We start from the raw sequence: 377,929 nt of genomic DNA, 5'->3' as shown, positions 1-377,929 counted from the left end.
ACAAAAACATCCGCTCCCAGGAGCCTATCTGTACAACAACTTTACTCTCTTTCAAACCCTAACTCAGAGGGGTCACTTTAGATTGGCGAAGAGGGGTCAATATCATTGGTATATCCACTGATCTCCAATCTTGTAAAAAGAGCTGTTGGTGAATAATTTTGCGTCGTTTTTTATAAGTTCTTCGAATGAAAAATTGACCTGATCTTTGCTTGTCCAATCGGGATAGTCATGAACCTGTTGTATTGAACTAATCACTGCCCTACTATTATTTTCATCCAAGTCCATCATCATACCGACTGATGCGAAACTTCCGTATGGAGTTGCCCGGTAAGATGCCCGGTTAAAGTATTTCCAGATCGTATTTTTAAAGTGAACCGGCAATCCATCCAAATCTTCAATTCTTATATTTTCAATTTGGTCAAAAAATTCTTTCGATGAATCTTTTATCGATAATTTCAAAGCTTCCCAGTTTTCTTGTAAGCGTGAACGGGTAGCGAATTGTGGGGTTCGCAGTAACAGGTTTTTAGATAGGTGCAACTTCATAGGCTTGAATGCTTCTGTCGAAATACAATTTTATTATCTGAACAGCCAGATTCTTTGTTTAACTGGCAATATTGAAATGACGAAATGCTGAGACAAGGCTACTACAGGGCTTCGGCTATCGCAAGAAGGGATGCTTTATCTGAAGTTTTCCGGGTAAAGGTCTGATGTCGGATCTGATTGCCAATAGGCTTTGGTGTCAACATCCATAATGGTCAGTCTTCCGCTGTGCCCTGCCCCGGTATCCACATTGATAATGTTTGCGATCCGAAGCGGGACTGTACTGGCGAGCTTTGTCGTAGTGGTATGTCCAATGAAGATTTCTTCAAAATTAGAAGCATTGAAAAAAGTTTCTCCCGCGTTTCCATTCATTCTAAAATGTGTGATGGCTTCCTCCCACAGTGATCTGTCCCAATAGTAAGCGCTTGTTTCTTGTGCTTCAAAAGACAGGTGCCTGTTAAATCCACCGTGAACAAAGCATCTGTTTTTTGGGTCGATATGGAATAGTTGTTGTCTTTCGAAGAAGGCTTTATGGGCTTCAGGAATATCGCTGGCATTTAATGAGGTTTTATAACCACAACGACTTTTGATGAAGGCAGCGTTCAAAATGGATGCGATCTCGCTGTTGCCAAAACCATTTTGCCTGAAGGTCTACTCAATCATTAAGCAAAAAAAATCCTTATAATTTATAAATAACAACTAATAGTTATTTATAAAAAATAGCCTTGTTTGTGTCAAAATAATATGTATATATTTATAATATCTAAATCATTCACAATAAAACATGACAACTTTAAATAATGTCCGCATGCGTGAGCGCTCAATGAAGCTTACCACGCTCCTGTATACCCTGAGAAAGCTGTTTAGGAATTTACAAAACTTATATTTCAGTAATAAAATGAATAAACTGCTGATGAAAATACAGCTAGAAAATAAATAATGGTGAAGAAATTAATACTCCTGCTGCCGTTTTTAGCTGCCTCATTAAACGGATTATCCCAACAATCGACACAAAACAACACGTTTATCCCACCGTCTCCAACAGCGGCCTCGCTGGGGAAATTTATTAATAACTACGGCAATTCATCTACCGGAGCGGTCAATGCATCCGTTCCTGTCTTTGATCTACAAACCGGGACATTGGATGAAAATATTCAATTAAGATATAATTCCAACGGATTCAAACCAGCCGAAGTTCCCGGTTGGATAGGTGCCGGCTGGACCATGAGCGGCGGAGGTGTCATCACCCGAACGGTGCGGGGACTCCCGGATGATACGTATATGTACGGGTATCTTAGTAATTTGACCGATGCTGCCGATTTTGACAATACACTCAGGAGCGGGCGGACGATCACTTTTGAGGTTTATGACCGGATCAATCATAATCAGTTTGATTTTCAGCCTGATTTATACAGTTTTCATGTTGGGAACTATTCCGGACAATTTTATATGGACTTTAGTGGGGATATCCACATCATGCCCTATCAAAATCTGAAAATCACCTATAGCAGAGCCGATGACCAAACTCATAATATCATTGCTGGTATTGAATCGTGGGTGATCAGTACACCGGAAGGGGATACCTATACGTTCTCCGATAAAGAATGGTCCAGGACACCTGCAACGGTCGCTACACAACCTTATGAGATCAAAACGGTCTCCAGTTGGTATCTTACCAACGCCACCTCAGAAAGAGGAGATTATATCAACTATCATTATCAGGGGACTCCGAATGTTTATCGGTATCAGGAATTTCCATCTGAGAGCATGGGGCTTGCCAGTTGTGCCACCTCTGGCGGGAGTCCTAGCGTACCAATGAATAATTTCTCAAAAAATCCTACCTGGCACGAGGTCATATACTTAAGTGAGGTTGAAACTAAATCAGCGAAAGTGAAGTTTTTTACAAGTGATCGGAATGACCCTTATCAGATACAGGAGACCGGTAGCACATATACCTTAAAGGACAAACAGTTAGATTCCATTGCTGTTTATAGCTTAAACAATCTGGCGGTACCATTAAAATCTTTTGCTATAAAATACAATAATCCTTCTGAGCGCACACGTGCTGTACCGGTGGAGTTCAGACAATATGCCAAAGGCGCAGGGGTATTTAACAAATACAATTTTGATTATTATTCATTTCCGAATGTTCCCTACAATTACATGGGTATCGATCACTGGGGTTATTATAACGCTGCCGGTAATGGATCACTTATTCCCAGAACAATCATCACCGCGCCAGCCTTGGGAATGAACGACCAACCAGTGGGAACAGCTGACAGGGGGGTAAACACCTCTGTTGCAGTATGTGGTATTCTAAAAAATATAAAATACCCAACGGGCGGACAAACAACTTTTGAGTACGAACCTCATGACTATAGTTTTGGATATGAACGAACCGTATATTTTAGTATCCCGGCCGTAAGCGCCTGGAAATATTATACTACGGGTGATGGGCCAGACATCGACGGGACCTTTACGATAGCACACCAGGCGGAAATTACCGCAACAGGTACGATCGAGATCAATGACGGCAGAGATTGCTTACAGGAAACGAGATCATATCCCCCAATAAAAAAAACCTTTCCTGCCGGTACGTATGATGTTTTTGACAATTTCCTGGCGGACGTCGTTGCCCAGGTAGATCCACGCAAGGTAGGTTGTCTTTACAGGATATCCATCAATATTTCCGGTAAGGACTATTACAAAGCCTTGATGGATTTCGGAGGAGGTGTCAGGCTGAAGAAAGTTACCAATTATGACGGCATAAATCATGCTAGTGATATGATTACCACTTACAAGTATAAATTGAATAATAGTGATTTGTCATCGGGGGTGATCGGAGCTGATCCCAAGTATTATTATTATTTTGACAGCAATCTTACCGTAGATGGCAATCCCCTGGGAGATCAATGCGATGCCATATTCGTATTAAGATCTTCAACAGTAAATACTATCCCGCTAACGCAGGGCAATTATATCAATTACCAGCGAATAGAAGAAATAAGGAACGATAATTCAAAAACGGTAAATTATTATACAACTTATAGAGATTATAGTGATTTTGACCCTGAGTTTCAAACGCCGGTAGCCAACCATAACTTAGGGACAACCGGTACTCAGGACTTTTTGCGGGGTAATCTACTGGGAACAGAAGTTTATGATAGCCAAAATAAACTGTTAACAAGATCAACACGAAGTTATAAAATTTCTGCCCCTAATACGTTCAGTCAATATTTTTGGACATCCATCCCGATCTATGTACAAGGTTTTCAAAGTGCTATAACGAACTTTGTCGGCGCCGCCCGGGAGGCCGCGACATTATACTACATGAATAAACAGCGGGATGTAACCTATAGCAATACAGATTCCGTAGTTGTGAACCATGACTTTTATTATGATAACCCACTCAACCTGCTTGTAACCAGGGATATTACGACAAAAAGTGACGGCAAAACCTATACAAAAGCCAATATTTATGGAGATGATTATGTTCCATTAACCATTTTTACCAATGGAGGCAATAAGCCAATTGAACAGGTGGTTTATTTAACCGATAACCAGGGTACCCGTATCGTTTCGGGATCGATCAATGAATACGGCGACAAGGGATTGTTAACCAAATCTTATAAACTAAAGGAAACGTCTCCAATAAGTCAGGCGAACTTTAAATTTTCGGCAAGCGCCAAAGGGCAGCTGCCTTATCCGTCATCGCACGGAAGTTATGTTCATGATGACCAATATGAAGACCTGGTAGCGTATCAGTACGATGGTACGGGAAACCCCGTACGGCTAACTCCTAAGGACGGAGCACTAATAGGGTATAAATGGGGTTATAACCAGGAATACCCGGTAGCCGAATGCAAGAATTCGTCGGAAGCCGAGTTTTATTATGAGGGATTTGAAGAGAGCACAGGAAGTGGTATAGTTACAGGCGTCGGGCACACCGGAAATAAATTTACGACTAATGCCGCAGTGAATTGGACCAGACCAAACACTAGAACTTATGTCATCAGCTATTGGTATAGAAGCGGTGGGATCTGGAGGTATAAATCAGAGCAGAGCTATACAGCCTCAAGCTTTACGATGACCGGGGGAGATGCATATGATGACATCCGTATCTATCCGCGAGACGCCCAAGTGACGACGTATACCTACGATCCGTTGGTGGGGATGACGAGCAGTACCGATCCCAAAGGAGAAACAACTACTTATGAATATGACAACTTCCAGCGTTTGTTGAATATCAAGGACAAAGACGGGAACATCGTCAAAAGTTTTACCTATCACTATTCGGGCCAATAAATTTACAACCTTATCCGGATGAGACGACACTTTAAATTCAGCATACTATCTGCCCTGATCCTATCAGCAGGGCCTGTAGCCTATAGCCAAACGACACCGCCTGGCGCAACGGCAGCTCAGAACTATGTGGCTACCTTTATGCCCCGGGCTGCGGGCATGACCACCAATACGGCATTGAATACCAATGCCAGTGATAAGAACAAGGTAGCGACAACGATACAATATTTTGACGGTCTGGGTCGTCCCCTGCAAACCGTGCAACGACAGGCTTCGCCCCAAGGCAACGATATCGTACAGCCTTTTGCCTATGACCAGTTTGGACGTGAAGCTGTCAAATACCTGCCCTATGTACCCCAGACAGGTACCGCCGGGAGCTATAAAGCCGATGCGTTGACGACAGGCGCGGGTCAAAGCCAGTTCTATGCTACCCCACCGGCGGGAGTGACGGCGATCAGCAACCCGTTCTCCATCACCAACTTCGAGCCATCCCCGCTGAACCGGGTGATAGAACAAGGTGCGCCGGGAATCGACTGGCAGCCAGCTGCCGGTCACACCCAGAAAATAGCCTATACGACAAATAACATTAAGGACATAACAGATACAGCGAATACCATGCTGGCGGCGCTTTATACCACAACGATCAACGCGAACGGAAGCCGGACCTTAGCCAAGAGCAGCAATTACGGGGCAGGCCAGCTTTATGTAACGGTAAGCAAAGACGAGAACTGGAAAAGCGGCCGCGGCGGCACTACCGAAGAATATAAAGACAAAGAGGGCCATGTGGTGCTGAAACGGACGTTTAACTATATACCCGCTAAAAGTAATCCGGCAGTCGCTGCCACTTTACAGATCCTGTCGACGTATTATGTATATGACGATCTGGGTAACCTGGCTTTCGTGCTTCCACCAAGAGCGCTTGCTGATATTGCCTTACCCTCAACGGTATTGCTCAATAACCTGTGCTATCAATATCGTTATGATGAACGTAACCGGCTTACGCAGAAAAAAATCCCGGGCAAGGGCTGGGAGTTTACGGTATATAACCGTTTGGACCAGCCGGTATTGACACAGGATAGCCTGCAAAGACAAAGCAACCAATGGACAGTAACCAAGTATGACGCTTTAGGCCGGGTGATCATGACCGGGCTGTGGAATGCAGGTACGGTATATGCCTTATCCACCCTTCAAAACAATATCTATGGGGTAACACAATGGGATACCCGTGATCAGACGAATAATACCACGACTTATCCAACAGGATACGTGCTGGGCAGTTACCCGGTGTTGACCAAGAGGTTAACGATAAACTATTATGATGATTATAATATCCCGAATCTTCCGGCAGGCTACCTGGTAACCAATGGTGTGAGTACCATGACCAAAGGGCTGCTGACGGCGAGTTTGACGACGGTACTGAATACGATAGCCAACGACAAGCCGGACACGCTTTGGGAGGTGAGCTATTATGATGATAAAGGCAGGAACATCCGGAGCTATAAACAACACTACCTGGGCGGTACCGTAAACGCAGGTAACTTCGATGTCGTGCTGAACACGTATAATTTCAACGACCAGGTGACCAGCATCAACCGGAGACATTTCACCACGGCCACAGGAGGAACACCTAAACTGACGATCATTAATGAGTACATGTATGATCACATGGGCCGGAGGACAAAAGTCTGGGAAAAGATCCAGAACGGGGGCCAGGCGGCAGACATCCGGACGCTGATCGCCCAAACAGCTTATAACGAGGTTGGCCAGGTATGGAAGAAGAACCTGCACAGCACGGATAGCACAAACTTCAAACAAACGGTCACCTATGGCTATAATGAACGTGGCTGGCTGAATACGAGCAGTGCGCCGTTGTTTGCCGAGCAGCTGTATTACAATACCAACAGCAGTAAACAATATAACGGCAATATCGCCTACCAATACTGGGGAACGCCGGGCAGCCTGACCAAGAACTATGCATATGTCTATGACCAGCTGAACCGGTTGACGGCGGCGGCGGCATCGACGGGCAATCATGAGAACAACATCACGTATGATCCGTTAGGTAATATCACGGGCTTAAACCGTTACCAGGGTGGCACGCTGATCGATCAACTGACGTATACGTACCCTACAGGCAGCAGCCAGTTACAGGCGGTAACGGATGCGACTACGAACAATGCCGGACAGAAAAGCGGGATAGCCAGTTATGCGTATGATGGCAATGGAAATCTTATCAGTGACAACAGCAAAGGGATCAGTAATATCGCCTATAACCTGCTGAACCTGCCGCAGACGATCACGGGCAAGAGCACGACCTATACCTATGATGCTATAGGACAAAAACTGTCCAGGCTAATAAACACAGCCAAGACGGATTATATCGGTGGCATCCAGTACGATGGTACAGCGGCATCATCAACGATCAGTTTTATCCAGACAGAAGAAGGAAGGGCTTTGCCCAAAGACGCCACCAGCTATAACTACGAATACACGTTGACCGACCATTTGGGTAATAGCCGGGTGAGCTTTGATACCGGCACGGGAACAGCCAGGCAAGTACAGGTAGATGATTATTATCCGTTTGGTATGGAGATCAGCACCAGTGTGGCCAGTCCGAAAAATGAGTATCTTTACAATAAGAAGGAGCTGCAGGAGAACCTGGGCTTGTATGATTACGGTGCACGGTTCTATGATCCGGTGATTGCGAGGTGGACGAGTATTGATCCTAAATCGCAGCTGCTAGAAATAGTTTCGCCATATATATATTCTTTGAATAACCCTGTGAACTTCATAGATAGAGATGGGGAATTACCTATTTTTATAAATGGTAGAGTGTTTGGTGGTGATTCAGAAAGAGGTAATGCTTCCTATTGGGATGCGCAACTACTTAGAACTATTGCCAGTTCCGGAATCCCCAATCCAGGAGGAACTTCATTTTATGTTGATGGGGACAGGTACATGTACAATTTCGGAAGCACTCATGAGGTTAGAAATGCAGGATGGCTAGAAGGTGGAGGGGTTCCTGAGAAAAGAAGAGATGCTGGTCGCGAAATCGGTAAAGAGGATTTCGAAAAGATACTTGCTCAACTTGCAAGAGATCCAAAAACGGGTAAAATAACTGAGAAAATACAAATCTATACACATAGCCGAGGGGCGGCATTTGGTGCTGGTTATACCGAAGCCTTGTTAGAAATGATTAAACAACATGCCGATGAATTTGCTGATGCAGAAAACGAAATTGATTTCGTCTATAATATGGGGCCTCATCAATCGTGGGGAGTCAGTGACCCCAAAGGTGTAGACGCATATTCAGACCACCATGACAAGGATTTCCTGTCAGGAAATTCCATGGGTGGAGTAAAGGCACACTTTGCAAGTAAGGAAACATCAGGTGGGGTATTTGGCCCGCATTCAACTACATCTTTTATAAAGGATGTAGGGGCGTTTTTAAAAGCATTTAAAAATAGCAAAGGCGACCCGAAGAAGGTGATTGACGACTTTGTAAAGCGAATGAAAAAGGATTATAACATTCAAGTAACGGTTAAAGAATAATGAAACAAATTAAGTTATTTATAGTTAACACGATTCTGTTCGTGGTACTTTTTGTAGTCTACTACATGACAGGGTTCTTTTTAGGATTAGCATCTAATGATAATCATAAAACGGAAAGTTGGCTACTATATATAGGATTTGTGTGTTTACATATAGCTCTCAACGTGACGTTTACTGTCAAGCTAAAGAAGTATTCTTTGGAAATTATTACTTTGAGTTGCTTTTATATACTAATACTTTACGGTATTGTTGCATACATCTATAGATGAACATCTGCTGACGTATGCTTGTAGCGCATGAACAAGGATAGATAAGTAACCAGTAAGCCCAACCACACAAAGATTGGGCTTTAACTTTTTATAAATCATTATTGTTTTGGCATGTTAGATAAGGCCATCGGCGATGTCCTTGTCATCTCGGGCGTTAGACAAATAATTAAGTTTGATTAAGCAGTAACAGCGAAAACCTGTTACTGCATATGACTTTCGAAACTCGCTATTCATTGATTGCTGTTGTCAGGTAGCCTATCCCGGCCCGTTGATGTAACAAAATCTAATATTACTTTTCATTCCTTACTTTATTAAATGAATATAGAGGAAGAAATTTCAATAAATCAATATGGTCAAGGACTATTAGATAAAAATGTGATTATAACTAAATGGAAAGGCAATATGAATTTACGTAATTATCTGCATGGCTTATCTAATTTGATATTGCAATCAAAACCTGTTGAAGCCGATATTGAGCTTGCTATATCTGATAGCGGTTTGAAGCCTACATTTACTCCTTGTGTACTACTTAAAAATGGGTTGAGCCGCTCATCATTGGATAAAATAAGAAGCTTGCCCGACAATGAATTGGAAAAGGTTTTGATATTGTTTATATCATTATTCAAAAGCGCCTACATTAGACGCTTTAATGCAGAGAAAGAAAATCCTAATAAATGGTGGTACTGGGACTTGTCTAATGAGCAAAATATTAAAGCAATCAAACAAAAAATTCAATGAAGAACCTAATCCTATTACTACTGCTAAACACGGCCTTCACAGCCAAAGCGCAAACAGCGCAACAGGACAGCGCCCATATGGCGCTCCCTTTCTGTTTACAAGGTCAGGGTCTTTTCGCTAACCACGCTTCAATGGCTTTCACTGTATCACCATAAAACACCCGGTAAGTATGCTCCGTGACATAACCGATATGAGGCGTCGCGAGGACATTCGGCAAAATCCGCAGCGGATGTTCACCAGGTAGGGGTTCGGTGTCGTAGACGTCAAGGGCGGCACCGGCGATTCGGTTGTCTGTTAAGGCGGTGACAACAACAGCTGTTGAAGCTTCAACAGCTGCTTATGTTGAGGAAGCGGCTGTCCAAGTAGGAGCTGAGAGAGAGCCTCAGAGATACATGCAGCCGTTCCGCGCAACTCAGACAAGGACTACTATTGCAGTTGCCGATGCTGTTGACGAACAAGGTAATCAAATAAGAGTCGTTGGATCAAGTGAACCGAGACTAAGGGCCGCGCAAAGAGCAATGCTCAAGCCAGGAGAAGTTGAGGCAAAAGGTAATGGTCATGCTGAAGTAACGGTATTAGATCATTTACGAGTTAATAATTTGAGTATAAGAAGTATCGGTGCCAGTAGACCTGTTTGTGCAAATTGTAATGTTGCAATCGAAAGTTTTGGGATAAAAGCAGCGACTCCATTGAAGTTACCCAAGGAATATTTATTTATAAAAAAATAAAGAAATGGATATTTATAGAAAGGAAATAGAAGTTGATTTAATTAAGCTTTCCCATACAGGAAGATTATTGTTTGCAGTACTTACATCCGAAAGACTTTATCCGAATTATGTATTATTTCAAAACCAAAATGGTTGGGGTAACAACGAAGTACTACAGCAAGCAATTGTACTTATTTATGAATCGATTCTTCACCCCGATAAAATGGATTTACGGTTCATAGAAGATGCTATTTCCGAGGTCGATTTAATCACTCCTGATACCGAACAGTTTCCAGGAATATTGACATCCTTTGTGCTGGACGCATGCACTTCAGTTTATAGCACATTAAGCTACTTGCTTGATCATAAGCTTGACAATATCATTGATGTTGCAACATACGCAAGAGACACGGTGGATATGTATATCCAAGAAAGAGATGACATGGGCTATCAAGACCCTGATTTTGAAATAAAAATTGCTAATGATAGGTTTATGGTTGCCGAGAAAAAAAGGCAAAAAGATTTAGCAATTTCATTGAGCAAAATGAGTGATGCTGAAATGGTGAGTTCTATCAATATTTTAAGAGACCAAACTCCAATTGTTGACTTTAGCCTACTTCCATATTAAGTTCATATAAAGTTTAAATCCTCTTGTTTTATAATAAATGTTGCTGCTGCTGACAAGATGGTTTTATAAGCCTCTCAATGCTATTTATTCACAAAAACAACAACTCGCCGATAACGCCAACAAGATTCAACAAATCGGAATTCAAAAAAATGATAAAGAACGACAGGTAAAAATAGCACTTGCTTCCGCATACAACGATCTACTGGATGCCATTTCCTCCTGGCAACAGAAATTTGAGTTTATTAGTCCTGCAAATGGCAATGTACAATTTCTTGATTTTTGGCGCGAGAATCAATTTATCTCACAGGGGCAGGAAATATTTAGCGTTGTTTCAAAAGAAAACAAACCATCCGGTGAATTGATCCTTCCTTCTAGTGGTGCTGGTAAAATAAAAATTGGTCAGGAAGTAATTGTTAAACTGGAAAACTATCCATACCAGCAATATGGTACCATAAAAGGAAAGGTGCAAAGTCTATCATTAACCACCAACCAGTCAAGAGATAAGAACAACGCTTTTATAAATAACTATCTGATCACTGTTAGTCTGCCGAACTCTCTTAAGGCCAACTTTGGTTCAGCTTTAGATGTCAAATCTGAGCTAAGAGGAAGCGCTGATATTATTACGGATGATCGAATGTTTGTCGGAAGATTGTTTGATAATTTAAGAATAGTTACAAACGATAAATAGTTTATGCTTTTTCATCTGCGGATTAAATAATAATCAATAAAAATATTAACTAAATTGCCTAATCTTTTAAAACTAAACCTGGTAACCGGACGCATACATTTTAATCTTATCACCATAATGGACTTCTTCGATCCCGATAAAAACAAAATATATTTTGGTAGTACTGATAAACTATCCGACTGGATATCGGAGATTTCCGATCAGGGGAAGATAATCGAAAAAGTAAAATTGATGCTCAAGAACTATCTTGAATTAGATAATGTGAGTTTTCTATTCGGTTCAGGCTCATCTATTCACTTGGGCGCAGTTGCTATCCGTAATTTTCCCATTGAAGTGGAAGCATACATAACTGAAAAAGACAAGTCTGTCGCTGGCATTAAAACAGAACTCGAAAAAGCCATAAAAGGTGGAGATTCTGATGAACGTGACCACTCCATCCGGCGCAAGCTCAGTGCCCGCACCACACTTGCCGGTTACCCGTTGCGCTTTGATATCGCCTGCCCCACTGACGGCAGCAGGCCGTTGTGGTATTTGAGTTTGGGTTCAAATTTTTCAAATTAATTGTAATTACAATAATTATTATATCATAACAGTCTCGAAAACAATATACGTTGTTTTTATTCGCCGGTCTTTAGTCACGATTTAAGCTGGTATTCTTGCGGAGGTCGCCAAAAAACAACATCTTTACACCTGCAGCTAATACCATTTTTAGCCTAATGCCTTTAGGGATTAATTATGTCATTCAATGAAGATTCAAGAGTCAAAATACCCGCCCTACTGCATCTATGCAGATTAGGTTACGAATACATTCCCAGAAGACAACAGCAAAGGAACGAAGAGACAAATATTTTCCCTAATATTTTTAAACAAAGTATTGCGACGATTAACAATATTCCAGAGCAGGAAGCTGCTACTGTTTTGGAGGAAATCAGCCTTAAACTAAAATACGATGACCTCGGGCGCGATTTCTACAAACACCTGGTAAATACGTCAGGGCTGCGGCTGATTGATCTTCAAGATTTCAACAAGAACAGCTTTCATATTACCACGGAACTGACATACAAGAATGGGGATGAAGAATTCCGCCCGGATATTACGCTGTTGATTAATGGCATGCCCCTGGTCTTTATTGAGGTAAAAAAGCCGAACAATCGCGAAGGCGTATTGGCAGAGCGTACCCGGATCAATAAAAGGTTTGCCTTAAAGGATTTCAACGCCTTTACTAATATCACGCAGTTAATGATCTTCTCCAATAATATGGAGTATGAAGATGGGGTAACCGAGCCGATAATGGGTGCTTATTATGGAACTCCTTCTAAAAACGGGGTTCAATTCAATTATTTCCGGGAAGAGGAAATCTTGAACCTCACCCATCTGCTGAAACATGAGAATTCGGATCTGGAAAATCTGGTATTGAAGGATAACAATATTGTTGCCATCAAGCATACAGAGGAATTCAAGACCAACAAACATTTCGATACGCCCACTAACCGGGTATTAACCTCGCTGCTGAACAAAGAACGGCTGAAGTTCTTGCTGAAGTTTGGCATTGCTTATATAGAGGAAGAAAAAGATGGGCAGATCAAGATACAAAAGCATATCATGCGCTACCCGCAGTTCTTTGCCACCAAAGCCATTGAGCAAAAATTGAATGAAGGAATCAGGAAAGGCATCATCTGGCATACACAAGGCAGCGGAAAAACTGCACTGGCATTTTTTAATGTAAAATTCCTTACGCACTATTTCCAGCAGCAAAGCACAATTCCCAAATTTTACTTCATTGTAGACCGTTTAGATTTAGCGATACAGGCGAGGAATGAATTCCGTTCCCGTGGGTTGATCGTAAAGATGGTAAGCTCCCGCAGCGAATTTATCCGCGACATGAAAACGGTGAGTGCAATTCAAAACAACGCGGGTGAGCTGGAAATTTCAGTAGTTAATATCCAGAAATTCTCTGAAGACAGCAAAGTGCAGGAAGAGCTGGATTATGATATTAACATCCAAAGGATTTATTTTATTGACGAAGCGCACAGGAGCTATAACCCTAAAGGCAGCTACCTGGTCAACTTGCTAAAGTCTGACGATTTGGCTATTAAAATTGCCTTGACTGGCACGCCTTTATTACGGGAAGTAACCAAGGAATATGATTCCAAGGCATTATTTGGCAATTACATCCACAAGTATTACTATAACATGTCTATAGCAGATGGCTATACCCTGCGTTTGATTCGCGAAGCCATCAGCACCACTTATAAAATGCAGATGAAAGATGTGATGCAACAGATACAAGTGTTGCAGGGCGAAATTTCCAAAAGTGAAATCTTTGCACATCCCAAATTTGCAGAACCCATGCTTAATTATATTCTAAAGGATCTGAAAGCCTTCCGGAAAACGAACAGAGATGACAGCCTGGGAGGAATGGTAGTTTGCGATAGTTCAGAACAAGCCAAAGAACTTTTTGAGCAATTTGAAAAAATATACGGCATTCAAAAACCGGTATATGCCCATGCAATTGAGCCTGATGTTCCCTACGGGAATGATTCGCCGCTAAAAGCCAGCTTGATATTGCATGATGTCAACAGTAAAGGCATACGTGAGGAGGACATAAAGGCATTTAAAGCGGGAGAACTCGACCTCCTGTTTGTCTACAACATGCTACTGACCGGCTTTGATGCCAAGCGATTGAAAAAACTCTACCTGGCAAGGGTGGTTAAAAATCATAACCTATTACAAACACTTACCCGTGTAAATCGGCCGTATAAAAATTACCGCTTCGGCTATGTTGTAGATTTCGCGGACATTACCAAAGAGTTTAAAACTACGAATCAGCAGTATTTTGAAGAACTGCAGGAAGAGCTGGGCGATGAAATGGGTAACTATTCTAATTTATTTAAATCTCAGGAAGAAATAACCAGCGATATCGAACACATCAAGGATAAGCTTTTCCAGTTCGACACTCACAACGCTGAAAATTTTCGTTTGCAGATAGACGGTATCCGGGATAAAAAGCAGTTGTTGGAACTCCTCAAAGTGTTGAATGATGCCAAAGAGTTGCGCAATATAATCCGCCTGCAAGGCAACGAGGCTTTGCTGGACCTGGTGGACTTCCATAAGTTAAATCAATTGCTGAACGAGGTGCAGCGCCGTCTGGATATTTTGAATCTGGTGGAAGGCATCAATAGTGATGCCGATACATCCAACCTGCTAAACACCGCCCTGGAAGATATCTTCTTCCAGTTTACCAAGGTGTCTGAAGAGGAGATGATACTGGCTGATAAACTACGGAATCAGCTACGCCGGACCCGTGAGGAATTGCAACGCAATTTTGATCCCAAAGACCCGGCATTTGTAAGCCTGAAAGAAGAGCTGGAGCGCATTTTTAAAAACAAGAATCTGGACGAAGTAAACCAGGAGGATATGCGGGAAAACATAGGGCTGTTGCTACGCATTTATGATGAGGTAAAAGAGCTGAATCGCAAAAATGCTCTATTGAAAGCCAAGTATGAGCAGGACGAAAAGTATGCCCGCGTGCATAAACGGCTGATGGCGGACTATAAAATGCCCGCTAAGGAAATACAGGTGCATGATGCGCTGATGGGTACCAAAGCCCAAGTGGATGCTATATTCCTACAAAATCTAAACCTGTTGCAGAATGATGGATATTTTAACGACGAAGTGATGAGCATCGTCATCAACCAGTTTATCGATACCAAGAAAATTAACCTGGATTACAATACAACGGAAACGATTAACCATTTGATCGTAAAAGAATATTTACAACAATACAACTACTACAGATAAAGAGATGACGGAGATAGAATTTATAAAAAAGACCAAGACCCTGATTGACGACCTGAAAAGTGTTTGCGCCAATTATGGTCTGGGCAATGATGCCAGCGAATTCAATATCATTACCCAGGTATTTTTGTATAAATACCTGAATGATAAATTTATTTACGAAGCCAAAAAGATAGATAAAGACCTTGCCAATGCAGACGATTTCCAGAAAGCCTATGAGGCCATGCCGGAAGACAAAAAGAAATTCCTGCGCGGGCGGATCGGCAATAGAGCAGCCAAACTGGAACCGGAGCAATTGATCACTTACCTGTTCAATAATTCCAACAAAGCCAATTTTGCAGAAACTTACTTTGATGGCACTCTGCTCAACATCAGTACCGAGAATGTAGCCTTGTATTCGGTAAAATCCACGTCGGGAGTAAAGGACAAGATGTTTGATCTGCTGAGTCAATTTATCCGCGACCCTTCGCAAAGAGATGCTTTTTGCAGGGCGCTGATCAATAAACTGGTGAATGTGAGCTTTGAAAAAATGTTCAGCGAGAAATACGATTTCTTCGCCACTATTTTTGAATACCTGATTAAAGACTACAACAGCGACAGTGGGGGTAAGTATGCGGAGTACTATACCCCCCATGCTGTAGCCCGAATTATGGCGGCGATCCTGGTGAATACTGGCAGTATCAACAACGCCACCGTGTATGATCCTAGTGCAGGATCGGGCACTTTGCTTATGAATATTGCCCATGCCATCGGCGAGAAAAACTGCACCATTTATTCTGAAGATATTTCTCAAAAATCGGCGAACCTGCTGCGGCTGAACCTTATTTTGAATAATCTTTCGCATTCTATACCCAATATCATCAAAGGCAATACGATCCTGCAGCCTTCCTATATTAAGGAGAAGTTTAAGTATATCGTATCCAACCCACCCTTTAAGCTGGACTTTTCGGATTACCGTGAGGACTTGACTAAGGATAGTTTTAAGGAGCGTTTTTTTGCCGGTATTCCCAATGTCCCTAATGCCAAGAAAGAGAGCATGGCAATCTACCTACTCTTTATCCAGCATATTATATACAGTCTGACACCTGATGGTAAAGCCGCAGTCGTGGTACCTACCGGCTTTATTACCGCGCAAAGTGGTATTGAGCGCAAGATACGGGAAGGCCTTGTGAAGCGGGGCTGGTTACGGGGCGTGGTTAGTATGCCCAGCAATATTTTTGCAAGCACAGGCACTAACGTATCTATCCTTTTCATCGATAAAAAGGCAGATGAAAACAAAGTTGTACTGGTGGATGCTTCAAAACTGGGTGAAACGGTGAAGGAAGGCAAAAATCAGCGTACGGTACTCACACCCCAGGAAGAAAGCCTCATTATTGATGCAATGAATAAAAAGCTGGCGACACCAGATTTTTCTGTAGTAGTAAGCAAAGAGCAGATCATTGAGAAGAATTACAGTTTTTCTGCCGGTCAGTATTTTGAAGTAAAGATTGACTATACAGATATCACTTCCGATGAGTTTTCAGTAAGAATGCAGGGCTTTGAAGACCGACTCAGCGGCTTATTTAAAGCAGGCGAAAAGCTGGATAAGGAAATTATGAAACAGTTAAAGGGGGTAAGGTTTGAATAAGGTGAAATCATATAAATTTAGCGATCTGTATGCAATGAGTTCAGGAATCTCAACCAAACCTGAACAAGCTGGACATGGAGCGCCTTTCCTTTCTTTTAAAACAGTATTCAATAGTCATTTTTTGCCAGATGCACTGACTGATTTGATGGCTACTACCAAGGACGAACAAGCGATTTATTCAATTCAGGAAGGGGATATATTTCTTACCAGGACAAGTGAAACATTGAATGAACTGGGAATGAGTTCCGTTGCTGTCAAGGATTATCCTAAAGCTACCTTCAGCGGCTTTTTAAAAAGGGTGCGACCAAAGCAAACAGACATAACCTATCATAAGTTTATGGCATTCTATTTAAGGAGTGATTTGTTTAGAAAAACAATGACCAATAATGCCATAATGACGTTGAGAGCGAGTCTCAATGAGCAGATATTTTCATATTTAGATTTGTTACTGCCGCCCTTTGAAGAACAAAAGAAAATAGGAGACCTGTTGTTTAGTATACATGAAAAAATAGAACTCAATAACCGTATCATTGCAGAGTTGGAACAGATGGCAAAGACTCTGTATGATTACTGGTTTGTACAGTTTGATTTTCCAGATGCTAATGAGAAGCCTTATAAATCTTCTGGTGGGAAGATGTTGTATAATGAGATATTGAAAAGGGAAATTCCCGAAGGATGGGAGGTGAAAGGTTTTTCTTTCTTTGATATTTATCAGTCTCAGACGATTTCCGAAAAAGAAATGATTAATGATGGGGAGTATTTTGTTTTTGGGGCAAACGGAATTGTTGGAAAATATGATAAATACAATCACGAAGAAAGTGAAATAGTAGTTACATGTCGCGGAAATAGTTGCGGGAATATTTTGCGAACAATTCCAAAATCTTGGATTACGGGCAATGCAATGGTTATTAAATCGACATCTACGGAAATGCATTCAGAATTTATTTTTCAAATGCTGCACTGGGCGGGACTATCAAAAATTATAACTGGCTCTGGTCAACCTCAAATTACAAGGACTAATATTGAAACACTAAAATTTATTTTACCGTCCAGCTCTGTTTTGATTCACTTTAGCGATAAGATAAAATCAGTAGTAGATAGAAAATATATAATCTTTCAACAGAACCAACAACTCGCTGCTTTACGCGACTGGCTGCTGCCGATGCTGATGAATGGCCAGGTTACGGTGAACGATAGTGGTGCATCTTACGAAGCGGATGCATTGATAGCGGCAACACCACAAAAAGCTCACATCACAGCAGAACCGCTCAATATACCTGCTAATAAAAAAGCATTTGCCAAACAGGTTTTGGCGGGGAAGATTGTTGCTATATTCATAGCAGATCCTAACTTTACTGAAATCAAGTTCCAAAAGGTTCAATTCCTGGCAGAACACCTTATCGAAGCTGACTTGAACCTAAATTACTATTACCAGGCTGCGGGTCCGTATGATAATAGGTTCATGCATACTATCTACGACGACTTCCGCAAGCAAAAATGGTTTGATTGTAAAGACAAGCAATTCATTCCAATGGAAAACCAGGGAAAAATTGAAGAGTATTACCTGGGATATTTTGCGCCTGCACAAAGTAGGTTAAGTACATTATTTGAGATTTTAAACCAATTAACAGAAGCAGAAACTGAAATAATCGCTACACTTTATGCTGTATGGAACAATAGGATAATCGAGGCTCGCCAGACTACAGATGAAGAGTTGATTGCAGATTTTTATAAGTGGAGTGATCGTAAACAACGGTACAGCATAGCGCAAATTGAAAGTGGCCTCCAATTCTTAAAAATGAATCAAATCCAACCTCGGGGATTTGGGCAACTTTTAAAACGGGCAAAAAGCAAGAAATAACCAATCTGGTCCATACTCATAAGTTAACTTATGATTTTAATTGCAAAATCGATTATTGGAGAATCGTTCTTTTTAACAATATCGTATCAATCATGTTCAGCTCTTAATTTTAATAAGCGTAAAATGAATTTAGAAGAATCTATTCATCTTCAATCACCGATGGAAAAGGGTCCAACAGAAAGCGTTGATAGATTGTGCCGGTTCTGCTTTTAACTTTTAGAACTTTCCCACCATTACGAAGTTCATCAATATTGGTAACTTCAGGGAAAGGGATTTCGGTATGCGCACCTGGCACTGGCAAGCGTTGGTTGTGAAGCAACATGGTGAGATCACTGTTCATTGTTAATTCCATTGGTGCTTCACTATCTTTGAGCTTCTCTAAATTTGCTATTGTCTCTGTCGATAATTCTCCAAAGGTAAGCTCCATCGATTCACCTTTTTCAAACCTGCCGCCGTTGATGACGTGAAGTATCCAGTTCAGATCATCTACCGAGTCCTGATCAATCGGATAAAAATCGGTAAATCGTACCCCAAACGCTTTCTCAACGTTTTTAAGACCTATGAAATAATTAAGGTGGGTCTCTGCATCTTTTATGCGTTGTTCGTCATAAGTCGGGCATTGCTTAACAAATTTATTATCCTTGCCAAGGTAGATGGTAGCTACTTTTTGAGAAAAGAAATGTTTAAGAAACCCATGCACTTCCAATTCCTCATTAACGTTTCTGTAGATAGCGTCATGTTCCATTGACCAGTTGGCATCGGGATCACCTTGATTTGAAAAATCTATGGTTAACTGAAAACTTAGGGTGTGCAATTTAGTGCGAATATTTATCGATTTTTTACCTGTATAGATTTGCGCAGTTAAGTTCCTCATTTCAAAACCATCTGCCGAAAATACGAGGTCAAAAGGTATGATTTTTGGGGTTTTTATAAGAGATACTTTTCCTAACTCGCCTTCACCGAAAAGTTTAAGACCCTCGACATCCATTCGGAACGTAGCAAGTTCCGTCTCACCAAATACAAGTTCAGCTGTTTGGCCTTGCTCGAAAAAAGCTTGAAAACGTTTGTCAAAATCACTGTCTGAAGCGTGTTTAAATTTCATGTTGCCGTGCATTGGCTCACCATCTTTGCCTTCAATGGATTGCACTTGGTAGCTTTCACCTGCATCCTTTAACGATATAGCAAGGCGTTGACGACTGGTAAATTTTCGGAAGGTTTCGGGGCTGAGCCATTTATTGCGCATATCCTCAAATATGTGTTCTTTAATATCTGCTAATAACGCGTTCAAAAACGTTTCCCCGGTATGACTGATATAATGAATGCCTTTTGAATTTAAAAACTGAATCTTCTCATCGCTCGCGGCGGGACTAACGAAATAGGCTGGTTTCCGGTTGTCTCCCAGGTAATCGTAAACATGTTGAAAGATTGACCACACATTAGGGTCTTCATAACCGTATCCCAGGAAAAGAATGGTTTTAGTTGCGATTGCCTTTATAATGGTTGCCCAAAATGGCGATGAATAATCCTGCCTGTAAAAGCGTGAATAATCCTCTCTTGTGAGTATAATTGATGATTCATCTGAAAGGTCACCATGAATTTTAAGGATGTTCACCCGTTTATCATCCCAACTGCTTACTTCGGTTTCTTTAAATATGAGTAAAGCGTCATCCTTGTAAGCATCTTCAAAAAGACGGTCATAGTTAGTGGTGATGATTGTTCTGAAGTGTGGGATTGAAACGAGGAGATCATGATCTGCTGTTGACTGGGCTGGTGCCCAATAAATATCTTTTAATGCCTGGTTAATTATATCGCGCGAACCATGTTTGATCCGTATAATTTCCTCAGCTAAATAATCAAGCGGCGCACTTACTGAAACTTTAGATCGTTCATCAGGTCCAAGCTTATCAACCAAAAGTTTGCCAAGCTCTCCACCTAATGGGTAGCCCGCATATCGAGAAAAGCCAGCTCCGGCAAAAATGACCACATCCTCTTTACGTATTGCTTCAAACAAGTTTTTCTGCTCCATAAACAAATATAGCAGTACAGCGCAATTATATACGAAGCATATGGTGCACAACATTTCCGACGCTTGCACCTATCCCAAATGATGGAGCAACTTACCATAGAATCATAACAACGCTTTATAAGTAGGTTAATCTGAAATTCTCACTTATGAGTAATGCCTTAAAATAACATCAATTGATTTAAAGTAGCGGGTACTGGAAGCTGTTTTAAACCTGTTTAAATTGATTTTGGAGGGTACTGGGAGGGTACTGACAAAAAAAAGCACCTACGTCGTTTCGTAAGTGCTTGATTATCAGGTGGAGAATATCGGAGTCGAACCGATGACCTCTTGCATGCCATGCAAGCGCTCTAGCCAGCTGAGCTAATCCCCCGGATTGGGCTGCAAATATATCACATTATGCAGTAAAACAAAATCTCTTGTTAATAATTTTTTATTATTCCCTATCAGTAGCAATAACATTGTTATCTACAGAACTTTAAAAAGAAGTAAAACTGAGATGGATGGTAACAGGAAACCTAAGCTCTTAAAATAAGTAAAGCCCCTGATGGGCAGGGGCCTTTACTAACCAATTATAAACCTAAATTATGAGAAGACTTTTTTATCGTTTTTTTTATTATGGTGTAAAAGTAACACTAAGTTTTCAAATTCACCAATTTTATTTTGTAATTTTTTTGTAACATTTATCAAATACTTGTCTGTTTTGTATTTGATTATCAAAAATACTAATAAAACTTTAATAATGTGATAAATTTTAAATTTTTTTATCTCGCTTTGTATTATTAGTAAGTTTTGTGTCTATTTATTTATAGTACAAGCCTGTTTTTTTTAAAATTTTTATTTAGGGCTATATTTTATGTTAAAAAAATGTTAAAAAAACGTATTAAAATAAGATATGCCTTGATTTTTATATGGTTTTTTGATAAAAATTCTAACAAATTGATGAAATTCTCTTTTTAATAGGTCTGTTTCTCAAAAAAATAATTGCAAATCAATTCTTTTTATCAAAATATTAAACTCCATAAATTCTATCTTATTGTTTGTTGTGAAAGAAAAATTACTTTAAACAAGCATCATTTTAAAAATGCTTTGTCACTTTTGCAGGTGATTTTATATTTTATTGATCATGACCGCTACCGATACCGCTAAAGAACACCCGCATTTAACATCATTTACTTTATGGATCATGACCATTGCTACCGGCTTGGTGGTAGCCAACATCTATTATAACCAACCTTTGCTCGCCGATATCGCACACACTTTTGGTATCACCGATAAAAAGGCCCAGCAATTATCCCTGTTTACGCAAATTGGTTATGCCAGCGGACTATTGTTTATTGTACCGCTGGCAGATATGGTAAAACGCAAACAGTTAATATTATTGGATTTTATCCTGGTAATTTTTGCTTTATTGGTCAGCGCGCTTGCCCCATCTATATTGGTGCTAACCATTGCCGGCTTTTTATTGGGTTTATCCTCTATTATACCACAATTATTAATTCCCATGGCTGCCCATTTGGCTAAACCGCATGAACGGGGTAAAAAACTGGGCTTTGTGATGAGTGGATTGTTGATAGGTATATTGCTTTCCCGTACACTGAGCGGTTTTATTGGGCAGCATTTTGGCTGGCGAAGTATGTATTATATAGCTACAGGCCTAATGGCGGCTATGTGGCTGATGATATTTTTCTTTTTACCCGAGGTGGAGCCTGATTATAAAGGCAACTATAAAAAATTGATGACCTCGCTTATTCATTTAATAAAAACACAGCCCAAACTCCGCATGGCGTCTTTCAGGGGGGCTTTGTGCTTTGCTGGTTTCAGCGCCTTTTGGACTACCCTTGTGTTTTTATTAAAACAGCCCCAGTTTAACGAGGGCAGCGCGGCAGCAGGAGCCTTTGGACTGGTGGGGGCCTTTGGTGCGCTGGCAGCAGGTTTAATGGGCCGCCTGAGCGACAAAATGAATCCTTATAAGTTATCCGGCTATACTTTATTGCTGGTGCTCATCTCTTATATTATCTTTTATTTCTCCAGCAGTAGCATTGCCGGACTTATTATAGGCGTAATTGTTTTGGATATGGGGGTACAGGCCACGCACATCTCTAACCAATCTATCATTTTTGCTTTGATACCCGAGGCCCGCAACCGTTTGAATACGGTATACATGGTGTCTTATTTCGTGGGCGGTGCATCCGGAACATTCCTGGCCAGTTTGCTTTGGAATAATTACGGGTGGGCGGGGGTATGTGCCATTGGCGGTGGGTTAGCGGTTATCGCGTTGATCGCCCACTTTATTAATTATAAAGAAAACGTCCGGAGTTAGCATTACTGTACGCATTGTTCGGTTAACGTACGCTTTTTTGGTTATGTAAGCATGAGCGCTGTCTACAAAAACAGATTTTTCCGTCGATATAAAAGTATCTCAAATACAGTCATTTACATCAAATTGTAATTTTTTTTACAGATTTTGATGACTTTTTTCTGCTGCAATCAATTTTTTGGCACTGATTTGGAATAATAGTTATTAAATGTAACTGTTATGAAAGCTATAAAGAAAACCATTAAGGAAGAAGAGAAAGAATGGGAGAATCCGATAGAGCCGACAAAAACATCAGATGAGCGTGATAAAGAACAGATACTAAGGCAATACAAGGAAGCCAAACGCAGGAAGGATAACCTTACCGAAGACGACGACGATAAAAAGAAGAATTAAAGAAACTTAAAATACACAAAAACTAAAACTATGAAAAGTACCAAAAAACCATCAATCAGTAAATTAGTTGCCAATTTTGATAACCAGTTAAGAAAGATCATCATGAACGATCTGAAAGCTATTAAAAGCAGAACACCTTTATTGCCAACTGCCGCTTAATCATTACAAACTAAACACTTACCTACAACACCAACACAAGCTATGAAAAATTATAAAACACCATCTGCAAGTAAATTGATAACCCGCTTTGATAACCAGTTGTTAGATATTTTATTAGAAGATCTTAGAAATTTCAGAGCGAAGAACAGATTTAAACAAAGCAATCAACAGACAGCCACACGACAAACATTGTCAGCTGCCTGATCAACATATATACATCATACCTATGAAAAGATAAAGCCCTGTGTAAGCAGGGCTTTATTTGTTTTGAGCGTATTTAACGATCAGGCCGGCTGTTTTTTCTGAGGCGCCTGGCTGGCCCATGCGCTGGTCCAGTTCGTTATAATCGGCCAGTACTTTTTGGCGGTATGCTTTATTATTGATCAGCAGGTTAACCTCCTCGCTGATCCTGGCAGCTGTACAATCTTCCTGTATCAGCTCTTTAATAATGCCACGGCCAACAATCAAATTTGCCAGCGATAAGAATTCTACCTTGATTACCATGCGGCCAACGGCTATGGTTAGCGGATTGGCCTTATAAACTACCACCTGTGGTACATGAAACAAGGCCGTTTCTAATGTGGCTGTGCCCGAGGCTACCACTGCGGCCTCGGCATGGCTCAATAAATTGTACGTAGTATTAAACAGCACCGGGATATTTTTACCTCCTAAAAACTGATCGTAATAATCCTGTTTAAAGGATGGCGCACCGGCTATTACTAACTGGTGATCCGGAAAACGATTGGCAATGCCTATCATTTCGGGCAGCAGGTTGCTGATCTCCTGCTTACGGCTGCCGGGTAGCAACGCGATGATCTTTTTGCCGTTGAGCTGATGCTGCTGCAAAAAGTCGGGATCGGGTTTAAAAGCGGCGATAGCATCCAGCAGCGGATTGCCCACATAATCAACCTCCATGCCCCAGCTTTTGTAAAAATCAACCTCAAAAGGCAGTATGCAGAAAAGATGGTTCACTAGCTTTTTGATCTTTAACACCCTTTTCTGGTTCCAGGCCCAAACCTTGGGCGATATGTAGTAATTTACCTTTAACCCGATGGTTTGTGCATAAGCGGCAATTTTAAGGTTAAAGCCGGGTATATCAATAAGGATAAGCACATCGGGCTGCCAGTCATGAATATCCTGCTTGCACTCTTTGATGTTTTTGAGAATGGCCGGCAAATTTACGATCACTTCTACCAGGCCCATATAGGCCATTTCGCGGTAGTGTTTTACCAGGGTGCCGCCTTCGGCGAGCATCAGGTCGCCGCCAAAAAATCGGAACTCCGCATCGGGGTCGAGCGTTTTTAGGGCCTTCATTAAATTGGCCCCATGCATATCGCCCGAGGCTTCGCCGGCTACCAGGTAATATCTCATCGTATAGGCTGCAGTTTAAATACAAATATGGCCAGCATAAATATAAAAGTAACGGCTGCTATACCGATCACGGTTTTATCCAACTTTTTTCTGGCATACCATCTGATAATCAACAAATTTAAAGCAATAGCTATCAGATACGGCGTACCTGGTTTATTGAACAATAAAAAATTGCCTTTTAACAGGTACAGAAAAATGAACAGACTTATGGCCGGTAATATGGCGCCATAAATGGTGCCTGCCGTTACGGTATTGTGCTTAAACATTGAATTTCCAATTATTTAGATAAGGAATAGCATGGTGCGCCGTCATATCAAACTGAACAGGGACTACCGATACATAGTTGTGCTCCAGTGCCCAAACGTCGGTATCTTCGCCACCATCATTTAGTTGAAAAACACCGGTTAGCCAATAGTATGGTCGTTTATGCGGATCAACCCTTTCGTCAAATTCCTCGGCCCATTTGGCAGCCGCCTGGCGGCATACTTTAATTCCTTTTAGGTGAGGGGTATTCGGAAAATTTACATTGAGCAGGGTAGCCTGCGGCAGGCCATTGGCCAGAACCTGTAAGGCTAATTCCTTAATATATTTTACGCAGTGACTAAAATCGGCCTGTAGGGTATAGTCATCTAAAGAAAAACCTATGGAAGGGATGCCTTCTATTGCGCCTTCCACAGCGGCCGACATGGTGCCGGAGTACAATACATTGATGGAGTTATTTAAACCATGGTTGATGCCGGATACACACAGATCGGGCTTTTGACCTTTAAATATTTTATTTACGGCCAGCTTTACACAATCAACTGGGGTGCCCGAACAGCGGTACATTTCAATACCTTCGTACAGATCCACCTTATCCAAACGCAGTGGCTTACCTATAGTAATGGCGTGACCCATGCCCGATTGCGGACTATCAGGTGCTACTACCACTACCCGGCCTATCTCGCCCATGGCTTCCATCAGCACTTTTATACCAGGGGCAGTTATGCCATCGTCGTTTACAACAAGTATGGTTGGTTTCGCTTTATTCATGCTGCGAAATTACTGATATTTGAGGGAAAACCTCTCCTAAATCCTCTCCAAAGGAGAGGACTTTAAACGTTAACCGTAATAAACTTTGTCATCCTGAACGCAGTGAAGAATCTGCTTACCGCTATACTTATTCAATAATAGATCCTTCGTTCCTCAGGATGACAAATGAATTTTTCCCCTGTCGTCTGTGCCCTCACAGACAACAATGCAAATCGTTTGTGAGGACACAGACGATGGTTAAAGCTTTAAAACGTTAACCCAAATAAACTTGTCATTCTGAACACAGTGAAGAATCTACTAACCGCTATGCTTATGCAAGAATAGATCCTTCGTTCCTCAGGATGACAAATGAATTTAGCTGTTAGCCGTTTTACTCCTCCGTCAGGATAGTAAACACAAAGTCAAGCGGTTCAAAATGGCGTACGAGTTCATCAACAAATGATTGTCCCCATTTTACATACATTAAACCAAAATTTTCGGTACGTTCCTGCAGGCTGTCTTTAGGGAAAAGCTCGGCTTTTACTACGGATAGCTGCTCCAGTCGAACATCATAATTGCGCTTTTCGGCACGGATGAGTTTCTTTTCCAGGTTATCAACGGCGTGTTTCAGGCGGGCCTGCACGGCAGCTGCTGAGGGCGATAGTGTTGGGTCGATCTTATAAGAGCGCAGTTTGATCTTTTCAAAAACGGCGGTCAGTTCGCGCCATTCACCTTCCAGCGAAAGATTATGATCGCTGTGTTTTTTGATCCATTCGGTTTGCAGGGCATCTGTTTGTTTAAACAGCGCCGCCACATCCAGATCCATGCGCTCAATTTTGGCAGCCTGCTCTTTACGAACCACCAGGGCCGAGTTACGCAAGATGAGAATAGGAAAGTCAACCTTATAAAAATCAAAATTTGATTTCAGTTCCAGCCAGTACACCACTTCGGCGCCACCACCGATGTAGGCGATGTTGGGTAAAATACACTCCTGGTAAAGCGGACGCATCACCACATTGGGACTAAAGCGTTCGGGTGCTGTCGCGATCTCCTCCTTGAGCTCGGCCTCGGTAAAGCGAATATCGGTATTCATTACCTGGTAGCTATCCTGTTCAAAAACAATACGTTCGCGCAGTTGGTCCTTCAGGTAAAAAAAGTTGATCTCGCGTGGATTAACCTGTATATGTACCCCCAGTTTCTGCAATTGCTCGTTGGTGGTGCTTATATTTTTAAAGCTGTTTTGGTGGATGATATCCTGCTCCATGATGGGAGCGAACTGCTGTTTAAACTCATGATCGTCGGCATCAATGATCACCAGGCCGTACTGGCCAAACAGCGCATTGACCAGATAGCGGGTGGCATCGGCCAGTTTATCAAATTTGGTGTAGGCGGTTTCTACAATTTCGGCCAGTTCTTTGGAGTGACCTTCCATGCCCAAAACACCTTTATATTGGTTGAGGGCCTGCCGCATAGTATCGGGGTTGATGCGTCCGGTAGCGCCGGAAGCCTCGTACCACCAGTGTACCTTTTTGCCGCCAATGTTGGTATAATTGATCTCGGCAAAGTCATGATCTTCGCTGGCCATCCAGTAAACGGGTACAAAGTTTTTATCGGGATGGGCTACTTTTAATTGCTGGGCCAGTTTTATAGCGGTAGCAATTTTGTACAAAAAATATAAGGGACCGGCAAAAATATTAAGCTGATGACCTGTGGTTATGGTATAGGTATTATCCTCTTTCAGCAGATCGAGGTTGTGTTTTACGATGGATGGATAAGGCTCGTTATGGTTATACTGCTTTGATAGCACACGATGCAGGATCTCCCGGTTGGCAACAACTTTTTTGTTTTTCAACAGCTCGGCAAAACCGGTCATATCCGGGCGGTAGCTGTAAAAAGGTTTCAGGTCTGCCCGGTTTTCGAGGTAATCAATAACCGTTGGCGAAAAAAAGCCGGTGTTTTTATAACTTGTACAGGAAGCTTCCATCTGTAAGCAATTGTTGAATTAGTGATTTAGCGAATTAGTGATTTAACTAACTCTCCGTATACGTCAAAAAACGTATGGAAGCCAAATGTAAAATCATTAGTGGTAACGCACCACAAATTAACATTATTTTACAATTTGTCCATAAAGATCAAAGTCTTCGGCGCTGTTAACTTTCACATTTACAAAGCTTCCAACGGTGGCATAATCAATGCTGGCATCAATCAATACTTCGTTATCCACCTCTGGCGAATCAAATTCGGTACGGCCCACAAAGTAATCACCATCTTTTTTATCGATCAGTACTTTGAAGGTTTGACCCACTTTTTCCTGGTTCTTATCAAACGAAATACCCTGTTGAATTTCCATAATGGCATCGGCACGGTCCTGTTTAACTTCTGCAGGTACGTCATCCACTAAAGAGAAAGCATGTGTTTTTTCTTCGTGCGAGTAAGTAAAGCAGCCCAGGCGGTCGAACTTGGTTTCCTCTACCCATTCCATCATTTCTTCAAAATCGCGCTCGGTTTCGCCGGGATAGCCGGTGATAAGCGTGGTACGCATAGCTATGCCCGGTACCCTGTCGCGGATCTCGTTTACTACGTCGATAGTTTTTTGTTTGGTAAGCCCACGGCGCATAGATTTCAGCATATTATCGCTGATGTGCTGCAAAGGCATATCCATGTATTTGCAAATATTGTCGCGCTCGTTCATCACATCCAAAATTTCCATCGGGAAACCAGAAGGGTAGGCGTACTGCAGCCTGATCCATTCTACACCGTTTACATCACTCAGGCGGCGCAGCAACTCATCAAGGTTACGTTTGCCGTACAAATCCAGACCGTAATAGGTGAGGTCCTGGGCAATCAGTATCAGTTCCTTGGTGCCGTTTTTAACCAGGGCCTGCGCATCTTTAACCAATTGGTCGATAGGCGTGCTCAGGTGCTTGCCGCGCATCAAGGGGATAGCGCAGAACGAGCAGGGACGGTTACAGCCTTCGGCAATTTTAAAATAAGCGAAGTGTGATGGTGTGGTGAGCAAACGCTCACCAATGAGTTCGTGTTTATAATCGGCTCCTACGGAGGTTAATAAATTCTGCAGGTCGTTGGTGCCGAAATAGGCATCCACGTTGGTGATCTCGGCTTCCAGCTCGGGTTTGTAGCGCTCGCTGAGGCAGCCGGTTACAATTACTTTGCCTACTTTGCCTTGTTCTTTCAGTTCGCTGTATTGCAAAATGGTATCGATAGATTCCTGCTTGGCATTATCAATAAAGCCGCAGGTATTGATCACCACGATATCGTTTTTACCAACTTTATCCGCCTCATGCACCACATCAAACTGATTGCCCTTAAGCTGACCCATCAATATCTCCGAGTCGTATATATTTTTGGAGCAGCCCAAAGTAACTACGTTTACACGTTGTTTAACAGCTTTAGCTATCGGCTTTGAAATTTCTTTTGTTTTCATAACACACTAATCATTGCAATAACCATAATGTCATTGCGAGGAACGAAGCAATCGCGAACTATGTATAAGAATGCAAGGGAGGAGATTGCTTCGTCGTTCCTCCTCGCAATGACATATTTTATATTATTGTTTGAATAGGCTGTCCACGAAGGCCTGCCTGTCAAACAACTGCAAATGTTCTACGCCTTCACCTACACCTATATACTTTACGGGAATCTTAAATTGATCCGATATGCCGATCACCACACCGCCTTTGGCTGTACCATCCAATTTGGTTAAGGCCAGGGCGTTTACATTGGTGGCTTCGGTAAATTGCTTGCATTGCTCAATGGCATTTTGCCCGGTTGAGGCATCCAGCACCAGCAGTATCTCATGCGGAGCGCCGGGAATTACCTTTTGCATTACGTTTTTGATCTTGGTGAGCTCGTTCATCAGGCCAACTTTATTGTGCAAACGGCCTGCGGTATCTATAATGGCTACATCATCGCCTGCCGCCACTGCCGAACGCAGGGTATCGTAAGCTACAGAAGCCGGATCGGAACCCATGGCTTGTGCCACTACTTTTACACCAACACGCTCGCCCCAAAGTTTGATCTGATCCACCGCAGCGGCACGGAAGGTATCCGCAGCGCCTAAAACCACCTGGTTACCTGCTTGCTTTAGCTTGTGGGCCAGCTTGCCGATGGTGGTAGTTTTACCAACACCGTTAACACCAACCACCATAATAACGTATGGTTTGTGGTTACCATATTCAAAATTCCGGAAATCGTTGCTGTTGTTTTCGGCAAGGAGTTGTTGTATCTCGTCTTTCAGCAGGTTGTTCAGCTCGCCGGCGCCTACATATTTATCGCGGGCCACGCGGGCTTGTATACGCTCGATGATTTTGAGGGTGGTGCTTACACCTACGTCTGATGTTACCAGAACCTCTTCCAGCTCATCCAAAACGTCGTCGTCAACGGTTGATTTACCGGCAATTACCTTGGTGATCTTTGAAAAAAAGTTATCCTTGGTTTTTTCTAAACTGGTATCAAGCGCCTGCTGTTCCTGCTGCGTATTTTCCTTTTTCTTAAAAAAATCAAATAATCCCATAGTGATCAGAATTTTCAGAATTCTAGAATTCTCAGAATTAAAATATATTACTCAGGATAAAAGAATCAACTTACTTGACATTCTGTCAATTCATTAATTCTGTAAATCCTGATTCAGACTAGCCTCAACAAAAAAAGCCCTCTCGTAAAAACAAGACGGCTTCGTATATTTTGATCGGCAGTGATTACAGTGTTTTACCTGCAATTGCATCCTTAACAAAATCGTTAGGGACAATTTGTGTTTTGAATGAATAAGCACCAGTTTTTGGTGATTTATTCATGGTGATCACTTTTGAATATTCTTTGCCTTTACCTGCTACTTTCAGTGTTGCAACTACTTTCTTTGCCATGTTGTTTAATTATTGAGTTAGTGAATTATTGAATTAGTGATTTCAGCTTAAAGCTTAATCAATCATCAATTGAATCAACTAATTATTTAATCTCTTTGTGAACGGTTACTTTACGTAAAACCGGGTTGAATTTTTTCAATTCTAACCTTTCAGTTGTATTTTTTTTGTTTTTGGTGGTAATATAGCGAGACATGCCTGGCATACCGCTTGTTTTGTGTTCAGTACACTCTAAAATTACCTGAACCCTGTTGCCTTTTTTTGCCATTTTCTTTTTATGTTGTACGTGTAGCCTCACGGCTTACGCAATTTTTCAAATTATTCTGCACGCTTTCCATTTCACGTATAACGCAAAACCTCAAACGTACAACCTACTAAATGTATCCTTTTTTAACAAATTTATTGATACAGGCAGTAATACCGTTTTTGCTGATAGTTTTAACAGCTGATGTAGATACCTTTAAGGTAATCCATTTATCTTCTTCAGGGATATAAAACTTTTTAAGTTTTAAGTTAGGATGAAACCTGCGTTTTGTTTTAACGTTTGAGTTAGAAACGTTATTACCTACAATAGATCCTTTTCCTGTTAGATCACAAATTCTTGACATGACAAATATTTTTAATTATCAACCCTTTATTCAAAAAGAGTTTGCAAATATCAGACTTTTAAATCAAATATTCAAGCACGTTTTTAAAATATTTCAAATTCTTTTAAAAAGAGGGCATTGGCTTTGATCTCAACCCGTTACCGGCCATGAAATTACTTCTTAAATTTTTTTAATAAGTAGTGATTTTAATTTATACTTAACACATAAATTACTAATTTACGCCCTCCATTAAACCATTATGAAGATTACATCATTTGACGAATACAAGCAGGTTTACCAGCAGAGTGTTGAACAGCCTGAGCAGTTTTGGGCCGGCATTGCCGATAATTTTTACTGGCACAAAAAGTGGGATAAGGTGCTTGACTGGAACTTTAAAGAACCAAACGTAAAATGGTTCCAGGGTGCCAAACTCAATATTACTGAAAACTGTTTGGACCGTCACCTGGAAACCCAGGGCGATAAACCCGCTATTATATGGGAGCCCAATGATCCGCAGGAAGATCACCGCGTATTAACCTACCGTCAGTTGCATGATAAGGTTTGCCAGTTTGCCAACGTGCTCAAAAACAACGGCGCTAAAAAAGGCGACCGTATCTGTATCTACATGCCCATGGTACCCGAGCTGGCCATCGCTGTTTTGGCCTGTGCCCGTATTGGTGCTATTCACTCTGTAGTATTTGGTGGCTTTTCGGCCCAGTCTATTGCCGACAGGATCAATGATGCCGAATGTAATATCGTGATCACTGCCGACGGCGGTTTTCGTGGTAATAAGGATATCCCTTTAAAAAATGTAATTGATGATGCCCTGGTTCAATGCAAATCCGTTAAAAAAGTAATTGTATTAACCCGCAGCCGCACACCGGTATCCATGATCAAGGGCCGCGATGTATGGTGGGAGGATGAAGTAAAAAAGGTAGAAACCCAGGGCAATCCACAATGCCCGGTTGAAATAATGGATGCCGAGGATATGCTGTTCATCCTGTATACTTCGGGCTCAACCGGTAAACCCAAAGGTGTAGTGCATACCTGCGGCGGATACATGGTGTATGCCGGTTATACTTTTGCCAACGTGTTCCAGTATAATAAAGGAGAGGTGTATTTTTGTACTGCCGATATAGGCTGGATCACCGGGCACTCTTATATAGCCTACGGGCCGCTATCACAAGGTGCTACTACCCTGATGTTTGAAGGAGTGCCTACCTACCCGGATGCAGGCCGTTTCTGGGAAATAGTTGATAAATACAAAGTAAACATATTATATACCGCGCCAACCGCCATCCGCTCCTTAATGAGCTTTGGCGAAGAGCCTTTGAAGGGTAAAGATCTGAGCTCATTGAAAAAACTGGGATCCGTAGGTGAGCCTATTAATGAAGAGGCCTGGCATTGGTTTGATGAAAAAATTGGTCATGGTAAATGCCCCATTGCCGATACCTGGTGGCAAACAGAAACCGGTGGTTTAATGATATCGCCTATTTGTAATGTAACCCCAACTAAACCGGGTTATGCTACCTTGCCGCTGCCTGGCATTCAGCCCATATTGGTTGATGAAAATGGTAAAGAGGTGGAAGGTAACGGCGTAAGCGGTAACCTGTGTATAAAATTCCCGTGGCCCGGTATGCTGCGCACTACTTATGGCGATCATGAACGTTGCCGCACCACTTATTTCGCTACTTACGAAAATCTGTATTTTACAGGCGACGGCTGTCTGCGCGATGAGGATGGTTATTACCGTATCACCGGTCGTGTGGATGATGTGCTGAACGTATCCGGTCACCGTATTGGTACTGCCGAAGTGGAAAACGCCATCAACATGCACAGCAGTGTAGTGGAGTCGGCTGTGGTTGGCTATCCGCATGATATCAAAGGACAGGGTATTTACGCTTTTGTAGTATGCCCTAAGCATCATGCCGATGATGACCTCACCCGTAAAGATATCATGATGACCGTATCGCGTATCATTGGCGCTATTGCCAAACCCGATAAGATCCAGTTTGTAACCGGGTTGCCTAAAACACGCTCGGGCAAGATCATGCGCCGCATATTGCGCAAGATTGCCGAAGGCGATACCTCTAATTTAGGCGATACTTCTACACTGCTTGATCCGGCGGTGGTTGATGAGATTAAGGCAGGAGCTTTGTAGCATTTTGAGAAGCAAGAAATAAGAATCAGGAATCAAGACAAAACAAATGCAAATGTAATACTGCCGCGGGCTTTCAGCCCGTGGTGATCATGGCTCAGCTTCCTGCTGATGTAGGCTGGAAGCTTACTACATACCCCCACGAGATACGCTACACTAATCTCGCGGGAGCGAAAGATAAAAAAACAGATTTGTCATGCTGAACGAAGTGAAGCATCTATTATTAAACTTTTCAATTTGTAGAATAGATCCTTCGCTCCTCAGGATGACAAAAATAAAATGCAAACCCCTCTATGCGCGAAGCGGAGAGAGGGGTGACGAGCGCAGCGATGTCGGGGTGAGTCGATGTGGTCAAGGAACAAGGACTCTTTTGAAAATCAGAAATTAAAGACAGATGCAAGGAATCAGGAGCAATAGATCGGTAAAAATAAAGCGCTGGGCTTTTCTCCTGGTTCCTTGCATCCTTATTTTTTTATCATTTTCTAACCTGGCATTTACGGCAAAGCCATCCGGCAAGTACCGGCTTGATTTTTTTACCAAAAGCAACCAGTTTTACCTTTGCGATTCGGCTTATAAAAGTAATACGGGTTCCAATACCTTCTGGACACCCGAAGCTTATCACGACAGATTAGGCGTTGACTATGACATCCTCGGCATCAGTATCGAAAGCTATGGACATGTAAAAGCCGACCTGGAAATATTGGACAGTGCCGATCCTGAAAACGATTTTAGCCGGTATGATCATGTGGTTGAGGCTGGCATCACCGTACAATCGGGCCTGTTGCAGGTGCTCAACTTTCCGGATTATAAATCATATCTCAAGCTCATCGTCACTCCCGGAAAATACCGGGTACGGGTTTATTCTTCAGGATTAAACAACGTAGATCCCGAAGCCGACGAAGGCCAGGATCATTATAAAATTACGATGTGGCCCGATAGCCGCATGGCACGCAAAGTATTAAAGCAGTTTGTGAAAAAATAACTACAGCAAACAGCTCCAGTAAACCCAGGCTATAAACAAAAGCTGTAAGGGTATCCGGAACCATAAGTACTCAGGGCCAGGGCCATCAAACGCGGCTTTTTCCATGTTGAGGTGCTTTATGGCTGCATGTATATTGGCCGGGGTAAGCACCACAAAAAACAGGATAAGGCACCATGCGGTAAGCGTACGGGCAGCAGGAATAAGCAAACCTACGGCGGCTGCTATTTCTATCACCCCGGTAATATATACTATCTGTTTTTTGTAGGGGATAAATGCAGGCAGCATCATGGCCATGCCCTGGGTAAACTTAAAATGCCCAAGAGCGGTAAACGTCGTCATCACGGCCATAGCTATCTGGGCTGATAGTTTTATATTAAAGCCACCGGTTAATTTGGTAACGATGAGGCCTATGCCAAATGTGGCCAGTAGTACGATCAATACTTTCATATGTGTGTTCTCCTGATGCAAAGTTGAGGATATACCCAACAGCAAACAATGAACCTAAGTTAAGTAATGCGGCGGCGTATCCGGCTCAATCCCTGTGGGGTAACGCCTATATATGATGCAATATATTTAAGGGGGATCTGCCTGATGAGATGCGGCTGCTCGGTAAACAAGTTCAGGTAACGCTGTTCGGCGCTGTCATTTAATAAGGATAATTCTCGTTTGGATTTGTTGAGGAAAATGGCTTCGCTGGCATGGCGGCCGATAGTCTGGCCAACTGCTGTTTCTTTATAGATAGTCTGCAAATCATCATAAGTTAGCCGCCATAAAGTGGTATCGGTTAATGCCTGAATCTGGTAGTGCGATGGCTGCCGGGTTAAAAAGGAATCGTATGCGCTGATAAAGTTGTTGGCAAAAACAAAGGTAAAAGTAAGGTCATTCTCTTGTTTGGGGATGTAGTAGCGAACGATGCCTGTTTCCATAAATGAAAGGTAATTCTCAGCTTGCCCCGTTTTTAAAAGCACCGCCTTGTTCGGAAACTCCTGCCTGGTCAGCTTCGACGAAAACAGCTGCCAGTCACCATCGCTCAGGGGAACAATCCGCTCAAAGTATTCCCGTATTTTTTCCATGGGATGAAGATAGGGACTTGGGATTATATTTTGCCATTGTACTGGTGTTATGCTGGGATTTAAAGTTCTTGCTTATTGAAATAAAAAACTGCGGCAATCGCTCGGCAGGAGCCGACAGGTGTTGGGAAGACATAAATTTATACCGAACGTTGTCATTTCGATGAGCAGAAGCTGAGGCCTGGGCGGGAGGGCGAAGAGAAATCTTGTACGATTTGCTTATCTCAGCGTATAAGATTTTTCGCTGCGCTCAAGAGATAGTTTCTCCTCGTACCTCGTCGAAATGACAACTTTTTCTTCTTCCCAACACCTTTGGGCTGGAGCCGAGCGACTGCATGGGGGGTAATGGGAGGGAGGGGTTTCTACGCGCGATGATTATCCTGTTCCATGAACCCCTTCCCGAGGGAAGGAATCGCACAAAGGCCTTGGCTCTTTTGATGGCTGTCATGCTGAGCTCTGTCGAAGCATAGTGGGCAGACCTTTGCGCGCGCGTCTTCGACAGGCTCAGACCGACAAGTCACCCTGAGGCTTACATCATCCAGCCACAGGTTCCATCATATTTTTCATATTGCGCGCCACCTCTATATCAGGGCTGCGGTATTTATACTCAGGAATTGAGGCCAGCAACGAGTCGTGCACCTGTTCTCCCAAGCCGTAAAACTGTTGGAAACTCATGATCAGCGGGCGCCACTTGTCGGGATCAACGCGGTTAGGATCGCCATTCATAATGATGGATTCTTCCAGGTAAACCTGTACTATTTTTAATTCCATGGTTACAATGCGGCCGCGTTGCAGGTCGTTGTCTTCGCCAATGGGATGTATTTGGGCTACATGGGCTTCCATTTGCACCGGACATTCTATGGCGCGTGGGGCGGCTACTTTTTGCGAGGGTACCGGGGTTAGTCCGGCAACGCCAAATTTATCGGGCTCATAATAATAACCGCGGCCTTGTTTGGCCTCAGGCACGGGATTCATGCCGGTTTTCAGGGCCAGGTTATTTACGGCCTGCACTTCATTAACCGATGGCAGGTTTAAAACACACTGGCCGGTGCGTTGAAGGTTCTGTACTGTTTTGGAGGTAGTGGCCATACCGATGATACAACGCCAGCCCAACCAGAAAACCGATGATATAGGCGCTAAATTATAGGATCCATCCTCGTTCAGTGTACTGATGAGTACTACCGGGGTGCCGAAGTACAGGATGGCGGGTTCGCTTATTTTATGCATGATGATACGTTTTGATAATTGTTGAATACGCTTATTTGCTTATTCAAAATTGTCAAATCATACAGCCCAATGAAACCCGGAACTTGCGGTGTTTGGTCAGCCTGGCGTCATGCTGATGATACGTTAAAACAGGGGTGTCATGCTGAGCCCCGTCGAAGCATGGTGGGTAGGCCTCTACGCGCGAGTCTTCGACAAGCTCAGACTGATGTTTTTAATTCCCTCCCCACGGGAGGGGCGCGTAGGGGAGGTGTAATGGGAGGGAGGGGTTTCTACGCGCGATGATTATCCTGTTCCATAAACCCCTTCCTCCCCCTTCCAGAGGGAAGGAATCGCACAAGGCTTTGGCTTTTTGATCGGCTGTCATGCGGAGCCCCGTCGAAGCATGGTTGACTGGCCTCTATGCGCTAGTCTTCGACAAGCTCAGACTGACAGGCTAAAAATCATCCGTGTGCCTGCTTACTATCCTGCGGAGCTTCCTTCCTATCGAACATGCCGTAATCACGTACCACATGAGCTATCCGTAAATGGTAATCTTTAAATACATAGTCGCGGCCTTTGGCCTGGGCATCCCGGTGCATTTCCACATTGCGCCATTGCTTTACGGCTTCCTCGTCGCGCCAAAAGGAGAGGGACAATATTTTACCCGGATCGGTGAGGCTCTGGAACCGCTCTATCGAAATAAAACCATCAATAGTTACCAGCTTGGGTTTCAGATCGGCGGCTATATCCAGATATTCCTGTTTTTTGCCCTCTGCAGGCATCACTTCAAAAATTACGGCTACCATTTTATTTGCTTTTGATGATGTAATAAATGTAAAGGTAGGGTAGTTTGAGGAGGGATATTTCGGGCTGGGATGAAGTGTGGGGGGAATAAAAAGACACGTCAATTGCGAGCGCAGCGTGGCAATCCCCGATATGCAGATCCGCTCTGTAAGTAGGGGATTGCCACATCGTTCCTCATCGCAATGACGTGTGAAGAGAAAGGGAGGCCTCCTTTTCGTATAGGGTACGGACGAGGCGAGTCTTCGCCGTAGGAGCAATCTCCCGGTTTTATCGCGAAGACTTAGTGTATCAATTTTACGCTTGTTTTTGCCGATTTGTTAAAAAGTGTTAAAATGGAGTTTTTTTGAACGTTTTCTATCAAAAAACGGCTGAAAAATAGCCGTTTTGGTGTTAAAAATTGTTAAAAACGCCCTTGTTTACTTAGTTTACAAAAAATCTGCGCATAACTTAAAGTAATCGAAACATCATGCCATCCATTTCCTCGCTGAGGTGGATCTGGCAGGCCAGGCGGCTATCCGGACCGGCGTTGGGCAGGGTGTCTAGCATATCGAGCTCATTGTCGGTCGGCGTAAAATATTGTTCGGGACCTTCCACTACCTGTACATGGCAGGTGGCGCAAAGGGCCATACCGCCGCAGGTAGCCAGTATCTCGTATTCAGATGCTTTGAGCACCTCCATCAAGCTCAGGTTGATACCCTCGGGAATTTCGACCGGTGCACGGTGACCTTCACGGTCTTCAATAATTAAGTTGATCATGGCTAAAACTCGGTTACGCCGTAAACGGTAGTGTATTTAAAAGTTAGTTTTTGTTCTGGATAAACGTATTTGAACGCACCCTGGGCCATCATTGCGGCCTCGTGAAACCCGCAAAGGATCAGCTTTAATTTACCCGGGTAGGTGTTGATATCGCCAATGGCATAGATGCGTTCTACACTGGTGCTGTAATCGCGGGTGTTCACCACAATGGCCGAAAAATCAATATTGAGGCCCCAATTGGCAATTGGTCCGAGTTTTGGGCTCAAGCCAAACAGCGGTATCAGATGATCGGCGGCGATATGGCTTACGTTGTTATTGCGATCTAATAAAGTAACTTCCTGCAGATGCCCTTCGCCGGTTAAGGCTACCACGTTTGATTTGAGCACCAGGTCTATCTTGCCTTGTTTGGCCAGTTCAAAAACCTTTTCGGCAGCATCGGGTGTACCACGGAAGGTATCGCCGCGGTGCACCAGCGTAACCCGTTCGGCCACATCAGCCAAAAATATGGCCCAGTCCAGCGCCGAATCACCACCACCGGCAATAACCACCTTCCGACCGCGCAGGGCTTCGGGGTTTTTAACCATATAAGCTACGCCCTTGCCTTCAAACTCCAACAGGCGGTCAATGTCCGGTTTACGGGGTTCAAAGCAACCCAGGCCACCGGCAATTACCACCACCTGGCAATGTACGGTAGTGCCATCATTAGTTTGTATGAGGTAGGAGCCATCGTCATTCTTGGTCAGGGTTTCTACCCGCTCGCCCAAACTAAAAGTAGGGTGAAAGGGCGCTCCCTGCTCCATCAGACGGTCAATTAGTTGTTGGGCGGTGATGTCCGGATAACCCGGGATATCGTAAATAGGTTTATGTGGGTATATTTCAGAAAGCTGACCGCCAACCTGCGGTAGCACGTCAATTAAATGGCAGCGCATTTTGAGTAAACCCGCTTCAAAAACAGCAAATAAACCCACAGGACCTGCACCTATAATGCAAATATCGGTATTGATGTGTTCCATAAAAGTGCTTTTTAATAAGCACTCAAATGTGGTTATAGGTCATTCAAAAATCAAATGATATTTAGTAATGTGCGATTACTTCAGGTTATAATTAGCGAGGCAAAAACGCTTAAAAAGATCAATCAGTTTGCTGTTTTTCCCGTGGAGCTGGATGAACTGAAAAGTTCGGAAAATTTCCATTCCTTTTATTTCAATAATGCTTAACTCATTGTATTTCAGTTCGCTTAATACCGATTGGATGGACAAAAAAGCGGCGGTGTCTGAGTAGAGTAAATATTGTTTGATGGCAATGCTGCTTTCCAACTGGATTTCTATATTCAGGTCCTTAGGGTTGATCTGTACATTGGCAAGGGCATTAAATATCACATCCAGTGTTCCCGAACCTGCCTCACGCAGCACCAGCGGAATATCCGGTAACTGTTTAGGACTGATCTCCTGTTTTTTAGAAATTTTATTATTGGCCCGGGTTACTAATACAACCTCATCCTTAGCAAAGGGAGAGTAGGCCAGTTGCGGCGAATGCGCTGCACCCTCTACAATGGCCACATCAATTTTTTCGTCGAGGATAAGTTGCGAAATATGATCGGTATTACCCTGTATAAAATTGAAGGTAACATCGGGGTAGGTCTTTTTGAACAGCGCCAGTATTTTGGGTAAAATAGTTTGGGCCACCGTAGTGCTGGCGCCAATGTGCAGCGTACCAGCTTCCATATTGTTCAACTGGGCCAGTTCGGTTTCAAGTTCGGTATAGGTTTGGAAGATCTTTTCGGCGTATTGAACCAGTACTTTACCGGCTACGGTAAGCGCTATATTATTGCCATTGCGCTTAAATAACTGCACGTTGAGCTGTTGCTCCAGTTCCTTAATATGCTTGGTAACTGCCGGTTGGGTAATGTACAGTTCATGGGCTGCCTTAGTAAAACTAAGCCTTTGAGCTACCGTATAAAAAACCTTTAACCTGAAATCAAAAATCATTGGGCTAAAATTAGCGGTTTTATTCTGAAATCAGGATTTGGCTTCCGCGCATTTAAGCAAACCTGCCAATGGAGTTGCTGTGCAGGCAATAACAGCCATACAACATACCGAAATGATTCTTGTAGTAAGGTAGATGAATGTTTCCATACCAATGAGATTTATTTTGGAGGGAAATGTTACAGGGGAAATTGCTTAATTTTCCCGCTAAACAACCACCCATGCAAAACAACCTGCAGCAAACTTTTGGCAATATCGATATCTATTTATTTGATCAGTTGTTAAAAGGCCGCTTTGACCATTGCGAAACCATATTGGATGCCGGCTGTGGTGGTGGGCGCAACCTGGTATATTTTATGCAGAATGGCTTTGATGTATATGGCATCGACCAAAGTGTGGAAGCTGTGGAGGTGGTAACGCAGCTATCGGCAAAACTTTCATCCACACATGCGCTCAATAAATTTCGGGTATCGGGAGTGGAGGATATGCCCTGGGCTGGTGATTTTTTCGACTTGGTGATCTGCAGCGCCGTATTACATTTCGCCAAGAATGAGCAGCATTTTGATAGCATGGTGCGTTCCCTGTGGCGCGTGCTGAAACCAGGCGGTTATTTGTTCGCGCGACTGGCATCGGATATCGGTATCGAAGAACTGGTAGTAAGCAGAGGCGATGGCCGTTACCTGCTGCCGGATGGCTCCGAACGTTTCCTGGTGAACGAACAAACGCTGCTCAATTATACCGCCGAATTAGGCGGCTCCCTTTACGAGCCCATAAAAACCACCAACGTGCAAAACCTGCGTTGTATGACCACCTGGTGTATCCAAAAGCAATAGAGTTTAATTCAAACTAATAACAAATAACTATTTATACCGATTACTAATCTTAATGCAGGTACATTTATCTTATGCATCACGAACAACATTTACAAAGCTCAGACACCATCAGGGATATTGTTATTGGTATGTCTGATGGGTTAACGGTACCCTTTGCACTGGCCGCGGGTTTAAGCGGGGCGGTAAATTCATCGGGTATTGTGATTACGGCCGGTATAGCCGAAATTGTGGCCGGTTCCATCGCCATGGGGCTGGGTGGGTTCCTGGCCGGTCGGACCGAAGTTGATCATTATGCCTCCGAACTGAAACGGGAGTATGAGGAGGTTGAAAAAGTACCCGAGCAGGAAAAAGCGGAAGTAAAGGAAGTGTTCGCGGCCTTTGGTCTGTCCGAAAAACTACAGAACGAAGTTGCCGAAGAAATGGCGAAAGACAAAGATAAATGGGTTGATTTTATGATGCGCTATGAGCTGGGACTGGAAGAACCCAAAGCCAATCGTGCAACACAAAGTGCCATCACCATTGGCTTATCTTATATTGTTGGTGGCATTATCCCGCTCTCGCCCTATTTTTTTATCGCCGATTCTACACAAGCTTTGTATTACTCCTGCGGTATCACCATGATCTGCCTGTTTGTGTTTGGTTATTTTAAAAGCAAGGTAACCGGGCAACCCGCCATCAAAGGGGCGCTGAAAGTATTATTGATAGGAGCCCTGGCTGCTGCTGCTGCGTTTGGTATGGCGAAGTTGATCAACGGCGCGCATTAAAAATTACGTCTTTTTAGGGGAGTGGTAATTGGGATTATATATAAAGTTGCCTGTAATTATTCCTTCTGAGTTAACCTTCCATGCTCCTTGTATAGCCTGGCGAGGTACATTTTCTTCATTTTTAAAAGCTTAGTCAATTACATATACCCATCCGTTTGGATTATTCAATGCTTCTTTAACTGCATCTTCGGGGAGGGGCTTTTTTCGATTAAACAAACTCATTGATAATGAAAACAATTGATCACTAAAACTTAATAAACTTATCTATTTGCTCGTCGGTAAACTTTAAAGTATCGGCATTTAAAAGATTGCCCTCTTTGTCCATTTCTTTATTGATGGAAGCAATATGGATCTTTAACGACATGATATTGAGGTGCATATAATGACAAACCCCTGTAAAATGATCAATTCCCCTGATATTGCCATATTTACCTGATGACAGGCCTACCAGGGCCGCTTTCTTATCATAAAAAGTACCCGGAAAATCGCAGGCATCCATAAAAACTTTCAGTACGCCGGGGAAGCTGCCGTTGTACTCTGGAATGATGAAGATGAATTTATCGGTACGGTTAATCATGTCCTGTATAGGTTCAAACTCCGGACTACGTTTGCCGTAAAGATCGGTTTGTATAATGTTTGCTGGCAGATCGGCCAATGAAAATATGCCCGCCTCAACGCCTTTCTCGCTCAATTTTTGCTGATAATAGGTAGCAAGCTTAAGCGTATGGCTCCCGGGGCGATTGGTTGATGATATAATAGTGATCATGTTTTTAATTAATGAATTATTGAATTAGTGATTTAGTGAATTATTTTTTTTTGTTGAAACGGTGATTTTTTAATTAATAATAAATTCAACGTCTTAGGTATTAATAATCAGCCATTAAGGCTATCACTAATTCGCTAAATCACTAATTCACTAATTGAAATTTGTTTGTAAATTGCCAAAACCTGTGGATTTCGGAATAGTTTTAAATCCGTATCTTTACCGTTGGACAAAAACTTTTACGAAAGTAGAAATTTCCGGTTCTATTTTTCGTTGTTATAAATCATAGTAATATAAATTTTGTAAGGATATAGAATGAGTAAAATAATTGCTTTAGCCAACCAGAAAGGTGGCGTAGGAAAAACTACATCATCTATAAATCTGGCCGCAAGTTTGGCCGTATTAGATTTCAAAACCTTGTTGGTTGATGCGGATCCGCAGGCTAATTCAACATCGGGTATCGGTTTCGATCCCCGTAACATCAAGAATAGTATTTACGAGTGTATCATCAACCAAGTTGACCCGCATGAGGCTATCCAGAAAACGGATACCCCTAATCTGGATCTGCTGCCAGCCCATATTGATCTGGTAGGTGCCGAGATAGAGATGATTAACCTGAGTGGCCGCGAGTATAAAATGAAACAGGTATTTGAAGCCATACAAAATGAGTATGACTTTATTATTATCGATTGCTCGCCTTCATTAGGTTTGATCACCATCAACGCGTTAACCGCCGCTAACTCGGTAATTATACCTGTACAATGCGAGTACTTCGCTTTGGAAGGTTTGGGTAAATTGCTCAATACCATCAAAATTGTACAATCACGACTTAATCCGCAGCTGGAAATTGAAGGCATATTATTAACCATGTACGATGTACGTCTGCGTTTATCAAACCAGGTGGTTGATGAGGTGAAAACTCATTTTGAGGATATGGTTTTTGATACTATTATTCAGCGTAACACCCGTTTAAGCGAGGCGCCAAGCTTTGGCGTATCGGTAATTATGCACGATGCCACCTGTAAAGGCGCCATCAATTATTTAAACCTGGCCCGCGAAATTATTGAGAAAAACGGCCTGACTAAGAACGAGTCGGAAGCCGCGACAGCAACAGTGTAACCCATGAGTAGTGAAAGAAGAAATGCCCTGGGCAAAGGATTAAGTGCGCTGTTGAATGACTCTGTAAACGTACAACCTTATAATAAAACTAAGGATAAAGATAAAGAAGCCTCCACATCGGCTGTGGAGGTTAACAGCCTGGGCTCGGTAAATGAGATACAGCTGGCCGAAATTGAGGTAAACCCTTTTCAGCCCCGTACCGATTTTGACGAACAGGCCCTGGCCGAACTGGCCGACTCCATTAAACTGCAAGGGTTAATACAGCCCATTACGGTAAGGCGCATCAACGCGCACAAATACCAGCTTATATCGGGCGAGCGCCGTTTCCGCGCTTCAAAAATAGCCGGGTTAACACAGGTGCCCGCTTATGTGCGCACCGCCAACGACCAGCAAATGCTGGAAATGGCCCTGATCGAGAACATTCAACGCGAAAACCTGAATGCCATTGAAGTGGCACTCAGCTTTCAGCGCATGATAGAAGAGTGTAACCTGAAACAGGAGGAATTGGGCGATAGGGTGAGCAAAAACCGCTCAACCGTAACCAATTACCTGCGCCTGTTAAAGTTGCCGCCAAGCATCCAGGCATCCATCCGCGATGGGGCCTTAACTATGGGCCATGCCAAGGCTTTGATCACCATTGACGACCCCGCCAAACAATTATATTTACATCAACATATCATTCAGCAAGGTTTATCCGTTCGTAAAGCTGAAGAACTGGCTCGCGATATGCAGAAGTCGCCGGTAAAGAAGGAAGGTAAACAACCCGAACCGGTATCATACCAGCTGCAAAAAATACAGGACGATCTGGCTTCAAAGTTTAGTACAAGGGTAAAACTCAAGGTAGGCAGCAAAGGAAGTGGTGTTATCGAAATACCTTTTCTTTCGGATGATGATCTGGGCCGTATCCTCGAGATGCTGGATTGGTAAGACCGAGATCCAAGAAGTTAGAGTCAGGAATCAAGACATGAAGATAAATCTACGATTATCACTTTTTTCTTGATTCTTGTCTCTTGATTCTTGCCTCTTAAATAATATAAAGATGTATAAATTCCTGCTTGTTATTGGTTTGATCACGATATTGGCTGTAACAGCAAAAGCACAAGGGTTTGGGCCAGATACCGTGAAAAGCGGTAAAAATGATACTTTAAAAAAAGCGTCGAACACAGCCCCCGGTTCTTTTGCGCCACCCATCAAAAAAGAAAAAGCTTACCACCCGGATAGCTTACATAGCCCGCACAAAGCGGTAATGCACTCTTTAATGGTACCAGGTTGGGGGCAGCTATACAATCATCGTTGGTGGAAAGTGCCTATTGTTTATGGTGGTATCGGGCTTTTAGTTTCGGCTGTAATATTTAACCAAAAATATTATAACCAGGATATCGCGATATATAATTACCGGAAACAGGGTATAGCCCCTACACCTGGCCAGCCATATTATAAGGAATACCAGTTGTATGCCCAGTATAATGTGCCTGATGCCAGTATCATCAGCGAAATGGATGGTTACCGTCGTAACCGCGACCTGAGCATCCTGGGTATATTAGCTGCCTGGGGTATCCAAACCATCGACGCCTATATTGATGCCAAGTTCATACATTCCTATACGGTTGATAATAACCTGGGCATGAACATGAAAATCACCCCTGGTTTAATGAATCAGCCGCTTTACGCGCAAAGTGCCAATTCTTCTTATATTCCGTCGATAAAAATTACCTTTACGTTTTAATAGAACTGGTGGGTAGTGAGTGGAGAGTTGTGAATAGTGAAACAATCGAAGACTTGGTATAAAAAACGCAGTCATTCGGATATTCATCTCTCATTACTCACCACTCACTACTCTCTACTCACCACTCACTAAATTATGAAAATAGCATTACTGGGTTATGGAAAAATGGGCAAGATCATCGAGAAGATCGCCATTAGCCGCAAACACGAAATTGTATTAACTATTGATCACGATACTATGGATGATCTGACGGTTGAAAACTTGCAGAAAGCCGATGTGGTTATCGATTTTACCATGCCGGCATCGGTATTGGGCAACATTAAGCATTGTTTTGACGCGGGCATACCCATTGTAGTAGGTACAACCGGTTGGTACGATCAGATCCCCCAAATAAAACAACTTTGCGAGCAGGGTAATAATACTTTGCTGTACGGATCAAACTTTAGCGTTGGGGTAAATATATTTTTTCATGTTAACCGCCTGCTGGCCAAAGTAATGAATAACTATCCGTACTATGATGTGCAGGTTGAGGAAATTCACCATACCCAGAAGCTCGATTCGCCAAGTGGTACCGCCATCACCATTGCCGAAGGCATCCTGGACAACCTGGAAACCAAATCGGAGTGGGTTAATGTTTTAACTACGGATGATAAACAGGATGATGATACCGTTTCCAACAACCAGCTGCTGATCGAATCTTTACGGATCGACAGTGTGCCGGGCACACATACCGTTATTTACGATTCGGAAGTAGATACCATCGAATTTAAACATACCGCTCATAACCGCAACGGCTTTGCCCTGGGCGCGGTGCTGGCCGCCGAGTGGATACAAGGTAAAAAGGGTTTCTACTCGGTTGATGCCATGTTTGATTTTAAATAGCTGGGCTATTTTTAAATGAATATAGCAACCGATATCTTTCTTTTTACCATTACAGCGCCTTTGGGAATATTAATAACCATAGGCTTGTGGAAGCTGTTTCAAAAAGCCGGTCGCCCGGGTTGGGAGTCACTCATTCCGGTTTACAATATTTATATCATACTCAAAATCAGCGGCAGGCCCTGGTGGTTACTGTCGCTATTGCTTATACCCGGTATCAACCTCATTGTGGGTTTGGGTATCATGATTGATTTTATCAAATCATACGGTAAATTCAAAATGAGCCAGAATGCGGCTGTAGTGCTGCTGCCATTCATCTATCTGCCTAAATGGGGTTTTGATAAAAATACCCGTTACCTGGGGCCATCAGCAAGCGACGATTTTTATGAAGAGCATCACGGTGATCTTAAAAAATCGCCCGCCCGCGAGTGGACCGAGGCCATTATTTTTGCCGTGGTTGCCGCTACGCTGATCAGGTCGCTTTTTATCGAGGCTTATACCATCCCTACGCCATCAATGGAAAGCTCACTGCTTGTGGGCGATTTTTTGTTTGTGAGCAAAATAAATTATGGCGCCCGCCTGCCTATGACACCCGTTGCCTTTCCCTTCGCGCACCACACCATGCCGCTTACCGGGGGCAAAGCCTACTGGGACGGCATCAAACTGCCATATTTCAGATTACCCGGTTTGGGCGATATTAAAAAAGGCGATGTGGTGGTATTTAATTACCCTATGGATGCTGATTCGCCCCTTTACCGCCCGGTTGATAAACGCGAAAATTATATCAAACGCTGCCAGGGAACTCCCGGCGATACCCTGAGCCTGCTTAACGCGCGGGTATATGTAAATAACAAGGCTGCTATTACGCCGCCCAGAGGCGAAATGGAATATATGGTGCGTAACAATGGCGGTAGCTTTAACCGGCAACAGGTTTATGATCTGCACCTGTCAGACATTCAGCAATTTACCAACCAGGATTTTATACTGAACACAACCGCGCGATCGGCCGCTTTGCTAAAACAGCAATCCGATGTACAATCGGTGCGGGCAAACGTTCGGCTCAGAGGCGTTTATGATCCGGAGATATTTCCGCATGATCCTCATTTCCGGTGGAATGTAGATAATTTTGGCCCTATTATTATCCCCAAAAAAGGCTGGACAGTAAAACTCGATAGTCTTAGCCTGCCCATCTATCGCCGTGTCATTGAAGTTTATGAGCATAACAGGCTCCAGGTAAACGGTAATAATATCAGCATCAACGGCAAGGCAGCCAACAGCTACACCTTTAAGCTCAATTATTATTGGATGATGGGCGATAACCGCCATAACTCCGAAGATTCGCGCTTTTGGGGTTTTGTGCCCGAAGACCATATTGTAGGCAAAGCCCTGTTTGTATGGATGAGCTGGGACGCCGAAACCCATCGCATCAGGTGGAGCAGAGTGATGAGGATGATTTATTGATGTGCGGATGTGCAGATGAGGGAATAGATATGCAGATATGCAAATGTGTAAATGAAAAATTATATAGGGGAATTATAGATGTGCAACTCTAAAATCATCTGCACATCGATACCTCATCTGCACATTTGCACATCCGCATATCTGCACATCAGTTTTTAGTAACATATAGCTTACAAAACAGTCATAGGAATAAAAAAATAATTATATACTTTTAAACCAATCTGCACATTTCAAATCTGCACATTTGCACATCTGAAATCTGCACATCAGAAACATATGAACTGGAAATTCTGGAAAAAAGATAAAAGCAAACCCAAAAAGAAAAAGAGCGCCCTGCGCGAATGGGGAGATGCTATTATTTTCGCGGTGATTGCCGCTACGCTGATACGTACCCTTTTTATTGAGGCTTATGTTATCCCCAGCGGATCGATGGAAAGCTCCCTGCTCATCGGCGATTATTTATTTGTAAGCAAGGTTAACTATGGTGCCCGTATGCCTATCACGCCCGTGGCCATACCCTTTATGCATCATACCATACCCTATACTACCAATGCCAAAGCTTACTGGGATGGTATCCAATTACCGTATTATCGCCTGCCGGGATTCAGCGATATTAAAAAGGGCGACATCGTGGTTTTTAACGCGCCGATAGAGGCCGATTCGCCCTACTACCGCCCGGTTGACAAACGTGAAAATATCATTAAACGCTGCCAGGGTACACCCGGCGATACATTGAGCCTGGTGAACGCCCAGGTTTACATCAACGGCAAACCCGAAATAACAGCCCCTAAAGGCGAAATGGCCTATGTGGTAAAAACAGATGGCAGCCAGATAAACCCGCAATTGATCAACGAGCTCCATTTAAGCGATATTGGTATTATCGACAGCACCACATTTAAAACCAATACCACTGTCGAGTCGGCTAAAACATTAAAGGGCTATTCCAATATCAAATCGGTTACGGCCGATATTGCCCCAAAAGGTATTGCCGACGATCTGAACCCGGTTTACCCCGCCAAATATCCGCGTTATAAAAACACACCCAACTTTCCGCATTATACCTGGAATGTAGATAACTTCGGGCCCATCATTATCCCCAAAAAAGGCTGGACAGTAAAGTTGGATAGTTTAACTTTTCCGGTTTATGGACGTGCTATTGAGATTTATGAGCATAATAAAGTAAAAGTAGTAGGCCATGATATTTATATAAACGATAAAAAAGCCGATACTTACACTTTTAAACTCAACTACTACTGGATGATGGGCGATAACCGCCATAACTCCGAAGATTCGCGTTACTGGGGCTTTTTACCCGAAGATCACGTAGTAGGCAAGGCCTTATTTACCTGGTTGAGTGTTGACAGTACTGCATCATTTGTAAATAAAATACGCTGGAGCAGGTTGTTTAGAGGGATACATTGAGCGTGCTCATAAGGGAGGGTGTCACCCTGAGCTCCGTCGAAGGGTAGAGCGCAGAGGCCTGCCACCATGCTTCGACGGGGCTCAGCATGACACCCTGTTAGAAATGACGTTATTAATAATTAGAATTTAAATACAAAAAAGTGAACATTATACTTGCTATTATACTACTGGTTATACTGCCTTATGTAGGGTTATGGAAATTGTTTGAAAAAGCCGGCAGGCCAGGCTGGGAGGGCGTTGTGCCTTTATATAATATTTATGGCATGATTAAACTGAGCGGCAGGCCCGCCTGGTGGTTTGTGCTGGTATTGATACCGGGCCTGAACCTGCTGGTGCTGATTGGCCTCACCGTTGATTTTATCAAGTCGTTTGGTAAATTCAGCCTGCTCGATCATATTTTGGGCGTGGCTCTGCCTTTTATCTATCTACCCAAATGGGGTTTTGATAAGGATACCAAATATCTGGGCAAATCGGCCAGCCCGGAGTTTAGGGAAAAATATAAAATAGCATTGAAAAAAACGGCAGCCCGCGAATGGGCCGATGCTATCATTTTTGCGGTGATAGCTGCCACGCTGATCCGTACCTTGTTTATTGAAGCCTACGTAATCCCCAGCGCATCTATGGAAAGCTCGCTGTTAATTGGCGATTACCTGTTTGTAAGCAAAGTGAATTATGGTGCGCGTCTGCCCATGACACCCGTTGCTTTCCCGTTTGCGCACCATACTATGCCGCTCATCAATACCAAAGCGTATTGGGACGGCATCGAACTGCCTTATTACCGTTTACCGGGCCTAAGCGATGTGAAAAAAGGCGATGTGGTGGTATTTAACTACCCTATGGACGCCGACTCGCCTTTATACCGCCCGGTTGATAAACGCGAAAATTATATTAAACGTTGCCAGGGTACACCCGGCGATACACTGAGCGTGGTAAATGCGCAGGTAGTTATTAACGGTAAACCAGCTATTACACCGCCGCATGGCGAAATGAACTACCTGGTGCAATCAGATGGAAGCGAAATTAACCCGCAGTTGGTTAATGAACTTCATTTGGAGGATATTGCACCCGGAAATAATAATGCTTTTACTACCAATACAACGCTGGCATCGGCCAATACATTAAAGGGATATTCAAATATTAAATCGGTCAGGCCAAATATTACGCCTGCCGGTGCACGCGATCCGCTGAATGATGTTTACCCGGTAAAGTTCCCCACTTATAAGATCACTGCCAACTTTCCTAATTTTACGTGGAATGTAGATAATTACGGCCCTATCATCGTACCTAAAAAAGGCTGGACCGTAAAACTGGATAGTTTAACCTTCCCGGTTTATGGCCGCGCTATTGAAATTTACGAAGGGAATAAAGTACAGGTATCCGGCAAAGATATCCTGATCAACGGGAAAAAAGCTGATACCTACACCTTTAAGCTCAACTATTACTTTATGATGGGCGATAACCGCCACAACTCCGAAGATTCACGTTTTTGGGGATTTGTACCCGAAGACCATATCGTAGGTAAGGCCCTGTTTATATGGATGAGTATTGATGACAATGCCAGCTTCCTGAGCAAGATCAGGTGGAGCAGGTTGTTTAACATTATTCATTAAGCCCATAACCCCCTGAAGGGGGAATAAAAGATTTGCATAGCCCGCCCGGTTTACCGGGTGGGCTTTTTTGTGACTATAACACTGATGAAGACTCACCCCGGCAATCGACCATCTTCGCCTTTGACCCTTCTTTCCACACGTCATTGTGAGCGTAGCGTGGCAATCCCCGATAGACACAGCGTTCTCTGTAAGTTGGGGATTGCCACGTCGTGCCTCCTTGCAATGACGTTTTTTATTAATTTGCTATCGCGGGAAGTTTTCCTTGCTACCGCGAGATTAGAGCAGCGTATCTCGTGGGCGCATGTGGTAAGCTGGAAGCTTACCACAGCTGAAAGCTGAATAATCTACACCACGGGCTGAAAGCCCGCGGCAACATAGTAGGAACACTTTTTAAAGTTTTTAAAACGGTTCAAAATGGTGTTGGAATTTGTTAAAAGGATTAAAAACGGTGATTCGACATCTTTTTTGAGCAATTTTTGCCGGTTTTTGGACAAAAAAATGTTAAAATTTGAGGTTTAAAAAGTTTCAGGAAGGGCCAAATGTTAAATTATAAACCCTGCAATGGTTCTACCCCAAAACGTTCAGCCAGGATATGCAGGTCGGCTACAACGGCGTCAACCAGGGGGATGCCATGGGTGCCGCGATGGTGTTCGGCCTCCAGTTCCGGCTCGCCGGGGATGACAACCTTTTGGGTAGAGTTAACCGTGGCGGAGGTCTTGAACCGGGCTATCCAGTTATCCAGGTGGCTCTTAAATTCATCAACCGGCCGGAAACCATCCACCCGCATAGCGCCTACGAAATGGCCTATACCTTGCCCCACCGGATTAGCCGGAGGATCCAGAAAAGCTACAAAAGGAGGTACCCAGGGCCCATAATTGGCACCTGATAGTACGGCCGATAAAATATCCACAGTAGCGCTCAGTCCGAAACCTTTATGGCTGCCATGGTCGCGGTCGCCACCCAGGGGTAATAACGCTCCGCCCGTTTTGAGGGCATGAGGATCGGTAGTATACTGGCCATGCTGATCCTGTATCCAGCCCTCCGGCACCTGCTTGCCCAGGCGCTGGGCAATTTCCAGCTTGCCATTGGCTGCCGCGGAAGTAGCCAGATCAACCACCACAGGCGGATAATGCCCCGCCGGGAAGGCATAGCACATAGGGTTGGTACCTAACAATCGCTCGCTCGAAAAAGTAGGCGCCACCAGCGGACTGGCATTGGTCATGGCAAAACCTATCATGTCTTTTTCAACCGCCATCAGCGCGTGGTAACCTGCAATACCAAAATGGTTAGAGTTACGTACAGATACCCAGCCCGAGCCATATAATTCGGCTTTTTTGATAGCCACTTGCATGGCAAAGGGAGCAACAACCAGGCCCAGGCCTGCATCACCGTCAACGGTGGCCGTGGTGGGTGTTTCGTGTACTATCTGGATGTTGGGTGTGGCATTGATACGGTTCTTTTCCCAGAGGCGTACATAGCCGCTCAGTCGGGCAACCCCATGCGAGTCTATCCCCCGTAAATCGGAACGCAGCAAAACATCAGCGGCAAGTGTTGCATGTTCTGTACTGCAGCCAATAGCCTTGAAAATATTTTCGGTAAAAATGCGGAGGACAGATGGACTTACAAGCATGATGTACGAGTCTTATAATAATAAAAAGCGTCATTGCGAGGTGCGAAGCACTTAAAATGCTTGTCATTCTGAGCATAGCGAAGAATCTATTCGGCGATTAGATCCTTCGCTATGCTCAGAATGACAAGTTGGAGATACTTACTTCGTACCTCTCAATGGCGGATGGTTTTTGAACGTGATAAATATATCAATTATCCAATTGCTTCAGCAACTCCAATCCCTGGGGCCACTCGCCAAAGCCCGATGCTAAGTTGATATGACCGGCGTCGCCTATTTCTACCAGCTGGCTACCCCAGCTATTGGCAAATAAACGGGCACGCTCGCTGGTTACATAATAATCATTGCTGCTGGCTACGGTGATGCTTTTAAAAGGGAGTTTGATCAATGGTACGGGTGTAAAACCGTTGGTGCCCGAGGGATAAGTATCGGCTTCGGTATCGCTTGGGGCAACCAGTAAAGCCCCTTTGATATGTATGTTGTACTCCTGTGCCCAATAGGCTATAGTAGTACAGGCCAGGCTATGACCAACCAGGATCACATTTTCAGGGTCGTGTTGCTGCACATAGCTATTGAGTGTTTGTATCCAGTCGCTGCAAACCGGGGTTTCCCAATCCTGTTGTTCGATACGGCCAAAATTAAACTGTTTTTCCCAAAGTGATTGCCAGTGCATCGGACCGGAATTTCCCAGTCCTGGGTGAATAAGAATAGTTGATTTAAAGGTCATTGTATAATCGTGTTAGTATAACCATCAAATTTTAGTTCTCCCTTTAGGGAGTTAGTGGGCCTCTGCCACTTCCTTGATCACCAGGTTGCGTTTTTCCAAAAGCCTGCGCATATAGTTTTGCAGGAAAACAAGGTCGAATATAGTGCCGTATGGCGATTCATACCGGAAGATGTCCTTCATCAAGGTTTCATCCTTGATCGCAAAAAAGTAATGCTCATGTCTGAAATTTTTGAAGGCACCCTGAACCATTTCGTCAGTGAAAAAGTTGGGATATTCCATTTCGGTGATTTTGGAGGTGAGCGTTTGCCAGATGCCAAAGTGTTTGGCCCGCCAGGTAACCCATTCTCCCAATTCAATTAAGCCGCTGGTACGGCCCGCGATGGCGGTTTCGCCGGTATGCCGGGTCGAGGCCACATGCACATCGATGTTCCGGGCCAGGTCGAAGCATTTGCCGATAGGCGCGTTGATGTGGGTGGCTAATTCAATTACAGGCATACTTTTGACGAATGATTACACCGATTTTAATAGATGATTACACCGTTTTTTTGATAGATGATTTCACTGATAGATCCATGTGTGTTAATCAGTGAAATCATCCCAAAATCGGTGTAATCATTATAAATTAGAACTCCGCATTTTTCGGGAACCTTGGAAATGGGATCACATCGCGGATGTTGCCCATACCGGTTACAAACAGCACCAGGCGTTCAAAGCCCAGACCGAAACCAGCGTGCGGACAAGCGCCAAACCGGCGGGTATCCAGGTACCACCAAAGTTCGTCTTTAGGGATGCCCATTTCGTCCATACGCTGTTCCAACTTATCCAAACGCTCTTCACGGGCCGATCCACCCACAATTTCGCCAATACCCGGGAACAGGATATCCATAGCGCCAACGGTTTTGCCATCGTCGTTCTGGCGCATGTAAAATGCCTTGATCTCTTTGGGATAATCGGTCAGGATCACCGGTTTTTTGAAATGTTTCTCTACCAGGTAACGTTCGTGCTCGCTTTGCAGGTCGGTTCCCCAGCCCTCAATAGGGTACTGGAACTTTTTCTTTTTGTTCGGGGTCGATTCTTTCAGGATCTCGATAGCTTCAGTATAAGTAAGGCGTTCAAAATCATGGTTTAAACAAAACTGCAGTTTTTCCAACAGCGTCATTTCTGAGCGCTCGTTCTGCGGTTTTTGTTTTTCCTCCTCTGCCAGGCGCTGGGTTAAAAACTCGATATCATCGGCGTTTTTGTCCAGGGCGTATTGGATCACGTATTTCAGCATGTCCTCGGCCAGGTCCATGTTATCGGTCAGGCTGTTAAAGGCCACTTCCGGTTCAATCATCCAAAATTCCGCCAAGTGACGTGTAGTATTGGAGTTTTCGGCACGGAAAGTTGGGCCGAAAGTATAAATATCGCTCAGGGCCATCGCACCCAGCTCACCTTCCAGTTGTCCGGATACGGTAAGGTTGGTTGGGCGACCAAAAAAATCCTGTTTAAAATCGATCTCACCTGTATCTGTTTTAGGGATATTATCCAGATCAAAATTAGTTACGTGGAAAGTTTCGCCCGCCCCTTCCGCGTCAGACGCGGTAATTACTGGTGTATGCAGATAAACAAAACCACGCTCCTGAAAAAACTGATGCACCGCGAATGCCAGACTGTTGCGCACGCGGAATATCGCCCCAAAAGTACTGGTGCGGAAACGCAGGTGAGCGTTCTCCCGCAAAAATTCCAGGCTATGTTTTTTGGGCTGGATAGGGTATTTCTCCGGATCGCTGTCGCCCAGTATCTCGATGTCGGTAGCTATAACCTCAACCGTTTGACCTTTGCCTTGTGAAGCGATCAGTTTACCGGCAACGCTTAAAGCAGCGCCCACGGTAATACGTTTGAGCAGGGCAGGGTCGGTATTTTCGAAATCGACAACAATTTGAATGTTATTATTGGTTGAGCCATCATTTAAAGCAATGAAACGATTGGAACGGAATGCACGCACCCATCCTTTTACCACTACATCAATTTCTGTTTGCTGACTTTGCAGCAATGCTTTAATCTTTACTCGCTGACTCATATAAATTATTTTTTTAGAGTCGCAAAAATACAATTAATTATGTAATGGCATGGGGAATTTTGGCCTTAATGATAAGCTATTTAACTAAATTTGCCCCTCATCTGTTACCCCTATGAACCCCAAAATCAGTCTGGCCATTGGTATTTTATGTATAGCCTTTTCGCCCATATTTGTAAAACTTTGTGGGGCGCCGCCTATTACCGCGGCATTTTACAGGGTATTTTTGGCCTGGGTGGTATTGGCTCCATGGTGTTTCTGGAAGGTTAATCTTAAAATTGCGACTAAAGATCTGTTAACCGCTTTCCTTGGCGGACTCATCTTTGCATCAGATATTGCCGTATGGAATATTTCCTTAGGGCATATCAGCGCCACCATATCAACCTTGCTGGCTAACCTGGCTCCGGTTTGGGTAGGGCTCATCAGCTTTTTTATCCTACGTAAAAAATCGGGTATGTTATTTTGGGCCGGCACGGGTATCGCTATGGTAGGCATGATTATTTTGGTGGGTTATCAGAATATCCTGGGACTTCAGTCTAATATTGGTATTGTACTGGCCATTTTAGCGAGTATATTTTATTCGATCTATATTGTCATCACCAACAATATTTTGCAGCGGATAGGCACGCTGTCGTTTATGTTTTATAATATGCTGGCAGCGAGTATTTTTCTGCTCATCATTAGTTGCTGGCAGGGCAACAACCTGGTTGATTTTCCTTTAAACAGCTGGCTTTGTTTTTTAGGGATGAGCCTGCTTTGCCAGTTGACGGGCTGGATAACTATTAACTATTCGCTGCGGTTTTTGGAAAGTACCAAAGTAGCCATAGCGCTTTTGGGGCAAACGGTTATTGCAGGTATTATCGCGGTGATTTTACTGCACGAAAGTTTACAGCTCAAAGAAATAATAGGCAGTGTGATTGTGCTTGCCGGGATTGCGGTAACATTTTTAAAGCCACGTTTGGTTAGTATCAAGTAGCTAGTATCAAGTATCAAGACAGCTTCACAATTGAAAATAAATTTTTAAAATCTTGATACTTGATACTAGCTACTTGATACTAAAACCTCGATGACCTACCTTTGCATTTTAGCTCATGATCATAAAATCCACTATCGACCGTATTATGGAAGCCACCGACATTGTGGAGGTGATAGGGGAGTTTGTGCAGTTAAAAAAGCGTGGGGCCAACTACGTGGGCCTATCGCCATTTGCCAATGAGCGTACCCCATCGTTCACGGTATCCCCGGCAAAAGGTATTTTTAAAGATTTTTCGACGGGTAAAGGTGGTTCGGCGGTTACTTTTTTAATGGAGCTGGAGAAATTCAGTTATCCCGAAGCCTTAAAATGGCTGGCCAAAAAGTACGGCATCGAGGTGGAAGAAACCGTTGATCACCCAGAAAATAAGGAAGAAGACCAGCGCCGCGAAAGCCTCATGATCGTGACGGCCTTTGCCGCCAAGTTTTTTCATGAAAGTCTGCTGGATACAGATGAAGGCAAAAATATCGGCCTGAGTTATTTTAAAGAACGTGGTTTTACAACCGAAACCATTAAAAAATTCGAGCTCGGCTATTCACCCGATCAGTGGGAGGCTTTTACCGGTACCGCTATCAATCAGGGCTATCAACAGCAGTTTTTGGAAGAAAGCGGCTTGTCGGTTAAGCGTGATAACGGTACGCTGTACGATAGGTACCGGGGCCGGGTGATGTTCCCGATACATAGCTTTACGGGCCGTGTAATAGCCTTTGGCGGTCGTACGCTCAAGAAAGATAAAAATGTACCCAAGTATGTAAACTCGCCCGAGAGCGAGATCTACCATAAATCAAACGTACTTTACGGCCTGTATTTTGCCAAAAAGGCCATCCGCGACGAGGATAACTGTTACCTGGTAGAGGGCTATGCCGACGTACTGTCGGTTCATCAGGCCGGTATCGAAAATGTGGTGGCATCATCGGGTACATCACTAACATCCGAGCAGATTAGGCTGATAAGCCGCTTTACGCAAAATATCACCATCCTTTATGATGGAGATGCTGCTGGTATCAAAGCCTCACTGCGTGGGCTGGATATGATATTGGAGGCCGGACTCAACGTAAAAGTAGTTTCGTTCCCGGATGGGCATGACCCCGACTCGTATGTGCGCCTGGTGGGCACCAATGCCTTCAAAAAACATATTGAGGAAAGCAAAAAGGATTTTATCCTCTATAAGGCCAATCTCCTTTTAAAAGATGCCGGCAACGATCCGATCAAAAAAGCCGAGATCATCCGTGAGATCGTAGAGAGCATTGCCAAGATCCCCGACTCCATCAAGGCTTCGGTTTTTATCAAGGAGTGTAGTTACCTGTTACAGATAGATGAGCGTTCGCTACTGTCCGAATTGAATAAAATGCGGCAGGCCAAAGCCAAAAAGGATGGTCAGCAGCAGCAAAACACCCGGTACTCCCCGCAACAGCCACCGGATGAGCCCAACTTTTTTGATGAACCCGAGGTTCAGGAAGCCAAAGACGAGAGCGCGCAGGAAAAAGAGATCATCAGGTTACTGCTCCTGTACGGCAATAGAATGATTGATTGGGATGGCATCGCCAATACCTATATCGGTCCGTTTATGATAGCGGAGCTGGGCGATGTTACCTTTGAGCACCCGGCTTGTAAAGTATTTACCGACTTGTACCGGCAGGAAGTAGAGAACGGCGTGCTGCCCGATGATGCTTATTTTATCCACCACAAGGATAAAGGCATCGTAGACCTTACCATCAACATGCTCACCACCAAGTATACGCTGAGCGAAAACTGGTACGAGATGCACAATATACTGGTGAATGACGAGCAGGTTAATATGAAAGCCACTATCCTGGGCGCTATATTCCATCTCAAGAAGCACAAAGTGGGTAAAATGCTCGAAGCCCTGCGCAACGAATTGCAAAAAGCCGAAACCGAAGCCGACCAGGAAATATTACTGAACCAGTACATCCGCATGAAAAAGGTGGAGAAAATGATCTCCGACTTTTTAGGCTCGGTAATTATCAAATGATGCAGAATAGGAGTCAAGAGTTAAGAATCAGGAATCAAGAAGAGCGGGGAACTCCTCTTAGCCATGCCCTTGTTATTGCATTGTTTTACTATTGTCTTAATTCTTGGTTCTTGATTCTTAACTCTAAATAATGGCCACACACCTCGACCTGGGCCGCACCGGCGAAGCTTTAGCCAAAACACACCTGGAAAATGCCGGTTATGAAATACTGGACGAGAACTGGACCCACGGAAAAGCCGAGATAGACCTGATTGCATATAAAGACAAGGTTATTATATTTACCGAAGTAAAAACCCGCAGCGGCAACGCTTTTGGCGAACCTGAGGATTTTGTGGATGCCCGTAAACAAAAATTACTGGCCGATGCCGCAGATGAATATATTTACCTCATGAACCACCAGGGCGAAGTGCGGTTTGATATTATCGCTATTTTGTTTGACAGGGATAAAAATTATATACTAAACCATATTGAAGATGCGTTTTGGCCTTCGGCCACCTGATATACTTATGAATAATAAAATAAAAGTACTTTTTACCGCCTGTGCCTTGTTGGCTTTTGGCTGTAGTTGCGACAATAAACCCAAAGATAACGGAGCCGATTATACCATCAGTCCCGAAGCTGGTACCTCTTACAAATCGGGTGATGAAGTAAAGGTTAAAGTAAGCCTGCCTGCCGATACAAAACCCGACTCCATTGTATATATGCTGGATGCCTTAAAATTGGGCGTGGCTAAAGATTCGGCAGGTATCAGCATCAAAACAGATACTATTCCGCTGGGTATAAAAGTGATTACCGCCAAAGTGTACGCCGGAGGTAAAGATCAGGAAGTAACCACCAATATTATTTTATTGGCGGCCAAAGCACCGGAATTGCTCACCTATAAGGTTGAAAAGGTATTCCCGCATGATACCAGTGCCTACACCGAAGGCTTGCAATATGCAGATGGCGTTTTATATGAAAGTACCGGCGAGCCAGGTCATTCCACCATCAGGAAAGTTGATCTGCAAACCGGAAAAGTGTTGATGCAGACCAAGCTTGGCGCGCAATATTTTGGTGAAGGATTATCTGTAGTGGGCGATAAAGTTATCCAGCTTACCTACCGGGAAAAGGTTGGTTTTGTGTACGATAAAAATACATTAAAGCTATTAAGCACCTTTACCAATAATGTGGGTGTAGAGGGCTGGGGAATGTGCTTTGATGGAAAAAAGCTATATACAGATGATAGTACCAACCGTATTTTTTTCCTGGATAAAGACACTTATAAGCAAACGGGTTTTATTGATGTTTATGATGATAAAGCCAAAGTTGATTCTGTAAACGAGTTGGAATACATCAATGGCAAACTGTATGCAAACGTTTACCAAAAAGACGATATACTGGTTATCGACCCCAAAACGGGAGCGGTACTGCAAAAGGTAGATCTGAAAGATATCTACCCCATGGCCGGCCGTCCGCAGGATAGGGATTGGGGTAACAACGTACTGAACGGTATAGCCTATGACGCCGCTACCAAACGCCTGTTTGTAACCGGCAAAAAATGGCCGCACTTGTACCAGATAAAGCTTACCCCAGCCCCCTAACCCACTAAAGAGGGAACTTTTGGTTTGCAGATTAACTCCGTTGAGGACTTCGCCGTTTCAGATGTGCGGATATGCAAATGATCTGCACTAAACAGAATATTAAAAGCATCTGCACATCTGAAATTCGCACATCTGCACATCAAAAAGCTTCCCCTTTAGGGGATTGGTGGGCTCTTAAAACAAAGAAAATTATGATGGCCGGTACCGCATAAATAGTGCTTAGTATGGCCCACATATTTAATATATCATTCCAGTTATGCCCGGTGGCGATAACCCTGCTTTCGAAAAAAGCTTCCGGAAAATCAACTGAAGCATGTGCGATGGCCAGTACAAAAATATTTCCGTTTACCCGTTGCCATATCCAGGTGAATATGACAGACATTGATAAATTGATTATCACGAAAGGTATAGCCACTTTGTAGCCGCTAAGCAATAATGGGAAATGCCACAATGCCCAAATGATAAATACTATCAATGTGGCGGATGTTAGTGTCCGGGTTTCGGAAAGTTTGGGCAATAGCCATCCCCGCCAGCCTAATTCTTCGCCTATACCAATCATCAGTGTTGTTAAAACCAGGTGCGCTAAAAAAAATCCCCAGTTTTTGCCAATCTAATCATTTCCGGGGCCGTAACTCCCTGGGGTATAAACGCCAATACAGTGAGCAATGTACCTGCCACAGGCAGAGCCAGCCACCAAATAAGATGTTTTGGATTTGGTTTTAATTGGCCAATCAGGGCTGTTATCCCGGCTTTACCAGATGTGACGGCGGTTACGATAATCGCCGCCAATGCCGGGCCAAAAACTATAAAAATTTTGGAGTAATAATTTAGCCCAAGTTCCTGCCCCCGAAATAGCTGATTAAGGATAAATAGTTTCAGCGGAAAACCGATCAGAAAACTGATGCCAAAAGTTAAAATAATAAACGCAGCTACAGGATATTTAGTAATAAAGGTTTTCAATGGCAGGTTTTAGGTTTAGATGTTTTATGCTGAGCCATGTTACAACACACTTTTAATTAACTGATCAAAAGGTGACAGCCTTTTCTGGTAAATGTCAAATCATGGGCTATTACTCTCCCGAGGGAGGGAACTTAAGCTGCAAATAACCCGCTGTTATCTCATGGACTATTACTTTCTGGAAATTATAATGTTTAAATCCACGGTGTATGATGTGGATTGGCTTTTTCCCATTTATCGAGCTTATCGTTTACAAAATATAGCCAGTAAGCGTCACTAACGGGCCGGTTGGTATCGCCATTTTGGTAGTATTGCTGGCTGTATTGTACTACCTCGATAAATGTTTTAGTATCAGGATAATTTTTAGCGGCTATGGTATTATCCGGTTTTTTGTTTAAACATTGCTGCACTTCATCTTTGCTCATCCCTAATTTTAATACACTCAGATTTACAGGTCTTCCGGCATCTATGCTATCATGGATTGCTCCGCATGAGGTGATCATAATAGTCAACAGTACTATGATGATAGGTTTAAAAGGTTTGGTCATATTAATCACGCTTAAATTATATAGGTATAGAGATTGTTTTAGCCCTAAAGTTTAAACGTAAAAAAAAATAAAAAAGCAGAAGTCGATTAATTCAACTCCTGCTTTTAAATATGCTAATCAAAAAGCTCCCCCTTCAGGGACCTGGGGCCCTACCTCCAGGCTTTATACTGATTGATCAAACCGTTGGTTGATGAATCATGGCTGCTGATCTCGCTGTTATCTTTTAACTCTGGAAGGATTTTGCCGGCCAGCTGTTTGCCCAGTTCAACACCCCATTGATCAAAGCTGTAGATGTTCCAGATAATGCCCTGTACAAATATTTTGTGCTCATACATAGCAATTAACGAACCCAGGCTGTGCGGGGTGATCTTTTTAAGCAGGAACGAGTTGGTAGGGCGGTTACCTTCAAATACTTTGAAAGGCGCTATTTCGGCAATCTCTGCTTCTGATTTACCGGCCGCTTTTAGCTCGTCGATCACTACCTCTTCGGTTTTGCCGTTCATCAAAGCTTCGGTTTGTGCAAAAAAGTTGGACAGTAACATGTTATGATGCTCGCCAAGCGGATTGTGCGATTGTGCAGGCGCAATAAAATCAGCAGGGATCAGTTTAGTGCCCTGGTGTATCAGCTGGTAAAAAGCGTGCTGACCGTTGGTGCCTGGTTCGCCCCAGATGATCGGGCCGGTAGAGTAATCAACTTCTTTACCGTTACGATCCACATGTTTACCATTGCTTTCCATGTCGCCCTGTTGAAAATAAGCAGCAAAACGATGCATGTACTGATCGTAAGGTAAAATAACGTTGGTTTCTGACTCGAAGAAGTTATTATACCAGATACCCACTAAAGCCTGTATCACCGGGATGTTTTGTTCAAACTCAGTGGTACGGAAATGTTCGTCGGTAGCATGGGCGCCTTCCAGCAGTTTTACAAAATTATCAAATCCAATGCTCAAAGAGATGGACAGGCCAATGGCGCTCCATAAAGAGTAGCGACCGCCAACCCAATCCCAAAACTCAAACATGTTTTTGGTATCGATACCGAATTTGCCAACCGCGGCAGCATTGGTTGACAGGGCCGCGAAATGTTTGGCTATATCAGCCTCTTTTGCACCGGCAGCCAGGAACCAGTCGCGTGCGCTGTGCGCATTCGCCATAGTTTCCTGTGTGGTGAAAGTTTTGGAAGCGATAAGGAATAAAGTAGTTTCCGGATCAACCACTTTCAGCGTTTCGGCAATGTGGGTGCCGTCAACGTTGGATACAAAGTGCAGGGTAAGGTGATTTTTGTAAGCCTTTAATGCTTCGGTAACCATTACCGGACCCAGGTCAGATCCGCCTATGCCGATATTCACCACATCGGTGATCGGTTTGCCGGTATAGCCTTTCCAGTCGCCAGATATAATGGCGTGGCTGAAATCCTTCATGTGATCCAACACTTTATTTACATCGGGCATTACATCTTTGCCGTCAACATAAATAGGCCTGTTGCTGCGGTTACGCAGGGCGGTGTGCAGCACGGGGCGGTCTTCGGTAACGTTAATCCTTTCGCCCGAGAACATGGCCTCAATTGCCTTATTTAGTGAACATTCCTTAGCTAACTGTATCAATAAAGCGATAGTTTGCTCGTCGATCCGGTTTTTGGAATAATCAAACAAAATGTCTTCAAACTGGATAGAGAATTTCTTAAAACGCTCTTTATCAGTATCAAATAGCTCTTTCAGGCTTTTTGATACGATATCGATGTAATGGTCTGTTAAATATTTATAACTCTGGGTGGTGGTAAAATCGATATTTGGCAGCATAATTGAAGTGTTTTTTAACAAAAGTAACAAGTTAATTGTTAGGTGGATATTAAATATGAAACTAACAATTCTTAGTGTTGTTTTAACACGGTTTACATAGTGTTTGTTTTACACCTAAAAATTACGAAAATTTTAAAAATATTTGACAATTGTTTGGAGATTTCAAATAGTTATTTGATATATTTGTCTTGTTGATAATCAAATGATTGATTTATCATCAATTTGTAAATTTAAAAGTAAAAATAAAAAAGGTCATGTTTGAAAAACTTTTTTTGCTTGTAAAAAATAACGCCGGGACGGCTGTTGTTAACAACCCAGTAATACCTGCTAAGCACCGCGAAGCAGTGATGATTGAAGCATCAAGTTCCATCATTGAGGTTTTAAAAGGCCAGATGGAAAATGGTAAGTTGAAAGAACTTATTAAGTATTTTCAGTCGTCGGGTATTTACAATCATTCATTAGTATCAAGCATTGTTAACCGCTTTGCCAATCGTTTAAACACTTTTTATCATATCGATCCGGTACAGTCACTGGCTGCTGCCAACGCGTTGATACCACAGGTGATGCAGGAATTGGTAAAAGCATCAAAAAGCGAGCAGATCAAAGAATTTGGCTTAACTAACATGTTAACCAAACTAAACGGTAACAAAGCCGACCTGAGCTTATTGGTAAATAAACTGATGGTAGCTTAACAAAATATAACTGACATAGTTAGGCCCGCGATTTCGCGGGCCTTTTTTGTTAGTGCCAACGCTGGGAATTTACTTTAACCGATGCCTGCTGTAAGTTATGCAATGGTAACATGGACAAAATTATGGTTTACACTTTTTGGAGGTAAATTTAAATAAAATGCTGTATATCAATTAATTAAATTGAAGTTAACCCTAAAAAGTGTAAACCATGTAAACCCACTTTTTGACAAAATTACGCTCCTATTGAGTGTAAATAGTCCAAGGTTAGAATGGCTTTTAAAGCTTAGCATTCGTATAACCGACTCACCCCGTCTGCGCTTCGCTGGGCCACCCTCTCTCCGGCTTTGCCGCAAAGAGGGTAGGGGAAAAAATAAAAAACATTTGCAGTCGCTCGGGTCCCGCCGAGTGACGACTTTTTGCAGGCCTCTGACCTGCGAGTTAAATGTAGCTGTGCTTTTTACATTGGCCGGAGGCCGGGTTATAATGGTCACTCGGCTGGAGCCGAGCGACTGCAGCGGGGGCAATCTTTCTCTTATTTTTTGTCATCCTGAGGAACGAAGGATCTATTCTACAATTGAAAAGTTCAATAATAGATGCTTCACTCCGTTCAGCATGACAAATCTTTTTTACCTGCTTGCGCAGTGTAGGGGTCACGAGCGCAGTGATGTCGGGGTGAGTCTACTTTTTTATTTATGCCGATGAGCAAATTACCTATATTTGCCGCATGACTAAAGAACAGATTCAGGATTTAAGGGATAGATTAGTTTCCCTGAGGAGGCATCTTTGACATCGACAAGAAGCTTGACCAATTAAAAACAGAACAGGAAATAACTGTTGGCCCTCATTTTTGGGATCACCCCAAAGAAGCCGAAAAAGTGCTGGCATCCATCAAAACCAAAAAGGTATGGACAGATGAGTTTCAGAAAGTATCCTCAGTAATTGATGATACCGGCGTGCTTTTTGAATTTTATCAGGGTGGTGATGCTACCGAAGCAGAAATGCAGGAGCAGTACAACACCGCCATCAAGGTAGTTGAGGAGCTGGAATTTAAAAACATGCTTTCGGCCGAGGAAGACCAGTTTAACGCCGTATTGCAAATTACAGCCGGCGCCGGTGGTACCGAAAGCTGCGACTGGGCAGGTATGCTCATGCGTATGTACATTATGTGGGGCGAAAAAAATGGCTACAAAGTTACCGAGCAGGATTATCAGCCTGGTGATGTGGCCGGTGTGAAAACCGTTACCCTGCAATTGGAAGGCGATTTTGCCTATGGCTATTTAAAAGGCGAAAATGGTGTGCACCGTTTGGTGCGGGTATCGCCATTTGATGCCAATGCCAAGCGCCATACGTCGTTTGCCTCGGTATATGTTTATCCTTTGGTTGATGACACTATTGAGATCGATATTAACCCCGCCGATATCGAGTTTGAAACCTTCCGCTCTGGTGGTGCCGGTGGGCAGAACGTGAATAAGGTAGAAACCGCCGTACGTTTATACCACAAGCCATCGGGTATCATTATCAAAAACCAGGAGTCGCGCTCGCAGTTACAAAATAAGGATAACGCCATTCGCTTGCTCAAATCGCAATTGTATGAAATTGAGATGCGCAAACGTATGGAGATCACCAATGCCATTGAAGGCAATAAAAAGAAAATTGAGTGGGGCTCACAGATCCGCAACTATGTATTGCACCCGTATAAACTGGTGAAAGACCTGCGTACCGATCATGAAACCTCCAACGCCGCCGCCGTACTGGATGGCGATCTGAACGATTTCCTGAAAGCCTACCTCATGGAATTTGGCGGACCAAAGAGTTAAATTGTTTATCTGCTATAAAAAAACGGCACTATATCATATAGTGCCGTTTTTTGTTTTAAACAGAAATTGTAACTTACCAGCCCATATATAAGCTTTTTATGAAACCCATTTTATCAGTCTTTATTTTAATGATAGCAACAGCTGCGGCATATAGTCAGGAAAAAGCGATCCCCTTATATCCAAAAGGAGTACCCAATTCCAAACCAACACCTGCCACTTACGTAGAGGTTACCGAAAATAATTGGATAAAATATGTAAGCCAACCTACTATTACACCTTATTTGCCGGCCAAGGGCACTGCAAATGGTACGGCTGTTGTTGTTTGTCCGGGTGGGGGATATTCTGGCCTGGCCTCTGCTCATGAAGGCTCTGCTATAGCCGAGGCTTTTAATAAAATAGGTGTTACTGCTTACCTGTTAAAATACCGTTTGCCCAGCGACGAGATCATGAAGGATAAATCGATCGGCCCCCTGCAGGATGCGCAAACAGCTATCCTCATGGTACGCAAGCACGCTGCCGAGTGGGGGATCGATCCAAACAAAATAGGTATTATCGGTTTTTCGGCAGGGGGGCACCTGGCTTCAACAGCCGGAACGCATTTTGATAAACCGGTGATTGAAACTGGTGGCATCAGTGTACGTCCGGATTTTATGATACTGGCTTACCCGGTGATTACCTTTGGTGAGTTTGCTCACACAGGCTCGCGCGAAAACCTGATCGGTAAAACACCATCGGCGGCACAGATCGACTTGTACTCCAACGAAAAACAGGTTACTTCCAATACCCCGCCAACTTTTATCATGCATTCGCAGGATGATGATGTGGTGCCGGTACAAAACAGTCTGCTGTTGTATGACGCCCTGCTCAAAAACAAAGTAAAGGTAGAGATGCACCTGTTTCAGCAAACAGGATCGCATGGCATCGGCTTAAATAATCCAAAAAACAAAGGCAAATGGTTTGATTGGGCCGCCAACTGGCTAGAGCAAAACGGGTTTTTGAAGGGGAAGTAGGATTGAGGTAAAATTTATGAGTCGTTCTGCCGATTTTAATGCTGAATTAGAATATCTCACGACAGAAGAAGGTGGAAGAGTAACACCCGTTCATTCGGGTTACAGACCCCAACTTAAGTTTGCGTTTGCAGAAATGCAAACATCTGGTCGGCAAATATTTGTAGGTAGAGACTTGGTATATCCGGGTGAAAAGGTTCTGGCAGAAATTACAATTATAGCTGTGCCTTTTTTTGCCGGGAAATTATATTCAGGTCTTCAGTTTGAGTTTAGGGAAGGAGCCCGGATTATAGGTTCAGGAATTATAACAGATATTTTAAATAAGGATCTGGAAAGATAAATCTTAACGCTATTCCTCGTGTAAAAAAATATACTCTATCCCATCCACTTCATCCATCGCCTCGCCAATTTTTGTGAAGCCTAAACTGTTGACCAATTGAAGTGAGGGATTGTTTTCCGGCGATACCGAAGCAACAAATTTATTAGCTCCAAATTCAGTTTTTGCCCAGTTCATCATGGCTTTGATAGCTTCCGTGGCGTAACCAAGCCTCTGGTAGCCTTTAAATATCCAATAACCTAATTCAACAGCATCGCGTGTATACGCACGCAAGTATTCAGGATCGGGCCGACTATGAAAACGGATCATGCCGATCATTACCTGTTCCTCAGGTAGTATCACTGCGCGTGCCGACCATGGAAAGTAATCCGGATCTGCACTTAGCTCACGCAGGCCATGTTCAAAGCCGCTGGTATGCTCCAGTAATTCGTTGGGAATGCTGGCACCAAGCAGGCGACCGGCATTACGCAAATTACCAGCTAAGCATGCATCAACAACATCATTGCTCATGAGCCGAAGTATCAATCGCCGTGTAATGATATCATCCAAAGGTGTATGCATCAATGAGGGTAGGGGATAGCGGTTATTCTAATATGGCCAGCAGTTCGTTCATCTCATCAACCTTTTCTGCCGAGCCTAAATTCTCGTACGCGCTGATCAGGTTACGGATCACCCTGCGGATGATGTCGGTATTGGAGCAAGGTTCATAAAACTGCTTATCAGCTTTCAGATTCAACTGTTTCAAAAACATATCTACATCCCGGCGACCAAATATAAACCCTTTGTTAAAAGCGTTGATGTAAAACAGGATACCGCTTTCAAACTCGCTTTGCTGACTCTCATCCAGGTAAGCCAAAATAAAATGCTGCGGCAAATTTACACCATACACGGGGATATCCAGTTTTTGGGCAACTATAGAGTAAATAATGGCCAGCGATATCTGGTTGCCTTTTTTACTTTCCAGCACCTGGCTCAGGTAACTATTTTGTGGATCGAGATGGTTGGAGGTATTACCGCTAAAGCCATATATATTATAAAATACATGGTTAATCAACTTGATCTGCTCTTTAGGGCTGGCTTCATGCATCATCTGTATCCAGATATCACGCTTAATGCCTTCTATCTGGTTAATGATCTTTTGCTCATCCAGATCAGGGTATTGGTAGCGGTTGATAATGAGTATACCCTGCAACAGGTCAAATGCACCGCTTTGGTGCCAGAGTTTCAGGTCGTTTTTAAGGGTGATAAACTGAATTTCATGAACCAGGTTGGCTATACGCTCCTGTTGTACCGCGTCAAAAGCCTGCTCAAAAGCAGTTTCAAGATAGGCTATCGCTTCCACACCGTATGATAACAGCTTATCGTGTACATGGTCATATATCTCACTATCAGGGTCGTCAAGTAAGCGGATCAGGGAATTTACTTCAGTTGGATTAATCATACGCCGTAATGCTAAAATACTAAACCTTTATTTATTTTTACAGCGATGTTAAATTTTAGGTTTGTTAAGGATTACCTGTGGCACCGCATCCGGGCAAAAAACAGGCACGGCTTACACTCTCCGTTTGTTTATCAGCTGGTTGATTCAGTTATTTACGATCACACCGCCCAAAAAACATACCACGAGATCGAAAATATCCGCGAAAAATTACTTGTTGACAATCGCGTGATCACCGTGACCGATCTGGGCGCAGGATCGCATTTGAATAATAACCGACAGAAGCGAATAGGCGACATCGCTGCCAACGCATTAAAGCAACCCAAGCTGGCCCAACTGCTTTACCGCTTGGCGGCACGCTTTAAACCACGCAATATTATTGAGCTGGGTACCTGCCTGGGTATCACCACACTTTATCTGCAGGAAGGTGCGCCAAATGCCCATATTTATACCATGGAAGGCTGCCCGCAAACAGCCGGAGTAGCCAAAGAAACATTTGCACAAGCAGGCTTTAAAGAGATTGAACTGATAACCGGGAACTTTGATGACAATCTACCTGGCGTCATCCGCAAAATCGACCAGCTTGATTTTGTGTTTGTGGATGGCAACCATCAGAAAGATGCCACTTTGAAATATTTTGAATGGTGCCTGCCAAAAGTGCATGAAGATACCCTGCTGATATTTGATGATATTTATTGGAGCAAAGGCATGAAGGAGGCCTGGGAGCAGATCAAAGCGCATCCGCAGGTTACCGTAACGGTCGATCTGTTTTGGATAGGCCTGGTATTCTTCAAATCAGGCAGAGCCGGGAAGGAGCATTTTTTGATCAGATATTAATTCTGGGACTTTGAGATTATGGGATTTTAGGATTATGGGAGCATTGATTTAGGGACTTTGGGACTATGGGATTTTAGGATTATGTGAGTAAGGAGTTACGCTTTTAAAGTAAGGTTTGAAACCGTGCGTTTTATTCTTTGTCCCAAAAATCTCTATTACCTGTTATAGATATCTCTACTTCCTATAGTCCAAAAGTCCTATAATCCTAAAAATCCCATAGTCCCCAAATCCCATAGTCTCAAAGTCCCATAATCCTAAAACGCTTGTCCTAATCCTACATAAAAGCCGCTTTGGCGTTTTTCGCCGGCAATTTTTTGGCCAATGCCGTAGTCGGCACGGATGCTCAGGCCTTTTTCTATATCGAAAAAGTAGCGGAGACCGCCGCCGTAATTTGGTTTGAGGTCGCTAAAGCTAAAATCTTTGTTGAAAACCTCGCCTGTGCCTACAAAGCCTACTACGCCAATACGCTCGGTAAGGCGGTAACGAAGCTCGGTTTGACCAACTGTAAGATTACGGTCGCGATAACGACCGTTATAATAGCCGCGCATAATTTCGTCGTTACCCAGGGTCGGCATCATAAAAAATGGCGACTGGCCGCCTATCAGGCTCTGGTCCTGAATGTCGATACCTAATACCAGTTTTTTACTCAACGAGAAAAACTGGCTATATTCAATGTTTAAAAAGCCCCCCTTGTAATCAAATCCGGATAAGCCTTTAGTTAATTGCAGTGAGCTGGTGATCAATGCGCCACGGGTAGTGTAAGTATTGTTGTTACGGCTGTCGAAAATAAGGCTTGGCCCTACATAAACGCTGGTACCACCACTTCTGAACTGCACGCGTGGATCGGTATAAAAAATACTGTTGGGTTGTCCGTCGCTAAAACTGTAATGATCGCCGCCGGCAACAAGGCCTACATAAAAATTATCGGCTACTTTTTTTTCGGCGGCAAAATTTACTTTAAGGCGTTTCTGGCCTATACGATCGGTGTTGGCTTTGAGTGTATTATTACCGATGCCATAAAAATCAAAAGGGAAATTGATATAGCCAATACCTGCTGTGAAATGATATTTGTTTTGCGGGGTCCAGTAGCTGGTGCTCAGGCTGAGCCTGTTTTGCCCTTTGGTAGTTATAGTGGCATATCCAAAAATGTTGGATACTCGTGTGTTTTTACTTACGGTATCAGTATAAAAAGAATACAAGCCAGCGCCACCGGCTTCAACCCCGGTTTCCGGAGCTGAGCTTAGTACAGGTAAAATAACGAAGCTGCTTTTTTTGGTGGTGTCTTTATCAAAATACATTTTCCTGATAAATTTGGGCAGGAGATGTGTTTGCGAAAATGCGGATGGAACGCTGATCAATATAAATAGAACGGTAATAAGTTTTTTCATATATAGTGTGCCGCAAATATATGATTTCAGATGTGCAAATGTGCAGATGTGCGAATGTGCAGATTCGCACATCTGCATATCTGCACATTAATAAAACATCAGCACATCTGAAATTTGCACATTTGCACATCTGAAAAATGTCTACTTTTGCACCGAATTTTTATTGATACATTATGAGCATCACAAGAGGACCTATTTCGCAGTTTATTGAAAAAAACTATCTGCATTTTAATGCGGCAGCATTAATGGATGCAGCAAAAGGATATGAAACACACCTTGCCGAAGGTGGCAAAATGATGGTTACCCTTGCCGGTGCCATGAGTACTGCCGAGCTGGGTATTTCGCTGGCCGAAATGATACGTCAGGATAAAATCGCTATTATTTCCTGCACTGGTGCCAACCTGGAAGAAGATATCATGAACCTGGTAGCGCACTCACATTATAAAAGGGTACCTAACTACCGCGACCTGAGTCCGCAGGAAGAGTGGGATCTGCTTGAGAACCATTATAACCGTGTTACCGATACTTGTATCCCCGAGGAAGAAGCCTTCCGTCGTTTGCAAAAACATATCCATAAAATATGGAAAGATGCTGATAACAGCGGCGAGCGTTATTTTCCGCATGAGTACATGTACAAAATATTATTAAGCGGCGAACTGGAACAATACTATGAAATTGACCCTAAAAATTCCTGGATGCTGGCCGCTGCCGAAAAAAACCTGCCTATTGTTGTACCGGGATGGGAAGACAGCACCATGGGTAACATCTTTGCTTCTTATGTGATCAAAAACGAGATCAAAGCATCAACCATGAAGAGTGGTATTGAATATATGGCCTGGCTGGCCGATTGGTATACCAAAAATTCATCGGGCAAAGGAATCGGATTTTTCCAGATCGGTGGTGGTATAGCCGGAGACTTCCCGATATGTGTTGTGCCTATGCTTTACCAGGATATGGAGATGCATGACGTTCCGTTCTGGAGCTATTTTTGCCAGATATCAGATTCAACCACCTCGTACGGCTCTTACTCGGGCGCGGTACCAAACGAAAAAATAACCTGGGGCAAGCTGGATATCCATACCCCTAAGTTTATTGTAGAAAGTGATGCAACCATTGTTGCACCATTGATATTTGCCTGGATATTAAAACAATAATTTAAAATTCAAATATGCCGGCGATGCAATTTAGGGTTTCAAAAATCGCATCGCTGGCCAAAAAGCCCCCCTGCGTTGTTTAAAAGGCTTTTTGTAGTTATTTAGAACGATTATAAATTATAGGTTACTGTCATTTATGTGTCAGCGATACTGTAATAAATTTTACTTTTGTGCCTGAAATAATGAGATGGAGCGTACATCTTTACAGCGGTTTCAAACATTAATATAAAAATTATTTAGCATAAATACACTTTATGAGAAATTTCTCATTGATTTTTAAACAATTCTCAAGGTCGGTTCTAATTATTGCCGGGTTTGCTTTTTGGGGTTTTTCAAATGCTTACGCTCAGGCCGATCCGGCTAAAGGCGAAGCCATCTTCAAGTCCAAATGTACAGCCTGTCATAAGATCGATCAGCAATTAATCGGCCCGGCGCTGGGTCCGCAGCTTACCGAAGAAACTGATGACAAGTATCTGATCCAGTGGATCCAGAACAACCAGGCTCTTATAGCTGCTAAAAACCCAAAAGCGTTAGCGATCTATAACAAGTTTAACCAGGCTGGGATGACGGTGTTTACCGAACTTTCTGACGCTGATGTAACTAACGTTATAGCTTACGTTCGTACCGAATGGAAAACTGAGCAGGAAAAACCTAAAACAGCAGTTGGTGATCCAAATTTAGCCGCTGACAAAGGTCCGAGCAGTATGGTTATCTGGGGCTTAATCGCTGTTATCATTATTGCATTCATCGTAATACTGGTATTAAACAGAGTTGTAGCCACATTAGAGCGCCTGCTGTTAAAAGGTAAAGGTGTTGTAATTGACGCGGAAACTGAGCCAACTGCCGAAGAAGTAGCTGAGGCTAAGAAGAAAGATCTGATCAAAAGGATCCTGAAAAATAAGAAACTGGTATTCTTTATTATCCTTTGCGGTACCATTGCTATGGGCAGCTGGGGTTGGACTACCTTGTGGAACACTAACGTGCACACAGGTTACCAGCCGGTACAGCCTATCAAATACTCACATGAGTTGCACGCTGGTACTATGAAAATTGATTGTCAGTATTGCCACTCTGGTGCTTACAAATCAAAGAACGCTTCTATTCCTTCGCTTAACGTTTGTATGAACTGCCACAAGGTTGTTAAAACCGAGTCGCCGGAGATACACAAAATATACGATGCTTTGGGTTACGATCCAAAAACACAAAAGTATGACAGCACCGCAGCTAAACCTATCCAATGGATACGCGTTCACAACCTGCCTGACCTGGCTTACTTTAACCACTCACAGCACGTAAAAGTTGGCGGCATCAAATGCCAAACCTGCCATGGTCCGGTTCAGACGATGAAAGAGGTTTACCAGTATTCACCATTAACTATGAAATGGTGTATCCAGTGCCACAAACGTACCGAAGTTAACGGTAAAGGAAACGCTTACTACGATAGCATACTTGCTGCTCACGATAAGATCAAGAAGGGCGAGAAAGTTACAGCCGCGGTGTTAGGCGGTATCGAGTGCGGCAAGTGCCACTATTAATAAATAAGAATTTTAGCATTACAGTTTATATAACTTAAATGGACAGCAATAAAAAATACTGGAAAGGTTTAGAAGAACTAAACAGAACACCAGAATTTGTTGAGAAAAATAAAAACGAATTTGCCGAGCCTATTCCTATTGAGGATGTGCTCAGCGGAGATGGTTTATCTGCTAAAACCCCTCGTCGCGACTTTTTGAAAGCGCTTGGGTTTGGTGTAGGCGCGGTTACCCTGGCAGCTTGTCAGCGTGTACCTGTACATAAATCAATTCCTTACCTGATTAAGCCTGAAGAGGTTACACCTGGTGTGGCCAACTACTATTCTTCAAGTTACGAAGGACAGGCCATTTTGGTTAAAACACGTGAAGGTCGCCCTATTAAAGTAGAAGGTAACCCTAATGATCTGTTTTCAAAAGGTGGTTTAAGTGCACAGGCTCAAGCATCAGTTCTTGATCTGTATGATGTAAACCGTTTAAAAGATCCTAAACTAAAAGGCAGCGAAGCCGGTTGGTCTGAGATCGATGCTTTTGTGATCAAAGAATTGGCCGCTATTAAAGCAGCGGGTAAAAACATCCGTTTGGTGACCTCAAGCATCAACAGCCCTTCTACCTTAGCCGTAATTGCTGAATTTATTAAGCAATACCCAACTGCTAAACATGTTACTTATGATGCAGTATCTTATACCGGTATTATACAAGCTAACCAAAACAGCTTTGGTAAAGCCGTAATACCTCACTACAATTTTGACAAAGCAGACGTAATTGTAAGCTTTGGTGCAGATTTCCTGGGAACCTGGATCTCTGGCGAAGAGTTTACCCGTCAGTACGTATCAAACCGTAACAACAAATCGCTTGAAAGCAAAAAGATGTCACGTCACATCCAGTTTGAAAGCGGCATGAGCCTTACAGGTACCAATGCTGATAACCGTTTAGCGATCAAACCATCAGAAGAAGGTATCGCTATCATCAATTTATACAATGCTATTTCTGGTACTACTTTACCTGGCTCTAAAAAATTAAGCAACAAAGCAGCAGAAAATGCTATCACTATTGCCGCTAAAGAATTGGTTGCCGCTAAAGGAAAAGCTTTAGTAGTAGCAGGTTCAAATGATGTAGCAACACAGGTTCTGGTAAATGCTATCAACTCCCTGCTGGGCAGCTACGGTACTACTATCGATCTGGACAATCCATCAAAACAATATGCCGGTAACGATGCTGAGTTTGTTGAGTTTGTAAATGAATTAAGTCGTGGTGATGTGGCAGGTGTATTATTCCTGAACGTTAACCCTGCTTACGATTACTTCAAAGCAAAAGAATTTACAGATGCGCTGGCTAAAGCACGCCTGAAAGTATCTTTTGCCGATCATGATGACGAAACAGCTTTATTATCAAACGTAATAGCACCAAACCACCATTACCTGGAGTCATGGGGTGATGCTAACGCGGTTGAAGGTTACTATACTGTTATACAGCCAACCATTAACCCGGTATATAATACCCGCCAGGCCGAGCATAGCTTATTGGTATGGGCAGAAAACCCCGTTAAAGATTACTATACATTCGTTCGCAACACCTGGAACGAAAGCCTGTTGGCAAAAGGCGGTTTATCTGGCCAGAAAGGTTGGGAAACCCTGTTGCAAACCGGTATGATCAAAGCTACACCGAATACCGCGGGTACTTACACCTTTAACCGCGACCTGAACGCCGTAGCACAAACTATCCTTACACACAGCGCTTCCATTGCAGCTGGTGATGGCAAGTTTGAATTACAGGTTTATCAGTCGCCTGCTATAGGTGATGGTAAGCGTGCCAACAACCCATGGTTACAGGAGTTGCCGGATCCGGTTTCGAAAGTTACTTGGGATAACTTTGTGGCTGTTTCTGTTGCAGATATCAAAAAATTAAAATTAAGCGAAGGTGATGTAGTTAAAGTAACCGCCAATGGTTACACTGTTAGCTTGCCGGTATTGGCACAGCCAGGCCAGGCACAAGGTACTATATCTATAGCGGTTGGTTACGGCCGTACAAATGCTGGTCCGGTAGGTGATAACGTGGGTAAAAACGCGTTCCCTTTCTACAGCTTCCGTAACGGAACTTTCCAAACTACTGCTACCGTTACTGCTTTTGAAGTAACATCAATAAAAGCGCCGCTTGCTCAAACACAAACGCACCACTCTTACGAAGGTCGTAGTGTAATTCGCGAAGCTAAATTTACCGAATACAAAAAGAACCCTGCTGTACACAGCGGGAACGAAAAAGGCCATAAGAACTACGACGAGGAAAGCTTATGGGATGTGCCAAGCCACGACCGTCCGGTTTATGACTGGGTTATGGCTATCGACCTTAACGCTTGTACTGGTTGCGGTGCCTGTGTGGTAGCTTGTAACGCCGAGAACAATATCCCGGTTGTTGGTAAAGACGAGGTTCGCCGCCGTCGTGAAATGCACTGGATCCGTATCGACCGTTACTATAGCTACGAGGAAAAAGGTGAAAGCATTACCGAAGAGTACGAAATAGATAAATTAAAGGATGATGCCTTTGATAATGTAACTGTAGTGCATCAGCCAATGCTTTGCCAGCACTGTGATCACGCTCCGTGCGAAACAGTTTGCCCGGTATTGGCAACCGTTCACTCATCAGAAGGTTTAAACCAGATGGCTTACAACCGTTGTGTAGGTACCCGTTATTGCGCAAATAACTGCCCATACAAAGTACGCCGCTTTAACTGGTTCAACTACTGGAACGATTCACGTTTTGATAACTACCTGAACAATGAGCATACGCAACTGGTATTAAACCCGGATGTTGTTACCCGTTTCCGCGGTGTAATGGAAAAATGCTCTATGTGCGTACAACGTATACAAGCTGGTAAACTGAAAGCTAAAATTGAAAAACGCCCATTGAAAGATGGCGAGATCAAAATGGCTTGTCAGCAAACATGTTCTGCAAACGCTATCGTTTTCGGTAACAGGAACGATCCTAATTCCGAAGTTTCAAAAGCATTGAAGAGCGAAAGAACTTACTATGTGCTTGAAGAATTAAACGTACAACCAGGTATCGGTTACCAGGTAAAAGTTAGAAACGCAGTTGAATTAGAGGCTTAAAATTTTTATATACAGAGATTAAAATATGGCATCTCATAGTGAATCAATAATAAGGGAACCGTTAATAACGGGTAAGGATATTACCTATGGTCAGATCACTGACGATATATTACGTCCCGTAGAAAATATGCCGAGTAAGGCTTGGTGGATCGGTTTTACCGTAGCCTCATTAGGAGCATTACTTTGGGTATTCTCCATCAGCTACACCTTTTGGTACGGTATCGGATCATGGGGCTTAAACAAAACAGTAGGATGGGCATGGGATATCACCGGTTTCGTATGGTGGGTAGGTATCGGTCACGCTGGTACGCTAATCTCGGCCGTATTGTTACTGTTCCGTCAAAACTGGCGTAACTCCATTAACCGCTCGGCCGAGGCGATGACCATCTTCGCGGTAATTTGCGCGGCCACCTATATCGGCGCTCACATGGGTCGCCCGTGGATGGCTGTTTACTCATTGCCTTTACCAAACCAGTATGGCTCATTATGGGTTAACTTTAACTCACCGCTTATCTGGGACGTATTCGCGATATCAACTTACTTCTCGGTTTCACTGGTATTCTGGTACACTGGTTTATTACCAGATATGGCTTCAATCCGTGACCGTGCTACAGGCTTACGCCGCCGTATTTATTCGGTAGCATCATTCGGTTGGACAGGCTCAGTTAAAACCTGGCAGCGTTTTGAAACCGTTTCATTGATATTGGCAGGTTTATCAACACCGCTGGTACTTTCGGTACACACCATTGTATCTATGGACTTTGCCACATCCCTTGAACCGGGATGGCATACAACCATTTTCCCTCCTTATTTCGTTGCGGGAGCTATCTTCTCAGGTTTCGCAATGGTGCAAACCCTGTTGCTGGTAACCCGTAAAGTATTAGGTCTGGAAAACTATATTACCATGTTCCACATCGAATCGATGAACAAGATCATCCTGGTAACAGGTTCGGTAGTAGGTGTGGCGTATATCACAGAGTTCTTTATCGCTTACTATTCTGGTGGCGAGTATGAGCAGTATACTTTCTTAAACAGGTTTATCGGTCCGTACTGGTGGGCTGCCTGTATGATGTATGGCTGTAACGTATTGATGACCCAGATGATGTGGTCGAAAAAAGTTAGAACCAACATTCCAATTTCATGGGTACTATCTATCATTGTAAATATAGGTATGTGGTTTGAGCGTTTCGTGATCATCGTTGTTTCCTTACACCGCGATTACATTCCATCAAGCTGGGCTATGTTTTACCCAACCTGGATAGATGTAGGTGTGTTTGTTGGATCTATCGGTATATTCTTTACCATGTTCCTGTTGTTCATCAGGGTAATGCCTTCTGTAGCGATTGCCGAAGTGAAATTACTGTTGAAGAGCGCGAGTGAGCAGGCTAAGAAGAAACAAATTGCCGAAGGGCACCTTGATCCATCTCACGTAGAGTTCTATAAAGCGAATTTGATCAAATTTGATAGTGTTGACCAATCTGAATACGAAAAAGCATAATAACCGATGAGTAGCACCAAATATATATTAGGCATTTTTGATGATCCCGATGATCTGATGCACGGGATTGACAACCTACAAAAAAATAGTGTCCCTATTTACGATGTTTACACGCCAATGCCTATCCACGGTATCGACGCTAAACTGGGTATCAAGGACTCCAGATTAGGATACGCGGCCTTCATGTTCGGCTGTATGGGTGGTACAACCATTTTTACACTGGTTTATTACTTCCTGGTACATGACTGGCCAATGGACATCGGCGGTAAAAACTTTTTTGCCATTCCCGATTTTATCCCGGTAACCTTTGAGTGGACGGTATTATATGCGTCATACGGTATGGCATTTACTTTCTTTTTCGCTACGCACCTTTTCCCGGGCCGTGCACCAAGAGTAATGGACCTGAGAGCGACTAACGATAAGTTTGTGATCGCCATTGATGCAAAAGGAAATATACCACACGAAGATATCAATACAATATTAAAAGAAGCAGGGGCAAGTGAAGTTAAGCATAACGACAGAAAATATGTTAGCTATGAATAAATTTAGAATATTAGGAACAATAGTTATCATTATCGCTGCTTCGATTGTAGTAACGTCGTGCAAAGATAAAAGGAGTACCGGATGGGAGTACGCGCCTAATATGTACGAGCATATCGCATACGATCCGGATCAAAAGAACCCGAATTTTAAGGATGGAAAAACCGCGCAGGTACCACCAGCCGGGACTATCCCGGTAGGCTTTACCAAGTTTGATTATCCAAATACAAAAGATGGATATGAACTGGCAAGCGTTGAGGTAAAAAGTGTACTGGCTCAAACCCAGGCAAACTATAAAGAAGGAAAGATCTTGTTTTTACACTTTTGCTCTCCATGCCATGGTGAAAATGGTCAGGGTGATGGTTTGGTAACACAACACGGATATCCGCCGCCGCCATCATATTCAAAAGGCCAGTCATCACGTGGTGGTGCCATGAAAGACTTAACAGACGGTAAAATATACCATACCATTACTTACGGTGTAAATGCAATGGGTTCATACGCTTCACAGCTGGCCCCTGAAGAACGCTGGAAAGTGATCATGTATGTTCACCATTTACAAACTTTATAAGAATTAGAACTGAATGAATACTCATAATAGTTTAGACGAGCAATTTGTTTTTACCGGCAAGGCAAAAACATGGAGTTTAGTTGGCATAGTTGTTGGCTTAATAACCATAGCCGGTGGTTTTTTATTCGGTTACGGTGAACGCACATTTGCCAACTTATTGCTGTGTGGTTATTACTTTGCCTGCGTTTGTACGGCTGGTGTATTTTTCTGTGCCCTGCAGTATGTAGCACAAGCTGGCTGGTCAGCTTCTTTGTTACGGGTGCCACAGGCATTTGCCAAGGTATTACCCATAGCGGCGGCAATATTGTTTATCATCATATTTGCCGGGTTAAATTTAACCCACCATACCGAAGTTGGTGAAGGTAAAGAAGCAGTAGCGCCTTATTTATATAAATTATGGCACCTGAATGGTGTTACCGTTAAGGGCAGTGAAAATTACGATCCTGTTTTGGCAGGTAAAGCCGGATTTTTGAACATGCCTTTCTTCCTGTTCCGTATTTTCCTGTTTTTAGGAGCCTATGCTACATTTGGCTATTTATTAACTAAATATTCCAATACAGAAGATGAATTGGGCGGCTTATTTTACTATAAAAAGAGCTTTACTATTTCGGCAGCATTCCTGGTGATCTTTGGTTTTACTCAACCTGTATTTTCTTTTGACGTGGTAATGTCATTAGAGGCACATTGGTTTTCAACCATGTTTGGCTGGTATAATTTTGCAGCCATGTGGGTAAGTACTTTATCAATCATTACCTTAACCATTATTTTGTTAAGAAAGAGCGGTTACATGCAATGGATCACACAAGATCACCTGCATAACCTGGGCCAGTTAATGTTTGGCTTCTCGATATTCTGGACTTATGTATGGTTTGCACAATTCTTGTTGATTTACTATGCTAACATCCCCGAAGAAAGTGTTTACTTCCTGAGAAGATGGGAGCCTGAGTTTAAACCATGGTTCTGGTTAACCATTATCCTGAACTTTATGGCACCGTTACTGATCATCATGTCTCGGGATTCAAAACGCGCAACAAGCGTATTGAAAGCTACCTGTATCATTTTGATCGTAGGTCACTGGTTAGATTATTTCATCATGATCATGCCTGGTACTATAGGTGCGCATGGCGAATGGTGGTCACAAATAACTCCAATAGAAATTGGTGTTGCTTTAGGATTTGCAGGATTGTTTAGTTACCTGATGTTGAATGCTTTAAGCAAGTTTAAATCGCTTATTCCTAAAAAACATCCGTTCCTGCAGGAGAGCCTTCACCATCACATATAATAATTGTTATTTTTGCAACAAAATACAGAATACCAAACTGACATTAAAATGGGATTCAGAAAACTTATAAATTCTAAAACATTACTATCGTTTGTCACAGCGTTTATGCTTTTGGGCACAAACCTGTTGATGGCGCAAACAGAGGCAGCGGCAACTACCGGAGGGCAGGCTGATGCTCCCCAGGTTGATTGGACTGGTGTTGCGTACTACTTACTTTTATTTTTCCTGGTATGTCTTGGCGTAGCGGTAATAGGTAAAATTTTAAAGATATACGACCTTACACTTCAGATACAAGGTAAAAAAGGAATGAAATGGAACACGATAATGGCTGTAGTTTGCCTTGTGTTCCTGGTAGCAGGTTTATACGGTGCTTACTGGTCGTTCACGGTACAAGGTAGCATGACCTTGCCAGAGGCTGCTTCTAAACATGGTGTTAAAATTGATGAGATGTTCACCGTCACTACGGTTTTAACCATGATCGTGTTTTTTATTACCCAGATATTGTTGTTTACATTCTTATTTAATTACAGGCATTCAGACAAACGCCGTGCGCATTTCTTACCGCATAACAATACTATCGAGAAAGTTTGGACAATAGCTCCTGCTATCGTTTTAACTATATTGGTGGTGTTTGGCTTTTTTACCTGGCAAACAATAATGAATACTACTGATACTAAAGGCGATATCAATATTGACATCACCGGCCATCAGTTTGCTTGGGAACTTCGTTACCCTGGTAAAGATGGTGTGTTAGGTCCTAAAGATTTCAAATTGGTTTCTGCGGCTAACAAATTGGGGGTTAACTTCAAGAAACGTAGCAGCTTTGATGACTTGCAGGTTGATACCATGTACCTGCCTGTAAACAAATCGATCAGGTTAAATATCCAGGCATTAGACGTAATACACTCTGTTTACATGCCTCACTTTAGAGTTCAGCTTAACGCGGTTCCGGGATTACCAACTTTCTTTAAGTTTACCCCAACTATTACTACCGCGCAAATGCGTACCCAGCTTGACGATCCTAAATTTGAATACTTAGTTTATTGCAACAAAATATGCGGTGGTGGTCACTACAATATGCAAAAAGTTGTACGTGTAGTTACCGAGGCCGAGTATCAGGCATGGCTGTCAAGGCAAAAACCTTATTTGAGCGATGCTTTAAGAAAGGAATTGCATTTTGCCGCTGCGGATCAGCCAAAAACAGAGTTACAAAATAGGTTAGCGTTAAATAATTAATATAGAAAGAGAAACGATATGTCAACATTAGCAGTTCACGACCACGGAGTAGCACACCACGACGATCACGGTCACGAACATCATCATAACCAATCGTTCCTGTCTAAATACGTATTTAGTATGGATCATAAAATGATTGCCAAGCAATTCCTGATCACAGGGATCACCATGGCAGTTATTGCAATGATATTGTCTATTTTGTTCAGGATCCAGTTAGCTTATCCTGATAAAACTTTCCCATTGTTAACTACATTGTTAGGGCGTTTTGCACCTAACGGCCGTATAAGTGCCGATTTTTATCTGTCGCTGGTTACCATTCACGGTACCATCATGGTATTCTTTGTGTTAACAGCCGGTTTGAGCGGTACTTTTGCCAACTTGCTGATACCTTTGCAGGTAGGTGCACGTGATATGGCGTCGCCGTTCATGAACATGTTATCTTACTGGTTCTTCTTTTTAGCCAGTGTGATCATGTTATCATCATTCCTGGTTCAAAAAGGTCCTGCCAGCGGTGGTTGGACAATTTATCCGCCACTATCCGCATTGCCAAAAGCAATGCCCGGTTCTGGTGAAGGTATGACGCTTTGGCTCATCAGTATGGTGCTGTTCGTAGCATCATCATTAATGGGTGGTATCAACTATGTAAGTACCGTGTTAAACATGCGTACAAAAGGTATGGACCTTTGGAAAATGCCTTTAACTATCTGGGCTTTATTCCTTACCGCTATATTAGGTATCCTGGCGTTCCCTGTATTAGTTGCAGGTGTGGTGTTATTGATATTTGACCGTAGCTTTGGTACCAGCTTCTACCTGTCAGACATTGTGCTGAACGGTGTACAACAACCATTTGAAGGTGGTAGCCCAATCCTGTTCCAGCACTTATTCTGGTTCCTGGGTCACCCGGAGGTGTATATCGTAATTATGCCGGCGATGGGTATTTCATCAGAAGTAATGTCTGTAAACTCACGTAAACCTATCTTCGGTTACCACGCGATGGTTTACTCCCTGATAGGTATCACCGTATTATCATTTATTGTATGGGGGCACCACATGTTTGTTACGGGTATGAATCCGTTTCTGGGTGGTGTGTTCATGATCACTACTTTGATCATCGCGGTGCCATCGGCGGTAAAAACATTTAACTGGCTGGCCACATTATGGCGCGGTAACATCAGGTTCACACCTGCTATGCTGTTCGCTATTGGTATGGTGTCATTCTTTATATCAGGCGGTTTAACAGGTATATTCCTGGGTAATGCGGCACTGGATGTTAACCTGCACGATACTTACTTTGTGGTTGCTCACTTCCACCTGGTAATGGGTTCGGCGGCCATATTTGGTATGCTTGCTGGTGTTTACCACTGGTTCCCTAAAATGTTCGGAAAAATGATGGACGAGAAATTGGGCTATCTGCACTTCTGGTTAACCTTTATCGGCGCTTACCTGGTGTTTTTCCCAATGCACTTTATGGGTCTGGATGGTGTACCACGTCGTTACTATGCCTTTACCGAATTTGTAAGCATGCAACGCTGGTTAACCGTAAATACCTTTATTACATGGGCGGCTATCATGGCGGCTTGTGCTCAGGTAGCTTTCTTGTATAACTTCATCTCTTCTATATTCATTGGTAAAAAAGCCACGCAGAACCCATGGGAGTCAAATACCCTGGAATGGACTACACCTGTTGAACATTTACATGGTAACTGGCCTGGCGAAATACCAACCGTTTACCGTTGGCCATATGACTACAGCAAGCCTGGTGCCGAAGAAGATTATATTCCTCAAACAGTTCCTTTCTCTCAAACCATGAGCTCAAACTTACCTCATGACTTTGAAGATAACCCTAAAGGTTTAGAAGAACTGAACAAGTTTAACAGTACGCTGAAAGCAAACGAACAAGTAAAATAATTTTAGTGGTAAGTAGTGAGTGGTGAGTAGTGAGTTATGAGTTTTTAATCGAGAACTCACCACTCGCTACTCACCACTCACTGTTATCTACTCACCATTCATGGGTATATCTGCATCAAAAATCCGGTTCCAGAAAGTCACGCTCATAACAATAATTATACTTTTTGTTTTGATACTGGCTGGTGGAGTTGTGCGTAGCTCAGGCTCAGGAATGGGTTGCCCCGACTGGCCCAAATGCTTCGGCAGATATATTCCGCCCACCAGCAGTGCCGATCTGCCAAAGGATTACAAGCAAAAATATGTAGATCAGCGTTTGGCCAAAAACCAACGCTTTGCCAAAACATTGGATGTATTTGGTTACAGCGATCTGGCTAAGCGAATCCGCGAGGATAAATCCATTTTAGTTCCCGAAGAATTTAACGCTGAAAAAACCTGGACTGAATACATCAATCGTCTTATCGGTGCCATATCTGGTTTATTCCTGTTTCTATCAGCTGTATATGCTTTTAGTTATTGGAGTAGCAGTAAACGTATACCCCTTTTAAGCCTGTTTAACTTTGTATTGGTAGGTTTTCAGGCCTGGTTAGGATCTATCGTAGTATCAACCAACCTGGTTGCCTGGATAGTTACGGTACACATGCTGCTGGCACTGGCCATATTAGCCATATTGATATATACTTATCACCGGGCTAAAGTATTGGACACAAAAAAATTAACTACCGGTACGCTGGTTTACATTATTACATTAATTGCTTTGATCGCCAGTATTTTCCAGATAGCTTTCGGTACCGAGGTACGCGAAGAGATTGATGCTGTAGCTACTCATTTCCAGGGCGGATATCGTAATAACTGGATCAGCAGCGTAGGCGAAATATTTGCCCATCACCGCGATATGGCTGTATTGGTATTGGTACTCAACGTGATGTTATACGCGTTGATACGAAAAAACTTTGGCCGGCATTCGGTTCATCAGCAACTGATGAGCTTTACTTTTTTAATGATTATGCTGCAGATAGTTACCGGTATACTGTTATCATACTGGGCATTGCCTCCTGCAGCGCAGGCTACGCACATTGTACTGGCGAGCTTGATTTTTGGAGCGCAGTTTTATTTGCTTTTAAATTTATATAAACCGGTTAGTGTTAGGGGGATAAGCAAATGAACATGAAAGATTTTTCAAAGCTGATTAAAACACGGCTTACCGTATTGGTGGTGTTCTCGGCTTCTATTTCTTTTTTAATAGGAAGCAAGGTAGCCAACGGGCATATCGACTGGCTCAACTGGGTGAAACTTATTGTTGGTGGTTTTTTGGTAACGGCTGCTGCGAATAGTTTCAACGAGATCATCGAGAAAGACCTGGATAAGCTCATGAAGCGTACCATGGATCGTCCCATTCCATCAGGTAAAATGAATACCGGTCAGGCACTTGTTTTGGGTTTGGGTATGGGCATGGCTGGTACCTATTTGCTGGGTAGCCTTAATCTGTTAACCGGCATACTATCTGTATTTTCGATCTTATTATATGCGTTTGCTTATACTCCGCTAAAGCGCAAATCGCCAATTGCGGTTTTTGTGGGCGCTATACCGGGTGCGTTGCCACCACTTATAGGTTATGTGGCTGCTCACGAAAAAATTGACGAGATCGCTTTGATCCTGTTCGGGATACAATTTGTATGGCAGTTTGTGCATTTTTGGGCTATTGCCTGGGTGCTTGATGATGATTATAAGCTGGCAGGCTTCAGATTGTTGCCTACCGGAAACCGCAATACCGGAAGTGCCGTAATAACCTTTATATTTGCAATCATATTGGTGCCAGTGAGTTTGCTGCCAACTATTTATGGTTACGGTGGTTACTATGTTGGCGCTGTATCGTTAATATGCAGTTTAATATTTTTATACCAATCTTTTGGCCTGCTGCGCATGCAGACCATTGAGGCCGCCCGTAAATTAATGTTCGGCTCATTTTTATACCTGCCCATAGTGCAGTTAATGTTTTTATTTGATTTTATAGGAAAAGTGAAATGATGGCTCAGATTCAGAAAGATAACGACAGGCTTGATCTGGCTCCCAAAAAATTCAACATGTGGATATTTATATTCACTTCGTTTATGTTTTTTGCGGCCTTAACAAGTGGTTTTATCGTTTATAGCGGAGGGAAGGGCCATGGCCTTAATGTAATTATGCCCAACGCTTTTTTATATAGCACCATTATTATTGTGTTGAGCAGCGGTACTTTATTTTTGGCTTCCAAAGCCTCAAAAACTTTGCAATTTGCAAAGCAACGCCTATTTTTATGGCTTACATTTGCACTGGGCCTGGCGTTTTTTGCTATGCAACTTTACGCAATGTACGTTTTGGCCTACAAAATGCAGATTCATTTTGTAGATGATAACGCCTCCCGCTCATTTGTTTATGTGTTTGCGGGGATGCACTTAGTACACATTATTGCAGCTATATTGTTATTATTGAACACCCTTTGGGGTTCATACAAAAATATTCCACAGGTACGTAACCTGTTTAAAATGGAAATGACCTCTATTTTTTGGCATTTTCTCGGAATTATATGGATTTATCTGTATGTTTTTTTACTTTTGAACCAAAATTAATACACCCATATTTAAGTACAAATGAGTACAGCAGTATCACAAATTGATGAAATAAAAACAACTCCATGGTCTGGAGGGAGATCACCCTTCAATGTGGAGTACGGAAAAATAATGATGTGGTTCTTCCTCCTTTCGGATGCATTTACCTTTTCATCATTATTGATTTCTTATGGTGCATTACGTTTCAGCGCAAGCGTGTGGCCGGCGGCCGATAAGGTTTTCCAGTCGGTACCGGGTATGATTGACCACGGTGCGCCACTGGTTTTCGTAGGTATCATGACGTTCATCCTGATCCTGAGCTCTGTTACCATGGTATTAGCTGTGGAAGCAGGTCATCGTAACGCCAAAAAAGAAGTGATCTGGTGGATGATAGCTACAGTAATTGGTGGTTTCATGTTCCTGGGTTGCCAGGCTTTGGAATGGGCTCACTTACATCATGAAGGTTTCTGGTGGGGAAGCACTCCGCCACTGCATGAACTGAAAGAGTTTTTTACCGAAGGTGCAGGTACTGATGCAACCCGTCATTTAACCTCGCAGGAATTTGCCAACTTATTCTTTACCATTACTGGTTTCCATGGTTTCCACGTATTTACCGGGGTTATCATCAATATCATCATTACCGTTAACGTACTGTTGGGTACTTACGAAAAACGCGGCAGCTATTTAATGGTTGAAAAAGTAGGCCTTTACTGGCACTTTGTAGACCTTGTTTGGGTATTCGTATTTACATTCTTTTACTTAGTATAAAAAATATTTATATGTCATCAGATTCACAAGAAGTTCACCACGAAGAGGGCGATCACGCAACAATGACCAAAGGAAGAATCATTAAAGTGGCTCTTATACTTTCGGCTATTACAGCAGTTGAGTTTATCATTGCTTTAATATTGGTGCCTAAAGGTATTTTAGCCTTACAATATGCAAACCCTGTATACATTGTTTTAACCTTGTTTAAAGCGTTTTATATTGTGGCTTTCTTCATGCACTTAAAGTTTGAGAAAATGGGTTTAGCCCTGTCTATCATCGTGCCGATATTATTCATTATAGGTTTGATACTGGTATTGACTAACGAAAGCCATCACTGGATTACGTTGAGGGGATAATGGCCGCTATAGCGAAAAAAATTGTAATCCTGGTGCTCATATTAGCGGTGCCAGGATTTTTGTATTATTTACTCACCGCTAAAGGCAAAAACAGGTATAAACCCCTGGCCATTTACGGGCAAAAAATAGTGGCCAAAACCGGGCACAAGTTTCACGGCAAGTATATACCAGATACTATTTATCATCACCTGCCGGCCTTTACACTTACAACGCAGGATGGTAAACAGGTGAGCGACTCAACCTTTAAAGGAAAGATATTTGTAGCCGGGTTTTTTTATACTCATTGCCCTGCGGTATGCAGTACCATTAACCGTAACATGAGTTATCTGGTGGATACCTACCGTAAAAATAAGATGGTATATTTTACATCCATCACGGTTGATCCGCAGCGCGATTCGGTATCGGTATTAAAAAAGTATGCCGACAGCTTTAAACCGGCCTCAAAGCGCTGGTTGTTTTTAACCGGTGATACTACGTCTATATACAGCCTTGCCCGTCAGGGTTTCCTGGTAAACGCGCTGAAGGAAAGTGACGACGACTTTATTTACAGCGATAACCTGGTACTGATCGATGCCGAAAAACGCATCCGCGGCTATTATAAAGGCGCAAATACCAATGATATAAATCGCTTGACTGACGAGATCAAGGTATTAATTGCCGAGGAACTGCGCAAAGTTGATAAACCGCTTTATTAGAAGAAAGAAATAAGATGTAAGAATCAAGAACCTTACATTAAAGATAGAATAAAAAATGAATCTTGACTCTTGTATCTTGATTCCTGACTCTTAAAAAAATGTCTGATAAATTTATATTTCGCTTTGTAGCCGTTGTTACCATAGTGGTGATTGGGCTGGTAGTTTTACTTAACCGGCACCTGATACCCGGCCCGGCTGTAGCACCGGCTTTTACACCGTATTTGCCTATGCTTAACGCCATATTAAATGGCACTTGTACTATTCTGTTATTGGTATCGCTGTACTTTATCAGGCAGGGGAATATCAAAGTGCACAAAAATCTCAATATTCTCACCTTTAGCCTGTCGGCATTGTTCCTGGTGTCATACGTGTTATTTCATTACCTTATGCGTAACGAGATCATATACGGCGATATCAATGGCGATGGCGTACTTTCAGCTGCAGAGAAAACAGCCGCCGGAGGGATGCGCACGTTGTATCTGAGTATACTTACTCCGCACATTATACTGGCAGCAGGTGTATTACCGCTTATTTTGCTCAGCTTTCACCGCGGTTTGCAGATGCAGGTAGCCAAACATAAAAAACTGGTTCGCTGGACCTTCCCGATATGGTTGTACGTAACAGCATCGGGTGTTATTGTTTATTTAATGATACGGCCATACTATCATTTTTGATAAGATAGTATCAATTAGCTGGTATCACATTTGGTATCAAGTAGCTAGTATCAAGTTTAAAGACCAGGGATATACAGTTTTAAACATTGTACATAAAAGAATCCAAGTATAAAGGTGCCAGTAACTCAAGTAAAAAGTCGTGATACTTGATACTAACTACTTGCTACCAATAAACCACTTGCTACAACATCAATAATTAGCTAAATTTGCCTTTATGAAAACAGGTTTTAAAGTTATATTATTTGTATTTGCCCTGGGCCTTTTGGTTTGCAGCAGGCAACCTGTAAAAGCCCAGTGCGCGCAGTGCGCCGCCACGGTTGAAACCAATTCCAAAAACGGGGGTAATGCCGCCAAAGGTTTAAACAATGGTATTTTGTTTTTGCTGGGTGCACCTTACCTGGCAGCTGGCGTTGTTGGCTTTATCTGGTATAAAAAATACCGTCGTAAAAACGTCGATCTGAACATCCGCAAAGAGAAACTGCATTTGAATTAAATTTAATAGTTCATTAGTTCACTGGTTCAATTGTTCATTGGTTCCAGAGCGGCAACTATGCTAAGACTAATAAACTAATGAACCATTGAACCAATAAACTAAGATGCCTCCAACCTCCAAATCATGGGCCATGCTTCACTGTAAATGCCCGCGTTGCCGCAGGGGGGATATGTTTCAGGGAGGGCCCTACAGTTTTGCTAATAAAATAAACCTTAACTGTCCGCACTGTAACTTATACTTTGAAATTGAGCCAGGGTATTTTTACGCGGCCATGTATGTGAGCTATGCCTTAAACGTAGGCGAAGCACTGGGCCTGGCCTGGCTCACCTGGCTTATCACCCATAATGCCGATTCGCCCTGGTTGTATCTAAGTGTCATAATTTTGGGCTGTTTTGCTTTGGCTCCCATAAATTTCAGATATTCGCGGGTACTATTGTTATATTGGTTATCGCCCAAGATACATTATCAGTCATATTTAGATACCGATGATAAACCAGGAAAGTCTTGAATTTTTAAAGGATCTCGCAGCAAACAATAACCGGGAGTGGTTTTCAGAGAACAAGGCCCGCTATGAAAAAGCCCGTGAAAATGTAATTGAGTTTACGGTTGAACTACTGGGCGAAATGCACCGGGTTGACCAGGCAATTGACGAAACGCTCGACCCCAAAAAGTGCGTAATGCGCATTTACCGCGACATCCGTTTCCGGAAAGATAAAACACCTTATAAAATCAACTTTGGCATCAGTCTGCCCACACAAGGCACCAAGCTTGGCGGAGCCGAATATTACTTACAGATACAGCCCGGTGGCAACTCCTTTATAGCCGGCGGATATTGGATGCCCGAAGCCGCACATCTGAAAGCCATACGCCAGGAAATTGATTATAACGCGCATGAGCTGAAAGAGATTATTGATGCGCCGGAATTTATAAAGCTATTTGGCGATTTCAGGGCGCAGGAGCAATTAAAAACCGCTCCGCAGGGTTACACCCCAGATAATGAAAATATCGACCTGCTGAAGCTAAAAAGTTTTATAGCCTGGCATAAGATAAGCGACAAGGACATCGTTAAAAAGAACGCGGCAGCGCAGATTGCCCAGGATTGCAAGCTCATTTACCCGCTCAACGTTTTTTTAAGAAACGCAATGGCGTAAGTGGTTCAGTTGTTCATTGGTACCATGTTGGCAACCATGGATGGATATAATGCAGACTAATGAGCAATTGAACTAATGAACAAATAAATATATCACAATGAAGATCACCTACTATCTGTTGGCCCTGGTTCTGAGTCTTACCTTTTATTCTTCCTGTAAGATCATGTCGCCAAAGGCCTACAAAGCTTTGATTGCCGAACGCGATTCTTTAACCACCCGTACCGAAACATTGGAAACCCAGGTTTTTCAGCTCAGGGCCGATACCATGCGCCTGCACCGTGAACTGGCCAACCTGAGTAATAACAACAGTGCTCTGAACAGTAACCTGAGCACCAGCTCGTCAAAACTAAAACGCCTGGCTGCCGACCTGGAAAAACGCGAAGCCCGCTTAAAAGAGGTGGAAGATATTTTGCGTAAACGCGATGAAGCCGCCAACGCGCTCAAAAATAAATTGCAACAGGCTTTACTGGGCTTTCAGCAAAGTGGTTTAACGGTTGATATCCGTAACGGCAAAGTATATGTATCATTGGCCGATAAGCTGCTGTTCCCGTCGGGCAGTATTGTTATCGACGATAAAGGCAAAGCCGCCCTGAAACAACTGGCTGTAGTACTGAACAAAGAACCCGATATTAACATGGCCATTGAAGGGCATACCGACGATAAAAAGGTGATTAACCTGGGCCAGATCAAAGATAACTGGGACCTGAGCGTACTGCGAGCCACTTCCGTGACCCGCTACTTAACTGAAGTTGAAAAAGTTGACCCGCACCGGTTAACGGCTACAGGTAAGAGTGAGTTCCAACCCATCGATCCTGCCCCAACCAATGAGGCCCGTGCCAAAAACAGGCGCATCGAAATTGTGCTCACCCCACGATTGGATGAGTTGTATAATTTGATCACTAAGTAAAGGCCCCCTAAAGGGGGAACTTTTTGATGTGTGGATGTGCAGGTTTTAGATGTGCAGATAATCCCGGTACTGTTACCGCAAGTGTCCTTCCAGACCCAGACTTACGAAGTTTTCAAAACTTCGTAAGTCTTTAAATATGATGGCCTGTCATCCTGAGCTTGTCGAAGGACGTGCGCACAGGCCTGCCCACCATGCTTCGACGGGGCTCAGCATGACACCCTTTTTAAAAGGCGGATAGTTTGTGATTGCCACGAAAATTCCGTATATTATAATACAAAACAGCCCGACGTTCTGTAAATAAGAACGCCGGGCTGTTTTGTTTAAGGGGGGAAAGTGAAGAAATAAACTATTTATGTCATTATTTGACAGCCAATAAATTAAAACTTTTTAAAGTTTAAAAAGCTGCTCAAAATTGCGCTGGAATTTGTTAAAATGAGGGTTCCCAAACAGTTTCCGAGTAATTTTACCCCGTTTTTGGCTACAAAAATGTTAAAATTTAAGGTTTAAAAAGTTTTTATTCTACCTCTTTCATCAGGGTATTGAACATCACAAATTTCTCATCAAACTGCTGCTGATGGATAGCCTGAAACTTATGCAGGTGGTTCATGTAAAACTGCTGGAACTGTTCAATGCTATCGGCATTATACTGGATGCAGTAGGTAACTCCCTCGTTAGGCGAGTCTATAACAGTCAATATCTTGTATGACCGGAAACAGCCCGTAGCCATTATAGCAGGTATATGAACAGTCTTGATCCAGTTAAGCCACTCATCGTGAATGCTTTCTTCAATTATTATGGTGTCGTTGTATACAATCATGGTGCTGCAAAAGTAGTTAATTGGTTTATTAGTTCATTGGTTCAGTTGTTCATTAGTTGAACGGGTACTGCCCGATGAACTTAAGCAGTTCAGGTTATTTAAGGGTTTCCTGAGTACTTTGCTTAAAGCTGATCAATGTAAACCTTATTATTTATGGGTTTACACTGTAAACCGTTTTTTTGATAAAAAATATTTTAAATAATTGATTTTCAATTATTTAAAATAATGTAAACTATGAAAAGTGTAAACCATGTAAACCCACTTTTTAACATAATTTACTAATAAATCAATAAACCAATGAATCCTCAGGAATCCGCCTTATCGCCCCTTAATAGTCTGAAACGCTTACGGGCTTCATTGATCCAGAGGCTGCCAGGGTAGTTTTTGACTATCTTTTCGTACCAGACTTTGGCGCTGGCTTTATCGTCAAGGCGGTTTTCATAGATATCACCCAGCATAAAAACGGCATCATCGGCCCAAAGGTCATTAGGGTGGCCGTCGGCTATTTTTTTGAGGAGGGGCACGGCGGCGGCATAGTTTTTTTGCTGTATCAGTATCCTTGATTTCGACATCAGGATATCATCCCTCAGACTATTGTTCGGGAATTTTTTATCGATGCTGTCCAGCGTCATCACAGCCTTTTCGGGTTGTTCGGCAAATATCAGCAGATCGGCCCGGGCATATATTTTCAGGGCATTGCCTACGCTGTCGGCAGCCGTATTATCGTTGATCAGCAATTGTAAATTGAGGGCATCATTGGCAATTAATTGCGATGTGGCGGCCTTCAATACATTAAGCTGTCCTTTGGCCCAGGTAAAATCGCCGGTATAATAAGCCAGTTTGGCGTTCCGGAATTTGGCATCCTGGTTAATATCGGTGTTCGGAAAATCCTTCTCTACCTGGCTGTATAAGAGGGTGGCCTCCCAGGGCTGTTTGTTGATGAGGTATATATCGCCCAAGTCGAGTTTGCAGGAAGCCAGCAGTTCGGGCCTGCTGTTGGGAATATTTACCGCGTCCTCCAGCAGTTTTTGGGCTTCGTTAAGTTTATGCAGTTTGAATGCCTGCAGGTTAGCCAGTTTCTGCATGGCAAAAACGGTACTGTTATTGCGCCCAAATTCGGTCAGGAGGTCATTATAATCCTGCTCCAAACCGGTCAAATCGGCAGGGAGGTATTTACCCGAGGTTACTTTTAAATTTTTAGTGTTGATAAGCTCAATTTTGGCGGGGATGTACATGGGTGATGTTTTACCCTTGCTAATGATATATTCATATCCACGTATAGCAGCGTCATAAGCTTCGTTGGAGTTTAGGGTGCGGCAAAGTTCAAAAATGTTGGTGCCATCGTCATTTTGCCTGCGGCTTAAGGCCAGCGCCTGGTTTAGGGCCAGGTCAAATTCCTTTTGTTGCATAAATTGCCAGGTAAGCAGTTCGGCATATATCGTTTGCTGCGGATCTTTTTGTATGCGTCTTAGCAGGTTTGATTTTAGCATGTTATAATCCACATCACCCTCATAAATGGTGGCAAAAGCGTTTTCGGCCTGGGCAATGAAATTGGGATTTGCCGGCAAAAAGTTGAGGTATTCTTCGGTAAGGTTTATTTTATCCCTTTTAAAACGGTAAAGATTGATGAGCTCATAGGTGAACGCTTCGTTGCTGTTGAGCGTTTTGCGGCCCTGCTGAAATATCTTGATGGCATAATCCAAATTAGCGCTCTGGTAAAACTGACCGGCCAACATAGCTATTTCATTACGATCGGCGGGCAGGTTTTTGATCAGGTTGTCATAAATGGCGTCGGCCTTGCTCAGATTGCCCTCTTGAGTATAAACTGTGCCCAGGGTTATCTGGTACTGATTTTCATTGGGGTGTTTGCGTACCAGCTTTTTTACCACACTTTCGGCCTCATCAAATTTTTTAAGACTGATTAGGGTATTCACATAGTAGGAGTAATAGCCTTCGTTGTTCTGTTTGTATAGTTTCTGGTATATATCCAGGGCTTTTTGCGGCTCGCCATTGCTGGCATATTGTTTGGCTAATTGCAGATCGTTATCCTGGGCAAAAAGCCGGGTTGCCATTACCAAAACAATAATAACAGTATTTAATAAAGCCCTCATCTGCTCAAAAATAGTCAATTAATAATTACCACGTTTCGGCGAAAGTATTTTAATAGTATATAACGTTATAGGTGGGTAAAATTGTAGTGACATTTTGATAACATTAAGTTATTTAGCTAATTTGACCAGAATAATAAAATTGGGGTGATTACCATGTTGGGCCGATTGAGACATCTATTGTTAATTGTTTTTATACTAACCTTATATTCCTGCAAGAATAAAGCGAGGCAAATTCCTATTGCCGATTTTTTTAAAGCGCCGGAAAAGATGTTTTATAAACTATCGCCCGATGGTAAGTATGTATCCTATCTAAAATCATACAGGGAAAAGAGGAACCTTTTTGTGCAATCGCTAAGCGACGGTAAGGAGCATATGATAACCTCTTTTGATGATTTTTCCGTACGCCCCGATTATTTCTGGACCTATAATGATCAATTGGTATTCAGCCATGAAGCTATCGATTTCGACAGTTTCAAAATGTACGCTATCGATGTGGATTCGCTTAAATTGCGCACGGTGCTCAGCTTAAACAGGGTAAAGGTGGGCATGCTTAACCGCAGCAGGAGTGAACCCAATGTGATCACCATTAAAATGAATAAACGCGACCCTGCGAATTTTGACATCTATCGCCTCAATATAAAAACAGGTGAGCTGAAACCTTACCTGATCAATCCCGGTAACCTAACGGAATGGTTCCCTGATGCTGATGGCAAAATACGTCTGGTTAAATCATCAGATGGGGTAAATGAAACCATATCATACCGACCCAGTGATGATACTCCATTTAAACCGATCATTGAGAATAACTTTAAAAACTCCGTAAAGCCAATTGCCTTTACGGGAGTGAAAAACTATTTCTATGCCCTGTCAAACGTTAATCGTGATAAAACGGCTTTGGTAGAGATTAATGCTGAAGACGGTAAGGAGCAAAAAACAATTTTTAGCTGCGGCAAGGCCGATATATTGAATGTAGAATATTCCAGGAACAAGCACAGGGCTGAATTTGCCTCCTGGGAAGATTCAATACCACATAAACATTTTCTGATACCCGCTGTTGAGCAAATATATAATAGCTTATTGCAGCGGCCGGAACTCAAAGGCAATGAAATAAGGGTGATAGATAGGGACAGTGCCGAAAATAAATTTATCCTGAATACTTATACCGACCGTAACCCGGGATCCTTTTATCTGTATGAAAAAAGTACGGATAAACTAACCAGGCTGGGCGATGTTAATCCTGGTTTATTGCCCGAAAAACTTTGTGCCATGAAGGCAATCTCCTACAAAGCGCGTGATGGTTTGCTGCTCAACGGATATTTAACCTTACCACAGGGTAGTAAACATACCAATTTACCAGTAGTAGTTATACCACATGATGAGCTTTGGCGCAACCGCGACTCCTGGGGATATGATGAACGCGTTCAGTTTTTAGCCAACAGAGGATACGCAGTATTTCAGGTTAATTATCGTGGTTCAACAGGATACGGTAAAGCCTTCCGAAGTGCAGGGTTTAAGCAGGTTGGTGGTAAAATACAGGATGATATAACCGACGGAGTGCGCTGGCTTATAGCTCAAAAAATAGCCAACCCAAAAAAGATAGCCATTTTTGGTAATGGTTTTGGTGGTTTCTCGGCATTGTACGGTATTTCATTTCATCCCGAGCTTTATAATTGCGCTGTGGTGCAAAACGGGCTTATTAACTTTTTTACTTTTATTAAGGATGCACCACCATTCTTAAAACCCTATTTAAAAATGATATATGAAATGGTTGGCAATCCCGAAACAGATGCCGATCAACTCAGAGCTATTTCGCCCGTGTTTCATACTGATAAAATAAAAGCCCCTCTAATTATTTTTCAGGGAGCTAAAGATCAACGCGCCAATATCAGTGAGCTTAACCAGTTTGTGCGCGAACTGCGTAAACGCAATGTTGATGTAAAATACTTTTTAAAACCCAATGAACGGGCTTTTTTCAGAAATGAGCATAACCGCATGGAAATGTACGCCGAGATTGAAAAATTCCTGGATTACAATATGCGGGTTAAACCTTAATACCCCTTATGCCTGTATATAAAAATGTTTACCGCAAAAGCTTTTTGCTGATCATCATATTTTTGGTGCTCATATCGGTAACTTTTGTAGTGGCTCTTTTTGTATCTTATAACTTAACGGCAAAATATGTCGAAAACGAGTTTGGTTCAAAAAAAATTGAGGTATTGGAGCAAACCATAAAGCCATATAATGATTTTTTTCAGAATAAGATACCGGAGATCACCTCATACCAGGGTTTTTTAGATTCTGTCTCGGCGGCTAAGTACGCGGCATCTGTTTTTCATGATTATGCTTTTGTGCGAAGTATTGTTTTTTATGATGTACTGATAGGAACTAAAACCCCTATCACCATCCGTAGAAACAATCTGGATATATCAGTACGGTCGATATATCAATACTGGTATAAAAAAGGGAAGGTTTTTGGGGCTAAAAGGATCAGCCCTTCTGATGAGTCGGACTTTAAGGAGATGGCAGTTAAGCTTAATAATTATATCGCTTTTTCCGATACAAGCCGGGTATCCAGTCAGGATGAACTGTTTAAAACATTTTGGGATGTAAAACCCAATAAAATCAGTTACACCAATATATTACGGCGCGAGGATATCAAAATATACCGCGACTTACAGCAACGCAATACCGTTAAGGCATCGTACAAACAAAATATGATGAGCTTTCATCTCGATCCGTACCGGTTAAAAATAAAGAACACAAGACATGAACTGTATCAGAATGTATCCATACAGCCTGTTGTTTATGATCCTGTGGACAGCGAAGGAGATAAGCTGATAACCGAAGTTTCGTTCCCGGGCTCGTTTTCCGATTATAAGCTGTATTTCAGTTCAGAGCGAGGTTACCTGGCCAATGAAATTAACCGGCGATTTATGCCCATAGGCGCAGTGGTGCTGTTGATATCGCTTTTTCTGGTACTTATCGGCTGGCTTATTTACCGCAACCTTAATGTCAACATCAAGCTGTTTAAGTTACAGTATGACTTTATCAATAACTTCACCCATGAATTTAAGACACCGGTAAGCGTTATAAAAATAGCGGGCTCCAACCTGCGTGGCGACGGAGAGCTTACCGAAAGACAGCGTAAGCATTATGGCAAAATACTGGATGAAGAGGCGGATAAGCTCAATGATTTGATGAATAAACTCTTGTCATTTACCCAACTGGAGAATAAATCCATCACGCTCAAAAAGGAAGAAATAGTTGTAGAGGATTTTGTAGGCCGATACACCGAGACCTTTAAAATAAAATATCCCGACTTTAAATTGAGTTGTAAAATAAACGGAGTACAAACCTTTTATACCGACCCTGTTTTGTTGGGCAGTGTGTTTCAAAACCTTATCGAAAATGCTTATAAGTACTCCCATCCGCAAAAAAAAGAACTGAACATCAATATTATGCATAAAAAGGGTGATATTGTATTTTCATTTGTTGACCGGGGGATAGGTATACCTAAAGAAGAGCTGAATAACATATTTAAAAAATTTTACAGGATAGAGAATCAGTATAACCAAAACGGAAGCGTTGGCCTGGGTTTGGCATTTTGTAAAGAACTGGTTAATTTTATGGATGGCGATATCATCGTTCACAGTAAAGTTAATGAGGGTTCGGAATTTATAGTTACGCTTCCATATGAAAATTAAAATATGAACAAAGAAATTAAAATCGCGCTGGTTGAAGATGATGAAAACCTGCGTTTCCTGGTAGCAGAGCGTTTGCAATCAGAAGGATATAAAGTATTGGAAGCTGATAATGGCGACGATGCCGAAAATATTATTCTGGACGAGCAACCGGATATCGTGTTGTTGGATTGGATGCTGCCCGGTAAACCCGGATCGCAAGTGTGTAGCAATATCAGGGAAAAGGGATATGATAAGCTGATTATCATGATGACGGCCAAAGCCCAGGATGTGGACAAAATAGAGGCGTATAATTTTGGTGTATCCGATTATATTACCAAGCCATTTAATATGGATGTGCTGGTAGCTATGATCGACAATAAGATCAAATTCTCCCTTAACAGCGAAAAAACAGAATCATACCGTTTTGCCAATATGGAGCATTTGCCCAATACGCACCTCCTGATCAGAGATAACCGCAAAATTGAACTAACCATACTGGAGAACCGGATATTACTTTACTTTCTGAAAAATAAAAACAAGGTAATCAATCGCGAAGAACTGATGATGGAAGTTTGGGGTTATAATGCCGATGTAAATACACGCACCCTGGACATGCACATTGTACGCTTACGTAAAAAGATCGAAACCAATGCCGATTCGCCGCAATACCTGCAAACCGTAAGAGGAATAGGCTACAAGTTTGTATATAATCAATAGTACCCCCAACCTCCTAAAGGGGGGCTTATGTGCTAATTAGTGGGTTTACATGTAAACCATGTTATTTAGTTCTTCGGAGTTTCTTTACAAGGATCTTGGGAACTTTACGCCTTTGGGTAATTCTGTGCGGCCTAGAATGCTAAGTGCTAATAAAAGATAACTCGTTGTCCCCCCTTTAGGGGATTACGAGATTTCTTCTATACACGCTGGCCACTATAAAATTATTAAAAAAAGTCTTTTCATCTACCATGGTATAGTTATCAGTGGTAAAACAACTTTTTATCTCTGGTAATTTACTTGCCTCAATGCCGCAGATCAGCCGGAAAAAAACAAACATGCTTTTCAATAAAAACCGCTGCCACCACCTGCCGGTAAGTTGAAAATCGGCATTAAGCCAAAGACCCTGTGGCTTTAGCAAGGCATGGATATGGGTAAATACGATACGTAAAGTTTGCTCGGTGAAATTGTCGAACAGAAAAGGGGTTATCACCGCATCAAAACCGGGTGCTAAGTTTACCTGTTCAATTGCATTTTGAACATAAATTACTGTATTACCGCCAATGTCTCTTTTTTTTGATAAAGCCATCATCGCTGGTGCTACCTCCACATAAGTGATATATAGGCCGGATGAGTGTATTTTTGTAAGTTCTTCCAATATCCATCCGGTACCGCCACCCACAATAAGTACCCGGGAGCCCGGCTCAATAAAACTAAGCAGATATAGCTGGGCGCTCACCAGGGCATTACCATATACCAGGCGCGAAAGGCGGTCATAGAACCAGGCTGAATTGTTGAAGCTAGCCGCCATAATTATTTAATGGCCAAAAGCAAAATGGAATGCCATCAATATCACATATTGTAATATGAGCACCCCATCCATATAAAAGAAATAGTAGTACTCATTCTTTTCCCAGGCCGATTTGAATATGAGCCAACCTGTTAATATTACAGTGAAGGTTAGCGCCCAAAAATCGGTACTAAAACCATTATTCCTGAAAAGGAATAGCAAAACAACATAACCAGCTAGCAGAACCTGGCAAAATATATAGGCCTTTTTTTCGCCCAAGGCAACGGGAATGGTTTTAAGACCCTGTTGGCGGTCGTCAAACAGATCGCGGATATCAAAGGGGATAGTAAGCGCGCCGATAAACAAAAAGCGTTTGGCTATTAGTATGGTAATATTGTGCATGGAGATATCATTGGTATGCAGGTGTAATATCTCCAGTACGGGGAATAATACACAGCTTAATGTCCATACCAGGGTGATTAGGAATGGTTTTAAACCGGGTATATTGCGTAACCCAAACTTATGATCGCCAATAGTGAAAAGCGGCAGGCCATAGCTAAAAGACAGCCCCCCCAAAAAAATAAGCAGGATTTTTGATTCTGTAGTGATTAAGAAAAACAGAGGGATTAGGGACAGCAGGGATACAATGGTAAAGGTTACCATAAGCCGGTAATGCCCAAAAAACCAGCGTACGCGTTTATAGGATGAAGTTTCCGGGTGCTTGGGGCGTGTAATAAGGATACAAAAATTGTAAATGCCCAGGGTTGATGTAAACAGCAGTCCTAAAACCGGAAACATTGGTTTTTCGCCGATGAGTTGGAAAGTGAGCAAAGCCTGGGCGACAGCGCAAAGCGACATGAAAATATTACTGAACAGCAGAAAATCAAAAACAGGTTGAAATATTTTTTTCATTTGTTATGAATGTCCGCCTGCATTTTGATCTGTTATGATCGGTATCCCGAAGGGTCCTGGCCGGCTTTTAATGTAAATATCGTAATCTCCGGTAATATTCCAACTCTACCGGCTAATCCAACAAAACCGTATCCTACGTTTACATATAGCTGTTGTTTGCCTTCCTGGTACAGGCCTGCCCATTCTTTATAAATATATTCTATGGGGCTCCACTGCAAGTGTTCGGTACGAACGCCAAACTGCATACCGTGGGTATGGCCCGAAAACATGGCATCTATTTGTGGGTACTGCGGCAGCACTTCTCCGCGCCAATGCGAGGGATCATGAGACAATAATAGTTTTACCGGTAAATCATCGGTATTTTTAGTGGCCAGATCCATGCGGCCATATTTGGGAAAAATACTCAGTTCGCCCCAGTTCTCAACTCCTAAAATGCCTATTTCTTCGCCATTTACTTTTAAACGGCGGTGCTCATTAAGCAACAGGTCCCAACCCATACTTTTATGAGTGGCTATCAGATACTCATGATCTTTCTTTTTATCAGCGAGGGAAGGCCATTTTCCATAATCACCATAATCATGGTTGCCGAGCGAACTATACACGCCGAGCGGTGCTTTTACTTTAGCGAAAATATCCCGGTAATGGATCATTTCGTTGGCCTGCCCGTTTACCAGGTCGCCCGTGAAAAATATCAGATCGGCTTTTTCTTTAAGCAGCATTTCCACACCACCCAATACCGCTTTTTTATTGTAAAAGCTGCCCGAGTGTATATCTGATATTTGACCCAACTTGATGCCGTCAAAAGCCTTAGGCAAATTGGGCAGGTACATGGTTTGATATTTTACATGATAATCATACAATCCTTTAGGCATACTGATCCTGATAGCCGCCAGCGGAATGGAACCAGCTAATAAACCGGCCTTCATCAGGAATTCTGAACGGGGGATGGCATGTTCCTTTGGTGGTATGCTGATGTCTTCAGGTTTTCTTTTTAGTCGATCCCGTCTCAAAATCAGCATTCGTCGCAGATCATCGATCATCAAGAAGGGTAAAAAAGATATTTTACCTAAGAAGATCAGGAAAAATATCATCAATGTCGCGGCGCGTGCGCCCATACCCAACTTGATGTAAACAGAAAATAATAAACCGGCTATTAGTAAAACAGAAACTAACCAGTAAAAAAAAGTAAAGTCGCCCGAGTGAGGCAACTTCCATTTTTTAAAGGCGCCGCGTATGCCGTGCAATACATACAGATCAATAAGCAGCAGTATAGCAATGATGAGTATTATGTTGAGTGCCTGTTCCCTCATTTTATCTTTAGTATCAAGTAGTTAGTATCAAGTATCAGGATTTTTGACTGGTTTATGAAAAACTGAAGCTGTCGTGCTACTTGATACTAGCTACTTGATACTTAACTTTTGTTCAAATTAGTAACGATCGTCATCTAAATCCAGATCATCTTCGTCATCAGGCTGCAAATTAAACAAACTGTTGAACATATCTGAGAATGCAAAGCCATTATCCAGGAAACCTTTATTCAATTGTGAAAATTCCGACAGGCCATGCAATACAAACTCCATCAATAGTAACTGTTGATTTTCAGCAAGGCGCGGATGTGTCTTTTTAACCAGATCTTTTAAGCCTGCCACCTCATTAAGGGCTTTTTTGTAATCCTGCAGCGGCATATCATCAACCAGCGCCAGGTTATTGCCTTCGCCAAACCAGTTGATGATGCTGGCGTAAGGGTTTACACCTTTTGCTTTTTTAGCCTTTTCCGGATCAGGGAAAAACTCCAGTAAAGATGATTTGATGGCCTTACCGATAAGGATGTTGGCCACTTTACCGGGGCCTTCCAGCTCACCCTCGTATACCAGTTCTATTTTGCCGGTAATGGCTGGGATAACACCTAAAAAGTCGGTAATACGTACAAAAGTGCTGGTTTCGTTATTGATGATCATGCGGCGTTCGGCATTGCTGATCAGGTTTTCAAATGCCGAGATGGTTAAACGTGCCGATACGCCCGATTTTTTATCGATATATTCGGAATTACGGGCTTCAAAAGCGATTTGCTCTACCAGGTTTTTTACCAGGCTATCTGCCTCAATGCCGGTTTTCTGCTCATCAGTAAGTGATGCTTCCTGCTGGGTGATCTTACGTGAAATTTCAACCGTGCGGGGATAATGCGTTAATATCTGGCTTTCGATCCGGTCTTTTAAAGGCGTAACAATGGAGCCACGATTGGTATAATCCTCGGGGTTGGCGGTAAATACAAACTGGATATCCAGGGGCAAACGTAGTTTAAAACCACGGATCTGGATGTCTCTTTCCTGCAGGATATTAAATAATGATACCTGGATACGTGCCTGTAAGTCGGGAAGCTCGTTGATCACAAAGATGCCGCGGTGTGCTCGGGGGATCAATCCGAAGTGGATAACCCGCTCGTCAGAATAAGTTAATTTTAGGGTAGCTGCCTTGATAGGGTCAACATCACCAATCAGATCGGCAACGGTAACATCGGGGGTAGCCAGCTTTTCGGTATAACGTTCCGAACGATGGATCCAGCCGATGGGGGTAGCATCGCCCAATTGAGTGATGGCGTTATGCCCATACCAAGAGATCGGATTATACGGATCATCAAACAGGTCGGAACCCTCAATGTAAGGGATGTATTCATCTAAAAGGTTCACCAGCAAACGTGCTATGCGGGTTTTAGCCTGACCGCGTAAACCCAGTAGTAGTATATTGTGCCTGGATAGGATGGCAGTTTGCAGATCGGGTATAACAGTATCTTCAAAGCCAACAATACCTTCAAAACCACCCTCGCGTTTTTTTAATTGGGTTATGAGGTTGGCACGCAATTCATCTTTTACCGATCGGCTTTTATAATCAGTTTTTTTTAACTCACCGAGGGTTTTTATGTCTGTTTTGTTCATTCGTTCAATTGTTCATTAGTTCATTAGGGGTTGGTACATCCGCCCATTAACGAACCGTTTTTCTTCTGTTCTTAATATAGTCTTCAAAAATGTATTCACCCAGACCTGTTAATGAGCTGTAAAAAGCTTTGCCGCCGTTGGTTTCCGTAAATTTACGAACAAACTGCTGCAGGTACGGATCCTTAGCTATCATAAAAGTGGTGATGGGTATTTTTAAACGCTTGCATTGGGCTGCCATATTTAGTGTTTTATTTACCACTTTTCTGTCCAGGCCGATGCTGTTTTTATAGTACCGGGTACCTTCCTTTAAACAAGTAGGTTTACCATCGGTGATCATAAATATTTGTTTGTTATGCGTTTTGCGCCTGCGGAGCAGATCTGTCGCGAGTTCAAGTCCGGCGTAAGTGTTGGTATGATAAGGGCCAACCTGTAAATAGGGTAGATCCTGCAGGGTAATGGGCCAGGCATCGTTACCAAAAACAACAATATCCAGGGTATCTTTAGGGTATTTGGTGCGAATCAGTTCGGCCAAAGCCATAGCCACTTTTTTGGCCGGGGTTATTCTGTCTTCTCCGTACAGGATCATGGAGTGTGATATATCGATCATCAGCACCGTAGAAGTAAGGGTTTTATAATCCATTTCCTCTACTTCCAGATCGCGCTCGGTCATCATAAAATCGCCGATGCCGTGATTAACCTGTGCGTTGTGGATAGATTGGGTCATATCTATCTGATCCAAACTATCACCAAATTCAAATTCGCGGCGTTCGGCATTTTTCTCATCACCCTGACCCGATTGAGGGCTGCGGTGATTGCCTTTGCCCGATTTTTTGAGCTTGCCGAAGATTTCCTCCAGCGCCGATTGCCGGATGCTTTGTTCTGTTTTGGCGGTGATGTTGAAACCGCCGTTCTGACGATCCTCATCCAGGTAGCCTTTTTGTTTCAGTTCGTCGATAAAATCACCCATGCCATAGTCATCATTGGTGAGATTATATTGTTTATCTAATTCATTAAGCCAGGCCAAAGCTTCGCCTGCATCGCCCGAAGTATAGTTGAGCAATTCCAGGAATAATTTTAATAATTCGTCAAATCCGCCTTTAGGGATCTGGTTTGGCTTAAATTTGGAAAATCCAAAACCGCGCATATCGTGTCCTTTCTTACATAAAGAAACGGATAATTATTCTTAAAAGTTTGGATTGCCGTATACTAAAGCAAATTGTTAGGTAAGTATGACAATCTGTTAGATGTGCGGATGTGCAGATTACAGATGTGCTGATGAGCGGGCCTTTCTCCGCGTGTCATTATGAAATGATTCTTCGTTTCTCAGGATGACAATACTTAAAAGATGCTTAGAGTTTAGAATTTAGTTTTTAGAGTTTTAACGACTTTACAAATACGCCAGGCTGTTCAGTAATTCTGATGGGTAAACCGGATTAGCACCACGCTGACTGGCCACAAAGGCACCTACGGAACATGCTTTATCAACAATGGTTTGCATAGGGTGTTTAGCGAGTATACCAGCTACAAAAGTGGCCAGGAAGGCATCGCCGGCTCCTACCGAGTCGCTTACCTTTACGGGGCATCCGGGGCTTTCATAAAACTCGTGATCATGCCATACAATCGCTCCACGTTCACCACGGGTTACGCAAATGGTTTGGTTATGATATTTAGAGCGAAACTCAATGATCTGATCACGTAGTGAATCGCTACTGCCGCCTATCAAAAGGGTTGCTTCTTCTTCGTTCATTTTTACGATGTGGGCGCGGGCCGCAAGTGTTTCTATGGTAGACATCGTATAATGCGGCGGGCGGAGGTTTACATCAAAAATTTTTAGCGCAGGTGTCTCATCGAGCAGGTTAAGCAGTGTTTCGCGGGTAGCGGTTTTGCGACAGGCAAGGCTACCATATACAATGGCTGAGGCTTTTTTGCCAGCTTCCGTTAATTCGGCAGTGGTTTGGATATTATCCCAGGATACAGGCTCTGGTATAACGTATGTAGCCTGGTTGTTTTCATCTAATTGCACAGTTACCTCACAGGTAGGTAAATCATCTTCGCGCTGAATAAGAGGAGAATTAAGACCGCTTTTTTGTAAAAAATTTACCAGGCCATCGCCGCTGTTATCCATTCCTACAGAACTTGCAAAGGCAACATTAACCCCTTGCTGTACCAGGTGCCTTGCCACATTCATGGGGGCACCACCAGCTTTTTTACCATCGCCAAAAGCATCCCACAAAACTTCGCCGAAGCTTAATACCTGATTTTCCATAAAGTTGATGTAAAGTTTGGTGTAGTATATTTCAAATATAACAGGATTTATTGATTTGAGGGATTAAACAGCTTGTCTGAACCATGATTTACCCGATTTAAGGATTCGTAGGATTTTATCGTGGTAATCCTTTAATCCCACTAATCAAGGTTCAGACAAAAAATCAGACGAAACCATTATCTTTAATTTATGAAAAAATACATTTTATCCTGCCTCCTGATCCTTGTTGCTTACCTTTCTTACGCGCAAGACAGGCAAGCTATATTAAAAGTAATGCACAATCAGGAATTGGCCTGGAACCGGGGAGATATTGATGGCTTTATGCAGGGATACTGGAAATCAGATTCATTGCTGTTTGTTGGCCAAAAAGGGCCGGTTTATGGCTGGAAAAGTACTATTGAGCGTTATAAAAAGACCTATCCTGATAAGGCAACCATGGGGCAGCTTACTTTTACTATACTACAAGTAAAAGTGCTGGATGGTACCAATGCTTTTTTATTTGGTGGCTGGAAATTGAAGCGTGATAAAGATGAGCCCGGCGGTTATTATACCCTATGGTTCAAAAAAATAAAAGGTGAGTGGAAGATTGTCTGTGATCATACCTCGTAGAGGTTGAGACGTAAACAAAAATAGCGATGATTTCAATCATCGCTATTGCATATTTTAAAAGGTACAATGTAATACGTATAACTTACAACCTTAAAAAGGTTTTCCGGCTGCCAATTCACGGTTGGCCCATTTTATGGCCAGTTCTTCGCGGAATTTGGCATATTTCTCTTTGAAGGCCATTTTCAATACGCTGTCGACTCCGCCTTTAATGGCCAGGTTATACAGGCTGGCTGCTTTACGACTAATAGAGGCATCCCAGGCCCGCAGGCTCAGGGAGTATGATCCGTCGATATATTTCATCCAGTGCCAGTAGCCGGTAGGCATAAACAGGGTATCGCCATGTTCTAAAAATACTTCAATACCTTCTACACCATCGAGGGCCGGGAATTTTTTGACATCGGGGTTTAATACATCATAATCCTCCAAAGCATAGGTAGCGTTTGGTATGCAGTATAAACGGCGTTTCCACTTGTTTTCGAACAGGATCACATGCTTGCGGCCGCCAAAGTGCGTATGGAAAATGTGTGGCAAATCAATATCGTAATGTAAAAACGTAACAGAATTGGAGCCGCCGAAAAACATGGCAGGCATGCTTTCTAAAAAGCCACCCATCAGGTCTTTTGGTAAAACAATATCATCCAAAAGTTGCGGAGCTTGTTTAAAAATGTTGAAGAAAAATATCCTCAGCTCGGTGGGCTGGCTTCGGATCATATCTATATACTCATCAAAAGGCATTTCGGTTGCCGAAGAGTTGATGGGTTTTGAAGGATCGGCTTTTGAATTATCATATAGCGGCACCACCTTTTTGCCTACTACCTGCTTTAAATATTCCGGGGTCCATTTTTCGCGGGCGGGCCAGCTTTTGGTCAAGCCTTTTATAACCAACGGGCGGCGAGGATCTAAATAGTTCTTCTTAAAATCTTCAGGAGAAATATTTTCAACAGTATCAATAGGGTGGAGGATAAAACTCATATTGTATTTGCTTTCCGGCTGTTTTATTTAAATTTAATTTAACTTAAATACCGAAAAGCAAACAAAATAACGAAATAAAACCCCAAAAGGTATAAGCTTTTATGTTAAAAAGTGTAATAGATATTAAGGTTTGCCAGCTATTAATGCATTTTCAGCACGCTTGATAGCCAGTTTTTCTTTCCAATCCATATAATCTTTCTTAAACTGGGCCTTCATCATATTATCAAACTTGCGTTGTATGGTTAAATTATACAAGCTTTTTGCTTTAATAGCCCATGATTTATCCCAGGCACGTAATGATATGGAGAATGATCCGTCCAGGTATTTCATCCAGTGCCAATAGCCTGTAGGCATAAATAGGGTATCGCCATGCTCCAAAACAGCTACCTGCCCCTCAATACCATCCAGAGCAGGAAATTTTTCAAAGTCGGGATTTTCTATATCATAATCCTCAAGCGCATAAGTAGCAAAGGGGATACAATACAGGCGCTCGCTCCATTTATAATCAAACAGGATCACTTTTTTGCGCCCGTTAAAATGGGTATGAAAGATATGTGCGAGGTCGATGTCATAATGTAAAAACGTAACAGAGCCTGCGCCGCCAAAAAACATGTTGGGATATTTATCCAGGAAACCACCCATCAGATCAGTAGGTGAACGGTAATCATCAAGCAGGTTTGGCGCGTGTTTTATAGGATCGAATAAAAATATACGAAGATCAGTAGGCTGTTTTTGTATAAGATTGATATAATCAGCAAACTTCATTTCACTTGCCGATGCATTGATGGCTTTTGAAGGATCGGCCTTTGAACTATCATACAGTGGCACGGTTTGGTCGCCAACGGTTTCTTTTAAATAATCAAAGGTCCATTTTTGCAAAGCGGGCCAGCTTTGTGTGGCTTTACGAATAATAAGCGGTTTACGCGGATTTAAGTAATTGTTAACAAAATCGGCTCTGCTTATATTATCAACGGTATCTATGGGTGTTAGGTGTAAACTCATATTCACAATTAATTAACATGCAAAATTAATTAATTGGAAAAAACACCCAATTGTTTAACCGTTTTTTTAATTTTTTTTGACAAAAGGAAAGCCCGGTAATACCGGGCTTTCCTTTTGAATTTGCAGTAACAGTAGACGCTTTGCAGGTTTTTTACGGATTTGCAAACTGCAAACTACTTAATTAGGCATTAAAACGGTATTTATAACGTGTATTACGCCATTGCTTTGATTAACGTCGTCAATAGTGATCCATGATTTGCCACCTTTTTCGTCAACAAGATATATCTTTTTGCCTTGAGCCATAACGGTTAAAGTTCCGCCGCTTACTGTACTCAGCTCTGTTTTACCATTCCCATCTTTTACTTTTGCCAAAAGATCAGCCGCACTTAATTTACCGGCAATTACGTGATAGGTTAAAATTTTTATTAAAGAAGCTTTATTGGCTGGCTTAACCAGGTTGTCGACGGTGCCGGCTGGTAATTTATTAAATGCTTCGTTAGTTGGCGCAAATACAGTGAAAGGGCCTGCAGATGATAGCGTTGGTACTAAACCGGCAGCTTTAACTGCTGCCACTAATGTGGTATGATCTTTTGAGTTTACCGCATTTTGAATAATGTTTTTTGTTGGGTACATGGCCGCTCCACCTACCATTTTTGTTTGTGCGTTGGCTTTAGGCGATATGGCAAAAGCTGCTAATGCTAACGCCGCTATGATCAGTCTTTTCATGATGTTATTAGTTTAAAAATTGTTTTAAATGACACTCAAAGGTGCTTGTTTGTTTTGTTTTTCAATGTAACAAAACTATCACGAGCTCTTGATAATTTTATTACATTGATAATAGGCGCTATTTGTAAGAAGATACGGGAAGCATTCAATAACGGTTTTGTTGACCCTGTAAATTTTTACAACTTACTGATTTAAATACTATAAATTAATTAAAAAAACAGGCCAGCCGCTATGTTATCGGCATAAAGTTTACCTGTTGCAGTAAGATATAAAATATTATCCTGTTGCCTTAGCCATTCCGTATCAAAATAGGGGCGGGCAGCAATTAATAGTTGGGTTGCCGATGCTTTGGCTATGCTATTTAATTTATCCAGATCGAGCCCCCACATGGTGCGGATGGAGGTCATGATATATTCGTTCAAGCGGTTCTCTTCGGTAAGTGTTTCTGTTTCGGCAGGTAACTTACCACTTTCAATACCTTGAACATATTTGGCATTATTGGCAATATTCCATTGACGGGCTTCAGTATTATAAGAATGAGCCGATGGACCTATTCCCAGATATTTTACCCCCTGCCAATAGTTGGAATTATGCCTGGAATAATGCCCGGGTTTGCAAAAGTTCGATATCTCATAATGATCAAAGCCATGATCGGTCATGGCATCCATCAATACCGTGAATTGTGCGGCGCTTTGCTGATCATTCATAGGCTGCTGCTTTTTTCTACTGATAAAAGCAGCAAGCGCAGTTTGTGGCTCAACCGTCATGGAGTAGGAAGATACATGAGGGATGGATAGCTCAAATATTTTATCCAGGTTTTGTTTCCATTTGGTATCGGTTAATAGCGGGTAGCCGTAGATCAAGTCGGCAGTGATATTTTCAAAGCCAGCATCCTGCACTCTTTTTACAGACGCTTCAGCATGCCTGCTGCGATGGGCCCGGTTCATCCAAAGTAGGTCCTCATCAAAAAACGATTGGATTCCGATGCTAAAGCGGTTTACATCGGTTTGGCGCAATGCTTTTACTTTGGCATCATCCAAATCATCGGGATTAGCCTCCAGAGTTATCTCGGCAACGGACGATACCGTGTGCAGTTCTGTAATGGTATTGATGAGCAGGTTGATTTCATCAGCCTCCAATAAAGATGGGGTACCTCCTCCAAAATAAATGGTTTCTACAGTTTCATTATCCAGATAGTTTTTTTGGAGCTTGATTTCCTTTACCAGCGCTTGTAGCAGATCATCTTTGTATTTAAGTGAGGTGCTGAAATGGAAATCACAGTAATGACATGCCTGTTTGCAAAAAGGAATATGTATGTAGATGCCGGCCATTTGGCAAAGGTAAACACTTTGTACTAAAACCCCGGGGCGAATAAGTTTGCCCTGATTGTATTTAGGATTTAAATAACTCTCAGATTGTTTTTAAACTTGGTTTTAATACCGGCCGTTTCAACATCCAAAGGGTAATTAATATAACCAGGAGCTCAATAACCGCGCTACCCCAGAAAATACTGTTAACACCAAAAAATACCGGAAGTATCAATGTAGCCGGAAGATAAAAAAATAACTGCCTGAACATAGCCAGCTGACTCGCCTTTTTGGCCTGGTTAATAGCCGGGAAATAAGCTAGAGCCATTACAATAACTGGTAAAAATGGCAATACCGATAAATAAATGCGCAGATTTAAAATGTGCACTGCTGACAGAACCACATGCGGAACCATCCATGCCCATAATGCATTGGGAAAAAACAGCGCAACGATCCAAAATGGCAAAATGATCACAATACCTGCGGTGATGGCGATGAGCAGCGACTTTTTTGCCCTTAGCATATTGCCGGCTCCATAGTTTATGCCGGCCACAGGTTGCAGGCCCCGCATCAGGCCAAATAATGGTGTGAGCAATAGTAAATAAAAGCGATTCACAATGGTGTAAAAAAGCAGATCCTGCTGGGTGCCATACCTGGAAATGGCTTGCAATATAAGCATACTTTGTACTACTGACATGATAGAAAACAGCATTTCGGGAAAGCCCAGTGTTATTATTTTTTTGGCTACAGCTTTAGTCGGTTTTAATGAATACCATTCATCCCGGAAGAGGCTTTTATTGCGGGCAAAGTAAATGAGTCCCATGGCCGAGTAGATGAACATGGCCGTATTGGTTGCCCAGGCAGCCCCGGCTACGCCCCCGTGGAGAACAAGAATAAAAATAGGTTTTAATATAATGTCGATCAGGAGCCCGATACCTATCATACAGGCGGCTGTTTTCATCTTTCCTTCGCCCCGGATAAGCATATTGACAGAAAACCCATGGATCCAGAATACCGAACCTATGAGCGTTACCCTAAAATAACTGGCTGCTATGACAACCAGTTCGCCTTTAGCGCCCATGAGTGCAAGCAAGGCTTCGGCAAAGACATAAGCAGGGATAGCAAAGATGGCGGCGCAAACAATAGCTAATACGTTGAGGTTGCCGAACAATTGTTTAAGCTTTGCCGAATCATTAGCACCCAGCCAGATACTGAGTGCTGCCGAAGCCCCGGTACCAATCAGTCGGCCAAAGCCCATTACAATTTGCGACAGGGGATAGGCCAGGCCTACAGCAGCTAAGGCTTGCGGGCCAACCAAACGGCCAACCAGTAAGGCATCCAGAAAGTTGTTCAACCCATATAGCACAATAGCAGCTACGGCGGGCCAGGAGGTTTGCCACATGACCTTGCGCAGGTTCATGGTAAGTATAAAATCTTTACGGTTATCCATATAGATTTTGGGATTAATAAGACAGATGTAATGCGTCTCTACATTTATTTTTTGTAGAGGCACAACATGTGTCTTCTGAATTATATACTAAACTGCTGAAAAGCGATCCGCTGCTCAACCTTATAAATTTCCCGGCCGGTAACCTGGTTAATGATGCAGGAATTGCGGTAGGCGCCCATGCCCAAGTCGGGTGTTACAAAGCCGTGGGTATGCAATTCTGCATTTTGTACAAAGATCTCATCGTTATTGATATCAATACTGTAATTGCGTTTTACATCAAAAAGACCATCCTCATTAACGGCAATGCGCTGTTGAATGCTATTGATGAACGCCGGGGTATTGTACTTATATCCTGTTGCCAGTATCACGTAATCGGCCTGGTGCGTAAAAGCTTGCTGTTGCTGTACATGGGTAAATTGCAGTTCATTTGAACCATCGGAATTTACTTTGATATTATCCAGCTGCGAATTGGGACGTAATTGAACATTTAAATGGGCACCATCAACACTCATTTCATAAAGCGTATCAAATATCTGGTTAATTAGATCGAAGTTGATGCCTTTGTACAGTGGTGGCTGTTTGGCCAATACGGCTTTACGTTTTTCTACAGGCATGTTATGAAAGTAATCCACATACTCGGGCGAGGTAAGCTCCAGCGTCAGTTTAGCATACTCCATCGGGAAAAATCGATCCGGGCGACTAAACCAGCTGAGCTGCAAGCCATCTTCAGTATGAGGCAGTAGGTCCTGGAAAACCTCGGCCGCGCTTTGTCCTGATCCAATTACCGCTACCGACCTGCCTTTCAATACATCGACTTTTTTATATAGATAATTAGAAGTATGCAATATGTTTGGCGCTTCTATATCCTTCATGAAATCCGGAAAACGAGGCTCTGTACCAGTGCCCAACACAATTTTTTCGGCATAGTAAACCTCGGGTTGATTGGTTAAACTATTAATAACCTTAATTTTATAATGCTTTGCAGCCTCTAGGTATTCCACAGCCTCAACCGACCTGGAGAACAAGCAGCTGGATAATTGCGCAGCGACCCATTTGCAATAAACATTATATTCCTTACGCAGGATAAAAAAGTTTTCGCGGATAAAAAATTTGTAAAGCCGGTTGGTTTCTTTTAAAAAATTAAGGAAGCTGTATCTGCTGGTTGGGTCGGCCATGGTCACCAGGTCGGCCATAAATGGCACCTGTAAAGTAGCGTTACTGAGCATTAAACCCGGATGCCAATCAAAAGCCGGCGAACGATCCAAAAACAGGGTAGTGAGTTCGTCTATCGGCTCCGTCAAAGCGGCAAGCCCCAAATTGAAAGGGCCTATGCCAATACCGATGAGATTATATATTTTTTTCGTTTTCAATTTTTTTAGATTAAAGATTAGGGGACTGTGGGATTTTTGGACTATTTAACCATGAGACGTTCGAATTCACATATTAACTCTCATAACCCCATAATCCAAAAGTCCAAGAATCTCATAGTCCCAACGTCCTATTGTCCTGCAATCCAGATTTCTTTTGTCCCGGGATTTTTTTCCCAATACCATTCGCGATATAAAAAGGTAAGATTGGCGCTTTTATGCGGCATATCTATCACCCTTTGCTGCTGGTAACCAATTCTGTTGGCCAGCGCACGCATCGCTCTGGATTCTACCGCCGCCTCGCCTATGCATTTTCCAACCTCGGGCTGGGCAAACAAATAGTCTAAGGCTACCTGAAGCGACTGATAAGCAAACTTTTTCTCCTTTTCTGCTGGGGCCACCAGTAAGTGGGTGCCGTAATCTGTAGGCAGGCATTCGTAATAGGCACCCACCAGGTCGCGGGCCGGCCAGTAGGGTTCAAAAGTAAAGTTGGGTACACCATTTACTTCACCAATAAAACTATGGGTAGCGTCGCCGGGGATAATTGTTCTGTAAAACAATTCCAGTCCGCGTATCGGGCCATCCATTTTCCAAATGGGTTTGGCTTGTTCCTGATTAAACCATTCGTGCACCATTTCCAGGTCGCGGTCAATATCAAAGGGGCGGATGCTCAGGGTTACATCCTCCTTAGGGAAATAACGGGAGTAAACAATATCTTTTCGTTCCGGTTTGATCAAGTTTTTGCAGAAGAAAAATTTGTTGAGCGGGTTTGGATGATCTACATAAACTGCCGGATATTCCAAGGAAACATTAGCCTCGTTCATATTATGCAGACTGGTAAGCAAGTTGCCTTTCACACTCCAGTCGCGGCTGTTGATAATATAGTTCACCAGTCCGGTTTCGTCTATCGCTTCCAGGCTTTTCAGCTCTTTATAAACAATATCCAGCAGGCGTTTTTCATCGGCGAGGCCGTTCACCCCAAACGCGTTTACTACCCCCAACAGGTTATTCATCATGAGGTAATAGGTGTATTTAGGGGCGATATAATCCTCGTCGATGATTGATTTACTTTCATCAGCAATGCCCGGGATAGCCGCTAAAATATCATCAGCTTTACCGGTGCGGAAGAAAAATCCCTGGTTATCCCTGAAATAAAGCTTTGCCGGGAACAGGTTCTTGTCCAACTCCACCATCACATTCTGTTGATGAAACTCGCAAGCCAGTCCATATTTATTTAAAATGGAAACCATGGGCCTGATACAGATATGCAGGTATTGTTTAAACCAGTCTTCGGCCACGCGGGTAACCAGTTTGTTTGATTTTTGGGCGGCGGTTTTAATGATATTGATGAGCCTTGACGGTTCGCCCAGGATGCTATCCTGACAAAGCGCGGCTATTAAGGTTACATTTTTATGCTGTGCCTCGTTCTTAAAAGGATTGCGACGGATGCTGATATTAAAACCGTTGATCACCTCTCCGTTATTATCGGTAACGGCGATAAAGGCCGGGTCGACAATAAAATCAATTTCAGGGAAATCTTTCTGCAGATTTTGCCCCCATGGAGTTTTTAACAGGCGCGAAATATCATAACCTCGGTGCAATTCGGGATACAGGTTGATACGCTCGGAGTTGGTGATCTTAACATGCAGGGAGAATTTAAACATCCAGTCACACTCTTCGTTATAAACGGTACGTACCGAAGACGTTGGTGTAAACTCAGCTCCCCAATCACCCAGACTAAACAGTTTGCCATCCTGCTGTAAAGCCAAAACATCATCCTGTTGTAGTAAATAATTCGCTTCCCATGGATGCATAGGTACTACGATAAATGTGGGGTGAGTATTTAATAATTCCATCACCCTGGCATCGTTGGCAGCAAGAGGTAATAGTTCATTTTTTAACTGAACTGATGGTAAAATATCGTCTGCGGTTTTTTGAATAACATGACTGGCATCTATCAAAAAATAATGCAGCTGGAAACGTCCCGCAGTTTCGGGCGAATACTTAAACAGGTCATCATTATTAAAACCCTGTTTCGATTTGGGTAATGGGTGTACACTATGACCTAAAATAAGCGATTGCTCAGCCCGGATAAAACCCATCTCTATGTCATTGGCATTCAAATCGTGTTTGATGAAATTTTCGAGATATTTTTCCAGGTTTTCAATGCTGTTCGACAAGCGATCCCGGGTAATATCTGCGGCTATTTCCGGATATTGTTCTTGCGCATACTGAACTATTATGCCTATCATATCAACAGGGCTCAATTCGGTGATCTCATCTGTTAACAGATCGCGTTTTACGATCGGGAAATGGAATATATGCCTGCCGCTTTCCGAATAATAATCCAGGGGTGCATATACCTCTGAACCGATAGATGAAAAATCAATACGGATATGAAAATCATACCCGGTCGACCGGAAATGAGAGGCTAATGCCTCGTCATATTTAGGTACGCCCAGGTAACGGCTCCAATTGCTAAACTCACGCAGATAACTGTTGAGCATTGCGGTGTAATTTACCTGTTCAGCCTCTTCTCTAAGGTTAATTAAACTTAATGAATTCGTTTCCATGTTTTTTGATGTTTAATAGAATGTTTTTAATATGAGCGGTAGTAGTAAGCGGATTGAGCAGCGTGAATTTGAGATAGAATTCGCCATGAACCTTGGTGCCAGCTACCAACGCGTCGCCATATTTTAAGAGCTGGGCTTTTATGTATTGGTTCATTTGGATGAGGTTGGCCGTGTGCAAAACCGAAGGGTTATACCGGAAAACCAATGCCGATAGGTCTGAGTAATTCAGCAGGTCAAAATCACTGTCGGTGCTGATGATATGCGCCACATTTTCGGCTGTTTCAATGATCTTTTCTATGTAGCCACCCAATTTCTCCTTACCCATAATACGAAGGGTGAACCACAACTTAAGGGCATCAAAGCGGCGGGTGGTTTGGATGGATTTATTTACCTGGTTCGGAATTTCGTCTGAGTGCTGATCTTTCGGATTCAGGTAATCGGCATAATGTGTTATCAGTCCCAGGTACCGTTTGTGGTTTACCAAGAACGCGCTGCTGCTAACCGGTTGAAAAAAGGCCTTGTGATAATCGGCAGTAACGGAATTAGCCATTTCTATGCCGTTTAGCAAATACCGATGCTTGTTGCTGAGTAATAAACCGCAGCCATAAGCCGCATCAACATGATACCACAATTTGTATTTGGCTGCTATGTTACCTATAGCTTCCAGCGGATCAAGGTTGCCAAAATCGGTGGTGCCTGCAGTAGCTACAACAGCTATGGGGATATTGCCTTGTTTGAGCTCCCGCTGTATGGCATCTTCCAACAAAACGGTATTCATCCGGAAGGTACGATCGGCTTTAACCTTCACTACGGCCTTTTCGCCAAGGCCCAGTATTGCGGCATTTTTCTGGATGCTGAAATGCCCTGCCTCAGAAACAAAAATCCGGAAGCGGGATGCTTCGGGTGGCAATCCGTTTTGTTTGATATTGTGCTTCAGGTATTCTACCGAATAATGATCACGGGCCAATAGTAAACCCATCATGTTGCTTTGCGAACCGCCACTGGTAAACACGCCATCGGCATGCTGATCAAAACCAATTTCGTTGCAGGTCCACTCAATCATTTTTTGCTCTATCAGCGTTCCCCCTGCGCTTTGATCCCAGGTATCCAGCGAGGAGTTGATAGCGCTGATCAATACTTCGGCAGCTATAGCCGGTATCACTACGGGGCAATTTAAATGTGCCACATATTTAGGGTGATGGAAGGTAACCGCGTGTTTGGTGTACAAGGACTCAACCTCGCTCATCAGGCTTTCATAATCGGGCAGGGGAGTACTGAGGTCTACAGATTCAAACTGTGGACGTAACTGTGCCGCTGTTACACCGCTGAACGGCTTTTTATTATCGTGCAAAAAATTAACTACCGATTGGCTGGCCAGGCTCATGGCCTTCAGATATTCCTGGGACGAGCCTTCGTAAAATATATCTTCAAAAGACGTACCGGTGCTTAAGGCCTCTAATAGAGCCTCATCCTGATGGGGGGTGTTGGATGGTGTTATCATAGGTATCGATGTTTTTTAATTTAGTATCAAGTATTAAGATCTCTGAAACGATATGCCGTTTTAAGAAAGTCGTGATACTTGATACTAGCTACTTAATACTGTTTATATATTAATAACTGATGGTATAGGTTAAAGAAAATGTTCTGCCGCGACCGTAGTACTGGTACAGTTTGGCCGGGGCGCCGTAAAATAGAACGGAGCGTTGTCCCCAGAAGGTCAGATACTGCTTGTCCCAAAGGTTTTGGATGCCGGCAGATAAAGTGCCTAATGGTAATTTTACGTTACCTACAAGGTCAAATGTGGTAAAGCCTTTAAGCTCCAGATTTTGATAATCTTTCAGATCGAGTGAACGCACGGCTTGTAACCTCACCGAGAAATCCTGACTTTGCCAGCCTGCGAAGCTCACAAATTTGGATGGATTGGTGGTTATGATAGAATTGCGCTGATATCCTTTATCTGTCTTGATATCCGAAATAATAAACTGACCGGAAACGCCAACTATTAAGCCTTTTGGTTGCTGGCTGTAGCTTAGTTCGCCCTCAAAACCATAATTGCGCACTTTTTGATCGGTAACAGATATGGTGAAATTGCTGGTATTGATGAGGATAGCTTTATCTGATACGGAATAAAAACCTGCTATTTGGCCTTTAAAACCGCTTTCGTCACTTAGCCTGCCGCCAAGTTCATATTGGTTGGTTTTAATGCCACTTAGTGGGGCATCTTTTACGTTGATGCTATTAACCAGTTTCCAGTTATCGGCATCGCGTACATAAGAGCCGGTACCGTAATATTTGGTGGGATCTGGTACCGAAAAACCTTGTGAGTAGTTTGCCCATAGTTGAGCCTTGTTACTGAATTTATAGATCAAACTACCGTTAAATAAGGTTACATTATAGTCGTTTTTACCCCCGGGGATTTTATCTGCCGAGGTACCCACCCCGTAGTTCACAGATACCTGCTGCTGAAAGCGTACAAAATCATCAACAGTTACATTCATATGCTGCTGGCGTATCCCTCCGGAAAGGGTAAGGTTATCCACAATTTCCCAGCTGGCTTGGGCAAAGCCCGATATGCCCAATATGCGGTTTCCTGGATAACGCTCTAAAGTGCTGGCCGTTTTATTGATCAATCCACCCGAGCTATAGCTTAAGTCGGTATCAAAGAAGGCCTGTTTACCTACAAATTTTTCGTGGTCAAGATCGGCGCCGTAGGTTACTTTTACTTTGTCCCACTGTTTGGCTAAAACCGCCTTAAAGCCGTATACATCGGTGTTTTGGCGCGATGCTGCCAGTGGTAAAGGTTTTACATTACCCGGCGCAACGGTAAGATCGCGCGATTGTACGATGCCTTCCGGAAATGAGGGGCTGAAATCTAATCTTTCAGACCGTACAAAGGCCTGGAACTGAAAGCTCTGACCACCTAATATGTTACCAATACGGTATTGGCCATTGATAAATATGCGTTTACTGCGTGGCACCACATCGGCATCAAAACCTTTGCGTACATTCAATAGTGATGGATCGGGAGCTACGTTATTATTGGCATTAGCCGGTAATGCGCCTGCCAGGTTGTTCCCTAAGAATAAGCCATGATCGCTGTTGTATTTAGAATTGTAATATTGCGCATCCAGACTGATGCTCTGGTTATGTTTCAGTTTAACGTCGATATTGCCAAACAGATCAATACTGCGGTTGTATTGCAGATCGCCTTGCTTGGTATCAATAATAATCTGGTGCCCGTCGCCATCATAAGCCGCTCCATTTTGTTGATAAGCAAAGCCTAAGCGGCCTTTTACAAAATTGTTACCACCCGCGATAGACTGCGCTACGCGTAAGTCATGATCGTCGCCATGGCCTAAGCCGCTGCGCCCGCCTACTTCGGTTTGGAAAGCCAGTTTCTCTGATGTTGATTTTTTGGTTACGATGTTGATGATACCACCGGTGGCATCGCCGCCATAAACGGAGCTTGCTCCGGATAGTACTTCGATCTTTTCGATATTGAATGGATCGATAGCATCAAACTGGCGGCTGGTGTTACGGGTGCTGTTGATAGATACCCCATCAATCATCACCAATATATTTCGACCGCGGATGTTTTGCGCGTAATTGGAGCGTCCCTGGTTACCAATGTCCAGGCCCGGGATTAGGATACCCAAAGCTTCTTTAAGCGGTACACCTGCTTTGATCTGAGACTGTAGCTTGGCGCTGTCAACAATCCAAACAGTTCCTGGTATTTCGCTGATATGCTGCGGCGAGCGGGAAGAAACTACTACTACCTCATTCAGATTATTATTTAAGTTGATAGAAGTTACCGGTTTGTTATCGGTTGTTTGAATAGTGATCACACTGCCTTGTACCTTTAATTTAAGGTTGGCGCCCATTAGATCATGTAATATTTTTTTGACGGGTTGATTGGTGGCATCTACGTTTACGATCTTTTGAGCATCGAGCCTGGTATTGCTGTAGGAGATACTTACAGCTGCTTTATCGCCAATGGCCAGCAAGGCATCGGCCAAAGTAATGTTACTTAATTTAATGGTTAGGGGTTTATCAAGTACATCCTGTTGGGCAAATAAATTAGCGGTGTTAAAAAGTGTTAAAGCAATAATAAATAATACTTTAGAAGCAACTTTTAAGTGTTTGTGAGCAAAGCTGGAAGAATATTTAGTTAAATTTTTGAGGTAAGTAGGTACCTGTTTCATATTTTCGTTTAAATGTTTAATTAATTAAGGATTAGTTGAGCAAATCCCGATGTTGTAGTTTGGCGATGAAGCATCGGGAATTTTTATTTCTATATTTTTCTACATGGGCATAGTGCTTGATTAATAAATGGTTACAATGTTTCCGGTTACTTGATAATGAAGGCCTACAGCAAATTCCAGGCTGTTCAATACACTTTTTATATCGGGATTGTTAAATCGTCCGGTATAACGCTCATTTCTTAATAAGCGATTATTAATAAGCACCCTTACATTATACCAGCGTTCCAGGGTGGATGCTATATCACTAAGTTTCTGATCTCTGAATTGCAGCTGATTAGTGCGCCAGCTATAATAGGCAGCGGCGTAAACATTTTGTTGTTTTAATGACTGATCGTTATCATACACGCCTTGCTGATTAGCAGTAAGTATTAAAGAGGTCTTTTTTGTTTTTGGAGAAAACATTACACGCCCTTCTTCAACTACTACATCGGTTTTATTTTCTTCGGGGTAGGCTCTCAGATTAAAATGAGTCCCCAAAACCCGCACAAGCACCTGTTTGCTATTGATGGAAAAAGGACGTTTTTTGTCTTTAGCTACGGTAAAAAAAGCTTCGCCTTCAAATTCTACAACTCTTGATGTGTCTGTAAATTTTTCGGGATACCGCAATTTGCTATCAGAGTTTAGCTGGATAACTGTTCCATCGGGTAGGGTACAAGTGGCTTTTTTACCTCTGGGGACTTTTACTTCATGATAACTTATGAGGTTACTATCTTTTTGTTGATGACTCCCTGAAGAATGATAAATATAAAAGGTAATGCCCAGCACCAAAATAGTACTTGCAGCTGCGCTGATCAGCCATGTCCAGTTTGTTTTGTGGGTTTTTTTCTCAAGGAATATCCGGCTGGATAATTCTATCCAGGTTTTATCCTCAACACCCTGTACATCAATAGGGGGCGATATGGTAAAATCGCTTTCTGTTATGTTTTGCAGCCATTGTTTAATTGCAAACTGCTCATCTGTAGTACATTTACCCTGATGATATCGTTCCAGTAATTCCTGTGTTATTTCTATTTTCATTTAATGAAATGCGGGCTACGTGCCGCATTCATTAACATAGCCGATTAATTCTTTATTTTTCCTAAGACTAATTCTAAATAATATATAAGTGGCAGATAGTCAGCAGGGAAAATTTTAGAGAGGAATAGGGTGAGCAAATATCCTGACTGCTTTTTTGATTTATTTAATCAACGGCTAAATTTTCCCGGAGAAAATTCAGGGCTTTATAGAGGTGGTATTCAACCGTTTTTTCGGATATAAGCAAGGTGGAAGCTATCGACTTTTTATCCAATCCTTGTTGCTGACTTAAACGATAAACTTCCTGCGATTTATAAGGTAGCCTGTTAATGAGGCCGTTAATGGTTTTGTACAGTTCGTTATAGTTTAGCGTGTCTTCCGTGTAAGTGCCTTCTGTTGCCTGGTTTTGAACAACATTTTGCAGGTGTTTTTGCCGGTTTGATGTGGTACGGCAATACTCAAACACTTCAAGCTTAGCCGATCTGAAAATGTATTGTTCTATAGAGGCATTTATCTGGAGCGTGTTTCTTCGTTTCCATAAAGATTCAAATATATCCTGAGAAAGCTCGGCAGCTATATCTTCATCCTTCAACGTGGCATAACAAATAGTAAAAACCTTTTTCCAATACGTCCGGTAAAGCTGCTGAAAGGATTGCTCGTTTAAGTGAAAAACTACTTGGGGGTATTGGTTATTGCCTGACACTGGACGCTAATTTTGGACAAATATAGACAACTATTTAGAATCATTATAAATAAAAGCAATTAAATATAATATTTTGATTAAAAATTTAGTTCGCTGTCCTTAATTATCGTGTAGCAATTCCATTTAGTGGTGTATCCACTTCTTTTTATCATTCAAAACGCTTCAACTTATAGTATTTCTATAAATCCATCAGTTCCATTTACCTTGATCCGTTGCCCATCCTTGATCAGTTTGGTTACATTATCCACCCCAACGACAGCGGGTAAGCCATATTCACGTGCGATAACGGCACCATGGGTCATTAGTCCGCCAACTTCAGTAACCAAACCTTTGATGGATACAAACAAGGGTGTCCAGCTGGGGTCAGTAAATGCGGTAACCAATATATCCCCATCTTCCAGATCGGCATCTTCCATGTTTAAGATAACACGTGCCCGTCCTTCTATAACCCCCGAAGAAACAGCCAGACCAGCAATAGCACCGACCGGTAGATCTTCATGACTGTACTTGCCGTTAACGATCTCACCATCAGACGTCATAATACGCGGAGGTGTCAGTTTTTCAAATAACTTATACTCATCTTTTCGTTTATTGATGATCTGGTAATCCAGTTTATGGGTATGTACCACCTCTCTGAGTTCTTCAAAGCCGAGGTAGTAAATATCTTCTTTTTTATGAATGACACCGGCTTTTACAAGCTGCTCTGCTTCTTTCATTAAAGCCTGCTTGTAAACAAAGTAACGGCTGATTATAGCATATTTTGGATATTCACGATAACCGGCAAAATTCCTGATCAGGTCGATCATTCGTTTGGTTTCTTTCATCTTGTGTTCGCCATCTGGTAATGCAGCCAGCCGGAGTAATAGTTCCTGTTCTTTTCTCCATGCCTCCTTATGCCCTTGTTCAAATTTTCGGCTGCCGGCACCAGGCTCAAAGTTTTTGATATTATTGAGTATAATAGGGACAAGCGTCGATGGTTTTTCTGTCCAACGGGTTTTCGTGATATCAATTTCTCCGGCACATCGCATTCCATATTTGTTGAGATAAGTATCGATAGCCCCCCGGACTTCCTGCCCGCCATCAAATCGGATCAATTCATCCAAAAAGTTATCATCCTTTACTTGTTTTAAATACGCAATTACCTTGGGGTAAGGGCGAATCACATCGGCAACATGCAAAAGTTCCAGTCCCATTTCCGATGTAATATTGTTGGGTACCGATTGGGCAAGCGTATCCGCCGCGTTTTTCTCACCTAACCACTCGTTCATTTTTTCATTAACCCATGCCGAAGCATTCATGCCAGTCATGATTACATTAAAGCTTTGCGAATCGGCTGAGGTCTTTTTGAGTTGCTGAATATCTTCCAGGATAAAATCAAACAGATCTGTGCCCGATTTTCGTTGGATGTTTTGCTTTAACGATTCTATCAGATTTTGACTACTCCTGATCAACTCAGAAACGATCGCCGGATCATAGTCATTCAGTGCCTGATAATCTCTATGCATCGCATTTGCAGGGCTTTTAGCAGGAACTGGGTTTTGTTTATCCTCCGATAATAATTTTATAAAATCTCCCCGATCTATGATGCTTGTAAGCGCACCTTTAATGAGCGGATCAGATTTTCCAAGAACATTCAATAAGGTATGTCTGCCAGCCGTAGAAGACAGCATTTGCGTAATATCAACAAATAACCTTCCGCCGGCTGTGCGCATGGTTGCCGGGGTGGTTAACAGAAAAAAGGATAACCCTAATGGTTTCATGGCATCGGTCATCATTTGTTGATGGCCGACAGATACATAAACGTGATTTTCCTGGTCGTCCACTTCCGGGATCGGATATAAGGTGGTGATCGGCCGGCTTTGTACAATATAAAAACTATCCCCGGCCAAACACCATTCAATGTCCTGCGGGTTGCCGAAATGTTCTTCAATCTTTCTGCCTATGCACTCAAGCTCCAGGATCTGTTCATCTGTCAGTGCTTGTTTTTCCTGCTCTTCGTGTCCGATCTCCTGTTCATGGGTTCCTCCATTTTTTAAGGCATAAATAGCCATTTTTTTGGTTGATATCTTTTTGTCGATAATCTCCCCGTTATGTACCTTATAAAGGTCGGCGCTCACCAAGCCTGATACCATGGCCTCGCCAAGCCCAAAGCCGGCATCAATGGATAACACTTTCCGGTTACCGGTAACGGGATCGGCGGTAAATAGAATCCCTGATGCCTCGGGGAAAACCATTTTTTGAACAACAACCGACAGGTGAACTTTACGATGGCCGAATCCGTTTTGGATACGGTAAATTACTGCCCTATCCGTAAATAATGATGCCCAGCATTTACTTATATGCTTCAGGACAGCTTCTGTTCCGATAACGTTCAAATAGGTATCCTGCTGGCCCGCAAAAGAGGCTGAAGGCAGATCTTCGGCCGTAGCGCTGGAGCGTACGGCAAAGGCAACTTTTACACCGAACTTTGTGAGATAATTTGCAATTTCATTTGCTATATCTTCAGGAATAGATGCTTTTTCAATGGCTTTGCGAATCTCGCCGCTGAGGACACCAATTTTAACTCGGTCTTCTACGCTTAGGTAAGATAACTGATCAAGCAACTCATTAATCGATGGCATCTCTGCTATAGTCTTGATAAAAGCTTCGGTAGAAATACAAAAGCCATCGGGTACATTGATTCCTTTAATCCCGGCAAGTTCACCCAGGTTGGCACCTTTACCCCCAACTGTTGCCAGGTTTGTTTTGTCGGTTTCCCGGAAACTTAGCACATAAGAGTTCGTGTTTTTCATTTTTTGATTATTTACTGTTGAGACCCGTTGTTGTTTCATTCATGATATCAATCGCTTTTAAAAAATAGTTTTCAAGAATTTCAACTTCTTTTTCGGCAAATGAAGCTATTAGCTCTTCCGATTTATTCCTGAATTCTTTATAAAGCGGGGCCATCAGGTCCATTATGTTTTTAGTGTTTGGTTCAATGATAACCTTCCGTCTGTCGTCTTTGGAAAATTTTCTTTTCACCAGTTTTTTCTTCTCAAACCGGTCTATTAACCCTGTAACAGCACCGGTAGTTAATCCGGTTAAATTGGAAAGCTCACCGGCGGTCATAGATCCCTCTTTCAAGAAAAATCCAAGGTATTTATGGTCAGTTCCAGAGAATCCTGCCTTTCGGGCAACTGCCTCGTGCATCTGAATGGAGGTGTATGCATATTGTTGGCTCAGTCTTCGTATCCGTTGTAGTACTTCCTTATCCATTTTTATCTTATTTAATAAGTATCTTAGTAACAAAGATATTATTTAATTCAGAAAACATCCAAATAATTTTTTGAATGAAATATAAAAACTACCTGCTGCTCAATGGGTACCTGGGTGGCCTTAAACAGGAACGATAGTTAAAAGATGTTAAAGGCAATTAAATTTTTGAAAAATGTGTTTTCATTTGTTGCGCTGCTCCTGCGAGCTCCGTATTACGGAAAATTTTAAAGCAGTTAACCCCTATTACCATGACCATACTTTCAAAACATTTTATCAAGGTATTAATAGCCCCGATTTTCGGGATTATTATTGCTGCATCGTTCACAGCATGTAAGAAAAATAAAAGCGACGATACCCCTGGTAAGTCTAACCTGTCTGTTGTTGACGCGTCTGCCGGCACCTGGCAGCTTGATTTTAAAATTAACGGCGTAAAATATAATCAGGCACCACTGAAATATGACACCGTTTTGCCGTATGCCAGCGTGACGGCGGGTTCTCAAACTTTTTCTATTAGTTTAAAAAATGAATCCCGGGTGTTGATCAATGCTTCTGTCAACCTCAGAAAAGACCGTTATTATACGGCTTTCATAGCTTCGCTTAAAGAATTGCCATACGCGCCTCTTTTTGTGATTACCCAGGAAGATCTGACACCCGTTAATGATAAAGCCAGAGTCCGGTTTATCAATGTGGCGGCAGATACGAAGCCTGTAAATTTGTATGTAAGCGGGACGGATGCCGCCTTATTTGAGCAATTGCCATTCAGGGAAGCTACTCTTTTTAAAACGCTTCCAGCCGGCGAGCATTACAACTTTCAGATAAAGGAGAATGCGCAGGCAGCTGCTATAGCTACCCTTAATGATGTAAAACTTGAAAATGGTAAATTATATACGGTTTATGTCAAGGGCTTTAAATCAGATAATACTTCTATAGGGAAATTAAAACTCAGCATCATCAGCAGTAAATAGTTTGCTGGTAATGCGTAAATGTTCAGCTGTCCCCAAGTTACTTATCTATATAGAATCCTTGTGATCAAACCTGTATTGAAATTCCAGGAATTAATTCTCAAATGTGTCAATAATGACTCGAAAGCTCAGGAGCTGCTGTATAAATCGTTCTACGGGTTTTTAATGGGAATAGCCGTTCGTTATGTGGCCGGACATTATTTAGCCGAAGAGGTGGTTAATGACAGCTTTGTTAAGATTTTTAATAATCTGAAGCATTTTGTGATGCCAGAGGACACAGAGCGGCAACATAAGCTTTTTCGCGGCTGGGCTGGTAAGATAGTGTCAAGAACAAGTATTGATTGCATGAGGGCTAATAAGAAACATATTTATGCTGATTATCCTGATGAAGCAACCCTTCCTTCAGACCATATAATGGTGTTAAGCAGGCTTCATGTATCAGATATTTTGAAGTTGCTTAATCAATTGCCGGCTTTACAGCGTATTATATTTAACATGTATGAATTAGAGGGCTTTACTCATGAGGAAATAAGTGATGAATTAAACATCTCCCAAAGCCACAGCCGTGTTGTGCTGGCCAGGGCAAAAAAAAACCTTCGGACATTTTATCAGGAACAATCAATAAATGATAGCTATGAAAAAAGAATTAATTGATATCATCAAAGATGAGCTCAATGATTTTGAGCTGGATTATAGAACGGGTGCCTGGGAAGATTTTTACAAACAGGAGAAAAAGAAATCACCGCGTATCATTTCACTCAAACGTTTTGCCATTGCTGCCGCGGTTATTTTAGTAGCCTTATTTTTATTCTTGATTGCTGGTAAATATTTACAAAAAAAACAACAAAATATAATTGTTTTAAAGGTGCCCTTTAAGAACATGCCTGTTATTAAAGTTTTGCCGCAAAGCCCGGGCAAGTATGTGCAGTATAAACACCGGCAACACTATCAACCTAACCCGGCTGTTCATCCGGATAAAGGACTTGCTGATATTTTATCAGCCATGCAACTAAAAAGGATACCGCCAACTATAGGTGATACTATCAATACCAATCCGGGCATACAATTTTTGGCGGTATTGCCAACATCGTTGGTACCTCCGGCAAATACCCTTGCTAAACATTTGCCAAGCCATCAAAATAGTGAATTTAGAAAAAGGTGGCAATTGGGGCTATCGGTTGGTAATGGGGTAAGTTACGGGCAGGAGCATCAGTTTGGTGCAGGCGCGTTTGTTACATATCAGCTTTCGCACAGATTGGCATTCAGTTCTGGTTTTTATTTTAATCAGTTAGGTGCGCTTAAAAATGTTGCTCATGATAATAATTTTTCTGATCCGGAAAAGGTGCTTACCAACATAAAGGTTAATCTGGGAGGGTTGGAGATTCCGTTTGAGCTGAAGTATAAATTAACCAGGCGCTTTTATACCAAATTCGGGGCCTCGTTATATTCTATCAAATCCCAGCAGCAACAACTGATTTTTACACGGGCCGAGAGCAGTATCGTAAATTATATTGACCCGACGGGTACTGCATTTTCTGAAACGCTGGTAACCGCCGGTTATGCGGTTGCTGAGGCGGTGCCACCCAGTCAGCTCGAAAAGAACAAGCTGATTTCTATTTATAATTTCTCAGTAGGTTATGAATACCCAATACTGCACGGGCAAAAGCTATTTATCGAGCCTTTTATTAAATTACCTAATAAAGAATTTTCGGTATACCGGGTTAATCTTGCCCAAACAGGTATACGGCTTAACGTAAGTTTTTAATATCATTGAACTATTTGTTAGCGTATATTGATTAAAAAAGGAGATGATCATCACCGAACATCTCCCTGAAATACCTTGAGGGAGTTTTACGCCCTTATCACCGATAAATAATACATTCCTGATTCACGAAGATTAAATCAGGAATGTATGACTTGCTGATTTATAGCTTTGACACCAGCTCTGCTATTCGGTTGGAAATCCCTACCTCGTTATCATACCAGGCAACCACTTTTACTAATTTTCCGAGCGTTTTAGTTAGACTGCCGTCTACAATAGAAGAGTGTGTGTTTCCGAGTATGTCTGATGATACCAGGGGCTCTTCTGTATATTCCAGTATACCTTTAAGCGAGTTTTCTGCATAAGATTTAAATAAATCATTCAGCTCGTTAACAGACACTTCCTTTTTCAAGTTAATGGATAAATCCACAATTGAAGCATCAATCACCGGGACACGGTAAGAGTAGCCGTCCATTTTTCCTTTCAAGTTTGGCAGTACATCGCCTATTGCTTTAGCAGCGCCGGTTGTTGTTGGAATAATGGAGTACGACGCAGCCCGAGCTCTTCTTAAATCTTTGTGAGGGGCATCTTGCAGATTTTGATCAGCGGTAAACGCATGTACGGTAACCATGTATCCAGATTCGATCCCAAATTCCTTGTCGAGTATATACAAAACCGGGGCAATACTACCTGTGGTACAGGAGGCGGTTGAATAGATCTGATCGTTCTCTATAAGTTCGTTGTTAATGCCGTGTACTATGGTTTTAACCCCGCCAGTAGCTGGTGCGGTAATCAATACTTTCTTCGCGCCGGCATTAATATGCGCCTGGGCCGCAGCTTTGTCTGTAAATCGTCCGGTTGATTCTATAACCGCATCAATGCCTAGATCTTTCCAGGGAAGTTTTTCGGGATCTCTTTCACTTAGCAGAAGTATTTTTTTACCGTTTACCACAATGGCATCGGCATCACTGGTAACTTCTCCCGGAAAGCGCCCGTGTGCGGTATCATATTTTAATAGATGGGTGAGTGTTTTGATATCGGTAAGGTCATTAACCGCGACAACTTCTATCTCCGGCTTGTTTTGCAAGGCCCGGAGTGTCATTCTTCCAATGCGGCCAAATCCATTAATTGCTATTTTCATTTTATTATATATTAATTTGTGCTGTGTGATGTGCGGAATGTGCGCCTGTAATCGGATGGTGTGGTCATTAAGTGCCTCAGAAAGGTACGCCTCATAGAAACCAGGCCACCCAGACCACACTTTTCGGCTATACCTTCTATAGACATATTTGAGTCCTCCAGGTATTTCCGTGCGGCTTCGACCCGGAGTTTTTCAATAAATTTGGCAGGTGGCACACCTGTTTGTTTATGGAATACACGTGTAAAGTTTCGAGGACTCATATTCAAATGATTTGCAATCCTGACCACATCCAATGGTTCGTGCAGATTTTCCATAAACCAATTCTGCAGTTTGCTGGCGATATTGGAACTCTCATAAACCGGTAACAAATTGGCAAACTGAACCTGAAAACCCGGTCTGTTTAGATAAAAAACTAATTTTCTGGCAACCTGTATAGCAATGTCTTTTCCATGATCTTCCTCTACCAAAGCCAGCGCAAGATCAATTCCTGAGGTAACGCCGCCAGATGTGTAGATATGCCCATCTGTGGTATGAAAAGCACTACTATCTACATCTATTAAGGGATAGTCTTTTTTTAACCGTTTGCTGAGATCCCAATGTGTGGTGGCTTTCCGGCCGTTTAATATTCCTGCCCTGGCTAATGCAAAAGCGCCGCCGCAAACTGAGCCTATCCGGCGCGTATTATTTTCGTTTAAAGACGATAGCCAGTTAAAAAAATCATCATATTCCGGATTTTTCAAGGCTTGAAAGTCGTTACCAGCTACGATAAGCGTGTCAATAGGGGTTTTAATTTCCATTGCACAAAATTGACAAGCTATCTCAATCCCAGTTGGGCAAATAATTTTCTTATCTATAGTGGGTGCTACAATCAAAACATTATAACCCATTGCTGATCCGGATAAACTTAAAACTTTGTTGGCATGAGTAAAAACATCGGCTGGGCCTGCAAAATTGATCAGGGTTGTTCCTGCCGTCGCTACAATTATTACTTGTTTTTTTTGTGGGCCATTGTCCATATATCAAAATTACAGCTTAATGTATTTGGCTCAAAGGACATAAATTATACATTTTAGGCCACGTAAGATTATGGCTTTATGTTAATCGGAAAACTGAGCGATAAGTTAATGGTGGTGCTAGCAATTAATCCAAGTGAGTATTAAGGATCTAAACTTATCTGGATGGTTTGCCTTATCCTAAGTGGATTTATAATCAAAAAAGTTGAGTAGCTTGGAGTACTACTCGACTTTTTCCTGCGGAGAGGGAGGGATTCGAACCCTCGATACACTTTTGGCGTATACACACTTTCCAGGCGTGCTCTTTCGACCACTCAGACACCTCTCCGGGGCATTTGGGATTGCAAAGGTAAAATAATATTGCATTCAAAGGCAATAAAAAAAGCGAAGTCCTCTTTACAGAGGGCCCCGCCTTCACGAAAACTTTAACTCAACTTATAAAATATGGCATTTAACATATAGAGTGTAAATAACATGTTTGGTTTAATTTGAGTAAAAAGTATATAGCTATAATGCAGATAAATAATTTTAGCTTATGTTTGCTCCATATTGCCGTATGGTAGTTTTACACGTAAAAAAGCTTGTTTAGTTTAAATGCTGAGCATCAACAACATTAAAAAACCTATTGCTGCCGATATTGATGTGTTTGAGGAGAAGTTCAAAGCTTCTATGCAAAGCTCGGTACCTTTGCTCGACAGGATAACCCACTATATTGTTAAGCGTAAAGGAAAGCAGATCAGACCAATGTTTGTGTTTTTTGCCGCCAGCATTTGCGGAGGCATCAACGAGTCAACCCATCGCGGGGCCGCTTTGGTTGAACTACTACATACAGCCTCCCTGGTACATGATGATGTGGTTGATAACTCATATCAGCGTCGCGGATTTTTTTCTATCAATGCTTTATGGAAAAATAAAATTGCCGTTTTAGTAGGCGATTACCTGCTTTCAAAAGGGCTGTTGTTGTCTATCGATAATAATGATTTTCATTTACTTCGTATCGTATCAGATGCGGTAAAACAAATGAGCGAAGGTGAATTGATGCAGATTGAAAAGGTACGCCGCATGGATATTGGCGAGCCGGTTTACTACGAGGTGATCCGCCAAAAAACGGCATCACTTATCGCTTCATGTTGCGCCTGTGGGGCCGCATCAGCCGGAGCCTCTGATGAGGTGGTAGAGAAAATGCGCTTGTTTGGCGAAAAAATAGGCATCGCTTTCCAGATCAAGGACGATATGTTTGATTTTGGTACCGACGATGTAGGTAAACCTTTGGGCATCGATATCAAGGAAAAAAAGGTTACCCTGCCATTGATCTATTCTCTCGCTAATGCCACTGATTCTGAAAAGAAAAGGATCATCAACCTGGTTAAGAATCATAATGACGATCCCGCAAAGATTGCCCAGATTGTTAAGTTTGTGAACGATACCGGCGGCCTGCAATATGCCGAAACCCAGATGAAAAAATACCAGGACGAGGCTTTTGAAATCCTCAATACTTTCCCCGATAGTGATTCGCACCGCGGATTGGAGCAACTGGTAAGGTTCACTACCGAGCGTAACAAGTAAGCATCTTATCATATTCATCATTACCGGGTTATACTTTTAACTTTGGTTTGGCTGTACTATCTTTATTCATCAATTAAAACACGTTTTATGATGGATGCAGCAAATAAACCAGGTGTGCCCACGCTTTTTGAATGGGCCGGCGGTACAAAAGTCTTCGAAAATCTTTTTGATAAATTCTATGATAAGGTATTGGCCGATGATCTGCTGGAGCCTGTATTTAAGCACATGAGCCCGCAGCACCGCCTACATGTGGCCCATTTTGTTGCCGAAGTTTTAGGCGGCCCTAAAACTTATAGCGAACAGGAGGGCAGTCATTTTATCATGATCAGCAAACATCTCCAAAAGTACCTGACCGAAGCACACCGTAAACGGTGGATAGAATTGCTGCTGCAAACTGCCGACGAATATGCATTGCCCGATGACCCTGAATTTCGTTCGGCCTTTATGGCTTACCTGGAATGGGGAACCCGTATCGCGGTCATTAATTCCAAAACCAATGAGGTAACAGAGCCTACAGATGTGCCGATGCCAGAATGGGGTTGGGGTGTGGTTGGCGGCCCTTACATTCCCTGAATTGTCATCAAGGTTTAAAAAAGAACGTTGTTTATTGTACTGCTTAAGTCAGGCATCAACTTCTCCTTAAACTTATTAACTTCGTAAATGCAATCTATATTCCTCAGCTTCCCCAAGATCACGTTTTTTGATATCCTTGATGTGGTTCTGGTGGCTTTTATCATATACCAGCTGTATAACCTCATACGGGGCACTATAGCAGCCAATATCTTCATCGGCTTCGCGGTAATATTTGCACTTAACTTTGTGGTGAATGCCCTGCACATGAAACTGCTTACCGCTATTTTAGGCAAGTTTGTGGATGTGGGTATTATAGCCGTCATCGTGGTATTTCAGCAGGAAGTAAGGCGTTTTTTGCTGCTGGTGGGCAAAAATGCTTCGCTGCAACGAAATAAGGCCTGGTGGCAATACTTTTTTGGTAAGGCCGAAGCTGAGAAAAATAATTACGCCCGCATAAAACCTATTATTGATGCCTGCAAAAGCATGAAGCAAACCCGTACCGGTGCTTTGATCGTATTTGCCAAATATTATGACGAGCAGTTTTACCAAAACAGCTGCGAGGTAATGGATGCAAAGATATCCAAACGCCTGCTGGAGAGCATCTTTCAGAAAACCAGCCCGCTGCATGATGGGGCTGTGGTGATATCTGAAAATAAAATTAAATCGGCCAGCTGTATTTTACCCCTTACCGAAAAAACAGACCTACCCGCGCAATTTGGCCTGCGTCATCGGGCAGGTATTGGCGTAACCGAAGCTAACGAGGCCACTGCCATTATCATATCCGAAGAAACCGGCGAATTATCCTACGCCAAGCAAGGCCGTGTTAAAATGAATATCAGCTTTGCTGAACTGGAAAAAGTGCTGAACAAAGATTTTTAACCCGCTGATAATTACGGACGAATAGTTTTTATTGCTGAATCTGGTTTCGCTTCGCCGAGCCGTTTGATCAACATGGTATAACGCATGTTAGGTTCATCTGTTTTCACAACCGGCATTTTATCGGTCGGCTGTAGTTTTATAACCGGCATGTGATCGGTTATTTCAGCTGCGATTACATTATTTAGGGTTTGCATATTCTGCAAAGGCTGAAGTACGTTGGGTATAACCGGGGTTGATTTTAATATACCATCATCAGGTTTTACCTTAAAATACTGATAGATAGAATTATCAAGTTTTTTACCAGGTGAGGGTGTGGTCAACTGTTGTGCTTTTAACTGTGTAATACCACCAATCATGAGTACAAATAGCCAAATTGATTTCATGCGATAAAAAGGTTTACATAAATATAAGGCTATATCAGGATACTTAAATGTTAAAAAATGTTATTTAACATTTGATGTTGAACCGGATATACTTTTTAAACCTCCGATTTTAACAAATTTCGGTTCAAAAAAGGATTAAAAATGCGTCAAAACCGCTCAAAAAAACCTCATTTTAACACTTTTTAACAAATTTTAACGCGATTTTGGGCACTTTTTAAAACTTTAAAAAGTATTAGGCTGCTGATTGTCAAATAACTGAATGTCAATCGATTGGTTTTTGGTCTTGTTTTGACCATAACTAAACAGCCCGGATGTCTGCTAAAAGACACCCGGGCTGTTGATTGATATAAATATACGAAAATTTGTGCGGAGATCAAAGTGTCTGGATCGATTGTTATACTCAGCGGAGCGAAGGATCTATTCTGCCTTTGAAATGTTCAGCAATAGACGCTTTGTTCCACAGCATGACAATTGGATATTTTCTTCACTCTCTTCCCACCACAGCTGAGAGAGGGCGTATAGCGAAGCGAAGGTTGGGGAGGAGTCGTGCGTCCAAGAATTTGATTTTACACTAAGGCTAAGGAAAATGATAGATTTTATTACTTTTGTGAAAATTTAAAACCAATGAGCGAACTCATTAAAAAACAAGTAACTGATGCAAAGGCTTTAATGGACAAAGCCATTGACCACGCCGATAGTGAATTAAATAAGATACGTGCAGGTAAAGCAAACCCATCTTTATTGGATGATATTATGGTTGATTACTACGGTAACCCAACCCCATTAAGCCAGGTAGGTAACGTTAATACGCCCGATGCACGTACCATTATTGTACAACCCTGGGAAAAATCATTACTGGGAGCTATTGAAAAAGCTATTAAAGAGGCAAATCTTGGTTTTAATCCGCAAAACGATGGTGTGATCATCCGCATCAATGTGCCACCACTGACCGAGGAGCGTCGCCGCGACCTGGTTAAAAAGGCCAAAGGTGAAGCCGAAACTGGTAAGATCGCGATCCGCAACATCCGTAAAGATGCTAACGAAAAGATCAAAAAGTTAAAATCAGAAGGTGTTTCTGAAGATGAGATCAAAACCGGCGAGGCTGAAATTCAGAAGCTTACCGATGCTTATATTGTAAAGATCGACCAGCTTTCTGAAGCTAAAGAAAAAGATATCATGACGGTTTAAATATTAACCTTATGTCAAATTAAAAGGGAATGAGCTACTTAGCCATTCCCTTTTTTTATTTTTGGAGAGTTAGTACCAAACTAGTATCAAGTAGCTAGTATCAAGTATCAAGACCACGATCTGTTAAGTTCAGATACTAAGGTTAAGAAAATCTTGATACTTGATACTAGCTACTTGATACTAACTACTAACATAAAACATGAATATATTACTTTCTTACTTAAAAAAACACCGCTGGATAGTTGTATTGGCACTTTTCCTGGCGGCCATGAATATTGGCTTTTCATTGCTTGACCCGTGGATAACCGGACGCATTGTTGACCGGGTTATCGAAAAACGCAACACCCTTCAATACCAGGAATACCTGCACCAGGTGTTGATACTCATTGGCGCGGCTATTGGTGTGGCCATGGTATCGCGTATAGCTAAAAACTTTCAGGATTATTTTACCAATATCATCACCCAAAAAGTGGGTGCCGAAATGTATGCCGACGGGCTGAAACATTCGCTCGAATTACCTTACCAGGTATTTGAAGATCAGCGCAGCGGCGAAACCCTGGGCATTTTACAAAAGGTAAGGCTCGATTGCGAAAAGTTTATTACCTCGTTTATCTCCATCCTTTTTGTATCGCTCATCGGGATGGTATTTGTTATCGTGTACTCGGTAAGCGTAAGTTACCAGGTAACATTGGTATATTTTGCCGCTATACCCATTATCACTTTTGTGAGTATGGCCATGAGCCGGAAAATAAAAACCATCCAGAAAAAGATTGTATCAGAAACTACGGCTCTGGCTGGTTCAACTACCGAGTCGCTAAGAAACATCGAACTGGTAAAAAGTCTGGGTTTGGCTAAACAGGAAATTGCCCGCCTAAATAAAACTACTTACAGAATACTGGATCTGGAGCTTAAAAAAGTAAAATACGTGCGCAGCATGAGCTTTGTGCAGGGTACTACGGTAAACCTGGTGCGGAGCGTAATGGTAGTAGTGTTATTGCTGCTTATTTTTAAACAAACCATTTCGCCGGGGCAGTATTTTAGCTTTTTGTTTTATTCCTTCTTCCTGTTTAACCCGCTGCAGGAGTTGGGCAACGTGATATTATCATGGCGCGAGGCCGAAGTTTCCCTGGGTAATTTTAAGGGGATATTGAGTACCCCTATTGATAAAAAACCCGAGAAACCAGTGTTGCTGGAAAAAGTAAATACCTTAACTTTTAAAGATGTTACTTTTAAACATTTAACCGCCAACCGCAACGCCCTTAACCACATCAGCTTTGAAACCAATACCGGCGAAACCATCGCTTTTGTTGGTCCGTCGGGCTCGGGTAAAACTACCCTGGTAAAACTGTTGGTTGGCTTGTATCAGCCTTTGGATGGCGATGTTTTATACAACAATATTTTAAGCCGTGATATTGACCTGGATCAGCTGCGCGAAAAAATTGGTTTTGTAACCCAGGATACTCAGCTGTTCTCGGGCACCATACGCGAAAACCTGTTGTTTGTACGCCCCGATGCTACCGACGAGGAATGTATGAATGTGCTGCAGCGTGCCGCCTGTCAAACTCTGTTGGCGCGTGCCGATAAGGGCCTGAGCACCGTAATTGGCGAAGGTGGGGTAAAGGTATCCGGCGGCGAAAAACAGCGCCTCTCGATAGCCCGTGCATTGTTGCGCCGGCCAGATATCCTGGTGTTTGATGAGGCTACATCCTCATTGGATTCGATCACCGAAGAAGAGATCACAGAAACTATCCGCAATGTGTCCGAGTTGGAAAATCACATTACCATCCTGATCGCTCACCGCTTGTCGACCATTATGCATGCCGATTGCATTTATGTGCTGGAGAAAGGCCGCATTATTGAATCGGGCAAGCATCATGATCTGTTAAGCCAGAAAGGTCTTTACTATGCCATGTGGCGCCAGCAGATTGGGGAGAAGGATACGGTTGAAGAAATAGAGGTGAAGTAATAGCATATATTTTTAATTTGTCATCCTGAACGCAGTGAAGGATCTGGTCGTGAACATGCATGGCGAAGGTGTTTTCCAACGCGTCATTGCGAGCGTAGCGTGGCAATCCCAAACTATACAGGGCCGCATTACAGGGCGTATACCCGCTCTTGGCCGCGGGGGGCCTAGTTACTTTTCCTTGATGAAAAGTAACCAAAAATCAAGTCAGCAGAAATGCTTCTTTGCCGCACATGGCCTTTGCCCTGCAAAACGGACAGGACCACGGGCTGCAATTATTTTGCCCGACTTTGTTCGCTCCAGCCCCGCGCTTCAGCAAAAACTTGCTAATGCCCTTGCCATCGCACGGGCCTACATCGTTCTGCCCGCTTTCGCCCGAAGCTTATCTGCTGATGGGAAAAAGAAAAAAGCTATGGCATTGCGAGGAGGAAAAATAGAAAAACTGTCAGCTCGAACGAGGTACGAGGAGAGATCTTATACACGGGATAAGTTCAACTAGGCGTTATCATCCTGAACGTAGTGAAGGATCTGGTCGTGAACATGCATGACAAAAGATTTTCCCACCACGTCATTGCGAGCGCAGCGTGGCAATCTTCCAATTAGCAGGTCCGCTCTGTAAGTAGGGGATTGCCACGCTGCGCTCGCAATGACGCTTTTATTATATGTTATAACCCCATCTGGGCTTTAAATATTCTTATCCTCAATCATCCGGAAGAAATCGTCGCGGTAAGTATCGCCTACGGGGATGATCTTGTCGCCTATCTGGATGCGGCTTCGTTCGATGCTGTCGATCTTGTTGAGGGCCACAATGTATGATTTGTGTACGCGAATAAAATGCCTTTCGGGCAGGGCATCCTCCATTTTCTTCATGCCCTGCAGGGTAATGATACGCTCGGCAGTGGTGAATATGGAGATGTAATCTTTTAGTCCTTCAATAAATAAAATATCGTGCAGGTAAACCTTTTGGATCTTATGTTCGGTTTTAACGAAGATGAAATCGGTTGAAAAATCATCTACTTGTACCGGTTCAGCCTGTTGCACGGTTTTAACTACCGGCTGTATAATGCTTTGCGCTTTTTGAACCGATTTAAAAAAACGGTCGAGCGCTATGGGTTTAAGCAGGTAATCAACCACATCCAGCTCATAACCCTCCAGCGCATATTGCGGATAGGCGGTGGTGAGGATCACTTTGGCTTTGCCGTTGGCGATCTTTAAAAATTGGATGCCGGTAAGCTCGGGCATCTGCACATCTAAAAACACCAGGTCGACACTGCCACCCTGTACTATGGTTAGCGCTTCGATAGGGTTGGTAGTGGCTTTTACCAATTGCAGGAAAGGCATTTTGGAAATATAATCTTCCAAAATATGCAGCGCTAAAGGCTCATCATCAACTACCAGGCATCGGATCATGTTGTAAAAATAAGTGTTCTAATGATTTATCGTTAATTTTTTTATTTCCGGTTAATAACGGAGCAAGACCTGGTTATAGTACGATGGATAGCTCGCAGGTATAAGTGTCAACTTCATCCCTGATGTTTAGCGTATGTTTATAGGGGTAAAGCAGGTTGAGCCGTCTTTGTACGTTGTTTAAACCAATACCACCCACAGTATCGCGGTTATGGGTGTGTTTTTTGTTTTGTATATAAAAATGAAGCTTGCTCTCCTCTACATTGATGAGTAGTTTAATGGGCGATGTTACATCACTGGCCACACCATGTTTAAATGCGTTCTCGATAAAAGCGATCAATAACAGGGGTACAATTTGCTGATTGGTTACTTCGCCCATCACCTTAAAATCGATAAAAGCTTTGTTGCCGAACCGTATTTTTTGCAGGTCGATGTAATTATGCAGGTATTGAAGCTCCTTGCTCAGGTCAACCTTGTTGTCATTACACTCATACAACATGTAGCGCATAATTTCTGATAGTTTCAGGATAGCCTCAGGTGTGGTTTCCGATCGCTGGTAAGCCAGCGAATAAATGCTGTTGAGTGAGTTAAATAAAAAGTGCGGATTGATCTGCGATTTTAAAAAGGCCAGTTCGGCGCTCAGTCGCTGATTTTCCAGATCGTGCTGTATCCGTTCATTCAGGAACCAGTCGGTAGTAAATTTGAGCACGGTACTTAAAAAAATGAATATTAAGCTGGTGAAAATGGTGCTTAAAAAGTAGGAGGGAAAGGTGATCACTTCGCCTTTCATACGTACCAGCACATATTGTTTAAACAGAAGCCCTACACCGTATTTAGCAAAGCCGTAAGCGATGATGGTAATGATAACAAACAAGGCATAGGCCCAGTAGCGTTTTTTATCTAAAAATCTGGGGATATAAACCAGGAAGTTAATATAAAACAGGCTGATGTTGATAGCCGGGTATAGCAGAAACAGGATGAGGAGCTCCTGGTTGCTTAGTTTGGTATTGCTGCGGGCCAGGGATAAAAATAGCGATATGATGCCGAGCCAAAAAAGCAGGTGCCAGAATATTTGCCAGCCTTTCCTTATTACACGTGTTTGTTTATCTGACGACATTTTTTTAGAGTCTGATCAGAAGCAAGAATCAAGAGACAAGAGCCAAGACAGTAATATAATCATTTGATTGCAGCTTGTCTTGATTCTTGTCTCTTGATTCTTGCCTCTTAACTATCGTCTAATTTAATATTTTGATGGTGATAAGCTGCTATAATTATATATAGTATTTCATTTTATCGATGAACGGGCATTTAAAATCGATGAACGGGTTAATACGGCTAATTGACCGTTCATCTATAAACTCCGACCGTTGGTCTAATACTTTTTAGCAGGTAAAATAAAAGATATTCCTTTGTTGTATCAAAACACTCACGATGAAAACGCTTATCAAAAACTCGAATCCTTTTATCATGTTACTGATACCAGTAATGTTTGCCCTAATATTAGGTGTAAGCTATCAGTTTGAACAAAAGAAGGAGTCGGCAATTGTTGGGGCATCCGTTCATGCCACATCATTGTTTTACAAAGGTGTACACCTTGTTAAAACTGTTTGCACAGTAGCCAAGGATAATCATGTATGGTAATTCGTACTGAAGGGTTATCCTTCAACTTCGGCAGTCAGCAGGTTGTGAAATCATTAAACCTGCAGGTACCCGAAGGAAGTATATATGGTTTTCTTGGCCCAAACGGCGCCGGGAAAACCACTACTATCAAACTCCTGTTAAATCTGCTCAAAACTCAACACGGCAGTATCCACATTTTCGGACAGGAACTCCAAAAAAATCGCATCAGCATATTATCCCAGATCGGGGCGCTTATTGAGCAGCCGGCTATTTATCAGCACCTGAGCGGCAAAGAAAATTTACTGAACAGGGCTTTACTATTACAAGTTCCAGTTAAGCGGGTCGACGAAATGCTCGATCTGGTGCACCTGAGCAATGCCGCTAATAAAAAAGCAGGTCAGTATTCCTTAGGGATGAAACAACGCCTGGGCATAGCTTTGGCCCTGCTTACTGATCCTAAATTAATGATACTGGATGAACCCACCAATGGCCTGGATCCGAACGGCATCATCGAGATACGAGAGTTGTTATTGAAACTGGTTAACCAGCATCGTAAAACGGTGTTTATATCGAGCCATTTACTGGCCGAGGTTGAACGCATGGCTACGCATGTGGGTATTATTGATGGTGGCCAGTTACTGTTTCAGGGCAGTATAACGGAGCTGGAAGCCTTGAGCCAACCCTTAATACGTATCGAGACCGATAATAGCGTAGACGCGGCCAACTTGTTGAAACGCAAAAATTACCCGGTTGCAGATGTAACGGATGATTATGTATATGTGCCCTATATCTCAAAAGAGCAAATGGGCGATATTAATGCGCTGCTTATTCAAAATGAATATACTGTATTCAGCATTGGCAAGCAGCAAAAAGACCTGGAGAAATTGTTTTTATCTATCACCCAAAACGCCTGATCGCTATGAAGTGGTTTATTTTATCATTCCGGTCGGAGTTTTTTAAGAGTCGTAAAACGTTAGGATTTTGGGCTGCTATATTATTGCCCCTGTTGATTTGCCTGCTGCTGTTTGTGGGTTTTTACACCAAAAGCGAACGTTTGGCAGGTATGCCTCCTGCAATATTATGGATACAGTTTGCAGGTGCAATTCTGGCTGTAATGGGCTCGTTGCTTTTACCCATGTTTGTTATTTTTATTGCCTATTCGGTAAATAGTATTGAACATAAGGCCGATACCTGGAAAAGCTTATTTAGCTTGCCCATTTCGCGCCTGAGTGTATATGCGGCCAAATATTTTTATGCCCTGTTCCTCATATTTTTGTGCCTGGCGCTTTTTGTATTATTTACCATAGGATTTGGCAATTTGCTCAGTTTGGTAAAGCCCGAGCTACGTTTTGACAATTATCATATGGAAGATGTGCTGGCCAAGCTGTACTTTAAGCTTTTCTTGTCGTCGTTGGGTATATTGTCCATCCAATTTCTACTCAGCCTGTTGTGGTCCGATTTTTTAAAGCCAATGGGGGTTGGTTTTGTGGCCACCATTATAGGCGTTATAACCGCGTCAAAAGACTGGGAGTATTGTTACCTGTTTCCCTATTCGCATCCCATGCTGGCTCTAAAACTGGTGCCGCGTAATATCAACAAAGGCGAAACGCCCCAAATAATCATCGATCTTTTTACAAAAGACATTTTTGTAGGTATTACCATTTCCGTGCTTATTTTTATTAGCGGGTATTTTATTGTACTTAAAAAGAGTGTAAAGTAAAGTTTAACGCCGATGTTTCAAATTGGTGGTTAATAAAGTAAATTAAAATTCCCTATCACCGGTTTCGCTGGTTGGTAATTTTAATTTACTGGTAAACCTGTTTAAGTTAAAACTAAGGTTGATCAGGAGTACATCTGTTTCAGAGATATAATTTGTTGTTGTATAAAAATCTCGACCGGCGGTAGTAATACGCTGTTTGTTTGCGCCCAGTATTCCCATGTTCATGTTTTGCCATAGTAGTGATGCGGATAGGCGCCCTTTCATGAATGTTTTTTTTACAGAGGTATTTGGCACAAAAAATTGTCCATCTTCTCCCTGGGCTGTTGGCCTTTTTGAAAGGTAGTTTATATTGGCCTGAAGGCTAAGCGTTTTACTAAGTTGAAAATTGGTATTTCCATTAACCGAATAAGCCCATTTGGTATTGGAGATGATAAAAGGTTCATTTAAAATAGCAATGTTACCATGTATTTTATAATTGTAGAGGTTGCCACTCAGATAAATGCTCCACCACTTAAACGGCGATAAATTCATTCCCGCTTCCAGCCCGAATAGCCTGGCGCTTCCGGCATTGGTATACACCCGGTTTAGTATAGTATCGGCATACACGCTGTTAAGCCGTTGTACAGGGTTTTTAATGTGCTGATAATAAAGGGTAGTAAAGAAGGACCCATTGGTAAAATTCCGATTCATACCCAATTCGGCCAGGTCAATAAATTCCGGCAACAAGTCAGGGTCGCCCTGTTCCAGCGTTTCAGAGTGTTCACGCTCTGGTATGGGATTTAACTCCAAATTGCTGTTACGCTGCACCCGTTTGCTATAACCCGCTTTGAGGTTCCAGCCTTCGTTGAGATGATACAGTAAACTGGCCGAAGGAAACAAATTGGATAGATTGAGAATATGCGGATTGGGGTCATATGACAGGTTAACTGTACGCGCAGCATATTCGTAGCGCAAGCCACCCACATACTCCAGCTGCTGTACCTTGCCGGAGTATTGACTATAAAATGAATTGATATCATTTTTAGCATGTGTACTCCCACTAAATTTGTCCAGATCGGGCTGCGAAGTTGCCGGTGTTACAAAATAATCAAAAATGCCGTCCTGAATATCATGCCTGAACTGGTAACCGCTTTCCAATTTCCCTTTACCGATATTCACGCTATAATCCAGTTTTAAGCGATATGCGTTGATAGGCCTTTTGTAAGGATTGTTTACATATTGAATTGTGTCTGTTGTATTCGGAAATTTTAAATTTCGATTTTGAGTTGCCCCGTACAAATTATCGTGCTCATAAAGTAAGCCAGCCGTCAGGGCCGACTTATTAGTAAAAGTGTGGGTATAATCAACATTACCTAAATTAAAGGTGCCTTCTTTAGTTTGCAGGTTTGAGTTATAATAGGTTGTACTTTTAATAAGCGCATTGGTATTTAGATCTGAGGTGGTATTATTATATAATAAATCAGCCAGGCGTGCCTGGTATCTTTTACCACTATAAAGTCCCACTGATATTACATTGTTTGGGTCGGCGGTATAACTTACAGATGCCCTCCCTGCATAATTATGCCTGTCAAAACTTCTTTCACCGTTGGATGGAAAACGGGTAATGGTATTGTTAGTGAAATTTTTTGTATAAACATTCCCTTCCCGGTAACCTGCGTTATCATTTCGGGTATAATTACCTCCTACAGAAATATCCCACTTGTTTTTCTTATAATTAATGGTAGCGTCGGCTCCAAAGCGTTTAGGTTTTTTTAAGTTGCCATAGCTGACTGTGCCGGGCAGGCCACCCTGGGAATTGGCTACCAGTGTAAAACCATCTGCCGTTCCTTTTTTAGTAATAATATTGATGATACCACCCCTGCCATCCGGGTCGTATTTGGCGGATGGCGCGGTGATCAGTTCTATATTATCGATAGTATTGGCAGGTAACTGGGTTAGCACCGTTTGCGCATCGGCCAAAACAGGTTTACCATTAATCAGCACCATAAAACCAGATGATCCCCGCACACTAATATCTCCCTCTGAATTGACCGCTACCGATGGAAGATTTTTCAATACGTCTATAGCTGAGCCGCCTTTGGCCGATTCAAACTGCCCGGCTTTATAACTTTGCTTATCAATTTTATTTAATGCTGTTATTTTTTGACCCGAAATAGCAACCTCACTAAGCATCTTGCCCGATGGGCTTATCTGAATATTGCCTAAATCTAATTGCTGGCTATCCGCAATATTAATTTCTTTGATGTATTTGGTTTCATAACCTACGAAGATTATTTTTATATAATAGTAGCCTCCTAGTATTTTTGTGAAACGAAACTCACCGTTGGTGCCTGTAACTTGCCCGTAAACCAGCGTAGAATCGGTTGTTCTGAATAGGGCAACACTCGCATATTCTGCCGGAGATTTGCTTTTGACATCTGTTACCTTACCTTTAATATTGGCATTTTGTGCGAATGAACTTATATAAGAAAAGAGAAAAATAAGACAGCCAAGAGGTAAACGTATTTTCATGATAACATGCAGATTGCAATTGTAAAAATAGAACTTACAGTATGCTGGTCACGGTATAAAACCTGCCATCTGCGGTATAATTAAATGACTCTTTTGGCCGATGAAAGTGCCAGATCCCGGTACAAGCCAGGAGTTAAGTTGGTGTTTAGTTTAAAAAATTTTACAAAATGCGACGTATCGGAAAAGTCGAGACTGGCCGCAATTTCCTTGATGGATAACGAAGTGTTTGAAAGTAAGGTTTTTGATTCTAACAGGATACGCTCATTTAACAACATGGATGGTGTTTTACCTGAGGCATTCCTGCATATTAAATTTAACCGGGATGCTGATACTTTAAGCAGATCGGCATAATCCTGTACCTTTTTTATCCGCTGATAATTTTCATTGATCAGGCTTTTAAATTGATAGTAAACAGCGTTAAAAGTTATATCTGTTTGGATAAAGGTACCTGACGGTTTCGGGATCTTTAACAGGATGAGTTGTAAATAAGTCTTTAATATAGTTAGTGAAGCATTAGATTGATAATCCTGATAAAACCGTTTTACTAATTCAAAAAGGGTACCGCCATCTGCCAGGCTAATGTGAGCGGGTAACTGATAAACAACCTCTAAACCCTCGCTATTTAATAATTCCTCCCTGAACAGAATTACAAAACCTTTGGGTATTCTTGAAAAATCCCAGCAATGTGTTTGTCCGGGTTTTAAAAAAAATATATCGGGCGGATTAACATCAAAAGTTTGGTCATCAATAGTATGAAATCCCGAGCCCTGAGTTAATATGATCAACTCGAAGTAATTAGCATGTTTGTGCGGTACGGTGGGTTTGATCACCTCCTTAAACGGACTGATTTTTAAAACCTCGTCGGTTTTAATTTTCGATTTAACAGGTATACCATTCATCATCGATCACTAAGTTATGGTATATCTATATATAAACAAGCAACCGACGTTATTGTAAGAAGGTAGGGGGAGTCAATAAAATGATATAAAACAAAGAAGGCTCCGGGTTATCCGGAGCCTTCGCAATAATATTTAATTGATATTATTTTTGTTTGAATTGAACGCGACGGTTTAATACGCGGCCTTCTTCAGTTGAGTTATCAGCAATTGGGTTGGTTTCACCGTAACCTTTTACTTTAACTTTTTTAGCATCAACACCAGAGTTAACTAAGTAAGTTTTTACTGAGTTAGCACGGTCTTTTGATAAAGATAAGTTGTGAGCAGCAGTACCTTCAGATGAAGCGAAACCGTCTACTTCAACAGATTTACCAGATGAACGCAGGTCAGCTGAAGTTGCATCTAACACTGGGTAAGATGAAGTTCTTAATACTGAGCTGTCAAATTCAAACTGAATGTTTGAGTAAGCAGTAGCAGCAGGAGCTGGAGCAACAGTATCTTTAGGGAATACGATAACGCAACCTGAACCGTCAACTACGCTGCCAGCAGCAGTACCTGGGCATTTGTCAAATTGATCAGCAACACCGTCACCGTCAGAATCTTTTTTCAGATCATTAACAGCGTTTTCAACGTTGGTAACACGGCCTTTCAAAGCTTCAACTTCCTGACGTAATGCAGCATCGTACAATTCGTCATACATTAAAGCTACTGGGTTAACCCACTCTAAGCTTGGTTTTGATTTTGAACCTAAAGTGAACTCTAAGCCAGCATAACCGTAGCTGTATTTATCTTTTGTAGGATAAGCTCTGTTAACACCGTCAAAGTTATCACCATCAACAAATGTTTCGGTGTAACCTAAGTTTAATGCAACAACATCACTTAATCTGAATTTAACACCTGCACCAACTGGGATGATCAGTTCTTTAACATATTTGCTTGTTCCTGAACCATCAGAGTTACCTGCGTGACCGTCAAAATCAACTACAGTACCGTTTTTGTAAGTAACTTTAGGAGTGTATAAAGCTAAACCACCACCGGCTGTAACGAAGAAGTTAACTGAGTTTTTGCGTCTTAAGAAGTCGATAGTTGCAACGTTTACAACACCGCTTAAAGTACCTGACCAGAATTTGGTTTGGAAAGACTGAGCAGCGTAAGCTCCGCTTGTACCAGGTGCTTTAGTGTTATCACCTTCTACTTTACCACCATGCAAATCCAATTGTAAACCAAAAGAGTGTGCTAATTGCTCTCTGAATGAGATACCGTAGCCTAATTGAATTTTATTGTGTGTAAAGTCATTTGAACCACCAGTTGCAACTGAAGGAGCGGTAGCGCCAACGTTTACACCGATGCTAAACTTTTTGTACTGACCTAAACCACCAAATACCTTGGGGGTAGTAGTTTCAGACGACGTTGTAGTTGCTGTAGTGGTTTTAGTAGAATCCGTTTGTGCATTTACGATTCCAACAACCATCAAAGAAGCAAATGACAATGCGACTGTTTTCTTTAATGTAGAATAATTCATAGTTTTTAAGATTAAACGATTTTAATTGTGATTTTTTTCAAATTTAGTAATTATGTTTGAAACCCTGACCAAACATTGTTCCAAAAATTGTAATAGTTATACAAATAAAGAAAAAAAAAAGATAATCAGCAGATAAATATGAAATATCCCGCAATCGATAATAGTTTATTTATTAATAATAGAAAAAATTTCGTTTCGAGAACAAAACCTAACTCCTTGACTATTTTTCATGCCAGTGATGAATTCCCCAGGAGCGGCGATCAAACTTTTCAATTTAAGCAAAATTCTGATTTTTTTTATCTGACAGGCATCGACCAGGAACAAAGTATCCTGCTTTTATTTCCCGATTGTCCTAATAAAGCATACAAAGAAGTACTTTTTTTAAGACAAACCAACGAGCATATTGCCATCTGGGAAGGGCATAAATATACTAAGGAAGAAGCAAAAGCTGCATCCGGTATCGAAACTATTTATTGGCTCAGCGAGTATGAAACTATTTTGCAGAATATTATTTATTATGCAGAGTATATTTATATCAATACCAATGAAAATGAGCGGTATAGTCATAGCGTGCCCTACCGCGATCTGCGGATGCTTGAAGCTTTAAAAGCAAAATATCCCCTGCACAAATATGAACGGGCGGCAGTGATCATGCGCGATCTGCGTGTTATCAAATCGCCGGTTGAAATAGAGCTCACCCAAAAGGCATGTGACATTACCAATGACGCTTTTGTACGTGTGTTGAAATTTTTAAAACCCGGTGTTACCGAATATGAGATAGAAGCCGAAATTACACATGAATTTTTACGGCAACGGGCTACCGGAAATGCTTATCACCCTATTCTGGCTTCGGGTAAAAATGCCGTTGTGTTGCATTATACCGATAATAACCAGATTTGTAACGATGGTGATGTGATACTTTTTGACTTTGGTGCCGAGTATGCTAATTATAACGCCGATATGAGCCGTTCTGTGCCTGTAAACGGTCGTTTTAGCGACCGGCAGCGTGCTGTTTATGATGCTGTTTTAAGGGTAATGCGTGAGGCTACTAAAATGATTGTTGCCGGCACCAACTGGAACGAATATCATGAAGAGGTTGGTAAAATAACAACCAGCGAATTAATAGGCCTGGGGCTGCTGGATAAGCACGATGTAGCCAAGCAAGACCCCAACACGCCCCTTTATAAAAAGTATTTTATGCATGGCACCTCACATCATTTAGGTTTGGATGTGCATGATTTTGCAAGCCGTTACAAGCCATTTGAGGTAGGCAATATACTCACCTGCGAACCGGGAATATATATACCCGAAGAAGGTTTAGGTATCAGGATTGAGAACAATATTTTAATTACCCAGGATGGTAACCGCGATTTGATGGCCAACATCCCGGTAGAGGCCGCCCACATTGAAGAAATTATGAATACTTGAAGGTGATTTTGACAGTTATTTTACAATGAAAGTAATTTAATCACATCTTTCAATTGTTATTGAATTGTTAATTCATCATAAACTATACATAAGTATCTACAAAACTATACAGATTGAATTTTTCATCTTTCAAAAGCTTTAGCATAAGGTTGCTAAAGCTTTTTTAATTAATGGGCTATATTAATTTTTGCCAGGTGCATTTGTATGGTTCTTCGCCAGATTGAAGTCTATCGGTATTGGAAAGAGCTGGTCTTTATAAAAATTGCCATTTCGATAAAGCATGCGAAGGGTATGAACGTGGTTGCGAAAGAGAAACTATATCTGAAACGAAGTGTGAAATCTTCTGCTGTACAAATGGCCGCGATTACACGAATGTCTGGGTAAGTGCACTAATATCTAATAATTCACCAAAACCGTATATTTGTTTTTTCAACGCCACCTGGAAATTTTTTAGAGGCGGTTTACAACTTTAAATTAAGATACCCGCATTTGAAACCCACCATTCTGATTACTTTCGATTCGTTAAAACGCGCCACATCGGGCATGTTTTTTTTTGAAAGAAGTTTAGGTGATGAGATCCTGAAGCAGAACAATGGCCGGTTTGCCATATTTGGCTATCTGCACAAAAAATCTATTTATTGGTTTCAGCAGCTTGCCGGTACTATTTTAATGTCGCCTTTGCATAAGGTGTTTTTTCCGGCATATAAACAATTTAAGCTGGTGCATTTTACCAATCAGTATTGTAAGTTGCGACCTACCCGGGTAAAAGCAAAAAAAGTACTTACTATTCATGACATGAACCCCGTTCATGAAAAAACACGTTCGCCGGCACGTTATAAAAAATACCTTGATCGCCTGGGCGGTTATATAGATAGCTGCGACAAGATTGTGACCATATCAAATTTTGTGGCCGGTGACATTGTTAAATATTATCCGCAGGCGGCTGGTAAGCTTACCGTTATTTATAACGGAGCCGATAAGCTTGTTTTGCCACTACATCATCAACCGCCATATAAACCTGCACGTAAATTTATATTTACCATTGGTAGTCTCGCACCCAAAAAAAACTTTCATGTTTTACCGGCCCTGTTGCACAATAATGATCTGGAGCTGATTGTTGCCGGTAAAATAACCGACTATCAGCAGCGAATAATAGATGAGGCTAATCAATATAATTGTGCAGACAGGGTAAAACTGATCGGTCTGATCAGCGACGAGGATAAAGCCTGGTATTACAAAAATTGCGAAGCCTTTGCATTTCCATCCATAGCCGAAGGTTTTGGGTTGCCCGTTATTGAAGCTATGCATTTTGGCAAGCCTGTATTTTTATCAAAGTATACCTCCCTGCCAGAAATTGGCGGCGATGCAGCCTGGTACTTTGATAACTTTGAACCCGAACCCATGCAGGCAATTTTTGCCAAAGGGTTGGATGAATACGCCACCAATAACATGGCCGAAAGCATCAAACAACACGCGGCTAAATTTAATTGGGAAAAAACAGCCCGTCAATATCTTGATCTGTATACCGAATGCCTGGGCATGTAACCACTAAATATGGGTTAAACTCCCAAATTGTATTGTTGTATTTTTGCACACTTATACCCGTTATTTTAATAAAGTATAGATGCCAATAATTGATAATAAAGAGATAAAGCATGTTTTAATAAGCAGGATTGACGCCATTGGCGATGTGGTACTGCAGCTGCCCACCTGTATTTATTTAAAGCAATTATATCCCGATGTGATCATCAGTTTCCTGGGACGAAGCTATACCCAACCCATTATAGAGGCATGCAAGGCCGTTGATCATTTTATGAATTATGATGACCTTAAGCCTTTATCAAAAAAAGAAATAGCTGCGCTGTTTAAAGAAAAAAATATTGATGCCATTGTGCATGAATTTCCTAAAAGCCAGATTGCCGAGGCCGCGAAAAAGGCGGGCATCAAAATAAGGATAGGCGCAACCAGTAAAATTCATCATCTTTTTAACTGCAATAAACTGATCAGGTTAAACCGGGCAGAATCAAATTTGCACGAAGCACAGCAGGATATTTATATGTGCGGGCCTCTTGGGGTTACCCATATCCCAACCATTGGTACTATTGCCCGTTATTACAAGGATAACTTTAAGCCTTTGGTGGCTTTGCCGGCTCAATTTAAAAATTTGCTAACGGATGATAAATTTAATCTGATTGTTCACTCTAAATCAGGTGGTAACGGACGCGAGTGGGATATGGATAACTTTACTGCCTTAATTAATGGTTTGCCTCTGGATAAATTCCGCGTTTTTATAACAGGATCGTTCAAGGAGCATCAGCTATTTAAAACATGGATACCGCAATTACCGCCTTCGGTAATTGATTTGAGCGGGAAAATGGATCTTGACGAATTTATAGCCTTTATTTATCATGCCGATGGTTTGCTGGCATCAGGCACCGGTCCGCTGCACGTGGCCGCCGCTTCGGGAATCTATACATTGGGTTTATTCCCCGTTTCCAAATCTATCAATGCTACGAGGTGGGCGCCATTGGGTATACGGGCCGAACACCTGGAAAGCGATTCTGACGATTTGAGCAGTATTTCTGTTGATATGGTTAAAAAGAAAATTGAATGCTGGCTGCAATAAAATAGGGCTAATAACCTTTAATAAACTATTGTTCTATTTTTGCCTTGTTGATATATGCTATATAAAAGTTAAATGCCCGTAATCGATAACAAAAAAATAACCCATATTTTAATAAACCGGCTTGATGCCATGGGCGATGTTGTACTGCAACTACCTACCTGCATCTATTTAAAACAACTGTATCCCGATGTGATCATCAGCTTTCTGGGCCGCAGTTATACCAAGCCGGTGATAGATGCCTGCAGGGCCGTTGATCATTTTATCAATTATGATGACTTAAAAGCTTTATCGGTTAATGAAATAGCTGCTGTTTTTAAAGAAAAAGCCATAGACGCCATTGTGCATGAATTCCCCCAAAGAGAAATTGCCGAAGCCGCGAAAAAGGCCGGAGTCAAAATAAGAATAGGCGTAACCAGCAGAAATTATCATTTTTTTACCTGTAATAAATTAGTGAGACTAAGCCGCCGGAGATCCGATCTGCACGAGGCGCAACAGGATATTTACCTGTGCAAACCGCTTGGTGTTACGCATGTGCCCACATTAGGCACGCTGTCAAATTTGTTCAAAGGCAATTTTAAACCCACAGTAACTTTGCCGGCACAAATTAAAGATCAGTTGAAGGATGATAAATTCAACCTGATCATCCATGCCAAATCAAACGGTAATGGTAAGGAGTGGGATCTGGATAATTTTACTGCGTTAATCAAACTTTTACCTGCGAATAAGTTCCGCGTTTTTATAACCGGGTCGCAAAAAGAACATGAGCTTTTTAAAACGTGGATCCCTCAGTTACCGGCATCTGTAATTGATGTAAGCGGAAAGCTAACCCTTGAGGAGCTCATTGCGTTCATCTATCATGCCGATGGCTTGCTTGCATCCGGAACCGGCCCACTGCATGTTGCCGCTGCTTCAGGAATACATACTCTGGGTTTATTCCCCATTACCATAGGTATCCATGCTACCCGCTGGGCGCCGTTAGGTGTAAGGGCCGAGCATATTGAAAGCGACTCTGATGATCTGAGCAGCATTACCGTTGATATGGTTTTTGAACGGATAAGTAGCTGGCTTAAGTAATAAATAATAATAACATAAGAACCCGGGCGTTTTACCCTGTAATAATACTGTACCCATAATAGCTGCCATTTACTTAATTTTGCAGCTTAGCTTTTTAAATGAAAACATATTTCAGACTTCTGTCTTTTGCAAAGCCTATCGGGAAATTTGCTTTTCCATATTTTATTTTAACGTTATTTTCGGTAATATTTAACACGCTTAATCTTGCGTTGCTGGCTCCATTATTAAAAACAATTTTTAACCCGGCTACTGCCGAGGTGGTAAACAAGCCTGCCAATTGGTGGGACCCTTTAAAGGATTTTAATTATTTTGCTTACACCGCCAATCAGCATTATGGTGCCCTGGGCGCTTTAAAATTCGTTTGTGCTGCTATTGTTGTATCGGTGCTGCTAAGCAATTTATTCAGGTATTTTTCGCAGCGGATTATGGAAAACCTGCGAATCTATACACTGCTTAATCTCAGAAAAACTGTTTTTAATAACGTAATGAACCTGCACCTGGGCTATTTTAGTAATGAACGCAAGGGGGATATACTTTCAAAAATATCAGCCGATGTACAAGTAGTGCAGTTTTCGGTTACCGGTACATTGCAGGTTGCGTTTAAAGAGCCTTTTCAACTATTAACCTACCTGGTGTTTTTATTTGTTATATCGGTTAAGTTAACTTTATTTTCGATGCTGATCATTCCCGTTTCGGCATTTGTTATATCAAGAATAGTTAAGCGGCTTAAAGAGCAAGCTACGGAGTCGCAGCAAACTTACGGTAATATGATCAGTAACCTTGATGAAGCTTTAACGGGGATAAAGATCATTAAAGCATTTAATGCGGTTTCATTTATAAAAAACAGGTTTGATCATGAGAACAGGCAATATTCAAGAATAACCCGTTCAATGGCCAAAAGACAACAAATGGCCTCGCCAGTATCTGAGTTTTTAGGCGTTTTAATGGTGTCTGGCATTGTATTGTATGGTGGCTCATTAATTATTAATCATACCGGTACTTTATCGGCCGATAATTTTATCGTGTACATTGCCATGTTTTCGCAGATAATGAGGCCTGCTAAAGCCATATCTGACTCTTTCAGTAACATACATTCCGGCATAGCTGCAGGCGAGCGGGTGTTGGCCCTTATTGATGAAAAGCCATTGATAACAGATGCTCCTGATGCCGTGACAATAACTGATTTTACCAAAAGTGTACGATTTGAAAATGTATCATTTGCCTATAAAAATAAAGTTACAGCAGATGAAAGCGATACCGAACCTGATAAGTATGTATTGAAAAATCTTAATCTGGAAATACCTAAAGGTAAAACTGTAGCCCTGGTAGGTCCGTCTGGTGGTGGTAAATCAACATTGATGGATCTGTTACCCCGGTTTAGTGAACCGCAGTTGGGCACTATTTATATTGATGATAGAGATATAAAATCGGTTACTTCTGAGTCATTGCGTGCTTTGATGGGTATTGTGAACCAGGAGTCGATATTATTTAACGATACCATTTTTAACAATATCGCTTTTGGTAAAACCAATGTAACGCAGGAACAGGTTGAAGCTGCCGCACGCATCGCCAATGCACATAATTTTATCATGGAAACGGATAAAGGTTACCAAACCAATACCGGCGACAGGGGAACAAAATTATCAGGAGGGCAAAGACAAAGGATCTGTATAGCAAGGGCCGTACTGAATAACCCGCCAATTATGCTGCTTGATGAAGCTACCTCCGCCCTGGATACCGAATCTGAAAAACTGGTTCAGGAAGCGTTAAACAATCTGATGAAAAACCGTACCTCGCTCATTATAGCACACCGCCTGAGTACTATTCAAAACGCCGATCTGATCATTGTGCTGGATAACGGAAAGGTGGCAGAACAAGGCACACATCAAGAGCTAATTAACAATAATGGTGTGTACAAACGTTTAATAGATATGCAAACTTTTAATGCCGATTAATAAATAGAAATTGTTTGGCCGGGTTTTGAAATAACTGAAATGGTAAAAAAAAGAAGTTTTATAAGTACTTATTGGCTTAAATATACCGACAGGGCCGGTTATAAAAATTATAAGTGGGAGTTGCATAATTATAAAAATGTTGAAACTACCAATTTTTTAATCGGGGATGAACGATTGAATAATCCTGCAAAGATAAGGGCTGTTGCCGCTGGTAACCATCAGCTTAACCTTAATCATAGTGGCAATGCCGGCGATATTATTTATGCACTGCCAACTATTAAAAAACTGGCCGAAACCGTAAAGGTCCCCATAAATTTATACTTGAGGCTTGGGCAGCCACTATTGCTTTCGGACAGAACTACCCACCCTCTGGGTAATGTAAGGCTCAATGATAAAATGATGGCCATGCTGGCTCCTTTAATCAGTTCGCAGTCATACATCAGTCGGTTTGAAGTGCTTACGGATCAGAAAATAGATATTGACCTGGATTACTTCAGGGCCGGGCACGTACCGATGGATAGGTGTAACATAGCCCATTGGTGTTCATATATAACCGGGGTAAATCCTGAATTATGGAAAAAATGGCTTGATGTGGAACCGGATACATCGTTTGCAGACTGTGTAATTATTGCACGGAGCGAAAGATACAGGAGCCAGGGAGTTGATTATAAGTTCTTAGAAAACTACAAAGGCTTAAAATTTATAGGAGTCGAATCGGAGTATAACGACATCAAAAAGCAGGTTCCTAATATAGAGTGGGTGCAGGTAGATGATTTTTTACAACTGGCCCGGATAATTGCAGGCTGTAAATTTTTTATCGGTAATCAATCGTTCCCATTTTCAATTGCCGAAGCATTAAAAGTCCCGCGCATTTTAGAAGCTTGTTTTGATGTTATCAACGTTGTTCCGGAAGGTGAAAATGGTTATGATTTTCTTTTTCAGGATCATTTTGAATCATTGGTACAGAAGCTTTATCATAAAAACCAGGAATTATGAGTGCGCTGAAGAAAGTTGCCATTATAGTCCCTTTTTATCAAAATACGATATCTGATTTAGAAAAAATTGCGCTAACTCAGCTACAAAATGTTTTGGCTAATTATCCCCGCATCATTATAAAGCCTCACTCGTTTGTTTTACCCGATGTGGTTAACCAGTATAATTTTACAGCTATTGAAACCTTTGACGACAGCTATTTTAAAAGTATTGATGGCTATAACGCTTTAATGCTTTCTGATACTTTTTACAAACGTTTTTTAGATTATGAGTTTATTCTGATTCACCAATTGGATGCCTTTGTATTTAAGGATGAACTGGCATATTGGTGCAGCCAGTCAATTGATTATATAGGTGCTCCATGGATACCACCAGGTGATTACCCGGATTTTATTAAAGCCATCAAGTCAAAAATTCAATTTCATTATCATGCCCGGTTTAATATTCAGAAAAACGGACTTCCATCATCAATGCAATATGAATACAGAGTTGGTAACGGAGGATTTTCATTACGGAGAGTAAAAAAGTTTTACGATCTGAGTATCAGCATGCGCGATAGGATGTCGGTTTATTTAACACGTAGTGAGCACGAATTTCATGAAGATATTTTTTGGAGTGTGGAGGTTAACAGGAAACGGAAAATATTAAACATACCATCATATAAAACGGGGTTAAAGTTTTCGTTTGAACTTGCTCCAGAGCGTGCCTTGAGGTTAAATAAGAACCAGTTACCCTTTGGATGCCATGCCTGGGATAAAAACCTCGATTTTTGGCGTCAAATATTTAAAAAACTAGGTTACCATATATAAAAACTGAATAATTTATTCTTTAAATATAAGCATACATCTAATGAAAGAACTCCCGCTTGTATCCATTGCGCTTTGTACGTACAATGGCGCCAGATTTTTAGAGCAGCAATTAGATACACTTATTAATCAAACCTATACCAATATTGAAATCATTGCTGTAGATGACTGCTCCACTGATCATACCTATCAGATACTTGCTGGTTATGCATCAAAATATCCCAACCTCCATTTGTATAAAAACGAAACCAATTTAGGTTTGATTAAAAATTTTGAGCGTGCTTTGGATTGTTGTAAGGGCGAATTGATAGCATTTTGTGATCAGGACGATCTGTGGGATTTTAAAAAGATTGAATTGCAGGTAGCCGCTATAGGTAATAACCTGATGTTGTATCACGATTCTGAACTTATTAATGAGCAGAATGAGTCACTAAATGTAAAAATGACCGATCTGTTTAACTTTTACCGGGGCGATGAGCCGGAAGTATTTTTGTTTAGTAATTGTGTATCGGGTCATTCGATGCTTTTTAAAAAGGAGCTGATTGATGAGGTGCGTCCCTTAAAAAAAGATACTTATCATGATTGGTGGATTGCCTATGTGGCCACTAATTTAGGTACTATTGACTATTTGCCGCAATGCCTGGTTAAATACCGTCAGCACGATGATAGTGATACCGATTTGTTATATAGAAAAGACGATAAGAAAGATAAACATAGGCACAAAACCATCGAACAGCTTTTTAAACGCCAGAGTAAGTGGTTACAGTATTGCGCTTCTTATCCTAAAAATAAAAGACCTCAGTTTGTTAATACATTATTGCGGCTGTATGTAAACAGACCCAATAATTACCTGGCTATTCAACTTTTCTTTTTAATGAAAAAGCACGTCGATATTTTATATTACATCCCCAAATGGGATAACTACCGGAAAAACAGGGAGGTGAAAAAAATGATATGGGGGTATAAGCTTAAGAACTTTTGGTACACTTATTTTAGGCCCAACAGCAAAAAAATACTCCGCGTTGATTTAGATGAAAAAAGCTATTGAACAGCTGCTTTTGGGATTCATGTATTTCCAAAAAAACTATTTTAAACAGCCTTAATATAACTTATAATTGTAATTTATTGGCAAATGTACAGTTGTCGGAATATTTATAACGCATTGGTTTATAATCATATGTGTTGTATTTAAATTAATATTTAAATGATTAAAAAAATTCTTGGGTTAGAATCTTATAAGCATAAAGTTGCTATTTGTTGTATAGCCAAACATGAAGACCCTTATTTTGCAGAATGGATAGACTATCATTTACAAATTGGTGTAAGCCATTTTTATGTTTATGATAATGAATCAAAAATCCCGGTTACTGAAAGCTTGCGTGATTATATAGAAAAAGGCATTGTGACCGTTGAGCCGGTTGCCGGTAAAGCAAAGCAAATGCCTAGCTATCAATTATGTTTAAAGCGCTATGGCCCCGAATGCCAATGGTTAGCTTTTATTGATGTTGATGAATTTATTGTGCCGAAAACGCTAACCGGAAATCTGCCCGATTTTTTAGAAAATTATAAAAAATACGGAGGGCTTGGTATTTATTGGTTGATGTTTGGTTCCAATGGTCATTTAGAAAAGCCCCAGGGGAGCCAGCTTGAAAGCTATGTTAGAAGGTCGCTTAAAACAGATAGCGTGAATGGACATATTAAAAGTATTGTTCAACCCCGATATGTTAAACGGGTGGAGACTCCACATCATTTCAAATATAAATTCGGGAAATATTGTGTAAACGAAAATGGTAAACGTATTGAAGGCCCTATCTCTTTACATACTTCTAATAAAATACAAATGAACCATTACTTCTTACGTTCGTTAGCCGAATTTAAGTTGAAAATAGCAAGGGGCAGGGCAGACAATAACGAGATCAGAAGTTTAAATGAATTTTACATTGAGGATGAAAAATGTAATTTTATTGTTGATGAAAATATAAAAGAGCTCAAGATAATAATGGATAAGAATAACCAGTAGCGGTTTTACTTTTATGCTTATTGATCCGTGTACTTTTTATAAGTAAATTAAAAAGGTTCCTCATTTATATATGTATATATGAGGAACCTTTTTAATTTACAATAAACTTTTTATTGAAATTTAAACCCTAAGCCAATTTGCCAAACCTGGTTGCGGAAATCGGGCAGATCGGCTTCATTGGAAGCGTTACGGGCAAGGTCAATATTGTAACGGCCCCTGATCTCTACATTACGGTTAATATCAAAACTAACACCTACTACACCGGCCACATAGCTCTGGTCGCCCTGGTGGCCGTCATAACGGGTTTCTACATTGGTGCCAAAATCACGGTAAGTGTCCCTTTGCGAAGTTAAAAAGGTAAGCTGAGGGCCAATTAAGAAATTAAACCCGGGTACAATTTTGAATTTAGCCAGTAAGGGAACGTCGATATAGTTGGTACGTTCGGTAAAATGGGCGTTTTCAAGATCAGCACTAAAGCCTTTTTGCGAAAATAGTACTTCAGGGGCGAACGAAAAATAATTGGTAACCGGAACATCCAGTGTAAGCCCGACATTGAATGCGGCTATTGTACTGGAGCTGAAGCGTGAATCATAAGCATCAAGCGAGTTGGCCAGGTTTAAGCCGGCGGTAAAACCTACTTTGATCTGATTTTCGTTATACGGCCTGCGTTGTTGATGCCTTACATAACGGCGTGGCTGGCGTGGCCCGTAATAAGTTTGTGCGCTCGCTGCACCAGCTGCAAATAGGCATATTGCAAAAAAGATAAATTTTTTCATTTTTATTTGTTTTTAACGGTAGCGGAGCAAATTGCAGGTATTTTATTTTTAGTTCGGGCCTGCAACCGTTCCTTGATTATTTTTGATTTATACTACATAGAGTAAAAATTAACGCAAAGGTTTATTTTTAGTTTCCAATAATTCGCGAGTAGTACCAGAACTTTATATTTCTTCATGAAATCTTCAAAAAACCCGGCACTCCATAAACATTACCTGATACAATTTGTACTACATTTGACCATGCCAAAATTGAATAACGGTATTTGCTGTACCTTAATTATAGCACTTAATTTTATTGCAGTTAACGCTTTTGCACAAAAAACGAGCTATGTACAAAGCTTAAACACGCAAAACCGCTGGGTTGATTCGGTTTATAATAAACTAAGCCGCAAGCAAAGAGTAGCGCAGTTGCTTTTTGTACGCGCGCATACCAACAAAGGCAAAGCTTACGAAGATTCTGTTGCCCGGGTGATCAAAGACGAGCAGGTAGGCGGCCTGGTGTTTTTTCAGGGCGGCCCCGGCAGGCAGGCTTTACTGGTTAACAAATATCAAAAGCTGGCACAGGTACCTTTGCTCATTTCTATGGATGGTGAGTGGGGCCTGGGCATGCGCCTGGATTCGACCATATCATATCCCTACCAGATGACACTGGGCGCCATACAGGACAATAATCTGATCTATAAAATGGGTCAGCAGGTAGCTTATGATTTTAAGCGACTGGGTATCCAGATCAACTTTGGGCCCGATATGGATATCAACAACAACCCCAATAACCCGGTGATCAATTATCGTTCGTTTGGCGATAATATGTATAATGTGGCCAAAAAGGGGATTGCTTACTTTAAGGGGATGCAGGATGCCGGTTTACTAACCACGGCCAAACATTTTCCGGGGCATGGCGATACCAATGTCGATTCGCATTTTGATTTGCCTTTGTTGCCCTACAGCCGAGCCCGTTTGGATTCGCTCGAAGAGTATCCTTTTCGCGAGGCTATTAACGCCGGTATCAGCGGCATTATGATAGCACATATGAATATCCCGGCACTTGATAATACTAAAAATTTGCCTTCAACACTATCACGCCCCATTGTTACCGGTATTTTGAAAGATTCCCTTCAGTTTAAAGGTTTGGTGGTATCCGACGCGATGGAGATGAAAGGGGTTACCAAATATTTTCCGAACGGCGAGGCCGATGTAAGGGCTTTTTTAGCTGGCATTGATATTATTGAACTATCGGAAAATTCAGATCGTGCCATTAAGCTTATCCGCAGGGCCGTACGTAAAGGATTGATCAGCGCTGATGAATTTCAAACTAAAGTGAAGAAAGTGCTGGCGGCCAAATATTGGGCAGGTTTGAACCGCAGGCCACAGGTTTCGCCGGTAAATTTAAGTGAAGACCTTAACCGCCAGGCAGCTAAAGATCTTGTGCAGCAATTGAGCGATGCCTCGGTGACTTTATTAAAAGGTAATTCGGCCGCGCTGAAACTGAACCCATTTTTGAAAACAGCCATCGTAAGTATTGGGGTTGATGCACCTACCGTTTTTCAGCAGGAAATGGCCAAGAGCTTCCCTAACTGCCGTATATTTATGGTGGCCAAAAATGCCCCGGCTATTGAGGTGCGCAATATCATGAACTGGCTAAAACAGTATAACCAGGTAATTGTGGGCATACATGATACCCGCCTGCGCCCACAAAGTAAACTGGATTACAGCAGCGATGTACGCGGTATGGTAAGCGACCTTGCCGTACGCAAAGGAACCATCATGAGTGTTTTTGCCAATGCTTATACCATAGCAGGATTACCCGGCATCGAAAAAAGTAACGCGCTGTTGGTGTGTTATCAAATGAGCCCCGAACTGCAAAAATCAGCAGCTAAAGTAATTGCGGGCACGTTAAAGCCAACGGGTAAATTGCCGGTGAGTGTTAACACCTCTTTCCCAACAGGGGCAGGTCTTGGTTTACAGTAAGGATACAGGCTTTAAGCTAGATTTTTATCGGTCAGGATCTTTTTTCGGGTCAGCAGATTTAGCAGGTATTTACCTTCGGCTTCATCAATGTTTTCGCCAAAGCGAATGGTTTTCATGCCATAATCAAATGCAATGGTGCCGGTACGCCCGTTGAGCGACTTTAATGTATTATACCTGGCAAAATTAGTGTTTATCTGATCGTCCTGTACCCGGAAGCTGGTGCATGAGTTAAGATCATAAAATGTAGTTTTACTTAAGGGATCGCCCTGTCTTTTCAGGATCAGTACGCCCTTACCAATTTCAATACACTCCTTACCCAGTAATAGCCAGTAAATTGTTTTAAGTGCAAACAGGCCACCCAGTGTCCATCCGGCGAGCCAAACTATGCTAAACAGATCAGTTCCTCTGTTTGTTGAATTCAGTAATTCTTTGATGACCGATGTTTCGCCAAAAAACCAGCCACACAGCCATACACATAGGAAAAGGATAATAAATAAATTCTTTTTTGCGGGTATCGTGATTCTTACGTAGTCAAAATTATCCTCGATAATTGCTCTGCCCTGGTACGGTAATTCCATCTTTAAATGTCTGGCTTAAAGATGCTATTAATTATGATGTTTGCAAATTATATTAATACAGCCTCACCCCAACCCTCTTCAAGGGAGAGGGCTTAAAAGAGTTTTTTTAAAGTCTCCTCTTTGAGGGAGGTCCGATAGCTATCGGATTAGAGGGGGCTATTTCCTATCTTTACTAAACAATATGCAATCAAATCTTCATCAATATAACAATAAATTTCAGGCGGCTTTGGCCGGGTTAAATCCCGAGCAATTGGCTGCCGTTAACAAAATGGATGGGCCGGTGCTGGTAGTAGCAGGGCCGGGTACAGGTAAAACGCAGATATTGGCCGCCCGTATAGGTAAAATATTAACCGATACCGATGCCCTGCCCAACGAAATTCTGTGCCTTACCTATACCGATGCGGGTGCGGTGGCTATGCGCAAACGCCTGTTTGAGTTCATCGGTCCCGATGCTTACCGCATCAATATATATACCTTTCATGCTTTTTGTAATGAGATCATCCAGGAAAACCTGGAATATTTTGGTAAGCTGAACCTGGAATCATTGTCCGATCTGGAATCGGCGATGTTATTCCGCGAACTGGTTGATGAGTTTGGCAACGATCATTTGCTCAAACGCTTTACCGGCGATATTTACTACGATACCAAGCGCCTCAAAGACCTGTTCTCGACCATGAAACGGGAAAACTGGGATGCCGATCTGATTGCCAAAGCGGTGCAGGAATATCTTGACGATATCCCTAACCGGGAAGAATTTGTATACAAACGGGCCAATGCCAAAACAGGCATCAAAGTTGGCGATCCTAAACAAAAAGATATTGATGCCGCTCATGAAACTATGAACAAATTGCTGGCAGCCGTAGGCGAATACAAAAACTACGATGCCAAAATGAAAGCCCGCGGCCGGTATGATTATGATGATATGATCATCTGGGTGCTCAGGGCTTTCCGCGATAATGAAGAGATTCTGCGTAAATACCAGGAGCGCTACCAGTATATTTTGGTCGATGAATTTCAGGATACCAGCGGTTCACAAAACGAGCTGTTGCGGTTTTTGTTGAGTTATTGGGACGTACCCAACGTATTTGTGGTGGGCGATGATGACCAGTCGATCTTTAAGTTCCAGGGCGCCAACATGAAAAACATCCTGGATTTTGCTACCGATTATGTAGATACCCTGCACACCGTAGTGCTTAAACATAATTACAGGTCCAATCAGCATATACTGGATATCTCCAGAGCCCTTATCAACAATAACTTTGAAAGATTGACTAGTCAGCTCAAGCTGGATAAAGATCTGCGTGCCTCGCACGGGCGTTTTGCCGAGCTAACTGTAGAGCCCGTGATCAACGAATATGAAAATCCCGACCAGGAGCTGGTAGATGTATCGGCACAGATCAAAGCGTTGATCGATAAAGGTGTACCTCCGGGCGAGGTGGCGGTGATCTATCGCAACCACAGCCAGGTAGAAGAAATGATCAAATATCTGGACGTCCAGAAGATAGCCGTAAATACCAAGCGCAAGATCGATATTCTGACCCAGCCTTTTGGCGAAAAGATCATCAACATTCTGCGGTACCTGGCTATGGAGCTGGATTCGTCATACAGCGGCGACGAACTGTTGTTCGAGATCATGCATTATGATTTCTTTAACATCGCCCCCATTGAAATTGCCAAGGCCAGCATCGCGGTTGCTAAAGAGAATTATGGCGCGGTAACAGGTAATAAGCCCAAAACCTCTATCCGTAGATACGTAAGCGAACTGCGGCCACCAGCACAAACCGATCTTTTTACGCCGGATAAATTTACCGCGATGAAGTATCTCATTAATGATATTGATGAGTTACTGCAATCGGCAGTGAGCAAAACGTTGCAGGCGCTTTTTCAGGATGTAATAGCCAAAATGGGTATCCTGCGGTACATTATGCAGCAAACGGACAAAGGCGGGCACATGCAAATGCTCACCAGCTTTTTTGATTTCCTGAAAGATGAAAGTCGCAAGAATCCCGAAATTAAACTCGATGAACTTATAGCCACCATCGAGCTGATGAAGAAGAACGGCATTAGGCTTGATCTGAACCAGGTGATCTTTTCTGATAATGGGGTTAATTTTTTAACCGCTCACGGCTCCAAAGGACTGGAATTTGAACATGTGTTTTTTATAGGCTGCGATAAACGTACCTGGGATGGCAAAGGCCGTAATACCGGTTTCAGTTACCCCGATACCTTAACCCAGGCTGCATCTGACGATATTGCACAAAAAGAAGAAGGCCGCCGCTTGTTTTATGTGGCTATAACCCGGGCCAAGCAACACCTGTATATCTCCTATGCCAATAAGGATAAAAAAGCCAAAGACCAGGAAGCAAGTCAGTTTGTGGGCGAGATACTGGCCAGCACCGCCTTGCAGGTACATTATCCAAAAGTGACTGAAGAAGCCATGCTGGGCTTTTACGTGACCCAGTTTAGCGAGGCCGAAAAACCAAAAGTGGAGCTACTGGATAAAAACTACATCAACATGCTGCTGCAAAACTATACGCTGTCTGTAACGCACCTGAGCAGTTACCTGGATTGCCCGCTGCGGTTCTATTTCCAGTGTCTGATCAGGGTGCCATCTGGCAAAAGTCCGTCGGCTACATTTGGGCAGGCAGTACACTGGGCGTTGAATAAAACGTATAAATTATTGAAAGATAATGATAACGAGTTTTTGTCGACCGAGCAGTTCATGAACGAGTTTCGCTGGTACATGGCCCGCAATAAAGATTCATTTACCAAGGATGAATATAAATTGCGTGTAGCCTACGGCGAAAAAATATTACCGGCCTACTACGAAAAGAATGTTGACAGTTGGAATAAGGTTGCCATCACCGAGCGCACCATCAAAAATATCGAAATAGGGGGTGTGCCTATCAAAGGTAATCTGGATAAAATGGAGTTTGATGGCAAGCACGTAACCGTAGTGGATTATAAAACGGGTAAGCTTAAAAATGCCAAGGATAAGCTGCTAAGGCCCACCAATGATTTCCCCAATGGCGGCGATTACTGGCGTCAGGGTGTGTTTTACAAAATACTGGTCGACCATGACCGCACCAATGATTGGGAAGTAGTAAGCACGGTATTTGATTTTGTGGAACCTGTAAGCGAAGGCGAATATCACAGTGAAAAATTTGTGATCACCCCGGATGATATGGACATAGTGACCGTACAGATCAAAGATACCTATGCCAAAATAATGGCCCACGATTTTAATACCGGCTGCGGCAAAAAAGAATGCGACTGGTGCCATTTTGTAAAAAGCAATTTTAAGCAGGTAGACGAAATGTTACAAACCGCAAGCGAGGAGGAAGAGGAATAATAGGTAAATTTAGAGCCGTGGGCCTTGTGCGATTCCCTCCCAACGGGAGGGGCAGGGAGGGGTTTATTGGTGATGCATGTCGCACAAACCCCTCCCTGCCATAACACAACCCATCGCACCCCTCCCGTGGGGAGGGAATTGAAGCTGCCAAATAGAATAAACAATAAAAAAACTACATGAAACACCTAAAACTATTTATCCTTCTCTTATTAACCCTCCCGGCCGCAGCCCAAACCATCATCAAACCTGATGCGGGCATTAAACAAATGGTGGATGAGGTATCTTCCAAAAATATAGAGGCGACTATTCGCAAACTGGTGACTTTTAAAAGCCGACATACCTTGAGTGATACTACCAGCAAAACAACTGGCAGCGGCGCAGCACGCAACTGGATCAAGGCCGAAATGGAAAAGTATGCTGCGGCTTCCGGCGGACGCATGACCGTTCAGTTCGATACGTTTACCCAGCCAAAAGGTACACGAATTGATCAGCCCGTGAAATTGAAAAATGTACTGGCCATATTAAAGGGAACGGATCCAACGGATACCCGGGTATACATTGTATCGGGCCATTATGATTCGCGCATTAATGATGTGATGGACGCCAATGGCGTTGAGCCGGGAGCTAATGACGATGCCTCGGGAACTGCCCTGTCTATGGAGCTGGCCCGGGTGATGGCTAAACGATCGTTCCCGTCTACTATTATTTTTGCTGCTGTAGTTGGTGAGGAGCAAGGCTTGTATGGATCGGCCAACCTGGCCAAACGCGCCAAAGCAGAGAATTGGAACGTAGATGCCATGCTGAATAACGATATTGTAGGCAACACCCATGGCATGGAAACCGACCTGAAAGATAATCGTAGCGTGCGTGTTTTTAGCGATGGCATACCCACTAATGCTACTGATAAACAGGTAGCCGCCCTGAAATCATTAGGCGGTGAAAATGATAGTCCCTCACGTGAACTGGCCCGTTATGCCAAAGAAACCGGAGAGCGCTATGTTGACCAGCTGGATGTAAAACTCATTTATAGGCGCGACCGGTACCTGCGCGGCGGCGATCACCTGCCTTTCCTGGAGCAGGGTTTTACCGCCGTTCGCTTCACTGAAATGAACGAAGATTTTAATCGTCAGCATCAAAACATCCGTGCCGAAAACGGTGTGGATTATGGTGACCTACCCGATTTTGTAGATTTTAACTATGTGCAAAAAGTGGCCCGCATGAATCTGTCGGTTCTGGCTAACCTGGCATTGGCTCCGGCCCGTCCGCAAAATGTAGGCATCATCACCACCGATCTTACCAATAAAACCAAACTAACCTGGGAGGCCCCGGCTACCGGCAAAAAACCGGCAGGCTACTATGTACTCATGCGCGAAACCACCAGTGCCTTTTGGGAACGCAAATTTTATGTAACCGATACCACCGCTACGCTAGCCTATTCAAAAGATAATTACTTTTTCGCCGTGCAAGCTGTTGATGCCGAAGGGCACGAGAGTTTGCCGGTATTTCCGAAACCGGTGAGGTAAGCCTTACCCCAACCCTCTCCAAAGGATAATGGTCTATAAGTAAGTGGAAGAAATAGATAATGGTAAAGAAATGGGGCTGTCACCCTGAGACCCGTCGAAGGGTAGAGCGCAGAGGCCTGCTCACCATGCTTCGACGAGGCTCAGCATGACATCCTTTTTTAATATGCAAATCAAAAGCCCTCTCCTGAAGGAGAGGGTTGGGTGAGGCAAATTTTTATTAGTTTTGTGATATGTATTTTTTCAGAAAGAAAGATCCTAACAGGCCCACAAACATTAATCTGCGCATTATGCACTTTATCAATGCGCTGGCTATTCTTATGTTTTTGGCTGGGATCATCTACAAGCTGATACAAGTGCTCATATTCAAAAAATGATGACAATAATAAACACCAATAACGCGCCGGCTCCTATAGGGCCTTATAGCCAGGCTACCGCAGCCGGAAATTTTGTATTTGTATCGGGCCAGATACCCCTTAACCCGGTTACCGGCGAATTGGTAACTACCGGTATTACCGATGAGGCGGTGATGGTGATGGAAAACATCAAAGCCATTTTAATTGAGGCTGGTATCGGTTTTGAGAACATTGTAAAAACCAGCATATTTTTAACCGATCTGGGCAATTTTGGCCAGGTGAACGAGGTATACGGAAAATATTTTACCGCCAATTTCCCGGCCCGCGAAACGGTACAGGTATCTGCATTACCCAAGGGTGTCAATGTAGAAATCTCGGTGATTGCTGTAAAGTAAGAGCCTCACCCCAGCCCTCTCCAAAGGAGAGGGAGTCAAAAATTAAATAATACGCATATAAAAGTCCTCTCCTTTGGAGAGGATTTAGGTGAGGCTTAACCTCTTATCTATGGATCCTTTTCAAACACCGCTTGTATATCTGAAAGGAGTGGGCCAGTCCCGCGCCGAGGTGTTGAAAAAGGAATTGGCGCTCGCCAACTTCGAGGATCTTCTGCGGCATTTCCCGTTCCGGTATATCGACCGTACCCGTTTCTATAAGATAAAGGATATCCAGGCCGACTTACCTTATGTGCAAGTGCTGGCCCGCATTGTAAACAAACAGGTGGTTGGTGAAAAGCATACCAAGCGTCTGGTAGTTATGGCTAAAGACGATACCGGTTTGCTGGAACTGGTATGGTTCAAGGGGGTCAACTGGATCGAAAAAACGATCGTTCCAGGACAAGTTTATGTTGTTTTTGGTAAGCCTGGTTTTTTTAACGGACAGGCCCAGATGGCTCATCCCGAAATGGAGGTGTACTCGCCGGGTGCGCAACGACAGGGTAATGCCAGCTTGCAACCGGTATATAACTCCACTGAAAAGCTCAAGCAGTTTCAGCTGGACAGTAAGGGCATCCAGAAGATCACCTCCACCTTGCTGGAGCTGCATGCCCGCGATATTCGCGAGAATTTGCCGCTATACATCATTCAAAAATTCAAACTCATCAGCAGGGCCGAGGCTTACCGCAATATCCATTTCCCGGCAGATGCGCGTTTGCTGAACGAAGCTATTTTGCGTTTAAAGTTCGAAGAACTGTTTTTGTTGCAGCTTAAATTATTGCGTAATAAGCTGCTGCATACTCAAAAATTCAAAGGCAATGTTTTTGGTACAGTGGGACATTATTTTAATGATTTCTATCATCATAAATTGCCTTTTGAACTTACCACGCCGCAAAAGCGGGTATTGAAAGAGATCCGGCAGGATACCCAGCGTGGCATACAGATGAACCGCTTGCTGCAAGGTGACGTGGGCAGTGGTAAAACCGTGGTAGCCCTCATGAGCATGCTGATAGCGGTTGATAACGGCTTCCAAACCTGTATTATGGCGCCTACTGAAATTTTGGCCACGCAGCATTATCAAACCGTAAAAAATTTGGTTGGCGACGATTTTATTGAAGTGGCACTGCTTACCGGCTCCACCAAACAAAAAGATCGTAAAATATTACACGAAAGACTGGAAAGCGGCGATCTCAAAATACTCATCGGCACGCACGCGCTCATCGAGGATAAGGTACAGTTCAAAAACCTGGGCTTTGTGGTGATTGATGAGCAGCACCGTTTTGGCGTAGAGCAAAGGGCCAAGCTATGGCGCAAAAATATAATACCGCCACATGTACTGGTGATGACCGCCACGCCTATTCCGCGTACCTTGGCCATGACCTTATATGGCGATCTTGATGTATCGGTGATTGACGAATTACCGGCTGGCCGTAAACCTATCCAAACGCTTCATTTTTATGAAAATCAGCGCCTGCGGGTATTTGGTTTTATGAAAAGGGAGATAGCCCTGGGCCGGCAGATTTACGTAGTATACCCGCTGATACAGGAAAGTGAAAAACTCGATCTGAAAAATCTGGAGGATGGCATCGAGGTCATGTCGCGAGAGTTTCCGCTGCCCGATTACCGGGTAAGTATTGTACACGGCAAAATGAAGCCGGTAGACAAGGAATTTGAAATGCAGCGTTTTATTAAAGGTCAAACACAGATCATGGTAGCCACTACAGTGATTGAGGTGGGGGTTAACGTACCCAATGCCTCGGTCATGATCATTGAAAATGCCGAGCGGTTTGGTCTTTCGCAGTTGCACCAGCTGCGTGGCAGGGTAGGGCGCGGAGCCGAGCAGTCCTATTGTATTTTGATGAGCAGCCATAAGTTGAGCCACGATGGCAAGATCAGGCTGGATACGATGGTAAAAACCAATAACGGATTTGAAATTTCCGAGATCGACCTGCAGCTGCGCGGGCCCGGCAACCTGGAAGGTACCCAGCAAAGCGGCGTGCTCGACTTGAAAGTAGCAAACCTGGCCACAGACCAGGAACTGCTGATCAAAGTGCGTAAAACCGTTGAACAGATCTTTGAAAAAGATCCGCAACTGGCCCTTCCCGAAAACCAGGTGCTGCACCACGCCTTCGAAACAAAAAACGCGGGATTGAGCTGGGATAAGATCTCGTGATATAGCGATGATAACTTGCGCTCGTTTGCAACCTCAAGTGTTGGGAAGAAGAAAAAGTTGTCATTTCGAACGAGGTACGAGGAGAAATCTTATACGTCGAGATAAGCAAATCGTATAAAATTTCTCTTCGCCCTCGTGCCCAGACCTCAGCTTCTGCTCATCGAAATGACAGCGTTTGGTATAAATTTATGTCTTCCCAACACTTAAGGTTTGCAACGAGTGCTTAACCTGGGTTTGCGTTTAAAACGCAATGGCGATGCAATCGCCGCGCCACATTAAGCACTCGTTGCAAACGAGCGCAATGGCGGAAGAGTAAAAAAGAAAAGGGTCGTGCGAATCCCCCCTTGAGAGGTACTCCGTAGGAGTAAAAGCTTTGTAGTAACCAGCGAATAAGTATTTAGCATGCCGTAGGTATGCAACTTGAGTGTAGTACCTACGGCACTGGTTTTGAAACTGTAATTTTTCTACAAAGCTTTGACCCCGATGGGGTTTGGAAATGTAACCGCAGAATGATATTCCGTATACTCCTTTTTCCTGTAAAATATTACATTTGTTAAAACTGATCTTAATATCACATGAAGAAACTTTCCCTATCCCTGGCTGTGCTTTTTACAGCTTCTCTGCTCCACGCGCAGGACTCCTTAACTATCCGCAAAATTTATGACGAGGCCCTGGTAAACGGCAAGGCTTATGAAAACCTGCGTTACCTGTGTAAAAACATCGGTGGCCGTTTAAGCGGATCGGCCAATGCGCAAAAAGCGGTGGAGTGGAGCAAGAAATTGATGGAAAGTTATGGCTTTGATAAAGTTTATCTGCAGGAGGTAATGGTACCCCATTGGGTTCGTGGTGAAAAGGAAACCGCGTTTATTATTGATGGTAAAACCCGTATACCAGTGCCCATTGCTGCCTTAGGTATGACGGTGGCCACCCCGGCAGCAGGTATCACTGCAAATGTGATTGAAGTACACAGTTTAAAAGAGTTGGAAACTTTGGGCGAAAACGTGATCAAAGGGAAAATCGTTTTTTTTAACCGCGCGTTCGATCCCCGCTTTATCGAAACCGGGCATGCTTATGGTATGGCTGGCGATCAGCGTTTTATGGGCCCTGCTGTAGCGGCCAAATATGGCGCTGTTGGGGTTATTGTAAGGTCGCTAACTGAAAGTATCGATGATTATCCTCATACCGGCGCTACTTTGTCTGGTCCGGGTACGCAGCAGATCCCTGCAGCAGCCATATCAACCAAGGCAGCCAATAAATTGAGCAATATGCTGCGTTTACGCAAGCTACCGCTAATAAAATTTTACTTTAAACAAAGTTGTCAGTTGCTACCCGATGTACTATCCTACAACGTGATCGGCGAGTTAACCGGCACCGAAAATCCTAATAAATTTATCAGCGTGGGTGGTCACCTGGATTCATGGGACCTGGCCGAAGGGGCTCATGACGACGGCACAGGTGTAATGCAATCGGCCGAGGTGCTGCGCCTGTTTAAAGCGACAGGTTACCGCCCTAAAAACTCCATACGCGCCGTATTTTTCATGAACGAGGAGAATGGCCATAAAGGTGGCACCAAATACGCCGAACTGGCTGCGCAGAATAAAGAACAGCATATTGCGGCCATAGAAACTGACGAAGGTGGTTTTACACCACGTGGGTTTAGTTTCGACGGGGTATCCAAAGATTTTATTAAAAACATCAACGATAAGTATAAAGCTATACTGGAACCCTACGAGGTTGATAAACTAACCATTGGCGGTAGTGGTACGGATATTGAACCGATGAAAGAAAAACTGCCGGGCGTAGTACTGATCGGCTACCGCCCCGATTCTCAGCGTTATTTTGATATTCACCACACGCCAAATGACGTATTTGAAAACGTGAACAAACGCGAACTGGAATTGGGCGCCGCTGGAATGGCCGCGTTTATTTACCTGATAGATCAGCATGGGTTGTAGATGTGCAAATGTGCGGATATGTAGATGTGCAGATTTCAAATATGCAGATGTGCGAATTCCGGATGTGCAGATGGTTTGAGTGATCAAATAGTGTAAGAGTTTTGTAGAGACGCATCACATGCGCCTCTTTTTTTCCCGCCGCCTGTGTCCTCACAGGCGGCTTTTTATTGCGGCTCGCGTTAAGGATAGTAGCGGATACCGGCCTTGTGGCTAAGGCCCCGCGCAGTATGAGCGGATAGCCTGACCCGACGGCAGGAGGGGAACGCCCCGGGAAATAAACCCCGCGAGTCTGAGCCTGTCAAAGACTCGTGCGCAAAGACCCACCCATCATGCTTCGACGGAGCTCAGCATGAGATCCCCACCAATAATTACCCTTATTTGTCCAATAAAAAATAGGTCATCGTATTGAATATTCCCAGAATGGTATTGTAAATTTGCAGTACATCTAAAACAACACAGTGGCCGAAGAAGGAGATAGTAAACCCCAGAAAACAGATTCCTTTGCAGCATTGCGATACAAAGATTTCAGATCTTACATTGGCATGCGCTTTTGTTTCACCCTCGCGTACCAAATGCAAACCGTTGTGCTTGGTTTCTACATTTATCAGTTAACACATAGCAAAATGGCGCTGGCCTATATTGGTTTGAGCGAGGCCATACCAGCGGTAGGTATAGCGCTTTACGGCGGCTATATTGCCGATAAGTATGAGAAGCGTAAAATGCTGCTTATATTATTCGCAGGCGTATTTTTATCGTCACTGGTGATATTTATAGCCACACTCCGGAGCATGGCTCCGCATTTGAGCATCACCATGATCCTGGTAATTATTTATGCCATGATATTTTGTAATGGCTTGGCGAGAGCTTTTTATGGGCCGGCCACATTTACTATTTACGCGCAAAGTATCCCCAAATCCTTATACCCTAACGGGAGTACCTGGAGCAGTTCAAGCTGGCAAATAGCTTCCATTGTAGGGCCGCTCATGGGTGGGTTTATATATGGTTTTGCCGGTCATATTATTCCGGGATTGGCAGGCATTACGGCAACCATGGGTTTAACGCTATTTTTTATGCTGATATCACTTGTTTTGGTGTATATGCTGCGTTCTTATCCGCCGGTGTTTGTGAAAAAGGAAGATATATGGATAAGCCTGCGGGCGGGGCTACAATTTGTATTTACCAATAAGATCATGTTTTATGCCATGAGTCTTGATCTTTTCTCGGTGTTTTTTGGTGGTGTAGTGGCCTTGTTGCCCGTTTACGCCTTGGATATATTAAAGGTTGGTTCCGAAGGGTTGGGTATTATGCGTATGGCTTCGTCATTTGGCGCGGCGCTTACCATGATCATCATGATCCGTTTTTCGCCCATGAATAAACCGTGGCGTAACCTGCTGATAGCCGTGGCCGGGTTTGGCTTATGTATTATTGGTTTTGGCTTGTCGACCATATTTTATGTATCGCTGGTATTCTTGTTTTTGCAGGGGGCTTTTGATAGCGTAAGTGTGATCATCCGGGGCACATTAATGCAATTGCTAACACCCGATCATATGCGCGGCCGGGTTTCGGCAGTAAATTCCATGTTCATAGGCTCATCTAACGAGATCGGTGATTTTGAATCGGGTGTGGCAGCCAGGTTACTGGGTACCATACCGGCCGTGCTTTTTGGAGGTACCATGACCATGCTTATTGTTGGCTTAACTTTTCTGAAAACCAAAAAACTCATTCCGCTATCGCTCAGTGAAATACATCCGCCGGAAGTGGAGGTAAAAACTGAAGTGTAAGACCTCACCCGGCCCTCTCCAAAGGAGAGGGTTCTGAAATTTATAGTTTAAGTCCTTTTCTTTAAGTAAGATTGAAGTATGGCTTTCTGAAGTTAAATCTGTGATGTAACAGATATGTGTCGGCCGCGTCTTAGTTATTATCAATTGAACTTTATAACTTAGATTTTTTAGGACTGACATTTAAAAAACAATTTATGAGAATCACAAAATGGGCTTTGGCGGCTATCCCTGTCGCCATATTAGCGTCATGCGGCCAAAAAAAGGAATCGTCATCGACAGATGATGTTCCAAAACGCACCGTATTTTTTGATAAAACCGGTATGGATACCACGGTAAAACCTGGCGACAATTTTTATTTGTACGCCAGCGGCGCCTGGGTAAAGAAAACTGAGATCCCGGCGTCGCAACGTGGCTGGGGGTCGTTTTATACCCTGTATGACGATAATCAGAAAAATCTGCACAAAATACTGGAGGAAATTACCAAACAGGATAACCCTGCAGGCAGCAAGGAGCAAAAGGTGGCCGATCTGTATACCAGTGGTATGGATACTGTAGGTATCGAAAAGCTGGGTTATGAACCCGTAAAACCTGTACTGGCAAAAATTGCCGCGGTAAAGGATTATAAAGGGCTGGTAAGCCTGGCTGCCGATAGCTACAAAGAAGGCGGCGGTTTTTTGCTGGGATTTTATGTATCGCCTGATGATCGTATCAGTAATCAGAACATTGCCCATTTTGACCAGGCTGGCCTGGGCTTGCCTAACCGCGATTATTATTTCAACAGCGATTCGGCTACGGTTAAAATACGTGCTGCGTATGTAAAATATATAACTAAGTTATTCACCCTAACCGGTGTTGACGGAGCTACAGCTACCAAAAAGGCCGAGGGTATTTTAAAACTGGAAACGCTGATAGCCAAATCGCACCTGACACCAACCGAACTGCGCGACCCCGTGAAGAATTACAACAAGTTCGCCGTTGCCGATTTGCAAAAACAGATTCCGGACATTGATCTGAAAGATGCTTTTAAACGGATGGAGCTAAATACGGATACCGTTTTGGTGGGTCAGCCGGCTTATTTTAAAGCATTGGATGGTCTGTTAAAATCTGAACCAATTGAGGTTTGGAAAGATAAAGCCACTTTTACGGCTTTGGATAATGCCTCCACCGCATTAAGTAAAGCTTTCAGAGATGCCAACTTTGAATTTAACGGTAAAACCCTGAGTGGTAAAAAACAAGAACAGGAGCGCTGGAAAACCGTTATTGAAACGGTTGATGGTGGTATAGGAGAGCTGCTGGGACAGCTTTACGTAGAGAAATATTTTACGCCGGATGCCAAACAGCGCATGCTTGCCCTGGTAAACAACCTGCAAGCGGTATATAAAGACCGCATTGAAAAGCTGGATTGGATGAGCCCCGAAACCAAGGCTAAAGCCCTGGCTAAACTGGCCGCTTTTACCAAGAAGATCGGTTACCCGGATAAATGGAAAACTTATGATGATGTACAGATCAGCAAGGATGCCTATTACAAAAACCAGGAATCTATTGCCCGTCACCACTATAATGAGATGATTAAAAAGGCAGGCAAACCGGTTGACAAAACCGAATGGGGTATGACTCCTCCAACGGTTAACGCTTATTATAACCCTACCTTTAACGAGATTGTTTTCCCGGCGGGTATTTTACAGTTTCCTTTCTTTGATAAGGATGCTGATGATGCCATTAACTATGGTGCTATAGGCGCGGTTATCGGTCACGAAATGACGCATGGTTTTGACGATCAGGGTCGCCAGTATGATAAAGATGGTAACCTGAAAGACTGGTGGACAAAAGCCGATGCCGACAAATTTAAAAGCCGTGTAGGCCTGATGATTGAGCAGTACAACAAATTTACGGTATTGAACAATCTGCACGTAAACGGCAGCCTTACCCAAGGCGAAAACCTGGCCGATATTGGTGGTTTGGCTATCGCTTACGAAGCATTCAAGAGAACAGAACAGGGTAAAGGTGACGCCAAGATCGATGGCTTTACACCAGATCAGCGTTTCTTCCTGTCGTTTGCCCAGGTATGGCGCATCAAAACCCGCGACGAAACCATGCGAATGCGTATCAGTGTCGATCCGCATTCGCCAGAAATGTATCGTGTGAATGGGCCGCTGTCAAACACCCCGGCATTTTACAAAGCATTTGACATCAAACCCGGCGACAAACTTTATCGCCCCGAAAATGAGCGTGTAAAAGTTTGGTAAGATATAATAATTGCCTGCGAGAATACGGGCGATAAAAAATAAAAAAAGCCACCTGATTTTGGGTGGCTTTTTTATTTATGGTAACTCGTTGGCCGGTAATTGATTGTGATTATGTGTGATATTATTATGATTATATTATTGTTAAATAATGTAATTTATGTCTTTATAGATAGTGTTATTATTGTATGTTTGCGCCAAAATCAAATATTAAATTTTATCACTTTTTATGAAAAAATTTTTATTCTTAATCCCTTTAGTGGGTATGCTATGGTCATGCTCTAAACAAAGCCAGGTTAAACCGGGGCAGGCCGAATCTCCATCCACACCAAACAAATTACAAACCAAATCAGCTGTAGATCATGTATGGGACGTATTGGGTTTTGGTTATGATGTAACCGGCGAATACGGAAACTCAAGCGCAACAACATTCCAGGTAATTGATATTGCCAAGCTTAAGGCTGCTGATGCATCGCGGGTTGTAACGCAATTGAATACTACCAGGAACGCGGTATTCTCTTACGGCGAAAACGCGCAGGCTTACTCTTCAGACCTGTCGGCCCATTTAACTGCTACAACAGGTTTTGCAGTATTTAAAGGTTCTATTACAGCAGCTTACTCTAATTCAAACTCTTTTAGCTCCAAATATATTTATGGTAGCTATAGCTTGTTAATGCAACAGAAAGAATTGAAATTTAACGCTACTCCTGCTTTATTGCAAAGCTATTTAATGCCAAGCTTTGTGCAGGACGCCGCCGCGCTTACGCCTCAGCAATTGGTAGCCCAATACGGTGCGTTTGTACTTTCGGACATTATGCTGGGTGCAAAACTGGAAGTTACTTATCAATCAGAAACTAAATCTTCTGACCGCAAAAGTGCTGCTTCTGCCGGTTTAGATGAAAAAATAAGCTTATTATTTTCATTAAAAACGGATATCAACACCAACCACGCACAAAGCAGCTCCAACTACAATCAGTACTTACATTATATCACTCATGGCGGCGATCCTACTAAAGAAATTGTTGGTACAGTAGCCTTTAACCAGGTGGTACCGGTAATTGATTACAGCGCATGGCAAAACAGCACCAACTTTGACAATGCTGAACTGATTGACATTAAAAAAGATGGATTAATACCTATTTACGCATTAATTGCCGATCCGGCTAAATCCGCAGCTGTTAAAGCTTATGTTGACCAATATTTAAAAGATCACCAGGTTAATATTACTCCTGCGCCCCCATCACTGCCCGAAGGACAATTTACTCGTAACGACAATACCGGCCAGGTGTATATTGTAATGGACGGCGCGCTGCGCTATATCCCAAATCAGGACGTACTTAACGGCTTATTTGAGTTTAATACCTCACTGATGGTTCATTACAGCGCTGCCGACTTAAGTAAATATGCCATGGGCGAAACTATATCGCCAGATAACGGCATTATTAATGATACCCAAACCGGTAAAGTATACTTCAGGGAGCGTTCTTACATTCGTTACATCCCTAACCTGCAGGTAAAGGCCCTTTACCACTTTAACTTTAAACCGTTAAGAAACGTAAACGGCATAAGCGCTTACGTAGTTGGTCCGGATATGTAATTGATGATATTGATATAGACGTATCACATACGTCTGATAAAAAATGCCACCTGGTTTCGGGTGGCATTTTTTATTTATTGGTAACGTTATGCCGAACTTGTTTCAGCATCCCTCGAGCAAAGTAAGGAGCGAGCAAGCTAACTGTCCTGTGGGATCCTGAAACAAGTTCAGGATGACTTTGCTTTTTGCTTTCAGCCTTAGGCTTTCTGCTTTAAGCCAATACGCTTTCCACCCAGGCTTTGCCCCAGTTATCCAGTTCATCGGCAGTCCATAACGTTGGATAAAATATGCGTTTCTGGAAACGGGGAGGCAGGTATTTTTGCCAGTTGGTGCCACCGGTGGCTTTGATCTCCTCGGGTTCACGGTTCAGATAACGTACCGCCGATTTATAGTGAGATAACGGCCAGTTGATATTTACGTTTACATCCAATTGTTTAAGCTCCTGCTTTAGTTCGGGCGGCAATTGTCCGGCGGTTTCAAACTGGCGAGCCAGAGCGTTAAAATTATGGTTAACACTGGCTTTGCCTAACTCAATAAATGTTTTGGAATATTTTTTCTCGAACTGTTTTAGGGTAAGTGTTTTTTTGCCGGTAGATAATTCGGTAGCGCCAAATTTCCAGTACAGGTACTCAAACTGGTCTTCGATAGTGGCCGTACTCAGTTCCTGGCGTTTATCCTTGTCAACCAGGTTGATAAAGTCGGTGGCATATATCTCGATCATGCGGTACTGGCCCGACTGGAATCCGCTGGCCGGCAGCAATGACATCCGGAATTGCAGGAACTGTTCCTTCTCCATCCCGTCGACCATGATCTCGAAGGATTGAGTCAAGGCGCCGAAATACCGGTTGATGCGCTTTAATCGTGCTGTAAAAAACTCCACCGTAAGTGGTTGTGCTTCGGCAATTTGCCGGCATTCATGCAGGGCCAGTTTAAAATACAATTCGGTAATCTGGTGATACATGATAAATATCTCCTCGTCGGGAAATGGTGTTTTAGGACTTTGCAGGCTCAGGAGCGTATCCAGGTGGATATAATCCCAGTAGGTTAAAAAATCGGCGTGTAGTAAACCATCGAGATAGGAGGTCATGTCCTGCCCCATGGCTTCATATTTTTCCTGCAAACGTGCCAGGCGATCTTCAATTTCTGGATGGAAATGCATCATCAAAGGTAATAAAAATGAGATACCGGCAAATTGATGTGATATCTGTAAAAAACGGAAACATTTTTAAAATGTAAATGTCTTTATAGGTGTCTGGATTAGAATTTTCAGAATTTAAGGATTTTCAGAATTGTACTTCATGATTCTGTTAATTTTAAAATTCTGTAAATTCTGATCAAAAACATTAACCCTCATGAAGATCAGTAAAATACTAATAGGTATTGACGATAGCGCTTATGCGCGCAATGCCGCCGCTTATGGCTTTGATATGGCCCGTGATTATAAAGCCTCCGTGGGGTTGGTACACATCATCGAGCCAATTGCAATACCCTCAACACCTGCTGATAATTTAACAGGGATACCCATGGATAGCACATTCGGCATCCAGGAGGTGGAATTAAGTGAGGTGCAAACTAATCAGACAGAAGCGCTTATAAACAGCACCATCAAAGAGTTTGGCGATGGACTGGAGATAACAGCTTTTAAACAATACGGCTCCCGCGCTGAGGGGATCATTGATTGCTGCAAAGAGTTTAATGCCGATATGATTATAATAGGCACACACAAACGCTCGGGCTTTGACCGCCTGCTCATTGGCAGTGTAGCCGAGCACGTGGTACGTCATTCGGCAGTTCCTGTGCTTGTGGTACCCTTTGCGGAATAGTTAGGGTTCTTGTGGCCGGAATCAGTCATTAAAAGTGTTTCCCGAACCTCGCAACACGATCCTCGATCCTAATAAAGTAACCTGAATTTAATAGTATGTTCAATAGCTTTTAGCTCGTTGAGTACCTGCGGATCATAGCCGGTATTAACATCGGTAATTACATAACCTATCTGGGGGTTGGTCACCAAAAATTCGCCTACTATATTGATATTGTGGCGGGCAAATACTTCGTTGATCTTGGCCAGTATACCCGGTATATTTTTGTGGATGTGTATTAGTCGGTGAGCATTGTTGACCCGTGGCGGTTGCAGATCGGGGAAGTTACAGCTGGTATGTGTTTTGCCCTCGTTCATAAAAGCCATTACCCGGCGGGGTATAAAATCGTTATTGTGAGGATTATGCTTCGGATCATCAAAAATGATGATACCGCTTTCGGTGGCCGCATCCGCCAACTTACGGTTGCATTTACCAAAAATACCGATAACTTTTAATCTGCCCGCGTTCTGAACCTGCTCGGGAGTAGGCTGATTAGCTTGGTCGCAAAACAAAACACCGGCTTCTTCCAGGTATTTTTCTTCAACGCTTTCGCGGTGGCGCAGGTTGTAACCCTCTTTTTTCATCTGCGCCAGCGCGTCATCATCCACATTACCAACAATGAGGCATTTGATGCGGTTTTTAGGGTACGATATGGCGCGTGGTAATTTATTGAGGTATAAAAACTCGTCGAAGCTGGGCGTTATATGATCTGCTTTTTCGGCTACCGATTTACGCTCGATATTCTCGGTAAAGGCGAAGAATTTTTTGATCATGCCCGACTCCTTCAGCTGGAAATCGGAATAGCCATCGCCAATGCCATAAATATCACCGGGTAGTTGCAGTTCTTTCAGTAATTTAACCTTGCCGCCTTCCTGAGATAGGGGATTTTCGCGGTCGTAACCGATGATCTTGCCATCTTCGTCAAATACAAAAGTATTGGCGTAGATGTTTTCTTTTTTGATATGGTATTCGGTAACTACCGGGGTAATAAATTCTTTGAAACCACCTGATACAATGAGTACTTCATCCTGGTGATTTTTAAAGAAAATAGTATTGCGCGAAAATGAAGTGGATACTTTTTTCTTAAGATGACTGATCAGCTGCTTTAAATGATCGCGGTTGGCCTCTAACAGTTTAACCCGGTTTTCGAGACTCTGCGTGAAGGATAACCTGCCTTCCATCGAAGCGTTGGTGAGGTCTTCTATCTGCTGATAAATAGCTTCCCGGTTTGGGTGGTTTTTGAGGGAAATGCGGGCCAGTTCGTCAAGGGCCTCAACCTGTGTAAACGTGCTGTCGAAATCAATAATAAAGTACTGCTCCATCTTGGGTGCAAATGTGCGAAAAAAAATGCTGATGATGTAAGGTAATAATATATTGATTCTATAGAATTAATATACCCTGCCAGGTAGAATCGTCTTCGATATAAAAATAATTATGTCATTGCTGTATTTCTATGAAACACGCAAAAGGTTTTGATAAGGTATTTGGTTTTTAATGACAGCAAAGATTCGGTGTATGATTTTGTTTCTTACGGCATTTAAGACAGACATTTTATTTTTCCCACCGGCTACCTTTCTTTGAAAGTATTCACCAAGGTCATTCTTCAAGCGTATTGCACTCATAGCAGCCAGATGCAATACGCTTTTAATGGCTTTATCGGCATATACAGACACCTTACTTCTACCTCTTATGGAAGTGCCGGATTGATGGTCAAACGGAACTACACCACTGTAACAGGCCATTTTGCGAGGCTCTGTGATTGTTGTAAAGCCCGCTGTTTTAGCTAACATCATCCAGCTTAGTACCTTTCCTACACCAGGGACAGAGCGTATCAAAGCCGCTTGCTTAGCTAATTGCTCATCTGTATGAATAAGGTCTTGAATAGCGGACTCGATCAGTTTTATCTGTTCATTAGCTAAGTCTGCCATTTTTTTATTCATTACCGATAGTGTTTTGTTCAGGCCCGTTTTTTTCATCCTTGGATAATCGGTCTTTTGACTAAGCAATTGACGTTTTACTTTCATCCGGTAGGATCTTTCTGCTAACAGTATTTTCATTTTTTCAATGCTAACCGGAGAAGGCTTCCATTGATGCAGCTCACGATGATGTTTCTCCATAAAAAGGGCGATACGTAAGGCATCAGCCTTATCACTTTTACCGCGAACTAAACCGATGCTTTTTTTAATATGTAATGGAGACACTACGAATACCCTGTGCTGGTGTAACTGGGCTAAAGCCTCATACAAAGGCCAGTTATAACGGCCTGTATTCTCCATAGCTATCAGCAACTCATGTTTTTGATAAGAGCGAAAGAAACCAAGAATAGCTTTTACTTCATTCTTAATAATAAAGGTTTGATTTTGGTTGTCTTTACGGATACAGATATCCAAGGTAAGATTACTAATGTCGATACCAACAATTGTTTGATTTTGCATAAGTTTGTAATGAAAGTTAACGATTGAGATCATCAACATTGCTCAACTCCTTAATAATGGGTCTTCAGCCCGAATTTCTATCTGAGCATATTGATGAAAAGGAAGCAGGGTCTTAATCGCAATGTGAGTCACTAACCCGGAGCGAAGCATAGTTTACCCTGCTTCTTTCTCAATCAAATAATTCAATATAATAATTATGCTAATCTAAAGGAGCGCAGCGTGGCAATCTCCTCCGCTCGAATATTGAACGCTATGAGATTGCTTCGTCGTTCCTCCTCGCAATGACATAGAGGAAAGAAATTTGCCCATCAAAACGCTCCCCCTTTAGGGGGCTGGGGGGCTTGGGGAAAAATGTCCTATACGTGTCTACATCCGTGCATTGAGTAGCCTTGGTTGGCGCCATACCTTTGTTATGTCAAAAGAAAAAAACACAAAACATTAAAACATAACATCATGAAAACACAAGCCAACACCAGCAAACCAGCTTCAATTATCCTTACTTTAACTACAGGCGTTCAACCTATTGATCCGGCTCAGGATACGCACATTGAAAGCAATGTTAAAGCATTTTTAAATGTGCTTAACTCGGGCGATGGTAAACCATTGGAAGAACTTTCACCCGTTGATGCCCGCGCGGTACTCACCGGCGCACAGGAATCGGTACAGTTTGATTATGCTGATATCAACGTTACCGAAAAAAACATTACTGCCGATGGACAAGACATCAAATTAGATATTGTGAAACCTGCAGGTGCAACAGGTGTGCTGCCGGTGTTTATGTTTTTCCATGGCGGCGGTTGGGTACTGGGCGATTTCCCTACACACAAACGCCTGGTTCGCGACCTGGTGGTGGCATCCGGCGCAGCCGCGGTATTTGTAAACTATACTCCATCGCCAGAGGCGCAATACCCAACCGCCATTAACCAGGCTTATGCCGCTACCAAATGGGTAGCCGAAAATGGTGCCGAGATTGGTGTAGATGGTAAAAACCTGGCCGTTGCCGGTAATAGCGTGGGCGGTAATATGGCTGCTGTGGTTTCGCTGATGGCCAAAAACAACAACGGTCCTAAAATTAAATTACAAGTGCTATTATGGCCTGTTACCGACGCCAATTTTGAAACCGGATCATACAACCAGTTTGCTACCGGCCGTTTCCTCACCAAAAACATGATGAAGTGGTTCTGGGATAACTATACTACCGATGGCAACAAACGCAAAGAAATCTATGCGTCACCTCTACAGGCTACCCTTGAACAATTAAAAGATCTGCCCCCTGCTGTTGTTCAAGTTGCCGAAAATGACGTGTTGCGTGATGAAGGCGAAGCTTATGCCCGCAAATTGGACGAAGCCGGTGTACCGGTAAAATCTCTGCGCTTTAATGGTATGATACATGATTGGGGCTTACTTAACCCGCTGGCACACGTTCCTGGCGTTAAAGCGGCTATGCTGCAGGCCGGTTCCGAGCTGAAGAACGCATTAGCTAAATAACTTTTACAAAATACCCGTAATAAAAATCCCAGCTGTAATATAGCCGGGATTTTTTAGTTTATATATTTGCCGTCCTGCCCTATTAAAATACATACTTATGGAATATTCTAAAAATTACGTTGCGAAGGAAGAACACATCGATGTTCAGGAAATTATGGATGGCTTGTATTACCCCTTTTACATGGAGTACTGCAGGCATGATTACATCCGCGAAGTGTTGGGTTTCGACTTTGAAATCGAAGCCAAAAATGGTGTGTATATGGTACTGTCAAACTACAGCATCAGCTTTTTAAGGTCGCTGAAAAAAGGTGATAACTTCAGCGTTACCTGCGAGCTTTTTGCCGATAAAGGCGGCGCTCCAAAATTGCATTTTAAACAATCCATCATCCTCAATAATAAGGTGATGACCAAGGCCGTATTTACCGGCACCTGCGTGCCCGCTACTGGCGGCAGGCCTTATTTGCCGGCATCTGTTTTGGAAAAAATAAAGGATGCACCGGTGCTGGAAGTTTAATTGGTAATTAGTAAAGCTTTACAAACGTCATTGCGAGCGCAGCGTGGCAATCCCCGACTTACAGAGCGTCTCTGCAAGTCGGGGATTGCCACGTCGTTCCTCCTCGCAATGACGCGCGGGGAAAAAGGTTTATCCCCCCTCTTTCCGCCGCAGGCGAAGAGAGGGGGGACGAGCGCAGCGATGTCGGGGTGAGTCGATACCGCGTTCTATTCTTACCACCCCAAACTTAATGTCAAATAACTATCTTTGCCGCCATGAATATCCTGATCCTCGGTTCGGGCGGAAGGGAAAGCGCCTTCGCCTGGAAAATTGCTCAAAGCCCAAAGTGTCAAAACCTTTTTATTGCGCCCGGTAATGCCGGCACCACGCAATATGGCACCAATATTAACCTCAAAGTTACCGACTTTGAGGGCATCAAAACTTTTGTGCTCAGCAACGGCATCAACCTGGTATTGGTTGGCCCCGAAGAACCGCTGGTAAAAGGAGTGCACGATTTTTTCCTGAACGATGAGCAGCTGAAAAACATCCCGGTTGTTGGTCCGCAACAGGAAGCCGCCCAACTGGAAGGCAGCAAGGATTTTTCTAAACAGTTTATGCAAAAGCATAACATCCCTACAGCTGCTTACAAAACTTTTACCAAAGAGACTTTGCAGGAAGGTTTAACCTACCTGGCTACCGCGGGTTTACCTGTGGTACTGAAAGCAGATGGACTGGCAGCCGGTAAAGGTGTATTGATATGCACCACGCTTGAAGAAGCTCAGCAGGAGCTTAAAGAAATGCTGGCCGAAGCCAAATTTGGCGAAGCCAGCTCGCGTGTAGTCATAGAGCAATTTTTAACAGGCATTGAGCTTTCGGTTTTTGTAATGACCGATGGTAACAGCTATAAAATATTGCCCGAAGCCAAAGACTACAAACGTATTGGCGAAGGCGATACCGGACTGAATACCGGTGGTATGGGCTCCGTTTCGCCGGTACCATTTGCCGATGCTGCCTATATGAAAAAGGTAGAAGAGAAAGTGATTATCCCGACCATCGAAGGTTTAAAGAAGGATGGCATCCCTTACAAAGGCTTTATTTTTATTGGTTTGATGAACAGCGATGGCGAACCCTGGGTTATTGAATACAACTGCCGCATGGGCGACCCGGAAACCGAAAGCGTAATGCGCCGCATCGACTCGGATTTTGTTGATCTGCTGCAAGGTGTTGCCGAAGGCAATCTGAATGAAAAAGAACTGATCATCAGCCCTAAAACTGCGGCTACGGTAGTAATGGTAGCAGGCGGATATCCCGGCGAATATCTCAAAAATAAAGTGATCACCGGAACCGAGAATATTCATGAATCCATTGTTTTTCATGCGGGTACCTCAACCGATGGCGATAACGTGATCACCACTGGTGGCCGCGTGTTGGCCATTACTACCTTGCAGGATAACATGTTTAAAGCCCTACAACAAGCCACCGCCGATGCCAGCCGCATTTACTACGATGGCATGTATTTTAGAAGAGATATCGGGTTTGACCTCTTGTAGTTCATTGGTTCAGTTGTTCATTAGTTCATTGGTGGCATGGTAGTTTAATAACGCCATCATCTCATAAAAAAAAGCCAGATCGTTTAAATAGCGATCTGGCTTTTTTGTCCGCGTTCACTAATGAACAACTGAACCAATGAACTAATGAACCACCTAAATCTTCCCAAAAATTTCAGACAGCTTCTTTTCCAGGTCTTCGCCTCTCAGGTTTTTGGCGATGATCTTGCCGTTGGGATCCAGTAAAAAGTTTTGAGGGATGCCACGCACCGCGTAGAGGGCGGCAGCTTTACTATCCCAGAATTTAAGGTCGGATACATGATTCCAGGTCAGGCCGTCTTTGTGGATAGCCGCGATCCATTTTTCTTTAGCATTTGGCCTGTCTAAAGACACACCCAGGATAGTGAATTTCTTGTTTTTGTATTTATTATAAGCCACTACAACATTCGGGTTTTCCCTGCGGCAAGGGCCGCACCAGGATGCCCAGAAATCAATCAGCACATATTTACCACGGAATGATGACAGGCTGATCTCCTTACCGCTGGTATCGGCTTCGGCAAACTCAGGCGCTGTAGCACCCAAAGCAACCGCTTTGAGTTTAGGCAAACGCTCGGCGAATTTTTTACCAGCTTCTGTTTGTTTTACAGCGGGTGTAAAGGCATTAAATAAAGGTTCAATATCTACATAGTCGGCACTGTAGGCATAGCCTTCCAGCGCGTTCAGGCTGATATAGGAGTCAGGGTTTTCTTTAATAAATTGTTTATCAACAAGCGTGCTCTTATCATCAATAGCTTTTTCTTCGGCAGATAGTTGTTTGGCAAACGCCGGATCGGCCTGTTGCGCTGGCGTAGCAGCCTTACGCTTAGCGGCAAGGGCCTCGTAAGCGTCATTTATCGGCTTTTGAGCCAGTTTGTATTTTTCGTTATCCGTATTGGTTTTGGGACCGTCAACTTTGGCATTGGCCAATAAATCGGCTGTAGTTACATTAACGGTTCCTGGCTCAATATAAACAGAGTGGTAATCATCGGAGTTATTAACGCCATTCCCTTTGTTATTAAACACCAGGTAAGCGTTAACAGGATCTGCACCTGTTACACCTGTAAACTGGAACTTACCTCCTGCTAAAGTAGCCGAATCGATTATAGTTTTACCCTCTTTACGATATTCCAGGTATACTTTGGCAGGCGCGTTATTATCACCTATTTTACCCTGAATAGTATATTTTGCATCCTGCGCAAAAGTTATAGCTGGCGCTACTGCCAGGGCTAATAAAAATATTTTTTTTAGTACGGTATGATTCATAAGCGCAATATAAAAAAAATAGTCTATCAAATTAGTAGTCTATTGGATATTTTTAACGAGGTATTTATTTTTTACTAAATATCCCTAATTATTTATTCCCTATCAAATTATATCTTCCCAAATAGTTCCTGCAATTTGGCGTCAAGGTCTTCACCACGCAGGTTTTTGGCAATGATCTTACCATCGGGATCTATCAGAAAGTTTTGCGGAATAGAAGTTACCTGGTAAAGCGCTGCGGCTTCATTGTTCCAGAATTTGAGGTCGGATACCTGGGTCCATTCCAGGCCGTCGCTTTTGATAGCAGCCAGCCAGGCCGATTTACCTTCCGGTTTATCTAATGACACCCCTAATACCGTAAAGTTTTTGGTTTTATACTTATTGTAGTTGCGTACCACGTTCGGGTTTTCCTGCCTGCACGGGCCGCACCATGATGCCCAGAAATCAATCAGCACATATTTTCCCCGGAAAGATGACAGCTTAACCGGCGCGCCATTCACATCGTTCTGTATAAAATCTGGTGCTAAGGCTCCTACAGCGGTAACTTTTAAAGCGTCGATACCGTGTTTCAGGTTTTTGCCGCTTTCTGAATCTTTTAAGCCCTGGGACAAACCATTAAATAAAGGTTCAATTTCGGATGGATCAGGCGCCGGACCCGCTACAGAATTAATAGCCAGCAAGCTCAGGTAACTGTTAGGATTGTTGGTAATAAAATTCTTGAGCACTGCCTTTTGCTCGGCCTGGATGTTTTTATAGCGGGCCTGCATTCTGGCCTGAAAATCAGGGGTCTTTTGCTGATCGGGCGTAGCTGCTTTTGCTTCGGCCATTAATGCCTGGGCTTTTTTGTTGATTAAAGCTAACTGACCGGTAAGCCGACGGTTATCGTCATTTAAAACCGAACCCGAAATGAGGGATTTGGAAAGGGAATCTTTACTGTTGATGGTTATGGTACCTTTTTCTAAAAAAAGGTTCAGATCATCCGCGGTATTTGATGGTCCGCCATCCGGGTAGTTTTGCTGAATATATTTATTTAGCCCAACACCTTTATAATCCAGTGCCAGAGTTGCATTAACGGGGTTTAATATGTTACCCTTAAAGCTATAACTACCGGCAGTTACGTTCGACGAGTCGACCACGTTGTTAGAGCCCAGTTGGTATATCAGGTATACTTTAGCAGGAGCGCCAATAGCGCCTACTTTACCATTGAGGGTAAAAGTATCGGAGGTTTGGGCAAATGCCAATATAGGCAACATAGCTGCCACAGAAAAAATCAGTTTCTTCATCAGAGTATCAGAACTATAAGCATTCTTAACGCAAGAATGCCGGTTGAATTATAATTAACTAGTTTAATTTTTGATAGGTACGCCACCAAAGGTCGGGTAATTCGCCCGAAGCAGCCATTTTATAATCGGCATAACTGCAAGGCACCAGGTGAAAACGTTCGTTACGGGACCCACCTGTGGGATACGGAACCTGCATCCACCACCTGTCGGATTTTTTGCTTTTTACAAACACCACTTCCTGATCCTCGTGCTTTAAGCTGGTTTTATAGATAAGGTACTGGCTTTTAGGGTTGAGCGGAAAATCGCGCTTGCGGTTATAAACCCCCTCAATAAAATACCAGATCATTTGAGCCAGCTGCGTGGCGGTTTGCCCGTTGCTGTCATAGGCCGGGTTAAATTCATAAAAACCAATAGAGGTTAGCTTATCGTTAAAACCGGCATAGCGGCAAAGCTGGCAGGCTTCTTCTCCATAAAAGCCGTTTGGCGTGGCATTGGCATTACCCATGGCATCGGCCGACCGGATGGCACCCACATCAAAGCTGATCATGCTGGCATTGCGTATTGCGGGTTCGGTAACCGCTACATTGCCGGTCAGTTCGCCCAGGCGGTGCACATCAAAATAAAGCTTATCCATTACCCGCAGGCTTTCCTGGCTTACAAAATAGGTTTGGTAACCCAGGTTACTGAAATTGAACAAGAAATTGGGTTCATGTAAAAATATTTTATTGAGATAGGATGTCGAGGTGGTTTCAATGCCATCCTGGGTATCATCTTCATCCAGATCAAAATGCGAGTCAACAACTACCAGGTCAACCTTTTGTTCCAGATCTTCATAGCCCAGGTATTGGGCATAAGTCAAGTCCTGCCCGCCGCCTAATATAATAGGGATGATATCTTTTTTGATGAGCTCGGCCACTACGGTTTTAAGCGCGAAATAAGTATCGGTAACCGTAGCGCCGGCACGTATGTTGCCCAGATCGGCAATTTTTACACTGTAGCCGCCCTCATAAAGTTGATAAAGTTTTTCGCGGATATAATCCGGGCCAAGGGCACAGCCCGGATTGCCGGTAGCGTTTCGATCATCCATAACACCGATAATGGCCAGATCGGTTTTCTCTTCCAGATCGGGAAAATCGACAGAATAATGCACAATTTTATCGCCAAGCTGGCTGGTATAATACCCCTTTTTAGGAGCGATCTTTTTAAGATCAATAGGTGTAAAAAAATCAGCTAAGGACATAACTTTTTAATGTGCAAATATGTAGATGTGCAAATGTGGTGATTGATGTGCAGATGTGCAAATATGCGGATGTGCAAATGTGCGAATTTCAGATCTATAAATGTGAGGACGATGTATTTGCACATCTGCACATCTATCTGCACATTTGCACATATGATATTAGTTACCGGCGCAACAGGTTTTTTAGGGGCTGAACTGGCAAAACTGCTGGTAAATTCGGGGCAGCGTATCCGTTGCACAAAAAGGAGCAACTCCAGGATACCAGCTCTTTTAGCACCTTATCAAACACAGATAGAATGGGTGAATGCCGATATGCTGGACATATTTGCCCTGGCCGATGCCTTGGAGGACGTTACACAGATTTATCATTGCGCAGCATGGGTATCCTTGAAACAGGCCGATAAAGATCCCATGATCAAAACTAATGTTACCGGTACCGCCAATGTGGTTAACCTGTGCGCCGAGCGCGGCATCCGCATGGTTCATGTGAGCTCTATAGCGGCCATTGGTATTGCTAAACCGGGCGAACTCATCACCGAAAACCATCACTTGGAGCAATCTACCGAAAATGATGGCTATGCCATATCCAAGCTGGAAAGTGAAATGGAAGTGTGGCGGGGCATTGCCGAAGGTTTGGATGCTGTTGTTGTTAATCCATCCCTCATTTTAGGTGCCAGTGCGGGCACATCCGGTACGGGTGCATTATTCAAAACCGTACAAAAAGGACTTAAATACTATACCGGCGGTAGCGGTGGCTTTGTTGATGCAGAGGATGTAGCCAAATGCATGATAGCCCTCATGAACAGCGATATTACTGCCGAGCGTTATATCATCAGTGCCCAAAATTATACCTACAAAGATATGACTACCGAAATTGCCCAAAATTTCGGCATCAAACCACCAGCTAAACTGGCCAAACCCTGGATGATGGGCCTGGCCTGGCGCGGCGCGGCTGTTATTGCGGCCTTAACCGGCAAATCACCAGCTATTGATAAAGTCTCGGCCCGGGCAGCATCTGAGGTGCGGAATTTTGATAATATAAAAATCAGGGAAGCTATCGGTATTGAATTTAAACCGGTGAGCGAAACTATTGCGGAAGTTTGTAAGGCATTGAAATAACAATTATATCATTGCTTGCGAGGAGGAACGACGAAGACAACCGACCGAAGGAGCTCATTAATGCCGTTAAAAATAAACAAACATTAATAATCTCGTAGCTATTCTCATCGATGACAATGCGAGGAGATTGCCACGCTACGCAATGACGCGTGGGGAGGGGCACCTGCACATCAAAAAGCTCCCCCTTTAGAGGGCTGGGGGGCATAGAGCTGCCTGAAGCTTTGAGGCGAGGTATTGGCCTGCTTGGTAAACAGGCGGATAAAATAGGAGGGATCATCATAACCCAGTTTATAACCAATCTCTTTTACGCTGAGATTGGTATGCGCCAACAACCTTTTGGCTTCCATAATGATGCGGTTTTTGATGAGATCGTTTGGCGAGGTATTGCTGTAGCGCGTAATCCGTTTGTTCAACGCTTTGGGAGTGATATTGAGCAAATCGGCATATTCGGCTACGGTATGGTGCCGGGTATAGTGCCACTCCACCAGTTGACTAAACGTGCGGGTAAATTCCGCCTCGGCACCGGCATCTTCAACGGTCTGTTGGTGTCTTTGTTTCCACAACCGGGTCGATTTAATGATGAGCTGTTTGAGCAATATCCGCAGCATTTCTTCCATGGAACTATCGTCGCGCTCAAATTCACTTTTTACTTCACCAATGATGTGTTGTGCCGTAAGTGACGATTGGGCGCTCAGCAAAACCACCGGTATTTCATATACATTATGAAACAGAATGCCATCACAGGCCACTTCCTTATCATGTATCTCCACGCAATAAAAATCGCGGTTGTAATAGATCATCGTACCCACGCAATTTTCTGAAAATTGGTGATATTGCCCTACATTGATAAAAAACAGGGCATCCTGCTCCAGTTGATAATCGGTAAAATCAATCACCACCCTGCCCCCGGCTTTTACAAAAACTATTTTGATAAAGCCGCTATAGTCGTCCTGCTGAAGCTTTTGCAGAATATCGTGCTGAAAATCAAAAAAGCCGAATTTTTTAAAAGCGAATTGCTTGAAATAAGCCATAGTAAAAGGTACGGTTTTAAGCTACTTTAAATTTGATGGGTCGATCGTTCCCACGTATGTTTTTGCGGAATTGAGCCGGCGATTCTCCCTTGTATTTTTTAAATGTTTTGGTAAGATGGCTTTCGTCGGTAAAGCCCAGTTCATAGGCAATTTCATTTAACCGCATATTGCTGTGGCGCAGCCTGGTTTCGGCCAGCGATAGTTTGTAATTGATAATAAACTGCTGCAGGTTTTCGCCGGTTTGTTTTTTAAAATACTCGCTGATGTAATTGGTAGAGATATTGAAATGCTCGGCAATGTTTTCGGCTTTTAACTGTTCGGCATCGTAAATGTTCAGGTGCACGTAGTTGATGATCTGTAACGCAATTGTATCGCCCCCGGTTTTGGCGTCGCACTTAATGGTGATATTACGGGCCACTATGGTGATCAACGTATTGATAAGTTGTTGTACCAGTTCCTTTTGCATGTTCGGCCCTTGCTCATGTTCGGCTGCAAGTCCGGCTATAATAGCCGCTACCAAAGGTTTATCCCGCTCATTCCTGATGATCTCGCCCTGATCCTGTTTGCTTTGAAAAATATATTCCAACTTGTGCATCCAGTTTTCGGGGCTATGCTGTTCTTCGTTGCCGCTGGTTATCCCTTTCAGGTAGATGTTGTTGAAGCATACAAATACAAAAGAGGTGGTCTTTTCGACCGTAAAATGATGCGTGGTGAGCGGACCGAGCAGGTAAAGACTGCCTGGTTTGTACCTAAAATCGTTGCCGTTAATATTGTGCGTGCCCTCGCCATCCATAATATAGGCCAGTTCAAAAAACGAGTGTTTATGCGTGCGTATGGGGCATTCGTCCAGCCGTAGAAACAGTATCTCGAAGGGGTTAAATATATGGCGGGTCTGCATATCCTAAAAAACTACCTTTTTATCCCAAAAATGTACTGGAATTAGCCTTGTGCCAAGCCCGACCTTTGGGGTATACAAAAGTAAAGATATGAAAGCTATAATATTAAGTGAAAACGGTGGTACTGATAAACTCATTCTAAAAGAGATCAACAAACCAGTTATCGCGCCTAATGAAGTGCTGATACAAACCAAAGCCTTGAGCATTAACCCTGTTGATGGCTATGTTCGAAAGAACGAGATCTACACCAAAAAGAAACTGATGCCGCTACCCGGCGAAGAAATGATACTGGGCTGGGATGTTGCGGGTACAGTAGTAGAAACCGGCAGCGAGGTAACCGATTTTAAAAATGGCGATGAAGTATTTGGGATGGTTAAATTTCCGGGTCATGCCAAAGCTTATGCCGAATATGTTGCCGCCCCGGCAGACCATCTGGCCAAAAAACCTGCTGGTACTTCATTTAACGATGCGGCTGCGGCTACCCTGGCTGCATTAACCGCCTGGCAAGGACTGGTTACTTATGCCAAAATACAACCCGGCAATAAAGTGCTGATCCATGCAGCCGCGGGTGGTGTAGGGCATTATGCCGTCCAGATAGCCAAACATTTTGGGGCTTATGTAATAGGCACGGGATCGGCCTCAAGTAAGGATTTTATATTGAGCCAGGGCGCTGATGAATTTATTGACTATACCCAGGAAAAATTTGAAGAAAAAGTACAGGATGCCGATATCGTATTTGATTCTATTTATGGCGATCATATCCTGCGCTCTATTAAGGCGGTAAAATCCGGCGGTCGTCTGGTAAGCCTGCTTGCCTTTTTTGAAGGTGAAATTGCCGAAAAGGCCAAAGCTAAAGACCTGCTTACTTATCGTATAGCTGTAGAGTCAAATGGGGAGGATATGAAAGCGATAGCTAAATTGATAGCCGATGGCAAGTTAAAATCCCATGTATCTGAAGTTTACAGCTTTGAGGACATTCCCAAAGCACAGGATAAAGTAGATGGCGGCAAAACCCGGGGTAAAGTGGTGATTGCCTTATAATTCCAATGAATTATATTATATCCTGATAATTAATAAGAGCCGGCTTTAAGCTGGCTCTTATTAATTTAAAAGTAATAATAAATAATAAATGCGATATTTGTCATGTATCTGTCAGGATGATGATAGTAATATCGCATCCAAAAGAACGGATAGTTAGTAGGGGAAACCTTATTACAGCGGGTAGGATGAATGGCAGGTATATTTTAAAAACCATTAAACATTTTACCTTTATGAAAAAGCTTTCCCTATTGTTAGCCGCACTATGCATGGCAGCCATCAGCTATGCGCAAACTCCCACAACACCGCCAGACACCGCCAAACGATGGACCATACATGGCGAAAACACTTTCCTCATTAACCAAAGCTCGTATAAAGATTGGTCGGCAGGTGGTGTAAATTCCTTTGCCGGTAACCTGATCCTGAATTATGATTTTAACTATAAAAAAGATAAATGGAGCTGGGACAACAAAGTGATCCTGGGTTATGGCTTGAGCAAACAAAAAGATATAGGATGGCGCAAAAACGACGACCGTATCATACTGAATAGTTTACTGGGCCGCCAGCTATCAAAATATTGGTTGTATACGTTTTATATGAACTTCCAGAGTCAGTTTACCAAAGGTTATGACTATAGTACCACGCCAAAAACACTCTTATCAGATTTCCTGGCTCCGGCTTATCTGACTTTCGGTCCTGGTTTCGCTTACAAAAAGTCTGATAACTTTAGGATCAATATTTCGCCTGCCGCGGCACGTATCATTATCGTGAGGAATGATTCCCTTTCGCATGTTGGGGCTTTTGGTGTTACACCCGATCATAAAAGCCTGTTTCAGTTTGGCGCCTCTTTTGATGCCTACTACAAGGTTAACCTGGTACAAAACATCAGCCTGGAAAATATCCTGAAACTATACTCAGATTATCTGCATAAACCCGGCGATATCTATACCGATTATACCGCCAACCTGTTTATGAAAGTAAACAAGTTTGTAACCGTAAATGCTGGTGCGCAATTGATTTATGATGGTAAAACCAAAATACCCGTTGTTGAAAATGGCGTGAAGACCACCAAGATAGGTCTGCAGGTTAAGCAGATCTTCGGCGCGGGCTTAACATATAAGTTTTAGACGGCCCGCTCGTCATAAAAAAGCCCCTTAACTTACTGGTTAAGGGGCTTTTTATTAAAAGCTTTTACTTATTTAACAGCTTCAACTTTAAAATTCTCGAAAGTTACCGGGAAGCTCAGTTTACCCGGCGCGGCGGCTACCATACCAATTTCGGCCTTTACATTAGGCGGGAAATAAGCCAGGCGCAGCATATCAAATTTTTGCCCGTCAAAAGAGTATTTGATCTCTACATAATCGCCTTTACGCAGCAGCTTTAACCATACCGATTTCGGACTGTCATGACGCGGCACAACCGACCAGTCTGACACTTCGCGGGTTACCACAGCGCTTACATTCTGCACGCCATCAACATACTCAATACCGGTTTTGATCCAGTTTTTTTCGTCGATGCGGATCATTAGTCCGGCCTGGTGAAACAGTTCATGGTAGCTACCGGTGATCTTTACGCTGGCCTCAAAATTACCCTCCGCTTCCTGGTAGTAAAACGGACCATTGTCACGCTTAAAGCCGTAATGTGTAACCTGCCAGTAATCGGTACCCGGATCAACCGTAAAAGTGAATTTTTGGGCATTCCCTTCGGCCGCTTTGGTTGGCTTGTTAAACCATTTCATCTCGGGATTACTTTGCGCAAAAGCGCCGGTAGCGGCAAACAGGCAGATCATAGCGGTTAGTTTGATTTTTTTGTTAAAAGATGTTTTCATTTGTTAGATAGGTAATTAGAAAAATGTGCCGCCAAGATAGGAAATAAGTTTATGGCTTTGTAACAGATACATGTACTTTACTGCATAAATGAGCGTTAACAAGCTGTTGCCATTTATGTGTAAACAAACTTTATGGCGGCTGATTAGTTATTCTTTATTGTACTATATTTAAGCATAAAAAAAATCAAATGATGAAATATCGAATATCCATCCTGGGGCTGCTTGTAGTAGCAGTTCTTGGACAAAGTTGCGTAAGCACCAAAAAATACAAAGAGCTGGATGCCAACTATACCCAGCTTCAGAACAGCACCCGCGATCTGAGCGTGAAGTATCAAACCAGCGAACAGGCGCTGGCCGTAGCCAATGGTCGGGTAAGCAGCCTGGAAGATCAGCTCAAGTCCGAAAGGTCGAACGTAAAAGCCTTGCAGGATGCGCTGGATAAATGTTTAAATTCCAGCAACCAGGGTAGCGTGAATATCTCTAAACTGGTTGATGAGATCAACAGCTCAAACCGTTACATTCAGCAGCTGATAAATGCCAAAAGCAAAAGCGATTCGCTCAATATGGTGTTAACCAATAACCTTACCCGTTCATTAAGTCCACAGGAAACACAGGATGTTGATGTGAAGGTATTGAAAGGTGTTGTTTACATTTCGCTGTCTGATAACATGCTGTACAAATCTGGCAGCTATGAAATATCAGACAAGGCAGGCGCGACCCTAAGCAAAATTGCCAAGATCATTACCGATTACAGCAATTATGATGTGCTGATAGAAGGTAATACCGATAATGTGCCTATCTCTCAGAAAAATATCCGCAACAACTGGGATCTGAGCGCGCTGCGTGCATCATCAGTTGTGCAGGCCCTGCAAAACAATTACCAGGTTGATCCTAAACGCTTAACAGCTGGCGGTCGTGGTGAATACAACCCGATTGCTGATAACAGTACCCCAACCGGTAAAGCCCAAAACAGGCGTACACAAATTATCATTACGCCAAAACTGGATCAGTTTATGGATCTGATAGGCAAAGCGCCAGCGCCACAGCCTATAGCACCACAGAAATAATAAGCATAAGTAATGATGTAAAAGCGGCGGTCATGAAAATGACCGCCGCTTTTTTGTTTGGAGATCCGGAGGCAACAAGATAGGTTAAGGCATGCGTGTACCGGCAACGGATATTCCCGAGAAGTAAAGGCTTTGTAGAAAACCAACTAGAAGCATTTAAGCATGCCGTAGGTATGCAACCTGAGTCCAGTACCTACGGCACTGATTTTCACACCCGAATTTCTCTACAAAGCTTTAACCCCGATGGGGTTTGCAAAACTGTTAACTAATGACGATTGATCTTGCCTTTGCTACCGCATACGTCTCGCTTGTGGTTCGGTTGCAGTCTTTATTTGTACAGTAACTAAGCACGGTGGCCACAAGTGGGACGCTTGAGGTAGCAATAGCGTTTAGGACGTATCAACCCTTTTGTAACAACCCCTTTACGCAATCGTTTCCGTATATTCTTGTAGCATTAACAGTTAAAATGTTGGCTTTTCTATAAGTTTTCTTCGATATTTGGTTTGGCTGGTCAAAGCCGACCAGTCATTTTTAACCAATTTACCTATTCTTCATGGAAAAATCACGCCGTACTTTTATCAGGCAGGCCGCGCTGGCGGGTGCCGGTGTAATGCTTGCCAAAAACAGCTGGAGCGCCAACAGCTATAAACGCATCATCGGTGCCAACGATCGTGTGCGGGTGGGCGTTGTGGGCTTTTCAGACCGTCACCGTAGCTCACATATCCCCAGCTTTATGAACCATTACAAGGAACTCAACTTTGAGGTGGTTGGCGTATCTGATATCTGGAAACGGCGACGTGAAGAAGGAGCCGCCATCTGGAAAGAGAAGATGCAGCACGATGTAAAGGCCTATCGCAATAACGAGGAAATGTATGACAGCAAAGCGGTCGACGCGGTGTTTATCAGCACGGCCGATTTTCAGCACGCACGCCACACCATCGAGGCGGTAAAAGCCGGCTGCGATGCCTATGTAGAAAAACCTTTTGCCGAAACCATGGAAGATAACCGCGCCGCCCTCAAAGCGGTAAAGGAATCGGGTAAAATTGTACAGATAGGCTCACAGCGTCGCAGCGGGGCCAATTACCATGCGGCTAATGATTTTATACGCTCGGGCAAGTTTGGTCCGATCACCATGGTGGAACTAACCTGGAACGTAAATCAGCCGGGCCGCTGGCGTCGGCCGGATCTGCTGGGCTTGTTGAAAGAAGAAGACACCGATTGGAAACGCTTTATCATGAACCGCCCTTATGAGGCTTTTGATCCGCGTAAATATTTAGAGTTTAGATTATTCTGGCCATACTCATCGGGTTTGGCTGGCCAATGGATGAGCCACCAGATTGATACCGTACACTGGTTTACCGGCTTAAAACATCCGCGCAGCGTGGTAGCCAATGGGGGTATATATGTATGGAAGGACGGCCGCAGAAACTGGGATACCATTTTAGCTGCGTTTGATTATGGTCCGCTGGATGATCCTTCCACAGGTTTTCAGGTAACTTTTGGCTCGCGCATGCACAATGGCGATGAGCACCCGGCCGAAATCTATTACTCCAACGGCGGTGAATTGAACCTGAACACCAACAAGGTTTCGCCCGAAGGTGGCCTTACGCAAAAAATGGCCGATGCCATGCATATGCAGGCCAACCTGCTGCCCGAGATCAGCCTGGCCAATACCGAAAAGGTGGTTGCATCGGCCAATACCGGCGGCGATGTGCTTACCTCCAACCACGTGCGCAACTGGATGGAAAGCGTACGCAGCCGTAAGGAACCGCATGCCCCTGTCGAAGCAGGTTACAGTCACTCCATAGCCAATATCATGACCAATGCCGCCGTGCATACCGGCTACAAAGCCACTTTTGACGAGGCTACGCAGGAAGTAATGGCTAATGGGAAGGTGTTTAAATATTGATTTTTTATAGTTCCCCTCTTGAGAGGGGGCGCGTTGGTTTGTGAATTGGCGGGGTGTGTTTATGAAAGCGAAGAAACACACCCCTGCCCCTCTCAAGAGGGGAGCCCACGAGCGCAAAATTAGCATGACGCATAGCCGACTCACCGGTCTACGCTTCGCCGGACCACCCTCTCTTCGCCTGCGGCGGAAAGAGGGGTAGAAGGATTTTTGGAGTAAGGAACAAAGACCGTTTTGTTCTGTCCTTGCTCTTTGATCCAAAAGTCTTTGTTCTTTTCCTCCCCTCTATGCGCGAAGCGGAGAGAGGGGTGACAAGCGCAGCGATGTCGGGGTGAGTCGATACGTGTTTATTTAACCTTATATCCATACTATGAGAACCATAAAAACTTTAAGCATCGCCATCCTTGCAACGATATCCTCATTAGCACAAGCTCAAAAGGCCGAGCCTGTAAAGATCACCAAAGTATCAAAGGACAAAATAGATATATCCATCGGTGGTAAACCTTTCACCAGTTTCCTGTTTCCCGATACGCTGGAGAAACCCGTACTGTATCCCCTGTATACCGCTGGCGGCACCGTAGTAACCCGTGGTTTCCCGCTGGCGCCGCGCCCAGGTGATCCGGTTGATCATCCGCATCACATCGGCATCTGGTTTAATTTCGAAAACCTTAACGGGCTCGATTTCTGGAACAATTCCTACGCTATCCCTCAAAGCAAAAAGCACGCTTACGGCTGGATCCGCACGGATAAAATATTGGAAACCAAGAGTGGAAATACTGGTGTACTGAGCTACCACGCCAACTGGATAAATCAACAAAAGGAGGTGATCCTGGAAGAAATCACCCGCTTTGAATTTAGTGGCGATGATCATCAACGCATTATCGATCGCTACACTACGCTGACCGCCGATAAAGACGCCTTGTTTAAAGATGCCAAAGACGGCTTGCTGGGTTTGCGTTTTGCCCATGAACTGCAGATCCCCGATACCGCCGACCAAAAATATACCGACGATAAAGGCAATGTAACCGTTGTAAAAGGCGGCAAGGACCATATCGCCAACGGTACCTACCTCACCAGCGAAGGCAAAACAGGCAACGATGCCTGGAGCACGCGGGGTGTATGGTGCAAGGTTTACGGCAAGATGGGTACCGATTCGGTAAGCATAGCCATTATTGATCATCCTAAAAACGTAAACTACCCAACCTTCTGGCATGCCCGCGGCTATGGGCTGTTCGCGGCCAACCCCTTGGGCGAAAAGATTTTTACCAACGGCAAATCAGAAAAGAACCTGACCCTTAAAAAAGGCGAATCAGTAAGGTTCCGCTACCGCATCGTGATCAGCAATGGCGGGCAAACCATTAGCGCAGCAAAATTGAATGAACTGGCCGGGAGCTTTGGGAAGAATTAATATGGTGTAAAAGGAGGGCTGTCACCCTGAGCTCCGTCGAAGGGTAGGGCGCGGAGTCCCGCCCAGCATGCTTCGACTTGGCAGCATGACAGTCATCAAAAAAATAGGGGCCTTGTGCGATTCCTTCCTTGGGGAAGGGGAGGAAGGGGTTTATGGAATGGGGAAATCATCGCGCACAAAAAAAGCTATGCTATTATTTAAAACTTTTTAAATCATAAAAAGCCCATCAAAAATTTGCCGAAAATTGTTAAAACGAATGTTTCCGAATAAATTTTGAGTTTTTTCGGCCCCTTTTTTGTCGTTTTAGAGCAGAAAAATGTTAAAATAGAACTTTAAAAAGTTTTTGTACAAAGCCCCCGCTTAAGTGCTAAGGGCTTTGTGATATAATTTATTTTTTACTGACCAACGGTAAATGATTCCCAGCCCGAGGCTGTAGCCCGGTTGCAGGTCATGGCCTGGGTGCCATTTTCGCTGCTGATGAATTTGCCGTTATTGCCACGCAGGGTAACCTTGCCATCGGGCGTGGTTATCCAGTCGAATTTTTCCCAATCGCTGGCTGTTGCCCGGTTACAGGTAATGGCCATGGTACCATTTTCTGAGGATACAAATTTGGCCTTGCTGCGCAGGGAAATTTTGCCGCCGCCAGCATCAATCACGGTAAAATGCTCTGTATCACCGGCAGTGGTACGGGTACAGGTCATGGCTGTAGTGCCATTTTCGCCGCTTACATAGGCATTATTGAAACCTTTAAGGGAAATAACCGATCCGATTGGTGGATTTGAACCTGTTGGCGGCGTAGTGCTGCCACCCAGATTAAAGTGAGTATAAGAAGTAAAGCCTAAAAAGGTATTATCATTAGGCACACCCAGTGGGTCCTGCTGGTTACGTAATGACAGCATATTGGCGGTACCATAATGATAGTAAGCCACCTCAACACCCGGGAAAATAGGGCTGGAGGTGGAGCAATAGTTACAGCCGGTACTTTGGTTATAAGCGCTGCGCTCAAAATCGTACCCGGCGCTGATGCGGCTGGAAAGTGCGGTGTACAATGAGCCGTCGCCCTGCATATTAGCTATTTCGGCGGCATAGGTTAAGCCGGTTAACGAATACTGGTAATGCACGCAATCCTGGCGGTCGCAAAGCTCGGGCATGGTACCGTTGCTTTGTATCACCTGGGGTAAAACGGCGTTGATCGCGTCTTCACCTGCCTGGAAAACGCTGGCACTATTCAGGAAAACGCCGATGGCCATTTTAGCATAACCGGCAGATACATTCCAGTTGTTATTATAGGCAGGTACGTTGTTGATGTAGTTGTTTTTTACATTGTTCAGATAGTCGTTAAACTTGTTAATATCCGCGGTAGACCAATTGGCCGATACGCCATTGGGTTTGTAATAACGGATAATTTCGGCCGCGGCTACAAAGCTGGGTGTGGTCCAGGAGGCTTCCAGGGCAGGTTGGTTAGGATTGTCAGAGGCATCAATAGGGGCATAGTTCTGGAAGGTGTATGACCAACCGTTCAATATCGCGATACATTGGTTGGCGTAGGTAATATCGGCTGTTTTGGCAAAACGCAGGGCCAGCGCGTAAGCCAGTTCGGCATCCTTACGGATCTGACTTTTGGACGGGCTCGTATGCCCGTTCGATCCTACATAAACCGTAGCGTAAAATTGGGTGGGCAGGGCATTGTTGCTGATAAAATCAAGCACTTTTTGGTAAGCGGCCGTACGGGTGGCATCGCCACTGTTTACCTGCGAGGCGATCAGATCAAGATTGGCCTGGGTATTGATCACGCCGGGATGGATAAAAGTGGTTACCGCGCGCGGACTGGTTTGCGGTGCGGCATCGGGTGTATTGCTTTTAACAGTTGATTTTTTACACTGGCACAACAACGTGCACAGGGCAAACAGGCAGGCAAAAGCCAGCCAGTAGGTGGTTTTCTTTTTCATAGCTCAAGAAATTTGGTTTATAGGTTTGGTTAATTTATTTTTTTGATCTGTATATCTATGATGAACACCCTGATAAAGGTGTAGCAAAAGCACTCCGAAATGCCTTGCTTTTTATATAGCTATACCTGTAAAACAGCTGTATCATCAGCCGGATGTTAAAGCGGGATTTCTTGTCATTTTAAAATTGGTTTATGTTGTATAAAATTGGTTTTAGAAATGCGCAGGCAATAGCAACAAACTACCCGGAAGGTATTGCCAAAAGAAGTGGGTTTGTATAGTGTAGGTTAATTAGTGGTTTACCCAAATTTATTTATAAGCTTTTATAAAAAGCTTATTTTCAGGTATTTATTTACGATAACGTTTTCGTTGGGGTATATAAACAGGAGACATCGATCAAATCTTAGTAATCAATAGCATGACGCATAGTCGAGTCACCCGGTCTACGCTTCGCTGGACCACCCTCTCTCCGGCTTCGCCGCAAAGAGGGTAGGAAAAACCAACAAAAATCCCCTCTATGCGCGAAGCGGAGAGAGGGGTGACGAGCGCAGCGATGTCGGGGTGAGTCGATGCCATGCGTTTGAATCTTCCCACTGTCATATGATGGACCAATACTTTCGTTAGGGTATATTATGGAATATGTAAACACAACGCTGTATTATGAAAAAAGTGGGTTTACACTTTTTTCATTAAAATAAATTTAATTAATTGATTTTCAGGTATTTAATATGAAATTTACGCTGAAAAGTGTAAACCCATGTAAACCCACTTTTTGCTGTGTTTATGAAGATCGACCTACGTTAATAATGGCGGAATTATCTCTTGGTAAAAGCAATTTTAATCCCCATCAGCACAAAAGCTATCGCCGAAAATTTATTGAGCCAGGTGCCTATAAACGGGCTGTTTTTGAGTTTAACCGAGAATGATCCTGCAAAGAAAGTTAATACCAAAAGCCATAGCAAACCCATAACGGCATAGGTTGTCCCCAGGAAAATAAATGGCCGGGCATTATGAATATATGCGGGTTGTATAAATTGCGGGAAAAATGCCAGGAAAAAGATAGCCACCTTGGGATTGAGTACATTGGTGAAAACTGCTGAAACATAGGTTTTTCGGACTGAAACTAATGGTGTTTGTCCCTCCTGTTTGATCATGTTACCACCGGCGAATAATTTGGAGATACCCATGCCGATCAGATAGGCCGCTCCCGCGTACTTGATGATGCTGAAAGCCATAGCCGATTGTGCCAGGATGAGCGATAAGCCGAACGCGGCCAACGTAGTATGTACCAATACACCAGTGGTGATGCCCAGCGTAGCGTATATGCCGGCTTTGTGCCCCTGTGCAATGGATTTGTTCAAAATAAAAACCGTGTCTATACCCGGCGAAATGATAAACAAAAAGGAGGCGACAATAAAAGTAGCGTAATTAATGATACCCATATTTTCAAAGATAGCGATTCGGAGAGAGTTGCGGCAGGGGGTAAGTATTTTGTGAATGATTTGTGTCTGTTAACAGATATTAGTAACATAGTAAAATCAAAACCATAAATTGCCAAAGAGTGGTTTTAGCCAATTTTGAATAGCCTGAAATTGTACCTATTATGAGAAAAGCAATCCTGATCATCGCTGGTCTTTTATTTTATCAAAGTGTATCGGCACAAAATGAAACAAAGCACGACTTAAAATTTGATACCCTGGCCAGGCAATGGGACGAGGCTATTCCGCTGGGTAATGGCATGCTGGGCGCGTTGATATGGCAGAAGGGCGATCATTTACGATTCTCGCTCGATAGGGCCGACCTTTGGGACCTGCGCCCGATGAAGGGCCTGCACCGCAAAGAATTTAGCTATCAGTGGGTAATTAATCAGGTAGATAAAAAGGACTATGCACCGGTACAAAAGTACCTGGATGAACCTTATGATCATGAACCGGCTCCTTCCAAAATTCCTGGCGGCGCGTTGGAGTTTGATACTAAGGACTGGGGTAAAGTAAAGTCGGTTAATCTGCACCTGTCCAATGCATTGTGTACCGTTAAATGGGCCAACGGTATCGTACTGAAAACCTTTGTACACGCCACAGCGCCGGTAGGCTGGTTCAGGTTTGAGAATATCAAAACCGGGCTTGGGCCTAAACTGATAGCTCCCAAATACCAGGGTGCAATAAAAGTATCTGGCGACCCGGTTGGCGGTGATGACCTGTCGCGCCTGGGTTATCCGGCCGGAACCATCAGTCAGCAAGGCAATAGTATTACCTATAAACAAAAGGGTTGGGGCGGTTTTACTTACCAGATCAACGTAAGCTGGCATAAGGTAAATGCAAACACTATAGAAGGTGTGTGGACTATCTCCTCACAATATCCCGCTAAAAAGATCAACCCCACAGCTGCCGCAGTATCGGCGAAGGCCTTAAAACGGGGACTTCAGACTGATTTCGACTCGCATGAAAACTGGTGGGATAATTTCTGGAGCAAATCGGCCATTCATATACCGGACGCGTTGTTGGAGAAACAGTGGTACCTGGAGCAATACAAATTTGGTTCGGCATCACGGGTAGGTGCCCCGCCAATCTCGCTGCAAGCGGTATGGACGGCAGATAACGGTCGCCTGCCACCCTGGAAAGGCGATTTTCACCACGATTTGAATACGCAGCTTAGCTATTGGCCCAGCTACAGCGCTAACCACCTGGATGAGGGCATGGCTTACCTGAACCATCTGGATGCCAATAAAACCAATTACCAACGGTATACCAAAATGTATTTTGGTAAAAGCGGATTGGCCGTACCGGGCGTTACAACCATGAACGGTACAGAAATGGGCGGATGGATACAATACTCGCTTTCGCCAACGGTATCTTCCTGGCTGGGACAGCATTACTATTTGCAATGGCGCTATAGCATGGATAAAAACTTTTTGCGTATCCGGGCCTATCCATGGATAAAATCAACCGCCCAATTTATCGAAAGTCTGACGGTTTTAGATAGCAAAGGCCATCGTAAATTGCCTATCAGCTCAAGTCCCGAGATCAATGATAACGACATTACCGCCTGGTTTCATCAAAACACCAATTACGATCTGGCATTGATGAAATTTACTTTTAAAGCCGCGGCCGAGCTGGCTACCGAATTGGATCAAAAAGCCGAAGCAGCGCACTGGCAAAAGATATATGATGAGTTTGATGACTTCGCGGTAACGCCGGCTAATGAATTGATGTTTGCACCTTCCATGGCTTATAATCAATCGCACAGGCATTTTTCCAACATGTTGTGTATCTATCCGCTGGGTTTGCTGAAATGGGAGGATGGCGAAATGGCGCAATCGGTTATTAAAAACTCCATCCATTTGCTGGATAGTGTGGGGCCTGCTTACTGGTGTGGTTACTCTTATTCGTGGCTGGCCAATATGAAGGCCCGTGCAAAAGATGGCCTGGGCGCTGCTAAAGACCTCACTATTTTTGCCAAAGCGTTTTGCTCCATCAATAGTTTCCACCTAAATGGCGATCAAACGAAATCGGGTTATTCCAAGTTTCAATATCGCCCTTTTACTTTGGAGGGTAACTTCGCCTTTGCTTCGGGGTTGCAGGAAATGCTGCTGCAAAGTTATGCGGGTTTTATCGAGATAACACCGGCTATACCGGCTACGTGGAAAAACCTTTCCTTTGAAAATTTGCGGGCCGAAGGGGCCTTCCTGGTCAGCGTAAAAAAGGAAAATGGCCAAATTGATGAAGTGAAGATTGTATCTGAAAAAGGTGGGAAAACCAAATTGAAACTCCCGTTCAAAACATGGTTTGCTCAAAGTCAAACGGATGTTGAAATAGGCACCCTTAAAGATGGCCTTATTGATCTTGACTTTAAACCCGGCGCGGTGCTTGTGTTAAAAAATGGATATGAATGATAGCTCCTTATTAAACTACATAGTTTAAATTTTTTCGGCAAAAGCAATTGATCAGTTTGATGGTTTATAAATACAAATTTTAACTTTATCTAAGCCTTATCCGTATACCTTTTATAAATGCTATCAAATGTTTAGCTTATGCCTTTGCCCTTATGCTTATATCTTGCTAAATCAATAAAATGGGGATACTTAGTTCCCCTATTCATTTGTATTCTGTTTTTATCTGCGTGTGAGCAAGTAGCTACAAAAAATAATAATCATCCCGCACTTGCCGATTCTATTATCGACAAAGCCAATACTTTACTTAATAGCGGTCAACTGGAGCGTTCTGTTAATTATCTCGATTCGGCATACAACGTTTTTTTTGATCCCGGAATCCCTGACCTGTGGAAAAAATATAATCAAAAGGCTAATTATTATTTATACTACGACAAAAACCTGGTAAAGGAAAAATTATATGCCGATAGTATGATGTTGATACTGAAAGGTAAGGAACTGCAATACAAAGCCGAATATGCTGGTGCCGTATTTGCCAAAGGCGATGTATTGATGGTTGAAAAAAAATACGCCGAGGCCTTTAAATGTTATTATGATGGTAAGCTCTTCGCTCAAAAAAACCTGGATAGTTGCAGCTATTGCCAGATCACTTATCAATTAGGAATGGTAAGATATAGTCAAGGCAATTACTTAAGAGCTATCCCTTACTTTAAGCAGGCATTCGCTGAAAACAGTCATTGTAAAGCTGGCGCAGGCTTTAGTAACTTATTTATTTACCCGCAATCGCACCTCAATACGATAGCGCTGTGTTTTGAACAGGCAAATATGCGCGATAGCGCTGTTTATTACTACAAACGCGCGTTAACCTTTATTGACCGTAATGCCGGGCGCTTTCCGGATAAAAAACAGTTTGCAGAAATGGCCCGGGCGGTTGTGTACGGTAATTTGGGTGGCACCTATGCTCTGATGAATAATTATACGGAAGCAGAAAAATATCTGCAGGAAAGCATTCATATCAATAACAGGCCCGGGTATGCTATGGAAGACGCGCAAACAGCGCAGCTAAAACTGGCTGGTTTGTACATAAAGTTTTCGCGGTTTACGGCTGCCGATTCTTTATTGGGACAAATTGAGCGGGATTTGCTTGCCGGGCGCGGGAAAAGCCAGAGCAATGCTGATAATCGGCTGAAATGGAAAAAACTAAAATGGAACTATTACGATAAAACTCAACAGGTTGCACTGGCATACCAGTATGTTCAGCAATATGATAAAATGCGCGATTCGTTGGATGAGGTTAGTAAGGGTTTAAAGATCGCCGATATAGATCAGGGATTTAAGAATATCGAACAGCAATACCGGTTAACTTTATTAAGCAAAAACGATCAGTTAAAAACCACTTACCTGGTTGCAATCATTGTTTTTGCGGTGATGACGATCATTATTTTACTATTGGTATGGTATAACCTGAAGCGTTACCGCAATAGTGTGAATGAACTTACCAAGCTGAACCAGAAGATCAGCGAATATAATACGCAGATGCAAAAAACGCTTACCGCGCTGGAGCAAAGCCAGGAAGATAATACCCGTATGATGAAAATGGTGGCACATGACCTGCGTAACCCCGTAGGTGCCATGATGACCGTTGCTACCATGATGCTGGATAACAGACATAGGCCCGGTGATGATCATACCATGTTGGAATTGATCAAGACTTCCGGAAAAAATTCGCTGAACCTGATTGATGATCTTTTACAAATTCACACTCGGGTCGAAGAATTGAAAATGGAGCCTGTTGATATGTTTACGCTACTCCATTATTGTGTAGAACTTTTACATTTTAAAGCAGAAGCAAAGGGGCAGCAGATCCTGTTAACTGCTGATCATCTCACCATTAGCATTAACCGTGAAAAAATGTGGCGGGTAATCAGTAACCTGATAGCCAATGCCATTAAGTTCAGCCCAAGCGGTGCTGTTGTCAATGTGCAGATGATCGGCAAGGAAGATAGCGTATTGATAACTATTGAAGATCATGGTATAGGTATACCCAAAGAAATGCATGATAAGATATTCGATATGTTCACCGAAGCCAAAAGGCCAGGAACAGCCGGTGAACAACCCTTTGGCATGGGACTGGCCATCTCTAAACAGATAGTGGAAGCTCATGGAGGGCATATCTGGTTTGAAAGCAAGCAAAACAACGGAACATTTTTCTACGTAGAGTTACCCTTGAATAATTGAAGCATTTCACGAAGTGAGAAGCTGCGTAAGCTAATAAATTAGGCATTTTCTTCTGAACACCTAATTACTACTAACTGATCTAAAGAACGATTGAAGAAATTGTAGTATTGACCGAAAACATGAACTTTTTTATCGTTAAGAAGCATCATCAATCCGCTTATCCGGGCTATCTTCTTTCTTCTTAGGTTGTTTGTAAACGCCCGTGCTTTTACCAAAGTGATAAGTAAAGCTTAGCGTAGCTCTTGAACCCAGTGTACGGCGCTGAAAATCCAGGAGCAAAGCATCGCTGCTTCTTAAAAATGCCCATTTACGGCTGTTGAAAATATCAACGCTATTAAAACTCAAAGAAGCCTGATTGCCCGGGAAATCGTATTTGGCGCCTACATCAAGGCCAAATGCCGGGCGGTTCCTGTCCTGGATAATAAAATCAGCAGCGCGATAATCTGCCCTGATCTGCATGGCCAGGCTTTTTGCAATAGCTATGTTATTGGTGATGTTGGCATTCCAGCTTAAGCCACTGTTTGCCGTTATTCCAAATTGGGGGGCAGCATCATTCTGCCGCTCAAAAATGTTGGCATTGGCGGTAAAATCCCAGGCTTTGATCAAATCAAAATGCCCAATCAGCTCCAGGCCTGTGGTTGTAGAATGTTTTAAATTTTGAGCTGTGGTGATGATCAATCCGTTAACTGGTGCGCTCTCAATGTGTTTAATGACATTATTAAGCCGGCTATAGTAAAAGCTCGAGGTAAATGAAATGTTTTTCCAGTTTTTATTGTACCCCAGTTCCAGGGAATTAATGCTCTCGGGTATCAAATGCGGATTGCCTGTTTCATAATTTGTTGGATCAGAGAAATCTGTGGATGGATTAAGCTCTCTTGGCGTAGGCCTGGTTACTCTGTTGGTAAAGCTAAACCGCAACTGCTGGTCGGCTTTCAATTTTTGCGTTAAAAATACACTGGGATACAAACCTTTACTGGGCACCCGGATAGGTGTGCTGTATAACGAGTTGTTGGGGTCATACGCGGTGTAGGTAGCGTTTAGGTGAGAATCCTCCGCTCTTAACCCTATTTCATAGTTAAAGTTTCGGATTTGATCCTGGTAATTTAAATAGAGGGCATGAATCTGTTTATTGCTGCTGAAAAGGTTGGTATAAGTATAGAAAGGAGAGGAAACCCCATTGCTTAGATCATAAGCATATTGATTATTGTTGCCCAGGCTGATCTGGCTACGGTAACCGGCAGATATTTGCCCTGTTTTACCTGTAGGCAGTATGTAATCGGCCTGTATATTATAATTATTACCATTGTTCCATAAATCGCTTTCTAAGGGATTAGGATCCGGAGGTACTGGCCCCCGTGGGCTTATAATGCTTGAATGGTTTTGATAAACCTGGAGATTGCGGGAGGTGCCATGAGCATAAGAAAAGTTGAAAGTCAATTCCTCTTTAGGTTTTTTAAAGTGCTGGCTGTAATCCAGGTCCAGCTCATCGCTTTTTCCATTACTGGTGGTGGTATTATTTTGATGATTTAACTGAATGGGTGTGTTGTTTGCATCCAAATTATTGATTTCTAATAATTCATCACGGTGGGTATCGCGCAGATTGAGGTTAGCCGAAACACTCAGGATGCTTTTGGGTGTAAATGAATAATCAATGCCCGCCTTTACATTTTGTATCTTGTTATGCGTGGTAGAAGGGAAGGTTTCATTAGAGTAAACCGTTGCATCTGTTGGCTGTAAAAAGGTGAGATACTGAAAACCATTACTATAGGTATCTCCATCGCGCAAGCTGTAATTTCCGTAAACATTTACTTTGCCTGTTTGGTAACTTAAGCTCCCGCTGCCATTATAATTATTGCGGGTACCAGCGGAGGCAGTCACAGAACCATTGAAACCTGCTTTACTATTCTTTTTTAAAATGATATTGATAATTCCCTGGCCCTCGGCATCATATTTAGCAGATGGATTGGCAATTACTTCCACGTTTTCGATGGAACTGGCCGGGATAGATTGAAGGATTTGTGTAACGTCGCCACCGGCAATGAGCGATGGTTTGCCATCAACCAATACCTTTACCCCGGTTGATCCCCGCAGGTTAACATTGCCATTCGCGTCAATCTGAAGTGTGGGCACATTCTGTAACAGATCGGCAGCGGTGCCACCCTGGCTTACCAGACTTTGGTTTACAGCGAAAACTTTTTTCCCGTCTTTGTTTTGCAGGGTTGGTTTTTTGGCTGTAATGGTTACCTCATTTAATACTTTGTTGGGCGATGAACTCATTTGAATTTCACCCACGTTTAAGGTATTAACCGAAGTATTGATAATAATATTCTCTTTAACAACAGGGTTATAGCCTAAATAACTTAGCCTGAGCGTAAATGTACCCGGAGGTAAATTGCCCATCACAAAACTCCCGCTGATATCTGTTTGCGTTGCCAAAATATTAGTTTTAGTTGTGGAGTTTATTAAAGCCACAGTGGCAAAAGAGATGGCTTCATGAGTTTGGGCATCCTTTACCAGGCCAATTATCCTTCCATTGTTTTGAGCATATAGATTATTACAAATGCCCGAAAGCACGAGTATGGTTATTACTAATTTGAACTTAAACAGGTTCATCTGGATGAAATTTTAATAAATGGAAAGTAAATGGACTCTATGGCGTTGGTAGGTGATAAAATCGATCGTGTCCTGGTCTTATGTTGCTGCGCTCACTAATTGCCATAGAGCCCGGATATTAATCGGTCACTACTAACCATGTGAATGGTTAGTAGGTATAGGTATGATCATAAATATTGGCGCCTGTAATGCTGATGCTTTCATCATCAACTTGTACTTTCCCATCCTCTTCTGCTTTAACACTGATGGTATAAGCAGGAAGTAACGTGGCATTTGCAAAATGTAAGTTAACAACTGGTGAATATAAAGGCACGGTTGATTCTATCGTTATGGTAGTTGGTTTACCCTGTGGAAAATCAAGCGCATTAAATTTGAGAAGGGTTTGGTTTTGTTGCTCAGCACCATTTATTTTCCAAAGGGTTTTAGTTTTATTTGTAGGATCGGCAGCTTCTACTCCGTTAAATACCAGGTTTATTAAGCCCTGATTACCCGTAGACGCGATTCCTGCAACCGTTATAGTAAATTTTAGTGTATGACCATTTGTAGGCGGAGGAGTAACTTTGTTACTTCCACTTTTGCCGCACGAAACCATCATAGCATATATTGCAAATACAAATACGCCACGAAAAGTTGATACAAGAACCTTTTTCATTTGGATAGATTTTTAATTGGTTGATAATAGATAAGTTCTGGTTCTGCTTATGGGATTATTTTACCGGAATAAATACCGATCGCTTTTCCCAGTTTAATAAAACCCCTTTTGGAGTGATCTTATAAATCAGCATTTCCTGGTCATCTGGTAAGGTGGTTGTTTTTACATCAACGCGGAGCTGATCTTTGGTTTCATCATATTTGAACGCACCCCACTGATTGGGTACTTTATTGAAAACAGCTATCCATTTGTCTTTCTCTTTGGGTACCAGGAAAAAACCATATTTACCAGCAGGCAGTTGTTTATGCGCTATTTTGATGTCTTTGTCGATTTCAAATGTGGTGGCTTCATTAGCACCAGCACGCCAAACCGTATCATAAGGAACTAAACCACCCCAGATCTTTCTTCCCTTTACCGAGGGGCTGCTGTAATGAATAGTAATGGTAGCCTCACCAATTTTTCCGGTTACCGATTCGGCCGGGCTTACCCTTGGTTTAGGGACTTGCGCATGAGCCGGGGCCGATAGAATTACTGCGATTAAAAGCAGATAAATGTTTTTAAATGTTTTCATGACTTTGATTTTTGATAATCAAAGCTGCCTTTTGCAAATTACCTTCACGAATCTTTTCGACCCGCCCGGTTTTATTTCGAATGAAAAAGGTTGTTTATTCGACAACCGGGGTTTTAACGTCTTTTTGGTGAACCATCTAAATTTTAAGGGTAATCGCAGAGAATAATACCCAAACGATGTAAAACTGTATCTTAAAATATAAAAGGCTGATATTTTTGAATATGAAATTAAAAAAGCCCGGCACTACACTGCTTCAACTGCTCATTTGGGTTGCGGTATTATTGTTGATCTTTTTTTCAGCATTACCAATGGACGGCCCCCGGAAGTCTGTAATATCTACCATCATCAGCACGCTTTCCTACGCAATTATCATTTATGGAAATATCCTGTTCTTGTACCCCATATTTTATCAAAAAAGGAAATTTGTATGGTACGGCGTCCTGGTGGTACTCCTTCTTGTGGTTGTCGGGATGTTGCGGGGTTATATCTCCATCATAGTTTATCAATATTTCTCCATCATAAAACCAGTTCACATCAGCTTTTGGAGATTGCTATATTATGTCCCAAGCGGAATCCTGATCTATATTCTCAGTCTTATTTTTCGCATTTCCATTGCTTATTTTACTTTAAAACAGCAAACAGAAGAGATCATGTTGCAAAAAAGCCAGGCTGAGCTCAATTTGCTTAAATCGCAGGTACAGCCTCATTTTTTGTTTAATACACTGAATAATATTTACTACAAGGTTTACAAAGTTGATCCCCCATCGGCCAATCTGATAGAGCGCTTATCTGATATCATGCGTTATTTTGTAGATGAAAGCCCAAAGGATGTGGTACCCTTATCAACAGAAGTGGCGTTTATTGAAAACTATATGGCGCTGGAAAGAATTCGTATCCGATACGGTGTTATTATCAATTTTGAGAAGGCATATCAGGCAGAACTACGTATTCCTCCGATGTTACTGATGACCTTTGTGGAAAATATATTTAAGCATGGGATAAATAAGTCAAGTAAGCAAAACCAAATAGATATCTCGCTGGTGCAAAAGGGTGGGTACTTGCTATTCAGTACAAGTAACCGATGGTTCAATTCAACGGTGCCGACTAATACAAACGGATTTGGAATTTCCAATCTATCAAAAAGATTATCGATGCTTTATGGCTCAAATTTTGAGTTGACTACCCAGAAAAATGGGGAACTATACCTTGCCTTTTTAAAAATACCACTTTTATGAGTTTGAGCTGCATAATTATTGATGATGAACCAGATGCAGTTGACCTGTTGGAGTTGTTGATAAAACAAAGCACAGAATGGCAGCTAAAAGTCAAGTGTTATGATGCCCTGGAGGCATTGGCTTTTTTGAAGAAGAATCGGGTAGATTTTATTTTTTTAGATATTAACATGCCTCAGCTTACGGGTATGGAGCTGGCCGCTTTATTACCATCCCAAACTAAAATCGTTTTTACTACAGCCTATTCTGAGTATGCTGCAGAGAGCTATAGTTTTCAAACGATAGACTATCTTCTAAAACCTATTACGCTAAAGCGTTTTCTATCATCAGTACAAAAAATAGAGTCTTATTTTTTGAAACGCGAACCGGCAACGCTTGCAAATGCTGAATCGGACGGTGATTATTTTTTTGTAAAATCGGGTAAAGCATTTAGGAAAATATCACTAAAGGATATTCTGTATTTTGAAGGAGAAAAAGACTACATAAGATTAGTTACCGCACAGGAGCAGTTACTCATTTATCGTAGGTTAAAAGATATTGAACAACAGCTTTTGCAGCCATTTGTAAGGGTGCATAATTCCTATATTATCAATACAGAACAACTGGTTAAAATAGAAGATAACCATATTTTCATTGGCGAAAAGCGCCTCCCTGTGAGTGAAAAATTCAGGAACAGTTTTATGGAGATCATTGAAAAACGGAAATTTTAATTCCCCCGTAAACAAAAGGTCTTGAAATTTCCGTCTCAAAACCCATTTGGTCCGGATAGCTTATAGCAAAGAATTATAACCCGAAAGAAGCAGTAAACATTTTCTATAATCCTAAGAAGATTTTAACTGTTTGGTTCACGCATTTTTGACATAAAAAAAGGAAACAACCCGAAAGTGTTGTTTCCTTAAGCAGCGGGAAGCAGGATCGAACTGCCGATCTTAGGGTTATAGCTCACCTTGTCGTTTCCCTTTTTTGATTATGAGCTTAATTTCTTTATGGGTTTATTAATTTAGTTTTTTACCATGCGGCTACCGTAAACGGGCCCTGCACTGTTATCTTTTTTAGGCAGTAGCTTAACGGTTACTTTTTGCTTGCCTTTAGTAAGTTCAATAGGAATGGTATAGTTGATATCATAAAAACGGCTTTCCTTATATTGATTCAGATTCTCGGAAACAAGCTTGACATTGTCAACCAGAATGTCAAAGGTCCGACCCCGGTTGTCCATTCCCCAGTAAGTATTGATCAGGGTATTTTGGGTATTGGCGTCAACTTTCATCTCGTATTGAAGATAACCGCCGTTTTCGGTCGACCGCCATTTTTTCTGATGATCTTCACCGGTAGTAACATTTTCACCGCTGAAATTATGATCGCGTTCCGGCTGCATTTCGCCTATGCGTAAAATATCGGTAGTGCGGGCTTCCAGTTCCCGCTGTTTTTTCTTTTGCTCTTCATAGGTCTTTTGCTGAACGACCCATCCTTCAGGCGTAAATACATCCCAGTAAACAGAATAATATTCGTTTTTGGTTTGATTAAAAGGGATCAAGGTAATTTCTTCAGGTTTTGAAATGTTTACCGTACGGAAGCTTAACTGTTTTTTATCAACCATTTGCAACCATTGGTCAGGGTTCGTTTTGCTGGTTACAAAAACAGGTACACCTTTCAACGGATCAGGCTCAGTATTGCCCAAAACGCCGGCCAGTAGCACCGGACCGTAAAAAACGGCACGCCTGTTAGCGTTATCGGGCATAGATTCGGTATAAAGTTTTTCGGGTACTGTAAGTTTAATTTTATCGTTATTGTTCCATTTACGGTTTAAAACAAAATAGCCTTGCGCATCGGGACTGAGTTGCTGCTGTTTGCCATTGATGCTGATGCTTGCATTACTGCTCCATTTGGGTTTACGGATGCGGATGGCCATGATAAACGACTTTTGGGTATTAACAGTAAAAGTGATCAGATCATCGTTAGGGAAATTGCTTTCCTGTTTCACTGATAAGCCTTTATCTTTCCAATTTAGCACCGATGGAATAAACAAGTTAACATAAAGACTACCATCGGTCCCCATGAAGTAAATACTTTCGTTATATTTTACATGGTTTTCCATACCCGAGCCCACACAGCAGGTAAAATCATCAAATGGGGTGCTGTAGTGTTTTGTTCCACCCATTCTAAGCGGTACAAAATAACACATCATACCATCCTTATGGTTTTGCGAAGCAAGGATGTGGTTATATAAAGCCTTCTCATAATAATCCATCAAGGCGGCAGATGGCGCAACCGCAAATAAATGACGGGTAAGTTTGAGCATATTATAAGTATTACAGGTTTCGGTTGTATTGTCTGTCAGCTTATCGTTGAGCTTGTCAGGTTCGCTAAGGTACTCATAGTTGCTGTTTCCACCAGTGGCATAGGAGTGATGGCCCGTAACCGTTTCCCAAAAGAAATCGGCAATGGTCTGGTCTTTTTTATCGCCAGTAAGCTCGTACCGCCTGGCGCTGGCAATTATTTTAGGAATCTGGGTATTAGAGTGCTTGCCCGGTAAAACATCCTGTTTTTGAGCCAGCGGATCTAAGATTCGATTATCATAAAATTTGTATGACAGATCAAGATATTTCTGGTTGCCGCTGATAGCATATAAATTGGCAAGGGTTTCAGCCATGCCGCCGTATTCGCATTGCAGCATCTCTTGCAACTTTTCGTCGTCTAGGTTTTTAATGGTTTCGGCTGTCCAATCGGCCATGCCCTGGCATATCTTAAGCGCTTGGATATTATGACCATATAAATAAGCATCTAAGAGTCCTGCCATAATTTTATGAACAGTGTACCAGGGCGACCAGCCCCCGTTTAAATCAAAGCCCCGGGAACGGATATCGCCTTTGGCAACTTCGGCCCATATCGTGTCTTCTTTCGGGATAGCGCCAACGTAGCCTGTTTTACGTGCGGTTTGGCACTCGTTAAGTTCGGTAACAATATAGTTTACCCGCTTTAAAAACTGAGGGTCACACGTCGACGCGTAATGCATAGAAATGGCTGACAAGTAATGCCCCAAGGTGTGGCCTGCCAAACCTGATGACTCCCAGCCCTCGTACAGTTTACCCTTAGGTTTTAAACCGGAATGGGAGCGAAATCCGGATAATAAACGATCCGGCTTAATAGATAACAGGTATGCGGCATCTGCCTGCATCGCTTGTTTAAAAGAGCTTTCCAGCAGTTGAACATCTTTTAAATCGAACGAATAGGCTTGTATCGCTATGACGGGTTTTATTTTTATCCGGCTATCCTTCCACTCAGGCACATATGATTGAGCCTTTGCACTTATGGCTGCCGTAAAGCAAATGGTAAGAGATAACCCCCATTTCATTAATAAAGCGTTATATTTCGTGTAATTATAACAATTAATCATAGGAAGTAAAGTTACCCGGATATCATGAAAAGCAGTAGGTGATATTTTGCTCTTGATAGCCGGATTTTGACCAGTTTGGGATACTATACTGTTAGTTAAGGGGGCTGTTTAATGTAAATACGGTATTTAATGTAGGAGCTCGTCTTGGAATTTTATTTTAATTGAAATATTTTAATTTTCATATGAATTCATTTAAATGATGATAATATTCGACTGGTTGTGGTGAATTTTTGCTAAAAAATTAGCTGTTGGGGTGAATATTTTTACATGATCTGAGGAATCAGACGTAATGGATAATTTTTTAACCCCAAAAATTAATTTATGAAGCTAAAACGATTACTCAAAAGGCTTATTTTGCTCTTTTTTGGCATTTTTGTGTTTGGTTACCATGCCAGTGCACAAATAATTACATTAAAAGGGAAAGTGTCAGACGAAAAGGGCCTGTCTATACCAGGCGCGTCTGTTAAAATAAAAGGTACGCGTAATGGTACCATCACCAATACCCAAGGTACGTTTACTATTGATTGTAATGGACCTGTTATTCTCAGCGTATCTGCTATTGGTTATACCGCGAAGGAAGTTAAGGTAAGCAATACCAATAACGTTAATATTATTTTAGCCGAAGACAACAAAACACTCAGCGAGGTAGTGGTTACCGCGTTGGGTATTAAGCGCGACAAAAAAGTGTTAACCTACAGTAGCCAGGAAATTAAAGGCTCAGACCTGGTGCAGGGTAAAGACCCAAACCTGGTTAATGATATAGCCGGTAAAGTATCCGGTGTACAGATCACCAGTTCATCAGGCAGCCCCGGTAGTTCAACCCGTATAGTTGTTCGTGGTGCATCATCGTTTTACGGGCCTAATGATGCTTTAATGGTTGTTGACGGTATCCCGATCGATAACAGTGAAACCGGAAACCTCAATTCAGGGCCCGGTTCCAGCAGGATAGCCGACATTGACCCTTCCATAATTGAAAATATCAACGTGTTAAAAGGTGCCGCGGCCACGGCTTTATATGGTTCTTTGGGTGCAAACGGTGTTATTATCATTACTACCAAAACGGGCTCAACCAATAAAAAGCCGACCATTAATTTCACTTCTGATTTTTCCTTTGAAAACCCGCTGCTGCCGCAAATTCAAAGCAAATATGCCCAGGGTACAAATGGTGTTTATTATAATGGTGATGATATGAAAACCAGCACCTCCTGGGGCCCATTGATGGATACCTTAAAAATAAATGGTCAGCCGGCAAAAAAATACAATCAGTCTGATCTGTTTTTTAAAACCGGTCACACTTATAATAATGTGTTTAGTGTAAACGGTGGCGGGGCCGCTTCTAACTACTATATATCTTATTCCAATTTTAATCAGCAGGGTACGGTGCCTACTACTAAGTTTCTGCGAAACTCGGTGTTTGCCAAATACAGCGCTCAGGTGCTTCCAAATTTAACTACAACATTTCAGTTAAATTATACCAACTCGCAAAATAACCGCTTGCCCGAAGGTTATGCTTTAGAGAGCCCTGTATGGACTATTTTTACAGCCCCGATATCATACAACCTGCTGCCTTATAAAAATGCTGACGGCACGCAACGCTTGTATCGTTATTCCAGAAACAATCCTTACTGGGTATTGGATAATATTTCTAATAAATCAGGCGTAAACCGTTTTTTGCCAACTTTTACAGCCGATTATAAACCATTAAGATGGTTATCCGTAACTGAAAGATTTGGCGCTGATGTGTATGCCGAACAGGATAGATACCATGAAGCTGCCCAGTCAGTATCTAACCCTACGGGGCGTATTGTAGTTAACAATACCAATTTTAGGCAATTTAATAACGACTTGATGGTAAGCGCTAATCATCAGTTTGGTGATTTTAATATTGACGGCGTTATCGGGAGCAATATTTATTCTCAATATACAGAAACTGCTTATGCCAATGGTGTCGGGCTTTCAGTAGCCGATCTGGATAATATCAGTTCGGCCTCAACGGTTACTTTTATTGAAAACCAATATAATATCCGGAAGATTGGCTTTTACGTACAATCCAATGTTGAGTATAAAAAATTCCTGATCCTGTCACTAACCGGCAGGTATGACGGAAGCTCTGTACTATCAACAGCGCATAATTTTTACCCTTATGGGTCTGTAGCAACCAGCTTTATATTCTCTGAGTTTTTCTCCAAAGAATTTCAGGATATCATGAACCTGGGCAAATTCAGAATATCCTATGCTACGGTTGGCGGCAGTAATGTGGCTCCTTATTCACTTACTACCCCGTATATTTCTCAAAGTAAAGATTACATTATTCGTAACATTTCGTTCCCTTACAACGGCCAGGCAGGATTTTTACTGAGTCCTACGCTGGGTAACCCTAATTTAAAAAATGAACGGATAAATGAATTTGAGGCAGGGTTTGAAACCGGTTTTTTTAATAACAGGATAAGTTTAGAAGCTTCTTATTTTGCTAAAAAAACGGTAAATGGCTTAATTCCCGGTGTGAGTATTGCACCATCAACAGGTTATGACGGTACTACTGTAAACACCGGGATAATGCAAAACCGGGGTATTGAACTATTATTGAACGTGGTGCCGGTAAAAACAAAGGACTTTACCTGGAACATGACCATCAACTACAGCCGTATCCGGAATAAGGTTCTGGCAATCGATGGCGATCTGCAACAGATCGGAAACGGCTTTACCACAATTATTGTAGGTCAGCCTTACGGAACCATATATGGTACACGCTATGCACGCACCGCACAGGGGCAGTTACGTATTGATGCCAGTGGATTACCTTATGCCGATGCCGATCAGGGTATTATAGGTAATATTAACCCTGATTGGACGGGCGGAATTGCCAATAATATCAGGTATAAGCAGTTTAATTTCAGTTTCTTCTTTGACGTTAAAAAAGGCGGCGATATTCAGAACAATGTAGATGGGTACGGATATTTTTACGGAACACCTAAAGTAACCGAAAATAGGGGGCTAAGGGTGGTTCCGGGAGTGAGCGATGCAACAGGACAAGCTAATACCATTGCTGTTGACGGACAGACCTATTACCAGCGTATAAACGGCGTAACTGAGTCTGTGATACAGGATGGAACCTATATTAAATTAAGAAATGTAAGCCTCGGTTATACTGTAAAACCATCATGGTTGAGGGGTGGCCCTTTCAAAGCCGTTAATTTTAGCGTAACCGGTCGTAACCTCTGGATACACGCGCCACACTTTACTGGCGGCGACCCCGAAGTAAGTTCGTTCGGTTCATCAAATGGTTCGCAAGGCATTTATTCCTTTTCTGTACCCACATCCAGGTCCGTCGATTTTAGCATGAAGCTTGCCCTTTAATCATCATTTATCAATTAAAAAATGTCATGAAAAAAATATCAATGATTTTAATGTCATATATCCTGATGAGTGTTTCAGGTTGTAAAAAATATATTGACGTAAATACAAACCCCAATCAGCCCCTTGATGTAGCTGAAGCCCAGATACTTGCCCCAGTTGAAGTAGCACTGTCATCAAAACTATATGCAGGCAACGTAGCTGTAATTGTACAGGAATATATGCAGGTGGCGGCGCTAAATCAGGTTGCGCCTAATGCCGGCACCTATTTAATGTATAATACCGACATGAATGATGACTGGAGGACGCTTTATGTGAACTGCTTAAATAACCTGGTAACGCTAAATGTAAAGGCCATTGCTGACGGAAAAACAAACTATGCCGGCATTGCCAAGATCCTGACAGCCTATTGCCTGGGCACCGGAACAGATCTGTGGGGTGATATTCCGTACTCGCAGGCTTTTAAAGGAACTGCTAATTTTACACCCGTATATGATACCCAAAAAGATATTTATACTACTATACAAAACCTGCTGGATGCTGGTATTGCCGACATTGCCAAAAACGGCACTATAACTCCGGGAGGAGATGATTTCTTTTATGCCGGTGATATGATTAAATGGAAAAAGCTTGCTTATACCTTAAAAGCTCGCTATTATATGCATTTGACTAAAGCACCTGGGTATACCGCCGCCACACAGGCGCAGTTGGCACTTACAGCGCTTCAAAACGGAATGCAATCAAATGATGATGATTTTAAAATGGCCTACGGCGGCGCTGCCGGTGCAGAAAATCCGTGGCAACAGAATTTTATATCAGCCAGCACTATTGTAATGGCCAATACCGCGGTTAATGGTTTTAAAACACGTAATGATCCGCGTTTAACCATTATGGTTGCCCCTGCAACTGCAACAGGTTTATACACCGGTCTGGGGCAAGGTTTAACCACTATTGGTCAGTTGGAAGATTACTCGCGTCCCGGTAGTTTTTATGGAGCTGCCGGAGCAACTAATTATGTAGTAAACTACTCAGAAGCATTATTTATAAAGGCCGAGGCCACTCTCATTACATCTGGTTATTCAAGTGCACAATCTATTTATCAAAGCGCGGTTTTATCGCACATGACCAAGCTTGGGGTAAGTACAGCCAATGCTAATACCTACCTTGCTTCAAGAGCATTAACCAGCAGCAATGCGGAGCAGCTTATTATAGAGGAAAAAGGCATCGCAAATTTTCTTTCGCTCGAAAACTTTACCGATTACAGACGTACAGGCTACCCGGTTTTACCTGCTGTGCCAAATGCACTCTCTACTGTTCCGAGAAGGGTATTATATCCTCAAACCGAAATTATTTCGAACCCTCAGCCACAACAGTCGGCAAAATTGACTGACAGGCTTTGGTGGGATGTTCAATAAGTAGCCATTATTTGGGTGGAATTAATATTCAAATTTTACTTCATTTTATAACTTAATTAAATAACCGTGCAAGCTTTTTACAAAAAAATTTATGCCCTTTTTATGGGGGGATATTTAATTATCTGTGTGTTTTCGGGCAATATCAAAGCACAAACTACTTCGATCAATAATCTTTATGAACAAACCAGCGAAATAGCTGGCCGGATCATTCAGTATGGTGAGGATATCAACGCTATCAGGAATTTTTATTCGCCCTATAATATAAATAAACATGGTGAGGATCAATATAGAACGAAAGTGCTCAATTCGCCTGAACAACGTAAGCGATTAATTGAAGTTAATAATGACTATTTAAAAGAGCTTGATCAAATCCAGTTTTCAACCCTGAGCATTTATGGTAAGGTTGATTATATTCTACTCAAAAAGAAGATAAACTTTGAGCTGAGTGATTTAAAAAAGGAAGAAGAGCAATATAACCAGATCACCAAATACATATCCTTTGCTAATGAGATTTATAGTCTTGAACAAAAGCGTCGCCGGGGGGCGTTTGTTGACGGCGAAAAAGTTGCCGCAGATCTTAATAATATATTAAAAGAACTAAAAACAGATTCGGCAGCATTTAAAAAGATCTCAAGCCTGGATATGCCCATCGCCAAATTAACCCGTAATGCGTTGCTGGGTTTAAAGGGGAGGTTGAAAGGTGTTTATGATTTTTATAATGGTTACGATCCCATATTTACCTGGTGGGTGCCGGTACCCTACGAAGCCCTGGATAAAGCTTTGACAAAATACAGTGATCTGGTTATTCGCAAAGGCAAGATTAATACTACACAAAAAAGTGATAGCAGCGGTATAAAAGGTGTTCCTATTGGCAGGCAGGCATTGGTAGATCAATTACAAGCCGAGATGATACCGTACACTCCTGAAGAGCTTATTCAGCTTGCTAATAAGGAGTTTGCCTGGTGCGATAAGGAAATGCTGAAAGCATCGCAGGAAATGGGTTATGGCAACGACTGGAAAAAAGCACTCGAAAAAGTAAAGAACAGCTACGTGCCTATAGGCCATCAGCCTGAACTGATTGTAAAACTATATAACGATGCCATCAGCTTTATTAAAGAACGCGACCTGATAACGATACCGCCACTTGCTGAAGAAACCTGGGGAATGGTGATGATGTCGCCGGAAAGACAGATGGTTAATCCTTTTTTTACAGGAGGCAAGGAGATCAGCATTTCATATCCTACCAATACCATGGAGGAGGAGGACAAGTTGATGAGCATGCGGGGCAACAATCCTTATTTTTCAAGAGGCACTGTACAGCACGAGCTTATACCCGGGCATAACCTGCAATATTTTATGAACAGCCGTTACAAGGCATACCGCCAGGATTTTACTACGCCCTTTGCGGTAGAGGGATGGGCGCTATACTGGGAGTTGCTGCTGTATGATAAAGGTTTCGCAAAAACACCCGAAGAACGGGTAGGTATGTTGTTTTGGCGTATGCACCGTTGTGCCCGGATTATATTTTCACTTAACTATCATTTAGGTAACTGGACCCCGCAGCAATGTGTGAATTTTTTGATTGACCGGGTAGGGCACGAAAAAGCAAATGCCGAAGGTGAGGTAAGAAGATCGTTTGAAGGCGGATATAGTCCGCTGTACCAGGTGGCTTACCTGCTTGGTGGTTTGCAGATTATGGAGTTAAAGAAAGAAATGGTTGATAGTGGCAAAATGACCTATAAAAAGTTTCATGATGCGGTGATGAAGGAAAACCTGATCCCAATTGAAATGGTAAGGGCCACCTTAGCCAACCAGGCCTTAACCAAAGATTTTACCACCAGTTGGAAATTTTACGATTTTGGAAAATAATTACTGCTATATCTAATATCCCTCCATTAGAAAATATTGATCATTCACTTATATGGATAATAACACATCGTTTAAACCGTCATTAAGGCTAATTGATGCCACCATGCTGGTAGCTGGTAGTATGATCGGCTCGGGTATTTTTATTGTGAGTGCCGATATTACCCGTAATGTGGGTAGCGCCGGCTGGCTGATATTTGTTTGGCTCATCACCGGATTTATGACCCTTACAGCCGCCCTGAGCTATGGCGAATTAAGTGCGATGTTTCCGCGGGCAGGTGGTCAGTATGTATATCTGAAAGAAGCTTACAATCCCTTAGTGGCTTTTTTATACGGGTGGAGCTTTTTTACAGTGATACAAACCGCCACTATAGCAGCCGTAGGTGTGGCCTTTGCAAAATTTACAGCCTACCTGTTACCACAGTTCAGTGAGGACCTGGTGGCCATAAACCTTGGATTTATCACCATATCACCGGCTCAATTGCTTTCCATATTGGTTATTGTATCATTAACATACATTAATACCCGGGGTGTAAATAGTGGTAAAATTGTGCAAACTATATTTACCATGGCCAAGTTGCTGAGCTTGCTGGGATTGATTGTTTTTGGCTTGTTTGCTATAAAAGCTGCTGTTTGGAAGAGCAACTGGCACAATGCCTGGAGCATCCATAGCTTAAAAGCCAATGGCTCTATGGCTTCGTATACTACCATTGCGGCACTTGGGGCTATAGCATCGGCTATGGTTGGTTCTATATTCAGCAGTGATTCCTGGAACAATGTGACATTTATTGCAGGTGAAATAAAAAATCCCAAAAGGAATATTGGATTGAGCCTTGCCCTGGGTACACTTATTGTTACGGTGATATATATTTTGACCAATATGATGTATACTGGTGTACTTTCGCTGCATGATATGGCTACCGCTGATAAGGACAGGATAGGCGTAGCTGCATCGAAACAGATATTTGGCAGCTCGGGCACGGTTATTATCGCCCTGCTCATCATGGTATCCACTTTTGGGTGCAATAACGGATTGATCATGTCTGGCGCCCGTGTATACTATTCCATGGCAAAAGACAGATTATTTTTTAAACGGGTGAGCACGCTCAATAAGAATTCGGTGCCTGGTTTTGGGTTGTGGCTGCAAGCTGTTTTTGCCTGTTTATGGAGTTTGAGTGGTAAATATGGTGATCTGCTGGATATGATATCGTTTGTGGTGGTGGTTTTTTATGTACTCACGATTATCGGTATATTTATACTGCGGAAAAAAATGCCCGATGCTGAACGGCCTTATAAAGCTTTCGGCTATCCTGTTTTACCCATTATTTATATCATGATGGGGTTAGCGTTTTGTCTTTTGCTAATGAGTTACAAACCCACCTATACATGGCCAGGCCTGATCATTACCCTGGCCGGCATCCCGGTTTATTACCTTGTAAGCAGTATTAAGCAGAAAGCGGATGATGCAAGTGTACTGAGCAAAATCTAACAGTCAATTATTACGTAAATTTATTGGTATGTTTATGCATTAACCAAAGTCGATAAGTGTTAGAGACGGCTAGGTTTTTATAAAAAGGTTCTTATTTCGAGGAGTACGATTGAGCGTTGTGCGAAAGAACGAGGCAGTCACACTTTCATGTAACTGCCTCGTTATTAGTAGCGGGGAGCAGGATCGAACTGCCGACCTTAGGGTTATGAATCCTACGCTCTAACCATCTGAGCTACCCCGCCTTTTGGTGTATCTTGCTCTTTTATAGTGGTTTTATAAAAGAGCGGCCTTTAATAAATCAATGGCCTTCCCTAAAAAGGTTTGCAAATATAGCAGAAATTCGTTTTCTTTAGAAAAAATGTTAACATTTACAGCTTTTAGAGCTTACAAGTATAAACCCAAATGTCCGAAAAAAAGAAATTTACCCTTGAATATGAGATAAAATCGTCTCCTCGTATACTGTTTTCCTTTCTGAGTGAGCCTAATGGATTAGCGCAATGGTTTGCCGACGATGTGATCATCAAGGATCAGGTTTATACCTTTACCTGGGATGGCGATGCTCAAAAAGCGAAGCTGCTTGTTGTAAAAGAAAATAAGCTGGTTAGATTTAAATGGGTAGATGACGATCCGCAATTTTATTTTGAAATGGAAATTCTGCAGGATGAGTTAACCAATGATGTAGCCCTGAGTATTACCGATTTTGCAACAGAAGATGCCATTCCTGAGCGCAAATTGATATGGGATAACCAGATCGAATACCTCATCAGCGTATTGGGTGCTTAAAGGAACTTAATTTTAGCTAATTTTGTATCGTGAACCGCTGTTTGTGCGTTAATGAAAATTAACGGGCTAGTAAGTGCGTTATATCCTGTTGTACAAATTGCGTTAATGAAAAAGATACATCTTTTACTCCTTAAATCGTTTATAAGACCCTTTGTAAGTACGCTTTTCATCGTAATGTTTGTGTTGTTGATGTTGTTTTTGTTTAAATACATCGACGATCTGATAGGTAAGGGTTTTGCCTGGTACACCATTCTTGAATTGATGTTATACAATTCGGCAACCAATGTTTCTATGGCATTGCCTTTGTCTGTATTGCTTTCAACCATTATGACTTACGGCTCTCTTGGCGAAAATTATGAGCTGGTAGCCATAAAGGCAGCGGGTATATCTTTACGCCGGGCTATGTATCCCATGATAGTGGTGGTAACAATTTTGAGTGTAGCCGCATTTTTCTTCTCAGATTATATGTTGCCGGTAGCTAACCTAAAGTATTTTTCATTGCTGTATGATGCACGTAAGCAAAAATCGGCCGATCTGTTGCCTAAAATGGTTTTCAGCAATAGCTTTACTGGTTACACTATCCGCGTAAAAAGTAAAGATCCCGATGGGCAAAGATTATATGGTATCATGATATACCAAAAAAGCGCTGATAATAATAATACAACCGTTACTATCGCCCGTGAAGGTACCATGTTTCGAACCATGGGTGATAAATTTCTGGTGCTGAAGTTAAAAGATGGTGTAAGATATGAAGAGTCGGCGCCCGATAATGCCACCTATAATACTAGGCAGCGCTTGTCGCGGTTCCGCTTTAAGGAAACCGAACAAAAATTTAGTTTGGAAGGGCTTAAAATGACCCGTACCAATGAAAATGAATTCAAGTCGGCATCACAAATGATGAATTTGAAACAGCTAAGGTCTTACGTCGATTCTGTACAGCACCAGGTTGATGGGAGTATTGTGCAGAATTATAAGCTTGTTACACCATATATTAAGTTTTTTAACTTGCCGCCCAAGCCTGCGGTTAAATATATACCAGCCGATAAGGCCGGGGTGCTGAAAAGCATGAAACTTAGTGACCAGGTGGTGGCCCTTTCAAGCGCGGCATCAGAAATCCGTTCGATAAAGGATATATTGAAGAACCGTACCGACCGTTATAACGATGATACGCTTAATATAAGACGTTACGCATCAGAAGTTCAAAAGAAATTCACGCTTTCGGCAGCTTGCCTGGCCCTGTTCCTGATCGGTGCGCCGCTGGGTGCTATTATACGTAAAGGAGGGTTGGGTTTACCGGTAGTGATATCTGTTATTTTTTTTCTGATATATTACATTATCTCCACCATAGGCGAAAAATCGGTTAGGGCCGGCAGTATTTCAATCGTTTTTGGTATGTGGATAGCCATTATCATACTTACTCCCATCGGGCTTTTCCTGTCGTACAAAGCTGCTACAGATTCGGTAATATTTGATGTAGAGCTTTATAAAAGGTTTTTTAATAAATTAATTAAGCGCAAAAGCAACTAATTGCCTGTCATTCACCGTAATCATTTATAGTAAGCCTGCTCTCCTTGCTACCGAAAGGGATTTTACACAGTACCGACCAGAAACATTTTTATATATCATAAATTTGTTTAACTTTTAAAATGTTTTGTGGCTTATTCTATTTAAGTCCTATCAAATACTTATATAATGCTAAATACGATACAAGAAGCAATTGAAGATATAAAAGCCGGGAAAATGGTCATTGTTGTTGATGACGAAGACCGCGAAAATGAAGGCGATTTTTTAACAGCGGCGCGTAATGCCACCCCCGAAGCTATCAATTTTATGGTACGCCACGGCCGGGGACTGGTATGTGCACCTATTACACAGCAGCGTGCCCGCGAGTTGGAACTGGAGCCCATGGTAAGCCATAACACCACCTCACACGAAACTAACTTTACTGTTTCTGTTGATCTTTTGGGCCATGGTTGTACTACAGGTATTTCCGCGTCAGACAGGTCAAAAACCTCTATGGCGTTAATTGATCCGGCTACAAAACCGGAGGATCTGGGCAGACCAGGGCATATTTTTCCGCTGATTGCTAAAGATGGCGGTGTGCTGCGCAGAACCGGGCATACCGAAGCGGCTATTGACCTTGCTGTTTTGGCCGGGTTTGAACCGGCAGGAGTAATATGTGAGATCATGAAAGAGGATGGTGACATGGCCCGTTTGCCCGATCTGTTGGTGATGGCAAAAGAGTTCGATCTTAAAATAGTATCTATAAAAGATCTGATCGCTTACCGCCTGAATGCCGAAACGCTTGTGAGAAAAGAAGTATCGGTAAAAATGCCAACGGAATGGGGCGATTTTGAAATGATAGGCTATACCCAATTAGATACCGGCGAAAATCACCTGGCTCTTATCAAAGGCACCTGGGAGCCCGATGAGCCCATTTTGGTGCGTGTGCACAGCTCATGTGTTACCGGCGATATTTTTGGCTCATGCCGGTGCGATTGCGGCCCTCAGTTACATAAGGCTATGGAGATGATCAGTAACGAAGGCAAAGGTGTTGTGGTATATATGAATCAGGAGGGGCGTGGTATTGGTTTGATCAACAAACTAAAAGCCTATCATCTGCAGGAAAATGGGTTGGATACAGTAGAGGCCAATATTAAATTAGGCTTTAAAATGGATCAGCGTGATTACGGTATCGGAGCACAGATATTGCGTAGCCTGGGTATTTCAAAAATGCGTCTGATGACCAATAACCCCAAGAAACGTGCGGGCCTGATAGGTTATGGTTTGGAGGTTGTAGAGAATGTACCTATCGAGATCGCGTCAAATCCACATAACGAATCATATTTGCGTACCAAAAGAGATAAGATGGATCATGCTATTATGAGAGATCACTGATCTTCATCATCTGATTTTTTAGCTGCCGGTGTTCCGCCTGTTGTTGTAGGCGGAACCGGTGCAGGCGTTGTAGACGACGATGTTCTGTCTCGTCTGCTACGTCTGAATATGTTTCTGATGAATTCACCAAAAGTGTCAAAATCACGGGAGTATACTAAACCAAATCCGTTCACATACTGAAAGTCGAGATTGTTTAAGGGGTTGAGTGTGGTGTTATTCAGCAACCTGTAAGAATATCTTGCTGTCAAATTTCCGTCCTTCCTAATCTGGTACAATGCTTCAAAGTCTTTAGTTAAATTACCGTTAAACAAACTGGAGGTATTGTTGAACAGGTCATTGGAGCCTGTATTGTTATATAAGCTTCCGTTAAATGATAGTCTGCTATTAAAAAACCTCAATGAAGCATTAGCTTCGTTAAGCGAACGGATGTTTAAATCAAAATCAAAGTTTTTGATGTGTGATTGTGATATCAGGTTGTTGAGCTTGTTGAAGGCAAATTCACTTATCATTTGTTCTGCAGTGCCCGCAATTAAATTGTTATTATTATTGTTTGATGTGAAACTGCGGCGTACAATAATGTTAATTGCCTGCTGACTGCGATTGTTGTTATCAGCCAGGTACGTAGCCAAATCATCCTTTACCGAAGGATCAGTAGGAAAGTTAAAGTCGAAATCAATATTTGGCTGCAACAATGACTTGGTTAGTATTAGCTGTGCCTGTACCAATGTTTGTTGTGACGAAGTTGGCGTTTGTAAGCCAGCGGCTGCATAAAGCGGGGCTTTACTGGTTCGCACCTCATATAAAGCTTTCAGGTTTATCTCGGCGTTTGATGGATTGCCTGTCCATCGGATGGTACCGCCCTGGTTTACCGTAAAGTTTTTGCTGATGAAGTTTTTGGCGGTAAATTCAAACTTACCTGTGGATATCAGGAAGTCGCCATACATTTCAAAATCGCCTAGGCTATTAATATTGAGTTTTAAATTATTGGCAACACCGCTACCCTCAAGTAAACCATAATCAGTGGTTATTTTAACAACCGTCTTTTCATCGGCGCTCAGGTCAAAATTTAAGGTAACGCCATTAAACGCCCGGGTTTTATTTACAACTTTTGCCGTATCCTTATGCCCAACAAATCTTATAAAGTCATATTCACTGGCAGTTGATGAAGTATTGAGCGGGATATTGAAAACCGTACCAGCCTCAGTACGCGCCGTAATATCAATCTTCATATTATCAACCGGCCCTTTAAAGCTAAATGTACCACTGCCATATGCCGTGCCATAATAAAGGTGATTGTCCTTAAATGTAGTGTTTAGGGCCATCAGATTACGGGCAAGAACAGATACTTGAATATCAGGGTTGGATAGGTTGTTAAGGTCAACTGTGCCACTTGCTGTACCTGTACCCCCGCGTATATCCTTTAATATCATGTTATTCAAATTGACAACGCTGTTGTTTACACTTAGTTTATTATTAACAACATAAGCGGTTTTAAGATAATTGACAGTAACGCCAGTATTTTCAAGCGTTATACTGCCGTTAAACTGGGGATTTGATGGTTTCCCGGAAAGTTTAAGATCAGTAGAGATGTGGCCTTTAACATTAGAAACCAGATCTTTGATAAAAGGGGTAAAGATAATGGCTTCGGTTTGGTTCATTTTAACATCAAAGTCCAGGTTGTCATCGGTGTCATGGCCAAAGTAGTAGGTACCCCCGATGTTCATGGTTTCCAGCCCACGGTTTAGAATGTTCAACTTCATGTCGGCCTGTTTGCGATCGTTACCAAGGGTTGATACTAATTTTAGATCACCAATCAGTGTCCGGTTCATGGTTAATGAGTCGATATTCAAATGCGCGTCAACTCCGGGCGATTTGGTAATGGATGTAAACTTCACGTCGCCATTCAGATAGCCCCTCAAATAGATACCCGAAGTTCGGGTTAGCTGATTGAGTGTACGCATGTTGAATTTCTCGAAGGAGAGCTTCAGTTCATCGGCCGGGTTATCGGATATAAAGCCATTAATGCGCACCTTTTGTGGCCCATTGGATAATTCAAAGCCCGATACCTGGGTTTTACCATCTAACAATCTGATGCGAACCTGTTCCTGGATGTGCCATTTTTGTTTCTCCAGGATAACGTCAGAAGGTAGCAGTTTTAATTTGGCTGTAGTATCGCGTCCAAATTCAACCAGGCCATAAAGATCGAGCTGGTTTACCGCGTTTTTATCCGACAGCTTTACGTTAAAATTAAGACTGTCATGCTTCAGGAAATTGGTAATGTTGATGTCTTTAATAAACAGGCTGTCACTTAGGTCAATCTTTCTTAACGATAAGTTAAGGCCCAGCATATCGTCGGTAGTGTTTTCATCGATGATGAAATCGTGAAATACAATTTTACCATATTTAAATGTTTTGATATAGCCAGACAGGATAGCCGTTTTCTTTTCCGAATCAAATTGCCCTACAAGAGTACCTTGATCGGGTATTTTCAGGTCTGGTACAAATATGGCGGTAAGCGGGTCGGTATTCTTAAGCGTAAGATTAAATGTAAACTGCTCGGGTTTGGGCGTAACAGTAGTTGTTTTTAATGAAGGGATATATTTTTTAGCAATGGTCTTAAAATAGGAGGGCAGTGTGGCCAAATCAAAAATCCCCTTGATACTGCCATCAGCAAAATCTGACTTTAAGTCAATCTCCCGGTTGTTGCCTTTTCCGGTTGATGACAGATATAAAGAATCAACCACATAATTGTTGCGCGGATCAACAACCCTGGCAGGAGAAAGTAAAATATTACCCTCAATATTAGCCAGGCTATTACCAGAAAATTTGGCCTTTAGCTGTGTACTTATGGTGATGGTATCTGTAATAAGTTTGAGCTTGTTCAGGTTAGCATCCTTAATGCTTGCCGCCAGATCATATGCCGGTAGCACGGGATTTAAATTTACAGAGCCCTTCAGATCCAGCTTTACATTTTTATCATTGATGGTAATATGTCCGTTGGCCAACTTTTTAATGAACGAACCGTTTACCGTAAGATTATTGTAGGTGTAGTTGTTATAATTTATGTTAGCGATACGGGCATCAACTTTTTCGGTAAGGTTTTTAAGCTCGTCACCCCTCCCTTGTATGTCGGCGTTAAAGGTAGTGCGGCCAAGCGATTTTTCATCAAGCAGGGCGCCCAGGTCAAAATTAAAGGCATCCAGTTTGCCGCTGTAGCTTGGAACGTTTTTCTTATCAATTTTGAGATTGATATCGGTATCAAACCTACCAAGCCCTGTTTTGAATATGCCGTAGGCAACAAAATCATTCTGCAGGCCATTGAACCTGCCGGTAAAGTTGATATTGCCAAATTTACCTATGATGGCTGGCACTTTCATGGTTGCATTACCCGAAAAATGGCTGATGAGGTAATCCAGATCTTTTTTGTTAGAGGCAACCTGATCAAACTTCAGGTCGAGGAAAGTATTATCCCAATCGGGCAGGCCTCGTAAATTAAAGTCACCTTTTATAAAAGTGGCCTGACCGCCGCTAATGGTAACGTGTTTGGCCTTCAGGTTATTTACCAATCCTTTAACACGGCCCTCAATACCCAGGTCAAACGTGGTTTTACCCATGCCGCTGGTAAAGTAGGCAATATCTGATGATGATATACGTGATGATTTAAAGTCGGCATCCATGTTTACCCGGTTTTCGAAATCATCAAAGTCATCAAATGATTTAAACCGCATGTGAAAATAGTCTTTCAGATCGGAGTGTGGGGTTTGAATAGCGAGATGCTGCAATAAGATCTGGTTGGTATCGATAGTAGTATGCGCCGTAAAGTTTTTTACGTAGAAACCACTTTTTTCCTGTAATGTAAGGTGCTGAACATTACCCTTGAATAAGTGGTTTTTGATATCCATACCCGTCACTACCGTACTAAAATGATTTACATCGATATCGTCAAAATTAACCTTGTTCAGCACTGTATCAACCAACTGATTCTTGTAGCGGAAATGAAAGTTATTGATGGTGATTTTGTCGAAATTAAGTGTCCAGGGTTTACTTTTAGCTTTTTGGGTGGTATCGCCTGAGCTAAAATAATCAATTATGAATTTGAGGTTGGTAGTACTGTCTTTTTGTTTTTTGAGATAAAAAGAACCGTTATCCAGTTGAATAGATTCAAAATTGATAGTTCGTTGTTTGATGCTGAAGAAGAGCGAAAAACCTTCAATATCCACAGCCAGCTTCGGTGTGTTCAATAAGGTATCCCGTTTTTTATCGAGCACATATAAACCCTCTAATACTACAGAAGTAAAAGGTCTGATGTACAAGCTTCTGATGCTAACTGTGGTGTGCAGCTCGTCCGAAAGATAACCCGCGGCTTTTTTAGCGGCCCAGGTTTGTACAGGTTTATACTGAAACGCCAGTAAAAGTATGCTCAGTGTCAATAAAATGAACAACACTATCCCTAACGCTATATTGAGTACTTTTTTAATAACTTTGTAATTAATTAAAAATTCAAAAGTAAAAATTCAAAACCGTTTGAAATGTTTTACTTTTCTAAATGTATTTATAACGTGTCAAAGGGTAAGGTCATTTTTTGACTTTAAACTTTTGACTTTTGACTTAATATTGTGCCTGTAATTTTAGGAATCGAATCTTCATGTGATGAAACCTCCGCATCTGTTTGTGTTAACGGAGAGATACTGAGCAATGTAATTGCCAATCAAACCATTCACGAAGCATATGGAGGCGTTGTCCCTGAGCTTGCCTCAAGGGTTCATCAGCAAAATATTGTTCCTGCTGTACAACAAGCATTATTGAATGCAAAAGTAAGCAAAAATGATGTTGATGCAGTAGCTTTTACCCGCGGACCTGGACTTTTAGGTTCACTTTTAGTAGGTGTATCATTTGCTAAGGCATTTGCGCTGGCTAAAAACCTGCCGCTTATTGATATAAATCATATGCAGGCCCATATATTGGCCCATTTTATTGGCTATCATAAGCCTGTATTTCCATTTTTGTGTCTTACCGTTTCTGGGGGACATACACAAATAGTTTTAGTGAAAGATTATTTTGATATGGAGGTAATTGGCCAAACGCTTGATGATGCCGCGGGCGAGGCCATGGATAAAACCAGCAAAATATTAGGCTTGCCTTATCCGGGTGGCCCGTTGATTGATAAATACGCGCGCAAGGGCAATGCTGATGCTTACAAATTTCCTGAGCCACAGATACCGGGCCTGGATTTTAGCTTTAGCGGATTGAAAACATCGATTTTATATTTTATCAGGGATAACGTGGCTAAGAATCCTGATTTTATCAGCCAGAATCTGCCGGATATCTGCGCGTCGGTTGAAAAACGTATAGCTACCATACTGTTGAACAAATTGCAAAAGGCAGCGCAGGAGTACGGCATAAAACAAATTGCTTTGGCGGGCGGTGTATCGGCCAATACCGGTTTACGCTTAGGACTGCAGGAGCTCTGCGCAAAAAATGGCTGGGAAAGCTTTATACCCAAAATGGAGTACTGTACCGACAACGCGGCCATGATAGCCATTGCCGGTTACTATAAATACTTAAAAGGTGAATTTGCCGGACAGGAGACAGCTCCGCTGGCAAGGATGCCTTTTTAATTAGTGATTCAGTAAATCACCAATTTAATAATTAAAAAATATGAACATTCCTTCATTGATTTTCTGGGCAGTTTTTGTGTTGCCATTGGTTGCTTTTTTAATTTGGCTGATGCGCCAGGATAAAAAGAAAGGTGTAACCGGACTTATTGTACTGGCCATTATTGTGGTAGGCGGCATAGTTTATATGTACGTTAAAACAGGCGGGCAGTAGACCGCTGATTGATTTTGATTGCGCTGAACGTGTTGATGATTGTTAGATTTTGATTAATAGACATCGAACAGTTGTCATAAAACAAAAAGCCCTCCACAATAAATATGGAAGGCTTTTTGTTTGTACCAGAAATGGGCTCTTTACCTCGCTGCCCGGAATATTTTCTTGTCACCGGCTGCATTAAAACCCATGATATAATAATAATTGTTGGTAAATTCAATACCGCCTAAAGTGTAGCCAGCAGGCATAGGATAGCTTTTGAAGTTAACCCCATCATTGCTGGATAGATTAAAGGTTTGGCTACCATAAGCAACGGTTGCACTATCAGCTTTGATCACGTTACATGCTTCCGTACCCACCTGAGTCCAGGAGTCGCCTTTGTTGGTTGATCTGTAAAGGCGCTGGCTGCCTTCTGTTTGAGCCGCCCCTTTATAGCTAAACGCGCAAAGTACACTATAACTGGCGGCAGCCAGAAAATCTTTATAACCTAAATTATAATAATAAATGCCGGTATAACCTTTAGTTGCTTCCCAGGTAGCTCCGTTATCTGCTGAACGATAAAATAATTTTTCTTCTTTGGATGTGTAGTTTTTACTGGTGTCTACTGCAAAAAAGTTATTGCTACTGTAACTATCAGTAATGGCAGTTGTATAGTTGAGCGTAGCACCTGGCACACTGATATTGGTGCGGGTCCAACTGTTACCACCGTTGGTTGATCGGTAGAGTCTGTTACCGCTTACCGCTGCAACGTAATTGTTGGTAATTGTAATACCTGTAAAGCCCGTATCGGGTGCGGTAGTTTCGGGCGTAAGCTTAGTCCAGTAAATGCCGTTGGTTGATTTGGCAATACCAAGATTAGTAGAGATGTAATAAGCGCTTTTATAGGCTTTTAAAACATTGATAATTAGTTTTTTTGATTTGTTAAAGGGGAGATTAGATGCTACATCTGAGTATGTTTTTCCGTCTGCGCTATAATACAGAAAGTTAGCATTGTTGCCGCCGGTAATAAGCAGCGTTGAGCCCATATGTATCATTTGATTAATATTTTGTAGCCTCGGAATCGACGTCAGGCTTTCCCAATTCAGATTGGGATATGGGGCGTCAATCAGATAGGTGCTTACTGAAGCTGATTTAATACCTTTAATGCTTATGATAAGACGCACAAAGGCTCCAGCTTTTAAACCAGCCGGAACCTTAACAGTAACCTGGGTGGAGGTTGCTGTTACAATAGTTCCAATAGCATTATCAAAGTTAACAACAATGTCGGCCGGGTTGCTGCTAAAGTTGATACCTGTAAGGGTTACTATATCCCCGGCTCTGCCTTCCGTAGGTTTAACGTCGGTGAGATTTGGCAGGGCAGCATAAGTAAATACAGGACCGTTAACAGTTTCACTGTTTTTTACTTTAAGACTGATGTTACCGGTGGTGCCCGTTAAAGGGACAAGTACTCTAAGCCGGGTAGGGGTAGCTGTTTTCACCACGGCTTCCACACCGTTAAATTTCACTATGTTATCTGTTATAACCGAACTGTAATTAACCCCGGTTATGGTAACCGTATCATTGTATTTGCCTTGCTGCGGACTAATACTTTCAATAGTAGGTTTGGCCGAAACCGGTGTAGGATCAACTATCTGCGTTTTTGGTTTAGTATTACTGGTAAAATTGGCAGCCGTATAAGAGCCATTTGACGCGAAATCTTTTCCTGCCGCATCTTTAAATACGATATCCCAGCTTACCATAGCAGTATTGGCATTGATGGTAACAGTAATGTTGCCCGAGTTGGCGAAATAGATATTACCACTGTTAATATACTGTACATAGGTTTGTACAGAAGTAGTTGTAGTTGTTGAGGCGTTTACTTTTAAGGTTGGATTGCCTGGATTTAAAGAGGTACCCGCTTTTTTACTGAGGTTAACCGATCCGCCTTTAAGATCGCTGATGAAGAATACCAGTTTACTGCCGCTGGCATCCAGGTTGGCGGTAGTTTGCAGTGCTTTTACATCGTCACCATCCGTGGCATAATAGGTCGATGTAAAATCTGTAGCTGCCAGGTTATAGTCTGTCCCATTGATTTTTGCGGTCAAGGCTGGCTTCGGTTTGTCGGGTGTTAAATCTGGATCTTTCTGACTTTTTGAACAAGAAAAAAAAGTAATAATAAGCAGTATAAAGCTTACTGCTTTAAAAAAGTTTTGTAATGGTGTAATCATATTCAATCAGGGGGGTATGTGCAATAAAGTTCAAGGAGGGGCAAAGGTAACGGAAATACACGCCGTTTTAAATACTATTTGAACTTAACTAAAAGGTAATCAGGATGAATGCAGTTTGTCTTTAAATAGTGAGCGTTTGGGCTTATTGCCAACAAAAGCGGAAACAGTACTGCTCACATCTCCCAGTCAAATATATCGGTTACTTAATTGAAGGTTAAATAACTGGTAGGTTATTTTTCTCTTTCAGATTCCCGGATGCTACTCTGTTAGCCCCTTATAAAAAGTTTGAGCATAGCCTGATATGGTTTTGGCCATGTCGAGACCGTTAATGATTTTGCGGGCATTTACCCAGTCGGTAAGTTTATCCGTAAAATACTTATCCAAGCCTACGCCTGTAAATAAGCCTTTGGTCATTCCTTTGATCATAATGGCTGCGGCTATGGCTGGTTGTAAAGCCAGATCTGGGTTATCAAGCAGGTCGATGTTGAGCAGTTTGCCCATGCTATCGTAATTTTCATACCAGGTTAATTGTACATAACCACGACCATAATATAATTCATCGGGTGTGGTATAAGGAATGCGCTTAGCCGGGCCGCCACCCATTTTTAGCTTTCTGCCATAATCGTGCCCGGCACCTTTACCAAATTCGGCAATTGGCTGCATGGTTTTAGCTGTTTCATGAAAAACAGTGGCCAGTATATAAGCGGTTTTACGATCATCTGTAATGCCTGCGTCTGTTGTGGCTTTGAGTATGGCCTGGATACCATCAACCTGGCTTTGTGTTAAATGTCCGCCAAACATTGGACGGATGTCTACGTAGAATTCTTTTGTATCAGACATGAGATTAAGATTTAGGTGTTAATAATAAGCCTGGTAAACAGGTGGATAACAAAAGATTAGGGCTTTACGAGGTAAATATAAGTATTTAGGAAGGGAAAATAAAGAGGGAATTTATATCCGCGCAGTGTGAAGATTTTAACTAAAAAGGGTTGCTGTTTACAGCAACCCTTTTTAGTTATGACAAGAGTAATAATTACTTTCCGAACCGTTCTTTCAAATAATAACCCGTATGTGATTTTTTCTCTTTAATCAGATCTTCAGGTACACCTTCAAATACCACTTTTCCGCCGCGGTCGCCGCCTTCGGGGCCAATGTCAATAATCCAGTCGGCACATTTAATCACATCCATGTTGTGCTCTATTACAATAATGGTATTGCCATGTTCCAACAGGGCGTCAAATGATTTGAGCAATTTTTTGATATCGGCAAAATGCAGACCAGTGGTAGGTTCGTCAAAAATAAATAATGTTTTATTGGTGTTGTTGCCCTTTACCAGGAACGATGCCAACTTAATACGCTGTGCCTCGCCGCCAGAGAGTGTATTTGACGATTGACCCAATTGTACATAGCCCAAACCTACATCAACCAAAGGTTTTATCTTAGCGATGATCTTAGGTTCTTTAGCGAAGAAGATCAGTGCTTCATCAATGGTCATGCGCAGCACTTCAGCTACATTTTTTTCATTGTAAGTGATGTCCAGTATATGTTGCTTAAAGCGGTTACCTCCACAGGTTTCGCAGGTCAGGAAGATGTCGGCCATAAACTGCATCTCTATCTTCACTTCGCCCTCGCCCTGACAAACATCGCAGCGACCGCCTTCAACGTTAAAGGAGAATGCTGATGGTTTTAGTCCCGCGGCCTTTGCTGCAGGTTGTGAAGCATACAGATTGCGGATCTCGTCCCAGGCTTTTACATACGTAACCGGGTTGGAACGCGAAGAGCGACCGATCGGGTTTTGGTCAACCAGTTCCACCTGTTCTATCTTAGCGTAATCACCATCGATGCCATCATACGAGCCTGTTTGTTCGCCCGAATAATTACCCAGTGCTTTTTGCAGAGCAGGCGCCAATATGCGTTTTACCAGACTGGTTTTACCCGAACCGGACACGCCTGTAACTACGGTAAGAACCCCTAACGGGAATTTAGCCGTGACATGTTGCAGGTTGTTTTCGCGCGCGCCTTTGATCTCGATATAATCATTCCATTTACGGCGATGTGCTGGTATGGCTATGGATTCACGGCCGCTCAGGTATTTGCCTGTTAAGCTGTGTTCGTCCTTTAATATCTCTTTGTAAGTACCTGTGAAGATCAGTTCGCCGCCATGAGTCCCGGCTTCGGGGCCAATGTCAATGATGTGGTCTGCAGCTTCCATTATCTCTTCTTCGTGCTCCACCACTAATACTGTATTACCCACATCGCGCAATGATTTTAATACGCTGATGAGGCGCTGTGTATCGCGGGGATGCAAACCAATACTTGGCTCGTCCAATACATATACCGAGCCTACCAAACTGCTGCCCAGTGATGTAGCCAGATTAATACGCTGCGATTCACCACCTGATAAGGTATTTGACAAACGGTTAAGCGTCAGGTAGCTCAATCCCACATCATTTAAAAACGACAAGCGGTTAGTGATCTCCATCAGCAGGCGTTTACCCACTTTGGCATCCGTTTCATTTAATTGCAGTCCTTTAAAAAACTCCAAAGCTCTATCCAATGGCATTAATACCACATCGGTAATAGAACGTTCGTTGATCTTTACATACGATGCATCTTTACGCAGGCGGCTGCCCTTGCATTCCGGGCAGGTGGTTTTGCCTCGGTAGCGCGACAGCATAACCCGGTATTGGATCTTGTAGGTCTGCGCCTCCATCTCATGGAAAAACTCATCCAGGCCACGGAAATATTTATTGCCTGTCCATAACAGGCGTTGTTGTTTTTCTGTTAGCTGATTGTACTGGCGATGTATCGGGAAATCAAACTGCAAAGCGTGTTTGATGAGTATATCGTTCCACTCGCGCATTTTTTCGCCGCGCCATGGGGCTATAGCACCCTCATATATACTTTTGCTTTTATCGGGGATCACCAGGTCCTCGTCAATACCGATCACCTTACCATATCCCTCGCATTTTTTACAAGCGCCGTATGGATTGTTAAAGCTGAAGAAATTGGGTGTAGGCTCCTCGAATTTAATACCATCAAGTTCAAAGCGATCGCAGAAAAAACGTTCCAATTCACCGTCGGCATCTGGTTCCTGGTAACGTACATAGCAATCGCCCTTGCCTTCAAAAAAAGCGGTCTGCACCGAATCGCCCAAACGGCTTATGGTTTCGTCCTCTTCATTCTTTGATATCCGGTCAATTACGATACGGACACCGGGGTAATGGGTAGGAGCCTCTTCTTCCTGTGTTATGGTTTCTTCACTTTCAGCTTTAAGCTTTTTGCCTTTAGCTTTCTTCTCTCCATGGGTCTCGGCTATCAATGAAGTATTTTCAATGGATTCATCCTCCAGTAAAGCCTCAATTTTTGACAGCTTATTCAGGTACTCTACCCGCACAAAGCCCTTTTGCATTAAAACGGCCAGCTCCTCTTTTAAGCTGCGGTTATTATGCGGGTACAGTGGTGCTAAAACTGTTACCTGGCTCTCGTTCGGTAACGATAGTATAAAATTCACCACATCGGTAACTGAATCTTTTTTTACTATCTGGCCGGATACCGGGGAAATAGTTTTGCCAATCCGGGAGAAAAGCAATTTTAAATAATCATATATCTCGGTTGAGGTACCTACTGTTGAACGCGGGTTGGAAGTGATCACCTTTTGTTCGATAGCTATAGCAGGTGCAATGCCTTTAATATAATCCACATCGGGTTTGTTCATCCGGCCCAAAAACTGGCGCGCATAGGAAGAAAGACTTTCTACATAACGGCGCTGACCTTCGGCATATAAAGTATCAAAAGCAAGTGACGACTTGCCCGAACCCGACATGCCAGTAACCACAACCAACTTGTTTTTTGGGATAGCCACATCCATATTCTTCAAATTATGTACGCGGGCCCCCTTAATAATGATATGTTTCTGCGGATCTTTTTCTGCTTCTTTAGTCATAATAGTTGATAGTCGATGGTCTATAGACCATCGTTGTTTCTCAAAGCTATGGTCTATGGACAATTGACCATGGTCTTTTTTCCGGAATGCAAAAATCCTAAAAAAATTAGCAGAATCCAAATGGGTTTTACTTTGTTTGGGGATTTACGCCAAATAAATTTCTGACTTTACAGTTTGCTGACTTTTAAATACTTAATAGCGAAAAACAGGGGGGGATTTATAAATTTTTTGAGTAAGTGATTAAACCATTGCCGGGCGCCCTTGTCAAACCCTTGGATAGGTGTAAGAATTATAAAGGGCGAAGCCGTTCATAATACCAATTAACCTGATTAACAGAAGTAAGTAAAAAATATAATTTGTTTTTTAGCCGGGAATTTGTTTTATTTGAAGTAACAATTTCTTAACCCCTAAGGAGCACGCTATAGAATATACTTTACTTTATAGGTTTTTAACTAAAAATTAAGTTTAAGTAGTACTTTCTATGGATTTTCAATTGAAAAGTGATCAGGATCTAATCCATCTATACATTGCCGGTGATGAAGCTGGGCTAGTGGAGTTGATCAGACGATATCAGACCAAAATATATACCTCTATTTACCTGCTTGTAAAAGACGAGTATCTGGCCGAGGATATTTTTCAGGATACCTTTATCAAAGTTATCAATACGCTGAAAGCTGGAAAGTATAACGAAGAAGGTAAGTTTTTACCTTGGGTAACCCGTATTGCACATAATTTGGTTATTGACCACTTCCGTCGCGAAAAACGTGCGCCTATGATCAGCAATGGCGACGATTTTGATATTTTTGAAGTACTGGGTAATTATGATGAAAGCACCGAGGACAGGATGGTGCGTGAGCAAACCCATAAAGATTTGAAAACGCTGATACAGCTTTTACCGTCAGAGCAAAAAGAGGTATTGATCATGCGCCACTTTGGCGATATGAGCTTTAAAGAAATTGCCGATATAACCGAAGTAAGCATCAACACCGCTTTAGGCCGGATGCGTTATGCCCTCAATAACCTCCGCAAAATGATGCAGAGTAAAGAGTTGAGCTTGAAAAATTAATAAAAAGAATCGGGCTGTTGATCAATAGATCTGCTGGTTAAGTGGTGGTCTTTTTTCAATAGCCCGATTTTTTGTGATTAATAACTTAACTTATTCACTTAGGGTGATAAAAATTAACCCGTAAAAAAATTTCATTTAATTTTCATTTGATAAAATATTATCTTTAAGTCGCCGTTATAAATCATATAAAATTTACAACAAAATAAGCTTATGGATGAAACCTTTACAACAACATTAAATGGAATTGCCAACCAGGCTTTAATGGACGAGAATGCACAAGAAAATCTGGGTGCTGACGAATTGATATTTTACAATTCAATTCGCGCTGATTTGGACCTTTTGAACAAAAAACCCAAGGTACAAACTATACACCAGATACTTGACTACTCTAAAAGCCTGCGTTAAGTATTCCGAACTTGCTGGTTCATAGATCATAATTGTTGATGGAGGCGGATGTTCGAGAGAACAGAAACCAACATCCGGCATGATTTATGAACCTTTCTATTTTATATGGATCGTGTAATTGATAATATAGTTTAATACATATTATAATATATGTATTAAACTATAGGAGCACGATCTTTACCATAAAAAAATTCTTAATTTTAAAAATGCTTAAGGCCGAACGCTACCGCCATTTTGTTGAATATTTTTCAAAAAACCAACCCAATCCCGTTACCGAACTGCATTACGATAACCCTTTTCAATTATTGGTTGCCGTGATCTTGTCGGCTCAATGCACCGATAAACGCATTAACCAGGTTACACCAAGGCTGTTTGAACGGTTCCCTACGCCCGAAGACCTGGCCGCATCAACTCCGGAAGAAGTTTTTACTTATATACGGAGTGTAAGCTATCCTAATAATAAAGCCAAACATTTAGTAGGTATGGGAAAAATGCTGGTAGATGTTTTTAACAGTGAAGTACCTGCGGGTATCGAAAACCTGCAAAAAATGCCTGGGGTAGGTCGTAAAACAGCCAATGTTATCGCGTCGGTAATTTTCGAAGAACCGGCCATGGCCGTAGATACGCATGTGTTCCGGGTATCTAATCGTATTGGCCTTACGCATAATGCAACCACCCCGTTGGCTGTCGAAAAGCAATTGATCAAGCACATTCCCAAAGAATATATAGGTGTAGCCCATCATTGGCTCATACTGCATGGCCGGTATATTTGCCTGGCGCGGAGCCCTAAATGCGAAATATGTCCGCTTACCTGGTTTTGCAAATACTATGAACAGCACAATACCGAAACGGCTTTATTAAAAGCCGAAGCAGCAAAGATCCGGAAAGCCAAAGAAGCCAAAAAGAAAAAAGCGCTGAATATCATTACAAAAGAGTTGAAGAAGCGCAGTGTGGATAAAGATATTTGATTGCTAGTGGCGGGTTAAGTAAGTTTATCTGTTATTATTAAGCATTGTCATCCTGAGGAGCGAAGGATCTATTTATCAACTTGTATATCTTATAATAGATGCTTCACTGCATTCAGCATGACAAATATTTAATCATGTAAATAAATTACTAAAAAAATTAGTATTTTTAAATAAAACATTTATATATTTGTTTTAGAAATTTTTAAGATGAGCAACACAGATAAATTGAAGGCATTACAGCTTACTTTAGATAAGCTGGAAAAATCATACGGAAAAGGTACCATCATGAAGTTGGGTGATTCCGTTATTGAACCTACAGAAGTAATATCAACCGGCTCCTTAGGTCTGGATATCGCTTTAGGCGTTGGCGGCTTACCAAAAGGAAGGGTTATTGAAATATACGGACCTGAATCGTCAGGTAAAACCACATTGGCTATCCACGCCATTGCGGAATCACAGAAAAAAGGTGGCATCGCCGCGTTTATTGATGCGGAGCACGCTTTCGATCGTTTCTATGCTAAAAAATTAGGTGTGGATGTAGAGAATCTGTTGATCTCCCAGCCGGACAATGGTGAGCAGGCACTGGAAATTGCCGATAACCTGATCCGTTCTGGCGCTATCGATATCCTGGTAGTTGACTCTGTTGCCGCCTTGGTTCCCAAAGCGGAAATTGAAGGCGAAATGGGCGATTCCAAAATGGGTCTGCACGCGCGTTTAATGTCGCAAGCCTTGCGTAAACTAACAGGTACTATCAGCAAAACCGGATGCTGTTGTATATTTATCAACCAATTGCGAGATAAGATTGGTGTAATGTTTGGTAACCCCGAAACCACTACCGGTGGTAATGCTTTGAAATTTTATGCATCGGTACGTTTGGATGTACGCCGTATATCACAAATTAAAGATACCGACGAAGTTTCAGGTAACCGCGTAAAGGTGAAGATTGTTAAGAATAAAGTGGCTCCTCCGTTCCGCGTGGCCGAGTTTGATATCATGTTCGGTGAGGGTATTTCAAAAGCTGGTGAGATCATCGACCTGGGTGTTGAATATAACATCATAAAAAAAGCGGGTTCATGGTTTAGCTATGGCGAAACTCGTTTGGGCCAGGGCCGTGATGCGGTTAAACAACTGATCCTGGATAACCCTGAACTACAGGAAGAACTGGAAACCAAAATTAAAGAAACCGTTACCGGCGAAAGTTTGGTTGAAGAATAGATTGATTTCGGATTTCGGAATTTCGATTTCGGATTTTGAATTTTTGATATTAGAAAGCCTCCCATTTGGGAGGCTTTCTTGTTTTTAAAGCGCCCTTGTCATGCTGAACGGAGTGAAGCATCTATTATACGATATGCAGGTTAATGAATAGATCCTTCGCTACGCTCAGGATGACAAACTTGTTAGCAAGAAGAACTAATGATCTTCATCCCCAGGTAATAAATCACCAATTCACTAAATCGATAATTCAATAATTAATATATTTAGCTCTGCATGAATAAATGGAGCTTGTTATTGTTTTCTGTACTGTTCATTCAGTTTAGCGCTTGCCGTAACGCGGCTTCAAATTCTGGTAAAACCATTTTTAATATTAACCTGGAGGAAGGTCTTACTTCACTCGATCCCGCCTTTTGCCGTAATCATTATACCATTTGGATGGATAACCAGGTTTTTAATGGCCTGGTACAGATCAATGATAGTTTGAAAGTAATACCCTGTATTGCTAAAAGCTGGGATATATCTGCCGATGGTCTTTTGTATACCTTTCATTTGCGCAATGATGTTTACTTTCACGATGACCCGCATTTTAAAGATGGTGTTGGTCGCAAGGCTGTAGCATCCGATTTTGTGTATAGTTTTGGGCGATTAATTGATCCTAAAGTAGCCTCGTCTGGCTCCTGGATATTTAGCGATAAAGTAGAGGGGAAACGCTCATTTACTGCTCCTGATGATAGTACTTTTAATATCCGCCTTAAACAGCCATTCGCCCCTTTTTTAAGTATGCTTACTGCGCAGTACTGTTCTGTTGTGCCCAAAGAGGTGGTGGAGTTTTATGGTAAAGATTTCAGGAGCCATCCCATCGGCACAGGTCCATTCAAGTTTAAATACTGGAAAGAAGGGGAGGTATTGGTGCTGCTTAAAAACGAAAAATACTGGGAGAAGGATAATAAGGGTAACCGCTTGCCTTACCTCGATGCGGTAAAAGCCAGCTTTATTGCCGATAAACAAACATCATTCCTGGAATTTATCAAAAAGAAGCTTGATTTTTTAAATGATATTGATGGCAGTTACCGGGATGATATCCTGACCAAATCTGGCAAGGTGACACAAAAGTACCAGGGCAAATTTGTGCTGAATACGGCTCCATATCTAAATACCATGTACCTGGGCATATTGGTAGATACCAACTTGGCCATAGTAAAAAAGTCACCGCTAAAGATATTAAAAGTAAGGCAGGCTATTAATTATGCTATCGACAGGCAAAAAATGATGAAATACCTGCGCAATAGTATGGGCACACCCGGCTATGAAGGTTTTATCCCGGAGGGAATGCCTGGTTTCGGTAAAAATGTAAAAGGCTATACTTACGACCCTGAAAAAGCCAGACAACTATTAGCCGAAGCCGGTTTTCCGGATGGTAAAAACCTGCCCGAAATTTCATTGGCCACCACGGTAGGTTACCGCAGTTTGATAGAGTATGTACAAGGGCAATTAGATCGGATAGGTATCAAAACCAGTGTAGAAATTACCCAGGGTGCCAGCCTGCGTGAACTAGTAGCCAAAAATGGCATAAACTTTTTTTACGGTCAATGGATAGCCGATTACCCTGATGGTGAAAATTATTTGTCGGTTTTTTACTCCAAAAATAAGATCCCTTTTGGACCCAATTATACAGGGTTTAACAATAAAAAATTCGACGCGCTGTTTGAGCAGACCTATCATGAAAAAAATGATGCTGCCCGCTATGCGCTATACCAGCAAATGGACGGTTTGGTGATGGAGCAATCGCCGGTGGTGGTATTGTATTACGATAAACTGGTGAACCTATACCAGAATAATATAAGTGGCTATAGCCTTAACGGACAAAATTTATTGGTGTTGAAAAGGGTAGTTAAAGCCCCCTGAAGCGGGAACTTTATAAAACTATTTATTTAATCTTCTATCTATATGAATACACAAAATGCAGCTCATTGGGTTCAACGGTTAACGTTGCAGCCACATCCTGAGGGTGGGTATTATAAAGAGGTGTTTCGGTCTGAACAACAAATAAGCCGGACCGGTGGAACGGCCGTTAAGCAAGCCTGTACATCCATTTACTACTTGTTGGAAGGAGAAGACTTTTCGGGTTTTCACCGGTTAGTATCCGATGAACTTTGGTATTTTCACGTCGGTTCGCCACTCTATATTCATATGATCGATGTTGCCGGAAATTATCATCGATACGAGCTTTCGGCATTAGATACGGGTGAGCTTTCTGTTGTTATACCAGGCGGATCCTGGTTCGCATCCGAAATACCTTCGAAAGAGGGCTTTAGCCCTGGTAAGTTGCGCAGTAGCTCCGGGCTTTGATTTCAGCGAATTTGAAATGGCGGTAAAAGAAGATATGACTGCCGCATATCCCCGTTTTGATGACTTATTTAACCGGCTTTGCCGATAGGTAAGTCCACTTTTAACTATTAACATCCACCATATGAACGAAAAAGTAATAGGCATCATGGGTGCCATGCATGAGGAAATTAACAGCATCCTTCACTTGATGACAGGTATTGAAGAAGTTTCTTTCGGCAGGAGAACATATTATACCGGAACTATCAGTAATATTAAAACCGTACTGGTTTTTTCCAGATGGGGCAAAGTTGCGGCAGCTACTACTGTCACTAGCTTGATCACCAGGTTTAACATTACCGATCTGATATTTATTGGTGTTGCAGGAGCTATCCATACCGAATTGAAAATAGGGGACGTGGTTGTTGCCAACCGCCTGATCCAACATGATATGGATGCCCGTCCGCTGATGCCTCGGCACGAAATTCCTTTGCTGGGCGTAACCTATTTTGAAGCTGACTCTGATTACATCAGCATCGCAAAAAAATCCGTTGATGCGATTGTTGGCGATCATATCCATTCGTTTATCGACGAGCATGAAATTGAGCGCTTTTTATTACATAAAACCCGGGTGTTTCAAGGAACTATAGCCAGCGGTGATAAATTCTTTGCTGATCAGGCTGATAAGGATCAATTACACGCTGCTATTCCAGACATACTATGTGTGGAGATGGAAGGCGCCGCCGTAGCCCAGGTTTGTTATGAATACGAGATCCCCTTCGTGGTTTTAAGAATAATCTCAGATGAATCTAATGAGCATTCATCTATTGACTTTCCTGATTTTATCAAAAATGTGTCCAGCAAATATGCCTATGAGATTGTTAGGAATATGTTTGCGGTGTTATAGATAGGATGGCAATCTCTCCACGCGTCATTGCGAGGAGGAACGACGTGGCAATCCCTAACTATACAGAACCGATCTGCAAATCGGAAATTGCCACGCTGCGCTCGCAATGACGTAGTGGACAAGAAGGACGTGCAATCAACAAAAAAGCCTCCCCAAAAAAGGGAGGCTTTTTAATATTAGCTTTCAGCTTTAACCTTTCGGCTTTGAGCTTATTAAGATGCCATTTGCTTGCGGATGATGTTCAGCGCGCCGCCGGCTTTAAACCATTCAATTTGTTGGTCGTTATAGGTATGGTTTACCGGGAACGAATCAACAGATCCATCTTTGTGGTGTAATACAACGGTTAACTGTTTGCCCGGAGCAAAAGTTGTTAAGCCGTCAATATCGATCACATCATCTTCCTGGATCTTATCATAGTCGTTGGTATCGGCAAAAGTGATACCCAACATACCTTGTTTTTTAAGGTTGGTTTCGTGAATACGGGCAAATGATTTTACCAGTATGGCACGTACGCCTAAGTGACGTGGTTCCATCGCTGCGTGCTCACGTGATGAACCTTCGCCATAGTTTTCGTCGCCTACTACTACGGTGCCAATACCATTCGCTTTGTAATCGCGTTGAGTAGCCGGTACCGGACCGTATTCGCCGGTCAGTTCATTTTTAACACTATCAGCAGTATTGTTAAAATAGTTGATAGCGCCGATCAACATATTGTTAGATATGTTATCCAGGTGGCCACGGAATTTTAACCATGGGCCAGCCATAGAAATATGGTCGGTAGTACATTTACCTTTGGCTTTGATCAACAGTTTTAAGCCTTTCAGATCGGTACCTTCCCAAGCTTTAAACGGCTCCAGCAATTGCAGGCGTGATGATTTTGGATCAACAATAACCTGAACTGTGCTGCCATCCTCGGCTGGTGCCTGGTAGCCTGCATCTTCAACAGCGTAGCCTTTTACCGGCATTTCAATACCTTGTGGCTCATCAAATTTTACCTGCTCACCGTTTTCGTTGGTCAGGGTATCAGTTAATGGGTTAAAGGTTAAATCGCCGGCGATAGCAAAAGCAGTTACAATTTCCGGCGAAGCCACGAAAGCGTGAGTATTAGGGTTACCATCCTGACGTTTAGCAAAGTTGCGGTTAAACGAAGTGATGATAGAGTTTTTACGGGTAGGATCGTCGGTATGACGGGCCCACTGACCAATACATGGACCACAAGCATTGGCTAATACCACACCGCCCATTTGATCAAAAGTATTCAGGTAGCCATCACGTTCAACCGTGTAACGTACCAGCTCAGATCCTGGGGTAATGGTAAACTCAGCTTTGGTTTTTAATTTTTTATCGATAGCCTGTTTCGCGATAGAAGCAGAACGGGTAATATCTTCGTATGATGAGTTGGTACATGAACCAATCAAACCAACTTCTAATTTGGTAGGCCAGTTGTTTTCTTTAACCGCGGTAGCGAATTTAGAGATAGGCCATGCCAGATCCGGAGTGAACGGACCATTTACATGCGGTTCCAGTTCAGACAGGTTGATTTCGATAACCTGGTCAAAATATTGCTCAGGGTTGGCGTAAACTTCCTCGTCGCCGGTTAAGTGCTCGGCAATTGCGTTGGCAAGCTCGGCAATATCGCCGCGTTTAGTACCGGTTAGGTAAGCAGCCGCTTTTTCGTCATATCCGAAGATAGAAGTAGTAGCGCCAATTTCGGCACCCATATTACAGATGGTACCTTTACCTGTGGCAGATAGTGAACGTGCACCTTCGCCAAAATATTCAACAATAGCGCCTGTACCACCTTTTACGGTAAGGATACCAGCCACTTTTAATATCACGTCTTTTGCTGATGTCCAGCCAGAAAGTTTTCCGGTTAATTTAACACCAATCAGTTTAGGGAATTTAAGTTCCCATGGTAAGCCTGCCATTACATCGCAAGCATCAGCACCACCAACACCAATGGCAATCATACCCAAACCACCCGCGTTAGGCGTGTGTGAATCGGTACCGATCATCATACCACCCGGGAAAGCATAGTTTTCCAGAACAACCTGGTGAATAATACCAGCGCCTGCTTTCCAGAAACCAATACCATACTTATCAGAAACAGAGGCCAGGAAATCATAAACCTCGCGGTTTACGTCAACAGCAGTATTTAAATCGGCAACGGCGCCAACTTTTGCTTGTATCAGGTGATCGCAATGTACGGTAGAAGGAACAGCAACCTGCGGACGGCCAGCCTGCATAAACTGCAAAAGGGCCATTTGAGCAGTAGCATCCTGCATAGCTACACGGTCTGGTGCAAAATCAACATAATCCACTCCGCGGCCAAACGCTTTTTGAGCATCGCCTTCAGAAAGGTGGGCATATAAAATTTTCTCGGTTAAGGTTAGATGTTTACCGGTCGCTTTACGGGCAGCATCCACACGGGTGCTGTAGCGATCGTAAACTTTTTTGATCATATCTAAATCAAAAGCCATTTGTATTTGATTTTTAGGTGAAAAGTAAACGAATTGACACCAAACCCAGTAGCTGGGCTCAGTGCGGCGAATTTACAAAAATTACTACTAAAAGCTGTCAGTCAACTGTGTAAATGTTATTTGGAGCTATTCTAAATAGGAGGCCCCCACCCCCCCGAAGGGGGAATGCAGTTGGCAGATGGGTAGTTTGCAGAGGAGGATCGGTTACGAGCGAGTTGTGTTGTTATGAAGATATATCTGGATGCGATATATTTGCCATTCCATGACGAAAGGCAAATGCATCACCTGCTTAAACACAACTAAACTATGAAAATAACGATAACCGATTATCAGGATAACTGGCCAATCTTATTTGCAGAGGAAAAGGAAAAGATCAATAATATATTGGGTTTTTTAAACCCGGTTATAGTTCATATTGGTAGCACATCAGTTCCCGGGCTTTGTGCCAAACCCATTATTGATATAGAAGTAGGGTTAAAAAGCGCCGATGATCTGGATAAAACCATTGGGCCCATGCAGCAGCATTACACCTATGTTAAAATGTATGAACCCGACTGGCCATCAAGGCGATTTTACAGCAGATATAAAAGTGAAACAGGCGGTGCCATACCATCATTCATTGATGTAAATGATGTGCCGTCTGTTAAGCAAGGTTTAAAATCTGTAACTCATATTCATGTATTTGTAAAAGATACCGACGATTGGATAAGGCACGTTGCTTTCCGGGATTATCTGGCTTTACATCCCGACGAACGCGATGCCTATTGCCGGCTTAAAAAAGAATTATCGAAAAGTGAATATAAAAATACGATAGACTATAATGATGCTAAGAATGATTTTGTAAAAGATGTTCAGCAAAAGGCTGTTGATTGGTATAAAAAACTACATGGTATAGATTGATTCGGGTTCTTAACCGTTGCAAACTGCTAACTGTCTTCCCTTTAGAGGGGTAAGGGGCAAAAACTAAACCCCTCCTTGCTCCACACTTCCAAAGCCCTGGGCAGTGTATATTTCACCCGGTCATACGCTTTCAAACTGTCATGAAATACCACGATGGATCCGGCTTCGGTATGTTTCAGCACATTTTGCAGACAAGCTTCGGGACTAAGGTTGATATCAAAATCGCCACTCAGTACATCCCACATGATAATTTTAATGTCGGGGCGGGTGTCCTGCAGATCGCGGATCTGTTGTCTTTTGATCCTGCCATATGGCGGCCGAAAAAGGTGAGTATCCAGTACTTTATCAGCCTGTAAAAAATTATCCAGGTAAATTTTGTTATCAGTTTCCCAACCTTTAAGGTGATTATACGTATGATTGCCGATGGCATGGCCATCGTCGGTCAACTGCTTAAAAATATCGGGATGTTTTGCTACATTATCCCCAATACAGAAAAAGGTGGCTTTGGCATTATACTGTTTTAAAATATTTAATATATGTGTTGTAACAATTGGTATAGGCCCATCGTCAAAAGTGAGATAAATGCAGCGATCAGCTTTGCTTTTATTCCAGATGAGTTGGGGGTACAGCTTTTTGAGCAGCCAGGGTGTTTTAATCAGATACATATACGAAACGGGCCTTTTATGTTTTATTTAAAAAATAAACAAAAATGAACATGCAAGGTAAGCATCAGTTGCTTACAATTGCATATAAAAACTTATGAAACCAATATTGTCACTACCCATTAAAACAACTCTTATAGGTGCTATTATATTTTCGGCACTTGGTTTTCAGGCTAAAGCACAAGAAGTAATCACTTTACAAAAAGCAATTGACCTGGCCCTTGAGCGAAATTTAACCATTAAACAATCACAGTTTACCGAGGCACTGTCTGAAGAAGATCTGAAGCAATCGAAATTTAATCAATTGCCCAACCTTACAGCAGCACCGCAAGGCGGATTCAACTTTGGTCGTAATATAGATCAATCAACTTATCAGTTCATTAATCAGCGTATTTTACAGGTTTATGGTCAATTCTCTACACAAGTTACCTTATTTCAGGGTGGACAATTGCGTAACCAGATTATCCAGAACCGGATATTGGTTGATGCCAATAAAACCGCCACAGCGAAAGTTAAAAACGACCTGATATTAAACGTGGTTACCACCTTTTTGCAGGTATTAACTAACCAGGATCTGGTTAGAGCATCCAAACAGCAAATCGAGATATCGAAACTAACACTAGAGAGAGCGCAGCAAAATTATAATGTAGGTAATCAAACCCTTGCCGATCTTTCACAAGCTAAGGCCCAGCTTTCAACCTCGGAACTTGATTATACCAACGCGCAAAACCAGATGGAATCATCAATGCTTACCCTAAAGCAATATATGGAGATGAATCCGGCTACCGAGATAGAGGTGCAGAAGCCGGATATCGGCAAACTTAGCGACATCAAAGTAATATATGATCCGCAGGACATATTAAAAACGGCGTTGAACGTAAACCCTGATGTATTGCTTGCAGAGGTTCAGCAAAAATCATATGAACAGGCTATAAAAGTAGCAAAAGGCAATTATTATCCCACCATTACCCTGATAGGACAGGCGGGTTCTAATTATTCAAATGCAAAAAATACAGTAGACCAGGTAATATCTACCGGTACGTTTTCACCCATCGGTATTGTGCAAGGTACAAATCAGGTAGTTGTACAGCCAGGCTTCACCCAAACATTTAAAAGCAATCCGTTTTTTACCCAAATAGGTAACAATTTTAACCAGGCTATAGCTTTAAACTTACAGATACCAATTTTTGGCAGGTTTACCGCGCGCACTTCCGTACGCAAAGCAAAAATTCAGGCCCAAAATGCCGAGGTAACCTCGCAGTTGGCCCGTAACACGCTGAGCAAAGTTATTTATCAGGCAGTTTGGGATCTGCGCGCTGCCGAAAAAAAATATCTTTCGACCACGCAAACATACAAGGCTAATAAAGATGCCTTTAACATTACGCAGCAGCGGTACACTGTTGGTTTAGTAAATTCACTGGACTATAATACTTCCCTTACTAATCTTAATAAATCACAATTTGACATGATCGAAGCTCAATACCAGCTCATTTTCAGGAGCAAGGTGATTGATTATTATCTGGGCAATCCTATAACACTTTAACGTCATAAGCTTAATCTTAAAAACATCATAAAATATCGAAACGCATAGTCATGGGAAAAACTACTAAATATATTTTGATAGCCCTGGGGGTAATAGCTGTATTGTTCATTGTGGCAACAGCGACAGGCATTATTGGCAAACCGCCCTTACCCCAGGTAGCCACCGAAAAAGCCGACGTGCGTGAAATTAATGAGACAGTATCTGCCAGCGGAAAAATAAAACCACATGTTGAAGTAAAGATAACCTCAGAAGTATCTGGTGAAATTGTTGAATTGCCTGTTAAAGAAGGTGATGTGGTAAAAAAAGGCCAGTTGGTTTGCCGTGTACGTCCCGATATATTAAAATCGGGCTATGATCGTGCTGTGGCAAGCTATAGTACCCAAAAAGCAACTATAGGTAATATGGCACAATTGCTTAAACAGGCAGAGGCTACTTTTGCTAACCAGGAGGCTACTTTCAAACGTACTCAAACACTTTTTCAAAATAAAGTACTTACCGTATCTGAATTTGATAATGCCAAAGCCAGCTATGAGGGTGCTAAAGCCAGCTTAGAAGCCGCCAGGCAAAACCTGGTTGGGGCGCAATTTGGCCTGCAACAACAATCGGCCTCGGTTAAAGAAGCGCAGGACAACCTGGCCAAAACCAGTCTTTACTCACCGGTTGACGGGGTAATTTCTAAACTGGTTATTCAAAAAGGCGAGCGTGTTTTGGGCACCCAGCAATTTGCCGGTACCGAGATCATGACCATATCTGATCTGAGTAAAATGGATGTGAATGTGGATGTAAACGAAAATGATATTAACCGTATATCGTTAAATGATCCTGCAAACATCGAGGTGGATGCTTTTTCGGGTAAAAAATTTACAGGTTCGGTAATTGAAATAGGTAGCTCGGCCAACGTAGTGGGTACCAATGCCGATCAGGTAACCAATTTTACAGTTAAAGTACGCATAGATGCCAATTCTTATACGGCATTGCTTCAAAAAACTGCTGATAACCCATCACCTTTCCGTCCGGGATTAACAGGTACCGTTGATATCAATACCAATCATGTGAAATCTCTTTCGGTTCCGATCCAATCTGTAACCACCCGCGATGAGAAAAAAGATGCCAGTGCCGCTGCCGCAAAGGACGATAAAAAGGTACAGATCAGCGCCCCGGTCAAAGAGTATGTATATGTTTATTCGGCTCCGGGTACGCTAAAGCAGGTACAGGTAACTACAGGTATTCAGAATGATACCTATATCCAGATCCTGTCGGGCTTAAAAGGTGGCGAAGAAGTGGTATCGGCGCCATATTCGGCTATATCAAAAACATTAGCCGATGGCATGAAGGTTCAAAAAGTTGATAAATCAAAATTATTTAATACCGATAATAAATAATCCTCATCAGTATTAACATCATAAAAAAAGGCTGCTTCAAAATTTTGAAGCAGCCTTTTTTTATTTAATATCGATTGGGTTTAAACTTTTAGACCTCCGAAAATACTGAATAGCATTACGCTCAACACCACAAAAGTGATCAGGATATACAATCTGTCTTTTTCCAGTATAAAGCCTATTAACGAAAAAAAGATGCGTAAAATAGGAGTAGCGATCAGCACGAGTACGCCCAGTTGTATGATTCCTTTAGCGTTGAATGAACCAACGCCGCTGAAAATTTCACTGATGGTAGTATAGCCGGCCCGCTCACCCACAAATGTATGATAAGCAGGTACACCGCTGTGCTGATATTGATGCAGGTAGATAATACCACCGATAAAAACAATGAGGCTCGCGGTGATAACTCCGTATCTTAATAAATAACCAATCAGTTTTTCTATATCCTGATCAGCTGTAAAGGCTTTTGAAAGTATCTTTTTCATGATCTTTTTTGTTTAGAATTTGTGGTTATAACCGTTAAATATCATCTCGGCGGCAACAAAGGTGATGGCTACACAGAAGATATATTTTAACACCTTGGGATCCATACGGGTAAGCAGTTTGGAGCCGGTAAACGCGCCGCCCAGTACACCCAGCATCACCGGGAAAGCAATACCCGGATCCATATAACCTCTTTGTAAATACACCACGGCGCTGGCTGCTGCGGTAACCCCGATCATGAAATTGCTGGTAGTGGTGCTCACCTTAAAAGGTATGTGCATAGCCGAATCCATAGCCAAAACTTTTAAGGCCCCGGAACCAATGCCTAAAAGTCCCGACAGAACGCCGGCCAGGGTCATGATAGAAAAACCCGCCCCTACGTTTTTTAATTTGTATTCCACCTCGCCATCTTTAGTAGGATAGCTGCTGTTGAGTTTTAATTTGTAGGATAGCGTGCTGCCTTCGGTTAAGGCTTCCATGTTCTTTTTGCGGAGGGTCATAGCTGCTGAGAATAACAGGATAGCGCCGAAAAGAATGGCGATGGTATTGGTAGGCGTATACACTGCGATGATGGCGCCGCCAACTGCCCCCACCGTAGTGGCAATCTCCAGGAACATGCCTAAACGGATATTGGTGATCCCCTCTTTAATGTACGCGCTTGCCGCACCCGATGAGTTGGCGATAGATGCCAGTAAAGCCGCGCCGATGGCGTAGCGGATATCTACATGAAATACGAGGGTAAGCAATGGAATTACCACTACGCCGCCGCCAAGGCCGGTGAGTGAGCCAACCAAACCGGCCAGGTAGGCTCCTGCCAGTAAGATGAGGGTGAATGTTATAATAGTCATGATATATGGTATTAATAATTATTATTTAAAATTTGCTGTATCAGTTGCTCGGCTTGTTTAACCTTTTGGGCTTTGATGGCCTTAAACAGTTGCTCATGCAGGTGATGGCTCATGGCAAAATGACTGATGCCTTGTGCTTCGCGTTTGGAGAAGAAATCGCGGATGATGAGGGTGAAACTTTCATATAAATCGGCCAGTACGTTGTTTAATGAAGCCTGGGCTATGGCCAAGTGAAAAGCGATGTCGGCATCAACACAGGCCTGGCGCTGTTCTGACTGGATAGCCTGTTTTCTTTTTTCCAGAGATTGCTCAATTTGCGCTATGTGTGCTTCAGATCGGTTTTGTGCTGCCAGGCGGACTATCTCGCCCTCCAATAATATCCGCACGGCATTAATCTGGTCGAAGTCGGCATTTTTTAAGCGCTGCTCAATAGTTTGCTCCCTTATAACGGAGTTGACGAATGTTCCGGAGCCCTGCTGTACTTTGAGTATGCCGGCGGTAGCCAGGGTTTTAATGGCTTCGCGGATGGTGGAACGGCCCACGCCATACAGCTGCATCAATTCGGGCTCGGCAGGTATTTTTTCGTTGAGCTTAAATTTGCCCTGCGCTATATCATTCCTGATCTGATTGATTACGCGGCTGCCGAGGGTTTCTTTCTTATCCATATCGCTGATGATTTGATATGTAAAGGTATGATGTTTTTATTTAAACATCTGATGTTTAAAAATATTTTTGACATTAGTGTGATGGAGGTGGGAATTGAAGGGGAGAGACAGAGCCTAAGAGGAGGTGTCATGCTGAGCCCGTCGAAGCATGGTGGTAGGGGCTCTGCGCGCGTGCTTAGACGAGCTCAGAGTGACAGGCTTTTTAGGCATTGTATAAATTGTCCCCTAACACAGCAAAAGTTAAACTGTCATCTCGAACGAGGTACGAGGAGAGATCTTATACACGAGATATGCCAATTGTACAAGATTTCTCCTCGTACCTCGTTCGAAATGACAAAATGGAATAATTATTTTGAGATTATTTACTACTCTACCCCTGCAAACTCATCACCGCCTGATCAAGGAAATTGGGGATCAGGGTACGTTGGGTATGGGTTATTTTGTCGGGATCGTCCAGTCGGTCAAGCATTTCTCGATATTTTACTTCGCCATGCTCATTGATCACTTCCTGCTTTTTTTCATCTCGCAACAACATGGCTTTTATACCGCCGGCATCAGCCTCGGGGTGAAACTGGGTGGCGAAAAAGTAATCGTTATAACGGATGGCCATCATGGCGCGGGGCAGATCAACATGTGGGCGCTCTTTCTCAATAGCGACCAGTTGCATACCCAGTTCCTGGAAACGTTTTTCATTAGGGTTGATCACCTGCCAACTGCGGGAGTCGACTGCATAAAATGGATCGCCCAGGCCCTCAAAAACAGGCTCATGGGCACCTGCCGGGGTTTGGTTAACCGGCAGCACGCCAAATGATGGCGAACGGCGCATATTGATATCACCCAGTTTATAATGGCGGCACATCAATTGAAATGAGTGACAAACAAATAAGGTGTGTTTTTTATCGGTGGTGTTGGAGAGATTATGATCTTCCAGTTTTTCTATCAGCCTGAAATATTTTTTTTCCCATTCGGTTCCTTCAGATATCAGCGGATCACCGGGGCCTCCGCTCGAAATATAGATATCGAAATTGGTACCCGGCATTTCGCATCGCCGGCGTACATCAAATATCTGGTAACTTAAATTAAGCTCGTGCTGTGCTTTATATCTATTCAAAATTTCCTGGAAACCACGCATTCCCTCATTGGCTATCCCATCATATAAGTCGAGTATTGCTACTTTGATTTCCGGTTTTGTTGTCATTTTGTTCTTTTATAATTTGTTAAGCCCGCTCCTTTGAGTAGTAGCCATTGGCAGCTATCCCCAAAAGGATGTCATACTGAGCGCCGTCGAAGAATGGTGGGCAGGCCTCTGCGCTCTACCCTTCGACGGGGCTCAGGGTGACAGCCCTCTTTGTGTTATTCTTTCGTTATACCTTTTTATAGTCTATTACGCTCTGCTAAGGCCGTGGGGTCATAACCCCTTTAAAGTTTGCGAAGTAATATAATCTACCACGTCTACAAAGCTACTGTTTTGTTGGTAAACGGCTAACTGCCTGTCGGCGCCGGTGCCGTGTTCCAGTATTTTGTGCACATATTGCAGATCATCGCGCGAGCCTAATTCGTCCACCACGTCATCCACAAAATCAAGTAGCTCCAATACCAGCGAACGGGTATTTACTTCCATTTCTTTGCCAAAGTCGATCATTTTACCATCGATGCCATATCGGGCCGCGCGCCATTTATTTTCGTTGATGAGCGCACGTGAATAAGTGATGAACTTCATGTTCTGCTGCCGTAGCTTATACAGTTTGGCGCACAGGGCCTGGAACAGGGCGGTAAAGGCGATGGTTTCATCAACCAGCATGGGGCAATCGCAAATGCGGAATTCGATGGTTTCGAAGAAGGGGTGCACGCGGATGTCCCACCAGATCTTCTTGGCATTATCAATACAATTGGTTTTTACCAGCAGCTTAATATAGCTGTCATACTCTTCAATACTGCTGAAAGAATCGGGGATGCCGGTACGCGGAAACTTATCAAACACCTTGGTACGGAAGGATCTGAACCCGGTATTGCGCCCTTCCCAAAAAGGAGAGTTGGTTGACAAGGCAAAAACATGCGGCAGAAAATACCTAACCTGGTTGGCTATATGGATAGCCATATCGCGCGACTGGATGCCTACATGTACATGCAAACCAAAAATAAGGTTGGAGCGGGCGGCTTCCTGCATTTCGTCCACAATTTCAAAATAACGCGGATGATCGGTGATCAGCTGATGCTGCCAGTGCGAAAACGGATGTGTGCCCGCGGCACCAATACGTAAACCAATATCGCCGGCCAATTGGGCCACCGTGGTGCGCAGCTTGCTTACCTCCTGACGGGCTTCCTGGGTGTTATGGCAAATATGCGTGCCCACCTCCACTACGGCCTGGTGCATTTCGGCCTTTACCTGATCCTCGTGGATCTTTTGCGCGCTATCCACAATTTTTTGCTCATGCGATTTTAATTCCCTGGTCACGGGATCAATCACCATAAATTCTTCTTCAACACCTAAGGTAAACTCGTTCATAATTGGTTAGGTTATAGTACTCATTCTCGTAATTGTCATTTCGAACGGAGTGAGAAATCTTTTGCGCGGGATATACAAACTGTAAAAGATTTCTCCTCGTGCCTCGTTCGAAATGACAGGTGGTATTATTTTTTGGCAGCAGGTTTTTTGGCTGCTTTCTTTACCTCTTTTTCCTTTTTTACTTTTGCTTCAGGTTTGGCCTTTGCCTTTAAGGGCTGGGCGACTTCCTTAACCGGAGCAATCGCTTTCACCACTTTGGCTGCTTTATTTACTTTGCTCTCCGTTTCCACAGGCGGATTCACCTTACCAATATAAATTTCCTTTTTTACCGGTTTGGGACTCACCAGCGGAGTTTTAGCAGCTGATGTTTTTACATATTCGCCCCAGGTAAGGTTGTCCAGACCGGCTTTTTGTTTTTTGGCGCGATCGATGGCATAATCGGCGGCGGTTTCCACCACCCAGTCAAAATTTTCCTGGCCCACGCTGGTTACTTCGGCATCTGGAGCTGGGTTGCAAAAATCAATCGCGTAGGGGATGCCATCACGCACGGCAAATTCAACCGTGTTAAAATCGTAACCCAGGTACTGGTTCAGTTTGATCACATAATCTTTAACCTTATCCAATAGTTTTTTAGCCGCCGGTGCCTTGCCATGTTCATAACGCAGATGATGCGGGTTGCGTGGTTCATATTGCATAATGCGTACATGCTTGCCTCCAATGCAGTAGCAGCGGAAATAATCGTCAAACACCACCTCTTCCTGCAGCATCATTACGTACTGCTTAGTTTGATCATATTTGCTGAAAAAATCATCCCGGTTTTGCAGTTGGTAAACCTCTTTCCAGCCGCCACCATCAAAAGGTTTCATATAGGCTGGGAAACCCACATAGTTGAATATGCCATCCCAATCTAAAGGGTAGGCCAGGTTGCGGAATGATCTGTCGGTAGTATCATCGGGCAGTTCTTTGGAGGGTAGTATCACCGTTTTGGGTACAGGAACACCCAGCTTCACGGCCAGCGCGTTATTGAAGAATTTTTCGTCGGCGCTCCACCAGAATGGGTTATTGATCACCGCGGTACCACAGATAGCCGCGTTTTTGAGGGCGGCCCGGTAAAAGGGGACATCCTGTGATATACGGTCGACGATCACCGCGTAATCCAATGGCTCAGCCTGTAAAACCTTATCGATACGTACAAACTCTGCCGAAATATTTTTTTCGGCCTTTTGATTGATCCGATCAACAAATGCCTGTGGAAATGAATTTTCCTGTCCGAATAAGATGCCTATTTTTTTCATGGTAGATGGGGTTAAACGCTAATTTCTAAACTCTAAATCCTAAAACGAATCGATAACTCTTTGTCTTGATTCCTGACTCTTATTTCTTGTCTCTATTTCTTGCTTCTATTTTATCGTTGACAAATAATGCGGGAACATTTCGCGCCAGATGGGCCAATCATGATTGGCAAAAGGGCGGATATCCAGCCAATGTTTAATGTTTTTTTGATTTAAAATGTTTGATAACTGCAGGTTATACTCTTTGCAGATGTCGTGCTCCGAGGTTCCCAGGATGATATTCATGTTCCATAAATCCGGGGCATTATCACCCGGTAAAAAATCAACAGGGTTATTGTAAAATATATCGTCGTTATAAAAGCCATCGGTAAACATTTTGATATCAAACGCGCCGCCCATGGTAAACAGGTTGCTTACTTTTTCGGGATGTTTAAACGCGAAGTTGGCCGCATGGTAACCGCCAAAACTGCAGCCCGCCATAACTACTTTACCCACGCCGGTTTCGTGCATGGTCCAGGGTACCAGTTCGTCAACCAGCATTTTATCGTACCATGTATAGTTACGGGCACGATCGGCGGGAGATATGCCTTCGTTGTACCAGCTGCGGTCGTCTATGGTGTCGGGACAGTAGATCTTGACCAGGCCCTGGTCAATAAACCACCTCACGCTTTCTATCAAGCCAAAATCCTTATTCTGATAATAGCGACCCTTAGTTGTGGGGAACAGGATCACGGGATAACCGCGATCGCCAAACACCAGCATTTCCAGGTCGGCACTTAAATTTGGCGAATGCCAGCGGTGATATTTTTCGGTCAAAATAATAGATTTTTGCTTTCAGAAGGTAAGTTAAGTGGTTTGACTGAAAAAGGCAACAGTCTGATAAATTAAAGGTTAGGGGTAAAAACAAAAAGTATTTTTACTTTTGCACCCTTAAAATTTGACGAAAGATGTATTGGGGCTGGGCTGAAACAGAAATGACGATCACCAAAAAAAATATCACTATAAATTCTGCATTACTTAATCGCGAGGTTACCTGCACACTGGTTATGCCCGATGAGCAGGAACTTACAGAACCACTAAACTTGTTGTTATTGAATGATGGGCAGGAGCTGGAAAATCTGCAATTACTGGCAACACTGGAGCAATTGTATAACACCAATCGCATAAAACCGGTGTTGGTAGTGGCTATACATGCTGGTGAAGACCGCATACAGGAATACGGTATAGCCGGTAAACCTGATTTCAAAAAGCGCGGCTCCAAAGCCGATGTTTATACAGTATTTATAAAAACCGAATTGCTGCCACAAATCAAGGAGGGGACGGGTATCAATGATTTTGAAACGACAGCCTTTGCGGGCTTTTCATTAGGCGGATTATCGGCTTTTGATATTACCTGGAACAATAGCGATGTGTTTGATAAAGTGGGTGTGTTTTCCGGATCGTTCTGGTGGCGGAGCAAGGACCTGGCCAAGGGCTATACCGATGCCGACCGGATCATGCACGCGGTTATCAGGAATACTATAGGTAAACCTGATCTGCAATTCTGGCTGCAAACCGGTACCAAAGATGAAACCACCGACCGCAACAAAAATGGCATTATCGACGCTATTGACGACACCATCGATCTGATCAAAGAACTTGAAAACAAGGGCTATACACGCCCCGATGATATACAATATGTAGAGCTGGTTGGTGGTACCCATGATACTGCCACTTGGAGTAAAGCGCTGCCTAAGTTTTTGATCTGGGCTTTTGGGCGATAGTGATTTCTATGTAAAATTTAGTTAATCAATAGGTTAAAAGAATAGGTGTTTACGCTTTTTTGGTAATTATATTGTATAAATGTTTGCGGATAAACCCACAATCCTTTAAAATGCCATATATTAAGCTTACCTTTGCGCCAAATTTTAGGGAGCATTTTCATGCAAAAAATAAGAAACATCGCGATTATCGCACACGTTGACCACGGTAAAACCACATTGGTTGACAAAATATTGCACAGCTGTTCAATATTCAGGGACAACGAATCAACCGGTGAACTGATACTGGACAATAACGATCTGGAACGTGAACGTGGTATCACCATCGTTTCAAAAAACGTTTCGGTTAGATACAAAGACGTTAAGATCAACATTATTGATACCCCGGGTCACGCCGACTTTGGTGGCGAGGTGGAACGCGTATTGAAAATGGCCGATGGTGTATTATTACTTTGTGATGCTTTTGAAGGCGCCATGCCTCAAACCCGCTTTGTAACCCAAAAGGCTTTGGCTTTAGGCTTAAAACCAATTGTGGTTGTAAACAAGGTTGATAAAGAAAACTGTCGTCCGGAAGAAGTTTACGAACAGATATTTGAATTATTCTTCAACCTTGAAGCTACCGAAGAGCAACTGGATTTCCCGGTTATCTACGGTTCATCAAAACAAGGTTGGATGAGCACCGACTATAAAAAACCAACAGAAGATATCTTCCCGTTGATGGATGCCATTTTGGAAAACATTCCACCGGCACCTATCGCCGAAGGTACCCTGCAAATGCAGATCACTTCTTTGGATTACTCCTCTTTCGTAGGTCGTATCGCTATTGGTCGTGTGGCCCGTGGTACTATCAAAGAAAACCAGCCGGTTTCCTTAGTAAAACGCGATGGTACTATCCAAAAATCAAGGATCAAAGAGCTTTATACCTTTGAAGGTCTGGGTAAAGTACGTGCTACCGAAGTAGGTTCTGGTGATATCTGCGCCGTTGTAGGTATCGATGGTTTTGACATTGGTGATACTATTGCCGATTTTGAAAAACCAGAACAACTGGAAGTTATCAAAATTGATGAGCCTACCATGAACATGTTGTTCACCATCAATACTTCACCTTTCTTTGGTAAAGAAGGTAAATTTGTTACTTCACGCCACCTGCGCGATCGTTTGTTTAAAGAGATGGAGAAAAACCTGGCGCTTAAGGTTGTTGAAACCGAATCGCCTGATTCATACCTGGTGTATGGTCGTGGTATCCTTCACTTGTCAGTACTGATCGAGACCATGCGTCGCGAAGGTTATGAATTACAGGTAGGTCAGCCACAGGTTATCGTTAAAGAAATTGACGGTGTTAAATGTGAGCCTATCGAGTCGTTAATTGTTGATGTACCGGGCGATGTTGCCGGTAAAGTAATTGAGTTGGTAACACAACGCAAAGGCGAACTGTTGATCATGGAGCCAAAAGGCGACTTACAGCACTTAGAGTTCGAGATCCCATCACGCGGTATTATCGGTTTACGTAACAACGTACTGACTGCTACTGCCGGTGAAGCTATCATGGCACACCGCTTTAAGGCTTATGAGCCATGGAAAGGTGTTATCCCTGGTCGTTTAAATGGTGTATTGGTATCTATGGATACTGGTAAAACTACCGCTTTCGCGATTGATAAATTACAGGATCGTGGTCGTTTCTTTATCGATCCGGGTGTTGATATTTACGAAGGACAGGTTTTAGGCGAGCACATTCGCGATAACGATTTGGTGATCAACTTAACTAAAGGCAAGCAGTTAACCAACATGCGCGCATCTGGTAGCGATACCAACGTACGTATAGCACCTGCTATCAAATTCTCGTTAGAAGAATCAATGGAATATATTCAGGCTGATGAATACATTGAGGTAACCCCACAAAGCATCCGTTTGCGTAAGATATTCCTGAACGAAAACGAAAGAAGAATTAACGCTAAAAGGTTTGTTAATCAATAATTAACAGATCTTCAATAGATATAAAAGCCTCCAGGATTTTCCCGGAGGCTTTTTTTATGCTTAATAAATATATTTATGAAATCAAAATGAATAATATGTTTATATTATTCATTTTTTATTATTTTGATATATGAATTATCAAAATAATGTCATTTAATAATTGTTTTGTGTATTAAGAAAGGTGTTTTTTTATGCTTTTATTTTGATTTATAGTTGTTTATGTATTTATGATATTGAGTATTTATTTAATATAAAAAATATATAAATTAAATACAATAGTTGTAGATTGCCGTAAATAAAAACCTATAACAACACAATGACAACATTCAAAAAAAATCTTACACATGCTGTAATAGGCATGCTGTTAACAGGCGTATTTGCCTCATGTCAAAAAAGTAACGACAAAACCGTTGACCCGGCTTCCAAACAAGCATCAGCTTCAAACAAAAGTGTAAATGGTATTACTGGTACCTCTATCGCTGTAGAAGTTGGTGCTGTGAGCAAAAAAAGCAGCGGTACGCTTGACCTGTTTGGCAGAAGCACCACCAACACCTTATTACACAAGAGCTGGACAAGTGCCAGCGGCTGGACCGCATGGGAAGATCTGGGTGGTAACATCGTTTCAGCACCAGCCGCTTCTTCAAGACAATCAAACGCTATCAACGTGTTTGCACAAGGGCCAACCGGTCACCTCATGCAAATCTATTATGTAGATGGGCAGGGCTGGTCGCCATGGATCGATCTGGGGGGTAATATCACCTCCGCTCCTTCATCTACATCACAAACAGCCAATGATCTTTCTGTTTTTGCAAAAGGTGCAAATAACGATCTGGTTGTGCTTACCTGGAATGCCGGATCGGGATGGGGCTCATGGGCAAGCCTGGGAGGCACCATTACTTCGGCTCCTGCTGCTATTTCCAGAAGCTCAACTACTACCAATGTTTATGCTAAAGGAGCTAACAACAATCTGGTGCAAATCTATTCAGTTTCGGGCAGCTGGTCAGCATGGACCGATCTGGGCGGTACCATTTCATCTGCGCCAAGCGCGATAACCCGTTCAGCTAATGACATCAATGTTTATGCTAAAGGTACATCAAACACCCTGAAACAAATTTACTGGACAGCAAGCGCTGGCTGGTCGGCCTGGACAGATCTGAATGGCAGCATCACCACAGCTCCCGCAGCAGTTGCAAGAGATGCTAACAACATTAACGTGTTTGCTTTAAACAATACCGATCTGCAGCAGATCTACTGGACCTCGGCCGGTGGTTGGGTTAACTGGTTCAACATGCCTCAATAAGAAATACATTAACTGATCAATTAACAGGGGCGGTGCTTTTATAGCGCCGCCTTTTTTGTTACTTCATTTGCTTGTAACCACCAATAGCAGGAAGCCAAAAATGCCAAAAAGTGGGTTTACATGTTTTAGCTCATTTATTATTAAAAATAAACACAAGTAATTGATTATAAGTTATATAAAATAATGTTAACCGAAAAAAGTGTAAACCATGTAAACCCACTTTTTTTGTAAAAAAGCCTCGCTGCTGTGTATACTTTCGCTCGTTGCAAACTGTAAGTGTGGGGCGCTAAACAGAGCTTGGGAGTGTGCGATTCCCCTCTTGAGAGGGGGCAGGGGTGTGTTATTCTGCTTAATGAACACACCCCTGCCATTACACAAGCCAACGCGCCCCCTCTCAAGAGGGGAGTTTGATGTCTGCGCTCGTTTGCAACAAATACTTAACATGGCTGAGCGTTTATAACGCAAGTCTGTAACCGAAAATGTTATCGGCCTTTCAGCTTCGCGATAGCGCCATCAATAATGCTGTTGATATCTTCGGATAGCTTCAAAAAGTAAACGGCCGGCAGATAAAGCGCGGTGATAAATGCGGTGCGCACCATGGTATCAACATAATAATTACCGACGTGAAGCGGAAGTATCCAAGCCGATAAATAATAAGCCAGTATGCCGGTTGCCAGCGCCAGTACGCACTGAATAGTGAATGGCTGCATACCAAATTTGATCCAGATAAATATATACCTGAACAGGTTAAAAACAAAATAAGTTATGGCCGAAGCTATGGCCGATCCCGTAATACCATAACGCGGGATCAGCAGCAGGTTGGCTACAATAATAAGTACCACCAATAGGAGGTTAAACAGCGCCTCATATCTGAAATATTTTGATGTGGCCATAATCACCCCATTGATACCTGTTGATGCCTCTATCAAAAAACCCATACTTACAAAAAATATGGCGTATTTTCCTGCACTGTATATGTGCGGTGAAATCCCCAAAATATTATCGATACTGGCCCACATCAGTATAAACAGGAATAAGGAGGCGATAAGTTGTGTTACACAGCTTTTTTCATACACGGTACGGATATTTTTAAGATCGTTGCTTTTCCATGATTCAGATACAATGGTATAAGCAATGCTGTACAGTGAACGTGTAGGTAAGGAGATAATGAGGCCAAAGTTAAAGGCCAGTGAATATATAGCAGTTGAGCTGAGGCCGAGTTTTTTAAAAATGAGGTAATTGTCTACATTCTGAATAATAACAGGGGCCATTCCTGTTAGTATGGTAAAAAAGCAAATGCCGATGAGCTTGTTAACCATATCGCGGGTTAAAAACGCCATGTCTGGCTTAAGCGAAAATTGGCCATCGCGTATGATCCGGGCTACGATAAAAAAGGTGGGTATCAGGTTGGCCACCAGCCAAAGCCACATAAAACTTTCAAAGCTGATGAGCCTCAAATAGACCAGCACAATAGGTACCAGTATAAATACCCTTTTGGTAAACTCGCGCAGTATAAGCCCGGTGGTCATGTTATAAAGCATGCGGGCGTACAGGTCAAATACATTAAAAAACAACGTAAAAACAGTAAGCGGCACCAAATACCAGTAATATACACTAAACAGAGCCGATGATTTGGCCGAATTGCCATCGGTATTATGGCTCACGATCTGGTCTTTAAACAACCAGGCTATCAGTACAAATAAAATGGTACCCACTAATGACACCATACAGGCCAGGAACAGGTAGCCGTGATGTTTTTTTTCATCACTGCGGAAGTAAGGAAAATACCGGGCAGTACCGTTAAATCCCAGTATGGAGAATTGCGCAAACACCAAAGGGGCCGATGTCAACATGGCTATCAAACCATATTCGGCCGGACTTAAGGAATGGGGCATCAGGTAATTGATAGATAGAAAACCGATAAGCACCCCCAAATAGGAATATATGGTGCCTTTAATGGTTTGTTTTTTTATGATGCCCATTCAGTTAGTTGGCCGTGTTACGGGTTAAAATGATAATTTTGAAATGCAAATGGCAAATATAAAATATAAAGTGTGTGTGTTAACGCTTACCTACGCAAATAGGTGGCAATTTTTGGAGCAGGTACTAAAACGCGTGCTGTCATTTGCCCCGGTAACACAGGTAGTGGTAGTGAATAATGCCGCGCTTTATAATGTAGAAGAATGTGCCGACGGATTGAACGATAACCGTGTAAAGGTTTTAAACAATGCCGAAAACCTGGGCTCAGCAGGCGGTTATAAACAAGCTTTGGAATACGCTTACCAGCAAACAGATGCCGATATGGTTTGGCTGCTGGATGATGATAATCTGCCCGATGAAAACTCGCTGGATATCCTGCTCCAAAACTGGGAACAAACAGCAGAAGCCAACGATAAAAAGGCCTTATATTGCCTGCGCGAAGACAGGCCACCCCATGTAAAAATAGCACGCGGCGAGGACCCGGGCAGATATTACCTGGTGCCTGATAATTTTATGGGCTTCAGCATATTCAACATCTTTAAAAATCGTTTATCTAAAGCACGTGATAAGTTTTCGGGCGTATCGGCGTATTTGTCAAAGGCTGCCATGCCTTATGTGCCTTACGGCGGCTTGTTGATGCACCGTGCCATGATCGGACTGATCGGTTTTCCCTACGAACAGTTTTATCTGTATGTAGATGATTCGGAGTATACCTACCGCATCACCAAAAACGGCGGAACCATATGGCTGATCCCGGAATGTAAAGTGTTGGATATCGACCAGTCGCAAGGCTTAACCTATCAGCCCAAAGCCTTCCATTCGCATTTGCTCGATCAGTGGAGTTTCCGCACCTATTACGCCGTCAGGAATCGGATGTATTTCTACGCGCGTAACGCGGTGGATTCGGCTTTGATTTTTTCGATTAACAAAAACTTGTACCTGTTTTATCTGTGGATCATCAGTATCCTGAGTTCCAAACAGCAGGAGTACCGGAAATTCTTAACCGCCGTGAATGATGGGCTGAAGGGAAAAATGGGTAAGGCCGGGCCTGGGAAATGGTGATTTTGAGAAGAGGGGAGTTGAAAATCAAGCTTCAGTGAGAAATCGCATGAAGCATAAACGACTCACCCGGTCTACGCTTCGCTATACCACCCTCTCTCCGGCTTTGCCGTAAAGAGGGTAAGGAAAAGATTTGTCATGCTGAACGTAGTGAAGCATCTATTATTGAACTTTTCCATCATAAAATAGATCCTTCGTTCCTCAGGATGACAAAAACTAAGAGAAGAGCCCCTCTATGGGCAAAGCGGAGAGAGGGGTGACGAGCGCAGCGATGTCGGGGTGAGTTGAAAAATTTTACCTGCTTAAAAACATAAACATTAAAGTGATAGTTTTACATTCGTAAACTCATGCAGGAATCAATTATTGGCGGAAACTATAAAACCGCGTACGATCAGTTTTATCAAAAGCACGACGAGGCCTGGCGTATGCTCAGCGCCAAATACAAGGCGCAGCATATCATCGATGTTTGCCGCGGACTCAATTTTACCAAAGTGCTCGAAGTTGGCGCGGGCGATGGCAGTATCCTCAAAATACTGTCGGATAATAACTTCGCGGCCGAATATCATGCTGTCGAAATATCGGGTAGCGGGGTAGAGTATATTCAGTCGCGCGGTATTAAAGGCCTGGCATCGGCACAGGTATTTGATGGTTATAAGCTGCCTTTTGATGATGATAGCTTTGACCTGATCATCCTGTCGCACGTACTGGAACATGTGGAGCACGAGCGCCTGTTGCTGCGCGAGTTAAAACGGGTAGGCAAACAATGTGTTATTGAAGTGCCGCGCGATTATAAAACCGGGGTGGATGCCCGCATTAAACATTTTTTGGCTTATGGCCACATCAATGTGTATACGCCAACATCGCTGCGCTACCTGCTGCGCACCGAAGGTTTTGAGATCGAGAAGGATCTGACATCGATGATCGAGCCCGAAGTAACCCGCTTTAACGCTTACGTAAATCAGAAAAAAGCGAAAAGCTTTGTGAAAAATCTGAAAATAGCCGCTGAGTTTACCGTAAAACAAAGCCTTGGAAAAATTTTCGGAAAAAAAATAACCGAACAATTTGCCAACGCTTATACCGTTTTGTGTAAGAAAGCCAGCAACCAACCAGAATTGTTTTAATAGTATCAAGTTTTAGTATCAAGTAATTAGTATCAAGTATCAAGACTTTTTAAAACCATGAGCTCCGTTTTGCGAAGCTGTCTTGATACTTGATACTCGCTACTTGATACCCAGCGAATACCCAACCCAAAAATAACTATGCAACAGCTTGCCCCTATAGCGCTATTTGTATACAACCGGCCCGATCATACACGCCGTACCCTGATCCATTTGCAAAAAAATGTACTGGCAGAGGAATCGAGGTTATACATTTTTTGTGATGCCGCCAAAACCGATGCCGACCGCGATAAGGTGGAGCAGGTAAGGCAAATAGCCCGCGAAACTACCGGCTTTAAATCGGTAAGGGTTATTGAGCGCGATCATAACCTGGGTTTGGCCGAATCCATTATCAGCGGGGTAACGCAGTTAGTGTATGAGTATGGCAAGGTAATTGTTTTTGAGGACGACTTGCTGTCATCGCCCTATACATTGGAATATTTTAACGAGGCCTTAACCTATTATGCCAGCCAGGAAAAGGTGATGCATATCGGTGCCTACATGTACAACCTCAAGGATAAGGATCTGCCCGAGTCATTTTTTTATCGGGCGGCCAGCAGCTGGGGCTGGGCAACCTGGGCACGCGCCTGGAATCATTTTGAACCGGATATTGATAAGCTGATAGCCCAGTTTGATACGCTCAGCATCATCCGTTTTTCGATAGAAGGTAAGATGAACTTCTGGCGGCAGATACAGGAATTTAAAGCCGGTAAAAACAATTCCTGGGCCATTCGCTGGTATGCCTCTATCTTTTTAAAAGGTGGTCTTACGCTTAACCCGGCGCGCTCACTCATCAACAACATCGGGCACGATGGCACCGGCGTACACTCTAACCGCGAGAACATGTACGATGTGCACATCTCGCAGCAGCCCGTTAAAAAATTCCCCGATGTAATTGAGGAAAACGAAAAAGCCTACCAGGCCATCAAACATTTCCTTGCCCACCGCAAAGGCAACCTGTTTAAACGCATGGTAAGGTTTGTGAAACAAAAGGTAGGGTAGATAACAATACAAATTTGTCATCTCGAACGAGGTACGAGGAGAGATCTTATACGCAGAATAAGCTAATTGCAAAAGATTTCTCCTCGTGCCTCGTTCGAAATGACATAAAGGAATTGCCTCTCCCCAATTTTTACCCCATCAAAAAAATCAGTATATTTGTATATACCACGGCCCGGTTATCCGATCAAAAAGGATAACCGGGCTGTTTTGTTAAAGGAAAAATAGCGTTAAAAATCGACTGTTTTTTGCATGGTTATTTGACAATCAATAAATTAATACTTTTTAAAGTTTTAAAAACACGTTAAAACTGCTTTGAGATTTGTTAAAAAGTGTTAAAATGAGGGTTTTAAATAAATTTTTGGCTGTTTTTACCCCGTTTTTGAGCAAAAAAGTGTTAAAATTTGAGGTTTAAAAAGTTTTTACGAGAGTGATCAGGACAAAAATGTTAAAATGTCATCACGCAAAAATTGGGTAAAAACAAAACGAGTTTTTAGCACCAGCCGGTATTTGGGTTCGGCCCGAATAAATGTATTTTTGGAACATGTTAAAAGTAGTGCATCTGAATACCTATGATGGCAATGGCGGTGCGGGCCGGGCCTGTATGCGGCTAAACCGGGCACTGCTCAGTCAAAACGTCGATTCAAAGGTCATCGTGCACTATAAGTTTGGGAAAAATCCGCAGATAGGCACTTTTAACAAAAATCCGGTACAGAAAGCCTATGCCGCAGCTACTATTATCCTGGAGCGAATTCTGGCCAAAAGGTATCTGAAACCATTATCGCGCACCCCATTTTCATTTACCTGGTTTGGGCGGTCGGTTATCCGCTACTCTGAGGTGAAAAACGCCGATATTATACACCTGCACTGGATAAATCACGGTTTCCTGGATCCGAAGCACATAGCCCAGATAGCCAAACTAAATAAGCCTGTGGTGTGGACCTTTCATGACAGTAATGCCTTTACCGGCGGCTGTCATGTACGCTATGCCTGTGATCATTATATGCGGGAATGCGGTAATTGTCCGCTGCTGATCCATGAAGGGGACCACGACATTTCGCACAAAATATGGCAGCAAAAACGCAAGGCTTATGATGTGCTCGACTTTGCTGTAGCTGCCCCAAGTTCATGGATGCAGGCATCGGTAAAAAACAGCAGCCTGATGCTGGAGAAGGCGGTAAATCATATCCCCAATACCCTCGAAACCGATATTTTTAAACCCGCAGATAAAAGGCGGGCTAAACAGAAAGCGGGATTGCCCACAGATAAATTTATTTTCCTGAGTGGTTTTATGCCATCCCGGAAAGATCTGCACAAGGGTACCCAATACCTGCTGGATAGCCTGGAACTGCTGAAACAGCGCCTGGGAGTAGATGCTAACCAGGTAGAACTGGTGATATTTGGCAATCGGGGAACAGAAGGCGTGCCAGATTTTCCGTTCAAGACCAGTTTTTTGGGTACGATCAATAATGATGAACTACTTGCCCAATGCTATGCCGCTGCCGATGCCTTCCTGATTCCATCGTTGGAGGATAATTTGCCCTATACCGTGATGGAAAGCCTGTCTTGCGGAACGCCCGTTATAGCTTTTACAACGGGCGGCATACCAGATATGGTACAGCACGAATATAACGGCTACCTGGCTACTTATAAATCGGCAGAGAGCTTTACAGATGGCATGGAGTGGATCATCAAATATCCCAATCAGGAACTGATACAGCAACAGGCAAGGCAAACTATTATGGATAAGTTTTCGGAGGAAGTTATCGCCCGAAAGCATATCCGCCTTTACCAAGGCTTGTTGCAAAAGGAGGATGCTGATGTTTGAACCTAAGCTGAGCGTAATTACCATTGTGTATAATAATGTGCGAGATATTGAGCGCACGATGCTTTCGGTTATAAGCCAAACTTATACCAATATCGAATATATTATTGTGGATGGCTTGTCAACCGATGGCACGCTGGATATGATCAGTAAATACCACGACCGTATCAGTAAACTCATCAGCGAAAAAGACAAAGGTATTTATGATGCTATGAACAAGGGCCTGGCCATGGCTACTGGCGATTACGTTATTTTCATGAACTCAGGCGACGAGTTTTATGCCCCTGATACCGTAACCGCCGTATTCGCATCAGCTGAAGATGCCGACATTTACTATGGCGAAACAGAAATGATGGACGATAGCGGGCAAAGTTTGGGGCAGCGCAGGCATCAGGCCCCTGCGGTTTTTACCTGGCGTAGTTTTAAATATGGCATGAGCATTAGTCACCAGGCTATTTATATCAGGCGTAGTTTAGCTGATCCCTATGATAACCGCTATCAGCTCAGTGCCGATATAGACTGGATCATCCGCGCAGCCAAAAAGGCTAAAAAAATAGTGAACGTGAACAGGTATGTAGCCAAATACCTGGTAGGGGGGATGTCCAAAAAGAAGCATCGCCAAAGTCTAAAGGAGCGTTTTGACATTATGAAACGGTATTACGGATTGATCTCTACCGTTTTCAATCATTTTGTAATAGCCTTTAATCTGGGCTGGTATTGGCTCAAAAACAAGCGTACAAATGACTAACCCGCTTTTTTAATGCATAAAAAAAGCGATGGATATTAAACCCATCGCCCTTCATTAATATAGTTAAGCCCTATGCTTTTTTGGCGGCAGGCTTAACTGCAGGTTTCTTTTTGGTTTCGGTATAAATGGCACCGCCCAAGGCCAGCACCAACAGAATTGATCCGGCTAAAGAGATATTTTCACCGGCATAATAAGAGGTTGGGTGGAATATGAATTCGATCTTGTGGTTACCAACCGGTATCTGCGCGGCACGTAAAAGATAGTCAGCACGGAAGTATGGTTTTTCAACACCATCAATCAGCATTTTCCAGCCTTTGTCATAATATATTTCAGAGAAAACTGCTATTTGTGAGGCGGTTGAACCACTTTCGTATATTAAATGCTCTGGTTTATAGCTTACCAGTTTAATAGTTGCCGAAGGAACATTTCCTAATGATTTTTCGTCTATTAAGCTTTTGTATTGTTTATCAACAATAGCTTCGTCTTTAGGGGAAAAGCTACTAATTGCCTGCATTTCCTGGTCTGCATTTTCAGCGTATTTGATGCTCTTAACGAACCATGCATTGCCACATGCGGTTTGGTTAGCCTGCATGGTTGCATTACCTGTTTTAGGATCAGTATTAATAATGTATTTGGTGTTTAGCATATCCAAAACATCCTGATTTACGCTTTTGGTAAATTGATTTTGAATCAGCTCATCAAAACGTCTTAATCTGGCTGAATGGAATCCCCCTACTGTTTTATAAAAATAAGAGGAATGCGAATCATGGAAAGGATCTCCATAGCTCATATCAAATACCCTGAAATTGGGATCAGGATCTTTCATGATAAATTGGTCAACTTCACGAGGTGTATATTGCTGTTCCAGATCAGATTTTGCTACAAAATTACTGTCTTTTAAGTAACGCTTATCAACACCCCACATATCAAACAATACAATAGCGGCCAAGGCCAAAGCAGCCATATTTGTTTTTATTTTTTGTTTGATCAGCAGCCATATCAGGCCGGCAGTTAATAGTACAAAGATCAGTGAGCGTATAGCATCGGCACGCTCCAAGCTTGTCCTGTCATCAACAAAATCACTTGCAATGGAATTAGCTAATGAGGTATTGCCTTTAAATATCTGGGTTAGATTATTAACAAAAGCTAAATGATCGTCTGCCTTAAAGCTTAATATGACATCGGGTATGGCTATCATAATCAGTAGTAGCCCTCCGGTTATATATAAAGCTATCTTGCCACGTTTCAAAATAAAAGCTTTATCAGTATTAGTTATAACCTCGTTGATGGCCAGTAACGCGAGTATTGGGAAACAAAGTGATGCTATAACCAAAGTAGACTCAACTGCCCTGAACTTGTTGTACATCGGCACATAGTTGAAGAAAAAGTCAGAAATGAAAGGAAGATTCTTACCAAATGACAAAAACATGCTTAGCAAAACAGCACTTAGCAGCCACCATTTTATCCTGTTTTTAACGATCAGTAAGCCTAAGATAAACAAGAAACACACAGCGGCGCCAAAATACCAGGGGCCAAATGTGCTTGGTTTATTGCCATAGTATAACTGTTGTGAGGCAAAACCACGGGCTTGTTCAGGATCAACTCCGTTGTCGGTAAGCGCTTTCACTACCTTGGAGTCATCAGCCGCAACAGTACTGCTACCACCACCATAGGCATTGGGTATTAAAAAGGTAAGGCATTCGCCTACACTTTGACTCCAGGTATACGCATAGTCTTTATCCAGACCGTGATTTGGCCCGGTTGTTCCTTTCTGCGTTAAATTGGCTTTACCTCTTATGGTATACTGACTATATTCATAAGTAGTCCATAAAGTGCTCGCATTTACAGCAATTGCCAGTACGATGCCAATCACTAAATAACCAATAGATTTTAAAAATGGCTGGAGTTTTTTATCTTTTATAGCATGATAAAGCTCAATGCCCAACAATATAGCAATGGTTAAGAGCAGGTAATACGTCATCTGAACGTGATTGCTCCTGATTTCCATCGCAAGAAAAAATGCTGTAATGGAAGCTCCTAACAAGTGTTTTCCTCTTAATGTTAAAATTATACCAGCAAGTATGGGTGCGAAAAAGGCAATAGCATAAGCCTGATTGGAATGCCCGGCAGTAATATAAATGAAGTTATAAGACGAAAAAGCAAAAGCGATAGCACCTGCCGCTGCCAACCATGGTGAAAGCCGTAAAACACTGAATAACAGATAAGCCCCTAAAAGATATAGCAAAACAGTATCAACAGGGTTAGGAAAAACGGCCTTTAAAACATCGATCACATGCGATGTGATGTTGAATGGGAAGGATGCCCATATCTGGTAAGCTGGCATACCGCCAAACATTTGATTTGTCCATAATGGGGCATGTCCGGTTGCTGCCTTAACATCATTGATCTCTTTTTGCATAGATTGCGCCTGAGATACATCGCTCTGAAACAATACTTTGCCCTGTATTATAGGACTAAAGAAATAAGCATAGGAGATTACTAAAAGAATTGCTACAATAATGAAGTGAACACTATTACGCTTAAACCAGTTGTTCATTTAAGTTTTTTGAAATGGATAATATATATTCCTCAAAAATAGAAATTTGAATGACAATTGAGTTACATAATTCGGATTTCGGATGTTCGATTTCGGATTTGGGAAAATTTGATGATTTGAAAATTAAAAAAGAAGGTTTTGACGCCCGCTCAAAAAACAAATCCGAAATCGAATATCCGAAATCCGAAATCAAGAATCAACAAGTAAGCTCACGGCTACGAAGCAGGATAAACAGTAATATCATGCCTGCAAGGCTTACCACATAAGCAATCACCTGGGCTTTGCTGTAGTCTTCGCGGTTTTTGCGTATGCTGAAAAAGTTATAGAGGGCAAGCGCTCCTAACACCACCCAAAAAAATGTGCCAATCTTAGCACAGGCGGCAAAAAGCTGCAAAGCAACTGTAAACACAATATAATTGGCCACAATAAGTATAACAGCTTCGGGGGTGTTGTTATGGTTTGGGCGTCTTTTGTATACTTCTTCTGGCAGCATATTGATTATTTCACTTCTTCGTAATCAATAAACTCGCCTTCAGAATCGGGCACAGTACTCTTTTTTCCTTGTGGAATATAATCAACCCTAATGGCTCCATCCGGGCGTTTTGATGATTGACGTTGTTGCTGCTGAGCCTGTTGTTGGGCCTTATTCACCACGCTTTCAAAAAGCACAGGAAGCAGGTATCGTACTAAACTGCGTATGATATATAGTATACAAATTGATATGAGTAGAAAACGAATTAAAAGCATCACATTAATTTTTAGCTTACAAATATAAGTTATATAACGTAAAAATTGTTTTAATATGATGTTGGATAGATGTGCAAATGTGCGGCTTACAAATGTGCAGATGAAAAATCTACATCCTCATGATATTCATTTGCACATCCGCACATCTGAAATCTGCACATCTAAAACTTCTCTTCCATCATTTTTTCCAGGGCAAACATCTCATCGCGTAACTTTGCGGCCAGTAAAAAGTCCATATCCTTGGCGGCGGCGAGCATATCTTTTTTAGTGTTGTCGATCGATTTTTTCAGATCGGCTTTGGTCATGTATTGAACTATCGGATCGGCAGCCAGTGATATGGCATCGGCTTCTACATAGGCTTTTTGCACACCTCCCTGGAAGTCGACCACTGAAGTTTGTTCCATGATCTCCTCGCGCGATTTGCCGACTGTTGTTGGTGTTATGCCACGTTCGGTATTATAGGCGATCTGAATGTCCCGACGGCGATTAGTCTCGTCCATGGTAATCTGCATGGAGTCAGTGATCTTATCGGCATACATGATCACCCGGCCACGGTCGTTACGCGCAGCGCGGCCAATAGTTTGTATCAGTGAGCGCTCCGAGCGCAGGAAACCTTCCTTATCAGCATCCAAAATAGCTACCAGCGATACTTCAGGCAAGTCCAGCCCCTCACGCAGCAGGTTGATGCCGATCAATACATCAAATTCGCCCAGTCGCAAACCCCTTAATATCTCTACCCTTTGCAAGGTTTTTACTTCGGAATGGATGTAGCGGCATTTGATACCCAGTCGGTCCATATATTTTGCCAGTTCCTCGGCCATACGTTTGGTAAGGGTAGTCACCAGCACACGGTCGCCTGCTTTGATGGTTTTATCCACTTCGTCCAGCAGGTCATCTACCTGGTTAATTACCGGGCGAACATCAATAACAGGGTCAAGCAAACCGGTAGGGCGTATCACCTGCTCCACCACTACACCGCCTGATTTTTCCAGTTCAAAATCGCCGGGAGTAGCGCTCACATAAATGGTTTGCGGAGCCAGTTTTTCAAACTCCTGGAAGTTGAGCGGACGGTTATCCAAAGCAGCTGGCAGTCGAAAACCATAATCTACCAATGATATTTTGCGCGACCTGTCGCCGCCATACATGGCCCTGATCTGCGGAACGGTTACGTGGCTCTCGTCAATCACCATCAGGTAATCGTCGGGGAAATAATCCAGCAGACAGAAGGGGCGTGCGCCGGGTTGCCGGCCATCAAAAAAGCGCGAGTAATTTTCGATACCTGAGCAGTAGCCCAACTCGCGTATCATTTCCAGATCGTAATTTACCCTTTCTTCCAGACGTTTGGCTTCCAGGAAACGACCATCGTCAATAAACTGCTTTTTGCGGGTTTCCAGTTCTTCCTGTATGGCCCAGATGGATTGGGTAAAACGCTCGCGCGGGGCAACGTACAGGTTAGCCGGGTACACGATCATGTGGGTCATTTTTTCGACGGTTTTCCCGGTGGTCACATCAAATGTACTTAGCTCCTCGATGTCATCGCCAAAAAAAGAAATGCGGTATGCATAATCCAGATAAGCCGGGAAAATATCCACCGTATCGCCTTTTACCCGGAAGGTGCCGCGTTTAAAATCGGCGGTAGTGCGGGCGTAAAGTATCTCGACCAGCCTGTGCAAAAAGGCGTTACGGCTAATGCGTGTACCTACCGCGAACTTGAAAACCGAGTCGGCAAAGTCGTCAGGATTACCCATACCGTAGATGCAGGATATGGATGATACCACGATTACATCCCTGCGGCCCGACATTAAGGCCGAAGTGGTACGCAAACGCAATTTTTCGATCTCTTCGTTTATTTGCAGGTCTTTTTCAATATAGGTGTTGGTAGTAGGTATGAATGCCTCGGGCTGATAATAGTCATAGTACGACACAAAATAGTTCACCGCGTTTTCCGGGAAAAACTGTTTAAACTCGCCGTACAGCTGTGCGGCCAGCGTTTTATTGTGGCTTAGGATCAGCGTAGGCTTTTGTGTTTGCTGTATCACATTGGCGATAGAGAACGTTTTGCCCGATCCGGTAACACCCAGCAGGGTTTGGAACGGATCGCCATTGTTTACACCTTCAACCAGTTGCCTGATGGCCTCGGGCTGGTCGCCGGTGGGGAAGTATTGTGAGGTTAAATTAAAATCCATGTTGTTATGTAAAAATACAAATATTCCTGCAATAGGTTTTGCAATTCAAAATAAGTACGGGATAATGACAACCTTATGTCAGTAGTTTTTGGCGCGTCAAAAAAAATCGCGATGGTCCGGATCAATTTTTCTTTTTTCTGTGTTGCTGGCGAAAACGAAACTTACAAAATTCAAACTGCCTATTCTGCCCGGGGACTTTTTAAACCCCTTATTTTAACAATTTTCTGCTCAAAATGATAGTGAAATGGGTCTAAAATGCTTGAAAATTTATTCAAAACCATCGATTTTAACACTTTTTAACAAATTTTTGATGGGTTTTGAAAAGTTTAAAAAGTATTAATTTTCTGATTGTCAAATAACTGTAGTAAAAACGAGCGATTTTTAGAGCGTTTTATCTCTTTAACCAAACAGCCCTGCTTACAATTTTCAAAGTAAGCAGGGCTGGCCTGTAGTATTATTAAAGATACGAAAAATATGGCAATAAAAAAAGGTGTCATTGCGAGGAACGAAGCAGAAGCCCCCTCTAAACGGCGGAGCCCTCATGTAATAATCTCCCCCAAAAGGGGAGACTTCAAAAAAGTATTTTAAAGCCCTCTCCTTTGGAGAGGGTTGGGTGAGGCTTCTGCTTAGTGCCTCGCAATAACGCCAGTAGATATTTTATTCAAATTAATTCGTCAACCTACCAATCCGCTTGGCCCGTTCAAACATACTCAGGCGTTTCATTTGCTCTTCCACTTCGGCTATGGCCAGCAGCAGGTTGTTTTGCGTGGCGGTGAGCTCTGTTAAGGCGGCTATCATTACATCCCAAACGGGTTTCATTTGCTCGATCAGTTCCTGGCCTTTGGGAGTGAGCTGGATGAGGCGTTTCCTTTCATCGGTCTTGTCTTTTTTGGAACGGATCAGTTTTACTTTTTCCAGTTCCTTCAACAAGCTAATGGTAGAAGGGTGGGTGTAGCCAATTTCGTTGGCGATTTCCACCACGCTTAAAACCGATCGCAGGTGCAGGGTATAAATCACCGGGAACCATTTGGGTTCAAAATCAATCCCGTTGGCTTTATATATCAGCACCCCGTCCTTACGCAATTGGTCGCTAAGGCGCTGCAGTCTTGTAGCAATGGCTAAAATGCCCAATTCATCTATCACATTCATGTATAAACCTGTGCTTAGTTTGTCAAATGTAACTGATAAAAAACAGTATCGGCGCTCATTACCGGAAATGCTTTAGGCAGATCTGTTTTGGGCAGCCTGGTAAAACCATTGCGTTCATAAAAGCGGTGAGCTGCTTTGAGTACCTCAACAGTACCCAGGTAAATATCATTGATCTGGTTTTGGCGGCAATAATCAATCAGGGTATCCAGTAACGATTGGGCTAAACCCAGTTCCTTGCCCCGGTATTCTTTACGTACAAACATTTTACGGATGGCGCCTGCATGCTTGTCGAACGCGATGAGCCCGATAGTACCTACCAGTTGCTCCTGGTGTTTGGCGCCCCAGAATCCGCCGCCGGTTTGATGATAATTTTTTTCGATATCCAGCAGGTCGGGCTGATCATTCAGCGTAACGGGTACGTTAAATTCAATTTGCTGTATAGGCAGGATAATATCAATGATCTGTTCGCAATGATCATTATTTAATGGGGTAATGGTGCTAAGTGTATTCATAACAATAAATTTATATGTAAAACTACGTAGTTAACTACATATATTCATAATTGAATTGTAAATTTTTAGTAACAAGTAGTTAGTATCGAGTATCACGACATCTAAAACTTAAAACTTATATTTACGTTATTAAAAAAATCTTGATTCTTGGCTCTTGATTCCTGACTCTAATATAAAAGCATGATCTTTATCCTCAATAAAACCAACACCATTGCCAACCAATTTTTGGCCGAACTGCGCGATGCCGGCATACAGCAGGATAAAGCGCGCTTTAGGTATAACCAGGAAAAACTGGGCCAGATACTGGCATATGAGCTCAGTAAAACACTCTCTTATGAAGCTAAGGAAGTGCAGACCTCATTGGGGACGGCCACGGTGGGCGTACCTGTTGATCAGCCGGTGCTGGGGACTATTCTGCGTGCCGGTTTGCCCTTTCACCAGGGTTTTATAAATTATTTTGATCAATCGGCGTCGGCTTTTATTACAGCGTATCGCAAGGTAAAACGTACCGGCGATTTTGTGATCCAGGTTGATCATATCTCCACCCCAAACCTCGATGGTAAAATATTTATCCTCTGCGATACCATGCTGGCCACCGGACAAAGCATCGTGGTGGTATGCAAGGAACTGATGGCCCAGTATAAAATAAAAGAGCTGCATATAGCCGCAGTGATTGCCAGCACCGAAGGCGTAGCGCATGTAAGGGCCAACCTGCCCAAAGCCAAATTATGGTTATGCGCCGTTGATGATGAAATGACCAGCAAAGCCTACATCGTCCCCGGCCTGGGCGATGCCGGGGATTTGGCTTTTGGGGAGAAAGCATAATTGATTTCGGATTTGAGATGTTCGATTTTTAACTATCGTTTGTTTTTAAATGTGTTAAAGAAGGCTCCGCCGTTTCGGATTTAGGAAGGGAATAGTTTAATTTTGTCACCAACATATAAAAGCGCGTCATTGCCACGCTGCGCTCGCAATGACGTGAGGGGCAAAACATCCAAATGAACAAATACAAACACATCTTCTTTGACCTCGACCATACCATCTGGGATTTTGATAAAAACGCCGAAGAAACCCTGAATGAACTTTTTATACTGCATCGTTTACAGGAGATAGGCTTATCATCGGCCGATCTGTTCATCGAAACGTATACCCGTAATAACCACGAGCTTTGGGCGCAATACCACGTAGGTGCCATCACCAGGGATGAGCTGCGCGAAGCCCGGTTTAAAAGAACATTCATCCAGCTTGGCCTGCACCCCGACCTGATCCCCGCCGATTTTGAAGACGCGTATGTACGGCTTTGTCCTACCAAAACCAACCTGTTCCCGCACGCGCATGAAACGTTGCGGTATCTGCAGGGTAAATACACGTTGCACCTCATCTCCAATGGATTTAAAGAATCGCAAAAGCTAAAGATAGCCGGTACCAACCTGGGGCAATATTTTCAACATATCATTGTATCCGAAGATGTGGGTGTTAATAAACCCGATAAGGCCATATTTGAATACGCCGTTAACCTGGCGGGTACCAGCAGGCAGGAGAGCGTGATGATAGGCGACAGTTTGGAAGCCGATGTTTACGGGGCTTTGAATTATGGCATGGATGCCATCTTCTTTAATCCTTTCAGCGCTCCCAAACCCGTTGATGTGCCTGTGCAAATTACTCATTTAAAAGAACTGATTACTCTTTTATGAAATAGTTATAAATGGTGTCATTTCGACGAATATGAGCGGCAGGGGGTAGAAAGGCATGAGGAGAAATAACGGCATACCGCAGAAGATTTCTCCTCGCCCCATCGCTCAATCCACCCTCTGCTCGTCGAAATGACACGTGGTTTTTGTTTTGAGTGGACAGCTTTCTGCATTATTTATTATTTAAAAGAGCTAACTTTATTGTTATGAGCATTGCCAAGGAGCTTAGAGCCATTGAAACTGCGCTGGATAATTACCGCGAACGGCTGGATACCATCCCCGATGAATTGTTTGCCGAAACGCCGGCAGGTGGTGGCTGGTCCTCGGCCGAGGTGTACAGCCACGTAATGCAGTCAACCCTTCGCTCATCAATAGCTATTGAGCGTTGCGCCCACAGTAATTGCCCGCCTACTAAAAAAGGCCTGAGTTTACAGGGGCATTTTGTGTTGCTTTTTGGATGTTTTCCGCCCGTAAAGATCAAAATGCTGGATATTATGAACGTAGAAAAGATCAGCAAAGAGGATGCCCGCAACCTGATCATCAAATGCCGAAAACGGATAGAGGATATTGCCCCCATCATTGCAAAAGCCTCGCCCGATGTACGTTACGGGCATCCGCGTTTAGGCATGCTCAACGCCAAACAATGGATCAAATTTACCCGGATACATTTACTGCACCATTTAAAACAATTGGATCAGATCAAAAGGAAAGTGGCTAGCCTCACCTAATAACAGGTGTAAAACCATGTTGAAGAGCCGGCTCACCCGGTCTACGCTTCGCTGGACCACCCTCTCTTCGCCTGCGGCGGAAAGAGGGTAAAGAAAAAAGAAACGAAAAACCCCTCTATGCGCGAAGCGGAGAGAGGGGTGACGAGCGCAGCGATGTCGGGGTGAGTTTATACACGGATGAGGCCCCAAAAAATAAATTTCACCCTCACGTGAAACCTTTTACATTTAACAGAGTCTTAACAGTAAGATAATTTGGTTTACCGACATTTGCTAAAATCATTATATGATGAATTTTGAGTATGCGTATCTGGTTGTTATAAGCTTATTGCTCCTGGTGGGGGCCTTTTATATCAGCCCTTATGAACTGAATGTTAATGAAGACGAAGACGACGAGTAATCGTTTGTTAATCAATTCAATTATAAATATTAACCGGCAGCACCTGCCGGATGAGCAATTAACCCCTCTATTTTAATGTCAAAACGCGAAGTTGATATCGTAGTAATATCTGACGTGCATCTGGGTACATACGGTTGTCATGCCAAAGAATTACTAAAGTATTTAAAAAGCATCAAGCCCAAAATGCTTATCCTTAACGGCGATATTATTGATATATGGCAGTTTAGCAAATCGTACTGGCCCGAGGCCCACATGAAAGTGGTACGCCGCATACTCAAGTTTGTTACCGATGGCATCCCCGTTCATTACCTTACCGGTAATCACGACGAAATGCTGCGTAAATTCACCGATTTTAACCTGGGATCGTTCCAACTGCTGAACAAGATCGTACTCAATATCGATGGTAAAAAAGCCTGGATATTTCATGGCGATATATTCGACGTAACCATGCAGCACTCCAAATGGCTGGCCAAACTGGGTGCAGTAGGGTATGATAGTCTTATCCTGATCAATAGCTTTGTGAATTGGTTTTTAACCGCTTTGGGGCGTCAAAAAATGAGCTTTTCGCAAAAAGTAAAGGCTAGTTTTAAAGAGGCTGTAAAATTTATCAACCAGTTTGAACAAACCGCGGCCGACCTGGCTGTGGATAAAAACTACCAATATGTTATTTGCGGGCATATTCACCATGCCGAGATCAGGACTATTGAAAATACTGATAAAACTGGTTCGGTACTTTACCTCAACTCGGGCGATTGGGTAGAGAGCCTGACCTCGCTGGAGTATTATAACGGCGATTGGAAAATATTTAAGTATAACCCCGACGACTTTAAAACCGAGGTGGAAGATGATGATAAAACCGATGCCGAAGACCTTGACGCCAAACTGGATGTAAAAAGCTTACTGGAACGTTTTAAACAGGAACCGCACTGAGCTTTTAGATTTTAGTATCAAGTAGTTAGTATCAAGTATCAAGACCTTGCTTTTAAACCCATGATAAGCTTTATTATCAATGTTAAACATACGATCTTGATATTTGACATTAAAAATTGCTAAATCTTGATACTTGATACTCACTACTTGATACTAATCACTAAATTACCCCCCGTTATAAAAATATGATGTTTGAAGCTGTAACAGAAATGGAGTATTTGCCATCTCAGTTAAGGTTAAAACGCGCTTACTACAAATGAAGATACTTTTTGGCATACAGGGAACCGGTAACGGGCATATTAGCCGGGCCCGCGAAATTGTGCCTTTACTACAGCAATATGGCGAGGTTGACCTGCTTATAAGCGGTACCGAAGCCGAGGTTTCCTTATCGCAGCCCCTTAAATATCGTTTTCACGGTTTTAGCTTTGTATTTGGAAAAAAAGGAGGTGTTGATAATTGGGCGACCTTTAAGATCATGAACCTGCCACAGCTTTGGCGCGATATGCACAGCTTGCCACTGGATCAGTACGATTTGATCATAAATGATTTTGAACCCGTGAGTGCCTGGGCATGCCGCCTGCAAAAAGTGCCGTCGGTGTCATTAAGTCACCAGTGTTCCTTTGTTTCGCCCAAAACACCCCGGCCCAAAAAATGGAATTATGCCGAGTGGTTGTTTAAATATTATTCGCCCACCACGCACCATGTAGGCTTTCACTTTGAACGATATGATGATTTTATCCATACCCCGGTGATCAGGAGCGAGATCCGCGAAATGGAAACCGCCAACCTGGGGCACTATACCGTTTACCTGCCAGCTTATGATGATAAAACCCTGCTGAAATATCTGAGCCAGACCGAAGCTCAATGGCAGATATTTTCGAAACGGCAAAAAACGCCCTACCGCTCTGGCAATGTGGAGATCTTCCCGGTAAATAACGAAGCCTTTAATAAAAGCCTGGCCAATTGCGAAGGTCTGCTTACCGGCGGAGGTTTTGAGGGTCCGGCCGAGGCGCTGTTCCTGAAAAAGAAAGTGTTGATGATACCGATGAAAGGGCAGTACGAGCAGCAATGCAATGCCCTGTCGGCATCAAAACTGGGTGTGCCGGTGGTTAGCGAGATCAATGAGAACTTTACTGGTCATCTGAATAACTGGATCCGGGACGATAAAAAAATTATCGTCGATTTCCCGAATGAGACCGCCCAGATTGTCGATGACCTGGTGAAGCGATACGCGAGGAAATAGATTTGTGGACTATAGGACTTTTGGACTATGGGATTTGGGGAGCAAGGAAGAAAGATATTTGAAAAGGACAAAAATCCCATAGTCTCATAATCCCCAAATCTTAAAGTCTAAAAATTCTGATGTAGAATTAGAATTTAGCGTTTAGAATTTAGAATTTAGCGCTTTGAATTTCACCCCATATGATCAATCTTTTCAGAACCTTTAATCCGTTCAACGCCTTATGGCTGGTTATCATATTGTTTTTAACGCGGGTGGGTTATTTATTTCATGTTCCGGATAAGCTGGAGTTTATTTTTGTAGAACCCTTTGCGCGCCTTTTGGTACCGGTAGCGTATGAATACGCGCTGTCGCCGGTGTTAAATATTTTTTTGGCGGCGGTACTGGTTTTTATACAGGCACTGCTATTAAATTACCTCATCAACTTCCATAATTTACTGGGCAAGCCTACATTTTTGCCCGCATTAATGTATGTTACCCTTTCGGGCCTGTTTGCCCCTTTCCTGATACTGAGCGCCCCGCTGATCTGTAATTTTCTGCTGATTTGGATGCTGTTTAAGCTATTCAGCCTGTACAAAGGCGAGGATGCCAAGTCTACCGTGTATGATCTGGGGATGATTGTAGCCCTGGGATCGCTCATCTATTTCCCGTTCATTTACTTGTTTTTATCTATCTGGATAGCGCTGGTATTATTTAAACCCTTCAATTGGCGCGAGTGGGTAGCTGGGATATTAGGCTACGCAACGGTATTTTTCTTCCTGGCTGTTTTTTATTATCTGAATGATCGTATTAAAAAGTTTGGCAATATCTGGCTGCCTCTGGGTTCCAAGTTTCCCGATCATATCAGCATTAACTCCTATAATTACTTGTTGCTCATCCCAGTGATCCTGATCCTGGTGCTTTGCTTTTTTAAATTGCGGCAAAATTTCTTTAAAAGTTACGTGCAAACGCGTAGGTCTTTTCAGTTGTTATTCATTATTTTTCTGATTACTGCCTTTTCTTTTTATGTAAACGCGGCTTTCCATTTGAATCACTTTTTATTGTGTGTGGCTCCTGTTGCTGTGTTTTTTGCCTACTATTTCTTGTATTCCACACGCAGGTGGTTTTATGAAAGCCTGTTCTTATTGCTGTTAATCAGCCTCATCTGGTTTCAATTTGATCATCATTTGGGCTTAGTTTAACAAATTTTAACTTTTACATTCGTTCAAATTTCAACGGTTATATTAGTTTTGTACCATGAAGTTTGGAGTAGTTATATTTCCCGGGTCTAATTGTGATGAAGACATCATATATGTATTAGAAAAAATAATGGGTCAGCAGGTGGTTAGGTTGTGGCATAAAGACCATGATCTGCAAGGTGTTGACTTTGTTGTTTTACCAGGCGGTTTTTCTTTTGGCGATTATCTTCGTTCCGGCGCGATATCCCGTTTTTCACCTATCATGCAGGAGGTTATACAGTTTGCTGCAAAAGGTGGCTATGTAATGGGTATTTGCAACGGTTTCCAGATATTGACCGAAGCCGGCCTGCTTGATGGCGCTTTATTACACAATGAAAACCGCAAGTTTATTTGCCGTAACATCTATTTAAAACCGCAAACAACCCAGTCATTGCTTACCGCGCAGCTGGTACAGGATCAGGCTTATAAAATACCTATCGCTCATGGCGAGGGTAATTATTTTGCCAGTGCCGATGTAGTGAAAGCGCTGAATGATAACGATCAGGTATTGTTTAGGTATTGCGATGAGGCCGGTAACATTGTGCCCGATGCCAATCCTAACGGATCATTGGAAAACATCGCCGGTATTTGCAACGCCAACAGGAATGTATTTGGATTAATGCCACACCCTGAACGTGCTGCCGACAGTTTGCTGGCCAACGAAGATGGACTGGCTATTTTTGAATCTATATTATCGTTAATTAAGGCCTGATGACCAATTTGGTTATCGATATTGGTAATACATATACAAAGATCGCGGTTTTTAAGCTGAATGAGCTGTTAGCAGTAATGCAGTTTGAAACGGTTGATCCTGCTACGCTGGATAACTTTTTGAATAATTACCAGATACACAGGGCTATAGTATCATCTGTAAAAAAACACGTTGAGCCATGGCAAACCGGTTTAGAGGCAAAAATGCCGGTAACCTATTTCAACGCGTTAATAAACAGCGGTATACAGAACCATTATTTAACCCCTGAAACGCTTGGTACCGATCGTTTAGCAGCTGTTATAGGAGCAAGCCATACCTATCCGGCCCTCAACAGCCTGGTAATTACCGGCGGAACCGCTATAACCTATGATTATGTAGATGCTGCCGGAAATTATTTTGGTGGCAGTATATCGCCGGGGCTAAATATGCGTTATAAGGCTTTAAATTATTATACAGCCGGTTTGCCATTGATCAGTACCGATGCCGCTTTTAATGCAACTTATGGCGGCAGCACCGAAACAGCTATACGCTCAGGTGTGCAAAACGGGATAAAATATGAGCTATTGGGATTTATTGAAAGCTATAAGGCCAATAACCCTCAACTAAATATTGTGCTAAGTGGGGGCGACAGTATTTTTTTTGATACTCTATTGAAAAATAGCATCTTTGCCCCCTATATTAAAATTGAACCTTATTTGGTTTTAAAAGGATTAAACGCAGCTATACAAAAGCATAATGATTAAATATACCAGGTTTTTTATAACACTTTTATTAGCTGTTAGTTCATTTGCAGCATTTGCACAATCAACGGCTACCACCAGCTCTCCATACTCCAGGTATGGTATAGGCGATATCGATCCGCAGTTAATGCCCCAGAATATAGGCATGGGCGGTATTGGTGTGGCTACTAACAGGATAAGTATGTTTAACAATATCAATATAGTAAACCCGGCTTCGTATGGCGCCATAAACCTTACTACTATTGATATAGGTATATACAGCAACTTTTTAACTTTAAGCCAAACAGGATCGGCCAGTCAAAAAAATAGTAATTTCAGATTAAGTCACGTGGCTTTTGCTATACCGGTAACCAAGCGTTCGGCCCTGAGCTTTGGCTTGGTACCCTACAGCGAGCGCGGTTATAACTATAAAACCACGGTTAAAGGAAACGGCGCGATAGCTGCCGATACCAACCTTACCAATTATACCTACAGTGGGGATGGCGGCTTATCTAAAGCATATTTGGGTTATGGTTTTGGCATAGGCAAACACTTGTTGATCGGTGCCAACGTATCCTACATCTTTGGTACCCTGAAAGATATCAGCACTACAGAAATAAATACCAACGTTAACGGAACAATAGTACCGCTTCCGGGTACAATAAATTCAAAAATTGAATCGAGTAATTCCATAGCCGGGTTAAATTATGATTATGGTGTTCAATACTCCGTTGACTTTTCTGATAGCAAGCACCTTATATTCGGATATTCCGGCTCATTAAACTCCAAGCTCAATTCTACCAGCAGTTTTATTGTGAGCCAGTATTTTAACGATGCCAGTGGTAACGAAGATATTCCGCTGGATAGCGTAATTAATAAACAGAGCTCTAAAACAAAAATAAAATTGCCGCTAACTAACCGTTTCGGTATATCGTTTCAAAGCGATGGCAAGTTCCTTGTAGGAGCCGATTACACCATGAGCAAATGGTCTCAACTTTCCATAGGCGGTGTAAATCAGGGCTTACAGGATAGCCGTACGTTTAACATCGGTGGCCAGTATACGCCAAACATAGCCACCATACGTAACTATCTGGCTTCAGTTGATTACCGTTTAGGTGCCATATATGATGAAACTTACATGGTGGTTAATAATACCAGGATCAAAAGATACGCCCTAACTGCGGGTATAGGTATGCCTCTGCGACCAAACAACGGTAGCTTTTACAAGATCAACCTTTCTGCCGAAGTGGGCAGAAGAGGTTCATTGGTAAATGGCCTGGTGCGTGAAAACTATGTCAATATCCATTTGGGCTTTACCCTGAATGATAAATGGTTCCAGAAATATAAATTTGATTAATCTTAGTAATAAGTTTGTGTCAAGTAGCTAGTATCAAGTATCATGACTTTTAAAAAGCGCATTTTTAGTTCACAAAGAATCTTGATACCTGATACTGGTTACTTGATACTAAAAAAAAGCTATTTGATACTCATTGCACTTTTCCTGTCGTCCTGTGTAAATGACCTTAACAAGGTTAAAGAGATTGCATCAAACGAGGTTGGCACTATTGTGGAACCTACTACGGGTGTCGATCTTATCATGAGCGACTCGGCTAAAGTGACCATACACCTCACTGCTCCTTTAATATTACAATACAATCCCGAAACTCCCAAAACAGCTTATAAAGTAGCACCTAAGGGGATCAAGATCATTCATTATGATAAGCTGACCCAAAAGGAGGATGGTACCATTATTGCCGATACCGGCATATTACACGCGGGCGATAAGCTGTATGAGTTCCGGAAAAATGTAGTGGCTACCAATGCTCAGGGCGATGTTTACAAATCGGATGAGCTGTTTTGGAATTCGGCCACTAAAAAAGTATACTCCCACAAAATTGTGCAGGTTTACATGAAAAGCGGCAATGTGATGAACGGGGATAACTTTGAAAGCGATGACACCTTTTTACATCCGGTACTTAGCCACAGCAAGGGTGTGTTTCATGTAGACGAAAACGCGGCGCAGTAGCAGAATAATTCAAAAGTCAAAAGTCAAAAAACTTCCCAAAACAAAGCTTTTTAGGTTTGAATTTTAACTTTTTACTTTTGAATTATTTTGTGTTATAGAATTTTACTAAAAATTGTATCTTGCGCCCTCTTTTGAGCAATAGAAACCGTTATGAGTTGGCCTTGTGGAAAATAGATTAACGTATGATAGTTTCATTTTGTTTAAAGAATAAATTATTATAAAGAAATAATTATAAAAAGTATATGGGTATAATGGGTTATTTGCGCGACCGGATGGGGAAAATTGTTGCCATCCTTATTGGTCTAGCGCTCCTTGCTTTTATTGTAAGCGAGGTGGTAAGGTCAGGCGGCTCTTTTTTCAGAGACGATAATAACGAATTAGCTGTGGTGAACGGCGAAAAAGTGCCTTACGATGAATTTAATAAAAAACTGGAGCAAAATACCGCTCAGTTTAAACAGGCTGGGCAAGCTATCTCTCCGCAGATTACCAGCTATATACAGGAAACTACCTGGAATCAGTACCTGAGCCAGATACTGATGAACAAAGAAGTTGAAAAATTGGGCATTGTAGTAGGTTCCGACGAAAGTACATCTATGGTTAATGGCAATACGCCCGATCAGCAGATAGCGCGTCAGTTCTCTGATCCGCAAACCGGCCAGTTTGACCGTAATAAGTTAAACCAGTTCCTGAGCTACCTGCAATCGGCTAAAGCCGATCCAAACCAAAAACAAGCCTGGGCAGATTTCCTGACCCAATTGATCGAAGCTAAGAAAGCTACCAAATACATGGCTTTGGTTACTAATGGCCTGTATGTAAACTCGCTGGATGCTAAGGACGATTATGAAGCTAAAAACAAACTGGTAAACTTTAAGTATGCCACATTGGATTATGCCTCTATCCCAGATGCTAAAGTTACTTTAACAGACGACGACTATAACACCTACTATAACGCGCATAAAGGCGAATTCAAAAACCCGCAGGATGTACGTTCATTTGAATATGTAAGCTTTAACGCGTCGCCTTCAAAAGAAGATAGTGCTGCTATAAAGGCACAGGTTGATAAACTGGCCGAAGCTTTTAAGACCAGCACCAATGATTCGCTATTTGTACAGATCAACTCTGAAACAAAAACGCCTGTAAGCTTCCAGAAAAAAGGTGGCTTAGAGCCTAAACTGGACACCGTAATGTTTAATGCGGCCAAAGGTTTTGTATATGGTCCTTATATTTCAAACGGCAGCTACAAACTGGCTAAATTAACCGACGAAAAAATAACTTTTGATTCAGTAAGAACACGTCACATATTAATTAACCCTGCTGCCGAAGGTGGTGTTGAAAAAGCTATCGCTAAAGCAGATTCTATCAAAAAACTGATCCAGGGTGGTAAATCATTTACAGACCTGGCTTCAACCTTTTCCACAGATAAAGGCAGCGCTGTGAAAGGCGGCGAGATACCTGCATTTGATGTTAATGGTAACATGGGCGGCGGTGGCCAGATCACTCCGGAGTATACCAATGCTGCGTTTAAAGCAGGCAAAGGCGATCTGGTTGTAGTTACCTCACAATTTGGTGTTCACCTGATCCAGATTGAAGATCAGAAAGGATCTGTAAAAGTGGTAAAAGTAGCCATTGTTGATAAACCAATAACCGCGAGCAGCAAAACGCAAACAGTAGCCTATAGCCACGCGCAACAATTTTTAGGTAACCTTACCAAAGACAACTTTGATGCTGAAGTGAAAAAAGAGGGCTTAAAGAAAAGCGTAGCTGAAGACTTTACAGGTGTTGCCGCAAGCTTACCAGGCCTGGATAATGCACGTGAAGTAGTAAGATGGGCATACAAAGCCGAAAAAGGCGATATCACTGATAAGGTGTTTACTATAGGTGATCAGTACATCGTTACCCGCCTAACCGAAATTAAACCTAAGGGTATCCTATCTTTAGAGGCTGTTAAGAAGCAAATAGAACCAGCCGTACGTAATGAAGTAAAAGCTAAAGAACTGGCTGCTAAATTCCAGGGCGCTACCACCATTGACCAGGCTGCTCAAAAAGCAGGTGTTAAGGTTGTGCCTGTTCAAAACGTAGTTTTTGCAAACCCAATCATCCCGGGCGCGTCATTAGAGTATAAAGTGATCGGTTCTATTTTTGGTTCAAAATTAAACACGCTCTCTAAACCAATTAACGGACAGCAAGGTGTTTACGTATACGTTGTAGATAGTTTCACCAACCCTCCGGCACTTACCAATAATGTAAGAGAAAAACAACAAGTAGCCCAGGCGCTAATGCAACGTGCGGCAGGCCAGGTACTGGATGCACTAAAAGATAATGCAATTGTAAAAGATAACAGGGCTAAACTGTTATAATAGAATTTTAAAGTAATTTTGTATCCGGGATCAGCCACAGTGCTGTTCCCGGATTTTTTTTGCTTGGTTCACTTGTTCATCGGTTCATTAGTCTTAGCAAAGTGCTTTTGCAAGCTTATCCATCCTGTACCAATGAACTAATGAACCAGTGAACAAATGAACAAAAATCACTAATCAATAATTGCATCATGGATATACAGGAAAATATAGTGAATAAAGTAGCGCAGAGTGGCCTGGTTACTTTGGATCCCGCTGCTTTTTATCCCGACGGCGAGCGTGTTATTTATGATATTAAAGATAACCTGTTCCACGGTTTGATGCTGCGCGAAAAAGATTTCAGGGAATTTATCAAAGAGCACGACTGGACACAATATACCGGCAAAAATGTGGGTATCACCTGTACTGCCGATGCCATTGTACCTGCATGGGCATATATGCTGTTAGCTAACCGCATGGCCCCGTACGCAAGGGAGATCGTTTTTGGCGACGCGGCTGTTCTGGAAACCGTATTGTTTGAAAAAGAAATAGCCAAAGCCGATTTTGAGCAGTATCGTGATCAGCGTATTGTATTAAAAGGCTGCGGCGATACCGAAGTGCCGGTTTCTGCCTATGTGGAACTAACTAAAAAATTAACTCCCATAGTAAAAAGCCTCATGTTTGGCGAGCCCTGCTCAACTGTACCTATTTATAAGCGAAAAGATTAAATTTTTAGTATCAAGTAGTTAGTATCAAGTATCAAGATTTTTTGAGGTCAGTAAAAAACCTTTTTTTAAGTCTTGATACTTGATACTAGCTACTTGATACTTTTCCTCCAGCACAATAAAAAAGCGATTAAACCATTAATAGTAAAGCTTTGTCATATCTTCGGTCCGCTATTTATCACGGATGATATAAAAAGCAATTAGTGCTAATGAAGAAATCCCTTTTTTATACCTGCTTACTCCTTTTGTTGAGTAGCCATGTTTTTTCTCAAGAACTGACAAAAATCAGCGAACCGGTTTTTAAGGTAGGCGAAAAGCTGAGCTATAAGATGAAGTACGGCGTATTTACCGCTGCCGAAGCCGATATCAGGGTAGAGGCCAGTGATAAAAAGCTTGATGGCCCTGCCTTTCATTTAATTGCTGAGGGTAAAACAGCGGGCTCTTTTGACTTTTTTTACAAGGTTCGTAATAAGTACGAGTCATATGTTGATCAAAATACCCTGATGCCTTATTTTTATACCGAGAACCGGCGTGAGGGCAAATGGAAACATACCGATAATGTAACCTTTGATCATAAAGATAATAAGGTAACGGCCGATAAAGGGGTATTTGCGTTTAAAGGACAAACATTTGATTTTGTATCGGCCTATTATTTTGCCCGCACTATTGATGTTTCCAAAATGAAAGTGGGGGAGAAGTTTGAGCTGCAGTATTTTCTGGAAGATGGTTTTCACTCCATGGGGATCACCTATGTGGGTACCGAGGTGGTGAGTTGTTCGATGGGAAAGTTTAACTGTCTTAAATTTAATCCGACAATCATTCCTGGCCGTATTTTCAGAAAGGATAGTAAGTTGTACCTTTGGATAACAAATGATGGCAACAGGATACCCGTAAAAGCGCATGTGGAAGTTATACTGGGCAGTGTAACCATGGATTTGCAGGCGGCAAGTGGTTTAAAGTATCCGTTAAACCCTATAAAAAGTAAATAGAAGAATATGATTGAGGTTGGTAATGTATTGGTACATGAGGACGTGGTGAAGGAGAATTTTGTTTGTAACCTTAACAAATGCAAAGGCGCCTGTTGCCTTGAAGGTGATTCGGGAGCGCCGTTAAATGCCGATGAGCTTGATATTTTAAAAGAGATATATCCTAAAGTAAAACCCTACCTTACCGAAAAGGGGATCAGAACTATTGAAAAGGTAGGCACTTATGTAAAAGATTTTGAAGGCGACTATACCACACCTTGTGTTGATGTAAATAGAGAATGCGCATATGTAATATGGGAAAATGGCATCACCAAATGTGGTATCGAGAAAGCTTATGAAGAAGGTGCCGTTAGCTGGAAAAAACCTATCTCGTGTCATTTATATCCTATCCGCATTACAGCATATCCCGAATTTGATGTACTGAATTATGATCGCTGGAACATTTGCAGCCCTGCATGTTCATTCGGCGATGAACTTAAAGTACGTGTACACGAATTTTTGAAAGATCCCCTGATCCGTAAATACGGAAAAGAATGGTACCAGGAACTGGAAAATGAAGTATCGGGTATATAAGAGTCAGGATTATTAGAATCAAGAATCAGAACAGACTTTTGGTTTAATAATTAAAGATAAAATCAAAAGTAATTATTCGTCTCAACTCTTGGCTCTTGGTTCTCGATTCTTTTTCTCTTAATTCTCATTGTTTTTGGATAATATTGTAACTTATAAATCTATATCCAATAAACACCAAATGAAAACAGCTTTAATAACGGGAATAACCGGGCAGGACGGAGCGTACCTGGCTGAATTCTTATTGAAAAAGGGCTATACTGTACATGGTGTTAAACGGCGGTCGTCATTATTTAATACCGACCGTATTGATCATCTTTATCATGACCCGCACGAGCCCAATGTGAAGTTTAAACTCCATTACGGCGACCTGACCGACTCCACCAACCTCATCAGGCTGGTACAGGAAGTGCAGCCCGATGAAATATATAATCTGGCCGCGCAAAGCCATGTAAAAGTAAGTTTTGATACGCCCGAATACACTGCTAACGCCGATGGTATTGGTACCCTGCGTATCCTGGAAGCCGTACGGCTATTGGGGCTTACACAAAAAACACGGATATACCAGGCGTCCACGTCTGAGCTTTATGGATTGGTACAGGCGGTTCCTCAAAGTGAAACTACGCCATTTTACCCGCGGTCGCCATATGCGGTCGCCAAGCTATACGGTTACTGGATCATCGTAAATTATCGTGAAGCCTATAACATGTATGCCTGTAACGGCATCCTGTTTAATCATGAAAGCCCTATCCGGGGCGAAACTTTTGTTACCCGTAAAATTACCCGTGCCGCGGCAAAAATTGCCTTGGGCCTGCAGGATTGCCTGTATGTGGGTAACCTTTCGGCCCAGCGCGACTGGGGCCACGCTAAAGATTATATCGAAGCCATGTGGCTGATGCTGCAACAGGAAAAGGCCGAGGATTTTGTAATAGCAACCGGCGTTACAACCACTGTGCGTGATTTTATAAAAATGGCTTTCAATGAATTAGGCATCGAGGTGGAATTTAGCGGCAAGGATGAACATGAGCGTGGCGTGATTATTGATATTGATGAGCAAAAAATAACAGAACTGGGTTTAAATAAGGATGTCCTGAAGTTTGGGCAAACCATAGTGAAAGTTGATGCCAAATATTTTAGACCAACGGAGGTTGAACTGTTAATAGGTGATGCCACCAAGGCTTTTGAAAAATTGGGTTGGAAACCTAAATATGATCTTCAGGCCCTGGTTACAGACATGGTATTATCAGACCTGCACCTGGTTAAAAAGGACGACTATCTGAAAAAAGGCGGATTTAAAACGCTTAATTATTTTGAATAAAATTTATCAATTCTGCATGAAGAAAATATTTACCGGCATTATACTATTATTTTTAATAAGCGGGATTGTAAAGGCACAATCTGTATATCAGCCCTACTCGTATCAGTTTTATCAGAAACTGGATGCGGATGTTTATTCTACTAAAACCCGTGTACATAGTTCCATAAAGCCATTTTTTGTTGATGACTCATTGATCAGGTATCATTATGATTCTTTGATGAATTTGAACGGGCTTAAAGGGAAATTCTTTACCGAGCATCAGATTGATGTGAAGGGGAAGGGCTATACTTTTTACACCGATCTTTTACCCGATTTTAATCTGAGCCGGGATTTTTCCAATAAAAAGAATACCAACTTCGGGTCATTGGGCTTACAGGTGGGTGGTACGGTAGGTGATAAATTATCCTATAACGTTAGCGCCTATGAAAACAGGGCTGTATTACCCGATTACCTGGCCACTTATACCAACCAGGTGGGCATAGCTCCCGGACAGGCTTATGCAGGCATTTATGGTAATGAATACCGTTGGTCGTACATTACCGCATTGGTATCCTACACGCCCAACAAATATCTGAATATAACCGGCGGACGGGATAAAACTTTTATTGGCGATGGGTATCGCTCAGAGCTGTTATCTGATTATGCCTCGCCTTATCCCTTCCTGAAACTAACCGCTACTCTTGGTAACGTAAAGTATATGGTGATGTGGGCCTATTTCAATGATCCGCTATCTGTTAAAGTAGATAATGGCGATCGTAAAAAATATGGTGTATTCCATTACCTGGACTGGAATGTAAGCAACCGGCTTTCATTAGGCTTTTTTGATGCTATCATATGGCCTGCTAAGGACGATTTGGGGCACGCCCGCGGGTTTGATTTTACTTACATCAACCCGGTGATATTTTTAAGGCCCCTTGAGGCAACAAACGGCTCACCGGATAATGCTTTGCTCGGGTTTACAGGTAAATATAAACTGACAGATGGCATTACAGCTTACGGTCAGTTTGCGCTTGACGAATTTGAGGCCAAAAACTTTTTCTCCAGCAATGGCAGTTCACGTAATAAATATGGCTGGCAGCTTGGTTTTAGAGGTGCAAACCTGTTTAACGTAAGCGGGCTGAATTACCTGTTAGAAACCAATAATGTAAAGCCATACACCTACTCAGAACGAAGCTCTATAGTTAATTATTCTGAAAACGGCGAACCTTTGGCTCATCCATGGGGGGCAAACTTCCGGGAAGTGGTGGGTTTGTTGAATTACTCGTACAAAAGATTTGATTTTTCCGGTGAGGTTGATTATGGTCATTATGGCCTGGATACGGATAATCTGAATTTCGGTAAAGATATCTTTCAGCAATATGTTGATCCGGCGCGGGCTTTTGGCAATTATACCGGTCAGGGCCTGACAACCAATATGGTTTATTTTGAAGGGAAGGTAGCCTATCTGCTAAACCCTAAATATAACCTGCGTTTTGAATTAGGCGGAATTTACCGTTCTGAAAAGAACAGCCAGTTTCATGATAAAACAGGGATGATCACTTTTGGTATCCGCAGCTCATTCCGGGCTATTTACAATGATCTGGCGAGTTATAAAACCCATTAATGGTGAGTAGTGAGCGGTGAATAGTTAGTTGAGGTGTAATAAAAAAACACTCACCATTCACCGCTCGCCATTCACGATGCTATCGTATGCGTATTATGCTTGGCGCCTAAGCTTCTTACCTGTGCCATGATATGTTGTGCATCATAACCACATTCGGCCCAAAGTTCGGGTTGTTCACCGTGTTCGATGATCTTATCAGGTATGCCCAGGCGTTTCACCAGTGTATTTTGGTAGCTGTTATCTGCCATAAATTCCAGTATCGCGCTTCCCATGCCACCTTCCAGGCAGCCGTCCTCAACCGTAATTACTTTGCTAAACTTTTTAAATACTTCGTGAAGCAATGCTTCGTCGAGCGGTTTTACAAAGCGTAGGTCATAATGAGCAGGGTAATAACCTTCGGTATTCAATTGCGCTGTGGCTTTTACTACTTCGTTACCAATGGCGCCTATGGATAGAATAGCTACCTCGTCACCATCGCAAATTTTACGGCCCTTACCAACCGGTATAGCCTTGAAAGGACGCTGCCAATCAACCATCACACCGTTACCACGTGGATATCTGATCACAAACGGACCCATATTTTCCTGTTGAGCAGTATACATGAGATTACGCAGCTCTTCTTCGTTCATCGGGGCCGATACTGTCATGTTGGGTATGCAGCGCATAAAGGCCAGGTCATAAGCGCCATGATGGGTTGGCCCATCGGCACCAACAAGGCCAGCTCTGTCCAAACAGAAAATTACATTGAGGTTTTGAATGGCCACGTCATGCACTACCTGGTCATACGCTCTTTGCATAAAGCTGGAGTAGATATTACAAAATGGTACCAAACCCTGGGTAGCTAATCCTGCCGAAAATGTTACCGCGTGCTGTTCGGCTATGCCTACGTCAAAAGCGCGTGTTGGCATGGCTTTCATCATGAGGTTAAGCGAGCACCCCGAAGGCATGGCCGGGGTAATACCCATAATTTTAGGATTTTGCTCGGCCAGCTCAATAATACTGTGTCCAAAAACATCCTGATATTTAGGAGGCTGTGGTTTATCGTACTTGGTTTTTTTGATCTCGCCGGTTATCTTATCAAATAAGCCGGGAGCATGCCACTTGGTCTGGTCTTTTTCGGCCAGGGCATAGCCTTTACCTTTGGTGGTAATGCAATGCAATAGCTTAGGACCTGGTATATCGCGCAGGTCTTTCAATACTTTTACCAGGTGGTTTACATCATGACCGTCAATTGGGCCAAAATATCTGAATTTAAGGGCTTCAAAAAAGTTACTGCGTTTTAACAGCGTGCCCTTAATGCTTTTTTCTATCTTCTGCGCTATTTTAAAGGCATCGGGACCTATGGCTGATAACTTGGCCAGCACATGCGCAATATCGTCCCTGAAGCGGTTATATGGCTTTGAAGTGGTGATATCTGTAAGGTATTCCTTCAGCGCGCCCACATTGGGATCTATCGACATGTTATTGTCGTTCAGGATCACCAATAGGTTTGAATTTTCGATACCGGCGTGGTTAAGCGCCTCAAAGGCCATCCCCGCGGTCATGGCGCCATCGCCGATAACGGCTACGTGTTGCCTGTCGGTCTCGCCTTTATAGTGCGAGGCTACCGCCATACCCAGCGCTACCGAAATAGAGGTAGAGGAGTGCCCCACACCAAAGGTATCGTATTCACTTTCTGAACGTTTAGGAAAACCGCTCAGGCCTTTATATACGCGGTTGGTATGAAACTCATCGCGGCGGCCGGTAAGTATTTTATGGCCGTAAGCCTGGTGGCCTACATCCCAAACTAATTGATCGTAGGGGGTGTTCAGTACGTATTGAAGGGCTACTGTTAACTCAACAACACCTAAACTGGCAGCAAAGTGGCCGCCATTTACCGATACCACATCAATAATATACTGGCGCAGTTCCTGGCAAACCTGTTCAAGTTCCGTCTCGTTAAGTCGCTTTAAATCAGATGGATAATTTATTGTTTTTAATAAATCCCCGGCTGGTACCTGCATTGACATTTGTTAGAATATTTAACTTACAAAGTAAGCTAATTTATTTATAAAAACAGGTTATCTAATTGTATTTATTGTTTGGGAAATAGAGAGTCAAGAAAATAAGAGTCAAGAGTCAAGACCTACTCTTTTGTGATTTCAAAGTCTTGAGTCTTGATTTCTTGGCTCTTGGTTCTATGAAAAAATCTTATTTTTGCAACAGATATATGACCGACGACAGCTTTGCTATAAAATTACCCCAGTTTGAAGGTCCGTTTGATCTGCTGCTTTTCTTTATCGAAAGAGATGAACTGGATATCCATGATATCCCCATAGCTCGTATTGCCGACGACTTTTTAAATTATATACACCAGATGACCAGCCTTAACATGGAGCTGGCCAGCGAATTTATTTTTGTGGCGGCTACGCTGATGCGTATCAAGGCAAAGATGTTATTACCACGCTATGAAGCTGATGATGCCGGCGACGAAGCCGATACGAAGGAAAACCTGATCAGGAAACTGATTGAATATAAAAAATTCAAGGAGCTGTGCGATGAAATACGCCCATATGAAGAGGAGCGTTTTAAACAGGAAAAGCGTGGTAATATCAAGCACGACCTGGAGCAGGTAGAAAAAGTTACCCATCCGGGCGAAGAACTATCGGAACTAAGTTTATACAAACTGATGATGGTGCATGAGCGACTGATGCGCAATTATCTTAACCGCAGCGAGGAGGTAAAACATACCGTTGTTCAATATCCTTACACTATCGAAAAGCAGAAGAAAGCGGTTGCCGATTTGCTCAAAATTAATAAAATGCTTGATTTTAAGGCTATTGCCGGGCATTCAGAAAATAAAGTACATTTTGTTTACAACTTTTTGGCCGTATTAGAAATGCTGCAGCAGGAGCTGATAGATATTCAGATCGGTTTAGGATATAATAATTTCTGGATAACGGCGAGAGGTGGTGAGCTCAAAGCAGAAAGCTAAAGGCCTGGAGCTTTTTTAGCTGATTTAATATTCAGCAGTTCAATGATTAATCCAAAAAAGCTTTAAGCTTTTGGCCTTAGGCTTTAGGCTTTTTGCTAACTTAGCGCCCGTTATAAATACAGTGCCGTTTTAATTATATATAATGAAAAGAGACAAATTAATTTTTAAGTTATTGGATGAAGAGCAGCAACGCCAGGAAGAAGGTATTGAGCTGATAGCATCTGAGAATTTTGTGAGCCGTCAGGTTATGGAAGCCGCAGGTTCTGTGGCTACTAATAAATATGCCGAAGGTTTACCGGGCAAGCGTTATTATGGCGGCTGCCAGGTGGTTGACGAAATTGAAACCATCGCTATTGAAAGAGCCAAGCAACTGTTCAATGCCGAGTGGGCAAACGTTCAGCCGCATTCTGGCGCTCAGGCTAATGCTGCCGTGATGCTGGCCGTTCTTCAGCCGGGCGACAAAATATTAGGATTTGATCTGTCACATGGTGGCCACTTAACCCATGGCTCACCGGTTAACTTTTCGGGTAAATTATATGAGCCGCACTTTTACGGCGTGGTTAAAGAAACCGGTTTGGTTGATTATAAACAACTGGAAAAAGTTGCACTTAAAGAAAAACCAAAACTGATCATCTGCGGTGCTTCGGCTTACTCGCGCGATTGGGACTATGAGTTTATACGTAAAGTGGCCGATAAAGTAGGTGCTTTGGTACTGGCTGATATATCGCACCCGGCCGGTCTTATAGCCAGGGGATTATTAACCGATCCGCTGCCGCACTGCCATATTGTTACTACTACAACACACAAAACATTACGCGGACCGCGTGGTGGTTTGATCCTGTTGGGTAAGGATTTTGAAAATCCATTTGGCATAAAAACACCAAAAGGCGAAGTAAAGATGATGTCATCATTGCTGGATATGGCTGTTTTCCCAGGTACACAGGGTGGTCCGCTGGAGCATATCATCGCTGCTAAAGCCATAGCCTTTGGCGAAGCTTTAAGCGAAGGCTACATGAAATACATTTTGCAGGTTAAAAAGAATGCCGCCGCAATGGCCGAAGCTTTTGTTAAGCGTGGTTATGAAATTATATCTGGCGGTACCGATAATCACTTGATGCTGATTGATTTGCGTAATAAAAACATCACCGGTAAAGCAGCCGAGAATGCTTTGGTAGCTGCCGATATCACTGTGAACAAAAATATGGTTCCTTATGATGATAAGTCGCCGTTTGTTACTTCGGGCATACGCGTAGGTACTTCGGCTATTACCACCCGTGGTATGAAAGAGAAGCAAATGGAGCACATTGTTGAACTGATAGACGCGGTAATTGCCGATCCGGAAAATGAAGCCTCTATCAAAAAAATACGTAAAAAGGTTCACAAGCTGATGCACGATTATCCTTTGTACCGAGAAAACAACGAGGAATAAGCCATAACCGAAAGGTAGTAAAATATAACGCCGGCATAGGAGAAATACCTGTGCCGGCGTTTTTTGTGAGTATGAGGTTCATGTGATATAGGCTGATGAAAAAATATTTATCTTAGCAAAAGCATTGAGGATATGCCTTGAACCGTGTGATTTAAGGATAAATGTACATAGTGTGCCAAACAAGGGTTCTGTTTTTTGGTTTACTATAACGTTTAAGCAAACAAGTACTTATTTGAACAATAACAGCGACAATTTGGAAGCAGGGCTCAAAATAAATGTTTTAGTAGTTGATGATAATCAGATAAACCGGTTATTGATCAACAAGATACTGAAGAGGTGGGGCGCTAATGCCGATTTTGCCGAAAATGGTGTTGAAGCTATACATAAAATAGAAAACAACCGGAATTATAATGTGGTATTAATGGATATCCACATGCCCCAGATGAGCGGCCTCGAGGCTACCAAGATCATACGGGCTATGCCCGATCTTTATTTTCAGCAGTTACCTATCATTGCTTTAACAGCGTCGATGCAGCGGAGCGAGATGAGTGAGATGGATAATGCCGGGATGAACGATTATATATTAAAACCATTTGACCCTAAATCTCTTTATGATAAACTAAGCCGGTACCAGCATCAATAAAGATGCTTTTATACTCTTTGTTTATTTAATAAAAACTTCTTATCGGTAGGGAAATCCCTAAAGATCAGTTCATAAGCAATTTTTACCCAAATGATAATGCATGGCCAGGCTTTCATGGCCAGGTTGCTCATCCATTCGCGGGCAGGCCGTGGAAAAGCGTCGCTGGGGCCGAGGCCGGTGATTACCAGCAATAACACCAGCATAACAATATGGAAAGTAGTAAAAGGCTTATCCTGCATCATGATGTAAATTACTGCGCCTGCTGTAGCTATAATATAAGTAGGGTGCTCAGATCCGGTGCTGAACAGTACAACCATCAGCAAGGCAGAACATAGTACCTGCAGTTGAAATTTCAACGAATTATATTGTTTAAACCGCAGTAACGGGATTGCGAAAATAATGCCCCCCGCTATTAGAAAGGGTGTATTAGGGATGCTGGCATTTTGAGTTAAACGACGTGCTACGCCCATAATACACCAATCGATACTGCCAGTTAAACTTACATTCATGGAGTTTTTAAGGTTTAACTCATGAAACCAGTCATGATAGGATTGAATAATATAATGAGGGCTGGAGATGAGCATAGGTAAGGCAAACAAAACACCGGCCCATACCACTGAGCTTACCATAAACTTTAATTTATTACCGGAGAAAAGAAAGAATGCCAGGCCAACCACCGGGTAAAACTTAATTAAAGTGCCTGCAATGATGAAAAGGGTAGCCCATTCGTCCTTGCCTTTTTTTACCAGCATAAAGCTGATGATGATAAACGCAGCTATAAGGGCATTGATCTGCATATAGTGCGAAGTATTCGAAAACTCAATAACACACAATAAAAGAATGGCTGTTTTTATGCGGTTGTTAAAGGGCAGCAGATGTACCGCCAGCAAAAAGGCAAGCGCATTGACTATTTGCCAAAGGAAAAAGCCTACCGCTTCTGAAGGGAGGGCGAAGGGCGCAACCAATATGGTAAATGTGGGGCCATATAAAAACACATCAGAGTATTCGGCCGGGTATAATAAATATAAATTTAAGCCTGCCTTTGCGTGGTAATAAGCGTTGCGAAATATGAGATAATTATTATCAATATGCCTGAAGTATTTGAATTGCCAGCAATAAACGGCAACTGCTATATATAACACCCAAACCCATTGATAGCCGGTTAAATAAAGAAACCTTTTTGTCATTGCAGATAACTGTGATAATTGTAATCGACAAAAGTATTGATAAAAAAGATATTGGGTTCAATTTGTTTTATTGCGCATAGGCAATGGTGGCAATGCTTAAAGTGAGCCCGGGTATTTTTAACAGCTCCATACCGCAGGCCTCCAGAGTTGAGCCGGTGGTTACAATATCATCAACAAGTAAAACATGTTTGTTGACTAATTTTTCGGGATGTTTGATCATAAATACATCCTGCATATTCTCAAAACGGGCAAAGCGCGATTTATGGGTTTGTGTTGCTGTTGCTACCGTACGTTGTAAATTATTATCTTCCACAACAGCAGGCAGCTTTTCCGCAAGTCCTTCGGCAAAATGGGTACTTTGATTATAACCGCGTTCCCGCAGCCGTTTTTTGTGCAGGGGGACAGGGATAATCAGATCAACAGTATTAAAAATAGGATTTTGAGCTAATTGGCTACCGGCAATGTTTCCTAATAAGTTACCTATCTGTTGCATGCCTTTATATTTAAAATGATGCATCAGGTTTTGCACTTTGCCGCCTTTAGTAAAATAATACAAGGCGTAGGCGGCTTCAACTTTTAGTTTGCCATAAAACTGCTGGGCAACAATGTTATCGGCTTGTAAGTGAAAATGGGTATAGGGTAAATTGTAACGGCAGTCCGAACAAATAATGTATTCGTTGGCAACAAGACTGGCCTGGCAGGCAGGGCATAATTCGGGAAAAAGCAGGGAAACAAAATCGGCCAGGTAGCCACGCAGCAATTTCATGCCGTTAATTTAAGACAGAAATCTTAAACTTCGGCAACCTTACCTTTTTCTTTGATGGCTAATTGTCCGCAAGCCGCATCAATATCTTTACCCCGGCTACGGCGGAGGTGCGTGTTGATGCCTTGTTTTTGCAGGTAAGCGGCAAATGCTTCTACCTTATCTTCACCGGCATTAATATAGCTGGCAAAAGCAATGGGATTATATTCAATGATATTTACCTTACAAGGCAGGTGCTTGCAAAATTTAGCCAGCTCCATGGCGTCCTGTATCCCGTCGTTAACACCATCAAAGATAATGTATTCGTAGGTTACCGGGTTTTTGGTTTTGGCGTAGTAATATTTTAAAGCTTCGGCCAGGGCCTTTAGTGAGTTTTGCTCATTAATTGGCATTATGGTGTTGCGCTTTTCGTCATTAGCAGCATGTAAGGACAGGGCAAGATTAAATTTTACCTGATCGTCGCCCAGCTTTTTGATCATTTTGGCAATACCGGCTGTAGAAACGGTGATCCTTTTGGCGGCCATGTTCAATCCGTCTTCGGCAGTGATGCGCTCAACAGATTTCATCATATTGGCGTAATTCAGCAAAGGTTCGCCCATACCCATGTATACGATGTTGGATAAAGGCACACCATAATTTTCACGGGCTTGTTTATCTATCAGCACTACCTGGTCGTAAATTTCATCAGGATTAAGGTTTCTTTTACGCTCCATGTACCCCGTAGCGCAAAACTTACAGGTAAGGCTGCAGCCCACCTGCGACGATACACACGCTGTCATCCGGCCAGGAGTGGGAATTAAAACCCCCTCAATTAGATGAGTATCGTGTAAAATAAAAGAATTTTTTATAGTTTTATCAGCACTAACCTGTGATGAATTTATTTTAACGTTGTTAATAACAAAGTTTTCGTTGAGTTTAGTGCGCAGTTCTTTTGAAATATTGCTCATCTCGTTGAAAGAGACGCACGATTTTTTCCAAAGCCATTCATAAATTTGTTTAGCCCTGAAACTTTTTTCCCCCATACGGATAAAATGCTCCTGCAAGGCTTCCAAACCGAGGCTTCGGATGTCTATTTTATCTTTTGCATTATTCACAATGCAAAAGTACTTAAATTTAAAAAAATCTGTCTTATTTTAAAGTCATTCTTTTAAATGATAAAAAAACATAACTAAAAGTTAATTATAGTTAATTTTGTGTGGAGTGTTTTAAAGAAAAACGTTTTGAGATAGATAACAAGTGATATATTAATGAAAAGTTTTAGAGCCGATTACGTTTTTCCAATTTTTGCCGATCCTATTAAGAATGGAATTGTTACTGTTGACGACCAGGGCAAGATCATTTCTGTTACCGACCATAATAATCCTCCGGATGGCCCCATTGAACAGCTGAGCGGCGTTATTTCTCCGGGGTTTATAAATACACACTGCCATGTTGAGCTTTCGCATCTTAAGGATAAAATAACACCCGGGAAAGGGTTGATAAATTTTATAAAAGATATTCAGGCATCCCGCAAAGCGGATGATAAACAAATAGCAGAGGCTATTCAAAAAGCAGATGAAGAGATGTATGCGAATGGTATTGTTGCCGTAGGCGATATTGCCAATAGCAATAGCAGCATCCCGGTTAAAGTTGCCAGCAAGTTGTATTACCATACGTTTGTGGAAACTTTTGGCTTCTTGCCGCAAAACGCCCAGGCTATTTTTGATAAAGCGATGGAACTTATGCGGGAGTTTAAGCCGCAACCCTGTTCCATTACCCCTCATGCGCCATATTCGGTATCCAAAGAGCTCTTTAAACTGATCCGGAAACATAGCGACGCCGAACCTAATCTCATTAGCATCCACAACCAGGAGTGTGAGGATGAGAACAAATTTTACCGTTACAAATTAGGCGACTTCCTGGATCTTTATGAACATTTTGGTATCGATATCAGCCATTTTAAGCCGCAGGCACGTAATTCCTTACAATCCATTATCCCTCTGTTAACTAACAGGCAACAGGTTTTGCTGGTGCATAATACCTGTACCAATTTAAAAGACATCTATTTTATAAAACGGTTCGACCGTAAAATAAACTGGTGTTTTTGCCCTAAAGCCAATCTGTATATTGAAAACCACCTTCCCAAAATCCCGCTTTTTATTGATCAGGGCTTTAACATTACGCTGGGTACCGATAGTCTGGCATCAAACGATAGTTTGTGTATACTGAGCGAAATGCGTACTATTCAGAAAAAGTTCCCGACTATCAGCACGGCTAAATTATTGGAATGGGCTACCGTGAACGGAGCATCGTTTTTAGGTATTGATGACGAAAAGGGAACGCTTGAACCGGGCAAAACTCCCGGACTAAACCTGATAACTGGTTTGGATGGATTAAAGATCACCCCAGAAAGTAAGGTTAAGCGTTTAGTTTAATAAGTTGATTAGGTTGATTGAGTTGTAATAAGTTAATTTGTACCAAGTTTTATCACACCAAATTTAATCAACATAATCTACCTCAATCAACCAATAAAACTCAATGATCAGACATCTCGATATAACCGTTAAAGGAAAAGTTCAGGGCGTTTTTTACCGCAAATCAACCAAAGCCGTAGCCGACCAGTTAGGGGTAAGGGGCTTTGTTAAAAATGAACCGAACGGCGATGTTTTTATAGCTGCCGAAGCCGATGATACCCTGCTCGAAATGTTTATGGAATGGTGCAACGAAGGCCCCGAAGACGCGGAAGTAACTTCTGTAGAAAGCCATGAGGGCGAATTAAAAAACTATCGTAATTTTGAGGTTGTAAAAAGGGCCCTGTAATTTGCCGGGTTTTATTTGTTAATTACCATCCCAAACATCAACATTGTCAACCGCTAAAAAATTTGCCGGGCAAACGGCTATATACGGTGTAACTACTATAGTGCAGCGTTTATTAGGCGCATTGCTTACCCCGCTTTATACAAAAGCATACAATCCTAATGTATATAGTATTTTCAGTACCATGTTTAGCTATGCCTCTGTTTTGCAGGCGGTGCTGTCTTTTGGTATGGAAACTACTTTTTTCAGGTATCTGAATAAATTCCCGGATAATAAAAGGCAGGTCTATAACAACAGCTTTTGGGCCGTATTTATGGTAACGGTAGTGTTTTTAATATTAACCGTTCCATTTACCCATACCATAGCAGGTTTAATTAAAATTGGTAAAGGCACTTCACAGCAGGAGTTTGAACTATACATTCGTTATTTTTTGGGCATTTTGGTGATCGATGCCTGGTGTGCTATCCCGTTTGCCAAACTCCGTGCAGACAGCCGGCCAATAAAATACGGGAGCATTAAACTAATCAATATTATAGTTACGGTATCGCTCAACCTCGTTTTTATCTGGATAATTCCGTACATCATTAAGCACCAAATGCCTGGGGCTGATTGGTGTAAGCAATGGTTTACTATGGGTTGGGTAGGCTACATATTTGTATCAAACCTGGTGGCCAGCTTTATAACCTTATTGCTGTTACTGCCCGAGTTGCTGAAGCTGCAACTAAGTTTTGATGGTGTTATGTTTAAAAATATGCTTACCTACAGTTGGCCGGTAATGATAGCAGGTTTATCATACATCGTTAACGAAAATTTTGATAAAATTTTACTGGGAAAACTGCTGCCCGATAGTATCAGTGAGCGCGAGGTTGGTATTTATTCGGGCTGCGCGCGTATATCCGTTTTTCTAAGCCTTTTTAACCAGGCCTTTCGCATGGGAGCCGAGCCCTTCTTTTTTAGTCATGCCAAGAATAAAAATGCCGGTCAAACCTACTCGCGCATCATGGATTATTTTGTAATAACCATGTGCCTTATGTTTGTAGGTGTTGTGGCCAATATTCAGATACTAAAACACTACGTAAATAACCACGACTATTGGGTTGGTTTACCAGTTGTGCCGCCTTTGTTGCTGGGTTATGTAAGCCTGGGTATTTATACCAATTTGTCTATCTGGTATAAATTGTCCGATCAAACGAAGTATGGCCTGTACATATCCGGGATAGGGGCTATAGTAACCATTGTGCTCAACGTAATTTTTATTCCAAAATACAGCTACATGGCATCGGCCTGGATCTCGCTGATAGCTTATGCCAGTATGATGATAATGTCATACATATGGGGTCAAAAACACTATCCCATCCCTTACAATCTTAAAAAGAATGTCATATATATCGTATCATCAATAATACTTGTGTATTTGTCGTTCAGCACATTTAAACGTAATATATTTGTAGGTAATATATTGTTGTTCCTGTTTGCGGGGGCTGCATTTTTTGCAGAGCGTAAACAATTAAAGGCCATATTTAGTAAACGATGACCATCAGGATAATTAATAAGTCGAAGAATAGTTTACCGGCATATGAAACGGCCCATGCTGCCGGTATGGATCTGCGTGCCGATATTGAAGAACCAGTACGGTTAAACCCTATGGAGCGTAAACTCATTCCTACCGGTTTGTTTATAGAACTTCCTGTTGGGTTTGAGGCGCAGATACGACCGCGCAGTGGTTTGGCGTTTAAGCATGGTATAGGCATTGTTAATTCACCCGGTACTATTGATGCCGATTATCGTGGCGAGATCAAAGTGTTACTGATCAATTTTTCGGCAGAAGTATTTGAGATCAACGCGGGCGACCGTATTGCCCAAATGGTAGTTGCCCGGCACGAAACTGTGAATTGGGATGAGGTAGAAGTATTAAATGAAACCAGCCGCGGCGAAGGTGGTTTTGGCCATACGGCTGTTAAATAGAAGCAAGAAATTAGAGACAGAATAAGCGGACAGGCTATGAAAGAGTTGGAATTAAGATATAACAAGAATAAGGTAAGAGCAGGCCTCAATTGCATGGTGGCAGTCTTGATTCTTGGTTCTTGTTTCCAGGCTCTACCGGTAAGCGCTCAAAAGTCTGTTCCGGCTAAACAGCTATCGCAGGCTGATAGTATGATGGTTAAGCAACTGTTTTTCTCGGCTATTCGCGAAAAAACCATCGAGAACTCCAAACGTGCCGGCGAAATGTTTGAACGCATATTGCAGGCCGATCCGGGAAATGACGCCTCGATGTTTGAGCTGGCTAACTTGAAACGACAGCAAAATGATTATGCGGGGGCAAGGCCTTTATTAGAGAAGGCGGTTGCAATTAATCCGGATAATGAATGGTATTGGGTAGCCCTCGCTGACGGTTATGAAAAAACCAACGCCATCGATAAGCTCGAAAATGTATTTAATCAGCTCATCAGGATCAATCCGGATAAACCCGATTATTATTTTGATAAAGCTAACGCATATCTCATTTTAAAAAGATACGATGATGCCCTTAAGGTGTATGATCAGCTGGAAAAACTCAATGGCCCCAGTGATGATATTTTAGCAAGCAGGCAAAAAATTTATTTAAAACAAGGCAAGATCGATCAGGCGGCCGCCGAGTTGGAGAGGGCGATTGCAGATAATCCGGGTCAGATGCGTTATTACCTGCTGCTGGCCGAGATCTATAACTCAAACGGATTAAATGATAAGGCCCTTAAAGTTTTGCTCCAGGCCGAAAAGCAAGATAATAATAACGGAATGGTGCATTTGGCCCTGGCTGATGTTTACCGCGACAAAAAAAATAATGATGCCTGTTTTAACGAACTGACACTGGCGTTTGCGAACCCAGATGTAAGTATCGATCAGAAAATAAATATCATTAGCGGATATTTCCCCAAATTTCCTGAACCCAATGCTAAAGCCAGCGCACTTGAACTCAGCCGGCTTTTAACGGTAGCGCATCCTGCCGATGCCAAGGCCTATGCTATTTATGGGGATATGTTGTTACAAAGCACCAAATTAAAAGAAGCCAAATCCGCGTATAAGAAATCGATCCAACTGAATGAACAGGTATATGTTGTTCATGAACAGCTGGTACGGGTTGAATTGAGTGAAAATGATATAGATGCCACTATCAAAGATGGCGAAAACGCTCTTTCGTTATTCCCGAACCAGGGTTGGATGAATTATATGGTGGGTGTAGCCTGGGCGCAGAAGAAAGAATTTAAAAAAGCGCTTAATTATGCCACCAACGCAACTTCATTAGAAATTCAGGATAAGGATTTACTTTCGCTGAGCTTTTCGTTATTGGGCGATTGCTATCATAGTCTTAAAGATAACAAAAGCTCGGACGAGGCTTATGATAAAGCCTTAAGCTATAATCCGGATAATGCGTACACATTAAACAATTATGCCTACTATTTATCGTTAAGAAGTGAGCAACTGGATAAAGCAGCGCAAATGTCGGCTCGGTCCAATGAGCTTCAGCCCAATACCGCATCGTTTGAAGATACATATGCCTGGGTGCTTTTTAAGCAAAAGAAATATGCCGATGCAAAGGTGTGGATGTTGAAGGCGCTTGCGCATGATAAAACGAATAGTGCCGCCCAATATGAGCATTATGGCGATATTTTGTTTTACCTTGGTAATGTGGATGAGGCCGTAGAAAACTGGAAAAAAGCTAAAAGTAACGGTGGTCAATCGCCGCTATTAGACCGTAAAATAAATGAGAAAAAATATAGCGAGTAAATTATTAATAGCATGTTGCCTGCTGATTATGGTGAGCTGTAAGGCCCGTAAACAGGTTTTGGTAGCCCGCAAAGCCGATTCATCGGCAAAGCCTGTTGATAATAAGTTAAGCAGCCAGCTAAGTGCCATAAGAGCTAAACAGGTAAACTTTAACACCTTTTCTGGTAAAGCCAAAACCAAGCTCAATATTAATGGTAATAGTAATGATGTCACCCTTAACATTCGCATTGAGCGCGATAAAAGAATATGGGTTTCCATTACCGCCATTTTAGGTGTTGAAGCAGCCAGGGCTTTGATCACGCCTGATAGTATACTGCTCATCAATCGTTTACAGGGAGTGTATCTGCGCAAACCTTTTAGTTACGTATATAAATATGCCAGCAGCCAGGTTAATTATAAAACGCTGGAGTCATTGTTGATAGGTAATGCCGTACCTGAACTGCTCAATGAAAAAGCCGACCTGACCAATGCTGATGGAAACACTACGCTGAGCGGTAGCTTGCAGGACCTGTTATATAAGCTGGTTTTAGGTGCCGATTTAAAAGTTACCCAAACAAATTTGTCTAATCAAAGCGAAGGACAGTCATTGCAGGTTGTTAATAATAGCTTTATCCAGGCAACTAATAGGGTAATGCCATCACAAATAGATATCGCATCGGTAGTAAAAGATAAAAAAATACAGGTTAATTTGCATTATACAAAGGCCGACTTTGACGTACAGCAGGAATATCCATTCAATATTCCTGACAATTACGAGCCGGCCAAATAATTAATTATGTTTGTTTGATGAAATTTTTAAAAGCAGTATTTTTTATAATAGCGGTATTTATAGTAATTGATGTGCATGCGCAAAGCAGCCAGGAGTTAAAACGCCGACGTGATAAACTGTCTGATGAACTGGAACAACTGAATAAAGATTACCAGGAAACCTCAAAAAATAAAAAAGCTACTTTAAAGCAGTTGAGTTTATTAAAAGCGCAAATAAGCCTGAGGGAAGAGAAAATAAATATCATCAACTCGGAGGTAAGAAATTTAGATAATCAAATCTCTGAGAGCAATAATACCGTACATAGCTTACAAAACCAGCTCGACCAGCTAAAAAAGGAATATGCAGCCATGGTGCTTTTTGCCTATCGCAATCAAAGTGCCTACAATAAGCTTATGTTTATTTTCGCTTCGCGAGATTTTAACCAGGCCTATAAACGATTAAAATATTTACAACAGTTTGGAACCTACCGCGAGCGTCAGGCGGGTTACATACAGGGAACCCAGAAAGAGCTGCATGTAAAAATAAATGAGCTGGATAAGAATAAGCAGGAGAAAAGTAACCTGCTGGCCGATCAGCAAAAAGAAAAAGAAACGCTTGGTAAAGAAAAAAATAACCAGGTAAAAGTAGTGAGCGACCTGTCGCAGCACGAAGGGCAGTTGAAACAGCAACAACGGGAGGTTCAGGCAAAAATAGCCAAAACCAACAGGGAAATTGCTGCAACTATCCGCAGGGAAATTGAAGAAGCCCGGCGCAAGGCCGAGGCTGAAGCCAGAGAGGCCGCCAGAATAGCGGCGGCTAAAGCGAAGGCCGAAAACAAGCCAGCTCCTGTAACCCCGGCTAAACCAGTGACAAGGAGCGAGTCGAGTGTGCTGAACGCGACACCTGAGGCAGCTAAATTGTCAAATGACTTTTTAGGTAACCGCGGTCGTTTACCATGGCCTGTTGCCAATGGGGTAATAACCCAGGGTTTTGGCATGTACACCACGCCGGAGGGTATTAAGAGCGAGAGTACTGGTATTGATATCAGAACCAACCCGGGAAGTTCGGTAAGGGCGGTATTTGATGGTACCGTGGTAAGGGTTGTTGACGTAAGCGGAACCTATTTGGTGATGATAGTACACGGGGAATATTTTACAGTGTATGCCAATTTACGGTCGGTTAGTGTGGCCAGGGGGCAAAAAGTGAGTACCAAGCAAACATTAGGAACGGTGGCAACAGATTCGTCGACCGGGGAAACGGAGGTTCACTTTGAGGTTTATAAAGTGAAGGATCCAACCAATCCTAAAACGTGGCTTGCACCTAACTAATTAGTTATGAACTTTATGAAAATTTAATTGTATATATTTGTAACCTTAATTTAAATGCTATGCTAAGTTCAGTTTTTTTATTTTTAAATATTGGTACGAGCGAAATGGTACTGATACTTTTTGCAGCATTAATGCTTTTTGGAGGTGATAAGCTACCTGAGCTGGCACGCGGTTTAGGCAAAGGCATCCGTGATTTTAAAGATGCATCTGAGGATGTAAAACGCGAGATCAATAACCAGATCAACAACTACGAAGACAAGAAAACCGAAACCAAGGTGCAAGATACGCCCGCCGTTGAAGAAAATACTACAGAACACACAACCGCAGAGGTTGTTGAGGAGACAACACATCCTATACATGGTTCTGTACCCAATACAATCCCTATCTCGGATACTTACGTACATACACATGAAGAGGAGCCGGCAGCGGAAACGCACAACATCGATCTGACTAAGAAAACAACAACAGATCCTGTTAAAACAGAACACGAATAACACAAGTCATAATAATATTTACATAACATAAAACTTAAAAATCATGGGTGGATTAGGCGCACCAGAAATCATTCTGATCATCATTGCAATACTTTTATTGTTTGGCGGTAAAAAAATACCTGAACTAATGAGAGGTTTAGGAAAAGGCGTTAAAGAATTTAAAGACGCACAAAACGGCGAAAGCAATACAAGCACTACCGAAGAAAAACCAAAAGCTTAGTATTTAGGTATCAAGTAGCGAGTATCAAAATTTTTGAAGGCTTTAATGTAGCTGTCTTGATACTTGATGCTGGCTACTTGATACTTTAGTTTATTGCATATGAACTTATCTGTTGAATTATTTCGTATTTCAACAGATAAGTTTTTTATTTTAGCCCCATGGCTAAATTTTATTCCTCTTTAAGTGAAATAAGGAGTGGGCTGCAACGTGCGGAAATTACCGTTGAAGGACTGGTAAAAAACTATCTTGATCAAATTAAAAAAAATGCTCATTTGAATGCCTTCAACGAGGTGTTTGAAGAAGAAGCATTGATCAATGCAAAAAACATTGACGACCGTATAAAAAACGGCACTGCCGGCAAACTGGCCGGAATGGTTATCGCCATAAAAGATAACATCTGCTATAAGGGTCACCAGGTAAGTGCCTCATCCAAAATATTAAAAGATTTCACCTCCATTTATTCATCAACGATTGTTGAACGTTTACTGGCCGAAGACGTGATTATTATTGGCCGCTGCAATTGCGATGAGTTTGCCATGGGCGGAGCTAATGAAACCTCTTATTTCGGTCCGGTAAAAAATATGGCCGACGAGACCAGGGTTTCGGGTGGTTCATCAGGGGGCTCGGCGGTTGCAGTACAGGCCAATATGTGCCATGCGGCTATCGGTACAGATACCGGGGGCTCTGTAAGGCAGCCAGCTTCATTTTGTGGTGTTATTGGTTTAAAGCCTACTTACGGCCGTATTTCCAGGCATGGTATCATCGCTTTCGCTTCGTCATTTGACCAGGTTGGCCCAATTACCAGGTCGGTAGAGGATGCCGCTCTGTTATTGGAGGTTATGGCCGGTCCTGATGATTACGATAGTACACTGGCTCAACAAGAAGTGCCCGCGTTTTCTGAACATATCGAAAAAACAGGCAAAAAGAAGATTGCCTATTTGCAGGAGGCTATCTCCAGTCCCGGTGTTGATAACGAGGTAAAGGATGTACTGGTAAAATATATTGATAAACTGCGTGCAGAAGGGCATACGGTAACACCTATCGCTTTTGAGCAACTGGATTATCTGGTACCGGCCTACTATATTTTAGCCATGGCCGAAGCTTCATCAAATCTGGCCAGGTACGATGGGGTGCATTATGGTTATCGCAGTCCTGCAGCTGATGATCTGCAATCAACCTATAAACGTTCCCGGTCCGAAGGTTTTGGTAAAGAAGTAAAACGCCGCATTATGCTGGGCACGTTTGTATTGAGCGCCGGATATTATGACGCCTATTATGCCAAAGCCCAGAAAGTGCGCCGACTGATCAGGGAAAAAACCGACGAGATCCTCAAGGAGTATGATTTTATACTGGTACCCACAGCTCCGGAACCTGCGTTTGCTATAGGTAAAGAAGAAAAAGATCCGGTAGTAACGTATCTTTCGGATATTTTTACCGTACAGGCATCCTTAACTGGTGTACCTGCTATTTCGCTGCCTGTTGGCAATAATAGTAAAGGTTTACCGTTAGGTTTACAATTGCTTGCTAAGCATTTTAATGAACAGGAACTATTGAATTTTTCAAAATATTTCCTTGAACTTTAAAAAATTTAATAATTTAGTAAATAAGGGAATCAGGATATTAGAATCAAGAGTCAGGAAATAATAGCTTTTCAACTTGGTTTTTATCTTAATTCTTGATTCTAACATCTTGACTCTGTTAAATTAAATCCCTAAAGAATGAAGAAACTATTTACGCTTACTATCTGCTTTTTACTACTGCAAATTGTTTACGCAAACGCTTCTTCAAGATCAACATTTCAATGGCCAAATATCGCACAGGATACCATCCTTCGGAAAGCCGTTGCCCAGCCTGCGGGCCCGGCACCATTAAGGGGTATTTATGAACGCCGTTTAGATTCCATCAGCAAAGACATCCCGCTGGAATATAATGAGTACGTACAGAGCTATATCGATCTGTACATGCAAAACCGCGATGAGATGGGGCAGGTGATCGGTCTTTCCAAATATTATTTTCCTATCTACGAAAAAGCATTCCACGATGCTGGTATACCCGAAGAGATAAAATTCCTGTCGATAGTTGAATCAAAGCTTGATCCTAACGCGGTATCAAGAGTAGGGGCAACCGGGCCATGGCAGTTTATGTTTACCACAGCCAAATTATATGGTTTAAATATGGATAGCTATGTTGACGAACGTCGCGACCCAATACAAGCCACTTATGCCGCCGCAGCTTATTTAAAAGACGCCTACCAGGAGTTTGGCGATTGGCTTTTGGCTATCGCATCATACAATTGCGGCAAAAGCAATGTAGAGCGCGCGGTTGAAAAAGCAGGTGCCAATGATTTTTGGAGCGCCCGTCAATATCTGCCTGCCGAAACCCGTGGTTATGTGCCTGCTTTTATAGCGGTAAATTATATAATGCATTATTTTAATAAACATAACATTGTTCCACAAGGCTGTAACTTTTCGTTGAAGACTGATACGGTTATGGTTAAAAAATATGTGGCCCTGAGCAGCATATCGCAAGCCCTTAAGGTAAACATCAATGAGTTGGCTATATTAAACCCGGCTTACAGAAGATTAATAGTTAACGGTTCACCAAAGTTGCCGCGAAGATTGATATTGCCGCAGGTAGCAAAGGAAAACTATGCCGTTTTATATAATGTATTGAATGGCGGTGATGCAGCAGCTCCGGAACCAAAAGTGAGCTATGCTTCTTATACCGAAAATAAGCCTGAACGTAAAATGCCATCCCGCCACCGGGTTCGAAAAGGCGAAACTTTGGCCTCCATTGCCGATAAATTTGGAGTTGAAGTGCAGGATCTGAAAGTTTGGAACCATCTGAAAAGTAATCGTGCCCCTGTTGGTGTGAGCATCAAAGTAAGTAACGGAGATGATGACTCGACCAGCGCGGCAGTAAGTCCTCACACCAAAAGAGTTTTATAATTGCAGGGACTTAGACACGGAAAGCTATATCGATAAGTGAAATTGACAGTGAAAAAATATTAAATACCTGAATATGAGGGGCCCGGTTTTGATGTATTTCAAAGCCGGGCTTTTTTATTCGGGTTACCATAAAAAGAATTGTAATTTTGAGCGCTTGAATTTTGAGAAAATGAACAAGAACAACCGTAAACAGGATGCCTTAAACTACCACTCACAAGGTCGTCCCGGAAAAATACAGGTAGTACCTACCAAACCAACCAATTCCCAACGCGACCTCACCATGGCGTATTCGCCGGGTGTTGCCGAGCCATGTTTGCGCATAGCAGAAAATACCGAAGATGTATATAAATATACAGCAAAGGGAAACCTCGTGGCCGTTATCAGTAACGGTACCGCGGTGTTGGGCCTGGGCAATATCGGCCCAGAGGCCAGTAAGCCAGTAATGGAAGGGAAGGGCTTGCTATTTAAGATCTATGCCGATATTGATGTGTTTGACCTGGAGGTAAATGCCAAAAGCGTGGATGAGTTTGTAACTATTGTAAAAGCACTTGAGCCTACCTTTGGTGGCGTTAACCTGGAAGATATATCTGCCCCAACTTGTTTCGAGATCGAGCGCAGGTTGAAAGCCGAAATGAATATCCCGGTAATGCACGACGATCAGCATGGCACAGCCATTATATCCGGTGCGGCTTTAATGAATGCCTGCGAAATACAAGGTAAAAAGCTCGACAAGATAAAAATGGTAGTTAACGGTGCAGGTGCCGCCGCGGTATCGTGTACCAAGATGTACCTTTCGCTGGGCGTAAAAAAGGAAAATCTGGTGATGTTTGACATCAATGGTTTGTTAACACCGGAGCGTACTGATCTGGATGATATCAGGCTGGAGTTTGCCACCACGCGTACAGATATCAAAACATTGGCCGATGCCATGAAAAATGCCGACGTTTTTGTTGGCCTTTCTGCGCCAAACGTGGTTGACGCGGATATGTTGAAATCAATGGCCAAAAAGCCAATCGTATTTGCAATGGCCAACCCGGTGCCCGAAGTTGATTATGATCTGGCGGTACAAACCCGCGATGATATCATCATGGCCACTGGTCGTTCTGATTATCCTAACCAGGTAAATAACGTATTGGGTTTCCCCTATATTTTCAGGGGCGCGCTTGATGTGCGGGCAACTGCCATTAACGAGGCCATGAAAATAGCCGCCACACACGCTATTGCCGAAATGGCTAAAAAGCCGGTTCCGGAAGCTGTAAACCTGGCCTATAATACTACCAATCTTAAATTCGGACGGGATTATATCATCCCTAAACCGATGGATCAAAGACTTATTGTGGAAGTATCGGCCGCCGTTGCTAAGGCAGCCATGGAATCTGGAGTCGCCCGTAAAGCGATAACAGATTGGGAAGCTTATTATGAAGAATTGCGATCAAGATTAGGCACCAATGATAAATTGCTGCGTAACCTCACCAATAAAGCCAAGCAAAACCCAAAGCGTGTAGTTTTTGCCGAGGCTGATAATTACAAAATACTAAGATCGGCTCAGATAGTAAAAGAGGAAGGTATAGCCACCCCGATATTACTGGGTAACGAAGATAAGATCAGGCGTATCATGCGCGAGAATGACCTTGACCTGGATGATGTTCAGATCATCGATCCTCGTGTGAAATGTGAAAACATGGAAGAGTATGCCGAGTTTCTGTATAAAAAACGCCAGCGCAGAGGGGTAACCTTATTTGAAGCCCGCAAAATGCTGAGCGACCGTAACTATTACGGTGCCTGCATGGTGCAGTTTGGCAGAGCCGATGCCCTTATCTCGGGCTTAACCAAAAATTATGTTCCAACCATTAAACCGGCTCTGCAAATTATCGGTACCGAAGAAGGAGTGAACCGTGTGGCAGGTATGTACATGATGATCACTCAAAAAGGGCCTGTGTTTTTTGGCGATACCACCGTGAATGAAAATCCATCTATACAAGAACTGGTAGACATTACGGTGCTGATCGAAAAATCTGTAAAGCAGTTTAATATCAGTCCGCGGGTAGCTGTATTATCGTACTCTAACTTTGGCTCAAATGACGGTCCCATTCCCGAAAAAACAAGGGAAACCGTGAAATTGCTGCACAAGCAATATCCGGATATGGTAGTTGATGGTGATATGCAGGCCAACTTTGCCCTCAACTCCGATTTGTTGGCAGATAACTTCCCATTTTCAACCCTAAACGGAAAACCAGCTAATACTTTGATATTCCCTAATCTGGAATCGGGTAACATTGCTTACAAGTTATTGCAGGAAATTGGTGGTGCCGAGGCTGTAGGACCTATATTATTGGGATTGAAAAAACCGGTGCACGTGTTGCAACTGGGTAGTTCGGTTCGTGAAATTGTAAATATGATCACTATAGCGGTTGTTGATGCCCAGGAAAAAGCCGAAGCCAGCAAACCAAAAGGTATTTTTAATAAACTTAAAGGAAGTAAATAATAGTATCAAGTATCAAGATTTTTTACAAGGTTTATTTATAAAGCTAATTTAGCTGTCTTGATACTTGATACTAGCTACTTGATACTAAAAAACAAATAATATTATGTACGATTATATTAGTGGTAAACTGGTATTCAAAAGTCCTTCGCACGTTGTTATAGAGGCCGGCGGTATTGGCTATCACATTAATATATCGTTAAATACATATTCAAAGGTCGGAGAAGTAGAAAATTGTAAACTATTTATCTGGCAGTACGTAAAAGAGGATGCGCTCACATTATATGGTTTTGCAGATGACGGTGAGCGTCGCTTGTTCTTACACCTGGTATCCATATCCGGCATAGGGCCAAATACGGGGCGTATGATGTTATCATCAATTACCCCTGCCGAAATACAGGCAGCTATTGTTAGCGGCAATGTTGCTTTAATACAACGTATCAAAGGCATAGGTCCCAAATCGGCACAACGCATTATATTGGAGCTGCAGGATAAGTTGCGAAAAGAAGGACCTGACACTTTAACTGTTGTGCCTGTGAGCAAGACAGTTAAAGACGAGGCGCTTTCTGCACTTGTTATGCTGGGCTTTGCGCGTAATGCTGCCGAAAAGGTATTGGATCAGGAGATCAATAAAAATAATGGAGATTTAACTGTTGAACAGCTTATAAAGTTTGCATTAAAAACTCTATAATTACGTACAAATTCTAACTTGACCTTTGATAAAAATATTTACTTATAATATTATTATAAGTGTGTTGTTTATTTTGGCATTTAGTGGGGTGGGGAGTGTGTATGCACAACAACGCGTTACGAGTGCTAAAAGAGATACGGCACTCGCGGGCACTCCCGTTAACCTAACCGAACCTAGAAACCTCAGGCTCAGGGATGGTATTTTTGATCCCGATCCTCCCAATCTCATCCGAACAGTTGAATACGACCCTGCAACAAACCGATATATATTATATGAAAGAGTTGGTAACTTATTATATCGCCCGCCGCAGTATTTAACATTTGCCCAATATTTAAAGTTAAAAAGCCGATCCAATCAACGTATATATTATCAGCAGCTTGCCGATAATTATGCCTATGCTTCGCAACAGCCTGGTTTTATACCATCAATAAAAGTGCGCAGCCGTACTTTTGAACAGATTTTTGGTGGTCAAACTATCGATATCAGGCCACAGGGATCGGCAGAAATGATCCTGGCTGGCCAATTAAATCAAAACCAGAACCCGCTGTTTACCACCAGGCAGCGCAACCAGTTTAATTTTAATTTCGATCAGAAGATACAGCTGAACGTAACCGGAAATATTGGTGATAAGTTAAAAATAACTACCAATTATAATACTGACGCGCAGTTTCAGTTTGATAACCAGATAAAGCTGGATTACACCGGATCGCCAGACGAGATTATTCAGAAAGTGGAGGCAGGTACGGTAAGTATGCCTTTGAATACCACGCTTATTACGGGCAGCCAGGCTTTGTTTGGTATTAAAACCAAACTGAAATTTGGGCGCCTGGATGTAACGAGTATTTTGTCGCAACAGCGATCGCAATCCAAAACTATTACCATAACAAACGGGTCGCAGCAAGGGGAGTTCCGGGTTACACCTGCCGATTATGAAGCCAATAAACACTTCTTTTTATCACAGTATTTTCGTGATAATTATGATAAAGCGCTGTCGCGGATACCTATTATCAGTTCCAATGTCAATATTACCAAAATTGAGGTTTGGACAACCAATCGTACCAACGTAACCACCGATTCAAGGGATATATTGGCCTTCCTTGATCTGGGCGAAAATAACCCTTATAATAAAACACGGATACAAGGTGGCGGAAGCGTTTATCCGGCGGGGTTTAAAGGTCCGGGTTTTGCACAACAATCAAACTCTCTGCTTAACAATTTACCGGCAGATGTGCGCCAAACTAACTCGAACACCATAGCCAATTATTTTCAAAGTAGTGGAGCCACGGATAACTATTCCAAGCTTACTTACGCCCGTAAGCTTACCGATAAGGAGTATACCCTGCACCCTCAACTGGGATATATATCGCTCAATTACCCTTTAAATAATGATGAGGTACTGGCGGTTGCTTATCAGTATACGGTTAATGGACAGCAATACCAGGTGGGTGAGTTTAGCAGTGATGTGGCCGTTGATCCCAACACACCAAAAGTGTTATTTGTAAAGTTATTGAAAGGCGAATTGCTGAAAACCAATTTACCTACCTGGAAATTGATGATGAAGAACATTTATTCATTAGGCGCTTTTCAGGTTAGCCCCACCGATTTTAAACTTACGGTAACCCGGCTTGATGACAAATCAGGTATCGAAAAAACGGTGATGGAGGAAGGCCAGAACACTAAAGGAAAGCTCTGGCTGCAGATAACAGACCTCGATAATCTCAACCAGCAAAATAATACGCAGCCTGATGGCTATTTCGACTTTTTGGAGGGGATCACCATCGATTCGCAAAACGGCCGCATCATGTTCCCAGTGCTGGAACCCTTTGGCTCTGATCTGAATAAAAAGTTTTTGCCGGGGGAATCTGATCTGGCTAAACGATATGTATACCAGCCCCTGTATGATTCCACCAAAACCATAGCACAGCAATATTTTCCTAATTTAAACCGATATGTGATCAAGGGTACCTATACCTCTACGGGGGGCTCCGAGTATCAGCTCAACGCGGTGAATATTCCACAGGGATCGGTCAACGTTACTGCCGGTTCTTTAAAACTGCAAGAGGGTAATGATTACACGGTTGATTATAATTCCGGCCGTATCCGGATATTGAATCAGGCGCTGTTATCGTCGGGGCAACCGATCACGGTTAAACTGGAAAATAACGAACTGTTTGGCGTACAGCAAAAATCATTGTATGGATCGAGGTTTGATTATCACGTTAATGATAAACTGAACCTGGGAGGTACCATTATGCACCTTACCGAGCAACCGCTGAACCAGAATGAAGTTGCCGGGCAAGAGTCGATCTCCAATACTATATGGGGTTTTGATGCTAACTATAGTTCGGAATCACGATTGCTAACACGGCTGGTTGATAAGATCCCCTTTATCCATACCAAGGTACCGTCGTCTATCAATTTCTCGGGTGAGTTTGCGCAATTACTACCCGGCAGTCCCGGCGCCCTGAATTTTGCCGGCTCAAAAAACGGTACTTCCTACCTGGACGATTTTGAAAATAGCCAATCGGTAATTGACGTAAAAAGTGCCAACACCTGGCAAATATCAGGCACGCCGCAACTTTTTGATGAATCGAAATTATCAAACGATTTAAGCTACGGCTATAACCGGGCCAGGCTTGCATTTTATAACATCGATCCTATATTTTATACCAATACGGGTAGTATTCCGATATCAAAGTCGGAGCTTTCAAACCATTACGTAAGGCAGATCATTGAGCAAGAGGTGTTCCCGTACAAACAACCGGCTACCGGGCAACAATTAGCTATTTCTACACTTAACCTGGCTTTTTACCCAACCGTACGCGGGCCTTATAACTATACTACAACTGGCATTAATAGTGACGGTACGCTGCAAAATCCAAAATCGCGCTGGGGAGGTATGTTCCGGAAAATGGAAACCAATGATTTTGAATCATTAAACGTATCATACATTGAGTTTTGGGTGATGGACCCCTTTGTATACAAACCAAACTCGGCAGGTGGCGACCTGTATTTTAACCTGGGCAGCTTATCTGAAGATATATTAAAAGACGGACGTAAAAGTTTAGAGAATGCCTTACCTGTAAACGGCGATTTGTCGCAGGTTGATGAAACGAACTGGGGGCGTGTAACCAAACTGCAACCGGTAATAAACGCTTTTGATAACAATCCTGATTCGCGCAGGCTGCAGGACGTGGGTTTAGATGGTTTGAGCGATGCCGATGAAAAAAGGAAATTTGCACCCGTTGTACAGCAGTTGACAGGCCGGTTAAGTGCGCAGGCAGCCAATAATTTTTCTGCCGACCCATCTTCTGATGATTATCAATACTACCAGGGGCGTGATCTTGACCAGTCCAGGGCGGGTATTTTGGATCGCTATAGTAAATACAACGGTACCGACGGCAACTCCAAAACTGCCGAACAATCGCAGGCCGAACTCGGGATCCAGAACTCAGCTTCTACCTCACTGCCCGATGGTGAAGATATTAACCGCGATAATAATATGAGTATTGAAGATTCCTACTTTCAATACAAAGTATCCATCCGCCCCGGGGATATGGTAGTTGGCCAAAATTATATTAACGATAAACTTACCGCATCGGTAAAACTGGCCAATGGCAGTACACAAATGGTTAACTGGTACCAGTTCAGGATCCCAATAACCGATTATCAGGCCGCTGTGGGTAATATTCAGGATTTTAAAGCCATCCGTTTTATGCGGATGTTCATGACCAACTTTGCCGATACCGCCGTATTACGTTTTGCTACCTTGCAGCTGGTTCGCGGGGAATGGCGTTCTTTTAATACCGAAAGAAACCCACTCAATGTGATTGCTGACCCGGCTATTCCGAACCCTCCAATTGATAATTCTACGCTTGATGTACAGGCGGTGAGTATCGAACAAAACGGTAACCGTACGCCCATCCCGTATGTAGTACCGCCGGGGATTAATCGCCAGCGTAATTATAATAACCTGCAAACAGATACTAAACTTAATGAGCAATCACTTTCGTTAAGTGTTAAAAGTTTGCGCGATGGTTATTCGCGGGCTGCCTTTAAAACCTTTTTTAATGATCTGCGATCGTATAAGCGAATCCAAATGTTTGTGCATGCCGAAGGTGATCAGCTGAAGGACAATGACTTAAATGCTTTTATCCGTTTAGGGGTTGATTATCAGGACAACTATTATGAGTACCAGGTACCTTTAAAGGTTACAACGCCTGGTACCCGAGATCCGGACGCGATATGGCCCTCTGTCAACGCTATCGACCTTGAACTAGATTTGTTAACGCGAGCTAAATTGAAGCGTAATCATTCCAACGTGCCCTACAACCAGGTGTTTAAATACGTGGAAGGTAATCAAACCGTTTATATCAAAGGTCAGCCGGATCTGAGCAAGCTGCGTACCATTATGCTGGGGGTACGTAATCCTTACAAAGGCGCGCAACCATCAAATATTGACGATGGTCTGGATAAAACCGGTACCGTTTGGTTTGACGAACTAAGGTTAACCGATTTTGACCAACGTGGTGGCTGGGCCGCGACGGCCCGGTTTGACGCCAAGCTGGCCGATTTTGCCGATATCACTATCGCCGGCACTAAAACTACTATTGGCTTTGGTACGCTTGATTCCCGTTTGAACGACAGGAGCCGTAGTGATGATCAAACATATGACGTATCGGCCAATTTAGAGCTTGGAAAATTCTTCCCAGATAAGAGCGGTATCCACATCCCAACCTATGTCAACGTATCTAAACAAACTAGTATGCCACAATATGATCCGGGCGCACCCGATGTGGAGCTCAAAGCATCATTAGCTGCTGCAACCTCCAGTCGTGAACGCGACTCGATACGCAACGCTGCTGTTGATTATACCCTCCGAAGAAGTTTCAATTTTACCAACGTACATAAGGCAAGGACAGATCCTAATGCCCCCAGCCATTTATGGGATGTAGAAAACCTGAATGCCTCATACGCTTATACGGAATATACTCACCATGATTTTGTGACCCAAAATGATCTGGAAAAAACATACAATCTTACACTGGCCTATAATTATACAAATCAACCCAAATACTATAGTCCGTTTGCCAAAATCATTAAGAGTAACCTCCTGGCACTTTTCCGGGATATTAATTTCAGTATCTTGCCATCCCGGTTAAACCTGAGTATCAATTTTGATCGTTTTTATTCCGAAAATACCTTGCGGGATAATGACCCAAATAATTTTATCCCTGTACCTACAACCACTTTCAATAAATACTTTAATATTACCCGGGTTTACGGTATCGGCTGGAATCTTTCCAAATCATTGCAGATGGATATCGACGCGACCAATCTTTCGGTAGTTGATGAGCCTGCAGGTCGTATTAATGGCCTAAAACGGGATACCCTTTGGGATAACCTGAAAAAACTGGGCCGAACCACCAACTATAACCACACCATTAACTTTAACTATAACGTACCATTCACCAAAATACCGGGGATGGACTGGGTGGCTATGGTGGCCAGATACAGCGCGCATTTTAACTGGCAAACACAGCCTCTGTTTGCAATCAATGATCCTACGTATGATGTGGGTAATAGTATACAAAACTCCAGGGCCATACAGTTAAACCCTACATTAAATATGGTGTCGCTGTATAATAAGTTCCCGTTCATACGCAAAGCCAATAACCCTAATAATACCAAAACAGGCATTGATAAAGTCTTGATAGGATTGTTAACCAGCGTTAAAAACCTTAGTGCTACTTATACCCGCACCCAGGGTATATTTTTACCGGGATATTTACCACAGTCGGGCTTTTTTGGATCCGACGCCGGAGCACCCGGTTTAGGATTTTTACTGGGTAGCCAGGCCGATATCCGGGCCAAGGCTGTAGCCAACGGTTGGATCACGAGGGATACACTGCAAAACCAACTGTATGTAACCACCATGAATGAGGATATGCACTTCAGGGGTATCATTGAACCGTTTAAGGATCTGCGAATTGAACTTATCGCGTTTAAAACACAGGATCATAACTACCAGGCTAATTTTAAATACCTCCCATCAACCAATAGTATTGAAACTTTAAGCCCGGTAACCACCGGCAATTACAGCATATCATTTTTAACCATTGCTACGGCGTTCAAAAAAACAACCGGAGTAAATAATTCATCGCCTATTTATCAAAAGCTTTTGGATAGCCGCTCAACTATTTCCCAAAAACTGGGGGCAACAAACCCCAATTCTTCGGGTAGTACAGATGGCTATGCCGATGGTTATGGGCCAAACTCACAAAATGTACTGGTGCCGGCTTTCCTGGCGGCTTATACGGGTAAAAATCCTGCTAAAAGCAATCTTTCCCAGTTTCCGTCTATCCCGATACCTAACTGGCAGATCACTTATAACGGGTTGAGCAAGATTCCGTTTTTCCAGGATATTTTTGACTCGTTTGATCTGACACATGGCTACCGGTCGTCCTATAACGTAAGCGGTTTTACCTCTCTATTGCAATACCAGGAGGCTAATGGCGCCGTTAATTCACGGGATCTGAACAACGATTTTTTACCCCAATACCAGTTTTCGCAGGTAACTATTTTTGAGCAGTTTGTACCCTTGTTGGGCGCCAGTATCAGGTTCAAGAACAGCATGACCACCAATGTAGAGTACAGGCAAAGCCGGTCATTAAGTTTGAGCTTGCTAAACAGTCAGCTGGCGCAACAAAACGAGCGTATTATTGTGTTTGGTTTTGGGTATCATACCAAAAATTTCCATTTTCCGTTTGGCTGGTTTAGTGGACCGGGTAAGGATAATGATGTAAATTTCAAACTCGATTTCTCCCTGCGGGATAATAAAACCCTGATATACCGGGCGGATGTGGAAGCCGCCGAAATATCATCGGGTGCGCAAAATATTACTGTACGCCCATCCATTGATTATGTGATCAACCAGCGGTTTAATTTGAATCTGTTTTATGATTCAAATATTACCAGGCCATACACTTCGCAAACATTTAATACCGCGTATACCAATTTCGGTATCAACCTTAAATTGTTGCTGCAATAAGCTATAAGAATGCTATGGAAGATATTAAAGTTACGAGCTCGATAGACCTAAAAACTTATTATGCCATCTGTTTACGTATATATTTGAAAAAGCGTGCCCTTATACTTCTGATTCCGTTTGTGCTTGTACAAATCACCATTCTTATGGAGCCGCCGGTTTCCTGGGACGAGGAGCTTTGGCTAATTGGCATTTTTGCCGCATTGTATATTTTTAGTATCTGGGCAATGTACAGGGCTTGTAAAATACAAACGCAAAGAACACCTTATCTTAAAGAAACGGTACACTATAAGCTTAATCCCGATAAAATTGAATTATCCGGCAATTCATTTACCCATGTTTGTAGCTGGGAGTATGTAGGTACGCTAATGGAGCGCGAAAAGTACTTCATGCTGTTTAACCAGAACCGGACTTTTTACTACCTGCCAAAAGATGGTTTTGAGTCGCGCGAGGCTGCTGCCGGTTTTAAAGAAATGGTAAAAGAAAAAGGCATTAAATTTTCCTATAACTGATCCCCAAAAACTTTTTAAACCTTAAATTTTAATAAATTTTCGTTCAGAAACGGCGTAAAAACGGCCGGAAATTTGTTCAAAACCCCTCATTTTAACACTTTTTAACAAATTTTGAGGTCTTTTTAATGCGTTTTTTTAAATTTAAAAAGTATTAAATTATTGATTGTCAAATAACTACACGTAAAATGGTCGGTTGTTGACCTTGTTCTACCCTTAACAAAACAGCCCGGTTATCTGGTGAAAGATAACCGGGCTGTGATTCATATAAAGATACGAAAATTTAAGCAGAATACATAAACAAACAAGTTGGCCTGTCATGCTGAAGCCCGTCGAAGAGGCTTGCCCGCCATGCTTCGACGGGCTTCAGCATGACATCTCCGGGTTTTTCATGGTAACGTTTCTTACTTATTCAATTCTTTCTGCCGCTTTTTTTCGGCTCTGCGTTTTTTTCGGGCTTCTTTTCGGGCCTTGTGTTCGCGTTTGTTCTTTTGATGCTCCTCCAGTCGGGCTTTGGTTTCCTGTTGTTTTTTGGCATCAACACCAACGCAGGGTTTTATACCTTCGAGCAGGGTTTTCCACATCGTTTTAAAAAAAGGCGAATCTTTAGGGCGCAGGTAAACCACATTGGCCGAACGGGGTGTTTCGCCAGCCTTATCCGGGTTGTCATGTTTGATCACGAACAGGTTGGCAAACATCGACAATACCGAACGCTTTTTCAACCGGTCATTTGCGGTATCGGCCTGGAATATGTTTACCTTCAGGTTATTATATAAAAAACCAACATACCCTTTAAATACATTGGCATTGGCCTGTATATCAAAGCTTAACTCTTTAATGGTTCCTGAGGTAGCCTTCACCATAGCCAGTGGCATAACCGCGGGATTAATTGTTTGCAGGCTCATAGAGCCCAGGGTGCCTTTATACGTAAAGGCCGCATCTTTATCAGTTAGATTGAAAGCAAATTGTACATCCAGCTTACCCCGGTTCATGAAATAAGTGGTAAGGTTAACCATAGTAATATTGTTTTTGGCCAACGTAGCCTTGTTGGTGGTGATATTATAAAAATGACCACTGGTATTATTAAAGGTAACTGTACCCGTTTTGTTTGATTTATGATTAAACTCGGAGTACTCCACATTAATATGGTGCACGCGCAGAGTATCAATGTTCAGATCGGTACCTATCTGGTGTATCATTACATTAGGAAAGGTTTTTACCTTATCAACCGTTTCATCCTTTGTTTTATTGGGGTTGTTGAATACCCGGATGCTGCCCCGGTTCAACAGCAGGTTTGAGGCCGTTACCCGCCGGTATTTATGATAGCTTAAAAAATCAAAATTATTAAGCTGCAGGCTGTCGATATTCACCCCAAAGCGGTCGCTGTGACTTTTGCTAAAAAACAGATCTGTTTTGGCTGGTGAAAGACTTAGCCCTTCTACATTTAACTGCGATTTGAGTGTGGAAAGCTTGAGGTATTTGATCTTGTAGGTATACAAGCCACTTGCTGTTTTACCGGTATAGTTATTCAGTTCGGTTATTACATCCTTACAATAAAGCAGGCGGGAACGGTCTGTTTGCGTGGCCGAATCAATCAACAGGTCATTTGCCGTCAGGTTCATTTCCTTCAGTTCGGAAATAGCTACTTTATTGCCCGAGTAATCATGGTATTTAAACTTTACATCATTGAGCAGTATCTGCCCGATGTGGATAGATTTTAAGCTTTTGGAGATCTTTTGCCACGCCGTGCGATGATCTTTTAAAACCGTATCCTTAGTATGATTAAGCTGATAACTGATATTTACTTCGGGCTCGTTTAATATTACCCGCCCAATATTTAGTTTATGACTAAAATACAAAGTAAAAGGATGCACATGCTGTAAAACAAGTCGTTTTACCCGGAGCTCAACCAGGTTGTTTGGCGCCAGGTGCTGTTTTTTCTTTTGATTGTAAACCGCGGTATCCGGGGTGAGCGTAATATTGTAAAGTGTTAATTTCCCCTCCAGCACATGTAAGCGGGCATCGGTAAAATCAATACGGTACAGGCTATCGCTGCTGCTTAATACCACATCATGAACCTTGTTGGCCAAAATAGGCGACCAATACCGGTTAACCACCAGGGCCAGCAGAAAAATAATGATTACCGGTATCAGCACAAACTTAAATACTATTTTTTGCCACTTGTGCTTTAAAAATTTAAATTTCATTTACCGGTTTCTATCTCTTAGGGTTTTATTATTTTAGATCAACTGCTTTTGCCAGCTTTTGGTTTTAACTTCCGCTTTAATCAATAGCTTCTGGACATACTTCAGCCTTAAATTTATTAAACTTATACGGTAAAACACACCGTATTAATACCTTATTTTGATTTTTTTATAAAACATAACAAATGGCATTATATCATTCGATGTCCTTTTATAAAAATGCAGGGATTGATGCCGTAAGATAACGCGGCAGTTAACAGGTTATGGCATAAACGGTGACGAGGTAGGGTTATTGTTTTGGAGGTGAAAATGTGGTAGGACAATTTTAAACAAGCTGATGAACCGACTCGCCCTGTCATCGCTGCGCTCGACATCCCTCTCTTCGCCTGCGGCGGAAAGAGGGAGTTTTTTCTTTTTAGTTTTCGTCATCCTGAGGAACGAAGGATCTATTCTGCGATTGAAAAGTTCTATAATAGATGCTTCACTCCGTTCAGCATGACAAAGCTTTTTTCCTCTTTCTGCCGCAGGCGGATGAAGGGGAAGAGGCCTGCCCACAACTTGGGAAGATTAAATAGTTATTAAAAAAAATCAGTAATTCACTAAATCACTAATTGAATAATTAATACAAATGCTGCCAATATGTCATTTGGGTATTTAAATTTTATGTATTTTTGCAAACTAATTTTTACAATACATGATGGATTTGGTAATTCCGGATAAAACACATGACGAAAGCAGGCAGGGCGAAGCCCTGGTTTTAGAACCTGCGGCCGGTAAAAACAATGGCCGTAAGCTTTATATTGAAAGCTACGGCTGTGCCATGAATTTTTCGGACAGTGAGATAGTTGCATCAATTTTAGCCGAGCAGGGTTTTGAAACCACAGCCGATCATAACCTTGCCGATGTTATTTTTATAAATACCTGCTCCATCCGCGAAAACGCGGAGCAAAGGGTACGCAACCGGCTAAAAGAGTTTACGGTTGCCAAAGTAAAAAATCCCGGCCTGGTGGTAGGTGTGCTGGGCTGTATGGCCGAACGCCTGAAATCGAAATTTTTAGAAGAAGAAAAACTGGTTGATGTAGTGGTTGGTCCGGATGCATACCGCAACCTGCCCGAACTGATTGACCAGGTAGATAGCGGCCAGAAAGCGGTGAACGTACTGCTGTCGCGCGAGGAAACTTATGCCGATATCAGTCCTGTACGTTTAAACAGCAATGGTATCAATGCCTTTGTATCTATTATGCGTGGCTGCGATAATATGTGTTCGTTTTGTGTGGTACCATTTACCCGCGGTCGTGAACGCAGCCGAGATCCAAAATCAATTGTGGCTGAGTGTACCGATCTGTTTAATAAAGGTTACCGCGAGGTTACCTTGCTGGGGCAGAATGTGGATTCGTATAAATGGAAACAGCCTCAGCCTGCCCTCTCCAAAGGAGAGGGTTCTGATGAGCCGAATGCGGAGGAAGTCCTCTCCTTTGGAGAGGATTTAGGTGAGTCCGAAACTACCAATTTCGCTAACCTATTGGAACTGGTAGCCTTGATCAATCCTGATCTGCGGGTACGTTTTTCGACCTCGCATCCTAAGGATATCACCGATGATGTATTGTACACCATCAACCAGTACGAAAACATTTGCAACTATATACATCTGCCGGTACAATCGGGCAATAGCCGTATACTGGAAATGATGAACCGTACTTACGACAGGGAATGGTATATCAACCGTATCGATGCTATCCGCCGTATTATTCCGGATTGCGCGGTATCAACCGATGTGATCACCGGTTTTTGTTCGGAAACCGATGAGGAGCATCACGACACCGTAACCATGATGGATTACGTAAAATATGATTTTGCCTACATGTTTAAGTATAGCGAACGCCCGGGCACTTTGGCCGCGAAACGTTATGCTGATGACATCCCCGAGGAAATAAAACAAAAACGCCTGGCGCAGATTGTGGCCAAGCAGCAGGAGTATTCTTTTTACCGGATGCAAGCACGTATTGGCAAGGTAGAAAAAGTGCTGATAGAAGGATACTCCAAAAAATCAGACAAAGACTATTGCGGCCGCAGCGATCAGAACGCCATGGTGATTTTCCCGGTAGGCGACAATTATAAACCAGGCGAATACGTGAACGTGCTGATTGAAAAAACAACATCTGCTACATTGATAGGGAAAGTGGTAGAATAGAGGCAGGAAGTCAAGAATCAAGAGACAAGAAAGGAAGCTTAGAGATTGGTGAAGCACAATTTTAAAAGTTTGAAAATTTGGCAAAGGTCAATGGATCTAACCGATTTAACTTATGAATTTTGCAAGGGATTACCAATCGATGAACGCTTTAACCTCATTGATCAACTTAACAGATGCTCGTGTTCGATCCCTTCAAATATAGCTGAAGGATCTGGAAAGAGAACAAAGGTTCACTTTGCCGAGTTTTTAACTACATCGCTTTCATCGGCGTTTGAAGTAGAAACGCAATTATTGATATGTGAACGCAGAGCTTATGGTTCTGAGGAAAAATTAAAAGAATGCTTAGAATTAGTTATTGAAATTCAAAAGATGATATTCAATTTTAGAGAATATATTTTGAAAAGTAATGATTAAAACCGAATTAGGATTCAATGCTGAAACTTTTGTCTTGGTTGTTGATGTCCTGATTCTTGAATCTATTGAAATTCAAAAGATGATATTCAATTTTAGAGAATATATTTTGAAAAGTAATGATTAAAACCGAATTAGGATTCAATGCTGAAACTTTTGTCTTGGTTCTTGATGTCCTGATTCTTGAATCTCTTTATGGAAGTACAAGAAATAAAACAACGCTTTGGTATCATTGGCAATTCGCCATTGCTTAACCGGGCTATAAATATTGCTAACCAGGTATCGCCAACAGATATTTCGGTATTGATAACCGGCGAAAGCGGGAGTGGTAAGGAGGTGTTTTCGCACATCATACACCAGATGAGTCCGCGTAAGCACGGGCCGTTTATAGCGGTGAACTGCGGCGCTATACCAGAGGGTACTATTGATTCGGAATTGTTCGGTCACGAAAAAGGCGCCTATACCGGTGCTGTTGGTGAGCGTAAAGGTTATTTTGAAACGGTGAACGGCGGTACCATCTTTTTGGATGAGATTGCCGAAATGCCTTTAGGCACACAGGCGCGTTTGTTGCGCGTGCTGGAATCGGGTCAATACATCAAGGTAGGCTCGTCTAAAGTCGAAAAAACAAACGTGCGTGTTATAGCCGCTACTAATGTTGATGTGTACGATGCTGTAAAGAATGGCAAATTCAGGGAAGATCTTTATTACAGGTTAAATACTGTTCCGCTGCGCATACCACCACTGCGCGACCGGAAGGAAGATGTTTACCTGCTTTTCCGGAAATTTACGTCAGACTTTACCGATAAATACCGTACACCACCCATCCAACTGGACGATGAGGCGCAACAGATATTGATAAATTACTCATGGCCGGGTAACGTAAGGCAGCTTAAAAATATGGCCGAACAACTGGCCGTATTGGAGCGCGACCGTATCATCACCGCGCAAACACTGCTTACTTACATTCCGCACGAAACCAGCAACCGCAATTTGCCCATGCGTTTGGACAATCAGCCTAAAGAGGATTTTTCTGAAAGGGATATCCTGTATAAAGTGCTGTTTGATATGAAGCGCGATATGGTAGAACTAAAAAAACTGGTAGCCGATATTATTGAACATGGGGGAGTAGCCGCCAACTACAGTAATCATTCGCAAACTATCAATCAGTTGTACCGCGATATTGAGCTGCCCGGAAACCCCGAAGCGCAATTTACTTTGCAACAACCCGTTAATACGGTAAATAATAACAGCAATAATAATAACGTTGATGCCTATAATATAACGCATGATGCCGAAGAGGTGGAAGAATCGTTATCACTGATAGAAAAAGAATCGGACCTGATACGTAAAGCGTTAAAGAAACATAAGGGCAAACGCAAGCTGGCTGCTAATGAACTGGGTATATCAGAACGTACCCTTTACCGGAAAATAAAAGAATTAAATTTATAAGCTAAATGAAAAAGTTTTTTGGGGTCGTTGTTTGTTCGCTAAGCTTGCTGTTGTCATCTTGCTATACACTCAGAAATGCTTCTATCCCTCCGGGTATGAAAACCCTTGACGTGCAGTTTTTTGAAAATAACTCGCCCCTGGTGGTAGCCAACCTGAGCCAAACTTTTACCGAGAATTTAAAGACCCGGATACGTAACCAAAGTAGTCTAAGTCTTTCCCGTAATGCCGACGCGGATGCTACCTTATCGGGCAGTATTATAGGGTATACCATTGCGCCGGTTTCTATCCAGGCGGTAGCCAATAACGTAGCCCCTATTGCCGATGCGAACAGGCTGACGATTACCGTAAAGGTTAAATTTGTTTTTAACAGTGCAAAGACTCCTGCCGAGAAAAAGATTAGCTTTGAACAGGATTTTACCAATTATCAGGATTATAAAGGGGATATAGGAGCGCAGGAGCAAAGCCTGATAAAAACGATAACGGATAAGATAACAGAAGATATTTTTAACAAAGCCTTTTCTAATTGGTAGGCAATTCGTACTTTCAACCACGTGGATCAAGACTTGAATAACAGGCAGAACGGAATATTATTGGAATTGTTGGCTAATCCGGCTAATATCGGGCAGCAGCATAGCTATAATTTGCAGCAACTGGTTAATGAATTTCCGCAGAGCGGCTTACTGCGTGCTGTACTTGCCCGTGCAGGTAACGGCACCGATCTGAAACAGGCTGCCGCTTATTTTGATCCGCAATTTTTATACAAACTCATTCATGAGGCCGACAGTCTGGCTGTAGTATCACCAGCACAAATTGCCGGGAGTTCTGCAAATTTGGTCAGCCATCAAAACGGTGAAAACTTTGCCGGCGAAAATTATTTTAATATTGGACAGGTATCTGAACATACCATAACCAATGAACACCTCGCTGCAGAACTGCATGCCGAGGATCAGTTTGTGAATAAGAACAGGCTGCCCGCCGAAACTGATGAAGATCACTCGGAAACACAATCTGTAGTAACTGAGCCTGTAGCTTCTGTTCCGCCTGCTCAGCATGATATAGATGATGAGGTGTATGATGAAATAAGGGGTATTGATGAACCGGCTAAACCTGTTGTTGCGCACCCTCACGATGGTATTGAAGACGAGGTTTATGATGAGATATTAGGTATTGAGCATATTCACCTTCCTAAACAGGAGAAAGTACAGGAAGAGCCTGTTGCCAATGAAAAAACAAAGGACACGGAGACCGAACCTGATGCGATATCTGAAGATTGGGTGATAGGCAGTATAGCCGGCAGCGATTACTTTATGTTTGATAAATCGGTTGCTGACCAAAGGCATCATGAAGAGGCAAAAAAAGAAGTGACTTCACCTGTGGCCGAAACAGTAACTCACGCCGATACGAAAAGTAAGGATGTATCCAGGTATGATGATGAGAAAATGCCTTATACCTTTATGTGGTGGCTGGATAAAACCCGTAAGGAATATGCTGCTACTTATCAGCCGTACTCAAGTCCTGAACCGGTAAAGGCAACCCGCGTACAGCAAGGCAATAACAATGAACCTGCTGCAGATGCTTTACAGCAGCAGTACGTTGAAAATATTTTCCATGTACGGTCATTAGAGGAATTGGAAAAAACACCTCAGCCGGATGTGCCCGAGATTAAACGGAAAGAAGATGTGATCATTGACCGCTTTATACAGGAGGAGCCGCAGATACGGCCACCCGCCATGGATAAACTGGACAATGAGAACAAAGCCAAAAAGAGCTCCGAGGACCGGAATGACCTGGTAAGCGAAACACTTGCCCAGATTTACGCCGACCAAATGCTTTACCACAAAGCAATAGCTACTTATAAAAAATTGATGTTGAAATTCCCGGAAAAAAGCCGTTACTTTGCCACCCAAATTGAACAGTTAGAAAAGAAAACCAATTAATATAAAGAAATGTATTTAGTTTTAATTATCATTGCCATTATCGTTTGCATCCTTTTAGGCCTTATTGTGCTTATCCAAAACCCTAAAGGTGGTGGTTTATCATCAAATTTCTCCAGCTCATCACAATTGATGGGTGTACAAAAAACCGGCGACTTTTTAGAAAAAGGTACCTGGGTGCTGGCCATTAGTTTAATGGTGTTATCATTGGCTATTAACGTAGCTGTAAAAGGTGGTGCTTCAACAGGCAACAGTGGTTCTGTATCGCGTGAGCAAATTGAAAAAGCTTCAAAACCATCAGCGCCAGCAAGTGCACCGTTGAGCTTACCTTCAACACCAACACCTGCACCGGCTAAGCCAGATGCAAAACCTGCTAAATAACTATAGCGGTCAAAAAAATAAAAAAAGGCTTTGGACATGTCCAAAGCCTTTTTTGTGAATATAGCCTTAGAAAAACCAGAGACTTTATTGCCGATAGTAAAGGATATTATTAATTTAGTTCCCCCAGTAATTTTTAACAGCATAATAATGACGAGTTCTGTAACTAACCCGAAAAAGGGGTTTGAAGATGTCCTTGGAGGACTGTTTTTGATGATAGCATTTACATTAGTTTGGACAGTAATTAGCGAGTTTGCGCTACGTGGACGGGATTATTGGAGTATAGGTCTGCTGTTTATTATAGTGATCGGGTTTTTCCTGATCGCCTATAGGAAATTTTATACAGCATCTAAAAAAATTAAAGGCGAAACGGTTACTGTTTCGGCCGAAGACAAGTCTAAAAGTAAATGGTTCAATATTATTTTTATAGTGGAGGGAGTAGCGATATTTGTTGTGGTAAATGTGTTGAATAACACGGGCCATGGCAATTATTTTATCTCCTGTTTCGCGCTTATTGTGGGCTTACATTTTTTTCCGTTAGGAAAAATAATGCAGCGCAAGGCTTATTATCTTATGGGCGGCTTTATTTCGCTGGGTGCTATTCTGGGAATTATCCTGACCAATAAAGGGTTTCCTGCGTATGAAGTTACCGGCATGGTAGGCGCCTGGTGCGCTCTGGCTACCTCGGCCTATGGCATAACATTAATAAGAAGAGGAAACCAATTGCTATTAAACAGCAGCACGCAAAGCTATCAGCCAGGTGGCTAAGATTTAGTTATTGCTTGTAAATAACGCTGTTTTACAGAAACAAGTAACTGACATGATGGCACGGGGATATTAAAAGATTGTTAAGCACCAAAAATAAAATAACCTTTAGCTGACATTACAACAGTTTAACCTGTCAATATTGGCCATTGTATTTGCTTGGCATAATTGATGAGGAATTGGAGTCGAAAACTTAAATAAAATAAACAGATATAACTATGTCATTAAACATTAAACCAATCGGCGACAGGGTTGTGGTGGAAGCTGCAGCTGCCGAAGAGAAGACCGCTTCGGGAATTATTATCCCGGATACCGCTAAAGAAAAACCTCAGCGTGGAACTATCGTTGCAGTTGGCGATGGTAAAGTAGATGAGCCTTTAACCGTAAAAGTTGGTGACCAGGTTTTATATGGAAAATATGCAGGTACCGAAATTACTTATGAAGGTAAAGAGTATCTGATCATGCGTGAATCTGATATTTACGCGGTACTTTAATTAGGGAATGGGTGAATCAGTGATTTAGTGAATGTTTTTTACCGATCATCAAAACACCCCAATTTAAATTAAAATCAAAAATTAATTATTAGGTAGTGAAGCTTTAATCACTAATTTACTAACTCAATAATTCAATAACTAAACAAAAATGGCAAAACAAGTTAAATACAATGTTGAAGCACGCGACGCCCTGAAACGCGGTGTTGATATTTTAGCCAACGCGGTTAAAGTAACATTAGGTCCAAAAGGTCGTAACGTAATTATTGATAAAAAATTCGGTTCACCAGCTATCACTAAGGATGGTGTAACTGTAGCTAAAGAGATTGAACTGAAAGATGCTTTAGAAAACATGGGTGCCCAAATGGTGAAAGAAGTAGCTTCAAAAACTGCTGATATCGCTGGTGATGGTACTACTACCGCTACCGTTTTAGCTCAGGCTATCGTTACTGCAGGTATTAAAAACGTTGCAGCCGGCGCTAACCCAATGGATCTGAAACGCGGTATCGACAAAGCTGTTGCAGAAGTTGTTAAAAACCTGCAAAGCCAATCACAAACTGTTGGCGAAGACAATAACAAAATCAAACAAGTTGCTGCTATCTCTGCAAATAACGACGAGGTTATCGGTTCGTTAATTGCCGAAGCAATGGCTAAAGTTGGTAAAGACGGTGTAATTACTGTTGAGGAAGCAAAAGGTACCGAAACCGAAGTTAAAACTGTAGAAGGTATGCAGTTTGACCGTGGTTACCTTTCTCCTTACTTTGTTACCAATGCTGACAAAATGGAAGTTGAACTGGAAAATCCTTACATCCTGATCTATGATAAAAAGATCTCTTCGATGAAAGAATTACTTCCTATCCTGGAAAAACAAGTTCAAACCGGTAAACCATTATTGATCATTGCAGAGGATCTTGACGGCGAAGCTTTAGCTACTTTGGTAGTTAACAAGATTCGTGGTTCATTGAAAGTGGCTGCTGTTAAAGCTCCAGGCTTTGGCGATCGTCGTAAAGCGATGTTAGAGGATATCGCTATCCTTACTGGTGGTACTTTAATTTCTGAAGAAAGAGGTTTCAAATTAGAGAACGCTGATCTTTCTTACTTAGGTACTGCCGAGAAAGTAATTATCGACAAAGATAATACTACCGTTATCAACGGTGCTGGTTCTGCCGAAGAGATCAAAGGCCGTGTAAGCCAGATCAAATCTCAGATCGAGTCAACTACATCTGATTATGACCGCGAAAAATTACAGGAGCGTTTAGCCAAATTATCTGGTGGTGTTGCCGTATTGTACGTAGGTGCTGCTACAGAAGTAGAAATGAAAGAGAAAAAAGACCGTGTTGATGATGCTTTACATGCAACCCGTGCAGCTGTTGAAGAAGGTATTGTTGCCGGTGGTGGGGTTGCCTTCATCCGTGCGGTAGGTGCTTTAGCTGATCTTAAAGGCGAGAACGAAGACGAGAACACTGGTATCCAGATCATCCGTCGCGCTATCGAAGAGCCTTTACGTCAGATCTGCGAAAACGCTGGTATCGAAGGTTCAATCGTTGTGCAAAAAGTTAAAGAAGGCACTGCCGACTTTGGTTACAACGCACGTACCGATAAATATGAAAACTTAATTGGTGCTGGTGTTATCGACCCAACTAAAGTAAGCCGTGTAGCTTTAGAGAACGCAGCTTCAATCGCAGCTATGTTGTTAACAACAGAAGTTGTATTGGCTGATGATCCTGAAGATGCTCCAGCTGGTGGTCCACCAATGGGTGGCGGCGGCATGGGCGGCATGATGTAAGCCGCCAGCCCCCTGAAGGGGTGTTTAAAAAATATACACAATACAAATCCCTGTCTGGTTTTCCAGACGGGGATTTTGTTTTTAGAAGCATTTTGGGTCATGAAAAAGTAAACGGATAGTCACGAGTTAATCATTTGATTAATTTAGTGTATTTTCTATATTATCGTTCCGTATTTTTGCGTAACAAATCTGAAACTCAATACTCCGGGCATAAGATTTGCGTATTACAAGTATCATGAAAAAAATAGTTCAAACATCAAAATTAGTGCGCAGTGCCATAGTAGATTGGGTGCTGATCAAAGGCCCTGAGCTGTTTGTAACTATTTACGGTAAATAATAAATTTTTACCTTTGCTTTCAGTTATGAAAGTAGAAGAATTTTATCAGCAATTTCATCATTGGCTAATCACCCGCGGGCCAAATTACGTAGGCGGGGTCATCATATTTTTTATTGGTCTTTGGGTTATCAAGATTATCCGTACGCGTATGCGCAACCGGATGATCAGAAGAGGTATCCATTCATCTTTACAGCCCTTTTTTCTGAGCCTTACCATTACCGCGCTTTATGTGCTGCTGGTAATCTGGGTAATGAATATTATTGGCTGGGAAATGACCATTTTTACCACCATTATCGGTGCGTTCAGTGTAGCGGCAGGTTTGGCACTGTCGGGCACATTTCAAAACTTTGCCGGCGGCGTATTGATATTGCTATTGAAGCCGTTTGAATTTAATGACAGCATACAGGCTCAGGGGCAGGATGGCAAGGTAACTTCCATACAAATGTTCTACACGGTTTTACTTACTGCCGATAATAAAACGGTCATCATTCCTAATGGTAAGCTGTTTAACGAGGTTATTATCAACGTAACCCGCGAAGGGAAACGCCGCCTGGATTTTGAAGTAAAAGTGGGCTATGCCAATGATGTGGAGAAAGTAAGAGGGATTATTGAGAACGCCATAAGTACAAGCTCTGGTTTGTTGAAAACACCAGCCTCAAGGGTTGGTATTAATAGCCTGGAGATAGATTCCATCAGATATGTGATCAATGTATGGGTTCAGCCGGATAATTTTTTAACAGCCAAAATGGCCCTTCAGGAAAAGATCATCAAAGATCTGGGTGCGGCTGGAGTATCGTTCCCGAAAGCAGGATAGGATGGGGAAGAGAATCAAGAGATAAGAATCAGGAAATTTTTTTAGGTACTCATTGATGTCATTTCGACCGGAGGGAGAAATCTTCTGCGCCTAACATATCTTGGCGTAAAAGATCTCTCCTCGTACCTCGTTCGAGATGACATTTGTTTTTAGACGATGGTTATATAGTAATTAAATACGTTTGTCATTCTGAGCGACAGCGAAGAATCTATTTTACAATATGCATAGTTCGTTAATAGATCCTTCGCTGTCGCTCAGGATGACAAACTTGAAGAAATGTATAGAACAGTATTATAGTCTTGACTCTAATCTCTTGCTTCTCTTCCACCCTTAAATCTTTTGCTTAGCCTTAATTTCCAGATACCGGTTAATGGTATTAATGGTCAAATTTTGAGGTGCGCTCAGGATAGATTGGATGCCGTGTTTGGCTAGCTCTTTTACGATGAGCTTTTTATCGTAGGCAAACTTTTCGGCTATGGTTTTAATGTAAATGCCTTCTACATCGGCAGCGGGTTGCTCGCTCAATTTTTTCAGCTCGGTATTTTCAAAAAACACCACCAATAGCAGGTGGTATTTGGCTATTCTTTTTAAAAAGGGTAACTGCCTGTTTAATGCATTCAGGCTCTCATAATTAGTAAAAAATACTACCAGGCTACGTTGTTTGATCACCCTGCGTACAGTGGCAAACAGCAACTCCATATTGGTTTCCAGGTAGCGAGTTTTCTCTTTGTATAAAGCTTCGAGTATTTTGTTCAGGTGGGCAGGACGCCTTTCGGCAGGTATTACCGCTCCCAGTTTTTCAGATACGGTGATCAGCCCGGCTTTATCTTCTTTCAATAGCGCCACGTTTGATAATACCAGGCTGGCGTTGATGGCATAATCCAGCAGGCTCAGTCCCTCAAAAGGCATTTTCATGGCCCTTGATTTATCAATAACACAGTATATATGCTGCGATTTTTCGTCGGTATAGGAGTTTACCATCAGATTGCCTTGTCTTGCGGTGGCTTTCCAGTTAATGGTGCGATAATCATCACCCTGAACATAATTTTTTACCTGCTCAAACTCCATGCTGTGCCCAATACGGCGAATTTTTTTGATGCCGATATCGGTAAGTCGGTTGGATATGGCCATCAGCTCATATTTGCGCATCTGCAGAAAGGACGGGTATACCGGTAAGGTTTCTGCCTGCTCAAAATTATAACGCCGCCTGATAAAGCCTAAAGGCGATTTAACGTACACCCGGATATCGCCAAATTCATATTCGCCCCGGCGTGTTGGTCTTAATACATAATTGATGAGTTTTTTTTCATGCGGTTTCAGACTGGTTTTAAACCAGATATCACGCTTTTGAAACTGGAAAGGGATCTCGTCAATAATACCAACACTGACAGAGAAACTGTACCAGTTTTCGATATATACACCCAGATCGTTATTATCGCTGTTACTCAGGCGTTCGGGCGCATGGCGTTTGGCAAATACCCCGTTTGCTATACGGTATAGCAGTAATACATCTATCAAAAATAATATCACCAGCACCCCAAATGCCAGGGTTGGAATAAAGCCCAGCCACGGAAAAAAGAACGAAAATAAAAACAACACCACACTGCAGGTTAAAGCTGCAAACAGGCGGTTTGTTAAAAATAGGTTTCTATAAAAGAGGCTGATGAATTTTTTCACTATAAGCTGTTGATTAAGTATCAAGTAGCTAGTATCAAGATTTTTGACTACATGGGTAAATGAAGCAGTCGTGATACTTGATACTAGCTACTTGATACTAACTTCTATCTCGGTATTTCCAATTTTTGTATGATCTGCGCTACCACATCATCCGGGCTCACACCTTCCATTTCCTTATCCGGCGTAAGCATAATACGGTGCCTTAATACCGGTGCGGCTACGTAAATAATATCATCTGGTGTAATAAAATCGCGGCCCTTGATAGCAGCAACGGCTTTAGCGGCATTGATTATGGCCAGCGACGCACGTGGCGAACCACCCAGGAATAATGATTTATGGTTACGGGTTTCGTGAATGATCTTAGCAACAAACTCCAATAGTTTGGCTTCTACATGGAACGACCGTACCTGCTGCCGAAGGGCAATAATATCCGCACCCGATAAAACCGGCTGTATATGACTTAGCTGGTCGGTAGTTTTTTGCTGATGCTGACGGGTAATGATGGCTATCTCTTCTTCCAGCGTTGGGTATTTGATTTCTACTTTAAATAAAAACCTGTCGAGCTGGGCTTCGGGTAAACGATAGGTACCTTCCTGCTCCACCGGGTTTTGTGTGGCCAGAACGGTGAAAGGTTCCTGCATTTTATAGGTATGCCCGTCGATAGTTACCTGACGCTCTTCCATCACCTCAAACAAAGCCGATTGGGTTTTGGCCGGGGCGCGGTTAATTTCATCTATCAGGATGATGTTGCCAAAAACAGGGCCCTGTTTAAATTCAAACTCCGCATTCTTAGGGTTAAATACAGATGTGCCCAATATATCCGAGGGCATGAGGTCGGGTGTAAACTGGATGCGTGAATAGCGGGCGTCAATAGCTTTGGAGATCAGTTTAGCGGTAAGGGTTTTGGCCACGCCAGGAACTCCCTCTATCAGGATGTGCCCATCGGCCAGGATACCTGCGATAAGCAGGTCGATGGAATCCTGTTGCCCTACAATGATCTGCGCAAGTGTATATTTAATTTGATTAACCGCGGTACTGAGTTTGCTCAGATCGGTTCTGTTTTCAAAATTCTCATTTTCCATTATATCCGGTTTGGCTGTAAAATTTCTCTATTAATTTATTCAATTCAATCAATTCCCTATCGGTTACCTGCTGCTGCGTACTGATGAAATTTACCGCGCTGATGAGCGAGTTGGCAAAACCACCATCGATACCCGTTTTTTGCGACAAGATGTCGATAAACTCCTGATTGAGCTTACTGGTTTTTAAACGGTAACGCTCCCTGATATGATCAAGCAGATAAATAACTTTTTTATGGGCAATGTTGGCGTTATTGCGTTTTTCATAATATACCTGACCCACAACAGTTACAAAATCAAGTGTGGAATTGGGCAAAGGCTCAATCACCGGGATTACACGCTGGCGGCGTTTCATCTCATAAAAAACAAACAGGAGTATACTGCCCAGGCTTAGGTAATAGGCCCATTGCAAAGCCGGGTTGGCGAAAAATACCCGCAATGGCGATATATCTTCGGGGATGTCTCCGTTTTGATACTGGTCCCAGTAAACATGTTGGGCCCGGGGCAGGTATGATAAGGCTTTGGATACGTAATCGGCTCCCTGTGGGGTTAACAGGCTGTAGTTGGTAAAAACATCGGGAGTTGCACACAGGTACAATGTACCCTTGCCAAATTTATAGCTTAAAAAAGTAGCATGATCTGCATAGTTTTTGCCTATTACCATAGCTTTGGCGGTGTCGAGCTCCGAAAAATATTGGTTTGCAATGTCCCGCTTAAATACATAGTTATTGGTTGCCTTTAACTGTGGGTTGGTAAAGTTGATAGATACATTTTTTGTGGCATATTCTGCCCGACTCTCCATTTTCAAAGTATCCGTAATAAAGCCGCGCCACTCAAAAGCCGACATAAACACCGAGTTACCGGCTTTGATATATTTCACCATTGCCTCAAAATCAAATTTATTAAGAGTGATGTTTTTGGCTATGATAATATAGTTTCCCTGTTGCAAGCTATCGCCGTGAAAAGCATTATAGACTGATTTATTGGTTCTGGTTAATTCGGCATTAGGATAAATGTCTTTTAGCCGGTCATATAATAAATAAGTGCCGAAGGGAATCTCATCCTTATAATACAGGGTTGATTGCCAGTTAACCGGTTTGGGTTTGTTGTACTGTGCCACCACGTAACCTATCAATGCCAGGCTGGCTATAGTGATATAGATCTTAAAATCTTTCATGCTATGCCTTTGTTAAAATCCTGGAATATGGTATTGATGTTTTTGAAAGTTTGCCCATCGATGGCAAATTCGCCGTACCAAACATATTCAAACTGTAAGGTCAATGAACTGAAAAGCTGGCGCTGATGGGCGTTGGTCAGTTCGTCAATATAGGCGCTGTTGGTTTTATCAATTTGCCATTTGATCAAATCGGCATCGCTAAGCTGTTTTAAACATTTTAAATAAAGCAAGCGTACGGCCAGGCGGTAATTATGCTGAGCTACGGCCTTTTCAATTTCGTCATCAAAGTTAATATCATGAATATTCTCCAACGATTCGGTAAAAGGTAAGTTGGCTGATGTGGGCTTGCGCCGGAAAATGTTGAGCATGTCAATGCCCATAAGCTTAAGCACCAGAAATACTATAGCAGCCAAACCCGCGGCCAGAAGCAGGTATTGCAAAACATATGATAATATCCTCAGGAAAGGGCTCATACCATGCTGGCCCAGCTTTATAGGTTTAAACAAACTCCAGAACCAGCGCCAGAAACGGTCCCACCAGGAAGGTGTTGTATCGGTATCATCCCGGTACTGAAACTCAGGCTGTTTGCTGTGAACTGCAATAGTGGCAGTGTCTAAACGGCGCAAGGTTATCTTTGCCGTGTCGGTTTTAAGCACAAGTGGTTGTTTAACAGGTTTAACAGCCGGAACCGCCCCGTTGCCCGCGTAAACAAGTAGTACAAAAAAGATAGTACACAACAGGCGCAGCATGATCAATATTCTTCGGCCGGTAAATCGGTATTGGGTGTGGTAGTACCCAGTTTGTTTATCTTATCCATTAAGCTGGTGCCATCTTTGCTTTCGGTTAAGTTAAAATAGCAAAGTGCTAATGCGGTTACAGGCAAAACGCCAAATACCTGGCAAAGCTGTTGCAAAGCCGCCCCAATAATGGCAGCAGGAGCCGAAAACGCAGCGCCACCTTTTTGCGGAGCGGTGATCAGGCTTATCATGTTAATAATAGTTGTAGGTATGGTGATTACTACTATAGCCACGTAAAAAATTATCCATATCACCACCAATGCACCAAAGGTTACCCACCAGTTATCCTTGATCAGAAAGAAACTCCTGCTAAAGGCATAGCCAAAGCTGGCGTTCTCTATCACCATGATCGGAAATATCAAAGCAAAAATAGGGGAAAGATAAATCCCTGGTACGCCGCAAAGCAACGATGCGAAAATGAGTAATATATGCAGCAGTATCGAGCTGCCCAGTACCCGCAGAAAGTAATATTTAATATAACCCCACATCTCTTCGGTGGTGGGCACCTGCTTGCCTTTTTCTTTGTACAGGGCTATGTAGCTTAAAAAGGTAACCGTTAAAGCAGTAAAGCTCAGTATTCCAAAAAGGATGAGTAAAAAATACTCGGGTCCAAAAAAACTGAATGGCGACGGCTTGTATTGATTGGTGTTAAAAGCGCCTGCACGCAGACTGTTCATTGTACCGGCCCATTTTAACTGGTACAGCGCCGCGCATACAATACCGCCTGCTACAAAAATACCGCAAAAGGTAAAAAAGTATTTCAGCAACGGTTTAATATTTTGCCTGATAAATAAAAAGGTATCGCTTATAATTTCGCCAAAATCGCGGATCTTGGCTAACTCAACTTTGGGTTGCATGATGGGTATAGGTTTGGGTTGCTTTATAAATTTTATTGGGGTATATGATCACATACCAAATAATGAACAATAATGATGATGCTAATATAGTAATACTAAGCCACATCGGTATTTCGGTGTGGCGGGTTACAAAACCTTCAAAAAACGCCGCTACAATTAATATGGGGATAATGCCAATGGCCACTTTCATGCCATCTTTAGCACCTCTTTTTAAGGATACCATACGCTTATAAGTTTTTGGGAACAATAGGCTGTTCCCCAGGATAATGCCGGCAGCGCCTGCTATAATAATGGCCGAGATCTCCAACGTGCCATGTATCCATATCACCAGGATTGATTTTACACCCAACCCTTTGCTGAAAAAATAATACTGGAATGAACCCAGCATAATGCCATTACGAAAAAGATAATAAACCGTACCAACGGTGAATATAATACCACTCACAAAAGTTACCAGGGATACGTAAATGTTATTGGCTGCTATACCTAAAAACATCAAAGTTTCGCTGCCGTTCTTGTACACACCAAAAGGGTCGCCTTTCATAATGTTGGCATTGGTCATGTCCACGTACTGGTCGCCCAGGATCAGGCGTACAAAATTTTCATCATATTTAGCCGATAGTGCGCCTATCAAACAAAAAACCATAAAGAAAAGGAAAGCGTAAAGCAATTGCTTTTGATAGGTTTTAAACAATAAAGGTAGTTCATACTTCCAGAAGGTGAGGAACCGGTTGCTCTTTTCGCTTTTATTTTTGTAAATGGATTGATGCAAACCGGCGGCAAGCCCGTTCAGGTACGCGGTAGTTTTTGATTTGGGATAAAATGTCTTGGCATAAGCCAGATCATCGGTTATCTGGATAAACCTATCGGCAAGCTCGTCTGGATCATTGGTTGGTTCCTGCTCAAAGCTGGCCCATTTCTGAGAATTTTGCTTAACAAAAAGAGGTTCCCGCATGAATTGCCGTATAAAAATTATTTGGTTAAAATAATTACAAAAGAGCTATATAACAACTAAAAAAGACAGATTTACATTTTATATTTGAGTCATATGCAAACGATAAGGATAACCACCACACAAAATATAGATATTGATTACGAGGTAGCCGGTTTGGGCGAACGTATTGTGGCCTATATTATTGATATGGCCATGTTTGGGGTTATCATTATAGCAACGTTTATCATCTTTGCCGCTCTTGGTAGTGGCGGAGTGGGGAGAGAAATTACAAATGGCATTATCTTAATTGTTTACGCGGTATTATATGTTTTTTATGATCTGATATGTGAATTGGCTATGAACGGGCAGAGTGTGGGTAAAAAGATCATGAAAATAAAGGTAATAAGCCTGGATGGAGCCCGGCCGCGCCTGGGGCAATATCTGTTGCGCTGGTTATTCCGGATCATTGATTTTTTGCCGGGTACTTTAAATTTATGCGGATTGATCTGTGTGGCCGTGTCAGACAAATCACAACGCCTGGGCGATATGGTTGCCGGTACCACACTCATCAGGACTGTGCCCCGCACCAAAATGCAAAACATCGCTTTTAAACCCGAGGGGGATAATTATCAGCCTGTTTTTACAGAAGCAGCCCAGTTAAGCGAGCAGGATATTGAATTGATAAACGAAGTGATCAACAATTATGTAAAAAGTGGTAACAGTATGCTGGTGTATAATATGGCGCAACGCATCAAAGATCTGCTGAATGTAACACCACCCGCCGAAATGAATAACATGTTGTTTTTACAAACTATTATTAAAGATTACAGCCACATCATAGCCCAGGCCGATGTACTGTAATGGCCATATAATCCCCACATTTTAATGCCGTAACTAATCAGCACCATGCTGCCCATGATTATGAACAGGGTTTTCTTCATAGTTGATTTGGGCGTGTCCAGCTTAAAATAGCTGTCGGCAATGCCGTAGGCGAAAAAGAACAGGAGCGGAATGGCTGGCGGGTACAGCGCAAAACTTTTTTGAAGATCGCCCTGAACAAGGGCAACTACCGCACGTTGGAAACCGCAGCCTGGGCAATCGATGCCGGTAAGATATTTGAAAGGGCAGGGGAGCAAATGATTTTGCAGCCAGTGGATAAACCCCGACTGACTGCAAAATATTTGTAAATAGATACTATTAAATAACATTACACCTGCGGCGGAGGCGGATTAGTGTTGAACGGATCCTGGTAATTGGTTGATGGATCAAATGGTTTACCGCCACCCACAAACCCGGCGCCGGCAGGACCTAAATATTGGAAGTTGCCAAAGCCTAATAGTGGGAAAAATATAAAGGATAAAAATAAGAGACCTAGGGTAAAGCCTACACCTTGTCCAAAGCTTTTGCTCAAAAGATTGTAAGTCCACGGAATAAAAATGAAATTCAAGCAAGGAATAATCAGCATGAATATCCACCAGATGGGTTTGCCAATAATTTCTAAAAGCACGATGATATTATAGATCGGTATGATGGCAGCCCAGCCCGGTTTACCGGCTTTTTCGTAAACTTTCCACATGCCAACAAGTGAAATAACGCCAATGATTAATGATGGAATTAAAATGGCGCCCATTATTGCAGCCGCTAAACCAGCCGATGGTGCTGAAGAAGGATCGTAATCTTGCATTTTGATTTTGGTTTAAGTGATCGTTTTAGTGTTTATTGATTGCTGCAAAATATAAAATATTTAAATAAAAATTAAATACATCACTCTTTTATTACAAAGCAGGTGTGATATTTTATTTATAATTTTGACGTAATGCAGAGAGAACAAATTTCGGTTTTTGATATGTTCAAGATAGGCATAGGGCCTTCCAGTTCACATACACTGGGTCCCTGGCGGGCGGCGCAACAGTTTGTGCAGTCGCTTGAACAGCAAGGTGTTTTGCCCCTGGTTGAACAGGTGAAAATACTGCTTTACGGTTCATTGGCCAAAACGGGTCGTGGTCATGGTACCGATATTGCCATACTATTAGGATTGAGTGGCGATGATCCGGTAACTTTTGAGGTTGACCAGATAACAACTAAGATCGGCGATATCACAGCAACCCACAAATTACAGCTCGGCGGCATTCAAGCCATTACCTTTTCGGTGGTTGATGACCTGCTTTTCCTGTTTAATGAGAGCTTGCCTTTTCATCCCAACGCGGTAACTTTTCAGGCTTTTTTAAGTAATGGCAAGGCTGTTTCAGAAACCTATTATTCTATAGGTGGGGGCTTTGTAGTAAAAGAAGGCGGCTCGAATCAAACCAAACAGGAGGTTGATCTACCGTTTCCAATTGATACCGCTGCCGACCTGCTGCACTGGTGCATCAAAACCGGGCTGAAGATATCAGAAGTGGTAATGGAAAACGAGCTGGCCTGGCGCAGCGAGCAGGAAACACGTACCGGAGTGCTACAGATTTTTAAAGCGTTAAAGGAATGTATTTACCGTGGCTGCCATACTACCGGGCAATTGCCGGGGGGATTAAATGTGGCACGTCGCGCTTTTAAACTTAACAGTAAATTAATAGGTAATAACGCTTATTCCAACTACGACGAATGGGTTTTAGCCATTCGTAAAACTGGTGAAGGGTTTAAAAATATATTGGATTGGGTAAGCTGTTTTGCCTTGGCCGTAAATGAAGAGAATGCTTCATTCGGCAGAGTAGTTACCGCGCCTACCAATGGCGCGGCAGGGGTTATACCTGCTGTATTACAGTATTATATCGTTTTTTGCGAAGGCAATACTGATCAGCGCATCATCCAGTTTTTGCTTACGGCATCAGAAATTGGCAGTATCTTTAAAAAAGGTGCCACCATATCGGCAGCGATGGGGGGGTGCCAGGCCGAGATCGGTGTATCATCGGCCATGGCCGCGGCAGCGCTTACCGAGTGTATGGGCGGTACACAAAGGCAGGTGCTTATGGCTGCCGAAATAGCCATGGAGCATCACCTGGGCCTCACCTGCGATCCGATAGGTGGCCTGGTGCAGATCCCCTGCATCGAGCGCAATACTATGGGTGCCATTAAAGCTATTACGGCCTCGCAGCTAGCCTTACAAAGTAACCCTGAAAAAGCGAAAGTGAGTTTGGATGCCGTAGTGAAAACCATGTGGCAAACCGCATTGGATATGAACTCCAAATATAAAGAGACATCGGACGGTGGATTGGCTATTAACATTCCAATCAGCTTGCCGGAATGTTAAGCCTGGCTCCCTGAAAGGGAAGGCCGTTAAATAAGGAATTTTGGAAACCCCATCGGGGTTCAAGCTTTGTAGAATAAACCAGTTTCAAGACCAGTGCCGTAGATACTGTACTCAGGTTGCATACCTACGGCATGCTCAATTCCTATTGTTTGTTCTCAGTATCAAACAAAAAAAATGCGTCATTGCGAGCGATAGCGTGGCAATCCCAAACTATACAGATCTGCTCTGTAGACCGGGGATTGCCACGCTATCGCTCGCAATGACGTTGGTGGTTAGAGCTGGTCAAAAACTACAACCCACGGCCGGCTTTATTCCCTCTTTGTCAACAGTTAAAACGGGTTTATCATTTTTAAAGGTTACCACCCAAATGGTATCATAATCATTATCGGGCCATTGAAGGTCTTTAACCTTCAGGCCGAGCTTCTTCAATATAGAGGTGATCTCGTTGTGTTCCCATACCACCAGTATAGTACCTTTCCGGCTGGCCAGTTCTTCGGCCATATCTTTGGTGTCTTCTTCTTCAAAAACACTGTTGATGGTTAAATTATACTTAATAGCAAAAGGCGAAATAGTTTGAAACATGCGTGCCCGGGGAGTTGATTTACCGAGGTGCAGGGCAGGCACATAAACCCGATCGGGCAAACCGAATTTGGCCTTTAAAACAGCTGGTAATTTAAGTGCCCGGTTCAAACCGGCACATGACAGGTTATCGCCATCATCTGGTTTCTCGGCATGGCGTATAAAAACCAGTTTAAGGTTTTTGCTTTGCGCACTTAAACTGCAATTTGTAAAGCAAATCACTATCAGGATCAAGGCAGATAAAACAGCTATTCTCTTTATCATAAACATCTGAATCAAAATTTGCAGAATTAAAAAATTAGCAGAATTGAAAATTATCCAAATCCGAAACAGCGAAGCTCTCTTTAACACAAATGAAAACCAACAATTGTTAAAAATCGAATATCCGAACTCCGAAATCAAAAAGACGCTTACTCTACACTAACGGTAAGGCCTTCCTGTTGTAATATTTTGCGATAGATCTCCATTTCGGTAAATGAGCCTTCTAATACAGCGCATTTACCTTCATTGTGTACCTTCCAGGCAATTTTTTCGGCTTGTGCTTCTGAGTAATCCAGATACTTCATCATACAATGAATCACGTGATCAAAGGTGTTAAAATCATCGTTCCATAGTATCAGGCGGTGAACTTCTTTAAGTCCTGCCAGTATCTCTTCGAGTGTGAGTGTTTCTTCCTGTGTTTCGGTTGGCATACGTAACTACAAATTTACTCAAAAACAATAATAAATGTGTTAAAATTGTGTTTTATGGGCTTAAAAATCATGTTACAATATAGCGTCGATCAAAAACCCTAAACTCTCCAATTTTATGAAAAAAGTTGTCCCCTGTTTTATTTTAGCCTGTACCGCTCAGTTGTTAGCTGTTGGCGTAAGCCACGCACAAACCGCAAAAAATGCGCAATCTACGCTGAAAGTGCCATTTGGCCCTATTGTCATTGATGGCAACCTCAAGGACTGGGGCGACAGTTTGCGTTATTTTAACGACGAAAAAAAGATCAGTTATACGCTGTCCAATGATCAAACTACGCTTTACGCGGCCGTACGGGTGAGCGACCGTATGGATCAGATCCGGACGTTAAACGCGGGTATAACCCTGAGTGTTGATACCAAAGGCAAAAAAAAGGAAAGCTTTTCCCTCACTTTTCCGCTGGCCGATCCGGGAACGCCACCAACTTTTGGCAAACGGGATAACCCCGGCGGCGATATTACCCAGGAAGACCGTGATGAGCTGATGCGCGAACGGGTAACCAAGCTGCGCAATATAAAAGTGGTAGGCTTTAAAGATATTGAGGGTGATATGATAACCACCTCGAACACCTATGGTATTAAAGCCGCCGTTGATTATGATGCCAAAGGCAACCTGGTATATGAACTGGCTGTACCTTTACAATTTTTTCATGCCGATGACATCGCTAAAAATGAGTGGGCGTTTAACTTTAAAATAAACGGGCTGCAAAGGGCCAAGGGTGATGGTGCCGAAAATCCTGATCATCAGAGCGGTGGCTTTGGTGGTGGCGGTGGCCGGGGCGGTCGTGGAGGTGGAATGGGCGGCGGTGGTCGTGGAGGCAGAGGTGGCCGTGGTGGTATGGGCGCTGGCGCCGGTGGAGCAGAAAACGGCCGCAGCGAACTGGCCAAATCTGTTGATTTTTGGGAGAAGTTTTACCTGGCTAAATAAAATTCAAAAGTCAAAATTCAAAAAACTTATCTTGTTGAAATAAGTGAATTATTACTGATCAGGATAGTAACCCAACTGATATAAAAGTAAAAAGTCAAAATCCACGCCGGGTTTTGACTTTTTACTTTTGAATTTTAACTTTTTACTCTACCTTATATTTAAATACCTGTCTGCCCAGGTTGCCATCGGCATCAATACCTTCTATAATTACACGATACGTACCTTTCCCATCCGCATTAAAGAAGGAGAAGGAAGTGTTGCCTTCTTTATCGGTAATGATCTTGGGGTTCCAGTATATGGTTGACCGCAGATCCTGCATCTGTGTATTGGTTTTAGGATCGTCATACTGGGGCGAATAAAACTCCCTTGCTTTATAATAGCCCTTAGGTGAATAAGTAACTACGCCTGGAGCATACCGGTTATATACAGAGCCTTCATCACCCCGTTTAGTGGTGATCACCAGCAAGCCGTTTCCTCCCCTGAAACCATATATGGCCGTATTGCCTGCAGAACGCAAAACTTCAATACTGGCAATATCTGATATCACTATATTGTCCAGGTAATCGGCTTCCATATAAATACCATCAACTACAATCTGCATAGGGCCACCGCCACGGGTAGAGTAAGGTTTACCTCCGCGAAACATTACCCCTAAAAGCCGGCCTGCCAGGATATTGGAAAGCTGACCACCGCCCAAATTCTCCAGGTCCTTGTAAGTTAAAACCTGGTCGGCGTTACCGGCTCCATTCAAGTTTGACGAATGTTTTACCGCCGTGGTACGGGTATCTTTTACGACTACCTCTTTTAGTACAATGGTATGGTTCCCTATACCATATTTTACCTGCTCATTAAACAGCTTTTTGCTGTTCTGCAAATAAACCGACCGGCTATCGCTCACACTTACCTGTATATCCGGGGCATTTTTATTTTTTCCGACTGCTTGAGGTGCTATATTATCCAGCTCTATCTCCAGGTTTTTACGGTCTTTGGCTGTACGGGCCTGCACCACAAATTTGATACTGTCCCTGAAAACCAGGTTATTGAAAGTGAATTTGCCCTGGGCATCGGCTACAGTATCTAAAATAAAGGTACCGCCCGCGGTTGTAAATAAGGTTACTTTGCCATTAGGAACGGGCTTACCGCCAAAGGTTTTTAAGTGTCCGGTTACTTGTAATGTTTTTTCGGGCTGATAAACCGCAGGGGGTACAGCATCATTGATCACCTGTTTCCATTCAAAACGTCGATAGCCTTGTGTAAGCATCAATACGTCAAGATCGGCGTTTGTTTTTGCGCTTGGGTTGCTAAAATAATAGCCTGGTTTTTCTATATAACCTTTCAGGTCGGAACTTAGCAATATGTTCGAAAAAATGCTTTCCTCGTTAGTCTCATCAACCGGTACTTTTGACAGATCGATAACCGAGGCCGAAAAACTACCAATTACAGGCTTATCTTCTTTATTTTTAGCATTCAGATTAATGGTCACCTTTTCGCGTGGCGCAAATTGTTGCTTAGGTGCCGAAACTGATAATTTAAGCTGATCTGGATTTTGAATAAATACGATGCGTTCATTTAAAGGCTCGCCGGTTGCCGAAAACAAAGTAAACTGTACAATACCCGATGGGAATTTACTTTTTGGGATAATGGCCCTGAATGTTTTTCCGTTATCTGAGCTTTTAGCGGCATAGTAGATTTCGCCGCTGCTTTGAGCTACCAGCATGAGGCTGCCATTTGATGCAGTATTTTGTGCAATACCAGATCCCGGTAATATTCGCGCTACCAGGTTATCATCGGCAGAATTATCAATATTTAAAACATAAGCATTATCAATCGCTTTAGGTAGGTTAAAATCAGCCCCAGATCCATCAGCAAATATCACCTTCGCTTTATAGGTTTTGCCGTTTATGGGGGTAAAATTGAATACCCCCATACCCAGGTGGGTACTGCTAAATGTAGTTACTGTTTGGTTTTGATCATCCACAACCGTACCTTTTATATCAACACCCAAGCCATCGGCGCCAACCGCCTTAAAAGCTACCTTACAGCCGGCATCATTGATCAGGTTGCCACTTTCCGGAAAAAATTGGACATCCGTTTTGGCCGATACCGCTTTGACTGGCACCACCTTGGTGATCACTTTTTTATCGATTAGTTTGATATTGGCAATAATATTACCGGTTGCCGCGGGGTTGGGTGTAGTATTAATAAATGAGGCTGGCAGGTCGCCTTTGTCATTGGTTACTCCCTTACCTTTAAAAACTGTTTTGCCATTGAGTTCAACACGGTAGCTCACCTCGTTACCGGCATATGGTGCGCCGTTTGCATCGGTAAAATTAATCACGGCGTTTACCCTTTGCTTGCCGTTCTGTTCACCGTAGGTATAATCCGTTTTGGTAAAAACAGTATTGCCGATGGCTTTGGATATGGTAATGGTTTTATCAAAAAAATAAGCGTCGCCCGCATTGCGCATCCAGTTGGTATAGGCTCTTATACGATAGTTGCCTTCCTGCATGGTATCGGGCAGGGCAAAATCACCATATGCCATGCCGCTGATGAGCGGTAGTTTGATACTGCGTTTTACAGAATCATCTTCGCCTATCAGATCAACATTTAATATTTCGCTATAGGCCGATAGCTGGTGTTTGCTGCCAATGGTTACATAAGCCTTAAACCAGATATCATCGCCAACGGCATAATAGGGTTTGTCCAGATGGAGATAAACTTTTTCCTGCGGATGATCGGCGCGCCATTTATAAAGCTGGTCCACCAGTTTACCGAGCAAATCATCGCCTGGGCCCGTGAAACCAAAAATTACCGTAGCAATTACAGTTATCAATAAGCCGATAGATACTTTTTTGAATGTTATCATGGTAAATAAAGTTTAATCTACACAAAATATCTAATCAGGCGATGAGTTGTGAGGTTATAGGTTTATTATGTAAGGTTAAATTTATGTGCGTTTAAGCTTAATTTTCACTTTGACCTTCCCCAACAACAATGGTTTAATCGATCCCCAAAAAAACGATTAAAACTTATTCTTCCACATCATGCTTTCCACAGGGCGTGTTGTCGGGTTATTATATTTAGCGTTGCTTTTGGTATTATACATGGTTTCGATATCCCCTTCCACCACAAAGTAGATGAGCTGGCCAATGGGCATGCCGGCGTAAATGCGTACGGGTTGGGCGCAGGAGATCTCCAGCGTCCAGGTATTGCAAAAGCCAACATCGCCTTTGCCCGCGGTAGCATGTATATCAATGCCTAACCTGCCGGTACTTGATTTACCTTCCAGAAAAGGTACATGGTTATGGGTTTCGGTATACTCCATGGTAACGCCGAGGTAAAGCGTATTGGGCTGCAGGATAAATCCTTCTTTGGGGATCTCAAAGCCATCAATTTCGTTGTGCAGTTTGGCATCCAGCACCCTATCGCGGTAAGTGGCCAGGTGCTTGCCTAAATGAACGTCGTAGGAGTTGGTACCCAGGCATTCGCGTTTAAAGGGTTCAATAATAATACTTCCTTTTTCAATTTCTTCGAGAATGCGCTTATCTGATAATATCATGGTAGGGCCTAAATTACTATTTTAGTCGCAAGTAGATAGTATCAAGTATCAAGATTTTTAATAACAGAATCTGAAATAGCCGTGTAAATTGTCGCGATACCTGATACTAAATTTTAGTATCAGGTAGTTAGTATCAAGTATTAAGATTTTTAATAACCGAATCTGAAACAGTCACATAAACTGTCGTGATATTTGATACTAACTACTCGATACTAAACAATTATTTAATTAAATTTATTTGACATAAGTTTGCTACCTATTTTGCAATTTTACTAATTATGGCTATAGCATACAGGCAGCGTATTGACGATGATACCGAATTTGCGCTCTGGAGAATTGAAGAAGAGGCCGACGACCTGTACAACCAATTACAACTTGACGAGGACGAAAAAGCCTACGTTGAAAAACTAAGCAACAGCAAGCGCTACCTGCACTGGCTGGCCACTCGTGTGCTGCTGCGCACAATGCTGCATACCGACGAATATATTGATTGTAAGGTTGATGCACATGGCAAACCCTATCTGGTAAACCTGCCTTATCATATTTCGCTGAGCCACTCTTTTGATTACGCTGCTGTGATGATTAGCAAAACACATAAAGTAGGGATAGATATTGAACTGATAAAACAAAAGGTAGAGCGCATTGCCGGTAAATTCTTACGCTCCGACGAACTTTCCTTTATTGATAAAGAGCATAAAATAGAACAGCTATATGTTTGCTGGTGCGCTAAAGAAGCCATTTATAAATGCAACGGAGAAAAAGAAGTATCCTTTGCCGATAATATTTTCCTGGATCCTTTTAATTTTAATACCCGTGGCGAACTGAGTGCGCGCCTGCATAAAAATAATATCAACCTGGATTATGTGGTGAGCTACATGCAGTATGAAGGCTACATGGTAGGCTATGTAAAGGGACAAATGTAATGAAGAACAAAAAAGTATTTTTTCAAGATTGGGGCTTGATCGATTATCAGGAAGCCTGGGACAAACAGGAGGAGCTGTTTGCCGCCTCGGTAAAAACCAAACTCCATAACCGCAACAGTGAGCTGGCTTATGAAGCTGCCGCCAAAGAACCAGTTGCCGCCGGTACCTTTGAGCCGTTTGAACCCGAGGAAACTTTTAACTACCTGGTATTTTGCGAGCACCCCCATGTGTACACCCTGGGTAAAAGCGGTAAGCCCGAACATTTATTGCTTGACGAAAACGGGCTAAAAGAAAAAAACGCGGTTTATTATAGCATTAATCGTGGCGGGGATATTACTTATCATGGTCCGGGCCAGATTGTATCGTACCCGATACTGGACCTGGATAATTTCTTTACTGATATACACTTGTACCTGCGCACGCTGGAGGAAGCCATTATTTTAACCCTGGCCGATTATGGTTTAAAGGCTGGTCGCTACCCAGGCTATACCGGTGTTTGGTTTGATGCCGATAATGAGAATGCCCGCAAGATATGCGCCATGGGCGTACGTTGCAGCCGCTGGGTAACTATGCACGGACTGGCTTTCAATATCAATACCGATCTGGACTATTTTAACAATATTGTGCCCTGTGGTATTGATGATAAGGCCGTAACCTCCATGCAAAAAGAACTGGGCCATGAAGTTGATATAAATGAAGTGAAAAAAATCCTTAAACATCATATTTCCGTATTGTTTGATATGGAGATTTTATGATGAAAGCATTATTTTTAGTTTTATTCTCATTAAGCGCCTTATCGGCGTGTACAAAAACCGCATCAATGTCAAACATACCAACCGGCACAAGATCAGATATTCCCGCGAGGGATACGTTAAGCTACCTGGCTCTGGGCGATTCCTATACCATTGGCCAGTCGGTTGATGAACATGATGCTTTTCCATACAAACTTGCCGGGCAATTGCCGGGACATAAAATAACCGGGCCAACCATTATAGCCCGAACTGGCTGGACAACCCAGCAGTTGATATCCGCTATTGATGACAGCGATGTCAAAAACAAAACCTACGACATAGTGACCCTGCTTATTGGCGTGAACGACCAGTACGGCGGCGGCAGCCAGGCCGATTATCGCGTTAAGTTTGTGCAGGTTTTAAATACGGCCATCAAGTTGGCCAAAGGCGATACAAAGCATGTTTTTGTATTATCCATACCCGATTATGGAGTAACACCATTTGCACATGGCGATGACGCACGTATTGGTAAAGAGATTGATCAGTTTAATGATATTAACCGGCAGGAGAGTGCCAACGCGGGTGTTAACTATACGGATATCACCGCTATATCCAAACTGGCAGCCAACAACAGATCGCTTATTGCCGATGACGGTTTACATCCATCCGCCACTATGTACCAGATGTGGGTTGATAAACTGAAACTGGTTGTTTTGGATGCCCTGGAAAAGAAATAATATTATAATAAAAAAGGTGTACCATTTGGTACACCTTTTTTATTATATGGGTAAGTATAATTAACCTACAAGGTAATTCCAGCCATAAGTATCGGGCGCGTTACCGTATTTAATGGCATCAAGCGTTGCTAAAACTTTTTGAGAGAACTCACGTGTTTTTGGATCGCTCAGGAAATATTCCTCGCCATCAACACTTATAGAGCCTACTGAAGCAATAGTAGCGGCGGTACCTGCGCCAAAAGCATCGGTCAGTTTGCCGTTTTTGGCACCTTCAATAATTTCGGCTACAGAAACTTTGCGGGTTTCAACCGGGATGCCCCATTCTTTTGCTAAAGCGATAACGGTATCGCGCGTTACGCCATCCAATATAGTATCCTTTGCTTCGGCAGTAATCAATACGCCATCCAATAGGAACATAGCGTTGGCTGCGCCCATTTCTTCAATGTATTTATGCTCTTTGGCATCGGTCCATATCAGTTGGTCAAAACCTTCTTCTGCGGCTTTGCGGGCTGGTAACATGGCGCTGCCATAATTGCCGGCTGCTTTGGCATAACCCATACCGCCTTCGGCAGCGCGGGTATAATGTGTTTCGATTTTAACACGCAGTGTTTTTGAGAAATATGGTCCAACAGGGCCTGCAATTACCATATACTTATAGGTAGCAGATGGAGTTACGCCCAGGAACGGATCTGTAGCGAACATAAACGGGCGGATGTATAAAGCATGATTAGCTTTAGCAGGCACCCACTCGCGGTCGATATCAACCACGGCGGCCATACTTTGTAAAAATATTTCTTCGGGTAGTGTCGGCATGCACAAACGTTCGGCCGATTTGTTGAAGCGGATAGCGTTTTTATCCGGACGGAAAATAGTTACTTTTCCATCGGCATGTTTGTAGGCTTTTAGCCCTTCAAAAAATGCCTGTCCGTAATGCAGTGCAGAAATAGCAGGACTAACCCCAATTTCGCCGTACGGAATGACCTGCAGGTTCTTCCATTCACCATCGGCATAATCAGCCACAAACATGTGGTCAGAAAATGTTTTTCCGAATGGTAAGTTGTCAAAATCCGTTTCAGCTAAACGGGAATGTGCGGTTTTGGTGATCTTGATGTCCAGCGTCTCAGTCATGGCCTTATGTGTTTATAATTTAGAAAATGGCAAGTTAGGAATTTTTTTATGGAATCGGGATAAGGAATTGATAGTTAGGCCAATTTTCGGGGATTGTTGCATATTATGACAGGAAATTAACGGAGGGGTAAATGGCAGTTGGTTATGGCAAAAAAACAAGTTTGTCATTCTGAGCGTAGCGAAGAATCTAATCAGCGAATAGATCCTTCGTTCCTCAGGATGACAAGCTTGTTTTTTAATTTACTATAGGAATAGCTTCTTACACCGTCAGCTTCTTATACTTAATACGCTTAGGTGCTATATCGCCCAGGCGTTTTTTGCGGTTTTCTTCGTAGTCGGTATAGTTGCCTTCAAAGAAGTATACCTGCGAGTTGCCCTCGAAAGCCAGGATGTGGGTACAGATACGGTCAAGGAACCAGCGGTCGTGACTGATCACTACAGCGCAGCCGCCAAAGTTTTCCAACGCTTCTTCCAGTGCGCGCAGTGTGTTTACATCGATATCATTAGTAGGCTCATCCAGCAACAGCACGTTCGATCCTTTTTTGAGGGTGATGGAAAGATGCACTCGGTTACGTTCACCACCTGATAATACACCTACTTTTTTCTGCTGATCGGCACCGTTAAAGTTGAATTTGGATACATAGGCCCTGGAATTTAGCGGACGGTTGCCCACCATAATGGTCTCCAACCCGCCGGTTACGTTTTCCCAAACAGATTTGTTGGGGTCAAGGTCGTCATGCATCTGGTCCACATAACCCAAAGCCACAGTTTCACCTACACGGAAGGTCCCCGCATCCGGTTTATCCTGGCCGGTGATCAAGCGGAACAGCGTGGTTTTACCAGCGCCGTTTGGCCCGATGATACCCACAATGCCTGCCGGCGGTAAGGAGAAGCTTAGGTTATCAAACAATAATTTATCGCCATATGATTTACTTACGCCATTGGCCTCAATCACCACATTACCCAAACGCGGGCCCGGTGGAATGAACAGTTCCAGCTTTTCTTCGCGTTCCTTGGTTTCTTCTGAGGCCAATTTTTCATAATTACCTAAACGGGCTTTTGATTTGGCGTGGCGACCTTTCGGACCCATGCGTACCCATTCCAGCTCGCGCTCCAGGGTTTTCTGGCGTTTGCTTTCGCTCTTTTCTTCCTGCGCCAGGCGTTTGGCTTTCTGGTCGAGCCATGAAGAATAGTTGCCTTTCCATGGAATACCTTCACCACGGTCGAGTTCCAGGATCCAACCGGCTACGTTATCCAGAAAGTAACGGTCGTGCGTTACGGCAATCACGGTACCTTTATATTGTTGTAAATGCTGCTCCAGCCAATCGATCGACTCAGCATCCAGGTGGTTGGTAGGCTCATCCAGCAACAATACATCCGGTTCTTTCAACAAAAGACGACAAAGTGCTACACGACGGCGCTCACCACCAGATAGTACCGCGATTTTAGTATCGGGTTCTGGGCAGCGCAGGGCATCCATGGCACGCTCCAGCTTGGTATCCAGTTCCCAGGCGTTCACGGCGTCTATCTGGTCCTGCAGTTCGCCCTGGCGGGCCATCAGCTTATCCATTTTATCAGCGTCGCTATAATATTCTTCCAGGCCAAATTTCTCGTTGATCTCCTCGTATTCCTTTAATAAGGCGGTAGTTTCGGCAACGCCTTCTTCCACTACTTCGCGCACGGTTTTTTCGGGATCAAGTTCGGGCTCCTGGCTCAGGTAGCCTACGGTATATCCCGGCGAAAAAACAACCTCGCCTATATTGGTTTTATCAATTCCTGCTATAATTTTTAATAAGGACGACTTACCCGAACCGTTTAAACCGATAACGCCAATTTTGGCGCCATAGAAAAACGAGAGGTAAATGTTTTTTAAAACTGTTTTTTGCGGAGGGTAGATCTTACTAACCCCAGCCATTGAAAATATGATCTTTTCGTCTGCCATATAATTGATTAAAAAAGAAATTCAAATATGGTTAAAATTGGCGGATTCCCCGAAAAGCTGACACATATAATATCTTATTTGCAGATCTCACCAAAACGCTAAATCATTTCAATATTCCCGATCGACGATTCAGTGACGGTTTTTGCTGCTTCACTCAGAAAACTACCTCATGGCACTTTACCTGCCGGTAGTTTTGCGCCATCAAAATAATAACAAATAGTATAGAAAAATGAAAAACACACATGCAATGACATTGGCGGGCTTAGGATTTGGAGCAATTGCTGATCATGTTAAAATGAGATTTGGATTAAAAGGAAGTATAATGAAAGCCCTGTTTGCTCTTTTGCTTTGGGTAATATCTACCTTGAATGTATCGGCTCAAAAATCTACCGTATTGGATGCCTTTTCCAAACATGGTATTGACGCGAAGATCCTCAATCCCGACTATCTTCAGCAACCCGATAATTACACCTATGAACTGAAACAAACCACCATAGCCGCGGGAAAAGAAACGGTGATTGACGCCAAGTTTGATCCATCCGGTGCGAAGGGTGAGGAGTGGACGGTGACTGCTGTAAATGGAAAAAATCCATCTAAGTCTGATATCAATTCCTTCCGGAAAAGTCAGAATAAAGAGTCGGCATCCAACAAAACAGATGATGCAAGTTATAAGGTGGAGAAAGAAACCTCAGGTTCGCTGGTGATCAGTTATAAGCTTGATCCTGCCGGTATTGCCAAAGACGCCTCCTTCATGAAGGATTGCCGGTTTTACATGACCATTAACCTGGGCACCAAGGAGCTGGAGCAAGTAGAAGCGCTGAATGAAAAGCCGCTGAAAATTAAAATACTCAATGCCGAAAAGTTTGACCTGGTACAAAAATATATCATGGACGACCAGGCGAAACGCTATTTTGCCACTAATCAAAATCTCAATATCCTGGCTAAATTTCTGGGACAGCAAGTTAATGTGCAAACCATTACCGAATACTCCAACTATTCCAAAAAATAACCGGTGGATCTGGTTTATCGGAAAATTAGAAATTGATATAACCGCTCTTTGGGGCTTCTGAATTAGGCAGGAGCCCTATTGGCGTTTTAATAGCTAATGAATGGCATGACGCACAGCCAACTCCCGGCGTCGCCTCTTAATACACGCGTCAGCAATGACGCGTGGAGAGAAGATGTTTCTGTTACCACCCTCTATGCGCGAAGCGGAGAGCGAGGTGATAAGCGCAGCGATGTCGGGGTGAGTCGGCACGGCATCGAACGTCCTGATCAGTAATCCAGCCAGCTTTTAAATAAAGGAGCTTTTGTTCTGCTCACTATAATCTCTTCATCCGTACAATTTTTCACCCGGAGCTTTAATTTGCCGTTAAAATAGTTATGCACCTTTTCGATAGAATTGGCATGCAGAATGTACTGGCGGTTTACCCTGAAGAAGTTTTTAGGTTCCAGTTCCTGTTCCAGCGTTTCCAGGGTTTGCGGTACCACCATTTGTTTGCCATTAAACAGGTTGGCATAAGTAATGGTTAGGTGCGAATAGAAAAACGCAATATCCTCTATGTTGACTTTTCTATAGCCATCGCGGTAGGGCAGAAAAAAACGGGTGCGGTATGTTTTAGGCTGCATTTGCCTTAGTAATTCTTCGATCAGGGGCGATTGCTGATAGGAGCGCTGTACGGAATTTTCAAACTTGGCGATGGCAGCCTCTAACTCATCCTTTTCAACTGGCTTGAGCAAATAATCTATACTGTTATATTTAAAGGCCTGCACCGCATATTCGTCATAAGCGGTTGTAAAGATTACCGGGCATTTTACATCTGCCAGGTTAAAAACCTCAAAACTTACACCATCTGCCAGTCGGATATCCATGAGGATCAGATCAGGATCTTCGTTTTCGGCAAGCCAGTCTACCGTTTTTTTAACACTGGTTAAAATATCCAGGATCACTGCATTCGGCCTGATGTTGAGCATCAGGCGCTGTATCCTGTCGGCGTTAAGCTGCTCATCTTCCAGGATCAGTATCTTTTTTATACCATTCATTTGATCAGGGGTACTTTTATCGTAAAAGTGTTATCTGTTTTTTCTATCACGGGTTTTCTATCGCTTAACAGTGCATAACGACTGACAATGTTTTCTAAACCAATACCGGTTGATTCGGGCTTTTTTATCAGCGGTAATAAGTTATTGGACACCAGCAGTTCTTCGTCATCAGTAGTGTAAATATCGATAATCAAAGGATTTTCTTTTTCGGTGCGGTTATACTTTAGGGCGTTTTCGATGAATAGCTGAAGTGTGACCGGCGGAATAAGCATATCCAGCTTTGATCTGTCAATATTTACACGAAAGATACTTCCGCCGCCCATGCGATAGTTGATCAAAAAAAGATAGGCATCCAGAAATTTGAGTTCTTCGCGCAGTGGGATCAATTCCTTTTTTGCATTAACTAGCAGGTACCGGTATACTTTGGCGAAACTCTCGGTATAATTATACCCCAATTGCTGATCCCTCAATATCAATTCTGAAAGTACGCTCAGGTTATTGAAAACAAAATGGGGGTCGAGCTGCAGCTTCAATGCCTGCAATTCTGTTTCGGCTGCCAGTTGTTTGTTCTGGGCTGCTTTAATTTCAAACTCTGCTGCCTGCATGGTAGCTGTTTTCCAGTTTCTGAGTAAAAAATCGCCGGTATTTAAGGCGCTGATCATTAAAGCCCAGAATATAATGGAAAGAAAGGCGTATACCGTTTCTCTTAAACCAACATATGGATAATGCGCATTTATAGCATCACTAAATAATAAATAGATGATCACATAGATGACTGCCAAACAAAATACAAGAAACAAAACACCAAGGATCTGGAACAGCGTTTGGGTCAACAGGCGTTTTATGGGGTGAAGCATCCACGGTATCCTTTTGTTGAGCTTTCTGTCGATGTATAAACTTAGTTCAAAAAGGACGGCACAAAATATAAGGTTGGTCAAAACGTCGGCCCATATCCTTAAAGCTGGCAAGTGAACGTAATCTCTCCAATACGTAAAGGGAAATATGATGAATAAAGTAGCATATGAACCTACAAAAGTGAATGTGATGAGGGCTACACTCTTTGCTTTGATCTTTTTCATCGTGTTAAATATTCCCCCTATGTGTTTTATCTGCCATATATGAGTAAAAAGATAAATTCAAATATGATTAAAATTGGCAGATTACCAGTAAAAAGGCAGTGTATATCTTATTTTTGTAGTGAACGTTGAGTATCAGGATTATTGCGCATACTTGTTAAATAATTATTGCGTTAAACTTAAACAATACAGCAACTGTTGGGGTTCTTTATACGTATATTGTATAGGTAGTGTGGAAATTGTTGCAATGCCTAAATGTCATGCTTGATGACGAAATTACCAGTTACGGCCGGCTTGCCTATAAAAATTGTTAATATGTTTAAACTATTTTGAATTTTTTGTATCAAACAGGTGTATTTGATTTGTATATTGTAAAATAATTCAGCAATCCGTTGAATTTTTTGATAAAAGTTGCATAATAAAGCTAAACTTTAATAGCTTGCGTATCATATCAATGTCTGTTTCTGCAAACCATTAAATGTTGGCAATATTGTTGATAAATGTTAAGTCAAGCGTCGTGGTTTGTAAAAACAAAATTAATAGATTAGGACGTTCATAAATAGAAAGGTATATATGGAAGCTAAATTTTCGCCGAGGGTTAAAGATGTTATTCAATATAGCAGGGAAGAGGCTTTACGCCTGGGGCACGACTATATCGGGACCGAACATCTTTTACTGGGGCTTATCCGGGATGGTGACGGAGTTGCAATTAAATTGCTGAAAGGTTTGAACGTTGATACCGCCAAACTGCGCCGCGCTGTTGAAGATGCCGTAAAAGGAACTATTGGAACAAACGTACATATTGGCAGTATCCCATTAACTAAACAAGCCGAGAAAGTACTAAAGATAACTTATCTTGAAGCCAAGATATTTAAAAGCGATGTAATTGGAACCGAGCACTTGCTGCTGTCCATACTTCGCGATGAGGACAACATAGCCTCGCAGATACTGATGCAGTTTAATGTAAACTACGAGGTATTTAAAGGCGAAGTGGAATCACACAAAAATGATGTAACTGACGAAATGCCTGGATCACCAACCGGCGGCGATGACGACTTTAAAGAAGAAGAAGCCTTTAGCCAGCCTAAAAAGGTATCGGACATTAAATCAAAAACACCAGTGCTTGACAATTTTGGCCGCGATTTAACCCGTGCTGCCGAAGATGGAAAGCTTGACCCTATTGTTGGTCGCGAAAAAGAGATCGAAAGGGTATCGCAGATATTATCACGTCGTAAAAAGAACAACCCTATATTAATAGGTGAACCTGGTGTTGGTAAATCGGCCATTGCCGAAGGCTTGGCATTGCGTATAGTTCAGCGTAAAGTATCACGTGTGTTGTTTAACAAACGTGTGGTTACCTTGGATCTGGCTTCATTAGTTGCCGGTACCAAATACCGTGGCCAGTTTGAAGAGCGCATGAAAGCGGTAATGAACGAACTGGAAAAATCACCTGATGTTATTTTATTTATTGATGAGATACATACTATAGTAGGTGCTGGTGGTGCTTCGGGCTCGCTTGATGCCTCCAACATGTTTAAACCTGCTTTGGCCAGGGGCGAGATACAATGCATTGGCGCCACTACTTTAGACGAGTACCGTCAGTACATCGAAAAAGATGGCGCTTTGGATCGTCGTTTCCAGAAAGTAATGGTTGAACCTGCTACTCCTGTTGAAACTATCGAAATACTGAACCGCATCAAAGAAAAATATGAAGAGCACCATGGTGTAACTTACACCCCGGAAGCTATCAATGCCTGCGTTAACTTAACTACCCGTTATATTACCGACAGGTTTTTACCAGACAAAGCTATTGATGCTTTGGACGAATCGGGCTCACGTGTTCACTTAACCAATATCCACGTGCCACAAAACATTCTGGATATTGAGCAAAAGATCGAGCAGATCAAGATCGAGAAAAACAAGGTTGTTCGCAGCCAGAAATACGAAGAAGCAGCTCAGCTACGCGATACTGAAAAGAATCTTTTAGTGGAGTTGGATCAGGCTAAAGCGTTATGGGAAGCCGAAACAAAATCAAAACGTTACACCGTAACCGAAGATAATGTTGCCGAGGTGGTATCTATGATGACCGGTATCCCTGTACAAAGGGTAGGTCAGGCCGATAGCCAGAAACTGTTGCACATGGCCGATACTGTTGGTAGCAAGATCATCGGTCAGGAAGATGCCATCAAAAAATTAACCCGTGCTATTCAGCGTACACGTGCCGGACTGAAAGATCCTAAAAAACCAATCGGTTCCTTTATTTTCTTAGGCCCAACAGGTGTTGGTAAAACAGAGCTTGCCAAAGAGCTTGCCCGCTTTATGTTTGATACTGAAGACGCGCTGATACAAATTGATATGAGCGAGTACATGGAGAAATTCGCGGTATCACGTTTGGTAGGAGCGCCTCCGGGTTACGTGGGTTATGAAGAAGGCGGACAGCTGACTGAAAAAGTACGTCGTAAACCTTATGCTGTTGTATTGCTGGATGAGATTGAAAAAGCTCACCCTGATGTGTTCAACATCCTGTTACAGGTATTGGATGAAGGACAGCTGACCGACTCATTGGGCCGCAAGGTTGACTTCAGGAACACCATCATTATCATGACATCCAACATCGGTGCCCGCCAGTTGAAAGACTTTGGTCAGGGTGTGGGTTTCAGCACCAATGCTAAAAACCTGCAAGCCGATATGCACTCACGCGGTGTTATCGAAAATGCCTTGAAACGTGCTTTTGCACCAGAGTTTTTGAACCGTATTGATGATGTGATCGTGTTTAATTCATTAGGTAAAGACGAGATCTTCAAAATTATCGATATCGAACTGGCATTCCTGTTTAGCCGTGTAAATGGTTTAGGTTTCAAAATTGAACTTACCGAAGCCGCTAAGGAGTTTATTGCCGATAAAGGTTACGATTCGCAGTTTGGTGCACGTCCGTTAAAACGTGCTATTCAGAAATACCTGGAAGACCCAATTGCCGAAGAAATATTGAAAGGTGAACTGAGCGAAGGCGATATCATGGCAGTTGATTATGATAAAGAAGCCGGCGAGATCAAGATCATTGATAAAAAAGGCGAAAGCAAAAAACCAGAACAGGAAGAACAGAAATAATTGGTCTTCTTTTAGATAATCAAAACCCGGTCACAAGCCGGGTTTTTTGTTTTATAACTTATTTTCGGGGAATAGGTTCATAATCAACCGGCAGCATTTCGGCAAAGCGGTATGATGTCCAGTCGCCTTCAAAAACAATACTGCGCGGGTTGTGGATAATGCCGTTGTTATCAAAAAAGGCGTAAGCTTCATGCTCGTCGAGGGTAGCTATGGATGTGGCAACATCCGATGCGTCTGGGGTGCGATCGGGGTTACTGTTGGCTTTTTTGTTGTACATAATATACAGGCAATCATTAAAACTCAACGCGAATAAGCCGGGCTGATCGGTACGTTTGGCAAAGGCGTTCACATCAAGCGGCTGCTTGATGAGTGTTTGCAGATATTTGTTTTTGCTATCAAACGGACCGCCTTTATATTCGGGATTAGGTTTGCGCATGAGTTTGAAAACCTCAAAACCTTCCTGCAATAATTGATTAGTAATTATGGTACGCAGAAAATGCATTGGCGAACCCAGGTAAGCGGTTTGTCTTTTCTTTTTCCACTTGCGCATTTTGGAGCTGCTGCCTGCCAGATCTTCAAATACCGATATGCCGTCGTAATACAAGAAACCCTTGGTTGGGTCGTAAGTGAATTGATTGAGCTTATATTTTATTTTGTAGCCCAGGGCCTTATTCTCTATCTCCAAAAAATCATAGGATGATGCCTGGAGTATACGTGTTTTAGCATCAAATTCCAGATCGAGTTGATCGGGGTTAAGTATTTTGCATTGTGCTGCGTTGGCCGATGTGCCGAGGAACTGATGTTTAAATATGTCATAATATTTCCCCCAGTCGGGGTTGGGCTTAATTTTTACTTCTTTAAGTTCAATAGTTTTGGGAAGCAAAGCAATCTCGGGCATAATGACATTGCTGTTAACCACACTGATAGTTTTATTATAGGTTTCATAACCAATAACAGATACAATAAGATCATACTGACCTGGTCGTACATTACCAAGAACGAAAGAGCCATCGGCAGAAGTTTTATTGCCTGCGCTGGCATTATTTAAAAAAACACTGGCATCAGGTATCGGTTTTTTGTCGTTAAGGTTGATCACTTTGCCGCTGATCTTTAACTGGGCAAAACAAAACGATGGGGATAAGAGTATTAATAGCAAGAGGAACTTCTGCATATTTAAAGGTAAACTAAAAAAATAGTTTAATGTAGTAAAATTTCTATTACGTACAGAATTATAGCGTTATTATAATATAAAAATAAAATAACCTAAAAAACGTTAAACCTTTTAATGACATTTGTGTCTTTACTAAATATTAATATCAACACATTCATTTATGAAAAAAATCTTGACTCTCGTTTGCTGCACCGTCTTATTAGCAGCAACATCTTGTACTAAAAAATACATTACACCTGGTGCCAAAACAATTTTTACAAATATCACTACAGATATGTGGCGCGTGGATAATAGTAATGCCCAAGGTTCTGTACATGGGTATACCGTAGATGTACCCGTACCAGATATTACTGATTATTATAACGATAATGGAGCAGTATTAGCTTATATCGATTATGGAGATGGCTCATATGAGCAAATACCTAATGTTTATGATAATGTTACCTTTAGGGTTACTTATTATACCGCCGGGCATTTATATATTGATGCCCAGAGTGCAACTGGCGCCGTTCCTGCAAATCCAGGACCTCTTAAACTTAAAATAGTTTTAGTGCCATAAGGATTAACTTAAAGAATTCAATAAAAAAAGCTCCCTGAATTACAGGGGGCTTTTTTATTAAATTCTTTACTTAACAAATAAGCCGCACATCAATTTGTTGGGATATTGAATGTTTTGCTTAATGAAAATACAGATCAACCTCCTGGCCGCTAACTACGGTAGTGTGCTGCCCAACATCGGTTACAACATTATAAGGAATGAAATTCAGGGCAACCACGGTAGGTCTCCTGCCGCCACCGGTTAATACCTGAATACCTGTCATATTACATGAACCATTCGGATAGTTGGAAGATTGTTGCATATTATAGGCTTCCATGGTTTCAAATATGTATTGCATCTCTGGTACATTGTTTACCGTTATGCTGTTATTATCCGGATAATAATGAATGCGGTGTGGTCCTGGAGCTGTGGGGTTGTCAACTTCCCAAAATTTAGATGTGTAATTATAATTTCCTCCGGTTGCGGCAGTTCCGCTCATGTTTCCCGTTAAGCCGGTACCGGGAGTAACAGTTATTGGCGTGCCATAAAATACGGGGCAGGTTTGGCAGGATACATACCAGTTATTAATTACCCAATAATTACCACCAAACCGGCCATTGTTGCCATATTGTAAAACCGGCTGCAGAATATGGGAGGTAGCGCTAAAGCCATCCTGTAATCCGTTAAACAGATATAGTAATTGGCCATTGTTTGCCGGAGGATTAGAAGGCACTATCCAATCGGTTGAAAATCCGGTTATGCCAGCTACAGGCACATTGTTTTGCGCATAGGTGATCCAACCCGAACCCAATCCCGGGAATGCGGAAGTGCTCAGGCTAGTTGTTTTCTTTGATTGCTCCGCATTTTTCTGTATTTGTAATTGGTCGCCAAAGTCCTCAGCCACTTTGCCTGTTTGGCTTTGAACTTTTACCAGGCGATTTCCCTGGTAGGTTAGGGCATATCCGTTTTCTATTTGATGCACCTGCGATTTGGGCCGTGCTCCGAAAGGGGTAATAACCATATCTTCCTGTACACTGACCGCTTTTTGATCATCAGCGGGTTGATTAATGGGATTGGTAGATGTTTTTTTACAACTAAAGGAAAAAAACACGGCACATACTGCAATGCCGGTGAGGATTGATGAGATGTTTTTCATAAATAGGTTTTTAATGTTAGATAATGATGTTTGCCGGCCAATTGGTTAATATTGACTGACTTAGGTAGATATTTAATACCTAAGTTAAAAAACTATAATTATAATTTATAGATATTTATGAAAATATAATCTATTATTAATAGATATAGGAGGGGGGGTATTATTAATGCAGAAAAGACTTACGAAGTTTAACTCAATGATGTTTGTTTTTAATGGTTTCGTTGAGGCCATTTTAAAACTTCGTAAGTCTGAAAATGAGTAGTTCTTTATTTTTCCATTTGCTCAATAACCGCCTGGGTTACGCCGGTGAAGGAGAAGCCGCCATCATGGAAAAGGTTTTGCATGGTTACCATACGGGTAAGATCGCTGAACAGGGTTACACAGTAATCGGCACACTGATCGGCACTGGCATTACCCAGCGGACTCATCTTTTCGGCATAGTTAACAAAACCGTCAAAGCCTTTTATCCCCGATCCTGCCGTGGTGCGGGTAGGCGATTGCGATACCGTGTTGATACGCACCTGTTTTTTGATACCATACTGATAACCAAAGTTACGGGCTATGCTTTCCAGGTAAGCCTTGTTATCGGCCATATCATTATAATCTGGGAATACACGCTGGGCCGCGATATAGGTTAGGGCCACTACGGATCCCCATTCATTAATCACATCCATTTTCATGGCTGCCTGCAATATGCGGTGCAAGCTCAGGGCCGATATATCCAGGCCTTTATGCGTAAAGTCATAATTGTTTTCGGTGTAATGGATACTTTTGCGCACGTTAACGCTCATGCCAATAGAGTGTAAAATAAAATCGACACCACCATTAAAATGTTCCTGTGTTTTGGTGAGCAGGTTGTTAATGTCGTCGCCGTTGGTAACATCGGCGGCAATAACCGGGGCATTGCATTCTTCGGCCAGTTTATTGAGCTCGCCCATACGCAAGGCGATGGGTGCGTTGGAAAGTACAATTTCGGCGCCTTCCTGTACAGCGCGTTGTGCCACCTTCCAGGCTATGGATTGATCATTCAGTGCACCAAAAATGATCCCCTTTTTACCTTTTAATAAATTATAAGCCATGTTTTGAGTTTTTATAATTGATTTATTATTTAGTTGGCGGTTTATTATATACTAAAGGGTAGTCATGCTGAACTTGCTTCAGCATCCCACATGCACGGCATAGGCACGCTGTCGATCCGCGTTATGAGATGCCGAAATAAATTCGGCATGACTTCGCTCCATTTACCTACTGCAAATTCCCCAATAATTCCCTTGCATTTTGCAGTGCGCTTTCACCAGGTTTATCACCACTCAGCATTTTGGCAATTTCCAGTACACGCTCTGGCTGATCCAGTTGTTTGATGCGGGTATAGGTAGTTGCTGCCGAATCATCTTTGTAAACAAAATAGTGATTTTGGCCTTTGCTGGCTATTTGCGGCAGGTGGGTTATGGTGATCACTTGCAGATTATCGGCCAGGTGCTCCATGATTTGCCCAACTTTATTGGCCACTTCGCCGGATACGCCCGTATCTATCTCGTCAAAAATAATGGTTGGCAAGGCGGTGTATTGCGCAATGAGCGATTTAATGCTCAGCATCAGCCGGGAAAGCTCACCGCCCGATGCCACCTTGCTCATCTCGGCCAGGGCATGACCTTTGTTTGCCGAAAACAGAAATTTGATGTAGTCGGCACCGGTTGCACCAAGTGTTACAGAAGATGAATTGCCGGAGCCCTCTTTTTCAGCTCCCCCTTTAGGGGGCAGGGGGGCATGCTCAATCTTCAATGCCGAATTGCCCATACCCATTTCGGCCAGAGTTGCCAGTACCTGTTTTTCAATTGCCGGAATGGCTTTTATACGGTTGGCGGTTAATTGTGCTGCCAGTTTTTCCAGCTCGCTTCTATCGGCAATTAATTGTTTTTGCAGTTGCTCTACAGCCTCATCACTAAATAATACTTTCTGTATTTTGTCCGACAGATCATCCTGGATAGCCAATAGCTCGGCATTGGTATTTACCCGGTGTTTTTTCTGTAGATTATAGATCAGGCTCAGGCGGGTATTGATCTCCTCAACCCGGACCTCGTTGGTTTGGGTACGTTGTTCGATGGTTTCAATTTCAGCAGCGATATCCTTGAGTTCGATGATGGTACTGCTTAATCTTTGATGCAGCTCTTCTATCTGGGTATCAAATTTTTCGAGATTGCCCAGTTGCTGGCCTGCTTCTTTTAACTGTGTTAATGCCGATGCCTCGCTTTCCTGTATCAGGTAGTAGGCGCCAAAAAGATTGCGTTTTATTTCTTCGGCATTGTTTAATGCGTATAACTCTTTTTCCAGCAGCTCCTGTTCATCAGGATGCAGCGCGACTTTTTCCAATTCATCAAACTGAAACTGGAAGTAATCCAGATCGGTTTTGGCTTTTTCACTGTCGGTTATCAATTCGTTAAGGCGCGCAACGGATTTTCGGTAAGCCTTATATTTAGTTTGATAATCACTCAGCAGCTCATCATGTTTGGCAACCGAATCAACTACCAGCAATTGAAATTCCGGATCGTTTATTTCAAGCGTGGCATGCTGGGAGTGAATATCGATCAGTTTTTCGCCCAGTTGTTTCAACGCGGTCAAATTAACCGGTGTGTCATTCACAAAAGCTCTGGACTTGCCATCGGCAGATATTTCACGGCGCAGAACGGTTTCGGCTTCATAATCCAGGTCGTTGTCTTCAAAAAACGATTTCAGATGAAAGCCGTCAATTTTAAACAAGCCTTCAATAACGCATTTTTTTTGCTGATTAAAAAAGTAACGACTCTCGGCCCGTTGCCCTAAAATGAGCGACAATGCACCCAGGATGATCGATTTACCCGCACCGGTTTCGCCGGTAAGGATGTTTAATCCCTTACCAAAACTTATCTCCAGGTTATCAATTAAAGCGTAGTTGTTGATGGTTAGCTTTTGAAGCATAAAAAAAGTGTCCTTATTTTATTAAGGACACTAAATTACGAAATTCGATGTATTGGGATAATAATAAAACTATCTATTAGTGGTATCGGCCTTAGCGTCAGAATCGTATTTGTTATCGTACTTATAATCGTATTGATAGTTATAAGCCTGTTTACGATATTCTTCCATCTTTTTCTTAAAAGCAGGGCTGTTGGTGTATTCGTGTAATCTTTTTGAGGCCTGTTCAAGCAGTTCCTTCTCTTTTTTCAACTCCGGATTGTTTTGGTACGACCGCATTTGCTCGCCCAACTTTCTCATTTCGGCCTGCTGTTCCTTCATCTGCGGGTTACTATAAGCCTTTCTCATGCTGTCGCCCATCATTCTTAGTTCGGCTTGTTTTTTACGAAACTCCGGCGAATCATATTTGGCGCGCATTTGTTCGCCCATCTTTTTCATTTCGTCGGTTTGTTGTTTTATCTCGGCTGGTATTTTGCTTTGCAACTCATCCTGGTATTTGCGATAATTTTCGTCTTTGCTATCATCAATATAATTATGGTTGTGGGGTATGCCGTATTTCTTTTCCAGTTGCTCGTTCATCTGCTTAAACTCCTGACTTTTAAAATAGGCTCCCATTTTTTCGCCTGCTTGCCGCATTTTTTCGCTAAGCTCTTTGGTTTCACTGCCATCACCCACTTCTTTTTGATATTCAGCGGCAATTTTCTGCTGGCGTTCCTGCAATTGTTTCATTTCCGGGCGATTATAATAATCGGCCATGGCCTGGCCTTTCTGTTGAAGCAATTCAGATTGCCTTTTAAAGTCGGCGCTGTTATAATATTTACTCATGGCTTCGGCATGTTTGGTTACCTCGGCGGTTAAGCGGTTTAGTTCGGCATCGTTAAGGCCGTATCTCTCGGCCATGTGTTTTTCATGATTGGCCTGGTTTTCTTTTGCCTTTTTATAAGCTACTACTTTTTTCGATTTTACTGCTGATTTACGGATAGTGTCAATTGGTTCGGCGATAACTTTTGGGAAAGCCAGTTTTTTGATAGAAAGTTTTCCGTTTTTGATGGTTGGGTTTAACCATGCTATGCTACTTATGCTGGCGGCCATTATAGCAACGGCCACAAGCAGGTGGCGTATGTTGCCCATTGGTTTTGTTGTTTTCATGATACGTTCAATTCTGGTTAATAAAGGATATTTTTTGCTGGTAGCAGCCAATGCCAGTCGCAGATCTGTATGCCGGGTTTGCTCTAATTTTAAAAGGGCCTGGGCATATATTAATGGTTGAGCGGTGGTTTGCACTACCAGATCGTCGCAGCGGTTTTCGCGCTCCTGGTTTATGAGTTTGTTAATTAATTGGGCAAAGGGATTAAAGAAAAGCAATACGGTTATCAGCTGCTGAATCATATTCAGCAGGTAATCGTTCCGTTTAATATGTGATAGCTCGTGTAATAAGATAGCCTCGATCTCGGTTGCCGTCAGGTATGTGGTAAGCGTGATAGGTAAAAGGATAATAGGTTTAAAATAACCGATCATGCAAGGCACATCTACCATGCGGCTGAAATTTACGCTTACATATTTATGGATACACAGCTTTTTGCAAAGGTTATCAACGTAGATCTGTACTTCATCGGCAGGGATCATGGTGTTTTTAATAAGACTTAACTTTTGCAGGTTAAGGCCCATTCGTAACAGGTTAAACACAAGGCCGGCAAAGTATAATGCCGAAACATAGGGCAGGTATCCCTCAATAATGTAATTTAAGCGGGCTGCGGGGATAGCATGTGTAGCAGCGTTTAACGGAAAATCAAAGTGCGGCAACAAGCCTGGTGAAGTAACCGCGGCCAGATCAACCCATACATGTTGTTGTATCTGCACTGCAAATGTGTAGATAAACCAGGTGCAGATGGTAAAAATACCCGTCATGCCCAGGTTATGTTTTTTCACCGACGACATGGACGGCGCACAAGTGAACAACAAGTGCAATACAAACCATACCAATAATCCCTGCCACAAGGAGTGGATGATGGTGATGCCTAAAACCTGGCTTATGTTGTAGAACAGATTTTCCATGATTGTTTATTTTTTATCCTGATCAAATTGGTTAAGGAAATTTTTAATAGCGTCGATCTCATCGGCCGATGCCCGGTGCTGGCCCAGCGCCTGTATCACCAGATCGGATGTTGAACCTTTAAATACAGTAGACAATATTTTATCCAAAGCGTTGCTTTGCGCCTGCTCCTGGGTAAATAATGCTTTATACAGATGCGTTTTTGATGTGGTGTCGCGCTCAACCAAACCTTTGTCGTGCATAATCTGCATCAGCTTTAGCGTAGTAGTATAACCGGCATCCTTGGTTTGGGCCAGTTGCTCGTGCACATCGCGCACGGTACATTGGCCTTTATTCCAGATCACCTGTAATATCTCCAGCTCGCTTTCTGTTGGTTTTATATCCATGTTGTTTCTTAATACGAATTTCTTCGTACAAATATCTACGATGAATTTCGTATTTGCAAGAATTTTGTGAAAATAATTTTTGAGGAGGAGGAAATCGGGATTATAGAGTCCACTTGGGGTCTATGGAGCGGGTAATCGCTCCTGAAAAGACAGGATTGAATTTGAAAGCATGGGAGTGTGCGATTCCCTCCCTCGGGAGGGGCAGGGAGGGGTTTTAAGCCACCTGCATCACGAAGAAACCCCTCCCTGCTACCACACTATCCATCACACCCCTCCCGAGGGAGGGAATCTTAGCTGCAAAATAGCCCCTCTGCCACTTGATAGACCATGCCTCTGAAAGTGTCAAAAAGTGGGTTTACATGTAAACCCACTTTTTGACACTTTATTTTATATAATTATTTGATTTACAGTTATATAACTCGATTTTAACCATAAAAAGTGTAAACCCATGTAAACCCACTTTTACAAGACGGCCAACTTGTTCAGGAGTTACCTTGCTTAGCGCGAAGTAGGACTGGTACCCTGCAGGGTTTGGTACTTATTACCATTGGCCGGATCGGCCTGTACCAGTATATTCATGGCCTGCAAACGATCCTGGGGCTCGGCCTTGGTAAATAGCGATACCAGTTCATCGCTTTTGGCGGTATAAAATATAAGCGGGAGCATAGCGCCCACGCGTAGCCTGTCAACCTGTTGTAGAGATGGCAAAAAGGAGGAGATAGCTTTAAGCGCTTTAGAGGTATTATCGGTCATGATATCCAAACCATTGCGATGATAATCATACAGAAAGCTGCGCAGGGGAGCATAAGCTTTATTGTTGAGGTTTTCGCATAGCCAATACCGGTTAATGTTTCCGTCAAAAGCTTTCCAGCCACGGTACGACCCGGTTTGCGCGTTATTGATCACCGTTTGCGCTGCCGCAAAATAGGGCGATCCGCCGTAAGGTGAAAACGTGTCATAATCAAGCCCGATGATCACGTAGGCATAAAACGCCATGATGGAACTCAGGTTACTCTGAAAACTCTGGTCGGTATAATCAATGGTTTGGCCTTCGTTATAAATAAAATCAACATCCTTATCAGTCAGGTTGATAATGGTAGAGTTATACGTTGAGCCATAAACCGGTCGTGAGGATTGTACCTGGAGCTCGCCGCTAAAATTGCTGCTGCCATCCCAGTTGGTAATGTTCAATACAAAATTACAATCTATCCTTTCCTGGGGTTGTATAGGATCGGCACTCCATTTACGGCCATTCAAAAAATCCTTCATGGCTGTTTCCAGTGTCTGAAAGATACGCTTGTTGCTGCCCTGTATTTTGGGCGAAAGCACCTGTACCCGCGCGTTAAGATCCTGGGCTGCAACCCTGAAACCTGCGAGGGTTAAAATGATATAAAAGAATATTTTTTTCATCTGTTGATGAGTTGGGCAACTTTAAGGCAAATGTCTTGCGCCACAGCTTCCTTACTTTTAAGTTCAAATACTGTTTTTTGAAGGTCGCGGTCAATAATGGTTACCTTGTTGGTGTCCTTTTTGAAACCGGCCCCGGCGTCGTTAAGCGAATTTAGCACAATAAAATCAAGATTTTTTCTTTGCAGCTTGCTTATTGCATTTTGTTCTTCGTCATTAGTTTCCAGGGCAAAGCCAACCAGTATCTGATCCGGTGTTTTCTGCTCGCCGAGGTATTTTAAAATATCGGTAGTTTTTTTAAGCTCGATGCTAAAACCGCTATCCTGTTTTTTGATCTTTTGTTCGGCTACGTGAACCGGGGTATAGTCGGCCACAGCGGCGCTCATGATGCAGGCTTTTGCGGTTTTAAAGTTGCTCTCACAGGCGGCTAGCATCTCTGCTGCCGAGGTTACATTTATCCGTTTGATGTTTTGCTGATGGCTTACTTCTGCCGAAGGACCGCTGATTAATGTAACATCGGCTCCCATAGCGGCCAGTTCATCAGCAATGGCAAAGCCCATTTTACCGGAGGAATGATTACCGATGAAACGTACTGGATCAATAGCCTCATACGTAGGGCCGGCGGTAACCACAATATTATGATTGGCTAAAAGGAGTTTTTTTTTTAGGGTTGATGATAAAAAGGCAACGATCTCATCAGGCTCGGCCATCCGACCCTCGCCGTATAAACCGCTGGCCAGCTCGCCTGATCCGGGGGCTATCAATACATTACCATAAGACTGCAGTCTGGTTACATTTTGCCGTGTAGCCGGATGCAGCCACATATCCAGATCCATAGCGGGTGCAAAATACACAGGGCACTTGGCCGATAGATAAACTGCCAGCAGCAAATTATCGCAAATACCATTGGCCATTTTGGCCAGGGTATTGGCACTTGCCGGAGCTATGATCAGCATATCGGCCCATAAACCCAACTCCACGTGATTGTTCCACTCGCCGGTATCCGGCTTAAAATAGTTAACGTGCACAGGATTTTTGGAAAGGGTAGCGAGGGTAAGCGGGGTAATAAAATGAGTGGCATCTTGCGTCATCACCACTTTTACATGCGCGCCTGCTTTAACCAATAATCTAACCAACAGGGCCGATTTATAAGCGGCTATGCTACCGCAAACACCCAGTACTATATTTTTACCTTCTAACATTTAAATTAAAGTCAAAATTCAAAAGTCAAAATTCAAAAGAATTCTGACTTCGCTGTGTGAAGATACATAAAAAATAAAAGTCAAAATTCAAAAACGCCTATGCAAGCAATTTTGAATTTTGACTTTTAGCTTTTGACTTGAAAAAGAGCTTACGCTTCCTTAGTAGGGTTACGGTAGTAAACCTTATCGTCTAAAAATTCCTGAACGGCTACCAATGATGGTTTTGGCAGTTTCTCGTAATATTTAGAGATCTCGATTTGCTCGCGGTTTTCAAAAACTTCTTCCAGGTTGTCATTTGATGATGCAAACTCAGAAAGCTTTTGGTGTAACTCTTCTTTGATATTGTTTGATATCTGGTTCGCTCTTTTTGACATAATTACAAGCGACTCATATATATTGTTAGTGTTTACATCCAGCTCGCGTAAATCGCGGGTTACAGTGCTGCTCGCTACTGCTGGTTTGTTCGTGTTATTTGCTGTCATATATCAATTTTTTTAATATGGTATTTTTTGTTGCTGGTTCTTTTCTGATGGCGGTTGTGTTTTTAAGGTATCTTTTCCTTTTTCCGCTAATTTTTTGGCTACTCTGTCATTGCTTAAAGCCTCGGCAAGAATGCGTTTGGCATTCTGAATGCCGCGCTCACTATCTTTGGCTAATGCTTTTACATCGTGACCGTAGGCACTATTTGGATATTTTTCGTTAAACTGATTGGCGTAAACCTCGGCCTGGGTATAACGATCTTCCTGTTTGTATTCCAAACTATGATAGGCGTATAAATATTGTGCCTTAACGGTAAGATACTCCATTTCTTCGGCATACTTGGTATCCGGGTAATCACGTAACGCATTATTAAAGGCGATTACCGCCGATTGATAATCGCTGATGGTTAAATACAACTTAGCATTAGCGTAAGCCTTTGTTTCCAGCTTATCGCGCAGGTTTTGTATCAGCTTGCTTGCTTCGGTAACACGGTCGCTTTTAGGGTATAAGTTAATAAACAACTGTAATGCCTCGATAGCTTTCATGGTATTATCCTGGTCAAGCGAGTATATAGGCGAATCCAGGTAATAGCAATAAGCCGAGAAGAAACGGCATTCTTCGGCCCGGGTACTTGATGGATAGGTATCGGCAAAGGTTTTGAAGTGATATCTTGCAGATGTATAGTCCTTCAGCTTATAGTTGGTGAAGGCATAATAATAAAACAGGTCTTCCGCCTCAGCACGTCCGCGATAACGCTCAACCAGCACCTCAAATAAGCCCAAAGCCTTGTTATAATCTTTTTGATTATAGTATTTGATGGCCTCCTGGTATTTTTTGGCGTAATCGTTACTTGCTTTTAACTTTTCGTATTTGCTTTTACAACTGCCCAATGTAATAATTAACAGAGCTAAAACACTGGCTAATAACGTAAGTTGCTTTTTAAACATTTTGCAAAGATAGGTGAATAATATAAATCAGTCAATTATTTATTTATCAGCGAATATATAACGTGTTTCCTGCTCCTTATGTATATAACAAACTATTTAACATCTTTTAACGATTGGGCTCGTGTAGATAGCTTGTATAGTCTGGTCAAATTCTGCCCGGACTAGTGAAATGGGGTAGTATACTATATAGTATATAAGCAGAAAAATAGCGTCATGTTTTTCTTGAACTATCAGCTATGTGCATCCTGTTATATATAGCATAGATAAGTGCCGAATAAAATCTCTTTTATTTAGTCGGTGAAGCGGCCTATACAACTACCCTATATATAGTATATAAGTAACATAAGCAAGGTTGGGGTTGTATTGCTTAAAAATACCGGGTAAATGGCGACTTTATTAACAAAGATGAGCCGCCATAGTTGATTTTATAGGTAAATACCCGATTTACACATCTGGGGAATAAAATTTCTTGCTGATTATTAACACCTTATGCACATGTGTTAAGTATTTGTTAAAAACAGTTTGCGAAATTGATTTCTATGCATACCTTTGCAGCCCGCAAACGAGGAAGCGGGGTTGTTCTTAGAAAGGTTACTGAAGAGGTTTTTGAAGAGAGATAAGTGAAATTGAAAGACAAAAAATAAAGCCAAAAAAACTTCAAATAAAATTTCGGATTTCAAAAAAGGTTTCGCACCTTTGCAGCCCGCTGAGGAGGAAGAGAAAAGGGAAAGAGAGGCGGTCAAAACTTAGAATAAAAAAAAGAAAAAAAAGTTTTGGAAATAAGAAAAAGGTTTCTACCTTTGCACTCCCGAAACGAAGGAAAGAAAAAGCGGAAACGCTGAGTGGGAAAGAAGGGAAAGCCAAAGCGAATTTGGCAGCAAAACAAAAGACGGGAAAACGAAAGTTAACCCGGGTAAAAAGAGAAGTCAGAGCGATTCTGGCGGACAGAAAAATGAAAGTTTGATCACGACGCAAGAAGTGAGAAGATATACCAAGCGGATCTGAGATAGTGAAGCGACAAGTTCTTTTAAGAAATAGAAAATCATGTAGCGT

Annotated in this window: 314 protein-coding genes and 3 tRNA genes; 184 read left to right on the top strand and 133 right to left on the bottom strand. The window is 42.5% G+C overall.

The genetic code is table 11. The features are described from left to right. Positions 1-102 precede the first annotated feature (102 nt). Entirely contained in the window at positions 103-543 is a 441-nt protein-coding gene (locus tag ACTJKG_RS21450) for a lantibiotic dehydratase (RefSeq protein ID WP_440740378.1), read from the bottom strand. Between the two features lie 135 nt (positions 544-678). Continuing rightward, a complete protein-coding gene (locus ACTJKG_RS21445; RefSeq protein ID WP_440740377.1) occupies positions 679-1,146 on the bottom strand; it encodes a hypothetical protein in 468 nt (155 codons plus the stop codon). 333 nt (positions 1,147-1,479) lie between these two features. Between ACTJKG_RS21445 and ACTJKG_RS21440 the strand changes: the two genes are divergently transcribed. The 4 genes from ACTJKG_RS21440 (at position 1,480) to ACTJKG_RS21425 (ending at position 9,556) form a co-directional block, all read left to right on the top strand. Next, positions 1,480-4,845 carry a hypothetical protein gene (locus ACTJKG_RS21440; protein ID WP_440740376.1) on the top strand — a complete coding sequence of 1,122 codons (3,366 nt, stop codon included), beginning with the start codon at positions 1,480-1,482 and terminating at the stop codon, positions 4,843-4,845. An 18-nt stretch (positions 4,846-4,863) separates the two neighbouring features. Further along, positions 4,864-8,394, top strand: coding sequence for a DUF6443 domain-containing protein (locus tag ACTJKG_RS21435; RefSeq protein ID WP_440740375.1), 3,531 nt, complete (start codon positions 4,864-4,866; stop codon positions 8,392-8,394). Positions 8,395-8,978: 584 nt separating this feature from the next. Next, positions 8,979-9,401 (top strand): DUF5958 family protein, encoded by a 423-nt coding sequence (locus ACTJKG_RS21430; protein WP_440740374.1) that lies wholly within the window; start codon positions 8,979-8,981, stop codon positions 9,399-9,401. Further along, positions 9,398-9,556 (top strand): hypothetical protein, encoded by a 159-nt coding sequence (locus ACTJKG_RS21425; RefSeq protein ID WP_440740373.1) that lies wholly within the window; start codon positions 9,398-9,400, stop codon positions 9,554-9,556. Before ACTJKG_RS21430 ends, ACTJKG_RS21425 begins: the two co-directional genes overlap by 4 nt. Here ACTJKG_RS21425 and ACTJKG_RS21420 read toward each other — a convergent pair. Further along, positions 9,505-9,684, bottom strand: a complete 180-nt coding sequence (locus ACTJKG_RS21420; protein WP_440740382.1) for an NAD(P)-dependent oxidoreductase — start codon at positions 9,682-9,684, stop codon at positions 9,505-9,507. The two genes, ACTJKG_RS21425 and ACTJKG_RS21420, sit on opposite strands and share 52 nt — an antisense overlap. A 19-nt stretch (positions 9,685-9,703) precedes the next feature. On the opposite strand from ACTJKG_RS21420, the gene ACTJKG_RS21415 reads away from it, so the two are divergent. The 7 genes from ACTJKG_RS21415 to ACTJKG_RS21385 all read left to right on the top strand — a co-directional run bounded on the left by ACTJKG_RS21415 (position 9,704) and on the right by ACTJKG_RS21385 (position 18,710). Then, complete coding sequence (locus ACTJKG_RS21415) at positions 9,704-10,129, top strand: hypothetical protein (RefSeq protein ID WP_440740372.1); 426 nt, start codon at positions 9,704-9,706, stop codon at positions 10,127-10,129. Positions 10,130-10,133: 4 nt separating this feature from the next. Beyond that, complete coding sequence (locus ACTJKG_RS21410) at positions 10,134-10,736, top strand: DUF416 family protein (protein WP_440740371.1); 603 nt, start codon at positions 10,134-10,136, stop codon at positions 10,734-10,736. Positions 10,737-10,773: 37 nt separating this feature from the next. After that, complete coding sequence (locus tag ACTJKG_RS21405) at positions 10,774-11,424, top strand: HlyD family efflux transporter periplasmic adaptor subunit (RefSeq protein ID WP_440740370.1); 651 nt, start codon at positions 10,774-10,776, stop codon at positions 11,422-11,424. A gap of 117 nt (positions 11,425-11,541) precedes the next feature. Next, the gene (locus ACTJKG_RS21400) at positions 11,542-11,985 is read left to right on the top strand and encodes a hypothetical protein (protein ID WP_440740369.1); all 444 of its coding nucleotides are present in this window, start codon (positions 11,542-11,544) and stop codon (positions 11,983-11,985) included. Between the two features lie 174 nt (positions 11,986-12,159). After that, a complete protein-coding gene (locus tag ACTJKG_RS21395) occupies positions 12,160-15,225 on the top strand; it encodes a type I restriction endonuclease (RefSeq protein ID WP_440740368.1) in 3,066 nt (1,021 codons plus the stop codon). 4 nt (positions 15,226-15,229) lie between these two features. Beyond that, entirely contained in the window at positions 15,230-16,849 is a 1,620-nt protein-coding gene (locus tag ACTJKG_RS21390; RefSeq protein ID WP_440740367.1) for an HsdM family class I SAM-dependent methyltransferase, read from the top strand. A 1-nt stretch (position 16,850) separates the two neighbouring features. Continuing rightward, positions 16,851-18,710 (top strand): restriction endonuclease subunit S, encoded by a 1,860-nt coding sequence (locus ACTJKG_RS21385; protein WP_440740381.1) that lies wholly within the window; start codon positions 16,851-16,853, stop codon positions 18,708-18,710. A 139-nt stretch (positions 18,711-18,849) separates the two neighbouring features. Here the strand turns inward: ACTJKG_RS21385 and ACTJKG_RS21380 are convergent, their stop codons facing one another. After that, entirely contained in the window at positions 18,850-20,736 is a 1,887-nt protein-coding gene (locus ACTJKG_RS21380; protein WP_440740366.1) for an SIR2 family protein, read from the bottom strand. Positions 20,737-21,032: 296 nt separating this feature from the next. Beyond that, positions 21,033-21,106, bottom strand: a tRNA-Ala gene (locus tag ACTJKG_RS21375). 753 nt (positions 21,107-21,859) lie between these two features. Between ACTJKG_RS21375 and ACTJKG_RS21370 the strand changes: the two genes are divergently transcribed. From ACTJKG_RS21370 to ACTJKG_RS21360, 3 genes are all read left to right on the top strand, one after another. After that, positions 21,860-23,056, top strand: coding sequence for an MFS transporter (locus ACTJKG_RS21370; RefSeq protein WP_216650571.1), 1,197 nt, complete (start codon positions 21,860-21,862; stop codon positions 23,054-23,056). Positions 23,057-23,272: 216 nt separating this feature from the next. Then, entirely contained in the window at positions 23,273-23,446 is a 174-nt protein-coding gene (locus tag ACTJKG_RS21365) for a hypothetical protein (RefSeq protein WP_172335692.1), read from the top strand. Positions 23,447-23,476: 30 nt separating this feature from the next. Continuing rightward, on the top strand, positions 23,477-23,605 hold the full coding sequence (locus tag ACTJKG_RS21360; RefSeq protein WP_256367798.1) for a hypothetical protein: 129 nt from the start codon (positions 23,477-23,479) through the stop codon (positions 23,603-23,605). A gap of 258 nt (positions 23,606-23,863) precedes the next feature. Here ACTJKG_RS21360 and lpxB read toward each other — a convergent pair whose 3' ends face one another. The 9 genes from lpxB to rpmB form a co-directional block, all read right to left on the bottom strand. Further along, entirely contained in the window at positions 23,864-24,976 is a 1,113-nt protein-coding gene (gene lpxB, locus ACTJKG_RS21355) for a lipid-A-disaccharide synthase (protein WP_440740365.1), read from the bottom strand. Next, positions 24,973-25,242: a hypothetical protein gene (locus ACTJKG_RS21350; RefSeq protein ID WP_172335689.1), complete on the bottom strand. Its 270-nt coding sequence runs from the start codon at positions 25,240-25,242 to the stop codon at positions 24,973-24,975. Before ACTJKG_RS21350 ends, lpxB begins: the two co-directional genes overlap by 4 nt. Further along, positions 25,235-26,008, bottom strand: coding sequence for a 5'/3'-nucleotidase SurE (gene surE, locus ACTJKG_RS21345; protein ID WP_172335688.1), 774 nt, complete (start codon positions 26,006-26,008; stop codon positions 25,235-25,237). Before surE ends, ACTJKG_RS21350 begins: the two co-directional genes overlap by 8 nt. Before the next feature lie 370 nt (positions 26,009-26,378). Further along, positions 26,379-27,971: a bacillithiol biosynthesis cysteine-adding enzyme BshC gene (gene bshC, locus ACTJKG_RS21340; protein WP_172335687.1), complete on the bottom strand. Its 1,593-nt coding sequence runs from the start codon at positions 27,969-27,971 to the stop codon at positions 26,379-26,381. A gap of 123 nt (positions 27,972-28,094) precedes the next feature. Then, positions 28,095-29,432: a 30S ribosomal protein S12 methylthiotransferase RimO gene (gene rimO, locus ACTJKG_RS21335; protein WP_172335686.1), complete on the bottom strand. Its 1,338-nt coding sequence runs from the start codon at positions 29,430-29,432 to the stop codon at positions 28,095-28,097. 123 nt (positions 29,433-29,555) lie between these two features. Then, complete coding sequence (gene ftsY / locus ACTJKG_RS21330; protein ID WP_172335685.1) at positions 29,556-30,521, bottom strand: signal recognition particle-docking protein FtsY; 966 nt, start codon at positions 30,519-30,521, stop codon at positions 29,556-29,558. Positions 30,522-30,705: 184 nt separating this feature from the next. Continuing rightward, entirely contained in the window at positions 30,706-30,870 is a 165-nt protein-coding gene (locus ACTJKG_RS21325) for a DUF4295 domain-containing protein (protein ID WP_076376000.1), read from the bottom strand. A gap of 82 nt (positions 30,871-30,952) precedes the next feature. Further along, on the bottom strand, positions 30,953-31,135 hold the full coding sequence (gene rpmG, locus ACTJKG_RS21320; protein ID WP_022830075.1) for a 50S ribosomal protein L33: 183 nt from the start codon (positions 31,133-31,135) through the stop codon (positions 30,953-30,955). Between the two features lie 106 nt (positions 31,136-31,241). Beyond that, positions 31,242-31,475: a 50S ribosomal protein L28 gene (rpmB, locus tag ACTJKG_RS21315; protein ID WP_022830076.1), complete on the bottom strand. Its 234-nt coding sequence runs from the start codon at positions 31,473-31,475 to the stop codon at positions 31,242-31,244. A 238-nt stretch (positions 31,476-31,713) separates the two neighbouring features. On the opposite strand from rpmB, the gene acs reads away from it, so the two are divergent. Together acs and ACTJKG_RS21305 are read left to right on the top strand one after the other, a co-directional pair. Then, entirely contained in the window at positions 31,714-33,615 is a 1,902-nt protein-coding gene (acs, locus tag ACTJKG_RS21310) for an acetate--CoA ligase (RefSeq protein WP_172335684.1), read from the top strand. Between the two features lie 391 nt (positions 33,616-34,006). Then, complete coding sequence (locus ACTJKG_RS21305; protein WP_172335683.1) at positions 34,007-34,594, top strand: hypothetical protein; 588 nt, start codon at positions 34,007-34,009, stop codon at positions 34,592-34,594. On the opposite strand, the gene ACTJKG_RS21300 is transcribed toward ACTJKG_RS21305, so the two are convergent. The 7 genes from ACTJKG_RS21300 to ACTJKG_RS21270 all read right to left on the bottom strand — a co-directional run bounded on the left by ACTJKG_RS21300 (position 34,595) and on the right by ACTJKG_RS21270 (position 40,418). Continuing rightward, on the bottom strand, positions 34,595-35,041 hold the full coding sequence (locus tag ACTJKG_RS21300; protein WP_172335682.1) for a DoxX family protein: 447 nt from the start codon (positions 35,039-35,041) through the stop codon (positions 34,595-34,597). A gap of 59 nt (positions 35,042-35,100) precedes the next feature. Next, positions 35,101-35,667: a Crp/Fnr family transcriptional regulator gene (locus tag ACTJKG_RS21295; RefSeq protein ID WP_172335681.1), complete on the bottom strand. Its 567-nt coding sequence runs from the start codon at positions 35,665-35,667 to the stop codon at positions 35,101-35,103. Positions 35,668-36,198: 531 nt separating this feature from the next. Further along, positions 36,199-36,891: a flavin reductase family protein gene (locus tag ACTJKG_RS21290; RefSeq protein ID WP_440740364.1), complete on the bottom strand. Its 693-nt coding sequence runs from the start codon at positions 36,889-36,891 to the stop codon at positions 36,199-36,201. Positions 36,892-37,331: 440 nt separating this feature from the next. After that, a complete protein-coding gene (locus tag ACTJKG_RS21285) occupies positions 37,332-37,676 on the bottom strand; it encodes an antibiotic biosynthesis monooxygenase family protein (protein WP_172335679.1) in 345 nt (114 codons plus the stop codon). Between the two features lie 445 nt (positions 37,677-38,121). Then, a complete protein-coding gene (locus ACTJKG_RS21280; RefSeq protein ID WP_172335678.1) occupies positions 38,122-38,430 on the bottom strand; it encodes a 2Fe-2S iron-sulfur cluster-binding protein in 309 nt (102 codons plus the stop codon). Between the two features lie 2 nt (positions 38,431-38,432). Then, positions 38,433-39,443 carry an NAD(P)/FAD-dependent oxidoreductase gene (locus ACTJKG_RS21275; protein ID WP_440740363.1) on the bottom strand — a complete coding sequence of 337 codons (1,011 nt, stop codon included), beginning with the start codon at positions 39,441-39,443 and terminating at the stop codon, positions 38,433-38,435. Positions 39,444-39,518: 75 nt separating this feature from the next. Further along, positions 39,519-40,418, bottom strand: coding sequence for a LysR substrate-binding domain-containing protein (locus ACTJKG_RS21270; protein ID WP_216650570.1), 900 nt, complete (start codon positions 40,416-40,418; stop codon positions 39,519-39,521). Positions 40,419-40,636: 218 nt separating this feature from the next. Between ACTJKG_RS21270 and ACTJKG_RS21265 the strand changes: the two genes are divergently transcribed. Then, positions 40,637-41,248 (top strand): class I SAM-dependent methyltransferase, encoded by a 612-nt coding sequence (locus ACTJKG_RS21265; RefSeq protein WP_172335676.1) that lies wholly within the window; start codon positions 40,637-40,639, stop codon positions 41,246-41,248. 71 nt (positions 41,249-41,319) lie between these two features. Continuing rightward, the gene (locus tag ACTJKG_RS21260) at positions 41,320-42,012 is read left to right on the top strand and encodes a VIT1/CCC1 transporter family protein (RefSeq protein ID WP_440740362.1); all 693 of its coding nucleotides are present in this window, start codon (positions 41,320-41,322) and stop codon (positions 42,010-42,012) included. A gap of 244 nt (positions 42,013-42,256) precedes the next feature. Here the strand turns inward: ACTJKG_RS21260 and ACTJKG_RS21255 are convergent, their stop codons facing one another. Beyond that, positions 42,257-42,778 carry an NADPH-dependent FMN reductase gene (locus ACTJKG_RS21255; protein WP_440740361.1) on the bottom strand — a complete coding sequence of 174 codons (522 nt, stop codon included), beginning with the start codon at positions 42,776-42,778 and terminating at the stop codon, positions 42,257-42,259. A 312-nt stretch (positions 42,779-43,090) separates the two neighbouring features. Between ACTJKG_RS21255 and ACTJKG_RS21250 the strand changes: the two genes are divergently transcribed. From ACTJKG_RS21250 to lepB (ACTJKG_RS21220), 7 genes are all read left to right on the top strand, one after another. Further along, positions 43,091-43,894, top strand: a complete 804-nt coding sequence (locus ACTJKG_RS21250) for a ParA family protein (protein WP_076376030.1) — start codon at positions 43,091-43,093, stop codon at positions 43,892-43,894. Positions 43,895-43,897: 3 nt separating this feature from the next. Continuing rightward, entirely contained in the window at positions 43,898-44,821 is a 924-nt protein-coding gene (locus ACTJKG_RS21245; RefSeq protein WP_172335673.1) for a ParB/RepB/Spo0J family partition protein, read from the top strand. Between the two features lie 112 nt (positions 44,822-44,933). Then, on the top strand, positions 44,934-45,620 hold the full coding sequence (locus ACTJKG_RS21240) for a DUF5683 domain-containing protein (protein ID WP_172335672.1): 687 nt from the start codon (positions 44,934-44,936) through the stop codon (positions 45,618-45,620). A gap of 135 nt (positions 45,621-45,755) precedes the next feature. Then, positions 45,756-46,502, top strand: coding sequence for a 4-hydroxy-tetrahydrodipicolinate reductase (gene dapB, locus ACTJKG_RS21235; RefSeq protein WP_440740360.1), 747 nt, complete (start codon positions 45,756-45,758; stop codon positions 46,500-46,502). Between the two features lie 15 nt (positions 46,503-46,517). Next, entirely contained in the window at positions 46,518-47,960 is a 1,443-nt protein-coding gene (gene lepB / locus ACTJKG_RS21230) for a signal peptidase I (protein ID WP_440740359.1), read from the top strand. A 276-nt stretch (positions 47,961-48,236) separates the two neighbouring features. After that, a complete protein-coding gene (gene lepB / locus ACTJKG_RS21225; protein WP_440740358.1) occupies positions 48,237-49,382 on the top strand; it encodes a signal peptidase I in 1,146 nt (381 codons plus the stop codon). Between the two features lie 140 nt (positions 49,383-49,522). Next, positions 49,523-50,992, top strand: coding sequence for a signal peptidase I (gene lepB / locus ACTJKG_RS21220; RefSeq protein ID WP_371742454.1), 1,470 nt, complete (start codon positions 49,523-49,525; stop codon positions 50,990-50,992). Between the two features lie 547 nt (positions 50,993-51,539). Here lepB (ACTJKG_RS21220) and ACTJKG_RS21215 read toward each other — a convergent pair. From ACTJKG_RS21215 to asnS, 4 genes are all read right to left on the bottom strand, one after another. Next, positions 51,540-52,622: an Ldh family oxidoreductase gene (locus ACTJKG_RS21215; RefSeq protein WP_440740357.1), complete on the bottom strand. Its 1,083-nt coding sequence runs from the start codon at positions 52,620-52,622 to the stop codon at positions 51,540-51,542. A gap of 187 nt (positions 52,623-52,809) precedes the next feature. Further along, entirely contained in the window at positions 52,810-53,346 is a 537-nt protein-coding gene (locus ACTJKG_RS21210; protein WP_440740356.1) for an RBBP9/YdeN family alpha/beta hydrolase, read from the bottom strand. 51 nt (positions 53,347-53,397) lie between these two features. After that, positions 53,398-53,841: an SRPBCC family protein gene (locus tag ACTJKG_RS21205; protein WP_172335666.1), complete on the bottom strand. Its 444-nt coding sequence runs from the start codon at positions 53,839-53,841 to the stop codon at positions 53,398-53,400. Between the two features lie 127 nt (positions 53,842-53,968). Then, the gene (asnS, locus tag ACTJKG_RS21200; protein WP_172335665.1) at positions 53,969-55,405 is read right to left on the bottom strand and encodes an asparagine--tRNA ligase; all 1,437 of its coding nucleotides are present in this window, start codon (positions 55,403-55,405) and stop codon (positions 53,969-53,971) included. A gap of 112 nt (positions 55,406-55,517) precedes the next feature. On the opposite strand from asnS, the gene ACTJKG_RS21195 reads away from it, so the two are divergent. The 4 genes from ACTJKG_RS21195 (at position 55,518) to ACTJKG_RS21180 (ending at position 60,008) form a co-directional block, all read left to right on the top strand. Further along, a complete protein-coding gene (locus ACTJKG_RS21195) occupies positions 55,518-56,378 on the top strand; it encodes a DMT family transporter (RefSeq protein WP_440740355.1) in 861 nt (286 codons plus the stop codon). Between the two features lie 115 nt (positions 56,379-56,493). Continuing rightward, the gene (gene dnaG, locus ACTJKG_RS21190; RefSeq protein ID WP_440740354.1) at positions 56,494-58,428 is read left to right on the top strand and encodes a DNA primase; all 1,935 of its coding nucleotides are present in this window, start codon (positions 56,494-56,496) and stop codon (positions 58,426-58,428) included. A gap of 130 nt (positions 58,429-58,558) precedes the next feature. Then, positions 58,559-58,927 (top strand): YraN family protein, encoded by a 369-nt coding sequence (locus ACTJKG_RS21185; protein ID WP_440740353.1) that lies wholly within the window; start codon positions 58,559-58,561, stop codon positions 58,925-58,927. 7 nt (positions 58,928-58,934) lie between these two features. Next, complete coding sequence (locus tag ACTJKG_RS21180; RefSeq protein ID WP_440740352.1) at positions 58,935-60,008, top strand: glutaminyl-peptide cyclotransferase; 1,074 nt, start codon at positions 58,935-58,937, stop codon at positions 60,006-60,008. Positions 60,009-60,147: 139 nt separating this feature from the next. Here the strand turns inward: ACTJKG_RS21180 and ACTJKG_RS21175 are convergent, their stop codons facing one another. The 4 genes from ACTJKG_RS21175 to pgi all read right to left on the bottom strand — a co-directional run bounded on the left by ACTJKG_RS21175 (position 60,148) and on the right by pgi (position 63,309). Continuing rightward, on the bottom strand, positions 60,148-60,567 hold the full coding sequence (locus ACTJKG_RS21175) for a CPBP family intramembrane glutamic endopeptidase (RefSeq protein WP_440740351.1): 420 nt from the start codon (positions 60,565-60,567) through the stop codon (positions 60,148-60,150). Between the two features lie 23 nt (positions 60,568-60,590). After that, positions 60,591-60,968, bottom strand: coding sequence for a hypothetical protein (locus ACTJKG_RS21170; RefSeq protein WP_440740350.1), 378 nt, complete (start codon positions 60,966-60,968; stop codon positions 60,591-60,593). A gap of 191 nt (positions 60,969-61,159) precedes the next feature. Next, on the bottom strand, positions 61,160-61,513 hold the full coding sequence (locus tag ACTJKG_RS21165; protein WP_172335659.1) for a hypothetical protein: 354 nt from the start codon (positions 61,511-61,513) through the stop codon (positions 61,160-61,162). A 149-nt stretch (positions 61,514-61,662) separates the two neighbouring features. Further along, entirely contained in the window at positions 61,663-63,309 is a 1,647-nt protein-coding gene (gene pgi / locus ACTJKG_RS21160; protein ID WP_172335658.1) for a glucose-6-phosphate isomerase, read from the bottom strand. Positions 63,310-63,563: 254 nt separating this feature from the next. On the opposite strand from pgi, the gene ACTJKG_RS21155 reads away from it, so the two are divergent. The 4 genes from ACTJKG_RS21155 (at position 63,564) to ACTJKG_RS21140 (ending at position 67,165) form a co-directional block, all read left to right on the top strand. Next, complete coding sequence (locus tag ACTJKG_RS21155) at positions 63,564-64,001, top strand: hypothetical protein (protein ID WP_172335657.1); 438 nt, start codon at positions 63,564-63,566, stop codon at positions 63,999-64,001. 724 nt (positions 64,002-64,725) lie between these two features. Then, positions 64,726-65,818 (top strand): peptide chain release factor 2 gene (gene prfB, locus ACTJKG_RS21150; RefSeq protein WP_172335656.1). Its coding sequence is split into 2 segments (ribosomal slippage): positions 64,726-64,785 and positions 64,787-65,818, totalling 1,092 coding nucleotides; the frame shifts between segments, so codons are not numbered across the junction. Positions 65,819-65,916: 98 nt separating this feature from the next. Beyond that, positions 65,917-66,828 carry an alpha/beta hydrolase gene (locus ACTJKG_RS21145; protein ID WP_172335655.1) on the top strand — a complete coding sequence of 304 codons (912 nt, stop codon included), beginning with the start codon at positions 65,917-65,919 and terminating at the stop codon, positions 66,826-66,828. 16 nt (positions 66,829-66,844) lie between these two features. After that, on the top strand, positions 66,845-67,165 hold the full coding sequence (locus tag ACTJKG_RS21140; protein ID WP_440740349.1) for a hypothetical protein: 321 nt from the start codon (positions 66,845-66,847) through the stop codon (positions 67,163-67,165). 9 nt (positions 67,166-67,174) lie between these two features. On the opposite strand, the gene ACTJKG_RS21135 is transcribed toward ACTJKG_RS21140, so the two are convergent. Next, positions 67,175-67,723 (bottom strand): GNAT family N-acetyltransferase, encoded by a 549-nt coding sequence (locus ACTJKG_RS21135; protein WP_440740348.1) that lies wholly within the window; start codon positions 67,721-67,723, stop codon positions 67,175-67,177. Between the two features lie 22 nt (positions 67,724-67,745). Next, positions 67,746-68,603, bottom strand: a complete 858-nt coding sequence (locus tag ACTJKG_RS21130; RefSeq protein ID WP_440740347.1) for a transglutaminase-like domain-containing protein — start codon at positions 68,601-68,603, stop codon at positions 67,746-67,748. Positions 68,604-68,648: 45 nt separating this feature from the next. Between ACTJKG_RS21130 and ACTJKG_RS21125 the strand changes: the two genes are divergently transcribed. Next, positions 68,649-69,437, top strand: a complete 789-nt coding sequence (locus ACTJKG_RS21125; RefSeq protein WP_440740346.1) for an O-methyltransferase — start codon at positions 68,649-68,651, stop codon at positions 69,435-69,437. Between the two features lie 254 nt (positions 69,438-69,691). On the opposite strand, the gene ACTJKG_RS21120 is transcribed toward ACTJKG_RS21125, so the two are convergent. Beyond that, positions 69,692-70,825: a BamA/TamA family outer membrane protein gene (locus ACTJKG_RS21120; protein WP_440740345.1), complete on the bottom strand. Its 1,134-nt coding sequence runs from the start codon at positions 70,823-70,825 to the stop codon at positions 69,692-69,694. Positions 70,826-70,998: 173 nt separating this feature from the next. Between ACTJKG_RS21120 and ACTJKG_RS21115 the strand changes: the two genes are divergently transcribed. From ACTJKG_RS21115 to ACTJKG_RS21020, 20 genes are all read left to right on the top strand, one after another. Beyond that, positions 70,999-71,979, top strand: coding sequence for a deoxyhypusine synthase family protein (locus ACTJKG_RS21115; protein WP_172335649.1), 981 nt, complete (start codon positions 70,999-71,001; stop codon positions 71,977-71,979). Positions 71,980-72,233: 254 nt separating this feature from the next. Continuing rightward, a complete protein-coding gene (locus tag ACTJKG_RS21110; RefSeq protein WP_440740344.1) occupies positions 72,234-73,514 on the top strand; it encodes a cytochrome c3 family protein in 1,281 nt (426 codons plus the stop codon). 38 nt (positions 73,515-73,552) lie between these two features. Then, positions 73,553-76,615, top strand: coding sequence for a TAT-variant-translocated molybdopterin oxidoreductase (locus ACTJKG_RS21105; RefSeq protein ID WP_440740343.1), 3,063 nt, complete (start codon positions 73,553-73,555; stop codon positions 76,613-76,615). A gap of 25 nt (positions 76,616-76,640) precedes the next feature. Continuing rightward, positions 76,641-78,113: an NrfD/PsrC family molybdoenzyme membrane anchor subunit gene (nrfD, locus tag ACTJKG_RS21100; protein WP_172335646.1), complete on the top strand. Its 1,473-nt coding sequence runs from the start codon at positions 76,641-76,643 to the stop codon at positions 78,111-78,113. Positions 78,114-78,119: 6 nt separating this feature from the next. Further along, positions 78,120-78,656, top strand: a complete 537-nt coding sequence (locus ACTJKG_RS21095; protein WP_172335645.1) for a DUF3341 domain-containing protein — start codon at positions 78,120-78,122, stop codon at positions 78,654-78,656. After that, on the top strand, positions 78,640-79,224 hold the full coding sequence (locus ACTJKG_RS21090; RefSeq protein WP_172335644.1) for a c-type cytochrome: 585 nt from the start codon (positions 78,640-78,642) through the stop codon (positions 79,222-79,224). The genes ACTJKG_RS21095 and ACTJKG_RS21090 overlap by 17 nt, the downstream gene beginning before the upstream one ends. 13 nt (positions 79,225-79,237) lie before the next feature. Continuing rightward, on the top strand, positions 79,238-80,506 hold the full coding sequence (locus ACTJKG_RS21085) for a quinol:cytochrome C oxidoreductase (RefSeq protein WP_172335643.1): 1,269 nt from the start codon (positions 79,238-79,240) through the stop codon (positions 80,504-80,506). Between the two features lie 48 nt (positions 80,507-80,554). Then, positions 80,555-81,742: a cytochrome c oxidase subunit II gene (locus tag ACTJKG_RS21080; RefSeq protein ID WP_172335642.1), complete on the top strand. Its 1,188-nt coding sequence runs from the start codon at positions 80,555-80,557 to the stop codon at positions 81,740-81,742. An 18-nt stretch (positions 81,743-81,760) separates the two neighbouring features. Beyond that, the gene (locus ACTJKG_RS21075; protein WP_172335641.1) at positions 81,761-83,650 is read left to right on the top strand and encodes a cytochrome c oxidase subunit I; all 1,890 of its coding nucleotides are present in this window, start codon (positions 81,761-81,763) and stop codon (positions 83,648-83,650) included. 100 nt (positions 83,651-83,750) lie between these two features. Further along, the gene (locus tag ACTJKG_RS21070) at positions 83,751-84,812 is read left to right on the top strand and encodes a COX15/CtaA family protein (RefSeq protein ID WP_172335640.1); all 1,062 of its coding nucleotides are present in this window, start codon (positions 83,751-83,753) and stop codon (positions 84,810-84,812) included. Next, the gene (gene cyoE, locus ACTJKG_RS21065) at positions 84,809-85,675 is read left to right on the top strand and encodes a heme o synthase (protein WP_371742453.1); all 867 of its coding nucleotides are present in this window, start codon (positions 84,809-84,811) and stop codon (positions 85,673-85,675) included. The genes ACTJKG_RS21070 and cyoE overlap by 4 nt, the downstream gene beginning before the upstream one ends. Then, the gene (locus ACTJKG_RS21060; RefSeq protein ID WP_440740342.1) at positions 85,672-86,256 is read left to right on the top strand and encodes a cytochrome c oxidase subunit 3; all 585 of its coding nucleotides are present in this window, start codon (positions 85,672-85,674) and stop codon (positions 86,254-86,256) included. The genes cyoE and ACTJKG_RS21060 overlap by 4 nt, the downstream gene beginning before the upstream one ends. Positions 86,257-86,277: 21 nt before the next feature. Beyond that, positions 86,278-87,003 (top strand): cytochrome c oxidase subunit 3, encoded by a 726-nt coding sequence (locus ACTJKG_RS21055; protein ID WP_172335638.1) that lies wholly within the window; start codon positions 86,278-86,280, stop codon positions 87,001-87,003. 11 nt (positions 87,004-87,014) lie between these two features. Continuing rightward, on the top strand, positions 87,015-87,359 hold the full coding sequence (locus ACTJKG_RS21050; protein ID WP_172335637.1) for a cytochrome C oxidase subunit IV family protein: 345 nt from the start codon (positions 87,015-87,017) through the stop codon (positions 87,357-87,359). Further along, positions 87,359-88,054: an SCO family protein gene (locus ACTJKG_RS21045; RefSeq protein WP_172335636.1), complete on the top strand. Its 696-nt coding sequence runs from the start codon at positions 87,359-87,361 to the stop codon at positions 88,052-88,054. The genes ACTJKG_RS21050 and ACTJKG_RS21045 overlap by 1 nt, the downstream gene beginning before the upstream one ends. Positions 88,055-88,152: 98 nt before the next feature. Beyond that, positions 88,153-88,728 (top strand): DUF420 domain-containing protein, encoded by a 576-nt coding sequence (locus ACTJKG_RS21040; protein WP_172335635.1) that lies wholly within the window; start codon positions 88,153-88,155, stop codon positions 88,726-88,728. A gap of 214 nt (positions 88,729-88,942) precedes the next feature. Further along, positions 88,943-89,221, top strand: a complete 279-nt coding sequence (locus tag ACTJKG_RS21035; protein ID WP_172335634.1) for a hypothetical protein — start codon at positions 88,943-88,945, stop codon at positions 89,219-89,221. 130 nt (positions 89,222-89,351) lie between these two features. Further along, positions 89,352-89,729 carry a DUF983 domain-containing protein gene (locus tag ACTJKG_RS21030; protein ID WP_440740341.1) on the top strand — a complete coding sequence of 126 codons (378 nt, stop codon included), beginning with the start codon at positions 89,352-89,354 and terminating at the stop codon, positions 89,727-89,729. Further along, the gene (locus ACTJKG_RS21025; RefSeq protein ID WP_172335632.1) at positions 89,707-90,372 is read left to right on the top strand and encodes a DUF2461 domain-containing protein; all 666 of its coding nucleotides are present in this window, start codon (positions 89,707-89,709) and stop codon (positions 90,370-90,372) included. The genes ACTJKG_RS21030 and ACTJKG_RS21025 overlap by 23 nt, the downstream gene beginning before the upstream one ends. A 97-nt stretch (positions 90,373-90,469) precedes the next feature. Next, positions 90,470-91,279 (top strand): OmpA/MotB family protein, encoded by an 810-nt coding sequence (locus ACTJKG_RS21020; protein ID WP_172335631.1) that lies wholly within the window; start codon positions 90,470-90,472, stop codon positions 91,277-91,279. A 514-nt stretch (positions 91,280-91,793) separates the two neighbouring features. On the opposite strand, the gene ACTJKG_RS21015 is transcribed toward ACTJKG_RS21020, so the two are convergent. Further along, positions 91,794-92,096, bottom strand: a complete 303-nt coding sequence (locus tag ACTJKG_RS21015; RefSeq protein ID WP_172335630.1) for a DUF4286 family protein — start codon at positions 92,094-92,096, stop codon at positions 91,794-91,796. Between the two features lie 305 nt (positions 92,097-92,401). Continuing rightward, positions 92,402-94,207: a tetratricopeptide repeat protein gene (locus tag ACTJKG_RS21010; protein ID WP_440740340.1), complete on the bottom strand. Its 1,806-nt coding sequence runs from the start codon at positions 94,205-94,207 to the stop codon at positions 92,402-92,404. Positions 94,208-94,474: 267 nt separating this feature from the next. On the opposite strand from ACTJKG_RS21010, the gene ACTJKG_RS21005 reads away from it, so the two are divergent. The 3 genes from ACTJKG_RS21005 to ACTJKG_RS20995 are packed head-to-tail and all read left to right on the top strand — an operon-like array spanning position 94,475 to position 98,607. After that, positions 94,475-96,259 carry an alpha/beta hydrolase family protein gene (locus ACTJKG_RS21005; RefSeq protein WP_440740339.1) on the top strand — a complete coding sequence of 595 codons (1,785 nt, stop codon included), beginning with the start codon at positions 94,475-94,477 and terminating at the stop codon, positions 96,257-96,259. 8 nt (positions 96,260-96,267) lie between these two features. Continuing rightward, the gene (locus tag ACTJKG_RS21000) at positions 96,268-97,911 is read left to right on the top strand and encodes a sensor histidine kinase (protein WP_172335627.1); all 1,644 of its coding nucleotides are present in this window, start codon (positions 96,268-96,270) and stop codon (positions 97,909-97,911) included. A 3-nt stretch (positions 97,912-97,914) separates the two neighbouring features. Further along, positions 97,915-98,607, top strand: a complete 693-nt coding sequence (locus tag ACTJKG_RS20995) for a response regulator transcription factor (RefSeq protein WP_172335626.1) — start codon at positions 97,915-97,917, stop codon at positions 98,605-98,607. A gap of 175 nt (positions 98,608-98,782) precedes the next feature. Here the strand turns inward: ACTJKG_RS20995 and ACTJKG_RS20990 are convergent, their stop codons facing one another. From ACTJKG_RS20990 to ACTJKG_RS20965, 6 genes are all read right to left on the bottom strand, one after another. Then, positions 98,783-99,415 carry a class I SAM-dependent methyltransferase gene (locus ACTJKG_RS20990; RefSeq protein ID WP_172335625.1) on the bottom strand — a complete coding sequence of 211 codons (633 nt, stop codon included), beginning with the start codon at positions 99,413-99,415 and terminating at the stop codon, positions 98,783-98,785. A gap of 6 nt (positions 99,416-99,421) precedes the next feature. Next, positions 99,422-100,306 carry a hypothetical protein gene (locus tag ACTJKG_RS20985; RefSeq protein ID WP_253952232.1) on the bottom strand — a complete coding sequence of 295 codons (885 nt, stop codon included), beginning with the start codon at positions 100,304-100,306 and terminating at the stop codon, positions 99,422-99,424. 32 nt (positions 100,307-100,338) lie between these two features. Beyond that, on the bottom strand, positions 100,339-101,616 hold the full coding sequence (locus ACTJKG_RS20980; protein ID WP_440740338.1) for a metallophosphoesterase: 1,278 nt from the start codon (positions 101,614-101,616) through the stop codon (positions 100,339-100,341). Between the two features lie 117 nt (positions 101,617-101,733). After that, a complete protein-coding gene (locus tag ACTJKG_RS20975) occupies positions 101,734-103,239 on the bottom strand; it encodes a sigma 54-interacting transcriptional regulator (protein WP_440740337.1) in 1,506 nt (501 codons plus the stop codon). Between the two features lie 46 nt (positions 103,240-103,285). Beyond that, entirely contained in the window at positions 103,286-104,383 is a 1,098-nt protein-coding gene (locus tag ACTJKG_RS20970; RefSeq protein ID WP_166091302.1) for a vWA domain-containing protein, read from the bottom strand. 243 nt (positions 104,384-104,626) lie between these two features. Then, complete coding sequence (locus ACTJKG_RS20965) at positions 104,627-105,505, bottom strand: carbohydrate kinase family protein (protein WP_440740336.1); 879 nt, start codon at positions 105,503-105,505, stop codon at positions 104,627-104,629. 189 nt (positions 105,506-105,694) lie between these two features. Here ACTJKG_RS20965 and ACTJKG_RS20960 point away from each other — a divergent pair, with 189 nt between their 5' ends. Beyond that, positions 105,695-106,114 carry a YybH family protein gene (locus tag ACTJKG_RS20960; protein WP_172335621.1) on the top strand — a complete coding sequence of 140 codons (420 nt, stop codon included), beginning with the start codon at positions 105,695-105,697 and terminating at the stop codon, positions 106,112-106,114. Between the two features lie 90 nt (positions 106,115-106,204). On the opposite strand, the gene ACTJKG_RS20955 is transcribed toward ACTJKG_RS20960, so the two are convergent. The 13 genes from ACTJKG_RS20955 to ACTJKG_RS20895 all read right to left on the bottom strand — a co-directional run bounded on the left by ACTJKG_RS20955 (position 106,205) and on the right by ACTJKG_RS20895 (position 124,745). Continuing rightward, positions 106,205-107,086: a cupin-like domain-containing protein gene (locus ACTJKG_RS20955; RefSeq protein WP_172335620.1), complete on the bottom strand. Its 882-nt coding sequence runs from the start codon at positions 107,084-107,086 to the stop codon at positions 106,205-106,207. 123 nt (positions 107,087-107,209) lie between these two features. Next, on the bottom strand, positions 107,210-108,088 hold the full coding sequence (locus ACTJKG_RS20950; RefSeq protein WP_440740335.1) for a cupin-like domain-containing protein: 879 nt from the start codon (positions 108,086-108,088) through the stop codon (positions 107,210-107,212). Positions 108,089-108,265: 177 nt separating this feature from the next. Continuing rightward, positions 108,266-108,814, bottom strand: a complete 549-nt coding sequence (locus ACTJKG_RS20945; RefSeq protein ID WP_440740334.1) for a fasciclin domain-containing protein — start codon at positions 108,812-108,814, stop codon at positions 108,266-108,268. 209 nt (positions 108,815-109,023) lie between these two features. After that, positions 109,024-110,145: a radical SAM family heme chaperone HemW gene (hemW, locus tag ACTJKG_RS20940; RefSeq protein ID WP_440740333.1), complete on the bottom strand. Its 1,122-nt coding sequence runs from the start codon at positions 110,143-110,145 to the stop codon at positions 109,024-109,026. A 79-nt stretch (positions 110,146-110,224) separates the two neighbouring features. Continuing rightward, positions 110,225-111,571 (bottom strand): MATE family efflux transporter, encoded by a 1,347-nt coding sequence (locus ACTJKG_RS20935; RefSeq protein ID WP_440740332.1) that lies wholly within the window; start codon positions 111,569-111,571, stop codon positions 110,225-110,227. Positions 111,572-111,651: 80 nt separating this feature from the next. After that, positions 111,652-112,941, bottom strand: a complete 1,290-nt coding sequence (locus tag ACTJKG_RS20930) for a lysine N(6)-hydroxylase/L-ornithine N(5)-oxygenase family protein (protein WP_440740331.1) — start codon at positions 112,939-112,941, stop codon at positions 111,652-111,654. A 128-nt stretch (positions 112,942-113,069) separates the two neighbouring features. Beyond that, complete coding sequence (locus ACTJKG_RS20925; RefSeq protein ID WP_440740330.1) at positions 113,070-115,511, bottom strand: GNAT family N-acetyltransferase; 2,442 nt, start codon at positions 115,509-115,511, stop codon at positions 113,070-113,072. Then, the gene (locus tag ACTJKG_RS20920; protein WP_440740329.1) at positions 115,483-117,012 is read right to left on the bottom strand and encodes a pyridoxal phosphate-dependent decarboxylase family protein; all 1,530 of its coding nucleotides are present in this window, start codon (positions 117,010-117,012) and stop codon (positions 115,483-115,485) included. The genes ACTJKG_RS20925 and ACTJKG_RS20920 overlap by 29 nt, the downstream gene beginning before the upstream one ends. Before the next feature lie 109 nt (positions 117,013-117,121). Further along, the gene (locus ACTJKG_RS20915; RefSeq protein WP_440740328.1) at positions 117,122-119,713 is read right to left on the bottom strand and encodes a TonB-dependent receptor; all 2,592 of its coding nucleotides are present in this window, start codon (positions 119,711-119,713) and stop codon (positions 117,122-117,124) included. A 120-nt stretch (positions 119,714-119,833) separates the two neighbouring features. Next, positions 119,834-120,790 (bottom strand): FecR family protein, encoded by a 957-nt coding sequence (locus ACTJKG_RS20910; RefSeq protein WP_172335611.1) that lies wholly within the window; start codon positions 120,788-120,790, stop codon positions 119,834-119,836. Between the two features lie 163 nt (positions 120,791-120,953). Next, the gene (locus ACTJKG_RS20905) at positions 120,954-121,490 is read right to left on the bottom strand and encodes an RNA polymerase sigma-70 factor (RefSeq protein ID WP_172335610.1); all 537 of its coding nucleotides are present in this window, start codon (positions 121,488-121,490) and stop codon (positions 120,954-120,956) included. A 167-nt stretch (positions 121,491-121,657) separates the two neighbouring features. Then, complete coding sequence (ppsA, locus tag ACTJKG_RS20900; RefSeq protein WP_440740327.1) at positions 121,658-124,282, bottom strand: phosphoenolpyruvate synthase; 2,625 nt, start codon at positions 124,280-124,282, stop codon at positions 121,658-121,660. A gap of 7 nt (positions 124,283-124,289) precedes the next feature. Next, the gene (locus ACTJKG_RS20895; RefSeq protein ID WP_172335608.1) at positions 124,290-124,745 is read right to left on the bottom strand and encodes a MarR family winged helix-turn-helix transcriptional regulator; all 456 of its coding nucleotides are present in this window, start codon (positions 124,743-124,745) and stop codon (positions 124,290-124,292) included. Positions 124,746-124,993: 248 nt separating this feature from the next. Here ACTJKG_RS20895 and ACTJKG_RS20890 point away from each other — a divergent pair, with 248 nt between their 5' ends. The 3 genes from ACTJKG_RS20890 to ACTJKG_RS20880 are packed head-to-tail and all read left to right on the top strand — an operon-like array spanning position 124,994 to position 127,472. Continuing rightward, positions 124,994-125,710 (top strand): DUF4397 domain-containing protein, encoded by a 717-nt coding sequence (locus ACTJKG_RS20890; protein WP_440740326.1) that lies wholly within the window; start codon positions 124,994-124,996, stop codon positions 125,708-125,710. A gap of 60 nt (positions 125,711-125,770) precedes the next feature. Continuing rightward, the gene (locus tag ACTJKG_RS20885) at positions 125,771-126,361 is read left to right on the top strand and encodes an RNA polymerase sigma factor (protein ID WP_440740325.1); all 591 of its coding nucleotides are present in this window, start codon (positions 125,771-125,773) and stop codon (positions 126,359-126,361) included. Next, entirely contained in the window at positions 126,342-127,472 is a 1,131-nt protein-coding gene (locus ACTJKG_RS20880; protein ID WP_172335605.1) for a hypothetical protein, read from the top strand. Before ACTJKG_RS20885 ends, ACTJKG_RS20880 begins: the two co-directional genes overlap by 20 nt. A 160-nt stretch (positions 127,473-127,632) precedes the next feature. On the opposite strand, the gene gap is transcribed toward ACTJKG_RS20880, so the two are convergent. The 3 genes from gap to ACTJKG_RS20865 form a co-directional block, all read right to left on the bottom strand. Further along, the gene (gap, locus tag ACTJKG_RS20875) at positions 127,633-128,610 is read right to left on the bottom strand and encodes a type I glyceraldehyde-3-phosphate dehydrogenase (protein ID WP_172335604.1); all 978 of its coding nucleotides are present in this window, start codon (positions 128,608-128,610) and stop codon (positions 127,633-127,635) included. A gap of 11 nt (positions 128,611-128,621) precedes the next feature. Next, the gene (locus ACTJKG_RS20870; RefSeq protein ID WP_440740324.1) at positions 128,622-129,626 is read right to left on the bottom strand and encodes a GlxA family transcriptional regulator; all 1,005 of its coding nucleotides are present in this window, start codon (positions 129,624-129,626) and stop codon (positions 128,622-128,624) included. Between the two features lie 237 nt (positions 129,627-129,863). Next, positions 129,864-129,951, bottom strand: a tRNA-Ser gene (locus ACTJKG_RS20865). Between the two features lie 266 nt (positions 129,952-130,217). Between ACTJKG_RS20865 and ACTJKG_RS20860 the strand changes: the two genes are divergently transcribed. The 3 genes from ACTJKG_RS20860 to cdaA all read left to right on the top strand — a co-directional run bounded on the left by ACTJKG_RS20860 (position 130,218) and on the right by cdaA (position 132,641). Beyond that, positions 130,218-131,189, top strand: a complete 972-nt coding sequence (locus ACTJKG_RS20860) for a polyprenyl synthetase family protein (protein WP_440740323.1) — start codon at positions 130,218-130,220, stop codon at positions 131,187-131,189. Positions 131,190-131,276: 87 nt separating this feature from the next. Next, positions 131,277-131,762: a group II truncated hemoglobin gene (locus ACTJKG_RS20855; RefSeq protein WP_440740322.1), complete on the top strand. Its 486-nt coding sequence runs from the start codon at positions 131,277-131,279 to the stop codon at positions 131,760-131,762. Positions 131,763-131,849: 87 nt separating this feature from the next. Next, complete coding sequence (gene cdaA / locus ACTJKG_RS20850) at positions 131,850-132,641, top strand: diadenylate cyclase CdaA (protein WP_076375400.1); 792 nt, start codon at positions 131,850-131,852, stop codon at positions 132,639-132,641. A gap of 11 nt (positions 132,642-132,652) precedes the next feature. On the opposite strand, the gene ACTJKG_RS20845 is transcribed toward cdaA, so the two are convergent. After that, positions 132,653-133,024: a hypothetical protein gene (locus ACTJKG_RS20845; protein ID WP_172335375.1), complete on the bottom strand. Its 372-nt coding sequence runs from the start codon at positions 133,022-133,024 to the stop codon at positions 132,653-132,655. A 624-nt stretch (positions 133,025-133,648) separates the two neighbouring features. On the opposite strand from ACTJKG_RS20845, the gene frr reads away from it, so the two are divergent. The 3 genes from frr to ACTJKG_RS20830 all read left to right on the top strand — a co-directional run bounded on the left by frr (position 133,649) and on the right by ACTJKG_RS20830 (position 136,674). Then, entirely contained in the window at positions 133,649-134,212 is a 564-nt protein-coding gene (gene frr, locus ACTJKG_RS20840; protein WP_172335374.1) for a ribosome recycling factor, read from the top strand. Positions 134,213-134,411: 199 nt separating this feature from the next. Continuing rightward, complete coding sequence (locus ACTJKG_RS20835; protein ID WP_172335373.1) at positions 134,412-136,178, top strand: ABC transporter ATP-binding protein; 1,767 nt, start codon at positions 134,412-134,414, stop codon at positions 136,176-136,178. 181 nt (positions 136,179-136,359) lie between these two features. Continuing rightward, positions 136,360-136,674: a hypothetical protein gene (locus ACTJKG_RS20830; RefSeq protein ID WP_172335372.1), complete on the top strand. Its 315-nt coding sequence runs from the start codon at positions 136,360-136,362 to the stop codon at positions 136,672-136,674. Between the two features lie 185 nt (positions 136,675-136,859). On the opposite strand, the gene ACTJKG_RS20825 is transcribed toward ACTJKG_RS20830, so the two are convergent. Both ACTJKG_RS20825 and ACTJKG_RS20820 read right to left on the bottom strand, forming a co-directional pair. Next, entirely contained in the window at positions 136,860-137,585 is a 726-nt protein-coding gene (locus ACTJKG_RS20825) for a LytR/AlgR family response regulator transcription factor (protein ID WP_172335371.1), read from the bottom strand. A gap of 73 nt (positions 137,586-137,658) precedes the next feature. Next, positions 137,659-138,699 carry a sensor histidine kinase gene (locus ACTJKG_RS20820; protein WP_172335370.1) on the bottom strand — a complete coding sequence of 347 codons (1,041 nt, stop codon included), beginning with the start codon at positions 138,697-138,699 and terminating at the stop codon, positions 137,659-137,661. A 314-nt stretch (positions 138,700-139,013) separates the two neighbouring features. Here ACTJKG_RS20820 and ACTJKG_RS20815 point away from each other — a divergent pair, with 314 nt between their 5' ends. Genes ACTJKG_RS20815 through ACTJKG_RS20805 form a run of 3 tightly spaced genes read left to right on the top strand, consistent with a single transcriptional unit; the run spans position 139,014 to position 140,922 of the window. Then, positions 139,014-139,223, top strand: a complete 210-nt coding sequence (locus tag ACTJKG_RS20815; RefSeq protein ID WP_172335369.1) for a hypothetical protein — start codon at positions 139,014-139,016, stop codon at positions 139,221-139,223. Next, positions 139,217-140,116 carry an ABC transporter ATP-binding protein gene (locus ACTJKG_RS20810; RefSeq protein ID WP_172335368.1) on the top strand — a complete coding sequence of 300 codons (900 nt, stop codon included), beginning with the start codon at positions 139,217-139,219 and terminating at the stop codon, positions 140,114-140,116. The genes ACTJKG_RS20815 and ACTJKG_RS20810 overlap by 7 nt, the downstream gene beginning before the upstream one ends. Positions 140,117-140,121: 5 nt before the next feature. After that, positions 140,122-140,922, top strand: a complete 801-nt coding sequence (locus tag ACTJKG_RS20805) for an ABC transporter permease (protein ID WP_172335367.1) — start codon at positions 140,122-140,124, stop codon at positions 140,920-140,922. Between the two features lie 42 nt (positions 140,923-140,964). Here the strand turns inward: ACTJKG_RS20805 and ACTJKG_RS20800 are convergent, their stop codons facing one another. From ACTJKG_RS20800 to ACTJKG_RS20790, 3 genes are all read right to left on the bottom strand, one after another. Continuing rightward, positions 140,965-143,433, bottom strand: a complete 2,469-nt coding sequence (locus tag ACTJKG_RS20800; RefSeq protein WP_440740321.1) for a TonB-dependent receptor domain-containing protein — start codon at positions 143,431-143,433, stop codon at positions 140,965-140,967. 80 nt (positions 143,434-143,513) lie between these two features. After that, the gene (locus ACTJKG_RS20795) at positions 143,514-144,335 is read right to left on the bottom strand and encodes an AraC family transcriptional regulator (protein ID WP_440740320.1); all 822 of its coding nucleotides are present in this window, start codon (positions 144,333-144,335) and stop codon (positions 143,514-143,516) included. Between the two features lie 139 nt (positions 144,336-144,474). Then, on the bottom strand, positions 144,475-145,851 hold the full coding sequence (locus ACTJKG_RS20790; protein ID WP_172335364.1) for an OmpA family protein: 1,377 nt from the start codon (positions 145,849-145,851) through the stop codon (positions 144,475-144,477). A gap of 138 nt (positions 145,852-145,989) precedes the next feature. Here ACTJKG_RS20790 and ACTJKG_RS20785 point away from each other — a divergent pair, with 138 nt between their 5' ends. The 9 genes from ACTJKG_RS20785 (at position 145,990) to ACTJKG_RS20745 (ending at position 156,753) form a co-directional block, all read left to right on the top strand. Then, on the top strand, positions 145,990-147,279 hold the full coding sequence (locus tag ACTJKG_RS20785; protein WP_440740319.1) for an aminopeptidase P family protein: 1,290 nt from the start codon (positions 145,990-145,992) through the stop codon (positions 147,277-147,279). 489 nt (positions 147,280-147,768) lie between these two features. Continuing rightward, a complete protein-coding gene (locus ACTJKG_RS20780) occupies positions 147,769-148,824 on the top strand; it encodes a glycosyltransferase family 4 protein (RefSeq protein ID WP_440740318.1) in 1,056 nt (351 codons plus the stop codon). A 79-nt stretch (positions 148,825-148,903) separates the two neighbouring features. Beyond that, positions 148,904-149,905: a glycosyltransferase family 9 protein gene (locus ACTJKG_RS20775; protein ID WP_440740317.1), complete on the top strand. Its 1,002-nt coding sequence runs from the start codon at positions 148,904-148,906 to the stop codon at positions 149,903-149,905. Positions 149,906-149,977: 72 nt separating this feature from the next. Then, complete coding sequence (locus tag ACTJKG_RS20770) at positions 149,978-150,979, top strand: glycosyltransferase family 9 protein (RefSeq protein ID WP_440740316.1); 1,002 nt, start codon at positions 149,978-149,980, stop codon at positions 150,977-150,979. 98 nt (positions 150,980-151,077) lie between these two features. Next, positions 151,078-152,934 (top strand): ABC transporter ATP-binding protein, encoded by a 1,857-nt coding sequence (locus ACTJKG_RS20765; RefSeq protein WP_440740315.1) that lies wholly within the window; start codon positions 151,078-151,080, stop codon positions 152,932-152,934. A 39-nt stretch (positions 152,935-152,973) separates the two neighbouring features. Further along, positions 152,974-153,930, top strand: coding sequence for a hypothetical protein (locus ACTJKG_RS20760; RefSeq protein ID WP_172335358.1), 957 nt, complete (start codon positions 152,974-152,976; stop codon positions 153,928-153,930). Continuing rightward, positions 153,927-154,736, top strand: coding sequence for a DUF5672 family protein (locus tag ACTJKG_RS20755; RefSeq protein ID WP_440740314.1), 810 nt, complete (start codon positions 153,927-153,929; stop codon positions 154,734-154,736). The genes ACTJKG_RS20760 and ACTJKG_RS20755 overlap by 4 nt, the downstream gene beginning before the upstream one ends. Positions 154,737-154,776: 40 nt before the next feature. Next, entirely contained in the window at positions 154,777-155,781 is a 1,005-nt protein-coding gene (locus tag ACTJKG_RS20750; protein WP_440740313.1) for a glycosyltransferase family 2 protein, read from the top strand. A 156-nt stretch (positions 155,782-155,937) separates the two neighbouring features. Then, entirely contained in the window at positions 155,938-156,753 is an 816-nt protein-coding gene (locus ACTJKG_RS20745; protein ID WP_172335355.1) for a glycosyltransferase family 92 protein, read from the top strand. A gap of 110 nt (positions 156,754-156,863) precedes the next feature. Here the strand turns inward: ACTJKG_RS20745 and ACTJKG_RS20740 are convergent, their stop codons facing one another. Next, positions 156,864-157,529, bottom strand: coding sequence for a porin family protein (locus ACTJKG_RS20740; RefSeq protein WP_440740312.1), 666 nt, complete (start codon positions 157,527-157,529; stop codon positions 156,864-156,866). 174 nt (positions 157,530-157,703) lie between these two features. On the opposite strand from ACTJKG_RS20740, the gene ACTJKG_RS20735 reads away from it, so the two are divergent. Then, complete coding sequence (locus ACTJKG_RS20735) at positions 157,704-159,497, top strand: glycoside hydrolase family 3 protein (RefSeq protein ID WP_440740311.1); 1,794 nt, start codon at positions 157,704-157,706, stop codon at positions 159,495-159,497. Positions 159,498-159,508: 11 nt separating this feature from the next. Here the strand turns inward: ACTJKG_RS20735 and ACTJKG_RS20730 are convergent, their stop codons facing one another. Further along, a complete protein-coding gene (locus ACTJKG_RS20730; protein WP_440740310.1) occupies positions 159,509-160,075 on the bottom strand; it encodes a hypothetical protein in 567 nt (188 codons plus the stop codon). Between the two features lie 181 nt (positions 160,076-160,256). Between ACTJKG_RS20730 and ACTJKG_RS20725 the strand changes: the two genes are divergently transcribed. The 9 genes from ACTJKG_RS20725 to ACTJKG_RS20685 all read left to right on the top strand — a co-directional run bounded on the left by ACTJKG_RS20725 (position 160,257) and on the right by ACTJKG_RS20685 (position 175,483). Continuing rightward, a complete protein-coding gene (locus ACTJKG_RS20725; RefSeq protein WP_440740309.1) occupies positions 160,257-163,427 on the top strand; it encodes an ATP-dependent helicase in 3,171 nt (1,056 codons plus the stop codon). Between the two features lie 176 nt (positions 163,428-163,603). Beyond that, complete coding sequence (locus tag ACTJKG_RS20720; RefSeq protein WP_440740308.1) at positions 163,604-164,950, top strand: M28 family metallopeptidase; 1,347 nt, start codon at positions 163,604-163,606, stop codon at positions 164,948-164,950. 230 nt (positions 164,951-165,180) lie between these two features. Then, positions 165,181-165,324: a DUF6728 family protein gene (locus ACTJKG_RS20715; protein WP_371742448.1), complete on the top strand. Its 144-nt coding sequence runs from the start codon at positions 165,181-165,183 to the stop codon at positions 165,322-165,324. Next, entirely contained in the window at positions 165,321-165,698 is a 378-nt protein-coding gene (locus ACTJKG_RS20710) for a RidA family protein (RefSeq protein WP_172335350.1), read from the top strand. The genes ACTJKG_RS20715 and ACTJKG_RS20710 overlap by 4 nt, the downstream gene beginning before the upstream one ends. Positions 165,699-165,807: 109 nt before the next feature. After that, positions 165,808-167,907: an ATP-dependent DNA helicase RecG gene (gene recG, locus ACTJKG_RS20705; protein WP_440740307.1), complete on the top strand. Its 2,100-nt coding sequence runs from the start codon at positions 165,808-165,810 to the stop codon at positions 167,905-167,907. Positions 167,908-168,482: 575 nt separating this feature from the next. After that, positions 168,483-169,862 (top strand): M20/M25/M40 family metallo-hydrolase, encoded by a 1,380-nt coding sequence (locus ACTJKG_RS20700; RefSeq protein WP_172335348.1) that lies wholly within the window; start codon positions 168,483-168,485, stop codon positions 169,860-169,862. A 458-nt stretch (positions 169,863-170,320) separates the two neighbouring features. After that, on the top strand, positions 170,321-171,643 hold the full coding sequence (locus tag ACTJKG_RS20695; RefSeq protein WP_371742447.1) for an MFS transporter: 1,323 nt from the start codon (positions 170,321-170,323) through the stop codon (positions 171,641-171,643). A 194-nt stretch (positions 171,644-171,837) separates the two neighbouring features. Then, positions 171,838-173,889, top strand: coding sequence for a M13 family metallopeptidase (locus ACTJKG_RS20690; RefSeq protein ID WP_440740306.1), 2,052 nt, complete (start codon positions 171,838-171,840; stop codon positions 173,887-173,889). 226 nt (positions 173,890-174,115) lie between these two features. Continuing rightward, positions 174,116-175,483 (top strand): MAC/perforin domain-containing protein, encoded by a 1,368-nt coding sequence (locus ACTJKG_RS20685; RefSeq protein WP_440740305.1) that lies wholly within the window; start codon positions 174,116-174,118, stop codon positions 175,481-175,483. A 211-nt stretch (positions 175,484-175,694) separates the two neighbouring features. Here ACTJKG_RS20685 and ACTJKG_RS20680 read toward each other — a convergent pair whose 3' ends face one another. Then, entirely contained in the window at positions 175,695-176,645 is a 951-nt protein-coding gene (locus ACTJKG_RS20680) for a tryptophan 2,3-dioxygenase family protein (protein WP_253952224.1), read from the bottom strand. Between the two features lie 190 nt (positions 176,646-176,835). Here ACTJKG_RS20680 and ACTJKG_RS20675 point away from each other — a divergent pair, with 190 nt between their 5' ends. Continuing rightward, complete coding sequence (locus ACTJKG_RS20675; RefSeq protein WP_172335345.1) at positions 176,836-177,306, top strand: universal stress protein; 471 nt, start codon at positions 176,836-176,838, stop codon at positions 177,304-177,306. A 68-nt stretch (positions 177,307-177,374) separates the two neighbouring features. On the opposite strand, the gene ACTJKG_RS20670 is transcribed toward ACTJKG_RS20675, so the two are convergent. Together ACTJKG_RS20670 and ACTJKG_RS20665 are read right to left on the bottom strand one after the other, a co-directional pair. Next, complete coding sequence (locus tag ACTJKG_RS20670; RefSeq protein WP_172335344.1) at positions 177,375-178,664, bottom strand: HAD-IB family phosphatase; 1,290 nt, start codon at positions 178,662-178,664, stop codon at positions 177,375-177,377. A 129-nt stretch (positions 178,665-178,793) separates the two neighbouring features. Continuing rightward, entirely contained in the window at positions 178,794-179,777 is a 984-nt protein-coding gene (locus tag ACTJKG_RS20665) for an IS110 family transposase (protein WP_440740304.1), read from the bottom strand. Positions 179,778-180,230: 453 nt separating this feature from the next. Between ACTJKG_RS20665 and ACTJKG_RS20660 the strand changes: the two genes are divergently transcribed. The 3 genes from ACTJKG_RS20660 to purD all read left to right on the top strand — a co-directional run bounded on the left by ACTJKG_RS20660 (position 180,231) and on the right by purD (position 183,308). Further along, on the top strand, positions 180,231-181,265 hold the full coding sequence (locus ACTJKG_RS20660; RefSeq protein ID WP_172337589.1) for an alpha/beta hydrolase: 1,035 nt from the start codon (positions 180,231-180,233) through the stop codon (positions 181,263-181,265). A 97-nt stretch (positions 181,266-181,362) separates the two neighbouring features. After that, positions 181,363-181,779 (top strand): acyl-CoA thioesterase, encoded by a 417-nt coding sequence (locus ACTJKG_RS20655; RefSeq protein ID WP_076375478.1) that lies wholly within the window; start codon positions 181,363-181,365, stop codon positions 181,777-181,779. Between the two features lie 254 nt (positions 181,780-182,033). Beyond that, positions 182,034-183,308: a phosphoribosylamine--glycine ligase gene (purD, locus tag ACTJKG_RS20650; protein WP_440740303.1), complete on the top strand. Its 1,275-nt coding sequence runs from the start codon at positions 182,034-182,036 to the stop codon at positions 183,306-183,308. Positions 183,309-183,461: 153 nt separating this feature from the next. On the opposite strand, the gene ACTJKG_RS20645 is transcribed toward purD, so the two are convergent. The 3 genes from ACTJKG_RS20645 to ACTJKG_RS20635 all read right to left on the bottom strand — a co-directional run bounded on the left by ACTJKG_RS20645 (position 183,462) and on the right by ACTJKG_RS20635 (position 187,127). After that, a complete protein-coding gene (locus ACTJKG_RS20645) occupies positions 183,462-184,607 on the bottom strand; it encodes a redoxin domain-containing protein (RefSeq protein ID WP_440740302.1) in 1,146 nt (381 codons plus the stop codon). A 107-nt stretch (positions 184,608-184,714) separates the two neighbouring features. Continuing rightward, entirely contained in the window at positions 184,715-185,887 is a 1,173-nt protein-coding gene (locus ACTJKG_RS20640) for a TlpA disulfide reductase family protein (RefSeq protein ID WP_172337586.1), read from the bottom strand. A 58-nt stretch (positions 185,888-185,945) separates the two neighbouring features. Then, positions 185,946-187,127 (bottom strand): formimidoylglutamase, encoded by a 1,182-nt coding sequence (locus ACTJKG_RS20635; protein WP_172337585.1) that lies wholly within the window; start codon positions 187,125-187,127, stop codon positions 185,946-185,948. Positions 187,128-187,238: 111 nt separating this feature from the next. Here ACTJKG_RS20635 and ACTJKG_RS20630 point away from each other — a divergent pair, with 111 nt between their 5' ends. Continuing rightward, the gene (locus tag ACTJKG_RS20630; RefSeq protein WP_440740301.1) at positions 187,239-188,246 is read left to right on the top strand and encodes an NAD-dependent epimerase/dehydratase family protein; all 1,008 of its coding nucleotides are present in this window, start codon (positions 187,239-187,241) and stop codon (positions 188,244-188,246) included. A gap of 170 nt (positions 188,247-188,416) precedes the next feature. Here ACTJKG_RS20630 and ACTJKG_RS20625 read toward each other — a convergent pair whose 3' ends face one another. Both ACTJKG_RS20625 and ACTJKG_RS20620 read right to left on the bottom strand, forming a co-directional pair. Then, on the bottom strand, positions 188,417-189,277 hold the full coding sequence (locus ACTJKG_RS20625) for a helix-turn-helix domain-containing protein (protein WP_440740300.1): 861 nt from the start codon (positions 189,275-189,277) through the stop codon (positions 188,417-188,419). A 16-nt stretch (positions 189,278-189,293) separates the two neighbouring features. Continuing rightward, positions 189,294-190,175, bottom strand: a complete 882-nt coding sequence (locus tag ACTJKG_RS20620) for a helix-turn-helix domain-containing protein (RefSeq protein ID WP_440740299.1) — start codon at positions 190,173-190,175, stop codon at positions 189,294-189,296. Between the two features lie 88 nt (positions 190,176-190,263). Here ACTJKG_RS20620 and ACTJKG_RS20615 point away from each other — a divergent pair, with 88 nt between their 5' ends. Further along, entirely contained in the window at positions 190,264-191,214 is a 951-nt protein-coding gene (locus tag ACTJKG_RS20615) for an NADP-dependent oxidoreductase (RefSeq protein WP_172337581.1), read from the top strand. Positions 191,215-191,444: 230 nt separating this feature from the next. Further along, a complete protein-coding gene (locus ACTJKG_RS20610; RefSeq protein ID WP_440740298.1) occupies positions 191,445-192,338 on the top strand; it encodes a DUF3078 domain-containing protein in 894 nt (297 codons plus the stop codon). A gap of 68 nt (positions 192,339-192,406) precedes the next feature. On the opposite strand, the gene ACTJKG_RS20605 is transcribed toward ACTJKG_RS20610, so the two are convergent. Next, entirely contained in the window at positions 192,407-193,039 is a 633-nt protein-coding gene (locus tag ACTJKG_RS20605) for a DUF1349 domain-containing protein (RefSeq protein WP_216650682.1), read from the bottom strand. Between the two features lie 188 nt (positions 193,040-193,227). Between ACTJKG_RS20605 and ACTJKG_RS20600 the strand changes: the two genes are divergently transcribed. The 3 genes from ACTJKG_RS20600 to ACTJKG_RS20590 all read left to right on the top strand — a co-directional run bounded on the left by ACTJKG_RS20600 (position 193,228) and on the right by ACTJKG_RS20590 (position 197,420). Next, entirely contained in the window at positions 193,228-194,106 is an 879-nt protein-coding gene (locus ACTJKG_RS20600; RefSeq protein ID WP_172337579.1) for an OmpA/MotB family protein, read from the top strand. Between the two features lie 553 nt (positions 194,107-194,659). After that, positions 194,660-196,015 (top strand): Gfo/Idh/MocA family protein, encoded by a 1,356-nt coding sequence (locus ACTJKG_RS20595; protein WP_440740297.1) that lies wholly within the window; start codon positions 194,660-194,662, stop codon positions 196,013-196,015. A 367-nt stretch (positions 196,016-196,382) separates the two neighbouring features. Then, on the top strand, positions 196,383-197,420 hold the full coding sequence (locus ACTJKG_RS20590; protein ID WP_440740296.1) for a PmoA family protein: 1,038 nt from the start codon (positions 196,383-196,385) through the stop codon (positions 197,418-197,420). A gap of 395 nt (positions 197,421-197,815) precedes the next feature. Here the strand turns inward: ACTJKG_RS20590 and ACTJKG_RS20585 are convergent, their stop codons facing one another. Together ACTJKG_RS20585 and ACTJKG_RS20580 are read right to left on the bottom strand one after the other, a co-directional pair. Further along, complete coding sequence (locus tag ACTJKG_RS20585) at positions 197,816-199,369, bottom strand: alginate lyase family protein (protein ID WP_440740295.1); 1,554 nt, start codon at positions 199,367-199,369, stop codon at positions 197,816-197,818. 812 nt (positions 199,370-200,181) lie between these two features. Further along, complete coding sequence (locus ACTJKG_RS20580) at positions 200,182-200,808, bottom strand: LysE family translocator (protein WP_440740294.1); 627 nt, start codon at positions 200,806-200,808, stop codon at positions 200,182-200,184. Positions 200,809-200,969: 161 nt separating this feature from the next. On the opposite strand from ACTJKG_RS20580, the gene ACTJKG_RS20575 reads away from it, so the two are divergent. Together ACTJKG_RS20575 and ACTJKG_RS20570 are read left to right on the top strand one after the other, a co-directional pair. Continuing rightward, a complete protein-coding gene (locus ACTJKG_RS20575; RefSeq protein WP_440740293.1) occupies positions 200,970-203,258 on the top strand; it encodes a glycosyl hydrolase family 95 catalytic domain-containing protein in 2,289 nt (762 codons plus the stop codon). 138 nt (positions 203,259-203,396) lie between these two features. Then, positions 203,397-205,493 carry a tetratricopeptide repeat-containing sensor histidine kinase gene (locus ACTJKG_RS20570; protein WP_440740292.1) on the top strand — a complete coding sequence of 699 codons (2,097 nt, stop codon included), beginning with the start codon at positions 203,397-203,399 and terminating at the stop codon, positions 205,491-205,493. Positions 205,494-205,628: 135 nt separating this feature from the next. Here ACTJKG_RS20570 and ACTJKG_RS20565 read toward each other — a convergent pair whose 3' ends face one another. The 3 genes from ACTJKG_RS20565 to ACTJKG_RS20555 all read right to left on the bottom strand — a co-directional run bounded on the left by ACTJKG_RS20565 (position 205,629) and on the right by ACTJKG_RS20555 (position 209,329). Continuing rightward, on the bottom strand, positions 205,629-208,106 hold the full coding sequence (locus ACTJKG_RS20565; RefSeq protein ID WP_172337572.1) for a TonB-dependent receptor domain-containing protein: 2,478 nt from the start codon (positions 208,104-208,106) through the stop codon (positions 205,629-205,631). Positions 208,107-208,254: 148 nt separating this feature from the next. Beyond that, on the bottom strand, positions 208,255-208,758 hold the full coding sequence (locus tag ACTJKG_RS20560; protein ID WP_172337571.1) for a hypothetical protein: 504 nt from the start codon (positions 208,756-208,758) through the stop codon (positions 208,255-208,257). 55 nt (positions 208,759-208,813) lie between these two features. Continuing rightward, on the bottom strand, positions 208,814-209,329 hold the full coding sequence (locus ACTJKG_RS20555; protein ID WP_172337570.1) for a DUF2911 domain-containing protein: 516 nt from the start codon (positions 209,327-209,329) through the stop codon (positions 208,814-208,816). Between the two features lie 221 nt (positions 209,330-209,550). Here ACTJKG_RS20555 and ACTJKG_RS20550 point away from each other — a divergent pair, with 221 nt between their 5' ends. Further along, positions 209,551-210,564 carry a sensor histidine kinase gene (locus ACTJKG_RS20550; protein ID WP_172337569.1) on the top strand — a complete coding sequence of 338 codons (1,014 nt, stop codon included), beginning with the start codon at positions 209,551-209,553 and terminating at the stop codon, positions 210,562-210,564. Further along, entirely contained in the window at positions 210,561-211,271 is a 711-nt protein-coding gene (locus tag ACTJKG_RS20545) for a LytR/AlgR family response regulator transcription factor (protein ID WP_440740291.1), read from the top strand. Before ACTJKG_RS20550 ends, ACTJKG_RS20545 begins: the two co-directional genes overlap by 4 nt. A gap of 290 nt (positions 211,272-211,561) precedes the next feature. Here the strand turns inward: ACTJKG_RS20545 and ACTJKG_RS20540 are convergent, their stop codons facing one another. Beyond that, positions 211,562-213,913, bottom strand: a complete 2,352-nt coding sequence (locus tag ACTJKG_RS20540; protein WP_440740290.1) for a beta-L-arabinofuranosidase domain-containing protein — start codon at positions 213,911-213,913, stop codon at positions 211,562-211,564. Between the two features lie 363 nt (positions 213,914-214,276). Between ACTJKG_RS20540 and ACTJKG_RS20535 the strand changes: the two genes are divergently transcribed. The 4 genes from ACTJKG_RS20535 to ACTJKG_RS20520 all read left to right on the top strand — a co-directional run bounded on the left by ACTJKG_RS20535 (position 214,277) and on the right by ACTJKG_RS20520 (position 222,079). After that, entirely contained in the window at positions 214,277-217,312 is a 3,036-nt protein-coding gene (locus ACTJKG_RS20535) for a SusC/RagA family TonB-linked outer membrane protein (protein WP_440740289.1), read from the top strand. A gap of 26 nt (positions 217,313-217,338) precedes the next feature. Next, positions 217,339-218,724 carry a SusD/RagB family nutrient-binding outer membrane lipoprotein gene (locus ACTJKG_RS20530; RefSeq protein WP_172337565.1) on the top strand — a complete coding sequence of 462 codons (1,386 nt, stop codon included), beginning with the start codon at positions 217,339-217,341 and terminating at the stop codon, positions 218,722-218,724. Positions 218,725-218,826: 102 nt separating this feature from the next. Continuing rightward, positions 218,827-220,593, top strand: a complete 1,767-nt coding sequence (locus ACTJKG_RS20525; protein WP_172337564.1) for a DUF885 family protein — start codon at positions 218,827-218,829, stop codon at positions 220,591-220,593. A 52-nt stretch (positions 220,594-220,645) separates the two neighbouring features. Then, entirely contained in the window at positions 220,646-222,079 is a 1,434-nt protein-coding gene (locus ACTJKG_RS20520) for an APC family permease (RefSeq protein WP_172337563.1), read from the top strand. Positions 222,080-222,247: 168 nt separating this feature from the next. Here the strand turns inward: ACTJKG_RS20520 and ACTJKG_RS20515 are convergent. Then, positions 222,248-222,321: transfer RNA gene (locus tag ACTJKG_RS20515), tRNA-Met, on the bottom strand. A gap of 160 nt (positions 222,322-222,481) precedes the next feature. Here ACTJKG_RS20515 and ACTJKG_RS20510 point away from each other — a divergent pair. The 3 genes from ACTJKG_RS20510 to ACTJKG_RS20500 all read left to right on the top strand — a co-directional run bounded on the left by ACTJKG_RS20510 (position 222,482) and on the right by ACTJKG_RS20500 (position 225,760). Further along, on the top strand, positions 222,482-222,862 hold the full coding sequence (locus tag ACTJKG_RS20510; protein ID WP_172337562.1) for an START-like domain-containing protein: 381 nt from the start codon (positions 222,482-222,484) through the stop codon (positions 222,860-222,862). Between the two features lie 105 nt (positions 222,863-222,967). After that, positions 222,968-224,389: an LptF/LptG family permease gene (locus ACTJKG_RS20505; RefSeq protein WP_172337561.1), complete on the top strand. Its 1,422-nt coding sequence runs from the start codon at positions 222,968-222,970 to the stop codon at positions 224,387-224,389. A 165-nt stretch (positions 224,390-224,554) separates the two neighbouring features. Continuing rightward, positions 224,555-225,760 (top strand): bifunctional 3,4-dihydroxy-2-butanone-4-phosphate synthase/GTP cyclohydrolase II, encoded by a 1,206-nt coding sequence (locus tag ACTJKG_RS20500; RefSeq protein WP_440740288.1) that lies wholly within the window; start codon positions 224,555-224,557, stop codon positions 225,758-225,760. On the opposite strand, the gene ACTJKG_RS20495 is transcribed toward ACTJKG_RS20500, so the two are convergent. Next, entirely contained in the window at positions 225,754-230,190 is a 4,437-nt protein-coding gene (locus ACTJKG_RS20495; RefSeq protein ID WP_440740287.1) for a translocation/assembly module TamB domain-containing protein, read from the bottom strand. The two genes, ACTJKG_RS20500 and ACTJKG_RS20495, sit on opposite strands and share 7 nt — an antisense overlap. Before the next feature lie 186 nt (positions 230,191-230,376). Here ACTJKG_RS20495 and tsaD point away from each other — a divergent pair, with 186 nt between their 5' ends. Both tsaD and ACTJKG_RS20485 read left to right on the top strand, forming a co-directional pair. After that, positions 230,377-231,378, top strand: a complete 1,002-nt coding sequence (gene tsaD / locus ACTJKG_RS20490; protein WP_440740286.1) for a tRNA (adenosine(37)-N6)-threonylcarbamoyltransferase complex transferase subunit TsaD — start codon at positions 230,377-230,379, stop codon at positions 231,376-231,378. Positions 231,379-231,418: 40 nt separating this feature from the next. Continuing rightward, complete coding sequence (locus ACTJKG_RS20485; RefSeq protein WP_172337557.1) at positions 231,419-231,589, top strand: hypothetical protein; 171 nt, start codon at positions 231,419-231,421, stop codon at positions 231,587-231,589. Between the two features lie 140 nt (positions 231,590-231,729). On the opposite strand, the gene ACTJKG_RS20480 is transcribed toward ACTJKG_RS20485, so the two are convergent. The 3 genes from ACTJKG_RS20480 to uvrA all read right to left on the bottom strand — a co-directional run bounded on the left by ACTJKG_RS20480 (position 231,730) and on the right by uvrA (position 237,742). Beyond that, on the bottom strand, positions 231,730-233,673 hold the full coding sequence (locus tag ACTJKG_RS20480; protein WP_440740285.1) for an IPT/TIG domain-containing protein: 1,944 nt from the start codon (positions 233,671-233,673) through the stop codon (positions 231,730-231,732). 381 nt (positions 233,674-234,054) lie between these two features. Further along, positions 234,055-234,636, bottom strand: coding sequence for a glycoside hydrolase family 19 protein (locus ACTJKG_RS20475; protein WP_440740284.1), 582 nt, complete (start codon positions 234,634-234,636; stop codon positions 234,055-234,057). A gap of 193 nt (positions 234,637-234,829) precedes the next feature. Beyond that, positions 234,830-237,742: an excinuclease ABC subunit UvrA gene (uvrA, locus tag ACTJKG_RS20470; RefSeq protein WP_440740283.1), complete on the bottom strand. Its 2,913-nt coding sequence runs from the start codon at positions 237,740-237,742 to the stop codon at positions 234,830-234,832. Positions 237,743-238,223: 481 nt separating this feature from the next. On the opposite strand from uvrA, the gene ACTJKG_RS20465 reads away from it, so the two are divergent. The 8 genes from ACTJKG_RS20465 (at position 238,224) to ACTJKG_RS20430 (ending at position 244,628) form a co-directional block, all read left to right on the top strand. After that, positions 238,224-238,808, top strand: a complete 585-nt coding sequence (locus ACTJKG_RS20465) for an RNA polymerase sigma factor (RefSeq protein WP_076375554.1) — start codon at positions 238,224-238,226, stop codon at positions 238,806-238,808. Positions 238,809-239,018: 210 nt separating this feature from the next. After that, a complete protein-coding gene (locus ACTJKG_RS20460) occupies positions 239,019-239,213 on the top strand; it encodes a hypothetical protein (protein ID WP_172337553.1) in 195 nt (64 codons plus the stop codon). A gap of 206 nt (positions 239,214-239,419) precedes the next feature. Beyond that, entirely contained in the window at positions 239,420-240,181 is a 762-nt protein-coding gene (nth, locus tag ACTJKG_RS20455; protein ID WP_440740282.1) for an endonuclease III, read from the top strand. Positions 240,182-240,388: 207 nt separating this feature from the next. Further along, on the top strand, positions 240,389-241,396 hold the full coding sequence (recA, locus tag ACTJKG_RS20450; protein WP_166091538.1) for a recombinase RecA: 1,008 nt from the start codon (positions 240,389-240,391) through the stop codon (positions 241,394-241,396). A gap of 273 nt (positions 241,397-241,669) precedes the next feature. Further along, positions 241,670-243,301, top strand: coding sequence for an ABC transporter substrate-binding protein (locus ACTJKG_RS20445; RefSeq protein WP_440740281.1), 1,632 nt, complete (start codon positions 241,670-241,672; stop codon positions 243,299-243,301). Between the two features lie 42 nt (positions 243,302-243,343). After that, on the top strand, positions 243,344-243,745 hold the full coding sequence (locus ACTJKG_RS20440) for a cupin domain-containing protein (RefSeq protein WP_440740280.1): 402 nt from the start codon (positions 243,344-243,346) through the stop codon (positions 243,743-243,745). Beyond that, the gene (locus ACTJKG_RS20435; protein WP_440740380.1) at positions 243,714-243,833 is read left to right on the top strand and encodes a hypothetical protein; all 120 of its coding nucleotides are present in this window, start codon (positions 243,714-243,716) and stop codon (positions 243,831-243,833) included. Before ACTJKG_RS20440 ends, ACTJKG_RS20435 begins: the two co-directional genes overlap by 32 nt. Positions 243,834-243,866: 33 nt before the next feature. Then, on the top strand, positions 243,867-244,628 hold the full coding sequence (locus ACTJKG_RS20430) for a 5'-methylthioadenosine/adenosylhomocysteine nucleosidase (protein WP_172337549.1): 762 nt from the start codon (positions 243,867-243,869) through the stop codon (positions 244,626-244,628). A gap of 212 nt (positions 244,629-244,840) precedes the next feature. Here the strand turns inward: ACTJKG_RS20430 and ACTJKG_RS20425 are convergent, their stop codons facing one another. Then, the gene (locus ACTJKG_RS20425) at positions 244,841-247,108 is read right to left on the bottom strand and encodes an aconitate hydratase (RefSeq protein ID WP_172337548.1); all 2,268 of its coding nucleotides are present in this window, start codon (positions 247,106-247,108) and stop codon (positions 244,841-244,843) included. Positions 247,109-247,414: 306 nt separating this feature from the next. On the opposite strand from ACTJKG_RS20425, the gene ACTJKG_RS20420 reads away from it, so the two are divergent. Next, entirely contained in the window at positions 247,415-248,008 is a 594-nt protein-coding gene (locus ACTJKG_RS20420) for a GrpB family protein (RefSeq protein WP_172337547.1), read from the top strand. A gap of 41 nt (positions 248,009-248,049) precedes the next feature. Here the strand turns inward: ACTJKG_RS20420 and ACTJKG_RS20415 are convergent, their stop codons facing one another. After that, positions 248,050-248,673 carry a polysaccharide deacetylase family protein gene (locus tag ACTJKG_RS20415; protein ID WP_440740279.1) on the bottom strand — a complete coding sequence of 208 codons (624 nt, stop codon included), beginning with the start codon at positions 248,671-248,673 and terminating at the stop codon, positions 248,050-248,052. A 94-nt stretch (positions 248,674-248,767) separates the two neighbouring features. Between ACTJKG_RS20415 and ACTJKG_RS20410 the strand changes: the two genes are divergently transcribed. Beyond that, complete coding sequence (locus ACTJKG_RS20410) at positions 248,768-250,213, top strand: TolC family protein (protein ID WP_172337545.1); 1,446 nt, start codon at positions 248,768-248,770, stop codon at positions 250,211-250,213. A gap of 50 nt (positions 250,214-250,263) precedes the next feature. Beyond that, complete coding sequence (locus tag ACTJKG_RS20405; protein ID WP_440740278.1) at positions 250,264-251,595, top strand: efflux RND transporter periplasmic adaptor subunit; 1,332 nt, start codon at positions 250,264-250,266, stop codon at positions 251,593-251,595. Positions 251,596-251,675: 80 nt separating this feature from the next. Here ACTJKG_RS20405 and ACTJKG_RS20400 read toward each other — a convergent pair whose 3' ends face one another. From ACTJKG_RS20400 to ACTJKG_RS20370, 7 genes are all read right to left on the bottom strand, one after another. Continuing rightward, positions 251,676-252,077 (bottom strand): DUF1634 domain-containing protein, encoded by a 402-nt coding sequence (locus tag ACTJKG_RS20400; protein ID WP_440740277.1) that lies wholly within the window; start codon positions 252,075-252,077, stop codon positions 251,676-251,678. 12 nt (positions 252,078-252,089) lie between these two features. Then, the gene (locus ACTJKG_RS20395) at positions 252,090-252,923 is read right to left on the bottom strand and encodes a sulfite exporter TauE/SafE family protein (RefSeq protein ID WP_172337542.1); all 834 of its coding nucleotides are present in this window, start codon (positions 252,921-252,923) and stop codon (positions 252,090-252,092) included. Between the two features lie 11 nt (positions 252,924-252,934). Next, the gene (locus ACTJKG_RS20390) at positions 252,935-253,588 is read right to left on the bottom strand and encodes a FadR/GntR family transcriptional regulator (RefSeq protein WP_440740276.1); all 654 of its coding nucleotides are present in this window, start codon (positions 253,586-253,588) and stop codon (positions 252,935-252,937) included. Positions 253,589-253,958: 370 nt separating this feature from the next. After that, positions 253,959-254,786, bottom strand: coding sequence for a type 1 glutamine amidotransferase (locus ACTJKG_RS20385; protein WP_440740275.1), 828 nt, complete (start codon positions 254,784-254,786; stop codon positions 253,959-253,961). A 210-nt stretch (positions 254,787-254,996) separates the two neighbouring features. Continuing rightward, on the bottom strand, positions 254,997-256,094 hold the full coding sequence (locus ACTJKG_RS20380; RefSeq protein WP_172337539.1) for a carboxylate-amine ligase: 1,098 nt from the start codon (positions 256,092-256,094) through the stop codon (positions 254,997-254,999). A 125-nt stretch (positions 256,095-256,219) separates the two neighbouring features. Beyond that, entirely contained in the window at positions 256,220-257,389 is a 1,170-nt protein-coding gene (locus tag ACTJKG_RS20375) for an ATP-grasp domain-containing protein (RefSeq protein WP_440740274.1), read from the bottom strand. Positions 257,390-257,494: 105 nt separating this feature from the next. After that, the gene (locus tag ACTJKG_RS20370) at positions 257,495-258,202 is read right to left on the bottom strand and encodes an esterase family protein (RefSeq protein WP_440740273.1); all 708 of its coding nucleotides are present in this window, start codon (positions 258,200-258,202) and stop codon (positions 257,495-257,497) included. Between the two features lie 158 nt (positions 258,203-258,360). Between ACTJKG_RS20370 and ACTJKG_RS20365 the strand changes: the two genes are divergently transcribed. The 3 genes from ACTJKG_RS20365 (at position 258,361) to ACTJKG_RS20355 (ending at position 262,420) form a co-directional block, all read left to right on the top strand. Further along, complete coding sequence (locus tag ACTJKG_RS20365; RefSeq protein ID WP_440740272.1) at positions 258,361-259,149, top strand: alpha/beta hydrolase; 789 nt, start codon at positions 258,361-258,363, stop codon at positions 259,147-259,149. Between the two features lie 159 nt (positions 259,150-259,308). Continuing rightward, positions 259,309-261,120 (top strand): translational GTPase TypA, encoded by a 1,812-nt coding sequence (typA, locus tag ACTJKG_RS20360; RefSeq protein WP_172337535.1) that lies wholly within the window; start codon positions 259,309-259,311, stop codon positions 261,118-261,120. Positions 261,121-261,436: 316 nt separating this feature from the next. Further along, positions 261,437-262,420: a hypothetical protein gene (locus ACTJKG_RS20355; RefSeq protein WP_440740271.1), complete on the top strand. Its 984-nt coding sequence runs from the start codon at positions 261,437-261,439 to the stop codon at positions 262,418-262,420. 482 nt (positions 262,421-262,902) lie between these two features. Here the strand turns inward: ACTJKG_RS20355 and ACTJKG_RS20350 are convergent, their stop codons facing one another. Next, positions 262,903-264,402 (bottom strand): lipopolysaccharide biosynthesis protein, encoded by a 1,500-nt coding sequence (locus ACTJKG_RS20350; protein ID WP_440740270.1) that lies wholly within the window; start codon positions 264,400-264,402, stop codon positions 262,903-262,905. Between the two features lie 49 nt (positions 264,403-264,451). Between ACTJKG_RS20350 and ACTJKG_RS20345 the strand changes: the two genes are divergently transcribed. The 5 genes from ACTJKG_RS20345 (at position 264,452) to ACTJKG_RS20325 (ending at position 270,188) form a co-directional block, all read left to right on the top strand. Next, positions 264,452-265,462 (top strand): glycosyltransferase, encoded by a 1,011-nt coding sequence (locus ACTJKG_RS20345; RefSeq protein ID WP_440740269.1) that lies wholly within the window; start codon positions 264,452-264,454, stop codon positions 265,460-265,462. A gap of 344 nt (positions 265,463-265,806) precedes the next feature. Further along, positions 265,807-266,580 (top strand): class I SAM-dependent methyltransferase, encoded by a 774-nt coding sequence (locus ACTJKG_RS20340; protein WP_440740268.1) that lies wholly within the window; start codon positions 265,807-265,809, stop codon positions 266,578-266,580. 138 nt (positions 266,581-266,718) lie between these two features. After that, the gene (locus ACTJKG_RS20335) at positions 266,719-267,618 is read left to right on the top strand and encodes a glycosyltransferase (protein WP_172337530.1); all 900 of its coding nucleotides are present in this window, start codon (positions 266,719-266,721) and stop codon (positions 267,616-267,618) included. 541 nt (positions 267,619-268,159) lie between these two features. Continuing rightward, the gene (locus ACTJKG_RS20330; RefSeq protein WP_440740267.1) at positions 268,160-269,443 is read left to right on the top strand and encodes a glycosyltransferase; all 1,284 of its coding nucleotides are present in this window, start codon (positions 268,160-268,162) and stop codon (positions 269,441-269,443) included. Beyond that, a complete protein-coding gene (locus tag ACTJKG_RS20325; RefSeq protein WP_440740266.1) occupies positions 269,436-270,188 on the top strand; it encodes a glycosyltransferase family 2 protein in 753 nt (250 codons plus the stop codon). The genes ACTJKG_RS20330 and ACTJKG_RS20325 overlap by 8 nt, the downstream gene beginning before the upstream one ends. A gap of 70 nt (positions 270,189-270,258) precedes the next feature. Here the strand turns inward: ACTJKG_RS20325 and ACTJKG_RS20320 are convergent, their stop codons facing one another. The 6 genes from ACTJKG_RS20320 to ACTJKG_RS20295 form a co-directional block, all read right to left on the bottom strand. After that, on the bottom strand, positions 270,259-272,745 hold the full coding sequence (locus ACTJKG_RS20320; protein ID WP_440740265.1) for a hypothetical protein: 2,487 nt from the start codon (positions 272,743-272,745) through the stop codon (positions 270,259-270,261). A 196-nt stretch (positions 272,746-272,941) separates the two neighbouring features. Beyond that, positions 272,942-273,238, bottom strand: a complete 297-nt coding sequence (locus ACTJKG_RS20315) for a hypothetical protein (RefSeq protein ID WP_440740264.1) — start codon at positions 273,236-273,238, stop codon at positions 272,942-272,944. Positions 273,239-273,243: 5 nt separating this feature from the next. Then, on the bottom strand, positions 273,244-273,492 hold the full coding sequence (locus ACTJKG_RS20310; protein ID WP_172337525.1) for a DUF4834 domain-containing protein: 249 nt from the start codon (positions 273,490-273,492) through the stop codon (positions 273,244-273,246). A 161-nt stretch (positions 273,493-273,653) separates the two neighbouring features. After that, the gene (gene uvrB, locus ACTJKG_RS20305) at positions 273,654-275,678 is read right to left on the bottom strand and encodes an excinuclease ABC subunit UvrB (protein ID WP_172337524.1); all 2,025 of its coding nucleotides are present in this window, start codon (positions 275,676-275,678) and stop codon (positions 273,654-273,656) included. Between the two features lie 666 nt (positions 275,679-276,344). Continuing rightward, positions 276,345-276,827, bottom strand: coding sequence for a MarR family winged helix-turn-helix transcriptional regulator (locus tag ACTJKG_RS20300; RefSeq protein WP_440740263.1), 483 nt, complete (start codon positions 276,825-276,827; stop codon positions 276,345-276,347). A 14-nt stretch (positions 276,828-276,841) separates the two neighbouring features. After that, positions 276,842-277,339, bottom strand: a complete 498-nt coding sequence (locus ACTJKG_RS20295) for a GNAT family N-acetyltransferase (protein WP_172337522.1) — start codon at positions 277,337-277,339, stop codon at positions 276,842-276,844. A 180-nt stretch (positions 277,340-277,519) separates the two neighbouring features. Here ACTJKG_RS20295 and upp point away from each other — a divergent pair, with 180 nt between their 5' ends. The 16 genes from upp to ACTJKG_RS20215 all read left to right on the top strand — a co-directional run bounded on the left by upp (position 277,520) and on the right by ACTJKG_RS20215 (position 294,534). Next, a complete protein-coding gene (gene upp, locus ACTJKG_RS20290) occupies positions 277,520-278,164 on the top strand; it encodes a uracil phosphoribosyltransferase (protein WP_172337521.1) in 645 nt (214 codons plus the stop codon). A gap of 173 nt (positions 278,165-278,337) precedes the next feature. After that, positions 278,338-279,033, top strand: a complete 696-nt coding sequence (locus ACTJKG_RS20285; protein ID WP_440740262.1) for a YjjG family noncanonical pyrimidine nucleotidase — start codon at positions 278,338-278,340, stop codon at positions 279,031-279,033. A gap of 203 nt (positions 279,034-279,236) precedes the next feature. Further along, entirely contained in the window at positions 279,237-279,758 is a 522-nt protein-coding gene (locus ACTJKG_RS20280) for a DinB family protein (RefSeq protein ID WP_440740261.1), read from the top strand. A 472-nt stretch (positions 279,759-280,230) separates the two neighbouring features. Beyond that, entirely contained in the window at positions 280,231-281,085 is an 855-nt protein-coding gene (locus tag ACTJKG_RS20275) for a UDP-2,3-diacylglucosamine diphosphatase (protein ID WP_172337518.1), read from the top strand. A gap of 256 nt (positions 281,086-281,341) precedes the next feature. Continuing rightward, positions 281,342-282,328, top strand: a complete 987-nt coding sequence (locus ACTJKG_RS20270) for a glycosyltransferase family protein (protein WP_440740260.1) — start codon at positions 281,342-281,344, stop codon at positions 282,326-282,328. 179 nt (positions 282,329-282,507) lie between these two features. Continuing rightward, on the top strand, positions 282,508-283,506 hold the full coding sequence (locus ACTJKG_RS20265; RefSeq protein ID WP_440740259.1) for a DUF6427 family protein: 999 nt from the start codon (positions 282,508-282,510) through the stop codon (positions 283,504-283,506). A gap of 55 nt (positions 283,507-283,561) precedes the next feature. Next, the gene (purQ, locus tag ACTJKG_RS20260) at positions 283,562-284,254 is read left to right on the top strand and encodes a phosphoribosylformylglycinamidine synthase subunit PurQ (protein ID WP_172337515.1); all 693 of its coding nucleotides are present in this window, start codon (positions 283,562-283,564) and stop codon (positions 284,252-284,254) included. Next, positions 284,254-284,997, top strand: a complete 744-nt coding sequence (locus tag ACTJKG_RS20255; protein ID WP_172337514.1) for a type III pantothenate kinase — start codon at positions 284,254-284,256, stop codon at positions 284,995-284,997. The genes purQ and ACTJKG_RS20255 overlap by 1 nt, the downstream gene beginning before the upstream one ends. Then, positions 284,990-286,330 carry a hypothetical protein gene (locus tag ACTJKG_RS20250; protein WP_440740258.1) on the top strand — a complete coding sequence of 447 codons (1,341 nt, stop codon included), beginning with the start codon at positions 284,990-284,992 and terminating at the stop codon, positions 286,328-286,330. Before ACTJKG_RS20255 ends, ACTJKG_RS20250 begins: the two co-directional genes overlap by 8 nt. A 123-nt stretch (positions 286,331-286,453) precedes the next feature. After that, positions 286,454-286,999 (top strand): LPS export ABC transporter periplasmic protein LptC, encoded by a 546-nt coding sequence (lptC, locus tag ACTJKG_RS20245; RefSeq protein WP_172337512.1) that lies wholly within the window; start codon positions 286,454-286,456, stop codon positions 286,997-286,999. A gap of 251 nt (positions 287,000-287,250) precedes the next feature. Then, a complete protein-coding gene (locus ACTJKG_RS20240) occupies positions 287,251-289,356 on the top strand; it encodes a peptidylprolyl isomerase (protein WP_440740257.1) in 2,106 nt (701 codons plus the stop codon). Between the two features lie 188 nt (positions 289,357-289,544). Continuing rightward, complete coding sequence (locus ACTJKG_RS20235; protein WP_172337510.1) at positions 289,545-290,060, top strand: DUF2480 family protein; 516 nt, start codon at positions 289,545-289,547, stop codon at positions 290,058-290,060. A 206-nt stretch (positions 290,061-290,266) separates the two neighbouring features. After that, entirely contained in the window at positions 290,267-291,046 is a 780-nt protein-coding gene (locus ACTJKG_RS20230) for a DUF3108 domain-containing protein (RefSeq protein ID WP_172337509.1), read from the top strand. A gap of 6 nt (positions 291,047-291,052) precedes the next feature. Then, positions 291,053-291,616, top strand: a complete 564-nt coding sequence (locus tag ACTJKG_RS20225) for a DUF3109 family protein (protein WP_172337508.1) — start codon at positions 291,053-291,055, stop codon at positions 291,614-291,616. Positions 291,617-291,794: 178 nt separating this feature from the next. Continuing rightward, positions 291,795-292,931 carry a GDP-mannose 4,6-dehydratase gene (gmd, locus tag ACTJKG_RS20220; RefSeq protein WP_172337507.1) on the top strand — a complete coding sequence of 379 codons (1,137 nt, stop codon included), beginning with the start codon at positions 291,795-291,797 and terminating at the stop codon, positions 292,929-292,931. A gap of 16 nt (positions 292,932-292,947) precedes the next feature. Then, entirely contained in the window at positions 292,948-294,534 is a 1,587-nt protein-coding gene (locus ACTJKG_RS20215) for a gliding motility protein RemB (RefSeq protein WP_172337506.1), read from the top strand. A 71-nt stretch (positions 294,535-294,605) separates the two neighbouring features. On the opposite strand, the gene dxs is transcribed toward ACTJKG_RS20215, so the two are convergent. Then, positions 294,606-296,537 carry a 1-deoxy-D-xylulose-5-phosphate synthase gene (gene dxs, locus ACTJKG_RS20210; RefSeq protein WP_440740379.1) on the bottom strand — a complete coding sequence of 644 codons (1,932 nt, stop codon included), beginning with the start codon at positions 296,535-296,537 and terminating at the stop codon, positions 294,606-294,608. A 176-nt stretch (positions 296,538-296,713) separates the two neighbouring features. Here dxs and ACTJKG_RS20205 point away from each other — a divergent pair, with 176 nt between their 5' ends. From ACTJKG_RS20205 to ACTJKG_RS20195, 3 genes are all read left to right on the top strand, one after another. Next, the gene (locus ACTJKG_RS20205; protein WP_440740256.1) at positions 296,714-297,508 is read left to right on the top strand and encodes a segregation and condensation protein A; all 795 of its coding nucleotides are present in this window, start codon (positions 296,714-296,716) and stop codon (positions 297,506-297,508) included. Between the two features lie 142 nt (positions 297,509-297,650). Next, complete coding sequence (gene glyA, locus ACTJKG_RS20200) at positions 297,651-298,937, top strand: serine hydroxymethyltransferase (RefSeq protein WP_172337504.1); 1,287 nt, start codon at positions 297,651-297,653, stop codon at positions 298,935-298,937. Positions 298,938-299,169: 232 nt separating this feature from the next. Then, on the top strand, positions 299,170-299,580 hold the full coding sequence (locus ACTJKG_RS20195) for a response regulator (RefSeq protein ID WP_172337503.1): 411 nt from the start codon (positions 299,170-299,172) through the stop codon (positions 299,578-299,580). Between the two features lie 8 nt (positions 299,581-299,588). Here ACTJKG_RS20195 and ACTJKG_RS20190 read toward each other — a convergent pair whose 3' ends face one another. The 3 genes from ACTJKG_RS20190 to rlmN form a co-directional block, all read right to left on the bottom strand. Continuing rightward, on the bottom strand, positions 299,589-300,767 hold the full coding sequence (locus tag ACTJKG_RS20190; protein ID WP_172337502.1) for a glycosyltransferase family 87 protein: 1,179 nt from the start codon (positions 300,765-300,767) through the stop codon (positions 299,589-299,591). A 67-nt stretch (positions 300,768-300,834) separates the two neighbouring features. Continuing rightward, a complete protein-coding gene (locus tag ACTJKG_RS20185; protein ID WP_172337501.1) occupies positions 300,835-301,533 on the bottom strand; it encodes a ComF family protein in 699 nt (232 codons plus the stop codon). Positions 301,534-301,556: 23 nt separating this feature from the next. Next, positions 301,557-302,624: a 23S rRNA (adenine(2503)-C(2))-methyltransferase RlmN gene (rlmN, locus tag ACTJKG_RS20180; protein ID WP_172337500.1), complete on the bottom strand. Its 1,068-nt coding sequence runs from the start codon at positions 302,622-302,624 to the stop codon at positions 301,557-301,559. Positions 302,625-302,777: 153 nt separating this feature from the next. Here rlmN and ACTJKG_RS20175 point away from each other — a divergent pair, with 153 nt between their 5' ends. The 15 genes from ACTJKG_RS20175 (at position 302,778) to ACTJKG_RS20105 (ending at position 324,562) form a co-directional block, all read left to right on the top strand. Next, the gene (locus ACTJKG_RS20175; protein WP_440740255.1) at positions 302,778-303,944 is read left to right on the top strand and encodes an amidohydrolase family protein; all 1,167 of its coding nucleotides are present in this window, start codon (positions 302,778-302,780) and stop codon (positions 303,942-303,944) included. Between the two features lie 103 nt (positions 303,945-304,047). Continuing rightward, positions 304,048-304,329, top strand: coding sequence for an acylphosphatase (locus tag ACTJKG_RS20170; RefSeq protein WP_216650681.1), 282 nt, complete (start codon positions 304,048-304,050; stop codon positions 304,327-304,329). A 43-nt stretch (positions 304,330-304,372) separates the two neighbouring features. Then, entirely contained in the window at positions 304,373-305,860 is a 1,488-nt protein-coding gene (locus ACTJKG_RS20165) for a lipopolysaccharide biosynthesis protein (protein ID WP_172337498.1), read from the top strand. Next, a complete protein-coding gene (gene dut, locus ACTJKG_RS20160) occupies positions 305,857-306,291 on the top strand; it encodes a dUTP diphosphatase (RefSeq protein WP_440740254.1) in 435 nt (144 codons plus the stop codon). The genes ACTJKG_RS20165 and dut overlap by 4 nt, the downstream gene beginning before the upstream one ends. Positions 306,292-306,327: 36 nt before the next feature. Then, complete coding sequence (locus ACTJKG_RS20155; protein WP_172337496.1) at positions 306,328-308,091, top strand: tetratricopeptide repeat protein; 1,764 nt, start codon at positions 306,328-306,330, stop codon at positions 308,089-308,091. Beyond that, entirely contained in the window at positions 308,069-308,860 is a 792-nt protein-coding gene (locus ACTJKG_RS20150; RefSeq protein ID WP_172337495.1) for a DUF4292 domain-containing protein, read from the top strand. The genes ACTJKG_RS20155 and ACTJKG_RS20150 overlap by 23 nt, the downstream gene beginning before the upstream one ends. 17 nt (positions 308,861-308,877) lie before the next feature. Further along, the gene (locus tag ACTJKG_RS20145; RefSeq protein ID WP_440740253.1) at positions 308,878-310,167 is read left to right on the top strand and encodes a murein hydrolase activator EnvC family protein; all 1,290 of its coding nucleotides are present in this window, start codon (positions 308,878-308,880) and stop codon (positions 310,165-310,167) included. Positions 310,168-310,226: 59 nt separating this feature from the next. Continuing rightward, positions 310,227-310,661 (top strand): Sec-independent protein translocase subunit TatA/TatB, encoded by a 435-nt coding sequence (locus tag ACTJKG_RS20140; RefSeq protein WP_172337493.1) that lies wholly within the window; start codon positions 310,227-310,229, stop codon positions 310,659-310,661. Positions 310,662-310,704: 43 nt separating this feature from the next. Continuing rightward, positions 310,705-310,881 carry a Sec-independent protein translocase subunit TatA/TatB gene (locus ACTJKG_RS20135; RefSeq protein ID WP_172337492.1) on the top strand — a complete coding sequence of 59 codons (177 nt, stop codon included), beginning with the start codon at positions 310,705-310,707 and terminating at the stop codon, positions 310,879-310,881. Positions 310,882-311,039: 158 nt separating this feature from the next. After that, positions 311,040-312,464, top strand: coding sequence for an Asp-tRNA(Asn)/Glu-tRNA(Gln) amidotransferase subunit GatA (gene gatA, locus ACTJKG_RS20130; protein ID WP_440740252.1), 1,425 nt, complete (start codon positions 311,040-311,042; stop codon positions 312,462-312,464). A gap of 135 nt (positions 312,465-312,599) precedes the next feature. Beyond that, complete coding sequence (locus ACTJKG_RS20125) at positions 312,600-313,829, top strand: lytic transglycosylase domain-containing protein (RefSeq protein ID WP_172337490.1); 1,230 nt, start codon at positions 312,600-312,602, stop codon at positions 313,827-313,829. 169 nt (positions 313,830-313,998) lie between these two features. After that, positions 313,999-316,314 carry an NADP-dependent malic enzyme gene (locus ACTJKG_RS20120; RefSeq protein WP_440740251.1) on the top strand — a complete coding sequence of 772 codons (2,316 nt, stop codon included), beginning with the start codon at positions 313,999-314,001 and terminating at the stop codon, positions 316,312-316,314. Between the two features lie 103 nt (positions 316,315-316,417). Then, entirely contained in the window at positions 316,418-317,002 is a 585-nt protein-coding gene (gene ruvA, locus ACTJKG_RS20115; RefSeq protein WP_440740250.1) for a Holliday junction branch migration protein RuvA, read from the top strand. A 25-nt stretch (positions 317,003-317,027) separates the two neighbouring features. Continuing rightward, positions 317,028-324,053 carry a cell surface protein SprA gene (sprA, locus tag ACTJKG_RS20110; protein WP_440740249.1) on the top strand — a complete coding sequence of 2,342 codons (7,026 nt, stop codon included), beginning with the start codon at positions 317,028-317,030 and terminating at the stop codon, positions 324,051-324,053. A gap of 14 nt (positions 324,054-324,067) precedes the next feature. Next, complete coding sequence (locus tag ACTJKG_RS20105) at positions 324,068-324,562, top strand: YcxB family protein (protein WP_440740248.1); 495 nt, start codon at positions 324,068-324,070, stop codon at positions 324,560-324,562. Between the two features lie 401 nt (positions 324,563-324,963). Here the strand turns inward: ACTJKG_RS20105 and ACTJKG_RS20100 are convergent, their stop codons facing one another. Next, positions 324,964-326,766 carry a hypothetical protein gene (locus ACTJKG_RS20100; RefSeq protein ID WP_440740247.1) on the bottom strand — a complete coding sequence of 601 codons (1,803 nt, stop codon included), beginning with the start codon at positions 326,764-326,766 and terminating at the stop codon, positions 324,964-324,966. Positions 326,767-327,457: 691 nt separating this feature from the next. On the opposite strand from ACTJKG_RS20100, the gene ACTJKG_RS20095 reads away from it, so the two are divergent. The 10 genes from ACTJKG_RS20095 to ACTJKG_RS20050 all read left to right on the top strand — a co-directional run bounded on the left by ACTJKG_RS20095 (position 327,458) and on the right by ACTJKG_RS20050 (position 337,319). Continuing rightward, a complete protein-coding gene (locus tag ACTJKG_RS20095; protein ID WP_440740246.1) occupies positions 327,458-328,954 on the top strand; it encodes a MiaB/RimO family radical SAM methylthiotransferase in 1,497 nt (498 codons plus the stop codon). 48 nt (positions 328,955-329,002) lie between these two features. Then, entirely contained in the window at positions 329,003-329,368 is a 366-nt protein-coding gene (locus tag ACTJKG_RS20090; protein WP_440740245.1) for a four helix bundle protein, read from the top strand. Positions 329,369-329,560: 192 nt separating this feature from the next. Further along, entirely contained in the window at positions 329,561-330,814 is a 1,254-nt protein-coding gene (locus tag ACTJKG_RS20085) for a sigma-54 interaction domain-containing protein (protein WP_440740244.1), read from the top strand. A gap of 5 nt (positions 330,815-330,819) precedes the next feature. Then, positions 330,820-331,344 (top strand): LptE family protein, encoded by a 525-nt coding sequence (locus ACTJKG_RS20080; RefSeq protein ID WP_172337481.1) that lies wholly within the window; start codon positions 330,820-330,822, stop codon positions 331,342-331,344. Between the two features lie 21 nt (positions 331,345-331,365). After that, entirely contained in the window at positions 331,366-332,751 is a 1,386-nt protein-coding gene (locus tag ACTJKG_RS20075; RefSeq protein ID WP_440740243.1) for a hypothetical protein, read from the top strand. Positions 332,752-332,760: 9 nt separating this feature from the next. Beyond that, complete coding sequence (gene secG / locus ACTJKG_RS20070) at positions 332,761-333,129, top strand: preprotein translocase subunit SecG (protein WP_172337479.1); 369 nt, start codon at positions 332,761-332,763, stop codon at positions 333,127-333,129. A 147-nt stretch (positions 333,130-333,276) separates the two neighbouring features. Beyond that, on the top strand, positions 333,277-333,894 hold the full coding sequence (locus ACTJKG_RS20065; protein ID WP_440740242.1) for a DUF7010 family protein: 618 nt from the start codon (positions 333,277-333,279) through the stop codon (positions 333,892-333,894). A 215-nt stretch (positions 333,895-334,109) separates the two neighbouring features. Beyond that, entirely contained in the window at positions 334,110-334,385 is a 276-nt protein-coding gene (gene groES / locus ACTJKG_RS20060; protein ID WP_076375713.1) for a co-chaperone GroES, read from the top strand. Between the two features lie 148 nt (positions 334,386-334,533). Next, positions 334,534-336,168 carry a chaperonin GroEL gene (gene groL / locus ACTJKG_RS20055; RefSeq protein WP_172337477.1) on the top strand — a complete coding sequence of 545 codons (1,635 nt, stop codon included), beginning with the start codon at positions 334,534-334,536 and terminating at the stop codon, positions 336,166-336,168. Between the two features lie 362 nt (positions 336,169-336,530). Continuing rightward, positions 336,531-337,319 carry a mechanosensitive ion channel family protein gene (locus ACTJKG_RS20050; RefSeq protein WP_440740241.1) on the top strand — a complete coding sequence of 263 codons (789 nt, stop codon included), beginning with the start codon at positions 336,531-336,533 and terminating at the stop codon, positions 337,317-337,319. A 330-nt stretch (positions 337,320-337,649) separates the two neighbouring features. Here the strand turns inward: ACTJKG_RS20050 and ACTJKG_RS20045 are convergent, their stop codons facing one another. The 6 genes from ACTJKG_RS20045 to ACTJKG_RS20020 all read right to left on the bottom strand — a co-directional run bounded on the left by ACTJKG_RS20045 (position 337,650) and on the right by ACTJKG_RS20020 (position 343,861). After that, entirely contained in the window at positions 337,650-338,996 is a 1,347-nt protein-coding gene (locus ACTJKG_RS20045) for a DUF58 domain-containing protein (protein WP_440740240.1), read from the bottom strand. Between the two features lie 104 nt (positions 338,997-339,100). Continuing rightward, entirely contained in the window at positions 339,101-340,078 is a 978-nt protein-coding gene (locus tag ACTJKG_RS20040) for an AAA family ATPase (protein WP_172337474.1), read from the bottom strand. After that, positions 340,068-341,252: a DUF4350 domain-containing protein gene (locus ACTJKG_RS20035; protein ID WP_440740239.1), complete on the bottom strand. Its 1,185-nt coding sequence runs from the start codon at positions 341,250-341,252 to the stop codon at positions 340,068-340,070. Before ACTJKG_RS20035 ends, ACTJKG_RS20040 begins: the two co-directional genes overlap by 11 nt. Continuing rightward, positions 341,249-342,001, bottom strand: a complete 753-nt coding sequence (locus tag ACTJKG_RS20030; RefSeq protein WP_440740238.1) for a DUF4129 domain-containing protein — start codon at positions 341,999-342,001, stop codon at positions 341,249-341,251. The genes ACTJKG_RS20035 and ACTJKG_RS20030 overlap by 4 nt, the downstream gene beginning before the upstream one ends. Before the next feature lie 2 nt (positions 342,002-342,003). After that, the gene (locus ACTJKG_RS20025) at positions 342,004-342,906 is read right to left on the bottom strand and encodes a hypothetical protein (protein WP_172337471.1); all 903 of its coding nucleotides are present in this window, start codon (positions 342,904-342,906) and stop codon (positions 342,004-342,006) included. Continuing rightward, a complete protein-coding gene (locus ACTJKG_RS20020; RefSeq protein ID WP_440740237.1) occupies positions 342,890-343,861 on the bottom strand; it encodes a stage II sporulation protein M in 972 nt (323 codons plus the stop codon). The genes ACTJKG_RS20025 and ACTJKG_RS20020 overlap by 17 nt, the downstream gene beginning before the upstream one ends. 93 nt (positions 343,862-343,954) lie before the next feature. Here ACTJKG_RS20020 and ACTJKG_RS20015 point away from each other — a divergent pair, with 93 nt between their 5' ends. Further along, a complete protein-coding gene (locus ACTJKG_RS20015; protein ID WP_440740236.1) occupies positions 343,955-344,701 on the top strand; it encodes an RDD family protein in 747 nt (248 codons plus the stop codon). Here the strand turns inward: ACTJKG_RS20015 and ACTJKG_RS20010 are convergent. Next, positions 344,665-345,048, bottom strand: coding sequence for a DUF2752 domain-containing protein (locus ACTJKG_RS20010; protein WP_440740235.1), 384 nt, complete (start codon positions 345,046-345,048; stop codon positions 344,665-344,667). The two genes, ACTJKG_RS20015 and ACTJKG_RS20010, sit on opposite strands and share 37 nt — an antisense overlap. Beyond that, complete coding sequence (locus ACTJKG_RS20005; RefSeq protein ID WP_440740234.1) at positions 345,048-345,524, bottom strand: DUF5684 domain-containing protein; 477 nt, start codon at positions 345,522-345,524, stop codon at positions 345,048-345,050. Before ACTJKG_RS20005 ends, ACTJKG_RS20010 begins: the two co-directional genes overlap by 1 nt. A gap of 132 nt (positions 345,525-345,656) precedes the next feature. Here ACTJKG_RS20005 and ACTJKG_RS20000 point away from each other — a divergent pair, with 132 nt between their 5' ends. After that, positions 345,657-347,084, top strand: coding sequence for an L-serine ammonia-lyase (locus ACTJKG_RS20000; protein WP_440740233.1), 1,428 nt, complete (start codon positions 345,657-345,659; stop codon positions 347,082-347,084). A 282-nt stretch (positions 347,085-347,366) separates the two neighbouring features. On the opposite strand, the gene ACTJKG_RS19995 is transcribed toward ACTJKG_RS20000, so the two are convergent. Then, positions 347,367-347,927: a histidine phosphatase family protein gene (locus ACTJKG_RS19995; RefSeq protein WP_440740232.1), complete on the bottom strand. Its 561-nt coding sequence runs from the start codon at positions 347,925-347,927 to the stop codon at positions 347,367-347,369. Between the two features lie 146 nt (positions 347,928-348,073). Beyond that, entirely contained in the window at positions 348,074-348,355 is a 282-nt protein-coding gene (locus tag ACTJKG_RS19990; protein ID WP_076379060.1) for an ATP-dependent Clp protease adaptor ClpS, read from the bottom strand. Positions 348,356-348,470: 115 nt separating this feature from the next. On the opposite strand from ACTJKG_RS19990, the gene ACTJKG_RS19985 reads away from it, so the two are divergent. After that, positions 348,471-349,337: a hypothetical protein gene (locus tag ACTJKG_RS19985; RefSeq protein ID WP_216650678.1), complete on the top strand. Its 867-nt coding sequence runs from the start codon at positions 348,471-348,473 to the stop codon at positions 349,335-349,337. A gap of 142 nt (positions 349,338-349,479) precedes the next feature. On the opposite strand, the gene ACTJKG_RS19980 is transcribed toward ACTJKG_RS19985, so the two are convergent. Together ACTJKG_RS19980 and dcd are read right to left on the bottom strand one after the other, a co-directional pair. Further along, positions 349,480-352,203, bottom strand: a complete 2,724-nt coding sequence (locus ACTJKG_RS19980; RefSeq protein ID WP_440740231.1) for a TonB-dependent receptor — start codon at positions 352,201-352,203, stop codon at positions 349,480-349,482. 156 nt (positions 352,204-352,359) lie between these two features. Beyond that, a complete protein-coding gene (dcd, locus tag ACTJKG_RS19975) occupies positions 352,360-352,896 on the bottom strand; it encodes a dCTP deaminase (RefSeq protein WP_166091642.1) in 537 nt (178 codons plus the stop codon). A 278-nt stretch (positions 352,897-353,174) separates the two neighbouring features. On the opposite strand from dcd, the gene ACTJKG_RS19970 reads away from it, so the two are divergent. The 3 genes from ACTJKG_RS19970 (at position 353,175) to ACTJKG_RS19960 (ending at position 355,287) form a co-directional block, all read left to right on the top strand. Then, the gene (locus ACTJKG_RS19970; protein WP_172337464.1) at positions 353,175-353,819 is read left to right on the top strand and encodes a 4'-phosphopantetheinyl transferase family protein; all 645 of its coding nucleotides are present in this window, start codon (positions 353,175-353,177) and stop codon (positions 353,817-353,819) included. Further along, positions 353,819-354,574, top strand: a complete 756-nt coding sequence (lipB, locus tag ACTJKG_RS19965; RefSeq protein ID WP_172337463.1) for a lipoyl(octanoyl) transferase LipB — start codon at positions 353,819-353,821, stop codon at positions 354,572-354,574. Before ACTJKG_RS19970 ends, lipB begins: the two co-directional genes overlap by 1 nt. 65 nt (positions 354,575-354,639) lie before the next feature. Continuing rightward, positions 354,640-355,287 (top strand): SGNH/GDSL hydrolase family protein, encoded by a 648-nt coding sequence (locus ACTJKG_RS19960; RefSeq protein ID WP_253952309.1) that lies wholly within the window; start codon positions 354,640-354,642, stop codon positions 355,285-355,287. A gap of 60 nt (positions 355,288-355,347) precedes the next feature. On the opposite strand, the gene ACTJKG_RS19955 is transcribed toward ACTJKG_RS19960, so the two are convergent. Together ACTJKG_RS19955 and ettA are read right to left on the bottom strand one after the other, a co-directional pair. Further along, the gene (locus ACTJKG_RS19955) at positions 355,348-356,415 is read right to left on the bottom strand and encodes a branched-chain amino acid aminotransferase (RefSeq protein ID WP_166091646.1); all 1,068 of its coding nucleotides are present in this window, start codon (positions 356,413-356,415) and stop codon (positions 355,348-355,350) included. A 259-nt stretch (positions 356,416-356,674) separates the two neighbouring features. Next, positions 356,675-358,357: an energy-dependent translational throttle protein EttA gene (gene ettA, locus ACTJKG_RS19950; RefSeq protein WP_172337462.1), complete on the bottom strand. Its 1,683-nt coding sequence runs from the start codon at positions 358,355-358,357 to the stop codon at positions 356,675-356,677. A 322-nt stretch (positions 358,358-358,679) separates the two neighbouring features. Here ettA and ACTJKG_RS19945 point away from each other — a divergent pair, with 322 nt between their 5' ends. Further along, positions 358,680-359,366: a hypothetical protein gene (locus tag ACTJKG_RS19945; protein ID WP_440740230.1), complete on the top strand. Its 687-nt coding sequence runs from the start codon at positions 358,680-358,682 to the stop codon at positions 359,364-359,366. Positions 359,367-359,632: 266 nt separating this feature from the next. Here the strand turns inward: ACTJKG_RS19945 and ACTJKG_RS19940 are convergent, their stop codons facing one another. Continuing rightward, positions 359,633-360,400 carry a LytR/AlgR family response regulator transcription factor gene (locus tag ACTJKG_RS19940; RefSeq protein ID WP_440740229.1) on the bottom strand — a complete coding sequence of 256 codons (768 nt, stop codon included), beginning with the start codon at positions 360,398-360,400 and terminating at the stop codon, positions 359,633-359,635. Next, entirely contained in the window at positions 360,397-361,479 is a 1,083-nt protein-coding gene (locus ACTJKG_RS19935) for a sensor histidine kinase (RefSeq protein ID WP_440740228.1), read from the bottom strand. The genes ACTJKG_RS19940 and ACTJKG_RS19935 overlap by 4 nt, the downstream gene beginning before the upstream one ends. Before the next feature lie 570 nt (positions 361,480-362,049). On the opposite strand from ACTJKG_RS19935, the gene ACTJKG_RS19930 reads away from it, so the two are divergent. Next, complete coding sequence (locus ACTJKG_RS19930; protein ID WP_172337458.1) at positions 362,050-364,584, top strand: ATP-dependent Clp protease ATP-binding subunit; 2,535 nt, start codon at positions 362,050-362,052, stop codon at positions 364,582-364,584. A 58-nt stretch (positions 364,585-364,642) separates the two neighbouring features. Here ACTJKG_RS19930 and ACTJKG_RS19925 read toward each other — a convergent pair whose 3' ends face one another. After that, positions 364,643-365,755: a carboxypeptidase-like regulatory domain-containing protein gene (locus ACTJKG_RS19925; protein WP_172337457.1), complete on the bottom strand. Its 1,113-nt coding sequence runs from the start codon at positions 365,753-365,755 to the stop codon at positions 364,643-364,645. A 160-nt stretch (positions 365,756-365,915) separates the two neighbouring features. Here ACTJKG_RS19925 and ACTJKG_RS19920 point away from each other — a divergent pair, with 160 nt between their 5' ends. After that, entirely contained in the window at positions 365,916-366,314 is a 399-nt protein-coding gene (locus ACTJKG_RS19920; protein WP_172337456.1) for a hypothetical protein, read from the top strand. A gap of 118 nt (positions 366,315-366,432) precedes the next feature. Here the strand turns inward: ACTJKG_RS19920 and ACTJKG_RS19915 are convergent, their stop codons facing one another. From ACTJKG_RS19915 to ACTJKG_RS19870, 10 genes are all read right to left on the bottom strand, one after another. Further along, positions 366,433-367,449 (bottom strand): hypothetical protein, encoded by a 1,017-nt coding sequence (locus tag ACTJKG_RS19915; RefSeq protein ID WP_440740227.1) that lies wholly within the window; start codon positions 367,447-367,449, stop codon positions 366,433-366,435. A 266-nt stretch (positions 367,450-367,715) separates the two neighbouring features. Further along, positions 367,716-368,528: an enoyl-ACP reductase FabI gene (locus ACTJKG_RS19910; RefSeq protein ID WP_172337454.1), complete on the bottom strand. Its 813-nt coding sequence runs from the start codon at positions 368,526-368,528 to the stop codon at positions 367,716-367,718. Positions 368,529-368,694: 166 nt separating this feature from the next. Further along, entirely contained in the window at positions 368,695-370,404 is a 1,710-nt protein-coding gene (recN, locus tag ACTJKG_RS19905) for a DNA repair protein RecN (RefSeq protein WP_440740226.1), read from the bottom strand. Between the two features lie 69 nt (positions 370,405-370,473). Further along, a complete protein-coding gene (locus ACTJKG_RS19900) occupies positions 370,474-372,456 on the bottom strand; it encodes a M56 family metallopeptidase (RefSeq protein WP_172337451.1) in 1,983 nt (660 codons plus the stop codon). Between the two features lie 6 nt (positions 372,457-372,462). Further along, positions 372,463-372,840 (bottom strand): BlaI/MecI/CopY family transcriptional regulator, encoded by a 378-nt coding sequence (locus tag ACTJKG_RS19895; protein ID WP_172337450.1) that lies wholly within the window; start codon positions 372,838-372,840, stop codon positions 372,463-372,465. A 498-nt stretch (positions 372,841-373,338) separates the two neighbouring features. Beyond that, positions 373,339-374,250, bottom strand: a complete 912-nt coding sequence (locus ACTJKG_RS19890; RefSeq protein WP_172337449.1) for a DUF4835 family protein — start codon at positions 374,248-374,250, stop codon at positions 373,339-373,341. Next, positions 374,247-375,449 (bottom strand): bifunctional phosphopantothenoylcysteine decarboxylase/phosphopantothenate--cysteine ligase CoaBC, encoded by a 1,203-nt coding sequence (gene coaBC / locus ACTJKG_RS19885; RefSeq protein ID WP_440740225.1) that lies wholly within the window; start codon positions 375,447-375,449, stop codon positions 374,247-374,249. Before coaBC ends, ACTJKG_RS19890 begins: the two co-directional genes overlap by 4 nt. A gap of 149 nt (positions 375,450-375,598) precedes the next feature. After that, positions 375,599-375,931: a DNA-directed RNA polymerase subunit omega gene (locus ACTJKG_RS19880; RefSeq protein ID WP_172337447.1), complete on the bottom strand. Its 333-nt coding sequence runs from the start codon at positions 375,929-375,931 to the stop codon at positions 375,599-375,601. A 12-nt stretch (positions 375,932-375,943) separates the two neighbouring features. Then, positions 375,944-376,876 carry an outer membrane protein assembly factor BamD gene (locus ACTJKG_RS19875; protein WP_172337446.1) on the bottom strand — a complete coding sequence of 311 codons (933 nt, stop codon included), beginning with the start codon at positions 376,874-376,876 and terminating at the stop codon, positions 375,944-375,946. Between the two features lie 657 nt (positions 376,877-377,533). After that, the coding region (locus ACTJKG_RS19870; protein WP_440740224.1) for a hypothetical protein at positions 377,534-377,929 on the bottom strand (396 nt) is incomplete at its 5' end.

The organism is Mucilaginibacter sp. 22184 (genome assembly GCF_052045695.1).
In the GTDB taxonomy this organism is placed as follows: Bacteria; Bacteroidota; Bacteroidia; order Sphingobacteriales; family Sphingobacteriaceae; genus Mucilaginibacter.
This window is presented reverse-complemented; position numbering and strand designations above follow the sequence as displayed.

What these genes read in the sequence shown, in the direction of transcription:
- ACTJKG_RS20680 (WP_253952224.1), bottom strand. Translation starts at nt 176,645, where the DNA reads ATGATGCATTTCCATCCAGAAATTGAAGATCGCCTGGCACGTTTGCAG.
- ACTJKG_RS20520 (WP_172337563.1), top strand. Translation starts at nt 220,646, where the DNA reads ATGGATAATAACACATCGTTTAAACCGTCATTAAGGCTAATTGATGCC.
- ACTJKG_RS21430 (WP_440740374.1), top strand. Translation starts at nt 8,979, where the DNA reads ATGAATATAGAGGAAGAAATTTCAATAAATCAATATGGTCAAGGACTA.
- ACTJKG_RS21210 (WP_440740356.1), bottom strand. Translation starts at nt 53,346, where the DNA reads ATGACCTTTAAATCAACTATTCTTATTCACCCAGGACTGGGAAATTCC.
- ACTJKG_RS20835 (WP_172335373.1), top strand. Translation starts at nt 134,412, where the DNA reads ATGAATATATTACTTTCTTACTTAAAAAAACACCGCTGGATAGTTGTA.
- ACTJKG_RS21140 (WP_440740349.1), top strand. Translation starts at nt 66,845, where the DNA reads ATGAGTCGTTCTGCCGATTTTAATGCTGAATTAGAATATCTCACGACA.
- ACTJKG_RS20845 (WP_172335375.1), bottom strand. Translation starts at nt 133,024, where the DNA reads ATGAAATCAATTTGGCTATTTGTACTCATGATTGGTGGTATTACACAG.
- ACTJKG_RS19980 (WP_440740231.1), bottom strand. Translation starts at nt 352,203, where the DNA reads ATGATAACATTCAAAAAAGTATCTATCGGCTTATTGATAACTGTAATT.
- ACTJKG_RS20440 (WP_440740280.1), top strand. Translation starts at nt 243,344, where the DNA reads ATGAATACACAAAATGCAGCTCATTGGGTTCAACGGTTAACGTTGCAG.
- ACTJKG_RS21175 (WP_440740351.1), bottom strand. Translation starts at nt 60,567, where the DNA reads ATGATTGGTATAGGCGAAGAATTAGGCTGGCGGGGATGGCTATTGCCC.
- gatA (WP_440740252.1), top strand. Translation starts at nt 311,040, where the DNA reads ATGGCTAAATTTTATTCCTCTTTAAGTGAAATAAGGAGTGGGCTGCAA.
- ACTJKG_RS20550 (WP_172337569.1), top strand. Translation starts at nt 209,551, where the DNA reads ATGAAATTAAAAAAGCCCGGCACTACACTGCTTCAACTGCTCATTTGG.
- ACTJKG_RS20150 (WP_172337495.1), top strand. Translation starts at nt 308,069, where the DNA reads ATGAGAAAAAATATAGCGAGTAAATTATTAATAGCATGTTGCCTGCTG.
- dxs (WP_440740379.1), bottom strand. Translation starts at nt 296,537, where the DNA reads ATGCAGGTACCAGCCGGGGATTTATTAAAAACAATAAATTATCCATCT.
- ACTJKG_RS21045 (WP_172335636.1), top strand. Translation starts at nt 87,359, where the DNA reads ATGGCCGCTATAGCGAAAAAAATTGTAATCCTGGTGCTCATATTAGCG.
- dapB (WP_440740360.1), top strand. Translation starts at nt 45,756, where the DNA reads ATGAAAATAGCATTACTGGGTTATGGAAAAATGGGCAAGATCATCGAG.
- ACTJKG_RS20765 (WP_440740315.1), top strand. Translation starts at nt 151,078, where the DNA reads ATGAAAACATATTTCAGACTTCTGTCTTTTGCAAAGCCTATCGGGAAA.
- ACTJKG_RS20225 (WP_172337508.1), top strand. Translation starts at nt 291,053, where the DNA reads ATGATTGAGGTTGGTAATGTATTGGTACATGAGGACGTGGTGAAGGAG.
- ACTJKG_RS20775 (WP_440740317.1), top strand. Translation starts at nt 148,904, where the DNA reads ATGCCAATAATTGATAATAAAGAGATAAAGCATGTTTTAATAAGCAGG.
- ACTJKG_RS20485 (WP_172337557.1), top strand. Translation starts at nt 231,419, where the DNA reads ATGAACATTCCTTCATTGATTTTCTGGGCAGTTTTTGTGTTGCCATTG.
- ettA (WP_172337462.1), bottom strand. Translation starts at nt 358,357, where the DNA reads ATGGCAGACGAAAAGATCATATTTTCAATGGCTGGGGTTAGTAAGATC.
- ACTJKG_RS21040 (WP_172335635.1), top strand. Translation starts at nt 88,153, where the DNA reads ATGTCTGATAAATTTATATTTCGCTTTGTAGCCGTTGTTACCATAGTG.
- ACTJKG_RS20085 (WP_440740244.1), top strand. Translation starts at nt 329,561, where the DNA reads ATGGAAGTACAAGAAATAAAACAACGCTTTGGTATCATTGGCAATTCG.
- ACTJKG_RS20280 (WP_440740261.1), top strand. Translation starts at nt 279,237, where the DNA reads ATGAGCATTGCCAAGGAGCTTAGAGCCATTGAAACTGCGCTGGATAAT.
- ACTJKG_RS20135 (WP_172337492.1), top strand. Translation starts at nt 310,705, where the DNA reads ATGGGTGGATTAGGCGCACCAGAAATCATTCTGATCATCATTGCAATA.
- ACTJKG_RS20575 (WP_440740293.1), top strand. Translation starts at nt 200,970, where the DNA reads ATGAGAAAAGCAATCCTGATCATCGCTGGTCTTTTATTTTATCAAAGT.
- ACTJKG_RS20325 (WP_440740266.1), top strand. Translation starts at nt 269,436, where the DNA reads ATGTTTGAACCTAAGCTGAGCGTAATTACCATTGTGTATAATAATGTG.
- ACTJKG_RS20275 (WP_172337518.1), top strand. Translation starts at nt 280,231, where the DNA reads ATGTCAAAACGCGAAGTTGATATCGTAGTAATATCTGACGTGCATCTG.
- ACTJKG_RS19960 (WP_253952309.1), top strand. Translation starts at nt 354,640, where the DNA reads ATGTCAAACATACCAACCGGCACAAGATCAGATATTCCCGCGAGGGAT.
- ACTJKG_RS20800 (WP_440740321.1), bottom strand. Translation starts at nt 143,433, where the DNA reads ATGAAAATACGTTTACCTCTTGGCTGTCTTATTTTTCTCTTTTCTTAT.
- ACTJKG_RS21390 (WP_440740367.1), top strand. Translation starts at nt 15,230, where the DNA reads ATGACGGAGATAGAATTTATAAAAAAGACCAAGACCCTGATTGACGAC.
- ACTJKG_RS20935 (WP_440740332.1), bottom strand. Translation starts at nt 111,571, where the DNA reads ATGGATAACCGTAAAGATTTTATACTTACCATGAACCTGCGCAAGGTC.
- ACTJKG_RS20185 (WP_172337501.1), bottom strand. Translation starts at nt 301,533, where the DNA reads ATGAAATTGCTGCGTGGCTACCTGGCCGATTTTGTTTCCCTGCTTTTT.
- ACTJKG_RS20770 (WP_440740316.1), top strand. Translation starts at nt 149,978, where the DNA reads ATGCCCGTAATCGATAACAAAAAAATAACCCATATTTTAATAAACCGG.
- ACTJKG_RS21120 (WP_440740345.1), bottom strand. Translation starts at nt 70,825, where the DNA reads ATGAAAAAACTTATTACCGTTCTATTTATATTGATCAGCGTTCCATCC.
- ACTJKG_RS20300 (WP_440740263.1), bottom strand. Translation starts at nt 276,827, where the DNA reads ATGAATGTGATAGATGAATTGGGCATTTTAGCCATTGCTACAAGACTG.
- ACTJKG_RS20580 (WP_440740294.1), bottom strand. Translation starts at nt 200,808, where the DNA reads ATGGGTATCATTAATTACGCTACTTTTATTGTCGCCTCCTTTTTGTTT.
- ACTJKG_RS20895 (WP_172335608.1), bottom strand. Translation starts at nt 124,745, where the DNA reads ATGGATAAGGAAGTACTACAACGGATACGAAGACTGAGCCAACAATAT.
- ACTJKG_RS20050 (WP_440740241.1), top strand. Translation starts at nt 336,531, where the DNA reads ATGAAAGTAGAAGAATTTTATCAGCAATTTCATCATTGGCTAATCACC.
- ACTJKG_RS21405 (WP_440740370.1), top strand. Translation starts at nt 10,774, where the DNA reads ATGTTGCTGCTGCTGACAAGATGGTTTTATAAGCCTCTCAATGCTATT.
- ACTJKG_RS20985 (WP_253952232.1), bottom strand. Translation starts at nt 100,306, where the DNA reads ATGAAAAAAATATTTCAACCTGTTTTTGATTTTCTGCTGTTCAGTAAT.
- ACTJKG_RS20915 (WP_440740328.1), bottom strand. Translation starts at nt 119,713, where the DNA reads ATGAAACAGGTACCTACTTACCTCAAAAATTTAACTAAATATTCTTCC.
- ACTJKG_RS21010 (WP_440740340.1), bottom strand. Translation starts at nt 94,207, where the DNA reads ATGAGGGCTTTATTAAATACTGTTATTATTGTTTTGGTAATGGCAACC.
- ACTJKG_RS20990 (WP_172335625.1), bottom strand. Translation starts at nt 99,415, where the DNA reads ATGGCGGCTAGCTTCAACAATTCAGCCTGGTTCTATGACCGCCTTTCG.
- ACTJKG_RS20430 (WP_172337549.1), top strand. Translation starts at nt 243,867, where the DNA reads ATGAACGAAAAAGTAATAGGCATCATGGGTGCCATGCATGAGGAAATT.
- ACTJKG_RS20460 (WP_172337553.1), top strand. Translation starts at nt 239,019, where the DNA reads ATGGATGAAACCTTTACAACAACATTAAATGGAATTGCCAACCAGGCT.
- ACTJKG_RS20640 (WP_172337586.1), bottom strand. Translation starts at nt 185,887, where the DNA reads ATGAAGAAACTGATTTTTTCTGTGGCAGCTATGTTGCCTATATTGGCA.
- ACTJKG_RS20740 (WP_440740312.1), bottom strand. Translation starts at nt 157,529, where the DNA reads ATGAAAAAATTTATCTTTTTTGCAATATGCCTATTTGCAGCTGGTGCA.
- ACTJKG_RS21305 (WP_172335683.1), top strand. Translation starts at nt 34,007, where the DNA reads ATGCAAGGAATCAGGAGCAATAGATCGGTAAAAATAAAGCGCTGGGCT.
- ACTJKG_RS20310 (WP_172337525.1), bottom strand. Translation starts at nt 273,492, where the DNA reads ATGCTTTTAATTCGTTTTCTACTCATATCAATTTGTATACTATATATC.
- ACTJKG_RS20920 (WP_440740329.1), bottom strand. Translation starts at nt 117,012, where the DNA reads ATGATAACACCATCCAACACCCCCCATCAGGATGAGGCTCTATTAGAG.
- ACTJKG_RS20425 (WP_172337548.1), bottom strand. Translation starts at nt 247,108, where the DNA reads ATGGCTTTTGATTTAGATATGATCAAAAAAGTTTACGATCGCTACAGC.
- ACTJKG_RS19915 (WP_440740227.1), bottom strand. Translation starts at nt 367,449, where the DNA reads ATGAAAAACATCTCATCAATCCTCACCGGCATTGCAGTATGTGCCGTG.
- recA (WP_166091538.1), top strand. Translation starts at nt 240,389, where the DNA reads ATGAGCAACACAGATAAATTGAAGGCATTACAGCTTACTTTAGATAAG.
- ACTJKG_RS21275 (WP_440740363.1), bottom strand. Translation starts at nt 39,443, where the DNA reads ATGGAACACATCAATACCGATATTTGCATTATAGGTGCAGGTCCTGTG.
- ACTJKG_RS21070 (WP_172335640.1), top strand. Translation starts at nt 83,751, where the DNA reads ATGGGTATATCTGCATCAAAAATCCGGTTCCAGAAAGTCACGCTCATA.
- ACTJKG_RS20340 (WP_440740268.1), top strand. Translation starts at nt 265,807, where the DNA reads ATGCAGGAATCAATTATTGGCGGAAACTATAAAACCGCGTACGATCAG.
- ACTJKG_RS20670 (WP_172335344.1), bottom strand. Translation starts at nt 178,664, where the DNA reads ATGGAGCAGTACTTTATTATTGATTTCGACAGCACGTTTACACAGGTT.
- ACTJKG_RS20690 (WP_440740306.1), top strand. Translation starts at nt 171,838, where the DNA reads ATGAGAATCACAAAATGGGCTTTGGCGGCTATCCCTGTCGCCATATTA.
- ACTJKG_RS20760 (WP_172335358.1), top strand. Translation starts at nt 152,974, where the DNA reads ATGGTAAAAAAAAGAAGTTTTATAAGTACTTATTGGCTTAAATATACC.
- ACTJKG_RS21295 (WP_172335681.1), bottom strand. Translation starts at nt 35,667, where the DNA reads ATGGAAAAAATACGGGAATACTTTGAGCGGATTGTTCCCCTGAGCGAT.
- ACTJKG_RS20610 (WP_440740298.1), top strand. Translation starts at nt 191,445, where the DNA reads ATGAAAAAGCTTTCCCTATTGTTAGCCGCACTATGCATGGCAGCCATC.
- ACTJKG_RS21025 (WP_172335632.1), top strand. Translation starts at nt 89,707, where the DNA reads ATGATAAACCAGGAAAGTCTTGAATTTTTAAAGGATCTCGCAGCAAAC.
- ACTJKG_RS21180 (WP_440740352.1), top strand. Translation starts at nt 58,935, where the DNA reads ATGAATAATAAAATAAAAGTACTTTTTACCGCCTGTGCCTTGTTGGCT.
- ACTJKG_RS20240 (WP_440740257.1), top strand. Translation starts at nt 287,251, where the DNA reads ATGGGTTATTTGCGCGACCGGATGGGGAAAATTGTTGCCATCCTTATT.
- ACTJKG_RS20620 (WP_440740299.1), bottom strand. Translation starts at nt 190,175, where the DNA reads ATGCAGACCCGCCATATATTTAACCCCTTCGAGATACTGTTTCTACGG.
- ACTJKG_RS20030 (WP_440740238.1), bottom strand. Translation starts at nt 342,001, where the DNA reads ATGCTGCGCCTGTTGTGTACTATCTTTTTTGTACTACTTGTTTACGCG.
- ACTJKG_RS19880 (WP_172337447.1), bottom strand. Translation starts at nt 375,931, where the DNA reads ATGACAGCAAATAACACGAACAAACCAGCAGTAGCGAGCAGCACTGTA.
- ACTJKG_RS21370 (WP_216650571.1), top strand. Translation starts at nt 21,860, where the DNA reads ATGACCGCTACCGATACCGCTAAAGAACACCCGCATTTAACATCATTT.
- ACTJKG_RS20205 (WP_440740256.1), top strand. Translation starts at nt 296,714, where the DNA reads ATGAAAAAATCTTATTTTTGCAACAGATATATGACCGACGACAGCTTT.
- ACTJKG_RS20330 (WP_440740267.1), top strand. Translation starts at nt 268,160, where the DNA reads ATGTTAAAAGTAGTGCATCTGAATACCTATGATGGCAATGGCGGTGCG.
- lepB (WP_440740358.1), top strand. Translation starts at nt 48,237, where the DNA reads ATGAACTGGAAATTCTGGAAAAAAGATAAAAGCAAACCCAAAAAGAAA.
- ACTJKG_RS20015 (WP_440740236.1), top strand. Translation starts at nt 343,955, where the DNA reads ATGCAAACGATAAGGATAACCACCACACAAAATATAGATATTGATTAC.
- ACTJKG_RS21105 (WP_440740343.1), top strand. Translation starts at nt 73,553, where the DNA reads ATGGACAGCAATAAAAAATACTGGAAAGGTTTAGAAGAACTAAACAGA.
- ACTJKG_RS19930 (WP_172337458.1), top strand. Translation starts at nt 362,050, where the DNA reads ATGGAAGCTAAATTTTCGCCGAGGGTTAAAGATGTTATTCAATATAGC.
- ACTJKG_RS20965 (WP_440740336.1), bottom strand. Translation starts at nt 105,505, where the DNA reads ATGGAAAATCAGGTATTAAGCTTCGGCGAAGTTTTGTGGGATGCTTTT.
- ACTJKG_RS19935 (WP_440740228.1), bottom strand. Translation starts at nt 361,479, where the DNA reads ATGAAAAAGATCAAAGCAAAGAGTGTAGCCCTCATCACATTCACTTTT.
- ACTJKG_RS19895 (WP_172337450.1), bottom strand. Translation starts at nt 372,840, where the DNA reads ATGGATATAAAACCAACAGAAAGCGAGCTGGAGATATTACAGGTGATC.
- ACTJKG_RS20320 (WP_440740265.1), bottom strand. Translation starts at nt 272,745, where the DNA reads ATGAACAACTGGTTTAAGCGTAATAGTGTTCACTTCATTATTGTAGCA.
- ACTJKG_RS20925 (WP_440740330.1), bottom strand. Translation starts at nt 115,511, where the DNA reads ATGGAAACGAATTCATTAAGTTTAATTAACCTTAGAGAAGAGGCTGAA.
- ACTJKG_RS19985 (WP_216650678.1), top strand. Translation starts at nt 348,471, where the DNA reads ATGAAAAAAGTTGTCCCCTGTTTTATTTTAGCCTGTACCGCTCAGTTG.
- ACTJKG_RS20010 (WP_440740235.1), bottom strand. Translation starts at nt 345,048, where the DNA reads ATGTTATTTAATAGTATCTATTTACAAATATTTTGCAGTCAGTCGGGG.
- ACTJKG_RS20720 (WP_440740308.1), top strand. Translation starts at nt 163,604, where the DNA reads ATGAAACACCTAAAACTATTTATCCTTCTCTTATTAACCCTCCCGGCC.
- ACTJKG_RS20375 (WP_440740274.1), bottom strand. Translation starts at nt 257,389, where the DNA reads ATGAAAAAAATAGGCATCTTATTCGGACAGGAAAATTCATTTCCACAG.
- ACTJKG_RS21240 (WP_172335672.1), top strand. Translation starts at nt 44,934, where the DNA reads ATGTATAAATTCCTGCTTGTTATTGGTTTGATCACGATATTGGCTGTA.
- typA (WP_172337535.1), top strand. Translation starts at nt 259,309, where the DNA reads ATGCAAAAAATAAGAAACATCGCGATTATCGCACACGTTGACCACGGT.
- rpmB (WP_022830076.1), bottom strand. Translation starts at nt 31,475, where the DNA reads ATGTCAAGAATTTGTGATCTAACAGGAAAAGGATCTATTGTAGGTAAT.
- ACTJKG_RS20715 (WP_371742448.1), top strand. Translation starts at nt 165,181, where the DNA reads ATGTATTTTTTCAGAAAGAAAGATCCTAACAGGCCCACAAACATTAAT.
- ACTJKG_RS21265 (WP_172335676.1), top strand. Translation starts at nt 40,637, where the DNA reads ATGCAAAACAACCTGCAGCAAACTTTTGGCAATATCGATATCTATTTA.
- ACTJKG_RS20860 (WP_440740323.1), top strand. Translation starts at nt 130,218, where the DNA reads ATGCTGAGCATCAACAACATTAAAAAACCTATTGCTGCCGATATTGAT.
- recN (WP_440740226.1), bottom strand. Translation starts at nt 370,404, where the DNA reads ATGCTTCAAAAGCTAACCATCAACAACTACGCTTTAATTGATAACCTG.
- ACTJKG_RS20565 (WP_172337572.1), bottom strand. Translation starts at nt 208,106, where the DNA reads ATGAACCTGTTTAAGTTCAAATTAGTAATAACCATACTCGTGCTTTCG.
- ACTJKG_RS20095 (WP_440740246.1), top strand. Translation starts at nt 327,458, where the DNA reads ATGATGGATTTGGTAATTCCGGATAAAACACATGACGAAAGCAGGCAG.
- ACTJKG_RS19910 (WP_172337454.1), bottom strand. Translation starts at nt 368,528, where the DNA reads ATGGCTTATAATTTATTAAAAGGTAAAAAGGGGATCATTTTTGGTGCA.
- ACTJKG_RS21285 (WP_172335679.1), bottom strand. Translation starts at nt 37,676, where the DNA reads ATGGTAGCCGTAATTTTTGAAGTGATGCCTGCAGAGGGCAAAAAACAG.
- ACTJKG_RS20730 (WP_440740310.1), bottom strand. Translation starts at nt 160,075, where the DNA reads ATGGAATTACCGTACCAGGGCAGAGCAATTATCGAGGATAATTTTGAC.
- ACTJKG_RS21090 (WP_172335644.1), top strand. Translation starts at nt 78,640, where the DNA reads ATGTTAGCTATGAATAAATTTAGAATATTAGGAACAATAGTTATCATT.
- ACTJKG_RS20970 (WP_166091302.1), bottom strand. Translation starts at nt 104,383, where the DNA reads ATGCGCGGTTTTGGATTTTCCAAATTTAAGCCAAACCAGATCCCTAAA.
- ACTJKG_RS21085 (WP_172335643.1), top strand. Translation starts at nt 79,238, where the DNA reads ATGAATACTCATAATAGTTTAGACGAGCAATTTGTTTTTACCGGCAAG.
- ACTJKG_RS20655 (WP_076375478.1), top strand. Translation starts at nt 181,363, where the DNA reads ATGGAATATTCTAAAAATTACGTTGCGAAGGAAGAACACATCGATGTT.
- ACTJKG_RS20585 (WP_440740295.1), bottom strand. Translation starts at nt 199,369, where the DNA reads ATGAAAAAGAAAACCACCTACTGGCTGGCTTTTGCCTGCCTGTTTGCC.
- ACTJKG_RS20125 (WP_172337490.1), top strand. Translation starts at nt 312,600, where the DNA reads ATGAAGAAACTATTTACGCTTACTATCTGCTTTTTACTACTGCAAATT.
- ACTJKG_RS20805 (WP_172335367.1), top strand. Translation starts at nt 140,122, where the DNA reads ATGAAGTGGTTTATTTTATCATTCCGGTCGGAGTTTTTTAAGAGTCGT.
- uvrA (WP_440740283.1), bottom strand. Translation starts at nt 237,742, where the DNA reads ATGACTAAAGAAGCAGAAAAAGATCCGCAGAAACATATCATTATTAAG.
- ACTJKG_RS21205 (WP_172335666.1), bottom strand. Translation starts at nt 53,841, where the DNA reads ATGCCTGTAATTGAATTAGCCACCCACATCAACGCGCCTATCGGCAAA.
- ACTJKG_RS21000 (WP_172335627.1), top strand. Translation starts at nt 96,268, where the DNA reads ATGCCTGTATATAAAAATGTTTACCGCAAAAGCTTTTTGCTGATCATC.
- nth (WP_440740282.1), top strand. Translation starts at nt 239,420, where the DNA reads ATGCTTAAGGCCGAACGCTACCGCCATTTTGTTGAATATTTTTCAAAA.
- ACTJKG_RS20630 (WP_440740301.1), top strand. Translation starts at nt 187,239, where the DNA reads ATGTATTTGCACATCTGCACATCTATCTGCACATTTGCACATATGATA.
- ACTJKG_RS20285 (WP_440740262.1), top strand. Translation starts at nt 278,338, where the DNA reads ATGAACAAATACAAACACATCTTCTTTGACCTCGACCATACCATCTGG.
- asnS (WP_172335665.1), bottom strand. Translation starts at nt 55,405, where the DNA reads ATGAGTCAGCGAGTAAAGATTAAAGCATTGCTGCAAAGTCAGCAAACA.
- ACTJKG_RS20810 (WP_172335368.1), top strand. Translation starts at nt 139,217, where the DNA reads ATGGTAATTCGTACTGAAGGGTTATCCTTCAACTTCGGCAGTCAGCAG.
- ACTJKG_RS20960 (WP_172335621.1), top strand. Translation starts at nt 105,695, where the DNA reads ATGAAAAAATACATTTTATCCTGCCTCCTGATCCTTGTTGCTTACCTT.
- ACTJKG_RS20415 (WP_440740279.1), bottom strand. Translation starts at nt 248,673, where the DNA reads ATGTATCTGATTAAAACACCCTGGCTGCTCAAAAAGCTGTACCCCCAA.
- ACTJKG_RS20170 (WP_216650681.1), top strand. Translation starts at nt 304,048, where the DNA reads ATGATCAGACATCTCGATATAACCGTTAAAGGAAAAGTTCAGGGCGTT.
- ACTJKG_RS20190 (WP_172337502.1), bottom strand. Translation starts at nt 300,767, where the DNA reads ATGACAAAAAGGTTTCTTTATTTAACCGGCTATCAATGGGTTTGGGTG.
- ACTJKG_RS20535 (WP_440740289.1), top strand. Translation starts at nt 214,277, where the DNA reads ATGAAGCTAAAACGATTACTCAAAAGGCTTATTTTGCTCTTTTTTGGC.
- ACTJKG_RS20785 (WP_440740319.1), top strand. Translation starts at nt 145,990, where the DNA reads ATGAAATATCCCGCAATCGATAATAGTTTATTTATTAATAATAGAAAA.
- ACTJKG_RS20025 (WP_172337471.1), bottom strand. Translation starts at nt 342,906, where the DNA reads ATGCAACCCAAAGTTGAGTTAGCCAAGATCCGCGATTTTGGCGAAATT.
- ACTJKG_RS20700 (WP_172335348.1), top strand. Translation starts at nt 168,483, where the DNA reads ATGAAGAAACTTTCCCTATCCCTGGCTGTGCTTTTTACAGCTTCTCTG.
- ACTJKG_RS20145 (WP_440740253.1), top strand. Translation starts at nt 308,878, where the DNA reads ATGAAATTTTTAAAAGCAGTATTTTTTATAATAGCGGTATTTATAGTA.
- ACTJKG_RS20665 (WP_440740304.1), bottom strand. Translation starts at nt 179,777, where the DNA reads ATGCAAAATCAAACAATTGTTGGTATCGACATTAGTAATCTTACCTTG.
- ACTJKG_RS21155 (WP_172335657.1), top strand. Translation starts at nt 63,564, where the DNA reads ATGTTTGAAAAACTTTTTTTGCTTGTAAAAAATAACGCCGGGACGGCT.
- ACTJKG_RS20345 (WP_440740269.1), top strand. Translation starts at nt 264,452, where the DNA reads ATGGCAAATATAAAATATAAAGTGTGTGTGTTAACGCTTACCTACGCA.
- acs (WP_172335684.1), top strand. Translation starts at nt 31,714, where the DNA reads ATGAAGATTACATCATTTGACGAATACAAGCAGGTTTACCAGCAGAGT.
- surE (WP_172335688.1), bottom strand. Translation starts at nt 26,008, where the DNA reads ATGAATAAAGCGAAACCAACCATACTTGTTGTAAACGACGATGGCATA.
- ACTJKG_RS19990 (WP_076379060.1), bottom strand. Translation starts at nt 348,355, where the DNA reads ATGCCAACCGAAACACAGGAAGAAACACTCACACTCGAAGAGATACTG.
- ACTJKG_RS20295 (WP_172337522.1), bottom strand. Translation starts at nt 277,339, where the DNA reads ATGAATACACTTAGCACCATTACCCCATTAAATAATGATCATTGCGAA.
- ACTJKG_RS20605 (WP_216650682.1), bottom strand. Translation starts at nt 193,039, where the DNA reads ATGAAAACATCTTTTAACAAAAAAATCAAACTAACCGCTATGATCTGC.
- ACTJKG_RS20040 (WP_172337474.1), bottom strand. Translation starts at nt 340,078, where the DNA reads ATGGAAAATGAGAATTTTGAAAACAGAACCGATCTGAGCAAACTCAGT.
- dnaG (WP_440740354.1), top strand. Translation starts at nt 56,494, where the DNA reads ATGATCATAAAATCCACTATCGACCGTATTATGGAAGCCACCGACATT.
- frr (WP_172335374.1), top strand. Translation starts at nt 133,649, where the DNA reads ATGAGCGAACTCATTAAAAAACAAGTAACTGATGCAAAGGCTTTAATG.
- secG (WP_172337479.1), top strand. Translation starts at nt 332,761, where the DNA reads ATGTATTTAGTTTTAATTATCATTGCCATTATCGTTTGCATCCTTTTA.
- pgi (WP_172335658.1), bottom strand. Translation starts at nt 63,309, where the DNA reads ATGCTGCCAAATATCGATTTTACCACCACCCAGAGTTATAAATATTTA.
- ACTJKG_RS21215 (WP_440740357.1), bottom strand. Translation starts at nt 52,622, where the DNA reads ATGCTTGTAAGTCCATCTGTCCTCCGCATTTTTACCGAAAATATTTTC.
- ACTJKG_RS20385 (WP_440740275.1), bottom strand. Translation starts at nt 254,786, where the DNA reads ATGACAACAAAACCGGAAATCAAAGTAGCAATACTCGACTTATATGAT.
- ACTJKG_RS20270 (WP_440740260.1), top strand. Translation starts at nt 281,342, where the DNA reads ATGAAGATACTTTTTGGCATACAGGGAACCGGTAACGGGCATATTAGC.
- cdaA (WP_076375400.1), top strand. Translation starts at nt 131,850, where the DNA reads ATGCAATCTATATTCCTCAGCTTCCCCAAGATCACGTTTTTTGATATC.
- ACTJKG_RS21115 (WP_172335649.1), top strand. Translation starts at nt 70,999, where the DNA reads ATGAGCATCACAAGAGGACCTATTTCGCAGTTTATTGAAAAAAACTAT.
- ACTJKG_RS20365 (WP_440740272.1), top strand. Translation starts at nt 258,361, where the DNA reads ATGACGATCACCAAAAAAAATATCACTATAAATTCTGCATTACTTAAT.
- ACTJKG_RS20955 (WP_172335620.1), bottom strand. Translation starts at nt 107,086, where the DNA reads ATGAGTTTTATCCTCCACCCTATTGATACTGTTGAAAATATTTCTCCT.
- ACTJKG_RS20005 (WP_440740234.1), bottom strand. Translation starts at nt 345,524, where the DNA reads ATGCAAGATTACGATCCTTCTTCAGCACCATCGGCTGGTTTAGCGGCT.
- ACTJKG_RS20750 (WP_440740313.1), top strand. Translation starts at nt 154,777, where the DNA reads ATGAAAGAACTCCCGCTTGTATCCATTGCGCTTTGTACGTACAATGGC.
- nrfD (WP_172335646.1), top strand. Translation starts at nt 76,641, where the DNA reads ATGGCATCTCATAGTGAATCAATAATAAGGGAACCGTTAATAACGGGT.
- ACTJKG_RS21050 (WP_172335637.1), top strand. Translation starts at nt 87,015, where the DNA reads ATGTCATCAGATTCACAAGAAGTTCACCACGAAGAGGGCGATCACGCA.
- ACTJKG_RS20020 (WP_440740237.1), bottom strand. Translation starts at nt 343,861, where the DNA reads ATGCGGGAACCTCTTTTTGTTAAGCAAAATTCTCAGAAATGGGCCAGC.
- ACTJKG_RS20000 (WP_440740233.1), top strand. Translation starts at nt 345,657, where the DNA reads ATGCAGAGAGAACAAATTTCGGTTTTTGATATGTTCAAGATAGGCATA.
- rimO (WP_172335686.1), bottom strand. Translation starts at nt 29,432, where the DNA reads ATGAAAACAAAAGAAATTTCAAAGCCGATAGCTAAAGCTGTTAAACAA.
- ACTJKG_RS20400 (WP_440740277.1), bottom strand. Translation starts at nt 252,077, where the DNA reads ATGAAAAAGATACTTTCAAAAGCCTTTACAGCTGATCAGGATATAGAA.
- groL (WP_172337477.1), top strand. Translation starts at nt 334,534, where the DNA reads ATGGCAAAACAAGTTAAATACAATGTTGAAGCACGCGACGCCCTGAAA.
- ACTJKG_RS20475 (WP_440740284.1), bottom strand. Translation starts at nt 234,636, where the DNA reads ATGTCTGATACAAAAGAATTCTACGTAGACATCCGTCCAATGTTTGGC.
- ACTJKG_RS19900 (WP_172337451.1), bottom strand. Translation starts at nt 372,456, where the DNA reads ATGGAAAATCTGTTCTACAACATAAGCCAGGTTTTAGGCATCACCATC.
- ACTJKG_RS21075 (WP_172335641.1), top strand. Translation starts at nt 81,761, where the DNA reads ATGTCAACATTAGCAGTTCACGACCACGGAGTAGCACACCACGACGAT.
- ACTJKG_RS20065 (WP_440740242.1), top strand. Translation starts at nt 333,277, where the DNA reads ATGACGAGTTCTGTAACTAACCCGAAAAAGGGGTTTGAAGATGTCCTT.
- ACTJKG_RS20230 (WP_172337509.1), top strand. Translation starts at nt 290,267, where the DNA reads ATGAAGAAATCCCTTTTTTATACCTGCTTACTCCTTTTGTTGAGTAGC.
- ACTJKG_RS20685 (WP_440740305.1), top strand. Translation starts at nt 174,116, where the DNA reads ATGAAAAAATTTTTATTCTTAATCCCTTTAGTGGGTATGCTATGGTCA.
- ACTJKG_RS21015 (WP_172335630.1), bottom strand. Translation starts at nt 92,096, where the DNA reads ATGATTGTATACAACGACACCATAATAATTGAAGAAAGCATTCACGAT.
- ACTJKG_RS20995 (WP_172335626.1), top strand. Translation starts at nt 97,915, where the DNA reads ATGAACAAAGAAATTAAAATCGCGCTGGTTGAAGATGATGAAAACCTG.
- ACTJKG_RS20175 (WP_440740255.1), top strand. Translation starts at nt 302,778, where the DNA reads ATGAAAAGTTTTAGAGCCGATTACGTTTTTCCAATTTTTGCCGATCCT.
- ACTJKG_RS20120 (WP_440740251.1), top strand. Translation starts at nt 313,999, where the DNA reads ATGAACAAGAACAACCGTAAACAGGATGCCTTAAACTACCACTCACAA.
- ACTJKG_RS20600 (WP_172337579.1), top strand. Translation starts at nt 193,228, where the DNA reads ATGATGAAATATCGAATATCCATCCTGGGGCTGCTTGTAGTAGCAGTT.
- ACTJKG_RS19955 (WP_166091646.1), bottom strand. Translation starts at nt 356,415, where the DNA reads ATGACTGAGACGCTGGACATCAAGATCACCAAAACCGCACATTCCCGT.
- ACTJKG_RS21245 (WP_172335673.1), top strand. Translation starts at nt 43,898, where the DNA reads ATGAGTAGTGAAAGAAGAAATGCCCTGGGCAAAGGATTAAGTGCGCTG.
- hemW (WP_440740333.1), bottom strand. Translation starts at nt 110,145, where the DNA reads ATGGCCGGCATCTACATACATATTCCTTTTTGCAAACAGGCATGTCAT.
- ACTJKG_RS20540 (WP_440740290.1), bottom strand. Translation starts at nt 213,913, where the DNA reads ATGAAATGGGGGTTATCTCTTACCATTTGCTTTACGGCAGCCATAAGT.
- ACTJKG_RS21110 (WP_440740344.1), top strand. Translation starts at nt 72,234, where the DNA reads ATGAGAAATTTCTCATTGATTTTTAAACAATTCTCAAGGTCGGTTCTA.
- purQ (WP_172337515.1), top strand. Translation starts at nt 283,562, where the DNA reads ATGAAGTTTGGAGTAGTTATATTTCCCGGGTCTAATTGTGATGAAGAC.
- ACTJKG_RS21195 (WP_440740355.1), top strand. Translation starts at nt 55,518, where the DNA reads ATGAACCCCAAAATCAGTCTGGCCATTGGTATTTTATGTATAGCCTTT.
- ACTJKG_RS20510 (WP_172337562.1), top strand. Translation starts at nt 222,482, where the DNA reads ATGTCCGAAAAAAAGAAATTTACCCTTGAATATGAGATAAAATCGTCT.
- ACTJKG_RS20855 (WP_440740322.1), top strand. Translation starts at nt 131,277, where the DNA reads ATGATGGATGCAGCAAATAAACCAGGTGTGCCCACGCTTTTTGAATGG.
- ACTJKG_RS21280 (WP_172335678.1), bottom strand. Translation starts at nt 38,430, where the DNA reads ATGATCAACTTAATTATTGAAGACCGTGAAGGTCACCGTGCACCGGTC.
- ACTJKG_RS21270 (WP_216650570.1), bottom strand. Translation starts at nt 40,418, where the DNA reads ATGATTTTTGATTTCAGGTTAAAGGTTTTTTATACGGTAGCTCAAAGG.
- ACTJKG_RS20465 (WP_076375554.1), top strand. Translation starts at nt 238,224, where the DNA reads ATGGATTTTCAATTGAAAAGTGATCAGGATCTAATCCATCTATACATT.
- purD (WP_440740303.1), top strand. Translation starts at nt 182,034, where the DNA reads ATGAATATCCTGATCCTCGGTTCGGGCGGAAGGGAAAGCGCCTTCGCC.
- ACTJKG_RS20250 (WP_440740258.1), top strand. Translation starts at nt 284,990, where the DNA reads ATGATTAAATATACCAGGTTTTTTATAACACTTTTATTAGCTGTTAGT.
- ACTJKG_RS20405 (WP_440740278.1), top strand. Translation starts at nt 250,264, where the DNA reads ATGGGAAAAACTACTAAATATATTTTGATAGCCCTGGGGGTAATAGCT.
- ACTJKG_RS20590 (WP_440740296.1), top strand. Translation starts at nt 196,383, where the DNA reads ATGAGAACCATAAAAACTTTAAGCATCGCCATCCTTGCAACGATATCC.
- ACTJKG_RS20825 (WP_172335371.1), bottom strand. Translation starts at nt 137,585, where the DNA reads ATGATCCGATGCCTGGTAGTTGATGATGAGCCTTTAGCGCTGCATATT.
- ACTJKG_RS21135 (WP_440740348.1), bottom strand. Translation starts at nt 67,723, where the DNA reads ATGCATACACCTTTGGATGATATCATTACACGGCGATTGATACTTCGG.
- ACTJKG_RS20980 (WP_440740338.1), bottom strand. Translation starts at nt 101,616, where the DNA reads ATGAGGGAACAGGCACTCAACATAATACTCATCATTGCTATACTGCTG.
- ACTJKG_RS20215 (WP_172337506.1), top strand. Translation starts at nt 292,948, where the DNA reads ATGAAGAAAATATTTACCGGCATTATACTATTATTTTTAATAAGCGGG.
- ACTJKG_RS20100 (WP_440740247.1), bottom strand. Translation starts at nt 326,766, where the DNA reads ATGAAATTTAAATTTTTAAAGCACAAGTGGCAAAAAATAGTATTTAAG.
- ACTJKG_RS19995 (WP_440740232.1), bottom strand. Translation starts at nt 347,927, where the DNA reads ATGATAAAGAGAATAGCTGTTTTATCTGCCTTGATCCTGATAGTGATT.
- recG (WP_440740307.1), top strand. Translation starts at nt 165,808, where the DNA reads ATGGATCCTTTTCAAACACCGCTTGTATATCTGAAAGGAGTGGGCCAG.
- ACTJKG_RS21255 (WP_440740361.1), bottom strand. Translation starts at nt 42,778, where the DNA reads ATGATCACTATTATATCATCAACCAATCGCCCCGGGAGCCATACGCTT.
- ACTJKG_RS20790 (WP_172335364.1), bottom strand. Translation starts at nt 145,851, where the DNA reads ATGAATTATTCTACATTAAAGAAAACAGTCGCATTGTCATTTGCTTCT.
- glyA (WP_172337504.1), top strand. Translation starts at nt 297,651, where the DNA reads ATGAAAAGAGACAAATTAATTTTTAAGTTATTGGATGAAGAGCAGCAA.
- ACTJKG_RS20755 (WP_440740314.1), top strand. Translation starts at nt 153,927, where the DNA reads ATGAGTGCGCTGAAGAAAGTTGCCATTATAGTCCCTTTTTATCAAAAT.
- ACTJKG_RS20830 (WP_172335372.1), top strand. Translation starts at nt 136,360, where the DNA reads ATGAAAAGTAACCAAAAATCAAGTCAGCAGAAATGCTTCTTTGCCGCA.
- ACTJKG_RS21125 (WP_440740346.1), top strand. Translation starts at nt 68,649, where the DNA reads ATGTTAAATTTTAGGTTTGTTAAGGATTACCTGTGGCACCGCATCCGG.
- ACTJKG_RS19890 (WP_172337449.1), bottom strand. Translation starts at nt 374,250, where the DNA reads ATGAAAAAAATATTCTTTTATATCATTTTAACCCTCGCAGGTTTCAGG.
- gap (WP_172335604.1), bottom strand. Translation starts at nt 128,610, where the DNA reads ATGAAAATAGCAATTAATGGATTTGGCCGCATTGGAAGAATGACACTC.
- ACTJKG_RS21350 (WP_172335689.1), bottom strand. Translation starts at nt 25,242, where the DNA reads ATGTTTAAGCACAATACCGTAACGGCAGGCACCATTTATGGCGCCATA.
- ACTJKG_RS20140 (WP_172337493.1), top strand. Translation starts at nt 310,227, where the DNA reads ATGCTAAGTTCAGTTTTTTTATTTTTAAATATTGGTACGAGCGAAATG.
- ACTJKG_RS19875 (WP_172337446.1), bottom strand. Translation starts at nt 376,876, where the DNA reads ATGTTTAAAAAGCAACTTACGTTATTAGCCAGTGTTTTAGCTCTGTTA.
- coaBC (WP_440740225.1), bottom strand. Translation starts at nt 375,449, where the DNA reads ATGTTAGAAGGTAAAAATATAGTACTGGGTGTTTGCGGTAGCATAGCC.
- ACTJKG_RS20255 (WP_172337514.1), top strand. Translation starts at nt 284,254, where the DNA reads ATGACCAATTTGGTTATCGATATTGGTAATACATATACAAAGATCGCG.
- ACTJKG_RS20870 (WP_440740324.1), bottom strand. Translation starts at nt 129,626, where the DNA reads ATGGACAATGGCCCACAAAAAAAACAAGTAATAATTGTAGCGACGGCA.
- ACTJKG_RS21165 (WP_172335659.1), bottom strand. Translation starts at nt 61,513, where the DNA reads ATGACCAAACCTTTTAAACCTATCATCATAGTACTGTTGACTATTATG.
- ACTJKG_RS21060 (WP_440740342.1), top strand. Translation starts at nt 85,672, where the DNA reads ATGATGGCTCAGATTCAGAAAGATAACGACAGGCTTGATCTGGCTCCC.
- dcd (WP_166091642.1), bottom strand. Translation starts at nt 352,896, where the DNA reads ATGATATTATCAGATAAGCGCATTCTCGAAGAAATTGAAAAAGGAAGT.
- ACTJKG_RS20735 (WP_440740311.1), top strand. Translation starts at nt 157,704, where the DNA reads ATGAAATCTTCAAAAAACCCGGCACTCCATAAACATTACCTGATACAA.
- ACTJKG_RS20525 (WP_172337564.1), top strand. Translation starts at nt 218,827, where the DNA reads ATGGGGGGATATTTAATTATCTGTGTGTTTTCGGGCAATATCAAAGCA.
- lepB (WP_440740359.1), top strand. Translation starts at nt 46,518, where the DNA reads ATGAATATAGCAACCGATATCTTTCTTTTTACCATTACAGCGCCTTTG.
- ACTJKG_RS20820 (WP_172335370.1), bottom strand. Translation starts at nt 138,699, where the DNA reads ATGTCGTCAGATAAACAAACACGTGTAATAAGGAAAGGCTGGCAAATA.
- ACTJKG_RS21425 (WP_440740373.1), top strand. Translation starts at nt 9,398, where the DNA reads ATGAAGAACCTAATCCTATTACTACTGCTAAACACGGCCTTCACAGCC.
- ACTJKG_RS20355 (WP_440740271.1), top strand. Translation starts at nt 261,437, where the DNA reads ATGACAACATTCAAAAAAAATCTTACACATGCTGTAATAGGCATGCTG.
- ACTJKG_RS21080 (WP_172335642.1), top strand. Translation starts at nt 80,555, where the DNA reads ATGGGATTCAGAAAACTTATAAATTCTAAAACATTACTATCGTTTGTC.
- ACTJKG_RS20660 (WP_172337589.1), top strand. Translation starts at nt 180,231, where the DNA reads ATGAAAACACAAGCCAACACCAGCAAACCAGCTTCAATTATCCTTACT.
- ACTJKG_RS20890 (WP_440740326.1), top strand. Translation starts at nt 124,994, where the DNA reads ATGACCATACTTTCAAAACATTTTATCAAGGTATTAATAGCCCCGATT.
- ACTJKG_RS20505 (WP_172337561.1), top strand. Translation starts at nt 222,968, where the DNA reads ATGAAAAAGATACATCTTTTACTCCTTAAATCGTTTATAAGACCCTTT.
- ACTJKG_RS21095 (WP_172335645.1), top strand. Translation starts at nt 78,120, where the DNA reads ATGAGTAGCACCAAATATATATTAGGCATTTTTGATGATCCCGATGAT.
- ACTJKG_RS20235 (WP_172337510.1), top strand. Translation starts at nt 289,545, where the DNA reads ATGGATATACAGGAAAATATAGTGAATAAAGTAGCGCAGAGTGGCCTG.
- ACTJKG_RS20315 (WP_440740264.1), bottom strand. Translation starts at nt 273,238, where the DNA reads ATGCTGCCAGAAGAAGTATACAAAAGACGCCCAAACCATAACAACACC.
- ACTJKG_RS20595 (WP_440740297.1), top strand. Translation starts at nt 194,660, where the DNA reads ATGGAAAAATCACGCCGTACTTTTATCAGGCAGGCCGCGCTGGCGGGT.
- ACTJKG_RS20545 (WP_440740291.1), top strand. Translation starts at nt 210,561, where the DNA reads ATGAGTTTGAGCTGCATAATTATTGATGATGAACCAGATGCAGTTGAC.
- ACTJKG_RS21400 (WP_440740369.1), top strand. Translation starts at nt 11,542, where the DNA reads ATGGACTTCTTCGATCCCGATAAAAACAAAATATATTTTGGTAGTACT.
- upp (WP_172337521.1), top strand. Translation starts at nt 277,520, where the DNA reads ATGATCTTTATCCTCAATAAAACCAACACCATTGCCAACCAATTTTTG.
- ACTJKG_RS21260 (WP_440740362.1), top strand. Translation starts at nt 41,320, where the DNA reads ATGCATCACGAACAACATTTACAAAGCTCAGACACCATCAGGGATATT.
- ACTJKG_RS21130 (WP_440740347.1), bottom strand. Translation starts at nt 68,603, where the DNA reads ATGATTAATCCAACTGAAGTAAATTCCCTGATCCGCTTACTTGACGAC.
- ACTJKG_RS20445 (WP_440740281.1), top strand. Translation starts at nt 241,670, where the DNA reads ATGAATAAATGGAGCTTGTTATTGTTTTCTGTACTGTTCATTCAGTTT.
- ACTJKG_RS21145 (WP_172335655.1), top strand. Translation starts at nt 65,917, where the DNA reads ATGAAACCCATTTTATCAGTCTTTATTTTAATGATAGCAACAGCTGCG.
- lipB (WP_172337463.1), top strand. Translation starts at nt 353,819, where the DNA reads ATGAAGAACAAAAAAGTATTTTTTCAAGATTGGGGCTTGATCGATTAT.
- rpmG (WP_022830075.1), bottom strand. Translation starts at nt 31,135, where the DNA reads ATGGCAAAAAAAGGCAACAGGGTTCAGGTAATTTTAGAGTGTACTGAA.
- ACTJKG_RS21450 (WP_440740378.1), bottom strand. Translation starts at nt 543, where the DNA reads ATGAAGTTGCACCTATCTAAAAACCTGTTACTGCGAACCCCACAATTC.
- ACTJKG_RS20350 (WP_440740270.1), bottom strand. Translation starts at nt 264,402, where the DNA reads ATGGGCATCATAAAAAAACAAACCATTAAAGGCACCATATATTCCTAT.
- ACTJKG_RS21395 (WP_440740368.1), top strand. Translation starts at nt 12,160, where the DNA reads ATGTCATTCAATGAAGATTCAAGAGTCAAAATACCCGCCCTACTGCAT.
- ACTJKG_RS20795 (WP_440740320.1), bottom strand. Translation starts at nt 144,335, where the DNA reads ATGATGAATGGTATACCTGTTAAATCGAAAATTAAAACCGACGAGGTT.
- ACTJKG_RS20265 (WP_440740259.1), top strand. Translation starts at nt 282,508, where the DNA reads ATGATCAATCTTTTCAGAACCTTTAATCCGTTCAACGCCTTATGGCTG.
- ACTJKG_RS21325 (WP_076376000.1), bottom strand. Translation starts at nt 30,870, where the DNA reads ATGGCAAAGAAAGTAGTTGCAACACTGAAAGTAGCAGGTAAAGGCAAA.
- ACTJKG_RS21290 (WP_440740364.1), bottom strand. Translation starts at nt 36,891, where the DNA reads ATGCATAAAATAAGCGAACCCGCCATCCTGTACTTCGGCACCCCGGTA.
- gmd (WP_172337507.1), top strand. Translation starts at nt 291,795, where the DNA reads ATGAAAACAGCTTTAATAACGGGAATAACCGGGCAGGACGGAGCGTAC.
- ACTJKG_RS20570 (WP_440740292.1), top strand. Translation starts at nt 203,397, where the DNA reads ATGCCTTTGCCCTTATGCTTATATCTTGCTAAATCAATAAAATGGGGA.
- ACTJKG_RS20410 (WP_172337545.1), top strand. Translation starts at nt 248,768, where the DNA reads ATGAAACCAATATTGTCACTACCCATTAAAACAACTCTTATAGGTGCT.
- ACTJKG_RS20945 (WP_440740334.1), bottom strand. Translation starts at nt 108,814, where the DNA reads ATGAAAAGACTGATCATAGCGGCGTTAGCATTAGCAGCTTTTGCCATA.
- ACTJKG_RS21360 (WP_256367798.1), top strand. Translation starts at nt 23,477, where the DNA reads ATGAAAAGTACCAAAAAACCATCAATCAGTAAATTAGTTGCCAATTTT.
- ACTJKG_RS20910 (WP_172335611.1), bottom strand. Translation starts at nt 120,790, where the DNA reads ATGAAAATAGAAATAACACAGGAATTACTGGAACGATATCATCAGGGT.
- ACTJKG_RS20560 (WP_172337571.1), bottom strand. Translation starts at nt 208,758, where the DNA reads ATGAAAAAGGTTCTTGTATCAACTTTTCGTGGCGTATTTGTATTTGCA.
- ftsY (WP_172335685.1), bottom strand. Translation starts at nt 30,521, where the DNA reads ATGGGATTATTTGATTTTTTTAAGAAAAAGGAAAATACGCAGCAGGAA.
- ACTJKG_RS20635 (WP_172337585.1), bottom strand. Translation starts at nt 187,127, where the DNA reads ATGTCCTTAGCTGATTTTTTTACACCTATTGATCTTAAAAAGATCGCT.
- ACTJKG_RS21030 (WP_440740341.1), top strand. Translation starts at nt 89,352, where the DNA reads ATGCTTCACTGTAAATGCCCGCGTTGCCGCAGGGGGGATATGTTTCAG.
- ACTJKG_RS21440 (WP_440740376.1), top strand. Translation starts at nt 1,480, where the DNA reads ATGGTGAAGAAATTAATACTCCTGCTGCCGTTTTTAGCTGCCTCATTA.
- ACTJKG_RS20745 (WP_172335355.1), top strand. Translation starts at nt 155,938, where the DNA reads ATGATTAAAAAAATTCTTGGGTTAGAATCTTATAAGCATAAAGTTGCT.
- bshC (WP_172335687.1), bottom strand. Translation starts at nt 27,971, where the DNA reads ATGGAAGCTTCCTGTACAAGTTATAAAAACACCGGCTTTTTTTCGCCA.
- ACTJKG_RS21380 (WP_440740366.1), bottom strand. Translation starts at nt 20,736, where the DNA reads ATGGAGCAGAAAAACTTGTTTGAAGCAATACGTAAAGAGGATGTGGTC.
- ACTJKG_RS21250 (WP_076376030.1), top strand. Translation starts at nt 43,091, where the DNA reads ATGAGTAAAATAATTGCTTTAGCCAACCAGAAAGGTGGCGTAGGAAAA.
- ACTJKG_RS20710 (WP_172335350.1), top strand. Translation starts at nt 165,321, where the DNA reads ATGATGACAATAATAAACACCAATAACGCGCCGGCTCCTATAGGGCCT.
- uvrB (WP_172337524.1), bottom strand. Translation starts at nt 275,678, where the DNA reads ATGGATTTTAATTTAACCTCACAATACTTCCCCACCGGCGACCAGCCC.
- ACTJKG_RS20625 (WP_440740300.1), bottom strand. Translation starts at nt 189,277, where the DNA reads ATGGCTTATTTCAAGCAATTCGCTTTTAAAAAATTCGGCTTTTTTGAT.
- groES (WP_076375713.1), top strand. Translation starts at nt 334,110, where the DNA reads ATGTCATTAAACATTAAACCAATCGGCGACAGGGTTGTGGTGGAAGCT.
- ACTJKG_RS19970 (WP_172337464.1), top strand. Translation starts at nt 353,175, where the DNA reads ATGGCTATAGCATACAGGCAGCGTATTGACGATGATACCGAATTTGCG.
- ACTJKG_RS20815 (WP_172335369.1), top strand. Translation starts at nt 139,014, where the DNA reads ATGAAAACGCTTATCAAAAACTCGAATCCTTTTATCATGTTACTGATA.
- ACTJKG_RS20645 (WP_440740302.1), bottom strand. Translation starts at nt 184,607, where the DNA reads ATGAATCATACCGTACTAAAAAAAATATTTTTATTAGCCCTGGCAGTA.
- ACTJKG_RS21055 (WP_172335638.1), top strand. Translation starts at nt 86,278, where the DNA reads ATGAGTACAGCAGTATCACAAATTGATGAAATAAAAACAACTCCATGG.
- ACTJKG_RS20390 (WP_440740276.1), bottom strand. Translation starts at nt 253,588, where the DNA reads ATGGATAAGAAAGAAACCCTCGGCAGCCGCGTAATCAATCAGATCAGG.
- ACTJKG_RS20950 (WP_440740335.1), bottom strand. Translation starts at nt 108,088, where the DNA reads ATGAGTTTACACCTAACACCCATAGATACCGTTGATAATATAAGCAGA.
- ACTJKG_RS21185 (WP_440740353.1), top strand. Translation starts at nt 58,559, where the DNA reads ATGGCCACACACCTCGACCTGGGCCGCACCGGCGAAGCTTTAGCCAAA.
- ACTJKG_RS20725 (WP_440740309.1), top strand. Translation starts at nt 160,257, where the DNA reads ATGCAATCAAATCTTCATCAATATAACAATAAATTTCAGGCGGCTTTG.
- ACTJKG_RS20675 (WP_172335345.1), top strand. Translation starts at nt 176,836, where the DNA reads ATGAAGATCAGTAAAATACTAATAGGTATTGACGATAGCGCTTATGCG.
- ACTJKG_RS20555 (WP_172337570.1), bottom strand. Translation starts at nt 209,329, where the DNA reads ATGAAAACATTTAAAAACATTTATCTGCTTTTAATCGCAGTAATTCTA.
- ACTJKG_RS20080 (WP_172337481.1), top strand. Translation starts at nt 330,820, where the DNA reads ATGAAAAAGTTTTTTGGGGTCGTTGTTTGTTCGCTAAGCTTGCTGTTG.
- ACTJKG_RS21020 (WP_172335631.1), top strand. Translation starts at nt 90,470, where the DNA reads ATGAAGATCACCTACTATCTGTTGGCCCTGGTTCTGAGTCTTACCTTT.
- cyoE (WP_371742453.1), top strand. Translation starts at nt 84,809, where the DNA reads ATGAACATGAAAGATTTTTCAAAGCTGATTAAAACACGGCTTACCGTA.
- ACTJKG_RS20335 (WP_172337530.1), top strand. Translation starts at nt 266,719, where the DNA reads ATGCAACAGCTTGCCCCTATAGCGCTATTTGTATACAACCGGCCCGAT.
- ACTJKG_RS20420 (WP_172337547.1), top strand. Translation starts at nt 247,415, where the DNA reads ATGAAAATAACGATAACCGATTATCAGGATAACTGGCCAATCTTATTT.
- ACTJKG_RS20035 (WP_440740239.1), bottom strand. Translation starts at nt 341,252, where the DNA reads ATGAAAGATTTTAAGATCTATATCACTATAGCCAGCCTGGCATTGATA.
- ACTJKG_RS19940 (WP_440740229.1), bottom strand. Translation starts at nt 360,400, where the DNA reads ATGAATGGTATAAAAAAGATACTGATCCTGGAAGATGAGCAGCTTAAC.
- ACTJKG_RS21005 (WP_440740339.1), top strand. Translation starts at nt 94,475, where the DNA reads ATGTTTTATAAACTATCGCCCGATGGTAAGTATGTATCCTATCTAAAA.
- ACTJKG_RS21410 (WP_440740371.1), top strand. Translation starts at nt 10,134, where the DNA reads ATGGATATTTATAGAAAGGAAATAGAAGTTGATTTAATTAAGCTTTCC.
- ACTJKG_RS21035 (WP_172335634.1), top strand. Translation starts at nt 88,943, where the DNA reads ATGAAAACAGGTTTTAAAGTTATATTATTTGTATTTGCCCTGGGCCTT.
- ACTJKG_RS20975 (WP_440740337.1), bottom strand. Translation starts at nt 103,239, where the DNA reads ATGAACAAAACAGACATAAAAACCCTCGGTGAGTTAAAAAAAACTGAT.
- ruvA (WP_440740250.1), top strand. Translation starts at nt 316,418, where the DNA reads ATGTACGATTATATTAGTGGTAAACTGGTATTCAAAAGTCCTTCGCAC.
- ACTJKG_RS20500 (WP_440740288.1), top strand. Translation starts at nt 224,555, where the DNA reads ATGCTAAATACGATACAAGAAGCAATTGAAGATATAAAAGCCGGGAAA.
- ACTJKG_RS19945 (WP_440740230.1), top strand. Translation starts at nt 358,680, where the DNA reads ATGAAAGCCCTGTTTGCTCTTTTGCTTTGGGTAATATCTACCTTGAAT.
- ACTJKG_RS19925 (WP_172337457.1), bottom strand. Translation starts at nt 365,755, where the DNA reads ATGCAGAAGTTCCTCTTGCTATTAATACTCTTATCCCCATCGTTTTGT.
- ACTJKG_RS21300 (WP_172335682.1), bottom strand. Translation starts at nt 35,041, where the DNA reads ATGAAAGTATTGATCGTACTACTGGCCACATTTGGCATAGGCCTCATC.
- lpxB (WP_440740365.1), bottom strand. Translation starts at nt 24,976, where the DNA reads ATGAGATATTACCTGGTAGCCGGCGAAGCCTCGGGCGATATGCATGGG.
- ACTJKG_RS19920 (WP_172337456.1), top strand. Translation starts at nt 365,916, where the DNA reads ATGAAAAAAATCTTGACTCTCGTTTGCTGCACCGTCTTATTAGCAGCA.
- ACTJKG_RS20105 (WP_440740248.1), top strand. Translation starts at nt 324,068, where the DNA reads ATGGAAGATATTAAAGTTACGAGCTCGATAGACCTAAAAACTTATTAT.
- ppsA (WP_440740327.1), bottom strand. Translation starts at nt 124,282, where the DNA reads ATGAAAAACACGAACTCTTATGTGCTAAGTTTCCGGGAAACCGACAAA.
- ACTJKG_RS21365 (WP_172335692.1), top strand. Translation starts at nt 23,273, where the DNA reads ATGAAAGCTATAAAGAAAACCATTAAGGAAGAAGAGAAAGAATGGGAG.
- ACTJKG_RS20395 (WP_172337542.1), bottom strand. Translation starts at nt 252,923, where the DNA reads ATGACTATTATAACATTCACCCTCATCTTACTGGCAGGAGCCTACCTG.
- ACTJKG_RS20615 (WP_172337581.1), top strand. Translation starts at nt 190,264, where the DNA reads ATGAAAGCTATAATATTAAGTGAAAACGGTGGTACTGATAAACTCATT.
- ACTJKG_RS21435 (WP_440740375.1), top strand. Translation starts at nt 4,864, where the DNA reads ATGAGACGACACTTTAAATTCAGCATACTATCTGCCCTGATCCTATCA.
- ACTJKG_RS20530 (WP_172337565.1), top strand. Translation starts at nt 217,339, where the DNA reads ATGAAAAAAATATCAATGATTTTAATGTCATATATCCTGATGAGTGTT.
- ACTJKG_RS20880 (WP_172335605.1), top strand. Translation starts at nt 126,342, where the DNA reads ATGAAAAAAGAATTAATTGATATCATCAAAGATGAGCTCAATGATTTT.
- ACTJKG_RS20380 (WP_172337539.1), bottom strand. Translation starts at nt 256,094, where the DNA reads ATGAACGAGTTTACCTTAGGTGTTGAAGAAGAATTTATGGTGATTGAT.
- dut (WP_440740254.1), top strand. Translation starts at nt 305,857, where the DNA reads ATGACCATCAGGATAATTAATAAGTCGAAGAATAGTTTACCGGCATAT.
- ACTJKG_RS20155 (WP_172337496.1), top strand. Translation starts at nt 306,328, where the DNA reads ATGAAAGAGTTGGAATTAAGATATAACAAGAATAAGGTAAGAGCAGGC.